Consider the following 410,000-nt stretch of genomic DNA (forward strand, 5'->3'; position numbering starts at 1 on the left):
GCTGGAAAGCGCAGCGACACAGGGTGACAGCCCCGTACAGGAAGCTCCAAGGGACGTATCAAGTAGGGCGGGACACGTGAAATCCTGTCTGAAGATCGGGGGACCACCCCCGAAGGCTAAGTACTCCTTACTGACCGATAGCGAACCAGTACCGTGAGGGAAAGGTGAAAAGCACCCCGACGAGGGGAGTGAAACAGTACCTGAAACCGGACGCCTACAAGCAGTCGGAGGGGCCTTTATTGAGCCCTGACGGCGTACCTTTTGTATAATGGGTCAACGACTTGGTCTCACAAGCAAGCTTAAGCCGATAGGTGTAGGCGCAGCGAAAGCGAGTCTTAAATGGGCGATTGAGTTTGTGGGATCAGACCCGAAACCAGGTGATCTAGCCATGTGCAGGATGAAGGCACGGTAACACGTGCTGGAGGTCCGAACCAACACCCGTTGAAAAGGGTCTGGATGACGTGTGGCTAGGGGTGAAAGGCCAATCAAACCTGGAGATAGCTGGTTCTCCGCGAAAGCTATTTAGGTAGCGCCTCGGACGAATACCATCGGGGGTAGAGCACTGCATGGGTGATGGGGGCCCACAGCCTTACTGAGCCTAAGCAAACTCCGAATACCGATGAGTACTATCCGGGAGACACACGGCGGGTGCTAACGTCCGTCGTGAAGAGGGAAACAACCCTGACCTGCAGCTAAGGCCCCTAATTCGTGGTTAAGTGGGAAAGCATGTGGGACGGCCAAAACAACCAGGAGGTTGGCTTAGAAGCAGCCATCCTTTAAAGATAGCGTAACAGCTCACTGGTCTAGATAAGCTGTCCTGCGGCGAAGATGTAACGGGGCTCAAACCACGAGCCGAAGCTCAGGATGTGCAGCAATGCACGTGGTAGCGGAGCGTTCTGTGATATAGCTCCAGATCTGTTCTATCGATTGTCCGACGTGTGGCGATTGAGGGTGAATGCCCTCAAGTAGCGAAGCGATAGGGCGCGCGGTAGCGCAGATTGGGAGCTTTCTGTGAAGCCGGGCTGTAAGGCATCCGGTGGAGAGATCAGAAGCGAGAATGTTGACATGAGTAGCGACAAACAGGGTGAGAGACCCTGTCGCCGAAAGTCCAAGGGTTCCTGCTTAAAGCTAATCTGAGCAGGGTAAGCCGGCCCCTAAGGCGAGGCCGAAAGGCGTAGTCGATGGGAACCAGGTTAATATTCCTGGGCCGTGAGATGGTGACGGATCTCGAAGGTAGTCTGCCCTTATCGGATTGGGTGGGCTGCTCAGAGGTTCCTGGAAATAGCCTCTCTACAAGACCGTACCCTAAACCGACACAGGTGGACTGGTAGAGAATACCAAGGCGCTTGAGAGAACCACATCAAAGGAACTCGGCAAAATGCCTCCGTAAGTTCGCGAGAAGGAGGCCCCGTCTGTACGCAAGTATGGGCGGGGGGCACAAACCAGGGGGTGGCGACTGTTTACTTAAAACACAGGGCTCTGCGAAGTCGTAAGACGACGTATAGGGTCTGACGCCTGCCCGGTGCTGGAAGGTTAAAAGGAGGGGTGCAAGCTCTGAATTGAAGCCCCAGTAAACGGCGGCCGTAACTATAACGGTCCTAAGGTAGCGAAATTCCTTGTCGGGTAAGTTCCGACCTGCACGAATGGCGTAACGATCTCCCCGCTGTCTCTGATGTGGACTCAGCGAAATTGAACTGTGTGTCAAGATGCACACTTCCCGCGGTTAGACGGAAAGACCCCATGCACCTTTACTCCAGCTTTGCACTGGTATCAGGATTGTGATGTGCAGGATAGGTGGTAGGCATCGAAGCGGGGACGCCAGTTCTCGTGGAGCCTCCCTTGAGATACCACCCTTCGCCATTCTGATATCTAACCGCGGTCCGTCATCCGGATCCGGGACCCTGCATGGTGGGGAGTTTGACTGGGGCGGTCGCCTCCCAAATCGTAACGGAGGCGCGCGAAGGTAGGCTCAGACCGGTCGGAAATCGGTCGTTGAGTGCAATGGCAGAAGCCTGCCTGACTGCAAGACTGACAAGTCGAGCAGAGACGAAAGTCGGTCATAGTGATCCGGTGGTCCCAAGTGGGAGGGCCATCGCTCAACGGATAAAAGGTACGCTGGGGATAACAGGCTGATGATGCCCAAGAGTCCATATCGACGGCATCGTTTGGCACCTCGATGTCGGCTCATCTCATCCTGGGGCTGGAGCAGGTCCCAAGGGTATGGCTGTTCGCCATTTAAAGAGGTACGTGAGCTGGGTTTAGAACGTCGTGAGACAGTTCGGTCCCTATCTGCCGTGGGTGTAGGAGACTTGAGAAGAGTTGCCCCTAGTACGAGAGGACCGGGGTGAACGAACCACTGGTGGACCAGTTATCGTGCCAACGGTAGTGCTGGGTAGCTATGTTCGGACAGGATAACCGCTGAAGGCATCTAAGCGGGAAGCCCCCTTCAAAACAAGGTCTCCCTTGAGGGCCGTGGTAGACCACCACGTCGATAGGCCAGAGGTGTAAGAGCGGCAACGCTTTCAGCTGACTGGTACTAATTGCCCGATAGGCTTGATTTGATCCAGAAACAGCAAGGTTCACAACCGTGAACCCTGCCAGGATCGTCAAAAGCAGCACAAATGGACTTGGAACAAAACCGATGTTGTACACCCCGGAAAAACCGGATCAAACCCCCGCCGAAAAGCAGGGCAAGACCCGAAACCCCGGGGCGGTTGCGCAACAAACGCAACCGGTTTCTTCCTCGGATTGGTGGTCATAGCACGAGCAAAACACCCGATCCCTTCCCGAACTCGGCAGTTAAGTGCCGTCGCGCCAATGGTACTGCATCTCAAGGTGTGGGAGAGTAGGTCACCGCCAATCCTAGAAAGAAACCACAGCCTCTCAAGAAGGATCAAAGACACCAGGACCCAAACAAAAAGGGCCCAACCGTCGCGGGGTGGAGCAGCCCGGTAGCTCGTCAGGCTCATAACCTGAAGGTCACAGGTTCAAATCCTGTCCCCGCAACCAAATTCATGAAAGATATCAATGACATGCGCCCCGGCTCTGTTGCACAAATCGGGTGACAGACAGATCTCCCCTTTCCCTGGACAGACTCATCCCACGGCTTCAGTGACGGGTATACCGAGCGCCGTGAAGCCGTTCAGCACGGCTACACGGACCTGAAACTCGGCGACCTGACGGTCAAAGTCCCGCGCCATGAGGCGCTGACCCAGCAATTTGACGCAGTGCATCTTCGTCTCGACGCGGCTTCGGCGGTGATAACCGCTCCATCGTCGCCAGATGGTTCGGCCGAAGCGTTTCGACGCGCGTAGGGCTTCGTTGCGGGCGATTGCCCCGGGGGTGTCGGGCTTCCATGGCTTGGCGTTCTTGCGGGGCGGAATGATGGCGGCCGCACCGCGGGCGGCGATGGCGTCGTGACACTTGCGTGTGTCGAAGGCGCCATCAGCGGTGACGCTGGCGATCTCCTGATCGGGCGGGATCTGGTCGAGCAGTTCGGGCAGCATCGGCGCGTCACCGACATCGCTGGTGGTGAACTCGGCTGCGCGGATTTCCAGTGTTTTCTCGTCTATCCCGATGTGAATCTTGCGCCAGACCCGACGTTTGGTGCCGCCGTGCTTGCGCGCATTCCATTCACCTTCGCCTTCAACCTTGATCCCGGTGCTATCGATCAGAAGATGCAGCGGGCCTTGCGAGCCGCGGTGGGGGATGTTGACCTTCAGGGTCTTCTGGCGACGGCTCAGCGTGCTGAAATTGGGCACAGCCCAATCCAAATCGATGAGCCCCAGCAGGCTTTCGACGAAGCCAGTCGTCTGTCTGAGCGCCATGCCAAACAACACCTTGATGGTCAGGCAGGTCTGGATCGCGGCATCGCTATAGTCAGGCTGTCGGCCGCGCTTACCTGTCGGCGCAGCCTCCCAGATCATGGCGGTATCAAACCAGATCGTCAGCGAGCCGCGGCGCTTCAGCGCTTCGTTATAGGCGGGCCAGTTCCTGGTCTTGTAGGCGGGGGGTATGGGTCTGCTCATGCCGTCCAGCTACCACGCTGGATTCACAAGATGAATCCCTCACGGGATTTGTGCAACAGAGCCATGCAAACATATCGCCTAGCAATACACTAAATACTTCCCGCAACGATCCGACGAACAAGCCTCGGCGCGGTGAGATACCGCCCGACGCGACTGCAAGATGGGGGCCGGACCACAACAATGATCAAACGCGTAGCGCTGGCAGGCTTTCTGCACGAGACCAATACATTCGCGCCCAGCCCAGCAGACATGGCCAGTTTCGTGCAGGGTGGGGGCTACATGCCGATGTCACGGGGTGCTGCGCTGATGACGGCGGGGCGGGGCATCAATCTCGGCATCGGAGGCGCGGTAGAGCATGGCGATGCGTGTTTCGCTTGATGGTGGGCATCGATTTCACGGGATCATGGGCAGTCATTTCGCGTGAAGCTGGGCACTGATTTCGCGGGATCGCGGGCAGGTCTGGTCGGCAAATTGAGGATAGTTGCGCCTTCAGGAATGAAGGGGTGGCTTGATGCCGACAGGACGATTGAACATGCGCCGGATACGAGATGTTTTGCGATTGAAGCTTGGGCAAGGCCTGAGCGAGCGGTCCATTGCCGCTTCCCTCGGTCTGAGCAAGGGGAGCGTCGGAAGCTACACCCAACGGGCGCGTCATGCCGGGCTCACGTGGCCCTTGCCGGAGGGGATCGATGACGACAGCCTTGAACTTCTTTTGTTTCCAGCCCCGCCCACGGTGCCGGACGCGGAGCGGCTTGTGCCCGACTGGGCGGAGATTGACCGCGAGTTGCGCCGCCCTGGGGTGACGCGGATGCTGCTCTGGGAAGAATACCGTGCCGCGCACCCTGCGTGTTTCGCTTGATGGTGGGCATCGATTTCACGGGATCATGGGCAGTCATTTCGCGTGAAGCTGGGCACTGATTTCGCGGGATCGCGGGCAGGTCTGGTCGGCAAATTGAGGATAGTTGCGCCTTCAGGAATGAAGGGGTGGCTTGATGCCGACAGGACGATTGAACATGCGCCGGATACGAGATGTTTTGCGATTGAAGCTTGGGCAAGGCCTGAGCGAGCGGTCCATTGCCGCTTCCCTCGGTCTGAGCAAGGGGAGCGTCGGAAGCTACACCCAACGGGCGCGTCATGCCGGGCTCACGTGGCCCTTGCCGGAGGGGATCGATGACGACAGCCTTGAACTTCTTTTGTTTCCAGCCCCGCCCACGGTGCCGGACGCGGAGCGGCTTGTGCCCGACTGGGCGGAGATTGACCGCGAGTTGCGCCGCCCTGGGGTGACGCGGATGCTGCTCTGGGAAGAATACCGTGCCGCGCACCCCGGGGGTTTTGCCTATACTTGGTTTTGCACGCATTACGAGGCTTGGAAGGGTCGGGTGCGCCCGACGATGCGCCAGACACATGTGGGCGGCGAGAAGGTGTTCGTTGACTTTGCCGGCGACACCATCGACGTGATCGACCCCACGACCGGCGAAGCGCGGGCCATGAAGCTGTTCGTGGCGGCAATGGGGGCATCGAATTACACCTATGCCGAGGCGGTGGCATCGGAGGGGTTGGAAGATTGGATCCTCGCGCATATCCGGATGTTCGCCTTTCTGGGCGGCGTGCCAAAGGCGGTGGTTCCGGACAATCTGAAGTCCGCCGTGATCAAGGCAGACCGGTTTGATCCGGGGCTGAACCGGACCTATGCCGAGATGGCGGCGCATTATGGCACCGCCGTTCTGCCCGCCCGGCCGCGCAAACCCCGGGACAAGGCGAAGGTGGAAGTGGCTGTCCAAGTGGCACAACGCTGGATTCTGGCGCGGCTGCGGAACCACCGGTTCTTCTCATTGGCCGAGTTGAACGTGGCGATCCGGCGGCTGCTGGACGAGTTGAACATGCGCGTGATGCGCGGCTATGGCGCCAGCCGCGCCGATCTGTTTGCCACTTTGGATCGGCCCAATCTTCAGCCCCTACCGCCCGAACCTTATGTCTTCGCCCGCTGGAAGCGCGCCCGCGTGGCACCCGACTATCACGTTGAGGTCGACAGCTCATGGTATTCCGTGCCCTTCGCGCTGATCAAACAAGAGGTCGATGTTCGCACAAGCGGCCAGACGGTCGAGATATTCCATCGTGGTCAGAGGGTTGCGAGCCACGTGCGCACCCCGGGGCGGCGCAGCCATGTCACCGTGGCCGACCATATGCCATCGGCCCATCGTCGCTTTGCCGAATGGACCCCGGCCAGAATGCTGGCGCAGGCAACCAAGACCGGCCCCGCCGTCGCCGCCTTTTGCGAGATGGTGATGGCTGACCGCCCCCATCCTGAACAGGGGTTCCGCACCTGCCTGGGTGTGCTGGCCTTGGTCAAAACCTATGGGCCGGAGCGCGTTGATGCGGCCTGCCAGCGGGGTGTGACCATCCGGGCCCGCACCGTCACCTCCATTCGTTCGATCCTCAAGACCGGCCTCGATCGCGCCTTCCTGGAAGGCTCCGAAGAGGTCGCCCCCCTCCAGCACGCCAACATTCGTGGCGGCAGCTATTACCATTGAGAAAGGACTAAAATGCTGACCCATCCCACCCACGACCGACTGTTGGCGCTCGGCCTGACCGGCATTGCATCGGCGCTCGAAGAACAACGCAGGTCAACCGCCTTCGACGCCCTCTCGTTCGAAGAGCGTCTCGGCCTGCTGGTCGACCGCGAGGCTGCAGAGCGCGACACCAAGAAACTGGCCTCCCGGCTCAAGTTTGCGGCTCTGCGCCAAGATGCCAGCGTCGAGGATCTGGACCTGCGCAGCCCACGTGGTCTTGACCGCAGTGTCATGGCGCATCTTGCCGATGGCGGCTGGATCGCCCGGCACGAGAACCTGCTGATAACCGGGCCGACCGGTTTGGGCAAAAGCTGGATCGCCTGCGCCCTTGGCCACAAGGCGTGCCGGGATGGGCGGCCCGTCCTCTATCAACGTGCGCCGCGCATGTTCGAGGCCCTTGCTCTGGCCCGTGGCGATGGCCGCCATGAACGCATCCTCAAAACCATCGCCCGCATGGATGTGCTGATCATTGACGATTGGGGCCTCGCCGTCCTCACCGCCCCGGAGCGCCGTGACCTGCTGGAAATCCTCGAAGACCGCCACGGCCGCGCTTCCACCATCGTCACAAGCCAACTCCCCGTTGACCAGTGGCACGAAGCCATCGGCGACCCAACGCTCGCAGATGCCATCCTCGACCGCCTCGTTCACAACGCACACCGCCTCACCCTCTCAGGTGAAAGCCTGCGCAGGCGCTCCGCCGTCACAAAAAAGCTTGACCAAATCGTTCAAGCCTGACTCCATGAAAGCGTCGGCCAGCCTGCCCACGATCCCGTGAAATGACTGCCCAGAATGGCGCGAAACGCGTGCCCACGATCGCGCGAAATCAGCGCCCATTCTCCGCGAAATCCGCAGCGCACCCCGGGGGTTTTGCCTATACTTGGTTTTGCACGCATTACGAGGCTTGGAAGGGTCGGGTGCGCCCGACGATGCGCCAGACACATGTGGGCGGCGAGAAGGTGTTCGTTGACTTTGCCGGCGACACCATCGACGTGATCGACCCCACGACCGGCGAAGCGCGGGCCATGAAGCTGTTCGTGGCGGCAATGGGGGCATCGAATCACACCTATGCCGAGGCGGTGGCATCGGAGGGGTTGGAAGATTGGATCCTCGCGCATATCCGGATGTTCGCCTTTCTGGGCGGCGTGCCAAAGGCGGTGGTTCCGGACAATCTGAAGTCCGCCGTGATCAAGGCAGACCGGTTTGATCCGGGGCTGAACCGGACCTATGCCGAGATGGCGGCGCATTATGGCACCGCCGTTCTGCCCGCCCGGCCGCGCAAACCCCGGGACAAGGCGAAGGTGGAAGTGGCTGTCCAAGTGGCACAACGCTGGATTCTGGCGCGGCTGCGGAACCACCGGTTCTTCTCATTGGCCGAGTTGAACGTGGCGATCCGGCGGCTGCTGGACGAGTTGAACATGCGCGTGATGCGCGGCTATGGCGCCAGCCGCGCCGATCTGTTTGCCACTTTGGATCGGCCCAATCTTCAGCCCCTACCGCCCGAACCTTATGTCTTCGCCCGCTGGAAGCGCGCCCGCGTGGCACCCGACTATCACGTTGAGGTCGACAGCTCATGGTATTCCGTGCCCTTCGCGCTGATCAAACAAGAGGTCGATGTTCGCACAAGCGGCCAGACGGTCGAGATATTCCATCGTGGTCAGAGGGTTGCGAGCCACGTGCGCACCCCGGGGCGGCGCAGCCATGTCACCGTGGCCGACCATATGCCATCGGCCCATCGTCGCTTTGCCGAATGGACCCCGGCCAGAATGCTGGCGCAGGCAACCAAGACCGGCCCCGCCGTCGCCGCCTTTTGCGAGATGGTGATGGCTGACCGCCCCCATCCTGAACAGGGGTTCCGCACCTGCCTGGGTGTGCTGGCCTTGGTCAAAACCTATGGGCCGGAGCGCGTTGATGCGGCCTGCCAGCGGGGTGTGACCATCCGGGCCCGCACCGTCACCTCCATTCGTTCGATCCTCAAGACCGGCCTCGATCGCGCCTTCCTGGAAGGCTCCGAAGAGGTCGCCCCCCTCCAGCACGCCAACATTCGTGGCGGCAGCTATTACCATTGAGAAAGGACTAAAATGCTGACCCATCCCACCCACGACCGACTGTTGGCGCTCGGCCTGACCGGCATTGCATCGGCGCTCGAAGAACAACGCAGGTCAACCGCCTTCGACGCCCTCTCGTTCGAAGAGCGTCTCGGCCTGCTGGTCGACCGCGAGGCTGCAGAGCGCGACACCAAGAAACTGGCCTCCCGGCTCAAGTTTGCGGCTCTGCGCCAAGATGCCAGCGTCGAGGATCTGGACCTGCGCAGCCCACGTGGTCTTGACCGCAGTGTCATGGCGCATCTTGCCGATGGCGGCTGGATCGCCCGGCACGAGAACCTGCTGATAACCGGGCCGACCGGTTTGGGCAAAAGCTGGATCGCCTGCGCCCTTGGCCACAAGGCGTGCCGGGATGGGCGGCCCGTCCTCTATCAACGTGCGCCGCGCATGTTCGAGGCCCTTGCTCTGGCCCGTGGCGATGGCCGCCATGAACGCATCCTCAAAACCATCGCCCGCATGGATGTGCTGATCATTGACGATTGGGGCCTCGCCGTCCTCACCGCCCCGGAGCGCCGTGACCTGCTGGAAATCCTCGAAGACCGCCACGGCCGCGCTTCCACCATCGTCACAAGCCAACTCCCCGTTGACCAGTGGCACGAAGCCATCGGCGACCCAACGCTCGCAGATGCCATCCTCGACCGCCTCGTTCACAACGCACACCGCCTCACCCTCTCAGGTGAAAGCCTGCGCAGGCGCTCCGCCGTCACAAAAAAGCTTGACCAAATCGTTCAAGCCTGACTCCATGAAAGCGTCGGCCAGCCTGCCCACGATCCCGTGAAATGACTGCCCAGAATGGCGCGAAACGCGTGCCCACGATCGCGCGAAATCAGCGCCCATTCTCCGCGAAATCCGCACATGGCGAGGCTGCCGACTGGGACATGGTGCCGATCCTGTGGTGCGGAGCAATACCCTCGGCCCATGTGACGCAAGCCGACTACGAGGCCATCAGTGCCGAGATTGTCGATGGCATCGCCCATGCGGGGCGGCTGGATGGAGTGTTTCTGGACCTGCACGGCGCGATGGTGGCAGAACATGAAGAGGACGGCGAAGGAGCACTGATTGCGCGCGTCCGTGCCGTTGTCGGGCCGGATGTGCCTATCGTTGCGGCGCTGGACCTGCATGGCAATATCACTGCCAGGATGGTCGATGGGGCGGACGCACTTGTCGGGTTCCGGACCTATCCGCATGTCGACATGGCTGACACGGGCCGCCGTGCGGCGGTGCAACTCGATACGCTGATGGCGCGGGGCAAGCCCTTCGCATCCGCGTTCCGGCGGTTGGATTTCCTGATCCCGATCGCGTGGCAAAGCACGGTGATGGAGCCGGCCCGCGGCATCTATGACCGGATGGCGACCCTTGAGTGCGGATTTCGCGGAGAATGGGCGCTGATTTCGCGCGATCGTGGGCACGCGTTTCGCGCCATTCTGGGCAGTCATTTCACGGGATCGTGGGCAGGCTGGCCGACGCTTTCATGGAGTCAGGCTTGAACGATTTGGTCAAGCTTTTTTGTGACGGCGGAGCGCCTGCGCAGGCTTTCACCTGAGAGGGTGAGGCGGTGTGCGTTGTGAACGAGGCGGTCGAGGATGGCATCTGCGAGCGTTGGGTCGCCGATGGCTTCGTGCCACTGGTCAACGGGGAGTTGGCTTGTGACGATGGTGGAAGCGCGGCCGTGGCGGTCTTCGAGGATTTCCAGCAGGTCACGGCGCTCCGGGGCGGTGAGGACGGCGAGGCCCCAATCGTCAATGATCAGCACATCCATGCGGGCGATGGTTTTGAGGATGCGTTCATGGCGGCCATCGCCACGGGCCAGAGCAAGGGCCTCGAACATGCGCGGCGCACGTTGATAGAGGACGGGCCGCCCATCCCGGCACGCCTTGTGGCCAAGGGCGCAGGCGATCCAGCTTTTGCCCAAACCGGTCGGCCCGGTTATCAGCAGGTTCTCGTGCCGGGCGATCCAGCCGCCATCGGCAAGATGCGCCATGACACTGCGGTCAAGACCACGTGGGCTGCGCAGGTCCAGATCCTCGACGCTGGCATCTTGGCGCAGAGCCGCAAACTTGAGCCGGGAGGCCAGTTTCTTGGTGTCGCGCTCTGCAGCCTCGCGGTCGACCAGCAGGCCGAGACGCTCTTCGAACGAGAGGGCGTCGAAGGCGGTTGACCTGCGTTGTTCTTCGAGCGCCGATGCAATGCCGGTCAGGCCGAGCGCCAACAGTCGGTCGTGGGTGGGATGGGTCAGCATTTTAGTCCTTTCTCAATGGTAATAGCTGCCGCCACGAATGTTGGCGTGCTGGAGGGGGGCGACCTCTTCGGAGCCTTCCAGGAAGGCGCGATCGAGGCCGGTCTTGAGGATCGAACGAATGGAGGTGACGGTGCGGGCCCGGATGGTCACACCCCGCTGGCAGGCCGCATCAACGCGCTCCGGCCCATAGGTTTTGACCAAGGCCAGCACACCCAGGCAGGTGCGGAACCCCTGTTCAGGATGGGGGCGGTCAGCCATCACCATCTCGCAAAAGGCGGCGACGGCGGGGCCGGTCTTGGTTGCCTGCGCCAGCATTCTGGCCGGGGTCCATTCGGCAAAGCGACGATGGGCCGATGGCATATGGTCGGCCACGGTGACATGGCTGCGCCGCCCCGGGGTGCGCACGTGGCTCGCAACCCTCTGACCACGATGGAATATCTCGACCGTCTGGCCGCTTGTGCGAACATCGACCTCTTGTTTGATCAGCGCGAAGGGCACGGAATACCATGAGCTGTTAACCTCAACGTGATAGTCGGGTGCCACGCGGGCGCGCTTCCAGCGGGCGAAGACATAAGGTTCGGGCGGTAGGGGCTGAAGATTGGGCCGATCCAAAGTGGCAAACAGATCGGCGCGGCTGGCGCCATAGCCGCGCATCACGCGCATGTTCAACTCGTCCAGCAGCCGCCGGATCGCCACGTTCAACTCGGCCAATGAGAAGAACCGGTGGTTCCGCAGCCGCGCCAGAATCCAGCGTTGTGCCACTTGGACAGCCACTTCCACCTTCGCCTTGTCCCGGGGTTTGCGCGGCCGGGCGGGCAGAACGGCGGTGCCATAATGCGCCGCCATCTCGGCATAGGTCCGGTTCAGCCCCGGATCAAACCGGTCTGCCTTGATCACGGCGGACTTCAGATTGTCCGGAACCACCGCCTTTGGCACGCCGCCCAGAAAGGCGAACATCCGGATATGCGCGAGGATCCAATCTTCCAACCCCTCCGATGCCACCGCCTCGGCATAGGTGTGATTCGATGCCCCCATTGCCGCCACGAACAGCTTCATGGCCCGCGCTTCGCCGGTCGTGGGGTCGATCACGTCGATGGTGTCGCCGGCAAAGTCAACGAACACCTTCTCGCCGCCCACATGTGTCTGGCGCATCGTCGGGCGCACCCGACCCTTCCAAGCCTCGTAATGCGTGCAAAACCAAGTATAGGCAAAACCCCCGGGGTGCGCGGCACGGTATTCTTCCCAGAGCAGCATCCGCGTCACCCCAGGGCGGCGCAACTCGCGGTCAATCTCCGCCCAGTCGGGCACAAGCCGCTCCGCGTCCGGCACCGTGGGCGGGGCTGGAAACAAAAGAAGTTCAAGGCTGTCGTCATCGATCCCCTCCGGCAAGGGCCACGTGAGCCCGGCATGACGCGCCCGTTGGGTGTAGCTTCCGACGCTCCCCTTGCTCAGACCGAGGGAAGCGGCAATGGACCGCTCGCTCAGGCCTTGCCCAAGCTTCAATCGCAAAACATCTCGTATCCGGCGCATGTTCAATCGTCCTGTCGGCATCAAGCCACCCCTTCATTCCTGAAGGCGCAACTATCCTCAATTTGCCGACCAGACCTGCCCGCGATCCCGCGAAATCAGTGCCCAGCTTCACGCGAAATGACTGCCCATGATCCCGTGAAATCGATGCCCACCATCAAGCGAAACACGCACCTTGAGCAGGGAGATGTCACGACGGTGTCGTTTTTCCCCGGCTTTCCGGCAGCGGATTTTCCCGGATGCGGCCCGACGGTCGTGGCTTACGGTCTGACACAGGTCGCGGCAGACGCCGCCGCCGATGCGGTGGCCGCCGATGTGATGCGGGCCGAACCTGCCTTTGCAGGCAGGGCCCATGACCCCGATGCAGGCGTGGCCGAGGCGATGCGTATCGCCGCCACGGCGACGAAACCGGTGGTCATTGCCGATACGCAGGACAATCCGGGCGCAGGGGGCGATTCCAACACCACCGGCATGTTGCGCGCTTTGGTGCGGGCTGATGCCAAACGCGCGGCCACAGGGATCATCGTCGATCCTGCGGCCGCCGCCGCCGCCCATGCCGCGGGACAGGGGGCCGCGATCGACATCGCACTTGGCGGGTTTTCCGGCATTCCCGGCGACAGCCCGTTTCAGGCCCGCTTCACAGTGGAAAAACTCTCGGATGGCAAATTCATCGCCTCTGGCCCCTTTTACGGCGGAGCGCCGCTGGATCTGGGGCCATCGGCCTGCCTGCGGATCGGAGACGTGCGCGTTGTGGTTTCCACCAACAAGGCACAGATGGCTGATCAGCAGATGTATCGCTTCGTGGGCATCGAACCCACGCAGCAAGCGATCCTTGTCAACAAGAGCTCGGTCCATTTCCGTGCGGATTTTCAGCCGATTGCAGAAGCCATCCTGGTCTGCACAGCCCCCGGCCCGATGCCGATCAGCCCGGCCAGTCTGCCGTGGACGAGGCTGGCGCCGGGCATGAGGCTGGAGCCGATGGGCGCCCGCTGGCAACCTGCGCGTTCGCCCGAACCCGGTTCCGAGGCGGGCTGACCGCCGATTTCATCCCCGTGCACCTGGCGGAGACCGAGGCACACCCCGCGACCAACAGCAGAGAGAGAAGACAATGACAGCACAAAGTTTTCATTCAAAAGGCGCCGCGCGTGTGCGCAGCCTCATGGCAGGGACGTTGCTCGCCTCGACCGCGATGGTCGGCGCCAGCGCCGCCTGGTCCGAGACGACGATCACGGCCGTGATGCATTCTGGCCTGCGCGTTCTGGACCCGGTCATCACGACGGCCCATATCACCCGCAACCACTCCTAGGGCACCTCGATTTTTGACTGTTTTCGCGGCAACGGCATAGCAGGTTCTGCCCGAAGCGCGGCAGCGACCTTCAGCTGACCGATTGTTGCCTTGGTTTTTATGATCTGCCGCCCATTTCGCCTCGCGGACCTTCGGTTCAGGGCCGTTTTTAGCGATGCGCGGGGCGATCTGCGTCCTTGGCCGACCGTTTTCAGGCTGGGTGCGGGTTGATGCGACCCAGTTGGCCGAGGCGGCGCATGTTGTAGGCGAGATTCTTCATGCCGACTTTGGCCTTCGCCCGCACCAAGCCGATGGTGCGCACCAGGGTGCCGCCCATGTCGTTGGCCTGCGCGCCGAAGATGTGCTCAACCCGGACCCGCACGGTGGATTTGGTGCGGTTGCTGCCCTTGGCCTGGTCGGTCAGCGGCTTGCCCCGATTGCCCTTGCGGTGGATGTGGCTTTTCAGTTTTAAGGCGCGGAGTTTGGCCTCCATCTCCTCGGACCGATAAGCAGCATCCGCCCACACGCCAGACCCGGTGTTGCCCTGCATCAGCAGATGATCCACTGCCTGGCTGTCATGCACAGCGGCGTCGGTGACGTGGTAGCGCCGGACCAGCTTATGCGTGCGGTCCACATTCACATGGTTCTTGTAGCCGTAGTGGCTCTTGCCGTGCTTTTTCGTCCAACGTGCGTCCACATCCTTTTGCACCCGTTTCGCTGGCTTATCAGCCCAATCCTCGGGGACCTCGCCCTTCTTGATCGTTGCGTTTTCATCGCGCGTGTTGTGATTGCGCGGCACCGGCACGATGGAGGCGTCCAGGATCTGACCGCCGCGCGCAATGTAGCCCCGCCGCGCCAAATGACCGTCAAACAACCCGAACAACTCCTCCACCTTCCGGCCTGCGCCAGCGCATCGCGATACAGCCACACCGTCTTGGCGTCGGGCACCCGGTCACCAAGGCCCAACCCCAGGAAGCGCATAAAGGAAAGCCGGTCGCGGACCTGATATTCGATCTGATCATCCGACAGGTTGTAAAGCGCGCTCAGAACCAGCGTCTTGAACATCAGCACCGCATCTATCGGCTTGCGCCCCGCGCGGGACTTGCGATCCGCAACAGGCTTGCGCCAGACCCGCTCAAGAGCCGGACGAAACTCCTCCCACGGCACGACGGCATCAATTTCGACCAGCGGATCCCTTTTGGCATCGAGGCTCGCGTAACGGTCCGAAAGATCGAAAAAACCCATCTGCGCCATCGTTGCATCCCCAATGCCAGTTCACTGTCTCACCATACCGAAGTGCGGGGGATGGGGCAATTTATAGAGGTGCCCCCTATATGATCTACGACGTGCTCGTGGCCGTGGACGGCACTTTCACACCGCAGCCGCAGATGGCTGACTGGACCATATCGGATGATGGCAAGGTCTATACCTTCACCCTGCGCGATGGTCTGATGTTCCATGATGGCACGCCGGTCACGATGGCGGATGCCGAAGCCTCGCTCAAGCGGTGGGCTCAAAAGGATTCGGGCGGCCAGATCATCATGGACCGCACCGAAAGCCTGACCGCGACCGATGCCAAGACGCTGGTCTGGACCCTGACCGAGCCCTTCGCGCCCATGCTGGACACACTGGGCAAGCAGTCGGCCCTGCCACCCTTCATCATGCCCGCGCGGATTGCGGCCACCCCGGCGGACACCGCGATCACCGAACACGTGGGCTCCGGCCCGTTCCGTTTTGTCGAGGCCGAGTTCCAGCCCGGCGTCAGCGTGACCTATATCAAGAACGAGGAGTATGTTCCCCGGTCCGAGCCGGCCGACAATCTGGCGGGCGGCAAGGTCGTTCATGTGGACAAGGTCGTTTGGTCGACGATGGCTGACGCATCCACTGCGATCAACGCGCTGATGGCCAACGAGATCGACTATATCGAATCCGTGCAGGTCGATCTGCTGCCGCTTTTGGAAGGTGACCCGGACATCGTGCATGAAAAGCGCGAACCGCTGGGCTATCAGACGATGGGCCGGATGAACTTCAAGCATCCGCCCTTCGACAACCTGAAGGTGCGTCAGGCAGCGATGAAGGCGCTGGATCAACAGGCGATCATGGCCGCTCTGGTGGGCAACCCGGACTACTATGATATCTGTGGTGCGATCTTTGGCTGCGGCACCGCGCTGGCGGATGAGACCGGGGCCGAGAGCTTGACCTCGGGCGGTGATCTGGCGGGGGCCAAGGCCCTCCTGGCCGAAGCCGGCTATGACGGCACGCCAATCGTGATCATGGCCCCCACCGATGTGGTGTCCCTGGTGGCACAGCCGGTCGTGGCTTCGCAGGCGCTGCGGAACGCGGGCTTCACCGTCGATATGCAGCCGATGGACTGGCAGACGCTTGTGACCCGCCGCGCGAGCCAGAACGCCCCCGCCGATGGTGGCTGGAACCTGTTCTTCACCAACTGGGTGGTGCCCGAAATATCCAGCCCGCTGGTTTCGCCGATGCTGAACGGGCGCGGTGACTCGGCATGGTTCGGTTGGCCGGAAGATGCGGTCATCGAAGATCTCAAGGCGCAGTTCATCGCCGCGTCCAGCCCTGAGGCGCAGCAGAAGATCGCCGTCGCCATTCAGGCCCACACCCTGGAGCAGGTCCTTTATATCCCCGTGGGTCAGTATGCCCTGCCGCAGGCGCGCCGTGCGAATATCGTCGACATGCTGCCGTCGCCGGTGCCGGTGTTCTGGAACGTCAAGAAAGAGGACTGATCGCGCCCTGAGCGTCCCGGCGCGCTGTCCGCGCGCCGGGACCGTTCCCCGAAAGACCGGCCCTGCGCCGCCTTTCGGGGACCGGAACATTTCTTCCCGCCGCCGAAAGGGCCACCTGCCGATGCTGGGCTATATCATTCGACGAGTTCTGGCGATTTTCCCTGTCATGCTGATCGTCGCCATCTTCGTTTTCCTGCTGCTGCGACTGACGCCTGGCGACCCGGCCGCGATCATCGCTGGCGACATGGCAACGCCCGAACAGCTTGAACGTATTCGTGAGGCGATGGGGCTCAATCAGCCGATCCACACCCAGTTCATCACCTGGATGGGACGGCTGTTGCAGGGCGATCTGGGCACCTCGCTGATTTCCGGAACCCCCGTTCTGACCATGGTCGGCCAGCGGGTGTTTCCGACGATCAACCTTGCGTTGCTGACCATCGTGATTGCCGTGATCATCGCCGTGCCGATGGGGGTGCTTGCGGCCTGGCGCCATCGGTCCTGGGTCGATTACGCGGTGATGAGCTTTTCCGTGCTGGGATTTTCGGTGCCGGTTTTCGTGATCGGCTACCTGTTCATCCTTGTCTTCTCGATCAATCTGGGCTGGTTGCCGGTGCAGGGTTATGCCTCGCCCACGAAAGACGGCCTTGGCGCATTCCTCTATCGCGCAATCCTGCCCGCCCTGACGCTGGCCACGATCTACATCGCACTCATCGCGCGGATGACGCGGGCTTCGATGCTTGAAGTTCTGGGTGAGGACTACATCCGCACCGCCCGCGCCAAAGGCGTCAAGGAAAGCCGCGTGCTGTTCCGCCATGCGCTGCGCAATGCCGCCGTGCCGATCCTGACGGTGATCGGAACCGGCTTCGCGCTGCTGATCTCGGGTGTGGTGGTCACGGAAAGCGTGTTCAACATTCCCGGCATCGGCCGCCTGACCGTCGATGCCATTCTGGCGCGCGACTATCCGGTGATTCAGGCGATGATCCTTCTGACAAGCGCCACCTATGTTGTGGTGAACCTGATCATCGACATCTCTTACACGATTTTTGACCCGAGGATCCGCTACTGATGTCCAACTACGCGCCCCCCTCCTCGGCCCTGCAATCCGTGCTGCGGCTTTTCTCTATCCCCTCGCTGGCCAGGCTGGGGGCAGGGCCGCTGATTGCCGCCGCTGTATTGGTCCTGATCGTGATCGTTACCCTGCTGTCGCCCTGGATCGCGCCCTTCGACCCGCTGGAAATGAACCCGATGAACCGCCTGCAAGGCCCCAGCGACGCGAACCTGCTGGGCACTGACCCCTTCGGGCGTGACATCTATTCCCGCGTGCTGATCGGCGGGCGGGTGTCGTTGCTGATCGGGATCGGGGCTGCCGTGGTATCGGTCCTCGTCGGTCTGTGCATCGGTCTGGTCGCCGGGTTCTTCCGGCTGGCCGACATGATTATCATGCGCGTGATGGACAGCCTGATGGCGATTCCGTCGATCCTTCTGGCGATTGCGCTGGTGGCGCTGAACGGTCCCTCAATCACATCGGTGATCATGGCGATCACCATTCCTGAAATCCCCCGAGTGGTGCGGCTGGTCCGTTCGGTCGTGCTGACTGCGCGCGAGGAGCCCTATGTCGAGGCGGCAGTGGCACTCGGATCCTCGATGCCCAAGATCCTGTTCCAGCATCTGATGCCCAACACCATGGCACCGCTGATCGTGCAGGGCACCTATATCCTTGCCTCTGCCATCCTGACCGAGGCGATCCTGTCCTTCCTTGGCGCCGGGGTATCGACCGAGATCCCGACCTGGGGGAATATCATGGCGGAAGGGCGGCAGTTTTTCCGCATCAAGCCTGAACTTCTGCTCTGGCCGGGGCTGATGCTGTCGCTGTGCATCCTGTCGATCAACCTGCTGGGCGATACCGCGCGCGACATGCTGGACCCGCGCCTCAAGAAACGCGGGGAATAGGGCGATGCTGTTCAAGACACGCAATTTCGACGATGCAAGGACGATCCTGACGGTGGAAGACCTGACCGTCAGCCTGCCCGCCGCCGCCAAGGCACCCCCAGTCCTGAACCGGATCAACCTGACAATCCGTCAGGGGGAAACCGTCTGTCTCGTGGGTGAATCCGGCTCTGGAAAATCCGTGACCTCGCTGGCGATAATGGGGCTTCTTCCCAAGGGCGCGCTGTTCGTGACGGGTGGCAAGATCACCCTGTCGGACACCGATCTGCTGACGCAGTCGCCCTCTGCGATGCAGGACATCCGCGCACGCCGCGTGGCGATGATCTTTCAGGAACCGATGACCGCCCTCAACCCGGTGATGCGCGTCGGTGACCAGATCGAAGAGGTTCTGGAAAGTCACACCAGCCTTTCAGCCACAGAACGCCGCGCTCGTGTGATCGACATCATGCAACAGGTGCATCTGCCCGATGTGGACCGCATCCACCGCAGCTATCCGCATCAACTGTCAGGTGGGCAGCGCCAGCGGATCATGATCGCCATGGCGCTGGTGTTGGAGCCGGAACTGCTGATCGCCGATGAGCCGACCACGGCGCTGGACGTAACCACGCAGCAGCAGATCCTGTCGCTGATTGCCGAATTGCAGGAAAAGCACGGCACGGCGGTTCTTTTCATCACGCATGACATGGGCGTCGTGGCCGAGATCGCCGATACCGTCTATGTGATGAAATCGGGAGATCTGGTGGAACATGCGCCGATTGAAACCCTGCTGCGCGCGCCCCGGGAAGACTATACGCAGAAACTGCTGCGCGCGGTGCCCAGCCTGATCCCGCGCGCGCCACGCGCTGCCCCCGGCGGAGATCCGGTGCTGGAGGTGAACAACCTGTACATGATCTATGGCGGCGGCGGAGTCTTTGTCCGGCGCGCCGGCACCCATGCGGCCAAGGATGTGACCTTCACGGTCGCTCGCGGTCGCACGCTGGGGATCGTGGGGGAATCCGGCTCGGGCAAATCCACGGTGGCGCGGTGCATCATGCGGTTGATCGCGCCCACGGCGGGGGCGATCCGGCTGCGCGACACCGATATCGCCCATCTGTCACGCGCGCAGCTGAAACCGCATCGGCGCTACTTGCAGGTGGTGTTTCAGGACCCGTTCCGATCGCTCAACCCACGCTGGACGGTGGGACGCAGCCTGATCGAGGGCCCGGTGAACTATGGCACAGCACGGGCACAGGCCATGGCGCGGGCCGCCGAACTGATGGACATCGTGGGCCTGCCGCGCGACAGCCTCGACCGCTATCCGCACCAGTTTTCCGGTGGGCAGCGCCAAAGGATCGCGATTGCGCGCGCGGTGATGATGCAGCCCGACGTGCTGGTTGCCGACGAGGCTGTTTCGGCGCTCGATGTGTCGGTGCAGGCGCAAGTTCTGGACCTGCTCAATGACCTTCAAGAAAAGCTGGGCATTACCATCGTCTTCATCACCCATGACCTGCGGGTCGCTGCCCAGATCTGCGACGATGTCCTGGTGATGCAGCGCGGCGTCGTGGTCGAACAAGGGCCCGCCGCCGCCGTTCTGGCCAACCCGCAACACGAGTACACGATATCCCTGATCGAGGCGGCGCCGGGCCGCGCCTGGGATTTTGCCAACTTTCGGGAAGCGGGCGCTGCCTGATCCCGCCCGACACCAGACGACCGAGGAGAAAGACATGAATATTCTGCCCGTGATCGATGCCAGCACGGAAGAGCTGCTCGCGATCTTCAAGGACCTGCACGCCCATCCCGAAATCGGGCTGGAAGAGCAGCGCACCGCGGCGATCGTGGCCGAAAAGCTGCGCAGCTTTGGTGTGGATGAGGTCCATACCGGGCTCGGCATCACCGGGGTGGTCGGCCTGATCTATGGGCGCGGCGGCAAGAACGCGGGCGGCAAGCGTGTGGGGGTGCGCGCCGATATGGACGCCCTGCCGATCCACGAGCAGACGAACCTGCCATACTCCTCGAAAAATACCGGAAAGATGCACGCCTGCGGCCATGACAGCCACACGACCATGCTGCTGGGCGCGGCCAAGCATCTGGCGGCCACGCGCAATTTCGATGGCACCGCCGTGATGATCTTCCAACCCGCCGAAGAAGGGTTGGGCGGCGCGCGCGGGATGCTGGCCGATGGCCTGTTCAAGCGTTTCCCCTGCGACGAAATCTATGGGATGCACAACTCGCCCAATGGTGAGCCGGGCACCGTGGGCATCTGCAAGGGGGCCGCGATGGCGGGGGCCGCATTCTTCGACATCACCGTGACGGGCAAGGGCAGCCACGCCGCGATGCCGCAGCAGTCGCGCGATGCGCTCGTCATCGCCTCGGCGCTTGTCGGGCAGCTTCAAACCATCGTCAGCCGCAACGTGGCCCCCTTGGATACCTGCGTGCTGTCGGTGACGCAGATCCACGCAGGCAGCGCCTATAACGTGGTGCCGGAAGTCGCGCATCTGTGCGGCACGATCCGCTATTTCAAGGACGAGGTGTATGCCATCGCGGAAACCCGGATGAAGGAAATCTGCGCCGGTTTCGGTGCCGCCTTCGGGGCCGAGATCAAGGTCGATCTGCGGAACGTCTTTGATGTGCTGATGAACGACAACGATCTCTCGGATGCCTACATGGACGCCGCCCGCGACATCGTCGGCGAAGAGATGATCAGCCGCAACGACGAACCCGCCACCGGGTCTGAGGATTTTGCCGACATGCTCAAGGTCGTGCCCGGTGCCTACTGCCGCGTGGGGCACACCGGCAATGTGCCGCTGCACAATCCTGGTTTCGTTCTGGGAACCGAGCTGCTGCCCGTCGGGGCCTCGATCATGGCGCGGGTGGTGGAACGCCGCCTGTCCCCGCCCGAAACCCTGGTGGAGGCTGCCGCATGAACCCGCTTGATCTGACCTTTGATGCCGATGACATGGTCGAACGCCTGCGCCCGTGGATCGAATGCGAAAGCCCGACCTATGACGCGGATGCCGTCAACCGAATGATGGACCTCGCCGCTTACGACCTGACCATGGCCGGTGCCGTGGTCGAAAGCATTCCCGGTCGCATGGGCTTTGGTGGCTCCGTGCGCGCACGCTTCCCGCATCCCGATTTTGGCAAGCCCGGCATCCTGATCGCGGGCCATATGGACACGGTTCATCCCATGGGCACGCTGGAAAAACTGCCCTTCAGACGGGAGGGGGACATCTGCTATGGCCCGGGTATCATGGACATGAAGGGCGGCAACTTCGTCAGCCTTGAGGCGATCAAAGCGCTGGCGAATGCGGGATTGCAGACACGCCTTCCGGTCACGGTGCTCTTTACCCCGGACGAGGAGGTCGGAACCCCTTCCACCCGTGACCTGATCGAATCCGAGGCCGCCAAAAACAAATACGTCCTGATCCCGGAACCTGCCAAACAAGATGGCGGTGCCGTGATCGGCCGCTATGCGATTGCCCGGTTCAACCTGCGGACTTTGGGCCGTCCCAGCCATGCCGGATGGGCACTGGCCGACGGCCGGTCCGCGATTGCGGCCATGGCGAAAAAAATCCTGCAGATCGAGGCGATGACCAGTGACGATTGCACCTTCTCGGTCGGGGTGATCCATGCGGGGCAATGGGTGAACTGCGTGTCCTCAAGCTGCGACGCGCAGGCCCTGACCATGGCCAAGACGCAAGAGGACCTTGATCGCGGTGTCGCCGCGATGATGGCCATGCAAGGCGAAGAAAACGGCGTCAGTTTTGAAGTGACTCGCGGCGTGACCCGGCCAGTATGGGAGCCGGACCAGCCCGGCACGATGGCAATGTTCGACGTCGCCAGGGACATCTGCACCGAACTGGGCTTTGAGCTGACGGGTGCCAGCTCGGGCGGTGGGTCGGATGGCAATTTCACCGGCTTCCTGGGCATCCCCACGCTCGATTCCATCGGAGTGCGCGGCAAGGGACTGCATACGCTGAGCGAATATATCGAGGTGTCCAGTTTGCCCGAACGTGCCAAGTTGACAGCGGCGCTGTTGATGCGGCTGGGATAGCGGCGCTCTCCTTGTCTGAGATACTCCCCGACTCTTGGACAGATTTCCGGCTGAGTTAAGCTACGGCCTGCACCTGGTCGTGTCGCGAATGCTGTGGAAATTCCCTGGCGGTGTGGTCCGGGCATGTGAAGGTTCGGTTTCTCAGGCGGCTGCGTCAAGAGGTATCGGGTCGAGGGGCTGGGAAAGCGTCTCCCAGCCGTCGACCTTGCGCATGTTCAGCGACAACCATCTTGGCCGGTGCCGACAACCACCTTGGCCGGTGGGGCTGAACGGAAGACGGGCATGCCCGTCTGGAGGGCAGCCCCACCGGCCTGATTGATTTCGGGGAAGGTGCTGGTCGCTGCGGGTTGGTAAGCCGGGTTCCTCTGCCGTCAAACGGAGGATCCGGGTTGGCCTACAAACCCATCACCGACCAGCAATTGAGATTATACATGTCCGACCTCCGATATCACAGTCAGCGCACGTCGGCCGCCCGCGCCGGGTTCAGTGAGCGCACGGCCCGACGGTTCGATGCCAATCCGACGCTGCCCTCGAACCGCAAGATTGTTCACGGGCGCACGGTGGCCGATCCCCTCGAGGGTTATTGGGAGGGCGACATCCTTCGGCGCAGGGCAGCACGGTCTGGGTCTTGACGCGGCGACGGAACTCCTCGTTCAGCCGTTCGATGGCGTTGGTGGTCCGGGCCGACTTCCATTGCGAGGGATCGAGGCGGGTGAAGCTGAAGAGCCGGTCCCCTGCTTCTTCAAGGCTGTCGGCAACGGCCTTGCACTTGAGCTGCCACTTGCGCAGGAATGCCTTGCGGCGGGTCTCGATCCCGGCGGCGGTGTCGGCGCAGATCATGTCGCGGTAGTCCTCGGTCAGCTCGTCGTGCAGGTGCCTGGGCGCGTGCGCCAGCAGGTTTCGGTGCTTGTGGACCGTGCAGCGCCGGATCGGCAGAGCCTCGCCCCAGAGCGCGACCAGAGCGGCTTCAAGCCCGGGAGCGCCATCGACGATGACGAATTCGGGCCGCTTCAGACCGCGGGCATCAAGGTCGTCGAGGAACTGGCGCCAGGCAGATGTGCTCTCTCCGCCCATGTTCTTGATGGATAACAATACCTTCTGCCCGTCGCGGCGGATGCCGATCGCCGCCAGCACCGAGATGTTGGTGGCCTTGCGGTCCAGCCGGGTCCGGATCACGGTGCCGTCGAGGATCAGCCGGACGATGTCCTCGTCGGCCAGGCTGCGGGCCGACCAGGCATCCCAATCCACCTTCACCTTGCGCCAGGCCCGGCTGACCACATCCTTGCTGACGGCGCCCTCGAACAGCCCGAACAGCGCCCGCTTGACGCGCCGGGTGTTGGTCCCGGCAAGATAGACCGCCGCGATCAGCGCCTCGGCCTTCTTCGTCAGCCGCTGGTAGCGCGGCAGCGCCTTCGAGCGCCATTCCTTAGCCTTGCCGTCCTCGTCCTCGACCCGGGCGCGGGGCACGCGCACCGTTTCGGTGCCGAAGGTGCCGGTCAGCTGCCGCTCGCGGTGCCCGTGGCGATAGCCCTTCGCCTTCTCGTCGCCGCGACCGTAGCGCATGCGGCCGAGAAACTCGGCCAGTTCCTCTTCAAACATGGTCTCGATGGTCGCGCGGACGCTTGCCCGCAGGCGCTCCTCGATCGGGTCATACCCGGTCGTGTCGGGCAGTAGCGAAAAGGCCGAGCTGTCGGTAATGTCGTTCATGGCGTGATCTCCCTGGCGGTTGGCGCCGCCGGCTGGGTGGGTTTCAGTTCACCCGGAGATTACGCCGCCTTCAAATTTCCACCACTCCCGCGACACCACCAACCACCGTCGTCTCGCCGACTCGCCACGTAGCAGGCGGCTGCTGTCTCCGCCGCCGTTGAGCTGTTCGATAAGATTCTGCCCGAAGGATCCCCGGCGTCGCGGACGAACCCGGCCCGCAAGATCCCAATCGTGGCGTTTATGCCGGACCGATGGTTGACACCCGCATCGTCCGGAGGGGCGTTGATGACGTGACCGCCCGATCGGCAGTATGCGCCGTCTCCGCCCCATCGATTTCGCCGGTTTCCCAAGGGTTGATCTGGAGGCGAGTCGTAACCCTTCGCCGAGAGCCGCCTTTTTGCCCTGATAATGGCGGCGTAAATCCGGCTCTATGTCCGAGCACAGATACAGACCCGAAGTCGAGATCCTTTCCGTGACCGAAACCGGCCGACGCCGGCGTTGGGCGGATGATGAAAAAGTTCGCATTGTCGAGGAGAGTTTCGGCGCCCGCGGGGGCGTTGCCGAGACGGCCCGTCGGCATGGTATTGGCCGCACGCTGCTGGTGCGTTGGCGCCGCCAGTATCGTGAAGGGCAGTTGACGGGAGCCGGGTCGCGCCCGCGGTTCATCCCCCTGATCGCGCCTGGTCCTGAGGCCCCCGTGGTTCCGGCCGCCCCGGCGTCAGTCCCAGCACAGGGTTCGCCCCGGATGGTGGACATCACGCTGGTGAACGGTCAGCGCCTGTCTGTGGCGGTCTCGGTTGCCTATGCCGACCGGATCGTCATCCGGCAGGATGGGGTGGTGGTCGCAGAACATCCCCGCGCCTTTGGTCGGGGTCAGATGGTCTATGATCCGTGGCACTATGTGCCTGTTCTGGTGCGCAAACCTGGTGCCCTGCACAATGGTGCCTCGTTCAGGGACTGGGTGCTGCCGCAGGCCATCCCCGGCGCCATTCTCGCCATTCCGCTGAACTCCATGCTGGCCATCTGCTGTCCAGCTTCGACTCGACCCGCTTCGTCGCCGTCCTGATGGCCGATCAGGTCCCCCGCAGGGCAGATCCGAAGCCTGCCCTGTATGGGACCTGACCCTCGGGCCGGTTGGCGGGGAACAGTCAGCCGTCCCGCCAGCGAGACCAAGCAACTGTCGCGGCCACCACGGGCTTGCGCAGGAAATGGAATGGGATCTCCCTGACGGGCGAGACCGGGAAGTCCACGCCAGCCTCGGGAACGCCCTGGGCCAGGTCCGCCAGCAGCTTGCCCAGCACGGAGGCCATGGCGACGCCCCGGCCATTGTAGCCGGCCGCCCCCCAGACCCCGTCCCCGATACGCATGAGATGGGGGTAGTGGTCCGCGGTCATCGCAACGAACCCGCCCCATTTGAAGGTCCATTCCGCCTCGGAGAGCTGCGGGAACAGCCGCCGGCTCGCTTCCCGGAGCAGCGAGAACTGTTTTTCCGTCCCGCCCTCGGTGTAGTCGCCGCGCCCGCCCATGACGAAACGCCCCTGAGGGTCGAGACGGAAGTAGAGCAGGAGCCGACGGCTGTCGGAGGCCGAATGACCGCCGGGCAGGATTGACTTGCGAATGTTGTCGCTGAGTGGGGCGGTGGCCACCTGCACCGAACGGATCGGCACGAGACTGCGGGCGATCCGGGGGGCGAAGGGGCCGGAATAGCCGTTGGTGCAGACCAGCACCGTCTTGGCGCTCAGCCTGCCGTTCGGGGTGTGGATCACATGGGTCGCGTCCACCTGCTGCATGCGGAGCGCGGGGCTATGACCATGCAGCTGCGCCCCGGCCTTCTTGGCTGCCCAGGCAAGGCCGAGCGCGTAGTTCAGCGGATGCAGGTTGCCGCCGCGCGGGTCGATCATCCCGCCGAGATAGGCGTCGGTGCCGACAAGGTCTGCGGTCTCGCGCTTTGAGAGCAGTCGCAGGGGAGCGCCGCGCCGCTGCCATTGCGAGACACGCCTGCTGACCGTGGCCAGCGCCTCGTCGTTGTGGACCGGCTGGATCCATCCCGGCTGCTGTGCGGCGCAGTCGATCCCTAGCCGCCGGATCAGGTCGAAGACGAAATCCCCCGCGCCGCCCGACAGCCGCACCATGCGACCGCCCAGATCGGCGCCGAACTTCGCATCGATGGCATCCGGGTCTTCCTTCAGGCCGGGGTTCACCTGACCGCCGTTGCGCCCCGAAGCGCCCCAGCCGGGCATCTCCGCCTCCAGCAGGGTGACGGCAACGCCGGCCTCGGCCAGATGTAGCGCCGCCGAGAGGCCGGTGAACCCGCCGCCGATCACCGCGACCTCCGTCTCCTGGGCACCCGTCAGAGCAGGGCAGGCCGGGGCCAGGTTGGCGGTCGCCGTCCAAAGGGACTGGGCGATATAGGGCTTTTCGTTCTCGATCATCCTGCTTCCTTCGCGATCAATAGACGGCCGGGGTCACGACCCACAAGGCAACGGTATCGATGCTGCCCACACACCAGAACCGGATCAGCGCCGTTGCCGGGAAGGCAAAGGAGTCGCCCTCGGCGATCTCGAAGAGTGCGCCGTCCACCTCGAGCCCCAGAACGCCGGACAGCACCGTTCCGCATTTCGCCCCGGTCTCGTGGTGGTAAGGCGTCTCCCCGGTGGAGCCTCCGGGCCGGATCACCAGCCGCATCATCTGGATGCCGGTGACCTCGTCGGGGGTCATCAGCTCCTTGCGCATTCCCTTGGCCCCGAGATCGAGGATGCGGCGCTGGTGGGTGCGGACCACGACCGGATCGTGGTCGCGGGTGTTCTGCTCGAAGAGCCAGCTGACGGGCATCTCCAGCGCCTGGCAGATCGCGCCGAGCGAGCGGACAGACGGCATCGTGATGCCGCGCTCGATCTGGCTGAGCAGCCCGATGGAGACTTCGGCCCGGGCCGAGACGTCCTTCAGCGAGAGGCCGCGTACCTGTCGCCGGCGGCGCATCCGGGCACCGATCAGGGATGCATCGCTCTCCGTGGCCGTTTCGCTCATTCTCGCCAACCTTCGATCATTTCGTTGACATCCTGCATTATCTTCTACCAAAGTGAAATACATGATCTGACATTTCATTTTTACTACACCGGATCACCTGAAATCATCGCGGCCTCGCGGCCGCTGTCGTAGCAGAAAAGGGCACGGAAAGCATGAAACTCGTCCTGTTGATGAAGCGCAGCTTGGCGCCTGCGATCCTGGCCACGATGCTTGGAAGCGCGGCCATGGGCCAGACCACCTATGCCGTCGGCTCCACGCCCTCGGGCGTGCCCTTCACCTTCCTTGATGTGGCCACCAACCAGATCGACGGCGTGATGGTGGACATCATCGAAGCCGTGGGCGAGGCCGAAGGCTTCACCCCGGAGGTGATGGCGACGCAGTGGAGCGCGCTGATCCCGTCGCTGACCAGCAACAAGATCGATATCATCGCCGCCGCGATGTATGCGACCGAAGAGCGTGCCAAGGTGGTGGCCTTCAGCGACACCGTCTATTCCTACGGCGAGGGCCTGTTCGTCGCGGCCTCCGACGAGACGGCCTACAAGGGCCTCGAGGACCTGAAGGGCAAGACCGTCGGGGTTCAGGTGGGCACGGCCTATGTCACCCCGCTGCAGGAGACCGGCTTCTTCTCCGAAGTGAGGGTCTACGACACCATCGCCGACATCATGCGCGACGTCTCGCTCGGCCGGATCGACGGCGGGTTCGGCGACCGGCCGATCGTCGCCTACCAGCTCTCCAAGGGCGCGTCGGCAGAGGTGCGGCTGGTGCCCGAGTATGAATCGACGATCATGGGCGATGTCGCCATCGCCGTGCGTCAGGACGATCCGGAGCTTCTGGCGAAGATCAACAGCGGTCTGGCGAAGGTGAAGGAGTCCGGCATGCTGGACGAGATCGTGAAGAAATGGGGCATCGAATAAGCGACACGGGGCGGCATCCCGGTGCCGCCCGCCGACCTGACCGGAGCTGCCATGATCGACTTTTTCACCAGAGCTGAATCCTATCTGCCGGTGCTGATGGAGGGCGTCTGGCTGACCCTGCTCGTCACGGTCCTGTCGCTGCTCCTCAGCACGGTTCTGGGGCTGTTCTGGGCCTTGCTCAGCCGGTCGAAAAGCGCGATCCTGCGCGGCATCAGCACCACCTTCATCACCGTGATCCGCGGCATCCCGATCATCGTGCAGCTTTTCTACATCTACTTCGTGCTTCCCGGGATCGGCATCAACCTGACCGCGCTGCAGGCCGGGATCATCGGCATCGGCGTGGCCTACTCCGCCTATCAGGCCGAAAACTTCCGCGCCGGGATCGAGGCGGTCGACAAGGGCCAGATCGAGGCGGCGCAGTCGATCGGGATGAACGATGCCCTCGTGATGCGGCGGGTCATCCTGCCCCAGGCGTTCAAGATCTCGCTGCCGCCCTTCGGCAATACCATGATCATGATGCTGAAGGACTCCTCCCTCGTCTCGACGATCACGGTGGCGGAGCTGACGCGTCAGGGCCAACTGATCGCCGCCTCGACCTTCGACAACATGACGGTCTTCACCTTGGTCGCGCTGATCTATCTGGCGATGGCGCTGCCTCTCACCTTCTTCGCCCGCTGGCTCGAGAAGAGATACAGGAAAGCATGATCACCGTTCAGGACATCCACAAGTCATACGGCATCATCGAGGTCATCAAGGGGGTGAGCTTCGACGTGAAGATGGGCGAGGTGGTCTGCATTATCGGTCCGTCCGGTTCGGGCAAGTCGACCATCCTGCGCTGCATCAACGGGCTGGAGACCCATCAGATGGGCGAGATAAGGATCGACGGCGATCTCGTCGATCCTGCGGACAGGTCGATCATCGGCATCCGCCAGAAGGTGTCGATGGTGTTCCAGCGGTTCAACTTGTTCCCGCACCGCACCGTGCTTGAGAACGTGATGGAGGGGCCGGTCCATGTGAAGCACATGCGCCGCAGCGAGGCGCGCAATCTGGCCGCGGAATACCTGACCAAGGTCGGCCTCGAGGCGAAGCTGGACACCTATCCCGACAAGCTGTCCGGCGGCCAGCAGCAGCGCGTGGCCATCGCCCGCGCGCTGGCGATGCAGCCCGAGGCGATCCTGTTCGACGAGCCTACCTCGGCGCTCGATCCCGAACTGGTGGGCGAAGTGCTGAAGGTCATGCGCGATGTCGCTCTGGAGGGGATGACCATGGTTGTGGTGACGCACGAGATGGGATTTGCGCGGGAGGTGGCGGATCGGGTGCTGTTTCTGGAAGGCGGCCGGATCGTCGAGCAGGGCCCGCCCGAGGAGATCCTGCGCGCGCCGAAGGAAGCCCGGACCCAGGACTTCCTGCACCGGGTGATCAATCCCCTCGACTAGGCCGCCCCTTTCCGTTGCCATGCTGTAGGGCTTTGATGATGGGTTGGGTAGCCCCTCCTGACGGCACTTATGTGCCACAGTGATCCAGACAGGATCAGGAGGAACCGGCCATGAAAGAAGTCTCGATCATGGTGATGAACGAAAAGAAGCTTGAACCTGCCGAGCCAGATGGCCGTCGAATTGCTTGAACAACGCTTCCACCATGCCCGCCCGCGCCAGCGCCTCGCGATAGAGCCAGACGGTCTTGGCGTCGGGAACGCGGTCCTCCAGCCCAAGGCCAAGGAACCGCATGAACGCCAGCCGGTCGCGCACCTGATATTCGATCTGGTCGTCGGACAGGTTGTAGAGCGCGCTCAGAACCAGCGTCTTGAACATCACGACTACATCCCAAGGCTTGCGCCCGGCGCGTGACTTACGTTCCGCATCCGGCTTGCGCCAAACCCGCTCCAACGTCGGGCGGAACTGCTCCCACGGCACGACAGCGTCGATCTCGACCAATGGGTCCCTATTGGCATCCAGGCTCGCGTAGCGATCTGAAAGATCAAAGAAACCCATCTGCGCCATCATCATACCCAACCCTGCGGAACGCCTCCGGCATTATACCGCACCGGCAGGGGCAGGGCAATTTTTCGAGGTGCCCTTAAGCTACTGCCTGCACCTGCTGATCGGTTTGGGTTGCGTTGAAGTAGACCACGGCGGGCGGTTGACCGCCATGGGCGGCATGGGGCCGCTGGTGATTGTAAAAAGTGATCCAGCGTCCGACGCCAGCCCGGGCCTGTGACCCGGCTTCCCAGGCGTGCAGATAGACGCATTCATACTTCAGGGACCGCCAAAGGCGCTCGATGAAGATGTTGTCCAGATACCGGGCTTTACCGTCCATCGAGATCTTGGTCTTTGCCCGCTTCAGCCGGTCAGTCCAGTCGAAGGACGTGAACTGCGATCCCTGATCCGTGTTCATGATCTCGGGCGCGCCGAACTTGTGGATCGCCTCGTTCAGCGCCGCGACGCAGAACTCAGCCTCCAGCGTGTTGCAGATGCGCCAGGCCAGCACCTTCCGGGTAAACCAGTCCATGATGGCGACCAGATACAGAAAGCCTTTCCGCATCGGCAAATAGGTGATGTCGGCACACCAGACCTGGTTGGGCCTGTCGATCCGCAGCCCGCCCAGCAGATATGGATAGGTCTTGTGCCCCTTCGCAGGCTTGCTGGTGTTGGGTTTCTGGTAGATCGGCATCAACCGCATAAGGCGCATCAGCCGCCGGATGCGCTTTTCGTTCACGGCATGGCCTTCATTCTGCAAATGCCACGTCATCTGTCGGACACCATAGAACGGCGTGTCCAGGAACTGCTTGTCGACCAGCAACATGAGGTCAAGGTTCATCGCCGTCTCACCCTGCGGCGTGTATTAGAACGACGACCGCGAGATCGAGAGCAACTGGCACTGCGCCCCGACCGATAGCTTGGGATGGGTTCTTTCAATCATGTCACGCCTCACTTCCCGGTCCAGGGCTTGAGCTTTCGTGACAAAAAATCGTTGGCGACCGCCAGCTTTCCGATCTTTGCATGCAGATCACGGACCGTTTCCTCGGCAATCTCGGCAGTGGCCGCAGCCTGACCGCCACGCTCGAAAATGCCAGCGGCACCTTCCAGCAGGGCCTTCTTCCATTGATGGATCATCGTCGGATGGCCCTCGTAAGCGGCCGCCAATTCCGACACCGTGCGCTCGCCCTTCAGCGCCTCCAACGCAACACGCGCCTTGAACGCTGCGTCATGGTTCCTGCGTTTCGACATGTTCTGATCTCCTCGTCCTGGGGATCAGCAGACCTCAGATCGTAGCTTCCGTCACTGTCCGATTTTCGGGGGGTAGCTCACAGAACCGTCACCTCAAGAAAGCCATCGAACAGGCGCTGATCCTGCGCGGCAGCCGCGACTTCGCCAGCATCGAGGACTACCGGCGTTTCGTCGACATTGTGGTGGCGCGGCGCAACCGGCAGCGGGCGGCGGCCATTCAGGCGGAACAGGCGCATCTGAAGCCCCTGCCGCCCCGGCGCACCGTCGAACCGGAGGTTCGCCTCCGGCGAAACCGACTTCCCCGAGACGGTCGTGCCAGTCACCCGCACCGGCGGCTTTCTGGTCAAGAGCATCTTCTACAGCGCCCCGTCGCAGCTGATCGGGCAGCGCTTGCGGGTCCACCTCTACGACGATCGCCTCGAGGCCTTTCTCGGCAGCACTCTGGTCGTTAGCCATACAAGGGCGCGTGGTCGCGGCGATGGCCATCGCGTGCATGTCATCAACTACCACGTTTCGCCGGAGGCGAACCTCCGGTTCGACGTCATCCATGCCCTGCGGCGCAAGCCGCAGGCCCTGTGGAGTTCGATCTACCGCGACAGCCTGTTCCCGCGAACCGAATACGCTGAGGCCTGGAAGGTGCTGCAGCGCGATCTGCCCCGCCGCGACGCCTGCCGCCGGATGGTCGACCTGCTGTTCATCGCCCACGACCGGGCCTGCGAGGCGGAACTGGCACATCTCCTGGCGGACGATCTCGACGCCGGCCGGGTGCCGGACCCTGACCTGCTGACGCTCCGCCTGAGCCCCAAGCAAACGGCGCTGCCGACAGATGTCGCCGTCGCCCATCCCTCGCTCGACAGCTTCGATGCCCTTCTGGGAGCCTGCGCATGACCTCCCGCGAGATCGACATCCACACGCTGCCCAGCATGCTGACCGCGCTGCGCCTGCCCAGCTTCCACAAGCTTTGGGCCGACATCGCCACCCGTGCCGACACCGAAGGCTGGCCTGCCGCCCGCTTCCTGGCCGTCCTTGCGGAATACGAACTGGCTGAGCGCGACATGCGCCGCATTCAGCGCCACATGAACGAGGCACAGCTACCGGCTGGCAAGACGCTGGCGACCTTCGACTTCAAGGCGCTGCCAACCCTGCCGCGCGCCCGGGTGGAAGCTCTGGCGGCCGGCGACTGGCTGGAGGGTGGCGGCAATCTGATCGCCATCGGCAATTCCGGCACGGGCAAAACGCACATTCTCTGCGCGATAGGCCATGCCCTGATCGAGCGGGGACACCGCGTGTTCTATACCCGCACCAGCGATCTGGTGCAGCGACTTCAGGCCGCCCGCCGCGATCTGGTGCTCGAAGCCGCGCTCGCCAAGCTCGACAAGTTCGACCTGATCATCCTCGACGACATCACCTACGCCCACAAGGATCAGGCCGAGACAGGCGTGCTCTTCGAGCTGATCGCCCGGCGCTACGAATACCGCAGCATCGCCATCGCCGCCAACCAGCCCTTCAGCGGCTGGGACCAGATCTTCCCCGACAAGGCCATGACCGGGCGGATTCAAATTGCAAGTGCAACGGCTTCATTGAAGGCGGCCATTTCTTCGGCCATGGCTTCGGCGGGTGTTTTCCAACCGAGGGTTTTTCTGGGGCGGTTGTTCATCAGGGCTGCGACGTCGTTGAGCCAGGTTTGGCTGGCATCGCTGAGATCGGTGCCTTTGGGCATGAACTGGCGCAAGAGGCCGTTGGTGTTCTCGTTGCTGCCGCGCTGCCAGGGGGCATGCGGATCGCAGAACCAGATATCGATCTTCAGTCGGCGGGCAAGTTCCGGGTGGCAGGCCATTTCCGACCCACGATCATAAGTCATGCTTTTGCGAAGCGCTGCTGGCAGCCGCTTCATCTGCCGGGTGAAGCTGTCGAGAACCGCCTCGGCCCCATTTCCATTCATTTTGCATAGAACGACGAAGCGGGTCTTGCGCTCAACCAAAGTGCCCACCGAGGAACGATTGAAGGCGCCCTTGATCAAGTCACCTTCCCAGTGGCCGGGTACCAGCCGCGCCTCGATTTCCTCAGGTCGGTTGATAATCCGCAATGTTTCCGGGACCATGGCGCTTCCCGCCAGCGTCGTGCGCCGCCGCCCGCGCACAGGTTTTGCCTGGCGCAGCGCCTCGATCATTGCCGCCTTCAGGCCGCCACGCGGCTGGGCATAGATCGCGGCGTAGATGGTCTCGTGGCTGACGCGGGCAGCAGGGTCATCGGGATGCATGAGCCGCAGTCTGTGCGCAATCTGCTCGGGAGACCAGCGCCGATGAACAAGATGGCTGTGCACGAAGCGATGGGTCGCGTCGCCTTCGATCAGCTTGCGAGCGCGCCGACATCGCGTCCGGCGAACGTCGTAAACCAGCCGCGCCAATTGAGGGCAATAGGTGCCATCGTCCTGACGACCCCGCACCAGTTCCCGGCAAATCGTGCTCGCCGACCGGTCAAGAAGCATCCCGATCGCCTGCTGGCTGCTGCCCCGGTTATGTTCGGCGAGTATCACGCCACGTTCCTCGCTGCTGAGGTGCTTGCTTCGTCTGTCCATCGCAACATCCTATGCCCAAAAGGGCGGCGGTGTTGCACTTGCAACTTGAGCCTAAGCCGTCACCGCCATCGACCGGCTGGTTCATCACGCGACGATCCTGGAGATGAATACCGAAAGCTTCCGCCAGCGCGCGGCCGCCTCCAACAAGGAGGCGCGAGCAGACCGCCAGCGACAACCATCGCCGACAACCAGGACAAAGGAGAAGGCTGAGCGAAAAACAATTCCAGATACGCCAACCCGGCGGCTCAAAAACCGGACAAGGTGGTTGTCGGCAAGGGACAAGATGGTTGACGCGCTACACGCAGTGCCGTGTGATCGTGACGGTCCGCCCCAAATACGCCTGTCGCACCTGCACCGACGGGGTCACACAAGCACCGACGCCCGCGTGGCTGATCGAGGGCGGGCTGCCCACCGAAGGCGCCATCGCACATGTGCTGGTCAGCAAATACGCGGACCATCTTCCGTTATATCGTCAGAGCCAGATCCTGGCCCGCTCTGGCATCGACATCCACCGTTCCACGCTGGCGGATTGGGTTGGTGTGGCGGCTTTCCACCTTGGCCCCGTCGTGGACAGGCTGGCCGAGCACCTGAAGGCGTCCACGAAGCTGTTCATGGACGAAACCACGGCGCCGGTCCTCGATCCGGGCCGTGGGCGCACGAAAACCGGCTTTCTATGGGCGCTTGCCCGCGATGATCGGTCATGGGGCGGCGATGATCCCCCCGGGGTCGTCTATTTCTATGCTCCCGATCGCCGCGGGGAGAATGCCGAGAAATTCCTGGCCGGGTTCAACGGCACACTGCAACTCGATGGCTATCAGGGCTACAATCGGCTGACGCGGCCGGACCGCAAGAACGGCCATCCGATCATTGTCGCGCATTGCTGGGCGCACGCCCGCCGCAAACTCAACGAAGTCTTCGACCGCGATGGCTCGGAAATCGCAGCCGAGGGTCTGCGCCGGATTGCCGAAATCTATGCCGTCGAGAAAGATATCCGCGGCACGTCCCCGGGCCAGCGCCTCTCGGCCCGACGGGCCCGATCCGCCCCTCTGGTCGAAGCCTTCGGCACTTGGCTGCAAGCGCAACGCCTGCGCATCTCGGCCAAATCACGCCTCGGGGAGAAGCTCGCCTACATCCACCGCCACTGGGACGGCCTTCAAACATTCCTGACGGACGGCCGCGTCGAGATCGACTCCAACAAGGTCGAGAATTTGGTCAGACCAATTGCTCTAAACAGAAAGAACGCGTTGTTCGCCGGTCATGACGAGGGTGGCAAGGCATGGGGCCGCATCGCATCCCTGATCGAGACCGCCAAGATCAACAATGTCGAACCGTTCGCCTATCTCAGGGCTACGCTCGAAGCCATCGCGGCCGGACATCCGCAACACCGCATCGACGAGTTGCTTCCCTGGAACTTCCAGCCGTCAAGCTGAAACCCCAGTGCCTTCCAGACACCGCTTACACATATTCTGGGCATCTGAAAATCCGGAGGTCGCAGGGTTCCGTCCCTGCCGATGGAACCCTGAGATGTTCATTATCCGAACACCAGCCCACCATCGACGATCAGGTTCTGCCCGGTCACAGCTCGTGCCCAGGGCGATGCAAAGAACATCACCGCATCGGCCATGTCGTCAAGCGTGGTCACCCGCCCCAAGGGGGTTTGCGCGGCAATGATGTCGAACACCGCATCGGGTGTGGCGGCACTGGCATCGGTGGTCCGCAACAGCCCGCCCGACACCATGTTCACCGTGATGCCCATCGGCCCCAGTTCTTTGGCGGCCGTGCGGGTAAAGGCCAGCAGCGCCCCCTTGGCGGCGGTATAATCGTGATAGGGCACGACGGGGTTTTGCATCAGGTTGGTGCCGATCGTGATGATCCGGCCAAACCCTTGTGCCGCGCAGTGGCCCTGCATCGCTGCTATGCAGTTCAGCGCGCCCCCCACCGATGTTTCCGTCTGCCGCGCGATCTCCGCCCAACACAACCTGTCCAGATGGGTGCGCGCATCGCCGTTGAAGGCGAAATCCGCCAGCGCGTTGTGGACCAGCACGTCCGGGGCGCCAAGGCGGTCGGTGATCTGACCCACCATCGCAGCAACCTGCACAGGGTCGGTCACATCTGCACAGAACGCGGCGGCACGCGGGCCAAGGTCGGCGGCCAGTGCTTCCGCCGCTGCCTGGCTGTTGCGGTAGTTGATGGCGACCCGTGCGCCCTCTCGGTGAAAGGCGCGGGCGATGGCGGCGCCAAGGCCCCGGCCAGCGCCGGTGACAAGAACGGTCAGATCAGGGATGGCACGCGTCATGGATTTGGTCCTTTGAATAGATCGTGAAAGTGGTGGGTCGGGCCGTGACCGGTGCCCACCGTGAGCGCATCGGCGGTTGCGATGGCGCGGGCGACATAGACCTTGGCGCGCGCTGCTGCCTCGGGCAGGGGCACGCCGATGCCAAGATATGTGGCCAGCGCAGACGACAGGGTGCAGCCGGTGCCGTGGGTCTTGCGGGTCGCAACGCGGGACCCGGTCAGCCACGTCTGGCCCGCAGCATCGGCCAGCAGATCGGGGCAATCGTCGCCAAGCAGATGGCCACCCTTCAGGAGCACCGCCTTTGCACCAAGCGCCAGAAGGGCATGCGCTTGGCGTTCCATTTCATCGCGGGTCGTAGCCTCGGGAATGCCCAGCAGGTCGGCGGCTTCGGGCAGGTTGGGGGTGATGATCGCTGCCATGGGCAGCGCCGCGCGCAACGCGAAAACCGCCTCGGCCAGCAACAGCCGGTCCCCGCCTTTGGCAACCATCACCGGATCGAGCACGACAGGTGCGGTAAGCCCGGACAATCCAGCAACGACCGCGCCGATGATCCCTGTATCGCCCAGCATCCCGATCTTGACCGCGTCCACACGGATGTCGGCGCGGATCGCGGCAATCTGTGCTGCCACGAAATCTGGCGCGACCATTTGCACGGCTGTCACGCCTTGGGTGTTCTGCGCTGTCAGGGCGGTGATCACGGCCATGGCATAGCCACCATTGGCAGAAATCGCCTTGATATCGGCCTGTATCCCCGCGCCGCCCGAAGGGTCAGAGCCTGCAATCGACAGGATGTTGGGGATCATGCCGTCCCCCATTCTGTCAGCAGAGCCCGGGTTGCAGCCTCAGGGTCTGCAGCACGGGTCACGGCGCTGACCACCGCCATGCCGATTGCCCCGGTGGCTCGCACAGCGGCCGCATCACCAGGCTTCAGGCCACCGATGGCATAAGCAGGCAGGGAGGTCGCCGCAACGATCTGCGCCAGACCGTCAAAGCCGATGGGGGTGGCGTGATCGGGCTTGGTCGGTGTGGCGCGCACCGGCCCTGCGCCGATGTAATCAACACCCGGCGGGATCAGGCGGGCCTGCGCGACCGTCTCGATGGACAGGCCAAGGATCATGTCGGGGGGCATCCGCTGGCGAATTGCTGCTGCATCGCCATCGCCCTGACCAATGTGCAACCCATGGGCACTTATGGCCAGCGCAACCTCGACCCTGTCGTTCACGATCAGCCGCGCACCAAGGGCCGCCATTTCCGGCAAAAGAAGCCGGACGAGGGCGGCCAGATCGTCGTCTGACGAGGTCTTGTCGCGCAGTTGCACCCACGCCGCCCCACCCCGTGCCGCGGCGCGCGCCTGTTCGGCCACGGACAGGGCTGCGCAGGGGTCGGTGATCACGTAAATTGGCCCTTTCATGCGCGGCTGACCCGTGAGCCTGCGGTCACCTCCTGCGGTGACAGGGTGTAAAGCGCGTCCAGAAACGCCACCTGAAAACTGCCGGGACCATGCGCAATGGCCGCCGCACGCTCGCCCGCCAGCCCGAAATAGGCCAAGGCTGCCACAGTCGCGGGCAGGGCGGGTTGACCGACCAGAAACGCAGCGATCACCCCGTTCAGCGAACAACCCAAGGCCGTCACGCGCGGCATCAGCGCATCACCATTGGCCACGCGAAACGCCTGAACCCCATCGGTGATATAGTCCACCGGGCCAGACACCGCGACCACCGCACCACAGCGTGCCGCAAGGTAGCGCGCGCCAGCCTCGGCGGCGGCCACCGGGTCGGCACTGTCCGCCCCACGCCCTGCGCCGCCCAACCCCGCCAGCGCCAGAATCTCGGACGCGTTGCCGCGAATGACCGTTGGCCGCAGCGCGATCAGCCGCGCGCAGACATCGCGACGAAACTGCGTGGCCCCGACGCCGACCGGGTCCAGCACCCAGGGCCTGCCCGCCGCACCCATCGCCTCCGCAGCCATCTCCATCGCCTCGGCCCAAGCCGCGTCCAGCGTGCCGATGTTCACGCTCAGCGCCTGAGCGAGGCGCGCAAACTCCACCACCTCTTCGCGGGCATGCACCATGGCAGGCGATGCCCCCGCAGCCAGAGCTACGTTGGCGGCGATGTTCATGGCCACATAGTTGGTGATCTGATGCACAAGAGGCGCAGTCGCCCGCATCTGTGCAAGATTGCTTCCAGTATCGTCCATATGGCTCCTTCGCTGCACGCAAGGGGCCAGTGGCGGGCACCGTGTGGCCATCACAGGCCGAAGGGGGGCACCTACCGCAGACTCCCTACGCCAGCATGATCTGGTTCAGGTTCAAAGGGTGCTTCTCAGCCCGGGTACCCGGACGCCCCTGTCGCAGAAGCACAAAACGTCAATCCAAGACCGACGTCAAGGCAGGTGCGTGAGATCGGACAGTGCTTCACCGGCAGGCGCGCGCCTGATCGCGCAGGACGGCGTAGTCGCTAAGCATCTGGAGCACTGTCGCGCCTTCCGGCAGGGTCATAATTTCGGTTGCAGTGCGTGCCTGATCAGCGGTCGTGTATTCGACCACCGGAGGGCATGGTGACGCTGCGTTAGAACCGGCCATTGCGCAGCCGGTCAGCCAGAGCATCGCGATCAGCGGGGCGGCGGCTGGCGGCGTCCAGCATCTGGCGTTGGATTTCATGAGTTCTCTCCGATCTTGAAAGGCGTTCTGCCAACCGCCCGGCGCGTTCACCGGCGCGGCGAAGGTTCAGCAGGAACAGGACGATGGTGATTGCTGTCAGCAGCAGGCCCAGCGCCTTGCGCGCCGGGCCGCTGGCGAGGATAGCGGTGATCCAGCCGATCATCGCTGGCCTCGCTTCCAGTCGTCGATCCGGGCGTGGATCGCGACAGCGACGCCGATAAGGGCTACGGCGATGAACACCCAGCGCAAGGTGTCCAGATGCGGCACCAAGGGCAGGATGGCGGATTGGGTTTCCGCTAGAACCTCCTGTGCGACTTCAACACCTGCTGCACCGATAGTAGCGATGCCTGCTGCCCCGCCGCCCTTCAGGGTGCGGCTGTCGGCCAGTACCTCGCGTGCAGGTGCTACCTCAGGCGCGAAGGGCGAGGCGCGGACAGCGAAGGGTTCGCCCCAGGACCGCGCAGGCCCGAGATCGATGTGCATGAAACCCGAACGGGGGTAGGTGCCAAAGCCAAGCAAGCCGACGGCGCGGGCAGCCTCCATGAATGCGACCGGATCGTGGTTGGACATCGCGATGTCAAACGCCGTGCCCAGCATGTGCTTGGAGGCCGGGGCCCCACCGACGGCGCGGTTGTGGATGGGACTGCGATAGCCAGAGCGGACGATTAGCGGCTTGCCGAGGCGGTTGCGCAGGGACTGCAACTTGTCCATGGCCTCGATGTTAATCTTGATCGCGCCGGTGCCGCGGCAGGCGATCTCGGCCGGGGAAAAACTGGGCCAGCGCCAGGCAGATTCAGGCACGTCGCGGAAATGGGTATAGGTCGTGGTTGGCATGGTGGGTCTCCAGAAATGCAAAACCCGCCTCTGGGGCGGGTCGGGTGGGTCTTTCGGCGTTGGAATGGGTGTCGTCGGTCAGTCGGTGCGACCGCGCTGGAATGCCTGAAACATCAGATCCCGAATGGCGCGGATGTCGGGCTCAATGCGCTCCAGCCGGTCAGCATCGGTCTTGCGATCCTCGGCACGCTGCTTGTCGATGCGGTCGCGTTCCGCCAGCAGCTCGCGGTCCATCCGGACCAGCATCGCATCATTCGTGAAGGCGCGGCGCGTAACGGCTGCCAAGAGCGCGATGAAACCGCCGATCAGCGCGGTGATGGCGGCGGTCAGTCCGTTGTCGCGGAAGGCCGCGCCGACCTCCTGCAACAGGGTGGTTCGTTCTGTCATGATGATTTCCCTCAATAATCCGTCTCGACGTAGACGCCGGAGCAGTCGTAGGCGACTGCCGCTGCGGTCGCGCCGGTGTTCATATAATTGCGCGGGCTCAAGAGCTGGGTGGCCGCGGGCATGTCGGTGATGATGGTGAATTCGGTCGCCGCGCCGCTGACTTCCTCTACCACTCTCACGCCAATGTCTGAGCCGTTCGGGGCGGCGGCGATGTAGAGCGTCAGCACGTTGGTGAGGCTGTTCACCGGGAAGCTCGCGCCCATATCGATCAGCGTCGGGGCGCCGCTGCCATCGTTGTGCACCAGCTGCCAGTTGGCATGGGTGCCGCGCTGAAAGCCGATGCCGATGCAGTTGACCGTCGTCGCCAGTGTGAGTGTGGTGGCGAGCGCGGCGGTCGAGCCATATAGGCCGAAGAACGCCATTCCGGTCGCCTGCAGGGTGGTGAGCGACATTCGGTTGACGTAGTTCCACCCGCCCAAGCCGTCAGCATTGCCGCGCCAGCAGACCCAGCCTGCCGAGCGTTCCTCGGCCACGGCATCCACGGTCGCCGCACTGGTCACCCGCCAGCGCCGCATGCTGGTCGACAGGTTGGTGGTGGTCAGTGTCGGCGTAGCGACAGTGCCGACGGCGGTGCGTGGCATGCCGTTGGTGTTGACGGTGGTGCTGGTGGACGGAGCCCATGTCGCGATCCGGTTCACCCCGAAATGCGGCTGCAGCGGAAAGAACTGGCCCGAAGGGCGTTGCACATCCAGCCATCCGGCCCCGGCGCGGTCGCGTGCATAGACAGCCAACTTGCCTGCTGGCGGTGGATCGGGCGCGGTGAGCAGTGCGGGGACCACCAGCGGTTCCGGCAGTTCGACCCGGCCGGAGGTGCGGTCAATCCGTATCGCATCAAAGAAGGTCGAGCCGTTCGGGCTAACCTTTAAGCTGAAATCGTCGTTGCCGAGTAACCCGATCAGCGCCCGTGCGGAGAATCCGGTCTTGAAGGCAAAGGCCGCATCGTTCCCGGCTGCCGCCTTGTTGACCGTGGCCTCGATCCCGGCGCCTGCGTTGTTCAAGAGCACTGCGGGGGTGTTCATCGAGAGGCGGTTGTAGCTGTCGGCCGCCGCGCCGCCGAGGCCTAGCAATTGCGCAGTGAGGTTCGCCTGCGGCATGCCGATCTGCGTGACCGCATTGGCGAAGGTGACATTGGGCGTGTTCACAACTGTCGTGCCGCCCGCACCGGCCGTGGCGGAACCGATGTTGACGACAGTGGTCGATCCATTCGCCCCGCCGGTGCCTATGTTCACGGTCTTGGTGACACCAGAGGTCGTGGCCCCAGTGCCCATCCCGTACGTGGCGGTCGTCGTTGCTGTGCCGATGCTGGCTGAGGCCGCCGAGACTGTGACTGTGCCAGACGCCGTCAGCGTGCCAGAGAAGGTCTTGTTGCCGGTGAAGGTCTGCGTGCCCGCGAGGATAGCCAGTTCCGACGAGGTGTTGGGCAGCGTGAAGGTGCGCGTCGTGCCTGTGGTGATCCCCGACAGCGAGAACAGCGCCTTCTTCGTCGGATCGACATCATTCACCAAGCTGAAGATCGCATCAGACACGTCCACCGGTTCGCCGACCAGATCCCAGCCGCTGCTGTTCCAGACGACAAAGGCTTGTTCGGCGGCGATCCACGCCAGCCAGCCCGGACGCGGGGCCAGCCGCATCCAGACCCCATCGACCCAGAAAGCTACGTTCAAATCCCAGCCCGACCACAGACCCGTCGCGCCCGATGCCACGATATGCCGGTCGCCGTCGGTCGGGCTTGCCGGTGGCGCGGTGCGCGTGCGGTCGAGGACCGACAGTTGCACCATGGCATCCAGCAGGCGCAGCGCTTCGTTGTGGGTGACATGCTTCTGGGCCTGCGATGCCAAGATATAAGGCAGCAGGAGATGGGTGGTGATGTCGGACATGATCCTGCTTTCAGAAGCTGAGTGTGACGGAACGCCCAGCGCCCCGGCCGATCAAAGCCGAGAGCTGGTAGATGCGGATCGAAAGGGATTGGCCGGGGCCGATTGGTGCGCCCCAATCGGCGGTCTGCAGGGCGGCGGTGTAGAGGAGGCTGGTTGTAGTCGTGTTCAGCGTGCGCTTGACGGTACTGCCATCACGGATTTCGACCTCGTAAGCTTCACTATCTTCCGCCAAAGGCACATCGCCCGCGCCCCAGGTGTCGGCGGCCAGCGACCGCGACCGGCGCGACCAGCGGATGGTCAGATCGCCCGGGCTGCGCGCGATGCGCCACGGCTGTTCGACATGGGCGACAGAGAAAGGCCGCAGCCCAGCGCCATCGGGCGTAAAGCTCGCGGCAACAAACGTCTCGTCGCTGACTGGCTTGGAAGCCGGGCCGATGCGCCAGTTCCATGGCAAGCCGAGATCGGCCTCGCTGATGGGCAGGATCGCCACAGTCGTATCCAGCACAACCACCCGCGAGCCGGTCGGCACCGTGCTGGCGATGGCCCCTTCTGTTCCGCGCTGACCCCGCAGCAGCCGGGTCAGCCGGTACCGTCCGGGTGCGGTCAGTTCAACCGATCCCGCCTGGACGATCTCCCACTGCCCAGCGTCGGTTTCCACGGCGAGCGCATTGGCCCCACCTAGCAGGGTGATATCCGTGACGCTTTCCAGCGTGCCGGAAAACAGGTCAACAACCAGCGCATTGCCAAGATCGAAGCGTGACACCGGCCCGGCAAAGAAGTCGGCCGCCAGCAAGCCCATGCGCGCCCGCGTGCCAAAGGTGGACAGAAGAGTGAAACCATCCGTCGCGGCGCTGCGATATACGGCGATCTCACCCGGCCATGGCTTGGCATGGGCGGCGACAAATGGGCGGTGCGCAGGCTGATCTTCGCGCAACTGCGGCAGGTCCAGCAGGACGATGTCGGGGGCACCGAACACCGTCGGCGTTGAGAGAGTGGCGGGTCGTGGTTCTCCGGGCGGCAGATCATAGACCGCACGGTCCTGACGCACAGCCCAGTCGCAGTTCTGTCAGGCGTCCGTCATGATCAAGCAGGATGACATCGCAGGGATCCAGCGCTAGACGCGAGGGCGGCAGGCGGAAGACAGCACTTTCCCGCCCAACCCATGCCTCCATCAGCGCGCGGCGGCAGCGGCGCTCGGCCTCTTCGGGCGGAATGGCCATCGGGAAGCTTTCCGAGGCGATGCGTGTGGTGTCGACTGTAATGCGGCGTGCCTCGACCTGTGCCGCGTCATAGTCCTCGTCGGCACGGGCGACCTGCCATTTCAGGGCCTGCGGCAATTCGGTTTCCTGTGCGCGGGTCAGTTCCATCACGTCGCCCTGCGCCGAAGCCGGTGCGACCATATTGTCGGGCATGATCGTGCTGCTGGCGATCCGGCCGCGCATCAGGAACTTGATCCGCCCTTCGCTCTCGACCGCATCGAAGCCAAAATGCCGGGCGAGCGTGGAAATCGAAGCACGCGGGGCCTCCAACGCCGAGATGACATAGCCCTCGACCGCGCCCCAGAGGCCGGAAACGTCGATCTGCGCTTCCGGAATGCCAGCGCGTAGGCAAAGATGCCGAACCAGAGCAGCCAAAGACACCGCACCCAGCCGACCGGTCAGCCAATGCCCCAGCCGCCAGTTCGGGCCATCGGTCCAGACATCGGTCAGTTCGGGGAAAAACGGATAGGGTCGCGCATCCCAGGTCCAAGCGGCACATTCGGGGACGTGCACCATCCGGGCGCTATAGACCGAGGACACCGGATTGTTCGCCGCAGCGCCCCAGAACAGATACATCGCTTCCAGGTATGCGCGCTGGATCGCATCGTCGCGCCAGCCGCGCGAGAAGTAAGGCGTGAAGCTTTCCGACGATTTCGGATCGAAGAAGACGTTCGGCTGGTTGGTGCCGCGGTCGATGGCCGGACACCCCAGTTCCGTGAACCAGATCGGCTTCGATTGCGGCACCCATGACGTTGGAGACCCGCTTTCCACACCACCCGGCCGGTTGAAATGTGGGTTTTGCCACCAGGCGCGCAGATCCTTGAAGCGAAACACCCATGGTTTGGCGGCAGCACCGTCGGTGATCGGTGTCCGGTTCTGCGATGTCCGGTCAAGGGAGTTGGCATAGAACCAGTCAAACCCCTCGCCGCCAGAGATGTTGGATTGCAGGTAGTCACGGTCGTAGATCGCCGGTGCCAGCGTCGCATCGGCGTGGTCAAACCCGTCGCGCCAGTCGGACAGCGGCATGTAGTTATCGATGCCGACGAAATCGATGTTGGCATCCGACCAGAGCGGGTCGAGGTGGAAATACACATCGCCCGACCCGTCGCCCGGATGGTGGCCGAAGTATTCCGACCAGTCGGAGGCGTAGCCGATCTTGGGCCCAGCGCCGAGGATGGTCCGCACGGCTGCGGCGAGGCTCTTGTAAGCTGCGACGGCTGGGTAGGTGCTGGCCCCGCTCCGGATGGTCGTCAGGCCCGGCATTTCTGATCCGATCAGGAAGGCGTCCACGCCCCCGGCGGCTTTGCAGAGATGCGCATAGTGCAGGATCATCCGGCGCAAGCCCCACTCCCCGACCGGGCCGGTCCAGCTGACAGTGGTGCTCGACACGCTGAAGTTCGCGGGCGTGGCTGTGCCGAAGAGCGCAGATACTTGGGTGGAGGGGTGGTGTCGCGGGAGTGGTGGAAATTTGAAGGCGGCGTAATCTCCGGGTGAACTGAAACCCACCCAGCCGGCGGCGCCAACCGCCAGGGAGATCACGCCATGAACGACATTACCGACAGCTCGGCCTTTTCGCTACTGCCCGACACGACCGGGTATGACCCGATCGAGGAGCGCCTGCGGGCAAGCGTCCGCGCGACCATCGAGACCATGTTTGAAGAGGAACTGGCCGAGTTTCTCGGCCGCATGCGCTACGGTCGCGGCGACGAGAAGGCGAAGGGCTATCGCCACGGGCACCGCGAGCGGCAGCTGACCGGCACCTTCGGCACCGAAACGGTGCGCGTGCCCCGCGCCCGGGTCGAGGACGAGGACGGCAAGGCTAAGGAATGGCGCTCGAAGGCGCTGCCGCGCTACCAGCGGCTGACGAAGAAGGCCGAGGCGCTGATCGCGGCGGTCTATCTTGCCGGGACCAACACCCGGCGCGTCAAGCGGGCGCTGTTCGGGCTGTTCGAGGGCGCCGTCAGCAAGGATGTGGTCAGCCGTGCCTGGCGCAAGGTGAAGGTGGACTGGGAAGCCTGGTGCGCCCGCAGCCTGGCCGACGAGGACATCGTCCGGCTGATCCTCGACGGCACCGTGATCCGGACCCGGCTGGACCGCAAGGCCACCAACATCTCGGTGCTGGCCGCGATCGGCATCCGCCGCGACGGGCAGAAGGTATTGTTATCCATCAAGAACATGGGCGGAGAGAGCACATCTGCCTGGCGCCAGTTCCTCGACGACCTTGATGCCCGCGGTCTGAAGCGGCCCGAATTCGTCATCGTCGATGGCGCTCCCGGGCTTGAAGCCGCTCTGGTCGCGCTCTGGGGCGAGGCTCTGCCGATCCGGCGCTGCACGGTCCACAAGCACCGAAACCTGCTGGCGCACGCGCCCAGGCACCTGCACGACGAGCTGACCGAGGACTACCGCGACATGATCTGCGCCGACACCGCCGCCGGGATCGAGACCCGCCGCAAGGCATTCCTGCGCAAGTGGCAGCTCAAGTGCAAGGCCGTTGCCGACAGCCTTGAAGAAGCAGGGGACCGGCTCTTCAGCTTCACCCGCCTCGACCCGTCGCAATGGAAGTCGGCCCGGACCACCAACGCCATCGAACGGCTGAACGAGGAGTTCCGTCGCCGGATCAAGACCCAGACCGTGCTGCCCTGCGCCGAGACCGTGCCGATGCTGCTCTGGGCGCTGCTGGCATCCGGCCAGATCCAGATGCGCAAGGTCGACGGCTGGGAGACGCTTTCCCAGCCCCTCGACCCGATACCTCTTGACGCAGCCGCCTGAGAAACCGAACCTTCACATGCCCGGACCACACCGCCAGGGAATTTCCACAGCATTCGCGTGATGAACGGGTCAGGGGCCTGCACCTCGTTTCCGGGATACCAGCGCCAGGTGACCCCGGACATGTCCATCGGTTTGCCGTCGGCCCAGACCCGACCAATGCCCGTGATCTCGCCCTCACACAGCCCGACCGCGAAGCTGGCGTAGTACAGATATTCGGTCGTGGTGACCTTCGGCCCGCTGCCCTTGCCGCCGCCCTGACGCGTGGTGTTCACCTCCTCGCGGAAATCGGTGGCCCAGATGATGTTGCCGCCAATGCGCATCCGGCCGAACAGGCGCGGGATCACTGCTCCTTCAGTCGAAGCCGTGATGCGCAAGCTGTCGAGCCGCGCGCCCTCGATCCTCTGCGCCGGGGCGAGGGACGAGACGATCCAGTTGTCGACCACCGATCCGATGGTCGAGCCGATGAAACCGCCAATCGCCGCACCGGAGAAGCCGAGGATGGCTCCGTCAAATGCGCCGCCAATCGCGGAGCCGACAGCACCGAGAACTAGGGTTGCCATTGTGAAAATCTTAGATGCTGCTGGGGTGCGGAAACAGGAAGGCGAAGGCGATCTTGCGCGCCCATGCCGGGGTGAGGGTTTCCTCGACTACACCCAGTCGTTCATAGGCATGGATGAAGTGGTCGGGGCCGGTCAGGATCCCGACATGCTTGGCGATGGCGCGCGGGGCCATGCGGAAAAGGACGAGTGCGCCGGGACCGGCCTCGGCCAAGGTGATTTCCGGCATCATCGCCCGCGCGCCTCCCGCCAGAACTTCGCTAGGCCCGGTCTCGCCCCAATCCCGGCTGTAAGGCGGGATCGGGACAGGTTCATCCCCGACCACTTCGCGCCAAACGCCGCGCGCGAGGCCGAGGCAATCGCAACCAACGCCGCGCAGGCTGGCTTGATCGTGGTAGGGCGTGCCAAGCCAGCTGCGGGCAGCGGCCACAACCAAGGCCGAGTCGACCGCCGTCACAGCACGTTCCCTTCGTGGCCGCCGTCCTGACTGGCATAGCGCAGCACGGCATCTTGCCCCGGAATGTTGGGGAAACCCCGGAAGTTGGCGGTGTTCGCAAACCTGGCGCTGCAGGTCGCGATCCCCTTATCGCAGCCCGCGCGCGCGATGAAGCTGTCGCCCTCGGCGATGGGCAACACTGGAGCTTCCAACAAAGTCAATGTGGCGATGGCATCGGCCAAGCCATGGGACAGCACCTCGGTGACCCGCCCCGTATTCGCGCCGCTGGTCCAGGTCAAGGTGCCAGACGTGAACCAGCCCGCGTCAAACCCGCTCAGCCCCGATGCCATGAAGGCCCGATCACGCAACAGGTCGGTGACGACGCCCGTACCCTTGTAGATGGCGTTTTCCAGATCAATGCCGCATCGCGCATCGCCCAAGCGGGCGTCGCACCCCGCTTGAAACGTGCGCCCCACGGTCTGGCCCAACACATGCGCCAGCGAGCGGACCTCCGCCACAAAGGCCATGCGCCCGCGCCGGATTTGCCCCACTGCGCCCCGGCGCAGCAGGACACGCTGGCTGGTGTCACCCCAGTTGACCCGCCACAACTCCACCGCCGCATTGTCCCAGCGCCCGCCGATGATGTCGGTTTCGGTGATGCGATCCGAGGTCAACACGCCGGTGGCGTCTTGCGCATCGACGGCGAGATCGGAGCCAGCGCGGATTTCCGAAGCCGCGAACCCGCTTTCGGGTTCAAAGTCGGTGCCATCGAATGCGATCGCGCGATCATGATCGGTGAAGCCCAGCGCCACGCCATCGCTGCGCGAAATACGCCAGCACCAGGCCAAGGTCGTGGTGCCGTCGTCGAGATGGGCCTGCAGCCCGGACGAGAGGGTTTTTCATCTGCGGATTTCCAAGAGCGGGATGGAGGTGATCGATCCGAGCCGTTCAAAATCGAGGGTCACGTCGAGCGTGTCGCTGTCGAAGCGCACCGGCACATCAAATTCGAACCCAGCGCGGACGATGACCCCGTTGGCTGGGGCGGTGGTGAAGGTGATGACGCCAGTCGTCGTGTCCATGGTCCAGCCTGACATCTGTTCGACCACGCCCGGCGCGACGCGGACGGTTCCGGCGACGGGCTTGGTGATGGTCCTGACCCACGTCTGCGCCCCGGAGGTATAGCGTTTTGCGAGCTGGAAGGTTTGAAGACTGCCAGTCCCTGTTCCGATCTGCTGGTCGGTCGGAGTGACTGCCTGTGACGGCAGGTTGGATTTGTAATCGGCCCAGTCCTTGTAGCGAAAGCCGTGCAGGCGACCGTTGCGGGCCTCGAAGAAGGCGACGACGGACGCCAGATCGTCGGCGCGGCGGATGCCGTAAGCCACATCATATCGTCGGCGGCTGTTGGCCCAGCTGGCATTGCGTTCCTCATCGCCCGAAGCCAGTTCGACCACTTGCGTGCGCCGTTCCGGTCCCCCGCGCGCCCCGCGGCTGATGTTGTCGGGGAAGCGCACTTCGTGAAACGCCATCACATGCCCCTCCGGCCCAAGGACACGGCGCGGGCAATGTCCGCCGCGACCTGCGTGCGGGATTGCCTGAAGCTTTCAGCATCGCGGGACATGATCGTCACATTTACGGCAGGCGCGGAGGATTGCCCTTGGCCATATCCCGCTGCCTCGCGACGCGACAGAACACGTTCGCCCCGTTGCAGGATTGCCGGAACCTCGTCGGGTTTGATCCCCGCCCAACCGCCCGCGTGCATGCGCGGGGCATTGGCGAACGCCATGGCCGGAACCATCCGGCCCGGGCCCTGTGATCCGACCATGCCACCGGCATGCAGGATGTTGGCGAAGATGCCACCCGCACCGCCCAGCGCGCCCGACAGCGCATTGGCGATGGGGCCGAGAATGAAGCGCCGCGCCGCGAGTTTCGCGAGATCGGCGATCATCGATGTGACCAGATCGCGGAAATCCAGCTTGCCGGTTTTCACGAACTCGCCCACGGCATTTTCCGCCGAGGTGAAAGCACTGACCAGCGCATTTCCGATGTCGCCGCCAATGTCGCGGGCCTTGGCAGCATAATCGGCGAGCGTGGCAACAGCCGCCTCCCATCCGGTCTTGGCCACTTCGGCACCGGCCGCAGCAGCGGCACCGGCCCCACCGGCTGCCCGACCAGCCTCGGTCATCGACTCGTCCAGCCGGTCAGCAGCATCTGCAGCCCCATCCAGCGCGGCTTCGCCCTCAGAACCGGCACCAGCGACGGCGTCTATCAACGCCTGCCAGCTTTGCATGGGCCGGGTGGCGGCATCGGCCAACATTCCGGAGGCTTCGCGATAGGCATCCGCCCGGGCGGTCGCTTCTTCTGCCATTCCGGTCAGACCCAGATCGGGCGTCGTCACATAGGTTTGAGCCATGGCGGCCGAGAAGGCTTCGGCGGCAGCGGCCCCCGCTTCAGCCGCAGATCCGGCAAACGGATTGTCGATCCGGCCCAGCGCGACTGGATCCAGCGTGCCGATCCGCACCCCGCCTTCGCCGACAGCCCAATCGGGCAGCAGATCCAGCGCTGCATTCAAGCCATTGATGAAGTTGTTGATCCGGGTGACCACGCCATTCAGCATCGCCTCAACACCGCCAATCAGCCCGTTCGCCGCTTGGAACGCAAAATCGCCAATAGCACCCGGCAGCTGACCCCAGATCGCCTTCACTGCCTCATATGCGCCCTTGAAGATGCCCGCAGCCGAGTTGCCGAAACTGGTCACCGCTTCGACGGAGGACTGCATTGCGCCATAGATCGTGGCCTGCAGGCTGGCCCAACTCGCCTCGATTTTCGACCAGGCGGACGCAGCGCCAAGGCCAATGCGGTCCCAGACCTCAAGCGCCAGATCCTTCAGAAGGCCAATCGCCGCGCCAAATCCGCCCGCGCCTGCGACGAGCCGGGTGAACTGGAACACCAACTCGCCTGCGCCGACGATCAGCGCACCGATGCCGGTGCGGATCAGCGCACCGCGCAGGATGACGAGACCGGTGGCGAGGCCACGCACCGAAAACGCGGCCGCCGCCAGCCCCGCCACCCAGCGCCCGGCCATCAGCGTGGCGAAGGTGGCGGCATAGGTCGTGAGGCGACCGATGTTGTCGAAAAGCGCGTTGATTGCGATGCCGATGGGACCGGTGCTGCGTGCCATGTCTGCCAGCGTGTTGGCGATGGTTTCAAGCGCAGGCGCCACAGCGGCGGTCAAGCGGTTGGTCAGGCCAAGCCAGATCAGGCTGAGTTTGGCGATGGCATCGCCAGTGCGTTCGATCTGCGCGGCATCGGCTGCACTGACCGCCACCCCGAAATCGCGGACATCCTGCGCCGCTTCGCGCAAGGTGGCAGGATCAATCCGCAGAAACGCCAGTGCCGCCTTGTCGCCGAAAAGGTCAGACGCAACGGCGGCGCGTTCTGCCTCCGGTACAAACCGGTTCAGCGCTTCCTGAATGGCGACGATGCGCTGGTCGAGCGGCAGGGCCTGCAGTTCGGTGGCCGAAAGGTTCAAACGCTGCAAGGCCCCGACAGCGGATCCGGATCCTGCGGCAGCTTCCGACAACCGTGTCGTCAGCTTCTTGGTCGCCTGCTCGATCTCGCCCATCGACACGCCTGCCAGCTCCCCAGCCCATGTCAGCACTTGCAGGCTTTAAACGGTGGTCCGGAGCGAGGCGGCCATATCGGCCTGCGCGCCGATGGTCTCCAGTCCCGACCGCACCATCGCCGCGCCAGCCGCCGCCGCTGCGACGGTGATCGCCGCCAGCGCGATCCCGGCCTTGCGGGCGAAGCTGGCAAGACGGGTGTTGGCCAGTTCCATCTCGGTCGACAGGCGGCCAAAGCCCCGCGCGCCAGCATCGCCAATGCCTTCCAACTCGGCGCGCACCTGGCGGCCGCCCTCCGCGACGAGGCGGACGGACACACGATTTTCAGCCATCGCGGCCTCCTTCCACCTGTTCGTTCAGTTTGCGCACCATCACTGCCTCGATCTCGGGCAGCAGTTCGGCGACGATCAGGGTGTCGATGCCGAGGGCATGGGCCATGGCCAAGGCCGCGCCCATGTCCCAGCCGATCACGGCGCCCGGGATGACCCGCAATTGGCCGCCAAGGCGGCCCACCAGATCCCAGACCTGCCAGCTTTCTGGCGTCTTGGGTCGGTTCAGTCTTGCCGGGCAGTTGGGGCAGGCAACTTGGCAGGCCGCGCAGTATCTTTCGCCCCCGCCGAAGGGCCACTCGGCGAGGGCGCGGAGACGTTTTTTTCCGCGTCCAGGATCAATCCTTTGGCGACGTATTGGGTCTGGAACGCCTCGAATACCGGCCAGATTTCCAAGAGGGCGTCGATTCCCTCCGGGGTGACGGGCACAATTGTGCCCATCGCATCACCCACACCTTCCCATTCCAGCACAGCACGGCGGGCGACGGCTTTGGCCATGGCGAGGGCCAGCGCTTCCTGACTGGCACCTTCCGGCAGGGCTTCGATGGCCGGATCGGCGCGGGCGGACACCATCAGCGCTGTGGTCAGCGGACCCACCAGCAGGCGCAGGCCGGGGGCGAGGTCCAGCCATTCGGGCGCGGCGGTCAAGTTAAGTCGGATCATCAGTGGGCCTTTCTCAAAACAAAAGCGACGTGCCGGGGCACGTCGTGGGTCGTGTCGCGAATGCTGTGGAAATTCCCTGGCGGTGTGGTCCGGGCATGTGAAGGTTCGGTTTCTCAGGCGGCTGCGTCAAGAGGCATCGGGTCGAGGGGCTGGGAAAGCGTCTCCCAGCCGTCGACCTTGCGCATCTGGATCTGGCCGGATGCCAGCAGCGCCCAGAGCAGCATCGGCACGGTCTCGGCGCAGGGCAGCACGGTCTGGGTCTTGACGCGGCGACGGAACTCCTCGTTCAGCCGTTCGATGGCGTTGGTGGTCCGGGCCGACTTCCATTGCGACGGGTCGAGGCGGGTGAAGCTGAAGAGCCGGTCCCCTGCTTCTTCAAGGCTGTCGGCAACGGCCTTGCACTTGAGCTGCCACTTGCGCAGGAATGCCTTGCGGCGGGTCTCGATCCCGGCGGCGGTGTCGGCGCAGATCATGTCGCGGTAGTCCTCGGTCAGCTCGTCGTGCAGGTGCCTGGGCGCGTGCGCCAGCAGGTTTCGGTGCTTGTGGACCGTGCAGCGCTGGATCGGCAGAGCCTCGCCCCACAGCGCGACCAGAGCGGCTTCCAATCCGGGGGCGCCATCGACGATGACGAATTCGGGCCGCTTCAGACCGCGGGCATCAAGGTCGTCGAGGAACTGGCGCCAGGCAGATGTGAACCGCCCCGGGTTTACCGGAGGGTGGTTTGTTCAATGACTACGCGACCATATCGAGTGAGTTCAGGTTTGCATAGAACGCCTCCTCTGCTTCTGCGGGTGGGATGTATCCGATTGGGCCAAGCAGGCGGCGGTTGTTATACCAATCGATCCATTTCAGCGTTTCCCATTCGACCTCGCGCATTGATTTCCAGGGGCCGATCTGGTTGATGACCTCTGTCTTGAACAGGCCGATGACGCATTCAGCCAAGGCGTTGTCATAGGCATCGCCAACTGTTCCAACGGAAAGGTCGATCTCGGCCTTGGCCAGGCGTTCGGTGTATTTGATCGACAGGTATTGTGATCCGCGGTCCGAATGGTGGACCAAGCTCTTGTTATCCGGCGTCTTTCTTTGCCAGATCGCTTGCTCCAGCGCGTCGAGCACAAACTGGGTCTTCATCGATGTCGAGACGCGCCAACCGACAATACGACGTGCAAAGACGTCGATGACGAAGGCCACGTAGACGGTGCCGGACCATGTGGGCACATAGGTGAAATCTGAAACCCACAGCTTGTTCGGCCGATCCGCCATGAACAGCCGGTTCACCTTGTCGTCCGGGCAAGGCAGAGACGTGTCAGGATTGGTCGTGATGACCTTCTTGCCACGGACCACGCCCCTGATGCCCAGATGGCGCATCAATCGTTCCACGGTGCAGCGGGCGGCGTCTTCACCCTGCCGTCGCAAAACATGCCAGATCTTCCGCGCGCCATAGAGCTTGCGGTTGGCATCCCAGGCCGCGTCGATCTTGAGGCTCAGGGCGGCATCCGATTTGGCCCGGGCCGAGGCCCGGTCAGGATCACGCATGATCGCCCGCCGGTCATAAAAGGTGGAAGGGGCAAACTGCAGTGCCCTGCAGATCGGCTCGACCCCGAATGCCTCTCGGCTTTCCTCAATGAAAGCAGTCATTTGCGAAACGGGCGGTCGAGCTCCGCCTGGGCAAAATACGCTGAAGCTTTGCGCAGAATCTCGTTCGCTTGCCGCAGTTCCCGGTTCTCGCGCTCAAGCTCTTTGATCCGCGCGATCTCAGCGCTGGTAGGTCCCGGCCGTTCGCCACCATCGCGCTGGACCTGTCGCATCCAGACGCGAAGGCTGTCCGTCGAACAGCCCAATTTACCTGCAATCGCCGTCAGCGCCGCAGCCTCGCTCTGATAATCATCGCGGTGTTCCATCGCCAGCCGCACCGCACGCTCGCGGAACTCAGGTGAATACGGCTTCGAGGTCTTCTTCTTTGAGGTCTGTTCCATAACGGGCAATTCTCCGAGAGTTTTGCCCTCCGGTAAACCCGGGGCGGTTCAATGTGCTCTCTCCGCCCATGTTCTTGATGGATAACAATACCTTCTGCCCGTCGCGGCGGATGCCGATCGCCGCCAGAACCGAGATGTTGGTGGCCTTGCGGTCCAGCCGGGTCCGGATCACGGTGCCGTCGAGGATCAGCCGGACGATGTCCTCTTCGGCCAGGCTGCGGGCCGACCAGGCATCCCAGTCCACCTTCACCTTGCGCCAGGCCCGGCTGACCACATCCTTGCTGACGGCGCCCTCGAACAGCCCGAACAGCGCCCGCTTGACGCGCCGGGTGTTGGTCCCGGCAAGATAGACCGCCGCGATCAGCGCCTCGGCCTTCTTCGTCAGCCGCTGGTAGCGCGGCAGCGCCTTCGAGCGCCATTCCTTAGCCTTGCCGTCCTCGTCCTCGACCCGGGCGCGGGGCACGCGCACCGTTTCGGTGCCGAAGGTGCCGGTCAGCTGCCGCTCGCGGTGCCCGTGGCGATAGCCCTTCGCCTTCTCGTCGCCGCGACCGTAGCGCATGCGGCCGAGAAACTCGGCCAGTTCCTCTTCAAACATGGTCTCGATGGTCGCGCGGACGCTCGCCCGCAGGCGCTCCTCGATCGGGTCATACCCGGTCGTGTCGGGCAGTAGCGAAAAGGCCGAGCTGTCGGTAATGTCGTTCATGGCGTGATCTCCCTGGCGGTTGGCGCCGCCGGCTGGGTGGGTTTCAGTTCACCCGGAGATTACGCCGCCTTCAAATTTCCACCACTCCCGCGACACCACCCTTGCAGTGCGCCGAGATCACTCATAAGGCTTGGACGATCTCCCGCGCATGGGCGGCATGGAAGTGTGGCCGAGTGGTTTAAGGCTCTAGTCTTGAAAACTAGCGTACGGGGAACCGTACCGTGGGTTCGAATCCCACCGCTTCCGCCATTTCAAGCGCGTTCGGTTTTCTTCCGCTTTTACAACGATCTGACGGCCGACGCCGCCAAGACCCGCGATGCGTCCCGAACGCCGTCTTTGGAGTCAGAGCCAAGGCCAAGGTAGGCATGGCGGGCGAGATGGCAGCTTAGGCGGGCGGATCAGTGAGGACGGTTTGCATCGCATTTCCAGCGATCACGCTGATGACAATCGCTTTTTCCGCGTCTAGCCTGGCGCGATGTCGAACGGGCCATGGACAGATGAAGATCCCAGGGCCGGACTGCCTTCGCTGCCGCATGATCCGTTCAGATCCTTGTCTGTCATTGGACTTGTCAGCCAGCCGCCCGCATAAACGACCGATTGAATCTTGGAGGCTCAGGCAGCTTGGACACGGAAACAGTCTGGCTTGGCGCAGCGTTTTTCGTCATCGCGCTGGTCTATGCGGCGGTCGGTCAGGCCGGTGCGTCGGGCTACATCGTAAGCGTCACGAGCGGGACGCGGCCTTGCGCTCTTGACATCGGGACGGCGCGTCAGATGGGGGACTTTGCGCGGCGCGGCATGAAGTAGGTGCGGATGGCGACCACCGCCTTTGCCACGCCGATGACCCCGGTCTGGTCCAGGATTGCGTGCGGTTCCGACATCTCGCGAATGGGAGCGATGATATCGCCGGTTTCGGGTTGGCCATGCAGTACTGGCCGCCAGATCCGGGGGGCGAAGTCAGTCCCGGCGAGGAAGCCGATCCACCAGAAGAACGGATCGAAGGTGCCATTGTCCCGCAGAGCAAGGCGGGGACGCCAAGCGTCCGGCGTTTCGGCAAGACCTGTGGAGATGGCGTTGTAGGCGGCCACGAGTGTTTGCAGGGCACGGGCCTCATCTGTCTCTTCGGGAGCCATCAAGGCCGTGTCGCCGACGAACAGCGGGATCCACTTCCGCGGGTCGATGAAGCGCGGCCCGACGATCAACGCGGTGAGATAGCCGTCGAGCCCGTCCATCGTGAAGGCGGGCGGCTGCGGCCGCCGCTTCCGCAGGAACTCCACGAAAGATGCCTCATCCAGCATCTTCCGGGGCGAAGCGGCCGGAGAACCCGTCATGCCGCCAAGACCTCGCTGTGTCTCTGTGCCTCGCGCTCGGCCTTCCAGGTCCAGGGCAGCAACGTGTCGAGCCGATTGATTGGGGTGGCACCGGAGACGATGCGCTCCAGAACGTCCGCAAGCCAGAGTTCCGGGTCGATGCCGTTGAGCTTGGCCGTGTTCACCAGCGAGGCCAGAATGGCCCAGCTTTCGCCACCACGCTTCGAGCCGGCGAAGAGCGCATTCTTGCGCGTAAGGCACACCGGCTTGATCGAGCGCTCGACGATATTGCTGTCCACCTCGATCCTGCCGTCGTCGAGGCTTCGGGAGCCGGTCGCATGGCGATCGTTCGATCCGGTGGATCGAACGAAGGCGGACGGAGGCCCGGAGGGCGCCGTCAGGCCCTGCCAGTGCCCGAGGGTATAGGCAGCAGCCTTGCCGATCGAGGACTTTGATGAGACCTCGGCCATCAGCTGCTCGAGCTGCGCCTTCAGCGCCGACATGAGGACGGCACTTTCTGCCTTTCGCGCTGTCAGGCGAGCCTCGGCGTTCAGCCCGCGGATGCGGCTTTCGATGAGGTAGATCTCGGCGATCGTGCCTATGACCGCCAGCGCCTCCGTCGACCCGGTGGTCTTGACCACATCGGCGAATTTGCGGCGGGCATGGGCAAGGCAGAACGCCAGGCGCAGCGGGGCGACATTGCTCTTGCGCCGCCGCTTGGCCAGGCTCTTGTAGGCGCCATAGCCATCGACTTGGAGAACGCCGCCGAAACGCCCCAGTTGGGCCTCCAGATCATCCGTTCCGCGACCTTCCGTGAAGACATAGCCCACGGCCGGCGGCGCCGGACCCTTCCATGGCCGATCATCGATTGCCTGTGCCCACAACTGACAGACCTTCGTCCTGCCTCGGCCCGGATCGAGCCGCGGCAATGGGGTCTCGTCGCAGAAGACGCGGGGCTGCGCCCGGATGAAGCCGAGCAGACGCTCGTGCAGCGGCTTGAGCCACCAGGCGGCCCGGGTGACCCAGCCTCCGAGGGTGCCCCGGTCGATGTCGAGGCCTGCGCCCGCAAGCATTTGCGCCTGGCGGTAAAGCGGAAGGTGCCAGCCGAACTTCGCGACGACGACATGCGCGACCAGCGCCGTGGTCGCCATGCCACCGTTCATCACCCGCGCCCGGGCTGGAGCCTGGCTGACGCCGTCTTCGCAGGACCGGCAGGCGTATTTCGGCCGGATCGTGCGGATCACGCGCAGCAGGGCGGGCACGATGTCGAGCGCCTCGCTAATGTCTTCCCCGATGCGGTGAAGTGCCAGGTTGCAGCAGGGGCAGATGGTGTTCTTCGGCTCGATGACCTCTTCGTGCCGCGGCAGATGCACAGGCAAGGCGCCCATGTTGCGTGACGCGGCACGAGGCTTGCGTCGCGGCGGCCCCCCGGAGCCGGGCGCATCGTCGTTGGCCGCCGCTGGGCCCGTCGTGGCGATATCCGACAGATCACCCAGATCGAGCGCAATCTGCGCAGGATCGAGGGCCGCCATCTTCTCCGATTTCGCCCCGAAGATCATCAGCCGAAGAAGGTCGGCATAGACACGCAGATCCGCGTTCTCGGCCTGAAGGGCCAGAACCATCCGCTTCAACCGTGCGGGATCCGAGGGAAGGGAAACGGTGCAGGACGCCATGGCAAAACCTACCATGAAGCCCATAATCTTCAAGCGAATACAGCAGCTTCACGCTGCCCGGACAGGCCTCTTCACCTGAATTCTCTGCACCCGCGTCCAGTCGAGACCAGCCACGAGGAGAGCGAACTCTTCCCGGGTCAGCCAGATCGCGCCATCCCGAACAGGCGGCCAGATGAACTGGCCGCTTTCCAGCCATTTCGTGGCGACCACCATTCCGCTGCCATCCCAAAAGACGAGGCGCAACCGGTCGCGACGCTTGGGGCGAAAGACAAAGACATCGCCACAATAGGGGTCTGCAGCCAGCGCCGCGGTGATCAGGGCGACCAGCCCGTTCAGACCACGACGAAAGTCCACCGGTTGCGTCGCCACCACGACCTTGATCCCACCCGCGAAGGAGATCATCGCGACCGACGCAGGGCTGCCACCATCGCAGCCGCAACGGCCGGATCCACCCGGCCAGTCACCACCATCCGGTTGCTGCCGATCTCCACCTCGATCCGTCCTGGCTCCGCAGAACCTCGCGGATCACTCGCCAGACCGGAAACCGCCGCATCCAGACAAAGAGGACGATCGTCGTCGGCAATCGATATCGGGACGAAGTGCAGCCCCGTTGCGGTCCCGCGTGTCGGACGCGCCTGAACCAGGCCAACATGGCGTCGCCAAACCGTCAGCAGGCCTCGGTTCACACCCCAACGGCGCGCCACGTCGGAAATGGACGCACCCGGCTCCGCGCTCTCCGAAACGATCCTTGCCTTCTCCTCGGCGGTCCAGTTACGTCTACGCCGCTTCCCCGTTATCACCTCGATCCGGCGATAATCTCCGTCTTCATGCCTGCCTTGAAGCATGGCATCAGCTTCGACCCAATCCATTCACCTGTGCTCCTCGCAAGTCAGGCGACAAATCTCCGCAAACGCCCACCAGTGCGCAAGATGCCCCGCTCGTCGCGCTCACGCTACATCGCCGCGATGGCGCTGTTCGGAATTGCGCCGATGACCATGAAGACGACGGCCCTGGCGCTCAATCTTCTGGTCGCGGGCATCGGAACCGTCCATTTCTACAATGCCGGGCGGCTGGCCTGGCGGAACGTCTATCCGTTCGCGGTGCTCGGCTTTCTGTTGCGCGACAACCATCTTGGCCGGTGCCGGCAACCACCTTGGCCGGTGGGGCTGAACGGAAGACGGGCATGCCCGTCTGGAGGGCAGCCCCACCGGCTTGAGTGATTTCGGGGAAGGTGCTGGTCGCTGCGGGTTGGTAAGCCGGGTTCCTCTGCCGTCAAACGGAGGATCCGGGTTGGCCTACAAACCCATCACCGACCAGCAATTGAGATTATACATGTCCGACCTCCGATATCACAGTCAGCGCACGTCGGCCGCCCGCGCCGGGTTCAGTGAGCGCACGGCCCGACGGTTCGATGCCAATCCGACGCTGCCCTCGAACCGCAAGATTGTTCACGGGCGCACGGTGGCCGATCCCCTCGAGGGTTATTGGGAGGGCGACATCCTTCCTTTGCTGGAGAGGGACAGCACTTTGCAGGCCGTCACCCTGCTGCGCCACCTTCAGGGCCTGCACCCGCTGGCCTTCCCCGACGACCGCATCCGGCGCACCCTGGAACGGCGGGTGCGGCAGTGGCGGGCGCTGAACGGGCCCGAGCGCGACATCATCTTCCGCCAGACGCCGGAGCCGGGCCGCATGGCCCAGTCCGACTTCACTCATGCCGAGGAGCTGGAGGTGACGATCGCGGGCCAGCTATTCCCGCATCTGCTCTACCACTTCGTCATGGTCTACAGCCGGTGGGAGCATGTCGGGGTGGTCCTGGGCGGGGAGAGCTTCACGGCCTTGGCCGAGAACCTGCAGCAGGCGCTCTGGTCGCTCGGCGGGGCACCACAGGAGCATCGCACCGACAGCCTCTCGGCCGCTTTCCGCAACCTGACGGCTGACCAGCGCCAGGATATCACCACGCGCTACAATGCCTTCGTCGGCCATTACGGCATGGAGGCCAGTCGCAACAACCGCGGGGAAGCTCATGAGAACGGCGCGGTGGAATCCCAGAACCGGCACCTGAAGAAGGCCATCGAACAGGCGCTGATCCTGCGCGGCAGCCGCGACTTCGCCAGCATTGAGGACTACCGCCGCTTCATCGACATTCTGGTGGCACGGCGCAACCGGCAGCGGGCGGCGGCCACGCAGGTGGAACGGGCGCATCTGAAGCCCCTGCCGCGCCGGCGCACCACCGACTTTACAGAGACCGTGGTTCCGGTCACCCGCACCAGCGGCTTTCTGGTCAAGAGCATCTTCTACAGCGCCCCGTCGCAGCTGATCGGGCAGCGCTTGCGGGTCCACCTTTACGACGATCGCCTTGAGGCCTTTCTCGGCAGCACCCTGGTCGTCAGCCATACAAGGGCGCGTGGTCGCGGCGACGGCCATCGCGTGCATGTCATCAACTACCATCACGTCATCCATGCGCTGCGGCGCAAACCGCAAGCCCTGTGGAGTTCGATCTACCGCGACAGCCTGTTCCCGCGAACCGAATACGCTGAGGCCTGGAAGGTGCTGCAGCGCGATCTGCCCCGCCGCGACGCCTGCCGCCGCATGGTCGACCTGCTGTTCATCGCCCACGACCGGGCCTGCGAGGCGGAACTGGCACATCTCCTGACGGACGATCTCGACGCCGGCCGGGCGCCGGACCCTGACCTGCTGATGCTCCGCCTGAGCCCCAAGCAAACGGCGCTGCCGACAGATTGAACCGCCCCGGGTTTACCGGAGGGTGGTTTGTTCAATGACTACGCGACCATATCGAGTGAGTTCAGGTTTGCATAGAACGCCTCCTCTGCTTCTGCGGGTGGGATGTATCCGATTGGGCCAAGCAGGCGGCGGTTGTTATACCAATCGATCCATTTCAGCGTTTCCCATTCGACCTCGCGCATTGATTTCCAGGGGCCGATCTGGTTGATGACCTCTGTCTTGAACAGGCCGATGACGCATTCAGCCAAGGCGTTGTCATAGGCATCGCCAACTGTTCCAACGGAAAGGTCGATCTCGGCCTTGGCCAGGCGTTCGGTGTATTTGATCGACGGGTATTGTGATCCGCGGTCCGAATGGTGGACCAAGCTCTTGTTATCCGGCGTCTTTCTTTGCCAGATCGCTTGCTCCAGCGCGTCGAGCACAAACTGGGTCTTCATCGATGTCGAGACGCGCCAACCGACAATACGACGTGCAAAGACGTCGATGACGAAGGCCACGTAGACGGTGCCGGACCATGTGGGCACATAGGTGAAATCTGAAACCCACAGCTTGTTCGGCCGATCCGCCATGAACAGCCGGTTCACCTTGTCGTCCGGGCAAGGCAGAGACGTGTCAGGATTGGTCGTGATGACCTTCTTGCCACGGACCACGCCCCTGATGCCCAGATGGCGCATCAATCGTTCCACGGTGCAGCGGGCGGCGTCTTCACCCTGCCGTCGCAAAACATGCCAGATCTTCCGCGCGCCATAGAGCTTGCGGTTGGCATCCCAGGCCGCGTCGATCTTGAGGCTCAGGGCGGCATCCGATTTGGCCCGGGCCGAGGCCCGGTCAGGATCACGCATGATCGCCCGCCGGTCATAAAAGGTGGAAGGGGCAAACTGCAGTGCCCTGCAGATCGGCTCGACCCCGAATGCCTCTCGGCTTTCCTCAATGAAAGCAGTCATTTGCGAAACGGGCGGTCGAGCTCCGCCTGGGCAAAATACGCTGAAGCTTTGCGCAGAATCTCGTTCGCTTGCCGCAGTTCCCGGTTCTCGCGCTCAAGCTCTTTGATCCGCGCGATCTCAGCGCTGGTAGGTCCCGGCCGTTCGCCACCATCGCGCTGGACCTGTCGCATCCAGACGCGAAGGCTGTCCGTCGAACAGCCCAATTTACCTGCAATCGCCGTCAGCGCCGCAGCCTCGCTCTGATAATCATCGCGGTGTTCCATCGCCAGCCGCACCGCACGCTCGCGGAACTCAGGTGAATACGGCTTCGAGGTCTTCTTCTTTGAGGTCTGTTCCATAACGGGCAATTCTCCGAGAGTTTTGCCCTCCGGTAAACCCGGGGCGGTTCAGATGTCACCGTCGCCCATCCCTCGCTCGACAGCTTCGATGCCCTTCTGGGAGCCTGCGCATGACCTCCCGCGAGATCGACATCCACACGCTGCCCGGCATGCTGACCGCGCTGCGCCTGCCCAGCTTCCACAAGCTTTGGGCCGACATCGCCACCCGTGCCGACACCGAAGGCTGGCCCGCTGCCCGCTTTCTGGCTGTCCTCGCGGAATACGAACTGGCCGAGCGCGACATGCGCCGCATTCAGCGCCACATGAACGAGGCACAGCTACCGGCTGGCAAGACGCTGGCGACCTTCGACTTCAAGGCGCTGCCAACCCTGCCGCGTGCCCGGGTGGAAGCTCTGGCGGCCGGCGACTGGCTGGAGGGCGGCGGCAACCTGATCGCCATCGGCAATTCCGGCACGGGCAAAACGCACATTCTCTGCGCGATAGGCCATGCCCTGATCGAGCGGGGACACCGCGTGTTCTATACCCGGACCAGCGATCTGGTGCAGCGACTTCAGGCCGCCCGCCGCGATCTGGTGCTCGAAGCCGCGCTCGCCAAGCTCGACAAGTTCGACCTGATCATCCTCGACGACATCACCTACGCCCACAAGGATCAGGCCGAGACAGGCGTGCTCTTCGAGCTGATCGCCCGGCGCTACGAATACCGCAGCATCGCGATCGCCGCTAACCAACCCTTTAGCGGCTGGGACCAGATCTTCCCGGACAAGGCGATGACCGTCGCCGCCATCGACCGGCTGGTTCATCACGCAGCGATCCTGGAGATGAATGCCGAAAGCTTCCGCCAGCGCGCGGCCGCCTCCAACAAAGAGGCGCTGAGCAGACCGCCAACGACAACCATCGCCGACAACAAGGACAAAGGAGAAGGCTGAGCGAAAAACAATTCCAGATACGCCAACCCAGCGGCCTAAAACCGGCCAACGTGGTTGACGGTCACGGACATGCTGGTTGACGCGCTACAGCTTTCCGTTCTCGCTTGTCGGCGGGGCTATCCAGTTGTCTGAAGGCATCTACTTCCCCGTGGTCGGTGCGGTGCTTGTGCTTTCGGCGCTTCAGATGGCAGGTTCGGCCTTGCAAAAGCCCCGATCCCCTTCCCGCCTATCCGACCGCCCCTCCGTTCCTGGCCGCGCTGGCGACAGGTGCCGTCATCGGTTTCATCTCGGGCACCACCGGAACGGGGGGCGGCGTGTTTCTGGCGCCGGTGATCCTTGCGATGAACTGGGGAACGGCGCGCCAGACTGCTGCAACTACCGCGGTCTACAATCTGATGAACTCGGCGGCGGCCCTGATTGGCGCCTGGGCCTATTGGGATCAGCTTCCGGCATCCTTGCCGTGGTGGCTCGTCGCGGTTGCGGTCGGCGGTTCCGTGGGGGCCTTTGTCGGCAGCAGGTATTTGTCAGACCGCTGGCTGCGCGGCATACTTGCGCTGCTTCTGCTGATTTCGGGCGTCAAGCTGCTGTGGTAGCGGCCGATCCGCGCAATCGCCGGCGGTGAGTGATCGTCGCTGACGCTGGAACGTCTGGTGATTTTCGTGGCCGGATGCGGCCGCATGGATGATCGGCAAAAGGCAACGCAAGGTCACGGCCGTTCAGGCTGGCGTCAGTCCGGTCGCCAAAAAGGGTGCCGACACCAATGATCAACGAGGTCTCCGATGCCTGTGAACCCAACCGACGCCGCCGCAATCCGGGGGGGCCAGCCGCCTGTCGGCCGGTTCCCGCGCGTTCGCGCGGCCGCACACCTGGTCTGCCTGCCTTGCCGGGCCGGAGTGCAGGCGATGAGATGGTTCGGACCCGCCATCGTCGTGATCTGCTGCGCCATCGCGGCCTGGCTCGGCGCGACCGCGATCCCTCGGCTTGGGGCAGGCGATGCTGTCAGCCTTGCGGCCGGCGCGACCGCTATCGTTGCCATGGGCCTGGCCCTGATGCTGGCCGCCCGGCCCCGCTTTGCCGAGCCGCTGTTCGGCGGACTTGACCGGATGTACCGCGTGCACAAGTGGCTGGGGATTTCGGCACTGGCGCTGATGGTCCTGCACTACCTGGTCGAGCTGGATTTCGACGAGCGGGTCCGCGAAACCCGGCTTGGCGATCTGGCAGGCGAGATCGGCGAAATCGCCTTCTTCAGCTTCATCGCCCTGATCCTGCTGAGCTGGATCAAGCGCATCCCCGCCGTGCGTGCCGAACTGCCCTACCAGTGGTGGCGGTTCAGTCATCGCTTCATGGGCATCCCCTTCGCCGGGGTCGCCCTGCACCAGGCGCTGATCGACAGCCCGATCACGTGGAACGCGCCCCTGTCGCTGTATCTTGACGCCTTCTGCATCCTGGGCCTTGCCGCCTATCTCCAGACCGAACTGCGCGGGTGGACCCGTCGGAAATGGTCCTTCACGGTCGCCGGTATCGCCCGGCACGGCAGCGCGACCGAGATCACCCTGAAGCAGACCGGGCGGGCCGTGATGCCCTGGCGGCCGGGCCAGTTCGCCTTCTTCAGCGCGCCGGAGGCCGGCCTGTCAGAGCCGCACCCCTTCACCATCGCCAGCGCCCCGCGCCCGGACGGCAGCATGACCCTTGCGGTCAAATCGCTGGGCGACTGGACGGGGCGCCTGCCGCGCGCGCTGCAACCGGGAAGCACCGTCACCGCCGAAGGGCCCTATGGCCGCTTCACCTTCCGCAAGGGGCCGCGCGCACAGCTCTGGCTGGCCGGGGGCATCGGCATCACGCCATTCCTTGCCTGGGCGGAAAGCCTTGGCGCGGCTGATGGCGGCGACATCCATCTGGTGCTGTGCGTGACCCGGGCCGAAGAGGCGATCGGGCTGGACGTTCTGCAGCAGGCGGCGGCGCGCAATCCGCGCTTCAGCTTCCGGATCGTGGCTTCCGACCGGGATGGACGACTTTCCGCGCAGGATCTGGTGACCAATACCCCCTTCCGCATCGCCGGCGCCGAAATGTCCTTCTGCGGTCCGGTGGCGCTGAAAGAGGGCATCGTGAAAGGCCTGATCGAACTGGGGCAGGCGCCGCGCAGCCTGCGTTTCGAGCATTTCGCCTTCCGCTAGCAAGTGGCCGAACAGGTTCAGGGCCCGGCTTGCGGACCCTGATTTCCGGGTCTGATGGCGGACGGTGTCGCTTCCCGGTCGTGCCCTGCCGCCTTCGCGCCGGGTTCGCGGCCCCGTTCCGGGTCAAACCCGCGCGAGGGCCGCCGCGATGCCCTGGCCCACGCCGATGCACATGGTGGACACCGACCGCCGACCCCCATGCAGCGCAAGTTCCAGCGCAGCCGTCCCGACGATCCGAGCGCCCGACATGCCCAGCGGATGGCCAAGTGCTATGGCCCCGCCGTTGCGGTTGACGCGCGGATCGTCCGCCGCGACGCCCAGCATCCGCAGCGCGGCAATGCCCTGGGCCGCGAAAGCCTCGTTGATCTCGATCACGTCGAAATCCGCCATGGTCAGGCCCAGGCGGGCCAGCAGTTTCTGGCTGGCGGGGGCGGGGCCGATACCCATGATGCGCGGCGGCACCCCGGCCACCGCCCCGCCCAGAATGCGGGCGATTGGGGTCAGGCCATGGGCAACCGCCGCCGCCTCGGATGCGAGGATCAGCGCCGCCGCGCCATCGTTCACGCCGCTGGCGTTCCCCGCCGTGACCGACCCGTCGCGGAAGATCGGCTTCAGCCCCGCCAGCGCCGCGGCGGTGGTGGCGCGGGGATGCTCGTCCTGATCGACCACCAGCGCCGCGCCCTTCCGCTGCGGAATCGTCACCGGCACGATTTCGCGTGCCAGCCGTCCGCTGGCCTGCGCCGCAGCGGCCTTGTTCTGTGACGCCAGCGCCATCGCGTCCTGCGCCTCGCGCGGGATGCCGTAGTCGTCGGCCACGTTCTGCCCGGTCTGCGGCATCGAGTCGGTGCCATGGGCGGCCTGCATCGCCGGGTTCACGAAGCGCCAGCCGATGGTGGAGTCGTAAATCTCGGCCGTGCGGGAAAAGGCCGTTTCTGCCTTGGGCATCACGAGGGGCGCGCGCGACATGCTTTCCACCCCGCCCGCGATCATCAGATGCGCCTCGCCCGCCGCGATGGCGCGCGCCGCCGTCAGCACCGCATCCATGCCGGATCCGCACAGCCGGTTGATCGTGCAGCCCGGCACCTCCACCGGCAGGCCCGCCAGCAGCAGCGACATCCGCGCTACGTTGCGGTTGTCCTCGCCCGCCTGATTGGCGCAGCCGAAGATCACGTCATCGACCGCTCCCCAGTCGACGCCCGGATTGCGCGCCATCAGCGCGCGCAGCGGCACCGCGCCCAGATCATCGGGCCGGACGGATGAAAGCGCGCCGCCGTAGCGGCCGATCGGGGTGCGGATGTAGTCGCAGATGAACACGTCGGTCATGGTCAAAGCTCCGGAACGATCAGGTCGGCAAGGGTGGCGGGGCAAACAAGCTGCGCCCCGGTCAGGGATTGCAGGTCGTCCACCGTGACTGTGGCCAGCTTTTCCCGCAGGATGAAGTGCCCATCCTCGATGTCGATCACCGCGAGGCTGGTGTAAACCCGGTCGACGCAGCCGACCCCGGTCAGCGGCAGGGTGCAGCGTTTCAGCAACTTGGGCTTGCCGTCCCTTGTCACATGGTCGGTGATCACCGCGACGCGCCTTGCGCCATGCACAAGGTCCATTGCCCCGCCCACCGCTGGCACGCCCTTCGGGCCGGTGGACCAGTTCGCGAGGTCGCCGTTTTCGGCCACCTCGTAGGCGCCGAGGATCGCCACATCCAGATGCCCGCCGCGCACCATGGCAAAGCTGTCGGCGTGGTGGAAGAAGGCGGTTCCGGGTTTCAGCGTCACCGCCTTCTTGCCTGCGTTGATCAGATCCCAGTCTTCCTGCCCCGGGGCGGGGGCTCCGCCGAAGCCGAGGATGCCGTTTTCGGTGTGGAAGATCGCGGCGCGTCCGGGCGGCTGGTATTTCGCCACCATCTCGGGCAGGCCGATGCCGAGGTTGACATAGGCGCCGTCGGCAATGTCCTGCGCCGCCCGCCAGGCCATCTGGGTGGGGCTCAGTCTCGGGGTCATGCCACGGGCTCCGGGTAGACCGCGTTGCGGCGGTTCAGGTCTTCTTCCTGCACGGGGTTTGGCACTTCGACCAGCGCCTGCACGAAGATGCCGGGCGTGATGACCGTTTCGGGGTCGATCTCGCCCGGTGCGACGATCCGGCTGACCTGGACGATGGTCGTGGTGGCTGCGGTGCACATCAGCGGGTTGAAGTTGCGCGCCGCCATCCGGTAGGTCAGGTTGCCCAGCCGGTCGCCCAGATGCGCCTTGACCAGCGCGACATCCGCCTTCAGCCAGCGTTCCTGCACATGGGGGCGGCCCTCGAACACCTCGACCGGCTTGCCGAGGGCGAGATCGGTCCCGTAGGACGTGGGGGTGTAGAACGCCGGGATGCCCGCCCCCCCGGCCCGGATGCGTTCGGCGAGCGTTCCCTGCGGCACCAGTTCCAGCGCGATCCTGCCCTCTTGATACAGGCGGGTGAACACCACCGGATCGGCCGAGCGCGGGAAGGAGCAGATCAGCTTTGCCACCATGCCCTGTCCGATCAGGGCGGCAAGGCCGACATGGCCGTTGCCCGCGTTGTTGTTGATGACCGTCAGGCCGGTCGGGTGGCCGGTGGCGACGTGGCGGTCGATCAGCGCATGGATCAGCTCGATCGGCGCGCCGGAGCCGCCGAAACCGCCGATCATCACGGTCATGCCATCCTCTATCGCCGCCACCGCCGTGGCTGCGTCTCTGACCGTCTTGTCCATCGCTTTGTCCCCATCGGTCCGCGTCGGGCCCGGCCATGGCAAGGAATTAGGCTCGAAGGCGGCTTCCGTCCAGCCGGTTTGTGCGATATGGCTGCTTTGTTGACATACCGCACAGGAAGGGCCCCGCCATGATCAGTGAACGCGACACCATGGGCGGTCTTGCCAAGGGGCTGGGCGTCATAGAGACCTTCAGCACCGACCGCCCCCGCCAGTCGATTGCCGAGGTCGCGGCCGCCTCGGGGCTGGACCGGGCGACGGCGCGGCGATGCCTGCTGACGCTGGCCCATCACGGCTATGCCGATTACGACGGCAAGTTCTTCACCCTGACGCCGCGCGTGCTGCGGCTGGGCACGGCCTGCCTTGCCTCGATGCCGCTGCCGCAGATCGTGCAGCCCGCGCTCGATGCGCTGTCAGGGGTGCTGGGGCAAAGCACATCGGTCTCGATCCTCGACGGGGCCGAGATCGTCTATGTCGCCCGCGCGGCGCAGACCAGGGTCATGGCGATCGGGCTGATGCCGGGGTCGCGCCTGCCGGCCTATTGCACCTCGATGGGGCGCGTGCTGCTGGCTGCATTGCCCGAGGCCGAGGCGCGCGCCCGTCTGGGCACAGGCCCGCTGCCGCGCCGCACCGCCCGGACGCAGACCGACCCCGAGGCGATCCTGGCCGGGTTGGCGCAGGTGCGGGAGCGCGGCTTTGCCCTGATCGACCAGGAGGTCGAGATCGGGCTGCGGTCGCTGGCCGTTCCGGTGATCACGGCACGCGGTCAGGTCGTGGCCGCCATGAACGTCGGCGTCGCGGCCGTCCAGCCGAAGGCGGAGGATCTGGAGACCCTGTTCCTGGCCGCGCTGCTGCGGGTGCGCGATCAGGTGCGGCCGATGCTGCGTTAGGCTTTGGCCCTATGAGGGCAACGCGTCCGTCACCGCTGCCGCCAAAAGGTCGACGATCAGGGCGATATCATCGGGCGTCGTGATGAAAGGTGGGGCCAGCAGGATGTGGTCGCCAGTCCGCCCGTCCAGCGTGCCGGCCATCGCATAGACCAGCAGCCCGCGGTCCATCGCCGCTTGCCGGATGCGGGCATTGATCTTCGCCGCGGCATCGAAGGGGGCCTTGGTCCCGCGGTCTGCGACGAACTCCACCGCCTGAAACAGGCCCCGGCCGCGGATGTCGCCGACCGATCGGTGCCCGCCAAGCGCCGCCTCCAGCCCGGCGCGAAGGTCGCATCCCCGCGCCTGCGACTGTGCGACCAGCCCGCGCGACTGCACGGCACGCTGCACCGCCAGGGCTGCGGCACAGGCCACCGGGTGGCCTACGAAGGTGTGGCCGTGGACGAACCCGCCGGACCCTTCGGCAAAGGCGTCGAACACCTGCTGCGAACAGAGCACCGCGCCAAGCGGCACATATCCGGCCCCGAGGCCCTTGGCGACCACCAGGATGTCGGGCCGCACCGCCTCGGCTTCGCAGGCGTGCAGGGTGCCGGTGCGCCCCATGCCGCACATCACCTCGTCGAGGATCAGCAGCACGCCATGACGGTCGCAGATCTCGCGGATGCGGGCGAAATACCCCGGCGCGGGGGGCACGCAGCCCAGCGTCGCCCCCACCACGGTCTCGGCTATGAAGCACGACACGCGGCCTGGCCCGACGCGCAGGATCTCGGCCTCCAGCAGGTCGGCGGCGCGGCGGCCGTAGGCTTCGGGCGTCTCGCCGGGCAGGCGCAGCCGGTAGTCCCAGCAGGGCGCGATGTGCGAGGTGGAGGGCAGCATGACACCCTGATAGGTCGCCCGGCGCAGGGCATTGCCCCCGGCCGACAGCGCGCCCAGCGTGTTGCCGTGATAGCTCTGCTCGCGCGCGATGATGTGGCAACGGTCGGGCTCGCCGCGTTCGCGGTGGTATTGATGCGCCATCTTCAGGGCGGTCTCGACAGCCTCGGACCCGTCGCACAGGAAGTAGGCCCGGGCGATGCCCTCGGGTGCCCCGGCAATCAGCAGGTTGGCCAGATCCTCGGCGGCGTCGGTGGTGAAGAAGCTGGTGTGGACATAGGCCAGCCGTGCCGCCTGATTGGCGATGGCCGCGACAACCTCGGGGTCGCCATGGCCAAGGCATGACACCGCCGCCCCGCCGCAGGCATCGAGATAGCGCCTGCCGCCGGTGTCGGTGATCCAGATGCCCGCCGCATGGCTGGCGCGCGGCGGCGTCTGGCGCGCGTTGCGGTGGAAGATGTGGCTCGGGGCGGAATGGGTCATGTCGGGCGCTTCCGGGTTCAGGGTCAGGCGGAACGGATGGCGGGCGGGACTGCGAAACGGTCTGGGCTGAAGGCCGAAAGGTCCAGCCCCGCGTCGCCGGTCAGGATCAGGTCGCGCAGGGTTTCGCCCACGCCCGGACCCATCTCGAAGCCGTGGCCGGAAAAGCCGCAGGCGTGGATCAGCCCGGCGCGCCCGCCGCTTTCGCCGATCACCGGCAGGCCGTCGGGCGTGTTGCCTTCGATCCCGGTCCAGGACCGGATCAGCGGCACGCCTGCCAGCGCCGGGATCAGGGCGCGCACCAGGGCGGGACTGCGTTCGAACACGTCCTCGGCGGGGCGGCTGCGCAACCCGTCGGGGTGGACGGAGCCACGCCCCCCGCCGAAGATCACGTTGCCGCGCACGCTTTGCCGCAGATAGATCGCGCCGCTGACCATCCCCAGCACCGGGCCGATGCGGCGCGTGGTCGGTTCGGTCACGAACATCTGCGGCGCCAGCGAGACCATCGGCACGTCAAGGCCAAGCTGCCCCGCGATGGCGCCGCCCCAGGCCCCGGCGGCGTTCACCACCACATCCGCTTCGTGCCGCGCGCCCAGCGGGCCGTGCAACACGAAACCGCCCCCCGCCGTGTCTTCCACCGCCAGCACCGGATGGCCTTCGCGGATGACCGCGCCTTCGGCCCGCGCGGCGCGGGCGAAGTATGGCGCCACCAGCCGCGGGTTGGCATATCCGTCGCCCGGGCAGAACGACCCGCCCGCGAGATCATGCGTCAGCCACGGGTGGTCGCGCCGCAGCTGGCCCCGGTCCAGCAGGTCGATGGTCAGGCCATGTGCCCGCCCGATCGCGGCCCATCTGGCAAGGGGTTCCAGTTCGGCCTCGGTCTGCGCAACCTTCAGATGGCCCGGGGTCTCGAAATCGCAATCATGCCCGATCAGTTCGCGCAACCGGGGCCAGATCGCCCGCGACCTTATCGCCAGCGGCAGTTCGGCCACCGCCCGGCCATGGCGGCGCACCCCGCCGAAGTTCACCCCGCTGGCCCGGGAGCCGACCGTGTCACGTTCCAGCAGTTCCACCGGGCAGCCGCCGCGCGCGAGGAAGAACGCTGTCGCGCTGCCGACGATGCCGCCGCCGATGATGCAGACCCGCGGCAGGGCGCGGCGCAATATGATGGGGGCGGGAGTCATGGCACGATTGCCGTTGCGGCTTCGGCCCGCCCCGCAGGCAGGGGCTTGACCGGCGCCTGGCCGCGCAGACTGCCCACATCGGCCACGTGGCGGCCGGTCTCGGACGCCAGCAGACCGGCCGCGATGTCGCCGCAAAGCCGCCCCTGACAGCGCCCCATGCCGCAGCGGGTCATCGCCTTCAGCCGGTTCACATCGGCGGGTTGCCACAGCCGGATCGCCTGACGCAGGTCGCCTGCGCCGATGCCTTCGCAGCGGCAGACGATGGTTTCATCGGGCAGATCGGCCACCCGGTCCGAAGGAAAGGGAAAGGCGCGCTCCATCCCCTTGCGGAACAGGTCTTGCCGGATCAGCGCGCGGCGCAGGGCAGGGCGCCCGGGCGCGGCCCGGCCAAGGTCGGCCAGCGCCGCCAGCGCCGTCAGCTCGCCCGCCGTCTCGGCGGCGTGACCGCCCCGGATGCCCGCCATGTCGCCCGCCAGATACAGCCCCGGCTGTGAAGACCGCCCTTCGGCGTCGGTGTGCACCAGCCACTGCCGCGCGCCGGTGTCATACCGCCGGTCGCAGCCCAGGATGTCGGCCAGCAGATGCTCGGGCTTCAACCCGTGACCGATGGCCACGGCATCGCCGGTCACGAAGCCCGTCCCGCGCGCACCCGACCAGTGGACGCGCAGACCGTCGTCCGCCGCCTCGATCCGGTCGGCGTGGCACCCCTCCAGCAGCGGAACGCCGCGCGCCCTCAACAGCGCCGTCATCGCGACCCCGCGCAGCATCACGGCGGGCCGCGCCGCAAGCCAGGGGATGGCGCGCAGCTTTGCCCCGAAACTCGCGGCGTCGATCACGGCGGCGGGCGTGCCTCCCGCAGCGGCATATTGCCCGGCGATCAGATAGAGCAGCGGCCCCGAGCCTGCAAAGACCGGGCGGCGGCCGATCAGGTTGGCCTGCCCCTTCAGCATCACCTGCGCCCCGCCCAGCGACCAGACCCCCGGCAGCGTCCAGCCCGGCATGGGCAGAATCCGGTCCATCGCCCCGGTGGCAAGGATCAGCGCATCACAGTCCAGCGCCGAGCGCAGGCCCGAGGTGTGGTGCAGCATCAGCCGGAAGCCCCCGGCGTCGCGGTTCGTCGCGTTCCACACCATGGTGCCGGGGCGGTGATCGACAGCGCCGGCCAGCGCAGCAAAGCCTTCGTGCAGCGCCCGCGCCCGGCTCGCATCCGGCCCGTAAAGCTTTGCAGGTGCCAGTGCGGGGCGGAGGGCAGGGGGCGGGCGTCGGTAGATCTGGCCGCCCGGTTCGGGGGCCTCGTCGAGCAAGACGGGCCGCAGTCCGGCCGCGACCAGAGCCGCCGCCGCGCGCAGGCCCGCAGGTCCGGCCCCGATGATGGCGACGCAGGGGGCGGCCTCAACCGGCATCGTCAAGATCCGTCACGATGGTCATGCCGGGTTCCACCAGGGTCGAGCAGGCGCGCACCCGCGTTCCGCCCGCAAGGGTGATCCAGCAATCCTGGCAGGCGCCCATCGCGCAAAAACCGGCCCGCAACCCGCCGCCGAATTCGGCCCGGCGCAGCGCGCCGCGATGCTGAATCAGCACCGTCAGCAGCGTATCGCCCGCCAGCGCCGTGACGGCCTGCCCGTCGATGCAGACAGGCACCGCCGTGCGGGAGGCGCCGGTGTCGACCCGGTGGAATCTTGGCCGGAAGGGGGGCATCGTCACGCTCCGCTCAGCCGCGCCAGATGGTCCGGCTCTGCTCGCGCAGGAACTGCTGCACGTAATAGGGGCCAAGCCCGCCCTTGCCCGACACGCCCGACCCTTTCCAGCCGCAGAAGGTCTGGATGCCCGGCCACGCCCCGGTGGTGGCGCCGCTGGCGCGGTTGGCATAAAGCGCCCCGGCCTCGGCAAGGCGCAGGAACACCGCAAGCTCGGCCTCATCGGTGGCATAGCACCCGGCGGTCAGGCCATAGAGCACGTCATTGCCATCCGCGATGGCGGTTGCCAGATCGTCGAAGGTCTGCATGGTCAGGAAAGGCAGGAAAACCTCGTCGCGGTTCAGGCGGTGGTCGGGGCCAAGGCCCGCCACGATGGTCGGCGCGACATAGCAGCCGTGGTCGTAAAGTCCGCCGGTCAGCCGTTCGCCGCCCGCCAGCACCTGCCCGTCGCGCCGCGCCTCGGCGCAGGCTTCGGCAAAGCGGTCCAGCGCCGCCTTGCTGATCACGGGGCCCACGAACACGTCGGCCGATGCCGGGTCACCGACCCGAAGTGCTGCGGTGCGTTCAAGCAGCTTTGCCAGAAACGCCTCGCGGACTTCCGTGGCGACATAGACCTTCGATCCGGCCGAACATTTCTGTCCCTGCAGGCCAAAGGCCGAGCGCATAACGCCTTCGGCAGCGGCGTCGAGATCGGCCGATCGGGTGACATAGGTCGGGTTCTTGCCGCCCATTTCGGCGATCACCGGGCGGTTGTGCCGACCCTGCGCCACGGCGCGCAGCAGCCCCATGCCGACCTTGTGGCTGCCGGTGAAGGCAAAGCCGTCGATCCCCGGATGATCGGCCAGCGCCTGACCCGTCGCGCCATCGCCGCAAACCATGTTGACCACGCCCGCAGGCAGGCCCGCCGCCACCGCCGCCCGCACCAGCAGCGCGCCGGTCAGCCCCGCCGCGTCGCTGGGCTTGTAGACCACGCTGTTTCCGGCAACCAGTGCCGCCGACATCATGTTGACCGACAGCGCCAGCGGGAAGTTGAACGGCGCGATCACCGCGAAGACGCCGACGGGCAGCAGCCGGTCGCTGGTTTCCTCGTTCTCGAAGGCCCGGCGCAGCGGGCGGACGAAGCCCTCGTTTTCCTCCATCTGGTTGCAGTAGTAGCGGGCCAGATCGACGGCTTCTTCAGCCTCGCCCACCGCTTCCATCCGAGACTTGCCGACTTCCAGCAGGCAGGCCACCGCCAGATCGTATTTCCGGGCGTCGAGTTCGTCGGCAAAGCGGCGCACGGCGGCCACCCTTTCCTGCCACGGCAGCGCGGCCCAGGCCGGCTGCGCCTTGTGCGCTGCGGTGACGGCGCGATCCACCAGGGCGGCATCCGCCGCGTGGAAGCGGCCCAGGGTCAGCCGCCGGTCGATCGGGCACAGCACCGTGTAGGCCCGCCCGCCGGTCACCTCGGCGCCGCCGATGTGATGCGCCCAGTCGCGGTCCAAGAGGTTGGCGCGGGCGTCGGGGATCATCCGGTCCAGCAGCGCATGGACGCCCGAGAAATCGGCGCGGATGTTGGAGTAGGTGACACGGGGCAGGGCTTGGTCTTGCGGCATTGGGTTTCCTCGGCTTCGGGCAGGGGCAGGCGGTTCAGGCGGTCGGATCAGGCTCGTAACCGTAGTCGCGACGCGCCCGGTCCGGGCTCACCAGCCCTGCGTCGATGTCGGCGGCAATCCGTGCGCGGCTGCGGGTTGCGGGGCTGCCGTAGCCGCCGCCGCCGGGGCTGATGTGGGTCACGGTGTCGCCCTGCGTCAGGAACTCCACATCCCCGATCGCATGTTCCAGACGGCGTTCGCTGTCAGTGCCGCGATTGATGATCCAGCCGCCGCCATCAGCGGGCAGGCCGCCCATCATGCCCTGCGGCGTGACCACGGATTTCTGCGAGGTGTGGTGGAACAGCGGCCGAACGCCCAGCACCTTGTATTCCAGCACCTGCCCCATGCCGCCGCGCCATTCGCCCGCGCCGCCGGTATCGGGCGCGAATTCGCGGCGCAGGTAGAGCACCGGCGCCTCGATCTCGGTCGCCTCGATCGGCGGGATCGGGCAGTTGGTCACATGGCACGACATCACGTCGATGCCATCCTCGCAGGCCGTCGCCCCGATGCCGCCCGGAACGACCTCGGACGCGACGCCGATTTCGCCGGTGCCGAGGTTCGGCGCGACGGTCGAGTTGTAAAGGCAGCCGCAGCTGTCGGCCATCGCCCGGCCGGGGGCGGCCTGCGCCACCGCGCCCATCACCAGATCGACGATGGAATGGCACACGATCATGCGCTGGAAACAGGCGGCAGGCAGTTGCGCGTTCACCAGCGAACCCTTGGGCGCGATGATGGTGACAGGCGCCTTGCAGCCTTCGGTGTTGGCAATGTCGGGGTCGGTGATGCACTTCATCACATAGTAGGTGGCGGCCATCGTGGCCGCGAGCGGCGCGTTGATCGGCCCGTCGATCTGCGGGTCGGTGCCGGTGAAATCAAAGGTCACCTCGTCGCCCGCCACGGTCATCGTTAGCTTCAGCTTGTACGGCCCGCCCTTGGCGCCATCATCCAGAATGACCTCCTCGTGCCGGTAGACGCCATCGGGAATCGCGGCGATCTCGGCCCGGGTGCGGCGCTCGGACTGGTTGATCAACTCGTCGAAGCATTCCAGCACGGTGTCTGTGCCATAGCGTTCGAACAGCGCACGGAATTCGGTGGCGCCCATCTGGATGCCGGCCGCCTCGGCCATCAGATCGTTTTCGAGGATGCGCGGCACCCGGCTGTTGTTCAGGATCAGCGCCAGCAGCGCCGCATCCGTCACCCCCTCGCGGACCAGCTTCAGCGGCGGAATCCGCAGCCCTTCCTGCCAGATCTCCACCCCCCAGCCGCGCGTGCCCATCCACATCGCGCCGATGTCCATGTGGTGCACGTTCAGCGCGGTGAAGCCGACCAGCGTGCCGGCATGGAACACCGGATGAAAGGCGATGATGTCGTTGGTGTGGTGCGACGACAGCGATTCACCGCCCGCGTAGGGGTCATTCGTGATGACCACATCGCCCGGCTTCCAGCTTTCCAGCGGGAAGTAGTGGTCGATCACCGTGCGCAGCGTGATGCCGATACAGTTCAGGTGGATCGGGATGCTGGCGCTTTCGGCCAGCAGGCGGCCCTGACCGTCGAACAGGGCGGCGGAACAGTCCTCCATCTCCTTGATGATGTAGGACGTGCCGGAGCGGATCATTCGCCCGGCGATCTGTTCGGCGATCATCGTCAAGGCGTTGCGCAGGATTTCAAGCGTGATCGGATTGACCGTGGCGGCGGCGACAGGCATCTGCATGGGTTTTGCTCCGGGGGCGCGGGTCAGGTTGCGGAAGAGACGATGTGGGCGTGACGCCAGGCGTCCCAGGTCGCGGTCCATCCCGGCAGGATGACGCAGGTCGATCCGGGGTATTCCACGATGGCCGGGCCTGCGATGCAGGCCCCCGCGCCGATCTCGGTGAAGCGGTAGACCGGCCACGAGGTCGCGGTTCCGGGCGACCCATGCAGCACCTGCCGGTGATCGACCGGGGCAGGGGCCGCAGCGGTTCCCGGCTGTGCTGGCCAGGGCAGGTCGGGCGGCTGGCTTGACCCCGTGACCCGCAGGTTCACGATCTCGACCGCATGATGCTTCAGCGCATAGCCGTAGACCCGCGCATGTTCGCTGTGGAACCGCGCGGCCAGGCCCGCCAGCGTCGCCGCATCAACCGGCCCGGCGGGCAGGGGCAGGGTCAGCTCATACGCCTGCCCGCGATAGCGCAGATCGACGGCGCGCAGGATCTGCAGGTCGGCGTCACCGATGCCCTGCACGGCCAGCGCCGCTGCGGCCTCGTCCACCAGCGCGGCGAAGCCCGCGTCCAGCGTGTCGGCATCGGCCCCGTCCAGCGGATGGACCCGGGTGCGCACGATGTCGTGGCGCACCTCGGCCGACAAGAGGCCCGAGGCCGAGACGTTGCCGGGGGCGGCCGGGATCAGCACGCGGCGCATCCCGATGGCCTCGGCGAGGCTCACGGCGTGCAGCGGACCTGCGCCGCCGAAGCCGATCAGCGTATGGTCGCGCGGGTCGATGCCGCGCTGCACCGAAACCAGCTTGATCGCGTTGACCATGTGGCCCTCGGCAATCGCCAGCACACCCAGCGCCGCCTCGTTCACCGAAAGGCCCAGCGGCGCGGCGATCTTGTCGCGCATCGCCATTTCCGCCAGATCGCGGCGCAGCACGCGGTCACCGTTCAGGAAGAAGTCGCCGTTCAGCCGCCCGCAGAGCAGGTTGGCATCGGTCACGGTCGGGTTCTCGCCGCCCTGCCCGTAACAGGCGGGGCCGGGCACCGACCCGGCGCTGCGCGGCCCGACCTTCAGGCCGCCGCCGCCATCGATCCAGGCGATCGACCCGCCGCCCGCGCCGATGGTGACAAGATCGAGCATCGGCAGCAGCACCGGGTATCCGGCCAGCTTGCCGCGCGTGGTGGAGAACGGCACGCTGGCGGAAATCAGTGCCACGTCGGACGAGGTGCCGCCCATGTCGAAGGTGATGGCATCGGTGATGCCCGTGGCCCGCGCCAGCGCGTTGCCGCCGACGATGCCGGCGACCGGGCCGGAATGGGTGACGGCGGCGGGCAGCGTCTTGGCCAGATCAAAGCTCATGATCCCGCCGTTGCCGCGCATGATGAACGGGGTGCGGCGCACGCCGTCGCCGCGCAGCCGGTCGGCAAGCCCGTCGAGATGCGCGATCATCGGCGCAAGCACGAAGGCGTTCAGCACGGTGGTCGAGGTCCGCTCGTATTCGCGGAACTCCCGCGCCACGTCGGACGACAGCGTGACGGGCACGCCCGGCAGTTCCTCGGCCGCGATCTCGGCCAGACGGCGCTCGTGGGCGGGGTTGGCATAGGCGTTCAGCAGGCAGACCGCCACCGCGACCACCTTGCGGTCGCGCAGCACCCGCATTTCGGCGCGGGCGGCGGCTTCGTCGAGCGGGGTCACGACCTCGCCCTTGTGGGTGATGCGTTCGGGCACGCCCCGGCGCAGGGCGCGCGGCACCAGCGGGCGCTGCGGGCGCCAGTGTATGTCATAGATGTTCGGCTTGCGCACCGCCCGCCCGATGGCCAGCACGTCGCGGAACCCGCCGGTGGTCAGCAGGCCGATCGGCATGTCCTGCTCCTCTACGATGATGTTGGTCACCAGCGTCGTACCATAGTGAAAGGCGATGTCGCGCCCCGACGTGTCGTTGCCGGTTTCGACCAGGATGCGGCGCACGCCGTTCAGGATTCCGATCGACAGATCCTCGGGCGTGGTGGGAACCTTCAGGGTGCTGAACCCGCCGGTTTCTCGGTCCAGCAGCACGATGTCGGTATGGGTGCCGCCGGTGTCGACCCCGATTTGAAGCGTCATTGCAGGCGGCTCCTTCTATCCCTCGGGATGCGTTCATCCGTGAAATCAGCAGTTGTGCGATAATCGCACAGAAGGACGATATACGCACATGAAATGATTAGGCGGCGCCCATGAGCCTGTCAACCATGCGTTTGGCTTTTTGCCCGGGGCGTCGGCGCCGGGGCCGGGCTGTGGCTTGCGTGGCCGCCGGTGGCGGGGCATAAACGGGCATTCCCGGGCCGCAAGGGCCGGAAAACAAGGTCTGGGGACGTTCGGGGATGGATGACGATGCGGCGGGCGGTTTCCGCGACGGAGACGTGCTTCAGACCCTGACGCGCGGGCTGTCGGTCATCGCCTGCTTTGACCGCAATCATCCCAGGATGACACCGACCGAAGTGGCGCGCCACGCAAACCTGACCAGGGCCGCCGCGCGCCGCATTCTCATCACGCTGGTGGCGACCGGCTATGCCCGCACCGACGGCAAGGTGTTCGAGCTGACGGCGCGGGTGCTGGAACTGGGCTATGCCTATCTTTCGTCCTTCGGCCTGCCGGAAGTGGCGCGCACCTACATGGAAGACGTGACGCGCGATCTGGGCGAAAGCTGTTCGCTGGCTGTGCTGGACCGGGGAGAGATTGTTTACGTCGCCCGGGTTGCGGCGCAGCGGATCATGGAGCAGGTGCTGGAGGTTGGTGGACGCCTGCCGGCCCATGCCACGGCGTTGGGCCAGGTTCTGATGGCGGCGCTGCCGGATGACGAACTGGCCGTGATTCTCGAAGCAGCACCCCTGTTTGCCCTGACCGACAACACCATCACCAGCCGCAGCGATTTCATCGCGCGGCTGGAACAGGTGCGCAGGCAGGGCTATGCGCTGGTGGACGAGGAGCTGGAACTGGGGGTGCGGTCCATCGCCGTTCCGGTCAGGGATCGCCGCAACCGGGTGATTGCGGCGATGAATGTCGATGCGCATGTGCGCCGCATGTCGGTGGACGAGATGTGCGACCGCGCGCTGTCTGCACTGCGCCGCGCCGTCAACGAAACGGAACGGCCGATCGGCCACCTCTGATCCCGTCAACGACCCGAAACCCGGCCCGCAACCCGTGAGGATTGCGGGGCCTTTGCGCATCCACCGCCCCGCTGCGGCGTGATGTCATGCGTCGGTCTGTCCGTTTCTGCCCGGACGGATCGCGGCGTTTCACAGCAAATGTGTTGACATCGTGAACGGCACATTCCTAGAGTGGCGTATATCGCACCATTGTGCGTATATCGCACAAAATAATCGAAGACGGGGGACGTGCCTTTGACCTTACGCGCCGCTTCGCCGCCATTGCTGGAAGTCGACCGCCTTGTGGTCGAATTCGGGCGCGCCGGGTCAGGCCTGCGGGTGGTGGATGGCGTGAGCTTCAGCCTTGCGGCTGGCGAGACGCTGGGCATCGTCGGCGAATCCGGCTGCGGCAAGAGCATCCTGTCGCTGTCGGTGCTGGGGCCTCTGCCCCGGGGCGCGCGGGTCGCCGCCGGGTCGGTGCGCCTGTCGGGCCGCGAACTGACCGACATGCCCGACCGCGAGATCCGCCGCATCCGCGGCAACGAGATCAGCATGGTGTTCCAGGAACCGATGACCGCGCTGAACCCGGTTCTGACCGTGGGCGAACAGCTGGCCGAGGTGTTTCGCCTGCACCAGGGGTCCGACAGGGCGACGGCGCGTCGGCAGGCGGTCGATGCTCTGCGGGCTGTCGGCGTCGGGTCGCCCGAGACCCGGGTGCGCAACTTTCCGGCGCAACTGTCGGGCGGGATGCGCCAGCGGGTGATGATCGCCATGGCGCTGGCCTGCCGGCCGCGGGTGCTGATCGCCGATGAACCGACAACTGCGCTGGACGTGACCATCCAGGCCCAGATCCTTGACCTGATCCGCCAGCTGCGCCGCGACTACAACACCTCGGTGCTGTTCATCAGCCACGATCTGGGGGTGATTGCCGAGGTGTCCGACCGGGTGATGGTGCTTTACTGCGGCACCGTGGTCGAGGAGGCGCCGACCGCCGCCCTGTTCGACAACCCGCGCCACCCCTACACGCGCGGCCTGCTGGCTGCCCTGCCGCAGCCCGATGCCGAGGTCGTGCCCGACCAGCTTTTCGAGATTGTGGGCTCGGTTCCGCCGCCCGATGACTTGCCGGGCGGGTGCCGCTTCAACCCGCGCTGCCCGCTGGTGCAGGACAGGTGCCTGCGCGAGACGCCTCCGGTGACCATGGTGTCGCCCGGCCACAATGTCGCCTGCTGGGAGGCCGGACATGGTCAATGAACCCGGTCGCCTGCTGACGGTCAGCGGCCTGTCGAAAAGCTTCGCGATGCCGGGCGGCCTGTTCCGCAAGGGCATGAGCGTGCGGGCGGTCGACGACGTTTCACTGACGCTGGAGGGCGGCGAGACGCTGGGCATCGTGGGCGAATCCGGGTGTGGCAAGTCCACCCTGTCGCGCGCCCTGCTGCGGCTGATCGAACCTTCGTCCGGGGCGATCAGCTTTCGCGGCCGCGATATCATGGCGCTGAGCCCGGCCGAGATGCGGCGCGAACGGCAGCACATGCAGATCGTGTTCCAGGACCCGTTCGGATCGCTGAACCCGCGCATGACGGTGCGCGAGATCGTCGACGAGCCGCTGCGGGTCCATTCGCCCGACTCCGCCGCCGAACGGCTGGAGCGCATCGCGGATGCCCTGCATGTCGTGGGCATGGGGCGCCACGTCCTGAACCGCCACCCGCACGAGTTTTCCGGCGGCCAGCGGCAGCGCATCGGCATTGCCCGCGCCATGGTGCTGCGCCCGGCGCTGCTGGTGGGGGACGAACCGGTCTCGGCGCTCGACGTGTCGGTGCGGGCACAGATCCTGAACCTGCTCAAGCGGTTGCAGCGCGAAACCGGCACCGGATACATCATCGTCAGCCACGATCTGGGGGCGATCCGCTACATCTGCCACCGGGTCGCGGTGATGTATCTGGGGCGCATCGTCGAGGAAGGGCCGGTCGAGGCGGTGTTCCGCGACCCGCAGCACCCCTATACCCGCGTGCTTGTCGCGGCGGTGCCGGTGCCGCGGGTGCGGGAACGGGCCGAACGGGTGATCCTGACCGGCGAGATGCCCTCGCCGCTCGATCCGCCTTCGGGCTGCCATTTCCATACGCGCTGCCCGGCGGTCATGGCGCGATGCCGGACCGTGGCACCCGCGCTGACCGACATCGGGTCGGGGCGCCGGGCGGCCTGTCACCTGCTGACGCCGGGCGGCGATGCCGCCTCGTTCATCACCACATCCGCCAGAGTCCCGGCCGTCGTGCCGGGCACCGTGGCGGCAATGAAAGGGCCGGTTCAAGGCCCCGCAGATACTATCCGCAACCTTGGGAGTAACACCGTATGAGCATCTTTTCCAGATCGGTCGGGGCGGCATGTGCCGCGCTGACCGTCCTTGCCGGAGCGGGGCTTGCCGTCGCCGAGACAAAGACCCTTATCGTCGTGCAGTCCGCCGAGCCTGTCGGGCTTGATGCCATGCAGAACAACCTTCAGCACTCGCTGAACGTGGCCCTCAACATCCAGGACCGCCTGTTCGATCCGCTGGAAGATGGCGGCGTGGCGCCCGGTCTGGCCGCAAGCTGGGAGTTCCCCGAGCCGACCAAGCTGGTCGTCACGCTGAAGCCCGGCCTGACCTTCCACAACGGCGAGCCGGTGAATGCCGAAGCGGTGCGCTTTTCGTTTGAACGGCTGGTGAATGCCGAACTGGCATCGCCCCATGCCGGGCGGATGGCGCAGATCGAGGCCGTGCGCGTGATCGATGACCTGACGGTCGAGTTCACCACCAAGGCCCCCTTTGCCCCGATCCTGCACCTGATGAGCTACTACCTGCCCATCCTGCCCCCCGTAGCCACCGCTGCGACGGAAAAGGATGCCTTCAACCGGATGCCGATCGGCGCCGGCCCCTACATGGTCGAAAGCTGGGATCGTGGCGGCGACGTGGTGCTGACCGCGTTCGAAGGCTACTGGGACGGCGCGCCGGCCTATGACAAGGTGATCTTCCGCACCATCCCGGAAGAAAGCGCACGGGTCGCCTCGTTCGTGACCGGCGAAAGCCAGATCATCGAAGGCGTGTCGGTGCGCAGCCAGCAGACCATCGAGAAATCCGGCAAGGGCACGCTGACCGACAGCATGGGCGTCATGCCCTATGTCGGGCTGAACACGCTGGCTGGTCCCTTTGCCGACCAGCGCGTGCGGCAGGCCGTGAACTACGGCGTGAACCGTGCGCTGATCAAGGCTGCACTGTTCAACGACCGCGGAATGCTGGCGGCGGGGCCGATCAGCCCGCGTACCTTCGGCGCTGACCTCACGCTTGAACCCTATCCCTACGATGTCGAGAAGGCCAAGGCGCTGCTTGCCGAGGCGGGCTTCCCCGACGGGTTCGAAACCAGGCTGAGCTACCCCACCAACATGACCCAGATCCAGGAACAGGCGCAGGCCATTGCCGCCGATCTGGAAAAGATCGGGGTCCGGGCCAAGCTTGAACCGCTTGACCGCGCCGTCATGTGGGAAAAGTACCAGGCAAAGGAACATGAGATGTTCATCTACTGGTGGGACGACAACCCGGAACCCGACCGCTACATGTACTCGCTGTTCCACTCCAACAGCCGCGACTACTTCTACGACAATCCGGCTACCGATGCGGCGCTCGACCTTGGCCGCTCCACGCTGGACCGCGACGAACGCGCCAGGATCTACGGCGAGATCGACCGCGCACTCTACGAGGAAGCGCCCTGGCTCTACCTCTACATCATCCCGGAAACCTATGCCGTGGCCCCCGACGTGACCTATGTCGGTCGCCGTGACGGCTTCCTGTTCATGCGGTTTGCCGAACCGGCCGCCGCGAACTGATACGCCGGGTGGCGGGGCCACGTCCCGCCATGCCCACGCAAGGCCCGCATCTGCGGGCCTTGTTGCCCCGACCCCGGTCAGCCATGGCAAAGGAGGCCACGATGCTGCGCTACATCCTCATGCGTCTTGGTCATACCGTTCTGGTGATCGTCGGGATCTCTGTCATCAGTTTCGTCTTTCTGCACCTGTCGGGCGACCCGGTGGGCCTGATCCTGCCGCAGGACGCGACGCGCGAACAGATCGAGACCTTGCGCCGCGAGATGCGGCTCGATGATCCGATTTACCTGCAATATTTCACCTTTCTGGCCTCGGCGCTGCAAGGCGATCTGGGCCGGTCGATCTATACCGGCGAGCCCGTGGTGGGGCTGATCCTGGAACGGATGCCCGCCACGCTGGAACTGGCCTTCGCCGCCCTGCTGCTGGCACTGGTGATCGCCATTCCGATCGGGGTGCTGGCGGCCGTGAAGCGCGGGTCCTGGCTTGACACGATCAGCATGACCGTCGCGCTGTTCGGCCTGTCGATGCCGCATTTCTGGCTGGGGATCATGTTCATCATGGTGTTCTCGGTGCAGCTTGGCTGGCTGCCGACCTCGGGGCGGGGCACCTGGGCGCAACTGGTGATGCCCTCGGCGGCGCTGGGCCTGTCGCTGATCGCGCTGTTCGCCCGGCTGACCCGGTCCGCGATGCTGGAGGTGCTGGGGCTCGACTATGTCCGCACCGCGCGCGCCAAGGGGCTTTCGGAAGCGATGGTGGTCGGCAAGCACGCGCTGCGCAATGCGATGATCCCGCTGGTGACGGTGATCGGGATGGAGTTCGGCTTCCTGCTGGGCGGTGCCGTGATCATCGAGACGGTGTTCGCCTGGCCCGGCGTCGGCCGCCTGATCGTGCAGTCGATCCTTGACCGCGATTACCCGGTGGTCCAGGCGGCGGTGATGATGCTGGCGATCATCTTCGTCACGGTCAATCTGGTGGTCGATCTGCTCTACGCCTGGCTCGACCCCAACATCAGCTTCGACAGGAGCAAGTAGTGGCATCCTCCCCCGAGTCCGCCCCGGCTTCTGCCATCGACACCGGCCGGTCGGCCGTGCGCCGGCCGCCTTCGGGCCTGCTGCGCGATCTGACGCGCAGTCGCAGCGCCATGATCGGCGGCGTCGTGCTGTTCCTGATGGTGTCGGCCTGCTTCGTCTTCCCTTTCGTCTGGGGCGCCAGTGCAACCGGCACCGACCTTCTGGCGCGCTTCCTGCCGCCGGTCTGGTCGGAGGGCGGCACCTGGGCGCATCCGCTGGGCACCGACAACCTGGGCCGCGACGTGCTGTCGCGCATCCTGGCGGGCGGGCAGGTGTCGCTGATGGTGGCGTTCCTCACGGTGATGGTCGCGCTGACGGTCGGGCTGATCCTCGGCACGCTGGCGGGCTATTTCGGTGGCTGGGTCGATGCCGTGATCATGCGAACGGGCGATCTGTTCCTCGCCTATCCGTTCATGCTGCTGACAATCTCGGTGATCGCGATCCTCGGGCCGTCGCTGACCAACCTGATCCTGGTGCTCGCCCTGTCGGACTGGGTGACCTATGCCCGCACGGTGCGCGGCAGCGTGCTGTCGGTGCGGGAGCGCGAGTATGTCGCCGCCGCCCGGTCGATCGGCACCGGCGACGCGGAAATCCTGCGCCGCCACATCCTGCCCAACGTGCTGTCGCCGGTGCTGGTGCTGGGCACGGTGCGCGCGGCAAACTACATCATCTGGGAAAGCGGTCTGTCTTTCCTGGGCATGGGGGTGCCGCCGCCGACGCCGACCTGGGGCATGATGCTGTCGGAGGGCCGTGACTACATTCTTGATGCGTGGTGGCTTGCGACCTTGCCCGGGATCGCGATCATGATCACCATCCTCTCCGTCAATCTTCTGGGGGATGGCCTGCGCGATGCGCTTGACCCCCGGCTCAAGGAAACCAGACGATGAACCCGTATACCTACGTCCGCAGCGCCCTGGGCAGCCCGGCACCGCAGCGCCGCCACGACACGCTCGACGCCCTTGCCGACTATGCGCTGGACCTGCGGTTCGACGCCTTGCCCGAAAGCACGGTCAACGCCGCGCGCAACTGCGTGCTGGATTGCGTGACCGCAGCACTGGCCGGCGCCGAGAGCGACGGGGCGCGGGCGGCACGGGCCGCGGCACCGGCGGCCTTCGGGGCAGGGGGGCCGTGTTCGGTCTGGTTCTCGGGCGTCAAGGCCCCGGCGGCCGGGGCGATGCTGGCAAACTGCACCGCGGCGAGCATCCTTGACCTTGACGACGGCAACCGCGCCGCAACGGGGCACCCGGGGGCCGCGATCATCCCGGCCTGCCTTGCCATGGCCGAGGAGACCGGCTGCGGCTGGGAAGAGCTGGTCACCTGCATCGTGCTGGGCTACGAGGTCGCCGTGCGGGTCGCCGCCGGGCGCGATTTCAGCCGGCTCGACACCATGTCCACCGGGAAATGGTGCAACTACGGCGTCGCGGCCGCGGTCGGGCGGATGCGCGGGCTGTCGCGCGACCAGATGATCCAGGCAATGGCGATCACCGGGGTGCACGGGCCGAACCAGTCTGCCGCAGGCTATTCCAAGGTGATGGGCAACCATGCCAAGGAAGGCATCGCGTGGAGCGCGCTGACCGGCGCCATGTCGGTCACGCTGGCGCAGGCCGGTTTCACCGGGCCGACCGACATCCTCGACCATCCGGCCTATTTCGACCGGGTCGCGATCCTGCGCGGGCTCGGCCGGTCGTTCGCGATCGAGCAGACCTATTTCAAGCCCTATTCCTGCTGCCGCTGGGCCCATGCCGCGATCGACGGGCTGACCGACATCCTGATCGGCGAGGGCCTGCGCCGCGAGGCGATCGAGACCGTCGAGGTGCATACCTTCGAGCGGGCGCTGAAGCTGAACAACGATGTCGATCCGGCCACGCTGGAAGGTGCGCAATACAGCGTGCCCTTCATGCTGGGCGTCGCTGCGGTAGAGGGGCGCGATGCCCTGCTGCCCCTGACGCTAGGCAGCCTGCACAACCCGGACTCGGTCGCTTTCGCGCGCAAGGTCCACCTGATGGTGGACGCCGAGATCAATGACCGCTTTCCCGCCACCACCGGGGCGCGGGTCGTGCTGGTCACCGGCACCGGGCGGCACATGCGCGAAGTGATGCATCCCAAGGGCGATCCGGCGAACCCGATGACGCGGGAAGAACTGGTGCAGAAGTTCACCGCGGCCACCCGCCATCTGGACACGGCGGCGCTGCTGGCCCCGCTGCAGCAGTTCGACCGAGGCGACCACCGCCCGCTGCTTGCCGCACTGGCCCTGCCGGTGAATCCCTGACCTTTGGCCTGCGCGACCCCGGTTTGCCAGAATCGCGGCCGGTTCGTTGCTTTCCGCCACCCTGCCGAACGTGGCGGCAAACTCCGTCCTGCGGGCGGCGTTTGCCCGCCGGGGGGGCGGCGTTCCGACCGGCACCGGCATCCCGCTGTCCTGCGCCGGCCGCTGCCGCTTCAACTCCGGCGGCAGGCCCATCGCCGCCCGACCCAAGCGCCGACAAACAGGGCGTCACAGCGTGGTGCCATTCCCCGACTGCCCCATCCCGGCGTCCTCGATGCGGGATGAAGCGTCGCGATCCCCCGAGTATTGCCGGGCAACCGGAAGCGGCGGCAACCACGACTCGCGACGGAGGGTCCAGAGTTCGTAGGCGGGCTTCAGCTGGTCCGGGGCATCCAGCGACCCCAGGTTCACTTCGATCTCGTCCGCGCTGCGCGCGAACACGGACGAGCCGCAGCGCGGGCAGAAGAACCGCCCGGCATATTCGCGCGTTTCGCCGGTGATCGTCACCGCATCCTGCGGGAATATCGCGGCGGCGTGAAACAGGGCCCCGTGATGCTTGCGGCAGTCAAGACAGTGGCATATGCCGACCCGGTATGGCTGCCCCGACGCCACGATCCGGACGTTGCCGCACAGGCACCCGCCAGTGAAACGCTCCACGCACTGCCCCCTCTGAAACCTCCGCAAGGCTGGCAACGAACCCCGGCGCGCGTCCATGAAAGATGCGCGGGCAGGCGGGGACCGACCGCGAACGCGGCCACCTTGCCGAGGCGCGCCGGCCCGACGCCTCGCGGGGACGGGAGGACGTTTCGATTGCCCGCCCCTGCAACGCGCCGGGTCTGCTGGCCCGGCCCCGGATCATGCCCGTGCCACAGCTTTGCCCTGCGATGGAAAACGCCATCAGGAGTTTCCCGCCTTCGCGCCCCGCGTTTCCGGCACCCTTGCGGAAGCGGAGCGCGTTGCAGCCGGGGCGGAATGCCGCCGCCTTCGGGCGGTCGATGAACCGGCAGGGCCGGGGGCCGGACAGGCACGGCGATGCCCGTGCGGCACCCGGAAGGCCGGGCGGCCACGGCCGCCCGATCCGTTGCCCGAAGGCGGGTTGCCAGCAGGATGCCTCAGCGCAGGCTGGCCGGGGTCACGTCAAAGCCGAACCACTTTTCCGACAGCGCCTTCATGATGCCTTCGGCGGCGGTGGCCGTCAGGGCGGCATCGAGGGCCGCCTTCAGTTCGGTGTCCTGCTTGCGCAGGCCAAGCCCGGTGCCAAGCCCGAACATGCCTTCGTCGAACACCGGCCCGACCAGCATCATCTCGGCATTCTGCGGCTGCTGGATCGCGTTGAAGATGTAGCTGCGCCCGTTCACCATCACGTCGACCCGGCCCGCCAGCAGATCAAGCGTGATCTCGTCGCTTTTCTGATACTCGCGCACTTCTGCCACGGCACCGAAGTTGGTCTTGGCAAAATCGGCCGAAACCGAAGCGGCCTCGACACCGATGACCTTGCCCTTCAGCATTTCGGCCATGGTCGCCAGCATCGCCGGGGTCTGCGGGTCGAGCAGCGACAGCTTGCCGTCGGTCGTCGGCAGGTCTTCCAGCCCGCTGCCCTTCAGCGCCGCCATGGTGTTGCCGGTGCCGCCATAGGGCACCGAGAACTCGATGACTTCGCGGCGCTTGTCGGTGATCGACATGCTGGCCATGATCACGTCGAACTTGCCCGCGTTCAGCGCCGGGATCATGCCGCTGAAATCCGACACCTCGACGATGCATTCTACGGCCATCTTTTCGCAGGCCACCTTGATCAGGTCGATCTCGTAGCCCTCGACTGAGCCGTCGGGCTTGGCGATGCTGTAGGGCGGGCTTTCCGCATCGGTGGCGATGCGCAGGGTGGCGGGCAGTTCTGCCAGCGCGGGGGCTGCGGCAAGAAGGGCTGCAAGGGCAAGGGTCCTGGGAACGAAGGTCAGTCTCATCGGTCTATCCTGTCTGTTGGGGAAAAGGTCAGTGGTCGGCGCCGGTCGTCTTGCGTGCCGGCTTGGGTGGTGGCGTCGGGGAGCGCGGGCGCTCATGCGGCACCCCGTTCCAGTTCGGGCATTCCACCTGCGACGTTGCGCAATTGCGGGTTCAGCCAGTGTTCCAGCGCCCGCACCCCGCGCGCGCTGAGGAAGGACATCGTGAGGTAGATCGCACCCGCCGCCAGCAGAACCTCGACCACGCGGTAGGTTTCCGACATCAGCCGCGAGGCGAGGCCGGTGATTTCCATCACGGTGATCATCGAGGCGAGCGAGGTGGACTTGATCATGATGATCAACTCGTTGCCGAAGGCGGGCAGGGACTGGCGCATTGCCAGCGGCAGGATGATCCGGCGCAGCATCAGCGGGCGCGACATCCCACCCGCCCGAGCCGCCTCGATCTGGCCATGCGGCACCGACAGCAGCCCGCCGCGCACGGCCTCGCTGGCATAGGCCGCCATGTTCAGCGTCAGGGCCAGAATCGCGCAGAAATAGGGGTCGCGGAACAACACCCACAGCGGCCCGTGGCGAATGAAATCGACCTGTGCCAGCCCGTAGTAGATCAGGAATATCTGCAACAGCAGCGGCGTGCCGCGGAAAACCGTGATGTAAAGCTTGGCCGTGGCCGCCAGAATGCGGTTGCGCGCCATCCTCATCATCGCGACCGGCACCGCCAGGGCCGCGCCCAGAACGAAGGATACCGCGGCAAGCTGCAACGTCAGCGGCACACCGGGCAGCAGCGTGAGGAAGGCTTCCCATATGAACGACAGTTCGATCATGTGCGCCGTGCCCCGCGACCGACCCGCGCCTCGGCGGCCTGAAACAGCAGGCCCGAAACCGTGGTGATGCAGAGATACAGCAGGGCTGCGACCAGAAAGAATGTGAACGGGTCGCGGGTGGACCGCGCCCCCATCTGCGCCTGCCGCACCAGTTCCACCACCCCGGTCACCGAGACCAGCGCCGCTTCCTTCAGCACCAGCTGCCACACGTTCCCGAGGCCGGGCAGGGCCGAGCGCAGCGCCAGCGGGGCAAGGATGCGGCGGAAGATCAGAAAGCGGCCCATGCCGATCGCCGTCGCGGCCTCGATCTCGCCCTTGCTCACCGCCATCACGGCGGCCCGGATCACCTCGGTGTGATAGGCGCCCGACACGATGCCGATCGCCAGAAAGCCGGCCACGAAGCCCGGCAGCGAGATGAAACCGACATGGCCGAACAGCCCCGCGATCTTCGACAGCGCAACCCCGGCCCCGAAATAGAACAGGAAGATCACCAGCAGGTCGGGAATGCCGCGCAACACCGTGGTGTAGGTCTCCGCCGCGCCGCGCAGCACGCGCCCGCCCGCCAGCTTGGCCCAGGCCCCGAAGATCCCGATGACCCCGCCCAGCAGATAGCCGCAGGCCGCAACCGCCACGGTCATTCCGGCGGCGCGCAGCATGGGCGCGCCCCACCCGTCGGGGCCGAAACTGAACAGCTGGAGGAGGGTCTGGTCAGCCACGATGCCTCGCGTGCGTCGCCAGTCGCGTCTTGCCGCCCGGCGCGGTCATGACGGCGGCCCGGCGGGAAGGTTCAGCGCCACATCCGGTCCGACCGGGTTGCGGAACGGGTTTTCGGCGCGGAAGGCCGCATGTTCGGCCTGTGCTGCCGCAAGCCGGGCCGGATAGGCAAACAGGGTGGCCGCCACCTCGGCCATCGCCTTTGCCGCGAGGATCATGCCCTTGTGCGCCGCCGCCGTGCGCCCCTGCGCCACCATCTGCCAGGAATGCGCCGGGGTGCCGGTGGCGCAGGTTGCCACGCGGCACTGAACGACCGGCACCACCCAGCTGACCGTGCCGACATCGGTGGACCCGATGGCATGGCGCGAGCCGGACCCCATCGCATAGATCTGGTCGCAGAGCGCGGCGCCGGGCGTCCGGGTCAACCCGAAGTTGGCCAGCGCGGCGCGGATGTCCTGCGGGTCGAGCGTGGCCGCGAAGGCGGCGGCCACCGTCTGATCCTCGGCATCGAACGGGGGCGGGCCAAGGCGGCGCAGGGCGGCATCCATCAGCCGTTCCAGCACGGTGTTGCCCACCAGATTGGCCTCGCCGCTGATCTGGCGCATCTGCATCGTCGTGCCGGTCATCAGCGCGGCACCGCGCGCCACGTCGATCACCCGGTCGTTCAGCGACCACATCTCGGGCAGGGTCGGCGCGCGCACCAGCTGACGCACAGCGGCGCGGGCCTGCACCACATTGGGCGATATGCCCCCGGCATCGGTGATGGCGTAGTGGATGCGCGCCCCCGGCGGCATGTGTTCGCGCAGGTAGTTCACGCCGACGTTCATCAGCTCCACCGCATCCAGTGCGGACCGCCCCAGATGCGGGGAAACCGAGGCGTGCGAGGCGCGGCCATGAAAGATGAACTCCGATTCCACGCAGGCCAGCGACAGCGGGCTCGTCACGCCGGTCAACGGGCCCGGATGCCAGCAGATCGCGGCATCCACGTCGTCGAAACAGCCCGCCCGCACCATGAAGCCCTTGGCCGAACCGCCCTCTTCGGCGGGGCAGCCGAGATAGCGCACCCGGCCCGGCAGCCCGGCGCGCGCCAGCCACTCCTTCAGCGCCGCCGCCGCCAGCAGCGAGGCCGAGCCCAGCAGGTTGTGCCCGCAGCCATGGCCGTTGCCGCCCGGCACCAGTTCTCGCTGCTCGGGCAGCCCCGCGTGCTGGCTGAGACCCGGCAGCGCGTCGTATTCGCCCATGATCACGATCACCGGACCGCCATCACCCGCCTCGCCGCCCACCGCCGTCGGCATACCGGCGATGCCGGACATCGGGCGGAAACCTTCGGACGCGATCATCTGCGCATGGGCCGCAGCCGAGCGGACTTCGGCAAAGTTCAGCTCCGGCATGTCCCAGATACGGTCGCTGAGATCGCAGAAGGCGGCTTGTCTGGCCTCGACAAAGCTCGAAACGGGCAGGTTTGTCATCGGGTCTTTCCGGGGAATGCAGGCGCGGCAAGTCGCCGGCGTAGCTTCATCCTACCCGGATCGGGACCTGAGCGGCGGCGTTCTTGGGCTACCCTTCGCAGAATTCCTGCGCAAACCGTGCCAGATTTCGCGAAAAGATGCGCCAGACGCGCGGCTCCACCCGCCGCCTGTCAGCCGGGGTCGCCCACGTCGGGGATGGGAACGCTGAGGCCAAGCTTGATGCGGTCCATCACCACCAGTGTCTTGAAACCCTTGATGTCGCGGTTCTCGTAGAAGAAGCGCCGCGTGAAGGTCTCGTAATCCTCCATGTCGCGCGCGGTGATCAGCAGGGCGAAATCGGCCTCTCCGGTGACGTAAAGCCCGACCATGATTTCCGGGGTCGAGCGGATCGACTGCTTGAAACGGTCAATGATATCGGACCTTTCGCGTTCCAGCGACACCAGAACCAGCATCGAGATCGGGCGGCCGACGGCCTCGGGTGACACCACGGACACATCGGCCTCGATGATCCCGTCGGCGCGCAGCCGTTTCAAGCGGCGCTGGCAGGCGGTCGGGGACAGACCGACCAGCGCCCCAAGCTCGTCCGAGGTCATGCGGTTGTTCTGTTGGACGGCGGTCAGGATCCGCACGTCTATCTGGTCAAGCGCCGCCATGCAGAACTCCTGCGTTGAATACGAATTGAGTGCAGGAAAAAATCCTGAACGGGGAAAACTTAGATGAAATCCGGTCAAAACCCCAGCATAGAGTTGGCAGGCGACAATGGTCACGGCCCGGTCCGGGCAATGCAAGACGGAACAGGCAATGGCCATGGCACCGACCCTTCTTCCCCGCGCAGCCGAACCGATCGTGCAGATCGAAAGCCTGCGCAAACGGTTCGGCACGCTGGAAGTGCTGCGCGGCGTGTCGCTTTCGGCCGGCGAGGGTCAGGTGATCTCGATTCTCGGCTCCTCGGGGTCGGGCAAATCCACGCTGCTGCGCTGCGTGAACCTGCTGGAAACGGCAGATGGCGGCGTGGTGCGCGTCGGCCCGCTCCGGCTTGGCTTCGGGGCCGATGCGGAGCCCGCCCCTGCCGCCGAGCGCCGCAAGCTCACCGAAGGCATCCGCCGGCAGACCGGGATGGTCTTCCAGAACTTCAACCTGTGGAGCCACAAGACGGTGCTGCAGAATGTCATCGAAGCGCCGGTCCACGTCTTCAAACGACCGCGCGCCGAGGTGATCGGCGAGGCCGAGGCCCTGCTGGAAAAGGTCGGGCTGATCGAAAAGCGCGACGCCTATCCGGCGATGCTGTCGGGCGGCCAGCAGCAGCGCGCGGCCATCGCCCGGGCGCTGGCGATGCGGCCGAAGGTGCTGCTGTTCGACGAACCCACATCTGCGCTGGACCCGGAACTGGTGGGCGAGGTCTTGCGGGTGATCCGCGATCTGGCCTCCGAGGCGCGCACCATGCTGGTCGTCACCCACGAGGTCGGCTTTGCGCGCGAAGTGTCGGACCGGGTGGTCTTTCTCGACGCGGGCAGGATCGAGGCCGAGGGCACGCCCGACGAGGTGTTCAGCCGCTCGACCTCGCCCCGCTTCCGCCAGTTCATCTCTCGTGTCATGTAGCGGCGGCCTGTTGCCCCGACCTGAACGACCCAACAAGGAACGCCACGCATGACCTTCGGCAGCAACGACCTGAACGCCTGGGACCGCGATCATTTCTTCCACCCCTCGACCCATGCCGGTGCCCATGCGCGGGGCGAGACGCCGCGGCGGGTGATTGCCGGGGGCGAGGGGGTCCATATCACCGACACCGAGGGTCGGCGCAGCCTTGATGCCTTTGCCGGGCTTTACTGCGTCAACGTCGGCTACGGGCGCAGCGAGATTGCCGAGGCGATTGCCGAGCAGGCGCGCAAGCTGGCCTATTACCACGCCTATGTCGGCCACGGCACCGAGGCCAGCATCACGCTGGCGCGGATGATCATCGAACGCGCGCCTTCGCACATGAGCCGGGTCTATTTCGGCCTGTCGGGCTCGGATGCCAACGAGACCAACATCAAGCTGATCTGGTATTACAACAACATCCTCGGCCGACCCGAGAAGAAGAAGATCATCAGCCGTTGGCGCGGCTATCACGGCTCGGGCGTGATGACCGGCAGCCTGACCGGGCTCGCGCTGTTCCACGCCAACTTCGACCTGCCGCGCGCCCCCGTGCTGCACACCGAGGCGCCCTACTATTTCCGCCGCGAAGACCGCAACCAGACCGAGGAACAGTTCTCGGCCCATTGCGCGGCGAAGCTGGAGGAGATGATCCTGGCCGAGGGCCCCGACACCGTCGCGGCCTTCATCGGCGAGCCGATCCTCGGCACCGGCGGCATCGTGCCGCCGCCCGCGGGCTACTGGGCGGCGATCCAGGCGGTGCTGGCGAAATACGACATCCTGCTGGTGGCCGACGAGGTGGTGACCGGCTTCGGCCGCCTTGGCACGATGTTCGGCTCGGACCATTACGGCATGGTGCCCGACCTGATCACCATCGCCAAGGGACTGACCTCGGCCTATGCGCCGCTGTCGGGGTCGATCGTGTCCGACCGGATGTGGCAGGTGCTGGTGCAGGGCTCGGACGAGGCGGGGCCGATGGGCCATGGCTGGACCTATTCGGCGCATCCGATCTGCGCGGCGGCCGGGGTCGCCAACCTGAAGCTGATCGACGAGATGGGGCTGGTGGAGAACGCGGGCACCACCGGCGCCTACTTCCGCGCGGCGCTGTCGGCCGCCCTGGCCGGGCACCCCAACGTCGGCGAGGTGCGCGGCGACGGGCTGATGGCGGCGGTGGAGTTCGTCGAGGACAGGGACGACCGCCGCTTCTTCGACCCCGCCCGCAAGATCGGCCCCGCCGTCTCCGCCGCCCTGCTCGACCGGGGCGTGATCGGCCGCGCCATGCCGCAAGGCGACATCCTCGGCTTCGCCCCCCCGCTCTGCCTCACCCGCGACGAGGCCGATATTGTCGTCGATGCCGCGCTGCGGGCGGTAGAGGCCGTGCTGCCCCCGCAGCGCAAGGGCAACGGGAACGGCTGACCGTCGCGGCGGGTCGAGAGGGCCGCGCCAACCGCCGGCACGATGCGGCGGCAGGCCCGGCCATGTGCTACGCCTTATGGCGGATTTGACAGGGCCGGGCACATCCCGTCACAACTTCCGACAGGCCGGATGCCGGGCTGGATGGCCGCGCAGGCCCGGCTGTGGACCGCCCGGCGTCCGCAACCACAGGCCGATTGCGGAAAGCCGGGCGTCCGCAGCCACAGGAAGGTCAGGTGCAGCCTTGCCCGCTTCGGAACGACTTCCCGTCACGGTCCTGTCCGGATTTCTGGGGTCCGGCAAGACAACCCTGCTCAACCACATCCTGAACAACCGCGAAGGCAGGCGGGTTGCGGTCATCGTCAATGACATGTCCGAGGTGAACATCGACGCCGATCTGGTGCGCGAGGGCGGCGCCGCACTGAGCCATACCGACGAGACGCTGGTCGAGATGACGAACGGCTGCATCTGCTGCACGCTGCGCGACGACCTGCTGGCAGAGGTGCGCAGGCTGGCCGAGGCGGGCCGGTTCGACTATCTGCTGATCGAATCCACCGGGATAGCCGAGCCGATGCCGGTGGCGGCCACCTTCGACTTTCGCGACGCGGCAGGGCAATGCCTGGGCGACGTGGCGCGACTCGACACGATGGTGACGGTGGTCGATGCCAGAAACCTGCTGGAAGACTTCTCCAGCCACGATTTCCTGCGCGACCGGGGGGAAACCCGCGAGCCGACCGACGAGCGCACGCTGGTCGAATTGCTGGTCGACCAGATCGAGTTCGCGGATGTGGTGATCCTCAACAAGATCACCGAAGCGGGGCCCGCGCGCACCGAAGCCGCGCGCCGGATCGTGCGGTGCCTCAACACGGGGGCGCGCCTGATCGAGACCGATTACAGCGAGGTTCCGCTGGACAGCATCCTGCGCACCGGCCTGTTCGACTTCGACAAGGCAAGACGGTCCCCGCGCTGGTTCAAGGAACTGAACGAGTTCGCCAGCCATGTGCCCGAGGCCGAGGAATACGGCATCGCGTCCTTCGTCTATCGCGCGCGGCAGCCGTTCCATCCGCAACGCATCTGCGACCTTCTCACCTCGCCGCTGCCGGGTGTCATCCGGGCCAAGGGCAAGTTCTGGATTCCGACCCAGCCCGGCTGGGCGCTCGACTTCAGCCTGGCCGGCCCGATGTCCGCGATGAAGCCGCTGGGGCGCTGGTGGGCGGCGCTGCCCCGGACGGCCTGGCCCGCGGACCCCCTTGCCGTCGCACGGATTCGCGCGCAATGGCGCGACCCCTACGGCGACCGGCGGCAGGAACTGGTGTTCATCGGCTCGGGCATGAACCGCAGGCGGATCACGGCGGCGCTCGACGCCTGCCTGATCCGCGATCCGGCGCAACTGACCCCGCAGGCGATCGGCCAGCTTCACGATCCGTTTGCTGGCAGTGTAAGCTCCGACAGCAGCGCGGCAGCCGCAGGCCATTGAAACCAAAAGGGAATCGGATTCCGCAACTGATAGCGCCCCGACCGGCAATCACCTACTTCGGATAGACATCGTGCCAGGTTTCACCGAAAGGCTTAATTGACTTGATCCGTCCTCCAGCGTCCTGCTTGTCGCGGAGAACGGTACTCGATTTGTGAAAGTTTGATCATTCGTTGACCACATTTAATCGGATCCGTCGGGCAGTCGCACTGACGGCTTTTGGAGGCTTGGCATGACCGACAATCGCATTGTGACTGAAAACGCGATCATGGAAGGGCGGGCCGAAAGTTCCTACTGGAACGTCGCGCACAGCAACCAGATCGAAGGGTTCGCTACCGATTTCAGCGTGAATGCGGGCGACACGGTCGACTTCAAGATCAACGTCAACGGCGGCGCCGGCAGCGACTACACGGTGGAAATCTTCCGCCTCGGCCATTACGGCGGGTCGGGTGCCCGCGAGGTCGCGGAATGGACAAACCAGAACGCCACGGTGCAGGAGGCGGCGCAATACGACCCGACGCGGGCGCTTGTCGATGCCGGCAACTGGACGGTGACCGACAGCTGGGACATCCCGGCGGATGCGGTTTCGGGCGTCTACCTCGCACGGCTTCAGCGGCTGGACGCGAACGGCGACCCGATCGAGGGCGCGGTGAACCAGATTCCGTTCATCGTGCGCAACGACGGGGTGTCGGCCGACATCGTGCTGCAGACATCCGATACCACCTGGCATGCCTACAACGGCTGGTTCGGCAACAATGGCCAGGTCGGTGCGAACTTCTACGGCGATGCCAGCCTGACCGTCAGCCACGACGACTCGCCGCCAGACGGCGGCCGGGACGATCGGTCTTACGCCGTCAGCTACAACCGTCCCTTCATCACCCGCGACGGCACCAGCCCGTCATCCGGCGCGCAGAACTACGTCTTTGGCGCGGATTATGCCGCGATCAGCTGGCTGGAACAGAACGGTTACGACGTATCCTACATTTCCGGCGTCGATACGGACCGGCTGGGTGCGGACTATCTGCAGAACTACAAGGCGTTCATCTCTGTCGGGCATGACGAATACTGGTCGGGCGGTCAGCGGGCCAACGTCGAGGAAGCCCGCGACGCCGGTGTGAACCTGCTGTTCTGGAGCGGCAACGAGTGCTACTGGAAGACCCGCTGGGACGTCAGCATCGTCGATGGCACCGAGTATCGCACCCTGGTCTGCTACAAGGAAACCTGGGCGAACCCTGATCCCAACGACGGCCCCGACGACTACGTCGATCTTGACCCGACCAACATCTGGACAGGCACCTGGCGCGACACCCGCTTTCTGATGGCAAGGGATGCCGAGGGCAACTACATCGCCGGCGGGGCCGACCCCGATCCGATTTCCGGCCTTTGCCCGGCGTGCAACTGCGCCGAAAACTCGCTGATGGGCCAGATGTTCATCGCGGACGGTGTCGGTGATTTCGGCGGCGCGCTGGACGTGCCGGCCGCCTTTTCGGGGCTGCGGGTCTGGCGCGACACCAGCATCGCCAACGGCGGGCAGCTTGACATTGCCCCCGGAATCCTCGGCTACGAATGGGATGCGTCTCCGGACGACCTGTCCCGCCCGGCCGGCCTGATCAAGCTTTCCGAGACGACGATCAACTGGAGCGGCATCCTGACCGACCAGGGCAACACCGTTCTGCCGGGTTCGGCCACCCACAACCTGTCGATCTACCGTGCGCCCAGCGGCGCGCTGGTGTTCGGGGCCGGCACGGTGTTCTGGTCCTGGGGGCTCAGCAACGCGCATGACAGCTCGCCCTACAGCGCGCAGATCGCGAACCTCGACATCCAGCAGTTCACCGTGAACATGTTCGCCGACATGGGCATTCAGCCCGGCGTGACCGACGCGGTCCTGATGTTGCAGGGTCTTATCCGGGCGACGCAATCGCTCGATCTCGTCGCCGCGACGACCACGCTGGTTGATATCCCCGACACTGTCGCGGCGCTTTCCACCGTGGTGATCTCGGGAACCGCGACCGACGATGACGGCAACGCCGCCACGCCCGACGGTCAGGTTGCCGTGGTCGAGGTTTCGCTTGACGGCGGCACGACCTGGCGTGTCGCCACCACGACCGACAACTGGGCGACCTGGACCTACAACTGGACGCCGACGGCGCAGGGAGTCTATACGATCAGGGCCCGCGCCATCGACGACAGCCTGAACGTCGTGAACGTGACACCGTCGCAGGATGTCGTCACGGTGACGGCCCCGGAGCTGCCCGAAACCTTCGGCGTGTTCGATGCGGCCGACATCGTGACGGGCTTTGTCTACAACGACAACACCTCCATCGAGCTCGGGATGCGGTTTTCGGTCAACACTCCAGGCGCGGTCACCGAACTGAAATACTGGCGCGCCGAACTCGACGCAGGCGATACCGACGTGCGCGCAGGGCACCTGTGGAGCGCCAGCGGCACCTTGCTGGCAACCGTCACCTTCACCTCTGTGGCCGGTGCGACCGGGTGGCAGGTGGCACAGCTTTCCACCCCCGTCGATCTGGTGGCCGGTGCCGAATACGTCGTGTCCTACCGCACGGAAAACAACTACTTCGCCGCCGGCGGGTTCTTTGCCGAGGGCAGGGAGGTCGCGTTCGACGGCCTGGACAACGGCGCCTTCTCGGGGATCTTCGGGGTCGTCAGCGCCTTTCAAAGCGGGGGCGTGTTCCACTACGGGGGCGGTGCGCCGGTGATGCCGACCCAGACCTACGCGTCGGCAAACTACTGGGTGGACGTGACCTTCGATCCGGTGGCATCCGGGGCCAACACGGCGCCCGTCATCACCTCGCCCGCCGCCTTCACCATCGCGGAGGGTCTGCTTCAAGTCGGCAACATCACCGCAACGGACGCAGAGACGAGCATCCTTTTCTATTCCATCGCCGGCGGGGCGGATGCGGCAAGGTTCACGATCAATTCGTCCACCGGCGCGCTGTCGTTCCTGGCCGCGCCCAATTTCTCGGCCCCGACCGATGTGGGGGCGGACAACGTCTACAATCTGCTGGTCAGCGCCACGGACGGCATCGCCCCGCCGGTGCAGCAGGAAATCAGCGTGACGGTGATCGACGTGATCGATCCCGAACCCGGCACCGGGTCGCACCTGTTCGGCCCGTCGGACCTTCCCGCCGTGATCTCCACGTCGGACCCGACCGACTATGAACTCGGCGTGAGATTCACCGCCACGCAGGCGGGCAGCATCACGCAGCTGCGCTACTATCGCGGGGCAGAGGATGCCACGGATGTCGATACCCGCACCCTGAGCCTGTGGGATGGCAGCGGCAACCGGCTTGCCTTCGTGACCGTGACATCGGTCGAGGGCCAAAGCGGCTGGCAGGTGGCCACGCTGTCGTCCGCTGTCCAGATCACGGCAAACACCACCTATGTCGCGTCCTACGGCACGGTGCAGAACTACGCCTTCACCGGCGGCTTCTTCAACACGGCCCATACCGGACCTGACGGCATCCTGACCGGGCTCGGCGGCGGCAACGGCGTGTTCTCGGCCGGGGGCACCGGGGCTTTCCCGACCAGTTCCTACAACAATTCGAACTATTGGGTGGACGTGACCTTCAACCCGGTCACGCCCGAAAACACGGCGCCGGTCTTCACGTCGTCGACAAGCTTCCTTGCCGCCGAGAACCAGCTTGCGGCAGCCCTGGTCGCGGCAAGCGATGCCGAGGGCAATGCCCTGACCTACACCATCGCCGGGGGCGCCGATGCGTCGCTGTTCGGGATCAACGCGACAACCGGGCTGGTTTCCTTCCTCGTGGCGCCCGATTTCGAGTTGCCCGCAGATGCCGGGGGCAACAACGTCTATGACCTGATCGTCGGGGTGTCGGACGGCACCGCGCCGGTGGTCACGAAGTCGATTGCGGTCACGGTCACCGATGTCGAAGACGAATCCCAGCAGCCGGCCACCTTTGCCGGCCACCAGATCACGGCCCAATACATCTTCGGGTCCACCCCGACCACGCTCTTTCCCGACGCCAGCGCCAGCCAGACCGCAATCGTCGATGCCAATCCGGGCACCGTGGAATTCACCGCGTTGCCGAATGCCGGGCCGGGCCTCGGCAATGGCAGCTTCGGCCTCGCCTCGGTCGATGTGGGGGCGCAGACGATCAGCATCACCTTCCCGCTTGACGCGGGGGTTTTCAGTCAGGCGTTCGTGGCCTTCGCGCCCTCGGCCGCGTTCCCGTTCAACGGCGTGCGGATTCTGGATGGCATCGGCACGCTGCCGCAGATCCGGGGCGTCACGATCCTCAGCCAGCAGGGGTTCACCAATGCCGACGGCGTCGCTACGCCGCTGACGCTTGCCGACCTGACCATCACCTCCACGGGCATCTTCCTCAACATGGCGGGCAAGGGGCGGATGGTGGATGCCGATCCGGCAACGGCCGGGGTTGAGGCAAGCTCCATCGAACTGCAGGTCGATCTGAACGACTCGCCGGTCGCGGTGGCAGACTCGGCCGTCATGGCGCAGGATGGTGTGCTGACCCTGGCATCGGCGCTGCTGGTGGCCAACGACACCGATGCCGACGACGATGCGCTGTCGATCATCGGGGTCGGCAATGCGCAGAACGGAACGGTCTCCTACAACAGCCTGGCCGACGAGATCATCTTCATCCCTGCGGCAGGCTTCGCCGGTTCCACCACGTTCGACTACGCGATCGCAGACGGCTACGGCGGCACCGCGACGGGGCGGGTCACCGTGTTGGTGGAGGAACCGGCCGCCCTTGCCCTGATGGCCGACGCGTCCCGCGATCATTTCTGGGAATCCTTCGAGCATGACGAATACTTTGTCACCGCGTTGCGGGAGACGCCGACCCTGATGGACTATCTCTAGCAGTCGCCGACGGTCGCCCCGGCGCGCCCGGGCGGGGCGCGCCGGGGCGACCGGCACCCATAGGCGGCATCGCGCTGCGGCCGTCAGGCCTTCGCCAGCGTGATCAGCCCGACGCCCGCCAGAACCACCGCCCCGCCCAGCAGGCGCAGCGGTTCAAGCTGTTCGCCCAGAAACACCACGCCGCCCAGCACCGAAAACACCGGCAGCAGCAGCAGGAAGGGGGCGATGGCGCCGACCTCGTGGCGCAGGATCAGCGTATTCCACAGGAAATACCCGAAGGCCGTCATGACCAGCCCAAGATAAAGCGCCGCCCCCCAGACCTCGGGGCCGGCATTGCGCAGCGCCGCAACCTGCCCGGTCTCGAACAGTGCCGACATGACGAACAGCTGCGGCGTCGCCAGCAGGGCAATCCAGGCGGTGACCGCCAGACCCGACATGCCGACGATGCCGCGCACCATCACCTGCCCCAGCGCCCAGAAGCAGGCCCCCCCCATAACCAGCGCAATCGGCACGATCGACCCGGTGAACTGCTCGCCCGAGGCGATCAGGCCAACGCCGCCAAAGGCCACGGCGATGCCAAGCCATTTGCGCAGGGTGACCTTTTCGCGCAACAGCAGCGCGCCGAACACCACCAGAAACGGCACCTCCAGTTGCACGACCAGCGCCGAAAGCCCGGCGCCAAGGCCCTTCACCCCGGTAAACGTCAGGCTGTATTGAATCGTCGCCCCGACCACCGACACCGCCAGCAGCCGGCGCAGGTTGCCCCGTGGCGGCCCGGCAAACCAGACCAGTGCCAGCGCCGTGATGGCGAAGCGCAGCGCCATCAGCAGGATGGGCGGAAAATGCGCCATCCCTGCCTTGGCAACCACGAAGCCCATGCCCCAGATCAGGGCGACCAGAACCGCAAGCCCCGTGTCGCGCGCGGAAAGCCGTCCCATGCCTGCCCGTCCCCCTTGCGCGGTTCAGCCCGCGATTTCCTCGGCCACCACCGCCACACAGTCGCCCGGCTTCACCAGGCCGGGGAAATGCCGCGCGGTGAACAGCCCGCCGCGCGGCAGCGTCAATTCCACCGGGTCAAGCCCGGTGCGCCCGGTCGGGTAGATCATCGCGATGGTCTGGCCCGCCGCCACCCGGTCGCCCAGATCGGCGCAGAAGCGGATCAGCCCGGCATCCTGCGCGAAGGTAAAGCAGTCGCCGTCCGGCATGTCCAGCCACCGGGTCGGCTGCGGTGCAGCGGTGCCGGTCACGACCCCCGCCGCGATCAGCAGGTTGCGGCAGCCGCGCATCGCGATGGCCGTGGTGTTGGCCGAGGCTGTGCCGCCGCCGCCCAGTTCGGTGGTCACGAACACGCGGCCCATGGTTTCGGCGGCGGTGTCATACATGCCCACCGCGTCGATCTCCAGCATCCTCACGCTGAAGGGCGCGCCGAACGCCCGCACCAGATCGAAGGCCCGCGCCTCCTGCGCGCGGGTGGCGGCATTGTCCCCGGGCAGGATGTGGGCGGCGCAGAACGGCAGGAAATCCAGCGTCTTGCCGCCCGAGTGGAAATCCAGCACCACATCCGCCATCGGCAGAAGCACGCGCTGAAAATAGTCGGCGATCTTTTCGGTCACCGTGCCATCGGGGCGGCCGGGAAAGCTGCGGTTCAGGTTGCCGCGGTCGATGGGCGAGGTGCGGGTGCCTGCGGCAAAGGCGGGCTGGTTCATCGCGGGGATGATGATCACCCGCCCCGTCACCTCGGCCGCCGTCAGGCTGCGGGCCAGGTCGAACAGCGCGATCGGCCCCTCGTATTCGTCGCCGTGGTTGGCGCCGGTCAGCAGGGCGGTGGGGCCGGTGCCGTTCCTGACCACCGTGACCGGGATCATCACCGACCCCCACGCCGCATCGTCGCGGCTGTAGGGCAGGCGCAGGAAGCCGTGCTGCACGCCATCGGCATCGAAATCCACCGTCGCAGACACGGGCGACGGGCGCAGGGTCGTGGTCATGGCGTCAATCCTTCACGAACAGCTTGCGCGGCACGTCGGCCAGGCATTCGACGCCGGTTTCGGTGATCAGGATGCTTTCGGTGATCTCCAGCCCCATGTCCTCCAGCCACAGGCCCGTCATGAAATGGAAGGTCATGCCCGGTTCCAGCACGGTCCTGTCGCCGGGGCGCAGCGACATGGTGCGTTCGCCCCAGTCGGGCGGATACGACAGCCCGATGGGATAGCCGGTGCGGTTGTCCTTCAGGATGCCGTGCTTCGCCAGCACGTCGAAGAAGCCGCGCGCGATGTCCTCGCAGGTGTTGCCGGGGCGGGCGGCGGCAAGGCCGGCCTCCATCCCCTCCAGCGTCGCCTGTTCGGCATCGCGGAAAGCCTGCGTCGGCTTGCCGAGAAACACCGTGCGCGACAGCGGGCAGTGATAGCGGTGATAGGCGCCGGCAATCTCGAAGAACGTGCCTTCGCCCGATTTCATCGGCTTGTCGTCCCAGGTCAGGTGCGGTGCGCTGGCATCGCGCCCCGAGGGCAGCAGCGGCACGATGGCCGGGTAGTCGCCGCCGAAGGCTTCGGTGCCGCGAATGCCCGCGTCATAGATTTCGGCCACCAGATCGCATTTGCGCATCCCGACCTCGATCCTGTCGACGATCCGGGCGTGCATCCGTTCCACGATCCGGGCGGCGCGGCGCATGTAGGCGATCTCTTGCGGCGATTTCACCGCGCGCTGCCAGTTCACCAGCGCGGTGCAGTCGCTGAACGTCGCGTTCGGCAGGTGCTTCACCAGCGCGGCAAAGGCCGCGGCCGAGAAATAGTAGTTGTCCATCTCGACGCCGATGCGCAGCCCGCCGAAGCCCTTGTCGGCCAGCACGCCGGACAGGTAGTCCATCGGGTGCCGCTCGGTCGATTGCACATAGTTGTCGGGATAGCCGATGATGTTCGCGTGCTTGAGGTAGGCCGTCAGCTTCGCGCCGTTGGCATCCTGCCCGCGCCCGAACCAGATCGGTTCGCCCTGCGGCGGCACGATCACGCATTGATGCACATAGAACGACCAGCCGTCATAGCCGGTCAGCCAGTTCATGTTGGAAGGGTCGGTGACGATCAGCAGATCGACCCCCTTCGCCGCCATCGCCACCCGGGTCTTTGCCAGTCGGGCGGCAAATTCGTCGCGGCTGAACCGCAGGTCTACATCACTCATGCGTGGTCCTCCTTGGGGGTGTGGCCCCGGTCATACGATCAGGCTTTGCCCGGCACCCGCCGCGCGGGCGCGCGACACGGCAAGGGCGGCTATGGCGGTATCCTGGATTCCGGTGCCGGTCAGGTCGGCCAGGGTGATTTCCGCGGCGGCGGTGCGGCCGGGGGCAAGGCCCGCCACCACCGCGCCAAGCTCGGCAAAGGCCGCGTCGGCGGCGATGGCACCGGCGGCGATGGCGTGGTGCAGTTCACCCAGCAGGCGGGTCTGCGCCAGGCGGTCTGCGACATAGGTGGCCCGCGCCAGCAACGCCGGGGCGATCTCTGTCTTGTGCCCGGCATCGGAACCCATGGCGGTGATGTGCTGGCCGGGGGCGGCCTCGCGCAGGATCGGCGCGGTGGCGGGGGTGGTGGTGACGACCACATCCGCCCCCTCGACCGCCTGCGCCACGGTTGCGGCGGCGGTGACCGGGATTCCAAGGGCGGCCGTCATGCGCCGGGCGAAGGCCCGGGCTTTCGCCAGGTCACGCGCCCAGACCCGCGCTGCGCGGACCGGCCGCACCAGCAGCAGCGCACGAAGCTGCATTTCCGCCTGCATCCCCGCACCCAGGATCGCGGCCGTGGCTGCATCGGCCCGCGCCAGATGCCGCGCGGCCACCGCCCCGGCGGCGGCGGTCCGCACATCGGTCAGATAGCCGTTGTCCAGCAGCAGCGCCTGCACCAGCCCGGTCTGCGCCGACAGCACCACCATCATGCCGTTGGTCGAGGGCAGGCCAAGCGCCGGGTTGCCGAAGAAGCCGGGGCTGATCTTGATGGCAAAGCTGTCGAGCCCCGGCACATGGGCGGTCTTCACGTCCACCTCGCCGCGGTGTTCGGGAATATCCAGCCGCAGGACCGGCGGCATTGCCACCGGCAGGGTGGCCAGCGCCCGGAAGGCATCCTCCACACAATCCACCGCCGCAAGGTCCAGCGGCACCAGCACCCGCAGGTCGGCCTCGGTCAGCAGCATCACCGGCGGGCGCATCATCGCAGAGCCTCCTCGGGCGCCACGCGGGCAAGGATGCGGGCATGGGCGGCGGGGTCGACGTTGGCGCCGGTCAGCAGCACCACGACCGGCCCCGCGACCGCCACCTTGCCCGCCAGCAGCGCCGCCACGCCGACGGCGGCCGCCCCTTCCACCGCATCGCCAAGGGTGGCGTGAATGTGGCGCATGGCTTCGGCAATCCCGGCCTCGCTGATCAGCACCACCCCGTCCAGCAGGGCCGCGCACATCGGATAGGTGAAGCGGTTGGCAAGCCCGATGCCGCCGCCCAGCGAATCCGCGAGGCTCGGCACTTCGCGGACCGTCACCGGATGACCCGCCGCGAGCGAGGCCGCCATCGCCGCCCCGCTTTCCATACTGATGCCGATCACCCGGCAACCGGGCGCGCCTGCCTTGACCGCCACCGCCACCCCCGCGGCCAGACCGCCGCCCGACAGCGGCACCAGCACCGTGGCGCAACCGGGGCATTGCGCGATGACCTCCAGCCCCAGCGTGCCTTGCCCGGCGATCACCGCCACATTGTCGAACGGCGCGATCTCGGCCAGCCCTTCGGCCTCCACCGCGCGGGCCACCTCGGCCATCGCCTCGTCCTGGCTGTCACCGACAATCCGCACCTCGGCGCCCAGCGCGCGCACGGCGGCCACCTTGTTTTCCGGCACCAGCCGCGACAGGCACACCACCGCCCGCACCCCCGCCACCCGCGCCGCATGGGCCAGCGCGCGCCCGTGGTTTCCGGTCGAGGCCGTAACCACCCCCCGCGCCCGAGCGTCTGGCGGCAGCGCCAGCAGCGCATGGCTCGCCCCGCGCAGCTTGAAGGCGCCGGTGGTCTGGCGATGCTCCAGCTTCAGCCAAACCGGCACGCCCAGCCGGTCGGACAGCACGGCGTCGCTGACCATCGGCGTGCGCCGCACCAGACCGGCAATCCGCGCTTCGGCGGCCAGAATATCGTCGATCGTCACCGGCAGCAGGGGGGTCACGGCCTGCCCCTGGCAAGAGTCATCAGATGCCCCGGCGCTGCGGCAGCCCCGATGCCCAGCAGTCGCAGCACCGCCCAGGCGGCGGCGTAGTTCGACGACAGCACCGGAATGCCGGTTGCCGCCTCCATCCGGTCGATCACCCCCGCCGCCCGCACTGCGGTGCAGGAGATGAACAGCGCCTCCGACCCCTTTGCCGCGGCCCCCGCCGCCAGCGCCACGATCTCGTCCAGCGCGATCCGGGCCATGTCGCGGTCGTCGTCCATGTTCAGGCAGGTGAAACGGTCCAGCGCAAAGCCCTCGGCCTCGAACAGCCGCGCCATCGGGGTCGAGGTCTGCACCGAATAGGGCGTCAGCACCGAGATCCGCCGCGCCCCCAGCGCCCGCAGCCCGGCAAGGGTGGCCGAAACCGGCGTCACCACCGGCACCCCCGGCTTGCCGCGCCGGATCGCCGCCGTCACCGCCACGTCACCGATCACCACCGAGGCCGAGGTGCAGCCGTAGATCACCGCGTCCAGCCCCTCGCCCGGCAGGATGAGCGCGGCCCCTGCGGCAAGATCGGGCTCCATCGCGGCAAGGGTCTGCGGCGTGACCGGGTTGGCATAGGGAATGCGGTTGACATAGACCCCCACCCCCTGCGCCGCGATCATCCGGGCATAATCGACCTCGCTGGTATGGTCGGTGGCAAGTGCTATCAGCCCGATGCGGTGGCGCAGCGGCCGGTCGTCCAGTCGGGGCGTGCGGGTGGAAACCAGGATCCCGGTCATCTTGCCGTCCTTCCGTAGCGACGTTCCAGCCCGCGCAGGATCACCACCGAAACCAGACTCATCGCAAGGAAGAACACCCCCACCAACGTCATCGGCTCGATGTAGCGGTAACTGGAATTGGCGACCGACTTGGCCTGGTTCATCAGTTCCAGCACAGTGATGGCCGACAGCAGTGGCGTTTCCTTGAACATGGCGATCAGATAGTTCGCCAGCGCCGGAATCATCGGCGGCAACGCCTGCGGGATCACGACATGCAGCCAGGTCTGGCGCAGGCTCAGGTTGGTGGCGCGCGCCGCCTCCCACTGGCCGCGCGGCACATTCTCGATGCCCGCGCGGTAAACCTCGGCGGTGTAGGTGGCGTAGTGCAGCCCCATGCCGATCACCCCCGCCACCAGCGGCGACAGCACGATGCCCAGATCGGGCAGCACATAGAATATGAAGTAAAGCTGCACCAGCAGCGGCGTGCCCCGGATGAAGGCGACCAGCGCCTGCACCGGCAGCGCGATGGCCGTGACGGTCGAGCGCCGCGCGATGGCGAACACCAGCCCCAGCACCGCCGCGACCCCCGCCGCCAGCACGGAAATCAGCAGCGTCAGCCGCAACCCCGCCAGCAGCGTCGGCATGATCTGGCGCACGAAGTCCCAGTCCCACTCCATCAGCGCACCCCGTCCAGACCTCGGGTCAGCCGCCGCTCCAGCGCCCGCACGCCGGTCGAGATCACCATCGCCATGATGAAATACAGCACAAGGATGGTGGCAAACGGCACCAGCGTGCTACCGGTCTGCGCCCGCACCACCTGCGCCTGAAACGTCATGTCGGAAAGCGAGATCAGCGACACCACCGCCGTGGCCTTCAGCAACTCGATGGCATTGTTGCCGAAGGTCGGCAGCATCAGCGGCAGCGCCTGCGGCAGGATCACATGGCGCATCCGCTGCCAGCGGCTCAGGTTTACCGCGATGCAGGCCTCGTACTGGTCGCGCGGCACCGACAGGATGGCACCGCGCACCACCTCGGCCCCGTAGGCACCGACGTTCAGGCCCAGCGCCAGCACCCCCGCCAGCAGCGGCGACAGCGTGACCCCGGCAAAGGGCAGCACGAAATACACCCAGAAAAGCTGCACGAAGATCGAGGTGCCGCGGAAGAACTCGATATAGACCGTCGCCAGCCAGCGCAGCGGAGCGAAAGGCGCCAGACGCCCCAGCCCGGCAACAAAGGCCGCCACCAGTGCCAGCGCGCAGCCCAGCACCGTCAGTTCCGCCGTTACCACGGCGCCCTGAAGGATCAGGGCCAGATATCCGGTCCACTCGGCCATCATGTTCGCCTGTCAGGGGAAAGGGGCGGCGCAGACCCCGCGCCGCCCGGAAGGGTCACTCGCCGCACAGCGCCGCGCGGCTGGTCGAGATCGCGGCGGCCGCCGAGAAACCGTAGGGTTCGATGATGGCGGCGAAATCGCCCGACTCCTTCATCTTTGCCAGTTCAACGTCGAAGGCATCGCGCAGCGCGGTGTCGGCCTTGTTGAAGGCAGCACCATCGCAATAGACCGGCGCGCCCACCACCGGGGCCACCATTTCAAGGTTCGGGTCGGCGGCCTTGGCCATCAGATCCGCAATCGACAGCACCGGCAGGGAATACACGTCGATCCGCCCGTCCTGCAGCATCTTCACTCCCGACTGGCCATCGGGCACCACGATCACCCGGTCGCGCGGCACGCCCGCGTCAAGCGCCAGCTTTTCCTTGGTGCCGCCGCCCGGCGCGCCGATCCTGCCCGCAGGGTCGGCCGCGATGTCGGCGTAGGAGGCATAGCCCTTGGGGTTGCCCTTCGGCAAAAGGAAAGCCTCGGCATCGCACAGCACCGGCTCGGAATAGGCGACGGCGGCGCAGCGTTCGGGCTTCATGAACAGGCCCGCGGTGATCACGTCGTGGCGCCTGGCCTGCAGGCCGGGGATCATCGCGCCATATTCGCTGATCGAGGCCACCACTTCAGGCACGCCAAGACGCCTGAAGATTTCGCGCGCCACATCGGGGGCGGCGCCCGAAACAGTGCCATCGGCGGCAACGGCGGTGAAGGGCGGCTCGTTGGCGATGGCAATGCGGGCAAAACCCTGCGCCTTCAGGTCGTCCAGCTTGTCGGCCAGCGCGGGAAGCGGGGCTGCCAGCAGCAGGGCCAGCAGGGCAGGGGTCAGATGCGGATGTTTCATGTCGTCCTCACGGGTTGGGGTTGGGGATCAGACGCGGTGCCCTGCGGCGATGATCTTGCGCAGGAAGATCTGGGTTCGTTCGTGCGTCGGATGGCGGAAGATCTGGTCCGGCGGACCCTGTTCGACGATGCGGCCCTTGTCGAAGAACAGCACGCGGTCGGCAAACTCATGGGCAAAGCCCATCTCGTGGGTGACCAGCAGCATCGTCATGTCGGTCTCGGCGGCAAGACGCTTCATCACCAGCAGCACTTCTTCGACCAGTTCGGGGTCCAGCGCGCTGGTGATCTCGTCGAACAGCATGATGCGGGGTTGCAGCGCCAGCGCGCGGGCAATCGCCACGCGCTGCTTCTGGCCGCCCGAAAGCTGGCTGGGCATGGCGGCGGCCTTGTCGGCCAGCCCCACCATCTCCAGCAACTCATGCGCCCGGGCCTCGGCCTTCGCGCGGGGTTCGGCCTTGGTCAGCATCGGCGCCAGCGTGATGTTGTCCAGCACCGACTTGTGCGGAAACAGGTTGAAGTGCTGGAACACCATGCCGATGTGCCGGCGCATGTGGTGCAGATGCGCCTCGTTGGCGGGCAGTTCGCGTCCCTTGGACCGCATGTGGTAAAGCTGTTCGCCGCAAACCTCGATGTGGCCGCCCGAGATGGTTTCCAGCGTCATCAGGATGCGCAGGATCGTGGTCTTGCCAGACCCGGACGGTCCGATCAGCGCCAGCTTCTCGCCGGGCGCCACATCGAACGACAGCCCGTCCAGCACTTTCAGCGTGCCGAACGATTTGTCCAACTGGTCGATTCGGATGATCGGCGCTGTCACTCGTGCCCCCAATGGCTGGATGGGGGCAGGATTAACCTGACTTCATATCATGTCAATTTTTATATAGTATCATGACAATCTAAGCCGCCAAGGGGCGGGGGCCCGGCTCATATGGTCGGCAGCAGCACCTCCGGCGTGTCGGTCAGCATCGCCCCGATCACCGACAGCCCGCGGCGCAACTCGTCGCGGTCGGTCGAACCCAGCGAGACCCGGATCGCCTCGCGCCGGCCCCGTTCCGTTGCCCGGAAGGCATTGCCCGCCGCCACCGCCACGCCTTGCAGCCGCGCCTGGACGACGAAATCCTCCTCCCCCCGGCCTTCGGGCAGGGGCAGCCACAGGTGCAGGCTGTTGGGGTGGCAGACCGGCATCCGCGGGCCCAGAACCCCGGCCGCCAGCCTGTGGCGGTCGGCCAGCGCGCGGGCCTGCCATTGCGCCAGATCGTCCACCGTGCCCCCACTGATCCAGTGGCCCAGCAGATCGACCATCGGCGGCGTGGCCATCCAGTTGGTCACCAGATGCCGGTTCGCCACCGCCGTGGCAAGGCGCAGCGGTGCCGAAAGGTAGGCCAGCCGCAGGCCGGGGACGGTGATCTTGGTAAAGCCGCAGATATGCAGCGTGCGTTCCGGCGCCAGCGCGGCAAAGGCCGCCGGACGGTCGGCGATCAGGATGTTCAGGATGTCGTTCTCGATGATCGCCAGATCATGCCGCCGCGCGACCGCGACCAGTTCGGCCCGCCGGTCCAGCGGCATCAGGCAGGCCAAGGGGTTGATGACATTGGGTTGCAGATAGACGGCGCGGGTCTGGCCCTTGCGGGCAACCTCGTCCAGCGCGGCGGGAATCATCCCCTGCCCGTCCATCGCCACGCCGTCCAGGTGCAGCCCCAGATAGCCGCAAAGCGGCATCAGCGTGTGGTGTGTCAGCGCCTCGGCGGCCAGCCCCGCGCCGGGTGGTACCACGCTCATCACCGCCGCCGTGATCGCCGAACTGGCGCCGTTGGTGATGGTGATGCCCGCGGGCTCCACCCCGATTCCCTGCCGCGCCAGCCAGTCGGCGGCGGTGCGCCGGTGCTGCGGCATCACCATGTTCGGCCGGAACGACAGCGCCGCCGGGGCCGAAAGATTCTCGGCCAGCCAGGCGAAACCCTGCCGCAGCCGGTCGAGGTGCATCGCCTCGACCACCGGTTTGAGGATCGACAGGTCGATCACCTCGCCGGTGCGTTCGGGCAGGTAGGGCTGGCGCGCCTCGGCCCCCGGCCCCAGCACGAACGTCCCGCGCCCGATCTCGCCCGAGATCAGGCCGCGCCGGATCAACTCCTCATAGGCGCGGCTGACGGTCTGCACCGACAGGCCCAGCCAGTCGGCCAGCTTGCGGTGCGGCATCAGGCGGCTGCCGGTCGGCAGCGCCCCCGATTCGATCGCCCGCGCGAATTGTTCGGCCAGCGACAGATAGGCGGGGCGGGTCAGGGTGGCGGGATCGGGCTTCCAGTTTGTCATGATTGCAAATCTGCTCAAAACCAGGTCAATCTGCAAACGAATAGTTGCCATGGGCCCCGCATGAAACTCGACGCCATCGACCTGCGCATTCTCGACGCCGTCCAGCGCGACGGCCGCATCACCAAGCTGAAGCTGGCAGAACTGGCGGGCCTGTCTCCGACGCCCTGCTGGCTGCGGCTGCGCAAGCTGGAACAGGCGGGCATCATCGCGGGCTATCACGCGCGCCTCGCCCCGCGCCGCCTTGCCCCGATTGCCACGATCATCGTCGAGGTGGCGCTGGCCAACCACCGCCAGACCGATTTCGACCGTTTCGAGCGGGCGGTGGCGGCCACCCCGGAAATCACCGCCTGCTGGTCGGTCGGCGGCGGGGTCGATTACTTCCTGAAGGTCACTTGCCGCGACATCGACAGCTATCAGCGCCTGATCGACCGCCTGCTGGCCGGCGACATCGGCATCGACCGCTATTTCACCTACATCGTGACCCGCACCGTCAAGGAAGACATCGCGGTGCCGCTGGCGCTGTTCGGGGCGGAATAGAGAAAGTCTCTGCCCCGCCCCCGCAGACCGGCCGATATCTCCACGCGGCGGGCGATGTTCGGTCACCTTCTCTGGCCCGCGCCGGTCATGCTGCGCCAAACCAGTGCAGAGGCCCGATGAACGCGCAGCCCCCCCACCCCGCCCCGCCTCCGGGCCTCGGCCGCCTGACAGACCGCAGCCTGCTGCGCGGCCTCGGCTATGTCGATGGCCGCTGGACCGCCGCCGCCGATGCCGCCGACTTCGCGGTGACAGACCCGGCGACCGGTGCGCTGCTGTGCCGGGTGGCGGCCCTTGGCGCCACCGAAACCGATGCCGCCATCGCCGCCGCCCATGCCGCATTTCCGGCCTGGCGCGACCGCCTGCCGCAAGACCGCGCGACGATCCTGCGCCGCTGGGGCGACCTGATGCGGGCCGCGCAGGATGACCTTGCGCTGCTGATGACGCTGGAACAGGGCAAGCCCCTGGCCGAAAGCGCGGCAGAGATTGCCTATGCCGCGAGCTTTCTCGACTGGTATGCCGCCGAGGCGCTGCGGGTGAACGTGGAAGGCGTCACCAGCCATCTGCCGGGGGCCGAGATGATGGTGCGGCGCGAGGCGCTGGGCCCGGTGGGCGTGGTGACCCCGTGGAACTTCCCCAGCGCCATGATCACCCGCAAGGTGGCGGCGGCGCTTGCGGCGGGCTGCACCGTGGTGGCGCATCCATCGGCCGAAACGCCGCTGTCGGCGCTGGCGCTGGCCGAACTGGCGGAACGGGCCGGCCTGCCCGCCGGGGTGCTGAACATGCTGCCCGGCGATGCCGCGACCATCGTCGGGCGGATGTGCGCCGACCCGCGGCTGCGCGGCTTGTCCTTTACCGGCTCGACCGAAATCGGCCGCCTTGTCGCGGCGCAGTGCGCCCCCGGCCTGAAGCGGCTGGTGATGGAGCTTGGCGGCCACGCGCCGCTGATCATCTTTGCGGATGCCGAGCTGGATCGCGCGGTCCGGATCGCGATGGATGCCAAGTTTGCGACCTCGGGTCAGGATTGCCTGGCCGTCAACCGGATCTTCGTGCAGCGGCCGCTGATGGCGCGCTTCACCGCGGCCCTTGCCGACCGGATCGCGGCGTTGCGGGTCGGCAACGGGCTGGACCCGGCCAGCCAGATCGGCCCGCTGATGCATTCGCGCGCCGTAGCCAAGGTCAAGGCACAGATCGATGACGCCATCGCGAAAGGCGCGCGGCTTGTCACCGGCGGCACGGCGCACCCCGGTCTGGCGCTGGCCTGGCAGCCGACGCTGTTGGCCGATGTGCCCGACACCGCCCTGATCTGGCGCGAGGAAACCTTCGGCCCGGTCGCCGCCCTTGCCGCCTTCGACACCGAGGCCGAGGTGATCGCCCGCGCCAATGCCACCGACTATGGCCTTGTGGCCTATGTGGTGACCGACAACGGCGCGCGGCAGATGCGCCTGTCGCGGGCGCTCGATTTCGGCATGGTGGCGGTGAACCGCGCCCGGATCACCGGCGGCCCGATCCCGTTCGGCGGCTGGAAACAGTCGGGTCTGGGCCGCGAAGGCTCGCGCCACGGGCTGGAGGCCTTCACCGAACTGAAATACATCTGCATCGACACCGCCGCCTGAGGCGCGAAGGGAAACACCATGCTCGACCGTGACAACGACCTGAACGCCTGGGACCGCGATCATTTCTTCCACCCCTCGACCCATGCCGGTGCCCATGCGCGGGGCGAGACGCCGCGGCGGGTGATTGCCGGGGGCGAGGGGGTCCATATCACCGACACCGAGGGTCGGCGCAGCCTTGATGCCTTTGCCGGGCTTTACTGCGTCAACGTCGGCTACGGGCGCAGCGAGATTGCCGAGGCGATTGCCGAGCAGGCGCGCAAGCTGGCCTATTACCACGCCTATGTCGGCCACGGCACCGAGGCCAGCATCACGCTGGCGCGGATGATCATCGAACGCGCGCCTTCGCACATGAGCCGGGTCTATTTCGGCCTGTCGGGCTCGGATGCCAACGAGACCAACATCAAGCTGATCTGGTATTACAACAACATCCTCGGCCGACCCGAGAAGAAGAAGATCATCAGCCGTTGGCGCGGCTATCACGGCTCGGGCGTGATGACCGGCAGCCTGACCGGGCTCGCGCTGTTCCACGCCAACTTCGACCTGCCGCGCGCCCCCGTGCTGCACACCGAGGCGCCCTACTACTTCCGCCGCGAGAACCGCGACCAGACCGAGGAACAGTTCAGCGCCCATTGCGCGGCGAAGCTGGAAGAGATGATCCTGGCCGAGGGCCCCGACACAGTCGCCGCCTTCATCGGTGAACCGATCCTCGGCACCGGCGGCATCGTGCCGCCGCCCGCGGGCTACTGGGCGGCGATCCAGGCGGTGCTGGCGAAATACGACATCCTGCTGGTGGCCGACGAGGTGGTGACCGGCTTCGGCCGCCTTGGCACCATGTTCGGCTCGACCCATTACGGCATGGTGCCCGACCTGATCACCATCGCCAAGGGCCTGACCTCGGCCTATGCGCCGCTGTCGGGGTCGATCGTGTCCGACCGGATATGGCAGGTGCTGGTGCAGGGCTCGGACGAGGCGGGGCCGATGGGCCATGGCTGGACCTATTCGGCGCACCCGATCTGTGCGGCGGCCGGGGTCGCCAACCTGAAGCTGATCGACGAGATGGGGCTGGTGGAGAACGCGGGCACCACCGGCGCCTACTTCCGCGCGGCGCTGTCGGCCGCCCTGGCCGGGCACCCCAACGTCGGCGAGGTGCGCGGCGACGGGCTGATGGCGGCGGTGGAGTTCGTCGAGGACAGGGACGACCGCCGCTTCTTCGACCCCGCCCGCAAGATCGGCCCCGCCGTCTCCGCCGCCCTGCTCGACCGGGGCGTGATCGGCCGCGCCATGCCCCAAGGCGACATCCTCGGCTTCGCACCGCCGTTGTGCCTCACCCGCGACGAGGCCGATATTGTCGTGGATGCCGCGCTGCGGGCGGTAGAGGCCGTGCTGGGCTAGCCCCGCGCCCGCCGACCTTTGCGCGGGCGCCGACGGTCAGGTTCGAGGCAGGCCGCCGGACGGTCGGCAGGCACAGGGCCTGCCGACGCCGGCCCGCCGGGGCTCAGCCCAGGTGATGGGTTTCCGGCACGCCATAGACCGGCGTGTCGATGCCTTCCATCCGGGCTTTCAACTGCAACGCGAGGAACTGCGAATAATGCCGCGACTGGTGCAGGTTGCCGCCGTGGAACCACAGCGCCTCCTGCCGGGTCGGCTTCCACATGTTGCGCTGCTCGCCGACCCAGGGCCCCGGGTCTTTCGGCGTGTCCGACCCCAGGCCCCAGCACTTGCCCACCTTGTCGGCCACATCCTTGCCGATCAGGTCAGCCGCCCAGCCGTTCATCGACCCGAAGCCGGTGGCATAGACGATAAGATCTGCCTCCAGCTTCGTGCCGTCTTCCAGCACCACGCCATCGGGCACGATTTCGCGCACGTTCCCATGGGCCAGCTTGATCTTGCCGTCGATGATCAGCTGGCTGGCACCCACGTCGATGTAATACCCCGACCCGCGCCGCAGGTATTTCATGAACAGCCCCGACCCGTCGGCGCCCCAGTCCAGCCAGAAACCTGCCCGCTCCAGCCCCGCATAGAACTCCGCGTCCATCTCGCGCATCTTGTCATACAGCGGAATCTGGAATTCGTGCAGAATCCGGTAAGGCAGCGAGGCGAAGATCAGGTCGGCCTTCTCGGTCGTCATGCCCGACCGCACCGCCTGTTCCGAATAAAGCCCGCCCAGCCCCACATCCATCAGCGTGTCCGACCGCACGATATGGGTCGATGACCGCTGCAACATCGTCACGTCAACATCGTTCTCCCACAGGGCGGCGCAGATGTCGTGGGCCGAGTTGTTGGAGCCGATCACCACCGCCTTCTTGCCCCGGTACGCGTCCGGGCCGGGGTGTTTCGACGAATGGTGCTGATCGCCCCTGAAGGTTTCCATCCCCTTGTAGGTCGGCATGTTCGCCTTGGCCGACATGCCGGTGGCCAGCACAAGCTGCTTCGGCTTCAGCACCACCTCCTGACCGTCGCGGTCCACGACCACGGTCCATTCGCCGGCGGCCTCGTCATAGCTGGCCGACTTGCAGGTGGTGCGCGCCCAGTAGTTCAGCTCCATCACCTTGGTATACATCTCCAGCCAGTCGCCGATCTTGTCCTTGGGCGCAAAGACCGGCCAGTTTTCGGGGAACTTGATGTAGGGCAGGTGATCATACCACACCGGGTCATGCAGGCAGAGCGACTTGTAGCGGTTGCGCCAGCTGTCGCCGGGACGCTCGTTCTTTTCCACGATGATCGCGGGCACCCCCAGTTGCCGCAGCCGCGCGCCCAGCGCGATGCCGCCCTGCCCGCCGCCGATGATCAGCACATAGGGCTGGGTGGTGGTGCCCAGATCGCGGGCTTCCTGTTCGCGTTCTTCCTTCCAGGTCGGGCGGTGCTTGTCGGCCCCGTGCTTTGCCCCCATCGGGCGGGTAAAGCCCTTGTGCTCCTCGTGCCCCTTCAGCTCCACCATGGTGGTCAGCAGCGTCCAGATCCGGCCCTCCTTCAGCCGGATCAGGCCGAAACCGCGCGCCAGCGCCGTCTCGAACGTGATCCACGCCGTGGTGACGCCGCCGTCCGCGCTGGCGGTCTCGCCCTCGGCCACGCTCCAGCCGCGGGGCGCGGTCGCGGCAAGCTGATGGGTCAGCATGTCCGCAATCTCGGCCTTGCCCTCGCAGGTCTTGAGGTTCCAGGTAAAGCTCACAAGGTCGCGCCAATAGCAGTCGTCCTGAAAGCACGCGGTGGCGCGGGCAATGTCGCCCGCCTCCAGCGCCGCGCCGAATTCGGCCAACACCTGATTGATCTCGGTCTGTGGTGACGTGTCGAGCATCCGTTCCTCCCTGATGATGTGACGACTTCGTGGTCAGGCATCGCGTGATCGCGGGTGGCAGCAGGCGGTCAGGGTCAGCGGGGCCGCAATCATCCGCCCGGGCAGACGCGGGCCGCGGCGCAACACGGCGGCGTCAGGCCGCCGCACCGCCCGCTGCCCCGCCGGTTCACGACGGCACCGATTTCCCGAACACGCTCCCCGTCACCCATCGGCCTCCCCGCGCGATGATCGTGCAAAGGATGGCGCGGAACCGTCGTCGGTCAAGAAGACCTTGGTGGCATGTCGGGGTTTGGGAGGGTGCGCGGGACAAGGCGGCTGGGCTCGGAAGGGCGCACCATATGGTCGCGACCGGCAGCCAGGGCTTGAACTTGGCCGGAACATGCCCGATCACTTGCCGACGGCCTCCCATCAAGTGGATTTCGGCCCAGACGACCCCAACAAATCAGGAGAACTGATTTACCATATACATTTCAGGTGGCTCCAATTCGATGATGAAGGACGGCTGGGTTTCGGTTTTCAGCCGTGACCATCCGGATCTCGTCAATCTGTCCATCGGCGCTTCGTCTTCGGTGATGGGGGCATATCGCTCGATCTTCGGAACCGGCATGCAGGCAGGGGACACGCTGGTCTGGGAATATGCGCTCAACGACGCCAACCATGTGCGCAAGGGCCATTCCGAATCCCGTCTGCTGCGTTTCGTCGAGCACCTGCTCATTCACGGCCGGACATCCGGTATTCACTTTGCGCCGATCATTTTTACGCCCCTTCCAGACGAGAGAAACTTGGATCACAGCCCCTATCATCGCCAGCTGCACGACCTGCTTCGGGCCTACCAGCTTGCGCCATTCGACATGTCGATCGAGTATCGCCAGGCACTCGGGGTCCAGAGGCTGCCGCGCGAGGTCTTCCTGAACGCCGCGCATTATGCGCATGACGACAACGTTAGAGACTTCATTGCAAAGGGCGCGACGCGCGCTGTAGCGCGTCAACCAGCATGTCCGTGACCGTCAACCACGTTGGCCGGTTTTAGGCCGCTGGGTTGGCGTATCTGGAATTGTTTTTCGCTCAGCCTTCTCCTTTGTCCTTGTTGTCGGCGATGGTTGTCGTTGGCGGTCTGCTCAGCGCCTCTTTGTTGGAGGCGGCCGCGCGCTGGCGGAAGCTTTCGGCATTCATCTCCAGGATCGCTGCGTGATGAACCAGCCGGTCGATGGCGGCGACGGTCATCGCCTTGTCCGGGAAGATCTGGTCCCAGCCGCTGAAGGGCTGGTTGGCGGCGATGGCGATGCTGCGGTATTCGTAGCGCCGGGCGATCAGCTCGAAGAGCACGCCTGTCTCGGCCTGATCCTTGTGGGCGTAGGTGATGTCGTCGAGGATGATCAGGTCGAACTTGTCGAGCTTGGCGAGCGCGGCTTCGAGCACCAGATCGCGGCGGGCGGCCTGAAGTCGCTGCACCAGATCGCTGGTGCGGGTATAGAACACGCGGTGTCCCCGCTCGATCAGGGCATGGCCTATCGCGCAGAGAATGTGCGTTTTGCCCGTGCCGGAATTGCCGATGGCGATCAGATTGCCGCCACCCTCCAGCCAGTCGCCGGCCGCCAAGGCCTCGATCCGGGCGCGCGGCAGGGTTGGCAGCGCCTTGAAGTCGAAGGTCGCCAGCGTCTTGCCAGCCGGTAGCTGTGCCTCGTTCATGTGGCGCTGAATGCGGCGCATGTCGCGCTCGGCCAGTTCGTATTCCGCGAGGACAGCCAGAAAGCGGGCAGCGGGCCAGCCTTCGGTGTCGGCACGGGTGGCGATGTCGGCCCAAAGCTTGTGGAAGCTGGGCAGGCGCAGCGCGGTCAGCATGCCTGGCAGCGTGTGGATGTCGATCTCGCGGGAGGTCATGCGCAGGCTCCCAGAAGGGCATCGAAGCTGTCGAGCGAGGGATGGGCGACGGCAACATCTCTCGGCAGCGCCGTTTGCCGCGGGTTCAGGCAGGATGCCAGAGGTCCGGGATCGGGCACCCGGCCCGCGTCCAATTCTGCTGCCAGCAGATGTGCCAGTTCCGCCTCGCAGGCCCGGTCGTGGGCGATGAACAGCAGGTCGACCATGCGGCGGCAGGCGTCGCGGCGGGGCAGATCGCGCTGTAGCACCTTCCAGGCCTCAGCGTATTCGGTTCGCGGGAACAGGCTGTCGCGGTAGATCGAACTCCACAGGGCTTGCGGTTTGCGCCGCAGCGCATGGATGACGTGATGGTAGTTGATGACATGCACGCGATGGCCGTCGCCGCGACCACGCGCCCTTGTATGGCTGACGACCAGGGTGCTGCCGAGAAAGGCCTCAAGGCGATCGTCGTAAAGGTGGACCCGCAAGCGCTGCCCGATCAGCTGCGACGGGGCGCTGTAGAAGATGCTCTTGACCAGAAAGCCGCCGGTGCGGGTGACCGGAACCACGGTCTCTGTAAAGTCGGTGGTGCGCCGGAGCGGCAGGGGCTTCAGATGCGCCCGTTCCACCTGCGTGGCCGCCGCCCGCTGCCGGTTGCGCCGTGCCACCAGAATGTCGACGAAGCGCCGGTAGTCCTCAATGCTGGCGAAGTCGCGGCTGCCGCGCAGGATCAGCGCCTGTTCGATGGCCTTCTTCAGGTGCCGGTTCTGGGATTCCACCGCGCCGTTCTCATGAGCTTCCCCGCGGTTGTTGCGACTGGCCTCCATGCCGTAATGGCCGACGAAGGCATTGTAGCGCGTGGTGATATCCTGGCGCTGGTCAGCCGTCAGGTTGCGGAAAGCGGCCGAGAGGCTGTCGGTGCGATGCTCCTGTGGTGCCCCGCCGAGCGACCAGAGCGCCTGCTGCAGGTTCTCGGCCAAGGCCGTGAAGCTCTCCCCGCCCAGGACCACCCCGACATGCTCCCACCGGCTGTAGACCATGACGAAGTGGTAGAGCAGATGCGGGAATAGCTGGCCCGCGATCGTCACCTCCAGCTCCTCGGCATGAGTGAAGTCGGACTGGGCCATGCGGCCCGGCTCCGGCGTCTGGCGGAAGATGATGTCGCGCTCGGGCCCGTTCAGCGCCCGCCACTGCCGCACCCGCCGTTCCAGGGTGCGCCGGATGCGGTCGTCGGGGAAGGCCAGCGGGTGCAGGCCCTGAAGGTGGCGCAGCAGGGTGACGGCCTGCAAAGTGCTGTCCCTCTCCAGCAAAGGAAGGATGTCGCCCTCCCAATAACCCTCGAGGGGATCGGCCACCGTGCGCCCGTGAACAATCTTGCGGTTCGAGGGCAGCGTCGGATTGGCATCGAACCGTCGGGCCGTGCGCTCACTGAACCCGGCGCGGGCGGCCGACGTGCGCTGACTGTGATATCGGAGGTCGGACATGTATAATCTCAATTGCTGGTCGGTGATGGGTTTGTAGGCCAACCCGGATCCTCCGTTTGACGGCAGAGGAACCCGGCTTACCAACCCGCAGCGACCAGCACCTTCCCCGAAATCACTCAAGCCGGTGGGGCTGCCCTCCAGACGGGCATGCCCGTCTTCCGTTCAGCCCCACCGGCCAAGGTGGTTGCCGGCACCGGCCAAGATGGTTGTCGCGCAACAGCGCGCCGTCGCCGAGGCGCGTGTTCCGGCCGATATCCTGCCGATCTACGCCGGAAACAAGCGGCTGCATCTGCATCACGGTTTTGCCATCGACCGGTTCCGCAACAGCGTGCTCGACGTACCGGTCGCCATGCCTCCGGTCAGCCAGACCTTCGATCTTGATGGCGAACTGGCGGCCCTGGTCGTGCTGACCACGCTCAACGATGCGGCATTTGAGGTCCGTCTAGCGGGACAATCGGTGCATATGTCCGCGACGCAACGGAATGGCACGTTTGCCAAGCCACTACTGAAGGTTTTTTCGTGTAGTCGCGCGTTGGGGAAGCCGTGGCTATATGCCACCGGAGACAGTGTTGAAATCCGCCAGTCCAGCGCGTGCGAACCGACTTACGCGGAAGTGGGCTGCCGCCAGAAATTGAAAAACCCGATGCAAGATCCGCAATCAAAAGTCGTGGGTATCCTGACGGAAGCCTGATCACTCCGCGCCGGGTCACTCTGCGATCCCCCGGCGCGCCGACATTGCAGCGGGCGGAAACGGGTTCACGCGGGGGTCGGCGGCGCCACCTCGGCCAGGCCCTCGAACAGCACGGTGCTGAGGTAGCGTTCGCCCGAATCCGGCAGGACCACCACGATGGTCTTGCCCGCATTTTCCGGCCGCTTTGCCAGACGAACCGCTACTGCCGCCGCCGCGCCGCAGGAAATGCCCGCCAGAATGCCTTCTTCGCGCGCCAGCCGCCGGGCAACCTCCACCGCCTCCTCGTTGCTGACCTGCTCGATGGCGTCGATCAGGCTCAGGTCCATCACCCCCGGCACGAAGCCCGCGCCGATGCCCTGGATCTTGTGCGGGCCGGGGGCCACAGCCAGCCCGTCGCGGGTCTGCGTCAGCACCGGGCTTGCCGCAGGTTCCACCGCGACCGAGAGCACCGCCTTGCCCTGCGTGTGCTTGAGATAGCGCGTGACGCCGGTGATCGTGCCGCCGGTGCCCACCCCTGCCACGAAGATGTCGATGTTGCCGCCGGTATCCTTCCAGATCTCCGGCCCGGTCGTCGCCTCGTGGATCGCCGGGTTCGCCGGGTTCTCGAACTGCTGCAGCAGCACGTACTTCGGGTCGCTTTCGGCGATTTCCATCGCCTTCGCAATCGCGCCCTTCATGCCCTTGGCGCCCTCGGTCAGCACCAGCGTCGCGCCATAGGCCAGCAGCAGCTTGCGCCGCTCGATGCTCATCGTCTCGGGCATGGTCAGCGTGATCGGGATGCCCCGCGCAGCGGCCACGAAGGCCAGCGCGATGCCGGTGTTGCCGCTGGTCGGCTCCACCAGTTCCTTGCCGGGGCCCAGCAGGCCGCGCGCCTCGGCATCCCAGATCATCGCGGCACCGATGCGGCACTTCACGGAATAGGCCGGGTTGCGCCCCTCGATCTTTGCCAGAACGGTCGCCCCCGCTCCGTCGGTGATGCGGTTCAGCCGAACCAGAGGCGTGTTGCCGATGGACTGCGAGTTGTCGTCATATATGGACATCTTGACCCTCAAAGCTGAACTTGCCTGACCGTAGGGCAGGGTGACACCGGGGTAAACTCCAAAGAAATGCCCGGCGGGGGAAGAATACTCTCCGCCAGGGCCCGGCAACAGCAAGGATTCGCCGGGGTCACAGCCGGTCCAGCACGCGCCCCATCGCGTCGGCCACGCCTTGCCAGCCGGGCAGCCCCTGCCCCCGGCGGGCAGAGCCTGCGGCCAGCGCGCCCCGCCGCGCGGCATCGGTCAGCAGCAGCCGCAACCCGCCCGCAAAGGCCGCCGCATCGTCCGTCGGCAGCAGCAGCCCGGCAGCCCCGGTCACGGTGTCGGGCACCGCCCCGGTGGCGCAGGTCACGATGGGCAGGCCGTGGGCCATCGCCTCGGCAAAGACCATGCCGTAGCCTTCATAGCGCGTCGCCAGCGCAAAGATCGTGGCGGCCCGGTAGCGCGCCTGCAGGGCGGCATCGTCCAGCAGCCCGGCCAGCCGCAGCCGCCCGCCCAGCGCCCGGCCCTGCCGGTGCAGGGCGTCCGCCACCGCCGCATCGTGCGTGCCGCCGACGATCTCGGCGCTCCACTCCAGATCGGTGATCCGCGACAGCGCGTCGATCAGCACGTCATGCCCCTTGCGCGCCGCGAGCAGCCCCACCGACAGGATCAGCGGCGGGTTTTGCGGCTGCTGCGGCAGCAACGGCCGGTCCACCCCCGGCGGGGCGATGGTGATGCGGTCGGGCGTCACCGCGAAATCGGCCGCCAGAATCGCGGCGGTGTGGGGGCTTGGCACCACGACATGCGCGGCCAGCGTCAGGTTCGCGGCCTCGCGCTGCAGCAGGGGGCGGGCGCGGTCCGGCGTCAGCCCAGTTTCCAGCCCCAGCGGATGGTGGATCATCGCGACGATCGGTGCGCGCACCAGTGCCAACCCCGCAGTATCGACCGCGCCAAACACCAGCCCGTCGATGATCAGCGGCACATCGCCCGGCACCGCCGCCATCAGCGCCACCGCCTGCGCCATCTCGGCGGGGGAGGGGGCGGGGAAACTTGCCGCCAGTTCCAGATGCGCCACCGCGCGCCCGGCGTCGCGCAGCCCCTGCAGCATCCGGTGTTCGTAGATGTAACCGCCGGTCTTCTGCGTGATGTCGCCCGGCACGGCGAAGGCGGCGGGGCGGGGCGTCATCGCGCCAGATGCTCGCTGGCATAGACCCGCAGCACCGCGCGTTCCAGCATCTCGGCCGCGACATAGGCCAGTGCGGCAGTCACGGAAATCAGCACGATCGCGCTCCACAACATGCCATAGGCCGAGGTCGAGGCGGTCATGGCCATCAGGCTGCCGATGCCTGCGCCGGTCGCCAGCCATTCGGCGGTGGTCGCGGCCAGGATCGCCGCCGGAACCGCCATCCGGGCCGATGCGAAGAAGGCAGGCAGCATCGCCGGAATCTGGGCATGGACCATCCTTTGCCAGCGGCTTGAGGCGTAGCTGTCGAACAGGTCCAGCACCTGCCCCGGTGTCTGGCGCAGGCCCTGCAGGCAGGCGACCAGCGTCGGAAAGAAGATCATCACCGCGACGATGGTGATGGTCCCCGCCGCCCCCCGCCCCAGTGCAATCACGATCAAGGGCGCGGTGGTGATGATCGGCACCGAGCGCAGCGCGATTGCCAGCGGCAGCGCGGTCGCGGCCACCCTGGGCCACAGCACCATCGCCGCCGCCAGCCCCGCCCCCAGCGCCAGCCCGATGAAATACCCCGGCACGGTCAGCATCAGCGTTTCAATGAACGCCGCCAGCAGCGTGGCCCGGTTCGTCGCCGCCCCCGGCGCGGTGACCAGAAAATCCCACACATCGCCGGGGCGCTTGGCAAAGAACGGGTTCAGGTCGAACAGCGCCATCCCCCCTTGCCACAGCGCCAGCACCACCCCCACCAGCAGCCCCAGCCGCAGCAAAGGCGACCCGCCCCTCCCGCCCCGCGCCACCGGCGCCGCCAGAATCAGCGCGGGCGGCGTGCCGCCCCGCCGCCCCAGCCAGCCCAATGCGGCATAGGCCGCCACCGCCACCGCTGCCGCCACGCAGGCCAGCGCCCAGGTTGCGGGCAGGTCCAGCCCGCGCATCGCCCGGATCACCAGCACCCCCATGCCGCGCTCGGCCCCGGTGAACTCGCCCACCATCGCGCCCAGAAACGCGGCCGGGGCGGCGATCTGCAACCCGGCGATGAAATACGGCAGCGCGGCACGAACGCGGATGCGGTAAAGCTCGGTCAGCCGACCCTGACCGTAACTGCGCACCAGATCCAGCCAGCTTGCCGGAGTGGCGCGCAAGCCCACCATCAGCGTGAGATACGTCGTGAAATACACCGCCAGCGCCGCCAGCGTGATCTGCGGCCCCATCCCCGGGCCATAAAGCACCCGCAGGATCGGCCCGGTCGCCACCAGCGGCAGGCAGAACACCAGCAAAGCCAGCGCCGACACCAGCCGCTCGGCCCGCGGCACCAGCAGCACCGCCACCGCCAGCCCCACCGCTGCCAGATTGCCCCACAGAAACCCCAGCGCCGCCGCCTGCAGCGTGACCCCCAGCGCCCGCGCCATCAGCCCTGCATTGGCCCAAAGCCACCCCGCAACCTCCACCGGCCCCGCCAGCAGGTATGACCCCTCCAGCACCATCGCAAGCGCCTGCCACCCCAGCAGCGCGGCCAGAATGCCCAGACCCCGCACACGCGGGCGCGGTGCCGCCAGCGCGATCATTCAGCCGCCAGTGCGTCCGCGTCGGGCAGCGACCCGGCCCACAGCGCCTCGGACACATGATCGGTCAGGTCGCGAAACGCGGGCAGGCGGGTCACCTCATGGCCGCGCGGCTGATCGAACGGCACCGCGATGTCGGCCACCACCGCGCCGGGGCGGGGCGAGAACACGATCACCCGGTCGGCCAGCAGCACCGCCTCGGCAACCGAATGGGTGACCAGAATCGTCGTGGTGCCGCGCTTTTGCCAAAGCTGCGGCAGGTCGTGGTTCAGCCGCATCCGCGTCAGCTCGTCCACGGCGCCGAACGGTTCGTCCAGCAGCAACAGTCCCGGCTCGCCCACCAGACAGCGCGCGATGGCAACGCGCTGGCGCATCCCGCCCGAAAGCTCGGCCGGGCGGCGGTCCTCGAACGCGCCCAGCCCGACAAGGGTGATCAGCCGGTCCACCGCCGCCGCGTCGGCGGGCAGGCGGGCCAGCGTGCGGGCCAGCGCGATGTTCCCGCGCACCGTCCGCCACGGCAACAGCGCCGCATCCTGAAACGCCATCGCGAGGCCCGCCCGCTTGCGCACCGCCAGCGGGCTGTCGCCGTCGATGCTCACCGTTCCCGCACTCGCCACTTCCAGCCCGGCGATCAGCCGCAGCAGGGTGGACTTGCCGCAGCCCGAGGGCCCCACCAGCGCCGTCGTGCTGCCCGCCGCGAACACCAGATCGGTCGGCGCCAGCGCGGGCACAGCCGCCTCTGCCGTCCCGAAGGTGCGGGCAAGGCCGCGGCATACCACCTCGGGCGGTGCCGAAGGGGTCGGTTCAGGTGCCATGCGCCTCTTCCAGCAGCGATCTGTCCCACAGGTCGGGCGTCACGTCGCGGCCCAGCAGGGCCAGCGTTTCGATGTTGGCCGCCACCGTCTCGGGGGTGAACCAGCCGAAGCCATGCGCCGCAGTCAGGTCGGAAAACATCAGCCCGACCTGCCGTGCCGCCTGCAATTCCTGTGTCGGCAGGTCCAGCCCCTGATCGGGATAGGCGGCAATCGTCAGCGCCGCCGCCGCCGCCGGGTCGGCGAGGTAATCGGTCCAGCCCCGCGCCTCGCCCTTCAGCAGCGCCACCAGATCGGCGCGGCGATTTGCGATGCTGTCATCCGTCGCGATGTAGGTCTGCGAATGCAGGGCATAGCCGTGGTCGGCCATCAGCATCGTCACGCTTTCGATGCCCCGGATCGCCATCGCCACCGGCAGGTCGGTTTCCCAGCACAGCAGGCAATCGACCTGACCGGCCAGCAAGGGCGCCGCGTCATACTGGGTCGGCACCACCTCGATTCCGGCAATATCGACCCCGTTCAGCGTGCAAAGCGCCTGCAGCACCGGCGTGTTGGCCAGTGCCATGCCGATCTTCTTGCCCACCAGATCGGCGGGCCGGTTCACCGGGTTGGCGGGCAGCGAGGCCACCACGAACGGGTTCTTCTGCATCGCCACCGCGATGATGCGGAACGGCGCGCCCTCTGCCACCGCCGCAGCGGTGTAATCGGCCGCCGAGATGCCCACCAGCGCCTGCCCCGAAACCACCGGCGGCTCGACCGGGGCATTGGGGCCGCCGGGGGTCAGCGCGACCTCCAGCCCCAGATCGCGCCAGTAACTCCGCGCCTGCGCGATGTAGCTGCCCGCAAACTGCACCGAATGCAGCCACGAAAGCTGCATCGCCACGGCAGTCTGCGCCCGCAGCGGAAAGGGCCCGAAAGCCGCGGTGCCGATCAGACCTGCACCGGCCCCAAGGACGGCGCGGCGGGATATCTGGTTCTTGTGCATGGCGTCCTCTTGATCATCCACAACAGTCTAGGGGCATCTTTGGTTCCGGCAACCGCCAATGGCCGCCAAATGCCCTTGTCGGCATCGGTGCCGGGCCCGGACTCACGGCGCCGACGTACTCAGCGCCCGGATCAGGCGGTCGCGAAACGACTCCATCGGCCAGACCGGCGAATTGGCAGTCGGCATCAGCCCCGGCGTGAAGCCCCAGCCGTCCAGCAGCGCCACCAGATCGGGCGGGCCGATCACATGCACCGGCACGTCGCCGCTGTCGATCTGCGAGACAAAGGCGGCGGGCGGATGGTCGCCCAGCACGATGGTCAGCCGCCCCGCCGCCGCGCTGCGGGCCGTGTGGTCGAAAACGACGCCCAGCGAATAGTCGATCGCCTGTCGATACTGCTCACGCACCCGGTCGCGGTCGCGCCACACCACCTCGGGCGGGTCGCCCGCCGCGGCCATGGCGTCGAACACGCTGCCGTCGCCCACCGCCTGCCACGGCACCATCTGCGGCACCGGCACCCAGGGCGCGTGCGACGAGATCAGCACAATCTGGGCGACCTGCGGCCCGCCGACCCTCGGCAGCCGGTCGAACGCCGCCAGCGTGAACTGGTCGGGCATGGTGACCCAGTTGAAGGGCTTGCCCTTGTAGCCCAGATCGGCGGCCGGGTAGGTGGCGTCGAACCCCAGCGTCACCGCCTCGGGCCAGGGCAGGGTGATTGCGGGCATCACCGCCGTGGTGCGATACCCCGCCGCCCGCGCCAGATGGAACAGCGTCTGCCGGTTGCTGGCCAGCATCGCGCCATAGCGCGACTGGTCGCTGACCTTCAGCCCCGAGGCCAGCGTGGCATGTGCCAGCCAGCTTTGCCCGCCCGATATGGGCGAGGTGAGCCAGCCCGACCGCATTGCCAGCCCGGCCCCGGCCAGCTTCTCCGCCCCGGCCTGCAAGGTGGCAGTGTGGGTCGGGGCATACAGCGGGTTGTCGATGCTGGTGCGGCCATAGCTTTCGACAAAGACGATCAGCAGGTCACGCCCGCCCAGCCGGTCGAACAGGCCGGTCGCGGCGGGGAACGGGTCGGCCGCCGTCGCCGCGCGGAAGGCGGCCAGATCGGCAAGCATGGTGCGATAGGTGCTCGCCCGCTCTACCGCCAGCCGCGCGGTGAAGGCGCTGCCCGGCACCTCCAGCGGCAGCGCCCAGGCCCGCCGCACCTGCCCGACATCGGCCACCGCCACCATCGCCGCCACCAGCGCCAGGGCCGCCGCAACCCGGCGTGGCGCCACGCCGGCCCAGCGCCCCGTCGCCCACCACAGCGCCGCCGCCAGCGCAGGCACCGCCGCCAGCCCCGCCAGCACCGCCAGAGCCGCAGGCACGACTCCCACCGCCCCCGAGACCACGTTCCAGCCCGCCGCCACCAGATTGCCATCGACCAGCGGGTTGAACGGCCGGTTCAGCACCGAGAACATCGCCAGATCCGCCACCTTCAGCACCGTGATGACCGTCAGCCCCGCCACCAGCCCCGCCCGCACCGCCCGGCCCCCCGTCCGCAGCGCCACCAGCCCCAGCAGGATCACCGGCAGTTCCAGCGGAAACAGCCGCAGCGCCGCCCAGGTCATCGCTCCGGGATGGTTGGGCAAGACCAGCACCAGATGCAGCAGCAGCGCCGCCAGAGCCAACCCCGCCCGCGTCATCGCCTGCCCCGCGCCAGCCAGGCCACATCCACGGCAAAAGACCACGCCACCGCCGCCACCGCCGCCGCCGCAAGGCCCTGCGACCACGGTGCCACCACCACCGGCAGCAGCAACACGACAAGCACCGCGATCTGCACGACGCACACCATCTTGCGGCTGAACCTTTCCGGCAGGGGCCGGTCCAGCCAGGGCAGCATCCAGCCCGCAACCACGAAGCCGTAGCGCGCCACCCCCAGGGCCAGCACCCACACCCCCGCCTTGCCGCCCTGCAACGCCAGCACCGACAAGACCAGCGCCAGCGCCGCGTCCACCTCCATGTCGAAGCGCGCGCCGAAACCCGAGGCCAGCCCGGACCGTCGCGCCAGCCAGCCGTCCACCCCGTCAAGCGCCAGCGCCACCGCGGCCAGACCCGCCAGCCCCCAGGCCAGCCCCGCCTCCTGCGCCAGCAGGCCCGGCGTCACCAGCGGCACGGCCAGCACGGCGGCCAGCGCGGCGCGGGTCTGGGTCACCATGTTGCACAGGCCTGCCCGGGCATGGGGGTAATGCGCGCGCATCCCCGCCGCCGCCGCCGCCAGCAGCAGGGCAAACCCGACCGTCGCCGCCACCACCCCGGCACGGCCCGGCGCCAGAATTGCGGCCACCACCCCGACCCCCACCAGATTGCCCAGCCCGAGCCAAACAAAACCCGCCGCAGCCCCGTGAAGGCCGGGCGCGGGATGTCCGGAAGCAAGGGTGCGGCGGTTTGCCATGGCTGCAAAGGTGTTCCCTTTGGCAAAACTGTCAAGTTCGCATTGATTGCTGCAGGATCGCCGGTAATCTTGCCCGACCGGTGCCCGAAAAGAGGAGGCGCATCCATGTCCCTACCCGCTTACCGGCCAACGGCGCGTGCGCTGCACTGGATGGTGGCCATTCTGCTGCTTGCCACGATTCCCGCCGGGGCGGTGATGGTGCAGGAAGGCCTGCCACGTTGGCTTCAGAATACGCTGTTCATCTTTCACAAGAACATCGGCGTCGTGATCCTGTTTCTGGTGGTGCTGCGCCTTGCCTTCCGGGCCACCTTCCCGCCGCCGCCGATGCCCGACAGCGTGCCGACGTTACAGCAGAAGATTGCCCGGCTGACCCATGCAATCCTGTATGTGCTGCTGATCGTGATGGCGGTCTCGGGCTATGTGCGGGTGACGGCCGGCGGCTTCCCGCTGGAGGCGCTGGATGCGCTGATGGTGCCGCGCCCGCTGCCGAAATCCGATGCGGTCGCCGAGGTGGCCAAGTCGATCCACTTCTACACCCGCTTCGCGCTGATCGGCGTGATCCTGCTGCACATCCTTGCGGCGCTGTTCCACGGCTTCGTCAGGAAGGACGGCGTGTTCTCGCGGATGTGGCCTTCAAGCGGGCGCTGACAGACTGGGCGCTGACAGACTGGGCGCCGACAGACGGGGCGCCGACCGACTGGGCGCTGATGGGCCCCGCGCCGAAAATCGGGCCCGCTGCCAAAGGCGGCGCGGGCCCGGGGCGGTTACAGCAGGAAGTCCGATTGCGTCAGCGCCGCCAGATTGGCAATGCCGATGGTGAAATCGGCCGTGCCGTCGCCGTCGACATCACCGAACAGCACGCCGTCCTGATAGCGCAGCTCGCCCGCCTGCGAGGTGAAGGCACGGCCGCCGACAAAGTCGAAGGCCTGATCTCCGGCAAGGGTCTCGTTGGCGTCGATCGCGGAAAGCCGGATCCGGTCGATGCCGGTCTGGAAGTCGCGGATCACGTCGCGATCGTTTCCGAAACCCGACTCTGCGACCGCCGCGAACACGAAAGTGTCGGCGCCGCGGCCACCCTCCATCACGTCGCGCCCCATGCCGCCGCGCAGCACGTCGGCCTGCGTTCCACCGAACAGCCGATCGTCGCCCGCGCCACCCAGCAGCACGTCCTTGCCCGCGTTGCCGATCAGCCGGTCATTCCCGGCGCCGCCCAGCAGCAGATCGCCGCCGCCTGCGCCGCTGATCACGTCCTGCCCGGCATTGCCCTTCAGCGTGTCCTGACCCGCACCGCCATTCACCAGATCGGCCCCGGCCCCGGCCGACACCAGATCGTGGCCGCCGCCCGCGAAGACACGGTCATCACCGCCAAGGGACCGCAGCGTATCATCGCCCTGACCCGCCCGCAGGATGTCGTCGCCGCTGCCGGTGCGCAGCAGGTCGTTGCCGCTGCCCGTGGTGATGGTGAAGGCCTCGCTGCGCTGGAAATCGAGCGTGCTGCCCGAAAGGTCCGCGATGTGCCCGACATAGCCGCTGCCGAAATTGCCGCCGGTCACGCCGCCTGAAACAGCGGTGGTCATGGCGGAATAGTCGATGATCAGCCGGTCGAACCCGGCCCCGGCATCCACCGAATCTGCGCCGCCGCGCAGGGTGATCCGGTCATCCCCGGCGCCGCTGACAATCGTGTCGGCCCCCACACCCGAAATCAGGGTGTCGTTGCCTGCGCCCGCCGTGATGGTGTTGGTGCCGTTGCCGACATCGACGAAGTTGCCGCCATCCAGAACCGTCACGGTATCGGATTCCGCGCCGCCGATCACGGTGTTGCGGCCCTGACCCGCCGAAACCGTCGATGCGCCGCTGCCGGTGCGGATGATGTCGTTTCCGTTGCCGGTGGTGATGGTGTCGGCGCCGCTGCCGGTCAGGATGGTGAAATGCTCGATGGTGCCGTCGGTGATGGTGACGCTGCGGCCACCGCCGTCGGCCTCGCTGATGTTGGAGCTTGAATCGCCGGTCACCGCGCCGATGGCCTGCCGGTAATCGACGATCAGCCGGTCCTCGCCGCCGCCACCATCCACGGCATCGACGCCGCCGGTCACGGTGATCCGGTTGTCGCCCGCATTGCCGACGATGCCGTTGCCGTCCTGCGCGTCGCGGATGTCGATCAGCGCAGTCCCCGTCAGCGTGACGGTGGCAATGCCCGTGCCGAGGCGCAGCAGGATTCCCAGTGACGCGCTGCCGCCGGAAACGGTCAGGTTGTTGTGGGTCACGGCAGCAGTTTCATTGCTGTAACCATTTTCGAGGATCAGCGTATCCCCGGGCCCCGAGACCAGCATGGCCGCCTTGATGGAAGGATGGGTCGAGGTCGGTCCGACAGTGCGAAAAGCCATTTCAGTCTCCTTGGGCGGAGACGGCGAAGAGAAATATTCTCCCGGCCGTATGCGCTGGGCGTGCGTTTACCCAAAGCAACGTCGCGAAGGGCGATGCGTTCCGGCGCCGACGGTGCCCGTGTGGAAACAATTTTCGGGGCATCGCATCACCGGCAACCGGGCCGGGGCGAAACCCTTGCCGCAGCGCGGTCAGCGGCACCCCGGCCAGACCGAAGGCCGGGCCGACCAGCCGCGCCGCCCGTGCGCTGACGCCGGTGACGCCGCAGACCGGATTGACCAGCCAGAACAGCAGCGGCGGCTTGTGGCTGTAAAGCGCCCCGTTCGGGTGCGGCACGACCGTCAATCCGCCCTGCCGCATCTTCCATGTGACGCCGAGGTATCGGGTCTTGTCGATCGCGATCAGAGTGCGCAGCGCAAGGCCAGCTCGGCGGCGGTGAACAGGCCGCAGGCGGCCGGAAGGCGAAGGCGCGACATCGGGCGCGGGCCGGGCTCAGGAAGCCCGCTGCCGGGCCGGGGTTTCGGGGTCGGCGGCGGGCGGGGTCACCCGCGCCTCGAACCCGTCGGCGCGCCCGGACGCGGGCGAGAGCAGCGTCAGCTCATGCCCCGCCGCCCGCGTGATGGAGGCCGCAATCGCCAGCCCAAGCCCGGACCCTGCCGCCCGGCTGCCTGCCCGCTCGAACCGTGTGGTCAGGCGGGCGAGGGCGTCCGGGGCGACCACCGGGCCGGCGTTGATCACCCGCAGGCGGCCGGTGCGATCAAGCGCCACCTTCACCGGCGCGGTGGCATCGCCGTGGGTCAGGGCATTCTCGATCAGGTTGCGGGCCAGGATGGCGAAGGCATCGGGGTCCATCCGCGAGGGTGCGGCGCCCTCTGGCGGCAGGGTCAGGCGCAGCCGGTCGTCCTGCCCCGTCCGGCCGAAGTCATCGACGACCATCGCCAGAATCGGCGCCATGTCGGCCGCGGATTCGGCCAGCACGCCGCCCCCTTCGGCACGCGACAGTTGCAGCAGCTTTTCCGAAAGCCGAGCCAGGCGTTTCAGCTCTGCCTCGACGGCCCGCGCGCGCACCCGCAGCGGGCCTTCGGGCGCTTCGGCGATCAGGCGCTGGGTCTGGGCCAGCGTTGCGGCGATCGGGGTGCGCAGTTCATGCGCGGCATTGGCGGTGAAACTGCGCTCGGAGTCCAGCGTGCTTCGCAGCCGCGCCATCAGCCGGTTCACCGCGTCGCGGACCGGCAGCAGTTCCGCCTTCAGCCCACGGGTCACCAGCGGCGACAGGTCCGAGGCATCGCGGCCCCGCACCTCCTGCGACAGGGCGGCGACGGGGCGCAGGCTCACCGTCGTCAGCCAGACGATCACCAGAACCGTTACCGGCAGCAGGAACAGCAGCGGCTTCAGCAGGGCGGCGATGGTATTCAGGGTGGCGGCCTGGCGATGGTTCAGCGGTTCGGCCACCTCGATCGTGTAGGCGCCCGAGACCGCCGAGGCGGCATAAAGCCGGTGATCCTGCGTGGTGCGAAAGCCGAGTTCGGTGGAAAGGCCGAACACCGACAGGTCGGCCCGGTGGGAATAAAGCTGGATCGCCCCGTCGCGGTCGCGCACGACATAGGTCAGGTATTCCTCGTGGGGGCGCACGGGGGACACGCGCTGCGGCGTGCCATCGGGGCCGGAATTGATCAGCTCGATCACCGCCAGCGGCAGGATGCGTTCGGCGGTTTCCTGCAGCGCGCTGTCGAACACCTCGTCCAGCTCGTGGCGTGCCACATGGGCCGCCCCGACGATCGCCAGCGACCACAGCACGATCAGCCCCAGCGACAGGCCAAGCACCAGATCGCGCCGCAGGCTGCGGGGCGGGCGGGCGCCGGTCACGGGCGGCCCAGCCGGTAGCCGAGGCCGCGCAGCGTTTCTATCGCGCCATGGCCAAGCTTCTTGCGCAGGCGGCTTACATAGACCTCGATGGTGTTGCTTTCGACCTCGGCATCGAAGGAGTAAAGCTGCTCCTCGATCTGCGATTTCGACACGATAGTGTTGGGCCGTTTCAGCAGCGCCTCGAAGATCACCCATTCGCGCTGGCTGAGGTTGATCGCGCCATCCGGCCCGGTGATGGCGCGGCTGGTCAAGTCGATGCTCAGGCGTCCGAGTTCGATCAGCGGATTGGGGTTGCCCGCATAGCGCCGCGCCACCGCGCCGATCCGGGCGGACAGTTCGGCCAGATCGAAGGGCTTCACCATGTAGTCGTCGGCCCCGGCGTTCAGCCCGGCGATGCGGTCGGTGATGCGGTCGCGGGCGGTCAGGATGATGACCGGCGTGGCGGCCCCCTGCGCACGATACCGGCGCAGGAAGTCGATGCCGCTGCCATCGGGCAGCATCAGGTCCAGCAGGATCAGGTCGTAGGCAATGGTTCCGGTGCAGGCATCTGCGTCGGCCAGCGTTTCCACCCAGTCGGGCGTGTGGCCTTCGGCGGCGATCTGGTCGCGCACGGCGGCCCCGAGGCCACGGTCATCCTCGACCAGCAGGATTCGCATCGGCAACACCCTTTCTTGCCAGCGGTAAGTGCAGCATCCGCCGCGATGCTGACACTGCGCTGAATGCGACCACAGGCCGCGTTCAGTCAAGCGTCAGCAAATCGGCGCATGAACGTTTAACCTGGGTAACGGAAAAAGGGGAAGACGCCATGAGACGGCAGATTCTGTTGGCAATTGTCGCAGGGGGGGTGGGCGCTGCCCCCGTCTGGGCAGACGACGACTGCAACGCGCCGATGTCGGCGTGGCAGCCGCGCGAGGCCGTCGAGGCCGCAACACGCGAAATGGGCTGGCAGGTGCGGCGGGTGCGCAGCGATGACGGCTGCTACAAGGTTTATGCCCGTGACGCGCGCGGCAACCAGATCGAGGCGAAGTTCGAGCCCGATACGCTGGCGATCCGCACCATCGAGGTCGAGTTCGCCCGCGGCGGCAGCATTGCCGACCTGTGCGCCTCGGTCTGCGTCTTTCAGGAGGGGGTGGCAAAGCCCGTGCTGCCGCCCGTCGCGACCGAAAACGCAGCCCCGGACCGAAAACACCGGCAACCGACGGATTGAGACCATGATCAAGGTATGGGCCCCGGCGCTCCGGGTGTTCCAGTGGGGGCTGGTGGCGGTGTTCGCGCTGGCCTGGGTGGCCGCCGACGAGACCAGCACCGTGCACGAATACGCGGGCCATGTGGCGTGGGCGCTGATCGGGTTCCGGCTGGTCTGGGGGCTGATCGGGCCGCACTACGCCCGCTTCAACCAGTTCCAGAAGCGGCCGGGGGCGGTGGCGGGCTATCTCGGGCAGATGGCCACGGGGCGCGAGCAGCGCTTTGTCGGCCACAACCCGGCAGGGGCGGCGATGATCGTGGTTATCCTTGCCACGATGGCGGCGACGGCCGGGACCGGCTGGCTGATGGCCGAACCGGCGCGCATCGCCCTGCTGCCGGAAATGCCCGCTTTCGTGGCGCCTGCCTTCGCCGATGACGACGAGGGCGAGGGCCGCGAGGCCGGTGGCATGATCGAGGAGACCCACGACGTGCTGGCCAACCTGATGCTGCTGCTGATCGCGTTGCATATTGGCGGCGTCGTGCTCGCCAGCCTCCGCCACCGCGAAAATCTGGCGCGTGCCATGATCACCGGCGCCAAGCGCGCCCCCGGCCCCGGCGATATTGCCTGAGCCTTTCCCATTTTTGCCATGGAGACCAAGATGTTCCGCACCAAAACCGCGCTTTGCCTGTCGCTTGCCACCCTTGCCGCCGCCGGGCCGATCTCCGCTGCCGAGGTCACGCTGACCACCGCGCTCAAGGGCTATGGCGGCGAGGGCGCCTACCTTGCGATCTACCTGACCGACGCCGACGGGGCCTACAAGGGCTCGCTCTGGCTGGCGGGCGGCAAGACGAAATACTGGAAGCACCTGTCGGACTGGTTCCGCGCCACAGGCGGTTCGGCCACCGAGGTTGACGGCATGACCGGGGCGAGCGTCGGGTCGGGCGGCAACCTGGTCGTGACAGTCGATGTCGCCGATGCGCTGATCGACGCGGGCTACCAGATCCGCATGGATACCGCTGTCGAGGACATGCCGGACCGCCCGGCCGAGATCGTGGTGCCGCTGACCCGGGCCGATGCCGGAACGCCGGTGGCTGGCAAAGGCTACGTCAAGTCCTTCCAGTTCGACATGTGATCGCGAAAGGTCGCGCCGATGCTTCGCCAGTTCCATTCCCTTCCCGGCCTGATCCTGGGGCTTGTCGTCATGGTGCTGGCGGTCAGCGGGGCCATCCTGTCGGTTGACCCCGCGCTGGAGCGGATGTCGGCGCCGTCGCTGCCGGTGGTTTCGGTGGCGGATCTTGCGCAGTCGGTCTCGGCGCAGTTCGCGGCGGTCGAGCGCATCGACCGCAGCCCGAATGGGGCGGTTGTCGTCAGCTATGAAGGGGCCGACGGGTTTGCCTCGGTCCAGATCGACCCGGCGACGGGGGCGGTGCTGCGCCCGTCTGAGCCTTCGGCGGTGATGCGATGGGTGAAGGGCCTGCACCGGTCCTTCCTGCTCGACGACATCGGGCGGGCGGCGGCGGGGGTAAGTGCCGGGGTCATGGCGCTGATGGCGGTGACCGGGCTGATGCTGCTGGCGGCGGCGCTGGGCGGCTGGCGGCGGATCGCGCAGCCGGTGCGGGGCGGGGCGGTGCAACGCTGGCACGGCATCGCCGGGCGCCTGGCCGCGGCGATGCTGGCGGTTTCGGCGGCAACCGGGGTCTACATGTCGCTGGCAACCTTCGGTGTGTTCGATGACGGGAGCAGCGACAGCCCTGCCTTTCCCTTCGAGGTGGCGGGCACCGCACCGGCACCTGTCGCATCGCTGGCCGCGTTGCAGGCGGTTGACCTGACCGACCTGCGCCGCCTGACCTTTCCGGCCGCAGGCGACCCGACCGACGTGTTCGGGCTGCAGACTGCGGGCGGAGAGGGGTATGTCGATCAGGCCACGGGCGAGGCGCTGAACTGGCTGCCGCATTCGACCATCCGGCGGGTCAGCGAGGTGATCTACCTGCTGCACACCGGGCAGGGGTTGTGGTGGTTCGGGCTGCTGCTGGGGCTGGGGGCGCTGGCGGTGCCGGTGCTGTCGGTGACCGGCGCGCTGATCTGGTGGGGCCGCCAGCGGGCGCATCCGCGGCTGAAGGGGGCGGTGCGGGCCGATCAGGCCGATGTCGTCATTCTGGTCGGGTCCGAGGGCGGCACGACCTGGGGCTTTGCCGCGACGCTGGGCCGCGCGTTGCAGGCCGCCGGGCGGCGGGTGCATCTGGCGCCGATGAACGCGCTGGGCCCGATGCCCGCGGCCAGGGCGCTGATCGTGCTGGCCGCAACCTATGGCGAAGGCGTGGCCCCGGCTTCGGCCAAGGGCTTTCTTGACCGGCTGAAGCGGTATCACGGCGACCCGGTGCCGGTGGCCGTGCTGGGATTTGGTGACCGGATGTTCGCCCGGTTCAGCGCCTACGGCGATCTGGTGGCCGAAACCTTGGCCGACAAGGGCTGGCCGGAACTGCTGCCGCCCGCCCGGATAGACCGGCAATCGACGCTGGATTTCGCGGCCTGGGGCAGCGATCTGGGCAAGGCGCTGGGGCATGATGGCCTGACGGTTGACCATGTGGCGGCCCTTCCGCCGCTGACCGAACTGGAACTGACCGGGCGCGAGGCGTTCGGGGCGGGGGTAGATGCCCCCAGCGTGATCCTGCGCTTTGCCCCGGTGGCCCGGAAAGGCTGGCGCCGGATCTTCGGCGCGCGCCTGCCGCGGTTCGAGGCGGGCGATCTGGTCGGCATCCTGCCTGCGGGGTCGGACCTGCCGCGGCTTTACTCGCTGGCGTCATCGCGCCGCGACGGATGGCTGGAAATCGCGGTGCGCCGCTTTCCTGGCGGCCTGTGCTCGGGCTATCTGCATGACCTGAAGCCCGGCGACCGCATCCGCGCCTTCATCCGCCCCAACCCGATGTTCCGCCCGGCGGGCGGGCGGGCGCCGGTGATCCTGGTCGCCTCTGGCTGCGGTATCGGGCCGATGGCGGGTTTCGTGCGCCGCAACCCGCCCGGCCGCCCGATGGAGCTCTACTTCGGCGCGCGCGACCCCGAGGCGGATTTCCTTTACCAGCGGGAACTGGCCGGCTGGAAGGCGGAAGGGCGGCTTTCGCGGCTGGTGACGGCGTTTTCGCGCGTGAAGGCGCGGGCCTATGTGCAGGACAGGCTGCGCGAGGACGCCCATCACCTGCGCGGCCAGATTGCCGCAGGCGGGCAGGTGCTGGTCTGCGGCGGCTCGGCCATGGCGCGGGCCGCGGCGACCGAGATCGGCGCGGCGATCGCCCCTCTGGGGCTGACGATTGCCACCCTGAAGGCAGAAGGCCGGTATCATGAAGACGTCTACTGACCTGATCACGCTTGGCGGCCCGGCGATGGGCGCGCGCTGGACCGCGCGCCTTGCCCCTGGGCCGGACCTTGGCGCCATCGAGACGGCGCTGGCCGCCGCGGTGGCAGAGGTGGAGGCGCAGATGACCACCTGGCGCGACGACAGCGACCTGATGCGCCTGAACCGCGCGCCGGTGGGGGAATGGGTGCCGGTGCCACCGCACCTGATGCAGGTGCTGACGGCAGCCCTGCGGATCGGGGACGAGTCTGGCGGGGTGTTCGACATCGGGGTCGGGGGGCTGGTGCGCGCCTGGGGCTTCGGGCCGGCGCGGGGGCACAGCGACACGGCGGTGATCCGGCGCCTGCTGGGCGTGCCGCTGGCATCGGCGCGCAGGCTGGAGCTTGACCCGGCGGGCGGGCGGGTGCGGAAGGCGGGTGAGGTCGAGCTTGACCTGTCGGGGATCGCCAAGGGGTATGGCGTGGACGAGTTGACGCGGGTCGCTGCAGGTTTCGGCGTGACAAGCTGCCTGCTGGGGATTGACGGCGAGATGCGCGCGCTGGGTTGCCGCCCCGATGGCGCGCCCTGGGCGGTGGTGCTGGAAGACCCGGCGTCAGGCAGGCGGGCGGCGCGCGGCGTGATCGGGCTGGCCGACCGTGCGGTGGCGACCTCGGGCGATTATCGCCACTTCGTGCGGGTCGGTGACAGCCGACTGGCGCATACCATGAACCCGGCGACCGGCGGCCCGGTGCAGAACCGGCTGTCATCGGTTTCGGTGCTGGCCGACACCTGCATGGCGGCGGATGCCTGGGCCACGGTGCTGATGGTGCTGGGGGAGGAGGCCGGCCCCGCCTTCGCCCGCGCGCGCGGGATCGAGGCGATCTTCCTGATCCGCGAGGGGGAAACGATCCGCGAGGTCATCACCTCGACGGATCTTCCGGCCTGAGCGGTCAGCCCTTGCGGCGGATCGGGTCGGCCAGCAGCCGCAACCCGTTCAGCACCACCAGAACCGTGCCGCCCTCGTGGCCCACAACGGCCAGCGGCAACGGCAGGTCGAAGAACAGCCCGCCCGTCACCAGAATCAGCATTGCCCCGATGGCAAAGACCAGGTTCTGCCGGATGATCCGCGCGGCGCGGCGCAACAGCCGATGGGCAGCGGCCAGCCGACCCATATCATCGGACAGCAGGGCGACATCGGCGGCCTGAAGCGCCACCTCCGACCCCGCAGCCCCCATCGCGATGCCGACATCCGCCCGCGCCAGCGCCGCCGCGTCGTTCACGCCATCGCCGACGAAGGCGACCTTGCCCTTGGCCGCAAGCTCGGCCACCAGCCGCACCTTGTCTTCCGGCAGCAGGTCGGCGTTTATCTCCTCCGGGGTCAGCCCAAGGTCGGCCCCGATCCGCAGCGCCACGGCGCGGCGGTCGCCGGTCATCATCACGATCTGCCGCACGCCCGCCGCCCGCAGGGCGGCGATGCCCGCAGCCGAGGTTTCGCGCGGCAGGTCCGCGACCGTCACCGCCCCCAGAACGCGCGACCCGCGGCCCAGATAGACCACGGTGTGCGACCCGTCGGCCAGGGCGGCCAGCGCAGGCGTATCCGCCACCGCCTTCATCCGCCCCAGCATCCGGTCATTCCCGGCCCAGAGCGGCCCTTCGGCATCGCGGCCCACCACACCCTCTCCGACCACGGCCTGCACGTCGGTGACCACGGCCGGTTCGATGCCGCGCTCGGCGGCGGCCCGGCGGATGGCGTCGGCGATGGGGTGTTCGGAATGCGCCTCGATTCCGGCGATGGCTTGCAGAAAGGCGGCCTCGGCGCCCTCGGCAGCCAGAATCTCTGTTACCTCGGCGCGGCCGGTGGTCAGCGTGCCGGTCTTGTCGAAGGCGAAGACCCGCACGGCGGCCAGCGTTTCCAGGGCAGCGCCGCCCTTGAACAGCACACCGCCGCGCGCCGCCGCCGACAGCGCCGACAGAATCGCTGCCGGCACGGAAATCACGATGGCACAGGGGCTTGCCGCGACCAGAAGTGTGGCCGCGCGATACATCGCCTCGTCCCAGCTTCGGCCCAGCCCGTAGAACACCGCGAAAGCCAGCACCGAGCCGAACAGAACCGCCACAGTGTAACGCTGCCCGAACCAGGCGCTGAACCGCTCTGACGGGGCCTTGGCGGCTTGTGCTTCCGTGACCAGCGCGATCATCCGGGCCACGGTGCTTTCGGCCAGGCTGCGCGCCACGGTGACATCGAGAACGCCGTTCAGGTTCACGGTTGCCTCGAAGACCTGCGCGCCGACCGCCTTGTGCACCGGCATCGACTCGCCGGTGATGGTCGATTCGTCCACCGAACCCGCGCCCGAGGCGATCACCCCGTCCACCGGCACCCGCGCGCCGGGCCGCAGCACGACCACATCGCCGGGCAGCAGGTCGGCCACCGAGACCTCGGTCACGACGCCATCGGCACCACGACGCAGCGCCGTGTCGGGCCGCAGCGCCATCAACGCCTCGACCGCGCGCCGCGCCCGGCCCATGGCGCGATGTTCCAGCGTGGTCGACAGGCTGAACAGCGTCAGCAGAACCGCGCCCTCCTGTGCCGCGCCGACCGCCGCCGCAGCCAGCGCCGCAATGATCATCAGCAGGTCGATGTCAAGCACCCGGTCGCGCCACAGCGCCCGAAGGGCGCGAAACCCGGTCGGCACTCCGCCCGCCAGATAGACCAGCCCCAGCCCGACCGGCCCGGGAAGATCGAGCGCAACCCGCAGCGCGGCGTCAGGCGAAATGCCGAACGGCAGCGTGAGAGGGAAAGCGATCGGAACCGAGACCGGGCGATCCAGCCCGATGGCGGGGAAAAGCCAGTGGCCAGTCGCGGCGAGCAGCATCCCCAACAGCGTTATTCCCGTCAGGATCAGGTCTGAATTGTCTTCCGTCTTGGCGGTCATTTGCCTTGGGCCCTTCGAGGCTCTGGGTATCGGTCGGTCAGGGGCGTCGCAGCCCTGCCTGACAAGAGCCTGAACGATCGGCATTTCCGGCGATCTGTGGCGGTTATCGCACACGAATCCAGAGCGGCGAAGCTAATCACGCTGCGCCGGGGTCACAGCATAAGTCGCTGCGGCCGACCGATGGCCCGGGCCGCGACGATCCTGCCTGCCGGGGCGCACCGGACGGGGCGGCGCAGCAGGGTGCCCCGTCAGCGCAGCGACAGGCGCGCGGCCGCAGGCCCCGGCGCGCGCGACTTCCACATGGCGCTTGCCGTCTGCGCGATGTCCCGCGCCGTCAGCCCTGCGTCTTCATACATCGCGGCGGGGCTGGCCTGTTCGATGAAACGGTCGGGCAGGGTCAGGGTGCGCAGGGCAACCCCTCGGTCAAGCCCGCCCGCATTCGCCAGATATTGCAGCACCTGCGCCCCGAAACCACCCGCCGCCCCCTGTTCCACGGTCAGCACGGCGGCATGGTGGCGCGCCAGCTGGTCGATCAGGTCGGTATCGAGCGGCTTGGCGAAGCGCGCATCGACCAGGGTGACCGAAAGCCCCTCGGCCTCCAGCAGGGCCACGGCGATACGGCATTCGGACAGATGCGCGCCGAAGGACAGGATGGCGATATCCGCACCTTCCTGCAGCACGCGACCGCGGCCGATCTGCAGCGGCACGCCATGGGGCGGAAGCTCCAGCCCGACGCCCTCGCCACGCGGATAGCGGAAGGCGATCGGGCCTTCGTCATGCCCGGCGGCGGTGGCGACCATGTGCACCAGTTCGGCCTCGTCGGCGGCGGCCATGACGGTGAAGCCGGGCAGGTTGGCGAGGAAGGCCACATCGAACGCGCCTGCATGGGTCGCGCCGTCCTGACCCACAAGGCCGGCCCGGTCGATCGCAAAGCGAACCGGCAGGCCCTGCAGGGCCACGTCGTGCACGATCTGGTCATAGCCGCGCTGCAGGAAGGTCGAATAGATCGCGCAGAACGGCCGCAGACCCGACGCGGCCATGCCGGCGGCGAAGGTCACGCCGTGCTGTTCCGCGATGCCGACATCGAACACGCGTGCGGGAAAGCGGCGGGCCATGATGTCAAGCCCGGTGCCCGATGGCATGGCGGCAGTAACGGCGACGATTCGAGGGTCGCGGGCGGCCTCCTCGGTCAGCGCCGTACCGAAGACGCCAGTGTAGCTTGGCGCATTGGATTTCGCCTTGGCCTGCGTGCCGGAAGCCACGTCAAAGGTGCCCACGCCATGATATTTGTCGGGCGCCCGTTCGGCCGGGGCATAGCCCTTGCCCTTGACGGTCAGCGCATGGATCAGCACCGGCCCGGTGGCCCGTGCCCGCGCGGCGCGCAGGGTGGCCAGAAGCTGCCCCATGTTGTGCCCGTCAACCGGGCCGATGTAGGTGAAGCCAAGCTCCTCGAACAGCGTGCCGCCGCCGGGCATGCCGGTCACCAGTTGCCGCGCCCGGCGCGCCCCGTCGCGCAGCGGGCCGGGAAGTGCCGATTCGAGCCCGGCCGCCACATCGCGCAGCGCGGCCAGCGGCCCGCCCGCCTGGAGCCGAAGCAGATACTGCGACATCGCGCCCACCGGCGGGGCTATCGACATGTCGTTGTCGTTCAGGATGACGAACATCCGCTTGCCGATGTGGCCCGCGTGGTTCATCGCCTCGTAGGCCATGCCTGCGGTGATCGAGCCGTCACCGATCACGGCGATGGCTTCGCCGGTGGGCTGGCCCAGTTCCCGGCCGACGGCAAAGCCCAGCGCGGCGGAGATCGACGTCGAGGAGTGCGCGGCCCCGAACGGATCATGGTCGCTTTCGCTTCGCTTGGTGAAACCTGAAATCCCGCCGCCTTGCCGCAGCGTCTGCATCCGCTCGCGCCGCCCGGTCAGGATCTTGTGGGGATAGCATTGGTGGCCGACATCCCAGATCAGCTTGTCGGCAGGGGTGTTGAACACGGCATGGATCGCCACCGTCAGCTCGACCACACCCAGCGAGGACCCCAGATGGCCGCCGGTCTTCGACACGACCGAAATCACTTCGGCGCGCAGTTCGGCCGCGAGTCGGGCCAGATCGGCATCACTGAGAGACTTGAGATCGGCGGGACCGGCGATCCGGTCAAGAAGGGGCGAAGCGGTCATGCGGACCTCCCTTGAGAAAAAAGGGTGCCGTGGAGTGTTGCCCGCACGGCACCAGGTTCCTGTCGCCAACAGGAAGGGAACCGGGCTGTGGTTATCGCCCAGGGCCCGGGCCGGCGAAGTTGGCCCGAACTTCGTGAAGCCGGGGCGGCAGGATACCCGCCGCCCCGGTCAATTCTGTCAGACGAACGCGGTGAGCAGGGACTGCCCGGCTTCCTGCGCTGCGTTGGGGTCGGTCGGCAGCAGCCAGGACATCACGATCAGCAGGTAGATGAAGGCCAGCCAGCCGAACACCAGAAGTGCTGCCCAGCCCGCGCCCTTGAGCATGTTGCCAAGAACAAAACCGCGGATCGTGGTCGACTTGCCGTGAACGAATTCGTACTTCTCAGCCATAATCCAGTCTCCTCAGTTCAGCGGCGCGTAGCCGTGGTCCTGTGCCCAGACATACCAGTTGTCCACCACGGTCCCGGTCAGCAGGATGCCGATACCACCGGTCAGCGGCACCAGAACCGCAAACCACCAGGCCCAGCGGTGAATGCCCTCGAACGTGGCGTTGAAGCCCATGGTCCAGCGCCAGAACAGCGCCGCGCGTTCGGCGGCCGTGCCGCGGTCGACGATCTGTTCCAGTTCCCGCTCGCCGCCGAAACGGCTGACGGAAAGGATGGTCGCACCGTGCATCGCGAAGAGGAGAGCCGAACCGTAGAGGAAGGCGATCGAAAGCGCGTGGAACGGGTTGTAGAACAGGTTGCCGTAGGTCAGCGAGAACAGGTTGGTCCAGTCGAGGTGCGTGAAGATGCCGTAAGGCACCGCCTCGGACCAGGAACCCATCATCACCGGCCGGATCAGACCCAGCACGAGCGTCAGCCAGATGGCCGACAGGAAGGCCCAGGCCGTGTGCTTGCCCATGCCGAGCGCAGCCGCCCGCAGGTAAGTCCGCAGCCACCAGGTGCTGAGCGATATCAGGAAGAAGAAGCCCGCGATCAGGAAGGTGCCGCCTTCTTTCAGCGGCGGGAAGGACAGCCCGTACTCGGGGGCTGGCGGTTCAAGCGAGAACCAGAAGAGGTCGCGGATGAAGACGGCCGGGTTGTAGCCCGCCTGTCCCCAGTAATGCGCGCCGATGATCATGAACCAGATCGCACCGGTCGCCAGAGAGATCACGCCCAGGGTGCCCAGGTAGATCGGGCCCAGTTGCGCGTTGCCGAACCAGCCCAGGATAGGCCACGAGGTCGCGCCCTTGGTCCGGTTTGCCAGTTCCACGTTCTCGGTCATACCCATGTCGGGGGTGCCGCTTACCTGAAACTGGGTAAAGATGTTCTGATACTCAGCCATTTATGCCTCCTTCAATGCCCGACCAGAGAGGCAACTGAAGCCACCAGTCCCACCAGCTTTCCCAGGTGTCGAACCAGACGGTGCCCGAGATCACGATGCAGACTGCGCTCCAGAACGCTGCGTTCAGCGCCAGCAGAAGGCCAAGGCGGTGGATCCCCAGCGTCCCGATCGAATAGCCGATCAGATCGCGGAAGAAGGTATCTTCATGGTCCGCGGTCCGCATTTCCTTGCCCTTTTCAGGGTTTGCAGCCGAAAGGACCAGAGCACCGTGCAGCGAGAGCGCGAGAGCGTTCGTGAAGAAGAAGCTGATCGCGATCATGTGCGCCGGGTTGTAGTGGAAGTTCCCGTAGGTGTAGCCGGTGTTCGAAACCCAATCGAGGTGGGTCCAGATGCCGTATGGGAAACCGTGGCCCCAGGCACCCATCAGCACCGGGCGGATGACCACGAGGGTCACATAGGCCAGAATTGCGAATCCGAAGGCGACGGGCACGTGAATGCCGATCCCCAGCTTGCGGCAGATTTCAACCTCGCGCAGCGCCCAGCTGACAAAAGCGGCGGTGGCGCAGATCGTGATGATTTGCCAAAGTCCGCCCTCGCGCAGCGGTGCCGCGGCAAGGCCGAGTTCGATTGCGGGCGGATTTACCGAGATAAGCCACGGGTTCCAGGTGCCCTGAAGCGCCGCGCTCCACAGGATCAGCAATACGCCGAGCGCTGCAAAAAAGATTGTCGTGACGCCAAAAAAGCCGACGTAGAAAGGGCCGACCCAGAAGTCGAACAGGTTCCCGCCGACCAGCGTGCCGCCCGGCACGCGGTATTTTCGTTCGAAGCTGAGCAGTGCCATGCTTCCCTCTCCGCTTGCAGGCGACCCTTGCACGCGCATCAGGCGCGGCGGGGCCGTCTCATTGATCGGTTATGAATTGTCGCGGGCGACACTTGGCCGCCCGCAACAGGTGCAGGTCCAGTTATTCGGCCGGAGCGACGCGGTTGTATTTCGCGGCGCTGATTTCCAGCCAGTTGAAGCTGGGCGTGCTGAGCAGGACGAGGTGAATCATCGCCGCCAGCAGGAACAGGAAGACCCCCTGGGCCACGAACACGCGGCGCGGATCGAAGATCAGCCAGATTTTGTAGAAATTGGACATTTCTTGATCCCCCTCAGAGCCACGGACGCCAGATGTAAACCGCCAGGTGGGCGACGACGGCAACGGCAGAGAACAGCCAAAGCCCGCTCATATAGACGGAATGCAGTTCCTGCGCCTGCTGGTCCGTGAGACCTGTGAAGCTCAGGTCAGATTTGTCAGCCATACTATCCTCCGGATGGTCAGACTGAAGCCGCGTAACCCACGGCCAGGTTGACGGTCGGGCGGAATGCCCTTCCGAAAATCCGCCCCCAACCAAGGGGCGAATGGGTGAACCGCAGCCTGTGGTCAGGCGCGGAAAATCATCGTCGCGGCCGCATGCGCCTCGGAACGGGCGCGGGCCAGCGGACTTTGTTCGGGCAGACGCCCATGCAGCGCAAAGGTGACGGGCACCGCGAGCAGGGCGAAGGGAAGGGTGATCATGAAGATCAGGGCGAAGTAGATCGAATACTCGACCCGGCCGGCGCGATGGGCGCGGCACTTGGGTTCGTCGATGCCATAATCGGTCATTCATTCTCTCCCTTGGTGAAGGTATAGCCGGGGCCCCTCAGTGCCTCGACCGTTTCGCGAACCACCCGCTCGGCCCCGGAATCGAGGGCTGCCTTTTCGGCGGCGTCGCGCAGAGTTCTTGCCGCGCTGATGCGCGTCAGGATCGGATGTTCTTCCACGATGCGGTCGAGGGCAGCCTGAGCATCGGCATCCCACGGGAAGTCGCGGCGCAGCGTGGCAGGGGTAGCGGCGGCGCTGTCCATGTCGCTGCCGAGCGGCAGAATATGGAACAGGGCATCAAACAAACTGTTGCACACCTCTTGAAGCAACCAGGTGCAACCTGCATATCCTATTGTGGGGGTTCCTGTAGCGCGGCGGATGGCCGCGCCCGGGAAACTTGCAGCGATAAAGCTGGGTTGCGGGCCATGCCCGCCTGTGCCCATTTCGGCAAGATACATCTTTTCGTTGATCGAACCCATCACCACCAATGGGCGGTGCTGGCGCAAAAGACCGCGAACAGCCTCATTATTGGTCTTTTTTCCCGGAATCCGGGCCACGGCGAAGGCGCAGGGCAGGCCCAGGTCACCTTCCAGATAGTTCCGGATGCCGCGCGCATATGTCTCGTTCGCCACGATGGCGAAGGAGGCGGTGGCAAAGAAGTCCTGTGTGACCGAACGCCACAGATCCCAGACCGGCTTCAGTGTCGAATGCTTTTCCTGCTCGATGAACGGTTCGGGGTCGAGCCCGAGCAGTTCGCCCAGCTTGCGCAGGAATTTCGTCGTGCTGTCGAGCCCGATCGGGGCCTGCAGGTAGGGTTTGCCCAGCACCTCGGCCAACCCGCGCCCGAACTCGCGATACATCACGATGTTGACGTCGGCGTTCACCAGATGCCGCATTTCGGCCAGGTGCGCGCCCAGCGGCATCACCATGTTGATGTCGGCCCCGATTCCTTCGACCAGACGGCGGATCTCGTGCAGGTCGGAGGCCATGTTGAACACGCCATACATCGGCCCGAGGATGTTGACCCTCGGTTTCTGCCCGGCGTCGCGCCGGGTTTCCGGCGGCATCCGGCCCTTGGTCATGCCGAACTCGCTGAAGATCCAGGTCATCGCGCGGTCGGCGGTTTGCCACTGATCCTCGTCAATGGTGCGCGGCAGGAAACGCTGGATGTTGGTGCCCATTGGCGTCACGCCGCCGCCGATCATCTCGGCAATCGAGCCGGTCACCACCACAGCAGGAAGCGCCGGGTCGAGCGTGCGCCAGGCACGGCGCATCGCACCCTCGGTGCCGTCGCGGCCCAGTTCTTCCTCGCCGAGCCCGGTCACCACGATGGGCAACTCGTGCGGCGGCAGGGCGTCGGTGTAGTGCAGCACCGAGGTCACCGGCAGGTTTTCGCAGCCCACCGGACCGTCGATCACCACTTGCAGGCCCTTGACGGCGCAGAACGCATAGACAGCGCCCCAGTAGCCACCCGCCCGGTCATGATCCTGAACCAGCATCAGATGAACTCCTCGGCCTTGGCGGCTTTCGCGGCCTTGTCGAGCTTCTTCTGGTGTGCGGCGCGGAAATCGGGGCGCAGGTTCGGCGCACCTTCCCAGATGCCGGAGGTATCGCCGGTGCCGACACCTTCGAAGAAGACTTTCATGCCATCCATCCGGGACTTGCCCGCGATGGCGGCGTTGACGACCTGACCCAGGCTGCCAGCCCCCGCCGGGCCCATCAGCGGGCGGGCGGAAATCAGGTTGGTGAAATAGAGCGCCGGCATTCCGGCCTGTTTGGCTTTCTGGACGACCGGCGTGGTGCCGATTGCCAGGTCGGGCTGGAAACATTCCATCGCGGCCAGATCGTCTTCCAGGCTGGCGCGGTATTTGACGGCCACGCCCTTGGCTTCCAGCCACTCGCGGTCAGCTTCGGACCACGGCGTTTTCGCGCAGGCTGTGCCGACATAGGGCACATCGGCGCCGCTTTCGATCAGCAGGCGCGCGACCAGCAGTTCCGAGCCCTCGTAACCCGACAGCGTGATCCGGCCCTTGATCGGGTGGGCGGCCAGCGCGCCCTTGATCGCGGGCAGGAAGGCGTTCTGCGCGGCGGCAATCTGGGCGGCGGGCACGTTGTAGGCCTCGCCGATGGCGGCCAGCCAAGCGGCGGTGCCGTCATGTCCGACCGGGGCAGAACCCACGACCTTGCGCCCGGCAGTCACGAATTCGCGCACTGCAGCGGTGTAGAACGGGTGGATCGCGGCGATCACGTCGCTGTCGAGCGCGGCATAAAGCTCGCGCCATTCGCGGCAGGGCACCACGGGGCCACAGGCGAGGCCCATCGGGGCCAGCATCGCGCCGATCATCATCGGGTCGGCGGGGAACATCTCGCCCAGCAGGGTCACGGTCGGGCGGTCGGAGCGGCCCGAGACGGGGGCAGCAACCGGTCCGGCCTCGATCTCGGCGCGGGCATATTTCAGCATCGCCCCGGCAAGCACGTCCTTGGCCTCGGCATGGGTCGGGATGCCGAAGCCCGGCACGTCAATGCCGACAACCCGAACACCGTTGATTTCATTAGGCAACAGCTTCAGCGGAACGCCCGAGGCAGTTGGCACGCAAAGGTTGGTCACCACGATGGCGTCATAGCGGTCGGGGTCGGCGAGTTCGTGGACCGCATCGCGGATATCCTCGAACAGCTTGCCGGTCACCAGCGATTCCGAGTTGAAGGGCACGTAGCCCACCGACCGGCGCGCGCCGTAGAAGTGGCTCACGAAGGTCAGGCCATAGACGCAGCAGGCCGATCCAGACAGCACGGTGGCGACCCGGCGCATCCGCAGGCCGACGCGCAGCGACCCGAAGGCCGGGCACATCGATTGCGGCTTGTCGTGCGGGCCCTGCGGATAGTCGGCCGCATACTGGTCGAGCAATTCGGAGTTTCCGGCCGCACGGGCGGCCGCCTCCATCGTGGCGGCACCGGCATGACAGCCCATCCCGTCAACCGGGGCGGCAGTCATGGCAGCCTCCGGCTCGGCGGGGCCCACGTCCGACAGGGGCGTGGCTTGGGCATTGTCATAGCCGACTTCGCTGGTCATTTCGCACCCACCGGGGCGGAACGGGTCGGCTTGGCGGAAATCTGGGCCAGAGCCCGGTCGAAGGCTGCGAGAGCGTCGAGGTCAAGCATTATCATACACCACTTCAAGCGATTTCTTCAGGACAGCGTTCTTGCCGCGCATGTCGGCGTCCGAGGCGGGGGTCAGCACGAAATCCTTGCCGGTGGTTTCGGCCGAGAACAGGTTCAGCAGGCCATCCTGCGTCAGCGGCGCGGGCCGGACCGGCGGCGCGATGGCGACCGCGTCGGCAAGGGCGGCGAACAGCGAGCCCCACTGGCTTTCCGAGGTGCCGACGATCTGGTAATTCGCCGATTTCTTGCGCAGATCATCGTCCTGCGGAATGGCGGCCAGCACCGGGATGTTCACCGCCTTGGCAAAGGCCGCAGCCTCGCCGGTGCCGTCATCCTTGTTGATCACCAGGCCCGCGATGCCGACGTTGCCGCCCAGCTTGCGGAAGTATTCGACCGCTGAGCAGACGTTGTTGGCGACATAGAGCGACTGGAGGTCGTTCGACCCGACGAGGATCACCTTCTGCGCCATGTCGCGGGCGATCGGCAGGCCGAAGCCGCCGCAGACCACGTCGCCCAGGAAGTCGAGCAGCACATAGTCGAAATCCCAGTCATGGAAGCCCAGCTTTTCCAGCAGCTCGAAACCGTGGATGATGCCGCGCCCGCCGCAGCCGCGACCGACCTCCGGCCCGCCAAGCTCCATCGCGAAGACGCCGCCGCGCTTGAAGCACACATCGCCGATCTTCACCTCTTCCCCGGCCAGTTTCTTCTTGGTCGAGGTTTCGATGATGGTCGGGCAGGCCTTGCCGCCGAACAGCAGGCTGGTGGTGTCGGATTTCGGGTCGCAGCCGATCAGCAGCACGCGCTTGCCCATTTCGGCCATCATGTGGCTGAGGTTGGCCAGCGTGAACGACTTGCCGATGCCGCCCTTGCCATAGATCGCGATGATCTGGGTTTTCTTGGTCGGCTCGCCCTGCGGAATCTCAAGCGTCGGCTCTTCATGAGCCTCGTCGCGAAGGCGCTGATCGAAATCTTTCAGGTTCGGGATATCGAGGGTCATGCCTGGGCCTTCCAAGAGAGGATCATTTTGAGACAGTCCGGGTCGGTGAATGCGGTTTCGTAGGCTTCCTTCGCGGCGCTGGCGGGGCGGCGATGGGTCACCAGACCCTCCATCGACAAGGCGCCGCTTTCGATCAGCGACCGGGTCGCCTCCATATCCTCGGGGTCCCATTCGGCGGCAATGCGCAGCCGCGCCTCGCGCATGAAGGCCGGGGCAAAGGTGAACTGTATCGGCACGGTGTAGAACCCGGCCAGCACGACTTCGCCACCCTTGGCGATGCGCCCGATCAGGGTATCAAGCAACTTTGCATCGCCCGACGCGTCGTAGATCGACCGGTAATCGCGGCGCGGATCGGCCTCGGGCGTGGTGACCTCGTAGCCGATGGCTCCCTGCGCGCGGGCGGGGTTGACCTCCCACACCGTGGGCGCCGCGGCGCCGGCCGCAACGGTCAACCGGGCGAGCAGACGACCCAGAACGCCATGGCCGACGATCAGGTCGGGAAGAGCGTAGTTGAAGCCCGCCAGAGCATGGCGCGCAGTGGCGGCCAATGCCAGCAGGGCACCTTCGGCCCCCCAGCCCGGATCGATTCGCGTCACGCGTGTGGCGGCCGTCACCAGATGGTGCGAGGCACCACCGAACAGACCGCGCACCGGTTCGCCATCGCGCGGCAGAAAGCAGTTGGCGCCTGGAACGAACACCCGCTCGCCGACCTTGAAGCCGCTGTCGGCCCCTGCTTCCACCACTTCGCCCGCAGCCTCGTAACCCGGAACCAGCGGATAGCCCATGCCGGGGAAGGGCGGCATCGTGCCGGACCAGAAAAGCTTTTCAGTGCCTGTGGAAATGCCGGAATGCGAAATCTCCACCACCAGGTCGCCCGCACCGGGCGCGATCAGCGAAAGGGACTCTATCCCCAGCTGTTTCGGACCCGAAAGGATGACGGCGTTGGTTTCCACTAGATGCTCCGTTCCCTGCCCTTGGTGACTCGCCCGTTTCGGACTCAGTCGCTGCCTTGGGTGTTGGTGTAACTTTAGCCTTACAAGTCGAACTGTCAATCAAAATAGACACTTTTGCGACAGCCGCTGTCTTACGCCGCAGGCGCAGCGCCGGGTTTCCGGGCCGTGACGGCGCTTGTCACATAAGGGCGCGGCCCGGGGTGCGCGGTGACCCGCTCGAACCCCGCCGCGCGCAGCAGGGCCGATATCTCGGCGGCCGAGCGGGTGCGCCCGGTCTGCATCGCCATGGTATAAAAGGCAAAATAGACATCGGTCGCGCGATCGGGCTTTTCGCCGCCCGACATCGGTTCCGAAATGATCAGCCGTCCGCCCGGCGGCAGGGCGTCGAAAACGCGGGCCAGCAATGCCGTCACCGTGGCATCCGCATGGTCGAAAAGCACGCGGATCAGACTGATCGCATCGGCGCCGTGCGGCAAAGCGTCGTCGCGGAAACTGCCGGAATGGATGGTGACTCGGTCACCCAGACCAGCCTCGGCCAGTCGCGCGCGGGCACCCGCCGCCACCACCGGAAGGTCGAAAAGCGCAAGCTCCAGCCCCGGATGCGCGCGACCGATGGCTGCGATGAAGGCTCCGGTGCCGCCGCCGATATCCATCAGCCGTCTGATGCCGGAAAAATCGACAAGGCGCAGCGTGTCTTCGGCAACCAGCCCCTGACTGTCGGCCATCAGTTCGGAATAGACCGCCACCACGGACGGGTCCGCGGCCCCGCCCGCGCCGTGGACGTAGGGCCAGAAGCCTGCAAGTCCCGGCGTGGTTTCGCCGCGCAGAAAGGCAACAGGGTCGGCCAGGTCGCGGTAAAGCACGGAATGGTGGCGCACCATCGGCTCCAGCCCCGGCACGGCAAGGAAGGCCGCGCCGCGGCGGGCCAGCCCGAAGCTGCCGTCACGGTTGCGACGGAGCAGCCGCAGCGCGGCACCGGCCTGGAGCAAGACCTGCATCCGCGGTTCTGCAATGCCGCACTGGTCGGCAAGCGCGCGGGCGTGACGCGGCCCCTCCGCCACCAGATGCAGGATGCGCAGTTCCACCAGCGCCAGCAGCGCCTGCGACTGCACGAAGCCCGAGATTGCGTCGAACAGCGCCATGCCTTCGCTGCGCACGATCCGGCGCAGGAACGGCACGCGGGCAGCCGCCGCCTGAAAGCGGCGCGATCCGACCATGCGGTTCAACAGGCCATGCATCCGGGCGCGGCCCGGCCGACCAGCTTCCGTCAGGACAGACACCTCAGGCCCGGGCGGCCGCAGCAGCTGCAGGGGCCACCGGGGTCATGCGTTCGGCATAGCGGCGGACCATGTCGGCCAGCATCGCCTCGCCCTTGCAGGACGGGATCGACGAGATCGCGCCCCCCAGAATGTCGCGCAGACGGCGGATCGCGCCTTGCACCCCCAGTTCGGCCACCGCCGAGGGGCGCCCATGCACCGCGTCCTGTCCGGCGGGCTTGCCCAGCGTTTCGGAATCGTAGAGCGCGTCGCGCAGGTCGTCTGCGACCTGGAACGCCTCACCGATCCGGGCGCCAAGCTCGGTCCAGGGCTCGGGGTCCTTGCCCGCGGCCAGCGCGCCCATCTGGGTGGCCGCAATGAACAGCGCCCCGGTCTTGGCACGGTGATAGGCGGAAAGGTCGACCTTGGCCTCGCTTTCCCAGCCCTGCCCGGCGCAGATGCCGTGCGGCATCCCTGTCCGGCAGGCAAGGGTACGAATCAGCCCCAGCGCACGGTCGGGCGAATCACCGGCGGCGGCGGCCAGCACGTCGAAGGCCATCACGATCAGGCTGTCGCCCGCCAGCACCGCCAGCGGTTCGGAGTAGGCGCGGTGCAGCGTCGGCTTGCCGCGCCGGACGTCGGCATTGTCGAACGACGGCAGATCATCATGCACGAGGCTGGCGCAATGGATCAGCTCCAGCGCGGCGGCAGCGGCATTCGACAGCGCCGGGCGGTCGTCGCCGCAGGCGATGGCAACGCTGAGAAGGATCGTCGGCCGGATGCGCGCCCCGCCGGGGGTCACCGCATAGGGCAGTGCCGAGGCCAGCCTTGGCGGCGCATCCGCCCCACCCCCCGCTGCCACGGCTGCGGCGATTGCCGCCTCGATCCGCGTGTCCAGTGACATGCCATCCCCCTGTGATCCGGAGCGGTGTAAATAATTCCTTACACCAAACTGTAAATCATACTGGACAGTTCCCGCCGCCGAGTCAACAATCCTGAGCTATGGAAGCGGTGCACGCCCGGAGCCAGGGCAAGACAGGTGATCGTGTCGTCGTGATCGGCGCAGGAGTCGGCGGCTTGTGTGCCGCCGTCAGGCTTGCGCACGCCGGTCTGGACGTGACGCTGGTCGAGGCGCGGCCCACGCCGGGCGGCAAGATGCGGGTGGTTGGCAGCGCCGCCGGGCCGGTGGATGCCGGGCCGACCGTCCTGACCCTGCGCGGCGTGTTCGAGGATGTCTTTGCGGCGGCGGGGGCGCGGCTGGAAGATCACCTGACGCTGGTGCCGCAAACGATCCTCGCGCGCCACTGGTGGCCCGACGGCAGCACGCTGGACCTGCACGCCGACCCCGAGGCCAGCGCGCAGGCTGTCGCCGCCTTCGCCGGGCCGGTGGCCGAGACGGAGTTCCGCCGGTTCCATCACAGAACAACCAATGTTTACAAGGCGTTCGACGCCCCGATGATGCGCGCGTCGCGGCCGATGCCGGGGGCAATCGCCTGGGCTGCGCTGCGCGATCCCGCGCTTTGGCCGTCGCTTCTGCCCGGCATGACGCTGGCACGCTCGCTTGCCATGGCGTTCACCGACCCGCGTCTGCGACAGCTTTTCGGGCGTTATGCGACCTATGTCGGCGGGTCGCCCTACCGATCGCCCGCCGTGCTGGGTCTGGTCTGGCAGGCCGAGGCGGCGGGGGTCTGGGCGGTCGAGGGCGGGATGCACCGGCTGGCGCAGGTGCTGGCGGGGCTGGCAGAGGCCGGGGGGGCCCGGCTGCGCTACGGTGTCGCCGTCGAACGGATCGTGCCGCAATGGGGCAGGGTGTCGGAGGTGGTTCTGGCCGACGGCGCCAGCCTTCCGGCCGACCATGTGGTGTTCAACGGCGACCCTGCTGCCCTGACAACCGGCCTGCTGGGCAGTGCGCCCCGCACGGCACTGCGTCGTTCGGCCACAACGCCGCGCAGCCTGTCGGCCTGGGTCTGGAGCTTTGCCGCCCGCCCCTCGGGGCCGGATATGGTGCATCACAACGTGTTCTTCGCGTCCGACCCCCGGGCCGAGTTCGGCCCCCTGTCGCAGGGGCTGATGCCGGAAGACCCGACGCTTTACATCTGCGCGCAGGACCGCAGGGGCGCCACGATGCCGACCGGACCCGAACGGTTCGAGATCATCCTGAACGCTCCTTCGACTGCGACGCTGCAATCCCAGCCGCAAGAGGATACAAGATGCCGGGACGTGACCTTCCAGCGGCTGGCCCGCTTCGGGCTGACCTTCGATCCGACTCCGGGGGTATCAGCGCTGATGGCGCCCTCGGGGTTCGCGCGGATGTTCCCGGGGTCGCAGGGGGCGCTTTACGGTCGCAGCCCGGAAGGGCTGATGGCGGCATTCCAGCGGCCGGGGGCGCGGACGGCGCTGCCGGGGCTGTATCTGGCAGGGGGCGGGGCGCATCCGGGGGCGGGGGTGCCGATGGCAGCCCTGTCCGGTCGGCACGCGGCCGAGGCGATATTGACCGACCTTGCTTCTCGGTCGAGGTCGGGCCGGACGGCTATGCCTGGTGGTATATCGACGGCGTCTCCGACGACGGCAGCCGCGCCGTCTCGGTCATCGGATTCATAGGCTCGGTCTTTTCGCCCTGGTATTACTGGTCGGGCCGGCGCGAGCCGCAGAACCATTGCTGCATGAACGTGGCGACCTATGGCCCCGGCGGCCGCTTCACCATGACCGACCGGGGCCGCGGCGCCCTGCGCCAGACCGACGATACCCTGACGGTCGGCCCCAGCCGGATGCACTGGAACGGGCGACAACTGGTCATCGACATCGACGAGATCGGCGCACTGCCGATGATCGAACGGGTGCGCGGCCGCATCACCGTGACGCCCAGCGGGCTGAGCGATGTCGAGGTGCTGCTGACGCCCGATGGCGCGCATCTGTGGCGGCCCTTCGCACCCACCGCGCGGGTCGAGGTCGATCTGACGCAGGGGCAACGCTGGGAGGGGCACGGCTATTTCGACGCCAACTTCGGCACCCGCGCGCTTGAGACGGATTTCGACTACTGGACGTGGGGCCGCTTTCCCCTGGCGGATGGCGCCGCCTGTTTCTACGACGCGACCCGGCGCGATGGCAGCCACCTGTCGCTGGGCATGACCTTTGCGGCCTCGGGTGAATCAAAGGTGATCACGCCTCCGCCGCTGACCCGGTTGCCGCGCACCTTGTGGGCGCTGCGGCGCGAGACGCGGGCCGACGCCGGGCACAAGCCGCGGCAGGTGATGCCGATGCTGGAAGCGCCGTTCTACAGCCGCTCGATGGTGGAAACCCGCATCGGTGGCGAGCTTTCGGTCGGAGTGCATGAGGCGCTCGATCTGCATCGCTTCCGCATTCCGGCGTTGAAGGCGATGCTGGCCGTGCGCGTGCCGCGCCGCCCCACCTGGTCGTTTCAGGACTGAATCGACCCCGACCCCGGCATGAACGCCGGGGTCGGGGTTGTCGTGTCAGGCCTCTTGCGGGTTCATCCGCCAGACCCGGAAGTTCAGCGCCGAGGCGATGCTGGTCCAGATCAGGTAGGGCACGAACGCCAGACCCGCCCACACGTCGAGTTGCAGGAAGGCGACCGTGGTCGCCGCCACCGAAAGCCACAGGCAGGTGATGATCACCATGCCGGCGCGCAGTTTCTGCTGCCCGAAGAAGATCGGCGTCCACAGCGTGTTCAGCGCGATCTGCAACCCCCAGAAGGCCAGTGCCTGCCCCGAATCCGGCAGCACCGCGATGCGGGCCGCCGACCAGGACATGGCAATGTAAAGCACGAACCAGGTGACCGGAAACACCCAGTTCGGTGGAGTCCATGCCGGTTTGCGCAGGCTGTCATACCATGCGCCCGGCTTGATCATCGCGCCGGTGGTTGCCGCCGCCATGCAGGCGGCCAAAAAAGTCAGAAACAAGCCCCAGTCCATCACAGCTTCCTTTGCAGATGCAGAATGAACACTAGCCGATCACGGGCACCAGGTAAGCCCCGATTCGCCCGCCGGGGGCGTGACCAAATGAAACGGGGTGCCCTGCCTGCGCAGGACACCCCGGAACGCATGTCTCGGCCGTTGCTCAGTTCGTGACGGCCGGTGCCGGTGCCGCATCGGCTGCGGGAGCAGCCGCATCCGCCGCCGGGGCCGCCGGGGAAAGCGACGCGATATAGGCGTAAAGGTCGGCCGGATCGTCGGTCTTCTTCAGTTTGAACGCCATGATCCCCTTGGCTTTCTTGTCGTCGAGGTAATCCTTCAGGAAGGCGCTGGGGTCGCGGACGTAGGTTGCGAAATGCTCCTCATCCCAGACAAGGCCCTTTTCGCCCGCGGCGATCATGTCCTTGCCGTATTTGAAGCCGGGGTAGGAGCCTGCCGCGCGGCCGAACACGCCATAGAGGTTCGGCCCGGTGATGGCCTTGCGGCCTGCCAGCACGTTGCCTTCGGGATCGACCACGACGTGGCAGGTCTGGCACTGGTTGAACGCCTTTTCGCCTTTGGCGATGTCACCCTCGGCCAGCACGGGGCTGGCGAAGGCGAATGCCGCGAGGGCGGCGATGGTGAAACAAGATGTCTTCATTGGAAGTCCTCCGTAGTTGTCAGTTTGTACGCGCAAGCATGCCGATCGGATCAGGCGACGGCACGCGCCAGGGCGCAATGCTGCCACAGGGCCGCAAGCGCCGCCACCAGCCGGTCGATATCGGCATCCGAATGCAGCGGACCCGGCGTGATGCGCAGACGCTCGGTGCCCTTCGGAACGGTGGGATAGTTGATCGGCTGAACATAGATGCCCCAGTCATCCATCAGGATGTCGCTGATCATCCGGCATTTCATCGGGTCGCCGATCATCACCGGGATGATGTGGCTTTCGTTCGCCATATGCGGAATACCGTGCTTGTCAAGCTTGGCGCGCAGGGTGGCGACGCGGTCGCGCTGCGCCAGACGTTCGGCATCGGATGTCTTGAGGTGCCGGATCGAGGTTGCCGCCGCAGCTGCCACCGCAGGCGGCAGCGCGGTGGTGAAGATGAAACCCGACGCGAAAGAGCGGACGAAGTCGCACAGCGCCGCCGATCCGGTGATGTAGCCGCCGACCACGCCGTAAGCCTTGCCCAGCGTGCCTTCGATCAGGTCGATCCGGTCGGCCAGCCCCTCGCGCTCGGTAACTCCGCCGCCGCGCGGGCCATACATGCCCACGGCGTGAACCTCGTCGATGTAGGTCATGGCGCCATGCGCCTCGGCCACCTCGACGATCTCGCGGATCGGGGCCACGTCACCATCCATCGAATACACCGACTCGAATGCCACGATCTTGGGCCGGTCGCCCACGGCGGCCAGCTTGCGGTCTAGGTCGCGCCAGTCGTTGTGCTTCCAGATCACCTTGTCGGCGCGCGAATGGCGCACGCCTTCGATCATCGAGGCATGGTTGCTCGCGTCCGACAGGATCACCGCACCGGGAATGCGCGCGCCAAGGGTCGAAAGCGCCGCCCAGTTCGACACGTAGCCCGAGGTGAACAGCAGCGCCGCCTCCTTGCCGTGCAGATCGGCCAGCTCGGCCTCCAGCACCAGATGGTGATGGTTGGTTCCCGAGATGTTGCGGGTGCCGCCGGACCCCGTACCGCAGGATTTCACGGTGTCCACCATCGCCTGCACCACGGCCGGATTCTGGCCCATGCCGAGATAGTCGTTGGAACACCACACGGTCACTTCGCTGACATTTCCGCCCGAATGGCGGTCGGCCTTGGGGAAGGCACCGCAGTGGCGTTCAAGTTCGGCGAATACACGGTAGTTGCCGTCTGCCTTCAGCTGATCCAGCTGGGCGGTGAAGATCTTGTCAAAGTCCATGGACGTCCTCTTGCAACCTGTCTTGAGCGATGGGTTTGGGTGCCGGGATCATCCAGCGCCAGAGTTTTTGGTCAGGCAGGGGAAGCACCATGAACCAGTGTTCCAGCAATGCCAGCAGCGTGAGGGCCGCAAGCAGGGTGAAACCCGTCACTGCGCCAGGAGTCGGGGCAGACCAAACCCTTTCCATCCAGCAGGCAGAAGCAAAGCTTATCGTGGTAATCGACACGGGGAACAGCGGATTCATTGTCGCACGCCGGAAATGGCTCGACAGATGCGCCAGCGGCCGGGGGAGGAATTCGGTGTTGATTCTCGGCACCCCGAGAAACAGGTTCAGCTTGGCCGAGATGCGGGCGAAGAACAGCACTATGAAGGTGTAAAGCGCAAAGCTGTTCACCGCATCCTTCGACAGCACGATCAGGGCCAGCAGGGCCACGACCAGCAGCGTCTCGTGCCAGGCCAGCGTGCCGAAGCCGCGCAGGAACCGATCCCATTCGGTTGCGCCTTCCGGGCATTCGCGGGTGTTCGGCCCGGTGACGATGCCGGACAGGAACGCAAGTTCGATCCAGCCCCAGATCGCCAGCGCAGACAGGAAGGCCAGATAGGCACCCTGCGGCGACCCGTCGGGAACGGTATGGACCACGCCGTAGAACCCGGCGCCCAGCAAAGGCAGGCCCAGCAGCACCGACCAGAGGTGCTGTTCGGGGCCGCCATTGTCGGCGGCCTTGACGCGCCACAGAATCGCGCCCGTGAAGAACCACCACAGGAAAAGCGCGGTTGCGACGGCCATCCAGGGATTGTCGGTCATCATGGCCTACCCTCGCACGGCAGGCCACGTGCCAAGGCGGGGGCATCCGCCCCGCGCCTCGTGCAGGATGTGGCCCGCCCGGTCAATAGATCGGCTCCAGTCGCACGTTCTCGGGCAGCACGTTGTTCTTGACCGGAATGGTGTAAAGCGCCACGAACGCGACCGCCGCCTTGGCTGCCGCCCCCCATTCCTTGAACTTGCCGCCGATCCCGCCCTCGCGCTTCGCCGCATCCATGGCGATGAAGGCGGCGTTCATCCGTTGCAGATTGGGAATCCAGCGCGGGTGGTCGATGTCGATCTCGATCGGGAACACCTGACGCGCGATGGTCGAGGTCTTGCGGAACACCTCCTGGTCATACCATGCGATGTCGACGCCAAGCGCCTTGTGAAACTCCGGCCGGGCATGGTCGCGCACCCACATCGTCGAGTAGACGGCGGTCAGAAAGAAGCGGATCCACAGCTTGTTGGCGAAGCTCGTGGTCAGTTTGGGGTCGGTGCGCATCAGCAGCGCGAAGGCCTCGCCATGGCTGAACTCGTCGTTGCACCATTCCTTGAACCATTTGAAGATCGGATGGAACCGGTGTTCCGGGTTCGCCTCCAGATGGCGAAAGATGGTGATGTAGCGGGCGTAACCGATCTTTTCCGACAGGTAGGTGGCGTAGTAGATGAACTTCGGCCGGAAATAGGTGTATTTCTTGGCCTTGGTCAGGAAGCCCAGATTCACTGCAACACCCGCCTCGCGCAGCGCGTCGTTGATGAAACCGGCATGGCGGGCCTCGTCGCGGGCCATGTAGTTGAACAACTCGCAGATGTCGGGGTTGTTGCCGCGGCGCTTCATTTCCTTGTAAAGCACGCAGCCCGAGAATTCGGCTGTACAGGACGACACCAGAAAGTCGATGAACTCGGCCCGCAGCGCGGGGTCCATGCCGGCCCAGTCGACCTTGTCCCAGGACTCGTTTTTCTTGAAATGGCCCTTGTTGGGGTCGGATTTCATCTGGGCGATCAGCTTGTCCCACGCGGGACGCACCGGGGTGACATCGATCCTGTCCATCTCGTCGAAATCGGTGGTGTAGAAGCGCGGGTTCAGCAGTGTCGTCTGGGTGGCCATCGCCGTGGTGTCGGTAGTGACCGGAATGATTTCGGTATGGTCGGGGTAGAGATCCTGCGGGGTGGCGTTCACAGCTTGACCTCCTCTGAAAATGAAAATTCGCACAGTTCCATGAACTCGAAGTCACCGGTCATCCGGGTCCACAGCCGTTCCAGCGCGCTGGCCCGGGTGATGGTCGCGATGCGGTCTTCGATCACCAGTTCGCCATAGGCCGCCACGACCGGCGCGCCATGCACCAGAACCTCGTCTCCAGGATAGACGACGGCCCCGTTGTTGAAACGCACATGCGCGTGAAGGCTTTCGAACCGATGGCTTACTTCTACGGTGCAGGGCACCCTTTCAGCTTCCTTGGTGAAAATTCCCATGATTTGGTTCCCATTTTTGTTCGGTCGTCACTGCGACATCAGCCGTTCGAATGCAGCCTTGTTGTCGCCACCAAAGGCATAGAGCTCTGCGCTCCAGCCGGTTTCCGGGTCGAGCAGGGCGAGCCTGCCGTTGGCGAAGCGCACGAGACGCACCGGCAGCGACTGATCGACCCCCTTCGTCAGGCGCGCGCGCTGCAATCCGTTCTGCACCACGGTGATGAAACCGCCATGCGCCAGATCGGCGATCACGGTGCCGTCTGCGGCAAGAACCGTCACCGCCTGTGCCCCCCCACCCTTGAGAACGATCAGCCGTTCCTGAACCACGTCGGCCGCCTTCGGTTGCCCGACCGGTTCGCGGCCGGTCGCAACGGAAAAGCCCACGATGGCAAGTGACAGCAGCGCCAGGGCGAACATGGCGCGCAGCAGCACCACGGGAACCATTTCCTTGTCGGGATCTTTCGACTCGGGTCGAACGTCCACGGCCATCGGCGTCTCCTATTGTGCGGCCAGGGCCGAAGCCGACGCTGACCCTCGGGTGATGACGGGCTGCGAGATGCGGGTCTCCGCAGCCTCGGCCAGAATTCCTGCGACGCGTGCGGCATCGGGGATGCAGCGCAGCGCGGGCTGGGTGTGACGGATGTACCAGGGACGGACATGAGGCCAGCACACCAGATAGGACAGCCGCGTGTTGCCCAGCGTTTCAAGCGCAATCGTGCCGGTGCCGTTGCGCTTGAGATCCAGGCGCGCGGTGCCGACTTGTGCATAGGGCAGATTGAAGGTGACCGACAGGGCCGCGCCGATGCGCATTGCAACCCGGGCCGTCGTGATCGTGTAGACGGTGGCGCGGGCCTGCACCCAGGCCATGAGCAGGATCACCAGATAGGCGGCAACGCCAAGGCCGACATAGGGAAGCCCCATGGCGAGAGCAAGAACGGCACCGCCATCGGCCCAGCCGACGGCGGAACGCCAAAGCACGATCAACACGAAATAGCCCACCACCCAATTCAGGCCGAAGGCATCGCGCGCCAGGGTCCAGGTGTGGGGACGGCCCTGCCACAAAAGGGTTTCCCCCTTGGGCGGCAGGGCAGGGAGGCCCTCAACCGGCTCGAATGCAAGATCATCATGTCCGGTCATGGGTCAAATCCTCCGTTTCAGCCGAACATCAGCTTCATCTTGGAAGCCTTGTTGGAGTACATGGTGCCGCCGGCAAACCAGCCGCAGATCTTGTCTTCTTCCAGCAGCGTGACCTCGGTCGCGGATTTGGTCGCGGGCACGCCCGGGAACCGATCGGAAGACAGAGATTCCACCACGACGCGCTGTTTCTGGACCTTCGCCATGGTCATCGGGATAAGCCGCTTGGCCCCGCTGTCAAGGGTGACTTCCAGATAGCGCACCAGCTGTTCGGGGCCATCGAACCAGATATCCGAAATCTTGCCCACGAACTTCAGATCGTTGGCGAAAACCGGCAGGCCGCGCGGGTCGCGCCCGGCCGAAACCACAAAGCTGGGCGACTGCGACATCGGGATGATCTTGTTGTGGCCGTGACCGTCAAGCTCCGGCACGTCGCGGCGCGGGGCCCAGGAGGCCGGGCCCACACCGTCCACCATCGGATCGCCGGTGGGCACATGCGGGAAACCCTCGGAGACGGCCGTGCGGGCCAGCGCCACTTCGCGGGCTTCACGCTCGCCATTGGGCTGGGTCACGGTGCCGCGGCCATGCGGCAGCAGGAAGGTCTTCTGCGCCGGCAGCGGGAACAGGCCCTGGTTGGGCGAAGGATTGCCGTCCTCGGTTTCCAGCGGATAGCCTTCGCGCATGTTTTCGGTTTGCAGGTAGTAGATCAGCAGGGCAAAGAAGGCCCAGAAGCCCCAGATGGCCAGGCTCGCCAAGTCGAAGTCGCCAAAGAAATTAACGCCAACCATATCGGTTCCTCCGCGTTAGGTGGGAAAGTCGGCAATTCCGATCCTGTCGGTGCCGCTTTGGGTTTCAGGGGACAGGATCGCCAGTTTCACAAGCGGCCCCAGGACGACAAGTGTCGCAAAGAGCAACACGATTTCGAAATTATACACGACTGTGTAGCCGATGGCGGGGGTTGCAAATGTCGCACCCGCCCCGCCGGCCTCCGCCCAATGGCCCACCAGATCGCGCAGGCCGCCGCCGACGAAGACCGAAAGCCCGGCCGCCGTGGCTTGCGCTGCTCCCCAGGCCCCCAGCGCCAGCCCGCGCCCGGCCTTGCCTTGGGCGGGCATCGTCATGGCCGCCGTCAGCGTGCCCACGGCGAACAGCCCGCCACCCAGCCCGATGCAGAACGCGCCGATGTAGAACAGCATGGCCGAATCGACCGGAGCCGCGAACAGCACCGCGGTGAAGGCCGCAATGCCGATCAGAACGCCGCGCCCGACCATTCTGTAAGGGTCCAGCCCCCTTGCAAGCCAGCGGGCCGACAGCCCGAAGCCCAGCAGGGCCCCGATCGCGGTCATCGCGGTCAGCAATGTGGTGGCCGACACGGACAGGCCGAGGATCTCGCCGCCATATGGTTCAAGCAGCACATCCTGCATGTTGAACCCGAACGACCCGATCGCCACCACCGCCAGCAGCCGCCCCGCCGTGCCCCCGGTCATCAGGTCGGCCCACGCTTCGCGGAATTTCGGACGGGGCTCGGCGCGTTCGGCATCGCTCATCGGGCGCAGTTTTTCCTGCTTCCAGAGGGCGACGATGTTCAGCAACAGCGTTACTATGCCACAGCCCTGCACCACCCGGATCAGCCGGATATCCGAGAAATCGCGCAGCAGCCAGCCGACGATCACAGCCGAAACGGCCATGCCCAGCAGATACATCACGTAAAGCAGCGCCACGACCCGGGGCCGCGTCTCGTCGCTGGCGCGGTCGGACGCCAGCGCCAGGCCGGCGGTCTGCGTCATGTGCATCCCGAGCCCGGTCATCAGGAAAGCAAGCGCCGCAAGAACCTCGCCCGCCCAGGTCGGCCCCAGCACCTGGTCGCCGCCCAGCACGATCAGCGCGAACGGCATGATCGCCAGCCCGCCCATCTGCCACAGCGAGCCGAACCAGAGGTACGGCACCCGCTTCCAGCCCAGCGCCGACCTGTGCGTGTCGGACCGGAACCCCAGCAGCGCGCGGAATGGGGCCACCAGCACCGGAAGCGCGATCATGGCCGCCACCACCGTGGCCGAAACCGACAGCTCGACAATCATCACCCGGTTCAGCGTGCCCAGCAGGAGCACCATCGCCATGCCGACCGACACCTGGAACAGCGACAGGCGCAGAAGCTGCCCCATCGGAAGCCCTTCGGACGCCGCATCCGCGAAAGGCAGCGACCCCATCGTCAGCCGTTTGAGCGATGCCTTCCCCAGGATCATGGGCGATACTCCAGGCATTCCGAAATGTAGAAACCCCGCGACACGCGCTCGACCTGTTGCAGGTTGCCACCAGTCGCGGCGGCCAGCGGCTCGAACGCATGAGGGATCATGATCGGCGAGCGGTCGGACCGGGGGAACAGCTTGCCCATGGTCCAGAACGCCATCAGGAACGGGGTCTTGGGCGCCACGGTGAACACCACCGCCTCCGCCGTGCGCCCGCCCAGCCGCTCCAGTGCTCGGCCGATGTCGGGCGCGGTGTAGTAGATCAGGCTGTCCATCGCCAGAACGAAGTCGAACGCCCCGTGACTGTCGCACAGCATGTCGCCCGCGGCAAACCGCACCTGTGGCGCATGATGCGCGGGCAGGCGCGACTGCGCGATGTCGATCAGTGCGGGCGAGATGTCAACGGCCGTCACGTCTGCGCCGCGTGCCGCAAGCTCCATCGTCATCTGCCCGGCGCCGCAACCCGCATCCAGCACCCGCGCACCCTTGAGGTCGGCGGGCAGGCGCGACAGCATCACGTCGCGCATCCGGTCACGCCCTTCGCGCACCGTCTGCCGGATGCGCGAAACCGGCGCATCCGAAGTCAACCGCTCCCACGTCCGGGTCGCGGTCCGGTCGAAATAGTCCTCGACGCGGGCGATGGTGTCGGAATAGTCGGCCATGATCAGTCGAACCCCAGCAGTTCGAATATCTCGCGGTCCGGCAGCGGGGCCGGGGCCAGCGGGTCGGTTCCGCGCCACAGGGTTTCGGCCAGACGGATGTATTCCTTGCGGACCTGCACCACGTCCTCGGCGTCTTCCATCTCGAACAGCGTCTTCTTTTTCAGGCGCGAGCGGCGGATGGCATCGAGATCGGGCATGTGTGCCAGCCGGTTGAAGCCGACGACCTTGCAGTACCGGTCAACCTCGTCGGTCTGGTGACTGCGGTTCGCGACGCAGCCAGCCAGCCGGACCTTGTAGTTGGCCGATTTCGCCTGAACGGCGGCGATGATGCGGTTCATCGCGTAGATGCTGTCGAAATCGTTGGCGGTGACGATCAGCGCCCGGTCGGCATGTTGCAGGGGGGCCGCAAAGCCGCCGCAGACCACGTCGCCCAGCACGTCGAAGATCACAACGTCGGTGTCATCGAGCAGGTGATGCTGCTTCAGCAGCTTCACCGTCTGCCCCACAACATAGCCGCCGCAGCCGGTGCCGGCCGGCGGGCCGCCCGCCTCGACGCATTTCACGCCGTTGAAGCCTTCGAACACGAAGTCTTCGGGGCGCAGTTCCTCGGGGTGGAAATCGACTTCCTTCAGGATGTCGATCACCGTCGGCACCAGACGCCCGGTCAGCGTGAAGGTGCTGTCATGCTTGGGGTCGCAGCCGATCTGCAGCACCCGCTTGCCCAGCATGGAAAAAGCCGCCGACAGGTTGCTGGAGGTGGTCGACTTGCCGATCCCCCCCTTGCCATAGACCGAGAACACTTTCGCGCCCTCGATCTTCACATCGGCGTCCTGATGCACCTGAACCGAGCCGTCGCCGTCAAGGCCACGCAGGTCGGGAATTTCATCTCGCGGGCTCATGATGTGCCCCTTTCATCTTGGCGTAAATTTCCCCGCCGGAGGCATATCCGGCAAGGGTCGCATTACTCCTCCGGGGGCGCGCGGTCATTCGGCCGCGATCCCTTCCAGTCGGTCTTCCAGTTCGTCGGCGGCCCCTTGCAGGGCGGCCAGCGTTGCGGCGTCGGGCTGCCAGTAGTTGCGTTCGCTGGCTTCCAGCAGGCGGCCCGCCATCCTGGCGCTGGCTTCGGGGTTGAGGTCGGCCAGACGCTTGCGCATCGCCTCGTCCAGCACGAAGGTTTCGGACAGGCGCTGGTAGACCCACGGATCGACCGCCTGCGTCGTGGCAGACCAGCCGAGCGTGTTGGTCACCTGGGCCTCGATCTGGCGTACGCCTTCCGAGCCGTGGTTCAGCAGCCCCTCGTAGTATTTCGGGTTCAGCGCGCGGGTGCGCGATTCGAGCGCGATCTGGTCGCGCAGCGTGCGGACCTTGCCCGCGCCGCGCGTCTGGTCGCCGATGTAGACCGGCGTATCGGTGCCGCCGCGCGCCCGCTTCACCGCCCGTGCAATCCCGCCCAGCGTGTCGAAGTAGTGGTCGACCGAGGTCACGCCCAGTTCCACCGATTCGAGGTTCTGATAGGCCAGATCGACGTTCTTCAGCGTTTTCTGCAGCAGTGCCGCGTTCTGCACCGGCTTGCCGTTGCGCCCGTAGGCAAACGACTTGCGGGCCTCGTAGGCGTCGGCCAGTTCATCCTCTTGCCCGAAGGCCGAGCTGTCGACCAGCTGGTTGACGTTGGACCCGTAGGCGCCTTCGGCGTTCGAGAACACGCGCAGCGACGCCACCTCCATGTCCACGCCCATCTGGTCGGCATAGGCAAGGGCATGGGCGCGGATGAAGTTCTGCTCGGGCGCCTCGTCGGCGGTTGCGGCTTTCCAGGCGGCTTCGGCCAGCATCCGGGTCTGCAGCGGCAGCAGGTCGCGGAAGATGCCCGACAGCGTCATCACCACGTCGATGCGCGGGCGGCCAAGCTCGGCCAGCGGAATGAGGTCGGCGCCGCACAGGCGGCCGTAGCCGTCGAACCGTGGTTTCGCCCCCATCAGGGCCAGCGCCTGGGCGATCGGGCCGCCGTCAGACTTGATGTTGTCGGACCCCCACAGCACCAGCGCCACCGAGCGCGGCAGCGTCGGATGCGCCGCCAGCAGCCGCGCCGCCTGCGCCGCCCCGTCGCGCAGGGCGAATTCGGTCGGCATCCGGAACGGATCGAAGGCATGAATGTTGCGGCCGGTCGGCATGATTTCCGGCGCGCGGATCAGGTCGCCACCGGGCACCGGCGAGATGAAATGCCCGCCCAGCGCCCGCATCAGCGCGGGCAACTCGTGGTCCTGCGACATCATCGCATCGGCGCGGCGGGCCTCTTCGCCGCTGATGCCCATCAGGTCGATCATCTCGGCCCGGGCGGCGGCGGACATCGGGCGGCCGACGACATGCAGCCCGTCGGGAATCAGCGAACCCTCGGCTTCCAGCAGCTTGAGCCAGAGGGTTTCGGGGGCGTTGCCGCCCATGTCGACCGTGGCTGCCTGTTCCGCGATCAACGCTTCCAGCTCGCCGCGCTCGGGGGCGTCTGCGGCAATCGCGCGCCAGCGGGTCAGGCTGTCCTTCAGTTCCAGCAGACCCTTGTAAAGCCCGGCCGATGCCAGCGGCGGCGTCAGGTGGGTGATCGTCACCGCATTCGAGCGGCGCTTGGCCAGCGTCGCCTCGGACGGGTTGTTGGCGGCATAGAGGTAGACGTTGGGCAAAGACCCGATCAGCCGGTCCGGCCAGCATTTGCCCGAAACCCCCGCCTGTTTGCCCGGCATGAATTCCAGCGCGCCGTGCATCCCGAAATGCAGCAGCACATCGGCGCGGAAGTCGTTGCGCAGCCAGGTGTAGAAAGTCGAGAACGCATGAGTCGGGGCAAAGCCGCGTTCGAACAGTAGGCGCATCGGGTCGCCTTCATAGCCGAACACCGGCTGGACGCCGACAAAGACGTTGCCGAAATGCTTGCCCAGCACGAAGACGCCGCGCCCGTCGGTCTGGTGCCGACCGGGGGCGGGGCCCCAGGCCGCCTCGACCTCGGCCAGCCAGGGCGTGTTGGCCACGATCGTGTCGGCAGGGACATTGGCTGCGACAGCCGCGCGCTGGCCGTAGGTTCCGGTCAGCACGGCGGCGCGCAATTCCTCGACCGTTGCAGGCGGGGTCAGCGTGTAGCCCTCGGCCGCCATGGCGTGCAGCGTGTTGAACAGGCTTTCGAAAACCGAAAGATAGGCGGCCGTGCCGACCGAACCCGCATTTGGCGGGAAACCGAACAGCACGATGCCGACGCGCCGTTCCGACACCTTGCTGCGGCGCAGGGCGGCCAGCCGGACCACCTTGTCGGCCAGCGAGTTGACTCGCTCGCGACAGGCCGACATCGCCTTGGCCTCGGCACCTGGGCGGCAGCCATGGGTGCAACCGTCGCAACCGGCCAGGCCGTGGCGGCCGGCAAACACCGTGGGGTTGGTGGCGCCGTCAATTTCGGGCAGCGCGATCAGCATTGTCGTTTCGACCGGCCCAAGCCCACCCGCCGAACTGGACCATTGGCCCAGCGTCTGGAATTCCAGCGGATGTGCCGTGACATAGGGCACATCGAGCGACGACAGTGCCTCGACCGCTGCCGGGCTGTCGTTGTAGGCCGGGCCGCCGACCAGGCTGAAGCCGGTCAGCGAGATCAGCGTATCCACGGCGCTGCCGCTGGCGGTGCGGAAATAGGCATCCATCGCCGGTCGGCCGTCGAGCCCGCCGGCAAAGGCCGGCACAACGGCGAGCCCCTTGGCCTCCAGCGCCTCGATCACCGCGTCGTAATGCGCGCAGTCGGACGCGAGGATGTAGGACCGCAGCAACAACAGACCCACCGTGCCGCGGGCCCCTTCGGGGCGGGGCAGATCGGCGGCGCGCGTCGTGATGCGGTTGGCGAGACGGGGGTGATAAAGCCCGACCTCGGGATAGTCGATCGGTGCCTTGGCCTGGGTGCCGGCCCAGTCCTTGCGGGTGGAGTAGCGCGAGATCAGGAAGCGGATCATCTGCTCGATGTTGTCGTCGGACCCGCCCAGCCAATATTGCATCGACAGGAACCAGGCCCGCAGATCCTGCGCCTTGCCGGGGATGAACCGCAGGATCTTGGGCAGGCGCCGCAAGAGCGACATCTGCTTTTCGCCGGACCCGGACGAGGGGCCCTTGGACGAGCCGCGCAGCTTCTTGAGCAACGCCACCGCGCCGGACGCGGGCTTGGACATGTCGAGGTCGCCCATCTTCGTCAGGTTGACGATCTGGGCATCGGCGATCACGCCGACGAAGGCATCGGCGCGCGCCCGTGCGGCCTTGAGGTTGGGCAGGATGGCGGTGATGTGTTCTTCGATGAAGATCAGGTTGGCAACGACGATGTCGGCATTGTCGACGGCAAGGCGCGCGCGCGCCAGGGCTTCGGGGTTTTCGGCCCATTCGGCGGCGGCGTGGACGGTGACCGAAAGGCCGGGGAAGTCGCGCGCCAGACGGGGCGTGATGCGGGCAGCAGGGCCGGCGGAGTGCGCGTCGAGCGTGACGATCACCACGCTGTAGCCGGAAGTGACGTCTCGTTCAGCGCGCATAATGTGCCTTCGCCTCGTAGAGGGTTTCGACGCTGATCCGGTCAAGACCCTTTTCAGCAGCAAATCTTTCGGTGTTGCGCCGGGCCTTGCCGCGCACGAAGAAGGGTATCTTCTTCAGTTCTTTTTCGGCGTCGGTCAACCAGATGATGTTGGTCGGATCGACGCTGGCGGTTCCCGCCGCGGGGGCGGGTTCGGCGGCGGCCGGGGGCGCGGGGGCGGCGGCCTCGGAGGGCATCGAGCCCTCCTCCTCCGCCGCCGCAGGCGCGGCGGTCACGGCCGGGGCCGGATGGTGCTTGCCGCCATGATGCGACGCGCCGGCGGCGTCGTGAAACTCGAAATCCTCGCGGAACATGGTCAGCAAGTGTTCCTCGAGCCCCATGACCAGCGGATGCACCCAGGTGTCGAAGATCACGTTCGCGCCTTCGAAGCCCATCTGCGGGCTGTAGCGCGCCGGGAAGTCCTGCACGTGTACCGGGGCCGAGATCACGGCGCAGGGAATGCCGAGGCGCTTGGCGATGTGGCGCTCCATCTGCGTGCCGAGAATCAGTTCGGGGGCCAGCGCCTCGATGGCGGCCTCGACCTCGAGGTAGTCCTCGGAAATCAGCGCCTCGACCCCGTAGCCCTTGGCAAAGGCGCGCAGCGGGCGGGCGAATTCGCGGTTGTAGCAGCCCATGCCGACCACCTCGAACCCGATCTCGTCGCGGGCGATGCGGGCGGCGGCCATGACATGCGTGGCGTCACCGAACAGGAACACCCGTTTGCCGGTCAGGTATGTGCTGTCGACCGAGGCCGACCACCACGGCTGGCGCAGCCGGGTTTCGTCGACGGTGGCCGGTAGCCCCGACAGGGCCGACACTTCCGCCAGGAATTCGCGGGTCGCCGCCACGCCGATCGGCACGGTTTTCGTGAAGGGCTGCCCCAGCGCCTTTTCGCACCAGCGCGCCGCCGATTCGGCGGTTTCGGGGTAGAGCAGGACGTTGAAATGCGCCGCCCCCAGCCGCTTGATGTCTGTGGGGCTTGACCCCATCGGCGCCGTGACGTTGACGGCAATGCCCATGCCGGTCAGCAGCGTGACAATCTCGGTCACGTCGTCGCGGTGGCGGAAGCCGAGCGCGGTGGGGCCGAGGATGTTGCAGCTGACCTGTTCGCTGCGCGGCATCGGCTTGGCCAGCGCGCGCGCAATCTGAAGAAACGTCTCGTCGGCGCCGAAGTTTTCCTTGCGCTGATAGCTGGGCAGCTCCAGCGGGATGACCGGGCAGGGCAGGCCCATGGAGGCCGCAAGGCCGCCCGGATCGTCCTGGATCAGTTCGGCGGTGCAGGACGCGCCGACGATGATCGCTTCGGGCTTGAAGCGGTCGTAAGCCTCCTGCACGGCGGTCTTGAACAGCGTCGCAGTGTCGGACCCCAGATCTCGGGCCTGAAAGGTGGTGTAGCTGACCGGCGGGCGCGCATTGCGCCGTTCGATCATTGTAAAAAGAAGATCGGCATACGTATCACCCTGCGGCGCATGGATGACGTAGTGCAGGCCCTTCATGCCCGTTGCCACGCGCATCGCGCCGATATGAGGCGGACCTTCGTAGGTCCACAGGGTAAGCTTCATTTCCAATCTCCGAGACCGGTGTTCCGACGCCAGTGGGCCTTGAACGAAGGAGCCCCGAGCGCAATGCCCGTGACGATCTGGGCAAGGACGAAAACGATGATCATGACGTCGGTCATTCGGCGGCCTCCACATTGGCAGGACGGAGAAGAGCGGCACGGCGCAGCGGACGGGCGAACAGCGAGGCTAGATCGCCTGCCTGTTCGTAGAAATGCACGGGCGTGAACACCAGCTCGATCGCCCATTTGGTGGTAAGCCCTTCGGCTTCCAGCGGATTCGCAAGCCCGAGGCCGCAGACCGTCAGGTCGGGGCGGGCGGCGCGGGCACGGTCGATCTGGCGATCCACGTCCTGGCCCTCGGACATCAGCGGGCCGGGTTCGATCAGGTCCAGATCAGGTCCGACGATGTCGCGGTGCAGGAAGGGGGTGCCGATCTCGATCGCGGTCATGCCGCATTCCCGGGTCAGGAAACGCGCCAGCGGCGGTTCAAGCTGGCTGTCGGGGAAGAAGAAGACCGACTTGCCCGACAAGGTGGTTGCCGCCGCGGCGATGGCCTTGCGGGCCCGGGCGCGCGGGGCCGCCGTCACGGCGTCGAACACGTCCTGCGGCACGCCGAATTCGGTGGCAATCGCCTGCAGCCAGGCGGTCGTGCCCTGATCGCCGAAGGGAAAGGGCGCTGCCAGATGGCGGGCGCCGCGCCGGATCAGCGCGGCATGGGTGTCGCCGAGGAAAGGCTGGGTCAGCGCGAAAACCGTATTTGCCCCAACCCCTGGCATGTCGCCCGCCAGCCGGGCGGGCAGGCAATGGACCGGGGTGATTCCCAACGCCCCAAGCAGGGCGAGCGCCTGATCCTCGACCACGTCGGGCAGGGCGCCGACCATCAGCAGGCTGCGCTGATCGGTCTCAGGCAAGGTGGGAACCAGGGCGGCCAGACAGGCGTCTTCTCCTTGAGTAAAGGTGGTCTCGATCCCCGACCCCGAGAAGTTGACGCACTGCACACGGTCGCCGTGGGCGGCATTGATTCGCTCTGCCGCGCGGGTCAGGTCGAGTTTTATGACCTCCGACGGGCAGGAACCAACCAGAAACAGCCGCCGGATGTCCGGCCTGCGGGCAAGCAGGCGCGCCACCTCGCGGTCCAGTTCGGCATTGGCATCTGCGAGGCCCGCAAGATCCTTTTCTTCCAGAATTGCGGTGCCGAACCGCGGTTCGGCAAAGATCATCACCCCGGCGGCAGATTGCAGAAGATGCGCGCAGGTGCGCGATCCGACCACCAGAAAGAAGGCGTCCTGCATCTTGCGGTGCAGCCAGATGATGCCGGTCAGGCCGCAGAAAACCTCGCGCTGGCCACGCTCCTTCAGCACCGGGGTGTCGCGGCAACCGCTCGGGGAAAGTGTGGCGTTCATGGCTGAGCCTCCGCATCCAGACGGGCCAGACGCAGTTTCCACAGAAACTGGAAGGCGTTGATCGCATAGGCGGCATAGGCAGAAAGTGCCAGCCACATCAATTCGTTGGCCGACATCGTCCCGGCGAGCAGACCCCAGATGTAAACGGTGTGCAGGGTGATTACGACAAAGCTGAACACGTCTTCCCAGAAGAAGGCAGGTGCGAACAGATACTGGCCGAACACCTCTTTCTCCCAGATCGCGCCGGTGACCATGATGGTGTAGAGGAAGCCGGTCTTGATCAGGATCGACACGGTCGCGGCCACGTAGCCTTCGCCCGTCCACAGGAAGCGCACGACGAGCGCGAGCGAAATGGCGAACACAAGGAACTGCGCGGGGGCAAGGATCGCCTGCACCATTGTCCAGCGTGACGCATCCCGTCGAGACCTTTCGGCCTCGGTGTACAGACGCCGACGTGGCGAAGGGGAGGCGCTGGAATGCGTCATTTCGTGGCTTTCGCGTTGGACCCTATCGGGCAAGACTACTGCCTCCGCCGGAAAAGTGTCAACTAAAACTTACACGGTCCGGGTTGACAGGTGGTGCCGAAACGGCCTTGGGGCAGCCCTGCGCGCAGGGGGCGGCAATCCGCTATTCGGCATGAAAATCATGGGGTTGAAGTCGGTTTGGCACGGGTGTAAACTTGGGAGTGTCAATTTTCTTTGACATTTTTCCTGCTGTGGAGGACAGTTTGACTAGGGCGTGTTGACGTTCACCGGAGCCGGATGACGGTTGATGCGAGGGAGATAAATGCGCTGAAACTGGTGTCGGTCTTGCAGCATCTTGTTGCTATACCCCTATATTCCTTAAGTTTTCCAAAGAAGTTCTCGATCAGGTGACGCCATTTATAGGTGTCGCAATCGAACTCGGCAGGGAAACGGCGGTTGGATTTGGGCGGGATAACCGCCTCAATCTTGGCCTCCGCCAGCATCTCGCGCAGCCAGTTCGCGTCGAAAGCACGGTCCGCGAGGAGCTTTCCGCAGGATAGCCCTTCGATGAGCGCCGCCGTGCCCCGCAGGTCGTGAGCCTGTCCCGGCAGCAACCGGAAGTCGATCAGGTTTCCGAGTGCGTCTGTCAACGCCATGATCTTGGTAGTTATACCGCCGCGAGAACGCCCAATGGCTTGACTTTGAGTCCCCCTTTTGCGCCCTGACCGTGACGGTGGACTTTGACAATGGTTCCATCAATCATGGTGTATTCGAAGTCGCTATCTTCGGCCAACGCCCTGAACATACAGTAGAAAGCGTCTGCTTTCACCCATCTGCGGAACCGCTTGAATACTGAATTCCACTTGCCGAAGTCTTCTGGCAGGTCGCGCCAGGGGCTGCCCGTGCGGGCAATCCACAGCACCGCCTCAACGAAAAGACGAGGGTCGGGTCCGGTGCGGCCGGGGTCGCATGCGCGGCCAAGACAGTGCGGAGCGATGGTTGCCCACTGGGCATCAGTCAGAGTAGTGCGGATCAAGGTTGCCTCCCATGTTGGCAACCTTGAATCAGTCAGCGGGTGATTTGGGAATCCTCAAACGTCAACAGGCCCTAGGGGGACTTTCCGGTCGTCATGTCGTGTCCGGATTCCATGTGTCGCTTCCCTGTCCGCGGAGCCGTCACCATGCAGGATTTACAGAACCGGCTGATCGCGCAGCATGCGGCGGCAGAAGACAAGGGGGTGCTCCACTTCGCCTCCCATGTCGTGGCATTGCTTGCCGCGCGCAATTCCCAGCCCGAGTCGCTTTTGCGCGAAGACCTGGTGCACCTGCTGGTCAATGCCGTCACCTCCGACAATTCCGACCGCCTGCGCGACCTGCTGCGCGAACTGAAACGGCAGAAAATCACCGCCGAGGCTTTGGCGGACCGCTATATTCCGGAAGCGGCGCGGGCGATGGGCGCGGCCTGGTCCGATGATCGTCTGGGCTTTATGGAGGTTTCGATGGGGTCGGCCCGGCTGCAGGGGCTGTTGCGCGAAATCGGGGCGGCCTGGGTCGCCGACCATTGCGAGACCGAAGACAATGGTGCATTGCTGCTGATCGTGCCGAAGGCGGAACAGCACACGCTGGGCGCAATGGTGCTGCTGGGGCAATTGCGCCGCATGGGCGTTTCAGTCTGCATACGATTCGCCCCGACCGAGGAAGAATTGCACAGCCTCCTGCGGCCGGGGCGTTTCAACGGGGTTCTGGTTTCGGTGGCGAGTGCGGAAAAACTTGATGTTTCCCGGCGGTTGGTAAAGAGCATCCGCAAGACGGGTCCGCAGGGTCTGCCTGTGGTTCTCGGCGGGCCCGTCCTCGAAATCGCCGGTGAAGCAGAGGCCGCCACGGGCGCCGATCTTGCAACCAACGATCTTGTCGCGGCATTGCAGGCATGTGGCCTGGCGAGCAGTGCCAAAGGTGTGCGCAAGCGTGCGTAAAACAGTCGCTGTCCCTGAATTGGGTATGCGGCACGGTAGACGGTCTGATACTTGAAGAGCAATGGTTCAACCTTACTGGACGGCGGTTCGATGCCCCTGATATCGCCCGATCTCCTGTCCGAGATCATATCGACGGCGTCGGATATTGCTCTGCTGCTGACCGCAGGGGGCATTATCGCATTCGTGCTGGTCAATCCGCATCACCGGTCTTTCGGCCAGCTTCAGCATTGGGAAGGCCGCCTCGCGCGCGAAGTCCTGACCACCGAAAGCATATCCAAGCTGGAAAACCGCCTGGTCCAGCTGAATGCCCGGCCCGAAGGGGAATCCCTGTCGGTCGAGCTGAACCATTCCGATCAGAGCGATTGGGAATTCCCGGTGCGCTATTCCATGCACCGGCTGAAGCCGGACGGGTCGGTGCTGATGCTTGGCCGCGACCTGCGTCCAATCGCGGAGATGCAACAGAAGCTCGTTTCGGCGCAAATGGCGCTGGAACGCGACTATGAAGCACATCGTGAAATGGACACCCGCTATCGCGTGCTGATGGAAATGACCCGGGATGCCATCGTCCTCGTGGCGATGAGCACGGGCCGCATCACGGATCTGAACGCGGCCGCAGCCTTGTTGCTGGGCGGCAGCCGCAGCGACCTGCTGGGTGCCGCCATTGCGCAGGAGTTCGAGGGGCGCAGGCGCGGCGAGTTTCTTGAGGCGATGTCGAACCTCGCGGTGGCCGATTCCGCCGCCCCGATCGAACTGCAGGCCCGCCGGTCGCAGAACAGGCTGGTGGTGGTGCCGCTGGTGTTTCGGGCCGCGGGCGAGCGGATGCTGCTGTGCCGGCTGGAAAACCCGGCGCAGGCCCCGGCCAAGCCCGACGAACTGGGCGAAAATCTGACCCGGCTGTATCACGAAGGCGTCGATGCCATCGTGTTCACCGACCGCGACGGTTCGATTCGCGGCGCCAACGAGGCGTTCCTGAACCTGACTGATTCGCCCAACCTTGCCGCCGTCCGGGGCCGCTCGCTGGCCGAGTTCATGGTGCGCGGTGCGATCGACCTCAAGGTGCTGATGGACAATGCCCGCCGCGCAGGCCAGATGCGGATGTATTCCACCAAGCTTACCAACGCCTTCGCGGGCCAGATTGCCGCAGAAGTTTCGGCCACCTGGATGAACGACCGGCCCAATCCGGTGCTGGGTCTGGTGATCCGCGACGCCAGCCGCGCCGAAGCGATGCGCCGCCCCGGCTTCGTCACGACCGAAAGCGGCATGAACAGCGTGATGGAGCTTGTCGGGTCGTCCACCCTAAAGGACATCGTGGCGGAAACCACGGATGTCGTTGAAAAGATGTGCATCGAGACTGCGGTTGAGCTGACGCGCAACAACCGCGTCGCCGCGGCCGAGATGCTGGGCCTGTCGCGCCAGTCGCTCTACGTCAAGCTGCGCAAGTACGGCCTGCTCAGCAAGGATGTCGACTAGGCGGCCCGGTGGCGGCCGGGCGCCGACGCCCGATCCCGCTGCACGCGGATTCATTGCGAACTTTGATGTATGTCAATTTTTTCTGACAGCCCTTGTGTCAACAGTGCGTGACACATCCCCGGAGGGTACAGCATGCGCATTGTTTTCGTTCACCCCAACTACCACTCCGGCGGGGCCGAGATTGCAGGCAACTGGCCGCCGGCCTGGGTGGCCTATCTGACCGGCTCGCTCAAGAACGCCGGGTTCGACGACATCCATTTCATCGACGCCATGACCAACCACATCGGTCATGACGAACTGCGTGCCCGCCTTGCGGCGCTGAAGCCCGACGTGGTCGGGACCACCGCCATCACCCCCGCGATCTACGAGGCCGAAGAGGTGATGAAGATCGCCTCGGAGGTCGTGCCGAACGCGCTGCGGGTTCTGGGCGGCATCCACGCCACCTTCATGTATCGCCAGGTGCTGACCGAAGCGCCGTGGATCGACGTGATCGTGCGCGGCGAAGGCGAAGAGATCATGGTGGCGCTGATGCAGGCGGCCGCCGAAGGGCGTCTGCCCGCAGACCGCCGCACCATCAAGGGCATCGCCTTCATCGAGGGCACCGAGATCGTGGCGACGCAGGCGGCCCCGACCGTCAAGGATCTGGACGGCATCGACCCCGACTGGACGATCCTCGAATGGGACAAGTACATCTACGTGCCGCTGGGCGTGCGGGTTGCCATTCCGAACATGGCGCGCGGCTGCCCCTTCACCTGTTCCTTCTGCAGCCAGTGGAAGTTCTGGCGCGACTACCGCGTGCGCGACCCCAAGAAGGTGGTGGACGAGATCGAGCGTCTGGTGAACAACCACGGCGTCGGCTTCTTCATCCTCGCGGACGAGGAACCCACGATCAACCGCAAGAAGTTCATCGAGTTCTGCGAGGAACTGATCAAGCGCGGCCTGCCCGACAAGGTCAAATGGGGCATCAACACCCGCGTGACCGACATCTACCGCGACCGCGAACTGCTCAGCTTCTACCGCTCGGCCGGTCTGGTTCACATCAGCCTCGGCACCGAAGCCGCGGCGCAGATGAAGCTCGACCAGTTCAACAAGGAAACCACCGTCGCCGAGAACAAGGAGGCGATTCGCCTGCTTCGCGAGGCCGACATCTTCACCGAAGCGCAGTTCATCGTCGGGCTCGACAACGAAACCAAGGAAACGCTGGAAGAAACCTTCCAGATGGCGTGGGACTGGCAGCCGGATCTGGCCAACTGGGCGATGTATACGCCTTGGCCCTTCACCCCGCTGTTCCAGGAGTTGCGTGACCAGGTCGAGGTTTTCGACTTCTCGAAATACAACTTCGTGACGCCGATCATGAAGCCCAAGGCGCTGACGCGCGGCGAGCTTCTGGACGGGGTGATGAAGAACTACCGCCGCTTCTACATGCGCAAGGCGCTGTTCCACTATCCGTGGCGCGGCACCGGGTTCCGCCGCCGCTATCTGCTGGGCTGCCTGAAGGCGTTCCTCAAGGCCGGGGTCGGGCGCACCTTCTACGATCTGGGCAAGGCCGGCTACTGGGGCCCGCAATCCAAGGGCAAGGTCGACTTCCACTTCGACGAGACGCGCACGATCGCGGCGGCGCAGATGGAGGATTGGGACAGCAACGCCGACAAGGCCCGTCGCGCCGCCGAACGCCGCGAGGCGATCAAGGCGCAGGGCAAGGCCCGGGCCGAGGAGCGCAACGCCGCCCTGGCCGCCGAACCGGTCATCGACGAGTTCGAACAGCCGATCCGTGACGCCGTCGAAGTCGAAGTGCCGGATCTTGGTCCGATGGCCTGCGGTGGCGGCAAGCGGCAGATCACCGAAGCGGCTGAATAGATGATCGCCATGGCGCGCCCCTCTGGTCATGACAATGTGCAGGGGCACCGCATCGGCCCGAATGCCGTCCTGCAACTTCACGACGTGCTGGAACGGGAGGAGGGCGCGCAGATCCGGCGCGCCCTCTTCGCCTGCGCCGACCTGATCCCGCCGCCGCCTGATGCCGGAATGCTGCCCGAAGACGAGGTGGCGCGCCTGCACCATGCCCTGCGGCTATACCTGCCGCACAAGGCGCCGCACCTGTCGCGGCTCGCCGGGCTTGCGGTGGGTGACTACATCCTTGCCAACCGCATCCCGAAGCTGGCGCAACGCCTGATCAAGGCCTTGCCCGCGCCGCTCGGCGCACGGCTGCTGGCGATCGCGATCACCAAGCACGCCTGGACTTTCGCAGGGTCGGGCGCGTTTCGCGTCGTCAACCACCGCCCCCTGACCTTCGAGATCGCGAACAACCCGCTGGTCGCCTCCGATACCGCCGCGACGCCGCAATGCCACTGGCACGCCGCGGTGTTCGAGCGGCTGTTCTCGCAGCTGGTCTGGCCGGATGTGACGGTCGAGGAAACCACCTGCTGCGCCTGCGGCGACCCCGCCTGCGTGTTTGTCCTTCACCCGAACGGCAAGCACTGAAGGCTTGCCCGACTCTGCAATGTGGTGTCTAGTTTACACATGACTGTCAGCTCAAACTTACACATTCGCACCCTGCCACAGCCCCGCGCCCTGCTGGAGCTGATAAAACCGATCACCTGGTTCCCGCCGATGTGGGCTTACCTGTGTGGTGTGGTTTCGGTGGGCGCACCCATCCTGCCGCAGTGGCCGCTGGTCCTGGTGGGCATCGTGCTGGCCGGCCCCGTGGTCTGCGGCATGAGCCAGGCCGCGAACGACTGGTGCGACCGGCATGTCGACGCGGTGAACGAGCCGAACCGGCCGATCCCGTCGGGGCGCATCCCGGGCCGCTGGGGGTTGTGGGTCGCGCTGATCATGTCGGCGCTGTCACTGGCGCTCGGCTGGACACTGGGGCCATGGGGTTTTGGCGCGACGGTGGTCGGCGTGCTGGCCGCCTGGGCCTATTCGGCAGAGCCGGTGCGGCTGAAAAGGTCCGGCTGGTGGGGGCCGGGGCTGGTGGGCCTTTGCTATGAGGGCCTGCCATGGTTCACCGGGGCGGCGGTTCTGGCTGCCGGTGCGCCGGGCATCGAGATCGTGATGATCGCGACGCTTTATGCCCTTGGTGCTCACGGTATCATGACGCTGAACGATTTCAAGGCCCTGGAGGGCGACAAGCAGCATGGCGTGCGCTCGCTTCCGGTGACGCTCGGCCCCGATGTGGCGGCACGGCTGGCCTGCACGGTGATGGCGCTGGCGCAGCTTCTGGTGATCGCCCTGTTGGTGATCTGGGGGCGCCCGCTTCATGCGCTGGCCGTGGCTGCGGTGCTGGGCGGCCAGATCGCTGCGATGCGGGTGCTGCTGCGCGACCCGAAAGGCAAGGCACCGTGGTATAATGGCACCGGCATCGTGATGTATGTCTCGGGCATGATGGTTTCCGCCTTCGCGCTGCGCGGGCTGGAGTCGATGTGATGCTTTCTTGGCTTTCCATTGTCCGCATGGGAATGGTGCAGATGTGCCTTGGCGCGATTGTCGTGCTGACCACATCGACGCTGAACCGGCTGATGGTGGTCGAGCTTGCGCTGCCTGCGGTACTGCCCGGCGCGCTCGTGGCGCTGCATTACGGCATCCAGATCACCCGGCCGAACTGGGGCTACCGCTCCGATACCGGCGGCAACCGCACCCGGTGGATCGTCGGCGGCATGGCGATCCTTGCGGCCGGTGCCTATGGGGCGGCGCTGGCGGTGCTGCTGATGGAGGCGTCCTTCTGGCCGGGGCTCGCGTTGTCGGTGCTGTCCTACGCGATGATCGGGGTCGGGGCGGGGGCCTCGGGTACCTCGCTGCTGGCGCTGCTGGCCTCGGCCACGCATCCGCGCAGGCGGGCGGCGGCGGCCACCATCACCTGGCTGATGATGATCGCGGGCATTGCGATAACCGCGGGCACCGCGGGGGTGTTTCTTGACCCCTATACACCGGCGCGGCTGATGGAGGTGGTGTCGGTCGTGACCATCGGCGCGGTTCTGCTGACGGCGATGGCCATCGCGGGAATCGAGCGTCGCTGTCCGCGCGGCATTCCGGATGCCCGGCCGATGCCCTTCATGCTGGGCCTGCGCGAGGTCTGGGCGGAGCGGAAGGCGCGGATGTTCACGATCTTCATCTTTCTATCGATGACCGCCTATTTCATGCAGGAGCTGATTCTCGAACCCTATGCCGGGCTGGTGTTTGGCTTCACGCCGGGCCAGACCACGTCGCTGTCGGGGGCGCAGAATGGGGGCGTGTTCGTCGGCATGGCGCTGGTTGGCATCGCGGCCACGGGCCTGCGCTTCGGGTCGCTGCGCAACTGGGTGGTGGCGGGCTGCGTCGGCTCGGCGTTGTCGCTGGCGCTGATCGCCGGGCTGGGCCAGACCGGCGGCAACCTGTGGCCCGCGGTCGTGATGCTGGGCCTGTTCAACGGCATGTTCGCGGTTGCCGCCATCGGGTCGATGATGGCGCTGGCGGGCGAGGGGCGCGGCGCGCGCGAGGGCACGCGCATGGGCCTGTGGGGTGCCAGCCAGGCGATTGCCGCCGGCTTTGGCGGGCTGACCGGGGCGGGCCTCGCCGATCTGTTGCGGCTGGGGCTGGATGTGCCCGCGGCCTTTGGTGCGGTGTTCCTGCTGGAAGCCGCCCTGTTTCTAGCCGCCGCCGCGCTGGCGATCCGGATCATGGAGGGGGCGGCGCGCGCGCCCTCCGCCAGTCTTGTTGCGGGGGAATGATGATGGGATATGACGTTTTCGTGGTGGGCGGCGGGCCGTCTGGCGCTACGGCTGCCGAAGACCTGGCCCGTGCCGGGAAACGCGTGGCGCTGCTGGACCGGGCCGGGCGCATCAAGCCCTGCGGCGGGGCCATTCCGCCGCGGCTGATCGCCGATTTCAACATCCCCGATGAACAGATCGTGGCCAAGATCCAGACGGCCCGGATGATCTCGCCCACCGGCCGCGCCGTGGACATCCCGATCGAGAACGGCTTTGTCGGCATGGTCGACCGCGAGTTCTTCGACGAATTCCTGCGCAAGCGTGCCGCCGACGCCGGGGCTGAACGGCTGACCGGCACCTTTCTGCGGATCGAGCGCGATGTCGAGGGCACACATGTCGTGTGGCGCGACAAGGCCAGCGGCGAGGAGCGGCGCACTGCCACGAAGATCGTGATCGGCGCTGATGGTGCACGGTCCAACGTAGCCAAGGCCGAGGTGCCGGGCGGCGACAAGATCCCCTATGTGATCGCCTATCACGAGATCATCACCGCCCCGCCGGCGTCGAACTCTTACGACCCGACGCGCTGCGACGTGATCTATGACGGGCGCATCAGCCCCGATTTCTACGGCTGGGTGTTTCCGCACGGCAAGCACGCCTCGGTCGGCATGGGCACCGGGGTGGACGGGGTCGACCTGAAGCAGGCCACCGCCGACCTGCGCGCCTCCTCCGGCCTGACGGAATGCGAAACGCTCCGCAAGGAAGGCGCGCCGATTCCGCTGCACCCGATGGACCGCTGGGACAACGGGCGCGACGTGGTGCTGGCGGGCGATGCGGCTGGCGTCGTGGCACCGTCTTCGGGCGAGGGCATCTATTACGCAATGGTCGGCGGCCGGGTGGCGGCAACGGCGGCGCAGGCGGTTCTGGCCTCGGGCAAGACGCGCGATCTGGCGCTGGCCCGCAAGCTGTTCATGAAAGACCACAAGACCGTGTTCAAGGTGCTGCGCTCGATGCAGGATGCCTATTACAAGTCGGACGAGCGGCGCGAGCGGTTCGTCAGCCTGTGCCATGATGTCGATGTGCAGAAGCTCACCTTCGAGGCCTACATGAACAAGAAGCTGGTGGCGGCGCGCCCGATGGCGCATCTGAAGATCGGGGTCAAGAATCTCGCCCACCTGATGCGGCTGGTGCCGCCCGCCTGGACATGACGGGTCTGATCCCTGCCTGGGTGAACGGCACGCTGACCCCGGTCGACAAGCTGGAGGCACATCGTCTGGGCCTGCGGCATCAGGCGATCTCGGTCTTCGTGATGGCGGGGCGGCAGGTGCTGATCCAGCAGCGGGCGCTGACGAAATACCACACGCCGGGGCTTTGGGCGAATACCTGCTGCACCCACCCGCACTGGGGCGAGGGGTCCGCCGCCTGCGCCCTGCGCCGGATCGACGAGGAACTGGGCATTCGCGGCCTGACGCTTGCCCATGCCGGGCAGGTGGAATACCGGGCCGATGTCGGCGGCGGCATGGTGGAACATGAGGTGGTCGAGGTCTATCTGGCAGAGGCGGGCACCGACCTGCCCCTGACACTCGACCCGGCCGAGGTCGCAGCGACGCGCTGGGTCGACCTGGCCGAACTGGCAGCCGAAACGCAACGCTGGCCGGAACGGTTCACGCCCTGGCTGCGGATCTATCTGGCGGACCACATGGATCTGATCTTCGGGGCGCACGCGCTGCGGGCCTGACGGGCAGGGGGCGCTGCCCCCCCACGCCCCTGCCTGACCAAATGTCAGGCGTTCGGCGCCGAAAACCGTTCCCCGGGCGCTTTTCCGGGCGCGCCTCACCCCCCGGGACGCTCGGGCCAAGGGTCAGGCGCCCAGGTGGCGTGCGAGGAAGGGCAGGATCAGGCTGCCGGTCAGTGCCGGGTCTTCCTCGTGCAGCAGGTGGCCGAAGTTCCTGATTTCCAGGTATTCGGCATTAGGCATCCGTTCGGCGGCGCGGCGCGAGGTGGCGGCCGGCACCGTGTGGTCGAGGTCGGTGGCGATCAGCAGGCTGGGGGTCGCGATTTGCGGCAGGCGGGACAGCAGACCGTCAAGCCGCCACTGTGCCATCATCGCCAGCGTGGCATCGACGTGGGTCGGGCTGGTGACCAGGCGGCGGTAGAGCGCCACGCCTTCGGGCGACAGCTTCGACCCGGTGGAGGCCAGCAGGTTCCCCACCCGGTCGCCGCCCATCGACAGCCGGGCGAAAAGTTGCGGCACGAGCGGCGTCAGGGTCAGCACCCGGGCGATCATCGGGAACAGCCAGCCCGCCACGCCTTCGAACGGCCCCAGCGCCGCGTTCAGGCCGACCAGGGCGCGCGGCGGTTCGGGCAGCAGTTCGGTGAGCCGCAGCGCCACGGCGGCGCCGGCCGAATGGCCGATCAGCGCCGCCGGATGCCAGCCCTGCGCGGCGCACAGATGCACGATGTCTTCGGCCATCGGATCGAGGCCAAGCCTGCCGCGTGCCGAGGTGCGGGTAAAGCCCTGGCCGGGCAGGTCGATCACCAGCACGCGGTAGTGCGCCGCCAGCAGCGGCATCAACCCGCGCCAACTGTGGCTGGCCCCGCCCGCGCCGTGGATCAGCAGCAGGTCCGGGCCCTGACCCATCTCCTGCACATGCCAGCGGTGCGGCGCCACGGCGGCAATGCGCGAGGTGCTGCGGTGCGGCCAGTCGGGCGGGACGACGCTGATCATTCTAGACCCCCAGCGCGCCCGCCAGCGCCGCTGACAGGCGGTGCGCGTCGGCGCGGGGCAGCGGCAGCCACGGCGCGCCCATCTGGGCCGCCAATGCGCGCAACTCGGGCTGCGGCCGGGTGGCGGTGTCGATCACCATGGCGGGAATGCCGCTGAGCAGCAGCACCCGCGCCATGCGGGCGGCATCGGCCATTGCGGCGGGGCGGCTGGCGGTGCCGTCAAGCGCGATGTTGGCGCGCCCGTCGGTCAGCAGCGCGATGGTCGGCGTCATGCCGTGCCCGCGGGCGAGGTTCGCCACCTCCATCGCGACCTGCAAGCCGGCGGCCAGCGGCGTGCCGCCGCCGCCCGGCAGGCCGGCAAGGCGGCGCTTGGTCTGCACCAGCGATCGGGTGGGGGGCAGCAGCATCTCGGCCTTGGTGCCACGAAAGGCGACCAGCGCCACATGGTCGCGCCGCGCATAGGCCTGCGCCAGCAGCAGTTCTACCGCGCCCTTGGCCTCGGCCAGACGCGCCAGCGCGGAGGAGCCCGAGGCATCCACCGTGAAGATCAGCACCCGGTCGGAGCTTTCCTGGAATTTGCGCAGCCGGAAATCCGACGGGCGGATCAGGAGGCCCACCGCATCGGGTTGCAGGGCGCGACGCACCGCCTGCCACGGGGCGGCGGCGCGCAGGGTGGCAACCGGATCGATGCGCGACTGGCTGTCGGGCTGGCCCGCGCGCGAGGGCAGCGGGCGGCCGCGATGGTTGCCCTTGCGCACCGCACCGGTGCCCGATGTGCCCTTGGAAATGCGCGCAGCCCGGCCCATCGCCAGCCTGGCCAGCAGGTCGGCGGGCAGGGCAGCGCGTGCCGCTTCGAGCAGGATCTCGTCGGGCAGGGTCAGATTTTCGGGGTCGGGCGTGTTGGCGTCATCGCCGGGGTCGGGCGGGTTGTCCGGCGGGGGCGGGGGCGGGGGCGTGTCTTCGGGCGCGTCCTGTTCCGGGAAGGTCAGCGCGCGGTGGGCATAGATCAGTTCGACCGCGCGGCGCAGATCATCGGGGCCGACCTCGTCGGCCCCGCGCAGGGCGGCGGCGGCGCGGGCGGCGGCCAGCGCCAGCAGCGGCGCGCGCAGGCTGGCAATGCCAAGCGCGGCGGCGGTGCGGGCCAGCGCATCCAGCGCGTCGGGCGGGGTCGTGACGTAGGGCAGGTTGGCGCGGGCGCGGGCCAGCCGCTCGGGGTCAAGGCGGATCGGGGCCGAATCCTGCCAGCCGAGGCCGTCGAGATCGACGAACAGGCCGAGCCGGTCGGTCAAAGCGTGGGGCGGTGATTCGTCCTCGGTGCCCTCGTCGAGCGCGATCACCACGCCCGGCACTGAATCGAGCCACTGGCCCAGCCGCACCGCCAGCCCCGGCGGGCAGCGTTCGGCCATGGCCAGCACCAGTGCCGAGGGCAATTCCAGCACGCCCCGGTTGCGCACCGTGCGCCCGTTGGCCAGCGTGGCGGCCAGATCGACGCCGCCATACAGCGCCTCGTCAGACACGCCCGGGTGCAGGCGCAGGCGCGGCAGCGGCAGCACGTCGAGCGCGGCGGTGACATGGTCGCGCTGCGGGCAGGCGCGGGCGCGAAGCCACAGGCCCTTGAGCCCACCCGGATCGACCGCCAGCAGCGCAAGCGCCACCGTCGCACGCTCCATCGTGCCAAGCGGGGCCGGGGCTTCGACCGGCTCTGGGGCGGGCGCGTCGGTCAGGACAGCACCTCGGACACCTGGCGCGCGACGCGGGCGGTGCTGCCGGCCTCGTCCAGCGGGTCGCGACGCAGTCGGTGGCGCAGCGCCGAAGGGGCCACGGCGCGCAGATGGCTGCGCCCGACCGCAGGCGCACCTTCAAACGCGGCCAGCGCGCGGGCGGCGCGCAGCAGCGTCAACTCGCCGCGCAGCCCGTCCGACCCCAGCGCGATGCACAGGGCCGCGCAGTCGTGCAGCACCGAGTCGGGGGTTTCCAGCCCCGGCAGGGCGACGCGGGCGGCAAGGATGGTAGCCTGCAGGTCGGTGTCGGTCGGACCCCAATGGTCCAGAAACACGTCATAGTCGTTCTCGTAGGCATCGCGGCGGCGGATCACCTCGACCCGCGTCTCGATGTCGCGCGGGCTGACAACCTCGACCGACAGGCCGAACCGGTCGAGCAGTTGCGGGCGCAGCTCGCCCTCTTCGGGGTTGCCCGAACCGACCAGCACGAAGCGCGCGGCGTGGCGGATCGACAGGCCCTCGCGTTCAACCACGTTTTCGCCCGATTGCGCCACGTCAAGCAGCAGGTCAACGATGTGGTCCTCCAGCAGGTTGACCTCGTCGATATACAGATAGCCCCGGTTGGCGCGGGCCAGCAGGCCGGGTTCGAACGCCTTTTCGCCGCGTGTCAGGGCGCGTTCGATATCCAGCGCGCCCACCACCCGGTCTTCGGTCACACCCAGCGGCAGGTCGATGACCGGGGTCGGGCGGGTGACGATGGTGGTCGAGGTCACGTTGGCCCAGGCCGGGCAATCCTCGACCCGGGCGGCGTTCACCGGGCAGCCTTCGACGGCCTGGATCGGCGGCAGCAGCCCGGCGAGGGCGCGCACCGCGGTGGATTTGCCGGTGCCACGGTCGCCGAACACCAGCACGCCGCCGATGCCGGGGTCGATGGCGGTCAGCACCATCGCCTGTTTCATCTCGTCCTGACCGACGATGGCAGAGAAGGGAAAGGGTTGCTTCATGCCGCTTCCTTGAGGGTGTTGCTGCCGCCGGCCTTGGCCAGCGGGTCCTTGTGTTCCCAGCTTCCTTCCGCACCAAGCAGGCGGAACCGGGCGTAGAAATCCTCGACGAACCATTTTTCGCCGTAAGCCGCCTTGATCGCCGCCGCATGGGGTGTGTCGCCGCGCGCGAAGGCTGCCATGGTCTTACTATCGGGCCAGATCGAGAAGGTCATCTGGTAAAACAGCGGTGTTTCGCCCATGCCGATCTTGAACAGGATGTTCGGGTCCTTGCCGATCATGTCGGAGATCTTGGGCACCCGGTTCCAGAACCGCACCGCAGCCCCCAGCTTGACCTGCGCACGGGTCAGCGCGACCATCGGGCCATCATGCGCGGGGGCGGCCGGATCGACCGGATTGGCGGTGAAGGGCACCTTGCCGCCCCATTTGCCCTTGGCCGCGATCGGGTCGAGATAGACGGTCCAGCATTCGGCGGCACGCTTGCGCCACGATCTGAACAGCGGTTCGCTGGCGATGTGGGCGCGTGCGGTCGCCTCGTCGGGCCAGACCGTCAGCATCCCCCAGACGGCAGTGTTCGGTTTCGGGGTGAATCCTTCCTCGGTGCCCGACCCCAGCAGCTTGTAGAATTGCAGATCGCGCATCTGCGACAGCGGAAAGCGGGCATAGGCCATCTGGCCAAAAACCCAGAGGCGGTCAGCAAGCGAAGAAAAGTGAAAGATGCTGAGACAAACGGTCGACATGGCACACTCCCAATTGCATGTGTAAACTAAACTAAATCTGACACTTTTGTGCAAGAGAAGAAAGCGCAACCGGCGCGCTGAAACTGCGGCATGTTGGGTTCTTGTAAACCTGACTGGACAGGATACCTTGAAGCGATGTTGACCAAATCCCCCTCCGGTTCCGTGAAAATCCCTGACATTCAATCTGGTGCGCGCGCTGTCGTGGTCGGCGCCGGTCTGGGCGGTCTGTCCGCCGCGATGCGGTTGGGGGCCAAGGGCTACCATGTGACCGTGATCGACCGGCTGGACATGCCGGGCGGACGCGGGTCGTCGATCACGCAGGGCGGCCACCGGTTCGACCTCGGCCCGACCATCGTCACCGTGCCGCAATGCCTGCGCGAGCTGTGGGCGGTCTGCGGCCGCGACTTCGATGCCGATGTCGATCTGCGCCCGGTCGATCCGTTCTATGAAATCCGCTTCAGCGACGGTTCGCACTTCACCGCCAGCCAGAGCACCGATGCGATGCGGGCCGAAGTGGCGCGGTTGTCGCCGGGTGATCTGGCCGGTTACGACAAGTTCCTGAAGGACAGCGAGGCGCGCTACTGGTTCGGGTTCGAGGATCTGGGGCGGCGCTCGATGCACCGGCTGATCGACCTGATCAAGGTGCTGCCGACCTTCGTGCTGATGCGCGCCGACAAGTCGGTCTATGCCCATGCCGCCAGCCGGGTGAAGGATGAACGCCTGCGCATGGCGCTGTCGTTCCACCCGCTGTTCATCGGCGGCGACCCGTTCAACGTGACCTCGATGTACATCCTTGTCAGCCACCTGGAAAAGCAGTTCGGCGTGCATTACGCGATGGGCGGGGTGGCCGCGATTGCCGCCGCCATGGCGCGGGTGGTCGAAGGGCAGGGTGGTCGGCTGATGCTGGGGGCCGAGGCCGACGAGGTGCTGGTTGACAAGGGCCGCGCGTCGGGCGTGCGGCTGGTGTCGGGCGAGGTGGTTCCCGCCGATGTCGTCGTGTCGAACGCCGATGCGGGCCACACCTATGACCGACTGCTGCGCAACCAGACCCGCAAACGCTGGACGACGCCGCGCCTGAAGCGCACGCGCTGGTCGATGGGGCTGTTCGTCTGGTATTTCGGCACCAAAGGCACGCGCGGCATGTGGAAGGACGCGGGGCACCACACCATCCTCAGCGCGCCGCGCTACCAGGGTCTGGTGCATGACATCTTCATCAAGGGCCATCTGGCCAAGGACATGAGCCTTTATGTCCACCGCCCCTCGGTCACCGACCCGTCGGTGGCGCCGGAGGGGGATGATACCTTCTATGTCCTGTCGCCGGTGCCGCATCTGGGCTTCGACAATGGCGTGGACTGGAAGGCCCAGGCCGAAGACTATCGCCAGTCGGTGCGGAAGGTGGTCGAGGATCAGCTTCTGCCCGGCCTTGGCGACCATCTGACCGAGAGCCTGGTCTTCACGCCCGAGGATTTCCGCGACCGCTATCTGTCGCCGCTCGGCTCCGGCTTCTCGATCGAGCCGCGCATCCTGCAATCGGCGTGGTTCCGGCCGCACAATGTGTCAGAAGAACTGCCGGGCCTGTATCTGGTCGGGGCCGGCACGCATCCGGGGGCCGGCCTGCCGGGCGTCATCGCCTCGGCCGAGGTGCTGGGCACGCTGGTGCCCGATGCCCCCGGCCGCGCCACACTTTCCGACGCCCAGAGGATTGCCGCCGAATGATCGCCGAAGCCGACATGGCACATTGCCGCGAGGCGATCCGGGTCGGGTCGCTGTCGTTCCACGCCGCCTCGCGCCTGCTGCCGCCAAAGGTGCGCGACCCCGCACTGGCGCTTTATGCCTTCTGCCGTCTGGCCGATGATGCGGTGGACGAGGGCGACGACAAGGCCCGCGCCGTGCTGAGCCTGCGCGACCGGCTGGATGCCGTCTATGCCGGGCGCCCGCGCAACGCCTGCGCCGACCGCGCCTTCGCCGCCGTGGTCGAGGATTTCGACATGCCGCGCGCCCTGCCAGAGGCCCTGCTGGAGGGGCTGGCGTGGGATGCCGTGGGGCGGCGCTACGATACCTTCTCGGGCGTGCTCGACTATTCCGCCCGGGTGGCCTCGGCGGTCGGGGCAATGATGTGCGTGCTGATGCGGGTGCGTCACCCCGATGCGCTGGCACGGGCCTGCGATCTGGGCCTGGCGATGCAGCTGACCAACATCGCCCGCGATGTCGGCGAGGATGCCCGCGCCGGGCGGATCTACCTGCCGCTGCACTGGCTGGAAGAAGCCGGGATCGACCTGAACCGCTTTCTGTCCGACCCCCGTCCCGATCCGCGCGTCAATGCGCTGGTGGCGCGCCTGCTGGCCGAGGCCGAGCCGTTCTACACCCGCTCCGGGGCGGGCATCGCCTTGCTGCCGTTGTCGTGCCGGGCCGGGATTCATGCCGCGCGCATGATCTATGCCGGCATTGGCGGGGCCGTGGCGCGCAACGGGCATGACAGCCTGTCGCAACGGGCACACACCGGGCGCGGGCAGAAACTGCGCTGGCTGGGGCTGGCGATGGGCCAGACGGCAACCTCGATGTTCCTGCCGGTGCCTGCCACCCTGCACGCCCGACCGGCGCGCGAGGTCGAGTTTCTGGTGCAGGCCGCAGCCTACCCGCGCAAGACCCACAGCCGCAGCGAGGCGGTGCTGTCGGTGCTGTCGCAGCTTGAGGCGCAGGACCGTTCGCGCCATGCGGGCTTTGCAGGGATGCGCGCCTGAGCGCCAGGCGCCTTCGCATGAACCTGCGCGGGCGGGCGGCGACGCTGGCTGCTGCCTCGTGACACGCAGGCCATGCGGCCGGGTGCCCCGCCGAAAGCCGGGAGCCAAAATTCTTCCAAGAATTTTGCAAGAGTATTTGCAAAACTCTTGGTCACCCCTCCGGCCCGCTGCACGGCTCCTGCCCCCGTCATTCCCTCAAGGCCGCCGTCCGGCCTGCCAGACGCGGGCTAGCCGCCAGTCGGCATCAAGATGGATCATGTCCGCCCTCCGCCCGGGGACCAGATGACCCCGTGCCCCGCCTTGCCCGATCACGGCGGCGGGAACCGAAGTCGCCATGGCCAGCGCCCGCTCGGGGTTCACGCCCGCCCTGCCGATCAGCACGGCCACCGCCTCGGCCAGGGTCAGGTCAGCCCCGGCCAGCGTGCCATCTTCCAGCGACAGGCGGCCGTCGCGCCGCAGGATGCGCCGCCCGCCAAGGGTGAATTCGGTCAGCGTCGTGCCCGCGACCGCCATGCAGTCCGACACCAGAAACACCCCCTCGGGCTTTGCCGCCAGCGCCACCCGCATCGTCGCGGGCGCGACATGGATGCCATCTGCGATCAGCCCGGCAAACCCCGCCCCGCCCAGGGCTGCCCCCACCAACCCCGGCTCGCGGCTGCCGAGCGGGCTCATGGCATTGAACAGATGTGTGACGCAGCGCGCCCCCGCCGCCATCGCGGCCGTTGCCTGTTCATGGGTGCAATCAGAGTGGCCAAGGCTGACCACCGCCCCCGCCCGCGCCAGCGTGGCAATCTGGTCCGGTGTCGCCGCCTCGGGGGCGAGCGTGACCATCAGCGCGGGCAATGCCTGCGCCGCGTCGCACAGGCGGGCAAGATCGGCGGCCTCCATCGGCCGGATCAGACCCGGGTCATGCGCTCCCTTGCGGCGCGGGTCGAGGTGCGGCCCTTCCAGATGCAGGCCGAGAAATCCCGGCACTCCGGCACGCGCCGCAGCCACCCCGGCGGCAATCACGGCGGCGGTCGCCTCAACCGTGTCGGTGATCAGCGTCGGCAGGATGCCCGTCGCCCCCAGCGCCATATGCGCGTCACAGATCGCGCGCAGGGCGGCAAGATCGGTCTGGCCGCCGACCATCCGCCCGCCCCCGCCGTTGACCTGCAGGTCCAGAAGCCCCGGCGCCAGCACGCCCCCGGCCAGTTCGACGCGGTCGCCGGCAATCTCGCCCTCGGGCAGCAGGCCGACAATCACGCCCTCCTCGACCGCCACCGCAAGCCCCGACCGCAGCGCCGTTCCGTCGAACACCTGCGCCCCGCAAAACACCTGCCGCATCACATCGTCTCCGTCACCTTGCGCAGATGCGGCGGCGTGTCGGGGTCGAAGCCGCGACGCCGTGCCAGCGCCTCGATGAAGCCATAGAACCCCGCCACCAGCACCAGCGGCGCCACCAGCGGATGCAGGCCGGGCACCGACGGCAGCAGCACCGCCCCCTTTGCCCCGGCCCCGGTCAGGAACACGTCGGCCCCCTGCGCCGCCAGACGCTCGGCCGTGGCCACCAGTTGCGGCAGGGCGGCATCGGCCACCCCCAGCGCCAGCACCGGGAACCGCGCCTGCACGATGGCCGCCGGGCCATGCAAGACCTCGGCCGCCGAATAGCTTTCGGCATGAAGGCCGCAGGTCTCCTTGAACTTCAGGGCGGCCTCGTTGGCAATGGCGAACCCCGGCCCGCGCCCCAGCACGTAAAGCGACGACGCCCGCGACAGCCGGGCCGACAGCGGCTCCCAGTCCAGCGTCAGGGCCGTGGCGAATGCCTCGGGCAGGCCGGCCACCGCAGTCCGCAACGCCTCGTCCTGCTGCCATTCCGCCACCAGCGCCAGTGCCGCCAGCACCGAGGTGACGAAGGTCTTGGTTGCCGCGACCGAGCGTTCCACCCCCGCCTGCAACGGCAGGCAATGGGCGCAGGCCTGCGCCATCGGCGCGTCGGCGGCGTTGGTGATCGCCACTGTCAGCGCGCCGCCAGCGCGCGCAGCCCGCATCATGTCGACGATATCGGGGCTGCGGCCCGATTGCGAAATGCCGATGCACGCCGCCCCCGCCAGCCGCAGCGGCCGACGGTAGATCGAGGCGACCGATGGCCCGACCGAGGCAACCGGCACCCCCATCGCCAGTTCCACCGCGTATTTCAGATAGGTCGCCGCATGGTCCGACGACCCGCGCGCCACCGTGACCAGCAGTTGCGGGTCCATCGCCCGCAGCGCCGCCGCCGCCTCTGCCACCGCAGCGCGCGACCCGTCCAGAAACCGCGCCGCCGCCTGCGGAATCTCGGCCACTTCCAGCGCCATCAAGCTTTGTGTCATCCCGTCATCCTTTCGCCTTCCGGCGCCAGCTTCAGTTCCACCGCGAAATCGTAGGCATCGCCCCGGTACAGCGAGCGGGTGAATTCCACCACCCGCCCGGAGGACAGGTAGCTGACCCGCTCGATCTTCAGCCCGGCCACGCCGGGGGGCACGCCCAGCAGGTCGGCATCGCGCCCGGCAAGGTTGGCCGCCGCAATGCGCTGCACCGCCCGCACCGGACGCAGGCCGCGCGCACCGAGCAGCGCGTAAAGCGAGCCTTCCACCGCCTCGGGGTCGGGCAGCAGCGTGCCCGACAGGGCAGCGCGCTCGATCGCCAGCGGCAGGCCGTCGCTGCGCCGCACCCGTTCCAGCCGGGCCACCCGCTCCCCGGCAGTCAGCCCCAGCGCCATCACCTCCTCGGGCGAGGGGGCGTGCAGCGCCCGGCTCAGCCAGACCGATTCCACCGACCGGCCGCGCCGCGCCATGTCTTCGGTGAACGAGGTCAGCAGCGACAGGGCCTGCTCCAGCCGCTCGACCTTCGGGGCGACGAAGGTGCCAGACCCGCGCCGCTGCACCAGCGCGCCCTGCGCCACCAGCGCCTGCACCGCCTTGCGCACCGTGACCCGGCTGAGCCCGGTCATCACCGCCATGTCGCGCTCGGCGGGCAGGCTGTCGCCGGGGGCCAGCCGACCTGCGGCGATGGCTTCCGCGATGCGGCGCTGCAACTGAAGATACAGCGGCCCGGACCCGGCCGCATCGAACCCGGCGGGGGAAAAGATCCGGTCCATCATGCGGGCACTCCTGCGCCGCCGCTGCGAGCCATCCACAGCGCCCCGTCCAGCCCGTTCCCCAGCGGCGCCCGTATCGGCCAGCGCCCGTCAAGCCGCGCCGCGAACACCCCGCCCAGACCACCCAGAAACACCACCGGCAGCGCCTCGCCCGCCTGCAACAGGTCGATCGCCGCCGCCACCTCGTCCAGCGCCATGCCCATCACGGCGACCGCCGCCGGATCGTCCGAGCCCGTGACGCGCGGGGCGAGGGCGGCAAAGTAGGCCGGCCGCGCGGCAAGCGCGAAGCTGACGACCCCCTTCGGGCCGTCCATCCCGGCCAGCACCTCCTGCAACAGCGGGGTCATCGGCACGAACCCGTCATCGGCCCGCAGCGCCCGCGCCAGCAGCGCCCGCCCGATCCACGCGCCGCTGGCCTCGTCGCCCAGCACCAGACCCCAGCCGCCGATCTGGCGCAGCACGCCCGCGCGCTGCACGGCAAATACCGACCCGGTGCCAAGCGCGGCCACGATCCCGTCGCCGTCGCGCAGCGCGCCCTTCAGCGCGATGGTCGCATCGCTTTCCACCCGGGCCGAGGCGAAGGGCAAGGCTGCCGCCAACCGCGCGGCAAAGCCGGGCACATTGGCTCCCGCCAGCCCCAGCACCGCTCGCAGATCGGCAAGCCCGACGCCCGCCGCATCCGCCGCCTCGGTCGCCGCAATCAGAATGGAGTCCCGCGCGCCGTCCGGGTCGCTGGCGATATTGGCGGGCCCGCCGCTGCCGACCCCCAGCACGCGCCCCGAAACATTGGCCACAGCCGCCCGGCAACCAGTGCCGCCCCCGTCGATGCCCAGAAAGACCGCCATGCCGACTCCCTTTGATCGGATGATACCAAACCAATACCATACAGGAACGACCATCAGGAGAAAGGTGATTTTTCGTAGAAAAATCGTCCTTGGAACTTCATGCTTTACTACTGGTATTAATTTGGCATTGTAATTGCCAAAGGGGGGAATCGCATGGCCGACCGTCGCACCGAGGCACGTCACCCCGCGTCTGACGGGCTGCACACCCGACCGGCGGCCGAGGTCATGACGCAGCTTCTCGACGCGCAGGTCACGGCCCTTGCCACCCTGCGCCCGGCGCTGCCCGCCCTGATCGCCGCAGCCGGGGCTGCGGCCAGCGCGCTGGGCGCCGGCCACCGGCTGGTCTATGCCGGGGCGGGCAGTTCCGGGCTGATGGCGCTGGCCGACGCGCTTGAGCTTGCGGGCACCTTCGGCCTCCCGCCCGACCGCACGCCGGTCCTGTTCCCCGGGGGGCCGCGGCCCTGCTGCACCTGGAAGGCGGGGTCGAGGATGACCCGGCACTGGCAGAGGCCGACCTGGCTGCCGTGGCCTCCGGGCCGGGCGACGTTGTGCTCTGCCTCTCGGCCTCGGGCAGCACGCCCTACACGCTGGCGATTGCCCGTGGGGCGGCGCGGGCTGGCGCCTTCGTGATCGGGCTGGCGAACGTGCCCGGCAGCCCGCTGCTGGAGGCTGCCGATCTGGCCGTGCTGCTGGATACCGGGCCCGAGGTGATGCCGGGCTCGACCCGCCTTGGTGCCGCCACGGCGCAGAAGGTGGCGCTGAACCTGATCTCGGTGCTGGTGGGCATCCGGCTTGGCCATGTGCATGACGGCTACATGGTCAATCTGGTGGCCGACAATGCCAAGCTGACCGACCGCGCCGCCCGCATCGTTGCGGCGATCTCGGGGCAGGGCCGGGCCGCGGCCGAGGCGGCGCTGGCGCAGACCGCGGGCGCGGTGAAGCCCGCCGTTCTGGTGGCTCGGGGGGCCACACCTGCACAGGCGGCGCGGGCCCTGACCTCCAGCGCGGGGCACCTTGCCCCGGCGCTGGCAAGTGCAACCTTCAGGCAAACATGAACCGGGCAAAAGCCCGACCATCAGGGAGAAGACCATGACCGCCAAGACCTTCCGCATCGCCCTTCTGACCAGCACGCTGCTGGCAGGCGCGGCAGCAGCCCAGGACGTGACGCTGACCATCGAATCCTGGCGCAACGACGACCTGACCATCTGGCAGGACAAGATCATCCCGGCCTTCGAGTCGGCCAACCCCGGCATCAAGGTGGTGTTCGCCCCGACCGCCCCGGCGGAATACAACGCCGTGCTGAACTCGAAACTCGATGCAGGATCGGCGGGCGACATCATCACCTGCCGCCCGTTCGACGCCTCGCTGGAACTGTTCAACAAGGGCAAGCTGGCCGATCTGACCGATCTGCCGGGCATGGCGAACTTCAGCCCGGTGGCGAAATCGGGCTGGTCCACCGACGACGGGGCCAAGACCTTCTGCGTGCCGATGGCGAGCGTGATCCACGGCTACATCTACAACAAGGATGCCTTCACCGAACTGGGCATCGAGGTGCCCAAGACCGAGGCCGAGTTCTTCGCCGCGCTCGACAAGATCAAGGCCGACGGCACCTACATCCCGCTGGCGATGGGCACCAACGACCAGTGGGAAGCCGCCACGATGGGCTACAACAACATCGGCCCGAACTACTGGAAGGGCGAGGAGGGCCGTCTGGCGCTGATCGCGGGCACCCAGAAGCTGACCGACCCGCAATGGGTGGCGCCCTTTGCCCAGATGGCAAAGTGGAAGGACTATCTCGGCGACGGTTTCGAGGCCCAGACCTACCCCGACAGCCAGAACCTGTTCACCCTCGGCCGCGCCGCCGTCTACCCGGCCGGATCTTGGGAGATCAGCGGTTTCCGCGCACAGGCCGGGTTCGAGATGGGCGCCTTCTATCCGCCGGTGCAGGCAGAGGGGGACGAGTGCTACATCTCGGATCACACCGACATCGGCATCGGCATGAACGCGGCCACCCCCAATGCCGAAGCCGCGAAGACCTTTCTGAACTGGGTCGGCTCGACCGAGTTCGCGGCACTCTACGCCAATGCGCTGCCCGGCTTCTTCCCGCTTTCCAACGAGCCGGTCACGCTGGAAGACCCGCTGGCACAGGAGTTCATCGGCTGGCGGGGCACCTGCCAGTCCTCGATCCGCTCGACCTACCAGATCCTGTCGCGCGGCACGCCGAACCTGGAAAACGAGACCTGGAACGCCTCTGCCGCCGTGATCAAGGGCACCGAAACGCCCGAGGCTGCGGCAGCGCGGCTGCAGTCGGGGCTGGCCTCGTGGTACGACCCGCAGAAGTAGGCGGCACCGGCGGAGCGGGGGGCTGTCTGCCCCCCGCACCCCCCGAGGGTATTTGGGCCAATGAGAAAGGGGCAAGGGGGCATGATCAGGCGCAGGCCGGTCCGCTGGCATATCGCGGTGTTTCTGGCGCCTGCGGTGGCGGTCTATACCGCGATCATGATCATCCCGCTGTTCGCCACGCTGAACCTTTCGCTTTACAACGTGGCGGGGGACAACCGGGTGTTCGTCGGGCTGGCGAACTTCGCCACGCTGTTCGGTGATGCGCGCTGGTCGGCGAGTTTCTGGAACGCGCTGGGCAACAATGCCTGGTTCTTTCTGGTGCACATGCTGGTGCAGAACCCGATCGGGGTCTTGCTGGCGGCGCTCTTGTCCAGCCCGCGCCTGCGGATGGCGGCGTTCTACCGGACGGCAATCTTCATTCCCACCATCCTGTCCTTCGTGATCGTGGGCTTCGTGTGGAAGCTGATCCTGTCGCCGATCTGGGGCATAGCGCCTGGAATGCTGGATTTCGTCGGGCTGAAGGGCCTGTTCGCACCGTGGCTGGGGAAAGAGGCATACGCGCTGACCACGCTGGCGCTGGTGTCGGTGTGGCAGTTCGTCGGCATTCCGATGATGCTGATCTATGCCGCCCTGCTGTCGATCCCCGACGAGGTGCTTGAGGCGGCCGAGATGGACGGCATCACCGGGGCGAGCCAGTTCTGGAAGATCAGGCTGCCGCTGATCCTGCCCAGCATCGGCATCATCTCGATTCTGACCTTTGTCGGCAATTTCAATGCGTTCGACCTGATCTACGTGGCGCAGGGTGCGCTGGCCGGGCCGAACTATGCCACCGACATTCTGGGGACATTCCTCTATCGCACCTTCTTCGGGTTCCAGCTGCAATTGGGTGACCCGCACATGGGGGCCACCATCGCCACCGCGATGTTCGGGATCATTCTGGTCGGCGTGTGCATCTACCTGTTCGGCATCCAGACGCGGCTGCGCCGCTATCAGTTCTGAGGGATCATGGCACAGGCACGCACCCCGATGTTCCGCTCCATCGCCGCCCATGCGGTGCTGATCACCTATACCGTGATTGCGCTGTTTCCGGTGTTCGTGATTGTGATCAACAGCTTCAAGTCGCGCCGGGCGATCTTTGCCGAGCCGCTGGCGCTGCCGACGCGCGAGACCTTCGACCTGATCGGCTACACCACGGTGCTGAAGCAGGGCGATTTCTTCCAATATTTCCTGAACTCGATGACCGTCACGCTGGGCAGCCTGTTCTTCGTGCTGCTGTTCGGGGCGATGGCGGCCTTTGCGCTCAGCGAATATCGCTTTCGCGGCAACACGCTGATGGGGCTATATCTCGCGCTGGGCATCATGATCCCGATCCGGCTGGGCACGGTGGCCATTCTGCAGCTGATGGTGGCAAGCGGGCTGGTGAACACGCTGACGGCGCTGGTGCTGGTTTATACCGCGCAGGGGTTGCCGCTGGCGGTGTTCATCCTGTCGGAGTTCATGCGGCAGGTGTCGGACGACCTGAAGAATGCGGGAAGGATCGACGGGCTGTCGGAGTATCGCATCTTCTTCACGCTGGTGCTGCCGCTGGTGCGCCCGGCGATGGCGACCGTGGGGGTTTTCACCATGATCCCGATCTGGAACGACCTGTGGTTTCCGTTGATCCTGGCCCCGGCCGAGGAGGTGAAGACCATCACGCTGGGGAGCCAGGTCTTCATCGGGCAGTTCGTCACCAACTGGAATGCGGTGCTGGCGGCGCTTTCGCTGGCCATCGTGCCGGTGCTGGTGCTGTATCTGGTCTTCTCGCGGCAACTGATCCGCGGCATCACGGCGGGGGCGGTGAAATGATCAGGATGATGGTGGCGGGCTTGGGCAACATGGGGCGCAGCCATGCGCTGGCCTATCACCATGATCCGGCGTTTCAGATTGTGGGGCTGGTGAACCGGTCGGCGGTGGACCTGCCGCCAGAGTTGCGCGGCTATCCGCTGAGCGCGGATTTCGCAGAGGCGCTGGCGCGGCTGAAACCCGATCTGGTCTGCATCGCCACCTATTCCGACAGCCATGCCGACTATGCCTGCGCCGCGATGCAGGCCGGGGCCGACGTGTTCGTGGAAAAGCCGCTGGCGACCACGGTTGCCGATGCGCGGCGGGTGCAGGACATGGCAGCGGGGCTGGGGCGCAAGGTGGTGGTGGGCTACATCCTGCGGCATCATCCAAGCTGGATCAGACTGATCGCCGAGGCGCGTGCCCTGGGCGGGCCTTATGTGTTCCGGCTGAACCTGAACCAGCAATCCTCCGGCCCGACATGGGAGGTGCACAAGGCGCTGATGCAGACCACGTCGCCCATCGTCGATTGCGGGGTGCATTATGTCGACGTGATGTGCCAGATCACCGATGCGGCGGCGGTCGAGGTGCGCGGCATGGGGCTGCGGCTGTCGGCCGAAATTCCGCCGGGCATGTATAACTACGGCCATTTTCAGGTGCTGTTCGCGGATGGGTCGCTTGGCTGGTACGAGGCGGGCTGGGGGCCGATGATGTCGGACACGGCGTTTTTCGTGAAGGATGTGGTCAGCCCGAACGGGGCGGTCTCGATCCGGATGCCGGAAAGCGCGCGGTCGGATGACATCGACACCCATACAAAAACCGCCATGCTGCGGGTTCACAAGGTGGCTGGCGGCGACACCGACATCTCGATGGCCGACGAGCCGGGGCATCAGGCGCTGTGCGACCGGCAGGCCGCCTTCGTCGCCCGCGCCATTGCCGAAAACGTGGACCTGACGCGCCACATGCACGATGCCGTGCAGTCGCTTGCCATCTGCCTTGCGGCGGATGAAAGCGTGCGCTCGGGTCAGCCCGTGAAACTGTAAGGAGCCGCCATGGGTGCGCTGACGCTGAGCCACGTCACCAAGTCCTTCGGCGCGACCGAGGTGATCAAGGGCGTCGACCTGACCGTGGCGGCGGGGGAGTTCTGCGTCTTCGTCGGCCCCTCGGGCTGCGGCAAGTCCACCCTGTTGCGCATTATCGCGGGGCTGGAGGATGCCACCGGCGGCACCGTCGCCATCGACGGGCTGCGGGTGAACGAGGTGGCCCCGGCAAAGCGCGAGATCGCTATGGTTTTCCAGAGCTACGCGCTTTACCCGCATCTGACGGTGCGCGACAACATGGGGCTGGCGCTGAAACAGGCGGGCCGGTCGCGTGCCGAGATCCGGGCCGCCACCGACCATGCGGCGGGGATGCTGTCGCTGGAGGCGCTGCTGGATCGCCGCCCGTCGGAGCTTTCGGGCGGGCAGCGGCAGCGGGTGGCCATCGGGCGGGCCATCGTGCGCACACCGAAGCTGTTCCTGTTCGACGAGCCGCTGTCGAACCTCGATGCCGCGCTGCGGGTTGCGACGCGGATAGAGATTGCGCGGCTGCATCGCGATCTGGGGGCGACGATGATCTATGTCACCCACGATCAGGTCGAGGCGATGACGCTGGCCGACCGGATCGTGGTGCTGCGCGCGGGCCGGGTGGAACAGGTCGGCGCCCCGATGGAGCTTTACAACAACCCGGCCAACACCTTCGTCGCGGGCTTCATCGGCTCGCCGCAGATGAACTTCCTGAAGGCGGGCGCGCTGGGGATGCGGTCCGACACGCTGGGCATCCGGCCCGAGCATCTGGCCCTGTCGCGCAGCGGGGGCCAGATTGCCGGCGTGGTCAGCCATGTCGAAAAGCTGGGCGGCGAAACGCTGGTCTATGTGCGCTCCGAGGCGCAGGGGCTGCTGACGGTGCGGCTGTTCGGCGAGCATGACCACGCGGTGAACGAGGCGGTGTTCCTGACCCCCGACGCCAGCCGCGCCTTCCACTTTGCCGCCGACGGTGCGCGGATCAGAGCCTAGTCGAGCGTGCGGTCCAGCAGCGCCAGCCAGTTTTCATGGCAGAGCTTGCGCATCAGGGCATCGTCATAGCCATGGGCGCGCAGGGCGTCCTGCAGGGCGGCCAGACCCAGCACGTCGGTGATGCCTTCGGGCACGGTGGCACCATCGAAATCCGACCCGAAGCCGACATGGTTTTCGCCAAGCTGGGCGATCAGGTGATCCATGTGGCGCAGCACCGGCTCCCATCCCATCACCGGCGACTTGCGGCCATCCTCGCGCAGGAACACGGTCGCGAAGTTCAGGCCCACCATGCCGCCGCTTTCGCGGATCATCGCCAACTGGCGGTCGGTCAGGTTGCGGGTCGAGGGCGTCACGGCATGGGCGTTGGAATGGGTGGCGACCAGCGGCGCATCCGACAGCGCGGCCACATCGTCGAACCCGGCCTCGTTCAGGTGGCTGAGGTCGAGCATGATCTTCAGCGCGTTGCATTCCGTGACCAGCCGCTTGCCCGCATCGGTCAGGCCCGGCCCGGTGTCGGGGCGGCCCGGAAAGCGGAACGGCACGCCGTGGCCGAAGATCGTCGGGCGGCTCCACACCGGGCCGAGCGAACGCAGGCCCATGGCGTGAAAGGCGTGCAGCGCGTCCAGCCGGTCGTCGATCGCCTCGGCGCCCTCCATGTGCATGATCGCGGAAATCACGCCCTTTGCCACACAGTCGCGCACCTCGGCGGCAGTGCGGCAGATCTTGAAGGCCCCCTTGGCGGCGCGTTCCATCCACAAGAGATGCGCGGCCATCGCCAGCGCCACCAGCTGCGCCGCATCGGCCCCGATCAGGGCGGGCAGCGGCAGGTCGTAGGGGGGCGCGTCCATCATCGCCTCGAAGTCGGGCGCGTCATCCGCCATCGGCGAGGGGATGTAGATCGCAAAGAAGCCCCCGGCGAATCCGGCCCGCTGCATCCGTGGCAGGTCCAGATGGCCGTCGCCCTCGCCGGTCAGCCAGATCCGGTCGCGATTTTCGGGGTTGCGCAACAGGCGCAGCAGGAAATCGTTGTGTCCGTCGAAAACTGGCAGGGTCATGGTGTTCTTTCGGCAAGGGCCGCCCGGGTGAAGCCCTCGGATGCGGTCAGCAGGTTGCGGGTATAGTCTTGCGTCGCCTGCCGCGACTGTAGCGCGGCGCGGGTCAGCGATTCCACCGCCTGCCCGTGCTGCATCACCAGCAGCCTTTCGCACATATGGGCCACCACGCCGAGATCATGGCTGACAAGGATGTAGGTCAGCCCGCGTTCCGTCCGCAGCCGGTCGAGCAGGTTCAGCACCTCGGCCTGGATCGAGGCATCCAGCGCGGATGTCGGCTCGTCGAGCAGGATCACGCGGGGTTCCAGGATCAGCGCGCGGGCAATCGCCACCCGCTGCCGCTGACCGCCCGAAAGCTGGTGCGGATAGCGGAAGCGGAAGCCGCGCCCCAGCCCGACCTCGTCAAGCGCGCGTTCCACCCGCGCCTCGCGGTCGGAAAAGCCGTGGATCGCCAGCGATTCCGACAGCACGCGGTCCACCGTGTGGCGGGGGTGCAAGGATGCGTAGGGGTCCTGGAACACCATCTGCGCCCGGCGGTAGAAGGCGGCGTTTCGCGGGGCGGTCAGGGTCTGGCCGTCGATCCTGATCGTGCCGTCAGAGGTGGGGGCAAGCCCGCAGATCGCCCGCAGCACGGTCGACTTGCCCGACCCGCTTTCGCCGACGATGCCGAAGCTTTCGCCCTCGGCCACGTCGAACGACACGCCGCGCACGGCATGGACCGGGCCGAAGCGCACATGAAGGTCGGAAATCTCGATCAGCGGCATCAGAGCAACCAGGCCTCGTCTCTTTGCAGGGTGGGCAGCGGGCGGGCGGAGCCGTCGATTTTCGGCAGGCAGTTCATCAGGCCCCGCGTATAGGGGTGCTGCGCCTGCGACAGGTCGGCGGCGGCCAGTTCCTCGACCACGCGGCCGGCATACATCACCAGAACCCGGTCGCAGAAACTGCTGACCAGCCGCAGGTCGTGGCTGATGAAGATCAGCCCCATGCCCCGTTGCGTGACCAGATCGTCCAGAATCCGCAAAACCTCGATCTGCACGGTAACGTCGAGCGCCGAGGTCGGCTCGTCAGCGATCAGCAGGTCGGGCTCGGTGATCAGCATCATCGCGATCATCGCGCGCTGGCCCATGCCGCCCGAAAGCTCGTGCGGGTAGGCGGCCATGACGCGCGCGGGGTCGCGGATCTGCACCGCCTCCAGCATCGCGATCGACCGGTCGCGAGCCTCGGCGCGCGAGGCGGTGCGGCGGGCGGCCTCGATCAGCTGCCGCCCGATGGTCATCACCGGGTTTAGGCTGAACTTGGGGTCCTGCATCACCATCGACATCCGGGTGCCGCGCAGCGCCCGCCATTGCGAAGCCGAGGCGCGGCGCAGGTCGATGCCGTCAAACTCCAGCCGTTTCGCCGTGGCGGTGCCGGTTGTGGGCGTCAGGCCCAGCAGGGCGCGCCCGGTCTGGCTTTTGCCCGAGCCACTTTCGCCCACGATGCCCAGACGTTCACGGCCCAGGTTGAAGCTGACGCCGCGCACCACCTCCACCGGGCCGTCGCGCGATGGAAAGCTGATGCGCAGGTCATCGACGGCAAGCAGGGTCATCGGTGCTGACCTTCCGGCATGGGTGTGGGGCGGCAGGGGGCAGAGCCTCCGGCGGGGATATTTGAGCCAAGATGAAAGTGCTGAGTCATTTCTGGCCCTTGGGGTCAAGCACGTCGCGCAACCCGTCGCCGAGGAAGTTGAAGCCCAGCGAAATGATGAAGATCGCAAGGCCGGGCATGGTGGCGACCCACCAGTAATCCAGGATGAAGCGCCGCCCGCCCGCGATCATCGCACCCCATTCGGGCTGGGGCGGCTGCGCGCCAAGGCCGAGAAAGCCGAGCCCGGCGGCGGTCAGGATGATCCCGGCCATGTCGAGCGTGACCCGCACGATCACCGACGACAGGCACAGCGGCGTCACATGGCCCCAGATGATCCGCGCGGCGCCGGCGCCTTGCAGGCGGATCGCGTCGATGTGGTCGGCGTTGCGGATCGTCAGGGTCTCGGCGCGGGCGAGGCGCGCGTAGGGCGGCCAGGAGGTGATGGCGATGGCGATGATGGCATTCTCGATGCCGGGGCCGAGGGCTGCGACGAAGGCCAGTGCGAGGATCAGCCGGGGGAAGGCGAGGAAGATGTCGGTGATCCGCATCAGCACGGTATCGACCCAGCCGCCGAAATAGCCGGACGTGGTGCCGACCAGCAGACCGATCGGCGTGGCGATCACCGCGACCAGCGCCACCACCAGGAGCGTGATGCGCGCGCCGTAGAGGATGCGGCTGAAGATGTCGCGCGCCTGGTCGTCGGTGCCCATCAGATGCTCCCACGATGGTGGCAGCAGCCGCTCGGTCCGCAGGTCGCCGCCGACCAGCGGGTCGTAGGGCGCGATCAGCGGGGCGAAGACCGCCATCGCGATCAGCACCAGCACGATGCCAAGCCCCACCATCGCCAGCGGGTTGGCGGTGAAGGCAACCCAGGTCCGGTAGGCCTGCCCCAGCCGGGCCTGCCGCCGTGAGGCGGGTTGTTCGGTCAGAAGCCAGTCGCGCGATCCGGTCATTTGCGGCGCACCCTCGGGTCAAGCAGCGTGTAAAGCAGGTCGGACAGCAGGTTCAGCCCGACAAAGATCGCGCCGATCACCAGCGTGCCGCCCAGCACCGCGTTCATGTCGGCGCTCTGCAGCGAGTTGGTCAGGTATTGCCCCAGCCCCGGCCAGGCAAACACCGTCTCGGTCAGGACCGAGCCCTCCAGCAGACCGGCGTAGGACAGCGCGATAACCGTCACCAGCGGAACGGCGGCGTTGCGCATGGCATGGACCCAGATGATCCGCCATTCCGGCACGCCCTTGACCCGTGCGGTGATGATGTATTCCTGCGCCAGTTCGGTCAGCATGAAGCTGCGGGTCATCCGGCTGATGTAGGCCATCGAGAAATAGCCCAGCAGCGACGCGGGCAGGATGATGTGCGAAAAGACGTTGCGGAAGGCCGCCCACTGGCCCTGCCACGCGGTGTCGATCAGCAACAGCCCGGTGCCCGGTGAGATCGAGTATTCATAGGCAATGTCGATCCGCCCCGGCCCCGACACCCATTGCAGCCGGGCGTAGAACACCAGGAGCCCCAGGAGGCCAAGCCAGAAGATCGGCGCCGAATATCCGATCAGCCCGACCACCCGCACGATCTGGTCGGTCAGCGTTCCCTGCCGCACGGCGGCCAGCACCCCCAGCGGGATGCCCAGCGTCGTGCCGATCAGGATGGCGACGGTCGCAAGTTCCAGCGTGGCCGGAAAGGCGCGCGCGATGTCCTCTGCGATCGGCTTCTTGGTCAGGAAGCTTTCGCCAAGGTCGCCCGAGGCGATGGTCTTCAGATACATCCAGAACTGTTCGTAAAGCGGCCGGTCCAGCCCCAGTTCGATGTAGACCCGGTCATAGACCGATTGTGATGCGCGGTCGCCCACCACCGAAAGCACCGGGTCCACTGGCACCACCCGTCCGATCAGGAAGGTGACCAGCAGCAGGCCCAGAAAGGTCAGCGCCACGGTGGCCAGCAGTTTGACCACCTTCCACAGAAAGGCGGGAAGGGCGCTTTTGCGCCCCTCCCCTGATGTGGTGTCGGCCATCTACTTGGTCACGGCCTTGAACGAGTTGTCGTTGAACGACGGCCCGACGATGAAACCTTCGACGTTCTTGCGGCGTGCCAGAACCTCGATCTCCTGGAACATGATCACGAAGGGCGAGGTTTCCTGATGCTCCTTCTGCAGCTCGACATACATCGCGGCGCGTTTGTCGGCGTCGGCCTCCAGCACGGCGGCATCGGCCTTCAGCGTCATTTCCGGGATGTCCCACGCGTTGCGCCAGGCCAGCGGCTTGGAGGCCGCCTCGTCCGCGTTGTCGGGGTTGCGCGCGAAGGTGTCGGCGTTGGTGTGGGGGTCCTGATAGTCGGGGCCCCAGCGGCCGATGTAGATGTCATGCGTGCGGGCGCGGTATTTGGTCAGAGTCTGCTGGCCGTCGCCGGGGATGATCTCCAGCGTGATGCCCGCCTGCGCGAAGGTCTGCTGCATGGCCTGCGCGATGCCGGTGATGTCGTCGGTATTGCGCGTGTCCATCGTCACGGTGAAGCCGTCGGCCAGACCGGCGGCTGCCAGCAGTTCCTTGGCCTTGGCCACGTCGAGCGCGAAGGGCGTGTCTTCCAGCGCGCCAAGGAAGCCCTTGGGCAGGAACGCCTGATGCACCTCGACCTTGCCCTTCATGATGGTGTCGGCGATGGTCGCGTAATCCACCAGGTATTTCAGCGCCTGACGCACCTCGGGCTTGGCGAGGTTCGGGTTCTTCTGGTTCAGGCCCAGATAGTAGATGGAACCCTTCACGCCGCTGTCGATCGCGATGTCGGGGTTGGACGACAGCGCGATGATTTCCTCGGCGCCGACGTTTCGGGCAATGTCGATGTCGCCCTGTTCCAGCAGCAGGCGCTGGGTCGAGGTTTCGGGAATGTGACGGTAGATCGCACGCGCCATCGGTGGGGCTTCGCCGCCATAGTTCGGGTTGCGTTCCAGAACGACAACCTCGTTGGCACGCCATTCGCGGATGCTGAAGGCGCCCGACCCGGCATAGCCGGTCTTCAGCCAGTTGTAGCCGAAGTCGCCATCGGCCTCGTTTTCCATCGCGAGCTTCTCATCGACGATGAAGCCGACGGTCGAGGTCAGGCAATACAGCACCAGCGTCGGGGCATAGGCTTTGTCCATCTCGAATTCGAAGGTCATGTCGCCGGTGGTGCGGATCATCGCGTCGGCGTTGTCGGCGGTGAAGCCGAACTGCGTCAGGATGAACGCGGGCGACTTGTCGAGCTTGACCGCCCGGCGCAGCGAGAACACGGCGTCCGACGCCGTGATCGGGTTGCCCGAGGCGAACTTCAGGCCGGGCTTCATCACGAAGCTGAAGGTCTTGCCGTCTTCCGAAACCGTCCAGCTTTCCGCCAGCACGCCGAAGATGTCGGCGACGTTGTTCACGTCATAGCCGATCAGGCCCTGATAGGCGTTGCCCAGAATCTCGGATGCGGTGAATTCGAACACCTCGGCCGGGTCAAGGCTGATGATGTCGTCGATTGCCCAGGCCTGGATCAGCGTGTCGGCCGGGGTTGCCGCCCGCGCTGCCGGCGCGAACAGGGACAGCGATGCCACAAGGGCAGCGCCGACCAATAGGGGGAAGTGTTTCATGTCAGTCTCCCAAACGTGTTGGATTTGTTTTTGGTTTTCTTGGCGCTGGCAGGCCGCAGGCCAAAGCGCATCCCGCAGGTTAACCTTCGAATGACATGCGATGTCAAGGATCGCCTCTCTTCCGGCAGCATGGGGCAGCGGCAGGTTGCGGATGCGCCGGCCGGTCGGCGCGCTTGTGGCATTGGCCCGCGCCGGGGCGGCGGGCGCGGTGCCGGGATCGCCAATCCCCCCGGTCCCCCTGCCGTTCTCCGCAAAGGGCGGTGATCGGCAGGGATTGACCCGACCGCAGCGGGTCGGCGCCTTGAAAGGTGACCGGCCGGGCGTGGCCGCCGGCAAAGGCGGCCTCGCCCGCGATGACCGCCGACCGGCCAGGGGTCATCGCCCCCGCTCCGGCACCATGATGATGCCGGGGCCGGGTTCATGCCTGCCCCCGTCGCACTCTGCCATCAGAACAGGCGCAGCAGCGCCCGCGACAGCTCCGTGTCGGCATCGCAGAGATCGAGGATCACATCGAAATGGTTGCGCCCCGGCACCGTCAGCAGCGGCGCACCCAGCACCTGCGCACAGGCGCGCGACTGGCGGTGAAAGCCGGGGGTTTCACGCTCTGCCATCACGATGTGCGCCGGCGGGGCACCGGTCGGCTGGCGCAGCAGGCCGAGGGTCGCCACCTCCTCCGCCGTCAGGGCCATCCAGTCCTGCACATGGCTGGCGGCGATCGGCGCAAGCTCGAACAGCCCGCTGACCGGCATAGCGCCGCGCAGCGGTTGCGCGGGCAGGCCCAGCGCGCCCTGCCAGCCGGTCATCATCAGCGTGCCCGCCAGGTGCCCGCCCGCCGAAGACCCCGCGACCACGATCCGCTCACGGTCGAGGCCCAGCGCATCGGCGTCGTGCCACAGATGGGCCAGCGCGGCGCGCATCTGCCGGGTGATCTCGGTCAGCCCGGCCTTGGGAGCCAGCGTGTGGTCGGGCACGGCGGTGGCAATGCCGCGCGCCGCCAGCATCGGCGCCATGAAGGCGGAATGACCCTTAGACAGCGCCCGCCAGTAGCCGCCGTGCAGGAACAGCAGCACCGGGCGGCGTTCGCCCGGCACCGTGCCGAACAGGTCCAGCCGCTCGCCAGAGCGGTCGTCATAAATCAGATCCAGCCGCGCCCCCGGCATCAGGCGCGCCGGGGCAGACTGCGCGGCATAGTCCGCGATGATCCGGGCGAACTCCGGCTGCGAAACGCAATCCCTCGGGGTATAATCAGCATCCAGCCGGGCGCGGGGCCACAGGGCTTCGGCCTGCATCACAGCACCAGCGGCCCGGCGCGGTTCTCGATCATCCGCACCAGCGACAGCGCCGTCATTTCCGACGACTTCGGGTTGCCCTGCAATGCGCGGTTTTCCAGCACGATCTCCATCCGGCCGAAATCGCCGCTGGCCGTGATGCGGTGGCTGTTGCGCGTCGCCGCCGGGTCGGCCACCAGCGCCACGGTCGTGCGCTCCAGCCCCACCCCGGCCAGCGCCGAGATCACCGCGACATTGGCATTCTGCGGATAGGAGTCGGCCGCATCCCGCGCCGGGCCCTCGAAGAAGGTGAAGGGCGCTGTCAGCCCCGCCAGATCGCACAGGCTTTCGGCCCTGGTCCCCAGCCATGCCAGCGGCGGCTTCACCACCTCGTGCCGTACCGACGCCAAAGGCAGCCGCGCCGCCGCCGCCAGCGCGTCGATCCCGCCCAGCGCGCCGGGCGGGATGATCAGTTGCGCGCCGGTGCCCTTCGCCAGCGCCACCAGTTCGTCCAGCAGCCGGTCCTCGACAAGGGCCGAGGTTGACGACACCGCGAAGTCCGTGCCCGCGCCCAGCACCGCCCGGCCCCATATCCCCACCGATCCGCGCTCCGCGGCCTCCACCACCAGATCCAGCGCCCCGAGGTCGAAGTCGCCGGGGCCCCCGATCAGCGGCGTGTCGGCCGGCACCCCCAGACGGGGGCGCGCCGCATCGCGCACCGCCACCATCGCCAGTGTCACCGGCGCGCGCCGTTCCACCAGCAGCCCCGCCACCCGCGCGCCGATCGCGCCCCAGCCCACCAGCCCCAGCCTAAAGCCCGACATAGCCCTGCACCTTCGCCGCGTCGCGGTCCATGTCTGCCCCGGTGCCGACCCAGACGGTCCGGCCCTTCTCCACGATGTAATGCCGGTCGGCCAGCCGCTTCAGCACCGACAGGTTCTTGTCGATCAAGAGGATCGACTGCCCCGCCTCCTTCAGATGCGCGATGCAGTGCCAGATTTCGGTGCGGATCACCGGGGCCAGCCCCTCGGTCGCCTCGTCAAGGATCAGAAGGCGCGGGTTGGTCATCAGCGCCCGCCCCACCGCCAGCATCTGCTGCTCGCCGCCCGACAGGGTGCCCGCCACCTGCCCGGCCCGTTCGCGCAAGCGGGGGAACAGGGCATAGACACGGTCCAGTGTCCACGGCTGGGGCCGGTTCAGGCGGTTCGCGGCGGTGGCGATCAGGTTTTCGCGCACGCTCAGGGTGCGGAAGATCTGCCGCCCCTCGGGCACCAGCCCGACACCCAGCCGCGCGATGCGTTCGGGTGCCATGCCGGTGATCGGCGTGCCGTCGAACTGCACCGCGCCACCGCGTGCGCCCAGCAGCCCCATGATGCAGCGCACAGTGGTGGTCTTGCCCATGCCGTTGCGGCCCATCAGCGTCACCACCTCGCCGTCGCGCACCTCCAGCGCCACGTCGAACAGCACCTGGCTGGCCCCGTAGGCGGCCTTCAACCCCTGCACGCTCAGCACAACTCGTCCTCCGCGCCCAGATAGGCTTCGCGCACCGCCGGGTTGTCGCGAATTTCCGCCACCGTGCCCTGCGCGATGATGCGCCCGTAGACCAGCACCGAAATCCGGTCGGCCAGCGCGAACACCGCCCCCATGTCGTGCTCCACCAGCAGAATCGCCGTGCTTTCGCGGGTCTGGCGCAGCATCCCGATCATCGCCTGGCTTTCAAGATGCCCCAGCCCCGCCATCGGTTCATCGAGAAGCAGCAGGCGCGGCTGCATCGCCAGCGCCACGATCAGCTCAAGCTGCTTCTTCTCGCCGTGGCTCAGGTCGGCGACGCGGACGGCGGCGCGGGGGCCGAGCGGGCAGGCGGCAAGGCAGACATCGGCCGCGTCCCACACCGCGCTGCGGTGGCGCAGGCTGTCCCAGATGCGGAAGTTGCCGCCTTCGCGTGCCTGCACCGCCATGCCGACATTCTCGCGCACCGTCATGTCATCCAGCAGCGAGGTGATCTGGAACGTCCGCCCCAGCCCGATGTCCACCCGCGCCGAGACCGGCAGGTGCGTGACATCGCGCCCCGCCAGGTGGATCACTCCCGCATCCGGCGCCAACTCGCCGCTCAACTGGTTGATCAGGGTCGATTTCCCCGCCCCGTTCGGCCCGATCAGCGCGTGAATCTCGCCGGGAAAGACGTCGAGCGTGACGTGATCGGTGGCCAGCAGCCCGCCGAACCGTTTCACCAGCCCCTCGATCTTCAGGATCGCCGTCATCCGCGCCCCCCGATCCGCGCCAGCAGCGCCGCAATCCCGCCGCGCGTGCCCAGCACCACCACCAGCAAGATCAGCCCCAGCGCCAGCGGCCAGTGTTCCGTCCAGGAGGAAAGGAACGTCTCCAGCATCAGGAACACGGCGGCACCCAGGAACGGCCCGAACAGCGTGCCCACGCCGCCGAGGATCACCATGATCATCAGCTCGCCCGATTTGGTCCAGTGCATCATGTCGGGGCTGGCAAAGCGCAGGAAGTTTGCCATCAGCGCCCCGGCGAGCCCCGCCCCGGCGCCCGACAGCGCGAAGGCATAGAGGCGGTAGCGGTATGCGGGCACCCCCAGCGCGGCCATCCGCCGCTCGTTCTGCCGCAGCCCGGCGATGATGCCGCCGAAGCTCGACCCGATCAGCCGCTTCAGCCCCCAGAAAAATCCGGCGGTGATTGCCAGCACCACCCAGTAGAACGTCGCCTTGTCTCGCATGTTCAGGAAGGGCAGCTCGTTGGTGCGGCGGATGATGATGCCATCCTCGCCGCCATAGGTCTTCAGCGAGACGAACAGGAAGAACAGCATCTGCGCGAAGGCCAGCGTGATCATGATGAACTGCACGCCCCCGGTGCGCAGCGACAGCGCCCCGATCAGCCCGGCGAACACCCCTGCCACCAGCACCGCCAGCGGCAGCGTCACCAGCATCTGGTTGCTGCCGGGAATGACCCCGAACAGCAGGGTTTCCGCGTCGTGATGGTGGAACAGGATGCCCACGACATAGCCGCCGATCCCGAAAAACGCGGCATGGCCGAAGCTGACCATCCCGCCATAGCCCAGGATGAAGTTCAGGCTCGCCGCCGCCATGCCGTAGATCAGGATCCGCGTCGCCAGCGACAGCCACGCCGCCTGCCCCAGCAGGTCGGTCACGAAAGGCAGCGCGATCAACGCCGCCAGCAGCAGCCAGGGGGCAAGGCGCATCACGACCCCGCCGCAAACAGGCCCTTGGGCCGGACCAGCAGCACCAGCGCCATCAAGAGATAGATCCCCATCGACGATATGCCGATGCCCAGCGCATCGGCCTCGGGCCCCGGCATCACCCCGCGCAGCAGCCCGGGCAGGAAGGCACGCAGGCAGGTGTCTATCACCCCCAGCGCGATCCCCGCGACGAAGGCCCCCTTGATCGAGCCGACCCCGCCGATCACCACGACAACGAAGGTCGCCAGCAATATCTGTTCGCCCATCCCGACCTGCACCGCCAGGATCGGCCCGGCCATGTAGCCCGCAAGCCCCGCCAGCAGCGCCCCAAGCCCGAACACCACGGTGTAGAGCATCCGGATGTCGACCCCCAGCGCCCGCACCATCTCGCGGTTGGTGGACCCCGCACGCACCAGCATCCCGATCCGGGTGCGGTTGATCAGCAGGTAAAGCCCCAGCGCCACCAAGAGGCCGGTGAAGATGATCAGCAGCCGGTAGGTCGGGTAGGGCAGGCCGGGCAGCAGCTCGACCGACCCGGCAAAGGCTTCGGGCAGGGCGGTGAACACCGGCTGGCGGCCAAAGCCCAGCACGATCAACTGGTTGAACATCAAAATCAGCGCAAAGGTCGCCAGCACCTGATCCAGATGGTCGCGGGCGTAAAGCCTGCGCACCACCAGCGCCTCGATTGCAAGGCCGGTCAGCCCCGCCGCCGCCAGCGCCGCAGGCAGGCCCAGCCAGAAGCTGCCGGTCTGGGTGGCGACCCAGGTGCCCGCATAGGCCCCCACCATGTAAAGCGAGCCATGCGCGAGGTTGATCACCCCCATGATCCCGAAGATCAGGGTCAGCCCCGCCGCCAGCAGGAACAGCATGACCCCGTATTGCAGGCCATTCAGCAGTTGTTCAAGAACCAGGATCATCCGCCCGCCCGATCATCCAAGCCGGAAATGGTTGGGCCGGGGTCGCCCCCGGCCCGGCGCAGCGTCACATCTTGCAGTCGGCGGCATAGGCGTCGCCGTAATCCTCCAGCAGCTTTTCCTTGGTGACCGCCATGGGCTTGCCGTCCGGCCCCGCCACGATGTCCAGGAGATACCAGTCATGCACCGGATGCTGGTTCGGCCCGAACGCGAAGTCGCCGCGCACCGAGGCGAAATCGGCCGCCCGCACCGCCTCGCGGAAGGCGTCGATGTCGTCCAGACCGCCGGTCTTGGCCAGCGCCGAGGAAATCAGGCGCGCGGTGTCATAGCCCTGGCTGCCGTAATAGGTGATCGGGCGCGCGTATTTCGCATCCCAGGCCGCGACGAACTCCTTGTTCGCCTCATTGTCGAAATCGCGGTTCCAGTGCGCGGTGGCATGGATGCCGATTGCACCCTCGCCCACGGCAGCCAGCACCACGGCATCGGTGGAAGGCTCCGACAGCACCATCGGAATCGCGCCCGACAGCCCGGCCTGCGCGTATTGCTTCAGGAAGGCGATGCCCAGCCCGCCGGGGTGGAACTGGAACACCACATCGGGCGCCGCCGCGCGTATCTGCGCCATTTCGCTGGCGAAATCGGTCTGGTCAAGCTGGGTGTAAAGCTCGCCCGCGATCTCGCCGCCGAACATGCGCTTGAAGCCGTTGATGGCGTCTTTCCCGGCCTGATAGTTGGGGGCCAGCACGAAAGCCTTCTTGAAGCCAAGCTGCTTGGCCGCCGCCCCCGCCGCCTCGTGCAGCGCGTCGTTCTGCCAGCTTACGACGAAATAGTTCTGGTTGCACTCGGCCCCGGCGAGGTTCGACGGCCCGGCGTTCGGGCTGATGTAGATCGCGCCGTTCTCGACAATCTCGGGCACCGTGGCACCGGCGACGTTGGAAAACACGATGCCGGTCAGCAGCTTGATGCCTTCGTCGTTCATGAACTTTTCGGCGATCTGCAGGCCGTTGCCGGGCTTCAGCCCGTCATCCTCGACCACCAGTTCGACCGGCACGCCGCCCAGCTTGCCGCCCTCCATCTCGATGGCCAGCAGCATCCCGTCGCGGATGTCGGCGCCCAGATAGCCCGCAGGCCCGGAAAGCGTGGTGATCATCCCGATCTTCAGCGCGTCCTGCGCCAGGGCCGGGGCCGTCATCAGCGCGGCAAGGCTTGCCGCCGAAAGAAGCCGTTTCATCATGTGCAGTCTCCCAGTTGAGGTTGTAGCCATTCGGCCTTGTGTTGAGCCTGCCCGTTCGGGCAAAGCACTTCAAGTCTGAAATATCTACAGCGCCACCCAACCGGCGGGCGGCACCTTGCCGGGGTGCAGGGTGCCGCACTTCGGGCAGGTGCGCGCCGCAGAGTCGGCGTAGAACGCGGCATAGATCGGCGGCAGGTCATCGACGATGCTTTCCAGATCGACCTCGGCGCGGTGGACCAGCGCGTGACAGTCGAAGCAATACCACTCCACCGCATCCAGCGCCCCCTCGGGTCGCGCCGGTTCGATCACCAGCCCGACCGAGCCTTCCTGCGGGCGCTGCGGCGAATGGCGCATGTGGGCGGGCAGCAGGAAGATGTCGCCCTCGCGGATCGGCACGTCGTAGAATTCGCCCGACACCGTGTCGTGCAGCTTCAGCAGCATGTCGCCCTTCAGTTGATAGAAGAACTCCTCCACCGGGTCGTCATGGTAGTCGGTGCGCTGGTTCGGGCCGCCGACCACCGTCACCATCAGGTCGGCATCCTTGAACACCATCTGGTTGCCGACTGGCGGTTTCAGCAGGTGCTTGTGCTCGTCGATCCATTTCTGGAAGTTGAAGGCGGCAAGGCGGGTCATCGGCGTCTCCGTTTTCAGGGTATCATGCGGTGATCAGCCCGCAGGCGTCAAACGCCGCGCGGGTCCGGACTTGTTCATCCCCGGTCAGTTCCAGCAAAGGCGGGCGCACCCGGCCGCCGGTCTGGCCCAGCAGCGTCTGCCAGTATTTCTGGTGGCTGTGCGGCTTTTCGGCGGGCCGGGTCGATTTCAGCGCATGGCGCACCGGGTCGAGGCTGTCGCGCAGCACCCGCGCCTCGGCACCCCGCCCGGCAAAGGCCAGATCGGTATAGTCGCGCATCCGCCGATCCTTCGCGGTCTGAATCAGGTAGGGCGGCGAGGAACACAGGTAAAGCCGCCAGTCCAGTTCCAGGATATTGTCCAGCCATTCCTCCTCCGACGCGGTGGAGACGATGATCCGGTCACCCGCCAGCCGGGTCAGTTCGGCATACATCGGGCGCGGCACCGAATACTTGATCGCCACCACCGTCTGAATATCGGCCAGCCGGTTGCAGAGCGCGGGCGACATCAGATAGCCCGAGTCCGGGTGCGACCACAGCGCGATGCCGATATCGACCTTCGCCGCGATGGTCTCATAGTAGCGCAGCAGGGTTTCATCCTGCTCCCTGAAAAAATGCAGCATCGGCGCATGGACCACGATGTAATCCGCGCCGCAGGCCTGCGCATGGCGGGCAAGGTCGATTACCACATCCATGTTCTGGTCGCTGCACGACATGATCGTTTGCGCCCGCCCGTCGGCCGCCGCCACCGCCAGATCGAAGGCCCGCTTGCGTTCCGCGACCGACATCGAGAAGAACTCGCCCTGCTTGCCCGCGATGAAGAAGCCGTCGATCCCCAGATCGGTGATCCAGTGGTCCATGTTGGCGCGAAAGCCCTCCTCGTCGATGGCCAGATCGTCGCGGAACGGCATCAGGGCGGCGGCCCAGATGCCGCGCATGTGGGCAAAGGCGTGGGTCTTGGCGTCGGCGCGGGTGTATTTCATAGCGGTCGTCCTGTCATTGCGCGCCACACCTTTTCCGGCGTCAGCGGCAGCGAAAGATCGGGGGCACCGTAAGGCAACAGCGCATCCTGCACCGCGTTCAAGATCGCGGCAGGCACGCCGATGCAGCCGGCCTCGCCCACGCCCTTCACCCCAAGGTCGTTGACGGGGCTAAGGTTCGGCTGGCTGAATATCCGCACCGGTGGCATGTCGGTGGCGCGGGGCAGGGCGTAATCCATCAGGCTGCCGGTCAGCAACTGCCCGTCCTGATAGACGATGCGTTCCATCAGCGCCGCCCCCAGCCCCTGCGCCAGACCGCCCACCAACTGCCCCTGCACCAGCAGCGGGTTGATCACCCGCCCGGCATCGTCAACCCAGGTGATGCGCTCCACCGTCACCACCCCGGTGTCGGCATCCACCGCCACCTCGGCCAGCACGGCGCCCGAGGCCCAGGCCTCGCCCGCCGCCTCGTGCCGGACCTGCGCGCTTGCCACCACCTCGTCCGGCGCCCCGTTCCGGCCGCGCCAGTCGGGCACCCCTGCAAGCTCATCCAGCAGCGCGGCACAGGCCCGCCACATCGCCGTGCCGCCAATCGCGGTGGACCGGCTGGCCAGCGCGCCGATGCCCTCGGGCACCTCGGCGGTATCGCCGGCCCGCACCTCGACCGCCCCCGGCTCCACCCCCAGCGCCTCGGCCACGATCTGGGCGAAGGCCGTTTCGCGCCCCTAGCCCTGCGCCGACGACCCGGTCAGCGCCACCAGCCGCCCGTCGCCCATCAGCCGGATCTCGGCCGTCTCCCAGCCCTGCCCGCAAGGCTCGACGTAAAGCGCAAGGCCCAGCCCGCAGACCTCGCCCGCCGCCCGCCGCGCCACTTGCGCCGCCCGCAATCCGGCATAGCCCGACTCCCGTTCCAGCTGGTCCAGCAGCCCGGCGAAATTGCCCGAACACAGCCGGTCACCCGAGGGCAACACTTGCGGCGCCAGTGCCAGATTGCGCCGCCGCAACTCCAGCGGGTCAAGCCCCAGTGCCTGCGCGCCGCGGTCCATCAGCCGCTCCATCAGCATCGCCGCCTCGGGCCGCCCGGCGCCGCGATAGATGTTCACCGCCGCGCCATTGGTCAGGGATGCCCCGGCCACAACCTCCACCGCCGCCACGTTGTAGGGCCCCGGCAGGATGCGCCCGCCATTGCGCAGCGGTGCCAGCGCCGAATAGGGCATCCAGTGCCCCAACGGAAACTCCAGCTCGGCCCGCAGCCCCCGCACCCTGCCATCCGCGTCCAGCCACAGGGTGCCGGAACTCGCCGCCCCCCGCCCCTGCGTCGCCGCCTGAAACTCGTCCGACCGCGTGGCGCACCAATGCACCGCTTGCCCCAGCCGCAGTGCGGCCAGCGCCACAAGCGCATCCTCGGGCATCAGCGACGCCTTGCCGCCAAAGGCCCCGCCGACATCGGGCGCAATCACCCGCAGCCGGCCCCGGCCAATCCCCAGAATGGCGCACAGATCATCGCGCCCGCGCTGCGGCGTCTGCGTCGAAAGCCAGACACACAGCCCCCCCTCTTCCGGCACCGCCAGCGCCGCGCGAGGCTCCAGCGCAAGGGGCGCCACCAGCGCATGATCGACGCGCGCCATCACCGGCACCCCCCGGGGCTCGAACGGTGCCCCCCAGACATGCCGCAGCAGCGGCACCGGCCCGGCCTCGTCCTCGGCCACATCCAGCACGATCAGATCCACCGCATCGCGCGCCACCTCCCGGCTGGTCGCCACCACGGCGGCCACCGCCTGCCCCACGGCCTGCACCCGCCCCACAGCCAGCAGCGGCAGCGGCACCGCCGCAACCCCCGGCAGCAGGGCATTCACCGCCGCCGACCCCAGCCCCGCCAGATCGGCCGCGGTGAACACCGCCACCACCCCCGGCAAGGCCCGCGCCCCGGTCACGTCCAGCCCGTCGATCCTGCCCGAGCCATGCGGGCTGCGCAGCACCTCCAGCACCAGCGCGCCCCCGGGCGTCAGGTCATCGACAAACCGCCCGCGCCCGGTCAGCAGCCGCACATCCTCGCGCCGCGCCATCGCACGCCCGATCCACGCCCCACCCGGCTTCGCCCCATCCATTCCGCACCCCCGTGTTCCGCCCAGCAAAGCACCGCAACACCTATACGGCAATCCGGCGATGCGTTATCAATTCATAAGCCAAAGGACATGAATGATGCGCCCCAGCCTGCGCCAGATCGAGGCGTTCCTTGCCGTGGCCGACCACGGCACCTTCTCGCGCGCCGCCGAACGGTTGGGCACCACCCAGCCCGCCATCAGCCAGTCGGTGCGCGAGCTTGAGGCAACGCTGACCCTGCGCCTGTTCGACCGCACCACCCGCCGCGTGGTGCTGACCGAGGCCGGGCAGGCGTTCCGCGAGCAGGCGTTGAAGGGGCTGGCCGAACTTGACCGGGCGGTGGCGCAGGCCCGCGACCATGCCGGGCTGCGGCAGGGCCATGTCCGGCTCGCCGCGCCGCCCCTGCTGGCGGCGACAGTGCTGCCCGGCATCCTCGCCACTTTCCGTACGGCACACCCTGGCCTGACGCTGGCTTTGGCCGATCTTGGCACCGAACAGATCATCGTGCAGGTCCCAAGCGGACATGCCGACCTCGGGCTGGGCACCTTTCCGCCCGGCGACACCGACCTGGCCCGCCACCCGATCCTGCATGACGAGATGATGGTCTTCGCCCCGCCGGCCGCCGACCTGCCCGCCGCCCCCTGCTGGGCAGATCTGGCGGGGCACCCGGTCATCGCGCTGGCCCCCTCCAGCGGGCTGCGCCTGCTGACCGACCTCGGCTTCGCCGCCGTCGGCCTGACCCTGCGCCCGGCGTTCGAGGTCCACGGCATCGCCACCGCGCTGGCCCTCGCCGGAGCCGGTCTCGGCCTTGCCATCCTGCCCGGCTACGCCCGCGCCGCCCTGTCCGGCCCCGCCCCGACGCTGCACGCCCGCCCGCTGACGCGGCCCACCATCGGCCGCGAGGTCGCCCTGATCCACGCGCAGGACCGCAGCCTATCCCCCGCCGCCACTACCTTCGCCGACCACCTGACCCGCGCCCTGCGCAAAAGCGTGCCCTGACTCTTCTCCGTACTTGGTCTTCCCAAATTCACATTGGCACAAATATCCCGGGGGTCCGGGGGCTGGCCCCCGGTCGCTTCCGCCAGCGTCATCGCCGACAATCTGGCCCCGGCTGCCCCGGTCGGCGCCTAACCCTCCGATTGCAACCGGAACCGCTGGATCTTGCCGCTCTCCGTCTTCGGCAGCGCGTCCAAAAACACCACCCGGCGCGGATACTTGAACGGCGCGATCACCGCCTTCACATGGTCCTGCAGCACCTTGGCCGTCGCCCCATCCGGCAGCACCCCCGCCGCCAGCACGACATGGGCCTCGACGATCTGGCCGCGCTCCTCGTCCGGCACGCCGATCACCGCGCATTCCACCACGTCGGGGTGCGACAGCAGGGCGGCCTCCACCTCGGGCCCCGCGATGTTGTAGCCCGCCGACAGGATGATCCCGTCGGTGCGCGCGGCGAAGTGGAAGTATCCTGCCTCGTCCTGCCAGAAGCTGTCGCCCGTCAGGTTCCAGCCGTCCTTCACGTAATCACGCTGCCGGTCCGGTGCGCTCAGGTAGCGGCAGCCCACTGGCCCGCGCACCGCCAGCCGTCCGATCTCGCCGCGCGGCACCTCGGCCCCGTCCGGCCCGATGACCTTCGCCTCGTAGCCGGTCAAGGGGCGCCCGGTGCAGGACGGATGGCTGTCGCCGAAGCGGTTGGTCAGGAAGATGTGCAGCATCTCGGTCGAGCCGATCCCGTCCAGCATCGGCTTGCCGGTCTTCGCGATCCACTCGTCATAAACCGGCCCCGGCAGCGTCTCGCCCGCCGAGACCGCGGCGCGCAGGCTCGACAGGTCGGCCCCGTCCTCCATCGCGCGCAGCATCGCCCGGTAGGCTGTCGGCGCGGTGAAACACACGGTTGCACGGTATTTCTGGATGATCTCGATCAGGTTCGGCGGCGAGGCATTCTCCAGCAGCGCCGCCGCCGCGCCGAACCGTAGCGGAAAAACCGCCAATCCCCCCAGCCCGAAGGTGAAGGCCAGCGGTGGCGAGCCGACAAACACATCCTGCGGCGTCACCGCCAGCACCTCGGCGGCATAGGCATCGGCGATGATCAGGATGTCGCGGTGGAAATGCATCGTCGCCTTCGGCTCGCCCGTGGTGCCCGAGGTGAAGCCCAAGAGCGCCACGTCATCCCGCCCGGTCAGCACCGCCTGATACCGCACCGGTTTCGACAGCGCCGCCCGGTCCAGTTCGGCGTCATGGTTGGCGGTGCCGTCAAAGCCGATCACGGTCGAGAGGAACCGGCTGCCCTTGGCGCAGACCGCCAGTTCATCCATCAGCCGCGTGTCGCAGAGCGCGTGGCTGATCTCGGCCTTGTCGACGATCCGGGCGAGCTCGCCCGCCCGCAGCATCGGCATGGTATTCACCACCACCGCCCCTGCCTTGGTCGCGGCCAGCCATGCCGCCACCATCGCCGGATTGTTGGCCGACCGGATCAGCACGCGGTTGCCGGGCTTGACCCCGAAATCCGCAACCAGCGCCTGCGCGATCCGGTTGGTCCAGTCGGTCAGTTCCTTGTAGGTCCGCTGCCGCCCGTTGCCGATCAGGGCCACATGGTCGCCAAAGCCGCGCTCCACCATCCGGTCGGTCAGCTCCACCGCCGCATTCAGATATTCGGGATACTGGAACCTGCCCAACCCGATCTCGGGCCACAGCTCGGCGGGCGGCAGGTTTTCACGCGTGAAAGCATCAGAATGTCCTGTCGGACCAAGGGCTTGACTGCTCATGTCAACCCTCTGTCAACCATTTCGTCGGCCAGAGGCACCACCGCCGTCGCCTCGATCTCGACCTTTGCGCGGTCCTCGACCAGCGCCACCACCTGCACCAGCGCCATGGCCGGGTAATTCCGCCCGAGGATCTCGCGATACACCCGCCCCAGATCGCGCAGGCTGCCGAGGTATTCGGCCTTGTCGGTGACATACCAGGTCAGCCGCACCAGATGCTCGGGCCGCGCCCCCGCACAATCCAGCACCGCCACGATGTTGCGGAGGGTCTGCGCCACCTGACCCACGAAATCGTCGGTCTCGAACACCTGGTCGGCATTCCAGCCGATCAGCCCGCCGCAGAACACCATCCGCCCCGAGGCGGCCACGCCGTTGGAATAGCCCAGCGCGGGCTTCCACGCCCTGGGATGCAGAAACTCATGGGTCATGCGGCGGCTCCTTGGTGAAAGGCGGTCATGGCGGCGCGGATCTCCTCTGGCCAGGGCGCGGCGCGACCCTCGGGCGTCACCCAGACCAGCGTCAGGTCGGCGGTCAGGCGCAGTTCCTCCCCCGCCCGCGCGGTGACCAGAAACCGCACCGACGATCCACCGATCCGCAGGATCTCCAGCGTGAAGCCCACCCTGTCGCCCAGCCGCGACGGCGCGCGGAAGTCGGTCACGATCCGCACCGTCGGCACGCCGCATTTCTCGACCACCGAGATGCGGGCGAAGGGATAGCCCAGCACCTCGGCAAAGAAGTTCTCGACCACCGAGTTGGTCATCTCGAAATAGCGCGGATAGAACACGATCCCCGCCGGGTCGCAGTGGTTGAACTCGACCGGGATGATGCGGGTATAGCTCATGGCGCGGCCTCCACCTTGGCCTCGGCCAGCACGGCGCGGGCGATCACCACGCGCTGCACGTCGCTGGCCCCTTCATAGATGCGCAGCGCCCGGATCTCGCGGTAGAGGCCTTCCACCGCGAACCCGGTCCGCACCCCGTCGCCGCCATGCAGTTGCAGCGCGGCGTCGATCACCCGCTGCGCCGCCTCGGTGGCGTAAAGCTTGGCCATCGCCGCCTCGCGGCTGACCCGGGCGGCGCCCCTGTCCTTGGTCCAGGCGGCGCGATAGACCAGCAGGGCCGCCGCATCGACCTCCAGCGCCATGTCGGCAATATGGCACTGCACCATCTGCAAATCCGCCAGCGGCGCGCCGCCGATGCGCCGGGCCTGCACCCGCGCCAGCGCCTCGTCCAGCGCGCGGCGGGCAAAGCCCAATGCTGCCGCCCCCACCGTGGCGCGGAACACGTCGAGCACCGACATCGCCACCTTGAACCCGTCGCCCGCCCCGCCGATCCGCGCCGCCTCGGGCAGCGCCACATCGTCAAGCCGCAGATGCGCCAGCGGATGCGGCGCCATCACCGCGATCCGCTCCACCACCGAGAGCCCCGCCACATCGGCGGGCATCAGGAAGGCCGACAACCCGCGCGCCCCCGGCGCCTCGCCGGTCCGGGCAAAGATCACATAGACATCCGCAATGCCGCCGTTCGAGATATAGGTCTTCTCGCCGTTCAGCACATAGCCGCCCGCCACCCGTGCGGCAGTCGTGGCGGTTGCCGCCACATCCGACCCGGCGCCCGGCTCGGTCAGCGCAAAGGCGGCAATCGCCGCCCCGGCCCGGGTCTTCTCCAGCCACAGCCGCTGCTCGGGTGACCCGAACAGCGACACCGCGCCCATCCCCAGCCCCTGCATGGCAAAGGCGAAGTCGGCCAGCCCGTCATGGCGCGCCAGCGTCTCGCGGATCAGGCACAGGCTGCGCACGTCCAGCACCTCGCCCGCCCCGGCGGCGCTGTGCTGCAGCCAGCCACCTTCCCCCAGCAGCCGCACCAGCCCTTTGCAGGCCGCATCGACATCGCCATGATCCACCGGCAGGTGTGCCGCGCACCACGTCTCCAGCGCCCCGGCCAGCGCGCGATGCCGGTCCTCGAAGAACGGCCATTCCAGAAACGAACGATCTGCCATCTTCACTTTCTTCTGTTCAAAAATATCCTCGGGGGGTCCGGGGGGCAGACAGCCCCCCGGTCTTTTGTCGAAGCCGGGGCGCAGACAGCCCCCCGGTCCTGTCAGTTGCCGCCGAACACCGGCCGTTCCTTCGCGACAAAGGCATGGTAGGCCCGCGCGAAATCCTGGGTCTGCATGCAGATCGCCTGGGCCTGGGCCTCGGCCTCGATCGCCTGATCCAGCCCCATGTTCCATTCCTGGTTCAGTTGCGTCTTGGTGATGCCATGCGCGAAGGTCGGCCCGTCGGCGATGCGCCGGGCCAGCGCCAGCGCCTCGGCCTCCAGCGTGTCGGCGGCGTGCAGGCTGTTCCAGAAGCCCCAGCGCTCGCCCTCGGCGGCCGTCATGCTGCGCCCGGTATAGAGCAGGTCCGCGGCGCGGCCCTGACCGACGATGCGGGGCAGCATGGCGCAGGCCCCCATGTCGCAACCCGCCAGCCCGACGCGGGTGAACAGGAAGGCAGTCTTGGCCTCCGGCGTTGCCAGCCGCAGGTCGGATGCCATGGCAAGGATCGCCCCGGCCCCGACGCAGACCCCATCGACCGCCGCGATCACCGGCTTGTGGCAGCCGATCATCGCGCGGACCAGATCGCCGGTCATCCGGGTGAAGGCCAGCAGGCCCTTCATGTCCAGCCCCACCAGCGGGCCGATGATGTCGTGCACATCGCCCCCCGAGCAGAAGTTGCCGCCGTTCGAGCCGAGGATCACCACGTCGACATCCTCGGCATAGGGCAGGGCGCGGAAGGTGTCGCGCAGTTCGGCGTAGCTGTCGAAGGTCAGCGGGTTCTTGCGGTCGGGGCGGGTCAGGCGGATGGTGGCGATGCGGTCCCGCACCGTCCACGAGAAATGCTCCGGCTGATGGCTGGCCATCTGGGTCATGCCCGGTCTTCCTTGATGCGTTTCAGGATGTCGGTCAGCGCGTCGAGATCGGCCTCGGTCAGCGCGCCGAACAGGGCGTTGACCTCGTGTTCATGCTCGGCGGCCAGGCCCTCGAACTGGCGCAGGCCCGCGTCGGTCAGGGCGACGTGGATGGTGCGGCGGTCGGTTTCCGACTGGGTGCGGCGGGCCAGACCGTCCTTTTCCAGCCGGTCGACCACGGCGGTGGCGTTGCCGTTCGACACCAGCAGCAGGCGCGAAAGCTCCGACATCGTCACGCCCTCGCGCCGCCGCCACAGGGCGGCCATCACGTCGAAGCGCGGCAGCGTGGTGGCGTGGTTGACGCGCAGGAACTCGCGCAGGTGGCTTTCGGCGGTGCGGGTCACGCCGAGGATGCGGATCCAGGTCTTGAGGCGGCGCTTGGACAGCGGGTCGGATGGTTTCGTCATATCTCGCCCCCCGAAACCGCCAGCGCGTGGCCGTTGACCATCGAAGCCGCCGACGAGGCGAGGTAAAGCACCGCGCCCGCCACTTCCTCGGGCGAGATCAGCCGGCCGCCGGGGTTGTCGCTGCAAAGCAGCGCATCGGCCGCGGCGCGGTCGATGCCGCGCCGCGCCATCAGGCCCTCGGCGGCACGGTCGGCCATCGGAGTGGCGACGAAGCCGGGGCAGACCGCGTTGCAGGTGATGCCCTTCTTCGCCACCTCCAGCGCGACCGAGCGCACGAGGCCCAGCACGCCGTGCTTGGCGGCGGTGTAGGCGGCGACGTTGGCGCCGCCCTTCAGGCTGGCGGTGGAGCCGATGGCGATCAGCCGCCCGCCCGGCCCCATGCCCGGCAGCGCCGCGCGGAAGGTCAGGAACACGCCGGTCAGCGTCACCGCCAGCGTCTGGCTCCACATCTCCAGCGTGGTGTCGCCCAGCCGCGCCGCCGTGCCCTCGCCGGCATTGGCCACCACCACGTCGAAGGGCGTGTCGAACAGCGCGGCCACCTGCGCCTCGTCGGTCACGTCGGCAAGGCGGCAGGCCATGTCGTGACCCACGGCGGTTTCCTGCAAGGGCTCGATGCGGCGGCCGGTGATGGTGACGTGATCCCCCGCTTGCGCGAAGGCGCGGGCGATGGCGCGGCCGATGCCAGACCCGCCGCCGGTGACCAGGGTGCGGCGCGCGGTCATGCCCGGATCGCCTCTGCCGATTTCTGGGCCAGCCGCGCGGCCTGATCGCGGCCCGGCAGGTAGGGCAGCGGCCAGCGGGTTGCGGTGTCGCCCAGCTGCATGGCGGCGTGCAGCGTCCAGTAGGGATCGGCCAGATGCGGGCGGGCGAGGCATACCAGATCGGCGCGCCCGGCCATCAGGATGGAATTGACGTGGTCGGCCTCGAAGATGTTGCCGACTGCCATGGTGGCGATGCCCGCCTCGTTGCGGATGCGGTCGCTGAACGGGGTCTGGAACATGCGGCCGTAAACCGGGCGGGCGTCGGTGCTGGTCTGGCCGGCCGACACGTCGATGATGTCGGCCCCGGCGGCGGCGAACATCGCCGCAATCGCGACCGCATCCGAGGGCGTCACGCCGTCGTCACCGATCCAGTCGGTGGCCGAGATCCGCACCGACATCGGCTTGGCGGCGGGCCAGGCGGCGCGCATCGCGGCGAAAACTTCCAGGGGGTAGCGCATCCGGTTTTCCAGACTGCCGCCATACGCATCTGTGCGGACGTTGGAGGCGGGCGAGATGAAGCTGCTGATCAGGTAGCCGTGCGCGGCGTGCAGTTCGACCATGTCGAAACCGGCGCGGTCGGCCATCTGCACGGCGCGGATGAAATCGTTTTTCACCGCATCCATGTCGGCGCGGTCCATCGCCTTCGGCACGGCATTGCCTGCCTGCCACGGCAGGGCCGAGGCCGAGATCAGCGGCCAGTTTTCGTCGGCCAGCGGCGCATCCATGGTTTCCCAGCCAAGCTGGGTCGAGCCCTTGCGGCCGGAATGGCCGATCTGGCAGCAGATCTTTGCCGCCGTTTCGGCATGGGTGAAGGCAACCAATCGGCGCCATGCGGCCTCGTGTTCCGGGGCGTAGAGCCCGGTGCAGCCGGGGGTGATGCGGCCCTGCGGCGAAACGCAGGTCATCTCGGTGAAGACGAGGCCCGCGCCGCCCTTGGCCCGTTCGGCGTAATGCACGAAATGCCAGTCGGTCGGGCAGCCATCGACCGCCTTGTATTGCGCCATGGGCGAGACGACGATGCGGTTTTCCAGCACCATGTCGCGCAGCCGGAACGGCGCGAACATCGGCGCGCGGCCCGCCTTGCCGCCCGCCTGTTCCTGAAACCAGTCCTCGGCGCTGCGCAGCCATGCCGGATCGCGCAGGCGCAGGTTTTCGTGGCTGATGCGCTGGCTGCGGGTCAGCAGGGAATAGGCGAACTGCTGCGGCGGCATGTCAAGGTAACGCTCGACCTGCTCGAACCATTCCAGACTGTTGCGCGCGGCCGATTGCAGGCGCAGCACCTCGACCCGGCGTTCCTCCTGATAGCGCAGGAAGGCGCCTTCCAGCGTCGGTTCGGAATGGAGGTAGTCGGCAAGGGCGATGGCACTGTCAAACGCAAGACGCGAGCCGGAGCCGATCGAGAAATGTGCTGTCGCCGCCGCGTCGCCCATCAGCACGACATTTTCGTGAAACCATTTTTCACAGATCACACGGGGGAACTGCATCCACACCGCAGAGCCGCGCAGGTGGGTGGCGTTCGACATCAGGTCGTGGCCGCCAAGGTGCGCCGCGAAGATGCGCTGGCAGGTGGCGACGGTGTCTTCCTTCGACATGTCGGCGAAACCCCAGCGGTCCCAGGTTTCGGGCAGGCATTCGACGATGAAGGTCGCGGTCGCGTCGTCGAACTGGTAGACATGCGCCCAGACCCAGCCGTGTTCGGTCTTCTCGAAGATGAAGGTGAAGGCGTCGTCGAACTTGGCGTGGGTGCCCAGCCAGACGAACTTGCACTGCCGCAGATCGACATCGGGCTTGAAGACCTCGGCGTATTCGCGGCGCACCAGGCTGTTGATGCCGTCGGTGGCTACGACAAGATCGTAGTCGTGACGGTATTCCTCGACGCTGCGGAATTCGGTCTCGAAGCGCAGATCGACGCCAAGCTCGCGGGCGCGGGCCTGCAAGAGGATCAGCATCGCCTTGCGGCCGATGCCCGCAAAGCCGTGCCCGCCCGAGACGGTCCGCACCCCGTCGTGGACCACGGCGATATCGTCCCAGTAGGCGAAGGCGTTGCGGATGGCCTCGGTGCTTTGCGGGTCGTTCTTCTGCATCCGGCCAAGGGCATCGTCGGACAGCACGACGCCCCAGCCGAAGGTGTCATTGGCGCGGTTGCGTTCGAGCACGGTGACCTGATGGGCGGGATCGCGCAGTTTCATCGAAATGGCGAAATACAGACCCGCGGGGCCACCACCGAGGCAAAGCACCTTCATCCTGCAACTCCTTCAAGCGCGTTCGGGTCAGAGTGCCACCGCGCCGCGAGTATTTCAAGCTTGAAGTTTCCAGCTTGAAATCGCGGGGCATCGCGGCGAGGATGCGGGGAAAGCGGAGGATGCGATGGCGGTGATCGGGGTTGTCGGGCTGGGGGTGATGGGGCTGGGCATCGCGCAGGTCTATGCGCAGGCCGGGCATCGGGTGCTGGCGACGGATGCCCATGCCCCGGCGCGCGAGGCGGCGCTGGAGCGGCTGGCTGCGGCGATGGCGCCCCGCGTTGCCGCCGGGCGGATGACGGAAGCCGCGATGCAGGCGGTGCTGGCGCGCGTGGAGCTGTGCGATCTGGCAGGGTTCGGCGCGGCGAATCTGGTGATCGAGGCGATTGCCGAACGGCTGGACGCCAAGCGCGCGCTGTTCGCGGCGCTGGAGCAGGTGACGGGCGCGGTGCTGGCCACCAACACGTCGGCCCTGTCGGTGGCGCGGGTTGCCGAAGGGCTGGCGCGGCCGGAGCGGGTGCTGGGGCTGCATTTCTTCAATCCGGCGCCGGCCATGAAGCTGGTGGAACTGGTGGCGGGGCCCGAGACTTCGGCGGCCGCGCTCGCGCTGGCGCGCGGGCTGACCGAAGGGACGGGCAAGGTGGTGGTGGCCTGCGCCGACACGCCGGGTTTCATCGTCAACCGCTGCGCGCGGCCGTTCTATGGCGAGGCGCTGGCGCTGCTGGAGGAAGGGCGGACGGCGGGAGAGGTGGATGCGGCGATGCTGGCGGCGGGCTACCGGCTGGGGCCGTTCGCGCTGATCGACCTGGTCGGGGCGGACATCAACCTGGCGGCGACGGAAGGGCTGGCGGCGGCGATGGGCGGGCACCCGCGCTACCATGTGTTCGACGCGCTGCGCGCGCAGGTGGCGGGCGGCGATCTGGGGCGCAAGACCGGGCGGGGGTTCGTGTATCCCGATGCCGTGGGCGCGGCGCCGACCGATGCCGCGGCGATTGCGCTGCGGATCGAGGCCGTGCTGGTGAACGAGGCGGCGTATCTGCTGGGCGAGGGCGGGGTGGATGCGGTGGGGATCGACACGGCGATGGTGCTGGGGCTGAACTTTCCGCGCGGGCCGTTCGCGGCGGGGCGGGTGCTGGGCTTCGGCGCGGTGCGGGCGGAACTGGAGCGGCTGGCGGAACGGGCGCCGGGGCATCTGGTGGGGCGATATGATGTGGCACCGTTGCTGGCGGTGATGGACTGACCGGGCTTTCGTCAGGCCAGGGTGCATTGCTGCACACGCCGTGAGTGGGGCAGACGGCGGAGCCTCCGGCGGGGATATTTTTGAACAGAAGAATTGGCGAGCCAGCGCTGCTGCTGGAAGGGGTGGGTGCGCTGCGGGGGCAGAGCCTTCGGCGAGGATATTTGTGCAAAGATGAAATCCGCACGCCAAATCTGCGCGGTCAGGCGGGGCGGTGGGTGGCGGCGGCGCGGGCGACCTCGGCGTAGATGCCGGTGAGCAGGGTCAGGGTGCGGGTGGCCTCTTCCAGCCTTGCGGCGAAGCCGGGCAGGTCGGCGATGGCGCGGATCAGCAGGCGGCGGCGCAGGGTGCCGAAATCGTCGGTGACCTTGCGGCCGAGGTCGGTGACCTGGTAGCTGACGCCGGAGCGGCCGGCCCCCTGGCGTGCGACCAGCCCGGCGGCCAGCAGCTTGCGCAGCGAATACTGGATGTTCGGCACGTCGTCGCGGTTGGTCAGGCGGGCAAGATCCTTCATCGACTTTGGCCGCTCGTTCATGCGGATGATGTGCAGCAGCGCGTTTTCCGGCCCGGTGGCCGCAAGGTCGCACACCGAGGCGAGGCATTCGGACTGCCAGCGGCCGAATCCCTCGAAGGCGCGCATCAGGGCGAATTCAAGTTCGGTCGCGTCGATCTCGGTCGGGCTTTGCGCCAGATGCCAGCGGCGTTCGAGGCCGGGCTGATCGGGATTGCTTTGAGTTTCAAGGGTCTTGTCCGGCATGGCAGGCTCCGCTTTCAGGGGTGCAGGATTGCCCGTGAAACCCGTTGACGCAACGTGATTTTACGATAGAGTTTCAAGCATAAAATAAATCCAGAACAGGGAATGCACCATGACACAGAACCCGATGCTTTCGGGCGACCACTTCTTGCTGGGCACTTTTTCGTCGAACTGCTCTTCGGGCATGACGGTGACCAAGGTGCCGGAACGCTGGGTCAACAGCTGGGAAAACAACCTGGCGCTGGCAAGGCTGCTGGATGATGCGGGCATCGACTTCATGCTGCCGATCGCGCGCTGGATCGGCTATGGCGGCGAAACCGATTTCCACGGCGGCGTGCTGGAGACGATGACCTGGGCGGCCGGCCTGCTGGCCAATACCAAGAACATCGCGGTGTTCGCCACCATCCACACGGCGGCGAACAACCCGGTGGTGGTTGCCAAGCAGATTGCCACCATCGACCAGATCGGTCAGGGGCGGGCCGGGCTGAACATCGTGGCGGGCTGGAACAAGCCCGAATACGAGGCGCTGGGCCTGACGCTGCCGGATGACCACGAGACGCGCTATGGCTATGCGCAGGAATGGTTTGACGTGATCCGCAAGCTCTGGACCTCGGACGAGCATTTCGACTGGGACGGCAAGTTCTTCCATCTGAAAGGGGTGAAGGGCGATCCGAAACCGCTGCGCGGGGCCGTGCCGATCATCAACGCCGCGGGGTCGCCGCAGGGGCGCGAGTTTGCCACCGACAACGCGAATTTCCTGTTCACCCCGGCCATTGATCTGTCCCGTTCAGTGACCGAGATTGCCGATCTGAAGGCGCAGGGTGCCGCCAAGGGACGCAAGGTCGATGTTCTGACCTTCAGCCATGTGATCTGCCGGCCCAGCGAGGCCGAGGCGCGGGCCTGGCTGGAATACACCGCCAAGACCAATGCCGACTGGGCGGCGGTGGACAATCTGGTGCGGTTGCAGTTCGCCCATGCCCACAGCTTTCCGCATGACCTGCTGGCGCAGATCCGCGATCTGATGGCGGCGGGGCATGGCGGATTTCCGTTGATCGGCACGCCGGAACAGGTGGCCGACGGCATCTGCGCGCTGCATGGCGCGGGCTTCAAGGGCACGACGCTGTCGTTTGTCGATTACGTCAAGGAGTTCCCGTATTTCCGCGACACGGTGCTGCCGATCCTGAAGGCGCGCGGCATCCGCTGAAGGGTTGATGATGGCTGGGGGCGGCGCGGATGGGCGCCGCCCTTTGACGTTTCAGGCAAAGCTGCGGATGGTTTGCAGCGCACCTTCCAGCGCCTTGCCGTCTTCGTCCTTCAACGCCGCTTCGCGCAGGCGGCGGGCCCAGTCGGCGGCGTCGGGGCGCGATTGCACCAGCGTGATGCCGTGCAGCACCCGGTCGAACTTCGAGGTGCCGCGGCTGTGGGTGTCGGAGTAGCCCTTGATCAGGCGGCGGCAGCGGATGATCTCGGTCGCGAGGTCGGGGTTCGGGCAGGCAAGCGCGGTGGCAAGCCACTGGTCGAGGTGCTGCATTTCCTGCGCATGGCGCAGGGTGCGGCGGCGGTAGCCCCGCAGGCCGCCCAGCGCGTAGAGCGCAAGGAACGCGGGCAGGCTGTCGCTGCGCAGGTGGCGCCCTTTGCTGAACCAGCGGTCGAGCCGGGCCATCCATTTCTGGCTGGCGGCAACGCGCGCGCCGAGGCGGGCGGGCAGGAGGCCCGCGAGTTCCTCGGCGCGGGGGTGCATGAATTCGGTCAGTTGCAGCAGGGTGGCGGGGGTCACGCCCATTTCGGCCTTGATGCGGGTGAAGCGGCTGGCGCGGGTTTTCAGGTCGGCCACGCGGATCACGTCGTCGTAAGCCATGGCGTTGGCGATGTATTTCGCGGCCTCGGCCGTCAGGGTATGGGGGGCGGTGTCGCGCGCCAGCACGGTTTGCAGGCGGTTCAGGTAGTCGGCACCATAGGCCGCGTCCTGAAAGTCGACCACCTTGCGCAGGCCGGGGCGGGCGAGGGCTGCGACGGCAGGGGGCAGGGCTTCGACGCGGGCCAGCAGGGCCTGCCAGTCTTGCAGCAGGGCGGCGGGGCCATGGATGGTTGGCGGGATGCGGGCGGGTTTGACGGCGGTGGCCGGGGGTGAAGTGGTGGCGTCGCAGGCAGCGTTGAAGGCGCGCAGGCTGGGCTCGACGCCCTTGCCGCCGGCCCGGATGGCGGCCTCGAACGCGGCTCGGGGGAAGGGCAGCGCGCCCGATCCTGCCAGCGCGCCGAACAGGCTGGCCGAGATGACCGAGCCGTTGCGCAGCGCCAGATCCTCCATGTCGAACAGGATCAGGCGGCGGGCGGCGATTTCGGCGGCGGCGGCGACTTCGGCGGCGTTGGCGATGCCGTCGCCGGGGACCATCTTCTCGGACACCGCAAGGGCGCGGTGGGTGGAGGCGATCAGGGTGGTGCGGTCTGGGGTCACGAAGCCGCGCAGGATGGCGCGGCCCGCCTCCATCATCTCGGCGGCGATCAGGATGTCGACATCGCCCGCGGCGGGCGAAAGGGCAAAGACCGGCGTGGCGGGGCCGGTCGGGGCCATCTCGATGTAGTAGATCGTGGCGCCGGTGCGCTGGGCCACCCCGGCGACCGAGGTCGCCTGCGCGGTGTAGCCGTTGGCGCGGGCCAGATCCTCGATCCAGCCGGTCAGCACGCCGCCACCCTGACCGCCGACCGCCATCACCGCCAGCTTGAGGATCCGGGAAAGGCGGGCGTCGGGGGTCTGCGGGGCGAGGGTGTCGTGAACGGTCATTCGGAAACCTCGGCAAAGGACAGGCGGCGTTGCTGGCGGCGGGTTTGCAGCCAGCCGATCAGGCGGGCTCGGAAGGTGGCGAGGCGGCGTTCCAGCGAGGTCGGGTTGTGGACCACGTCGGCCTGATAGAAGCTGGGGCAGAGGATGGCGGCATCGGCCACCTCGCCGCAGTTGCCGCAGCCGACGCAGGACTGGTCGATGCCGGCCACGGGGTCGTCGCGCAGCGGGTCATCCAGCCGCTTGAGCGACAGCGAGGGGCAGCCCGACAGGCGGATGCAGGCGTGGTCGCCCGTGCAGATGTCATCATCGACGCCGAAGCGCGGGGTTTCGATGCGGCGGCCCTGCCGGATCGCCTGCGCGCGCAGGGGTTTTTCGCGGCGCTGCCTGTTCAGCATACATTCGGACGAGGCAACGATGACCTTCGGCCCCCTGGTGGGGGTGGTCAGCGCCTCGCGCAGCACGTTGCGCATGTGGGTCACGTCATAGGTGCGGTCGATCTGGCGGACCCATTTCACGCCGATGCCCTGAAGGGCGCGGGAAATCGGGTTGCCGGTGGCTTTGGTGACGTTCCCGGCGCGGGACGACGGTATGTCCTGACCGCCGGTGGCGGCGGAATAGTAGTTGTCGACGATCACCGCGACGGAGTCGGACTTGTTGAACACCATGTTGCCGATCGAGGATGTCAGGCCGTTGTGCCAGAACCCGCCATCGCCAAGGATCGACAGCGCCCGCTTGTCGCCGCCCCCGTCGAAGGCTGCGTTGGAGGCCGGGCCGAGGCCGTAGCCCATGGTGGAACCGCCGATCTCGAACGGCGGCAGGGTGGCGAACAGGTGGCAGCCGATGTCGGCGGTGATCTGGTGCAGGCCCAGTTCCTTTTCCACCAGCTTCAGCGCGGCGAAGATCGGGCGTTCGGGGCAGCCGGTGCAGAAGCCGGGCGGGCGGATCGGCACGGTTTTCGACAGGTCGGGAATCTGCGGCGCATCGGCGTTGGGGGCGCGGACCTGCCCGGGCAGCAGATGCGGCGCGGTCTTGCGCAGGAAGGCGGTGACGCCATCGAGCAGCACGGCGCCGGTGTATTCGCCGGCCATCGGCAGCAGGTTCTTGCCGTGCAGCCTTACGCCCGACCCGGCGCGGTAGAGCATGGTGCTCAGCCCCTGTTCGATGAACTCGGGCTGGCCTTCCTCGACCACCAGAACGGCGTCTTTCCCGTCGCAGAACTCCAGGAACTCTGTCGCCAGCAGCGGATAGGTCACGTTCAGGACGTAGAGCGGAATCTGGCTGGTGCCGTCGAGATCGGCCAGCCCCAGCCGTTGCAGCGCGCGGATCACGGCGTTGTACATGCCGCCCTGCAACACGATGCCGACCGGTCCGCCGGTTCCGAAACGTTCGTTCAGCCTGTGCTCCAATATGAACCGCTCGGCGGCAGGCCAGCGGGTTTTCACCTTGTCCTGCTCATGCGCGAAGGACATCGGCGGCAGCACGACGCGCGCAAAATCGCGGCGCGGGGCGGCGAGGGCCTCGCGCACCGTCAGCGGCGGGCGCCGGTTGGCGCGGGTCTGGAAAGACCCGGTGACATGGCAGGACCGGATGCGGACCATCAGCATGACGGGCGTGTTGGTCGCCTCGGACAGCGCGAAGCCGTCGCCCACAGCCTTGACGATCGAGGTCAGGTTGGGGCGGGGGTCAAGCAGCCAGAACTGCGATTTCATCGCGAAGGCGTGGCTGCGCTCCTGCATGATCGAGGAGCCTTCGCCGTAATCCTCGCCCACGATCACCAGCGCGCCGCCGGTCACGCCCGACGAGGCGAGGTTTGCCAGCGCATCCGAGGCGACATTGACCCCGACCGAGCCCTTGAACGTCACTGCCCCGCGGATCGGGTAATGCACCGAGGCCGCCAGCATCGCGGCGGCGGCGGCTTCGGATGCGTTCGCCTCGAACCGGACGCCGAGTTCGGCCAGCAGCTCTTCGGCATCGGCCAGCACGTCCATCAGGTGGCTGATCGGCGCGCCCTGATAGCCGCCGACATAGCCCACGCCGTTTTCCAGCAGCGCCTTGGTGATGGCAAGGATGCCTTCGCCGGTGAAGGTGTCGCCCTCGCCCAGCCGCAGGTGTTCGACCTCTGCCTTGAATGACCGCTCGGCCATGAGAACCCCTCAGAAATCGTGTTTGCGGATATTTGTCAGCATCTTGTGCAGGGTGGCGACGAAGGCCTGGCGTTCGGCTTCGGGGATGCCGCGGAACATGCGGGCATAGCTTTCCGCCATGCGCGGCCAGAGGCTGTCGAAGGCGGCGCGCCCGGACTCGGTCAGGTAGACCCGGGTGGCGCGGCTGTCGCCCGCGTCGGTTTCGCGGCGGATCAGGCTTTCGGCGGCAAGCTGGTCGAGCGCGCGCGACAGGGTGGATTGTTCGACCACGGCGTAGACCGCCAGTTCGCGGATCAGCGGGCCGTCGATCACCGAAAGCACCGCCAGCGCCCGCATCTTGGGCGTGGAAAGGCCCAGCGCGGCCATTTCGCTGCGCAGCGAGGCGTTGTAGCGGCCCATGATGCGGTTCATCAGGTAAGGCGCGAAACCGTTCAGCCCGATTTCGCCCAGTTTAGGCAGGGCGGGTTCGGTCTTGGCCGGTTCGGTCATGCGCCTATCCTTTTCGCGGCAAGGCGAAGCGCCGCCGGGACTGACGCGTCGAGTCCCGGCCCGATGGGGATGTGACCGATCATCAGGCAGCCCCGCGCGACGATGTGATCGTGGCTGTCAGGTCCGACATCTGCGAAACCACATCCCCGATCACTGTTACCGAATAGACGAGGGTGAAGATGTGCAGCGGGCCGGGTGGCCGGATGCCCATGGTCGCCACCCAGGTTTCGCGTTCGCGCACCGTGGAGGAACAGCTTGCACCGAGGCAGGTGAAGCCATCGGCGGCGAGGGTTGCAAGAGCCTGATCCCGCGTCATGCCGCGCAAATGCACCAGAGCCGCCGCCCGCAACTGGTCTTCGGCCCGATCATACCGCACGCCGCCGGGGAACATCCCGCTCGGGTCGGGTTGGCGCACAACAGACTGCAATGCCAGGATTCGGCTGTGCGTGTTCGATCCGGGCAGCGCCACCATCCCGTCATTGCATCCTGCGACGGTGAGGCCGACGCAGATTGCAAGCGGTGCAGCGTGCCATGACGTGGTGCGGCGCATGGCGTCAGCCCTTCGGCACCAGCGCCAGAGCGCGGATCGGGCTGCCGGTGCCGCGGACGATCTTCAGCGGCGCGGCGATCAGGATCGCACCCTTGGCGGGCAGCTTGTCGAGGTTGGCGAGGCTGGCGAGGCCGTAGCGGTTGGCCTTGTGCAGCAGGTTGTGCGCCGGGTAGGGCGGGGTCATGCCGCCGGCCTGGCCCGCATCGGTGCCGATGCACTGGTTGCCCCAGCCGACTATGCCCTTGCCCAGCAGGTATTCGATGCAATCCACGGTCGGGCCGGGCGAATGCGGGCCGGTTGCGTCGGCGTTCAGATAGAGCGCCTCGTCATGCGCCCGCGCATCCCAGTCGGACCGAAGCACCACCCATTCGCCGGCGTTGATCGCGCCATGTTCGGCCTCCCACGCCTGCACCCTCTCGGCGGTCAGCAGGAAGTCGGGGTTGGCGGAAACCTCGGCGGAACAGTCGATCACGTTCACCGGCGCGACGAGGCGCTGCATCGGGATCGTGTCGGTGTAGCCGTCGGCATAGTCCTTGCCGGTGATCCAGTGGTGCGGCGCGTCGAAATGGGTGCCGGAATGTTCGCCCAGCTTCAGCCAGTTCCACGCCCAGAACGGGCCGTCCTGATCGTATTCGCTGATGCGGTGAATCTCGATCTTCGGCGTGTCTTTCGCGAAATCGGGCGGCAGTTTCAGCAGCGGCGTGTCGGGGCCAAGTGTGCCCGAGCAATCCACCACCTCGATGGTGCCCGACAGCAGCATGGCGCCAAGGTCTTGCAGAATGTTCGCAGAGGTCATGTCCGTCTCCCTGAACCTGCGGGTCTGATGCCCGCCCTTCGATGGATCATGCTAGGCAGATTTGAATGCATTTGCAAATATCATTGAGGGCCGGCGAGGGATGCCGGATGCGATCCTGATCGGGGCGGGGCACAATGCGCTGGGGGCATCGCTGCATCTGGCTGCGAAGGGCTGGCGGGTCTGCGTGCTGGAACAGGCGGCGGAACCGGGCGGGGCGGTCAGGGCCGGGGAAGACACGCTGCCGGGGTTTCGCCAACCTGTCGCTGTGCGCCGGATCGACGGTTTTCAAGGGATATGGCGCGGGAATGGCGGCGCAGGTCTGGCCTTTGCCCCGGTGGCCGATTGTCATGCCGGCGTTTCCCCGATGGGCGCTGGCTGGGGGGCTCGACCGATGCGGGCCTGACGACGGGGCGGATTGCCGGGGTTTCGGCGCGGGATTCGGAAACCCTGGGGCGGTTGCCGTCGGCGTTTCCGGCCGAGGCGCGGCATCTGTTCGGGCTTATGGGAAACCCCATGACATTGCGTGCATTCGCATCCGTTTCGCGGAGGCTCCAGCGCGCCAGGAGAAGTGACGGGCGGCGGCTGACGGCGGGCCATGCGGTGATTGCGAGCGTGGTGCCGGGCGAGAAGGGCTGGTGTGCGAACACGGGCTGACGCTGGCTTTCATCAGCCACGACCTGTCGGTTATCCGGCGGTTGTGCAGCCTGATCATGGTGCTGCATCGGGGCCGGATCGTCGGGGATACCCCGGCGGCGCAGGTGTTCGACGCCCAGCAGGCGAATCGCACGCGGCAGTTGCTGGCGGCGATTCCGCTGCCCGACCCGGCGCAGATCGGGGACTGAGACCAGGAGGCGGGCCGGAAAAACCGCTAAAATCAGAGGGGTTAAGCCAGTGTTCACCCCGATGCGCTACCTCTGGCCGTGGGTGTATGGAATGGGTGTGTGATGGCAGGGCAGTCGAATGCCGCGCCAGTCATCATCAAGCGGAAGAAGATCATTCAGGGCGGCGGGCACCACGGTGGGGCGTGGAAAGTGGCCTATGCCGACTTCGTGACGGCCATGATGGCCTTCTTCATGTTGATGTGGCTGTTGAACGCGACAACGGAAAAGCAGCGCAAGGGGCTGGCGGATTACTTCAATCCGACCATTCCGGTGAACAGGGCCTCGGGGGGCGGCGACGGGGCGTTTGGCGGCGATTCCGTGTTTTCGGAAGACACGATGGCGCAGAACGGCACCGGGGCGTCGTCGCAAAACCCGACGCCCGAGCGCGAGGCGCGGGGCGACATCGAAAAAGTGGCGGGCACCGAAGGGAATGCCGCCGAAAAGCAGATGCGCGAGATCGAAAAGGTGCTGACATCGCATGGCGGCGAAAGCATGACGATGGAACGCGCGCTGCGCCACATCATCACCAAGGTCACGGACGAGGGGCTGGTGATCGAGATATTCGATCTGCCGGATGTGCCGCTGTTTGTCGGATCGACAGCGGAGCCGACCCCGATCCTGACCGACATCGCGAAGGTGCTGGCCGAGGTTTTGGCGCTTTCCACCAACGGGTTGGCGGTGAACGGCCATGTGCGGGCCTACCCGATAATGCTGATCGACAACCCGGTGTGGGCGCTTTCTGCCGCACGGGCGCAGGCGATGCGCGACATGGTCGGGGCGGCGGGCCTGCCCGCGCCGCGGGTGCAGCGCATCAGCGGCCATGCCGACCGCAAGCCGGTGACCGCCGACCCGATGGCGGTGCGCAACAACCGGGTGGAAATCGTGCTGTTGCGAAGGGACCGGTGACGGAAGGGAAATCGCAGGGCGATCCGGAAAAATCTCGTCCGTTATGCCGATCTTAAGGTGGTGCGCGCAGTTTCGGCTCTGACCCAGAGTCGACGCAACAGAAAGGCGCACCCCGATGACGATCTCTTCCTCGCTCAATGCCGGGGTGGCAGGGCTCAGTGCCAATGCCACCCGGCTCGCCACGATTTCCGACAACATCGCCAACTCGGCCACCTATGGCTACAAGCGGGCATCGACGAGCTTTTCTTCGTTGGTGAACCAGGGTCGCAGCAATACCAACTATGCGGCCGGCGGCGTGCGGGTGGCGAGCATGCGCCTGATCGACGAACGCGGGCCGCTGATCGCCTCTGCCAACCCGACCGACATCGCGATCGACGGGCGCGGCTTTCTGCCGGTGACCACCATCGGCGCGATCAACGGGTCGGACGGCAACTATCCGGTCACGCTGGCCACGACCGGGTCTTTCCGCCCGGATGCCGAGGGCCTGCTGCGCACGCAGTCGGGCCATGTTCTGATGGGCTGGCCCGCGAATGCCGATGGCACCATCCCCCGCTATCCGCGCGACACCATGGCCGCGCTGGAGCCTGTGCGGATGCGGTCTGACCAATACATCAGCAACCCGACCACGGCGGTGACGCTGGGGGTCAACCTGCCCGCCACCGCGACGATCGCCGGGGCGACCACCGGGCCGTTCGACCTGTCGGTCGAGTATTTCGGCAATCTCGGCACGTCGGAATCGCTCGACATCACCTTCACTCCGGCCGTGCCCGCCAACGGCGCGTCGAATACCTGGACGATGGTGGTCCGCGATTCCGCGTCGGGCGATGCCATCGTCGGCGAATACACGCTGGTGTTCGACGATTCGCAGGAAAACGGCGGCAAGCTGGCATCGGTGACGATGGTTTCGGGCGGCGCCTACGATCCCCTGACGGGCGAGGTGGAACTGGCGCTGGCCGGCGGGCCGCTGGCCCTGACGGTCGGCAAGCCGGGCGAGCCGAACGGCATCACCCAGCTTTCCAGCACCTTTGCCCCGGTTTCCGTCACCAAGAACGGCTCGCCCGTGGCCAGCCTGACCTCGGTCGAGATCGACGAGAACGGGATGCTCCATGCGATCTACGATCAGGGGTTCTCGCGGCCGATCTACCAGATTCCGCTGGTCGACGTGCCCAACCCGAACGGCCTGACCGCGCTGTCGAACCAGACCTACGCGATTTCTCCTGCAAGCGGCACGTTCTACCTGTGGGATGCGGGCGACGGGCCGACCGGCACCACCGTGGGCTTTTCGCGCGAGGACAGTTCGACCGATGTCGCGGCCGAGCTGACCCAGCTGATCCAGACGCAACGCGCCTATTCCTCCAACGCCAAGGTCATCCAGACCGTGGACGAGATGTTGCAGGAAACCACCAACATCAAACGCTGAGGCGGTTAGATCATGAGCATCTCGTCTTCTCTATCCAATGCGCTGACGGGCCTGTCGGCAGCGTCCCGCGCGGCGGGGCTGGTCTCGAGCAACGTCGCCAACGCGCTGACCGAAGGCTATGCCCGGCGCGAGCTGCAACTGGGGGCGCGGCCGGGGCAGGGGGTCACCATCATCGGTGTGACGCGGATGGTCGATCAGGCGCTTCTGTCGGACCGGCGGACCGCCGAGGCCGGCGCCAGCAACCGGGATCTGCGCGCGGCCTTTCTTGGCCGCCTGGAGACCGTGCTCGGCTCGCCCGACTCTGCGGGGTCGCTGGGTGCGCGGATCGCAACTTTCGATGCGGCCCTGATCGCCGCGACCAGCCGACCGGACAGCGAAGCCCGGCTGTCGGACGTGCTGAACTCCGCCCGCGCCATCACCACGCAATTCCGCGCCGCAGCGGACGAGATCCAGTCCGCCCGGCTTTCGGCCGACCATCGGATTGCGGGCGACGTGACGCTGGTCAACGACTCGCTGGCCCGGATTGCCGAGATGAACGGCCAGATCCGGGTTCAGATGAGCCAGGGCCGCGACACCTCGGGCCTGCTGGATCAGCGCCAGCAACTGGTTGACCGGATCGCGGAGGTGATGCCGCTGCGCGAGATCGACAGGGGCAACGGCCAGATCGCCCTGTTCAGCACCGGCGGCGCGGTGCTGCTGGACGGCAAGCCGTCGAAGTTCGGCTTTGCGCCGGTCGGAACGCTGACGCCGCAGATGACCAATGGCAGCGGCCTGTCCGGCCTGACGCTGAACGGCAAACCGCTGGCCACCGCCGGGTCGGGCAGTCTGGTCGCGGGCGGCAGTCTGGCCGCGAATTTCGCGATTCGCGACGAACTTGCCCCCCAGGCGCAGACCCGGCTGGATGCCGTGGCGCGCGACCTGGTCGAACGCATGGCCGACCCGGCGGTGGATGGCACGCTGGCCGCGGGGGCGGCAGGGCTTTTCACCGACGCAGGTGCGCCTTTCGCAGCCGCAAACGAGGTCGGGCTGGCACAGCGGCTGTCGCTGAACGCGCTGGCCGATCCCGAACAGGGCGGCGCGCTGTGGCGGCTGCGCGACGGGCTCGGGGCGGCGGCACCGGGGCCGACGGGCGATTCGGCCCTGCTTGGCCGGATGCAGGCAGCGCTGGCCGCCCCCCGGCAGACGGTTTCCGGTGGCTTCATGGCCGCGTCGCGCAGCATGTCGGCGCTGGCATCCGACCTCTTGTCCGGCGTGGCGTCGGCCCGGTTGGCGGCAGATGCCGAATCGAGTTTTGCCACCGCCAGATCCGAGGCGCTGAAGGTGATGGAACTGGAAAACGGTGTCGATACCGACCAGGAAATGCAGAAGCTTCTGCAGATCGAACAGGCCTATGCAGCAAATGCAAAAGTCGTCCAGACGGTGGACGACCTTCTCCAGACCTTGATCGGGTTGTAGCATGTCATTGATATCCCTTGGTGATCTTGCCCATTCCTTCGTGATGCGCCGCCAGAACGTGACCCTGAAAGCCCAGGTGCAGGCGCTGGGTGTCGAGCTTTCGACCGGACGCGCGGCCGACACCGCGCGCCACGTCCGCGGCGATTTCACCGCGCTGAGCGGAATCGAAGCCTCATTGACGCGGCTGAATGCCTATGCCGCGGCGACCTCGGAAATCGCGCTGGAGGCGGGGGCGATGCAGACCGCTTTCTCGGCCATCGGAACGCTGACCGCCGATCTTGGCCAGTCGCTGCTGGTCGCGGCCGAATCGGGCGCACCGACAATGATCGACGATGCGGGCGGGGACGCCCGACAACGCTTCGAGACCATGGTTTCGCTGCTCAACACCCGGTTCGGCGACCGCACGCTGTTTGCCGGCGTGGGCACCGACGGTCCGGCGCTGACGGCTCCGGGGACGATCCTCGACGCGCTGGAAGCGGAGATCGCCGGGGCGGCCACGGCCAATGATCTGGTGGCGGCAGTGGACGCCTGGTTTGCCGCGCCGACAGGATTTGCCGCGACCGCCTATCTGGGCGGCGCGCCGCGCCCTGCCCGCCCGATTGCCCCCGGAGAGGCCGCGACGATCGGCATCACCGCGATGGACCCGGCGCTGGTCGACACGATCAAGGCGATGGCGACGGCCGCCCTGCTGGATCGGGGTGCGCTGGCCGCCAATCCGTCCGAACGCGCCGAACTTGCCCGGCAGGCAGGCGAAAGCCTGATCGACAGCGGGTCCGCACGGGTGCACCTGGCGGCGGGCCTCGGCACGGTGGAAGGTCAGGTGGAACGGGCCACGGCGCGCAACAGTGCGGAATCATCGGCGCTGCAGATCGCCCGGTCGGACCTCGTTTCGGTCGATCCGTTCGAGACGGCGACGAAACTGGAGTCGGCCCAGACCCAGCTGGAAACGCTCTATGCCGTCACCGCGCGGATGTCGCGCCTCAGCCTGGTGGATTTTCTCCGATGACAAGGTTTCTGGGCCTGCTTCTTCTGTGCCTCGCGTTTCCTGCCGATGCCGGGCCGATCCGCATCAAGGATCTGGTGGAATTCGACGGCGTGCGCGGCAACGATCTGGTCGGCTATGGCCTCGTGGTCGGGCTGAACGGCACGGGCGACGGGATCCGCAATGCCCCCTTCACCGAAGAGATCATGTCGAACCTGCTGGAACGGCTGGGCGTCAACGTCGCGGGCGAGCAGTACCGGCCGAAGAACGTGGCGGCGGTGTTCGTCACCGCAACACTGCGGCCCTTTGCCCGGGCGGGCGGGCAGATCGACGTGACGGTATCGGCGATTGGCGATGCGAAAAGCCTGCTGGGCGGCACGCTGGTGATGACGCCGCTGAACGGAGCGGATGGGCAGATCTATGCCGTGGCGCAGGGCACCATCATAGCCGGGGGCGTTTCGGCAGAAGGCGCGGCCGCCCGGGTGATCCAGGGGGTTCCCACGGCCGGCGTCATTCCCTCGGGCGCCCGGGTGGAACGCGAGATCGAGTTCGATTTCACCAGCCTGCAATCGCTGCGCCTGGCGCTGCGAACACCGGATTTCACCACGGCCGGGCGGATCGAGGCGGTGATCAACGGCGAATTCGGGCGCCCCGTGGCGGCCATGATGGATTCGGGAACGGTGATGCTCGACCTGACGGGCGCACGCATGGCCTCGCCGGCACATGTGCTGGGACGGGTGGAGAATCTGACTGTGGAGCCGGAGCAGCGGGCTCGCGTCGTGGTGGACCAGCGGTCGGGCACCATCGTGATGGGCGAGCGCGTGCGGATCAGCCGGGTGGCGGTGGCCCAGGGCGGCCTGACGCTGCGCATCGAGGAAACCCCGATGGTCGTGCAGCCCAATCCTTTCAGCGACGGGGAAAGCATCGTCGTTCCGCGCACCAACGTGGGGATCGAGCAGAAGCCGGGCACCGGGCTGGCCGAAGTCGATGGCGGCACCAGCCTTTCGTCGGTGGTGGCGGGGCTGAACGCCCTCGGCGTGGCACCGAATGACATGATAGACATCCTGAAAAGCATCAACGCCGCGGGTGCGCTGCATGCCGAATTCCTCGTGCAGTAACCGGACCGAAGGGCGCACCGACACGGTGCGTGCTTCGCGGGATGGCGGGCAGCGATTTCCGAGGATGAAGCGCCGAGGTGCACTCGGCATCGCGGGCAGGTCCGGTCGGCAATCCTTCGGGATCGAAGGAAGCACGGAATGCCGGCAGAAAGATGGACCTTGCGCCCGATACGGGATGTCTTGCGATTTACGCGGTCAGGGGCGCGGCGTGCGGCCGATCATGGCCTCGCTTGGCTTGGGCAAGGTGAGTGCGGGCAGCCGACCTGCCATGCTCGGCAGGTTTGTCTACAATGCTCACCGCCTCTCACTGTCCGGGGAAAGTCTGAGGCGCCGGGCTGGAATCCCGAAGAAGCTTGCCCGCTCGGGCCTGACCCGTTGACTCGGTCGCCCTGCCTGTCCGCACACGGGAAACGGCTGCCCGCGATGGTGTGAACCGCGTGCCTGCGGAATCGATGCCGATCTTTTTCGCACGACTCAAACGGCAAGGTGCCGCGGCGTGCCACTGGTGACTTGCGTAGCGGGCGGGACCAGAGTCGGATCAGAAGTAACTTCGCACGAGTGCGCCCGAAATCAGGCTCCAGCCATCGGCGACCACGAAGAAGGCGAGTTTGAACGGCATGGACACGATGGCGGGGGGAACCATCATCATCCCCATCGACATCAGCACCGCCGCGACGACCAGGTCGATGATAAGGAATGGCAGGTAGATCAGGAAGCCGATCTCGAAAGCCCGCTGGATCTCGCTGAGCAGAAACGCGGGCACCAGGGTCGAGAGCGGAGCATCGATGGCCGCTCCGGTCTCGCCGGGACGCAGGGATTGCAGGGCGATGAAGGTCTCGGCGTCAAGCCGCGCCGCCATGAACACGCGGAACGGGGCCATCGTGGCGGTAAACGCGGCCTTGAGGTCGCCCTCGCCGCGCGTGAGGGGTTCAATGCCCGCCGTCCAGGCTTCGGTGAAGACCGGGTCCATGACATACCAGGTCAGGAACAGCGCCAGGCTGACGATCAGCATGTTCGGCGGCGACTGCTGTAGCCCGATGGCTTGCCGCAGGATCGACAGCACGGTGACGATGAAGGGAAAGCAGGTCACCATCATCGCCAGGCCCGGCACCAGGCTGAGCACCGTGATCAGCGCGAGAAGCTGAACGCTGCGGGTGCCGAGCGTGCCTTGATCGCCGAAGTCGATCGTCAGCCCCTGGGCGAGGGCCGGCCCCGCCAGCAGCGTCAGCGCCAGGGCCGCCACCAGGCGCCGCATCACAGCCCGCCGCGGAGGTTGGCCACTTCGGTCAGGCGCACGGCGAGCTGGCCCGCCTGTTCGCCCTCCAGTTCCTGCAGCTCTCCACGCGCGATCAGGCGGTCGCCGACGTAAAGCTCGACCAGATCATCGACGCGGCGGTCGAGCGTCAGCACGGCATCGCGCTGCAGGCGCAGCAACTCGCGCACCTGCGGGCGGGCCTTGCCGACCGAGATGGTGATTTCGATCGGCACCTGCGCGAAGGGGTTCGCGTCGTCTTTCTCATCCATGATGACTGTCCTTTTCGGCAAGGTCGAAGAAACTGCGCACCGCCGCCGTGATTTCGGCAGTGGCGCGGTCAAGGTCGATCCGGGTCTCGGTATCGCCGAGGCGCAGGTAAACCTGACCCTCGCCCAGCGTCGGTTCTTCGAGCAGCTTGAGCGGCAGGCCCGTCGCCTGTTCCAGAAGCGCCTCGACCGCGGGGCGCGCGGCGGGGTTCAGCACCAGCGTGACCGGCGCCTCGGCCATCTGTTCGGCCAGCGGCATCAGGGTTTCCAGCACCACCGGGGCCAGCGCCTCGCGCGCCATTTCCGGCAGCAGCCGTCCGACCACGTCCTGCAGCAATGGTTCCACCGCCCGCAGCACATGCACCCGTGCCTCGTGCCAGGTGAAGGCGAGGCTCTGGATGTTGCGCGCCAGATCGGCGCGCATGCGCGACTGGTCGTCGGATTGCGCGGCATTGGCATCATCCCAGCCCGCGGTGTAGCCCTGTTCATAGGCCGCGAGCCGGGCCTCCTCCAACGCGTTCATGTCGGTGACGACGGTGGTCTTTTCCGATTGGTCTGATGTTTCAAAGACTTCCAGCTTCAGGAGCGGCATCAGGCCCTCTCCTCTTCCGCTTCCATCCAGCCGCGCAGGATCTCGACCGACTCGCTCTGGCGTTCTTCGATCAGGCGACGCAGGCGCACCATCGGGTCGGACGGATCCTCGTTCTCATCGGGCGAGACGATCGACAGCGGCGGCAAGTCGAGGCCATCGTCGATCTCGCCCGTCAGCACGCGACCGCCGTCGCCGGTGCCGTACATGCCCGGAAGGGCCAGAGGGGCGGGCGGGGCGGGCAGTGCAGGCTGGTCGCGCGGGGCGGACAGCAGCAGCGGGCGGATCACGAACAGGCCGAGCACCAGCGCCACGAGGCCAAGCACGGCGATCTGGATCACCGACATCACGTCGATCGGGCCGAAGGACGGCAGCAGACCGGCTTCGACCAGCGTGCCGCCCTCGACCATCGGTTCGAAGGCCAGCGATTTCAGCGTCAGCACGTCGCCGCGCGTTTCGTCCAGCCCGACGGCCGAGGCAACGAGTTCGCGCAGGACCGCCAGTTCCTCTTCCGGGCGGGGTTGCAGGGTGACCGTGCCATCCTCGCCGGTGACCCGCAGCCCGTCGATCAGCACCGCCACCGACAGTTTGCGGATCGACCCCGGGCTGCGCGTCAGCTCGCGTTGGGTTTCGGAAACCTCGTAGTTCACCCGCTCGGTCGTTTCGCTCGACTGGCTCTTGCCCGTGCCACCCGCCCCGGCATCGCCTTCGGGCAGGTTCGATGCCACGGTGACATCGCCCGCAGGATCGGTGGAAGAGGTGGACCGTTCTTCCGTTTCGGAGGAGATCGCCACACGGCCCTTCGGGTCGAAGCGGCGTTCGGTGATGTGTTCGCGGTCGGTGACCACATCGACGGTGACCTCGACCACCGCCTTGCCCGGGCCGACCCGCGCCGCCAGCATCCGTTCGACATTGGTGCGCAGCAGGGCGGCACGGTCTTCGCCCCCCGCGCCGGGAAGCGGGACTTCCTCGCCAGAGGCGATCAGGCCCCCGACCGAGTCGATCACCGCAACGTCTTCGGGTTGCAGCCCGGACACCGAGGCCGCGACAAGGTGTTTCAGGGCCTTGGCCTGCATCGGGGGCAGACTGCCCGTCGTGGTGGTGACGGTCACGCTGGCCGTGCTGCGCTGGTCGCGCTGAAACGGCTGCGTGGGCGCCTGAGCAATATGGACGCGGGCGGCGCGGATCTGCGGACTGGCCAGAATGGTGCGGGCAAGTTCGCCCTCCTTGGCCCGCCAGTAGGCGGCGTCGAACATCTGCGACGTGGTTCCGAAGCCCGACAGCCCGTCGAGCAGTTCATACCCGACGGCCCCCGTGGTCGGCAGACCCTCGGCCGCAAGCGTCATGCGCAGAGAGTCGCGCTGGGTGGCATCGACATGGATCGAATCACCCCGCACCTCGTATTTCACCCCGCGCTGGTCCAGTGCCGCAACGACCTCGCCCGCCGCTCCGCTGTCGAGACCCGAGTAGAGCAGCGCCATGCCGGGCGCCCCCGCCAGGCGCGACAGGGCAAGCACCGCAAGGAACATGGCGACCGTGGCCCCGACGACGATGGCACGCCGGGTCATGCTTAGGCTGGACCAGAGGGTGGCGAGGTTCTGCACGGGGAATCTCCGATCTTCGGGCTTCTGCCCCTTCAGCCGCAGCTTTGCGCGATCTGGCTTAACAATCGGTTAGTGACATTCGGCTATTGCCTTGGGTCACAAGCAAAGCCGGAGGTGGCCGTGGCAGAAGCCGAAGTTTCCCAAGAGGAAACCCCCAAGAAGACATCGAAACTGCCCTTCCTGATCGGGGGGGCGCTGGCGCTGGCGCTGGGCGGGGCCGGGTTTTTCGCGGCCTGGTCGGGCATGATCTTCGCCCCGTCGGAGAACCATGCCGCCGCCGCCGAGGTCGGGGTGCTGGCCGACATCGGCTTCGTGCCGGTGGACCCGGTGGTGATCTCGCTGGGTGCCGCGTCAAGCAAGCAGCACCTGAGGATGACGGCGCAGCTGGAGGTTGCGAAGACCCACTCGCGCGATGTGACGCTGCTGATGCCGCGGATCCTTGACGTGCTGAACGGCTATCTGCGCGCAGTCGAGGTGGCGGAACTGGAGGATCCGACCGCGCTGGTGCGGCTGCGGTCGCAGATGCTGCGGCGGATCCAGATCGTGACCGGCGAGGGGCGTGTCCGCGACCTGCTGATCACCGAATTCGTGCTGAACTGAAGGAGAACGGGATGGAGCTGATTGCGGATATCCTGATGGCGGCCGGGTCTTTCGGGGCCGCCACCTACTGCTATGTCCTGTCGGGGCGGCTGAAACGATTCTCCACGCTGGAAAGCGGCATGGGCGGGGCAATCGCCGTGCTGTCGGCGCAGGTGGACGACATGACCAAGGCCCTGGACCGGGCGCGCGGATCGGCGACCGGATCGGCCGCCTCGCTGGAGGCGCTGAACGTCCGGGCCGAATCGGTGGCAGCCCGCCTGGAACTGCTGCTGGCCTCGATGCATGACCTGCCCGAACCGAAGGCCGACCCGAAGGCCGACCAGGACGGGACCGACGCCGAGCGCCGGTTGCGCTTCGTGCGGCGCCGGGGCCCGCGTGACGACGCGGAGGCGGCGGAATGAGCACGCGCCGCAAGAAGGCCGGCCGCGGCGCCCTGGTGATTCTGGCGCTGCTGCTGGCCTCGTCGGGGGCGCTCCGGATCGGGGCGGGCGTGGGCGAGGCGCTGGCACTGGAGCCGGAACTGCCGCCGACCGCGTCCGGTGCCGCGCTGGACTGTCCCAAACCGCCCGCCGCCCTGGCCGAGGCGCTGGCCACGCGCGAGGCCCGGCTGGCCGTGCAGGAGGCGGCGCTGGCCGACCGGATCGCGGCACTGGCGCTTGCCAATCAGGCAATCGACGAGCGCATGGCGACGCTGAAGGCAGCCGAGGCCGAGCTTTCCGAGACACTTTCGCGCGCCGACGGGGCGGCGGAGGCCGATCTGGCGCGGCTGACCGAAGTCTACGAGACGATGAAACCGAAAGATGCGGCCGCCCTGTTCGAAGCGATGGCCCCGGAATTTGCGGCAGGCTTTCTGGGCCGGATGCGGCCGGATGCAGCGGCGGCGGTGCTGTCGGGCATGACATCGGAAACCGCCTATGCCGTCAGCGTCCTGCTGGCCGGCCGCAATGCACTGGTTCCCAAGGAGTGACAGGCTCAGGGATTCTTAACGCCTGTCTGCAAGCGTCACGCAGAGGCAAAGAGGGAAAGCCATGTTCGGTCTGATCGGTATCGCGGTGATCTTCATCATGGTCTTCGGCGGCTACATGCTGGCCGGCGGAAAGATGGGCATCATTCTGAAGGCCATGCCCTTCGAGATGGTCATGATCGGGGGCGCCGCTATCGGAGCGTTCTTGCTGTCGAACGACATTGCCGCAGTAAAGACCGCACTGAAGGACATCGGCAAGGTGTTCAAGGGGCCGAAGTGGAAGCCCGGCGACTATCGCGACATGCTGTGCCTGCTGTTCGAACTGATCCGGATCGCCCGCACCAACCCCGTCGGACTCGAGGAGCACATCGAAAATCCCGAAGGCTCGACGATCTTCGGCCGCTACCCCCGGATCCGGCAGGATCACGAGGCGGTGGAGCTGATCTGCGACACGCTGCGCGCCGCCTCGATGAACTACGACGATCCGCATCAGGTCGAGGAGGTGCTCGACAAGCGGATGGAGACGAACCAGGCGCACGCGCTGCATTCCAGCCATGCGCTGCAATCGATGGCCGATGCGCTGCCCGCGCTCGGGATCGTCGCGGCAGTTCTTGGGGTGATCAAGACCATGGGGTCGATCGACCAGCCACCCGAGATTCTGGGAAAGATGATCGGCGGGGCGCTGGTGGGCACGTTTCTGGGGGTTTTTCTGGCCTATGGTCTGGTCGGCCCCTTCGCAACGCGGGTGAAGGCGGTGGTCGAGGACGACGGACATTTCTACACCCTGATCCGCGAGGTTCTGGTGGCCAACCTGCACAACCACCCGGCCAACATCTGCATCGAGGTCGGGCGGCAGAATACGCCGCACCACGTGCGCCCCAGCTTTTCGGACCTGGAGGACGCCTTGCGGGCGCTGAAGCAGGAGGCGGCATGAGAATCCTGATTATCCTGTTTTTCTTCGGCCTGTCCTTCGCGGCTTCGGCTGCCACCGTCGTGGTGAAATCGGGCGAGCATGACGGTTTTTCCCGTCTGGTTCTGGAGCTTTCCGAACCTTCCGCCTTCGTCATGGGGCGGACGGAAGACGGTTACGAACTGCGGTTGTCGCGGAACGATTTCCGCTTCGATCTGACGAGGGTTTTCCGGCTGATTCCGCGAGACCGGCTGGCAGCGATCTGGGTCGACCCGAAAAGCGGTGCGCTGCGGCTTGGCATCGGCTGCGCCTGCCATGCCATTCCGTTCGAGTTTCGGCCGGGGCTGATCGTGATCGACCTGAAGGACGGGCCACCACCCGCCGGGTCGTCGTTCGAACTGGCACTCGACCCCGCAGCCGCGGCGATGCCGCTGTTGACCGGGCGCGCAACCCGGCGCCCGCATCCGCGCCCCGAGACGCCGACCTCGTACGACTGGCGCACTGCAATGCCGAGACCGGCGGTTCCGGCCGTGAGCTTGCCCGGCGCGGGCCCGGATATGGCGCCGCTTCGCGATGCCCTTCTGCGCCAGATCAGCGATGGTGCTGCGCGCGGGGTCGTCGATGCCACCATGCCGCCCCTGCCGCAGGTGGCGGCCGAACCGCGGCAGTTGGCGCAGGTGCGCATCGGTCAGGATCTGGGCATGGCAGCCGGGGTGGAACCGCGCGCGCCGGGGTTGCTGACGGCAAAAGGGGCGAACTGTCTGCCCGACGAGCGGCTCGACATTGCCTCCTGGGGCCAGGAAACCCCGATCGTGGATCAGATGGCCGACGCGCTGGCCGGGCTTACCGGCGAGTTCGACAAGGTGCAGGACGAGGCCCTTGCCCGCGCGGTTCGCTTCTATCTTTATCTGGGGTTCGGTGCCGAGGCGCGGCAACTGCTGCAATCGCTGAACGCGACGCCGGAGGACCGGCGTGTGTGGGAGGCCATGGCGGAGATTCTGGACGAACGCATGGCAGTGGATGCGCCCTTCGCGGGCATGGAGGTTTGCGATACGGCAGCAGCACTCTGGTCTGTGCTGGCGCGACCGCAGCTTGGCCCGGCGGATCGGCCGCACAGCGCCGCGGTTCTGCGGAGCTTTTCGGCGCTGCCCTTGCATCTTCGTCGCCATCTTGGGCCGATCCTGTCCGAACGGTTCCTGTCACAGCAGGATACGGAAACCGCACGGGCGATTCGCGACGCCATCCTGCGCGCGCCCGGCGATCCCGGGCCTGCGGTGCGGCTGATGGAAGCGCGGCTTGATCTGGCGCAGGGTGATACGGCGGCAGCCGACACAGCCTTGACCGAATTGTCGGCCGGGGGCGGAGCAACGGCGACCAAGGCCCTGATCGACTTTGTCGATTCGCGGGTGGCGCAGGACAAGCCGATCGATGCGGCGACAGTGACGGCCGTTGCGGCACTGGCGCATGAACACCGCGGGACGGAGATTGGGGTGAAGCTCCTCAGGGCGCAGGCGCTGGCCCTGGCCGGGGCGGGCGAATTCCGCGAGGCTTTCGACCTGCTGTCCGTCGCACCGGGGGCGTCGGCCGAACTTTGGCGCATGCTGGCGGGGCAGGGGACCGATGCGGACCTGATGGCCCTCGCGATCCTACCCGCCGCGACGCCGATGCCCCAGGTGGCGGTGCCAACCCGGCGCAAGCTGACAGAGCGGCTGGTCGGTCTGGGATTTTCCGAGGCGGCACTGGCCTGGCTGCCGCAGCCCGTGGTCGAGGGTGCCGACCGTTTGCTGGCGGCGGCGGCCGAAATGCAGCGCCGCGACGGGCGGGCCGCGTTGCGCGTGCTGGCCGGACTGGAGACGGCCGAGGCGGATGCCCTTCGTGCGCAGGCCCAGACGCTGCTTGGCGACCCTGCGGCGGCGGCCGCTGTTTATGCCACACTAGGGGAAGCCGAGGCGGAACAGCGTTCCTCCCGGCAGGCGCAGGACTGGGCAAGACTCGCTGCAGAGGGCGCAGAACCCTGGCGGACGGCTGCGGGAACCGTTTCTGCTGCGCCCGCCGCCGGGCCCGCCGTCGGGGACGCGCCACTGAACGCCGCCGACGCGAACGCGGCGCCGATGACTGTTGCCGACACAACTCCGGTCCCGCCGGCCGACGCCAATGCGGTGCCCGAGACCGATCCGCCGGGTCCGCTTGCCCGCAGTCGACAGGCGCTGGCCGAAAGCGCCGGGACGCGGCAGGCGCTGGAGGCGCTTCTGTCCGGCGTGCCTGCGCCGGGAGCCCCGTGATCCATCCTAACCTCTTGGAAAGATTCGGACCCTAAGGTGTTCTGGAAGGGCCGCGCAGTCGCAGCGGCAAAGGGTGAAACCCGATGAGACAATGTTCCCGCATCGCCCAGAGGGTGGCAGCCCTGGCCCGGCCATTCCGGCAGGTGGCCGTCGCAGGCTGCCTGGCGGCCCTGGCAGTTGGCGCAGCCGCTTCGGCTCGGGACGAGCCCGCGCTCTGCGACATGGCGGCGGCCGAGGCGTCCGCACGCACCGGGGTGCCAATCGAGGTGTTGCAGGCCGTGGCGCTGGTCGAGACCGGGCGCAGCCTTTCCGGCGCGCGGGGCGGCTTTCGCCCGTGGCCCTGGACGGTCAATCAGGGCGGAGACGGGCATTGGTTCGCCACGCGCGAAGAGGCTGCGGCCCATGTCGGGCAGGCTTTGGCGGCGGGCCAGACCAACATCGACATTGGCTGCTTCCAGATCAATCATCGCTGGCATTCTGGCGCCTTCGCATCGGTCGAAGACATGCTCGACCCGCGCCGCAACGCGCTGTACGCCGCCTCCTACCTGCAACGGCTTTACACGGGTCGGGGAGACTGGTCGGAGGCGGCGGGTGCCTATCATTCGGCCACGCCCGCCCATGCAGAACGCTACCGGCAGCGGTTCGACACCGTTTTGGCGCGGTTGAAGCCCGATACCCTCCCCAGCTTGCCGCCCGCCGAAGACCTCGCGGCGCTGCTGCCCCGCGCCAACCGCTTTCCGTTGCTGGTATCGGGGGCCCCCGCAACGCAGGGGTCGATCGTGCCGCTGCGCGAAGGCAGGCAACCGCTGTTCGGAAATGGCCCCTGACATGACATTCCCCCAGATCACGCTCGCCTCGATTTTCCGCCCCACGATCCTGCTGGCGCTCGCGCTGATGGCGGTGATCGTAATGATGGTGCTTCCGGTGCCGGCCTGGATGCTGGACGTCGGGCTGGCGCTGTCATTCGCGCTGGCGATCCTGATGTTCACCGTCACGCTGTTTCTGGAACGGCCGCTGGATTTCTCGGCCTTTCCGACCATCCTTCTGGCCAGCCTGATGCTGCGTCTGTCACTGAACGTTTCCTCGACCAAACTGATCATCGGCGAGGGTCACACCGGCACGGATGCCGCCGGTCACGTGATCGAGGGCTTTGCCAATTTCATTATGGGTGGCAACGTGTTGCTGGGCCTGGTGGTGTTTTGCGTGCTGCTGATCGTCAACTTCATGGTGATCACCAAGGGGGCGGGGCGGATGGCCGAGGTCGGGGCACGGTTCGCGCTCGACGGGATGCCGGGCAAGCAGCTGGCGATCGACAGCGACATGTCGGCCGGGGCCATCGACCATGCGGAGGCCAAGCGGCGCCGCGAGCAGGAACTGGCCGAGACGAACTTCTTCGGCTCGCTCGACGGCGCCTCGAAATTCGTCAAGGGCGATGCGGTGGCAGGGTTGCTGATCACCATGCTGAACATCGTTATGGGCCTGATCATGGGCATCGCGGTGCATGACATGCCGGTCGGCCTCGCTTTCGAAACCTATGCGATCCTGACGGTCGGCGACGGTCTGGTCAGCCAGATTCCGGCAGTCATCATTTCGATTGCCGCGGCGCTGCTGCTGGCGCGGGGCGGGGTGACGGGGGCAACCGACGTGTCGTTCTTCAAGCAGCTCGGGCGATATCCGGGGGCGCTGGGCACCGTGGCGCTGCTGATGGCGCTGTTTGCGCTGGTGCCGGGCATGCCGTTCCTGCCATTCATCCTGGCGGCGGCCGGCCTTGCGGCGGCGGCGTTGCTGGTGCATCGCAAGGCGGACATGGCGACGACCGAAGCGATTGCCGAACCCGAGGCGCCGCGCCGCAAGTCACTGGGCGACGTGCTGGATTTCGACGACATCCACATCGAGTTCGCGCCCGACCTCGTGTCGATGGTGCTCGACCCGGCGACCGGTCTCGATGCGCGCATCCAGAACATGCGAACGCATGTGGCCTCGGCCTTCGGCATCATCCTGCCCGAAATCCGGCTGACCGACGAGGTGATACTGCCGCCCGGCACCTATCGCATCCGGCTGCAGGGGGTGGAACGGGTGCGGGACCGCCTGGTGCCTGACCGGGTTCTGGTGCTGCTGGCCGACGGCGTGCCCGCGCCCGACGGACAGGACGTTCGCGAGCCGGTGTACGGTGCCCCCGCCCGCTGGATCCTGCCCGACCATCAGGAAGATGCGGCGCTGGCGGGGCTGACGGTGGTTTCGCCGGCCGAGGTGCTGGCAACCCATCTGCTGGAAATGATGAAGACCAACCTCGCGCGGTTGCTGACGCTGAAGGGGCTGCGGCGGCTGCTGGACGAATTCGTCAATGTCACAGACCCGGCCCGGGCCGAGGCAAACCGGCGGCTGCTGGAGGAACTGGTGCCGGAAAAGGTGCCTGTCGACCTGCTGCTGACGGTGCTGCGCCTGCTGCTGGAGGAACGGGTGTCGATCCGCAACCTGCCGCTGATCCTGGAGGCGGTGTCGGAAGCGCGGGGCCTCGGCGCGCCGGAGCAGGTCTGCGAACATGTGCGCCAGCGCCTGGGGTTCCAGCTTGTGGCGGAACTCAAGCGCGACGACGGCACCATCCCGCTGATCCAGCTGGCGCCGGAATGGGAAAAGACCTTTGCCGCGCATCAGATCGACAGCGAGCGCGGGGTGCGCGACGTGGCCTTGCCGCCGGATCAGTTCGGCCGGCTGGCCAATGCGCTGGCCGAGCGGTTGAACAAGGCGGCGGAGAGCGGCATCTATCCGGCGCTGGTCACCTCGACCCTGCGGCGGCGCTTCCTGCGCACGGTGATGGTGGCGAAGGGCCTGGCCGCCCCCGTCCTGTCCTACGAGGAAATCGGGATGGAGGCGCGTCCCGCCATGGTCGGGCAGGTGTCGGCATGAACGACATGATCCCGCTGCTGACCGAGCTGACTGGCATGGGGCAGGACATGATCTGGGTCGGGTTTCTGGTGTTTCTGCGGGTCGGGGCGGTGATGGCGTTGCTTCCGGCTTTCGGCGAGCAGGTGGTGCCGCAACGGGTGCGCCTGGTGGTCGGGCTGGCCTTCACGGCCGTGGTCGCCCCTGCGGTGGCGGACCGGGTGATGCCTCTGGCGGGGCAACTTGCGCTGCCGCTGGCAACGGAGGTGACGGCAGGGCTGATCCTCGGGATCGGCCTGCGGCTGTTCATCATGGCCCTGCAGATGGCCGGGACCATCGCCGCGCAGGCCACGTCCCTGGCGCAGCTTTTTGCCGGGGCCGGACCGGAGCCGCAGCCTGCCATCGGAAATCTGCTCACGGTGGCGGGGCTGGCACTGGCGGTGATGGCGGGCCTCCATGTGCGGGCGGCTGAACTGATGATCCTGTCCTATGACGTGTTGCCGCCCGGCCGGATGCCGGGGTCGGAAGACCTGGCGCAATGGGGCCTGTTGCAGGTCACGTCGGCATTTTCGCTGGCGTTTTCGCTGGCGGCGCCGTTCGTGCTGGCCTCTCTGATCTACAACGTGGCTCTGGGCGTCATCAACCGGGCCATGCCGCAGTTGATGGTGGCCTTTGTCGGGGCGCCGGCGCTGACTCTGGGGGGGCTGGCACTTCTGGCCGTGGTCGCGCCGCTCGCCCTTGCCGTCTGGATGCAGGCGCTGGGCGCCTTTCTCGACGCGCCCTTCGCGAATGCGCCATGAGCGGCGAGGACGAAAGCGGCGAAAAGGAATACGAGGCCACGGCGCGCCGCCTTGACCAGGCGCGCACCAAGGGCGAGATTGCCCGTTCGCAGGACCTGCCGACCGCAGCGGCCTATGCCGGGTTGCTGGTGGCGGCCTGGGCACTGGGCGAGGCGTCCTTGCGGCGGGCCGGGCAGGTCGGGGCGGTCCTGCTTGACCAGGCCGACCTTCTGTCACGGATATTCACGACCGAGGGGGGCGCACCGTTCGGCGGGTTGCTGGCAGCCTTTGCACTGGCTCTGGCCCCGTTCTTTCTCTTGCCGGCCATGGGGGTGCTGGTTGCCGTTCTGGCACAGCGGTCGCTGGTGTTTACCCCCGACAAGATCATGCCCAAACTGTCCCGCATCTCGCTGGTGGCGGGGGCGAAAAACAAGTTTGGCCGTTCCGGGCTGTTCGAATTCGCCAAGAGCTTCGTGAAGCTGGTGATCATTTCGGTGGCGCTGGGCCTTTTTCTGGTGCGGCAGGGCGACCGGATCCTTGGCACGCTGCACCTGACCCCGGCGCTGATGACGGCAACGCTGCTGCAGATGGTGGTGGAGTTCCTGTTCCTGATCCTGCTGATCGCGACCGCCATCGGCGGGGTCGATTATCTGTGGCAGGCGGCGGAACATCGGCGGCGCCACCGCATGTCGCGCAAGGAAGTGATGGATGAACACAAGGAGTCCGAGGGCGATCCGCAGACCAAGGCGCAGCGTCGCCAGCGTGGCTACGACATCGCCACCAACCGGATGCTCGCCGATGTCGCCACGGCCGATGTGGTGATCGTCAACCCGACGCATTACGCCGTGGCGCTGAAATGGAACCGGGCCGGAGGGCGGGCGCCGGTCTGTGTTGCCAAGGGGGTGGACGAGATTGCCGCGCGCATCCGCGAGCGTGCCGCCGTGGCCGGGGTGCCACTGCACCGCGATCCGCCGACTGCCCGTGCCCTGCACGCTGCCGTCAAGATCGGTCAGGAGGTGCAGCCCGAGCATTATCGCACCGTGGCTGCCGCCATCCGCTTCGCCGAGGCGATGCGCAGGAAGGCGAGGGCGTGGCGATGACGCAGCGTGACCAGCTGGCCAGGCTCGGGCAGGTGAGCCAACTGATACTGGATCTGCGGTTGTCCGAGCTGCACACGGCAGCACGCGCCCGGCAGGACAGTCTGGATCGGCTTGCAGGATTGGCGGCCGAGCCGGCGGACGGTCTTTCCCCCATCGCGGCGGCACGGGCCGAACTGCACTATCAGCGTTGGGCCGAGGCACGGCGCGCCGAGATCAACCTGACCCTTGCACGCCAGACGGCCGACTGGCTGGGGGCGCAGGCCGCCGCGCGCCGGGCTTTCGGCCAGGCGCAGGCCCTGCGCGGCCTGGCGCAGAAGGGTTAGCGTGCTGCGGCATTTCCGATTCGGGAATCCCATCAAAGTATGATCTGTGATTCCCTGCCTGCAGGGCGCGATGTCGGACTTGTCTGCGATACATTCGCAAAGGACGATGCTGCATCTTCTTCAGGGCTGCAGGGTATGGACCCATTTTGTGCGCAACACGCTCCTGCTGCCGTTCACCGTCAGGGCTGCGAGGTGGGAGAGGTTCGGCCTGGCGCCGCGGCGACCCTTGGCCGTCTGGCCGGGCAGACGGTCGAAGCACGCGGCCGGGGCGAACCGCGTCCGCCAAGCCTCCGTCCGCACCGCGCCTGCCTGTTGCGGCAGTTTGACGGCGGCGCCTGCGCCGCAGTTGCTGCCTTTCGCGGCGGAGCCATCGGTGTCAGCTGTCCTGCCTGACGATGTCGGCGATCAGGACATCCGTCACCAGGTCGCCCATCGTGGTGCGCGCCGCCTCGAGCAGCGCCTTGCGCAGCAGGATCAGGTTCGACCCGTCGGTGAAGGAACCGCGAAACCCGCCGGAGTTGGCGTGATCGAACAGCACCTGCAGGAAGGCATCGCGGATCTTGGGTTCGCGGGCATAGATCAGATCGGTGCTGCCGGGCTTGGCTTCCAGGCTGAGGGACAGCACGACCATGGATGCGACGCGCCCGTTTTCGACCACCGGTACGACGAACTGGTTGTTCAGCTTGACGTAATCGGGCTGGATTTCGGGAACAGCCTTTGCGGCGGCCGCTTCGGCGTCGGGAGGCTCGGCCGCCGGGCGCAGCAGCAGGCCCGCGCCGAGGCCCGCACCCAAACCGACCAGGGCAAGTATAAGGGGGAGGAGCTTGCGGATCATGGCGGGTCAGAACGGCATGAGGATGTCGGTGATCTGCTGGCCATAGCGCGGCTGCTGCACATCGGTGATCTGGCCGCGCCCGCCATAGGCCACCCGGGCCCCGGCGATCTTGTCATAGGTGATCTCGTTCTGGCGCGATATGTCGGCGGGGCGGACATAGCCGGTCACGATCAGCTCGCGCAGTTCAAAGTTCACCCGCACTTCCTGCTGGCCCTCGATGCGCAGCACGCCGTTGGGCAGTTCCTCGACCACCGTCGCCGCGACCCGCAGTGTCAGCTTCTCGTTGCGCGCCACCGATCCGTCGCCCGAATAGCTGGACGAGGAATTGGTGCTGAGCGCGTCGGCCATGCTCGCCCCTTCAGGCAATTCGGCGTCCAGCCGCTGCGGAATGCCGAAAAGCGACGGGATTCCCATGGTTTCGCTGCCGGTCCGGCTGCGGCCCGAGGAGTTGGAGATTTCGGCCTTGTCGTCGATCTCGATCACCACGGTCATGATGTCGCCGCGCCGCGCCGCCCGCCTGTCGCCGAACAGCGACGCGCGCCCCCCGGTCCAGAGCGAGGAGGCATCGGTCGGGCCATCGGGTTCGGCATCGAGCGGCATCGGATTGGAATACATGGCATGATGCTGGTAGCTGCCTTCCAGCGGCGAAAAGGCGGGGGCCTTGCCGACCTCCTGCAGGCGCCCGCAGGCGGTGAGGAGGACGAGGCAGGCAAGCAGGAGTCGCATCACGGAAATCCTTCAGAAATCGGGGCCGACCCACACCATCCCGTCCGCGCCGATCCGGCCGGAGATGATGGTGCGGGAGGACAGGTTCATCACGCGGACCACGTCGCCGACCCCGCCGCGGGCCAGCGCGCGCCCTTCGGTCCGAATGTCGAGGCCGCCCGCCTGATAGGACAGCGGCACGATCTGGTTGCGGTCGACGATCGCAGGGGGGCCAAGGTCGCCGGGGCGGATCGGGCGGCCGGCGTAAAGCGTCACGCGCGCCTCCAGCCCCTGGGCGGCCAGGGGGTCGGTCAGGGCGCCGGGAATCTCGGCGGCGACGAGCGTCATGTCGGTTGCGGCCAGCACCGTCTGCGCCCGGATGGTGCGGGTCGCCACCAGGCTGTCGGCCTCGGCCAGGCCGGGCACCAGAAGGAAGACCAGCCGCCACATCACCGCACGCTCGTGGTGGCCGACATCATCTGGTCGGCGGCGGTGATCACCTTGGCGTTCAACTCGTAGCCGCGTTGCGCCTTGATCAGTTCGGTCACCTCGCGCACCGCATCGACCGAGCTTTCCTCAAGGTATCCCTGCCGCAGGGTGCCCAGGCCATCCTGCCCCGGCGAGCCCACCAGCGCAGGCCCCGAGGCCGGACTTTCCAGGAACAGGTTCGATCCGATCGCCTCCAGCCCCTTTTCGTTCGAGAAGCCGACAAGGTTCAGCTGGCCCAGCAGTTCGGGCTGCACCCGGTCGGCAAAATAGGCATAAACCTCGCCATCCGCGTTGATCGACAGGCTGCGCGCATCCGACGGAATCGTGAGCCCCGGCGCCACCTGATGCCCGTCGGACGTGACGATCAGCCCGTCGCCGGTGCGCTTCAGTGCGCCGTCGCGGGTATAGGCCGAGGCGCCGGAGGGCAGCGTGACCTCCAGATAGCCCTTGCCCTCGACCGCCACATCCAGATCGCCGCCGGTCTGCACAAGCGACCCCTGCGAAAGCACCACCGACACCGCGGCCGGGCGGACCCCGAGGCCGATCTGCACCCCGGTCGGCAGCTGGGTGCCATCCTCGGCGGCCACTGTTCCGGGGCGCGCAAGCTGTTGATAATGCAGGTCGGCAAAGTCGACGCGCCGGGAATTGTAGCCCGTGGTGGACATGTTGGCGAGGTTGTTGGACACGACATCGACACGCATCTGCTGTGCAGCCATGCCGGATGCGGCGATTTGCAGGGCTTTCATCAATGTCTCCTATTGGCCAAGGGTCTGGATGACGCCACGAACGCGTTCATCCTCGGATTGCAGGAAGCTTTGCCCCATTTCATAGGCGCGCTGGACCGCGATCATCCGGGCAATCTCGGACACCGGGTTGACGTTCGAATCCTCGACATGGCCTTGCAGGATCACCGCGCCTTCGGTCGGTTCCACGCCGGAGCCGGAGGAGAACAGCGTGCCGCCCTGATGCCGCAGGTCGTTCGGGTCGATTGGCTGCCAGAGCCCGATCCGCCCCAGCGGCTGGCCGCCGGCCGAGAGCGTGCCGTCCTGCGCCAGCGCCACCACCCCGGCATCCGGCGGCACGAAGATCGGGGCGCCGCCCTGGTCCAGCAGCCGATGGCCGTCGGGGTTGACCAGTTCGCCGTCGGCCGAAGGCGTGAAGCTGCCGGCGCGGGTCAGGCCCTGGCCTTGCGGCGTTTCCACCAGAAAGAATCCGTCGCCCTGGATGGCGAAGTCGAAGGCCCCGCCGGTCTGGCTCAGCCCGGCCTGCGACAGGTCGATCTGTCGGGCCGAGGCATGGGCCATCGACAGCGAGGGCGCATCCTCCAGCCGCGTGATGTGTTCGGCAAAGATCACCCCTTCGCGGCGGAAGCCGGTGGTCGAGATGTTGGCGATATTGTTCGCCACCGCCTGCATTTCGCGCATCAGGCCGGATTGGCGGGTCAGGGTGGTGTAGGCGGCGGCGTCCACGGCTCAGCCCTCCGCAATCTGCGGAATGATGCGGTCGACAAAGAAACTGATGAGGGTCGAGGTCATGAAGCTCATCGACACCCAGAAAACCAGCAGCATCGCGCCGACCTTCGGCACGAAGGACAGTGTCATTTCCTGGATCGAGGTCAGCGCCTGGAACAGACCCACCGCCACCCCGGCCACCAGCGCCACCGCCAGGAGCGGTGCCGAGATCAGCACCGACACCCAGAGGCCCTGGCGCATCGTGTCGAAGATGTCGGCCTCGGTCATACCGGCATCCTCAGGATTTCCTGATAGGCCTCCACCACCTTGTCGCGGACCGTCACGACGGTTTCGACCGCGGATTCCGAGGCCGCGAGGGCCTGGATCAGGGCATGGGGGTCCGCCCCGCCGGTCATGGCGGCGCGGGCGGTCTGTTCGCCCTTTGCGAGGGTGTCGGCAAAACGGCCCACCAGCGTTTCAAGGGTTCCCGCCTCGCCGCCCGGCTGCGGCGACGGTGCCGCAGCCGAACGAGCCTTCTCATAGGACAGGACGGCAAGAGAGGTATTCAATTCCATTCTGGATCTCCTCTATCGGCGCAACAGCTCGAACAGGCTCTGCGTCATTTGACGTGCCTGATCGAACATCTTGAGGTTCGCCTCGTAGCTGCGCTGCGCTTCGCGCGCGTCAGCGATTTCGATCACCAGATCGACATTCGAGCCGTCGTAGTGACCGGTTTCATCGGCCAGCGGGTGGCCGGGGTCGTAGACCTTCGTCAGCTCGCTGCGGTCGAGCCGCAGCGGGCCGGGCGCCACCAGACCGCTGTCCATCTGCTCGCGAAAGCTGATGGTCTTGCGGTGGTATCCGGGTGTGTCGGCATTGGCGATGTTTTCAGAGACATGCCGCAGCCGCATCGCCTGCGCCTCCATTCCGGAGGCCGCAAGGGAAAGGGACTTGATCAGATCGCTCATCTGCCCACCTACCCGCGGCCGAGAGAGGTGCGCAGGATCTTGGAGGTGGATCGGTAAATCGCCAGCGCCATGTCATGCTGCTGGCGCACCTCGACCGCCTTCACCATCTCGCCTTCCAGCGAAACGGAATTGCCGTTGGGGGAGGCGGCGCCGCCCTGCACGCGCGGGGTCAGATCCATCGTCCGGTCGCTTGCTGTCAGATGGGCGGGCCTGGTGGCCCTCATGGAGCCGCCGGGCGGCGCATAGGCCTTCGCGAAGGCGGGCAGATCCACCGCCTTGTAGCCGGGCGTATCGGCGTTCGCCACATTGCGGGCAATCGCCTCCTGACGCGCGCCGGCATGGGCGGCCATCGCCTGGGCCATTCTGACCATTTCGAGTTTTTCAAACATCAGGGCTTCTCCCTTGATCTGCTTCACCAAGGCTTAAGGGTGATTCCTTTAGAAAGGGTAAGCAGCGAACAAAGGGAGAATCCCGTGGCCGGAATTTTTGACAACCTGCGTGCCGAGATTGCCAGCATCAGCGTGAGCTGCCGGGTCGGGCGCATTGCGGAGGTCGGGCGCGGCACCTTGCGGGTGTCGGGGCTGAGCCAGGGCACCGGGCTTGGCGACCGCGTGCTGATCCGCGGCCAGGGCGGGCCGATCGGCGGCGAGGTGCTGCGCCTTGCGGGCGACGGGCTGACCGTGCTGCCCGACGACGCGGCGGACGGGCTGGTGATCGGAGATGCGGTGGAACTGATCGGCCGCGCCGAAATCGCGCCCGATGACGGCTGGATCGGGCGCATCGTCGATCCGTTCGGCAAGCCGCTGGATGGGCGGCCACTGTTTCGCGGCGCGGCCCCGCGATCCTTGCGCGCGCAGGCCCCTGCTGCGGCGTCGCGCCGCAGGCTGGGGGAGCGGCTGAGCACCGGCGTCGCGGTGTTCGACACGCTGTTGCCGCTGGTGCGCGGCCAGCGCATCGGGCTGTTCGCGGGCTCCGGTGTCGGGAAATCCTCGCTGCTGGCCAAGTTCGCGCGCGGGGTCTCGGCGGATGTGGTTGTGATCGCGCTGGTGGGCGAACGCGGGCGCGAGCTGCGCGAGTTCACCGACCGGGTGCTGGGGCCCGCGGGCATGGCACGCTCGGTCATCGTCACCGCCACGTCGGACCAGTCGCCACTGATCCGCCGCCGCTGTGCCTGGACGGCGATGGCGGTGGCCGAGCATTTCCGCGATCAGGGGCTGCATGTCCTGCTGCTGGCCGACAGCATCACCCGCTTTGCCGAGGCGCATCGAGAGGTGGCACTGGCGGCGGGCGAGGCGGGCAATCTGCGCGGCTTTCCCCCCTCGACCGCCCACACCATCATGTCGCTGGCCGAACGTGCCGGGCCGGGGCCGGAAGGGGTGGGCGACATCACGGCGGTCTTCTCGGTGCTGGTCGCCGGGTCCGACATGGAAGAGCCGGTGGCCGACATCCTGCGCGGTGTGCTCGACGGCCATGTGGTGATGGATCGCAAGATCGCCGAGCGCGGCCGCTATCCGGCGATCGACCTGCTGCGCTCGGTGTCGCGCAGCCTGCCCGAAGCCGCGAGCGCCGAGGAAAACGCACTGATCGCCGAGGCGCGGCGGCTGCTGGGGGCCTATGACCGTGCCGAGATGATGATCCAGGCCGGGCTTTACGCCAAGGGGTCTGACCCGCTGGTGGATGCGGCGATCCGGGTCTGGCCCGCGCTGGATGCCTTTCTGGCGGAAGACGCGCCCGATGGCGTCGCGGGCAGCTTTCGGCGGCTGGCTGCCTGCCTTGCAGCGCGCTGAGCCCCGAACCGGGTTTTTCAGCCCAATCGGCTCAGCATGTTGGAATAGCCGGCCTGCGAGTTCTGCAGCAGTTGCAGCGCCCCCGCGCCCCGGGTCAGCAGCGACACCCCCGCAGAAGAATCGGAACGCGCGAGGAATTGGCGCATCAGGCTATCCAGCTTCTTCGGGTCGGCAAACTGCGACACCTCGCTGCTGCCGAACATCTTTTCGGCGCGGGCTCGGAACGTGGTCATTTGCTGGTCCAGGTCCAGCGAGCCGAAGCTGGAGGGCAGGCCGAGCGCCGTTTCGAACACCTTGCGCAGCGGGGTATTGCCCATGATCGCGTACCATCGGCCGTTGTCGGTGGCGGTATTGGTGGCCAGCAGCGGCAGTTCCCGTTCCGCGTTCAGGGCCAGCCGCATGTCGCCATTCTGCTCGCCCACCGCCATCTCGAACTGGCGGGTCTTGTAGGCCGACAGGATCTTGTCGGCGAAATCCGAAAGCTGGGTGCGCGGTGTCGCATAGTCACCGAAGCCGAAGGCGGAGGAAAAGGCGGCGTATTGCTTGTCGGCCAGCCGGTTCGCCAGATCCTTGGTGTCCAGCGTGCCGTCTGCCAGCACCTTCTTGATGAAGTACCTGTTGTTGATGTCGGCATCGAGCCCGAAGGCCCCCAGCGCCACCTTCAGCAGCCGCCGGTCCGACACCAGATCCTCGGCCGTCTTGATGCTGCCGATCTTCGCGCGAAAGTAGTCCTCGTCGCGCTTGAGCGCCGGGGCCGCCGCGAAGGCCGCCTGCTGCTTGGCCATCGTGCGCTTCAGGAAGCCCCAGCCGGCATAGCCCCCGAGCGGAACGACAGGTGCGAAGCTCATGACGGATGGGCGGCGAAGAGCCGCTCCTCCCGGGGCAGCAGGCTGCGCAGGGCCTTCAGCGCCTGATAGTGCTGGTCTTCCAGCACCGCGGTGGTGGCGACGGCCAGCTGCGCGCGGCTGTCGTGATCGGTCAGCACCTGGCTCAACTGTTCGATGCCGCGCAGCAACTGCATCCGCGCCTCGCCCGGGTCGGCATCGCCCGACAGGACCAGCTGCACGATGTAGCAGACCCGGCGCACCGGCGTGTTGACCGATTCGGGGTGAATGGCGTCGCGGAGCCGCAGGATATGGGCATTGGGCGTCATCACCGCGAGCCGGGACCGGCGCTCGCCGTTTTCGATTACCGCGCCATTGATCAGAACCCGCTCGTGCGGGCCGAGCTTCAGCACCAGACCGGTCATGCCCCGCCTCCTTCGCCCCGAAGGCCGCGCATGACGGCGGTATTGATGTCGACCAGCACTTCGGCACTGGCCCCCGACTCCAGAACCTTGGGGCTGTGCTGCGCGGTGAATTCGAACAGGTAGAACAGCTGGGCGCGCAGGGCGGTGGGCAGGGCGTTGGCGGATGATGCAACGTCGGCGGCCAGCGTCCGCCACATCTGCGTGTTGTCGTGCAGGGCTGCCACCAGACCCGCGTGATCGGTCTTGCGCCGCGACCACGCCTGCGACAGGCGCTGGGTGATGCGGGCAAAGAGCTCGTATTCGACGCTGCGGGCCGAGCGGACAGGGGCTTCGGGTCGTCCATAGGCGTTGCGGGCCAGGTTGAGTGCGTTCACGGGATGTCCTTCCGGTATCATGTGGGCCGGTATCATGTGGGCCGGTATCATGTGGGCCGGTGTCGTGCGGACCGGTTTCGTGCGAACCGGAATGTTGCGGACCGGGATCATGCGGGGTCAGGAAGTCGCCCGGGGTGCCGTTGCCGACCCCCGGGCGGTTTCTGTTACCGGAACAGCGCCAGAACGTTCTGCGGCGCCTGGTTGGCGATCGACAGCGCCTGCGTGCCCAGCTGTTGCTGGACCTGCAGTGCCTGAAGCCGGGCTGCCGTTTCTTCCATGTTGGCATCGACCATCGACCCGATGCCGGCCTTCAGCGCATCCGACAGATCACTGACGAAATCGTTCTGGATCTCGATGCGCTTTTGCGCCGAACCGAAGGCCGCCGCAGAGTCGATCGACCGGTTGATCATGGTTTCGACGTTCGCCAGGGCAGACTTGGCGCCGTCGGCGGTGGTCACGTCGATGTTGTCGAGCCCGAACAGCCCGCCGGAGGCTTCGCCGTCCTTGGCCACATGCAACGCCAGGGTCCGCCCGCCGGTAGCGTCGTCGACGCTCAGCGACCATGCGCCGGTGGTGGCGTCCTTCGAGACGCTGGTGGTCACGCCGGCAGGCGGGTTGGAGTCGATGGCGATCTTCAGGCCCTTCACCACGTCTTCCATCGACTCGCCCTTGCCGGCGATATAGTCGAAGGATTGCGAACCGACGTTCACCTTGAAGCTGTCGCCATCCTTCACACCGGCGGTGGTCGAGAAGTCGATGGTTTCCGCGCGCTGCTCGATGGTGGCTACGTTGGGGGCGGTCGGGGCCGCGCCGCTTCCGTTGATGTCGGTCATTTCCAGGTTGGCATCGACCGTCGAAGCCAGCGAAACGCTCACCGACTCGAACGCATTGGTGTTCGAGATTTCCATCACCCCGGAACCGTTGGCCGCGGCCGTCACCCCTTTCAGCCCCAGTGCATTGATCGCGCCGGTGAAATGGTCGCGGATCTGATCAGCGGTTTCGGCTCCCGCGGCGGTGAAGTTCAGCGTATTGCCTTTCACGTTGATCGTGTAGACGTCGTTGGCGGCCGCCGGCGCGCCGAAGGTGACCTCCGCTGCCTTGCCTGCGGCCGCAGTCGTGGTGCCGGTTGTTCCCACCGTGCCCCCCGGCGCCGTGATGGTGCCGTAGGAGGCGACGTCCGCAGTGCCGATGCCGAACTTGCCCGCGCCGGTCGTCAGATCCTGCCGTTCGACGGTGATGCTGGACGCGGTGACGTTGCGGTCACCCGAGCGGTCGAGCGACGCGAGCACCTTCATGTCGTCGGTGCCCTTGATCATGTTCTGCCCGTTGAACTGGGCAGCCCCCACGACCGAGGCGATCTGGTCGCGCAGCGCGACGATGTCGGTCTGGATCTTGTTGCGGTCGACGTTCTCTTCCTGCGCCGCGACGACCTTGCCCTTGATCTCGGTCAAGAGGCCGGTCACGGTTTCCGCCGCCTTGCGGGCGACCGAAATGGTCGAGGACCCCAGCGACAGGCTGTCGCCGATGCCCTTGAAGCCGGCCACGTCGGATTCCATCACCTTCGAGATGGCCCAGACGGCGGCGTTGTCCTTGGCGGTCGAGACGGCTTTCCCGGTCGAGATGTGCGACTGGGTGGTGTTGAGGTTCTTGTTGATCGACTTCATCGACTGAAGGGCGACCATGGCACTGGTATTGGTCAGAATCGAGGACATTTCCGTTTCCCTTGATAGGGCCGGCGCTTTGCGCACGGCGTTTCGGGCCACCTTCCACGGTGGCGAGACGAGCCTTCTGGCCGATGCGGCGGGCTGGGCCCGACCGCGCCATCCTTCGGGGATGCAGGTCGATTGATGGGGCTGAAGGTCTTTGTCTTCCCTTAACGCCGCCCCGGCCGGATTGCCTGAATACCCGGCATTTGACGAAAACCCGCGCCGATCACACCCGCCGGGTCAGGTGCGCGCCATCTGCGGCGACAGAGATCCGGCGTCCCTGGCCATCATAGGTGGCCATCCCGGCGCGGACGGCCTTCACTTCGCCGATTCGCCGCCGGGCAGCGCGCAGGCCGTTCAGGGCGGCCAGCAGGCAGGCGGCATTGCGGCCGGCCTTTTGCCGCAGGCGCTGGATCAGCGCGTCGTCGGCGATGCCGCCGATCTGTTCCACCAGCGCCTCGACCTCGGCGCCAAGCGGTGTCAGGGTGGCAAGGTCGCCCGCAAGCACCGCCGCATGCATCGCGTCGAGGTGCCGTTCCAGGGTTGTGCCCATGTCAGACATTTGCATCCGGCCCCCGGTCCGCCCGCTCCGCCCGGTCCGACAGGGCGCGGAACAGCTGTTCCGCCAGCCCGATGCCGCCCCGCGCCACCAGCGCCCTCGCCTGCTCCTCCCGCAGGAAGGAGGAGAACTGCTGTTCCCCGATGCCGCCGCCAAAGCCGTCGCGCGCGGCGCCCAGCCCGGCATGGCCCAGCATTTCCGCCAGGAAGGCCGCCTCCAGTGCCCGCGCCTGCACCCGGAGCGGGTCGTCGGGCGGGCGCGGCGCGGTGGACAGGGGGGGCGGGCTCGGCTGAGTCGGCAGGATCATCGCGGTTTCTCCGGTGCGCTGGATTTTCCGCAGTATCGCGGGCCTGCGGTAAACAAGCGGTAACCAGTTCCGGAAATACTGCCGGGGAACGTGGCAGAAGTCGTGACAATGGTGATTCCCGGTATTCCCCTGCAGACCGTCCTTTCCTCCCGAGCCGGGGCGGTTTCTGCCGACCCGGGCAGCGGGCGTGATTCTGGCAGCGCCTTTGCCCGGCTGGCGGCCGAGCAGGAGGCAGAGGCGGAAAGGACCGCGTTCCCGACCGAAGATGCGCGGGCCGTGATGGCCCCGCCGGCGCAAGCCCTCGGGTCGACGATGATCTGGCGGATGGATGCCGATCCCGCCGACCAGGCAGCGTTTGCGCGAGGCCCGGGCGAAGGCACCGCAAACGGCGCATCGGGCATGCCTTCGTCAGCGGCCCCGGCGGCCAACGGCAGCGACGCCGCAGTGCCGGAGGGGGGGGCGCGCGCCGGGGCAGAGGCCGCAGGCCCGGCCGCGAGTTTGGCCGCCATGATGTCCATGGTTTCTGCGCCCGAGGCAGAGGCAGGCGACGGGGGGCGGACGCTCCCATCCGGGGTGGCCGTTTCCGGCGAACCCGTCACCCCAAGGCCGGGTGCCGGATCTGCCGGTCCGGTCGCCGGACTTTCGCTCTCAAGCCCCGCGGTGCAGCCGGGTTTCCCGACCGGCGGGCAAGTCTCCGACCGGCAATCCGGTACGGTGTCGACACCAGCTGACCGGACGGCGGCGGGGCTGCCTGCGACCCAGATCGGCGGGCAAAGCCGCGACCAGCTTTCCGCCCCCGCTCAGGCGGCAATGACAGCCCCCGGCGAGCCTGCGCCTTCCTGGCCCGCCCTGCTGCAACGGGCGGCACCCAGCATCCCTGCCGGTCAGACAGCCAGCGTGGCAGATCGTGCATCGGGCTTCCGCCCCCACCCCGGTGCGGCGGCAATCGGCAGGCCGACGGAGGCTGCAGCCGAAAGGGCAACGTCTGTGCCGCCAGCCGCCGACACGCCAGCAGCCGACACTCCAGCAAACGGGCCGGACGCGGGCAGGGCCACCGCCACCGCCCTGTCGGATCGCCCGGGCAGCCTGCCAGTCGCGCCGGGCAGCGCCACGACCGCAAGCCGACCTGCGGAGCCGCCGCCGCCCATTCCGTCACCGGCGCAGGCAAGTCCTGCGCCTGGCCAGGATGTCGCGGCCCGCTTGGCCGTGATGCAGGCTGCGGCAGGCCGCGACCCGGTCCTCGCCCCGGTGCAAGGGCAGGCCCCGGCGGAAACGCCTGCGCCTGCGCAATTCACGACCCCCGGGTCTGCGCAGCCTACCGGTTCCCGGCCGATCTTGCCGCAGCCCGCCGATCCGCAGGTTGCGGGACTATCGGCCGCCGCGCCCCCGCCTGACGCGGCGTTGCTGTCGCAGGCCCCCGGGCCGGCGCTGTCGGCAGGCTCCGGCGCTGACCAGATGCCGACCCGCCGTGCCGAGGCGCAGGCGCTGCCGCCCACCGTCGCCCCCGCCCTGATCGAGGCGGTCCGGCAGTCGCCCGGTGGCCCGGTCGAACTGACGCTGGCCCCCGAGGAACTGGGGCGCCTGCGCATGACGCTGCATCAGGACGGCGATTCGATCCGCGTCACCCTGCTGGTCGAACGGGCCGAGACGCTGGATCTGCTGCGCCGTCACGGCGACCAGTTGTGGCAGGAGTTCCGTCAGGCCGGCTTTACCGGCGGCAGCCTCAGCTTCGGGCAGTGGGGTGGCCAGGGCACCCGGAACCACCCTCCTCAGTCGGCAGACGCCCCGCCGGACCCGGCGCCCCACGCCTCCGCAGCCCCGCCAGCCGCCACTCCGGCCCGGACCGTCGGCGACACCGGGCTTGATCTCAGAATGTGAAAGGAAACCCGGTGAACATCACCTCGACCACAACCGCCGCCTCGGTGGCAACCAGCACCACCAAGGCGGCAGGCAACGCCCAGGGCGGCGTGATCAGCAGCGATTTCCAGACCTTCCTGCGGATGCTTTCGACCTAGATGCAGAACCAGGACCCGCTGAACCCGATCGATTCGTCCGACTACGCGGTGCAGCTTGCGACGTTTTCCGGGGTTGAACAGCAGGTGCGGACCAATCAGCTGCTGGAAGGACTGTATGGGCAGTTCGATGTCATGGGGATGGCGCAGCTTGCGGGCTGGGTCGGGCGCGAGGCACGGGCGGCCGGCCCGGCCTGGGTGGACGGCTCGACGATGAGCCTGTCGCCCAACCCCGCTGCCCTGGCCGACCGGGCGGTGCTTGTGGTGCGCGACAACTTGAACCGTGTCGTCGCCCGCGAGGATGTCGACCGCACCAGCACCGCCCTGCAATGGGAACCGGTCGGCAGCGACGGCGAGCCCTTGCCGGAAGGGAAATACACCTTCCAGCTTGAAAGCTATTCCGGCGAGAACCTGCTCGGCACCAATGATGTCGAGGTCTATGCGCGCGTGCTCGAGGCGCGGGGCGGCGCCGGCGGGACGATTCTGGTGCTGAAAGGGGGCATCGAAGTGCTCGCCGGCAACATCACCGCCCTGCGCGCAGGCGACTGAGACGGGCGCCTTTCGCCTGTGGCGGCGCAGGCGCCGCCGCGGGGTGCCCGGCAGGTCTGCGTCGGCCTGCCTTGTCACGCGGCGGGGGCGACGCCGTGATGCAGGGCTGCCCGCGGGCGGACAAGGAACCCCTGCATCCCCCGGCGGCGGAACTTAGACCATCTGCGCGAGCCAGACACCCACGCCGGTGCAGGCAGCCCCCAGGGCCATCCACAGCAGCGGATGCGTCCTGGGCCGCGGCTGCACCACCACGATCGGCTGGCTTTGCCGGATCAGCAGGTCTTCCATCATCCCGGGCAGTTTCGGGCCGAAGCGCGCCATCACCCGGGCGGTCTTGCCCAGATCGCGCAGCAGGGCGCGCGGGCCGACGTTCTGCTTGATGTAATCCTCGACGATGGGGTGCGCGACATGCCAGATGTTCAGGTTCGGGTCGAGCGAGCGCGCGACCCCTTCGACCACGACCATCGTGCGTTGCAGCAGGATCAGTTCGGTTCGGGTTTCCATGCCGAATCGTTCCGTGACTTCAAACAGATAGGCCAGCAGGCGCGCCATGGAAATCCGGCTGGCATCCATGCCGAAGATCGGCTCGCCCACCACCCGCAGGGCGCGGGCGAACTCGTCGATGTCGCGGTTGGCAGGCACATAGCCCGCCTCGAAATGCACCTCGGCCACGCGGCGATAGTCGCGGCGGATGAAGCCGAACAGAATCTCGGCATAGACCCGGCGGGTGTATTCATCCAGCCGCCCCATGATGCCGAAGTCATAGGCGATGATGTCGCCATTGGCCGCGACCTTCAGGTTGCCCTGATGCATGTCGGCGTGGAAGTATCCGTCGCGCAGCGCGTGGCTGAGGAACAGGTGCAGCACCCGTGTGCCCAGCACCCGGCGGTCGTGGCCGGCGGCATCCAGCGCGTCATTGTCGGCCAGACTGATGCCTTCGGCCCAGTCCATCGTCATCACCTGACGGCCCGAGAGATCCCAGATCGGCTTGGGCACCTGAAAGCCCGTGTCAGCCTCGGTATTGGTGGCGAACTCCGCCGCCGCCGCCGATTCCAGCCGCAGGTCGAGTTCGCCGTTCACCACGCCCTCGAAATGCGTGATCACATCCATCGGCCGCAGGCGGCGCGAGGCGGGAGACAGGGCCTCGATGATGGTGGCGGCCAGATAGAAGGCGTCGATATCCTTGCGGAAGTCGCGCTCGATATGAGGCCGCAGCACCTTGACCGCGACCTCCTGCCCGGTGGCGGCCATGCGCGCCCGATGGACCTGCGCGATGGAGGCGGCCGCAACCGGTTCGGAAAACTCGGAAAAAAGCTGATCGACGGGTTGGGCCAGTTCCTCCTCGATCATCCGCTTGGCCACGTCGATCGGGAAGGGAGGCAGCTTGTCCTGCAGATACTTCAGCTGCACGGCCAGATCGTCGCCGACCACGTCGGGGCGGGTGGACAGGATCTGCCCGAACTTGATGTAGGCGGGCCCGAGAGCCGAAAGCGCACGGGTGGCCGGCGGCAGGTCGGGGTCGCCGGGCAGGCCCAGCCACTTGAACGGCCAGCCCATGACGCGCGCCACCAGCCGCAGGCTTTTCGGCGCCTCGAACGCCTCCAGCACCACGCCGATCGCGCCGGTGCGTTCCATCGTGGCAAGCGTTCGGATCAGGCGGATGATGTTGTGGGGGCCGCGCACTAGATCTTCCAGCCGGAGTGCAGGGCCGCGATGCCCATGGAAAGATTGCGGTATTTCACCTGACCGAAGCCCGCGGCGCGGATCATCCCGGCAAAGGTGTCCTGATCGGGGAACTTGCGGATCGATTCCACCAGATACTGATAGCTGTCGCGGTCGCCCGCGATGATCTGGCCCATCACCGGAATCACGTTGAAGCTGTAGCGGTCATAGGCCCATTGCATCGCCGGGTTCGGCATCTGGCTGAACTCCAGCACCATCAGGCGGCCGCCGGGGCGTAGCACGCGGAACGCCTCGCGCAGCGCATCGGGAATGCGCGTGACGTTGCGGATGCCGAAGCTGATGGTGTAGACATCGAAGCTGCGATCAGGGAAGGGAAGGGCCATCGCATCGCCCACCACCCAGTCGAGCCGGTCCGCCATCTGGTCGGCATCGGCGCGCTGCCGCCCCGATACCAGCATCGATTCGGTCATGTCGCAGACCGTGGCCGTCGCCCCCGGCGCGCGCTTGAGGAAGCGGAATGCCACGTCGCCGGTGCCCCCCGCCACATCCAAGAGCTTCTGGCCGGGCCGGGGCGCCAGCCAGTCCATCATCGCGTCTTTCCACAGCCGGTGGATGCCCAGCGACATCGCATCGTTCATCACATCGTATTTCGACGCGACGCGGGTGAAGACGCCATGGACCATCCCGGCCTTTGCGCCTTCGTCCACGGTCTGGAAGCCGAAATGGGTGGTCTTCGCGGGTTCTTGGGTCATGAGGTCTTGTCGTCCTTGGCTTTGCGACTCCTTATAGGGCGCTTGCGCGTCGCTGCAATGCGCCGATCTGTCTGAGGAGCGGAAGATGCCCGAATTGCCGGAAGTCGAGACAGTCCGCCGCGGGCTGGAGCCGGTGATGTCGGGGCAGGTGATCGTGCAGGCCCGGGTCAACCGCGCCGACCTGCGCCGGCCGTTTCCGCCGGAAATGGCGAGTCGGCTGACCGGCGCGCGGGTGCTGGGGCTGCGGCGGCGGTCGAAATACATCCTGGCCGATCTGGACCGGGGCGAGACGCTGCTGATCCATCTGGGCATGTCGGGGCGGATGCTGATCTCGGGCGCGGTGACCGGGGCCTTTCACCGCACGCATCCGCTGGCGGCCAAGCATGACCATGTGGTGTTCGACATGGCGGGCGGCGCGCGCGTCACCTTCAACGACGCCCGCCGCTTCGGCGCGATGGACCTGTTCGCGACCGATGGCGCCGAGGCGCATCCGCTGCTGGCCGGGCTGGGGCCGGAACCCATGGGCAACGGCTTTTCCGAGGATTACCTGGTCGCCCGGCTGAAGGGCCGCGCCACGCCGGTCAAGTCGGCGCTGCTGGATCAGCGGGTGGTGGCGGGCCTGGGCAACATCTATGTCTGCGAGGTGCTGCACCGCGCGGGGCTCAGCCCGCTGACGCTGGCGGGGCAGATCGCTGCGGGCCGGGTGGCCGGGCTGGTGCCGATCATCCGCACCGTGCTGGCCGAGGCGATCGAGGCGGGCGGGTCATCCTTGCGCGACTACCGGCAGGCAGATGGCGAACTGGGCTACTTTCAGCACAGCTTTCGCGTCTATGGCCGCGAGGGCGAGCCCTGCCCGACCCCCGGATGCGGCGGCACCATCGGGCGGCTCGTGCAGGCCGGGCGGTCGTCGTTCCATTGCCCGCAGTGTCAGAGATGACTTGAACCCCGCCACGGCAGTGCTAGACCTTGCCGGATTGCCCAACGGGAGAGCCTTGATGGCCTACGAGACACTGATCGTCGAGATCGAGGACAATGTGGCGCTGATCCGGCTGAACCGGCCCGACGCGCTGAACGCGCTGAACGCCATGCTGATGCGCGAGCTGGCCGCGGCACTGACCGCCGCCGATACCAACGACAACGTGCGCTGCATCATCCTGACCGGGTCGGAAAAGGCGTTCGCCGCCGGGGCCGACATCAAGGAGATGTCGACCAAGAGCTTTGTCGAGGTCTACACCGAAGACCTGTTCGCCGCCGATTCCGATGCGATCCTGCGGGTGCGCAAGCCGATCATCGCCGCCGTCGCGGGCTATGCGCTGGGCGGCGGGTGCGAGCTTGCGATGATGTGCGACTACATCATCTGCGCCGACACCGCCAAGTTCGGCCAGCCCGAGATCAACCTGGGCGTCGTGGCCGGCATGGGCGGCACCCAGCGCCTGACGCGCTTTGTCGGCAAGTCCAAATCAATGGACATGCACCTGACCGGCCGCTTCATGGATGCGGCGGAAGCCGAGCGTTGCGGGCTGGTAAGCCGCGTCGTGCCGGCCAAGTCGCTGATCGAGGAGGCGATGAAGGCGGCCATCAAGATCTCGGAAAAATCGGCGCTGACGGTGATGGCTGTGAAAGAGGCGGTGAACCGCAGCTACGAATCCACGCTGCGCGAAGGGCTGCTGTTCGAACGCCGCCTGTTCCATTCGCTGTTCGCCACCGAGGACCAGAAAGAGGGCATGGCCGCCTTCCTGGAAAAGCGCCAGCCGCAATTCCGTGACAGATAGATGACTTTCCGGGCCATCCCCGGTTGACTTGCCCCCGAGTCGCCCGTAAAGACGCGGCTTCAAGATAGACACGAACCGAAGAACCGGAATCGATACATGGCCAATTCGCCCCAGTCCAAGAAGCGCGCCCGCCAGTCCGACGCACGCTATGTCGTGAACAAGGCGCGTCGCTCGCGTATCCGCACCTTCCTGCGCAAGGTCGAAGAGGCGCTCGCCTCCGGCAACCAGGAAGCCGCCGCCGCCGCCCTTCGCGTCGCACAGCCGGAAATGGCGCGTGGTGTCACCAAGGGCGTGCTGCACAAGAACACCGTGGCGCGGAAGATGTCGCGCCTGTCGTCGCGCGTGAAGTCGCTGGCAGCCGTCGCCGCCTGATCTCCACTGTGACATGATTGCCGTCAAAAGCGCGCCGCAGGGTGCGCTTTTTGCGTTTTGGCAACGGTTTTCCCGGCCTGCGTTGCCGGTTTGCACTGGCATCCGGATTCGCTGCACCAAAGCCCTGTCAACAGCGAAGTTCGGTTGCGGAGCCGCCACCCGCCTTGCTACCTTCATCAGGCGATTCACGCCGTCCTGGGGGACATGTGCTGATCGCGACCGGAACTTCTGGGCCCATGTTGTCGCTCTGCCGCGATGATGTCAGGAACTGGTTGGCGATCAATAGTTTATGATGTCTGCGCCAGAAGCTGCGCAGATCTTGAACAGCATTCCTGCTGACCCGGTACTGCCGGGCCGGCTGGTGTGTGTCATACTCCCCTCCGTGTGTCGGACCCTAGGGTTCGGCCCGGTCAGACTCGTGGCCTCGCAGGTGAAGTGCTGGGGTTGGGCAAAGTTCATTGCCCCCATAAAATGCCGGAAGCGAACGGCGACGGACGGGTCGGAACGAATGACACAAGAAACCTGGGGACGGGCGCGTGAAGAACTTCTCAAAAGGGTGGGAAAGAACAATTATGTGACCTGGATCGAGCCGCTGAAGCTCTCGGGTCTGAAAAATGGTGTAGCCCGGTTCGAAGTGCCGACGGTGTTTTTCGGCGACTGGGTGTCGCGCAACTTCGCCGATCATATCCGCCAGCAGATGACCGTCGCCGGGGCCGATGTGCAGCGCGTCGAATTCGCGGTGAATGCCGCGGCACGGGCCGCGCTGCCGGACCCGCGCACCGCAGCGAAACCTGTCGCGAAGCCGCGCCCCGCCCATCCGGCCAATGACGACGAGCTGCCCGGCGCGCCGCTGGATGCGCGCTTCACCTTCGACAGCTTCGTGGTCGGCAAGCCGAACGAGCTTGCCCATGCCGCTGCGCGCCGCGTGGCGGAAGGCGGGCCGGTGAGCTTCAACCCGCTGTTCCTGTATGGCGGCGTGGGTCTGGGCAAGACCCACCTGATGCACGCCATTGCCCATGAACTGCACGCCCGCCAGCCGCATCTGCGCGTGCTATACCTGTCGGCCGAGCAGTTCATGTACCGTTTCGTGCAGGCGCTGCGCGAACGCCAGATCATGGATTTCAAGGAGCTGTTCCGCTCGGTCGATGTGCTGATGGTCGATGACGTGCAGTTCATCGCGGGCAAGGACAGCACGCAGGAAGAATTCTTCCACACTTTCAACGCACTGGTCGATCAGAACAAGCAGATCGTGATTTCCGCCGACCGCGCGCCGGGCGAGATCAAGGATATGGAAGACCGGATCAAGAGCCGCCTGCAATGCGGGCTGGTGGTCGATCTGCACCCCACCGACTACGAACTGCGGCTTGGCATCCTGCAACAGAAGGCAGAATTCTACCGCACGCAATACAAGGGTCTGCAGATGGCCGCGGGCGTGCTGGAGTTCCTCGCGCACCGCATCACGACCAACGTCCGCGTGCTGGAAGGCGCTCTGACGCGTCTGTTCGCCTTCGCGAGCCTCGTCGGGCGCGAGATCACGCTCGATCTGACGCAGGACTGTCTGGCCGACATCCTGCGCGCATCCGATCGCAAGGTGACGATCGAGGAGATCCAGCGCCGGGTGGCCGAACATTTCAATATCCGGCTCAGCGACATGATCGGCCCGAAGCGGGTCCGCACCATCGCGCGGCCGCGCCAGATCGCGATGTATCTTTCAAAGCACCTGACCCCGCGATCCCTGCCCGAGATCGGCCGCCGCTTCGGCGGGCGTGATCACACCACGATCATGCACGGCGTGCGCAAGATCGAGGAACTGATGTCGACGGATTCGCAGATGGCCGACGATCTGCAACTGCTGCGCCGTCTTTTGCAGGCCTGAGCCGCCTTGTGTGGCTGTGCCGTCATGGCGCAGCCCTTGACGGCCCCGGCAAACCGTCCGACAGTCTGAAAAAGCTTGAGAACCTGCGCAAAGCGGGTAGGTTCGGCGTCCCGGCAGCGCCGCACCTGCCCCGGCGGGGCCGACCAACAAAAGGTAGTCTGGAATGAAGATCAGCATCGAACGCGGCACGCTGCTCAAGGCCGTAGGGCAGGCGCAATCGGTCGTCGAGCGGCGCAACACCATTCCGATTCTTGCCAATGTGCTGATCGAGGCCGAAGGCGGTCAGGTCAGCTTCCGCGCCACCGATCTGGACATCGAGGTGGTGGACCGTGCGCCTGCGATGGTGGAACGGCCGGGCGCCACCACCGTCTCGGCGGTGATGCTGCACGAGATCGTGCGCAAGCTGCCCGACGGCGCGCTGGTCAACCTGTCGGAAGACGGCGCCACGGGGCGGCTGACGGTGACCGCCGGGCGGTCCACCTTCAGCCTTGCCACGCTGCCGAAGGAAGATTTCCCGGTGATGGCCACGTCGGAATATGCCTCGAACTTCTCGGCGCCCGCGCCCCTGCTGCGCCGCCTGTTCGACAAGGCGAAGTTCGCGATCTCCACCGAGGAGACGCGCTATTACCTGAACGGCGTCTATCTGCATGTGGCGACCGGCGACAGCGGCCCTGTGTTGCGCGCCGTGGCGACCGACGGGCATCGTCTGGCCCGGATCGACGCGCCCCTGCCCGAGGGGGCGCAGGGTATGCCCGGCGTCATCGTGCCGCGCAAGACTGTGGGCGAGCTGCGCAAGCTGCTGGAGGATGACGAGGCGATGATTGCCGTTTCTGTCTCGGAAACCAAGATCCGCTTTGCGACGCCCGGCATCCAGATGACCTCGAAGGTGATCGACGGCACCTTCCCCGACTACACCCGGGTGATTCCGATGGGCAACACCCGGCGGCTGGAGGTCGATGCCGCCGAGTTCGCCAAGGCGGTCGACCGTGTCGCAACCGTCTCGTCGGAACGCAGCCGCGCGGTGAAGCTGTCGCTGGACGAGGACCGGCTGATCCTGTCGGTCAACGCGCCCGACAGCGGTGCCGCCGAGGAGGAACTGGCCGTGGCCTATGCCGACGAGCGGCTGGAGATCGGCTTCAACGCGAAATACCTGCTGGAAATCGCAAGCCAGGTGGACCGGGAAAATGCGGTTTTCCTGTTCAACTCCTCGGGCGACCCGACGCTGATGCGCGAAGGGAACGACACCTCTGCAGTCTATGTCGTGATGCCGATGCGTGTGTGACCGGCAACCGGGGGTTTTGCACCCCCGGACCCCCGCAGGATATTTTCAAACAGAAGAAGGAAACAGGCGTGAGCGGGCTGGCGATCACCGCGCTGACGCTGTCGCATTTCCGCTCGCACCGTGCGACGCGGCTGGTGTTCGATGGGCGGCCGGTGGTGATCGTGGGCGGCAACGGCGCGGGCAAGACCAACATTCTGGAGGCCGTGTCGCTCTTGTCGCCGGGGCGCGGGCTGCGCCGGGCCGAGGCGGGCGAGATCGCGCGGCGGCCCGAGGCTCTCGGCTGGAAGGTCGGCGCAGGGGTGCAGGGTCTTGGCGCGGCGCATGAGGTCGAGACCTGGGCCGAAGCTGGCGGGGCGCGTCAGGTGCGGATCGACGGCAAGGCCGCGACGCAGGTCATGCTGGGGCGGATTCTGCGCATGGTCTGGCTGGTGCCCGCGATGGACCGGCTGTGGATCGAGGCGGCCGAGGGGCGGCGGCGGTTCCTTGACCGCCTGACGCTGAGCTTTGCGCCCGACCATGCCGAGGCGGTGCTGGATTACGAGAAGGCGATGCGCGACCGCAACCGGCTGCTGAAGGATCAGGTGACGGACGCGCATTGGTATGGTGCGCTGGAGGCGCGGATGGCGCAGGCCGGGGCCTTGATGCAGGCGCACCGTGCGGCCACCGTGGCGCGGCTGATGGCGGCGCAGGCCGGGGCCGAGACCGCCTTTCCGCAGGCCGATCTGGCGCTGACCGGCCCCGAGGACGACGTGCCCGAGGGCGAGGCCGCGCTGTCGGGCGCCTTTGCCGAGGGGCGGCGGCGCGATCTGGCTGCGGGGCGCACGCTGGCCGGGCCGCACCGCACCGATCTGGCGGTGGTCTACACGGCAAAGGGCGTAGCCGCCGGGCAATGCTCGACCGGCGAGCAGAAGGCGCTGCTGCTGTCGCTGATTCTCGCCAATGCGCGCGCTTTGGCCGCTGATCTGGGGGTGGCTCCGATCTTGCTGTTGGACGAGGTCGCGGCGCATCTTGACGCCACCCGGCGGGCGGCGCTGTTTGACGAACTGGCAGCACTCGGGGCGCAGGCGCTGATGACGGGCACGGATGTTTCGCTGTTCGACAGCCTTGGCGCCCGGGCGCAGACATTTCAGGTCGCAGAGGTTGCTGGCCTGTCGCAGGTGACGGAGATTGAACCATGACACCCCAGCGTGTGACCGTAGTGACTCTTGGCGTGGCCGATCTGGCGGCGTCGCGGGCGTTCTATGCCCGGCTGGGTTGGCGCGAACATGGCGCGAGCCAGCCGGGCGTGGCCTTCTACCAGATGCACGGCGCGGTGCTTGCGCTGTTCGGGCTGAACGACCTCGCCGCCGATCAGGGGCGGGCGGATGCGTTCCTGGGCAGCGGGGCGGTGGCACTGGCGCAGAACTTCGCCACCGAGGCCGAGGTGGATGCGGCCTTCGCGGCCGCGTTGGCGGCGGGGGGCACCGTGCTGAAGGCGCCGGAAAGGGCGGCCTGGGGCGGGTATTCGGGCTACTGGGCCGACCCCGACGGCCATGTCTGGGAGGTGGCGATGAACCCGTTCTGGCCGCTGGCCGACGACGGCTTGCTGACCCTTCCGGAGGCGGAATGACCGTATCCGCGGCGGACCTGCTGTTCTACGCCGGCGCCTTGCTGGTGCTGTTCGCGACGCCCGGCCCGGTCTGGGTCGCCCTGCTGGCGCGCGCCATGTCGGGCGGCTTCAACGCCGCCTGGCCGCTGGCGGTGGGGGTGACGGTCGGCGATGCGCTGTGGCCGCTGCTCGCGATCTTCGGGTTGACCTGGATCGTGTCGCAATTTGCGTCCTTCATGCTGGTGATGCACTGGGTGGCGGCGGCGACGTTTCTGGTCATGGGGGCGATGTTGATCCGCCATGCCGGGCGGGGCATTTCGGCCGACAGCCGGCTGACGCGGCCGGGGCTCTGGGCGGGCTTTGCCACCGGGGTGGCGGTGGTGATCGGCAACCCCAAGGCGATCCTGTTCTACATGGGCGTGCTGCCCGGCTTCTTTGACCTGAGCCGCGTGACCGCCCCCGACATTGCCGCCATCGTGGCGCTGTCGGTCGCCATTCCGCTGGCGGGCAACCTGATTCTTGCCGCCTCGATCGGCCGGGCGCGCAGGCTGCTGACCTCGCCTGCCGCGCTGCGGCGCGCCAACCTGATCGCGGGCGGGCTGATGATGCTGGTCGGCGTCGGGATTGCGCTCAGCTAGGCGCTAAATCTTGTGGCGGGGGTGACATTCCCCCCCCGTGCGGATATAAACTGCGGGCAATCGAAGGGTTCCGTCCGCATGTCCGAAGCTGCCGTCAACATCCCCACATATGATGCCGATTCCATCAAGGTTCTCAAGGGCCTGGAGGCGGTGCGCAAACGCCCCGGCATGTATATCGGCGATACCGACGACGGGTCGGGCCTGCACCACATGGTGTATGAGGTGGTCGACAACGGCATCGACGAGGCGCTGGCCGGCCATGCCACCGCCGTGACGGTGATCATCCACCCCGACAACTCGGTTTCGGTGCGCGACAACGGGCGCGGCATCCCGGTCGACATCCATCACGAGGAAGGCGTTTCCGCCGCCGAGGTCATCATGACCCAGCTGCACGCGGGGGGCAAATTCGACCAGAACAGCTACAAGGTGTCGGGCGGGCTTCACGGGGTCGGCGTGTCGGTGGTCAACGCCCTGTCGGAATGGCTGGAGCTGCGGGTCTGGCGCAACGGCAAGGAATACCGCGCCCGGTTCGAGCATGGCGAGACCGTCGAGCATCTCTATGTCGTGGGCGATGCGCCGGGCGAAAAGGGCACCGAGGTGCGTTTTCTGGCCTCGACCCAGACGTTTTCCAACCTCGACTATGTGTTCAAGACTTTGGAAAACCGGCTTCGCGAACTGGCGTTCCTGAACTCCGGCGTGATGATCGTGCTGGAGGATCTGCGGCCCGCCGAACCCCTGCGCAGCGAATTGTTCTACGAGGGCGGAGTGCGCGAATTCGTGCGCTATCTCGACCGTTCCAAGTCCTCGATCATGTCGGACCCGATCTACATCATCGGCGAGCGGGCCGGGATCACGGTCGAGGTCGCGATGTGGTGGAACGATAGCTATCATGAAAACGTGCTGCCCTTCACCAACAACATCCCGCAACGTGACGGCGGCACCCATATCGCCGGGTTCCGTGGCGCGCTGACCCGCACCATCAACGCCTATGCGCAATCCTCCGGCATCGCCAAGCGCGAGAAGATCGACTTCACCGGCGACGATGCGCGCGAAGGGCTGACCTGCGTGCTGTCGGTCAAGGTGCCCGACCCCAAGTTCAGCAGCCAGACCAAGGACAAGCTGGTATCCTCGGAAGTGCGGCCCGCCGTCGAGAATCTGGTGAACGAAAAGCTGGCGGAATGGTTCGAGGAAAATCCGGCCAATGCCAAGATCATCGTCGGCAAGATCATCGAGGCGGCGATGGCGCGCGAGGCCGCCCGCAAGGCGCGCGAACTCACCCGGCGCAAGTCGGCGCTCGACGTGGCGAGCCTGCCCGGCAAGCTGGCCGACTGTCAGGAACGCGACCCGTCGAAATCCGAAATCTTCCTCGTCGAGGGCGACTCGGCCGGCGGCTCGGCCAAGCAGGGCCGCAGCCGCGCCAACCAGGCGGTATTGCCATTGCGCGGCAAGATCCTGAACGTCGAACGCGCGCGCTTCGACCGGATGCTCGGCAGTCAGGAAATCGGCACGCTGATCACCGCGCTTGGCACCGGCATCGGGCGCGACGAGTTCGACATCAAGAAGCTGCGCTACCACAAGATCGTCATCATGACCGACGCCGACGTTGACGGCGCGCATATCCGTACGCTGCTGCTGACGTTCTTCTTCCGCCAGATGCCGCAGGTGATCGAGGGCGGATACCTCTACATCGCGCAGCCGCCGCTCTACAAGGTGGCGCGCGGCAAGTCCGAGGTCTATCTGAAAGACCAGCCCGCGCTGGAGGATTATCTGGTGCAGATGGGCGTCGAAGGCGCGCTGCTGCGGCTCGGCACCGGCGAGGAGATCGGCGGCGCCGATCTGGCCCGCGTGGTCGAGGAGGCGCGCACGGTGCGTCGCATCCTTCAGGCGTTCCCGACCCATTATCCGCAGCACATCCTGGAACAGTCGGCCATCGCGGGCGCACTGCTGGCGGGCCGGGTCGATCAGGATGCGCAGGGCGTGGCCGATCAGGTGGCAAGCCGGCTGGACCAGATCGCGGTCGAATACGAACGCGGCTGGCAGGGCCGCCCGACGCAGGATCACGGGCTGCGCTTCTCGCGAGCCGTGCGCGGCGTCGAAGAGGTCCGCACGCTCGACGGCCCGGTGCTGCGCTCGGGCGAGTCGCGCCGCCTGGCCAGCCACACGGCCGCGCTGCAGGAGGTCTATGCCCACCCCGCGCGCCTGGTGCGCAAGGACCGGGATCAGCTGATCCACGGCCCGGTGGACCTGCTGAAAGCCATCCTGACCGAAGGCGAAAAGGGCCTGTCGCTGCAACGCTACAAGGGTCTGGGCGAAATGAACCCCGAACAGCTTTGGGAAACCACGCTGGACCCCGAAGCCCGCACCCTGCTGCAGGTCCGGGTGGACGATCTGGCCGAAGCCGACGACATCTTCACCAAGCTGATGGGCGACGTGGTCGAACCGCGCCGCGAGTTCATCCAGCAGAACGCGCTGAACGTGGAAAACCTGGATTTCTGATCCGGGTTTCCGCGCGGCCCCGGGTTTCGCGTGGAATGGTGACCCCGGATGGATTCGAACCATCGACCTGCCGCTTAGGAGGCGGCCGCTCTATCCCCTGAGCTACGAGGCCCCGTTGCGGCAGGGCGTTGCCCGCCCTTATTGCGGGCAAACGGCGGCGCTTGCAACCGGCTTCCGAAGGGTGATGGTGGGGAAGGCAAGGGGGAGTGACTTTTGGCCCACCACTCCCCCTCTGATCCGTTGCGCCGTATGGAAAGCTTGCAGGACGCGCGGGATACCGTAGGCCACAGGGCCGTTAGCGTTAACATAGCGCAGGATCAGCCCTTGGACAAGGGCAGGTTTTGGCGCTAACAAGGTCTGGCGCATTTGCGAAAGGTCCATTCTCCCGTGTCCAAAGGCCCCGTTTCGAAAGGCTCCGGCCCCGACGCCCGGCGCACGCTGACCTTGCGCGACGTGTCCGAAGCGTCGGGCGTCAGCGAAATGACCGTCAGCCGTGTGCTGCGCAACCGGGGCGACGTGTCGGGGGCCACGCGGGAAAGGGTGCTCGAAGCGGCCCGCAAGATGGGCTATGTGCCCAACAAGATCGCGGGCGCGCTGGCCAGCCAGCGGGTCAATCTGGTGGCCGTCATCATCCCGTCGATGTCCAACATGGTTTTCCCCGAGGTTCTGACCGGCATTTCCGACGTGCTGGAGTTGACCGGCCTGCAACCCGTGGTCGGCGTCACCAACTATTCGCCAGTGCGCGAGGAACGGGTGCTGTATGAAATGCTGTCCTGGCGGCCCTCGGGCGTCATCATCGCCGGGCTCGAGCACAGCCCGGCGTCCAACGCCATGCTGATCGCGGCAGGCATCCCGATCGTCGAGATCATGGATGTCGACGGCGTGCCGCTTGACAGTGCGGTGGGCATCTCGCACCGCCGCGCCGGGCTTCAGATGGCCGAAGCCATTCTGGCCGCAGGCTACCGGCGCATCGGCTTTCTCGGCACCAAGATGCCCGAGGATCACCGTGCACGCAAACGGCTGGAAGGTTTTGAGGAAGGTCTGGCCAAGGCCGGGCTGACGCTGGCCGACCGGGAATTCTATTCCGGCGGCTCGGCCCTGCTGAAGGGGCGCGAGATGACGCAGGCCATCCTGCACCGGACGCCGGATCTGGATTTCCTGTATTACTCCAATGACATGATCGGCGCCGGGGGTCTGCTTTACTGCCTGGACGCCGGCATCGATGTGCCAGAAAGGCTGGGCCTGGCGGGGTTCAATGGCGTCGAACTGCTGGAGGGTCTGCCGCGCATGCTGGCCACAATGGATGCCTGTCGTCAGGAAATCGGGCGTCGCGCCGCCGAAATCATCGCAGGCCAGGACCAGAAGGGTGCCACCGGCGGCCAGATCGTCGAACTGACACCGACCTTGCAGCCGGGCGATACCATCCGGCGTCGGTGACGGATCGCCGCGCCGGGACCAAAAGTTTTCAGGAAAACTTTTGAAAAATCCTTTTCAAGGATTTTGGCGGCACCGCAGTCAGCGCACCGTCAGCCGATCGCCGGCGCGGCCTGCAATCGTGACCCCGACGATCTGGCCTTCCGGCTGGTCGGTGGCAAATGTCACTTCGGTGAACTGCTCGGTCCGCCCCATGCGCGGCTGTTCCGTCAGCACGCGGTGAACGCGCCCGACCTGAGTCGCCAGATGCGCCTGCAGGGCAACCTCGCCCGCCGCGCGCAGCCGGGCCGCGCGGTCCCTGACCACCGGCCCCGGCACCTGCGGCATCCGCGCCGCAGGCGTGCCCTTGCGCGGGCTGAACGGAAAGACGTGCAGGAAGGTCAGCCCGCAGTCCTGCACCATTTTCAGCGACTGGTCGAACATGCTTTCCGTTTCGGTCGGAAACCCGGCGATGATGTCGGCGCCGAACACCATGTCGGGGCGCAGGCGCCGGGCCTCCTCGCAAAAGCGGATGGCGTCGTCGCGCAGGTGCCGCCGTTTCATCCGCTTCAGGATCAGGTCATCCCCGGCCTGCAGCGACAGGTGCAGATGCGGCATCAGGCGCGGCTCGCCCGCGATGGCCTCCATCAATGCCGAGTCCACTTCGATGCTGTCGATCGAGCTGATCCGCAGCCGCGGCAGGTCCGGCACCAGCCGCAACAGCCGCAGCACCAGATCGCCCAGCCGCGGCGCGCCGGGCAGGTCGGCCCCCCACGAGGTCAGGTCGACCCCGGTCAGCACCACTTCCTGAAAGCCCTTGTCCACCAGCCGCCGGATCTGTTCGACCACCACCCCCGCCGGAACCGAGCGCGAGTTGCCTCGCCCGAACGGGATGATGCAGAAGGTGCAGCGGTGGTCGCAGCCGTTCTGCACCTGCACATAGGCCCGGTGCCGCCCGAAGCCGTCGATCAGGTGCCCCGCCGTTTCACGCACCGACATGATGTCGTCGACCTGCACCCGTTCGGTGACCCCGATCAGGTCGGGCGCGGCCATGCCCGCCCAGGTTGCGGCCTGCATCTTCTCGGTGTTGCCGATCACCCGCCAGACTTCGGGCATCGCGGCAAAGGTGCCGGGCTCGGTCTGCGCCGCGCAGCCGGTCACGATGATCTGCGCGCCGGGGTTTTCGCGCGACAGGCGGCGGATCTCCTGCTTGGCCTTGCGCACCGCCTCGGCGGTGACGGCGCAGGTGTTCACCACCACGGCGTTGCCGATGCCGGCTGCGGCGGCAAGCTCTTTCATCGCCTCGGTTTCATAGGCGTTCAGGCGGCAGCCCAGCGTGGCGAAGACGGGCGTGGCGAAGTCGGGCGTGGCGAAGTCGGGCGCGTTCATGCCATGGCCGCCAGATACGCCGGGGTCAGCCAGCCGTCGAAGACATGCGCGGTCGGGCCGGTCATCCAGACGCCATCCTCGCGCCAGTCGATCTCCAGCGTGCCGCCGTCCAGATCGAGCACCACCTGCCGCCCGGTCAGGCCGCGCAGATGGGCCGCCACCGCCGTGGCACAGGCACCCGAGCCGCAGGCCAGCGTGATGCCGGCACCCCGTTCCCAGACACGCATCCGCAGCCGGTCGGGCGCGGTCAGGCTGGCGAATTCGACATTGGTCCGCTCGGGGAACAGCGGGTCGTGTTCCAGTGCCGCGCCGCGCGCCGCCACGTCCACAGCCTCGGCGTCGGGCACGAAGATCACGCAATGCGGGTTGCCCATGCCCAGCGCCACCGGGTCGCCCGGCAGCGGCAGGTGCAGCGGGTCCACCGCGCGGGCCAGCGGCACTTCGGCCCAGCCCCGCTGCGGATGCCCCATGTTGACCGACACCAGCCCGTCCGCCCGCCGCACCGCGTGCAAGACCCCGCGCGCCGTCACCAGCGTCACCGCCGCCAGCCCCGCCCCGCGCATCACATGGTCACAGACGCAGCGCGTGGCATTGCCGCAGGCCCCGGCGCGCGACCCGTCGCCGTTCCAGAAAACCAGCGCGAAATCGGCGTCCTCTGCATCGCGGATCTCGGCCAGCTGGTCGAAGCCCACGCCGCGATGCCGGTCACCCAGCGCCCGCGCCAGCGCAGGCGTCGTCACCGCCCCGCGCCCGCGCGAGTCGATCACGACGAAATCGTTGCCCAGCCCGTGCATCTTCATGAAGGGCAGGCCAGTGGGGGGAGTCATCGGGTTCATCCGCGTCCTATAGACCTGGCGTCGACGGGAATCCAGTCGCTGCAACCCGACGGCCTTGCGCCCGCCGCTGCAGCGGCCTATGTCGCGCCTCTGGAAGGGCCGTTAGCTCAGTTGGTAGAGCAGCTGACTCTTAATCAGCGTGTCGGCGGTTCGAACCCGCCACGGCTCACCAACTAACCCATTGTAATCACGGTGACTTCTTCAGTTTTCTCCTGATCCGGGTTTCCCGGTTGGGAGTCCGGTTGGGAATTTTGTAGCGTCTTTTCGAGCTTTTGGATAGCAGACTCCGCCAGCTTCGGATCGCGGGCGAGGTAGTGAGTTTCGAGAATCGCGGCTGCATCCTTCAGGGAATGTCCGGTGATCGACGCGATTTCCGGCACCTCGCAGCCTGCCAAAGCAAGCCGCGTGACGGCTGTTCCCCTCAAATCGTGAAACGTGACGCCGGTTATCTTCGCTTCAGCGCATGCCTTGCGCCAGGAGGCGCGGAAGCCGTCTTGTGTCCAGCCGGTGCCGTGCGTCGTGATCAGGATCTTGTCGGCTTCGCTGAAGTCGCGCTTGCGCCGTTCCGCGTCCAGTCTTGCCGCGGCCTTCGCTTGATCGAGTGCAGCGCGTAGCGGAGCCCCAGCCGGGATTTTCAGACGGGCGCCGGTCTTCGATTGCTTCAGGGTGATCTTGGCGCCGTCATAGGCTGCCCACGTCAGCCCTAGAAGGTCGCCTTGCCGTTGCCCGGTCCAGAGCGCGAGAGTTAGCGCAAGATGCAGGTGCGCAGGAGCGGCCGCCATGAAAACGGCTTCATCGTCTGCGGTCCAGATCAGCTCACGCCGCCCGGATCTGTACACGCGGCCGGGGCGTTCGAGCGGGTTCTTTGTGGTCAAGCCGCGGTCGGCAGCCCATGACAGCACACGGGCGAAGACGGCAAAGCGATAATCAGCGAGGCGGAGCGACTTTTGCGCAATGGCGTCGCGGTGATCCAGGAAGACGGATCTGGTGCGAGCGTCAGCCAAGGCAACGGTCGGGAACGTCCCGAATTCGGCCGCCAGCGCCCGGATATGGCTGCGGTAATCCTGCTTCGTTTTCGCGGCCAGCTTGTCGAATTCCGAAGAGGACTCGAACCTGTCGAAAATCGAGCCCAGGGCGTCAGCTTTCGGCGGGACTTTCTGCCGTACTGCCTCATTGAATGCGGCGATGAATTCCGGGCTGCCGGGCTTGCCGGGCAGGCGCGGGCCACCTTTCCACGCGTAGTAATATGTGACGGGCGTTCCATCCGCGAGGCGTTTCCTCACGCGGTTCAAGCCCTTCAGTTTGATCTTCATTTCCGGCCCTTCATCCACTGGTCGAGCGGCGACAGTGTAGCCGCTTCTGCGGCCTTGTCCGAGTGGATCAATTCGATAGTCCCGTCTTGGTGGATCAGCGTCTTGACGATCTCCAGCCCTGAAGTCCGCGCAACCTTAATTGCGCGGGTCAGATTGTGTTGGCTGAAGGGCGTGGCCTTCATTGCTGCCTCAGAAGCCCGACAGGCGGACGGGCACGGTTGCGACGCCAGCGCCTGCAGCGGCGACGGCCACGCCGATCTTCGTGTTGCCCGATGGGGTCACGGTGACCAGCTTCGACGCAGCGACGAAGTAGAGCGGATCTCCCAGCGTGATCACGTCAGCGCCCACCTTCGGCAGTTCGAAGACGCCAGTGGTCACCACGTCAACAGGGGTGCCAATTGCAGCGGAGCCCGCCGCGATTCCGATGATCGAGCCCGCGACGACGACGCCGCCAGAGGTGACGGCCGCCGGGGCGGGGATGGTCAGGTTCGACCCAGCTTGAACGAATGTCTTCATGGCTCAGAGCCCTTTCGATGTTTGAATGTAGCGAATGGAGGCGGGGCGCGACTGCACCGCCGCGATTTCTGCGTCCAGGGCCGACAAAGCACGGGCGAGTTCGGAGTCGGATCTGTATTCGACTTCTTCACCGCCCGAGTCGCGGACTCTGCGGACGCCCGAATAGCGGGCGTCCTGGAGCCGGCTGCGGAAAGCCTGCAGTTCGGCAAGCGTGGCCATCAGGGGTTGACCTTGTAAGCGCCGCGGTAGTCGATAGCGCCCGCGCCGAAGTCCAGCACGACGCGGAATTCCATTCCGAGGACGTCCCAGCCTTCGCGGGATGCCATCTGCGGCCCCGGTGCGCCCGACAGGTAGCTGTATTCGAAGCACGGCAGCGCGGCCGGATCTGCGAAGACAAACCACGTCCCGTCCGTGATCCGCGGTTCCACCAGAAGCGTCAGTCTGCCGCTAAAGGGATTCACGTCATCGACGGTCGCGGCGTAGATTTGCGCCAGAACCTTTTCCGCGGTGGTTTCGAGCGAAGGCCCGACAACCAGATAACGCGGCGTCGCGTTGATCGGAGTCTTGCCGTCGAGACCCTTCATGTTGCGCAACGCGGCGCGGGCATCGCTCAAGCTATCCGAAGCAAGAGGATCGCCGGTCACGTCCAGGTTGCCGTGGTCGGCATGGAACAGCGCCTTGCCATCCTCGCCCAGTGTCGGGTTCGACAGCAGCAGGTTCACCAGAAGATTCGCTTCGGTTTCTGCCGCCATCCGGCCAGCGGTCGCGCCCCAGTCGCGGAAGGCGCCCAGATCATCGTTGACCAGGGCTTTCCGGCTGATCGCGAATTGAGTCGCATAGGTCTTCAGGGCGTAGGATTCAACAGCTTCGCCGCGGGTCGTGTGCTTGATCTCGCCCGACTCGGACAGCTCCTGCAGCAGGCCCACATCGGACAGCTTCAGCAGGCTCTTCGGCCGAAAATCTGCAATGGTCGACTGCCGCGCAAGTGCCTTGATCGGGCTTTGCGCCGCCTGATACGCGGTCGACAGCACGCGGTTGCCGGTGCCGGTCAACAGGTTCGGGAAGTCGGACGTGGTGTGCATCGCCGCCCGGAACAGTTGATCCGAGTCCATGCCGCGGGTCGACGTGCCGGCCGCTTCGACGCAGGCGCGGGCCATGTCACGCAGGCTTTCGCCCATGTAAGGCTTGGCCTCGTCCTTCGGCGCAACGCCAGCAACACGGCAGTGCAGCGCATCGGCGCGGCGGGCCATTACGGTAGCGGCGTCGTCCTGCGTGCCGATGACGCGAATCCGCGGCGTTGCCTGCCCGCGGGTTTGCATCGCCTCGAAGGCTTCGGCGCGGGCTTCGGTGACGGTCAGGTCACGATCAACCATGTCGTCGGCTTGCTCCGTGGTCATCCCAGCGGAACGGGCGATGGTGCGCAGTGCCGCACGGTGTTGCGCCGGGGTCGTCTCTTGGATCTCGTCTTCGGTGGCCATGTCTTTACCTCTGAATCTAGCTTGGGGGTCTGCGGGGATCGGGACGGCCGAAACCTCGTGGATGCTCCACGCGGCAGCCGTGCGAATGCGGAATTTCGTTTCAGGGTCGACCGTCTCGACCCAGCGTTGCACGCGGTAGCCGACACTGACGCCGCGCAACGTACCTTCGCGGATGCGGGCCACCACGGGCGCAGCATCTTCGGCAACGCTCAGTCGCAACGTTGCTACCAGGTTGCCGTTGTCGAAACGGAATCCGGTGACAGCGCCGACTACATCGCGTGCCGATGCCTGCCGGTGACCATCGAGAAGCGGTGCCCCTGAGAGCTGCGACGTGTCCAGCCCGGCAGGGTCCAACCGCTCAATATAGGCGCCGCGTCCGTCGCGACGGACGACAGGCGCGAAGGTGGAAATGACAGCCTCGACCGTCAGATTTTCTTCGCTGAAGCTCCGAGGCGTGAAGCCTGCGGCGCGCTGAAGCATGGGTTGCGCTTCAAGCGGAACAGTTTTCACTGGTGCCGGCGGTTTCAACAGGATGCGGTCGGCCTTGTCAGGATTGGCGGTAAGGGCCATCACTCGTCACCTTTCTTCGGTTCGGTTCGCCGCGGGTCGGCTGCGATTTCTTCGTCCAGGTCTTCGAGAATCCAGCCACGTTCCGCGACGGCCTTGCGGCGCGACGTGAGTCCGGCTTCGATCTCCACAACGGTCGCTTGAACGTCCTTCTGCGGATCAACCTGCGTCGGGCGCGGCGGCAGCCAATCGGCAGTGAGTGTAGCGCGTCAACCAGCATGTCCGTGACCGTCAACCACGTTGGCCGGTTTTAGGCCGCTGGGTTGGCGTATCTGGAATTGTTTTTCGCTCAGCCTTCTCCTTTGTCCTTGTTGTCGGCGATGGTTGTCGTTGGCGGTCTGCTCAGCGCCTCTTTGTTGGAGGCGGCCGCGCGCTGGCGGAAGCTTTCGGCATTCATCTCCAGGATCGCTGCGTGATGAACCAGCCGGTCGATGGCGGCGACGGTCATCGCCTTGTCCGGGAAGATCTGGTCCCAGCCGCTGAAGGGCTGGTTGGCGGCGATGGCGATGCTGCGGTATTCGTAGCGCCGGGCGATCAGTTCGAAGAGCACGCCGGTTTCGGCCTGATCCTTGTGGGCGTAGGTGATGTCGTCGAGGATGATCAGGTCGAACTTGTCGAGCTTGGCGAGCGCGGCTTCGAGCACCAGATCGCGGCGGGCGGCCTGAAGTCGCTGCACCAGATCGCTGGTGCGGGTATAGAACACGCGGTGTCCCCGCTCGATCAGGGCATGGCCTATCGCGCAGAGAATGTGCGTCTTGCCCGTGCCGGAATTGCCGATGGCGATCAGATTGCCGCCACCCTCCAGCCAGTCGCCGGCCGCCAAGGCCTCGATCCGGGCGCGCGGCAGGGTTGGCAGCGCCTTGAAGTCGAAGGTCGCCAGCGTCTTGCCAGCCGGTAGCTGTGCCTCGTTCATGTGGCGCTGAATGCGGCGCATGTCGCGTTCGGCCAGCTCGTATTCCGCGAGGACGGCCAGAAAGCGGGCAGCGGGCCAGCCTTCGGCATCGGCGCGGGTGGCAATCTCGGTCCAGAGTTTGTGGAAGCTGGGCAGGCGCAGCGCGGTCAGCATGCCTGGCAGCGTGTGGATGTCGATCTCGCGGGAGGTCATGCGCAGGCTCCCAGAAGGGCATCGAAGCTGTCGAGCGAGGGATGGGCGACGGCAACATCTCTCGGCAGCGCCGTTTGCCGCGGGTTCAGGCAGGATGCCAGAGGTCCGGGATCGGGCACCCGGCCCGCGTCCAATTCTGCTGCCAGCAGATGTGCCAGTTCCGCCTCGCAGGCCCGGTCGTGGGCGATGAACAGCAGGTCGACCATGCGGCGGCAGGCGTCGCGGCGGGGCAGATCGCGCTGCAGCACCTTCCAGGCCTCAGCGTATTCGGTTCGCGGGAACAGGCTGTCGCGGTAGATCGAACTCCACAGGGCTTGCGGTTTGCGCCGCAGCGCATGGATGACGTGATGGTAGTTGATGACATGCACGCGATGGCCATCGCCGCGACCTCGCGCCCTTGTATGGCTGACGACCAGGGTGCTGCCGAGAAAGGCCTCAAGGCGATCGTCGTAAAGGTGGACCCGCAAGCGCTGCCCGATCAGCTGCGACGGGGCGCTGTAGAAGATGCTCTTGACCAGAAAGCCGCTGGTGCGGGTGACCGGAACCACGGTCTCTGTAAAGTCGGTGGTGCGCCGGCGCGGCAGGGGCTTCAGATGCGCCCGTTCCACCTGCGTGGCCGCCGCCCGCTGCCGGTTGCGCCGTGCCACCAGAATGTCGATGAAGCGGCGGTAGTCCTCAATGCTGGCGAAGTCGCGGCTGCCGCGCAGGATCAGCGCCTGTTCGATGGCTTTCTTGAGGTGCCGGTTCTGGGATTCCACCGCGCCGTTCTCATGAGCTTCCCCGCGGTTGTTGCGACTGGCCTCCATGCCGTAATGGCCGACGAAGGCATTGTAGCGCGTGGTGATATCCTGGCGCTGGTCAGCCGTCAGGTTGCGGAAAGCGGCCGAGAGGCTGTCGGTGCGATGCTCCTGTGGTGCCCCGCCGAGCGACCAGAGCGCCTGCTGCAGGTTCTCGGCCAGGGCCGTGAAGCTCTCCCCGCCCAGGACCACCCCGACATGCTCCCACCGGCTGTAGACCATGACGAAGTGGTAGAGCAGATGCGGGAATAGCTGGCCCGCGATCGTCACCTCCAGCTCCTCGGCATGAGTGAAGTCGGACTGGGCCATGCGGCCCGGCTCCGGCGTCTGGCGGAAGATGATGTCGCGCTCGGGCCCGTTCAACGCCCGCCACTGCCGCACCCGCCGTTCCAGGGTGCGCCGGATCCGGTCATCGGGGAAGGCCAGCGGGTGCAGGCCCTGAAGGTGGCGCAGCAGGGTGACGGCCTGCAAAGTGCTGTCCCTCTCCAGCAAAGGAAGGATGTCGCCCTCCCAATAACCCTCGAGGGGATCGGCCACCGTGCGCCCGTGAACAATCTTGCGGTTCGAGGGCAGCGTCGGATTGGCATCGAACCGTCGGGCCGTGCGCTCACTGAACCCGGCGCGGGCGGCCGACGTGCGCTGACTGTGATATCGGAGGTCGGACATGTATAATCTCAATTGCTGGTCGGTGATGGGTTTGTAGGCCAACCCGGATCCTCCGTTTGACGGCAGAGGAACCCGGCTTACCAACCCGCAGCGATCAGCACCTTCCCCGAAATCACTCAAGCCGGTGGGGCTGCCCTCCAGACGGGCATGCCCGTCTTCCGTTCAGCCCCACCGGCCAAGGTGGTTGCCGGCACCGGCCAAGATGGTTGTCGCGCAACAAGTGAGATAGGCTGCGGGGTCCGCCTCGAAGTCAGGTGCGGCAATGTCGCCCGACAAGACGCCGTGCCGGATGACAGCCCGCCAGGTCGGTGCGAGGAATTGCGGAACGAGGACTCCATATTGGATCTGCTCCACCCGCTGACGGAACGGCAAAAGCCCGGCCCGAAGACTGGAATAGTTCGCGCCCGACAGATCGCCGGAAAGCAGATGATCGGGCAGCCCGAGTCCAGCCGCGAGCTGGCGCAGGTTGAGCCGCAGGAAGGCGTCGATCTGTTGAACCTGTCCGGGCGAATTGAATCGAATGTCCAGCCCAGCAGGCAGGCGGACCATTGCGCCAGGTTCCATGCTGGGCGTTTCTGCGCCGTCGTATGGGTCGCCGCCGGTGCCGTTCTGGTCGACGATGAAACCCGCGTGCATCGCCGCAACCTTGGCGCCCATCAGCAGGGCGTCGCAAAGCGCGTCGAAGTCAGATGCGGGAAGGATGATCGGCGCAAGCCAACTCACGCCGCGAAGCTGCCCAGGCGCCTGCGGCCGGAAGACGTGCAACACGTTGCCAGCGTCGATCCGCATAGAAGGCGCGTAGCTTGCAAACACGCTGCCCGCCCGCTCGGGCAAGATCCAGTAGCCGACGCGGCGGCCGGTTGCGTCCAGTTCGACGCCGCTGAAGATCATGCGGCCTTCGGACAGGTCGACGGTCTTAGCCTCGTCCAGAAGATCGGGCGGCAGGATGCGGAGCCGCGGCCCGTCCGGTGTGTCGGATAGCAGCGCGACAGCTTCGCCCGCCTTCACCATGCTATCGGCAGCGATTGCCTGCAGCCCGGCGAAGTCAGTGCGGCCTTCCGCGTCCGCCCGGTCGCACCAAGCGGCGAAGTAGCGATTCAGCGTGCGGCGGGTTTCCGGGTCAGGATGCCGTGCGGTCGGGACAATGCCGCTGCCCACTAAGGCGCCTGTCCAGTTTGCGCAGGCTTGATTGACCCAAGGGTTGTTTTGGGCCAGATAGGCCGCCCGGCTGCGGAGCGATGCCCCAGCCGCGGACACTTCCGGGTTGATCCGACCGAATGTGCCCATGCCCCAGCCGCGACGGCCGCCTGCGGCACCATCGAAGCGGCGGACAGCGGTTGCCGGGGCGGCCGTGCGATTTAAGAGTCGGGACAGCAGGCCCATGGGATTACGCCCCCCGAACAAGCGGGCGGATCAGATCCGACGCCGGCACGTCCAGCGTCCCGAGATGCGTTTCAGCGTGCAACAAATCGAGTGCCTTCGTGCCCCGGCCTTCGCGGTCGTCCCACTCCGCCCACATGATCCGAGTCGAGATGCGACGCGCCCCGTCAACGGTGCGGACGTAGCGAAGGCGCAGTACCCACGACTCGCCAGCTTCCGTCCCGCGGATCAGGTTTGCCAAGCCGACGCCGTAGCCTTTCGCGCAGGAAGGCGGTGCGGTCATTACCCCGCCCACGAAACCCTTCACCTTTAACGGATTGAGCGCGGACAGCTCAGCATTGACGCCCTGCAGCTCTTCGGACGAAAGGCCGATATCCAGCAGTGCCAGCAGAAGGCGCGCCCGGATAGCTTCGCGCGCTTCATATTTGACAGCGGCCGTTTGCCCCGCGCCAACCGTGCTCGGCACCAGAAGCGCCTTCACCTTGGGATTTCGCAACTGGATGTGAAGTTCCGCGGGGTCGCGGTAGTCGAGCGGCGCAATGCGTTCCGCGATGTCTTTGAGTGTGATTTCCATGGCGGCCCTCGTCCCAAAATGTCTTGGGCAAGGTAGCACCTTGCAATAGCCATGCAAAGCGATTCCTGCATTTCACGCTATAATTGTTTGATTTGTAACGGTTATTGAAATGAATGAGACTTGCAATACAAAATCCAGCATGTTACAAAGTCGTCGGTGTCTAAGCTCTAAGCCAATGGCGCGGGCGGCATTCGCAAGACTGTCGCCCGATCCGAAAAGCGCCGCGGGGTTTTGCTTCCTCTTTTCTCCGAGGCTCTAGGGGGCGGCACTCGCAAGGTGCCGCCCTTTCTGTAGAGAGGGAGAGCAAACCATGATCACAGAATTGCAGAAGGTCGAGGCGGCCCGCGTCTTAGCGCAGCAGCTGATTGCCGAAGGGCACACCCGGCAATTCCCCATTGCCACGTCGCTCTTCGCTGTGAAGATCATGCTGGAGAAGCGCGGCATTCCGCTGCCCGATGATTACCTTGCATGGATTTCGGGCGGCGTCGTCAGCGACGCAATGATTGGGAATCCGCATTCAGTCGACGGCCGATAAGATGCTGATCTTTCACTACACAGACATTTTCAATGTCCCGTCGATCATGCGTGGCGGGCTGCTTCCGTCTTCACCCCGTAAATCCGCCGCTAGGCCGGAGGGGCTCGGCAGGCCATTAGTGTTTTTCGACCAGAATAATGAGATAAGCCATGTCGTTCCGATTCGATCCGAAATTATCGCTAGGTTCTCGGTAAGATTGGAGAATCTAACTGACTGGGAAGTTGACTCTTTGGGATCAATAGTCACGCCCAATCCTGTACCGCCTTCCGCGTTCCATGACGTCGAGCAGTACATGGGCGACGGTGTGGATCTGAAGCTGCACTATAATTATGAGGCTATTTTCGGCCGTGCGGCAGCTGATATCGGGGGGCTTTCTGCAAAGGAAAGATATGTGCTGGCCGAGTGGATATCAATCAAACATCGGTACCGCGCCGCAGTCTTTTGGGCGTCTCTTAGGCGTCGCTAATCGGGGCTGATCGTGCGCGCTAAATCATCTTACGGTTTAAAGTCACTAAGTAGTTGATTTATAAGTATATCTTGCGCTGCTGCGCCAAGGTGCTACATTCTGATTCGGCGGTAGCTGAGCCGCACGGGATGGAGTGCCGAAGATGTATATGCGACTCGTTGATCTTGATCTGCACGAATTCGAAGACGATATTGTCGTGTATCGCGGCGCCCACTACGGCGACCCGATGGCCGATTGCGCCGCGCGTGCGGCCGTTCTGTCCGCCGCAGAGGCATTCATTCCGGGCTATCTCACCGATACATGCTTCACGACGCGAATCGATCTGGCGACGCCGGATCGCGAGCAAGCTGCCGCCCGCGCGGAAGCCTTCGCGCTGGAAATGTGCGGCCCTGCCCCGATTGCTGGCTTCGTCTAAAAAAGAGGGGGCGGCATGAGCCCCGCCGCCCCAGTTATCCGCAAGTGCCGATCCGTTAGCGGGGTGCCAAACCTGCTAACGATCTTTCTAGTATCGAAAGTACTCCGCCACGTTCCCGACCGCCTCACAAAGCTCTTTCGCGTCACTATGACTCAACAGGACATGTTGTCCGCCAAGCGTAATGTACATTTGCGGTCCCTCCCCGCTCGCTCCTGAGGTTCCGACCTCCAAATGAGTTTCGCAGTCTTTTGCGTTGTTCATTACCGTTTTGTCAAAGTAAGCTGTCGTTCCCATTGCTTTCTCACTTTCTAAGTAGCCGCATTTGGCTGATAAGCTCAGCGGCAGAGCCAAGCGGATCTGATCACTGCCGGAGCCCTTTTTGGCGCGGCCGGAGTTGAAAGCTCTTGGTCGCGCTGTTCAGCACTCTGCCCGATAAGCTGGCGCGCCGCCCATGCATAAACTGTCGCATCCAGCGTCTCGGCCCGTTTCCCCTTCACTCGTTCAAATGCTGCCTGCGGCCGGCCACGCACATAGCGGACCATGCGCCGTTCGCTGGTCAGTTGCTCGAAGTAGATCGGCCCTAGATCATCAGAGAAGCGCACGCCCGAATTGCGCGCCAGGCGGGTGAACAGTTGCGATTTGACGGCATCTGAGCCCACAAGCCAAAGCAGTTGCCCTTTACCGCCAGACCTCTCCAGGAAGGCGCGGCTGAAGCCCGGCACGCCTTTGATCGACACGACGCGACGGCCGAAGCGCGAGCGGGTGAAGCCATGCACGATTTCCGTGTGCCCGCCGTCGCCCGAGTCGATGCACGCCGCGTCAATCTTCAGTACGCCGCCGTGAGGGTGCTGCCAGGTCTGCCGCAGCAGCCCGTCAAGCTCTTCCCATACCGCGTTGCCGTCGATCGGCCCCCAGAAAACGCGATGCGTCAAGACGTAGAGCGAGTCCCGCGAATGCCCCATGATGACGCATTCCAGCCGGTCGTCCTGACAGTCGACGCCCGCCGTCAGAAACAGGACGTCAGGCGGCAGGTTCGACAGGCTGAAGGCTTCGCGTCGCCCGAAGAGCTCGTGCTCGTCCAGGTCGTCGCCTTCGGTTTTCCAAGGTTCGCCCAGCACGGTATTCGTGAAAACCTGCAGCGTCGCCGGGTCGCGTTTTGCCTGCAGGAATTCAGCAACCAGCTTCGCCCAGCGGGCGTTGAAATGCGGCGAGATCAGGGAGTTGATTCGGAAGCCCGCGTGCCCGCGCACATCGGGCGCAGTGGCCCGCCAGCGGCCGGCGGCCACCATCGCCGCCTTGTGCCGTTCCTCGACAATGCAGCCGTTCGCAGGGCAAGCCCAATGCGCCGACTCCGGGTCGCCGTCAGTCCACCGAATGTCAGCCCAACGCACCTCTGAGAAGTCGCCGCAGGACGGGCAACAGACCTCGTAAATCCGCTGGTCCGACTTGTCGTAAAGCCGAGTCGCCGGGCCATAGTCGAACACGGGAGTCGAGCCCGCCAGGATCTTCCGGTCACGAAAGGTCAGGGTCCGCATTTCTGCGAGCGTGATCGGGTCGCCTTCCTGCGAAACCTCGAAGCCGTCAATCTCGTCCATTGCGAGGATCTTCGCAGTGTGCCGCCGCAGGTTCCGCGGGCTCTTCGCCGCCAGAAATTTCAGACTGCCGCCCGGAAAGCGCCGGTTCAACATGGTGCTGCGGCCGGTCTCGTCCGCCTCGTCGGACAGCAGCCCGCGCAAAGCCGGGCTGGCCTCGAATATCTGTTCCAGATCGACAGCCCAGTCGCGGGCGTCATCTTGAGTCGGTTGAAGCGCGAGAATGGGGCACGGGCTGTTCGCGACGTGGGCTGCAATGATGCCGTTCAACAGCGCCGTGTAGCCGACGCGCGCAGATTTCAGGACGGTTACCCGTTCAACCTCCGGATCGTCCAGGGCATCGCAGATTCCCCGCTGATAGGGCCAAAGCTGCATGCGGCCGGGCAACGCGGAAGCCGTCTGCGGCAGGTAGATATTCGCCTCGATCCAATCGGCCGTGGGCAGATCGGCGGGCGGCAGAAGGGCGCGCAGGGCATTCCTGCGGATCATCTCAATTCCCATTTCCCAGAGCCTCCAGGCCGCGCCGAATTTCCCTGTCGATAGTCGCCACGTCATACGCCGTCAGATGCGGCAGGGCGGCACCACAGCGGCTTGACGTGGCCAGCATGCCCGCTCGCACGTCGCGCAGCAGATCGGCCCACGCACGTTCCACAGCGGCAGCCTGCACCAGCTCGCCACGGGCGGCGGCGTTTGACAGTTCCAGCTTGTCGGCTTGCTGCCGGGCCAGGCGTAGCTTTTCAGCCTTGAGTTCGTCGCCTGTGCCGCCTTCGGGTGACTTTCCGACTCTGGATGCATGGTGGCGCAACCGTTCGATGTAGCCCTGCAGCGACGCCCGCACATCATACTTGCCACGGCCGGCCCTGATCAGGATTCCGTCGCGGGCTTTGGTTCGAACCTGAGACGGGACCAGGCCCAGAAGATCGGCCAGGGCGGCTTCGTCCATGATCGCAGGAATCGCGTCAGGAAGGCCCTCTGCCGCTGGGGGCGGCACGACTACGCGAAGAGGCTTTGCGGGCGTCAGCGGCCCAGCCGGTGAGCGGGACGGGGCAACCTGTTCCATGGGCAAGGGATCGTCGCCCAGCAGGTCAACCAGATCATCGCAGAAGTTCACTTTGGTTGACACTGGATCACCTCATTCGAAATATTTTGCACAGAGCTTTCTTTCGCGGTCAGCGCACCCCGCGGCCGGCACCCCCAGGGGAGGACCCATTGGAAATGCAACCAAATGCAAGATGCGATAGGTTGCATCGGCTTGATTGAACGAATGGTCATCATCTTTCCTCCCCTTGTCTCGGTGCTGGGGAGGGACGGGACACGGGACACCCCTTAAGGGGTGTGTCCCTGTCTGTCCCGCCTACCGCCCCCGTGGCACAACTGGACATGTCCCGCTTGTCCCGCCCATGTCCCGCTTGTCCCGCCCCCAGATCGTCAGCGCCTAAGCCGCTGAAAGGGTTGAGAAAGACCATGGACTCTGATGCTGTTGCCCCCTGAGACCGGGACAAAACGCCTTGTCCCGCCAGACGTTTGAAGGCGCGAGTGTATGCTTTCGCCCTGCTATGGTGAGTTTCGGCGTCAGACAGCACGCCGGGGACCGTGCAAGCCTCTCGCAACGCCATTTCAGGGACGCGGATGCAACCAGATGCAACTTCCCCCGCGCCATCAACTTGCATCTGGTTGCAAGCGGCTTGCGTCAGATCCGACAGCACACGCACAAGCGCCCGCTCGCTGCCCGATAGCGTGACGCAATCGAACGCATCCCCAGCCAACTCATCGCAGCGCGGTAGCTGGATTTCGTCGCCGTCTTCGTCGGTGCCGCCGTCTTCGGTCGCGATGCGGAACGCAATGTCACGCTCACAGGTGCCGTTTCTGTTCTTCGTCAACTTGCCGCGGATGATGCCGGACTCGTCCCGCTTCACATGCAGGGCCACGTCTAACGCCCCGTTCAGCAGGCTATGACCGCGGGGCGTCGCGCCTTCCGCCTTCGTGTCGTGGTGGATCAACACGACAGCAGCGCCCCACTTCGTCAAGCCACGGGCGACGGCCACGACGCGCCCCATAGCTTCGGCGCTGTTCTCTTCGAGACCGGGGAAGGCCATTGCCAGCGTATCAATGAAGATCAAGGCAGGCTTCCGCTCCTTCACCGCCTCGACCAGCGCCGCCAGATCAGGCGACTCCTGGGTCAGCAGGTCGTTGACGCCCTCGACCAGCCGGAAGGCCGCTGCGTCGCCGTGTGCAGTCTTCAGAGCTCGCACCCGCCCGCGCATCCCGTGGGGATCTTCCGCCGCGACATAGAAGACGCTGCCCGGCTTCGTCCGCATGCCGAAGGCTTCCGCGCCACGGGCCACGGCATAGCCCAGGAAGGGCGCCAGCAGGCTCTTCCCTGCGCCCGGTGCGCCGAAGATGCAGCCCACGTCGCCCGGTGCCACAAGCCCCTTGATGACGTAGCCGCGCGACGGGGCGGCCTCGCATTGCGTCGGTGTCAGGAAGGCGAGACGCGACGGCTTGGCGGGTGCAACGGGTTCCGCGGCCTCGGGGCCCCAGCCATACGCTTTCGCATGATGATAGAGCGTGCCGATTCCGATGCCTTCGCCGGTGCGCTTCCCGAAGCTGGCCCAAGTCCGGCGCTGGCTCTTTTCGTCATATTTCGTCGGGCAGCGTTTCGACCACTTGCACCAGATCGAAAAGCCCTCTTCGCTGCCGCGGCTTTCGTGGTGCAGGGCTTGTCCAATTTCCAGCCAAATTTGCCGGTCGGATGCATCGGTGATCAGCCGTAGCGCGCCACGGATCTTCGGCCAATCGGGTTCCGGCTGAAACCAAAGGTCGTCATAGTCTTCGGCAGGCGCAGGCAGCGGTTGCCCCAGCAGGTCCCCAAGGTCGGACATTTCGAGCTGTGCCGTGCCGCCTTTCCCGATGCGCGGCAGATCGGTCGCCGCGTCAATGGTGCGGCCCTCGATTGCGAACGTCTCAACCGGCAGCGCGTCGCGAGCCTGCCCGTAGAAGTAGCAGCGGGCTGGATCGAATGACTCGCCGCCCAGGACGCCACCCAGCGCCCCGTTGGCACGCTCCACCGCTGCCCGATGCTCTTCTGCGGTCATCGGTCGGGATGACGGCAGCAACAGGCGCCAACGGGGCGCGGCCGGTGTGTGGCGGGAAGAGGTGTAGACGACGCCGCCAAGCCCGGCGATGCGGAGCCGTTCCACAGCTTCCTGCGGCGTCATCTTGCCCGCGTCGTAATCGCCCATGACGCCCGCGAAGTGTTTGACATGCTCCGCTTTGCGGCCGCCCTCAAAGAGCCCAAGCTTTACCATGGGCAGTGCCGCCTTCGTGGGGGCGGTGGCGCGGCCCATGCGGTCGACAAGCTGGCGAAGGGTCAGCGGTTCCACTTTGGGGCGCGTATCGGTCACGCTGCCGAAGAGCGAAACGGTAAGAGGATTATCTAGCGCAGAATCACGCGGCCCTAGAATCGCATCAAGGTCCGTGCTATGCTGATCTTGGCGATTTTTCCATGCCGCCGCATTTTCAACGCCGTTCCGGGTTCCAGCCGGGGCGGCGTTTTGCATTTCCGGCCTTCGTGGCGGCCCCAGGATGTCGTCAAGATCGGTTGGGAATCCTGAGATAATCGTTTGATTTCCCACGGGTCGTTTTCCTCACGTTTGGGAAAAAGACGCTGTGAAAACAATGGTATCATCGGCCTCTTAATCAGCGTGTCGGCGGTTCGAACCCGCCACGGCTCACCACTTCCAGATTCCCACAGGATCATGACAGGATTGCCGGGCAGGCGATCTTATTCGCCCGGGATGCGCCTTTTCCGCTTGACCCTGCCCGCGACTTTTTCTAGCAAGCGGCATCGCGACCGTGCCTTCGCCTGAACCGGCGAATGAACAGGTGTCGGGTTCTCCGGAAAAGGGCGCTCGGCTCGGATCTGACGGAGACTCAGTTCGGAAGCGATGCTGGAAAGCGGTCGGTGACCGCAATTCGGGACGGTGAGGGCGGGTAGCTCAGTTGGTTAGAGCACGTGACTTTTAATCATGGGGTCGGGGGTTCGAACCCCCCCCCGCTCACCACTCCCTGAAGTCGGCAGCGGCGCACCAGCCGCGAAAGCCGCGTGAAATCAGCATATCACGGCAAAACGGGCGGCGACCCGGCGGTCGGCGGTCCGTGCAGCCCATTGACGCCTGCCCCCCGCCTGCTACCCCTGTGGCATGAGCCTGCCCCAGCTTTCCAACCCTGCCGCCCGCCGCCTGTTCCTTGACCGGCACGGGCTGGCCGAACGCCCCTCGGGCCCCGCCACCGGCGCGGCGCTGGCGGCGCTGATCGCGCGCATCGGCTTCGTGCAGGTCGACAGCATCACCACGGTGGAGCGGGCGCATCACATGATCCTTGCCGCGCGCCGGACTGGGTATCGCCCGGAAAACCTGAAGCCGCTGCTCGAACGCGACCGGGGGCTGTTCGAGCACTGGACGCATGACGCCTCCATCATCCCTGTGGGGCTTTACCCGCATTGGCAGCACCGCTTTGCCCGCGACGCCGACCGGCTGCACCAGAACTGGCGCAAATGGTTCCGCGAGGGATACGAGGCGAAGTTCGACGAGATCCTGACCCGGATCGCCGATCATGGCCCGGTAACTTCGTCCGATGTCGGCATGGGCGAATCGCGGGGCAAGGGTGGCTGGTGGGACTGGCATCCGTCGAAGACCGCACTGGAATGGCTGTGGCGCACCGGCGCGCTGGCGATCTGTCGGCGTGACGGTTTCCAGAAGGTCTATGACCTGACCGAACGGGTGATCCCGCAGGCGCATCGCGCAGCACAGCCGCACCCTGCCGAAACGGTCGGCTGGGCCTGCGCCTCGGCGCTGGATCACCTCGGCTTCGCCACGCCGGGCGAGATCGCCGCCTACTGGAACGCCGTGTCGCCCATCGAGGCGCGCGACTGGTGCCGCGCGGCGCTGGCCGCAGGCGAGGTGATCGAGATCGCGGTCGAGGGCGACGACGGCAGCCTGCGCCGCTGCCTGGCGCGGCCCGACGTGCTGGCGGCAGCGGAGGCTGCCCCCGAACCGCCCGGCCGCATCCGCATCCTGTCGCCCTTCGATCCGGCGCTGCGCGACCGGGACCGGGCGGAACGGCTGTTCGGCTTTCACTACCGCATCGAGGTTTTCGTGCCCCAAGGGCAGCGCCGTTTTGGTTACTACGTGTTTCCGGTGCTGGAAGGGGCCCGGATCGTGGCGCGGATCGACATGAAGGCGTTCCGCGATGCGGGCACCTTGCGGGTGCGGGCGCTGTGGCCGGAACCGGGGATGAAGTGGGGCGCGGCACGGCAGGGTCGGCTGGAGGCCGAGCTGGACCGCATGGCGCGCTTTGCCGGCTGCGACCGGTTGGCGTTCGAGGCGGACTGGCTGCGCGGGACGCTGCCACCCCCGCTGCCACCCCCGCTGCCGACGCCGCGCGCGTGACCGCGGGCGGACGGGGGTTTCACACCCCCGGCGCGACCCTGCGGGCCGCGCTCCCCCGTGGGATATTTGCGCAAAGGTGAAAGCGGGTCAGCAGGCGGTTTCCCAGCCGTCGATCTCGGCCATCGCCTCTTCGGCGGTTTCGACGAAGTGGAACAGGTCCAGATCGGACTCGGCAATGGTGCCCGCTTCGGCGAGGGCCCGCCAGTTGACGATCCTTTCCCAGTAGTCGCGCCCGAACAGCAGGAACGGCACCGGCTTCATCCGCCCGGACTGGATCAGGGTCAGGCTTTCGAACATCTCGTCCAGCGTGCCGAAGCCGCCGGGAAATATGCAGATCGCGCGGGCGCGCATCAGGAAGTGCATCTTGCGGATGGCGAAATAGTGGAAGTTGAAGGTCAGGTCGGGGGTCACGAAGGTGTTGGGCGCCTGTTCATGCGGCAGCACGATGTTCAGCCCGATCGACTGGCCGCCCGCCTCGTGCGCGCCGCGGTTGCCCGCCTCCATGATCCCCGGCCCGCCGCCGGTGGCGATGACATTCTCGCGCCCGTAGCTTTCCATGCTGCGTTCGGTCATGGCAAAGGCGAAGCGCCGGGCCTCGTCGTAGTAGCGCGACAGGGCGGCAAGTTCGGGGGTGGCCGCCCCGGCCTTCTGCGCCGGGTCGGGGATGCGGGCACTGCCGAACATCACCACGGTCGAATTGATGCCGCGTTCATCGAGGATCATCTGCGGCTTCAGCAGTTCCAGTTGCAGCCGGACTGGCCGCAGTTCGGGGCGGGTCATGAAATCGGTGTCGGCAAAGGCCAGCCGGTAGGCGGGCGCGCGGGTCTGGGCGGTGTCGGGTATGCGGTGGGTGGCGGCCACATCCTCGACGCTGTCACGGAACGGATGGCTGCGGGGTTCGTCTTTCATTGGCTGTCCGGGGTTGCTGCGGTTCCACAACCTCTATCGCGGCTTGCCTTCCGGGGCCAGACGTTCGCACGCCACCCGGAGCGGGCAGACCGGCGGCGGCCAGGTGGCGCCGCGACGGATTGCACCGAAACGTCGCGCCGCCTATAGGCAGGAAAAGCCTGGTCCAACCGAGAAAGGGAAGCAAGATGTCCGACACCGCCCTGGAAGCTGCCATCGAAACCGCGTGGGAGGCCCGCGACAGCATCACCCCCGCGACGAAGGGCGAGGCGCGCGATGCCGTCGAGGCGACGCTGGCGGCGCTGGACAGCGGCGTGCTGCGGGTGGCGGTGCGACAGGCCGACGGGGTGTGGCAGGTGAACCAGTGGGCCAAGAAGGCGGTGCTGCTGGGCTTCCGGCTGAAGGACATGGAGATGCAGGCGGGCGGGCCGCAGGGTGGCGGCTGGTGGGACAAGGTCGACAGCAAGTTCCACGGCTGGGGCGAGGCCGACTGGCGCGCCGCAGGGTTCCGTGCGGTGCCGAACTGCATCGTGCGGCGGTCGGCGTTCATCGCGAAGGGGGTCGTCCTGATGCCGTCCTTCGTCAACCTGGGCGCCTATGTCGACGAGGGGACGATGGTCGATACCTGGGCCACCGTCGGCTCTTGCGCGCAGATCGGGAAGAACGTGCATCTGTCGGGCGGGGTCGGGATCGGCGGCGTGCTGGAACCGATGCAGGCGGGGCCGACGATCATCGAGGACAACTGCTTCATCGGGGCGCGGTCCGAGGTGGTGGAGGGCTGCATCGTCCGCGAGGGGTCGGTGCTGGGGATGGGGGTTTTCATCGGGAAATCGACGAAGATCGTCGACCGGGAAACCGGCGTCGTCAGTTATGGCGAGGTTCCGGCCGGGTCGGTGGTCGTCGCGGGGTCGATGCCGTCCAGGAACGGGATCAACCTGTATTGTGCGGTGATCGTGAAGAAGGTGGACGCGCAGACCCGATCCAAGACCTCGATCAACGAGCTGCTGCGGGACTAGGGCGGCGCGGCGTTTTCACGCGTGAAAATGCCTGCATCGGCTTGATTTCACAGTGAAAAGCTTGTGGCGTCAAGCTTTTGGCAATCTTTGGTGCCGGTGTGTCGGCCTTGGGGCGGGCCGGAGGAGAGCCATGGCGCGGGGCTTCGGGCAGCCATGACCGGACGAGACCCGCCGTCGGCGCAGGGCCGGGTGGCGGTTCCGGGCGTGCGCGCCGGGCGCGAGAGCGGCGGCGCGGGGTGCGGACCCGGTGGCAGGTCGGGGCTGGCGGGAACCGGGACCGCGGCGGCGGCGTTGGGTGCGGCGTGGCGTGGGCTGCCATGCGGCCTTCGCCACGCCCCCCTCCCGCAAGGACAGCGCACCATGGAAGACCCCGTCGTTCCCTTCGATCTGGTGCGGATGCTGCTGGGCGATGCCCCGCCGCTGTTTCTGGCGGAAATTCTGGTCCGTGTGCTGGTGATCTATGGCTACACGCTGCTGCTGCTGCGCTGGATCGGGGGCCGCAGCATTGCGCAATTGTCGATGGTCGAGTTTCTGCTGGTGATCGCGCTGGGCTCGGCGGTGGGCGACAGCGTGCTTTACCCCGATGTGCCGCTGCTGCATGCGCTGGCGGTGATCACCGCGGTCGTGGTGATCGACAAGCTCATCGACCTGGCGATCCGGCGCTTTCGACCCGTGAAGCGGATCGTCGATGGCTCGCCCGTGGCGGTTATGCAGGATGGCTGCATCCTGACGCAGGGGATGCTGGATCGCAAGATCGGCACCATGGAACTGATGGAGCTGCTGCGGATGGAGGGCGTCGAGAATCTGGGGCAGGTGCGCGCGGCCTATGTCGAGGCCAGCGGCGGGCTTTCGGTGTTCCTCCGCGAGCCGCCGTGCCCCGGCCTTGCCATCGTGCCGCCGCTGGAGATCGAGCCGCCCGCGCCGCCCGAGGCGGGCGAGCCCGCCGGTTGCCTGAACTGCGGAAAGCCCGCCGGGCAGATCGGGGTGCCCTGCGCCGCCTGTGGCGAGACCAGGCAGGCGCGCCTTTCGCTTGCGCCGGCCGCGTAATCTTGGCAACCAGAGGCCACCCCGCGAACGGAGCCGCAAGATGACCGACGACCAGCCGGAAAAACTGACCGCCGAGAAGCCCGAGAAGATCCGGCGACCGCAGCAGGTTTACACGCTGGTGGTCGAGGTCGGGCGCAAGGCCGGTGACGGGCTGCCCGACAAGGCCACCGGGGCGGCGCTGATGATCTATGCCAGCGGGGTGGACGAGGCCGAGGCGGTGCGCGAGACCGTGGCGATCCTCAAGACCGCCGACATGGCGCCGCTGGATGTCTCGGGTTACGGCACGCTGGAAGAACGGCTGGCGGCGGGCGACGAGATCGACGCCGAGGAGCGCGGGCTGATGGAACGGGCGCTGGCGGAAAACTCGGTCGTGGTGGCGCAGATGACGCCGTTCTACGATTAGAGCCGCTGCCGGGCCGGGGTGAGGCGAAACGCCGTTTCGCGGTCGGGCGGCGCAGACCGTGAGCCGCTGCCGGGCCGGGGTGAGGCGAAACGCCGTTTCGCGGTCAGGCGGCGCAGACCGTGAGCCGCTGCCGGGCCGGGGTGAGGCGAAACGCCGTTTCGCGGTCAGGCGGCGCAGACCGTGAGCCGCCGCCGGGCCGGGGTGAGGCGAAACGCCGTTTCGCGGTCAGGCGGCGCGGTGAAGGGCGCCGCGGCCGAGCAGGGCGAGCAGCGGCAGGGTTTCATAGACGTGCAACTGGCGGCGGGGCAGGGCCTCGGCATTGGCCTCGGGTGTGTGCCGGGCCGAGGCCAGCGCGCAGCCGTCGCTGAGGATCAGCCCCGGCTCCGGCAGTTCCAGCGAGATGCAGGCGGTGCAGGCGCGACGGTTGTCGAACAGGGCAGAGCGGCCATCGGCCATGTGCCGCGCCTCGGCCAGCACCTCGTCCTCGCCGAACAGGTATTCGACCTGATAGCCTGCCAGCGCGATCAACTGGTCGCCCGACACCAGCAGGTCGGCGGTGCGGGCGAAATAGGGCGCGCGCAGCAGCACCGGCGCAAAGCTGCCCCGGCTGGGCAGGTCCATCCGGCGCACCGAGCGCAGCGGCTGCGGACCGCTGTCGGCCGTAAGCACGACATCGCCCGCCCGCAGGCTGCCCGCTGGCGCATGGCCGCCGGGCACAGCCACGGGGGTGCGCAGGCCGATCCACGGCGCGCGGTTCGGCGGCGTGTCGCCCAGGGTCGCGCCGAACCACAGCAGGGCGGGGTGGCGCGTGGCCGGCCCGCCGCCCGCGCAGAGCGCCAGCAGGTCGGCCATCGGCAGCGGCAGTGGGTTGCGGCCCTGCGACCGGGCCGACCAGCCGGTGGCGGGCAGTTCGGCGTGCATTGTCCAGCGGCGGGCGGGCGCGTCCCAGCACAGGGTCAGCCGCGCCGTGCCGCCGTCGCGCGGCAGGGGGGTGGGAAGGGTGTGGCGGATCACGACCTGCCCCTGGCGGTGCAGGATGCCGAAACCTGCCTGCGGGTCGTGGAACACCGACAGGCCCCGCGCCCAGCCGTCGGTGGCGTGATAGTCGAGCAGCACGGTCGGCCCCTCCAGCGGCAGCGCCAGTTCCAGCACCAGCGCGCCGCGGTCCAGCAGCGCACCCGCGGGCATCGGGGCCAGCGGCGTGTCGCGGTCCGAGAGGGCGATCCAGCCCGACATCAGGCGGATCTGCCGCTTGGGCGGGGGTGGGTGGGGCCGGGTTGCTGGGCCGTGCGGGCGCCGCATCCGGCCGCGCCGCGGGTGCGGGCCGTCATCGCGACGTTCGCGCCGGTCGTAGCTGTCGGTTCGGCGCCTGCCGCCATCTGGGTCCCCATCCGCCGGAGACAGGCCAAACGCGAACCGCAAGCCGGCATGTCGGGCCTTTGGCGGAAATACACTGCCCTGAGGTGCGTTGACCCCGCGTTTGTCCTGCCTCAGGACTTGTCGTTGTGGCGAAGATAGGCCGGGCTGGCGCCGCCTGTCATCTGCAAATCGGCCGCCGGGTGCTTGCCGGGCGGCGCGGTGGCGGGCAGGACACACAGGGATCAGGCCAGTGCGGGGGGCAGTTGCGGTGGGGCGGTTGCGGGGCGGGGGGCGAGCGGCTATCCCTTGGGGCGATGCCCTGCAAGGATGCCGCCATGCCAGCCCCTGTCGACCCCGAAGCCCTGACCGCAGCCCTGATCCGCTGCCCCTCTGTCACCCCGGCCGAGGGCGGTGCGCTGGTGCTGCTGGAGGCGGAGCTTGCGCAGGCGGGCTTTGCCTGCACCCGGGTGGACCGGGGCGGGATCTCCAACCTGTTCGCGCGCTGGGGGGTAAAGGGGGCGAACCGGTCTTTCGGCTTCAACGGCCACACCGATGTCGTGCCGGTGGGCGATGCCGCCGCCTGGACGCATGACCCGTTCGGGGCCGAGGTGGTGGATGGCTGGATGTATGGCCGGGGGGCGACCGACATGAAGTCGGGCGTGGCGGCCTTCGTCGCCGCTGCGGTGGATTTCGTTGCGGAGGCGCCGCCCGACGGTGCGGTGATCCTGACCATCACCGGCGACGAGGAGGCCGACGCGGTGGATGGCACGGTGGCGCTGCTCGACTGGATGGCGGCGAATGGCGAGCGGATGACGCATTGCCTGGTGGGCGAGCCGACCTGCCCCGACGTTATGGGCGAGATGATGAAGATCGGCCGCCGGGGTTCAATGACCGCCCATTTCACCGCGCGGGGGGTGCAGGGGCATTCGGCCTATCCGCATCGGGCGAAGAACCCGGTGGCGGCGATGGTGCGGCTGATGGACCGGCTGGCGGGGCATGAGCTTGACGCGGGCAGCGCGCATTTCGACGCCTCGACGCTGGCGATCACCACCATCGACACCGGCAACCTTGCCACCAACGTGATTTCGGCGCTGTGCCGGGGCACGGTGAACATCCGCTACAACGATCTGCACAGCGGCGCCTCGCTGACCGACTGGCTGGCGGCCGAGGCGGCGCGGGTGGAGCGGGAAACCGGCGTTGAGATCGAGATGCGCGCCAGCATTTCCGGCGAAAGCTTCCTGACGCCGCCGGGCGATTTTTCGGCGCTGGTTGCGGGGTCGGTGCAGGCGGAAACCGGGGTGCGGCCCGCGCCCTCGACCTCGGGCGGCACGTCGGACGCGCGTTTCGTCAAGGATCACTGTCCGGTGGTGGAATTCGGGCTGGTGGGGCGGACGATGCATCAGGTCGACGAACGTGTGTCGGTGGCGCAGATTCACCAGTTGAAGGCGATCTATGGCCGCATCCTGCGGGACTATTTCGCATGACGCTGATAGCCGTGACCGATGACATCGCCACCTGCCGCGCCCTGCGCCGCACCGTGTTCATCGACGAACAGGGCGTGGCCGAGGCCGACGAGGTTGACGATCTCGACGGCGTGGCGATTCACCTGCTGGCGACCGATCAGGGCCGACCGGTCGGGTCGGCCCGGCTGCTGGTGCTGGGCGAGGTCGGCAAGATCGGCCGGGTCTGCGTGCTGGCCGAGGCGCGCGGGCGCGGGCTGGGGGCGGCGCTGATCCGCGCGGCGGTGGCCGAGTTTCGTGCCCGGCCGGGGGTCAGAAAGGCGAAGCTGGGGGCGCAGACCCATGCGCTGGGCTTCTATGAAAAGCTTGGGTTCGTGGCGCAGGGGCCGGTTTTATGACGACGCGGGCATTCCGCATCGCGACATGGTTCTGGCGCTGTGAATCCCATATCCTGATGACGCCACGCCCGCCCTGTGCTAGGCCGGGGCATGGACCAGATACCGACCAAAGCCCAGATCCTGCAATGGATCCACGACAACCCGACGTTGAGCGCCAAGCGTGATATCGCCAAGGCCTTCGGCATCAAGGGCGATGCCCGCATCGACCTGAAGCGCCTGCTGCGCGAGATGGAAGACGACGGCGCGCTGGAAAAGCGCAACCGCGTGTTCCGCGATGCGGCCAGCCTGCCGCCGGTGTCGATTGTCGAGGTGCTGGCGCCGGATGCGCAGGGCGACCTGTTCGCCCGCCCGCTGGAATGGCAGGGCGAGGGGGACGCGCCGCGCATCCTGCTGATCACCAAGGCATCGGACCCGGCGCTGGGGCAGGGCGACCGCATTCTGGCGCGGCTGACCGAGGTGGCGGACGAAAGCCACAGCCACGAGGGGCGGCTGATCCGCAAGCTGGGGTCGAACCCGCTGAAACTGCTGGGGATATTCCGTGTCGAGGCCGAGGGCGGCCGGATCGTGCCGATCGACAAGGGGCAGGACAAGGAATGGCGCGTCGCGCGCGACATGACTGGCGGGGCGCGTGACGGCGAGCTGGTCGAGGCCGAGCAGGTTGGGCCGAAGCGGCTGGGCCTGCCGCAGGCGCGGGTGGTGGCGCGGCTGGGCGACCCGTCGGGGCCGAAGGCGGTCAGCCTGATCGCCATCCACCAGCACGGCATCCCCGACCAGTTTCCCGACCCGGTGATCGCCGAGGCCGATGCCGCCCTGCACGCCGATCTGGACGACCGCGAAGACCTGCGCCATCTGCCGCTGGTCACCATCGACCCTGCCGATGCCCGCGACCGTGACGACGCGGTGCATGCCCATGCCGACGACGACCCCAAGAACCCCGGCGGCCATATCGTCTGGGTGGCGATTGCCGACGTGGCGCATTACGTCCGCCCCGGCACCGCGCTTGACCGCGAGGCGCGCAGGCGGGGCAACTCCAGCTACTTCCCCGACCGCGTGGTGCCGATGCTGCCCGACATCCTGTCGGGCGATCTGTGCTCGCTGCACGAGCATGTCGACCGGCCCTGCCTTGCGGTGCGCATGAAGCTGGACGCGCAGGGCGAAAAGCTGAGCCACCGCTTCACCCGCGGGCTGATGCGCTCGGTTGCCAGCCTGCACTATGCCGAGGCGCAGGAGGCGATCGACGGGCAGCCCTCGGACCGTGCGGCGCCGCTGCTCGATGCGGTGCTGCGCCCGCTTTACGCGGCCTATGGGGCCACCAAGCTGGCCCGCGCCGCGCGCCAGCCGCTGGACCTTGACCTGCCGGAACGCAAGATCCGCCTGTCGGAGGATGGCAAGGTGGTCTCGGTGGCCTTCGCGGAACGCTTCGACGCGCACCGGCTGATCGAGGAGTTCATGATCCTTGCCAACGTGGCGGCGGCGGAAGAGCTGACCCGCCTGCGCCGCCCGCTGCTTTTTCGGGTGCACGAGGAACCCTCGCCCGAAAAGCTGGATGCGCTGCGCGAGGTGGCCGAGGCGTCGGGCTTCACGCTGGCCAAGGGGCAGGTGTTGCAGACAAGGCACCTGAACCGGCTGCTGGCACAGGCGGCGGGCACCGAGTTCGACGAGCTGATGAACATCACCACGCTGCGGTCGATGACGCAGGCCTATTACCACCCCGAGAACTTCGGCCATTTCGGGCTGAGCCTGCGGTCCTACGCGCATTTCACCTCGCCGATCCGGCGCTATTCCGACCTGATCGTGCATCGCGCGCTGATCCTCGGCCCTGGCTGGGGGCAGGACGGGCTGTCGCCGGGCGATATCGAGGTGCTGGGCGAGACGGCAAAACAGATCTCGGACACCGAACGGCGCAGCATGGCGGCAGAACGCGACACGACCGACCGCTATCTGGCGGCCTACCTCGCCGACCGGGTGGGGGCGGAGTTTTCGGGCCGCATCTCGGGCGTGCAGCGCTTTGGGCTGTTCGTCAAGCTGGACGAGACCGGGGCAGACGGGCTGATCCCGATCCGGTCGGTCGGGCGCGAGTTCTTCCATTTCGACCCGAACAGCCAGACGCTGATGGGGGCCGACACCGGCCTGACCATCGGCATCGGCCAGCGGGTCACGGTGCGGCTGGCGGAGGCGATACCGATGACCGGCGGTCTGATGCTGGAGCTGCTGGAAATCGAGGACCGCGCGTTGCCCGGCGGGGTGGCGGCGAAGCGCGGGCGCTACGCGCCGCGCAAGCCCGGCAAGGCCGCGGCGCGCGACGCCAAACGCACGGTGGTGCGCAAGCGCAAGTGAGGCGGCGGCATCGGAGAGCCAAAATTCTTGCAAGAATTTTGCAAGAGTTTTGAAAAACTCTTGGCTCCCGGCGCCCCGGGGCCTGTGCTGCGGGTCTGGCGGCGGTGCCTCCGGCGGGGGTATTTGGGCCAATGAGAAGCTGGGTCAGGCGGAAAGGCGCGGGATTTCTGCCGGGGGGGTCAGCCAGGGCCGCAGCAGCGCCATCGGGTGGCTGCGCAGGGTCAGGCGCAGGGCGAGGTAATCCTCGACCACCTGTTCGCCTTCGGTCATCGCGCGGAAGATGACGGCAGGTTCGGTGATGGCCTCGCCATCGATGTCGTCGGCAAACAGCGGCAGCGGCGCGTCGGCCGGCAGGGCGCGGGCCGACCACAGGGCGTTGCGGCGTCCGGCGCCGAGGCTGGCGAAGCAGTCGGCCTCGGCCAGTTTCGTGATCGTGGCGGGCGGGATGGCCGCGCGGCGCCAGACATCCTCGATGGCGGTATAGCCGTTGCCGCGGGCGGCAGCGATCCACAGCGCCTCGTCTTCCGCGACGCCGCGGATCTGGCGGAAGCCGAGCCGCAGCGCGAGGCCGCCGTCGCCGTCGGGTTCCATCACATTGTCCCAATGGCTGGCGTTGATGCAGGGCGGCAGCACGCGCACCCCGTGCTCGCGGGCGTCGCGCACGATCTGCGCCGGGGCATAGAAGCCCATCGGCTGCGCGTTCAGCAGGGCGCAGGCGAAGATGCCGGGGTGGTGCCGCTTGATCCAGGCCGAGGCATAGACCAGGAGCGCGAAGCTGGCGGCGTGGCTTTCGGGGAAGCCGTAGCTGCCGAAGCCCTCGATCTGCGAGAAGCAGCGGTGGGAGAAATCGGCCTCATAGCCGTTGGCGGCCATGCCCTGCAGGAAACGCTCGCGCAGTTCGGTGACGTTGCCGTGTTTCTTGAAGGTGGCCAGCGCGCGGCGCAGGCGGTCGGCCTCCAGCGGGGTGAAGCCCGCGCCGATGATGGCGATCTGCATCGCCTGTTCCTGGAACAGCGGCACGCCCAGCGTCTTGCCCAGCACCCTTCCCAGATCGTTGGACGGGAAAGACACCGTTTCCTGGCCGTTGCGGCGGCGCAGGTAGGGGTGGACCATGTCGCCCTGGATCGGGCCGGGGCGGATGATGGCGACCTGGATCACCAGATCGTAGAACTTGCGCGGCCGCATCCGCGGCAGAAAATTCATCTGCGCCCGGGATTCGACCTGAAACACGCCCAGGCTGTCGGCGCGGCACAGCATGTCGTAGGTTTCGGGGTCTTCGGAGGGCAGGGTGGCCAGAGTGTAGCGGCTGTGGTGGTGCTTTTCCAGCAGGTCGAACCCCTTGCGGATGCACGACAGCATCCCCAGCGCCAAGATGTCGACCTTGAGGATGCCCAGCGCGTCGATATCGTCCTTGTCCCAGCAGATGACGGTGCGATCCTCCATCGTGGCATTCTCGATCGGCACCAGTTCATCCAGCCGCCCTTCGGTGATGATGAAGCCGCCGACATGCTGGCTGAGGTGGCGCGGGAAGCCCTGGATCTCCTCGACCAGCGCCAGGGTCTGGTGCAGGCGCCTGTCGGCGGGGTCGAGGCCGATTTCGCGCAGCCGGTCGTCGGTGATGCCCTTGGGGCCGCCCCAGCCCCAGATCTGGCTCGACATCGCCGAGAGCGTGTCTTCGGTCAGCCCCATCGCCGCGCCGACCTCGCGCACCGCGCGCTTGCCGCGATAGTGGATCACGGTGGCGCAAAGCCCGGCGCGGTGGCGGCCGTAGCGGTCGTAGATGTGCTGGATCACCTCTTCGCGCCGTTCGTGCTCGAAATCGACATCGATGTCGGGCGGCTCGTCGCGGGCTTCCGAGACGAAGCGTTCGAACACCATGGTGCCGATTTCGGGGGAAACCGAGGTCACGCCCAGCGCGTAGCACACCACCGAATTGGCGGCAGAGCCCCGGCCCTGGCACAGGATGCCCCGGTCGCGGGCGAAGGCCACGATGTCGTGAACGGTCAGGAAGTAGGGCTCGTAGCGCAGCTTGCCGATCAGGGCCAGTTCATGCGCCATCTGGGCCTGCACCTTGGCGGGTGCGCCTGCGGGGTAGCGCCAGTGCAGCCCGGTGCGGGCCAGACGTTCCAGCCGCTGCGGCGCGGTCTCGTTGCCCGTCACCTCGGAGGGGTATTCGTAGCGCAATTCGTCAAGCGTGAAGGTCAGCCTGGCCGCGATCTCGGCGGTGCGGGCCACCGCCGCCGCATGGCCGCGGAACAGCTGCGCCATCTCGGCCGCGCTGCGCAGGCGGCTTTCGGAATGGGCCAGCGCGGCGCGGCCGAGGTCTTCGACCCGGACGCCGTGGCGGATGGCGCAGAGCACGTCGGCCAGCTTGCGCCGCCCGCCGTGGTGCATCAGCGGCAGGCCCGAGGCGACGGCGGGCAGGCCCATGCGGTCGGCCAGCCGGGCCAGCCGGGTGAAGCGGGCGGCATCCTGCCCGTCATAGCAGGGCGCCATCAGCAGGCTGATCTGGCCGGGAAAGCGGTGCGCCAGCCGGTCGGCCCCGGTCTGCCATTCCGGCGCACCGCCTTGACGGGCAGCTTCGGGCCGGGCGGTCTCGGGATGCAGCAGCATCTCGATTCCCTCGCCCCAGGCCAGCAGGTCGTCGAGGCCGAGATCACACTGGCCCTTGGGCGCGCGGGTCCGCCCCACGGTCAGCAGACGGCAGAGCCGCCCCCAGCCCGCCCGGTCGCGCGGCAGGGCGGTCACGGTCAGGCCGCAGCGCAGCACCAGCCGGGCAGCCGGGATCAGCCGGGGGGCGGAGCCGGTGGTGCGCAGAAGTTCGCGCGCCGCGACATGCGCCCGCACGATGCCCGCGACGGTGTTTTCATCGGCAATCGCCAGCGCGGGCAGGCCCAGATCATGGGCACGGGTCATCAGCTCCTCGGGGTGCGAGGCGCCGGTGAGGAAGGTGAAGTTCGATGTGGCCGAAAGCTCGACGAAAGGCATGGCAGTGCCCGGTTGACCTGAACATAACGGGAACAAGTCTAACGCAGGGGGCGGGGGTTTGCCAGTGAGTCGGGGTCAGTGCGTGACGTCATGCGCCGGGCGGGCGGCAGGGCCGGGTGCCTGCGGCGCGGGTATTTGGGCCAAAGAGAAACCGCAGGTCGCGGCTTTCAGCGCAGCTTTTCCAGCAGGGCAAGGCTGGGATAGCCATCGGGAATCAGCCCGGCCGACCGCTGGAACGCCTTGACCGCCGCGATGGTGTTGGGGCCGATCTTCCCGTCAACGCCTTGGGTAGAAAAGCCCGCCCGGGTCAGGCGATCCTGCAACTCGGTCCGTTCCTCGGGTTTCAGGGCGCGGTCGTCGCGCGGCCAGGTGGCCTGGATCGCCGGGCCGCCCTTGATGCGGTCGGCCAGATGGCCGACGCCGATCACATAGGCATCGGCGGCGTTATACCGCTCTATCGCGTTGAAATTGCGGAAGATCAGGAAGGCGGCACCCCTGGCCCCGGCGGGCAGCAGCACCGAGGCCATGCCATGATCGGGCAGGGCGCCACCCGATGCCGTGCGCAGGCCAAGTGCCTGCCAGGCGGTCACCGGCTTTTTCACGCCCGCGCCGGTTTCGGCATGGTCGAACCCTTCGGGCAAGACGACCTCGACGCCCCAGGGGCGGCCGCTTTCCCAGCCCGAGCGCGCCAGATAGGCGGCGGTGGAGGCCAGCGCGTCGGTCGGATCGTCCGACCAGATGTCGCGCTTGCCGTCGCCGGTGAAATCGACCGCATAGGCAAGGTATGAGGTCGGGATGAACTGGGTGTGCCCCATCGCCCCGGCCCAGCTGCCGGTCATCCGCGCCGGGGCGACATCGCCGCTTTGCACGATCTTCAGAGCCGCCAGCAACTGCTGCTCGAAAAACGGGCCGCGCCGCCCGTCAAAGGCCAGCGTCGCCAGCGATTCGATCAGGGGGAAGTCGCCCCTGAAGGTGCCATAGGCGCTTTCCAGCCCCCAGACGGCCACGACGATCTCTTTCTCCACGCCATAGGCCGCCTCGATCCGTTCCAGCAGGGCGCGGTGGCGCTCAAGGGCGGCCTTGCCGTTCTCGATCCGGTTTTCCGAGGCGGCGCTGTCGAGATAGTCCCAGATGGTCTTGGTGAACTCGCTCTGGTTGCGATCCCTGGCGATCACGTCGGCGTTGTAGCGCACGCCATCGAAGGCGCGGGCAAAGGTGGCGGCTGAAATGCCCGTCGCTGCGGCGCGGCCACGGAAGCCCGCGATCCAGTGATCCAGCCCCGCCACCGTGCCCGCAACCTCTGTCACACCCGTTCCCCCATCGCCAAGCCCCGGCTGCACCGGCGCCGCCAGCCCGCCACCAGCCAGCATACACCCGGCCACCAGCCCTAAAACCCTCGAAAATTCGCGCATGACAGACTTGGCCCCCAACTCATGGCACGAAGGCTACCGCGATTGTCTCCATACCGGAAGCAATCCTTGGCATCGCGGCGGTTCCTTGCATTCACCTTGGCCAAATATCCCCGCCGGAGGCTCCGGCGGCCCGGCCGGGACCGCCGCCCGACGTTGGGCGCCAAAAGTTTTCTCAAAACTTTTGCAAAATTCTTGCAAGAATTTTGGCTGCGCCCGGCCTGGCCCCCGCGCCGCGATACCACACCCGCGTCTTGCACCCGCGATTGCATTTCCCGGCCCCCGGCCTTATCTCGGAGCCAACTCAGGTGACCAAAGGGCCAGCCCGCATGAACTGGATCTCGAACTACGTCCGCCCCAAGATCAACTCGCTGTTTTCGCGCCGCGAGGTGCCCGAGAACCTGTGGACGAAGTGTTCAGAATGCGGGACGATGCTGTTCCACCGCGAATTGGCCGACAATCTGAACGTCTGCACCACCTGCGACCATCACATGGCGATCACCCCGCGCGACCGTTTCACCGCGCTGTTCGATCTGGGCATATTCACCGAGGTCAAGGTGCCCGAGCCGCTGGCCGACCCGCTGCAGTTCCGCGACCAGAAGAAGTATCCCGACCGGCTGAAGGCGGCGCAGAAGCTGACCGGGGAGCGCGACGCGATGCTGGTGGCCGAGGGCGAGATTTCGCGCACCCCGATCATCGCCGTGGCGCAGGACTTCTCGTTCATGGGCGGGTCGATGGGCATGTATGTCGGCAACGCCATTCTGGCGGCGGCGATGCGGGCGATCGAGCTGAAACGCCCGCTGGTGCTGTTTTCCGCTGCGGGTGGGGCACGGATGCAGGAGGGCATCCTGTCGCTGATGCAGATGCCGCGCAGCACGGTCGCGGTGCAGATGCTGAAAGAGGCGCATCTGCCTTATGTCGTGGTGCTGACGCATCCGACCACCGGCGGCGTGACCGCAAGCTACGCCATGCTGGGCGACGTGCAGATTGCCGAACCCAACGCGCTGATCTGTTTTGCCGGGCCGCGGGTGATCGAGCAGACCATCCGCGAAACCCTGCCCGAGGGCTTCCAGCGTGCCGAATACCTGCTGGACCACGGGATGCTGGACCGCGTCACCCATCGCCGGGCGATGAAGGACGAACTGGTGACGATTCTGCGGATGCTGACCAACCAGCCGCCCGCGATCAAGGGCGACCTGCCCGCCCCCGCGCCGCTGCCGGAAACCGCGCCGCCGCCGCCCGTGGCCGAGCCCGAACCTGCCGCCGCCCCGAAGGCCGCGAAGGCGTGAGCGTGCCCGCCTCCGACGTGATCCTGCAACGGATGATGTCTTTCCACCCGAAGATCATCGACCTGACACTGGACCGGGTGCTTCGCCTGCTGGCGGCGGTGGATCACCCCGAGCGCCGCCTGCCGCCGGTGATCCACATTGCGGGCACGAACGGCAAGGGCTCGACGCAGGCGATGATCCGCGCCGGGCTGGAGGCGGCGGGGCAGAGCGTCCATGCCTATACCTCGCCGCATCTGGCGCGGTTTCACGAGCGCATCCGGCTGGCGGGCGACCTGATCTCGGAACCGGCGCTGGCGGCGCTGCTGGATGAATGCGTGGCGGCCAACGGCGACGGGGCGATCACCTTCTTCGAGATCACCACGGTGGCGGCGTTGCTGGCCTTTGCCCGCACGCCGGCCGACATGGTGCTGCTGGAGGTCGGGCTGGGCGGGCGGCTGGACGCGACCAATGTGGTCGAAAGGCCCGCGCTGACCATCATCACGCCGGTTTCCATCGACCACCAGCAGTATCTGGGCGAAACCCTGGCCGAGATTGCGGGCGAAAAGGCGGGCATCCTGAAGCGCGGCGTGCCCTGCGTCGTGGGGCCGCAACTGCCCGCCGCGATGGATGTGATCGAGGCGCGCGCCGCAAGGCTGGGGGTGCCATTGCTGGCGCACGGCCAGCAGTGGCAGGTGTGGGAGGAGCGCGGGCGGCTGGTCTATCAGGACGAGAGCGGGTTGCTGGACCTGCCGCTGCCCAACCTGCCCGGCCCGCACCAGATCCAGAATGCCGGGGCGGCGATTGCCGCGCTGCGCTATCTCGGTCAGTCCGCGACCGTCTGTGAGGCGGCGGTGACCGCGGCCGAGTGGCCGGCCCGGATGCAGCGCCTGCGCCGCGGGCCGCTGGTGCAGAGCGCGCCGCGGGTCGAACTGTGGCTCGACGGCGGGCACAACCCGGCGGGCGGGGCGGCGATTGCCGCGACGCTGGCCACGATGCCCGCGCGCGAGACGCATCTGATCTGCGGCATGTTGAACACCAAGGATGTCGGCGGCTATCTGGCCCCGCTGGCCGCCCATGCCGCCAGCCTGCACGCCGTCTCGATTCCCGGCGAGAAGAACACCCTGCCCGCCGACGTGACGCGCGATGCGGCGCTGGCCGTCGGTCTGCCGGGCGTGGTGGCCGAATCGGTCGGCGCGGCGCTGGCCGCGATTGCGGCCGAAAGCCCGGCCGCGCGGGTGCTGATCTGCGGGTCGCTCTATCTGGCCGGGTCGGTGCTGCGCGAGAACGGCTGATCCGAGACGGGCTGATCCGAGGCCGGGGCGCGGGACATCAGGCGAGGTGGGGGCGGAAGGCGTCGATCACTTCGGCATAGACCTGGCGCTTGAAGGGCACGATGGCGGCCAGCATGTCGTCGGCGGCGATCCAGCGCCATTGGCCGAATTCGGGGTGGGCGGTGGCGATGGCGATCTGGTCGTCGGTGCCGAGGTAGCGGAACAGGAACCAGCGCTGGCGCTGGCCGCGATACCTGCCGCCCCAGACCTTGCCCAGCAGGTCGGGCGGCAGGTCGTAGGTCACCCAGCCGGGCGTCTTGGCGACGAACTGCACCAGACCCTTGGCTATGCCGGTTTCTTCCCGCAATTCGCGCAGGGCGGCGGCGCGGGGCTTTTCGCCGTCGTCGATGCCGCCTTGCGGCATCTGCCAGGCGGGCACCGGATTGTCGAGCCGCTGGCCCGCGAAGATCAGGCCCTGCGGGTTGATCAGCGTGATGCCGACGCAGGGGCGGTAGGGCAGGGATGTGGTGTCGGGGTTCATCTGGGATCGCCGTTGGGGAACGGGGGGCGCGCCGTGCGCCCCCCGGCGCGGGTCAGGGACTGACAGCGATGGCGGTGAGGCCCTTGAGGATATCGACCGCATAGGCCAGCTGATAATCCTCGTCGCGCAGTTTCGCGGCCTCTTCGGCAAGGGCGCGTTCTTCTTCCAGCAGGCGCTTTTCATCCTCGGTCATCGAGTCGTTGCTGATGATGCCGCGCAGGTCGGCTTCGGAGCGGGTCGAGGTTTCGACTTCGGCCTCGGGGGCGTCGGGTTCGCGGACCGGCTGGTTCACGACGATGTCGGGCGCCACGCCAAGCGCCTGGATCGAACGGCCCGAGGGCGTGTAGTAGCGCGCGGTGGTCAGGCGCATCGCGCCGTCGCCGCGCAGCGGGATCACGGTCTGGACCGAGCCCTTGCCGAAGCTCTTGGTGCCGACCACGATGGCGCGGCGGTGATCCTGCAACGCGCCCGCGACGATTTCCGACGCCGAGGCCGAGCCGCCGTTGATCAGCACCACCAGCGGCTTGCCCAGCGCCAGATCGCCCGGCGCCGCGTTGAAGCGTTCGCCGTCGCTGGCGGCGCGGCCGCGGGTCGAGACGATCTCGCCCTTGTCGAGGAAGGCATCCGACACCTTGATCGCCTGGTTCAGCAGCCCGCCGGGGTTGTTGCGCAAGTCGAGCACCACCCCATTGACCTTGTCGATGCCGCCAAGATCCTTGATCGCCTGGTTCAGGCCCTCTTCCAGCCCCGGATAGGTCTGGTCGTTGAACGTGGTCAGGCGCACGACGACGGTGCTGCCCACCACGCGGGTGCGCGCCGCCGTCAGCTTGATGGTGTCGCGGATGATCGACACGTCGAAGGGTTCGGTCACGTCCTTGCGCACGACGGTGATGATGATTTCCGACCCGACCGGGCCGCGCATCAGTTCCACCGCCGCATCGAGCGTCAGGCCCAGCACGGTCTCGCCGTTGACATGGGTGATGAAGTCGCCGGCCTGGATGCCCGCCGCCGCGGCCGGCGTGTCGTCGATCGGCGAGACCACCTTGACGAAGCCCTCTTCCTGGGTGACCTCGATGCCCAGCCCGCCGAATTCGCCGCGGGTCTGCACCTGCATGTCGTCGAAATCCTTCGGCGGCAGATAGCTGGAATGGGGATCGAGCGAGGTCAGCATCCCGTTGATCGCGGCCTCGATCAGCTCTTCGGGCTTGACCTCCTCGACATACTGGCCGCGGATGCGTTCGAAGATGTCGCCGAACAGGTCGAGCTGTTCATAGACCGAGGCATTGCGGCTGGCCTCTTGCGCGATCAGCGGCCCGGCCACCTGCGTCGTCAGCAGCGCCCCGGCTACCGTGCCGCCCAGGGCGGCCATCACGAATTTCCTCATGCTCGTTCTATTCCCCAGTTGCTGCGAACCATTCCGCCGGATCGACGGGCGTGGCCGCTTGCCTAAGTTCCATATAAAGCGTTTCCGTATCGCGCGCGCCACCGCCATCTTGCGCCGAAATCAGAAACTCCGCCACTCCAGGCTCTCCGCCGCCCATCAGGCCGAGGGGCGCGCCGACCCCGACGACCTCGCCGACCTCTCCGTATACGGTTTCCAGACCTGCAAGGATAAGAAGATAGCCCCCGCCGGGTTCGAGGACCATCACATTTCCGTAGTCGAGCAGCGGGCCGCGGTAGCGGATGGTGGCGGGCCAGGGCGCAGTGACCAGCGCGCGCGGCCGGGTGCCCAGCACAAGGCCGGGGCGGCGCAGGCCGCTGGAGTCGGCCTCCATCGCGCGGCGCAGCACGCGGCCCAGCACAGGCAGCGGCAGCGTGCCCTTGGCCGAGGAGAAATCGCGGATGCCGCCGGCCTCGGTTTCCGACAGCGAGAGGCCACCCGCGAACGCCTCCAGCGTGTCGGCGCTTTGCAGCAGGCCGCGCAGCACCTCGGGGTCTTCGGTGAAGCGTTTCGGCAGGGTGGTGCGGTCGGAGATCGCCTGGCTGAGCGCGGTGCGCGCGGCTTGTGCGGCACTCAGGCCGTCGGCCAGCGTCTGACCCGCCGCGGCCTGCAAAGCTCGCAGGTCGCGGATTTCCTGCAACTCGGCGCGCAGGGCCTGCGCCTCGGCCTGCAGCGCCGGGGTCACGTCGGCCAGCATCATGCCCGAACGCACCGTGCCCAGCGGCCCGGATGGGTGCAGCAGCAGCAGCGGGCCGGGATCGGCCTCCATCCGGCTGAGCACGCCGATCAGCTGCGCCACGCGGTCGCGCTTGGCCTCGAACTGCAACGCCAGCGCCGCCTCGCGGATCGAGGCCTGCCGCAGGCTTTCGCGCAGGGCAGACAGGCCCTGTTCATAGGCGCCGATGGTGCGGGTGAGGGCGGCGACGCGGTCCTTCGCGGCCTCGGCCTTGCCCAGCTCGGCCACGGCGGCCTGCAGGTCGGCGGCGGCCTCGGTGGCCTGTTCGGCGACGCTTTGCGCCTGTGCCTGTGCCGCCAGCGCCAGCCCGAGTGCCAGAACGCCTGCGCGGATCATGCGACGATCAGGCTTTCGCCGGTCATCTCCGGCGGCTGCGGCAGGCCCATCAGCTGCAAGAGGGTGGGGGCGAGGTCGGCCAGACGGCCGGGGCGCAGATGGACGCCGGGCGGGCCGCCGACCAGTATGACCGGCACCGGGTTGGTGGTATGGGCGGTGTGCGGGCCGCCGGTCACCGGATCGACCATGGTTTCGCAATTGCCATGGTCGGCGGTGACGATCATCGCCCCGCCCGCCGCCCGCAGCGCCGCCAGCACCCGGCCAAGCCCTGCGTCCACCGCCTCGCAGGCCGCCATGGCGGCGGCCAGATCGCCGGTGTGGCCGACCATGTCGGGGTTGGCATAGTTGACCACGATCAGGTCGTAGCCATGGCCGATCGCCGCCACCAGATGGTCGGTGACCTCGGCCGCCGACATTTCGGGTTGCAGGTCATAGGTCGCAACCTTGGGCGATCTTGCCATGTAGCGGTCTTCGCCTGTCTCTGCCGTCTCGCGCCCGCCGTTCAGGAAGAAGGTGACATGCGGGTATTTCTCGGTTTCCGCGATGCGGAACTGGGTGCGGCCGTGGCTGGCCACCCATTCGCCCAGCGTGTTGTGCAGCACGGGCTTGGGGTAGGCGGCTGTCATGAAGCCGTTGTGCAGGGCGGAATAATCCACCATCCCCAGCATGGCCGCCCAGTGCGGGCGCGGGCCGGGGTCATAGGCGGCAAAGCCGGGCGCGCCGAGGGCCGACAGGATCTCGCGCGCGCGGTCGGCACGGAAGTTCAGGCAGAAGAAGCCGTCGCCGTCGCGCGCGCCAGTGTAGCCGCCAACCACGGTAGGGGCGATGAATTCGTCGGTTTCCGACCGGATCGAGGCCGAGGAGATTGCGGTCAGCGCATCGGGGGAGGTTTCGCCCTTGCCGTGCAGGATGGCGGCGGTGGCTAAGGCCACGCGGTCCCAGCGGGTGTCGCGGTCCATCGCCCAGTAGCGCCCGATCACCGTGGCGATGGTGGCACCGGGGGGAAGGCCCGCCTCCAGCGTCGTCAGGAAGGTGGTGGCTGAACTGGGGGCCACGTCGCGGCCGTCGGTGATGGCATGAACCAGCACCGGCACGCCCGCCCCGGTAACGGCCCGGCAGGCGGCCAGCAGGTGCTGGATATGGCCGTGCACCCCGCCATCCGACACCACGCCCATCAGGTGCGCCACCCCGCCCGAGACCTGCAGCGCCGCCACGAAGGCCAGAAGTGCGGGGTTGCGGCCGAAAGACCCGTCCTCGATCGCCATGTCGATCGCACCAAGGTCCATCGCCACGACGCGGCCCGCGCCGATATTGGTGTGCCCGACCTCGGAGTTGCCCATCTGCCCGGTCGGCAGGCCCACGTCGCGGCCGTGGGTGATCAGCGTGGCATGAGGGCAGGTGGACCAGATCGCATCGAAATGCGGCGTGTCGGCCAGGGCGGGGGCGTTGGCGGTGCGGTCCTCGCGCAGGCCCCAGCCATCCAGGATGCACAGGACGACGGGCTTCGGTGGGGTCATGGCGCGGCTCCTGCGGTGATGCGCCTTTCTTCTATGCGGGCGCGGCGGGGGCGGCAACCGCCGCGCCTGCCGCAGCGGCGCAATTTCAGGCGCGGACCAGGATGCTCTTCGATTTCGCCATGTCGAACAGCGCTCCGCCTGCAGACTGCTCCGGTCGGCGTCGGGTGCGTTCGGGTGGCGCAGTCGCAGGGTCGGCACCATGGCGGTCGCACCGGCGGCGCGCCTGGCCCAAGTCGCTGCATCGCGCGCGGCGGGATTGCCCGGTTCTTGCCGTGACCGTGGCGCGAGGGCCAAAACTTTTTTCAAATGTTTTGCAAAATCCTTGCAAGGATTTTGTGTCACACCCGGTGGTAAGGGCTGCCTGCGAGGATCGTCGCGGCGCGGTAGAGCTGTTCGGCCAGCATCACCCGGACCAGCAGATGCGGCCAGACCATCCGCCCGAATGACAGCGCAACGTCTGCGCGGTCGCGCAGCGCGGGGGCGAGACCGTCAGCCCCGCCGATCACGAAGGCCACGTCCTGCCGCCCCGCGTCGCGCCAGGCAGCGAGGTGCCGGGCGAACTCGGGTGACGACAGCACCTGCCCGCGTTCATCCAGCGCCGCGAGCCACGCGCCTTGCGGCACGGCGCGGGCCAGCAGGTCGGCCTCTGCCGCCATGCCGCCGCCCTTGCGGTCTTCGACCTCGTGTTCGGTCAGCGGGCCAAGGCCCAGCGCGCGGCCGGTGCGGTCGAACCGGGTGACATAGTCATCGACCAGCGCGCGTTCCGGGCCGGTGCGCAGCCGGCCCACGGCGCACAGATGCAGGCGCATCAGTCCAGGGAAGGCTCGAAGTCGGTCCCGAGGCTGGAGCGGTATTCGCCGCCGGGGAGCCACATCTTTTCAAGCTGGTAGAACTCGCGCACTTCCGGTCGGAAGACATGCACGATCACGTCGCCTGCGTCGATCAGCACCCAGTCGCCGGTTTCCTTGCCTTCGATCTTGGAGGCCCAGTTGAATTCCTGTTTGAGCCGGTCGACCAGCTTTTCGGAAATCGACGCGACCTGCCGGGTCGAGCGGCCCGAGCAGATCACCATGTAGTCGGCCATGTCGGACCGGCCGCGCAGGTCGATCTGCACGACCTCTTCGGCCTTGTCGTCGTCGAGCGACGCCATGATGCGTTCGAGCAGGGTCTCGCTGGAGGGTTGCAGGTTAGCTGGCGCGTTCGCCGTCGGGGCAAGGGTCATCCGCGTGCCCCCCGGCGCAGCCGGTCGGTCGGCTGCAAGGTCAGAATTGGACAGGACATCGTCCTCCTGGGTTGCGCGCCGATGCTGCCCCGGCGCGAGGCTTCGTCGAATGATACCACCAAGGGGGCCGAATCTCAACCGCAGCGCCCCCGACAGACAAGCCGAACCCCTTACGCGCTGGGGCAGGGCAGGTCGAGGCCCAAATGCGGGAAGGGTCAGCGCAGGGTCAACGCCACCTCGTTGCGCCGGTTCCATGGCAGGGTGAAGGGGCTGTCGTAGAACAGGAACTCGGGCATCCCGGTGGTTTCCAGCCGCTCGGCCTTCGCGATGGCGCGCAGGCTGGCGGTTGCGCGGTCGAGCGCCGCCGCCGTGGGCGTGCCGGAAAAGCCCAGCACCAGCACCCGGCGCGGCGGGGTTTCGAACAGCCTTATCCGGCTGTCCTCGGGCTTGGGCAGCGTGTCGAGCCGGTAGGTGCCCGGCATGGTGAAGCGCACGGTCCAGTGCGTGCCCGACCCCATCTGCGCCACCGGCGTTGTCATGGCGATCTTTTCTCCCGCCGGGGCCTGCGCCACGGGCGTCGTCATCGCGATCTTGGCCGACCCCGCGTTGCCGCCGAAGATGTAGCCCGCCAGCACCCGGAACCCCCGGTTCGCGGCCCCCGCGCGGTCGCCCTCTGCCGTCACTTCGGCCACCACCAGGCTGTCGTAGCGGCGCAGCTCGGCCGGGCCGACCTTGCGGACCACCTGATAGGCGGCGGTTTCGGTGCCCTTGTACATCTCTGCCTCCGCTCGCTGCGGCACGCCCGGCATCAGTGCCACGGCCAATGCCAGAACCATGATCCAGCGCATCGGGTTCCCTTTCCTAGCCGGCGCGGCATGACACCTGCGCCCCCGCTTGCCATGTAGGGTGCAAGCGCGTATTTGTCGCCCCATGATCCGTTTTTTCGACATGGATGACCGCGCGCGCCTGCCCTGGCGGTTCTATGGTGCCTCGCTGTCGGTTCTCGCGCGCGTCTGACGCCGCCTGCGCGCCCGTGGCGCATGTCTGCCCTTCCCCTTCACAGCCATCCGAGAGAGAGCCATGACCGCTCCGAAAACCCTGTACGACAAGATCTGGGACGCCCATGTGGCGCACGAGGCCGAAGACGGCACCTGCCTTCTGTATATCGACCGCCATCTGGTGCATGAGGTGACCAGCCCGCAGGCGTTCGAGGGCCTGCGCATGACAAAGCGGACCGTGCGCGCACCCGAAAAGACCATCGCCGTGCCCGACCACAACGTGCCGACCACGCCGGGCCGTGAGATCCACATCGACAACGAGGAATCGCGCATCCAGGTCGATGCGCTCGACAGGAACGCCCGCGATTTCGGCATCAACTACTATCCGGTGTCGGACGTGCGGCAGGGCATCGTGCATATCGTCGGCCCCGAACAGGGCTGGACGCTGCCGGGCATGACAGTGGTCTGCGGCGACAGCCACACCGCGACGCATGGCGCCTTCGGCGCACTGGCGCATGGCATCGGCACGTCCGAGGTCGAGCATGTGCTGGCGACCCAGACGCTGATCCAGCGCAAGGGCAAGAACATGAAGGTGGAGATCACCGGATCGTTGCGCCCCGGCGTCACCGCCAAGGACATCACGCTGTCGGTGATCGGCGCGACCGGCACGGCGGGCGGCACCGGCTATGTCATCGAATACTGCGGCCAGGCGATCCGCGAGTTGTCGATGGAAGGCCGCATGACGGTGTGCAACATGGCGATCGAGGGCGGCGCGCGCGCGGGCCTGATCGCGCCGGACGAGAAGACCTTCGCCTATTGCATGGGCCGCCCCCATGCGCCCAAAGGTGCTGCATGGGAGGCCGCGGTCGCCTGGTGGAAGACGCTCTACACCGACGAGGGCGCGCATTTCGACAAGGTGGTGACGCTGAAGGGCGAAGACATCGCCCCGGTCGTGACCTGGGGCACCAGCCCCGAGGACGTGCTGCCGATCACCGGCGTGGTGCCCGCCGCCACCGATTTCGACGGCGGCAAGGTCGAGGCGGCGCAGCGGTCGCTGGACTACATGGGCCTGACCCCCGGCATGAAGCTGACCGACATCGCCATCGACACCGTGTTCATCGGGTCATGCACCAATGGCCGGATCGAGGACCTGCGCGCCGCCGCCGCGATCCTGAAGGGCCGGAAGGTCAAGGAGGGGATGCGCGCCATGGTTGTGCCCGGCTCTGGCCTCGTGAGGCTGCAGGCCGAGGAGGAAGGGCTGGCGCAGATCTTCATCGACGCCGGTTTCGAATGGCGGCTGGCGGGGTGTTCGATGTGCCTTGCGATGAACCCCGACCAGCTTTCGCCCGGCGAGCGTTGCGCCGCCACCTCGAACCGCAACTTCGAGGGCCGTCAGGGCCGGGGCGGGCGCACCCACCTGCTGTCGCCCGCGATGGCGGCTGCGGCGGCGGTGACGGGCCACCTGACCGACGTGCGCGAGATGATGGCCGAAACCGTCTGAAAACCCGTGCATCGGATGTGCCTCACCCGTGCATCCGATGTGCATGCCGCCCGGCACCGCCGGACGCGGTAACACAAGGGAAACCATTATGGAAAAATTCTCCAGGATCACCGGAATCGCGGCGCCGATGCCGCTGGTCAACATCGACACCGACATGATCATCCCCAAGCAGTTCCTCAAGACCATCAAGCGGTCGGGGCTGGGGGTGAACCTGTTCGACGAGATGCGCTACCGTCAGGATGGCAGCGAGATCGAGGATTTCGTGCTGAACCAGCCCGCGTATCGCCAGGCCGAGATCATCGTGGCGGGCGACAACTTCGGCTGCGGGTCCAGCCGCGAACATGCGCCCTGGGCGCTGCTCGACTTCGGCATCCGGGCGGTGATCGCGCCGGGCTTTGCCGACATCTTCTACAACAACTGCTTCAAGAACGGCATCCTGCCGATCGTTCTGCCGCAAGAGGTGGTGGATGTGCTGATGGCCGATGCCCGCAAGGGGGCCAATGCGCGGATGACGGTCGATCTTGAAAGCCAGACTGTCACCACCTCGGACGGGCAGTCCTATCCGTTCGAGGTAGACGCCTTCCGCAAGCACTGCCTGATCAACGGACTCGACGACATCGGGCTGACACTGGAAAAGGCGGCGGCGATCGACAGCTTCGAGGCGAAGGCGGCGACGCTGCGGCCTTGGGTCTGAACCCTGTCAGGCCACAAGATATGGGGTCGGCCTTCGGGGCGGCCCCGGCAATTCCGCGATCTTGATGCAATCCGGCGACACATTCACCGCGATAAGGCCATAAATATTAAGTCTTCTTAAGGGAACGTTGCGACGTGAACCGAAAGAAGGCACAATTTGGGCAAGATTGAGGCAGCCCGCCACAAAGTGCGGGGTATTCTTGGAAAAAGGGCATGGCAAAGCACCGTGTCCGTCCGGGTCGAGGAAGGCAAGGCAGTGGTTTCGCGGCTGACAGGCGCGCTTTTGCGGGCATTTCTGGTGATGGCGATGATCGCCACGCCGTCGGTGCTGCTGCCGGACGTAGGGTCTGACGGCAAGCAGATGGTGGCGCTGGTGGCGCTGTTCGGCGGGGCGCTGACCTTTGTCGAATACAATGCGACATACCCCGGCCTGATCGAGTTCCGCGACGCGCCGCCCTTCAACCGGGTGCGCTTCCTGATCCTGTTCTTCACGGTTTTTTCGCTGGCGGTGATTGCCCGGGGGGCAAGCGAGCCCACCACCCTGACGGTGCTGGTCGAGGCCGTGGGCTACCTGATCGGGCAGTCGCTGGATTTCCCCTACAGTCCGGTGCGTCTGGCGACCCTGATGCTGGACGACGGCGCCAGCGCGGCGCAGGTGGCCGCGGTGCGGACGGCGGCGGGAATGGCCTATCTGATCTCGCTGATCGGGCTGTCGGTATTTGTCGTGATCATGAAGCTGCAAGGCTGGCCGACCCGGTCGGGGGCGTTCAACGTCTGGGTCAACCTGCCGACCTTCGAGCCGACCACCGGGGGCGACGTGGTCAGCCGTCTGGAGCGTGACGCGCGCATTAACGTGGCGTTAGGGTTTCTGCTGCCATTCTTGATTCCAGCCGTGGTGAAGGCCGGCAGCAGCGGGTTCGAGCCGCTGCTGCTGACCTCGCCGCAAACCCTGATCTGGACACTGGCCGCATGGGCATTCCTACCCGCAAGCCTGTTCATGCGCGGCATCGCCATGGGGCGCATCGCCGCCATGATCCGAGAGAAGCGGCGGCTCAGCGGGGCCGCCGAGGCGCAGGGCTATCTGCACGCCTGACCCTGCTGCTGTGGCTGATGTTCGCGGCGGCCGCCCCGGCCGAGACGCTGCGCATTGCGACCTGGAATGCCGAACTGACCCGGGCAGGCCCCGGTCTGCTGCTGCGCGACATCGCGGGGGGGAAGGAAGCCCAGGTGCTGGCCGCCGTTGCGATGCTGGCGGCGCTGAAGGCCGACGTGATCCTGCTGACCGGAGTCGACTACGATCACGGGCTGGTGGCGCTGGGCGCGCTGGATGCGGCAACCGGCGGGGCCTACCCGCACCGCTTCGCGCTGCGCCCCAACACCGGAATGGCGACCGGGCTTGATCTGGACGGCGACGGGCGGCTTGGCGGGCCGCGCGATGCGCAGGGATACGGGCGGTTCTCCGGCGAGGGTGGCATGGCGGTGCTGTCGCGCCTGCCGATCCTTGCCGATCAGGCGCGCGATTTCTCGGCGTTCCTGTGGCGCGACCTGCCGGGTGCGCTGCTGCCGGACATGACTGCCGACGTGCTTGCGGTGCAGCGTCTGCCCACCACAGCGCATTGGGAGGTGCCGCTGGCCCTGCCCGGCGGGCAGACACTGCGGTTGCTGGCCTGGCACGCCACCCCCCCGGTATTCGACGGGCCCGAGGACCGCAACGGCCGCCGCAACCATGACGAGGCGGCGTTCTGGCTGCGGCTCTTGGCCGGGCAACTGCCGATGCCGCCGCCCGAAGGCCCGTTCGTGCTGCTGGGCGATGCCAACCTCGACCCGGCCGACGGCGACGGCCGGCGGGAGGCGATGCTGGCCCTGCTGGCGCACCCGGCCCTGCAAGACCCGGCGCCGCGCGGCAATTCGGGTCGCATCGAGCCGGGCCATGCCGGCGACCCGGCGCTGGATACCGCCGATTTTTCGGCGCGCGACGGCCCGGGCGGTTTGCGCGTCGATGTCATCCTGCCCGCAGCCGGGTTGCGGGTGGTCGCGTCGGGTGTGCTGTGGCCGCCGCCGGGCGATCCGCTGGCACCGGTGGCCGCCGCAGCCTCGCGCCACCGCCCGGTCTGGGTGGATCTGGAGGTGCCCTGAACCTTGACCCGGCGGGTGCAAGCGGCTAGGCGGTTTTCATCCCATTCCTTACCCCGCGAGGCGCGCATCTTGGCCAATCCTTCCCTTCTCATCCTGGCCGGCGACGGCATCGGCCCCGAAGTCATGGCCGAGGTCAAGAAGATCATCGGCTGGCTGGGCGCCCGGCGCGGCGTGACCTTCGACGTTACCGAAGATCTGGTCGGCGGCTGCGCCTATGACGCGCACGGCGCCCCGCTGAGCGATGCGACGATGGCAAGAGCGCAGGCCGCGGATGCCGTGCTGCTGGGCGCGGTGGGCGGGCCGCAATACGACGGGCTCGACTTCAGCCTGAAGCCCGAGCGCGGCCTCTTGCGCCTGCGCAAGGAGATGGACCTGTTTTCCAACCTGCGCCCGGCGCAATGCTTCGACGCGCTGGCCGATTTCTCCAGCCTGAAGAAGGAGGTGGTCGCGGGCCTCGACATCATGATCGTGCGCGAACTGACCAGCGGGGTCTATTTCGGCGAACCGCGCGGCATCTTCCCCGACAACGAAGGCGGGCGGGTCGGCATCAACACCCAAAGATACACCACGAACGAGATCCGCCGCGTCGCGCGCTCGGCCTTCGAACTGGCGCGCCGCCGCAACAACAAGGTCTGCTCGATGGAGAAGGCCAACGTGATGGAATCGGGCATCCTGTGGCGCGAGGAAGTGCAGTGGGTGCATGACAACGAATACCCGGATGTCGCGCTCAGCCACATGTATGCCGACAACGGCGCGATGCAGCTGGTGCGCTGGCCCAAGCAGTTCGACGTGATCGTGACCGACAACCTGTTCGGCGACGTGCTGTCCGATTGCGCCGCGATGCTGACCGGCAGCCTCGGGATGCTGCCCTCGGCCAGCCTCGGCGCACCGATGGCGAATGGCCGGCCGCGCGCGATGTACGAGCCGGTGCATGGCTCGGCCCCGGATATTGCCGGGCAGGGCAAGGCCAACCCGATCGCCTGCATCCTCAGCTTTGCCATGGCGCTGCGCTATTCCTACGACATGGGCGAAGATGCGACTCGGGTCGAAAAGGCGGTGGAGAAGGTGCTTGCCGACGGCCTGCGCACCGCCGACCTGATGGGGCCCGAGGGCGGCGCGCCGATCTCGACCTCCGGCATGGGCGACGCCATCGTGGCGGCGCTTGACGCCAGCCTCTGACGCCGGAAAAGGGGGCCGCTGCGCCCCCTTTGCGGCCGCATCGCCTTGCGCCGGCCCCCGGTTGCGGCGACACTGTTCGCGGTAACAGCCCTGCCGGAGCGGACGATGCCCGTCGTGAAATCCAACCTGCGCGGTGCGCTGATGGCGCTTTTGGCCTTTGCCATCTTCGCCACGCATGACGTGGTGGTAAAGCATCTCGGCAGCCACTATTCCGCGATCCAGATCATCTTCTTTTCGGTCATGTTCGGTTTTCCGCTGGTCACCATGATGCTGATGAACGACCGTTCGGACGGCCATCTGCGCCCGGTGCATCCATGGTGGACGGCGGTGCGAACGGTGTCGTCGCTGATCACCGGCGTGTCGGCGTTCTATGCCTTTTCGGTGCTGCCGCTGGCGCAGACCTACGCGATCCTGTTCGCGGCGCCGCTGCTGATCACCCTGCTGGCGATTCCAATCCTGGGCGAGAAGGTCGGCCTCCGCCGCGGGCTGGCGATCGTGGTCGGGCTGGCGGGGGTGCTGATCGTGCTGCGCCCCGGGGCGGAGCCACTGAGCCTTGGCCACCTGGCGGCGCTGGCGGCGGCGGTGTTTTCCTCGCTCGCCTCGGTGATCGTGCGCAAGATCGGGCAGGACGAACGGTCGGTCGTGCTGCTGTTGTATCCGATGATGGCGAACTTCGTCGTGCTGGGCTGCGTGCTGCCCTTCGTCTATCGGCCGATGCCCATCGAGCATGTCGCCATGCTGGGCATCATCGCCGCCTTCGGCTTTGTGGCGATGCTGCTGGTGATCGCCGCCTACCGGTCGGCCGAGGCGGTGATCGTGGCGCCGATGCAGTATTCGCAAATGATCTGGGCGGCGATCTTCGGCTTTCTGATCTTCGACGAGTCGCCCGATGCCTATACACTGCTGGGGGCGGGGGTGATCATCGCGTCGGGGCTTTACATCGTGCTGCGCGAAAGCTTTGGCAACGTGTCGAAAAACAACCCGGTGCTGCGGTCGAAAAGCCGCCCCGAGACCGGATTGCTGCCGCGCATCAGCCTGATGCAGCGCCGGTTCGAGCGGAGCGACGATGACGCATGAATTGCGCCCGGCCCCCCTTGCAAATGCCGCCGCGACGGTCTAATCCGCACCCACGGTCGGAGCGTAGCGCAGCCTGGTAGCGCACCTGCTTCGGGAGCAGGGGGTCGGAGGTTCGAATCCTCTCGCTCCGACCAATTCCCGAACCCCTGTCAGCGATTGCGCCAGGCGGCGGCGATGTAGGCCGCGGTCATCAGGTCCAGATGCGCGCCGCCGCCGTTCTTGCACAGGGTGATCTCGTCAGGCGACTGCCTGCGGAATACGCCCTCTGCCATGTCGTAATAGTCGGCCTTCACGTCGGCATCGCTGATCACGCCGCGCGCGATCGGGTCTTTCAGCTCTCCGATGTGGTGGATCGTGGTTGCCCGCGAATCGACGAAGATGCTGGCGCGGCGCAGCACCTCGTCGTTGGCCTCGCGCATGTCGGGGCGGTAGGCGCCGATCAGGTCGATGTGGGTGCCGGGGCGCAGCCACGTGCCTTCCAGCAGCGGCGAGAGGCTCATCGTGGCGGTGCAGATGATGTCGGCGCGGCCGACCGCCGCCTGCAGGTCGGCGGTCGCGGTCACGTTCGGCAGGCTGTCGGCCATCGCCTGCGCCGCTGCCGGGCTGCGGTTCCAGACCGTGAAATGCGCTTGCGGGAACAGGCTGGAATAGGCCTCGACCATCGAGCGCGCCACGGTGCCGGCCCCCACCAGCACGATCTCGCGGCTGTCGGGGCGGGCGAGGCGGCTGGCGGCCAGCAGGCTGTCGCCGGCCGTCTTCCACTTGGTCACCAGATGAAAATCGACCAGCGCCTCAAGCTCGCCGGTCGTGTCGGAGTAGAGCGTCACCGCGCCGTTGACGCTGGGCTTGCCCAGTGCGCCGTTGCCGGGAAAGATGGTGGCGCATTTCACCAGTTGCCCCAGCCCGTCGATCCAGGCCGCCCGGTTCAGCAGCGTGTCGCGGCCGCGATAGAGCAGCATGTCCCCGATTTCGGCGCGCGGCATGCGATGGCCCGCCTCCAGCGCCGCCATCAGCCCGGCCCAGGTCAGATGCGCCTCGGCTTCGCGCCCGATGATTTCCGTCATGGTCTTGCCTCCGTTTCGGTCAGGAGTCCGGCAGCCACCAGCCGTTGTGCCCAGGGGGCCGCCCCGTCGAACAGATGCACCTGCCAGCCGCGTGCGGCGGCGGCCTCCACATTCTCGGGCTTGTCGTCGGTGAAAAGCAGGGTCGCCGGGTCCAGCCCGCAATCCTTTTCGACCATCTGGTAGATCCGGGCTTCTGGTTTCAGCGCGTTCATGTGGCCCGAGACGTAAAGCCGGTCGAACTCGTTCAGGAAATCGTATTGCGTCTGGGCATAGGCAAAGCTGTGGACGCCGAAGTTGGTCAGGGTGAACACCGGCACCCCCTTGGCGCGCAGGGCCCGCAGCAGGGCGATGGAGTGCTCGATCCGGGGCGAGGCGATGTCGATCCAGCGGTCGTGCCACAGGCGGATCGGGTCGGCCCATCGGGGGTGCGCCTCGGCCATGGCATAGACGGTTTCGCGAAACAGCGCGCCGCGGTCGATTTCGAGGTTCATCTCGGTCAGCGGCACCTCGGCGAACAGGCGCGCCCGCGCCTCGGGCCCGATGACGGAGTCATAGAACCGCTCGGGGTTCCATTCGATCAGCACGTTGCCGATGTCGAAGATCACGGCTTGGGGTTGCGGCATCATTCCTCCTGCCTTTCGCGGCGCGCGGCCAGTGCCTCGCGCCAGAACATGTAAAGCCCGCCGCCGCAGATGAGCGCAATCCCCATCCACGCCGTGGCATCCGGCCAGACGCCGAACACCGCCACCCCCCAGAAGATCGCCAGCGGCATCGAGGCGTATTCGAACGGCGCCACCAGCCCCGCCTCGCAGAGCTTGTAGGCCTGCGCGATCAAGAGCCCGCCGAAGGATGACGACACCCCGATCGCCAGCATGATCAGCCAGTCGCCCGGCGCGGGCCAGACCCAGGCGCGGAACAGGAAGGCAAGCGAGGCATCCGACTGCGCCGCCAGATGCCCGTCACCCACCGCCAGCCCGAAGGCGCCACTGACCTGCACGAAGCACAGTTGCACATAGAAGGTCATGGCGACCGCCGATTCCGTGCCGCCCATCCGCCGGGTCATCATGTGCATCATCGCATAGGCAAAGGCCGAAACCACCGGCAGCAGCGTCGCCATCTGGAACGCGCCCGACCCCGGTCGCAGCATCACCACCACCCCCACCAGCCCGATGCAGACCGCGAACCAGCGGCGCGGCCCGACCTTTTCGCCCAGCATCGGCACCGACAGGGCGGTGATCATCAGCGGGCTGATGAAGAAGATCGCCACCGCATCGGCCAGCGGCATCGCCGCCAGCCCGAGGAAATAGCACAGGTTCGAAAACACCACGAAGCCGCCGCGGATCAGGTGCAGCCGCAGCTTGCCCGTGCGCAGCACCGCAAACCCGCCGCTGAACGGCAGAACCACCGCCAGCATCACCGCCAGCCCGATCAGCGACCGGGTCAGCACCACCTGATGCAGCGCATAGTCGCCGCTGAGGAACTTGATCGACACGTCGTTGACCGAAAAGACGCACGAGGCGCCGACGGCAGACAGAATGCCCGCCAGTGCTGCGCGTCTGGCGGGGCTCATCGGGGCGGGAGTGGGGTGCGCGGTCATGGCGCCAGACAACCCGCAGCACCCGACGCTGTCTGTTCCAGCCGCGACAGGGTTCAGGCTTTCGCCGCCCGCACCAGCCGTTCCAGCACCTCGAGAAAGCGCGAGCGGTCGGCCTTGGAAAACGGCCGCCCGCCGCCCTGGCGGAACGGGTCGGCGCTGCGCAGGTCCTGCATCAGGTCGCGGGTCGCCAGCACGTTGCCGATGTTGGCGGGGGTCAGCGCCTCGCCGTTGTGGCGCACCACCAGCGCCCCGGCCGCCACGCATTTCGCCGCCAGCGGAATGTCCCCGGTCACCACCACGTCGCCGGGGCCGACCCGCTCGGCGATCCACTTGTCGGCCTCGTCCGGCCCGTCGGGCACGAAGACGCTTTCCACCAGCGGGTTGGGCGACGGCCTTATGCCGCCGTTCGACACCAGCACCATCCGCATCCCGTGGCGCACCGCCACCCGCTCGGCCTCGGCCTTGACCGGGCAGGCGTCGGCGTCGATCCAGATCGCGCCCTCAGCCATAAAGCGCCGCGGCGTGGAAGCCGATGTGATCCTCGATGAAGCTCGACACGAAGAAATAGCTGTGGTCATAGCCCTTCTGCATCCGGATGGCCCCATTCTGCCGCCGCGCCATCATCGCCCCGGCCAGCGCCTCGGGCATCAGCGTATCCAGAAACGGGTCCGCCGCACCCTGATCAATCAAGATAGGCCCGTCAAAGCCCCGCTTCCGCATCAGCAGGGTGGCATCATGCGCCGCCCATTTCGCCTCGTCCGGCCCGAGATAGGCGGCAAAGGGCTTGCGGCCCCAGTCGCAGGCGGTGGGATGCGCGATCGGCGCAAAGGCCGAGACCGAGCGGAACCGCCCCGGGAACGACATTGCGATGGTCAGCGCCCCGTGCCCGCCCATCGAATGCCCGGTGATCGACTGGCGATCCTCCTGCACCGGGAAGGCGCTGAACAGCATCCGCGGCAGTTCGTCGGTCACATAGTCCCACATCCGGTAGTGCTTCGCCCAGGCGCCCTCGGTCGCGTTGACGAAAAAGCCGGCCCCCTGTCCCAGGTCATAGGCCGGATCGTCCGCCACGCCGGGCCCGCGCGGCGAGGTGTCGGGAAACACCAGCGCCACACCGGCCTCGGCCGCCCATTTCTGCGCCCCGGCCTTGACCATGGCATTCTCGTGCGTGCAGGTCAGCCCCGACAGATACCAGACCACCGGCACCGGGTTGGTCTCGGCCTCCTCGGGCAGGAACAGCCCGAAGGTCATGTCGCAACTGCACGCGTCAGAGGCATGGGCATACACCCCCTGCACGCCACCAAAGGCGCGGTTTTCGGAAATCGTCTTCATCGTTCCTCCTCGCATCAGACCGCCGTAACCCAGGCGATCACCGCAGACACGGTCAGGATGCTGACCGCCGTTGAAATCAGGATGGCGGCCGACACCCGTTGCGGCGCGACCCCGTAGTGCTGCGCCAGAATATACACATTCCCGGCCACCGGCAGCGCCGCCGCCGCAATCATCACCCCTGCGGCATAGGGCTCCACATCAAACACCACCAGCGCGGCAAAGGCCACCGCCGCCGGATGCAGCACCAGCTTGCAAAAGCTCAGCCAGCCCGCCACCGCCAGCCGCTCGGCCGACTTGGTGGCCAGCGACGCGCCGATGGCAAACAGCGCCCCCGGCGTCGCCGCCGCCCCCAGCAGCGCCAGAAACTCGTTGGCCGGCCCCGGCACCGCCCAGCCGGTGCCCGACCACGCCAGCCCCAGCACGATCGACACGATCATCGGGTTTGCCAGCAACCCCATCCCCAGCACGCGAAAGGTGCCCAGCGTCATCCGCCCCTGCCGCACCCCGGTGATGATCAGGGTGATCAGGCTTGAAAACACGATCAGGTCGATCGCCAGCACCATCAGCACCGGCCCAGCGGCCTCCGGCCCCAGCAGCAGCACCAGCATCGGCACCCCCAGAAAGCCGGTATTGCCGATCACCGCGCATTGCGCCTCCATCGCCGCTTCCACCATGCCGATCCCGCGCATCAGCGCGACCGCCATCGCGATGCCGTAAACCACGAAGCAGCCCAGCAGATACGCCAGCACGAACGGCCCGTCATAAATATCCGCCAGCGACAGGTTGGCGGCAAAGCGGAACAGCATCGCCGACAGGGCGAAGTAGAACACGAACTTGGTCAGATAGGCCGTGGCCTCGGGCGTGAAGAAGCGCACGCGCCCGGCCCACCAGCCAAGCCCGATCAGCCCGAAGAACGGCAATGTTTTCAGAAGGATCGGCAGCATCCGCGCCCCAGGCTTTCCCGCAATCCCGACAAGCGTTTCACGCCCCGGGCGGAACTGCAAGGCCACGCCCCCTACTTCATGCTTTCACCTTTGCACAAATATCCTCGGGGGGAGCCGTCGATGAAATCGGCGGCGCGGGGGGCAGACAGCCCCCCTCCTGCGTCCCCGCTCAGCCGCCGCCGATCAGCACGCCCGCCGCAAACACCAGCGCCCCGCCCAGCACCACCTGCATCGCCGCCCGCAGGAAGGGCGTCTCCATGAACCTGTTCTGGATCCAGGCAATCGCCCACAGCTCGACAAACACCACCAACATGGCAATCGTCGTCGCCGTCCAGAAATCCGTGATCAGGTAGGGCAGCGCATGGCCCATGCCGCCCAGGGTCGTCATCACCCCCGAGGCAAGCCCGCGCTTCCACGGGCTGCCGCGCCCCGACAGCACGCCGTCGTCATGCGCGGCCTCGGTGAATCCCATCGAGATTCCCGCCCCGACCGAAGCCGCCGAGCCGACCAGAAAGGTCGTCCAGGTGTCCTGCGTCGCGAATGCCGTGGCGAAGATCGGTGCCAGCGTCGAAACCGACCCGTCCATCAGCCCCGCCAGCCCCGGCTGCACCCAGGTCAGAATGAACTGGCGGTGCGCGGCACGGTCTTCCTGGCTGCGGGAGTCCGGGTCCAGGTTGGTTTCGGTGAACCGCGCCGCACTGCGCTTGTGCCCGGCCTCGGCCGCCGCCAGATCGCCCAGCAGCTTGCGCGTCGCGGCATCCGAAGTCGCCTTTGCGGCGCGCAGATAGAACTCCTCGGCCTGCCGCTCCATGCCCTCGGCCTCGCCGCGTATTGCCTCCAGGCTCAGCGTCTGCATCAGCCAGACCGGGCGGCGGGCATAGTAGCCCGCGACATGCTCGCGCCGGATCAGCGGGATCACCTCGCCGAACCGCCTGCGGTGCAGCTCGATCAGCCGCTGGCGGTGGCCGTCCTCTTCGGCGGCCATGTCGTCGAACAGCGCCGCCGAGGCCGGGTAGTCGGCGCGCAGCCGGGCGGCATAGCTGCGGTAGATGCGGCCATCGTCTTCCTCCGACGCGATTGCCAGCGCCAGAACCTCCTGTTCCGAAAGGTCTGAAAAGCGGCGGCGGTTGGTCAGGGCAGACAGCATGATGCCTCGCAACTTGGAATGATTCCAATATACCCGCTTGCCCGGCCCCTGCAAGCCGCGGTGTCGGCTTGCGACAAATGAACCGATCGGTTCATTTCCAGCTTGAGAAACTGAACGACTCGGTTCAAATTGAGAAAAGTGAACCAACCAGTTCAGGAGATTCCCATGACATCCGCCTTGAATCCGCTCGCCGCCGCCCTGACCGCCCTCGTGCTGCTGGCCGGCCCGGCCGCCGCCTCCGGCCTCGTGCTCGACCTGCCGCGCCTGACCTGGCCGGACGAAGGCCCGACCGTCACGCGCGGCTGCGGCGCTGCCACCACCAGCACGGTCTGCACCCCGGCCAGGTGACCCCGGTTGTCCTTGCCCGACCCGCGCCGCCCGGTCTAAGGTCGCCCGAAGGGGAAACCATGACCGCGCCAGCACAGACAATCCGCAAGGGCCGCAAGTTCGATCAGGTGCTTGACGGTGCGCGCACCGTGTTCCTGCGCGACGGTTTCGACGGGGCCTCGGTCGATGACATCGCGCGCGAGGCGGGCGTGTCGAAGGCCACGCTCTACAGCTACTTCCCCGACAAGCGCCTGCTGTTCATGGAGGTGGCAAAGGCCGAATGCCGCCGCCAGGCCGACGAGGCGGTGAAGCTGATCGACATGACCGCCCCCCCGGCCGAGGTGCTGACCGCCGCCGCGCAGAAGATGGTCGAATTCACCATGTCCGATTTCGGCATGAAGGTGTTCCGCATCTGCGTCGCCGAAAGCGACCGCTTCCCCGAGCTTGGCCATGCCTTCTACCACTCCGGCCCGCTGCTGGTGCGTCAGCGCCTGAGCGACTACCTCCGCTCCGCCGTGGCACGGGGCGAACTAGTGATCGACGACCTTGATCTGGCCGCCGACCAGTTCGCCGAACTGTGCAAGGCCGACGTGCACGCCCGCCTGATCTTCGGCGTGAACACATGCTGCCCGCCGCGCGACATCGCCCGCACCATCAGGGGCGCGGTCGAGATGTTCATGGCGCGCTACGCGGTGAAGGCTCAGCGCTGACGCAGGCGCACGCGCGCCGTGGGCCCCCTGGGTTCGCAGTCATAAAGCGTATCGCGTTTCTCCAGATAGGCGCGCCAGGTTTTTTCGGGCGTGTCTCCGATCATGAAGCCGCTCTTCGAAAGATGTGGGTTGATCCTGGTCAATTCGAGCCAGCCATCTTTGCCGCAACTGCGGATCAGATCGTGAATCAGCGCGTCCTCCTTGGACAGTGCCGCTGGCCTTGTCACGGCCCTGGCTGCGACGACAACCGGCTGCGGCGGGGGGGCGGGCTCGGGGGCATGGTTCAGGACATGAAAATCCGAGCACGAGTGGCGAAATATTGCAGACGCTTCCCTGCGCCCCACCCCCAGGACGTAAAGTCCAGACGCGCGCAGCCGATGCGCCAGCGGCGCAAAATCGCGGTCTGTGGACGCGATCACGATGCTGTCGACAGCAGCAGCGTGCACGATGTCCATCGCGTCGATCACCAGCCGGATGTCGGCCGAGTTCTTGCCGGCCTGTGTGTCGAGATAGGTCAACTGGAACCGGCCGTCACCGTCCCAGCCATTCGGGTTCAGTCGGTTGCAGTAGGCCCGCAGGATGGTAGGCGCGCCAAGGGTTCTGGCGCATCGCAGCAGAACCTCGGAAACATTCCAGGCCACGTTTTCCCCATCCACCAGAACGGCGACCGCGCCATTCGGCACACCCCCCGAAACCGGTCCCGCCCAAGCCTGCATCATCTGAACCCCGTTCTGAAACAGTGTCAGGATTTCAGTCGATTGCGGCAAACTTCGGGCAGGGGAGCGACAAAATCCTTGCAAGGATTTTGCAAGACTTTTTTCAAAAGTCTTGCCGCCGCACCCGGCGGCGGCGTCAGGCTACATCCCGCGCCAGCAGTTGACCGCCCGGCCCCGGTTTCACCTCGAAGCGGCTGATCTTGCGCACGAGGTCGGACAGCTTGGCGCTGCCGTAGGTGCGGGTGTCGAAGTCGGGCGAGCCCTGCGTGATGTATTGCCCGATCTGCCCCAGCGAATACCACTCGCCCTCGGGGTCGATCGCGCGCATCGCTGCGATGATCAGCGGAATCGCCTTGGCGGGCTGTTCCTTGGTCACCCGCGCCACGGGTTCGGCCGCAGGTTCCGGTTCAACCCGTTCCGGTTTCACCGGTTCGCGCGGCATTTCCTCGGCGCCGAGGTTCTCGACATAGATGAACCGCTTGCAGGCCATCCGGAAGGCTTCGGGCGTCTTCTTTTCACCGATGCCATAGACATCCAGCCCCTGTTCGCGGATCCGCGCTGCGAGCCGGGTGAAATCGCTGTCCGAACTGACCAGCACGAAGCCGTCGAACAGGCCCGAATGCAGGAAATCCATCGCCGAGATCACCAGCCCGATATCGCTGGCGTTCTTGCCCTTGGTGTTGGAAAACTGCTGGTCGGCCACCAGACCCAGCATCGCCACCTTGCGCGCCCAGCCGTTCAGCCGCACCGCCGACCAGTCGCCGTAGATCCGGCGCACCGAGGCTTCGCCCAGCGCCGCGATTTCTTCGAAGATCGCCGTGGCATAGCCTGCGGGCACGTTGTCGGCGTCGATCAGCACGCAGAGGCGGGGGGCGCGGGGGGCGGCCATCATGCGGGCGTCCGGGCGGAACGGGGCGATTGCGTGCGGGGTGCGGGCATCGGGGATTCTCCTCTTTCGGGCGTCATACCACGCGGGGGCGGGGCCATCCAGCACCTGCGCCGGATTTGCGTGGCACGGGCCGCGGCGCGGGCAGCAAGCCCGGATCTGCGGCGGTGTCCTTTCCCTGTCCTTCCGGGCAGAGCCGTGCAAGACTGTGGCGGATGGTTGCGCGGGAAACGACCGCCTGGAGCGGTGGTGTCTGCCGGGGGTGGCGATGCGTCTTGTTCTGGTTCTGGTCCTGTCTCTGGCGGCCTGCACGGCGGCGCCGCTGCTGCCGCCCCCGCCGAGCACGGTTCCGCTGGCGCCTTGCGGGGCCGATCGGTTGCAGGGCCTTCTGGGCCAGCCCGCGCCGACGCTGACCAGGCGGGTGCAACCGGGCATCACCCTGCGGCTGATCCGCCCCGGTGACGCGGTGACCGAGGATTTCAGCCTGTCGCGCCTGAATGCGCAGCTTGATGGCCGCGGCCGGCTGCTTGCCCTATACTGCGGCTGAGCATTGCGGCAGATGCCGCGTTTTTACGGAGGTTGCCATGTTTGCCCGCCCGATCCTCGCCGCCCTTGCCCTGTTCGTGCTGGCCGCCTGCGTGCCCGCAACCGAAACGCCGCCGACTCTGCCGCCCGCCCCGAGCGAAAATGCCTGTGGTGCCGCGGCGCTGCAAGGTCTGGTCGGGCAAAGCGCCAGGGTGCTGCGAACCATGAAGTTCGCCGGGCCGACGCGCATCATACGCCCCGGCATGGGGGTGACGATGGACTATTCGCCAGACCGGCTGAACATCGAGATCGACGCCCGCGAAAGGATCAGCCGCGTGTCCTGCGGCTGATCGCGGGTCATCGACGGTTCAGGGTCATTTCTTCATGCGGAAGGTGGTGTGGCAGTCCTTGCACGCCTCGCCCATCGCGCCCATGCCGGCCTTGATGCCATCGACCGAGGCCACGTCCATCGCGGCTGCGGCCTTGTCGAGCGTGTCGGCCTTGGTCAGGAACACGTCCCACGTCATCCAGATGTCGGGCATCGCTTCGGAAACCGGGTCTTCCGCCTCGGGTTCGAACTTCACCGGAATGTCGGCCGAGGCGGCAATGAGGGCGGCCTTGGCTGTTTCGGCGGCGGCGGCGTCGAACGGGGTCTTGTCGCCCGCCATGTCGCCCAGCGTCTTCAGGTTCATGCCGATGGTGCTCATCAGGTCCATCCGGGCCTTGACGGTCGGATCCTGCACGCCTTCCTTGGCGAAGGCGGCACCGGCGGCCAGAACGAGGCCCGCCACGAGGGTTTTCGAGATGAGGTTCAAGTTTCTTCTCCCTGCTGAAAATGCCTGCCCAGTATAGCGCGGGGGCATGACACGGTCATGGACTTTGGTCTGGCGTCCGTCACATCACGGAAATGTCATCCCCTTCATCGACTCGACTCTGCCGACCCTGACGCGATATCGTGAACAAAAAGAGAACGATATGGCGCACCGACGGATTCTTTCGCTGTGGTTTCCGCGACTCGCGGCGGAACGGCTGCTGCGGCAGCGCGGCGATGTGCTGCCCTTGCCCTTTGCGGTGGTGGCCGAGCGGGGCGGGGCGCAGGTGCTGGCCTCGCTGAACCCCGAGGCCGAGGCGGCGGGGCTGGCGCTGGGCCAGCCCCTGCGCGATGCGACGGCGATGTGCCCCGGCCTGCTGACCCGCCCCGCCGACCCGCTGCGCGATGCGGCGTTCCTGACGGTGCTGCGGCGCTGGGCGGGCAAGTTCAGCCCCTGGGTGGCGGAAGAGCCGCCCGCCGCGCTGGTGGTCGACCTGACCGGCTGCGCGCATCTGTTCGGCGGCGAGGCGGCGCTGCTGGCCGAGGTGGAGGCCGACTGCGCGGGGCTTGGCCTGACGGTGCGCGCCGGGATTGCCGACACGCCGGGGGCGGCCTGGGCGCTGGCGCGCTTTGCCGGGCAGGGGGTGGTGCCGCTGCGCAACGGCGACGCCATCGAACAGGAGGCGCGGGCGACGCGGTCGCGCGCCGCCAAGCGGCGGGGCTGGGAACGCGGCGGGGTCGCGCCCGTGGCCGCCGTGGAGGGGCCGCAGGGAGTGATTGCCGCGCCCGGGCAGATGCGGCAGGCGCTGGCGGGCCTGCCGATCACCGCGCTGCGCCTGCCGCCCGAGACGGTGGCGGCGCTGGCGCGGCTTGGCCTGCGCCAGATCGACGACATCACGGGTCTGCCGCGCGCCGCCCTGGCGCGGCGGTTCGGCACCCAGACGCTGCGCCGTCTGGATCAGGCGCTTGGGCTGGAACCCGAGCCGGTGGCCCCCGCCCGCGCACCGCTGCATTTCGCGGTGCGGCTGACCTTTCCCGACCCGATCGGGCTGCTGGCCGACGTGCAGGCCGGGGTGGACCGGCTGCTGCCGGTGCTGTGCGCCCGGCTGCGCGAAAAGGCGCGGGGGGCGCGGCGGGTGCGGTTGCAGGCGTTTTGCAGCGACGGGCGCTGCGAGGTGGTCGAGGTCGGGCTGGCCCGCCCCGCCGATGACCCCGACCGCATCCGCCCGCTGCTGGCGCTGAAGCTGGAGATGATCGACGCGGGCTTCGGCATCGACTGCCTGCGCCTGTCGGCGGTCGAGACCGAACCGCTGAGCGCGGTGCAGCATCGCGGCCACATCGACGCGGCCGAGCAGGCGGCGGCGCGGCAGGGCAGCGATACCGCGCTGGAGGATCTGCTGGGCAAGCTGGGCGCCCGGCTGGGGATGGACGCGGTGACCCGCCTGCACCCTGCCGAAAGCCATATCCCCGAGAAATCGGCCATCGTGCTGGCCGCCGCCTGGTCTTCCCCGGCCCCCGCCCCCTGGCCGCGCCCGCGCGCGCCGCGCCCGTTGCTCTTGTTCCGCCCCGAGCCGGTGGCGGCGCCCGGTGTGCCGCAGCTGCCGACCGGCTTTCGTTGGCGCAGGCGCGACCTGGTGGTGCGGGTGGCGACCGGGCCGGAGCGGCTTGCGCCCGAATGGTGGCTTGACGACCCCGAATGGCGCTCGGGCCTGCGCGACTACTGGCGGGTCGAGGCGACGGGGGGCGAGCGGCTGTGGCTGTTCTATGCCCACGGCGGCGAGGTGTCGGGCGGCTGGTTCTGTCAGGGGGTGTTTGCCTGAGGCAGGCCCGGCAGCGCGATGCCCCGGAACGGCGGGAAATCGGCATGGCGCGCGCGGCGCAGGGCGGGCGGCTCGGCCGGTTCCGCCCCGGCGGCAAGCAGCTTGCCGCGCGGGGCGATGTAGCTGGAAATCGTGCGCTCGGGCTCTTCGCGCCACGTCAGGTTCAGCGCGGCGCGAACCGGGAAGAACCACATCGCGGAATAGGGCAGGTGGTCATGGATCCACCACGCAAGGTCGCGCCAGTCGCGGCCCTGTTCGTATTGGTCGGCAAACCATGGGATCTGGATGCAGGCGCAGGCGCCCATCCGCCCCGCCGCGTCGCGCCGGTCCCAGATGTGGCCGGCGAACGACGCCTCGTTCCTTGCGCAGTTCAGGCCGTGGGCATTGCCGAAGGCGTTGACCGCCGGGGCGCGGTAGGCAGAGCGGATGGTGATCGGCCCGAAGGTTTCGACCAGCGGATCAAGCAGGTCGGTCGCCAGCCGGGTGCCCGCGGCAATCGCAAGGTCGGGGTCGTCGGGGATGTTGGCGATGCCGTGAAAGCTGGCAATCTCGGAATGCAGGAAGTCGCGCAGGAAGAAGTGGCGCGACAGCCGGGTGCGACCAAGGGCTTCAAGGGCGGCAAAGGTGGCGGGTCTGCGCATGGTCTGGCCCTTCCGGCTGGTGCGCCGCGCAACCTGCGGCAGAAGCGGGGCGGTTGCAAGCAACGGCGCGGCGCCACAATCGCGCCTTGCCCCCCTGCCCGTCGCCCTTTATCCCTTTGCCCAGCCATTTCGCCGGAGGATGCCCCATGATCAACAACCGTTTCGACAAGTCAAAGCTGCCCTCGCGGCACGTGACCGAAGGCCCGTCACGCGCGCCGCACCGCAGCTACTTCTATGCCATGGGAATCACCGAGGCAGAGATTCATCAGCCATGGGTGGGGGTTGCGACCTGCTGGAACGAGGCGGCGCCCTGCAACATCTCGCTGAACCGGCAGGCGCAGTCGGTCAAGACCGGCGTCAAGAAGGGCGGCGGCACCCCGCGCGAGTTCACCACGATCACCGTCACCGACGGCATCGCCATGGGGCATGAAGGGATGCGCTCGTCGCTCGCCTCGCGCGATGCGATTGCCGACACGGTCGAACTGACGATCCGCGGCCATTGCTACGATGCGCTGGTGGGCCTTGCGGGCTGCGACAAATCGCTGCCGGGGATGATGATGGCGATGGTGCGGCTGAACGTGCCGTCGGTGTTCATTTACGGCGGGTCGATCCTGCCGGGCCGCCTGAACGGCAAGGATGTCGTGGTGCAGGACGTGTTCGAGGCGGTGGGCCAGCATCAGGCGGGCAACATCACCGACGAACAGCTGGCGATCCTGGAACGGGTGGCCTGCCCTTCGGCCGGGGCCTGCGGCGGGCAGTACACCGCCAACACCATGGCCTGCGTGTCCGAGGCGATCGGGCTGGCGCTGCTGAACTCGTCGGGCGCCCCGGCCCCGTATGAATCCCGCGACCAGTATGGCGACGCCTCGGGCGTGGCAGTCATGCACCTGATCGAGAAGAACATCCGCGCCCGCGACATCGTCACCCGCAAGTCGCTGGAGAATGCGGCGCGCGTCGTGGCCTGCACCGGCGGGTCGACCAACGCCGGGCTGCACCTGCCCGCCATCGCGCACGAGGCGGGGATCGACTTCGACCTGTTCGACGTATGCGAAATCTTCCGCGACACGCCGTATTTCGTCAGCCTGCGCCCCGGCGGCACCTATGTCGCCAAGGATCTGTACGAGGTCGGCGGCGTGCCGGTCGTGCTGAAGGAACTGCGCAAGGCCGGGCTGATGCACGAAGACTGCATCACCGCCTCGGGACGCTCGATGGGCGAGGAACTGGACCTCATCACCCGCGAGGCCGACGGCAAGGTGATCTATCCGGTGGAAACCCCGATCTCGAAAACCGGCGGCGTGGTCGGGCTGCGGGGCAACATCTGCCCCGATGGCGCCATCGTCAAGGTCGCGGGCATGTCGGAGGCCGAGCAGATCTTCACCGGCCCGGCGCGGGTTTTCGAATGCGAGGAAGACGCGTTCGAGGCGGTGCAGAACCGGGCCTACAAGGAAGGCGACGTGATCGTTATCCGCAACGAGGGCCCCGCGGGCGGGCCGGGGATGCGCGAGATGTTGTCGACCACCGCCGCGCTCAGCGGTCAGGGCATGGGCAAGAAGGTCGCGCTGATCACCGACGGGCGCTTCTCGGGTGCGACGCGCGGCTTCTGCGTCGGCCATGTCGGGCCCGAGGCGGCGCATGGCGGGCCGATCGCCCTGCTGCGCGACGGCGACATGATCACCCTGAACGCGCTGACGGGCGAGCTGTCGGTGGCGCTGAGCGACGACGAACTCGCGGCGCGCAAGGCCGAGTGGAAGGGCGCGCGCCCCACGCAATACGCCAGCGGCGCGCTGTGGAAATATGCGCAACTGGTCGGGCCGACTCGTCTGGGCGCCGTCACGCATCCGGGCGCACGGGCGGAGAAGCATGTCTACATGGACCAGTAGGCTGCGGCCCGGCCTGATGCTGGCTGCGGCGGTGCCGCTGCTGGCCGCCTGCCTTGCGGCGGGCGGTGCGCTGCAAAGTCGTCCGGTGCTGGGCGGGGCGCTGACCGTCGCCGCCCCGCCGGGCTATTGCATCGACCCGGCCGGGGTGCTGGAACGGCAGGATACAGCCATCGTGCTGATCGGGCGCTGCGCGGTGACGGGCGAGACGCAGGTGCCGCAGGCCAGGGCGATACTGACCGTGGCGGTCGGCGGGGCCGGTTCGGGCGCGGGCATCTCTGGCGGGGGTGCGCAACTGGCCGCGTTCTTCAAGTCGCCGCAGGGCCGCGCCGCGCTGAGCCGCAGCGGGCGGGCGGCGTCGGTGACGCTGCACGAGGCGCTGGTGGTCGGTGACGCCTTCCTGATGCGGCTGACCGACACCAGCCCGGGCGGCGACAGCCGCGGCCAGCCCGAAAGCTGGCGCGCCGTGCTTGACGTGGAGGGACGGCTGGTGACGCTGTCGGTTTCGGGCCCCGCGGGCGCGCCGATGGACCCTGCCGCCGGGCGCAGGCTGACCGACCGCTTCCTGGCCGCGATGCAGGCAGCCAATCGGGCAAAGGTGTCGCTTTAGGACAAGTCTTGGGGATGGAATCTTCAGATCTTTCAGGCAATAAACGAATCGTTTCCGATATGGCAACAAGCCTGGGGCAGATCGGGTCGCAACGGGTTCCGGGTCTTGCAGAAACAGGGATGGGATGGGCAACAGGTTCGACACGCTGATCGACCAGGTGGTGCACAAGCGGATGCTGCGGCGCTGGGGGCGGCTGGCCGACGGGGCAAAGGCGGTCGATCTGGAATCATTGCGCGGCCTGCGCGGGCGGGCACGGCAGCTGCGCCGTCAGCTTGACCGGGTGATCCATGTTGCCGAAGACCGGCTGGCGCTGCCGGTGATCGGCTCGAACGCGATCCGCAAGCCGATGGGCGCGGACTGGGTGTGGCGGCCGGACCTGTGGCGCGGTGCCATTCCGGTGCCGGGGTTTTCCTCGGTGCCCGGCAAGGCGCAGGTCTGCGACGGTGCCACGATCTTTCACGATTGCCGCCGCTCGGAACTGACGGTGCGCCAGATCCGCAACACGCGCAACGCCGATCTGGCGCCGTTCGGTTTCCGGATGGATGTGTTCCGCTTTGACGGGTCTTTCCTGTCGCTGGTGATCGACCTGCCGGACGCGGCGGTGCAGGGGCTGAAACTGAAGCACCTGATCCGGCTGGATGCCATCGTCGAGATGGAAAAGCCGCTGGAGATCTTTGCCCGGCTGAACGTCAAGCACGGGCCGAACGTCGAACAGGTGGTGCGCGAACTGCCGCTGCGCGACGAGGAGGTGATGGTCGAATTCGATCTGGCCTACACCAAGATGAACGAGAAGCGGGTGGAAAAGATCTGGGTCGACCTGATCTTCGAAGGCCCCGAGATGAACCAGATCATCCTGCGCGACGTGACGTTCAGTCGCCGTCCGCGGGCCGAGTTGTGAGGCGGCGATGAGCGAGATCACCCTGACCAAGACACGCATCCGGGCTGGAGTCTGGGAAGGCGTGCTGACCGGCGCCGAAGGTCGCCCGGCGCTGGAGGTCCGCCATCTGGAAGCGGTGCTGCCTGGACTCGCCCTGACCGAGGTGCCCGGGCGGCCGGGCGCGTGGGCGGTGCGCGTGCCGATCCCGCCGCAGGTGCTGAGCGAGGGGGTGCAGACCTTCCTGATCCGCGATGTCGGCACCGGCGAGACCCGGGCGCATTTCACCGTGATCACCGGCGTGGCGATGGAGGATGACCTGCGCGCCGAGATCGACCTGCTGCGGGCAGAGCTTGACATGCTCAAGCGCGCTTTCCGGCGGCATTGTCTGGAGACGACCGCCTGAGCGCGGGGGCGGCCGAATTTTCTACGAAAATTCAGGTCACGGGGTCGGCGCCGGTCAGGCCATGCAAAGCAGCGGGGCGAAAACCGTGCCCGGGCAGCGGGGCGAATTTTCGTAGAAAATTCGGGGGCTGCGGGGTGACGCGGCGTTTGGCGTGACAAGGGTGCCTGCAGGCGGGCAAGCTGGCATCGATGGCAGGGAGGCCGCAGCATGACGCTTTATCCACATCTTCTGGCGCCGCTCGATCTTGGCTTCACGGTTCTGCCGAACCGGGTGCTGATGGGGTCGATGCACACCGGGCTGGAGGAGACTGGCGACTGGAACCGGGTGGCGGAATTCTACGCCGCCCGGGCGCTGGGGGGCGTGGCGCTGATGGTGACCGGCGGCATGGCCCCGAACCGCGAGGGCGGGGTGTTCCCCGGCGCGGCGGGGCTTTTCACGCCCGAAGACATCGCCAACCATCGCACCGTCACCGGCCGGGTGCATGACGCGGGCGGACGGATCGCGATGCAGATTCTCCATGCCGGGCGCTATGCCTATGGCAAGGGCTGCGTTTCGGCCAGCGCCGTCAAATCTCCGATCTCGCCCTTCGTGCCCGAGGCGCTGGATGAAGCCGGGATCGAGCGCCAGATATCCGACATCGTGACGGCGGCGGTCCGGGCGCGCGAGGCGGGCTATGACGGCGTCGAGATCATGGGGTCGGAGGGGTATTTCCTCAACCAGTTCCTCGTGACCCACGTCAACCGCCGCGAGGATCGCTGGGGCGGCAGCTACGCAAACCGGATGCGCCTGCCGGTCGAGGTGGTGGCGCGGGTGCGCGCGGCGGTGGGGGCCGATTTCATCCTGATCTACCGGGTATCGCTGATCGACCTGATCCCCGACGGCTCGACCTGGGACGAGGTCGTGCTGCTTGCGAAGGCGGTCGAGGCGGCCGGTGCCACGATCCTGAACACCGGCATCGGCTGGCACGAGGCGCGGGTGCCGACCATCGCCACCTCGGTGCCGCGTGCCGCCTTCACCTGGCTGACCGGGCGGCTGCGCGGCGAGATTGGCATTCCGGTGATCGCGTCAAACCGGATCAACGCGCCCGGGGTCGCCGAGGGCATCCTGGCCGCCGGGCAGGCCGACATGGTGTCGATGGCGCGGCCCTTCCTGGCCGACCCCGATTTCGTCTCCAAGGCCGCGTCAGGCCGGGCGGCGGAAATCGCGCCCTGCATCGCCTGCAATCAGGCCTGTCTGGACCACACGTTCAGCGGCAAGCTGTCGTCCTGCCTCGTCAATCCGCGCGCCTGCCACGAGACGGTGCTGCGCTATGACCCGGCAGCGGTGTGCAAGCGGGTTGCCGTGGTGGGGGCGGGGGCTGCGGGGTTGATGTGCGCCCTGGTGGCGGCCGAACGCGGCCATGGCGTGGTGCTGTTCGAACGGTCGGCGGTGCTGGGCGGGCAGTTGAACCTGGCGCGGCAGGTGCCGGGGAAGGAAGAGTTTCACGGCTTGGTGCGCTGGTTCGAGACCATGGTGGCCAAGGCCGGGATCGAGGTCCGCACGGGTGCCTCGGCCACTGTCGATGACCTGCGGGGTTTTGACGAGGTGGTGGTGGCAACCGGCGTGGTGCCGCGCGATCCGGTCATTCCGGGGCAGGGCGGTGCCAATGTGCTGGGCTATGCCGAGGTGCTGCGCGGTGCGCCGGTTGGGCGGCGGGTGGCGGTGATCGGGGCGGGCGGCATCGGGTTCGACGTGGCCGAATATCTGGTGCAGGCCGGGGAAAGCCCGACGCTGGACCCCGCGCTCTGGCGGCGCGAATGGGGGGTGGGAGATCCCGCGTTGCGGCCCGGGGGGCTGGCGGCCGAGGGGCCGCGCCCCGAGGCTCCGGCGCGCGAAGTCTGGCTGCTGCAGCGCAAGGCCGAAAAGCCGGGGCGCGGTCTGGGCAAGACCACCGGCTGGATCCACCGCGCCGCGCTGGCGATGAAGGGCGTCACCATGCTGGGCGGCGTCAACTACGAGGCAATCTCGCCGGAGGGCCTGCACATCAGCCACGGGCCGGGGCGAGAGCGGTCGGACCTGCTCGCCGTTGACACGGTGGTGCTCTGCGCGGGCCAGCTGCCGGAACGCGGGCTGGCCGACGCGCTGGCCGCGGCGGGTGTGGCGCATCATGTGATCGGCGGGGCCGATGTGGCCGCGGAACTTGACGCCAAGCGGGCGATCGACCAGGGCGCGCGGCTTGCCGCAGGGCTGTAGCGGGCGATTGCTGCCGCGAGTTCGACGGTATTGATGTTGCCCTCGCCATTGCTGTCGATCGAGGTCAACCGGCTGTCGGTCGGGGCCGGGTAGCCGATCTGCATCCGGGCGCACGAAAACCCGTGGGTGCCTTCAATTCCCGCGATCTTGGGCGGCCCGTCAGCGAGTGCCTGGGGCCGCAAGGCCCGGGTGTCGCAAGGCAGAGCGGGATGGCGCGGTGCATGAACGGCTTGATCGGGCAGCGGGGCAGGGGCGAAGGCCAACCTGCTGCGATTGTGCGGCGCCGTCCTTTCCGTTCTGGCGGGCCGGCGCCATTGGTCCTGATCGAGGTCCGGTCGGCCGCAGGAACGATCCCGCGGCCGGGGTGCCCGCTTCAGGCGGTCACGTCGATCTCGACATCCAGGAAGGGCGCATATTGCTGGGCGCCGAAGATGTCGCCATCGCCTGCGCTGCCCGAGGGTCGCAGCCGCAGGATGGTGAACTTGATCGCATAGGCCGGATCGTATTCGACGAAGTCGGTCAGGCGTGCCGGGTCGACGTTCAGCACGGCGCAGACGCTGGCCGGGGTCAGCGCCTGCGAGCGCTTGACCATCTCGTAGGTCGCCTTTTCGCGAAAGATGATGTCGAAGGTGATCTTGTCGGTGCCCGCGTTCTTGGAGCGGATTGTCTTGGCCAGATCGGACAGCCGGGTGCGGGTGTTCTTTTCGGTGTTCATGTGCCTATCCTCAGCCGACCATCGCGCTGTGCGTGGGAAACAGTTCCAGCGGGTCGTCCACCGCCATCGTGTGATTGAGCGTCCAGCGGTAGGCCGGGCTGGCGGCCAGCACCTCGTCCAGCACGAAGGACACGCCGCCCGCAGTGCCCTTGACATCGGGCAGGCGGGCATAGAACAACTGGCGCGTGCCGGTCATCGTGACCTCTTCGGCCATTTCGCGTGTCGGGGCGACACCCTGCACCACGACGCAAAGCTCGTGTCCGGGCTTGTCGCGCAGCGGTTCCATGTCGCCCATCACGCCGTTGCGGCCGAAGACGTTGTAGTGCAGTTCCCATCCGTCGGGGCCGAAGCGGTCGATGGTCTGCTGGCGGGCCCAGTCGATCACCGCATCGACATTGGCGATGGTATAGGGGTCGCGGATGCCCGCCATGCCGACGAACCGCTCGCCCACCTTGCCCGAACCTTCCAGCTTGACCCGGAATTCGGTGGCAGGCTCGAACGTCATGCCGGTCACGCGGGTGGTCTTTTCGGACACCTGGTCATAGGCGCAATGCGTCATGTCCAGCTTGCCGCCCGCGACGAATTCGAAGAACGGGTTCGACCGTTCATACATCGCATGGCCCGCCACCGAGGCCACGGTGCAACGCTGAAAATCGGCCATCGCGGTGACCTCGACATGATCGGCGGTGATCTCGCCCATCACGGTTTCCTTGGCGCCGTAGGGTTCGGCGCAGAACGATGCGCATTCCAGCACCTTGCCGAGGTAATAGCTTTCCGCCTGCGGATAGCCCCTGAACAGGGCGGCGGCGGCAAAGATCGCGCTGTCGGAGGACCGCCCGCCGATGATCACGTCGCAGCCATCTTCCAGCAGCTTGACGAAGGGGTGAACCCCGGCCATTGCGACGATGCGCGATGTGGCGTCGAGTTCGGCCTCGTCCAGATCCTCGCGGGCATCGAGACCGCGGATCGGCGAGCCCCCGCGGATCCTGGCGCGCACGAATTCGCGGTCCACCTCGGAATAGAACCAGCCGAGCCTGAAGGGCGCCAGATCGTGCTCTGCGGCAATCTCGCGGATCATCTCCACATACATGTCGACCCGGGAATTGGTGCCGGTATCGCCGGCCGAGCCGATCATCATCGGCACCCCGATGCGGCGCGCGGCCAGCAGCATCTGTTCCAGATCGTGCCGTTGCCATGCCTTGGGGCTGGCGCAACTGTCATTGCCCAGCGGAACCGGCCCGATGTCGTCGCTGCCGCTGTCGGCGGCAATGAAATCCGGCAGCGTCGCCACGGCCGCGTGAAAGCTGCCGGGCTTGAGCGGCGCGAAGCCGAGGTGCCCGTTCGGGCAGATGATCCGTAGCGACGCCATGTGTATTTTGCCTCTGGTTGGTTGGGTCTTTCCCCCTTAGATGCACAGGTCGTGCCATGGGCAGCCCCCGGACAAGGCGTTGTTCGGCCGTGAGAAAATCGGAAGGCGTCGGCTGCGGCATCTGCCTGCGTGCAATGCGCGCGATGCGTGGGGGAATCTCACGCCCTGTCGAGGCCCAGCTTGATGATCTGGTGCCGCAGGGCGTGGCGGCTCAGGCCCAGGTGGCGGGCGGTGTCCTGCAGGTTTCCCGCGCAACGCACCAGGGCGCTTTCGATCAGGCGGCGCTGGAACGCCTCGGTCGCTTCGCGGAACGGGCTTTCGGGCAAAGGGGTGGCGGCCGTTGCGGGGTCCGGCCCCGCGGCGACGGTGCGCAGGATGCGGTTGGGCAGGTGGTGCGGCAGGATCACGTTGTCATCTTCCAGAATGAAGATGCGTTCCAGCAGGTTTTCCAGTTCACGCACATTGCCGGGCCAGGGGTATCGGCGAAAGATCTCTTCGGTCTGGGGCGCGAGCCCCTGGATGCAGCGTTTGTAGGTGATGTTGAACTTCGTGATGAAATAGCGCGCAAGGGTCAGCACGTCATTGCCGCGTTCGCGCAGCGCGGGCAGGTTCAGCGCCACGACCTGAAGCCGGTAGTAAAGATCCTCGCGGAAGTTTCCCGCCTTCACCTCGGACAGCAGCACCTTGTTGGTCGCCGCGATGAAGCGCACATCCACCGTGGTCAGCTTGACCGCGCCGACCCGGCGGAACTGCTGGGTGTCGAGCAGGCTCAGCAGCTTGGCCTGCAGGAAGGGGTCAAGCTCGCGGATCTCGTCCAGGAACACCGAGCCGTTGTTCGATGCCTCCACCAGCCCGGTCTTGCGGTCCACCGCGCCGGTGAAGGCGCCCTTCTCGTGGCCGAACAGTTCGGATTCCAGCAGGCTTGCCGGGATCGCGGCACAGTTGATGTCGACGAATTCCTTGCCCGAGCGCGCCGAGGCCTGGTGGATCATCCGCGCCACCAGCCCCTTGCCGGTGCCGGTTTCGCCGTAGATCAGCACGGTTCGCACCGGGCTTTTTGCGACCTTGTCGATCAGGCGGTGCAAGCCCTGGATGCTGGGGTGGTCGCCCACCAGTTCGCTTCTGTAGTCTGCCATGCCCTGTTCCATCTTCCCGCCACCGGGATCAGATGGTCAGACAAACGGACTGCCACGTGCCGGTGCAGGGATTGCCCTCGCAGATGTCAACCTTGCGCAGCTTGCACGAATAGACAACCGACGAAATCGTTCCGCCATCCTGCTGGTCGGCGTGCTGGCAGATCGGGCCGGCACCCGGGGCATCGGCGGCATGGGTCGCCATCAGGCGGGCGGCACCCGCCGCATCCCAGCGGCGGCGCGGCAGGGTGGCAGCCAGCCAGTCGAAACGGGCCTGCGAGGTGTCGGCGATGGTATCGTCGCGCGGGCGCAGCGTATCGGCGGCCAGCGCGGGCGTGGTGTAGTGGTTGGTGCGCCAGACGGCATCGGGGGCCTGCGCCACCGTGACCGTCCCGGCCCCCAGCTCAACCGCCGCCAGCGCGCCACCCGCATCGGCCATCACCAGCGTGCCCCCCCCGGCGTGCGGGGCGTTGCGGATCATCGCCAGTGCCTCGGCCACCGTGGCGCAGCGCGCCAGCAGGCGGGTCATCAGGAAATAGCGCAGCCAGCCGACCCGGTGCGTGGCCACCGGCACCTGCGTGTCTGCCAGCGCGAAGCCCCGCGCGTTGAGGCCGGACGAATAGGCGCCGGGGCTGCCAAGGCTGCCAAGGCAGATCATGGCGCCCATGGTCACATCCGGCCCCTGATGCCGGGACAGGCTCTGGATGCCCAGGTGCAGGCCGGACGTGTCGCGGTTCTTGACCACCAGCGGGCCATCCGGGCCCTCGGCCGCGGCCCAGGCGCTGCACCCGTCGATCATCGCGGCCCCGCCCTTGAGGTCGCGCAGCGTTCCGAGGTGCAGGTGGCAGAACAGGTCGGGCTCGGGCAATCCGAAGGCTTCTGCGCTGCCCAGCAGTTCCGACATGCCCTCGGGGTCGTGCAGGTCATGCCAGGCCCGCTGTGCCGCCAGATAGTCCAGCGCCGCGGCATCGAGCAGACCTTCGGCGCGGGCGATGGCCACCCGGCCGACAGTCGCCAGACGGACTTTTGCCGCCAGCGCGCCGTTGCCTTGGCCGCGACCCCGCCCGTAGGGCGAGCCGACAAGATGCAGCGGCGTCATGCCCGTTCCTCTGCCAGCAGGCTCAGGCGCTCGTCAAGCCGGTGGCAGGCGGCGGTATGGCCGGGGCCCACGCTTTCGGCCAGCGGAACCTCCGACCGGCATCTGTCCACCGCCAGCGGGCAGCGGGTGTGGAACTTGCAGCCCGATGGCGGATGCAGCGGCGATGGCAGGTCGCCGGTCAGCCGCACCCGGACCTTCGGGCCGGTGCGGTCGATTTCCGGCACCGCCGACAGCAGGCTTTGGGTATAGGGATGGCGCGGATTGGACAGCACGTCATCGACCGGCCCCATTTCCACGATCTCGCCCAGATACATCACGGCCACCCGGTCGCTCAGATAGCCGATCACCGAGATGTCGTGCGAAATGAACAGGTAGGTCAGCCCCAGCTCGCGCTTCAGCTCCAGCAGCAGCGCGATGATCTGCGCCTGGATCGACACGTCCAGCGCCGACACCGGCTCGTCGCAGACCACGAATTCCGGGTTCGAGACCAGCGCGCGGGCGATGCCGATGCGCTGGCGCTGCCCGCCCGAGAACTGGTGCGGATAACGGTCAAGCTGGTTGGCCTTCAGCCCCACCCGTTCGATGATGCGTGCCACGATGGCGCGCGCCTCTTCCGGCCCCGAGGCAAGGCCGTGCAGGTGCAGCGGCAGGCCGACGATCTCGGCCACGGTGCGGCGCGGGTTCAGGCTGGCATAGGGGTCCTGAAAGATGATCTGCATCCGCCGACGCATCGTCTTGAGCGCGCTGGCATCCAGCGCCGTCACGTCCGTGCCGTCAAAGCGCACGCGGCCCAGCGTCGGTTCATGCAGCCGCAGGATGGCGCGGCCGAGCGTGGACTTGCCGCAGCCGGATTCCCCGATCAGGCCCAGAATCTCGCCCTTGGCGACCGTCAGGCTGACATCGTTCACCGCGCGCACCACGGTATGGGGCACGCCGGTCAGGCGTTCGATCAGGCCGCGGCGGCCTTCGTAATGCTTGGACAGGTGGTCGACCTGCAACAGGGTCATGCGGTGGTCTCCGGTATCAGGATGCACCGCGCCATGCGGCCGGGGCCTGCGGCGCGCATCGCGACTGGGGCAAGGCAGGCGTCGGTGCGCAGCGGGCAGCGCGAGTAGAACCGGCATTGCGGCGGCAGGCCGATCAGGTCGGGCACCTGACCCTCGATCGGGGTGATGGGCCGGCCCCGCAGGGCGATGCGCGGAATCGACCCGAGCAGACCGCGCGTGTAGGGATGCTTCGGGTCGCTGATGACCTGGGCCACCGGCCCCTGTTCGACCACCTGGCCCGCATACATCACCATCACCCGTTCGCAATGTTCGGCCACCACGCCGAGGTCATGGGTGATCAGCACGACGCTCATCCCCAGCCGGGCGCGGATGTCGGTGATCAGTTCCAGCACCTGCGCCTGGATGGTCACGTCCAGCGCCGTGGTCGGCTCGTCCGCGATCAGCAGTTTCGGGCGGCAGGCCAGGGCGATGGCGATCATGATGCGCTGGCGCATCCCGCCCGAAAACTCGTGCGGATACTGGCGGAGGCGGCTGGCGGCCGACGGAATGCCGACCAGCCCCAGCATCTCGACCGACTTGTCGCGGATGGCGCCGCGGCGGGCGCGGCCGGATGCGGGCAGCGTCTCGTCGTGGGCGTCAAGCACTTCTGCGATCTGTTCGCCCACGGTCAGCGCCGGGTTCAGCGCGGTCAGGGCGTCCTGCATCGTCATGGCGATATCGCGGCCACGCACGGCGCGCATCTGCGCCGGGGTCAGGGTGCGCAGGTCGCGCCCGTCGAACAGGATGCGGCCCTCGGCCACCCGGCCAGGCGACCGCACCAGCCCCATGACCGAGGCGAAGGTGACGGACTTGCCCGAGCCGCTTTCGCCCACGATGCCAAGGCATTCGCCGCGCTGCACCGCGACATCGACCCCGTCCACCGCCCATACATCGCCCGCCCGGGTGTGAAAGACGGTTCGCAGACCCGATACCTGCAACAGCGTGGCGGGCTCGGGCGGGGCGGCAAGGCCGGGACGGGCGTTCATTCGTGAAACCTCGGGTCGAAGGCATCGCGCAGCCCCTGGCTTGCGACGTTGATCGCCAGCACCAGCAGCAGGATGGCAAGGCCGGGGAAGGTGGAAACCCACCACGCCTCAAGGATGAAGGCGCGTCCGTCGGACACCATCGACCCCCAGCTTGCGGTCGGGGGCTGCACGCCCAGCCCGAGGAAGGACAGCGACGCTTCCAGGATGATGACATGCGCCATGCGGATCGTGGAGACCACGATCACCGGCGACAGGATGTTGGGCAGGATTTCCTTCAGCATGATGTGGCGGCTGGAGGCGCCAAGCGCGCGGGCGGCCTCGACATATTCCAGTTCGCGCACCGCCAGCGTCTCGCCCCGCACCACGCGGCAGGGGATCACCCATTCCTTGTAGGCCAGCGCCAGGATGATGTTCATCAGCCCCGGCCCCATCATCGCCATCAGGCCGATGGCAAAGATCAGGTAGGGAAAGCCCAGCAGGATGTCGACAATGCGCGAGATCACCACATCGACCCAGCCGCGCAGGTAGCCCGAAGCGAGGCCCAGCAGGATGCCGATCGTGGTGGCGACCAGGATCACCGCCGCCCCGATGAAGATCGAGATCCGCGCGCCATAGATGATCCGCGAAAGGATGTCCCGGCCCAGCGCATCGGCCCCCAGCACATAGCCCCAGTCGCCGCCCTCGACCCAGGCGGGCGGTTGCAGGCGGCGGAACAGGTCGGTGGCATAGGGGTCTTGCGGCGCGACCCAGGGCGCAAAGACCGCCATCAGCACGAACAGCCCGACGAGGACGGCGCTGCCCGCCGCCAGCCGGTTCCGCGCGAAGCTGGCAAGGTTGCGCCGGAAGATCGAGTCGGCGGGGGTGTCGATGGCCAGGCTCACAGTTTCACCCGCGGGTTGAGGACGGTGTAAAGGATGTCGGCAAAGAAGTTCAGCATCACATAGGTGACCGCGTAGAACAGCACGGCCGCCTGAACGAGCGGGTAGTTGCGCAGGAAGATGCTTTCCACCACCAGCCGCCCGAGACCCGGCCAGCCGAACACCGTCTCGACGATCATGTTGCCGCCCAGCAGGCTGCCGGTCTCGATGGCGGCGACGGAAACGGTTGGTATCAGCGCGTTCTTCAGCGCATGGCGAAACAGCACGCGGCGGCGCGACAGCCCCTTGGCATCGGCGAAGGTAACGTAATCCTGACGCAGCACTTCCAGCATCGAGGTGCGTGTGACCCGCATCAGAATGGCCGCCATCGGCAGGCCAAGGGTGATGGCGGGCAGCAGGATGTGGCGCAGCGCGTCCCAGAAGGCCGACAGGTTGCCGCGCAGCAGCGTGTCGATCAGCAGGAAGCCGGTGATGGGCACGATTTCGCTGGAATAGCCGATCCGCCCCGAAACCGGCAGGATCTGAAGGTGCACCGCGAACAGCATGATCAGCAGGATGCCGAACCAGAACCCCGGCAGCGACACGCCCAGCAGCGACCCGATGGTGGCCATCCGGTCCAGCAGCGAATTCTTGCGGATCGCGGCCAGCACCCCCAGCGGAATAGCGGTGGCCAGTGCCACGATCAGTGCGACGAGGCTGAGCTCGATCGTGGCGGGCAGACGCTCGGCGATCACATCGGCGACCGGGCGGCGGTGATAGAAGCTTTCGCCGAAATCGCCCTGCAACGCATTGCCGAGAAAGATGAAGAACCGCACCGGCACCGGCTGGTCAAGACCCAGGCCGTGCCGCAGTTGCGCTTCCTGTTCGGGGGTCACCACCTGATCCCCGATCATGATCTGCACCGGATCGCCCGGTGTCAGCGCCATCATCACGAAGGCGATGAGGCTGACACCAAGCAGGACGGGCACAAGTTGCAACAAACGCTCTATCAACTTGCCAAGGCTCATGCCCGGTCTCCTTTTTCGGGGATCAGTTTACGCAGGCATCGTGCAGGTTGATCCGGCTGTCGGCGCTGGGCTGCCAGCCGCTCAGGCGCTTGGACACGCCGTAGATGTCTTGCGGCACCCAGAGATAGACGTAGGGCAGGTCGGCGTTGATGATCAGTTCCGCCTCGCGGTAAAGCCCGGCGCGCTTGTCCACGTCCAGCTCGACCGCCGCGGCATCCAGCAGCGCATCCAGCGCCGGGTTGGCGTAGCCTGCCGAATTGCCCCGGTCGTTGCTGCGGTGGGTGGGCGTGAAGATGTCGAACGGGTCAAGCGAGCCGTTGCCCCAGCTGGTGAAATACATGTCGCCGGACTTGGGCTTGCCCGCCGTGCGCCATTTCTCGGTCAGCTGCGCGCTTTCGCCCACCGCCACGGTGGTCCGGATGCCGACCTTGGTCAGCAGCGATGCCACGGCCTCGGCGGTATCCTTGAAAGCGCTTTCGGCATCCATCGTGATGTCGATGCCGTCGGGAAAGCCGGCCTCTGCCAGCAACGCCCTCGCCTTTTCGGGGTCGTAGGCGATGTCGGGCAGGTCGCTGGCACCAAAGGCGTCCGGCGACAGGATGCCGTCGATCCGGGCCGCGTTGCCGTCGAGGATCCTGTCGATGATGAGATCGCGGTCGATGGCGTGCGCGGCCGCCTGCCGGACCTTGGGATCATCGAAGATCTCGCCTTCCATGTTCATCGCGATGAAGAAGCTGCGGGTGCCGTTCACCGTCATGACATCGGTGGTCCCGGTGGCCTTGACCTGGGCGATGGAGAACGTCGGCAGTTCGTTGATGATGTGGACATCGCCCGCCAGAAGCGCCGCAACCCGGCTGGCGCTTTCGGGAATGATCTTGAAGATCACGCGGTCGACACAGGCCTTGCCGACGGGCGGAATGTCGGTGGCCCCGCCGTAATAGTCTTCGAACCGTTCCATTATGATCGCATCGCCCTTGCGCCATTCGGCCAGCTTGAAGGGGCCGGTGCCGTTGACCTGCGTTGCAAGGCCGGCCGTGCCGACGCGCTCGATGAAAGCCTTCGACACGATCTGCTGGTTGGGCAGCATCGCGGGCAGGATCGGCCAGGGTTCCTTGAGGTTGATGCGGACCGTGGTGCCGTCGAGCACCTCGACCGAGGCCACCGGCCCCATCAGGCTCTGGCGCGGGCTGGTCTGGCCGTCGCCCATCGCGCCTTCGACCGTAACCCGGTCCAGCGTGAACTTCACGTCCTCGGCGGTCATCTCGGTGCCGTCGTGGAACTTGATGCCGCTGCGGATCTTGAAATCGTAGACGGTCGGCGAAACCTGGGTCATCGATTCCGCGATCTCGGGCACGACGACCATGTTCGCATCGCGGGTCAGAAGCCCGTCGTAAAGATTGCGGATCACGGTTTCGGTTTCGCGCTTGCGGTGGTTGGCCGGATCGAGCGTATCGGCATCAAGCGTGAAGCCGACGATCAGATCTGCCGCCTGCGCCGGAAGGACCGGGCAGAGCGCCAGCGCAGTGGCCGTCATCAGGCGCTGCAATGTGGTCATGTATCGTCTCCCTGTGGTTCTGCGATCAAGGCGTCGCATTGCGTCCGTGGTAGGTGGACATTGTTATAGATGCACAAGTCATGCCATGGCGCGACGCGGCGAGGCCGGTCAAAAATCCCGGCGATTACCGGACCTTGTTGCGGTCCGGCGGGGGCTCTGTGGCGTGTCCTGCGCCGGGCGCGTGCAATCCGCGCGCGGCAGGCTTCTTTTCGCGCATGGCAGCGGGTGCCGACCGGTCATCGGGTCCGGTTCTGCGGCATCTTGCGCCCCGAGGCGGAGGGGATGCGCAGCTGGCCCCGGTATTTGGCCACGGTGCGACGCGCCAGCGCGATGCCGTTGCCCTGGAAATGCCGCGCGATGTCGATGTCCCGCAGCGGGTCGTGCGGGTCTTCGGCGGCGATCAGGACTTTCAGGGCGTGCAGGATGGACCCCGTGGCCACGCCCGGCCCCGGTCCGGTTGCGGCCCGGGCGGCGCTGAAGAATTCCCGGAACCGCAGCGTGCCGCGCGGGGTGGCCACCAGCAGGCCGCTGGTCACGCGGCTGACGGTGCTTTGATGCATATCGATCATCCCGGCCACGTCCGCGAAGGACAGCGGCCTGATCCGCGCCGGGCCGTGCGCCAGAAAATCGCCCTGCCGCGACACGACGGCCTCGGCGATGCGCAGGGTTGTGGCATTGCGGCGCGAAACCGTGCGCTGCAGCCATCGGGCCTCGCGCAGCTTCGCGGCGTCGGCACCGGGCATTTCGCGGACCTCGATCGCAGGCAGGGTGGACCGGTTGAGCGCCACCAGCCAGCCTTTCGGCCCCCGGTTCACGACAAGGTCGGGTTCGGTGATCGGCGGCGGCATCCCGTCGAAGGCGGTGCCGGGCTTGGGGTTCATGCCGCGCAGCACGCGCACCATCTGTTGCAGGCGGTCGCTGTCGCAGCCGCAGCGATGCATCAGCCGGGTCAGGTCGCCGCGCGCAAGATCGGGCAGGTTTTCCAGAAGGCAGGCGAAATCCGGTGTCAGCACGCCAAGGTCAGCCGCCTGAAGGCGCAGGCATTCCGCAAGCGAGCGGGCAAAGAGGCCGGCGGGTTCGATCTGCTGCAACCGGCCGAGAACCGCCGTGGCATGATCCGGGGTGCAGCCGCAGGCCCGGGCAATCTCGGCCGGGCCGCACGACAGCCAGCCGCTGGGTTCCAGGGCTTCGGCAAAGGCATGTGCCACCCGATGATCCGCCGGATCGCGCAGCAGCAGGCTGATCTGGGAAAACACGTGCCGCAGCAGCCCGTCGGGCGGCGCTGCGGCCTGATGGGCGGCATCCGCCCCGTTTCCCGTCATCCTGCCGGATGCCGGAAGGGCGGGGGTTGCCTCGCCCGGCAGCGGTGCCGTCTGGGCCAGCGCGTCGTCAAGCCAGTTTCGCGCGCCGGACTGGACGAGCGTCACGTTGATGCAGGGGTTTGCCCGGGCAAGCAGGATCAGGTGCCCGGCCAGCGCCTGATTATCGAACCGCAGCAGGTTGATGGCGTGGCGCAACTGCGCCGTCATCGCCAGCGATCGGGATTGTCGGGTCTGGAATGCCGTCCGAATGTCCATTCCGCGCCTTCCGGGGCGCCGAGTCCGCGCTTTTGCTGCCGGAAGTCAGGATAGGCCGGATAGGCCCGCCCCGCAACCTTGGGCTGGTGCAGCGGCTGGCCGTTCCGGTCGCCGCTGCAGCCTGGTCGGCGCGGCCCGATCAGCGGGCGGTGCAGCCGCCATCGACCACCGGTTCCGCCCCGGTGATGACCTTCGCCTCGTCCGATGCGAGCCAAAGCACGGCATGGGCGATGTCGTCCGGCTCGCCCATGCGGCCCGGCGGGTGCAGCGCGCCTGCTGCCGCCTTTGCGGCCTCAGGGTCGCCGCCCGCCGCGCGCAGGGGATTTTCCACCATCGGTGTCCAGAAGGCGCCGAAATCGCCCGGCACGCATCAGTCCGCGCCGTCGCGGCCCGGCTGACCTTGCAGCAGCAGCCCTGCCTGTCGATTGCGCGACACCAATTTCTGTGCAAAGGTTTTCACGGGTTGTGCCGGAGGAGAGCATCGCCCGCCATGGGAGGAGTCGCCCGGTCAGTCCGGAATTGGCGTGGGGCTGCAGCGTCCCGCTTCCTCATGGTCCGAACGCTGATGACTCTGGGAGGAGCACCATGTCGCGGATCGAAACGCCCAGCCACACCCTGTCGATCAAGTCCGCATTGGTGATCGACGATCATCCGCTGTATTGCGATGCGCTGGCCATGATGATGGAGACGATCTTCAACACCCGCCGGATACGTTCGGCGACCTCGCTTGGCGATGCGATGGAACAGCTTCGCAAGCGGTTTTCGCCGGATCTGGTGCTGCTTGACCTGAACCTGCCGGATGTCTCGGGGCTGAGCGGCTTTCTCAAGATCAAGGAAAAGGTGCCCGACGTGCCGGTGATCGTGATCTCGGCGCTGACCTCGGAAACGGTGATCCATTCGGTGATGGCGGCGGGGGCGGCGGGCTTTATCCCGAAAGAGATCGGGCGGCAGTCGTTCCAGGATGCGATGATGGAAATCTGGGACGGCAAGACCTATGTGCCGCCGGGATACTCGGCCGCGCCCAAGGCGCCGGCGGCGGATACCTCGATCACCTCGATCTCGCAGAAGATCGCCGACCTGTCGCAACAGCAGAACCGCATTCTGGGCCTGATCTGCAAGGGCAAGCCGAACAAGCTGATCGCGTTCGAGATGCAGCTGGCCGAGGCCACGGTAAAGGCCCACATCACGGCGCTGCTGCGCAGGCTGGGGGTGCAGAACCGGACGCAGGCGGCGCTCTTGATGCGCGAAGCGTCGATCCGGCACAGCCTGCAGTGACACGGTCATGCCCGACGGCAGGCAAGACAGCGGTGTGATGACCCCGGGCGTCGATCTGGGCCAGAACGAGGCGCAGGCGGTTCGCATCGGCGTTTCCTATTGCACCGATGCCTTCGCGGCGGTTGCCGACATCGCCGCCCAGATCGCCGGTTCGACCCCCAGTTTCGTGCTGCTGCTGGTGCCCGGCACGCTTGACCTTGACGCGGTGGCGGCGGCCCTGCCTGCGGGCCTGCCCGGGGTGGTGGTGTTCGGCTGCACCTCGGCCGGGCAGATCACGCCGCGCGGCTATGAAAACGATGCCCTGGTCGCGCTGTCGTTCCGGCGCAGCCATTTCCGCGTCGCCTCGCGGCTGCTCAAGCCGCTGTCGCCGGTGTCGATCGCCTCGGTCGTGGCGCAAGCCGAACGCATGGCGGCCCAGTTTCCGGCCACGCCGGGGCGCGGGCGGCTGGCGCTGATCTTTGCCGACGGGCTGTCGAAGCAGGAGGATATTCTGGTGGCCGCGCTGGAGGCCGGGCTGAAGGACATTCCGGTGTTCGGCGGGTCGGCCGCCGACGGGCTGGTGTTCGAACGCACCCATGTGCTGCATGGCGGGGCGTTCCACACCGATGCGGCGCTGCTGCTGCTGCTGGAAACCGACCTTGCGTTCCGCGGGCTGGGCTTCGACCATTTCCAGCCGACCGGCAAGCGCATGGTCGTGACCTGCGCCGTGCCCGAGGAACGGCTGGTGCTGGAAATCAACGGCGCCCCCGCCGCACAGGAATACGCGCGGCTGGTCAATGTCGCGGTGGAAGACCTGTCGCCGATCATCTTTGCCGAAAACCCGGTGCTGGTGCGCAACGGCAATATCTTTCACGTCCGCGCCATCCAGCAGATCCACCCCGATGGCGGGCTGACCTTCCTTTCCGCCATCGACAACGGGCTGCTGCTGACGCTGGGGCAGGGAAAAGAAATCATCCGCACGCTGGACGCCGGGCTGGCCGTGACCGACGAGCACGGCCACGCGCCCGATTTCATCCTTGGATTCGACTGCTTCCTGCGCAAGCTCGAGATCGAGCACAAGGGCCTTGCCGCGCAGGCATCCGACCGCTTCCGCAGGCACCGGGTGATCGGCTTCAACACCTTTGGCGAGCAGCACCTGGGGGTGCATGTGAACCAGACCTTCGTCGGCGTCGCCTTCTTCCGCCCGAACGGAGGCCCGCGGATGTGATCGACCCGACCGAACCACCCGAGGTCCAGATTGCCCGGCAGGCCCGGATCATCGAGGCGCTGATCCAGCGCGCCGACCGGGGCCATGTGGTCGGCGGCACGGCCTATTCGCTGTTCCAGTCGGCCATCGCGCTGCAGGCCACCATCTGGGAGAAGACCAAGGATCTGGAAAAGGCGCTCGACACGCTTGGGCGCGCGTCGAGCGAGCTTGAGGTCGCGCACCAGACGCAAGAGCGGATGCAGAAGAACCTGGCTGACGCCATGGTGGCGATGGAGGGCGGCTTCGCGCTGTTTTCCGACGACCGGCTGCAGGTCTGCAACGCGCTGTTCCGGCGGCTCTTGCCGGATGTGGAACCGATCATCCAGCCCGGGCTCAGCTTCACCGACTATCTGGTGGCGGTCAATGCCAGCAAGCACCTCAGCCATCAGACCGAGGCCGGGGGCGGGGCGGCGCCCGGCCGACTGCTGGGGTCGGCCAGCCGGCGGTTTTCGTCGGTGGTGATGGCGTTGCAGAACGACCGCTGGTTCCAGATTTCCTACCACCAGACCAGTTCCGAAAACACCGTGGTGCTGCAGACCGAGATCACCGACATCGTGCGCGAGAACCGGCGCGAGAAGAAGCAGATCATCGACCGGCACGCGCATTTCATCCAGGCGGCATTCGATCACATGTCGCTGGGCATCTGCACCTTTTCGGCGCAGGGCGTGCTCCTGGTGCGCAACGCGCGCTTCGGCAACCTGCTGGGCGTGCCCCTGTCGCTGCTGAAGAAGGGCACCGCCTTCCAGCGCATCGTCGAGCATGTCGAACGCTTCGAGGTACTGGACCGCCAGAGCCGCCGCCCCGAGTTTGCGGGCTGGTTCAAGGCGCTGCTGCGCGGCGAGGCGGTGCAGGAACGGTTTCGCCGCAGCGACGGGATGAGCCTGGATCTGCGCATCCATGCCCTGCCCGACGAAGGCTTCGTCGTCTCGATCATGGACGTGACGGCCGAAACCGATGCCGCCGAGGCGCTGGAACGCCGGGTGCAGGAACGCACCGCCGAACTGACCGAAGCCAACCGGCTGCTGCAGATACAGTCCGCCGAACAGGCCGCGACCCAGGACGCGCTGCGCCTGGCGAAAGAGGCGGCGGAGGCGGCGCACACCTCGAAAACGCGGTTCCTCGCGGCGGCGAGCCACGATCTGCTGCAACCGATCAATGCGGCAAAGCTGTATATCTCGACCCTGCAGGAAACCGTGTCCAACCCGGCGGCGCGCGAGACGGTCAGCCGACTGGGCCGGTCGTTTTCCTCGATCGAGTCGCTGCTTCATGCGCTGCTGGACATCTCGCGGCTGGACAGCGCCGCTGCAGAGTTCAACGTGACCTGCTTCAGCCTGCAAAACCTGATGCAGGCGCTGGCAGAGGATCTGGCGCCGCTGGCGGCAGAAAAGGGCATCGAGCTGCGCATCGTGCCCTCGACCCGCTGGGTGACCAGCGATCAGCGATACCTGCTGCGCTGCGTGCAGAATCTGGTGGTGAATGCGATTCAATACACCGACCGCGGCCGCGTGCTGGTCGGCTGCCGCCTTGACCGCAAGCACCTGCGGATCGAGGTCTGGGATACCGGGACCGGCATTTCCGAACCCGATCAGGCGCGGGTGTTCACCGAGTTCACCCGGCTGGGCGAGCCGGGGTCGGGCAGCGGCATGGGGCTGGGGCTTTCCATCGTCGAGCGCGCCTGCCGCCATCTGGGCCACAAGGTGCGGCTGGTGTCGCAGCCCGGGCTTGGCTCGATGTTCTCGATCGAGATCCCGCTGGCGAAACCGGCGGTTGCGGCCAAGGCCGAGGGTCAGCAGCGCGACCTGGTGCCGGAAGGCAGCCTTGACCTGATCGTGATGCTGGTCGAAAACGACGCGGACGTGCTGCATGCCACGACGCAGAAGCTGGAAAGCTGGGGGGCGAGCGTGCTGGCGGCACCGTCGACCGAAGCCGCGCTGACGCTGATGGAGGCGATCGGCACCGCCCCCGACATCATCCTTGCAGATTACCAGCTTGACGGCGACGACAGCGGCACCAGGGCGATTGCCGCCCTTCGCGCGCAGGCGGGGGTCGAAATACCCGCGATCATGATCACCGCGAACCGCAGCAAGGCCCTGTTCCGCATGGGGTCGGAAAAAGGGTTCGACGTGCTGACCAAGCCGGTGCAACTGGCACGGTTGCGGGCGCTGATCGACTGGAAGACCCGCCGCCGCGCAGGATGACGCAAGTACCGACAAAGGTCGCCGGTGACAGCGGCGCCCGATGGTCTAGGCTGTGGGCAAAGAGGGGGGACTTTCATGCGGCATGTGCTGGGGCTTCTTTGGCTGTGCATCGGGCTTGGGGCCGCGCCGGTGGTTGCGGGCGAAACCTATGACCTCCTGTTCCGGCAGGGTGCGCTTGACGGGGTGGCCGCGGTCGGCGGCGGCCTGACCTATGATCAGGAGACCTCGGTCCCCGCCGCCGGGGCTGGGCCGCAGGACACTGTGCTCGACCTGCGCTTCGCGCCGGGCGACAGCGTGGTGGCAACGCTGCGGCAGGGGGAGAGGTCGCGCGGGGTGGGCACCTTTCCGGCGTCGGTCGGCAATCCGGTGATCATGTATTTCATGGAGACCGCGCTGCGCGACATGGCGCAGCAGACCGCCGGCAGCCCGTTCTACATCCGCAACCGGATGAAGGATTCCCTGCTGCACGAGGCCCTGATCGAAGCGGTGTCGGTGCCCTTCGGCACGCAGGAGGTCGCCGCCCGGCGGATCACGCTGAAGCCCTTCGCACAGGACGCCGCCCGCGACCGGATGGGGCAGTTTGCCGATCTGGCGCTGACGGTCACCGTGTCCGACGAGGTTCCGGGCTGGTATCTGTCGCTGGTCGCCACTGCCCCGGCGCTGCCGGGTTCCGGTGCCCCGGCCTATTCCAGCGCCCTGACCCTGATGACCGCAGCAGAGGCCGCGCAATGATCCGCGCGGGGCTGATTGCCGTTCTGGCGGCTGCCGCGCCCGCAATCGCGCAGGACATGGCCGCGCGGCTGAACGACTACCCGACCGAGGCCCGCGCCGACTATGTCTTCGGATGCATGGCGGCGAACGGCCAGAACCGCGAGGTTCTGCGCAAATGTTCCTGCTCGATCGACGTGATCGCCTCGATCCTGCCCTACGAGAAGTATGTCGAGGCGGAAACCGTGCTGTCCCTGCAGCAGGAAGGCGGCGAGCGGATGGCGATGTTCAAGTCGTCGCCCGGCCTGAAGCTGTTCGAGGCAGATCTGCGCCGGGCGCAGGCCGAGGCCGAGATCCTGTGTTTCTGACTCCGGTCAGGCCGGGGGCATCTTGTCCAGCGTCTGCTCGAAAACCTGGCCTTCGGTATCCACCGCGCGAATGTGCAGCGCCTGCGCGCCGTTGTCGGTATAGGCAAAGCGGAATACCGGGTTTTCGCTGATCGAGATGCCGCCGGTCAGGGCGAACAGCAGCTCGTCGCCCTGCCGCACCTCCAGATCGGTGATGAAATGCGCAGCGATGAAAAGCTGGGTGATCTGGTCGCGCTGCAAGCCTGAATAGTTCGGGTGGCGGATCATGATCTGCGCCTCGCGGCGGCCGGTCGAGGCGGGCAGGGGGGCGGCGAACAGCTTCAGCCGCATCTCGCCCAGACCGGCCAGCGCCGCCGCCGGGTCTTTCGTCGCCGGGGCCGAACAGCCGCCCGACGCCTTGACGAAGCGGCCGGTCATGTAGCTGCCCGACGCGGTATCCGCGATGACGCGGATGTTGGAATACTGGTTCACCCGCACGCGGGTTTCAAAGTGCAGCGGATGCATCGCCGGGCCGAAGCTGATTTCGGCCGCCAGGGGCGCCGGGTTCTCGTCGATCACCAGCTTGATCGCGGTGATCGGTTCCGCCGCAGCATCGGATTGGGTGATCACCACCGGCACGGTGGCCGCGTCATTGGCGCGGTAGGGCGCATCGAGGCTGAAAAGCGCCGCCCCGTCCTGCACCACGGTGTCGCCGATGACGTCGTAGCTGAGGTCGGCCCAGGTCTGGCCCTCGACAAGCGGGTTCTCGACCGGCCCCTGTTGCGCATGGGCAGAGGCGGCGAGTGTGACGAACAGGCCTGCCAGAAAAAGCTTCATGGGATGCAAGCTCCGTGTTGGGGTGCGCTGCAAGGCGGCCAGCAATGATACCACAACAGCCGGTTGCGCAGAACCAAGCCTTTCGGATGGGTGGCGGTGTGCCGTGGGGCGCGCAAGATCGGCGGGGCAACCATGGGAGGAGCGATGTTCGAGGCGTTGGTGACGCTCTGCGCATTGGCCGGGGGCGGGGGCGCTGCCCCGGCCTGTCGGCAAGTGCTGCTGCCGGGGTATGCGGCCGAAACGCGGGCGGCGTGCGAGGCGGCCTTGCTGGCCGCGCCGCCCGGCTTGCTCGCAGCGCCGGGTGCAGGTCCGGCCGCCTGCGCCCCGCGCCCCGCCGCGGCGCTGGCCTTCACGGAAATCGCCCCGGGGGTCTTTGCCCATCGCGGCGCGGTAGCCGAACCCGAACCGGGCAATGTGGGCGACGTGGCGAACGTGGGCTTCGTGATCGGTGCCAAAGGCATCGCGGTGATCGACGCGGGCGGGTCGCGGCAGGTGGGCGAGCAGGTCTATCTGGCAGTCCGGGCCGTGAGCGAGCTGCCGATCACCCATCTGGTCCTGACCCACATGCACCCCGATCACGTGTTTGGCGCCGAGGCGCTGCGCGAGGCCGGGGCCGAGGTTCTGGGCCACGCCAACCTGCCGCGCGCGCTGTCGGACCGGGCGGAAAGCTACCAGACAAGTTTCTCCCGGCTGATCGGCGCGGCGGGCTTTCTGGGCAGCCGGATCATCGGACCGGACCGGGTGCTGACCGGCCCCGAGACGATTGATCTGGGCGGGCGGGAACTGCGGCTGACCCCATGGCCCGTGGCCCATACCGCGAGCGACCTGACGGTGCTCGACAGTGCGACTGGCACGCTGTTCGCGGGCGATCTGGTGTTCGATGTCCATGTGCCGGCGCTTGACGGGTCGCTGCGCGGCTGGCTGGCGGTGCTGGCGCAGCTGGAACTGCTTCCCGCCACGCAGGTCATTCCCGGCCATGGCGGGCCGGTGCTGCCCTGGCCGGAGGGGGCGGCGTCGATGCGGCGCTATCTGGGCGCGCTGGAGGCCGACACCAAGGCCGCGCTGGCGGCGGGCATGGCCCTTGGCCCGGCGACGGCGGTGATCGGGCAGGGCGAGGCGGGCCGCTGGCGGCTGTTCGAGCTGTTCAACGCACGCAATGCGACGGTGGCCTATACCGAGATGGAATGGGACTGATCCCTATTGCGGCACATGCTTCAGCAGGATCTGCGCGATGGCATAGGCGCGCTTTTCCAGCAGCACCGGGGTTTCGCAGACATAGGTCAGCGAGCGCGCGCGGTCGTGGTAGATGCGTTCGTCCCAGGCGATCTGTTCTTCCAGCCGGTCGATCCGGTCGAAGTCGGGGGTGGCGGCGGCCTCTTGCGCCGCCATCTCGGTGCGGGCGCGGTCGACCTCGGCGGCCAGCGCGGTCTGGCTGCGGGCATAGCGGGCGATGCCGCCGATCAGGCGCTGCCGGTCAGCGTTCAGCTTGTCGAACACACCCAGAAAGATCGCGCCCAGCACCTGTCCGTCAGGCGGCTCGGCGGTGGCGAAGGCCGCGACCTGTTCGGCTGCGGCATCAAGGCTGACCCGCCGCAGCGACAGCACCTCGACCAGATCCTGCGCCGCAGGCGACAGCGCCGCCCCGGTCAGCGGATGCGGCCACATAAGCCCCGCCGAAAGGGTCTCGACCTTGCGCTGGATGCAGGGCCATTCGGGGTCGGAAAAATCGGCCGCTTCGGCCAGTGCCGGGATCATCAGCCCCAGGCAGAACACAAGACCCGCCGCCTTCATCATCGCCCCTCCGCGCCTGTCAGACCTTCAGTATAGGCCGGCTTGGCGGGCGGCCAAAGGTCCGTTCTACAAACTAAGGTCGCAATTGTCGGGTGACCGTGCGCGCCTATACTCGCCCCCAATGCCAGCCATGGCGCAGAACAATTGATGAAGAATACTGGAGGTTGACCATGCGCACCCGCGCCGCCGTAGCCGTAGCCGCCGGGAAACCGCTGGAGATCATGGAAGTGAACCTCGAAGGCCCGAAGGCGGGCGAGGTGATGGTCGAAATACGCGCCACCGGCATCTGCCACACCGACGAATTCACCCTGTCCGGGGCCGACCCCGAGGGCATGTTTCCGGCCATTCTGGGCCATGAAGGCGCCGGCGTGGTGGTCGAGGTCGGGCCGGGGGTGACATCGGTAAAGGTCGGTGACCATGTGATCCCGCTTTACACTCCGGAATGCCGCCAGTGCCCGTCATGCCTGTCGCAAAAGACCAACCTCTGCACCGCGATCCGCGGCACCCAGGGCCAGGGGCTGATGCCCGACGGCACCAGCCGGTTCTCGATGCTCGATGGCACGCCGATCCTGCACTACATGGGCTGCTCGACCTTCTCGAACTACACCGTGCTGCCGGAAATCGCGGTGGCCAAGGTCCGGCCCGACGCGCCGTTCGACAAGATCTGCTACATCGGCTGCGGCGTCACCACCGGCATTGGCGCAGTGATCAACACCGCCAAGGTCGAGATCGGCGCAAAGGCGGTGGTGTTCGGGCTGGGCGGCATCGGGCTGAACGTGCTGCAAGGGCTGCGGCTGGCGGGCGCCGACATGATCATCGGCGTCGATCTGAACAACGACCGCAAGGCCTGGGGCGAGCGGTTCGGGATGACGCATTTCGTCAACCCGAAGGAAATCGACGGCAGCATCGTGCAGCACATCGTCAACATGACGAAAACCCCGTTCGACCAGATCGGCGGGGCGGATTATTCCTTCGACTGCACCGGCAACGTCAAGGTGATGCGCGACGCGCTGGAATGCACCCACCGCGGCTGGGGGCAAAGCATCATCATCGGCGTGGCCCCTGCGGGTGCGGTGATCGAGACGCGGCCGTTCCAGCTGGTGACCGGCCGGGTCTGGAAAGGCACGGCCTTCGGTGGCGCGCGCGGCCGGACCGACGTGCCGAAAATCGTCGACTGGTACATGGAGGGCAAGATCCAGATCGACCCGATGATCACCCACACCATGGGGCTGGAAGACATCAACAAGGGCTTCGACCTGATGCACGCGGGGGAATCGATCCGCTCGGTGGTGCTTTACTGATGGCAAGGCTGGAGGTCATATCGCAGGCACAGTGTTTCGGGGGCACGCAGGCGGTCTATCGCCACCGCTCCGATGCCTGCGACGGCGACATGACCTTCGGCCTGTTCCTGCCGCCGCAGGCCCGCCAGCATCCGGTGCCGCTGCTGTGGTATCTGTCGGGGCTGACCTGCACGCACGAGAACGCCATGACCAAGGCCGGGCTGCAAAGCCACGCCGCGCGGCACGGGCTGGCGCTGGTGTTCCCCGACACCTCGCCGCGCGGCGAGGGGGTGGCGGACGACGACGCCTACGATCTGGGGCAGGGGGCGGGCTTCTATGTCGATGCCACGCAGGAACCCTGGTCGCGGCATTTCCGGATGTATGACTACATCGTGCGCGAGTTGCGCACCCTGTTGCAGGAGGCGATGCCGATAAACGGCGCGCATGGCATCACCGGGCATTCGATGGGCGGCCACGGGGCGCTGACCATCGCCTTCCGCAACCCCGACCTGTTCCGGTCGGTCTCGGCCTTCGCGCCGATCGTCAACCCGACCCGGTCCGACTGGGGCCGCAAGCAGCTTTCGGCCTATCTGGGCGACGACGAGACGACCTGGGCCAACTACGACGCCTGCCTGCTGCTGGCCGAACTGGGCTGGCAGGGCGACATCCTGATCGACCAGGGCGTGTCCGACCAATTCGTCGAACTGCTGCGGCCCGAGGTGATGGCCGGGCTGATCGCGGCGCGGCGGCAGCCGGGCATGGTGCGGATGCAGGCGGGCTACGACCACAGCTATTCCTTCGTCGCCAGTTTCGGCGAAGACCATGTGCGCTGGCACGCAGAGCGGCTGAAGGCCGCCTAACCACGGGAGGAACAGGGACACAGCAGCACGACCAAGGCCCCGCAGCGCGATCGCGGTACCGTGGAAGGCAATTCGCGCAGAACCGATCCCGGGAAGGGGGAGACCGCTTGGGTCTTTCCGGGGCGCAAGGGGGCAATCCCCTGATCGGAAACACACAAACGGGAGGTGAAGATGTTCAGACTTCTAACACCGGTGATGGTGGTTTCGCTGGGCTGGGCCGCGACCGCCAGCGCAAATCCGGAATTGCAGTCACTGATCGATGATCCCAAGAACTGGGCGATCCAGACCGGCGACTATGCGAACCAGCGCTATTCGGACCTTGAGCAGATCAACGCCGGAAACGTCAAGGATCTGCAGGTCGCCTGGACCTTCTCGACCGGGGTTCTGCGTGGCCATGAAGGCTCGCCCCTGGTGATCGGCGACGTGATGTATGTGCATTCGCCGTTTCCGAACATCGTCTACGCGCTTGACCTGACGAACGATGGCCGGATCCTGTGGAAATACGAACCCAAGCAGGACCCTGCCGTGATTCCGGTGATGTGCTGCGACACGGTCAACCGTGGCGTTGCCTATGCCGACGGCAAGATCTTCCTGCATCAGGCCGACACGACCGTCGTGGCGCTGGACGCCAAGACCGGCGCCGTGGTCTGGAGCGTGAAGAACGGCGACCCGGCGATCGGTGAAACGAACACCGCCACCGTGATGCCGGTGAAGGACAAGCTGATCGTCGGCATCTCGGGCGGCGAATTCGGCGTGCGCGGTTCGGTGACGGCCTACAACATCGCGGACGGCTCGCTGGCCTGGCGCGGCTATTCGACGGGGCCCGACAGCGAAATGCTGGTCGACCCCGAAAAGACCACCCACTTGGGCAAGCCGGTCGGCGCCGATTCCAGCCTGAACAGCTGGGAAGGCGATCAGTGGAAGATCGGCGGCGGCACCACCTGGGGCTGGTATTCCTATGATGCGGCGGAGAACCTGATCTACTACGGCTCGGGCAACCCCTCGACCTGGAACCCCGCGCAGCGCCCCGGCGACAACCGCTGGTCGATGACCATCTTCGCCCGTGATGCCGATACGGGCGTGGCAAGATGGCTCTACCAGATGACCCCGCATGACGAGTGGGACTACGACGGCGTCAACGAGATGATCCTGACCGAGCAGACCATCGGCGGGGCCGAGCGCAAGCTTCTGACCCACTTCGACCGCAACGGCTTCGGCTACACGCTTGACCGGGTCACGGGCGAGCTGCTGGTGGCGCAGAAATACGACCCCACCGTGAACTGGGCCACCGAAGTGGTGATGGACCCGGCCTCGGATCAGTACGGACGTCCGCAGGTCGTGGCCGCCTATTCCACCGAACAGAACGGCGAGGACGTGAACTCGACCGGCATCTGCCCGGCGGCCCTTGGCACCAAGGACCAGCAGCCCGCGGCCTATTCGCCCAAGACGGATCTGTTCTACGTGCCGACCAACCACGTCTGCATGGACTACGAGCCGTTCCGCGTCAGCTACACCGCCGGCCAGCCTTACGTCGGCGCGACGCTGGCGATGTACCCGCCCGCCGACAGCCATGGCGGCATGGGCAACTTCATCGCCTGGGACAACAAGGAAGGCAAGATCGTGTGGTCGCTGCCCGAGCAGTTCTCGGTCTGGTCGGGCGCACTGGCCACGGCGGGCGACGTGGTGTTCTACGGCACGCTCGAAGGCTATCTGAAGGCGGTCGATGCCAAGACGGGGGCCGAGCTTTACCGCTTCAAGACCCCGTCCGGCATCATCGGCAACGTCATGACCTACGAACATGGCGGCAAGCAGTTCGTCGCCGTCTACTCGGGCGTCGGCGGCTGGGCGGGCATCGGTCTTGCGGCCGGGCTTACCAACCCGAATGACGGCCTTGGCGCAGTCGGGGGCTACTCGGCGCTCAGCGACTATACCGCGCTGGGCGGCACTCTGACCGTGTTTGCGCTGCCGAACTGAGCAAGGACCATGGGCGAAGGGCTGGCGCGAAAGGATGCGCGCCAGCCGCTTTCCCCGCACGAAGGATTCACCCAGATGCAGAAAACCACGATTGCCCTTTCGCTGCCTGCCATTGCGGTGCTGCTTCTGGTCACCGGCACGGTCGGCGCGCAGCAGGCCGCCGGGGCCAGCGGCAACGTCCAAACCGACGCGGCCTATTCCGAGCACGGGCGCTATTTCACTGCCGACGGAGTGCCGACCTTCAACGTCGCGGCCGATGGCATGATCGACTGGCCGACCTATTCCGGCTTCCGGCGCTACCATTCTGAATGCCACGTCTGCCACGGGCCGGAGGGCGAAGGCTCAAGCTATGCCCCGGCGCTGAAAGACTCGGCCATCAACATGGAATACTACGAATTCGTCGAAGTCGTGGTCAACGGGCGCGAGGTGGTGAACGCGGCGCAGCACAACGTGATGCCGTCGTTCGGAACCAACGTCAACGTGATGTGCTACCTCGACGACATCTACACCTATCTCAAGGCGCGCGGAGCCGGTGCGGTGCCGCGGGGCCGCCCCGGCGCCAAGGAGGCGAAATCGGATGAAATCGCTGCAGCCGAGAAGTCCTGCTTTGACATGTAGCTGGCGCGGGATGGGCTGTCTGGTTCTGGCGCTGGCCGTAGGCCCTGCCGCCGTGGCGCAGACATCGGACCTCGTGTCGAAGACCGCGCTCCGCGTCTGTGCCGACCCGGCAAACCGGCCGCTGTCGGATGACAAGGGGGGCGGGTTCGAGAACCGGATCGCGGAACTGCTGGCAGCCGAGCTTGCCCTGCCGCTGGAATACACCTGGTTTCCGATGGCGACCGGGTTCATTCGCAAGACCCTGCAGGCCAATGAATGCGATCTGGTGATCGGCTATGCCCAGGGCGAAGAACTGGTTCTGAACACGAACCACTACTACACCTCTGCCTATGTGCTGATCGTGGCGACCGACGGCCCGCTGGCCGGGGTGGCGACGCTGGCGGATCCGGCCTTGCAGGGCAAGCGCGTGGGCGTGATCGCGGGCAGCCCGCCCGCCACGCATCTGGCGCGCCTCGGGCTGATGCCGCTGGCCAAGGGCTACAACCTGATGGTGGACCGCCGCTACGAAAGCCCGGCCGAGGACATGCTGGCCGATCTGGAAGGCGGCGTGATCGACGCGGGCCTGTTGTGGGGGCCGATCGGCGGGCCGCTGGTCAAGCAAAGCCACCCCGGCCTGAAGGTCACGCCGCTGGTGGCCGAAACCCTGCCGCCGCGCCTGAACTACCGCATCACCATGGGGGTGCGGCAGGGCGAAAAGGTGTGGGAACGCAAGCTGAACTCGCTGATCCGCCGCAATCAGGCCAAAATCGACGCGATCATGGCCGAGGCAGGCGTGCCGCTGCTGAACGATGCGGGCACCGCCGCGCTGGACCTGCCGAAGTGATCCGCGCCCTGCTGCTGGCGGGGGCCCTTCTGGCCGGACCGGCGGCATGGGGGCAGGAACAGGGTTACCGGCAAGACGATTACCGCGCCCCGGTGCCCGATGTGCTGCCCGGCGCCACGGTGGTTTCGACCGAGACCGCCTTTGCGCTGTGGAAAACCGGGCAGGTGGCTTTCATCGACGTGCTGCCCCGCGCGCCCAAGCCCGCCAACCTGCCCGAAGGCACGATCTGGCGCGACCAGCCGCGCCACTCGATTCCGGGGTCGATCTGGCTGCCCAACGTCGGCTACGGCCAGCTTGCCGAACCGATGCACGTGTGGTTCCGCACCGGTCTGGTGCAGGCGACGGGCGGCGATGCCGACCGGCCGGTGCTGTTCTTCTGTCTCGAAGACTGCTGGATGTCGTGGAACGCGGCCAAGCGGGCGCTGGAATACGGCTACACCCGGGTGTTCTGGTATCCCGAAGGCACCGATGGCTGGGCGTTTCAGGACTATCCGACCGAGCGGCTGGAGCCTGCGCCGGGCGGGCTCTGATCACCAGGCGGCGAGCCTGCGTTCTGCCGTGCTGGTGGTGCCGTCGGTGTCGGTCATGGTCACGTCGATGGCGCGCGTCGCAGCGGGGATCGACAGCGACAGTTCGGGATCCTCGCTGAGCGAGATCGAGCCCGTGACATCGACATAGCGGCGGCCATCAAGCCCGATCTGCACCGTCTCGACATAGCGCATCGGGATGAACAGCAGCGAGATCTGGTCCATCTGCATCCCGGAATGGCTGGGGTGGCGAATGCCCAGCGTCATCCGCATGTCGTCGCGGCGCAGATTGGCGAGGGCGGAGCGCAACGGCAGGGTGCCCGTCTCGCCCACCGCGATGGTCATCTGCCCCAGCGTCGCCAGCGCCAGCGCCGGGTCGCCCACCGGAGGTGCGGCGCAGGCCCCCTGACCAGAGGTCTTCACATAGCCATCGGCCACGAACAACTGCCCGTCCGAGGTTTCTGCGACCACATGCAGCGGGGTCTGGCCGTTGATGCGCAGCGTGGCGTCAAAGCGGAAGCGGGCCTGCGGCTCGGCCAGCCGGAACACGGTCGAAACCGGCATCGGGTTGTTGTCGAGCACCAGCGTCACCGCGCTGAGCATCCGGCCAGGCGGCGCCGCCACCTCGGCCCCGATCACGGTGCGGGCATCGTTGCCGGTGCGGTAGGGCGCGGCCAGCGTGATCACCCCGGCGGCGGGGTGCAGCACCCGTTCGCCGTAAAGCTGGTGGCGGATGTCGGGCCAGGCGGCCTCGTCCGCCGTGGCGGGCGCGGCGCACAGCAGCGCCACTACGGCAAGACACGCCTTCCACTGCATCAGCCATCCCCCTCATCTGTCGCCACGAAGCGCCCGAAGGCCCGGGGCCCGTCGCCGGTTTCAATCTCTCCGATCACCGCAAGGCTGGCGGCGTCGATCACCGTCAGGCTGTTGGAAAACCAGTTCGCCACCACGATCCGCGTCCCGTCTTCCGTGGCGTCGATGCCTTCGGGGTATTCGCCCACCGCAATCTCGGCCTGAACCGCCAGCGTTGCCAGATCGAACACGGTCACGCTGTCGGCATACTGGTTGGTGACAAAGCCGCGCCCGGCGGCGAAGGCCACCGCATAGGGCCGCGCGCCCGTGGCAACCCGGCCCAGAACCTGCCCGGTTTCGGGGTTCACCACCGTGACGCTGTTGCTGCCGACATCGGCGGTGAAAACCCGCCCGTCCGGCGCGAAGGCCACGCCGAAGGGGCGCTGCCCGACACCGACGCGATGGCGCGGGGCCAGCGTTTCGGCGTCGAACACCGAAATCTGGTCGGCGTCGCGATCCGCTGTCACCAGCCAGCGCCCGTCGGGCGACACCGCCAGCCCGGCGGGCGCGCTGCCGGTGACAAGCTCCCGCTGCACCTTCAGGTCGCGCGCGCCGATCACCCAGACGCGGGCGTTGTACCAGTCCGACACGAACACCCGGCCACGCGGCGCATCCACCGCCACGCCGATCGGCCCGCCATCGAGGGCAAGTTCGGCAGTTGCCCCGCCGTTCAGCGCATGGCGGCGAAGGATGCGGGATTCGGTGCTGACGGTATAGACCGCGCCATCGGCCACAGACACCCCCGCAGGCTTGCCCGGCACGTCCAGGCGGGCAACCTCGGACATGAGGTCAAGGTCGATCACGCTCAGGTCGCTGCTGTTCTGGTTGGTGACGTAAGCCAGATCAGCCGCTGCGGGCCCCGCCAGCAGCGCCACAAGCGCCAGAAGGGGAAGGCTACGGCGCAAACCTTGCCGCCAGCGCGTCAAGCCCGGCCTGATAGACCCCGCTGACCGCCGCGATGGCGGCCGCGTCATTCAGGTTCTCCGGCGGGTCGTTGTTGGGATAGCCGCGATAGAACGCGCCCCGCCATTCGATCTGCGACCCGCCGCCGTCCAGCGGCTTTACCGTCAGGTGCGAGGAATAGTTGGTGACCGGCAGCACCGCCACATCGACGGCGGTGATCATGTAGGAATAGCTCATCTTCGCCGCGTCGAACTTGGTCAGCGTTTCGGCAATCGTCGGCCCGCCTTCGGCGCCCAGTGTCAGCACCCGGGTCGCATCGATCTGGTTGCCGTTCACGCCGGTGGTGGAGAACACCGCCGGATGCCAGCTCATGTCCTGAAAATTGCCGATCACCGCCCAGACCGCCTCGGGCGGGGCGGTCACATCGACCGAAAGGGTGACCTTCTGCCGGGTCGGGCCATGCGCCAGCGCCAGTGTCGGCAGCAACACCAGCAGAACGGCAAGCCAGAGGTTTCGGAACGGGCTCATTGCGGTCCTCATCGTTTGAAGAAGTGGTTTTTCAGGATGTAGCGAATGCCGCGCAGCCATGTCTCGTCGGTGTTCGACCGGATGTCGACCGACATGCCGCGCACCATTTCGCTGGTCTTCACGTCGCGCATCACCAGGTTCATCGAGAGGATCAGGTTGGAAACCTTCTGCACCTCGCCCACCAGCACATAGTCGGCGCCCAGTTTCGCGGCCATCCGCACCTCGCAGCCGTAACAGTCGGCGGGGTTGACGGTGTTGGCAAGCTCGGCGGCAATCGGGTCGTTGGGCAGCAGCACCAGCCCTTCCTCGGCAAAGCGGCTGCGCACGGCATCTTCCAGAAGCGGTATCCGCGCCGTTTCATCGGCACGAACGCCGTTGTAGGCGCCCTCGGTCGAGGTGTCGATGAAGGTGATCCCCAGAAAGGCCACGCTTGCGCCGGGCAACAGCGGGCCGTCCGTCGCGGCAAGGCCGGGCAGGGGCAACAGGGCCATCAGCAGGAGGATCACAGCACGCCGCATCGGGCCATGCTAACCGGCGACGTGTCCGGGACAATGCTCCATAAGTAGCGGTTTCACGGGGGGCCTTGATCCCGCATCATCAACCCCGAAGGATTCAGGATGATTGGGAGGTCGCCCGGAATGCCGAAGCCCCACAGTCTGCTTGCGGCAGGGTTTTTCGTGCTGCTTGGCGCGGCGCAGGCCCTTGCGCTTGATGTGAACGTCGCCGTGCTGCGGGTGGATGTGGCAAAGCCCCTGCCGATCTCGCGACTGGACGTGCCGCCGCCGGACCTGGGCTTCGCCGGGGCGGCACTCGGCACCGGCGACAACCAGACGACCGGCGCCTTCCTGGGCAACACCTACACCACCGAAACCCGCGCCGTGCCGCCCGAGGAAGCCGAGGCGGCTTTCGATGCCCTGCTGGCCGGGGGCGCGCGGCTGATCGTGCTGATGGCCGATGGGGCCACGCAGCAGGCGCTGGCCGACCGCGCCGGGCCGGAGGTGCTGGTGCTGAACGCCAGCGCACGTGACGAGGATCTGCGCAATGACGGCTGCCGGGCGAACCTGCTGCATGTGGCCCCCAGCCGGGCGATGCTTTCCGATGCGGTGATGCAGTTTCTGGTGTTCAAGAAATGGACGCGGCTGTTCCTGATCCACGGCTCCCACCCCGAAGACCTGGCGCTGGCCGAGGCTTACCGCCGCTCTGCCACAAAGTTCGGCGCGAGGGTGGTCGAGGAACGCGAATTTGCCGACACCGGCGGCTCGCGCAACACCGACACCGGGCATGTGATGGTGCAACGCCAGATGCCGGTCTTTACCCAGCGCGCCGCCGATCATGACGTTGTGCTGGCCGCCGACGACTCCGACATCTTCGCGGGCTATCTGCCCTGGCACACCTGGGACGCGCGCCCCGTCGCGGGCTCTGCCGGGCTGCGCCCCGTCAGTTGGCATCCCGCGCTGGAAGCCTGGGGCGCCACGCAGTTCCAGAACCGGTTCGAACGGCTGAACGGGCGACCCATGCGCGAAGAGGATTATCAGGTCTGGCTGGCGATGCGGGTGATCGGCGAGGCGGTGACGCGGACCGGTTCGGCCGAACCTGCCACGATCCGCGCCTATGCCCTGTCGAACGACTTCGAGCTTGCGGCCTTCAAGGGGCAGAAGCTGACCTTCCGGCCCTGGAACGGGCAGTTGCGCCAGCCGATCCTGCTGACCGATGGCCGGTTGACCGTGACCGTCTCGCCGCAGGAGGGCTTTCTGCATCAGGTCTCGCCGCTGGACACGCTGGGCACCGATGCCCCCGAAACCACCTGCCGCGCGTTTGGAGGATGACGAATGAAACCTGCCCTGCTGATCCTGCCGCTGTTCCTGCTGGGCGCCGCCCCGGCGCTGGCCAACAAGGTGTTCGTGACCAACGAGCGCGGCAACAGCGTCACCGTGCTGGACAGCGCCACCTGGGAGGTGATTGCCGAGTTTCCCGCAGGCAACCGCCCGCGCGGCATCACCATCAGCCCTGACGGAACCGAGCTTTACGTCGCCGCCTCGGATGACAACACGGTGCGGGTGTTCGATCCGGCAACCTATGCCGAGTTGCACACGCTGAGCTCGGGCCCCGACCCGGAGCTGTTCGTGCTGCACCCCTCGGGCAACCCGTTGTATATCGCCAACGAGAACGACAACCTCGTGACCGTGGTCGATGTGAAGACCCGGCAAGTGCTGGCCGAGGTGCCGGTGGGGGTGGAACCCGAAGGCATGGCGATCCACCCCGATGGCAGCGTGTTCATCAACACGTCGGAAACCACCAACATGGCGCATTTCATCGACGCCGCGACCTACAAGATCACCCACAACGTGCTGGTCGATCAACGGCCGCGCTATGCCCAGTTCACCTCGGACGGCAAGAAGGTCTATGTCAGCTCGGAAATCGGCGGCACGGTTTCGGTGATCGACATCACCGGCGCCGAACCCGTGATCACCAGGAAGATCGGCTTCGAGGTGCCGGGCGTGCTGCCGGAATGGCTGCAACCGGTCGGGCTAAGGGTCACGAAGGACGGCTCACGCATCTTCGTGGCGCTGGGGCCTGCGAACCGGGTCGCGGTGATCGACGCGGCGACCGACGAGGTGATCGACTACCTGCTGGTCGGCCAGCGCGTCTGGCAGATGGATTTCACCCCGGACGAGGCCTTTCTGGTGGTGACCAACGGCAACTCCAACGATGTCAGCATCATCGACGTGAAGGCTGAAAAGGTCATCAGGTCGGTCCAGGTCGGCGAACAGCCCTGGGGCGTCGTCGTGGCCCCGAACTGAGAAAGGAAGAAAGCAATGAAACGCCTTGCCTCAATCCTTGCCGCAACCATGCTGCTTGCACCGCAAGCCCAGGCCGGCCCGCTTTGCACGGAACTCGGCTTTGCCGGCCTTCTGGCGAAATGCAACCGGGGCGAACCGATCGTGGTAACCCTCGCCTCGGGTCAGCCGCTGTCGGCCGGTGATGTGACCCTGCAGTCGGGCGCCTATTACGAGATGCAGATCACGGCGGACGGCACCGCCGAACTGGCAATCGAAGGCGCCGCGTTCTTCCGGGCGATCTGGATGAACGAAATCGTCATAAGCGACATCGAGGTGCGCCCGATGGCGATCGACAGTCTGGAATTCGATGCGGCAGGCACCGCCACCCTGTCGTTCATCGCCATCAAGCCGGGCAGCTATGAAGTCAGGATCCCCGGCACATCCGGCGCAAGCCAGCGCATGACGATCGCGATCCAGTGAAATCCGACAGGAGTGATGCATGAAACAGTCTGCCTTGCGGGCACTGGCCCTTGCGGCCCTGATGGCAACAGCGATGCCGGTCGCGGCGCACGATCTACCCGCCGAGACCGTCGACGCGATCACCCGGGCGCTGGCCGACATCCAGTGCCAGATGGACCCCGACGATATCGAGGTCAAGGATGGCGGCTATGCGCTTGACGACGTGTTCTGCGCCGACGGGCAATATGACATGAAGATGGATGCGGCCTTTGCCGTGACCGAGAAAACCAAGGAATGACGCGGTTCGGCCGGGGGCAGGGAATCTGATGGCCGAGGCGGCCGGCAAAGACCGGAAGGGCAAGCAACACGCCCGGCCCGACGGCATTTCCCCTGTCGGCCACGCCCCCGGTTCCGGCCGCCATGCCGTTTGAACCGTGGCCGGGTGCGTGTTTTCTGCTGTGGACCGCCGCCGCCTGTGCGACGGTCATCCGCAGGACGCTGCCCGCCGTAAAGGCAGGGGCCGGGCGGCGCGCGGGGGCCAGGTGATGGGTTTGCAGGTTTCGCACCTCAGTTACAGCTACAATGGGCGACCGGCGCTGGACGATGTCGGCTTTGCCGTGGCGCCGGGGCGGTTCTGCGCGCTGCTGGGGCCGAACGGGGCCGGGAAATCGACGCTGTTCTCGCTGCTGACCCGGCTGATCGTGGCGCGCGAGGGCCGGATCGAGGTCGCCGGGATCGACATGGCCCGCAACCCGCGCGCTGCGCTGGCCCGCATCGGCGTGGTGTTCCAGCAGCCGACGCTTGATCTCGACCTGTCGGTGCGGCGCAACCTGCGCTATTTCGCCGGGCTCCACGGCATTTCGGGGCGGACGGCGGCACGCTCTATCGAGGCGGCGCTGGAACGCCTCGGCATGGCCGAACGGGCCGACGAGCAGGTGCGCGCCCTGAACGGCGGCCACCGGCGGCGGATGGAGATTGCGCGCGCCCTGATCCACCGGCCGCAGGTGTTGCTGCTGGATGAACCCACCGTCGGGCTGGACGCGGCCTCGCGTGCGGCGATCGGCGGGCATGTGCATGACCTTGCCGACTCGGGGCTGGCGGTGCTGTGGGCGACGCATCTGGTGGACGAGGTGCGCGACAGCGATCAGGTCGTGGTGCTGCATCAGGGCCGGGTGCTGGCCGACGGCAGCGCTGCCGCCATCGCGGGCGGCAGCACACTGGCAGAGGCGTTCCTGGCGATGACCGCCGACGGCGGCGGGGTTGCGCCATGAGGGCGTGGCTTGTCGCGCTGGGAGTGATCGTCACCCGCGAGGCGCTGCGTTTCCTGCAGCAGCGCGGCCGGTTTCTGGCGGCGCTGGTGCGGCCGCTGGTCTGGCTGGTGGTGTTCGCGGCAGGGTTCCGCGCCGCGTTGGGCCTGTCGATCATTCCACCTTACCAGACCTACATCACCTACGAGGTCTACATCGTGCCGGGCCTTTGCGCGATGATCCAGCTTTTCAACGGGATGCAATCCTCGCTGTCGCTGGTCTATGATCAGGAAATGGGGTCGATGCGGCTCTTGCTGACCTCGCCCCTGCCGCGCTGGTGGCTGCTGTTCTGCAAGCTGCTGGCGGGTGTCGCGGTGTCTATCCTGCAGGTTGGGGTGTTTCTGGCCATCGCCGCGGCCACCGGCATCACCATGCCGCCGATGGGCTATCTTGCGGTGCTGCCCGCGCTGGTGGCCAGCGGGCTTATGCTGGGGGCGCTGGGGTTGCTGCTGTCTTCGACCATCCGGCAGCTGGAGAACTTTGCGGGCGTGATGAACTTCGTCATCTTTCCGATGTTCTTCCTGTCATCGGCGCTTTATCCGCTGTGGAAGATGCAGGAAAGCTCTGTCCTGCTGCACGACCTCTGTGCGCTGAACCCGTTCACCTACGCGGTCGAACTGATCCGCTTTGCGCTTTACGGCCAGTTGAACCTGACCGCGCTGCTCTGGGTCGCGGGCAGTTTCGCCGTGTTCCTGCTGGGCGCGCTGTGGGGTTATGACCCGGCGCGGTCGATGCTGCGGCGCAAGCTGCGCTGACGCCCGAGTCGCGGTGAAAGCCCGCGCGAAAAACCGCCACCTTCCGCTGTATTGCCGCAAGGGCGGTTTGCCGTGAACCTGAAACCGGCGACCGGACGCAACGACGTCCGACCCCGAGTCCATGGAATGGAGGCGCCGATGTTCAAATTCTGGAGGAGGAACAAAGTGATCAAACTGCATCCCGCAATCGACAACGGCATTGCGCCGACCAAGCCGGGGTTCGCCGGCGGCACGCTGAAATGCCATTGCAAGACCAACCCTGTCACCGTCGAGATCGGCGCGCAGACCGCCCACAACCACGCCTGCGGCTGCACCAAATGCTGGAAGCCGGAAGGCGCCATCTTCTCGCAGGTGGCAGTGGTCAGCCGCGACAAGGTGAAGGTGACCTCGGGGGCCGACAAGCTGCATGTGGTGGACGAAAAGGCCACGATCCAGCGCCACGCCTGCAAGGATTGCGGCGTGCACATGTATGGCCGGATCGAGAACAAGGGACATCCGTTCTACGGGCTGGACTTCGTGCATACCGAACTCAGCGACACCCCCGGCTGGGCGGCGCCCGAGTTTGCCGCCTTCGTGTCGTCGGTGATCGAAAGCGGCGTCAGCCCCGACAAGATGCCGGAAATCCGCGCCCGCCTGACCGAGATCGGCCTGCCGCCCTATGACGCGCTGTCTCCGGCCCTGATGGATGCCATCGCGACCCATCTCGCCAAGGCTTCGGGCAAGCTGGCGGCGTGACGGTTCGAACCCTGCCGGTTGCGGTCTGCATGGCCGCAGCCGGAGCGGTGCGCGCAGGTTCAATCCGTCGCGCGGCACCCGTACTCGTCCCAGCACCGGACAGACGCACCAAGGCCGTAGCGGTCGGCCAGCGTGCCGTCGCGTGCCAGATCTGACAGGATCGCCTCGACCCGCCGGGTCAGCGTGGTGTCGCCGATGCCGCGCAATGCGGTGCTGCTGGGCAAGGTGCTGGGCGGGGCGACACCAGCACCTCGCGCAGGAAGCCGAACTCCCTGTCCCGTATCAGCGACACCGCCGCCTGCACCGAGGTGTAAAGGATGTTCGGCACGATCACGGCGGGAAAGATGAATTGCATATGGGTGTAGGGCACGACAAAGCGCACCTCGCCATACACCTCGCCGCGGAAACAGGGGTTCAGCCCGATTCCGAGGATCAGCACCTACAGCAGCGGGCGGCTGACCCCGCCGATGATCTGCCCGCGGTCGCGCAGCGACCGTTTCACCTCGCGCAGCCAGATGGCGTAGATGCCGATGATCAGACCCATTCGTTGCCCCGTTGCTGGAGGATCGTCGCGCGCCCGTAGAATTCCGAGGCCGGATCGGACAGCACAAGGTCGCGGATGCGGTTCCACAGGTAGGCGCGCAGGTCGAGAAAGCGCCTGTCGGCCCGGACCTCGGCCGACCAGCGCGGCCGCTCGATCCCGACCTCGATCTGTTCCAGAACCCGGCCCGAGCCCATCAGCACGATCCGGTCGGCCAAGAGGATCGCCTCGTCGACGCTGTGGGTGACGAACAGCACCAGCGCGCGGTGCCGGGCCCAGATTGCCATCAACTCGATCTGAAGCAGTTCGCGGGTCTGGGCGTCAAGGCTGGCAAAGGGTTCGTCCATCAGCAGGATGTCGGGCTCGACCGCCAGCGCCCTTGCCAGCGCCACGCGCTGCCGCATCCCCCCCGACAACTGGCCGGGATGGCGGTCGGCGCTGCCGGCCAGCCCGACCAGCGCCAGATAGCGGTCTGCCCGCGCGCGCCGCTCGGCCCGGTCCAGCCCCAGCGGTTCCAGCGCGAATTCGACATTGGCGCGCACTGTGGCCCAGGGCAGAAGGCGAAACGACTGGAACACGAAACCCGCCCCCGGCCCGGGCTGCGGCGGCTTGCCCGCCAGCAGCACGCTTCCGCTGTCGGGGGTGATCAGCCCGTTGGCGAGCCGCAGAACCGTGGTCTTGCCGCAGCCCGAAGGGCCCAGAAGTGCCACGAAGGTCTGCTCGCCCACCTCCAGCGACACCCCGTCCAGCGCCATGCTGGTCATGCCGCCCGGATGGCGGAACCGTTTGGTCACGCCATCCATCACCAGCAGGGGCGCCGCACCGGAGGCTCCGGGCATCGCCCCTGCGTCGGGCCGGGGGTACGCGGCCATGGTCATCGGGTCTGCGCGTCAAGGCCCGGCGCGGTGCCGATATCGGTCAGAACCTTGTCCACGGGGCCGAAATCCACCCACGCCTCCAGCGCGACCGGGGGTTTGCCCGCGAAATCCTCGGTCTGGTACAGCCAGTCGGTGGTGTATTTCAGCTCGTCCGCGCTCAGCCCGCCGTTGATGCTCCAGCTTTCCCTGAAGGCCACGGCCAGCGTTTCCAGCGTCGCGCGCTCGACATCGGGGCGGGCGGCGGCGACGGCATCGACCCAGACCTCGGGCGTGTCTGCGAAGGTGCGGCTGAGTTTGGTCAGCGCCCGGATCACCGCCTGCACCTCGTCGCCGCGGGTGTCGAGGGTCGCTTGGGTGACGATGTTGACCTTGCTGACCACCGGGGCGGCGGCAAAGTAGTCATCCTGGCCGATCAGCACATGCAGCCCGGTCTTGTCGGGCATCGCACTCCACACCCCGATCGACATCGTGGTGGCGTCGATCTGCCCTGCGGCCAGCGCCTGCGCCCGTGCCGACGGCTGGCCCAGCGTCACGACCTCCAGCCCGTCGACCGCCACCCCCTGCGAGGCCAGCACCTTCATGCTCAGCGAATGGTCAAGGCTGCCCACCCGGCCCACGCCAAAGCTGGCCCCGGCCAGATCGGCGGGGGTGTCGATGCCGTCGCGCGCCGCGATCAGGAAGGGCAGCGCCTTGTTGGGCGAGGTCACGGCGCGCAGGTCGGTCGCCCCGCCCAGCACCAGTTGCAGCAGCGCATCGGTGCCGATGTTGGCCATCTCGCCCTCGCCCGCCTGCAGGGCAGCCAGCGCCGACGGGGTCTGCTGCACGCGGACCAGTTCGACCTCCACCCCCTCGGCCTCGAAGTAGCCAAGCTTTTCAGCCAGATCCATCACCGAGTTCGGCACCAGCGGCGTTTCCAGATCGGTGATGATCAGCCGGAACGGCTCTGCCGCCACGGCCCCGGCCAGACCCAGCGCCAGCAGGCCCGCCAGCAGCGTCCGGCCCAGATAAGAATTGCCCATTCGTTCCTCCCATTTTTTGCGGGTTTTCATGCCGAACCCCGCCAACGGCCCAGACGGCCCTCCAGATGGCGCAGGGCTTCGGTCACCACGACGCCGATCATTGCCAGCGCGATCACGATCACGAAGTATTCCGCCATGCGGAAGGTGTTTCCATACACCGCCAGAAGCCCTCCCAGCCCCCGGACGGCAGTGTACAGCTCGGCCACGACGGTGTTAATCAATCCAATGGTCGCCCCCAGCCGCAGGCCGACGATCACATAGGGCACCGCACCGGGCAGCACGACGCGGGTAAAGACCCGCACCCGCCCCGCCCCGACCGAGCGCGCCATTTCCACCAGTTCGGCATCGGCCTCGCGCACCCCGGCATAGGTGTTGATCAGGATCGGCATCACCGCGCCGAGAAAGACGATGAACACCTTGGCCTCGAACCCCAGCCCCAGCAGCACGATGATCAGCGGGATGAAGGCGACGCGCGGGGTTGCCGCCAGCGCATAGACATAGACCTCCAGCGTCTTGCCCAGCAGCCGAAGCGCGCCCATCAGCACCCCCAGCGGAATCGCCACCGCGATGGCGATCAGATAGCCCGAGCCATAGACCGACAGGCTGTCGCCCAGCGCGGTCTGCAGCCGCCCCTCGGCAAACAGCCGCAGCGCCGCCTCCCACGTTGCCAGCGGCGATGGCACCAGATTGCGCGCCACATTCATCGAGGCGATCCACCACAGCCCGATCAGCAGCGCCAGGAAGGCCAGCCGAAGCAGCGTCACGACCCAGACGGCGGAAAGGCGCGGCCGGGCCGCGTTGGGGGGGTCACCTTCCATTCGGCCTCCCGCGGCGCGAGGCGGGGGCGCCCTCGCGCAGGTCGCGCCCCGTCAGGCTGAGAAACACGTTTTCAAGGCTTGGCTGGTCGATCGTGATGTGGCGCAGGTCGGGCCCGAAGTCGGCCTGCAGCGCGTCGAGCGCCGCCGGGTCATCCAACGGGATCAGCAGCAGCCCGCCCGCCCCGTCGAGCACGCCGGGGTGGCGCGCGCGGATCGCCTGCCCGACGGCGGCCGAGGCCGGGCGCGCCCGCACCAGCAACCGGCCATGATCCGCCTTCAGCGCGTCGGGCGTGCCTTCGGCAATGATCTTGCCATGGTCGATGATGCTGACATGATCGCAGCTTTCGACCTCGTCGATGTAGTGGGTGGTGACGACCACCGTCAGCGGTCGGTTCTTGCGCAGGGTGTCGAGATAGCTCCAGATCCCGGCGCGGGCCTGCGCGTCAAGCCCGACGGTCGGTTCGTCCAGAAACAGCACGCGCGGTTCGTGCATCAGCGCCCGGGCAATCTCCAGCCGCCGCTTCATGCCCGACGACAGGGTGCGGACCACCGCATCGCGCCAATTCTCCAGTTCCACCAGCGCCAGCAGCTCGTCGATCCTGCGGTGTCGGTCGGCGCGGCCCCTCTGGTAGACCATGCCGTGAAAGTTGAGGTTTTCCCGCACCGTAAGCCGGGTGTCGAGCGTCGGATCCTGAAACACCACGCCGATCTCGCGCCGCACCTTGCGCGACTGGCGCACCACGTCCAGCCCGTTGACCTGCGCGCTGCCGTCGTCGGGGGCGCGGATGGTGCAGAGAATGTCGATCAGGGTCGACTTGCCCGCGCCGTTGGGGCCAAGCAGGGCGAAGACGCTGCCGCTGCGCACCCGAAGGCTGACCTGATCCAGCGCCAGGTGCCGCCCGTAAGGCTTGCTCACGGCATCGACCACGATGTCATCGGCCTGCGTCATGCCAGCACCCCCACGCCGCGCAGGGTGCGCAGGCAGATGTCGTACACCCCGGCGTCGGAGGGGGCGGCGAGGAAATGCCAGTGGCGGGCGCTGAAAAGCTCGCGCAGACCGGTTTGCCAGGCCCGCAGCAGCACGCCGTAACGGCCCAGGGTCTCGGCGTCGGACATCACCTCGACCTCGGCCCCGGTTTCGGCATCCAGCAGGGTCATCAATCCCTGACCCAGCCGCGCGGGGTCGCTTTCGCCCGGCGACAGGATCTGCATCGCCAGGATCTCGTGCCCCGCCGCGTGCAGGATGTCGAGCCGCTGGCGCACCCCGTCCCCCCACCAGTCGCTCAGCGCCACCACCAGCCCCGCCTGCGGCAGATGTGGCGTCACGTCAGCGAGCGTGGCGGCAAAGCCGGCGTCGGCCGCGCCGGCCTCGACCCCGGCGATCCAGGCAAACAGCGCCTCGGCCCGTGCCGCCCCTTGCCAGCGCGGCGACAGGGCCAGCCCCCGCGCGCCGCGCATCGCGGCCTGCACCCGGTCGCCGCCGGTCAGCGCGACAAAGCCCAGCACCTGCGCCAGCAGGCAGGCAGAGCGGAACTTCGCGCCATCCTCGATCAGCATCGAGGGGCTGGCGTCGATCACGAGGGTGACCGGCAGTTGCCGCCCCTGCACATATTGCCGGATCACCGCTTCGCCGGTGCGGGCCATCACATGCGGGTCAAGGTGGCGGGTGTCTCCACCCGCCCGATAGGGGCGGTGGTCGATGAATTCCATGCCCGCCCCCTTGCTGCGCGACCGCCGCTCGCCGATCCCGACCGAAGGCCGCGCCCGCATCGGCAGCAGCCGCGAGGCCTTCAGTTGCTCCAGCAGGGCGGGGGGCGGGCGCATCACAGGTGCCCCAGGCACTGATCGAACAGGCGCAGCATCAGCGCGTCGGCATCGAGATTCGACGCGAGGCCCTCGAAGTTCAACTGCAACCGGTGGCGGACCACCGGCAGCAGCACCGCCCGCAGGTCCGCGACTGCCACATGGTTGCGCCCCGCCAGCAGCGCATGGGCCTTGCCGCCCAGCACCAGCGCCTGCGCCCCGCGCGGGCTGATCCCGAAGCGGACATGGCGGGTCACTGTGGCATCGGTGTCGCTGCGCCCCGGCTGGGTTGCCACGCTGAGCCGCGCCACGCCGCGCCGCAGCGGCTCGGCAATCGGCACGCTGCGCACCAGCGCCTGAAGCTGGAGGATGTCGTCGGGCGTGATGGTCCGGGTCCGGTTTGCCGCCGCCGCGCCTGTCGTCGCGGTCAGGATGTCGGTCAGCGTGTCCTGATCGGGGTCGGCCACGTCGATGCGGAACAGGAACCGGTCGATCTGCGCCTCGGGCAGGGAATAGGTGCCCTCCATCTCGATCGGGTTCTGGGTGGCCAGCACGAAGAACGGCCGGGGCAGGGGGGTGCTGATGCCCGCCGAGGAAATCGTCGCCTCCTGCATCGCCTCCAGCAGGGCCGACTGGGTGCGCGGCGAGGCGCGGTTGATCTCGTCGGCCAGCAGCAGTTGCGCGAAGACCGGGCCCTTGCGGAACTCCAGCCGGTTGCGCCCGTCGGCATCGGGCACCATCACCATCGCACCCACGATGTCGGCGGGCATCAGGTCCGGCGTGAACTGGATGCGCGAGAACGAGAGCCCGCTGACCTGCGCAAGGCAGCGCACCATCAGGGTCTTGCCCACCCCCGGCGGCCCTTCCAGCAGCACATGGCCGCCGGCAATCAGCCCGATCAGCATCAGGTCCAGCGCCTGTGGCTGGCCGATCACCATGGTGGCCACGCTGGCCCGGGTGGCCTGCAGGGCCGCACGCAGCCGTTCCAGCGTCGCAAGGTCTGGGTCGATCGCGGTCGGTGCTGTCATGGGGGTCATAGTTCACTCCCTTGCTGTCTGGCCGTTGCTGTCCGGGTCGGTCGGCGTCGGGGCAGGCCCGCCTGACGGCGAACCAGTTCGATCAGAAAAAGTGCCAGCGCCAGCAGCGCCCAGACCTGTCCCTGCCCTTGCCAGCGTAACGACAGCCCGGCCCCTGCGGCAAGCATCTCGTCGGGGTCCACCAGCCTGCCGCCGGTGGTTTCGGCCAGCCAGGCCGCGGCTCCGCCCGGATGGGCCAGATCGAACTGCGTTGCATAGGAATGGTGGAAGGCCGCCGACAGGCTTTGCGGCCCGGGCAGCCTGGCGCCGGGAGCGGCCGCGACCTGCACGCTGACGGCGTAGCGGCCCGGCGCGTCCAGCGGCACGGCGGCACGGTAGATCCCGGCCCGGCTCTCGCGCAGCGGCGTGACCAGCGTGTCGCCGTCCGGCATGGTGACGGCGGCCGTCAGGTCAAGCCCGGCGCGGGGTTCGCCGTCTTCGGTCAGCGCCTCCAGCGTCAGGTGCAGCGCCTCGCCGCGACCTTCGGCCGACAGATGCAGACCCGGCGCGTGGCTGGCGGGCAGGAACGCCCGCAGCGCCCGGGTCCAGAACTGGCCGTAGGCGGGCACCGCCTGCCAGCCCCTCGTCCAGCTGCCGGTCGCATCGGTGCCAAGCGCCAGCACCGTGCCGTTGCCATAGCGCCACCACGCCAGCAGCGGCGCGTCGCGGCCTTCCTTGTCAGGGGTGACCATCGCCAGCCGCGCCTCGGGTATGGCAGTCGTCAGCACGAAGCCTTCAACCGGCGGCATGGGGTCGGGCAGCCCGGCCAGAAAGCCTGCCGCCGTATCGGCCCAGACCGGCTGCGAGCGGCGGATCTCGATCGGCTCCGACAGCAGCATCGCCTCTTGCGACAGGATCGAGGGCAGGGCCTCGAAATCGCTGCTGGTATGGGCCGACCCGCCACCCGGCGCGGCGATGGTTTCCACCACGCTGCGGTCGGCCCCCTGACCGATGGCCACGGCCGAAACCGTGATGCCCTGCCCCCGCAGCCGGTCGAGGATGGCGGGAAAGTCGCCCGGCTGGCTCAGCCCGTCGGTCATCACGATGACATGCCGCGCCGGGGCATCGACGCCGCTCAGCATGGCAAGTGCCGCGTCCAGCCCGGGCAGGATCGCGGTGCCGCCGCCGGGGTCTACCCCGTCCAGCGCCGCTTTCGTGCGCGCCGCCTCCACCTCGCCCAGCGGCAGGATCGTCTGCGCCTCGGCGTCGAACACGATGATGCCGATCTGGCTGCGCGGGTTCAGCAGATCGACCGCCGAAAGCGTGGCGCGCTTGGCGATGTCGAGCCGCGTGCCTTCGCCCACCGGCTGCAACATGCTGCCCGGGCGGTCGAGAACGAAGACCATCGCGACCTCTGGCGCGTCGCGCGGAATCCGGCTCGACAGCGGCGACAGGCGTTCCAGCGCGGTCTGGTAATAGCCGCCGGGGCCATAGCTGTTGGGCCCGCCGAGGATCAGCAGGCCCAGCCCGTGATCGGCCACCGCCGTCTCGATCAGGCCCTGCTGGCGGGTCGAAAGGGCGATGGCGGGGGTGTCGACCATCACGATGGCACCGTAGGCCAGCCAGCCCGGCAGGTATTCCGGCGCGTGGCCGGGGGAGATCACCTCGACATCAACTCCGGCGGCGCGCAAGGGGCCCGCAAAGGCGGTGCCATGCGCGTCGGAAGGGGCGATCACCAGCACCCGGCGCGGGGGTTCGGCCGTCAGCAGGCGCCCGGCGCGGTTGTTCTGTGGCCAGGTGTCGCCGGGGGCCGAAAGCGCCATCTCGATCAGCGTTTCGCCCCCCGCGACCGGCGGCAGGTCGGCCTCGACGCGGGTGTTGCCTGCGGTCAGCGCGATGGTCTGTTCGGCCACCGCTCGGCCATCCTGCAACAGGGTCAGCAGCGCCGTCGTGTCGGATTGCGCGAAGGCAAGGCCCACCGCCGTGACCGCATCGCCCGCCACCACTTGACGGGGCAGGTCGATGCCACGCAGGATCACCTCGCCCTGTGGCGGCGGCAGGGCGGGCAGGCGGTCCACCACCACCCTGCGGGTCGCAAGCCCTGCCATCGCATCCGCTCCCATCACCATGTCGGCGGCAAGCACCAGCCGGCCGCGCTGGCCCTCGGGCACCATCGCCAGTGCCAGGTCGAGCGGCAGAAGCCCCCCGGACAGCCGCAGTTCCGCCGGCTGCGCCGGAACGGGCGCCGCACCCGGGTCGGCCAGCACCCGTGCCGCGGCACCCGCGCCGACGATGCCGACCTCTGGCCCCTGCCAGCGGGATGCACCTTCCGCCGGGATTTCGGCTCCGGCGGGTTGCACCAGCACCACGATGCAGGCGGCGACGGGTGCCGCGCCGGGGGGCGCAGCCAGCAGGTCGGCCAGCGCCGCCGCAAATTGCGCGATGCCGCTTTGTTCGGGCCAGGTGCTTTCAGCCGGGTCGAACGCCGGATGCACGTCGAACCCCTGCGGCAGGCGGCGGACCTGAAGCAGCGGGTCGCCCTGCGCCGACAGCAGGACGGTGGCGTGTGGCAGGGGCGCAAGCCGATAGGCCCGCGTGATGCCCAGCGCCGCCCAGCCGCCGATCTGCGCCAGGGGATGCGTGTTGTCCCAGTGGTCGGGGTCGGGCGCGAGGGTCGGCACGGGGGCATCGCCGCCCGCAACCCGGCCCTGCCCGATCCACAGCGTGCTGGTCGCGGGCGCGCGGCGGATGGCGATGCCATCCACGATCACCAGATCGAAACGGGCGTCATCCTCGGGCAGGTCATCGGCCTGAAAGACCTCGACCCCTGCGCCGACGACAGCGGGGCGGCGCCGTCGCGTTCCAGCTCCCGGGCAAGGGCGGTGGCGACCGCGGCAAGATAGGGATCCTTGCGCCGCGCGGCCTCGGCCGCAATCAGGCTTGCCACGGTTTCCAGATCCTCGCGCCGGGTCTTTTCGGCCTTGGCACCGGCTTCGGCCCCGATCGGGTCGGGGGCGGGAAGCGGCGCCGCGGTCAGCCAGCCGCCCCAGAGAAGGGTCGCCACCAGCGCCAGCAGGGCACAGAGGGCCGCGAGCGTCCGGGTCAGCAGCAGGCTGATCCGGCGCGGGTCGATCCGTGCCGCAGCCTCGCCGGCCGAGGCCAGCAGGGCGCGCGGCACCGGGCCATCCGCAACGGCGCCATTCGCAGCGGCGGGCGTCAGCGCCAGATCGACCGCGGAGCCGTAAAGCTGGCCGAGGCCCAGCCTGCGGTCCACGTCGAAGGCGAGGCCCACCCGGCCCGGCCGCCGCCGCCACACCCACAGCCCCCCGGCCAGCAACGCAAAGGCCCCCAGCGCCAGCGCCGGCGGCACGGCGCCGCCCGGCAGGATGCGGCCCTGCGGATCGACCAGACCGGCCCCCAGCGCCGTGACCGCCCCCGCCAGCAGGGCCGCAAGCCCCGCCGTCGCCGGATCGCGGATCAGCCGCAGCCGGGCAAGTGCCGCAAGCGGGGCCAGCAACGGGTCGGCAGGCGGGCGGTTGCGGTGCGGCAGCGGCCCCCCGGTCATTGCGGCACCAGGCGCACGACCGGCTGCAACAGCCCGGTCAGCGCGGTCTGGCGCGTCAGGATCAGCGCGACGGCCAGCGCGATGCCGATCCACATCGCGCGCGCCAGCAGAAGCGCGCGCCAGCAGAAGACGGTGCAGCCCGGGCGCCACCGCCGCCAGCAGCAGCCCCCCCGTCAGCGGCGGCAGCGGCAGGAGATTGACCACCACGAACCAGCCCGACAGGTCGGCAACGGCAGCTATCCAGGCCACCACATGCGGCGCCCCGGTCGCGGGCCAGTAGGCGGCCACCAACGGCCGGGTTTCGCGTGCTGGCCTCGCTGCCGTTCGAGGTGAAACTGATCGAGATCGGCATCGCCACGCGCAGCCAGGACACCTGGCTGAACACGCTGCTCGGCGACGGTATCGCCACCCTGATCGCCGACGGCACCCTGGATACCTTGTTGCAGGCCCATCACCTGCAGCCCGCGGAAGAGAGTTGAAGTCTTGCAGAGTGCAAACGTCGCAGCGACCTGCGGTCGGAAAGGGTCGGGGCCATGAGTGACCTGCCCTTCTGGACCATCCTGATGCGGACATTGGCGGTCGCGCTGCTGACAGATGCAAGGTGAAAGGTGCGGCCAATCGTCATGAGTTCCTCCTCCTAGCGCGAGACGGCTCGGCCGGTCTCGACACCTGTTGATCGTTTGCGGGTCAGCGGCAGATGGTGGTCCGGTCTGGTGCTCCTCCTTCATGCATGGTCGGTCGTTCGCCCCGCACGGTGATGCGGGCGTTGACACTTGCGTTCGCGCGGGTGTCGTTATTTCGGTTTCTTCTCTATCGTGATGTTGGCAAAGCGGGCGTCCATCACCGCAAGCTCGTGATCGCCCGCCGGTGCGCCGTGCATCTTCAACAGGTAGGCCAGCACGTCGGCATAGGTCTGTTCCTGCAGGCTGCCCGGCCGGCCGACCGGCATGGTGTCGCGCATGAACCGGAAGTAGGTGCTCAGCGACACCCCTTCGTGTTTGGAGTTCAGCGTATATCCCGTCAGGGTCGGCACGCTTGGCCCGCCCCTTCCGGTGTTGCCGTGGCAGGATGCGCAGATTTCCGTGTAGACCAGTTTGCCGCGCTCGGCCTGTTCTTCGGTGAAGACACCGCTGCAGATTCTCAGCGGTTCGGGTTCATCCGCTGGCTGTCGAGGCGCGGGTTTCGAGCATTCGGACGATCGTCGCCTTGTCAAAGCCCGTGCGGGCGTGGATGTAGCCGACCGTGGCACGGCCGTCGCTGTTGACGGCGCGCAACACCTCCATTCCGCGACTGAGCGAAACGACATTCCTGAAGGACGACATGCTTTCTCCCGTAAAGAACACGGCACCCGGGGACGAAGGGCTGTGATCCCCAGGCGTCTCCGGAAACCGGTCGTCAAACCCCCTGCACGAGACCCCGGCCATCCGACCGATATCCGGGATTCGCAGAGGACAATTTTACACGTCTTTGCGGCAGGCGGCAATCAAGGCGGCATGGCTGCCGCGTCCGGCCGCCAATCGAAGGCGCTGTCATGCGGTTTGGGGGCCGGGCCGGAAAGCGGGCGTGCCCGATCGGTTGAAAACCCTGCCAATGATGCCAATTAATGCAGGGTCGGCGTCGTCGGCGGAACAGGGGTCTTTTACTGACGTGCATCATGGCCGGGCGCGGCGGTATGGTGTCTGGCTTTGCCGACCCGAAGACATCTATCGAACGGAACAGCCATGACCACCAACCCCACCTTTCCGACCCTGGACAAGCCGGAATGGGCCATGTCTCCGCGCGAGATGGCGGCGGCGCAGCGGGCAAGGGCCGGTCTGCCGCGGCGGCGGCGGCTGTGGCCATGGCTGGTGGCGCTGCTGGTCGTGCTGGCCGTGGGCGGGTATGCCTGGTGGTGGCAAAGCCGCCCCGCCCCGCCCGCCGCGCCAGAGGTGGCCGTGGTCAGCCGGATGCAGGTCAACCCCGATGAATACGCCACCCTTGCCCCGCAGACCCTGCGCCGCACCGTCAAGGTGATCGGCACGCTGGAACCGGCGCGCCGGGCGCAGCTTTCGTCGCAGACCGGCGGGCAGGTCGAGGCGGTGACGGCGCGGCCGGGCGACGCGGTGGCGGCGGGTGACATGCTGGTGCAGGTGGGTATCGAACGGCTGACGCTGGATCTGAACCTGCAGCGCAGCAACGCCGATGCCACCCGCGCCCAGCTTGCGCTGGCCGAGGGGCAGTTGCAGCGGGTGCAGGCGCTGCTGGATCGCGGCGTGTCCACCGCCTCCAGCCAGGAGGAGGCGCGCAGCAGCGTGGAAGGGCTGCGCGCCACCGTTTCGGCGCTGGCCGATCAGGTGCTGGCGGCCGAACTGACGCTGCGCAACGCCACGGTGCGCGCGCCGTTCGGCGGCATCGTCTCGGCCCGCGCGGTCGAGCCGGGCACCTTCGTGTCGGTCGGCGCGCCGCTGATCAGCCTGGTGGACCTGTCGCGGGTCGAGATGCAGGGCAACGCGCCGATCTCGGCCGGGTCGCTGCTGCGGCCGGGACAGGATGTGACCGTCACGGTTGACGGCATCGCCGGGCGCAGCTTCGCGGGCAGCGTCGCCCGGATCAACCCGGTGGCCGCCGAGGGCACCCGGACGATTCAGGTCTATGTGACCATCGACAATGCCGAGGGGCTGCTGCTGGGCGGCATGTTCGCCACCGGGCAGATCGTGGTGGCCGAGGCGAAGGATGCCCTTGCGATCCCGACCGATGCGCTGCGCACAGACCGGGCCGGGAAACATGTGCTGAAGATCGACGGCGATGTGCTGGTGCGCCAGCCGGTCGAGGCGGGCGGGGAATGGGCGGGGCGACTGACCGAGATCCGGTCCGGCATAGCTGCGGGCGACATCGTGGTGACCGCTGCCCTGCCGGAACTGACGCCGGGCGACACCATCCGCCTGCTGGAGAACTAGGGCCATGTTCCTGACCCGCATTTCCGTAGCGCAGCCGGTATTCGCCACGATGATCATGGCGGCGATCATGGTGTTCGGCATCTTCTCGTTCCAGCGGCTTGCGATCGAGCAACTGCCGGACGTGGATTTTCCGGTGGTGGCGGTGGTGGTTTCCTACCCCGGCGCCTCGCCCGAGGCGGTGGAGACCGATCTGGTCAAGCCGATCGAGGATGCGGTCAACACCATCAGCGGCATCGACAACGTCCGGTCCACCTCGCGCGCGGGCGAGGCGCTGGTGATCATCTTCTTCGACATGGACATCGCGTCGTCGGATGCGGCGCAGGACGTGCGCGACCGGCTGGCGGGCATTCAGGCTGCCTTCCCCGACAATGCCGAAGACCCGACCATCCTGCGCTTCGACCCCGCCGAACTGCCGGTGATCTCATTGGCAGTCAGTGGCGGCGATCTGGCGCCGCGCGACCTGACCGCGCTGACCGAGGATGTGATCGTGCAGCGCCTGTCGGTGATTCAGGGTGTCGGGCGCGCGTCAGTGGTGGGCGGGGTGCCGCGGCAGTTGAACATCCTGATCGACCCCGACCGGCTGAACGCGTTCGGCGTGGGCGTGGGCGAGGTGACGGCGGCGCTGGCCGCCGAGAACCGCAACCTGCCCGCCGGGGCCATCGAGGCCGGGCGGGTGGTGCAGTCGATCCAGGTCGAGGGCCGGATCGAACGGGCGGCCGATTTCCTTGACATCATCGTGGCTCGCCGCGGCGGGCAGCCGGTGCGGCTGAGCGATGTCGCCACCATCGAGGACGGTCAGGCCGAGGTGACAAGCATGGCCCTGCTGGACGGCGCGCAGGCGCTGGCGGTCGATGTGGTCAAGACCCAAGGCTCGAACACCGTCGCCGTGGCGCGCGAGGTTCGCGCGGCGGTGGCCGAACTGGTGGCCAACGACCTGCCCGAAGGCGTGACCATCGACATCGTGCGCGACAACGCAAAGCCGGTCGAGGAAAGCTACCTTGGCGTGCAGAACATGATGATCGAGGGCGCAGCACTGGCGACGCTGATCGTGTTCCTGTTCCTCAACTCGTGGCGCTCGACCGTGATCACCGGGCTGACCCTGCCCATTTCGGTGATCGGCACGATGACCGTGCTCTGGGCGCTGGGCTTCACGCTGAACATCATGACGCTGCTGGCGCTGTCGCTGGCCATCGGGTTGCTGATCGACGATGCCATCGTGGTGCGCGAAAACATCATGAGGCACCTGCACATGGGCAAGTCGCACCGGCAGGCGGCGCTGGAAGGCACGGCGGAAATCGGGCTGGCGGTGCTGGCCACCACGCTGTCGATCGTCGCGGTGTTCCTGCCGGTGGCGTTCATGGAAGGCATCATCGGGCGCTTCTTCCTGCAGTTCGGCGTCACGGTTTCGGTGGCGGTGCTGATTTCGCTGTTCGTCGCCTTCACGCTGGACCCGATGCTGTCGAGCGTGTGGTTCGACCCGGCCGCCGACCCCGACGCAAAGCGTGGGCCGCTGGGCCGGGCGGTGGCGCAGTTCGACCGGTTCTTCGTGGCGCTGGGCCGGGGTTACCGCCACGTGCTGCGCTGGAGCCTGCGGCACCGCCTGACCACGCTGGCGATTGCGCTCGCGGCGTTTGTCGGCAGCTTCTTCCTTGTGCCGCTGGTCGGGACCGAGTTTTCCCCGGCGGTCGACAACAGCGAATTCCAGATCGAGATCGAAACCCCGGTCGGGTCGTCGCTGGCCTATACCTCGGGCAAGATCCGGCAGGTGGACCGCGTGCTGCGCGAGTTCCCCGAGGTTGTCCGCACCTATGCCACCGTCAACAGCGGCTCGTCCAACAGCGGCGCGAACACGGCGGTGATCGCGGTCGCCATGGTCAGCCCCGGCAACCGCGACCGCAGCCCGCAGGACATGACGCTGCCGGTGCGGCAGGCGCTGGCGCAGATACCGGGCATCAGCGTCACGGTCGGCGCGGCGGGGGGGATGGGGTCGGTCTCGGCGCCGGTCGAGATCAACCTGTCGGGCGACAGCTTCACCACGCTGGGCCCGATGGCCGACGAACTGATGCGCCGCCTGCGCACCATCGACGGGCTGGCCGACGTGGCATCGAGCCTCGATGCCGCCCAGCCGGTGCTGGGGGTGCGGATCAACCGCGATGCGGCCAGCGACCTCGGCGTCAGCCTGGCGCAGATCGGCGACACGCTGCGCCCGATGCTGGGCGGGCAGACGGTGGGCGAGTGGACGGCCCCGGACGGGCGCAACTTCACCGTCAACGTGCAACTGCCCGCCGAAGTGCGCAACGACCGCGCGGTGCTGGGGTCGCTGCCGATCCGGCAAAGCGGCGGCGACGCGCTGGTGCGGCTGGACCGGGTTGCCGAACTGGTGGATTCGTTCGGCCCGTCCGAGATTTCCCGCGCCGACCTGTCGCGGACGGTGACTGTCACCGCCAACCTCTCGGGCAAGGCGCTGGGCGACGTGCTGCCCGAGGTGCAGGCCGCCATGGCCGAGATTCCCAAACCCCCCGGCTACCGCATCACGACCGGCGGCGATGCCAAGCGGCTGGCCGAAACCGGGGCCACGGCGGCCACGGCGCTGCTGCTGGCGGTGATCTTCATCTATCTGGTGCTTGCCTCGCAGTTCGGCAGCTTCCTGCAGCCTGTCGCCATCATGGCCGCCCTGCCGCTGTCGCTGATCGGGGTGGTGCTGGGCCTTCTGGTCGGGGGATCGACGCTGAACATGTTCTCGATGATCGGTTTCATCATGCTGATGGGGCTGGTGGTCAAGAACGCGATCCTGCTGGTCGACAATGCCAACCAGCGGGTGCGCGAGGGCATGAACCTTTATGACGCGCTGCTGGAGGCCGGGACGACCCGCTTCCGCCCGATCATCATGACGACGCTGGCGATGATCTTCGGCATGTTGCCGCTGGCGCTGAACATCCACGAGGGCAGCGGCCAGAACGCGCCGATGGCCCATGCGGTGATCGGCGGGCTGATCTCGTCAACGCTGCTGACGCTGGTGGTGGTGCCGGTGGCGCTGACCTATCTCGATGCGCTGGGGCGGCGGGTGTCGCGCCGTTTCCCGCCGCCACCTGATGCGTCGGCCGGCCGTCCGGCGGAATGAACCGGGTCGGTATCTCTTTAGGGGCAAGACCCGCCCTTGAGCGGTCAGCAAGACCGTTCGAGAATGCGTATCAAGGCATCGACGCCCAGCGGCACCGGATTGCCCTTCATCGAAGACGATGCCAGCGCCGCCTCGGCAACCTGTGCGAAATCGGCCCGCGCCAGTCCGAGGTCGGCAAGGCCGGGCAGGCCCGCCGCGCGCGCCCATGCGGCAAGGGCATCCGGCGCATCGCCGGGGGTCGTTTGCAGCGGCGGCGCGAGGGTTTCGCAGACCCGCTGCAACCGGTCACGCGCCGGCCCTTCGCTCGCGTTGCGGTTTTCGGCAAGCACAGCGCCCAGCAAGGTGCCGCAGATCGCACCATGCGCGGCCCCGGTCAGCCCGCCGATCACCCCGGCCAGACCATGCACCGCCCCAAGGCCGCCATTGGCCAGCGCCAGCCCGCCCGACAGGCTGACCCAGGCCAGATCGTCCCGCGCCTCCGCGTCTTCGGCCTGCATCAGGCGCATCAGGGCGGCCAGCCCCAGGCCGATGGCGGGCAGGGTCAGCGCATCGGTGAACGGCGTGGCGCGGCACGAGACATGGGGCTCGATCACCTGCGTGACGGCATCGAGGCCCGAGGCCAGGGTGACGGCGCGGGAACAATGGTCGGTCAGCGCCGGGTCGACGATGGCGATGCGGGCCAGCATCCGGTCATCGCGCAGGCTGACCTTGCGGCCGTGGTCGGGCAGGCCGATCACGGCGTTCTTCGTGGCTTCAGCCCCGGTGCCGGACGTGGTCGGCAGGGCGATGAAGGGCAGGGGGGCGGCGGTCAGGGGCAGGGCGCGGCCCACCACCTCCAGATGATCCATCGCACCGCCGGGCGCGGGGGCGAGGGCGGCGACGGCCTTGGCCAGATCGAGCGCCGCGCCGCCGCCAAGACCCGTGACCCAGTGCGCGCCGAAAGCCTTTGCCTGCGCCACCGCATCTTCCAGCACCGCTAGCGTCGGCTCGGCGGCACAGGGCAGCGCCAGCACCGCGACTCCCTGCGCCGCCAGCGACTCCACCAGCCAGGCAGCGCGCGCCGGGTTGGCGCCATGCACCACGATGCCGCGCGAGCCGTAGGCCGCAATCAGGCCGGGGGCCTTCGCGGCCTCGCCACGGCCGAACAGGATGCGCCCGGGGGCGGTGATGCCGAAGGGGGTCATACCGACATCGTCGCCCGCACGGCGCGGCCCCAGCGAGCGTATTTCGCGGTGCGGGTGGCGTCGTCCATTTCCGGCAGGAAGCGGCGGTCGAGCGCCCATATCCGGGCGAACTCCTCCGGCCCCGGGTAGATCCCGGCCTGCATTCCTGCCAGCCAGGCCGCGCCAAGGGCCGTGGTCTCGGTCACCTTCGGGCGGTCGACCGGGGCGCCGATGATGTCGGACAGGAACTGCATCGTCCAGTCGCTGCCCGCCATGCCGCCATCCACCCGCAGCACGCCATCCGCCCGCGCGCCCCAGTCGGCCTGCATCGCCTCCAGCAGGTCGCGGGTCTGGTAGCCCACGCTTTCCAGCGCGGCACGGGCCAGTTCGGCGGGGCCAGAGTTGCGCGCCAGCCCGTAGATCGCACCACGGCAGTCCGGCTGCCAGTAGGGCGCGCCAAGGCCGGTGAAGGCGGGCACCAGCACGACCGGCTGCGCCGGATCGGCGGCTTCGGCCAGCCCTTGCGTCTCGCGCGCCTCTCGGATGATCTTCAGCCCGTCGCGCAGCCATTGCACCACCGCGCCCGCAATGAAGATCGAGCCTTCCAGCGCATAGGTAGGCCGCCCGTTCAACTGATAGGCGATGGTGGTCAGCAGGCGGCTTTTCGAGGCAACCATCTGGTCGCCGGTGTTCAGAAGCGCGAAACACCCCGTTCCATAGGTCGATTTCATCATGCCGGGGCTGAAACAGGCCTGCCCCACTGTCGCGGCCTGCTGGTCGCCCGCCACGCCAAGGATCGGGATCTCGCGCCCGAACAGGTCGGCGCGGGTCAGGCCATAGTCGGCGGCGCAATCGCGCACCTCGGGCAGCAGCGCCATCGGGATGCCCATCAGGGCGCAGATGCCTTCGTCCCAACGACCCTCGCGGATGTTGTAAAGCATGGTGCGGGCGGCGTTGGTGGCGTCGGTGGCATGGACCCGTCCGCCGGTCAGCTGCCAGATCAGGTAGCTGTCGACCGTGCCGAAGGCCAGTTCGCCCCGTTCGGCGCGGGCCCGGGAGCCGGGAACGTGGTCGAGCAGCCATTTCACCTTGGTGGCCGAGAAATAGGGGTCGAGCAGCAGGCCGGTGCGGGCGGTGATGTCAGCCTCGTGCCCGGCGTCGCGCAGGGCGGTGCAGGTGTCGGCGGTGCGGCGGTCCTGCCAGACGATGGCATTGTGCAGCGGCTTGCCGGTCGCGCGGTCCCATATCAGGGTGGTTTCGCGCTGGTTGGTGATGCCGATCGCCACGATGTCGGCGGCGGTGATCCCGGCCTTCTCGATCACGCCGCGCGCCGTGCCCGCAACGGTGGACCACAGGTCGATCGGGTCATGCTCGACCCAGCCGGGTGCGGGGAAATGCTGCGGAAACTCCTCCTGCGCGATGGCCACGACCCGCAACGCGCTGTCGAAAAGGATGGCGCGGGACGAGGTCGTGCCCTGATCTATGGCAAGGATATGCGTCATGTGGTGGTCCGGTTCCTGCGTGTGCGTCTGCGTTTCATCTTTTTTCAAATATCCCCGCCGGAGGCTCCCGGCCCGACCGCAGGAGCCTCCGGCGGGGATATTTGAGAACAGAAGAAAGGCGGGCGGGGTCTTTCACCCCGCCCGCCGGTCTCAGTTCTGCCAGGACTTGATCAGTTCGTCATAGGCGATGGTTTCGCCCTGCGGCTTTTCGTTTTCCAGCTTGGCCACCGGCGCGCCGGGGGCGTCGAGCCATTCCTGCGGGTCTTTCGCTTCGTTCATCTTCGGCCCGATGTCGCCCTGCACGCCGGCGCGTTCCAGACGTTCCAGCACCTTTTCCTGCTCGGCGCAGAGCGCGTCGAGGGCTTCCTGCGGGGTCTTGTCGCCCGACATCGCATCACCGATGTTCTGCCACCAGAGCTGCGCCAGCTTCGGGTAATCCGGGATGTTGGTGCCGGTCGGAGACCAGGCCACCCGGGCGGGCGAGCGGTAGAATTCCACCAGCCCGCCAAGCTGCGGCGCGCGGTCGGTGAAGCTCTGGTGCTGGATGGTCGACTCGCGGATGAAGGTCAGGCCGACATGGGCCTTCTTCACGTCCACGGTTTTCGAGGTGACGAACTGCGCGTAGAGCCAGGCGGCCTGGGCGCGGTCCACCGGGGTCGATTTCATCAGCGTCCACGAGCCCACGTCCTGATAGCCGACCTTGGTGCCCTCGGTCCAGTAGGCGCCGTGGGGCGAGGGGGCCATGCGCCATTTCGGCGTGCCGTCCTCGTTCATCACCGGCAGGCCGGGTTTGACCATGTCGGCGGTGAAGGCGGTGTACCAGAACATCTGCTGGGCCACTTCGCCCTGGGCCGGAACCGGACCGGCCTCGCCGAACACCATGCCCGCAGCCTGGGGCGGCGAGTATTTCTGCAGCCATTCGATCGCCTTGGTCACGGCATAGACCGCCGCCGCGTCGTTGGTGGCACCGCCACGCGCGACGCACGATCCGACCGGGCGCGAATTCTCGTCGACGCGGATGCCCCATTCGTCGACCGGCAGGCCGTTCGGTTCGCCCACATCACCCATGCCGGCCATCGACATCCACGCATCGGTGTAGCGCCAGCCGAGCGAGGGGTCTTTCTTGCCGTAGTCCATGTTGCCGAACACGCTGGTCGGCCCGCCCATGTAGGACATGTCGCGGCCGGTGAAGAATTCGGCGATGTCCTCGTAGGCCGACCAGTTCAGCGGCACGCCCAGATCGTAGCCGTACTTGGCCTGGAAGTCGTCCTTGGTCTTCTGGTCGTTGAACCAGTCATGGCGGAACCAGTAGAGGTTGGCGAACTGCTGGTCGGGAAGCTGGTAAAGCTTGCCGTCCGGTGCGGTGGTGAACTTGGTGCCGATGAAGTCGGCCAGATCGAGGTTCGGGTTGGTGACGGCGGCGCCTTCGCCCGCCATCCAGTCGGTCAGGTTGCGGGCCTGCTGATAGCGCCAGTGGGTGCCGATCAGGTCGGAGTCGTTGATGTAGGCGTCATAGATGTTCTCGCCCGACTGCATCTGCGTCTGCAGCTTTTCCACCACGTCGCCTTCGCCGATCAGATCATGGGTGATCTTGATGCCGGTGATGGCGGTGAAGGCCGGGGCCAGCACCTTGGCTTCGTATTCATGCGTGGTGATGGTTTCCGACACCACCTTGATATCCATGCCGGCGAAGGGCTTGGCCGCGTCGATGAACCATTGCATTTCCGCTTCCTGCGCGGCCCGGTCGAGCGACGACATTTCGCCGACCTCGGCATCGAGAAAGGCTTTCGCCGCCTCGATGTCGGCCCAGGCGGGCACGCCTGTCACCATCAGCGCAAGCGCCATGGCGGTTGATGTGTGGCGTAGTCTCATCGTTGTCTCCTCCCAGAGATGTTGGACGCATTACGTCAGGTTTGCCGGTCTAGACCCAGCGGAACACCGCCACGGCATAGATCAGGCAACAGATCAGCGCCCCCCACAGGGGAGCGCCGAAGGCGGCAAGCCAGCCGATGTTGATAAAGGCCGAGCCCAGAAGCGAAATGAACAGCCGGTCGCCGCGCGTCGTCTCGATGCGCAGCACGCCGGTGCGGGGGGTTTCGGGGTAGCGGATCGCCAGGAAGGTGAAGATCACCAGCAGGCACGCGATGACGATGAAGAAGATCGCGGTCGGTGTGGTCCATGCCATCCAGGCCATGATGTCAAACCCTTCCCAGGGCAAAGCCCTTTGCGATGTAGTTTCGGACGAAATAGATCACCAATGCGCCGGGGATGATGGTCAGCACCCCGGCGGCGGCGAGCACGCCCCAATCCATGCCCGAGGCCGAGACGGTGCGGGTCATGGTGGCGGCGATGGGTTTGGCGTTCACGCTGGTCAGGGTGCGCGACAGCAGCAGTTCCACCCAGGAGAACATGAAGCAGAAGAAGGCCACCACGCCGACGCCGCTGGCGATCAGCGGCAGGAAGATGCGGATGAAGAAGCGCGGGAAGGAATAGCCGTCGATATAGGCGGTCTCGTCGATTTCCTTCGGCACGCCGCGCATGAAGCCTTCCAATATCCACACCGCCAGCGGCACGTTGAACAGGCAGTGCGCCAGCGCCACGGCGATGTGGGTGTCGAACAGGCCGACCGAGGAATATAGCTGGAAGAACGGCAGCGCGAACACCGCGGGTGGCGCCATGCGGTTGGTCAGCAGCCAGAAGAACAGATGCTTGTCGCCCATGAAGCGGTAGCGCGAGAAGGCGTAGGCCGCGGGCAGCGCCACGCAGACCGAGATCACCGTGTTCATCACCACGTAGATGATCGAGTTGACGTAACCCATGTACCACGACGGGTCGGTCAGGATGGTGCGGTAGTTGCCGAAGGTCAGGTTGGCGGGGAACAGGGTGAAGCTGCTGGTGATTTCGGTGTTGGTCTTCAGGCTCATGTTCACCAGCCAGTAGATCGGCACCAGCAGGAACAGCAGGTAAAGCCCCATGACGATGGCGGACCCCTTGATGCGCATCAGACACCGTCCCTTTTGTCGAGGTTGGTCATCACGGTGTAGAACACCCAGGAAATCAGCAGGATCACGAGGAAATACATGATCGAGAAGGCGGCGGCGGGGCCGAGGTCGAACTGGCCGATCGCCATCTTCACTAGGTCGATCGACAGGAACGTGGTGGCGTTGCCGGGGCCGCCGCCGGTGACGACGAAAGGCTCGGTGTAGATCATGAAACTGTCCATGAAGCGCAGCAGGACGGCGATCAGCAGCACGCCCTGCATCTTGGGCAACTCGATGAAGCGGAACACCGACAGGCGGCTGGCCTGGTCGATCTTGGCGGCCTGATAATAGGCCTCGGGGATGGATTGCAGCCCGGCATAGGCCAGCAACGCGACCAGTGAAGTCCAGTGCCAGACATCCATCACGATCACCGTGGCCCAGGCGTCAAAGGCATTGTTGGTGTAGTTGTAGCTGATGCCCATCGCGGCCAGCGTGTGCCCCAGCAGACCGATGTCCACCCGCCCGAAGATCTGCCAGATGGTGCCGACCACGTTGAACGGGATCAAGAGTGGCAGCGCCATCAGCACAAGGCAGACCGAGGCCCAGAACCCTTTCTTGGGCATGTTCAGCGCGATGAAGATGCCCAGAGGCACCTCGATCAGCAGGATGATGCCGGAAAACATGAACTGCCGCCACAGCGCCTGATGCAGGCGGTCGGAGGCGATCATTTCCTCGAACCACTCCAGCCCGGCCCAGAAGAACTGGTTGTTGCCGAACGTGTCCTGCACCGAGTAGTTGACCACCGTCATCAGCGGAATCACCGCCGAGAACGCCACCAGCACCAGCACCGGCAGCACCAGGAACCACGCCTTGTTGTTCTGCGTCTTGTCCATCAGGCGGCCCTTTCCAGCTGCGATTTCGGGGCAACGCGCCAGTCGTCGGCGTAGACGTTGATCTTTTGCGGCGCAAAGCTGACGCGGGTAAGGTCGGCACCGATGGCCATGCCTTCGGGGGCGATCAGGTTGAAGGGCTGGCCGAACACCTCGCCGCGCAGGATGCGGTGGCGGCCGACGTCCTCGATGCGGCGCAGGGTGATGGGGAGGCCCGCTTCATCGGTCAGGCTGGCGAATTCGGGGCGGATGCCGATCTGGGTGCGGCCCTTTTGCGCGGCATAGGTTGCGCCCAGCGGGACGGAATGGCCCTGCACGATGGCGCGCGACCCGTCAATTTCGGCGTCGAGCAGGTTCATGCCCGGCGAGCCGATGAAATAGCCGACAAAGGTGTGCGCGGGGGTTTCGAACAGTTCCTCCGGCGTGCCCATCTGCACCACGCGGCCGTCATACATCACCACCACCTTGTCGGCGAAGGTCAGCGCCTCGGTCTGGTCGTGGGTGACGTAGATCATGGTGTGGCCGAACTCGCGGTGCAGGCTTTTCAACTGGGTGCGGAGTTCCCATTTCATGTGCGGGTCGATCACGGTCAGCGGTTCGTCGAACAGGATGGCGTTCACGTCCTCGCGCACCATGCCGCGGCCGAGGCTGATCTTCTGCTTGGCGTCGGCGGTCAGGCCGCGCGCCTTGTGGTTCAGCCGCGCCTCCATCCCGATCATCGCGGCGATCTGCTGCACGCGGGCCTTGATGTAGGCCGCATCCATGCCGCGGTTGCGCAGCGGGAAGGCAAGGTTGTCGCGCACCGTCATGGTGTCGTAGACCACGGGAAACTGGAAGACCTGCGCGATGTTGCGCTCTGCGGTGGGGGCGTCGGTCACGTCGGTGTCGCCAAACAGCACCCGGCCGTGGCTGGGGCGCACAAGGCCCGAGATGATGTTCAGCAGGGTGGTCTTGCCGCAGCCGGACGAGCCCAGCAGCGCATAGGCCCCGCCGTCCTGCCAGACGTGATCCATCTCTTTCAGGGCAAAGTCGATCTCGCCGCGCGGATGCGTCATGTAGGTGTGGGCCAGCTTCGCAAGGGTGATCTGTGCCATGGTTCCCCCTATGCCGCCGAAGCGTAGGCGGCGGGTGCCACCAGCGCGCCGGATTGGTCGAACAGATAGACATGCGCCGGATCGAGCCAGACGGTCAGCGCCGACCCCGGCGCCAGATCATGCACCCCATGCACCAGCCCCACCCAGCGGTCGGGGCCATGATCGAGGTGCAGGTAGGTTTCGGACCCGGTGATCTCTGTCACCGCCAGGCGGCAGGAAAGCTGCACCGCATCGCCGGAATGGCGGTTCAGTTCCAGATGGTTGGCGCGGAAGCCGGCGGTGTAGCGGCCATCGGGCAGGGCGGCAAAAGGGCCGTCGGCGGGCGCATTGGCGGTATCGCCGAAATTCATCCGGTGGCCCTGCTTGAAGCACGACAGGAAGTTCATCGGCGGGTCGGAAAACACCCGCGCCGTGGTGGCGTCGGTGGGCATGCGGTAAACCTGCGGCGTCGGGCCGAACTGGGTGATGCGGCCCTCCCACAGGGTTGCGGTGCGGCCGCCCAGCAGGAGCGCCTCTTCGGGTTCGGTGGTGGCATAGACGAAGATCGCGCCCGATGCCTCGAAAATGCGCGGAATCTCGGCGCGCAGTTCCTCGCGCAGCTTGTAGTCGAGGTTGGCCAGCGGTTCGTCCAGCAGCACGAGGCCCGCGTTCTTGACCAGCGCGCGGGCCAGGGCGCAGCGCTGCTGCTGCCCGCCCGAAAGCTCCAGCGGTTTGCGCCCCAGCATCGGGGTCAGCTTCAGCATCTCGGCGGTGGCCTGCACCGCGCGGTCGATCTCGGCTGTGGTCTTGCGCATCAGGCGCAGCGGCGAGGCGATGTTGTCGTAAACCGTCATTGCCGGGTAGTTGATGAACTGCTGGTAGACCATCGCCACCTTGCGGCCCTGCACGCGCATTCCGGTGACATCGGCACCGTTCCACAGGATGCGCCCGGTGGTGGGCGCATCGAGCCCCGCCATCAGCCGCATCAGCGAGGTCTTGCCAGACAGGGTGGGGCCCAGCAGCACGTTCATCGTGCCGCCTTCCAGCACCAGATCGGTCGGCTGGATGTGCATCCGCCCTTCGACCTGCCGCGAGACCCCGATGAATTCCAGCGCCATCCCGCCCCCCCTATTCCGCTGCGGGGCTGACAGCCCCGTGCATTTTCGCCTGCGACATCCAGACGTCGATCCTTGCGATCTGGTCGGCGTCAAGCCGCAGCCCCAGCTTGCTGCGCCGCCACACCACATCTGCGGCACAACGTGCGTATTCGCGGGTCATCAGCCAACGAAGTTCGGATTCGGTCAAGGTGGCACCGAAGTCGCGGCCAAGGTCGGCCTGCGTGGCCGCCGCGCCCAGCACGGTACGCGCCTCGGTGCCATAGGCGCGGATCAGCCGCGCGGCCCAGGCGGCAGTCAGAAACGGATAGGCTGTGCGCAAGGCGGCGGTCAGCGCGGCCACGCCGTCGTGCGGGAAGTCACCGCCGGGCATCGCCACCCGTGCCGTCCACGGCCCCTTGGCCTGCGGAAAGAACGGGGCGAGCTTGTCCAGCGCACTTTCCGCCAGCCGCCGGTAGGTGGTGATCTTGCCGCCGAACACGTTCAGCAGCGGCGCGCCGTTCCCGTCCAGCGACAGCACATAGTCGCGCGTGGCCGCTGTCGCCGATTTCGCGCCGTCATTATACAGCGGGCGCACGCCGGAATACGTCCACACGATGTCGGCGCGGGTGACTGGGCGGGCGAAGTAGTCCGAGGCGAAGGCGCAAAGATAGTCCTGCTCCTCATCGGTGCAGACGGCCGTTCCGGGCGCGCCCTGATGGTCGTGGTCGGTGGTGCCGATCAGGGTGAAATCCTGCTCGTATGGAATGGCGAAGATGATCCGGCCATCGGCACCCTGAAAGAAGTAGCAGCGGTCATGGTCGAACAGCCGACGGGTCACGATATGGCTGCCGCGCACCAGCCGCACGCCTTCGGCCGAATTGATCCGCGCGACGTTGCGGATGATGTCCTCGACCCACGGCCCGCCGGCATTGACCAGCGCGCGGGCCAGATGCTCGGCGCGACCCTCGGGGCCTTGGGTGACCACGCGCCACAGGCCCGACTCGCGGGTGGCAGAGGTGACGCGGGTGCCCACCATCACCTGTGCCCCGCGCGCCTCGGCGTCGCGGGCATTCAGCACCACAAGGCGGGAATCCTCGACCCAGCAATCGGAATACTCGAACGCATGTTCGAACCTGGGCTGCAAGGCCCGCCCGGCCGGATCCTGGCGCAGATCGAGCGTGCGCGCGGCGGGCAGGATCTTGCGGCCGCCGAGGTTGTCGTAAAGGAACAGGCCCAGCCGGATCAGCCAGGCCGGGCGGCGGCCGCGGGTCCAGGGCATCAGGCGCGCCAGCATCCGGGCCATCGGGGTGGCCCCTTCGAAGCGCATGTCGGCGTGATAGGGCAGCACGAAGCGCATCGGCCAGCTGATATGCGGCATGGCGACCAGCAGGGTTTCGCGTTCCTGCAGCGCCTCGCGCACCAGACGGAACTCGAAATACTCCAGATAGCGCAGCCCGCCGTGAAACAGCTTGGTCGAGGCGCTGGAGGTGGCCTGCGCCAGATCGCCCATTTCCGCCAGCGCAACCCTGAGCCCGCGCCCGGCCGCGTCGCGGGCGATGCCGCAGCCGTTGATCCCGCCGCCGATGATGAAAAGATCGACCGTGGCCGATCTTGCGTCCGTCGGGCTCACGCTGGTCTCCCCCCAATTCGTGCCGTGCGGCAGAGGTCACCCGTTTTGGCGGCGCCTGTCAAAGGAAATGTTCGTTTTTGGGCGAATTATGCATAAACGAATGTTTTTGATCATGGATGCCGGTCATTCTGCCGCTGCATTGTCAATTTCTGCAGGTGCGAGCAAAACCGCACATCGACGCGGGTCGGGATTTCGGGTGAAAGCGCAATCTTTGCATGACTTTTCGGGGCGGCTGTGGCACTGGGGGCAACACGGCAAGGACGGGGGACCAGGTGGCGCTCAGTTTCCGGCAGGTGGAGATTCTGGAAATTGCGCGGTCCGAAGGCCGTGTCGTGGTCGAGGTGCTGGCCGAACGGTTCGGCGTCACCTTGCAGACCATCCGCCGCGACCTGACCGACCTGGCCGAAGCCGGGCATCTGGACCGGGTGCATGGCGGCGCGGTGTTCCGCACCGGCGTCAGCAACATCGGCTACGAGGAACGCCGCCGGATGAACGAGGCCGCCAAGGCCGCCATCGGGCGGCGCTGCGCGCAGGCCATTCCCGACAACTGTTCGATGATCCTGAACCTTGGCACCACGACCGAAGCGGTGGCGCGCGAATTGCTGAACCATCGCCAGATCACCGTGGTGACCAACAACATGAACGTCGCCAACATCCTTGTCGCCAATGACAGCTGCGAGATCATGGTGGCCGGGGGCGGGTTGCGGCGGTCGGATGGCGGGCTGGTCGGTGACCTCACGACCGAGTTCATCGAGCAGTTCAAGGTCGATTTCGCCATCATCGGCACCTCGGCGCTGGACCGAGACGGCGACCTGCTGGATTTCGATCTGGCCGAGGTGCGGGTGTCGAAGGCGATCATCCGGCAATCGCGCAAGACGTATCTTGTCACCGACGCGTCGAAGATCGACCGCTCTGCCCCGGTGCGGCTGGCCTCGCTGGCCGAGATCGACGCGCTGTTCACCGACGCGGCCCTGCCGGGCGATCTGATGCGGCGCTGCGCCGAATGGGGCACTGCGGTGCATGTGGCCGACCCCCGCGGCAACCCGGCCTAGTCTTTTTTGCCGACGCAGGTCGGAAACAGACAGGTTCCGGTTCGAAATGCCCAAGAATCAGGGCCATGGCCGCGACATGCTGCCCTGGACGCAGCCCGGCACCCCGCCTGAAAGACCAGAAAGAATGAACCCCATGACATCGACTCCCGCCGCCTTCCCCGGTGTTTCCTGGCTGAAGGCCCCCGCGCAAGGCTCCGGGACGGGGATGGCCTCGATCGAGGGGCTGGTCACCGAGATCCTGACCGCCGTGCGCGAGCGGGGCGACGTTGCGGTGCGCGCCTTTTCGGCACGGTTCGACGGCGTGGCCCCCGAGGCGTTCGAGGTGTCGATGGCCGACCGGCTGGCGGCGGTGGCAGAGCTTGACCCCCAGACCCGCGCCGATACCGAATTCGCCATTGCCAACGTGCAGGCCTTTGCCGCCGCCCAGCTTGCCACAATCCTGCCGCTTGAGGTGGAGCCGCTGCCCGGCGTGTTCATGGGGCATCGGGTGATCCCGATCCAGACCGTGGGCTGCTATGTGCCGGGCGGGCGCTTCCCGCTGCTGTCGGCGCCGATCATGACCATCGTGCCGGCCAAGGTGGCGGGAGTGGATCAGGTGATCGCCTGCCTGCCACCCAACGCACACCGCGCGATGATCGCAGGATGCCACCTGTCGGGCGCCGACCGGATATTCCGCATCGGCGGCGCGCAGGCCATTGCCGCCATGGCCTATGGCACCGAAACCGTGCCGCCGGTGAACAAGATCGTCGGGCCGGGCAACGCCTACGTGAACGAGGCCAAGCGGCAGGTTTTCGGCCCGGTGGGAATCGACCAGCTTGCCGGGCCGTCCGAGATCTACATCCTTGCCGATGCCACCGGCGACGCGGCGATGATCGCGACCGACCTGCTGGCGCAGGCGGAACACGACGTGCGAACAAGGGTCGGGCTGATCACCACCCATGCGCCGCTGGCCGCTGCCGTTCGGGCCGAGGTCGAGGCGCAGCTTGCCACGCTGTCCACCGCCGCAACGGCTGGCCCGGCGTGGCGCGACCAGGGAGAGATTGCCATCTGCGCCGACGAGGCCACGATGATCGCCTATTCCGACCATATTGCCGCCGAGCATCTGCAGGTTCACACGCTGGACGCGATGGGCTTTTCGCGCAAGCTGCGCAACTACGGCTCGCTGTTCATCGGCGAACTGGCGTCGGTGGTCTATTCCGACAAATGCTCGGGCACCAATCACACGCTGCCGACCATGGCGGCGGGACGCTATACCGGGGGGCTGTGGGTCGGGGCCTATGTGAAGATCGCGACGCATCAGTGGCTGACGCCGCAGGGTGTGCAGGCCGTGGCCCCGCCCGCCGCGCGGCAAAGCGCGTCCGAGGGGCTGGAAGGTCACCGCCGCGCCGCGCAACTCCGGCTGGACCGGCTGCAGCGGGGCTGACGAATCGCGCGGCCCGGATCTTGCGTGATTCGCTCTCGCGCC

At 66.8% G+C, this 410,000-nt stretch carries 382 protein-coding genes, 6 tRNA genes, 2 rRNA genes, 17 pseudogenes, 1 riboswitch and 2 other annotated features (1 of these 410 only partly in view); of the genes and pseudogenes, 163 read left to right on the plus strand and 244 right to left on the minus strand.

Annotated features, from left to right (window positions below; all coding sequences use genetic code 11):
• The 3 genes from RNZ50_22495 to RNZ50_22505 all read left to right on the plus strand — a co-directional run.
• Positions 1–2,561: ribosomal RNA gene (locus RNZ50_22495) — 23S ribosomal RNA — on the plus strand (it extends 369 nt beyond the left edge of the window).
• A gap of 186 nt (positions 2,562–2,747) precedes the next feature.
• Positions 2,748–2,862 (plus strand): 5S ribosomal RNA (rrf, locus tag RNZ50_22500).
• A gap of 70 nt (positions 2,863–2,932) precedes the next feature.
• Positions 2,933–3,009 (plus strand) — tRNA-Met (locus RNZ50_22505).
• An 86-nt stretch (positions 3,010–3,095) separates the two neighbouring features.
• On the opposite strand, the gene RNZ50_22510 is transcribed toward RNZ50_22505, so the two are convergent.
• Positions 3,096–4,028, minus strand: a complete 933-nt coding sequence (locus RNZ50_22510; GenBank protein MDT8857760.1) for an IS5 family transposase — start codon at positions 4,026–4,028, stop codon at positions 3,096–3,098.
• A gap of 180 nt (positions 4,029–4,208) precedes the next feature.
• On the opposite strand from RNZ50_22510, the gene RNZ50_22515 reads away from it, so the two are divergent.
• The 7 genes and pseudogenes from RNZ50_22515 (at position 4,209) to RNZ50_22545 (ending at position 10,187) form a co-directional block, all read left to right on the plus strand.
• A complete protein-coding gene (locus tag RNZ50_22515) occupies positions 4,209–4,406 on the plus strand; it encodes a M81 family metallopeptidase (protein ID MDT8857761.1) in 198 nt (65 codons plus the stop codon).
• Between the two features lie 133 nt (positions 4,407–4,539).
• Positions 4,540–4,872: pseudogene (locus RNZ50_22520) on the plus strand (sigma factor-like helix-turn-helix DNA-binding protein).
• Positions 4,873–5,020: 148 nt separating this feature from the next.
• On the plus strand, positions 5,021–6,559 hold the full coding sequence (istA, locus tag RNZ50_22525) for an IS21 family transposase (GenBank protein ID MDT8857762.1): 1,539 nt from the start codon (positions 5,021–5,023) through the stop codon (positions 6,557–6,559).
• A gap of 12 nt (positions 6,560–6,571) precedes the next feature.
• Entirely contained in the window at positions 6,572–7,333 is a 762-nt protein-coding gene (istB, locus tag RNZ50_22530; protein MDT8857763.1) for an IS21-like element helper ATPase IstB, read from the plus strand.
• A gap of 119 nt (positions 7,334–7,452) precedes the next feature.
• Positions 7,453–8,664 (plus strand): annotated as a pseudogene (gene istA / locus RNZ50_22535) (IS21 family transposase).
• Between the two features lie 12 nt (positions 8,665–8,676).
• Positions 8,677–9,438 carry an IS21-like element helper ATPase IstB gene (gene istB, locus RNZ50_22540; GenBank protein MDT8857764.1) on the plus strand — a complete coding sequence of 254 codons (762 nt, stop codon included), beginning with the start codon at positions 8,677–8,679 and terminating at the stop codon, positions 9,436–9,438.
• A 41-nt stretch (positions 9,439–9,479) separates the two neighbouring features.
• Positions 9,480–10,187, plus strand: a complete 708-nt coding sequence (locus tag RNZ50_22545; protein MDT8857765.1) for a M81 family metallopeptidase — start codon at positions 9,480–9,482, stop codon at positions 10,185–10,187.
• Here RNZ50_22545 and istB (RNZ50_22550) read toward each other — a convergent pair.
• Both istB (RNZ50_22550) and istA (RNZ50_22555) read right to left on the minus strand, forming a co-directional pair.
• Positions 10,178–10,939, minus strand: coding sequence for an IS21-like element helper ATPase IstB (gene istB, locus RNZ50_22550; GenBank protein ID MDT8857766.1), 762 nt, complete (start codon positions 10,937–10,939; stop codon positions 10,178–10,180). The two genes, RNZ50_22545 and istB (RNZ50_22550), sit on opposite strands and share 10 nt — an antisense overlap.
• A gap of 12 nt (positions 10,940–10,951) precedes the next feature.
• Positions 10,952–12,490, minus strand: coding sequence for an IS21 family transposase (gene istA / locus RNZ50_22555; GenBank protein MDT8857767.1), 1,539 nt, complete (start codon positions 12,488–12,490; stop codon positions 10,952–10,954).
• Here istA (RNZ50_22555) and RNZ50_22560 point away from each other — a divergent pair.
• Together RNZ50_22560 and RNZ50_22565 are read left to right on the plus strand one after the other, a co-directional pair.
• Positions 12,428–13,501 carry an MlrC C-terminal domain-containing protein gene (locus tag RNZ50_22560; protein MDT8857768.1) on the plus strand — a complete coding sequence of 358 codons (1,074 nt, stop codon included), beginning with the start codon at positions 12,428–12,430 and terminating at the stop codon, positions 13,499–13,501. The genes istA (RNZ50_22555) and RNZ50_22560 overlap by 63 nt on opposite strands.
• 124 nt (positions 13,502–13,625) lie before the next feature.
• Entirely contained in the window at positions 13,626–13,772 is a 147-nt protein-coding gene (locus RNZ50_22565) for a hypothetical protein (protein MDT8857769.1), read from the plus strand.
• A gap of 190 nt (positions 13,773–13,962) precedes the next feature.
• Here RNZ50_22565 and RNZ50_22570 read toward each other — a convergent pair.
• A pseudogene (locus RNZ50_22570) lies at positions 13,963–15,005 on the minus strand (IS5 family transposase).
• Between the two features lie 80 nt (positions 15,006–15,085).
• On the opposite strand from RNZ50_22570, the gene RNZ50_22575 reads away from it, so the two are divergent.
• The 6 genes from RNZ50_22575 (at position 15,086) to RNZ50_22600 (ending at position 22,478) form a co-directional block, all read left to right on the plus strand.
• A complete protein-coding gene (locus tag RNZ50_22575) occupies positions 15,086–16,498 on the plus strand; it encodes an ABC transporter substrate-binding protein (GenBank protein ID MDT8857770.1) in 1,413 nt (470 codons plus the stop codon).
• Between the two features lie 121 nt (positions 16,499–16,619).
• The gene (locus tag RNZ50_22580) at positions 16,620–17,564 is read left to right on the plus strand and encodes an ABC transporter permease (GenBank protein MDT8857771.1); all 945 of its coding nucleotides are present in this window, start codon (positions 16,620–16,622) and stop codon (positions 17,562–17,564) included.
• A complete protein-coding gene (locus RNZ50_22585; GenBank protein MDT8857772.1) occupies positions 17,564–18,448 on the plus strand; it encodes an ABC transporter permease in 885 nt (294 codons plus the stop codon). The genes RNZ50_22580 and RNZ50_22585 overlap by 1 nt, the downstream gene beginning before the upstream one ends.
• A gap of 4 nt (positions 18,449–18,452) precedes the next feature.
• On the plus strand, positions 18,453–20,114 hold the full coding sequence (locus RNZ50_22590; GenBank protein ID MDT8857773.1) for an ABC transporter ATP-binding protein: 1,662 nt from the start codon (positions 18,453–18,455) through the stop codon (positions 20,112–20,114).
• Positions 20,115–20,148: 34 nt separating this feature from the next.
• Positions 20,149–21,348, plus strand: coding sequence for a M20 aminoacylase family protein (locus RNZ50_22595; protein ID MDT8857774.1), 1,200 nt, complete (start codon positions 20,149–20,151; stop codon positions 21,346–21,348).
• The gene (locus tag RNZ50_22600; protein MDT8857775.1) at positions 21,345–22,478 is read left to right on the plus strand and encodes a M20/M25/M40 family metallo-hydrolase; all 1,134 of its coding nucleotides are present in this window, start codon (positions 21,345–21,347) and stop codon (positions 22,476–22,478) included. The genes RNZ50_22595 and RNZ50_22600 overlap by 4 nt, the downstream gene beginning before the upstream one ends.
• A gap of 600 nt (positions 22,479–23,078) precedes the next feature.
• Here the strand turns inward: RNZ50_22600 and RNZ50_22605 are convergent.
• Positions 23,079–24,185, minus strand: a pseudogene (locus RNZ50_22605) (IS256 family transposase).
• Positions 24,186–24,615: 430 nt separating this feature from the next.
• On the opposite strand from RNZ50_22605, the pseudogene RNZ50_22610 reads away from it, so the two are divergent.
• Both RNZ50_22610 and RNZ50_22615 read left to right on the plus strand, forming a co-directional pair.
• A pseudogene (locus tag RNZ50_22610) lies at positions 24,616–24,822 on the plus strand (transposase).
• A 162-nt stretch (positions 24,823–24,984) separates the two neighbouring features.
• Positions 24,985–25,161: pseudogene (locus tag RNZ50_22615) on the plus strand (IS21 family transposase).
• A 172-nt stretch (positions 25,162–25,333) separates the two neighbouring features.
• On the opposite strand, the gene RNZ50_22620 reads toward RNZ50_22615, so the two are convergent.
• On the minus strand, positions 25,334–26,617 hold the full coding sequence (locus RNZ50_22620; GenBank protein ID MDT8857776.1) for an FAD-binding oxidoreductase: 1,284 nt from the start codon (positions 26,615–26,617) through the stop codon (positions 25,334–25,336).
• Positions 26,618–26,633: 16 nt separating this feature from the next.
• A complete protein-coding gene (locus RNZ50_22625; protein MDT8857777.1) occupies positions 26,634–27,212 on the minus strand; it encodes a helix-turn-helix domain-containing protein in 579 nt (192 codons plus the stop codon).
• Between the two features lie 152 nt (positions 27,213–27,364).
• On the opposite strand from RNZ50_22625, the gene RNZ50_22630 reads away from it, so the two are divergent.
• Genes RNZ50_22630 through RNZ50_22640 form a run of 3 tightly spaced genes read left to right on the plus strand, consistent with a single transcriptional unit; the run spans position 27,365 to position 29,562 of the window.
• Entirely contained in the window at positions 27,365–28,126 is a 762-nt protein-coding gene (locus tag RNZ50_22630) for an ABC transporter substrate-binding protein (GenBank protein ID MDT8857778.1), read from the plus strand.
• 51 nt (positions 28,127–28,177) lie between these two features.
• Positions 28,178–28,831 (plus strand): amino acid ABC transporter permease, encoded by a 654-nt coding sequence (locus RNZ50_22635; GenBank protein ID MDT8857779.1) that lies wholly within the window; start codon positions 28,178–28,180, stop codon positions 28,829–28,831.
• Positions 28,828–29,562, plus strand: a complete 735-nt coding sequence (locus RNZ50_22640; protein ID MDT8857780.1) for an amino acid ABC transporter ATP-binding protein — start codon at positions 28,828–28,830, stop codon at positions 29,560–29,562. Before RNZ50_22635 ends, RNZ50_22640 begins: the two co-directional genes overlap by 4 nt.
• Before the next feature lie 156 nt (positions 29,563–29,718).
• On the opposite strand, the pseudogene RNZ50_22645 reads toward RNZ50_22640, so the two are convergent.
• The 3 genes and pseudogenes from RNZ50_22645 to RNZ50_22655 all read right to left on the minus strand — a co-directional run bounded on the left by RNZ50_22645 (position 29,719) and on the right by RNZ50_22655 (position 31,589).
• Positions 29,719–30,126 (minus strand): annotated as a pseudogene (locus RNZ50_22645) (transposase).
• 76 nt (positions 30,127–30,202) lie between these two features.
• Positions 30,203–31,353, minus strand: a pseudogene (locus tag RNZ50_22650) (IS3 family transposase).
• A 77-nt stretch (positions 31,354–31,430) separates the two neighbouring features.
• On the minus strand, positions 31,431–31,589 hold the full coding sequence (locus RNZ50_22655; protein ID MDT8857781.1) for a hypothetical protein: 159 nt from the start codon (positions 31,587–31,589) through the stop codon (positions 31,431–31,433).
• Positions 31,590–31,665: 76 nt separating this feature from the next.
• Here RNZ50_22655 and RNZ50_22660 point away from each other — a divergent pair, with 76 nt between their 5' ends.
• Both RNZ50_22660 and istB (RNZ50_22665) read left to right on the plus strand, forming a co-directional pair.
• Positions 31,666–32,241: a hypothetical protein gene (locus RNZ50_22660; GenBank protein ID MDT8857782.1), complete on the plus strand. Its 576-nt coding sequence runs from the start codon at positions 31,666–31,668 to the stop codon at positions 32,239–32,241.
• Positions 32,242–32,276: 35 nt separating this feature from the next.
• Positions 32,277–32,891 (plus strand): annotated as a pseudogene (gene istB, locus RNZ50_22665) (IS21-like element helper ATPase IstB).
• 17 nt (positions 32,892–32,908) lie between these two features.
• On the opposite strand, the gene RNZ50_22670 reads toward istB (RNZ50_22665), so the two are convergent.
• Positions 32,909–33,931: an IS30 family transposase gene (locus RNZ50_22670; protein ID MDT8857783.1), complete on the minus strand. Its 1,023-nt coding sequence runs from the start codon at positions 33,929–33,931 to the stop codon at positions 32,909–32,911.
• Positions 33,932–34,233: 302 nt separating this feature from the next.
• Between RNZ50_22670 and RNZ50_22675 the strand changes: the two are divergent.
• Positions 34,234–35,361 (plus strand): annotated as a pseudogene (locus tag RNZ50_22675) (IS66 family transposase).
• Positions 35,362–35,462: 101 nt separating this feature from the next.
• On the opposite strand, the gene RNZ50_22680 reads toward RNZ50_22675, so the two are convergent.
• The 9 genes and pseudogenes from RNZ50_22680 to RNZ50_22720 all read right to left on the minus strand — a co-directional run bounded on the left by RNZ50_22680 (position 35,463) and on the right by RNZ50_22720 (position 44,743).
• Positions 35,463–36,227, minus strand: a complete 765-nt coding sequence (locus RNZ50_22680; GenBank protein ID MDT8857784.1) for a 3-oxoacyl-ACP reductase — start codon at positions 36,225–36,227, stop codon at positions 35,463–35,465.
• Entirely contained in the window at positions 36,224–37,030 is an 807-nt protein-coding gene (gene thiD, locus RNZ50_22685) for a bifunctional hydroxymethylpyrimidine kinase/phosphomethylpyrimidine kinase (protein MDT8857785.1), read from the minus strand. Before thiD ends, RNZ50_22680 begins: the two co-directional genes overlap by 4 nt.
• On the minus strand, positions 37,027–37,638 hold the full coding sequence (gene thiE / locus RNZ50_22690; protein MDT8857786.1) for a thiamine phosphate synthase: 612 nt from the start codon (positions 37,636–37,638) through the stop codon (positions 37,027–37,029). The genes thiD and thiE overlap by 4 nt, the downstream gene beginning before the upstream one ends.
• The gene (gene thiM / locus RNZ50_22695; protein ID MDT8857787.1) at positions 37,635–38,423 is read right to left on the minus strand and encodes a hydroxyethylthiazole kinase; all 789 of its coding nucleotides are present in this window, start codon (positions 38,421–38,423) and stop codon (positions 37,635–37,637) included. Before thiM ends, thiE begins: the two co-directional genes overlap by 4 nt.
• 64 nt (positions 38,424–38,487) lie before the next feature.
• Positions 38,488–38,583, minus strand: a riboswitch (TPP riboswitch).
• Positions 38,584–38,794: 211 nt separating this feature from the next.
• Complete coding sequence (locus tag RNZ50_22700) at positions 38,795–39,049, minus strand: hypothetical protein (GenBank protein ID MDT8857788.1); 255 nt, start codon at positions 39,047–39,049, stop codon at positions 38,795–38,797.
• The gene (locus RNZ50_22705; GenBank protein ID MDT8857789.1) at positions 39,046–39,720 is read right to left on the minus strand and encodes a D-Ala-D-Ala carboxypeptidase family metallohydrolase; all 675 of its coding nucleotides are present in this window, start codon (positions 39,718–39,720) and stop codon (positions 39,046–39,048) included. The genes RNZ50_22700 and RNZ50_22705 overlap by 4 nt, the downstream gene beginning before the upstream one ends.
• A gap of 78 nt (positions 39,721–39,798) precedes the next feature.
• On the minus strand, positions 39,799–40,107 hold the full coding sequence (locus RNZ50_22710) for a hypothetical protein (GenBank protein MDT8857790.1): 309 nt from the start codon (positions 40,105–40,107) through the stop codon (positions 39,799–39,801).
• Between the two features lie 11 nt (positions 40,108–40,118).
• On the minus strand, positions 40,119–42,044 hold the full coding sequence (locus RNZ50_22715) for a DUF2793 domain-containing protein (protein MDT8857791.1): 1,926 nt from the start codon (positions 42,042–42,044) through the stop codon (positions 40,119–40,121).
• A gap of 10 nt (positions 42,045–42,054) precedes the next feature.
• A pseudogene (locus tag RNZ50_22720) lies at positions 42,055–44,743 on the minus strand (glycoside hydrolase/phage tail family protein).
• A 102-nt stretch (positions 44,744–44,845) separates the two neighbouring features.
• Between RNZ50_22720 and RNZ50_22725 the strand changes: the two are divergent.
• On the plus strand, positions 44,846–46,072 hold the full coding sequence (locus RNZ50_22725) for an IS256 family transposase (GenBank protein MDT8857792.1): 1,227 nt from the start codon (positions 44,846–44,848) through the stop codon (positions 46,070–46,072).
• Positions 46,073–46,128: 56 nt separating this feature from the next.
• Here the strand turns inward: RNZ50_22725 and RNZ50_22730 are convergent.
• The 10 genes and pseudogenes from RNZ50_22730 to RNZ50_22775 form a co-directional block, all read right to left on the minus strand.
• Positions 46,129–46,632: pseudogene (locus RNZ50_22730) on the minus strand (hypothetical protein).
• 10 nt (positions 46,633–46,642) lie between these two features.
• Positions 46,643–47,086 carry an NlpC/P60 family protein gene (locus RNZ50_22735; protein ID MDT8857793.1) on the minus strand — a complete coding sequence of 148 codons (444 nt, stop codon included), beginning with the start codon at positions 47,084–47,086 and terminating at the stop codon, positions 46,643–46,645.
• A pseudogene (locus RNZ50_22740) lies at positions 47,083–47,964 on the minus strand (DUF2163 domain-containing protein). Before RNZ50_22740 ends, RNZ50_22735 begins: the two are co-directional and overlap by 4 nt.
• Positions 47,965–48,591, minus strand: coding sequence for a DUF2460 domain-containing protein (locus RNZ50_22745; protein ID MDT8857794.1), 627 nt, complete (start codon positions 48,589–48,591; stop codon positions 47,965–47,967).
• Positions 48,591–51,017, minus strand: a pseudogene (locus RNZ50_22750) (phage tail tape measure C-terminal domain-containing protein). The gene RNZ50_22745 and the pseudogene RNZ50_22750 overlap by 1 nt, the downstream one beginning before the upstream one ends.
• Complete coding sequence (locus RNZ50_22755) at positions 51,010–51,177, minus strand: hypothetical protein (GenBank protein MDT8857795.1); 168 nt, start codon at positions 51,175–51,177, stop codon at positions 51,010–51,012. Before RNZ50_22755 ends, RNZ50_22750 begins: the two are co-directional and overlap by 8 nt.
• 62 nt (positions 51,178–51,239) lie before the next feature.
• Complete coding sequence (locus tag RNZ50_22760; protein MDT8857796.1) at positions 51,240–51,677, minus strand: hypothetical protein; 438 nt, start codon at positions 51,675–51,677, stop codon at positions 51,240–51,242.
• 113 nt (positions 51,678–51,790) lie between these two features.
• A pseudogene (locus RNZ50_22765) lies at positions 51,791–52,369 on the minus strand (transposase).
• 40 nt (positions 52,370–52,409) lie between these two features.
• A protein-coding gene (locus RNZ50_22770) for an IS3 family transposase (protein MDT8857797.1) occupies positions 52,410–53,653 on the minus strand; the annotation gives its coding sequence in 2 pieces (ribosomal slippage) (positions 52,410–53,350 and positions 53,350–53,653; 1,245 coding nt in all).
• Positions 53,241–53,357: a sequence feature (AL1L pseudoknot), on the minus strand. (Overlaps the previous gene by 117 nt.)
• A 52-nt stretch (positions 53,654–53,705) precedes the next feature.
• Positions 53,706–54,356, minus strand: a pseudogene (locus RNZ50_22775) (transposase).
• Between the two features lie 159 nt (positions 54,357–54,515).
• On the opposite strand from RNZ50_22775, the gene RNZ50_22780 reads away from it, so the two are divergent.
• Positions 54,516–54,605, plus strand: a tRNA-Ser gene (locus RNZ50_22780).
• Positions 54,606–55,123: 518 nt separating this feature from the next.
• On the opposite strand, the gene RNZ50_22785 is transcribed toward RNZ50_22780, so the two are convergent.
• From RNZ50_22785 to RNZ50_22800, 4 genes are read right to left on the minus strand one after another with little or no spacing between them, the layout of a single operon-like run.
• Complete coding sequence (locus RNZ50_22785) at positions 55,124–55,651, minus strand: YecA family protein (protein MDT8857798.1); 528 nt, start codon at positions 55,649–55,651, stop codon at positions 55,124–55,126.
• 29 nt (positions 55,652–55,680) lie between these two features.
• Positions 55,681–57,336: an IS66 family transposase gene (locus RNZ50_22790; protein ID MDT8857799.1), complete on the minus strand. Its 1,656-nt coding sequence runs from the start codon at positions 57,334–57,336 to the stop codon at positions 55,681–55,683.
• A 48-nt stretch (positions 57,337–57,384) separates the two neighbouring features.
• Positions 57,385–57,738, minus strand: a complete 354-nt coding sequence (gene tnpB / locus RNZ50_22795; protein MDT8857800.1) for an IS66 family insertion sequence element accessory protein TnpB — start codon at positions 57,736–57,738, stop codon at positions 57,385–57,387.
• On the minus strand, positions 57,735–58,142 hold the full coding sequence (locus tag RNZ50_22800; protein ID MDT8857801.1) for a transposase: 408 nt from the start codon (positions 58,140–58,142) through the stop codon (positions 57,735–57,737). The genes tnpB and RNZ50_22800 overlap by 4 nt, the downstream gene beginning before the upstream one ends.
• Before the next feature lie 114 nt (positions 58,143–58,256).
• Here RNZ50_22800 and RNZ50_22805 point away from each other — a divergent pair, with 114 nt between their 5' ends.
• Both RNZ50_22805 and istA (RNZ50_22810) read left to right on the plus strand, forming a co-directional pair.
• Entirely contained in the window at positions 58,257–58,556 is a 300-nt protein-coding gene (locus tag RNZ50_22805; protein MDT8857802.1) for a hypothetical protein, read from the plus strand.
• Between the two features lie 70 nt (positions 58,557–58,626).
• Positions 58,627–60,078 carry an IS21 family transposase gene (gene istA, locus RNZ50_22810; GenBank protein ID MDT8857803.1) on the plus strand — a complete coding sequence of 484 codons (1,452 nt, stop codon included), beginning with the start codon at positions 58,627–58,629 and terminating at the stop codon, positions 60,076–60,078.
• Between the two features lie 38 nt (positions 60,079–60,116).
• Here istA (RNZ50_22810) and RNZ50_22815 read toward each other — a convergent pair.
• A protein-coding gene (locus tag RNZ50_22815) for an IS3 family transposase (protein ID MDT8857804.1) occupies positions 60,117–61,360 on the minus strand; the annotation gives its coding sequence in 2 pieces (ribosomal slippage) (positions 60,117–61,057 and positions 61,057–61,360; 1,245 coding nt in all).
• Positions 60,948–61,064, minus strand: a sequence feature (AL1L pseudoknot). It overlaps the preceding gene by 117 nt.
• Before the next feature lie 110 nt (positions 61,361–61,470).
• On the opposite strand from RNZ50_22815, the gene istB (RNZ50_22820) reads away from it, so the two are divergent.
• From istB (RNZ50_22820) to RNZ50_22830, 3 genes are all read left to right on the plus strand, one after another.
• Positions 61,471–62,286, plus strand: coding sequence for an IS21-like element helper ATPase IstB (gene istB, locus RNZ50_22820; protein ID MDT8857805.1), 816 nt, complete (start codon positions 61,471–61,473; stop codon positions 62,284–62,286).
• A 155-nt stretch (positions 62,287–62,441) separates the two neighbouring features.
• Positions 62,442–62,879 carry a TSUP family transporter gene (locus RNZ50_22825; GenBank protein ID MDT8857806.1) on the plus strand — a complete coding sequence of 146 codons (438 nt, stop codon included), beginning with the start codon at positions 62,442–62,444 and terminating at the stop codon, positions 62,877–62,879.
• A 309-nt stretch (positions 62,880–63,188) separates the two neighbouring features.
• On the plus strand, positions 63,189–64,460 hold the full coding sequence (locus RNZ50_22830) for a ferredoxin reductase family protein (protein ID MDT8857807.1): 1,272 nt from the start codon (positions 63,189–63,191) through the stop codon (positions 64,458–64,460).
• Between the two features lie 123 nt (positions 64,461–64,583).
• Here the strand turns inward: RNZ50_22830 and pcaF are convergent, their stop codons facing one another.
• From pcaF to RNZ50_22845, 3 genes are read right to left on the minus strand one after another with little or no spacing between them, the layout of a single operon-like run.
• Complete coding sequence (gene pcaF, locus RNZ50_22835; GenBank protein MDT8857808.1) at positions 64,584–65,783, minus strand: 3-oxoadipyl-CoA thiolase; 1,200 nt, start codon at positions 65,781–65,783, stop codon at positions 64,584–64,586.
• Between the two features lie 2 nt (positions 65,784–65,785).
• The gene (locus tag RNZ50_22840; GenBank protein ID MDT8857809.1) at positions 65,786–66,457 is read right to left on the minus strand and encodes a 3-oxoacid CoA-transferase subunit B; all 672 of its coding nucleotides are present in this window, start codon (positions 66,455–66,457) and stop codon (positions 65,786–65,788) included.
• Positions 66,454–67,188, minus strand: coding sequence for a 3-oxoacid CoA-transferase subunit A (locus tag RNZ50_22845; GenBank protein MDT8857810.1), 735 nt, complete (start codon positions 67,186–67,188; stop codon positions 66,454–66,456). Before RNZ50_22845 ends, RNZ50_22840 begins: the two co-directional genes overlap by 4 nt.
• 128 nt (positions 67,189–67,316) lie before the next feature.
• On the opposite strand from RNZ50_22845, the gene RNZ50_22850 reads away from it, so the two are divergent.
• A complete protein-coding gene (locus RNZ50_22850; GenBank protein MDT8857811.1) occupies positions 67,317–68,075 on the plus strand; it encodes an IclR family transcriptional regulator C-terminal domain-containing protein in 759 nt (252 codons plus the stop codon).
• A 9-nt stretch (positions 68,076–68,084) separates the two neighbouring features.
• Here RNZ50_22850 and RNZ50_22855 read toward each other — a convergent pair whose 3' ends face one another.
• Genes RNZ50_22855 through RNZ50_22885 form a run of 7 tightly spaced genes read right to left on the minus strand, consistent with a single transcriptional unit; the run spans position 68,085 to position 77,735 of the window.
• Positions 68,085–69,428 (minus strand): aspartate aminotransferase family protein, encoded by a 1,344-nt coding sequence (locus RNZ50_22855; GenBank protein ID MDT8857812.1) that lies wholly within the window; start codon positions 69,426–69,428, stop codon positions 68,085–68,087.
• Positions 69,429–69,451: 23 nt separating this feature from the next.
• The gene (locus RNZ50_22860) at positions 69,452–70,609 is read right to left on the minus strand and encodes an FAD-dependent oxidoreductase (GenBank protein MDT8857813.1); all 1,158 of its coding nucleotides are present in this window, start codon (positions 70,607–70,609) and stop codon (positions 69,452–69,454) included.
• Positions 70,606–72,012, minus strand: coding sequence for an NAD(P)/FAD-dependent oxidoreductase (locus tag RNZ50_22865; protein MDT8857814.1), 1,407 nt, complete (start codon positions 72,010–72,012; stop codon positions 70,606–70,608). The genes RNZ50_22860 and RNZ50_22865 overlap by 4 nt, the downstream gene beginning before the upstream one ends.
• On the minus strand, positions 72,002–72,307 hold the full coding sequence (locus RNZ50_22870; protein MDT8857815.1) for a (2Fe-2S)-binding protein: 306 nt from the start codon (positions 72,305–72,307) through the stop codon (positions 72,002–72,004). Before RNZ50_22870 ends, RNZ50_22865 begins: the two co-directional genes overlap by 11 nt.
• A 13-nt stretch (positions 72,308–72,320) precedes the next feature.
• Positions 72,321–73,901, minus strand: a complete 1,581-nt coding sequence (locus RNZ50_22875; GenBank protein MDT8857816.1) for an aldehyde dehydrogenase family protein — start codon at positions 73,899–73,901, stop codon at positions 72,321–72,323.
• Positions 73,902–73,935: 34 nt separating this feature from the next.
• Positions 73,936–75,651 carry a hydantoinase B/oxoprolinase family protein gene (locus RNZ50_22880; protein MDT8857817.1) on the minus strand — a complete coding sequence of 572 codons (1,716 nt, stop codon included), beginning with the start codon at positions 75,649–75,651 and terminating at the stop codon, positions 73,936–73,938.
• 23 nt (positions 75,652–75,674) lie between these two features.
• The gene (locus tag RNZ50_22885) at positions 75,675–77,735 is read right to left on the minus strand and encodes a hydantoinase/oxoprolinase family protein (protein MDT8857818.1); all 2,061 of its coding nucleotides are present in this window, start codon (positions 77,733–77,735) and stop codon (positions 75,675–75,677) included.
• A 257-nt stretch (positions 77,736–77,992) separates the two neighbouring features.
• Between RNZ50_22885 and RNZ50_22890 the strand changes: the two genes are divergently transcribed.
• The 7 genes from RNZ50_22890 (at position 77,993) to RNZ50_22920 (ending at position 85,945) form a co-directional block, all read left to right on the plus strand.
• Positions 77,993–78,778 (plus strand): IclR family transcriptional regulator C-terminal domain-containing protein, encoded by a 786-nt coding sequence (locus tag RNZ50_22890; protein MDT8857819.1) that lies wholly within the window; start codon positions 77,993–77,995, stop codon positions 78,776–78,778.
• A gap of 234 nt (positions 78,779–79,012) precedes the next feature.
• Positions 79,013–80,008, plus strand: a complete 996-nt coding sequence (locus RNZ50_22895; GenBank protein MDT8857820.1) for an ABC transporter ATP-binding protein — start codon at positions 79,013–79,015, stop codon at positions 80,006–80,008.
• Positions 79,998–81,107, plus strand: a complete 1,110-nt coding sequence (locus RNZ50_22900) for an ATP-binding cassette domain-containing protein (protein MDT8857821.1) — start codon at positions 79,998–80,000, stop codon at positions 81,105–81,107. The genes RNZ50_22895 and RNZ50_22900 overlap by 11 nt, the downstream gene beginning before the upstream one ends.
• On the plus strand, positions 81,104–82,609 hold the full coding sequence (locus RNZ50_22905; GenBank protein ID MDT8857822.1) for an ABC transporter substrate-binding protein: 1,506 nt from the start codon (positions 81,104–81,106) through the stop codon (positions 82,607–82,609). The genes RNZ50_22900 and RNZ50_22905 overlap by 4 nt, the downstream gene beginning before the upstream one ends.
• 101 nt (positions 82,610–82,710) lie before the next feature.
• Positions 82,711–83,637, plus strand: a complete 927-nt coding sequence (locus RNZ50_22910) for an ABC transporter permease (protein MDT8857823.1) — start codon at positions 82,711–82,713, stop codon at positions 83,635–83,637.
• Positions 83,637–84,563: an ABC transporter permease gene (locus RNZ50_22915; GenBank protein MDT8857824.1), complete on the plus strand. Its 927-nt coding sequence runs from the start codon at positions 83,637–83,639 to the stop codon at positions 84,561–84,563. Before RNZ50_22910 ends, RNZ50_22915 begins: the two co-directional genes overlap by 1 nt.
• Positions 84,560–85,945, plus strand: a complete 1,386-nt coding sequence (locus RNZ50_22920) for an MmgE/PrpD family protein (protein ID MDT8857825.1) — start codon at positions 84,560–84,562, stop codon at positions 85,943–85,945. The genes RNZ50_22915 and RNZ50_22920 overlap by 4 nt, the downstream gene beginning before the upstream one ends.
• Positions 85,946–86,170: 225 nt before the next feature.
• Here the strand turns inward: RNZ50_22920 and RNZ50_22925 are convergent, their stop codons facing one another.
• The 6 genes from RNZ50_22925 to RNZ50_22950 form a co-directional block, all read right to left on the minus strand.
• Positions 86,171–86,599, minus strand: coding sequence for a GFA family protein (locus RNZ50_22925; GenBank protein MDT8857826.1), 429 nt, complete (start codon positions 86,597–86,599; stop codon positions 86,171–86,173).
• Between the two features lie 455 nt (positions 86,600–87,054).
• The gene (locus RNZ50_22930; protein MDT8857827.1) at positions 87,055–87,903 is read right to left on the minus strand and encodes a transporter substrate-binding domain-containing protein; all 849 of its coding nucleotides are present in this window, start codon (positions 87,901–87,903) and stop codon (positions 87,055–87,057) included.
• Positions 87,904–87,995: 92 nt separating this feature from the next.
• Positions 87,996–88,721, minus strand: a complete 726-nt coding sequence (locus RNZ50_22935) for an ABC transporter permease (protein ID MDT8857828.1) — start codon at positions 88,719–88,721, stop codon at positions 87,996–87,998.
• On the minus strand, positions 88,718–89,437 hold the full coding sequence (locus RNZ50_22940) for an ABC transporter permease subunit (GenBank protein MDT8857829.1): 720 nt from the start codon (positions 89,435–89,437) through the stop codon (positions 88,718–88,720). Before RNZ50_22940 ends, RNZ50_22935 begins: the two co-directional genes overlap by 4 nt.
• A 45-nt stretch (positions 89,438–89,482) precedes the next feature.
• Entirely contained in the window at positions 89,483–90,904 is a 1,422-nt protein-coding gene (locus RNZ50_22945; GenBank protein ID MDT8857830.1) for an amidohydrolase, read from the minus strand.
• 170 nt (positions 90,905–91,074) lie between these two features.
• On the minus strand, positions 91,075–91,557 hold the full coding sequence (locus tag RNZ50_22950) for an Lrp/AsnC family transcriptional regulator (protein ID MDT8857831.1): 483 nt from the start codon (positions 91,555–91,557) through the stop codon (positions 91,075–91,077).
• 154 nt (positions 91,558–91,711) lie between these two features.
• On the opposite strand from RNZ50_22950, the gene RNZ50_22955 reads away from it, so the two are divergent.
• The 4 genes from RNZ50_22955 (at position 91,712) to RNZ50_22970 (ending at position 100,287) form a co-directional block, all read left to right on the plus strand.
• Entirely contained in the window at positions 91,712–92,503 is a 792-nt protein-coding gene (locus tag RNZ50_22955) for an amino acid ABC transporter ATP-binding protein (protein ID MDT8857832.1), read from the plus strand.
• Between the two features lie 48 nt (positions 92,504–92,551).
• Positions 92,552–93,952, plus strand: a complete 1,401-nt coding sequence (locus tag RNZ50_22960; GenBank protein MDT8857833.1) for an aspartate aminotransferase family protein — start codon at positions 92,552–92,554, stop codon at positions 93,950–93,952.
• A gap of 241 nt (positions 93,953–94,193) precedes the next feature.
• Positions 94,194–95,426 (plus strand): GTP-binding protein, encoded by a 1,233-nt coding sequence (locus tag RNZ50_22965; protein ID MDT8857834.1) that lies wholly within the window; start codon positions 94,194–94,196, stop codon positions 95,424–95,426.
• Between the two features lie 229 nt (positions 95,427–95,655).
• Positions 95,656–100,287, plus strand: coding sequence for a DUF4082 domain-containing protein (locus tag RNZ50_22970; protein ID MDT8857835.1), 4,632 nt, complete (start codon positions 95,656–95,658; stop codon positions 100,285–100,287).
• An 83-nt stretch (positions 100,288–100,370) separates the two neighbouring features.
• Here the strand turns inward: RNZ50_22970 and RNZ50_22975 are convergent, their stop codons facing one another.
• The 11 genes from RNZ50_22975 to RNZ50_23025 form a co-directional block, all read right to left on the minus strand.
• Entirely contained in the window at positions 100,371–101,225 is an 855-nt protein-coding gene (locus tag RNZ50_22975; protein ID MDT8857836.1) for an EamA family transporter, read from the minus strand.
• A 24-nt stretch (positions 101,226–101,249) separates the two neighbouring features.
• Positions 101,250–102,272 carry a N(2)-acetyl-L-2,4-diaminobutanoate deacetylase DoeB gene (gene doeB / locus RNZ50_22980; protein MDT8857837.1) on the minus strand — a complete coding sequence of 341 codons (1,023 nt, stop codon included), beginning with the start codon at positions 102,270–102,272 and terminating at the stop codon, positions 101,250–101,252.
• Positions 102,273–102,276: 4 nt separating this feature from the next.
• On the minus strand, positions 102,277–103,458 hold the full coding sequence (doeA, locus tag RNZ50_22985) for an ectoine hydrolase DoeA (GenBank protein ID MDT8857838.1): 1,182 nt from the start codon (positions 103,456–103,458) through the stop codon (positions 102,277–102,279).
• A 30-nt stretch (positions 103,459–103,488) separates the two neighbouring features.
• Positions 103,489–104,475, minus strand: a complete 987-nt coding sequence (eutC, locus tag RNZ50_22990) for an ectoine utilization protein EutC (protein ID MDT8857839.1) — start codon at positions 104,473–104,475, stop codon at positions 103,489–103,491.
• A complete protein-coding gene (eutB, locus tag RNZ50_22995) occupies positions 104,475–105,470 on the minus strand; it encodes a hydroxyectoine utilization dehydratase EutB (protein ID MDT8857840.1) in 996 nt (331 codons plus the stop codon). The genes eutC and eutB overlap by 1 nt, the downstream gene beginning before the upstream one ends.
• Positions 105,467–106,234 (minus strand): ectoine utilization protein EutA, encoded by a 768-nt coding sequence (eutA, locus tag RNZ50_23000; GenBank protein MDT8857841.1) that lies wholly within the window; start codon positions 106,232–106,234, stop codon positions 105,467–105,469. The genes eutB and eutA overlap by 4 nt, the downstream gene beginning before the upstream one ends.
• Positions 106,231–106,890: an ectoine/hydroxyectoine ABC transporter permease subunit EhuD gene (ehuD, locus tag RNZ50_23005; protein MDT8857842.1), complete on the minus strand. Its 660-nt coding sequence runs from the start codon at positions 106,888–106,890 to the stop codon at positions 106,231–106,233. Before ehuD ends, eutA begins: the two co-directional genes overlap by 4 nt.
• Complete coding sequence (ehuC, locus tag RNZ50_23010) at positions 106,890–107,546, minus strand: ectoine/hydroxyectoine ABC transporter permease subunit EhuC (protein MDT8857843.1); 657 nt, start codon at positions 107,544–107,546, stop codon at positions 106,890–106,892. Before ehuC ends, ehuD begins: the two co-directional genes overlap by 1 nt.
• A gap of 55 nt (positions 107,547–107,601) precedes the next feature.
• Positions 107,602–108,432, minus strand: coding sequence for an ectoine/hydroxyectoine ABC transporter substrate-binding protein EhuB (ehuB, locus tag RNZ50_23015; GenBank protein MDT8857844.1), 831 nt, complete (start codon positions 108,430–108,432; stop codon positions 107,602–107,604).
• Between the two features lie 27 nt (positions 108,433–108,459).
• On the minus strand, positions 108,460–109,245 hold the full coding sequence (gene ehuA, locus RNZ50_23020; protein MDT8857845.1) for an ectoine/hydroxyectoine ABC transporter ATP-binding protein EhuA: 786 nt from the start codon (positions 109,243–109,245) through the stop codon (positions 108,460–108,462).
• Between the two features lie 107 nt (positions 109,246–109,352).
• On the minus strand, positions 109,353–110,738 hold the full coding sequence (locus RNZ50_23025) for a PLP-dependent aminotransferase family protein (GenBank protein ID MDT8857846.1): 1,386 nt from the start codon (positions 110,736–110,738) through the stop codon (positions 109,353–109,355).
• Positions 110,739–110,798: 60 nt separating this feature from the next.
• Between RNZ50_23025 and RNZ50_23030 the strand changes: the two genes are divergently transcribed.
• The 3 genes from RNZ50_23030 (at position 110,799) to RNZ50_23040 (ending at position 114,280) form a co-directional block, all read left to right on the plus strand.
• Positions 110,799–111,275 carry an Lrp/AsnC family transcriptional regulator gene (locus RNZ50_23030; GenBank protein ID MDT8857847.1) on the plus strand — a complete coding sequence of 159 codons (477 nt, stop codon included), beginning with the start codon at positions 110,799–110,801 and terminating at the stop codon, positions 111,273–111,275.
• A 116-nt stretch (positions 111,276–111,391) separates the two neighbouring features.
• A complete protein-coding gene (locus RNZ50_23035) occupies positions 111,392–112,888 on the plus strand; it encodes an NAD-dependent succinate-semialdehyde dehydrogenase (protein MDT8857848.1) in 1,497 nt (498 codons plus the stop codon).
• Positions 112,889–112,906: 18 nt separating this feature from the next.
• A complete protein-coding gene (locus RNZ50_23040) occupies positions 112,907–114,280 on the plus strand; it encodes an aspartate aminotransferase family protein (GenBank protein ID MDT8857849.1) in 1,374 nt (457 codons plus the stop codon).
• A gap of 103 nt (positions 114,281–114,383) precedes the next feature.
• Here RNZ50_23040 and RNZ50_23045 read toward each other — a convergent pair whose 3' ends face one another.
• Positions 114,384–116,183 carry an NAD(P)/FAD-dependent oxidoreductase gene (locus RNZ50_23045; GenBank protein ID MDT8857850.1) on the minus strand — a complete coding sequence of 600 codons (1,800 nt, stop codon included), beginning with the start codon at positions 116,181–116,183 and terminating at the stop codon, positions 114,384–114,386.
• 488 nt (positions 116,184–116,671) lie between these two features.
• Between RNZ50_23045 and RNZ50_23050 the strand changes: the two genes are divergently transcribed.
• The gene (locus RNZ50_23050) at positions 116,672–117,187 is read left to right on the plus strand and encodes a hypothetical protein (GenBank protein MDT8857851.1); all 516 of its coding nucleotides are present in this window, start codon (positions 116,672–116,674) and stop codon (positions 117,185–117,187) included.
• A gap of 61 nt (positions 117,188–117,248) precedes the next feature.
• Here RNZ50_23050 and istB (RNZ50_23055) read toward each other — a convergent pair whose 3' ends face one another.
• A complete protein-coding gene (gene istB / locus RNZ50_23055; GenBank protein MDT8857852.1) occupies positions 117,249–118,064 on the minus strand; it encodes an IS21-like element helper ATPase IstB in 816 nt (271 codons plus the stop codon).
• Positions 118,061–119,569 carry an IS21 family transposase gene (gene istA / locus RNZ50_23060; GenBank protein MDT8857853.1) on the minus strand — a complete coding sequence of 503 codons (1,509 nt, stop codon included), beginning with the start codon at positions 119,567–119,569 and terminating at the stop codon, positions 118,061–118,063. The genes istB (RNZ50_23055) and istA (RNZ50_23060) overlap by 4 nt, the downstream gene beginning before the upstream one ends.
• Positions 119,570–119,729: 160 nt before the next feature.
• Here istA (RNZ50_23060) and RNZ50_23065 point away from each other — a divergent pair, with 160 nt between their 5' ends.
• Positions 119,730–120,218 (plus strand): hypothetical protein, encoded by a 489-nt coding sequence (locus RNZ50_23065; protein ID MDT8857854.1) that lies wholly within the window; start codon positions 119,730–119,732, stop codon positions 120,216–120,218.
• A gap of 65 nt (positions 120,219–120,283) precedes the next feature.
• Here RNZ50_23065 and cysK read toward each other — a convergent pair whose 3' ends face one another.
• The 7 genes from cysK to RNZ50_23100 form a co-directional block, all read right to left on the minus strand.
• The gene (gene cysK, locus RNZ50_23070) at positions 120,284–121,258 is read right to left on the minus strand and encodes a cysteine synthase A (GenBank protein ID MDT8857855.1); all 975 of its coding nucleotides are present in this window, start codon (positions 121,256–121,258) and stop codon (positions 120,284–120,286) included.
• Between the two features lie 127 nt (positions 121,259–121,385).
• Complete coding sequence (locus tag RNZ50_23075; GenBank protein MDT8857856.1) at positions 121,386–122,423, minus strand: glycosyltransferase family 4 protein; 1,038 nt, start codon at positions 122,421–122,423, stop codon at positions 121,386–121,388.
• The gene (locus RNZ50_23080) at positions 122,420–123,979 is read right to left on the minus strand and encodes an ABC transporter permease subunit (GenBank protein MDT8857857.1); all 1,560 of its coding nucleotides are present in this window, start codon (positions 123,977–123,979) and stop codon (positions 122,420–122,422) included. Before RNZ50_23080 ends, RNZ50_23075 begins: the two co-directional genes overlap by 4 nt.
• Complete coding sequence (locus tag RNZ50_23085; GenBank protein ID MDT8857858.1) at positions 123,976–124,791, minus strand: ABC transporter ATP-binding protein; 816 nt, start codon at positions 124,789–124,791, stop codon at positions 123,976–123,978. The genes RNZ50_23080 and RNZ50_23085 overlap by 4 nt, the downstream gene beginning before the upstream one ends.
• Positions 124,781–125,773 carry an ABC transporter substrate-binding protein gene (locus tag RNZ50_23090; GenBank protein ID MDT8857859.1) on the minus strand — a complete coding sequence of 331 codons (993 nt, stop codon included), beginning with the start codon at positions 125,771–125,773 and terminating at the stop codon, positions 124,781–124,783. Before RNZ50_23090 ends, RNZ50_23085 begins: the two co-directional genes overlap by 11 nt.
• Positions 125,774–125,875: 102 nt before the next feature.
• A complete protein-coding gene (locus RNZ50_23095) occupies positions 125,876–127,456 on the minus strand; it encodes a sulfatase (protein MDT8857860.1) in 1,581 nt (526 codons plus the stop codon).
• Positions 127,453–128,205, minus strand: coding sequence for a CDP-alcohol phosphatidyltransferase family protein (locus RNZ50_23100; protein MDT8857861.1), 753 nt, complete (start codon positions 128,203–128,205; stop codon positions 127,453–127,455). The genes RNZ50_23095 and RNZ50_23100 overlap by 4 nt, the downstream gene beginning before the upstream one ends.
• Before the next feature lie 105 nt (positions 128,206–128,310).
• On the opposite strand from RNZ50_23100, the gene RNZ50_23105 reads away from it, so the two are divergent.
• On the plus strand, positions 128,311–128,853 hold the full coding sequence (locus tag RNZ50_23105; protein MDT8857862.1) for a cytochrome b: 543 nt from the start codon (positions 128,311–128,313) through the stop codon (positions 128,851–128,853).
• A gap of 116 nt (positions 128,854–128,969) precedes the next feature.
• On the opposite strand, the gene RNZ50_23110 is transcribed toward RNZ50_23105, so the two are convergent.
• From RNZ50_23110 to RNZ50_23125, 4 genes are all read right to left on the minus strand, one after another.
• Positions 128,970–130,589, minus strand: coding sequence for a calcium-binding protein (locus tag RNZ50_23110; protein MDT8857863.1), 1,620 nt, complete (start codon positions 130,587–130,589; stop codon positions 128,970–128,972).
• A gap of 1 nt (position 130,590) precedes the next feature.
• Complete coding sequence (locus RNZ50_23115) at positions 130,591–130,932, minus strand: hypothetical protein (GenBank protein MDT8857864.1); 342 nt, start codon at positions 130,930–130,932, stop codon at positions 130,591–130,593.
• Between the two features lie 147 nt (positions 130,933–131,079).
• Positions 131,080–132,453: a histidine kinase dimerization/phospho-acceptor domain-containing protein gene (locus RNZ50_23120; protein MDT8857865.1), complete on the minus strand. Its 1,374-nt coding sequence runs from the start codon at positions 132,451–132,453 to the stop codon at positions 131,080–131,082.
• On the minus strand, positions 132,450–133,109 hold the full coding sequence (locus tag RNZ50_23125) for a response regulator transcription factor (GenBank protein ID MDT8857866.1): 660 nt from the start codon (positions 133,107–133,109) through the stop codon (positions 132,450–132,452). Before RNZ50_23125 ends, RNZ50_23120 begins: the two co-directional genes overlap by 4 nt.
• 149 nt (positions 133,110–133,258) lie before the next feature.
• Between RNZ50_23125 and RNZ50_23130 the strand changes: the two genes are divergently transcribed.
• Genes RNZ50_23130 through RNZ50_23150 form a run of 5 tightly spaced genes read left to right on the plus strand, consistent with a single transcriptional unit; the run spans position 133,259 to position 137,913 of the window.
• Positions 133,259–133,660: a PepSY domain-containing protein gene (locus RNZ50_23130; protein ID MDT8857867.1), complete on the plus strand. Its 402-nt coding sequence runs from the start codon at positions 133,259–133,261 to the stop codon at positions 133,658–133,660.
• A gap of 4 nt (positions 133,661–133,664) precedes the next feature.
• Entirely contained in the window at positions 133,665–134,267 is a 603-nt protein-coding gene (locus tag RNZ50_23135; GenBank protein MDT8857868.1) for a cytochrome b/b6 domain-containing protein, read from the plus strand.
• A gap of 30 nt (positions 134,268–134,297) precedes the next feature.
• A complete protein-coding gene (locus RNZ50_23140) occupies positions 134,298–134,771 on the plus strand; it encodes a DUF2271 domain-containing protein (protein MDT8857869.1) in 474 nt (157 codons plus the stop codon).
• Positions 134,772–134,789: 18 nt separating this feature from the next.
• Positions 134,790–136,991, plus strand: coding sequence for a PepSY domain-containing protein (locus tag RNZ50_23145; protein MDT8857870.1), 2,202 nt, complete (start codon positions 134,790–134,792; stop codon positions 136,989–136,991).
• Positions 136,975–137,913: an FAD:protein FMN transferase gene (locus RNZ50_23150; GenBank protein MDT8857871.1), complete on the plus strand. Its 939-nt coding sequence runs from the start codon at positions 136,975–136,977 to the stop codon at positions 137,911–137,913. The genes RNZ50_23145 and RNZ50_23150 overlap by 17 nt, the downstream gene beginning before the upstream one ends.
• A gap of 4 nt (positions 137,914–137,917) precedes the next feature.
• On the opposite strand, the gene RNZ50_23155 is transcribed toward RNZ50_23150, so the two are convergent.
• The 14 genes from RNZ50_23155 to RNZ50_23220 all read right to left on the minus strand — a co-directional run bounded on the left by RNZ50_23155 (position 137,918) and on the right by RNZ50_23220 (position 152,291).
• Positions 137,918–139,900 carry a cation-translocating P-type ATPase gene (locus tag RNZ50_23155; GenBank protein ID MDT8857872.1) on the minus strand — a complete coding sequence of 661 codons (1,983 nt, stop codon included), beginning with the start codon at positions 139,898–139,900 and terminating at the stop codon, positions 137,918–137,920.
• 248 nt (positions 139,901–140,148) lie between these two features.
• Positions 140,149–142,071 carry a 1-deoxy-D-xylulose-5-phosphate synthase gene (gene dxs, locus RNZ50_23160; GenBank protein MDT8857873.1) on the minus strand — a complete coding sequence of 641 codons (1,923 nt, stop codon included), beginning with the start codon at positions 142,069–142,071 and terminating at the stop codon, positions 140,149–140,151.
• A gap of 177 nt (positions 142,072–142,248) precedes the next feature.
• Positions 142,249–142,461 (minus strand): RC-LH1 core complex protein PufX, encoded by a 213-nt coding sequence (gene pufX, locus RNZ50_23165; GenBank protein ID MDT8857874.1) that lies wholly within the window; start codon positions 142,459–142,461, stop codon positions 142,249–142,251.
• 12 nt (positions 142,462–142,473) lie between these two features.
• On the minus strand, positions 142,474–143,397 hold the full coding sequence (gene pufM, locus RNZ50_23170) for a photosynthetic reaction center subunit M (GenBank protein ID MDT8857875.1): 924 nt from the start codon (positions 143,395–143,397) through the stop codon (positions 142,474–142,476).
• Entirely contained in the window at positions 143,390–144,238 is an 849-nt protein-coding gene (pufL, locus tag RNZ50_23175; protein MDT8857876.1) for a photosynthetic reaction center subunit L, read from the minus strand. The genes pufM and pufL overlap by 8 nt, the downstream gene beginning before the upstream one ends.
• 121 nt (positions 144,239–144,359) lie before the next feature.
• Complete coding sequence (gene pufA, locus RNZ50_23180; protein ID MDT8857877.1) at positions 144,360–144,536, minus strand: light-harvesting antenna LH1, alpha subunit; 177 nt, start codon at positions 144,534–144,536, stop codon at positions 144,360–144,362.
• Between the two features lie 13 nt (positions 144,537–144,549).
• A complete protein-coding gene (gene pufB, locus RNZ50_23185) occupies positions 144,550–144,699 on the minus strand; it encodes a light-harvesting antenna LH1, beta subunit (GenBank protein ID MDT8857878.1) in 150 nt (49 codons plus the stop codon).
• A gap of 122 nt (positions 144,700–144,821) precedes the next feature.
• Positions 144,822–145,043 (minus strand): cytochrome PufQ, encoded by a 222-nt coding sequence (gene pufQ / locus RNZ50_23190; GenBank protein ID MDT8857879.1) that lies wholly within the window; start codon positions 145,041–145,043, stop codon positions 144,822–144,824.
• Positions 145,040–146,521: a chlorophyllide a reductase subunit Z gene (gene bchZ, locus RNZ50_23195; GenBank protein ID MDT8857880.1), complete on the minus strand. Its 1,482-nt coding sequence runs from the start codon at positions 146,519–146,521 to the stop codon at positions 145,040–145,042. The genes pufQ and bchZ overlap by 4 nt, the downstream gene beginning before the upstream one ends.
• Positions 146,521–148,014, minus strand: a complete 1,494-nt coding sequence (gene bchY, locus RNZ50_23200) for a chlorophyllide a reductase subunit Y (GenBank protein MDT8857881.1) — start codon at positions 148,012–148,014, stop codon at positions 146,521–146,523. The genes bchZ and bchY overlap by 1 nt, the downstream gene beginning before the upstream one ends.
• Before the next feature lie 159 nt (positions 148,015–148,173).
• Positions 148,174–149,178 carry a chlorophyllide a reductase iron protein subunit X gene (locus RNZ50_23205; GenBank protein ID MDT8857882.1) on the minus strand — a complete coding sequence of 335 codons (1,005 nt, stop codon included), beginning with the start codon at positions 149,176–149,178 and terminating at the stop codon, positions 148,174–148,176.
• Positions 149,175–150,131 carry a chlorophyll synthesis pathway protein BchC gene (gene bchC / locus RNZ50_23210; GenBank protein MDT8857883.1) on the minus strand — a complete coding sequence of 319 codons (957 nt, stop codon included), beginning with the start codon at positions 150,129–150,131 and terminating at the stop codon, positions 149,175–149,177. Before bchC ends, RNZ50_23205 begins: the two co-directional genes overlap by 4 nt.
• A 131-nt stretch (positions 150,132–150,262) precedes the next feature.
• Complete coding sequence (locus RNZ50_23215) at positions 150,263–151,369, minus strand: methyltransferase (GenBank protein ID MDT8857884.1); 1,107 nt, start codon at positions 151,367–151,369, stop codon at positions 150,263–150,265.
• Between the two features lie 43 nt (positions 151,370–151,412).
• On the minus strand, positions 151,413–152,291 hold the full coding sequence (locus RNZ50_23220) for a polyprenyl synthetase family protein (protein MDT8857885.1): 879 nt from the start codon (positions 152,289–152,291) through the stop codon (positions 151,413–151,415).
• Positions 152,292–152,389: 98 nt separating this feature from the next.
• On the opposite strand from RNZ50_23220, the gene crtI reads away from it, so the two are divergent.
• Entirely contained in the window at positions 152,390–153,988 is a 1,599-nt protein-coding gene (gene crtI / locus RNZ50_23225; protein MDT8857886.1) for a phytoene desaturase family protein, read from the plus strand.
• 62 nt (positions 153,989–154,050) lie between these two features.
• Entirely contained in the window at positions 154,051–154,815 is a 765-nt protein-coding gene (locus RNZ50_23230; GenBank protein ID MDT8857887.1) for a carotenoid 1,2-hydratase, read from the plus strand.
• Positions 154,816–154,860: 45 nt separating this feature from the next.
• On the opposite strand, the gene RNZ50_23235 is transcribed toward RNZ50_23230, so the two are convergent.
• From RNZ50_23235 to RNZ50_23315, 17 genes are all read right to left on the minus strand, one after another.
• The gene (locus RNZ50_23235; GenBank protein ID MDT8857888.1) at positions 154,861–155,319 is read right to left on the minus strand and encodes a TspO/MBR family protein; all 459 of its coding nucleotides are present in this window, start codon (positions 155,317–155,319) and stop codon (positions 154,861–154,863) included.
• 145 nt (positions 155,320–155,464) lie between these two features.
• Positions 155,465–155,959, minus strand: a complete 495-nt coding sequence (locus RNZ50_23240; protein ID MDT8857889.1) for a c-type cytochrome — start codon at positions 155,957–155,959, stop codon at positions 155,465–155,467.
• A 50-nt stretch (positions 155,960–156,009) separates the two neighbouring features.
• Positions 156,010–157,221 carry a 5-aminolevulinate synthase gene (gene hemA / locus RNZ50_23245; protein MDT8857890.1) on the minus strand — a complete coding sequence of 404 codons (1,212 nt, stop codon included), beginning with the start codon at positions 157,219–157,221 and terminating at the stop codon, positions 156,010–156,012.
• Positions 157,211–158,026 (minus strand): putative photosynthetic complex assembly protein PuhE, encoded by an 816-nt coding sequence (gene puhE, locus RNZ50_23250; GenBank protein ID MDT8857891.1) that lies wholly within the window; start codon positions 158,024–158,026, stop codon positions 157,211–157,213. Before puhE ends, hemA begins: the two co-directional genes overlap by 11 nt.
• 82 nt (positions 158,027–158,108) lie before the next feature.
• On the minus strand, positions 158,109–159,206 hold the full coding sequence (acsF, locus tag RNZ50_23255; GenBank protein MDT8857892.1) for a magnesium-protoporphyrin IX monomethyl ester (oxidative) cyclase: 1,098 nt from the start codon (positions 159,204–159,206) through the stop codon (positions 158,109–158,111).
• Positions 159,203–159,499 (minus strand): hypothetical protein, encoded by a 297-nt coding sequence (locus tag RNZ50_23260; GenBank protein MDT8857893.1) that lies wholly within the window; start codon positions 159,497–159,499, stop codon positions 159,203–159,205. Before RNZ50_23260 ends, acsF begins: the two co-directional genes overlap by 4 nt.
• A gap of 27 nt (positions 159,500–159,526) precedes the next feature.
• Complete coding sequence (gene puhC / locus RNZ50_23265) at positions 159,527–159,985, minus strand: photosynthetic complex assembly protein PuhC (protein ID MDT8857894.1); 459 nt, start codon at positions 159,983–159,985, stop codon at positions 159,527–159,529.
• Between the two features lie 9 nt (positions 159,986–159,994).
• On the minus strand, positions 159,995–160,633 hold the full coding sequence (gene puhB, locus RNZ50_23270; GenBank protein ID MDT8857895.1) for a photosynthetic complex putative assembly protein PuhB: 639 nt from the start codon (positions 160,631–160,633) through the stop codon (positions 159,995–159,997).
• A gap of 17 nt (positions 160,634–160,650) precedes the next feature.
• Entirely contained in the window at positions 160,651–161,418 is a 768-nt protein-coding gene (puhA, locus tag RNZ50_23275) for a photosynthetic reaction center subunit H (protein MDT8857896.1), read from the minus strand.
• A 15-nt stretch (positions 161,419–161,433) separates the two neighbouring features.
• The gene (locus tag RNZ50_23280; protein ID MDT8857897.1) at positions 161,434–162,873 is read right to left on the minus strand and encodes a PucC family protein; all 1,440 of its coding nucleotides are present in this window, start codon (positions 162,871–162,873) and stop codon (positions 161,434–161,436) included.
• Positions 162,870–163,538 (minus strand): magnesium protoporphyrin IX methyltransferase, encoded by a 669-nt coding sequence (gene bchM / locus RNZ50_23285; GenBank protein MDT8857898.1) that lies wholly within the window; start codon positions 163,536–163,538, stop codon positions 162,870–162,872. The genes RNZ50_23280 and bchM overlap by 4 nt, the downstream gene beginning before the upstream one ends.
• Before the next feature lie 2 nt (positions 163,539–163,540).
• A complete protein-coding gene (gene bchL, locus RNZ50_23290; GenBank protein MDT8857899.1) occupies positions 163,541–164,437 on the minus strand; it encodes a ferredoxin:protochlorophyllide reductase (ATP-dependent) iron-sulfur ATP-binding protein in 897 nt (298 codons plus the stop codon).
• Between the two features lie 84 nt (positions 164,438–164,521).
• Positions 164,522–168,076 (minus strand): magnesium chelatase subunit H, encoded by a 3,555-nt coding sequence (locus RNZ50_23295; protein ID MDT8857900.1) that lies wholly within the window; start codon positions 168,074–168,076, stop codon positions 164,522–164,524.
• A complete protein-coding gene (gene bchB, locus RNZ50_23300; protein ID MDT8857901.1) occupies positions 168,066–169,676 on the minus strand; it encodes a ferredoxin:protochlorophyllide reductase (ATP-dependent) subunit B in 1,611 nt (536 codons plus the stop codon). Before bchB ends, RNZ50_23295 begins: the two co-directional genes overlap by 11 nt.
• A 112-nt stretch (positions 169,677–169,788) precedes the next feature.
• Complete coding sequence (locus tag RNZ50_23305) at positions 169,789–171,075, minus strand: ferredoxin:protochlorophyllide reductase (ATP-dependent) subunit N (GenBank protein MDT8857902.1); 1,287 nt, start codon at positions 171,073–171,075, stop codon at positions 169,789–169,791.
• Entirely contained in the window at positions 171,072–171,560 is a 489-nt protein-coding gene (bchF, locus tag RNZ50_23310) for a 2-vinyl bacteriochlorophyllide hydratase (GenBank protein ID MDT8857903.1), read from the minus strand. The genes RNZ50_23305 and bchF overlap by 4 nt, the downstream gene beginning before the upstream one ends.
• A 263-nt stretch (positions 171,561–171,823) precedes the next feature.
• A protein-coding gene (locus RNZ50_23315) for an IS5 family transposase (GenBank protein ID MDT8857904.1) occupies positions 171,824–172,575 on the minus strand; the annotation gives its coding sequence in 2 pieces (ribosomal slippage) (positions 171,824–172,245 and positions 172,245–172,575; 753 coding nt in all).
• A 144-nt stretch (positions 172,576–172,719) separates the two neighbouring features.
• Here RNZ50_23315 and RNZ50_23320 point away from each other — a divergent pair.
• The 8 genes from RNZ50_23320 to idi all read left to right on the plus strand — a co-directional run bounded on the left by RNZ50_23320 (position 172,720) and on the right by idi (position 181,401).
• Complete coding sequence (locus RNZ50_23320) at positions 172,720–173,511, plus strand: cobalamin-dependent protein (protein ID MDT8857905.1); 792 nt, start codon at positions 172,720–172,722, stop codon at positions 173,509–173,511.
• Between the two features lie 90 nt (positions 173,512–173,601).
• On the plus strand, positions 173,602–174,981 hold the full coding sequence (gene ppsR / locus RNZ50_23325; GenBank protein MDT8857906.1) for a transcriptional regulator PpsR: 1,380 nt from the start codon (positions 173,602–173,604) through the stop codon (positions 174,979–174,981).
• 132 nt (positions 174,982–175,113) lie between these two features.
• Positions 175,114–176,838 (plus strand): magnesium-protoporphyrin IX monomethyl ester anaerobic oxidative cyclase, encoded by a 1,725-nt coding sequence (gene bchE, locus RNZ50_23330; protein MDT8857907.1) that lies wholly within the window; start codon positions 175,114–175,116, stop codon positions 176,836–176,838.
• Positions 176,839–177,462 (plus strand): bacteriochlorophyll 4-vinyl reductase, encoded by a 624-nt coding sequence (bchJ, locus tag RNZ50_23335; GenBank protein ID MDT8857908.1) that lies wholly within the window; start codon positions 176,839–176,841, stop codon positions 177,460–177,462.
• 39 nt (positions 177,463–177,501) lie between these two features.
• A complete protein-coding gene (gene chlG / locus RNZ50_23340; protein ID MDT8857909.1) occupies positions 177,502–178,407 on the plus strand; it encodes a chlorophyll synthase ChlG in 906 nt (301 codons plus the stop codon).
• A complete protein-coding gene (locus RNZ50_23345) occupies positions 178,404–179,687 on the plus strand; it encodes a BCD family MFS transporter (GenBank protein ID MDT8857910.1) in 1,284 nt (427 codons plus the stop codon). The genes chlG and RNZ50_23345 overlap by 4 nt, the downstream gene beginning before the upstream one ends.
• Before the next feature lie 2 nt (positions 179,688–179,689).
• Positions 179,690–180,871, plus strand: coding sequence for a geranylgeranyl diphosphate reductase (locus tag RNZ50_23350; protein MDT8857911.1), 1,182 nt, complete (start codon positions 179,690–179,692; stop codon positions 180,869–180,871).
• On the plus strand, positions 180,868–181,401 hold the full coding sequence (idi, locus tag RNZ50_23355; GenBank protein ID MDT8857912.1) for an isopentenyl-diphosphate Delta-isomerase: 534 nt from the start codon (positions 180,868–180,870) through the stop codon (positions 181,399–181,401). Before RNZ50_23350 ends, idi begins: the two co-directional genes overlap by 4 nt.
• A gap of 123 nt (positions 181,402–181,524) precedes the next feature.
• On the opposite strand, the gene RNZ50_23360 is transcribed toward idi, so the two are convergent.
• The 4 genes from RNZ50_23360 to RNZ50_23375 are packed head-to-tail and all read right to left on the minus strand — an operon-like array spanning position 181,525 to position 185,852.
• Positions 181,525–182,391, minus strand: coding sequence for an alpha/beta fold hydrolase (locus RNZ50_23360; GenBank protein MDT8857913.1), 867 nt, complete (start codon positions 182,389–182,391; stop codon positions 181,525–181,527).
• Position 182,392: 1 nt separating this feature from the next.
• Positions 182,393–184,060 (minus strand): magnesium chelatase subunit D, encoded by a 1,668-nt coding sequence (locus tag RNZ50_23365; GenBank protein MDT8857914.1) that lies wholly within the window; start codon positions 184,058–184,060, stop codon positions 182,393–182,395.
• 50 nt (positions 184,061–184,110) lie between these two features.
• The gene (bchI, locus tag RNZ50_23370) at positions 184,111–185,115 is read right to left on the minus strand and encodes a magnesium chelatase ATPase subunit I (protein MDT8857915.1); all 1,005 of its coding nucleotides are present in this window, start codon (positions 185,113–185,115) and stop codon (positions 184,111–184,113) included.
• Positions 185,112–185,852, minus strand: a complete 741-nt coding sequence (locus tag RNZ50_23375; GenBank protein ID MDT8857916.1) for a spheroidene monooxygenase — start codon at positions 185,850–185,852, stop codon at positions 185,112–185,114. The genes bchI and RNZ50_23375 overlap by 4 nt, the downstream gene beginning before the upstream one ends.
• 135 nt (positions 185,853–185,987) lie before the next feature.
• Between RNZ50_23375 and RNZ50_23380 the strand changes: the two genes are divergently transcribed.
• Both RNZ50_23380 and RNZ50_23385 read left to right on the plus strand, forming a co-directional pair.
• Positions 185,988–187,568 carry a phytoene desaturase gene (locus RNZ50_23380; protein ID MDT8857917.1) on the plus strand — a complete coding sequence of 527 codons (1,581 nt, stop codon included), beginning with the start codon at positions 185,988–185,990 and terminating at the stop codon, positions 187,566–187,568.
• The gene (locus tag RNZ50_23385; GenBank protein ID MDT8857918.1) at positions 187,565–188,593 is read left to right on the plus strand and encodes a phytoene/squalene synthase family protein; all 1,029 of its coding nucleotides are present in this window, start codon (positions 187,565–187,567) and stop codon (positions 188,591–188,593) included. Before RNZ50_23380 ends, RNZ50_23385 begins: the two co-directional genes overlap by 4 nt.
• A 195-nt stretch (positions 188,594–188,788) precedes the next feature.
• Here RNZ50_23385 and nagA read toward each other — a convergent pair whose 3' ends face one another.
• The 4 genes from nagA to RNZ50_23405 are packed head-to-tail and all read right to left on the minus strand — an operon-like array spanning position 188,789 to position 192,556.
• Positions 188,789–189,919 carry an N-acetylglucosamine-6-phosphate deacetylase gene (gene nagA, locus RNZ50_23390; GenBank protein ID MDT8857919.1) on the minus strand — a complete coding sequence of 377 codons (1,131 nt, stop codon included), beginning with the start codon at positions 189,917–189,919 and terminating at the stop codon, positions 188,789–188,791.
• Complete coding sequence (locus RNZ50_23395; protein MDT8857920.1) at positions 189,919–190,944, minus strand: SIS domain-containing protein; 1,026 nt, start codon at positions 190,942–190,944, stop codon at positions 189,919–189,921. The genes nagA and RNZ50_23395 overlap by 1 nt, the downstream gene beginning before the upstream one ends.
• Positions 190,941–191,711, minus strand: a complete 771-nt coding sequence (locus RNZ50_23400; protein MDT8857921.1) for a GntR family transcriptional regulator — start codon at positions 191,709–191,711, stop codon at positions 190,941–190,943. Before RNZ50_23400 ends, RNZ50_23395 begins: the two co-directional genes overlap by 4 nt.
• On the minus strand, positions 191,711–192,556 hold the full coding sequence (locus RNZ50_23405) for a BadF/BadG/BcrA/BcrD ATPase family protein (GenBank protein MDT8857922.1): 846 nt from the start codon (positions 192,554–192,556) through the stop codon (positions 191,711–191,713). The genes RNZ50_23400 and RNZ50_23405 overlap by 1 nt, the downstream gene beginning before the upstream one ends.
• A gap of 500 nt (positions 192,557–193,056) precedes the next feature.
• On the opposite strand from RNZ50_23405, the gene RNZ50_23410 reads away from it, so the two are divergent.
• The 6 genes from RNZ50_23410 to RNZ50_23435 all read left to right on the plus strand — a co-directional run bounded on the left by RNZ50_23410 (position 193,057) and on the right by RNZ50_23435 (position 198,774).
• Positions 193,057–193,611, plus strand: coding sequence for an N-acetylmuramic acid 6-phosphate etherase (locus tag RNZ50_23410; GenBank protein ID MDT8857923.1), 555 nt, complete (start codon positions 193,057–193,059; stop codon positions 193,609–193,611).
• Between the two features lie 34 nt (positions 193,612–193,645).
• A complete protein-coding gene (locus RNZ50_23415) occupies positions 193,646–194,899 on the plus strand; it encodes an ABC transporter substrate-binding protein (GenBank protein MDT8857924.1) in 1,254 nt (417 codons plus the stop codon).
• An 81-nt stretch (positions 194,900–194,980) separates the two neighbouring features.
• Positions 194,981–195,898 (plus strand): sugar ABC transporter permease, encoded by a 918-nt coding sequence (locus tag RNZ50_23420; GenBank protein MDT8857925.1) that lies wholly within the window; start codon positions 194,981–194,983, stop codon positions 195,896–195,898.
• A 6-nt stretch (positions 195,899–195,904) separates the two neighbouring features.
• Positions 195,905–196,744, plus strand: a complete 840-nt coding sequence (locus RNZ50_23425) for a carbohydrate ABC transporter permease (GenBank protein MDT8857926.1) — start codon at positions 195,905–195,907, stop codon at positions 196,742–196,744.
• Positions 196,741–197,763, plus strand: a complete 1,023-nt coding sequence (locus tag RNZ50_23430) for a Gfo/Idh/MocA family oxidoreductase (GenBank protein MDT8857927.1) — start codon at positions 196,741–196,743, stop codon at positions 197,761–197,763. Before RNZ50_23425 ends, RNZ50_23430 begins: the two co-directional genes overlap by 4 nt.
• 9 nt (positions 197,764–197,772) lie before the next feature.
• Complete coding sequence (locus RNZ50_23435; protein ID MDT8857928.1) at positions 197,773–198,774, plus strand: ATP-binding cassette domain-containing protein; 1,002 nt, start codon at positions 197,773–197,775, stop codon at positions 198,772–198,774.
• On the opposite strand, the gene RNZ50_23440 is transcribed toward RNZ50_23435, so the two are convergent.
• The 18 genes and pseudogenes from RNZ50_23440 to RNZ50_23525 form a co-directional block, all read right to left on the minus strand.
• Positions 198,771–199,829, minus strand: a complete 1,059-nt coding sequence (locus tag RNZ50_23440) for a dipeptidase (GenBank protein MDT8857929.1) — start codon at positions 199,827–199,829, stop codon at positions 198,771–198,773. The genes RNZ50_23435 and RNZ50_23440 overlap by 4 nt on opposite strands.
• Positions 199,826–200,590, minus strand: coding sequence for an ABC transporter ATP-binding protein (locus RNZ50_23445; protein MDT8857930.1), 765 nt, complete (start codon positions 200,588–200,590; stop codon positions 199,826–199,828). Before RNZ50_23445 ends, RNZ50_23440 begins: the two co-directional genes overlap by 4 nt.
• On the minus strand, positions 200,590–201,414 hold the full coding sequence (locus tag RNZ50_23450; protein MDT8857931.1) for an ABC transporter ATP-binding protein: 825 nt from the start codon (positions 201,412–201,414) through the stop codon (positions 200,590–200,592). Before RNZ50_23450 ends, RNZ50_23445 begins: the two co-directional genes overlap by 1 nt.
• A gap of 85 nt (positions 201,415–201,499) precedes the next feature.
• The gene (locus tag RNZ50_23455) at positions 201,500–202,405 is read right to left on the minus strand and encodes an ABC transporter permease (protein ID MDT8857932.1); all 906 of its coding nucleotides are present in this window, start codon (positions 202,403–202,405) and stop codon (positions 201,500–201,502) included.
• Positions 202,402–203,460 (minus strand): ABC transporter permease, encoded by a 1,059-nt coding sequence (locus RNZ50_23460; GenBank protein MDT8857933.1) that lies wholly within the window; start codon positions 203,458–203,460, stop codon positions 202,402–202,404. Before RNZ50_23460 ends, RNZ50_23455 begins: the two co-directional genes overlap by 4 nt.
• Positions 203,461–205,053, minus strand: a complete 1,593-nt coding sequence (locus tag RNZ50_23465) for an ABC transporter substrate-binding protein (protein MDT8857934.1) — start codon at positions 205,051–205,053, stop codon at positions 203,461–203,463.
• Positions 205,054–205,499: 446 nt separating this feature from the next.
• Positions 205,500–206,342: an alpha/beta hydrolase gene (locus tag RNZ50_23470; GenBank protein ID MDT8857935.1), complete on the minus strand. Its 843-nt coding sequence runs from the start codon at positions 206,340–206,342 to the stop codon at positions 205,500–205,502.
• Positions 206,342–207,145 (minus strand): aspartate dehydrogenase, encoded by an 804-nt coding sequence (locus tag RNZ50_23475; GenBank protein MDT8857936.1) that lies wholly within the window; start codon positions 207,143–207,145, stop codon positions 206,342–206,344. The genes RNZ50_23470 and RNZ50_23475 overlap by 1 nt, the downstream gene beginning before the upstream one ends.
• Positions 207,132–207,833: an ABC transporter ATP-binding protein gene (locus RNZ50_23480; GenBank protein ID MDT8857937.1), complete on the minus strand. Its 702-nt coding sequence runs from the start codon at positions 207,831–207,833 to the stop codon at positions 207,132–207,134. Before RNZ50_23480 ends, RNZ50_23475 begins: the two co-directional genes overlap by 14 nt.
• Positions 207,827–208,582, minus strand: coding sequence for an ABC transporter ATP-binding protein (locus RNZ50_23485; protein ID MDT8857938.1), 756 nt, complete (start codon positions 208,580–208,582; stop codon positions 207,827–207,829). Before RNZ50_23485 ends, RNZ50_23480 begins: the two co-directional genes overlap by 7 nt.
• The gene (locus RNZ50_23490) at positions 208,579–209,541 is read right to left on the minus strand and encodes a branched-chain amino acid ABC transporter permease (GenBank protein MDT8857939.1); all 963 of its coding nucleotides are present in this window, start codon (positions 209,539–209,541) and stop codon (positions 208,579–208,581) included. Before RNZ50_23490 ends, RNZ50_23485 begins: the two co-directional genes overlap by 4 nt.
• Complete coding sequence (locus RNZ50_23495; protein ID MDT8857940.1) at positions 209,541–210,455, minus strand: branched-chain amino acid ABC transporter permease; 915 nt, start codon at positions 210,453–210,455, stop codon at positions 209,541–209,543. Before RNZ50_23495 ends, RNZ50_23490 begins: the two co-directional genes overlap by 1 nt.
• Before the next feature lie 64 nt (positions 210,456–210,519).
• Positions 210,520–211,683: an ABC transporter substrate-binding protein gene (locus RNZ50_23500; GenBank protein ID MDT8857941.1), complete on the minus strand. Its 1,164-nt coding sequence runs from the start codon at positions 211,681–211,683 to the stop codon at positions 210,520–210,522.
• Between the two features lie 84 nt (positions 211,684–211,767).
• A complete protein-coding gene (locus tag RNZ50_23505; protein MDT8857942.1) occupies positions 211,768–212,316 on the minus strand; it encodes a 3-hydroxyanthranilate 3,4-dioxygenase in 549 nt (182 codons plus the stop codon).
• Between the two features lie 22 nt (positions 212,317–212,338).
• Entirely contained in the window at positions 212,339–213,295 is a 957-nt protein-coding gene (locus tag RNZ50_23510; GenBank protein ID MDT8857943.1) for a dihydrodipicolinate synthase family protein, read from the minus strand.
• A complete protein-coding gene (locus RNZ50_23515; GenBank protein MDT8857944.1) occupies positions 213,292–213,828 on the minus strand; it encodes a molybdopterin cofactor-binding domain-containing protein in 537 nt (178 codons plus the stop codon). Before RNZ50_23515 ends, RNZ50_23510 begins: the two co-directional genes overlap by 4 nt.
• Before the next feature lie 9 nt (positions 213,829–213,837).
• Positions 213,838–214,005 (minus strand): annotated as a pseudogene (locus RNZ50_23520) (molybdopterin cofactor-binding domain-containing protein).
• A gap of 12 nt (positions 214,006–214,017) precedes the next feature.
• A complete protein-coding gene (locus RNZ50_23525; GenBank protein MDT8857945.1) occupies positions 214,018–215,400 on the minus strand; it encodes a xanthine dehydrogenase family protein in 1,383 nt (460 codons plus the stop codon).
• 94 nt (positions 215,401–215,494) lie between these two features.
• Between RNZ50_23525 and RNZ50_23530 the strand changes: the two genes are divergently transcribed.
• Entirely contained in the window at positions 215,495–216,394 is a 900-nt protein-coding gene (locus RNZ50_23530; GenBank protein ID MDT8857946.1) for a LysR family transcriptional regulator, read from the plus strand.
• 128 nt (positions 216,395–216,522) lie between these two features.
• Here RNZ50_23530 and RNZ50_23535 read toward each other — a convergent pair whose 3' ends face one another.
• The 8 genes from RNZ50_23535 to RNZ50_23570 all read right to left on the minus strand — a co-directional run bounded on the left by RNZ50_23535 (position 216,523) and on the right by RNZ50_23570 (position 224,516).
• Positions 216,523–218,157 (minus strand): AMP-binding protein, encoded by a 1,635-nt coding sequence (locus RNZ50_23535; GenBank protein ID MDT8857947.1) that lies wholly within the window; start codon positions 218,155–218,157, stop codon positions 216,523–216,525.
• Positions 218,154–218,582, minus strand: a complete 429-nt coding sequence (locus tag RNZ50_23540; protein MDT8857948.1) for a RidA family protein — start codon at positions 218,580–218,582, stop codon at positions 218,154–218,156. The genes RNZ50_23535 and RNZ50_23540 overlap by 4 nt, the downstream gene beginning before the upstream one ends.
• On the minus strand, positions 218,579–218,995 hold the full coding sequence (locus tag RNZ50_23545; GenBank protein MDT8857949.1) for a thioesterase family protein: 417 nt from the start codon (positions 218,993–218,995) through the stop codon (positions 218,579–218,581). The genes RNZ50_23540 and RNZ50_23545 overlap by 4 nt, the downstream gene beginning before the upstream one ends.
• Positions 218,992–220,152 carry an acyl-CoA dehydrogenase family protein gene (locus RNZ50_23550; protein MDT8857950.1) on the minus strand — a complete coding sequence of 387 codons (1,161 nt, stop codon included), beginning with the start codon at positions 220,150–220,152 and terminating at the stop codon, positions 218,992–218,994. The genes RNZ50_23545 and RNZ50_23550 overlap by 4 nt, the downstream gene beginning before the upstream one ends.
• A gap of 101 nt (positions 220,153–220,253) precedes the next feature.
• A complete protein-coding gene (locus tag RNZ50_23555) occupies positions 220,254–221,066 on the minus strand; it encodes an enoyl-CoA hydratase family protein (protein MDT8857951.1) in 813 nt (270 codons plus the stop codon).
• Positions 221,063–221,512 carry a MarR family transcriptional regulator gene (locus RNZ50_23560; protein ID MDT8857952.1) on the minus strand — a complete coding sequence of 150 codons (450 nt, stop codon included), beginning with the start codon at positions 221,510–221,512 and terminating at the stop codon, positions 221,063–221,065. The genes RNZ50_23555 and RNZ50_23560 overlap by 4 nt, the downstream gene beginning before the upstream one ends.
• Entirely contained in the window at positions 221,509–222,234 is a 726-nt protein-coding gene (locus RNZ50_23565) for an SDR family oxidoreductase (protein MDT8857953.1), read from the minus strand. The genes RNZ50_23560 and RNZ50_23565 overlap by 4 nt, the downstream gene beginning before the upstream one ends.
• The gene (locus RNZ50_23570; protein MDT8857954.1) at positions 222,231–224,516 is read right to left on the minus strand and encodes a bifunctional salicylyl-CoA 5-hydroxylase/oxidoreductase; all 2,286 of its coding nucleotides are present in this window, start codon (positions 224,514–224,516) and stop codon (positions 222,231–222,233) included. Before RNZ50_23570 ends, RNZ50_23565 begins: the two co-directional genes overlap by 4 nt.
• 124 nt (positions 224,517–224,640) lie before the next feature.
• Between RNZ50_23570 and RNZ50_23575 the strand changes: the two genes are divergently transcribed.
• Complete coding sequence (locus tag RNZ50_23575; protein ID MDT8857955.1) at positions 224,641–225,753, plus strand: 3-hydroxyacyl-CoA dehydrogenase NAD-binding domain-containing protein; 1,113 nt, start codon at positions 224,641–224,643, stop codon at positions 225,751–225,753.
• Positions 225,754–225,952: 199 nt separating this feature from the next.
• On the opposite strand, the gene RNZ50_23580 is transcribed toward RNZ50_23575, so the two are convergent.
• Positions 225,953–226,507 carry a winged helix DNA-binding protein gene (locus RNZ50_23580; protein MDT8857956.1) on the minus strand — a complete coding sequence of 185 codons (555 nt, stop codon included), beginning with the start codon at positions 226,505–226,507 and terminating at the stop codon, positions 225,953–225,955.
• A 109-nt stretch (positions 226,508–226,616) separates the two neighbouring features.
• Between RNZ50_23580 and RNZ50_23585 the strand changes: the two genes are divergently transcribed.
• Positions 226,617–227,708: an LLM class flavin-dependent oxidoreductase gene (locus RNZ50_23585; GenBank protein ID MDT8857957.1), complete on the plus strand. Its 1,092-nt coding sequence runs from the start codon at positions 226,617–226,619 to the stop codon at positions 227,706–227,708.
• Positions 227,709–227,759: 51 nt separating this feature from the next.
• Here the strand turns inward: RNZ50_23585 and RNZ50_23590 are convergent, their stop codons facing one another.
• The 5 genes from RNZ50_23590 to RNZ50_23610 all read right to left on the minus strand — a co-directional run bounded on the left by RNZ50_23590 (position 227,760) and on the right by RNZ50_23610 (position 233,265).
• A complete protein-coding gene (locus tag RNZ50_23590) occupies positions 227,760–229,286 on the minus strand; it encodes an indolepyruvate oxidoreductase subunit beta family protein (protein MDT8857958.1) in 1,527 nt (508 codons plus the stop codon).
• Positions 229,283–231,430 (minus strand): indolepyruvate ferredoxin oxidoreductase subunit alpha, encoded by a 2,148-nt coding sequence (locus RNZ50_23595; protein ID MDT8857959.1) that lies wholly within the window; start codon positions 231,428–231,430, stop codon positions 229,283–229,285. The genes RNZ50_23590 and RNZ50_23595 overlap by 4 nt, the downstream gene beginning before the upstream one ends.
• Before the next feature lie 9 nt (positions 231,431–231,439).
• Positions 231,440–231,919, minus strand: coding sequence for a MarR family transcriptional regulator (locus RNZ50_23600; GenBank protein ID MDT8857960.1), 480 nt, complete (start codon positions 231,917–231,919; stop codon positions 231,440–231,442).
• An 82-nt stretch (positions 231,920–232,001) separates the two neighbouring features.
• Positions 232,002–232,469 carry a hypothetical protein gene (locus tag RNZ50_23605; GenBank protein ID MDT8857961.1) on the minus strand — a complete coding sequence of 156 codons (468 nt, stop codon included), beginning with the start codon at positions 232,467–232,469 and terminating at the stop codon, positions 232,002–232,004.
• A 4-nt stretch (positions 232,470–232,473) separates the two neighbouring features.
• Positions 232,474–233,265 (minus strand): cyclase family protein, encoded by a 792-nt coding sequence (locus RNZ50_23610; GenBank protein MDT8857962.1) that lies wholly within the window; start codon positions 233,263–233,265, stop codon positions 232,474–232,476.
• Positions 233,266–233,365: 100 nt separating this feature from the next.
• Between RNZ50_23610 and RNZ50_23615 the strand changes: the two genes are divergently transcribed.
• From RNZ50_23615 to RNZ50_23645, 7 genes are all read left to right on the plus strand, one after another.
• On the plus strand, positions 233,366–233,668 hold the full coding sequence (locus tag RNZ50_23615) for a hypothetical protein (protein ID MDT8857963.1): 303 nt from the start codon (positions 233,366–233,368) through the stop codon (positions 233,666–233,668).
• Between the two features lie 232 nt (positions 233,669–233,900).
• Positions 233,901–234,107, plus strand: a complete 207-nt coding sequence (locus RNZ50_23620) for a peptide transporter (protein ID MDT8857964.1) — start codon at positions 233,901–233,903, stop codon at positions 234,105–234,107.
• 102 nt (positions 234,108–234,209) lie between these two features.
• A complete protein-coding gene (locus RNZ50_23625) occupies positions 234,210–235,052 on the plus strand; it encodes a flagellar motor protein MotB (protein ID MDT8857965.1) in 843 nt (280 codons plus the stop codon).
• A gap of 115 nt (positions 235,053–235,167) precedes the next feature.
• On the plus strand, positions 235,168–236,472 hold the full coding sequence (locus tag RNZ50_23630) for a flagellar hook-basal body complex protein (GenBank protein MDT8857966.1): 1,305 nt from the start codon (positions 235,168–235,170) through the stop codon (positions 236,470–236,472).
• 12 nt (positions 236,473–236,484) lie between these two features.
• On the plus strand, positions 236,485–237,927 hold the full coding sequence (gene flgK, locus RNZ50_23635; protein MDT8857967.1) for a flagellar hook-associated protein FlgK: 1,443 nt from the start codon (positions 236,485–236,487) through the stop codon (positions 237,925–237,927).
• Between the two features lies 1 nt (position 237,928).
• Positions 237,929–238,933: a flagellin gene (locus tag RNZ50_23640; protein MDT8857968.1), complete on the plus strand. Its 1,005-nt coding sequence runs from the start codon at positions 237,929–237,931 to the stop codon at positions 238,931–238,933.
• Positions 238,930–240,027, plus strand: a complete 1,098-nt coding sequence (locus RNZ50_23645) for a flagellar basal body P-ring protein FlgI (GenBank protein MDT8857969.1) — start codon at positions 238,930–238,932, stop codon at positions 240,025–240,027. Before RNZ50_23640 ends, RNZ50_23645 begins: the two co-directional genes overlap by 4 nt.
• Before the next feature lie 538 nt (positions 240,028–240,565).
• Here RNZ50_23645 and fliP read toward each other — a convergent pair.
• Genes fliP through fliF form a run of 4 tightly spaced genes read right to left on the minus strand, consistent with a single transcriptional unit; the run spans position 240,566 to position 243,741 of the window.
• A complete protein-coding gene (fliP, locus tag RNZ50_23650) occupies positions 240,566–241,282 on the minus strand; it encodes a flagellar type III secretion system pore protein FliP (GenBank protein MDT8857970.1) in 717 nt (238 codons plus the stop codon).
• Positions 241,282–241,551, minus strand: a complete 270-nt coding sequence (locus RNZ50_23655; GenBank protein MDT8857971.1) for a FliM/FliN family flagellar motor C-terminal domain-containing protein — start codon at positions 241,549–241,551, stop codon at positions 241,282–241,284. Before RNZ50_23655 ends, fliP begins: the two co-directional genes overlap by 1 nt.
• Complete coding sequence (locus tag RNZ50_23660) at positions 241,544–242,140, minus strand: flagellar biosynthesis protein (GenBank protein MDT8857972.1); 597 nt, start codon at positions 242,138–242,140, stop codon at positions 241,544–241,546. Before RNZ50_23660 ends, RNZ50_23655 begins: the two co-directional genes overlap by 8 nt.
• Positions 242,140–243,741: a flagellar basal-body MS-ring/collar protein FliF gene (gene fliF, locus RNZ50_23665; GenBank protein MDT8857973.1), complete on the minus strand. Its 1,602-nt coding sequence runs from the start codon at positions 243,739–243,741 to the stop codon at positions 242,140–242,142. The genes RNZ50_23660 and fliF overlap by 1 nt, the downstream gene beginning before the upstream one ends.
• Positions 243,742–243,861: 120 nt before the next feature.
• Between fliF and RNZ50_23670 the strand changes: the two genes are divergently transcribed.
• From RNZ50_23670 to RNZ50_23715, 10 genes are all read left to right on the plus strand, one after another.
• Entirely contained in the window at positions 243,862–244,341 is a 480-nt protein-coding gene (locus RNZ50_23670; GenBank protein MDT8857974.1) for a flagellar basal body-associated FliL family protein, read from the plus strand.
• A gap of 11 nt (positions 244,342–244,352) precedes the next feature.
• Positions 244,353–244,742, plus strand: coding sequence for a hypothetical protein (locus RNZ50_23675; GenBank protein MDT8857975.1), 390 nt, complete (start codon positions 244,353–244,355; stop codon positions 244,740–244,742).
• Positions 244,739–245,308 carry a hypothetical protein gene (locus RNZ50_23680; GenBank protein MDT8857976.1) on the plus strand — a complete coding sequence of 190 codons (570 nt, stop codon included), beginning with the start codon at positions 244,739–244,741 and terminating at the stop codon, positions 245,306–245,308. The genes RNZ50_23675 and RNZ50_23680 overlap by 4 nt, the downstream gene beginning before the upstream one ends.
• A gap of 61 nt (positions 245,309–245,369) precedes the next feature.
• Entirely contained in the window at positions 245,370–246,239 is an 870-nt protein-coding gene (gene motA / locus RNZ50_23685) for a flagellar motor stator protein MotA (protein ID MDT8857977.1), read from the plus strand.
• Positions 246,236–248,497: a hypothetical protein gene (locus tag RNZ50_23690; GenBank protein MDT8857978.1), complete on the plus strand. Its 2,262-nt coding sequence runs from the start codon at positions 246,236–246,238 to the stop codon at positions 248,495–248,497. The genes motA and RNZ50_23690 overlap by 4 nt, the downstream gene beginning before the upstream one ends.
• 83 nt (positions 248,498–248,580) lie before the next feature.
• Positions 248,581–249,324: a lytic transglycosylase domain-containing protein gene (locus RNZ50_23695; GenBank protein ID MDT8857979.1), complete on the plus strand. Its 744-nt coding sequence runs from the start codon at positions 248,581–248,583 to the stop codon at positions 249,322–249,324.
• Position 249,325: 1 nt separating this feature from the next.
• Positions 249,326–251,404 carry a flagellar biosynthesis protein FlhA gene (gene flhA / locus RNZ50_23700; protein MDT8857980.1) on the plus strand — a complete coding sequence of 693 codons (2,079 nt, stop codon included), beginning with the start codon at positions 249,326–249,328 and terminating at the stop codon, positions 251,402–251,404.
• On the plus strand, positions 251,401–252,180 hold the full coding sequence (locus RNZ50_23705; GenBank protein ID MDT8857981.1) for a flagellar biosynthetic protein FliR: 780 nt from the start codon (positions 251,401–251,403) through the stop codon (positions 252,178–252,180). The genes flhA and RNZ50_23705 overlap by 4 nt, the downstream gene beginning before the upstream one ends.
• Positions 252,177–253,259 (plus strand): flagellar type III secretion system protein FlhB, encoded by a 1,083-nt coding sequence (locus tag RNZ50_23710; protein ID MDT8857982.1) that lies wholly within the window; start codon positions 252,177–252,179, stop codon positions 253,257–253,259. Before RNZ50_23705 ends, RNZ50_23710 begins: the two co-directional genes overlap by 4 nt.
• Positions 253,256–253,582, plus strand: a complete 327-nt coding sequence (locus RNZ50_23715) for a hypothetical protein (protein MDT8857983.1) — start codon at positions 253,256–253,258, stop codon at positions 253,580–253,582. Before RNZ50_23710 ends, RNZ50_23715 begins: the two co-directional genes overlap by 4 nt.
• A gap of 376 nt (positions 253,583–253,958) precedes the next feature.
• On the opposite strand, the gene RNZ50_23720 is transcribed toward RNZ50_23715, so the two are convergent.
• From RNZ50_23720 to RNZ50_23760, 9 genes are read right to left on the minus strand one after another with little or no spacing between them, the layout of a single operon-like run.
• A complete protein-coding gene (locus RNZ50_23720; protein MDT8857984.1) occupies positions 253,959–254,417 on the minus strand; it encodes a flagellar basal body-associated FliL family protein in 459 nt (152 codons plus the stop codon).
• A gap of 6 nt (positions 254,418–254,423) precedes the next feature.
• Complete coding sequence (gene flgH / locus RNZ50_23725; protein MDT8857985.1) at positions 254,424–255,143, minus strand: flagellar basal body L-ring protein FlgH; 720 nt, start codon at positions 255,141–255,143, stop codon at positions 254,424–254,426.
• Positions 255,144–255,155: 12 nt separating this feature from the next.
• On the minus strand, positions 255,156–255,572 hold the full coding sequence (gene flgA / locus RNZ50_23730; protein MDT8857986.1) for a flagellar basal body P-ring formation chaperone FlgA: 417 nt from the start codon (positions 255,570–255,572) through the stop codon (positions 255,156–255,158).
• Positions 255,572–256,357, minus strand: coding sequence for a flagellar basal-body rod protein FlgG (gene flgG, locus RNZ50_23735; protein MDT8857987.1), 786 nt, complete (start codon positions 256,355–256,357; stop codon positions 255,572–255,574). The genes flgA and flgG overlap by 1 nt, the downstream gene beginning before the upstream one ends.
• A 9-nt stretch (positions 256,358–256,366) precedes the next feature.
• Positions 256,367–257,080, minus strand: a complete 714-nt coding sequence (locus tag RNZ50_23740; GenBank protein ID MDT8857988.1) for a flagellar hook-basal body complex protein — start codon at positions 257,078–257,080, stop codon at positions 256,367–256,369.
• Positions 257,081–257,083: 3 nt separating this feature from the next.
• Positions 257,084–257,350 carry a flagellar biosynthetic protein FliQ gene (locus RNZ50_23745; protein ID MDT8857989.1) on the minus strand — a complete coding sequence of 89 codons (267 nt, stop codon included), beginning with the start codon at positions 257,348–257,350 and terminating at the stop codon, positions 257,084–257,086.
• The gene (gene fliE, locus RNZ50_23750; GenBank protein MDT8857990.1) at positions 257,347–257,637 is read right to left on the minus strand and encodes a flagellar hook-basal body complex protein FliE; all 291 of its coding nucleotides are present in this window, start codon (positions 257,635–257,637) and stop codon (positions 257,347–257,349) included. Before fliE ends, RNZ50_23745 begins: the two co-directional genes overlap by 4 nt.
• Before the next feature lie 12 nt (positions 257,638–257,649).
• Positions 257,650–258,030, minus strand: coding sequence for a flagellar basal body rod protein FlgC (gene flgC, locus RNZ50_23755; GenBank protein MDT8857991.1), 381 nt, complete (start codon positions 258,028–258,030; stop codon positions 257,650–257,652).
• A gap of 8 nt (positions 258,031–258,038) precedes the next feature.
• On the minus strand, positions 258,039–258,419 hold the full coding sequence (locus RNZ50_23760; GenBank protein MDT8857992.1) for a FlgB family protein: 381 nt from the start codon (positions 258,417–258,419) through the stop codon (positions 258,039–258,041).
• An 84-nt stretch (positions 258,420–258,503) separates the two neighbouring features.
• Between RNZ50_23760 and RNZ50_23765 the strand changes: the two genes are divergently transcribed.
• A complete protein-coding gene (locus RNZ50_23765; protein MDT8857993.1) occupies positions 258,504–259,817 on the plus strand; it encodes a FliI/YscN family ATPase in 1,314 nt (437 codons plus the stop codon).
• 17 nt (positions 259,818–259,834) lie between these two features.
• Here the strand turns inward: RNZ50_23765 and RNZ50_23770 are convergent, their stop codons facing one another.
• The 6 genes from RNZ50_23770 to RNZ50_23795 all read right to left on the minus strand — a co-directional run bounded on the left by RNZ50_23770 (position 259,835) and on the right by RNZ50_23795 (position 264,012).
• A complete protein-coding gene (locus tag RNZ50_23770; protein MDT8857994.1) occupies positions 259,835–260,665 on the minus strand; it encodes a DUF1217 domain-containing protein in 831 nt (276 codons plus the stop codon).
• Positions 260,662–261,066, minus strand: a complete 405-nt coding sequence (gene flbT / locus RNZ50_23775; GenBank protein MDT8857995.1) for a flagellar biosynthesis repressor FlbT — start codon at positions 261,064–261,066, stop codon at positions 260,662–260,664. The genes RNZ50_23770 and flbT overlap by 4 nt, the downstream gene beginning before the upstream one ends.
• The gene (flaF, locus tag RNZ50_23780) at positions 261,063–261,440 is read right to left on the minus strand and encodes a flagellar biosynthesis regulator FlaF (protein ID MDT8857996.1); all 378 of its coding nucleotides are present in this window, start codon (positions 261,438–261,440) and stop codon (positions 261,063–261,065) included. The genes flbT and flaF overlap by 4 nt, the downstream gene beginning before the upstream one ends.
• A 164-nt stretch (positions 261,441–261,604) precedes the next feature.
• A complete protein-coding gene (locus RNZ50_23785; GenBank protein MDT8857997.1) occupies positions 261,605–263,152 on the minus strand; it encodes a flagellin in 1,548 nt (515 codons plus the stop codon).
• A 220-nt stretch (positions 263,153–263,372) separates the two neighbouring features.
• On the minus strand, positions 263,373–263,708 hold the full coding sequence (locus RNZ50_23790; protein MDT8857998.1) for a hypothetical protein: 336 nt from the start codon (positions 263,706–263,708) through the stop codon (positions 263,373–263,375).
• The gene (locus tag RNZ50_23795; GenBank protein ID MDT8857999.1) at positions 263,701–264,012 is read right to left on the minus strand and encodes a rod-binding protein; all 312 of its coding nucleotides are present in this window, start codon (positions 264,010–264,012) and stop codon (positions 263,701–263,703) included. Before RNZ50_23795 ends, RNZ50_23790 begins: the two co-directional genes overlap by 8 nt.
• A gap of 1,455 nt (positions 264,013–265,467) precedes the next feature.
• Here RNZ50_23795 and RNZ50_23800 point away from each other — a divergent pair.
• Genes RNZ50_23800 through RNZ50_23810 form a run of 3 tightly spaced genes read left to right on the plus strand, consistent with a single transcriptional unit; the run spans position 265,468 to position 266,573 of the window.
• On the plus strand, positions 265,468–265,890 hold the full coding sequence (locus RNZ50_23800) for a flagellar hook-length control protein FliK (GenBank protein MDT8858000.1): 423 nt from the start codon (positions 265,468–265,470) through the stop codon (positions 265,888–265,890).
• Positions 265,891–265,901: 11 nt separating this feature from the next.
• Positions 265,902–266,027, plus strand: a complete 126-nt coding sequence (locus RNZ50_23805) for a hypothetical protein (protein MDT8858001.1) — start codon at positions 265,902–265,904, stop codon at positions 266,025–266,027.
• Positions 266,028–266,573, plus strand: a complete 546-nt coding sequence (locus RNZ50_23810) for a flagellar hook capping FlgD N-terminal domain-containing protein (protein MDT8858002.1) — start codon at positions 266,028–266,030, stop codon at positions 266,571–266,573.
• 153 nt (positions 266,574–266,726) lie between these two features.
• Here the strand turns inward: RNZ50_23810 and ubiB are convergent, their stop codons facing one another.
• Both ubiB and ubiE read right to left on the minus strand, forming a co-directional pair.
• Positions 266,727–268,256, minus strand: a complete 1,530-nt coding sequence (gene ubiB / locus RNZ50_23815) for a 2-polyprenylphenol 6-hydroxylase (protein MDT8858003.1) — start codon at positions 268,254–268,256, stop codon at positions 266,727–266,729.
• Positions 268,256–269,008 (minus strand): bifunctional demethylmenaquinone methyltransferase/2-methoxy-6-polyprenyl-1,4-benzoquinol methylase UbiE, encoded by a 753-nt coding sequence (gene ubiE, locus RNZ50_23820; GenBank protein ID MDT8858004.1) that lies wholly within the window; start codon positions 269,006–269,008, stop codon positions 268,256–268,258. Before ubiE ends, ubiB begins: the two co-directional genes overlap by 1 nt.
• Before the next feature lie 85 nt (positions 269,009–269,093).
• Between ubiE and mutM the strand changes: the two genes are divergently transcribed.
• The 9 genes from mutM (at position 269,094) to gyrB (ending at position 279,032) form a co-directional block, all read left to right on the plus strand.
• The gene (gene mutM, locus RNZ50_23825; GenBank protein ID MDT8858005.1) at positions 269,094–269,945 is read left to right on the plus strand and encodes a bifunctional DNA-formamidopyrimidine glycosylase/DNA-(apurinic or apyrimidinic site) lyase; all 852 of its coding nucleotides are present in this window, start codon (positions 269,094–269,096) and stop codon (positions 269,943–269,945) included.
• Positions 269,946–270,003: 58 nt separating this feature from the next.
• Positions 270,004–270,780, plus strand: coding sequence for an enoyl-CoA hydratase (locus RNZ50_23830; protein MDT8858006.1), 777 nt, complete (start codon positions 270,004–270,006; stop codon positions 270,778–270,780).
• 96 nt (positions 270,781–270,876) lie between these two features.
• Positions 270,877–271,152 (plus strand): 30S ribosomal protein S20, encoded by a 276-nt coding sequence (gene rpsT / locus RNZ50_23835; protein ID MDT8858007.1) that lies wholly within the window; start codon positions 270,877–270,879, stop codon positions 271,150–271,152.
• Between the two features lie 508 nt (positions 271,153–271,660).
• Complete coding sequence (dnaA, locus tag RNZ50_23840) at positions 271,661–273,028, plus strand: chromosomal replication initiator protein DnaA (GenBank protein ID MDT8858008.1); 1,368 nt, start codon at positions 271,661–271,663, stop codon at positions 273,026–273,028.
• A 163-nt stretch (positions 273,029–273,191) separates the two neighbouring features.
• Complete coding sequence (dnaN, locus tag RNZ50_23845) at positions 273,192–274,310, plus strand: DNA polymerase III subunit beta (protein MDT8858009.1); 1,119 nt, start codon at positions 273,192–273,194, stop codon at positions 274,308–274,310.
• 68 nt (positions 274,311–274,378) lie between these two features.
• Positions 274,379–275,488, plus strand: a complete 1,110-nt coding sequence (recF, locus tag RNZ50_23850; protein MDT8858010.1) for a DNA replication/repair protein RecF — start codon at positions 274,379–274,381, stop codon at positions 275,486–275,488.
• On the plus strand, positions 275,485–275,919 hold the full coding sequence (locus tag RNZ50_23855) for a VOC family protein (protein MDT8858011.1): 435 nt from the start codon (positions 275,485–275,487) through the stop codon (positions 275,917–275,919). Before recF ends, RNZ50_23855 begins: the two co-directional genes overlap by 4 nt.
• Positions 275,916–276,536, plus strand: a complete 621-nt coding sequence (locus tag RNZ50_23860; GenBank protein ID MDT8858012.1) for a LysE family translocator — start codon at positions 275,916–275,918, stop codon at positions 276,534–276,536. The genes RNZ50_23855 and RNZ50_23860 overlap by 4 nt, the downstream gene beginning before the upstream one ends.
• A gap of 78 nt (positions 276,537–276,614) precedes the next feature.
• Complete coding sequence (gene gyrB / locus RNZ50_23865; GenBank protein MDT8858013.1) at positions 276,615–279,032, plus strand: DNA topoisomerase (ATP-hydrolyzing) subunit B; 2,418 nt, start codon at positions 276,615–276,617, stop codon at positions 279,030–279,032.
• A 36-nt stretch (positions 279,033–279,068) separates the two neighbouring features.
• Here the strand turns inward: gyrB and RNZ50_23870 are convergent.
• Positions 279,069–279,144 (minus strand) — tRNA-Arg (locus tag RNZ50_23870).
• 275 nt (positions 279,145–279,419) lie between these two features.
• Here RNZ50_23870 and RNZ50_23875 point away from each other — a divergent pair.
• Positions 279,420–280,469 carry a LacI family DNA-binding transcriptional regulator gene (locus tag RNZ50_23875; GenBank protein ID MDT8858014.1) on the plus strand — a complete coding sequence of 350 codons (1,050 nt, stop codon included), beginning with the start codon at positions 279,420–279,422 and terminating at the stop codon, positions 280,467–280,469.
• A gap of 78 nt (positions 280,470–280,547) precedes the next feature.
• Here the strand turns inward: RNZ50_23875 and mtaB are convergent, their stop codons facing one another.
• Positions 280,548–281,834 (minus strand): tRNA (N(6)-L-threonylcarbamoyladenosine(37)-C(2))-methylthiotransferase MtaB, encoded by a 1,287-nt coding sequence (mtaB, locus tag RNZ50_23880; GenBank protein ID MDT8858015.1) that lies wholly within the window; start codon positions 281,832–281,834, stop codon positions 280,548–280,550.
• Positions 281,831–282,661 carry a diaminopimelate epimerase gene (gene dapF, locus RNZ50_23885; GenBank protein ID MDT8858016.1) on the minus strand — a complete coding sequence of 277 codons (831 nt, stop codon included), beginning with the start codon at positions 282,659–282,661 and terminating at the stop codon, positions 281,831–281,833. Before dapF ends, mtaB begins: the two co-directional genes overlap by 4 nt.
• 105 nt (positions 282,662–282,766) lie before the next feature.
• On the opposite strand from dapF, the gene RNZ50_23890 reads away from it, so the two are divergent.
• Positions 282,767–282,842, plus strand: a tRNA-Lys gene (locus RNZ50_23890).
• A gap of 1 nt (position 282,843) precedes the next feature.
• On the opposite strand, the gene RNZ50_23895 is transcribed toward RNZ50_23890, so the two are convergent.
• From RNZ50_23895 to RNZ50_23940, 10 genes are all read right to left on the minus strand, one after another.
• Positions 282,844–283,983, minus strand: a complete 1,140-nt coding sequence (locus RNZ50_23895) for a site-specific integrase (protein ID MDT8858017.1) — start codon at positions 283,981–283,983, stop codon at positions 282,844–282,846.
• A complete protein-coding gene (locus RNZ50_23900; protein ID MDT8858018.1) occupies positions 283,980–284,165 on the minus strand; it encodes a hypothetical protein in 186 nt (61 codons plus the stop codon). Before RNZ50_23900 ends, RNZ50_23895 begins: the two co-directional genes overlap by 4 nt.
• A gap of 7 nt (positions 284,166–284,172) precedes the next feature.
• On the minus strand, positions 284,173–284,499 hold the full coding sequence (locus RNZ50_23905) for a DUF2190 family protein (GenBank protein MDT8858019.1): 327 nt from the start codon (positions 284,497–284,499) through the stop codon (positions 284,173–284,175).
• A 3-nt stretch (positions 284,500–284,502) separates the two neighbouring features.
• On the minus strand, positions 284,503–284,718 hold the full coding sequence (locus tag RNZ50_23910) for a hypothetical protein (protein ID MDT8858020.1): 216 nt from the start codon (positions 284,716–284,718) through the stop codon (positions 284,503–284,505).
• Positions 284,718–286,547, minus strand: coding sequence for a Mu-like prophage major head subunit gpT family protein (locus tag RNZ50_23915; GenBank protein MDT8858021.1), 1,830 nt, complete (start codon positions 286,545–286,547; stop codon positions 284,718–284,720). Before RNZ50_23915 ends, RNZ50_23910 begins: the two co-directional genes overlap by 1 nt.
• Positions 286,547–286,675 (minus strand): hypothetical protein, encoded by a 129-nt coding sequence (locus tag RNZ50_23920; protein MDT8858022.1) that lies wholly within the window; start codon positions 286,673–286,675, stop codon positions 286,547–286,549. The genes RNZ50_23915 and RNZ50_23920 overlap by 1 nt, the downstream gene beginning before the upstream one ends.
• A gap of 158 nt (positions 286,676–286,833) precedes the next feature.
• The gene (gene istB / locus RNZ50_23925; protein ID MDT8858023.1) at positions 286,834–287,649 is read right to left on the minus strand and encodes an IS21-like element helper ATPase IstB; all 816 of its coding nucleotides are present in this window, start codon (positions 287,647–287,649) and stop codon (positions 286,834–286,836) included.
• A complete protein-coding gene (gene istA, locus RNZ50_23930) occupies positions 287,646–289,154 on the minus strand; it encodes an IS21 family transposase (GenBank protein MDT8858024.1) in 1,509 nt (502 codons plus the stop codon). Before istA (RNZ50_23930) ends, istB (RNZ50_23925) begins: the two co-directional genes overlap by 4 nt.
• A gap of 120 nt (positions 289,155–289,274) precedes the next feature.
• On the minus strand, positions 289,275–290,495 hold the full coding sequence (locus tag RNZ50_23935) for a phage portal protein (protein MDT8858025.1): 1,221 nt from the start codon (positions 290,493–290,495) through the stop codon (positions 289,275–289,277).
• 4 nt (positions 290,496–290,499) lie between these two features.
• A complete protein-coding gene (locus RNZ50_23940; GenBank protein ID MDT8858026.1) occupies positions 290,500–291,066 on the minus strand; it encodes a hypothetical protein in 567 nt (188 codons plus the stop codon).
• A gap of 310 nt (positions 291,067–291,376) precedes the next feature.
• On the opposite strand from RNZ50_23940, the gene RNZ50_23945 reads away from it, so the two are divergent.
• From RNZ50_23945 to RNZ50_23955, 3 genes are all read left to right on the plus strand, one after another.
• On the plus strand, positions 291,377–291,601 hold the full coding sequence (locus RNZ50_23945; protein MDT8858027.1) for a hypothetical protein: 225 nt from the start codon (positions 291,377–291,379) through the stop codon (positions 291,599–291,601).
• A 1-nt stretch (position 291,602) separates the two neighbouring features.
• Positions 291,603–292,067, plus strand: a complete 465-nt coding sequence (locus tag RNZ50_23950) for a hypothetical protein (protein ID MDT8858028.1) — start codon at positions 291,603–291,605, stop codon at positions 292,065–292,067.
• 148 nt (positions 292,068–292,215) lie between these two features.
• Positions 292,216–292,482 (plus strand): hypothetical protein, encoded by a 267-nt coding sequence (locus RNZ50_23955; protein MDT8858029.1) that lies wholly within the window; start codon positions 292,216–292,218, stop codon positions 292,480–292,482.
• A 335-nt stretch (positions 292,483–292,817) separates the two neighbouring features.
• On the opposite strand, the gene RNZ50_23960 is transcribed toward RNZ50_23955, so the two are convergent.
• From RNZ50_23960 to RNZ50_23970, 3 genes are all read right to left on the minus strand, one after another.
• Positions 292,818–294,575 (minus strand): phage terminase large subunit family protein, encoded by a 1,758-nt coding sequence (locus tag RNZ50_23960; GenBank protein ID MDT8858030.1) that lies wholly within the window; start codon positions 294,573–294,575, stop codon positions 292,818–292,820.
• Positions 294,565–295,197 (minus strand): hypothetical protein, encoded by a 633-nt coding sequence (locus RNZ50_23965; GenBank protein MDT8858031.1) that lies wholly within the window; start codon positions 295,195–295,197, stop codon positions 294,565–294,567. The genes RNZ50_23960 and RNZ50_23965 overlap by 11 nt, the downstream gene beginning before the upstream one ends.
• Before the next feature lie 148 nt (positions 295,198–295,345).
• Entirely contained in the window at positions 295,346–297,709 is a 2,364-nt protein-coding gene (locus RNZ50_23970; GenBank protein MDT8858032.1) for an AAA family ATPase, read from the minus strand.
• 352 nt (positions 297,710–298,061) lie between these two features.
• Here RNZ50_23970 and RNZ50_23975 point away from each other — a divergent pair.
• Together RNZ50_23975 and RNZ50_23980 are read left to right on the plus strand one after the other, a co-directional pair.
• Positions 298,062–298,138: transfer RNA gene (locus RNZ50_23975), tRNA-Lys, on the plus strand.
• 138 nt (positions 298,139–298,276) lie between these two features.
• Positions 298,277–299,524, plus strand: coding sequence for a crosslink repair DNA glycosylase YcaQ family protein (locus RNZ50_23980; GenBank protein MDT8858033.1), 1,248 nt, complete (start codon positions 298,277–298,279; stop codon positions 299,522–299,524).
• An 87-nt stretch (positions 299,525–299,611) separates the two neighbouring features.
• Here the strand turns inward: RNZ50_23980 and RNZ50_23985 are convergent, their stop codons facing one another.
• A complete protein-coding gene (locus tag RNZ50_23985; GenBank protein ID MDT8858034.1) occupies positions 299,612–300,433 on the minus strand; it encodes an LOG family protein in 822 nt (273 codons plus the stop codon).
• Positions 300,434–300,618: 185 nt separating this feature from the next.
• Between RNZ50_23985 and dapD the strand changes: the two genes are divergently transcribed.
• The 3 genes from dapD (at position 300,619) to RNZ50_24000 (ending at position 302,896) form a co-directional block, all read left to right on the plus strand.
• Positions 300,619–301,446, plus strand: coding sequence for a 2,3,4,5-tetrahydropyridine-2,6-dicarboxylate N-succinyltransferase (gene dapD, locus RNZ50_23990; protein ID MDT8858035.1), 828 nt, complete (start codon positions 300,619–300,621; stop codon positions 301,444–301,446).
• 360 nt (positions 301,447–301,806) lie between these two features.
• Positions 301,807–302,493 (plus strand): DUF421 domain-containing protein, encoded by a 687-nt coding sequence (locus RNZ50_23995; GenBank protein ID MDT8858036.1) that lies wholly within the window; start codon positions 301,807–301,809, stop codon positions 302,491–302,493.
• A 40-nt stretch (positions 302,494–302,533) separates the two neighbouring features.
• On the plus strand, positions 302,534–302,896 hold the full coding sequence (locus RNZ50_24000) for a hypothetical protein (protein ID MDT8858037.1): 363 nt from the start codon (positions 302,534–302,536) through the stop codon (positions 302,894–302,896).
• A gap of 225 nt (positions 302,897–303,121) precedes the next feature.
• Here the strand turns inward: RNZ50_24000 and RNZ50_24005 are convergent, their stop codons facing one another.
• Positions 303,122–304,132 carry a Hint domain-containing protein gene (locus RNZ50_24005; protein MDT8858038.1) on the minus strand — a complete coding sequence of 337 codons (1,011 nt, stop codon included), beginning with the start codon at positions 304,130–304,132 and terminating at the stop codon, positions 303,122–303,124.
• Between the two features lie 458 nt (positions 304,133–304,590).
• Here RNZ50_24005 and dapE point away from each other — a divergent pair, with 458 nt between their 5' ends.
• From dapE to rnr, 3 genes are all read left to right on the plus strand, one after another.
• A complete protein-coding gene (gene dapE / locus RNZ50_24010) occupies positions 304,591–305,739 on the plus strand; it encodes a succinyl-diaminopimelate desuccinylase (GenBank protein MDT8858039.1) in 1,149 nt (382 codons plus the stop codon).
• Positions 305,736–306,113 carry a GNAT family N-acetyltransferase gene (locus RNZ50_24015; GenBank protein MDT8858040.1) on the plus strand — a complete coding sequence of 126 codons (378 nt, stop codon included), beginning with the start codon at positions 305,736–305,738 and terminating at the stop codon, positions 306,111–306,113. The genes dapE and RNZ50_24015 overlap by 4 nt, the downstream gene beginning before the upstream one ends.
• A gap of 90 nt (positions 306,114–306,203) precedes the next feature.
• Positions 306,204–308,450: a ribonuclease R gene (gene rnr, locus RNZ50_24020; GenBank protein ID MDT8858041.1), complete on the plus strand. Its 2,247-nt coding sequence runs from the start codon at positions 306,204–306,206 to the stop codon at positions 308,448–308,450.
• Positions 308,451–308,594: 144 nt separating this feature from the next.
• Here the strand turns inward: rnr and RNZ50_24025 are convergent, their stop codons facing one another.
• Both RNZ50_24025 and RNZ50_24030 read right to left on the minus strand, forming a co-directional pair.
• Complete coding sequence (locus tag RNZ50_24025; protein MDT8858042.1) at positions 308,595–311,438, minus strand: error-prone DNA polymerase; 2,844 nt, start codon at positions 311,436–311,438, stop codon at positions 308,595–308,597.
• A gap of 167 nt (positions 311,439–311,605) precedes the next feature.
• Positions 311,606–312,850, minus strand: coding sequence for a lytic murein transglycosylase (locus tag RNZ50_24030; GenBank protein ID MDT8858043.1), 1,245 nt, complete (start codon positions 312,848–312,850; stop codon positions 311,606–311,608).
• Positions 312,851–313,176: 326 nt separating this feature from the next.
• On the opposite strand from RNZ50_24030, the gene accD reads away from it, so the two are divergent.
• Positions 313,177–314,136 carry an acetyl-CoA carboxylase, carboxyltransferase subunit beta gene (accD, locus tag RNZ50_24035; GenBank protein MDT8858044.1) on the plus strand — a complete coding sequence of 320 codons (960 nt, stop codon included), beginning with the start codon at positions 313,177–313,179 and terminating at the stop codon, positions 314,134–314,136.
• Positions 314,133–315,407, plus strand: a complete 1,275-nt coding sequence (locus RNZ50_24040) for a folylpolyglutamate synthase/dihydrofolate synthase family protein (protein ID MDT8858045.1) — start codon at positions 314,133–314,135, stop codon at positions 315,405–315,407. Before accD ends, RNZ50_24040 begins: the two co-directional genes overlap by 4 nt.
• Before the next feature lie 37 nt (positions 315,408–315,444).
• Here RNZ50_24040 and RNZ50_24045 read toward each other — a convergent pair whose 3' ends face one another.
• The 7 genes from RNZ50_24045 to RNZ50_24075 all read right to left on the minus strand — a co-directional run bounded on the left by RNZ50_24045 (position 315,445) and on the right by RNZ50_24075 (position 322,027).
• Positions 315,445–315,927, minus strand: a complete 483-nt coding sequence (locus RNZ50_24045) for an RNA pyrophosphohydrolase (protein ID MDT8858046.1) — start codon at positions 315,925–315,927, stop codon at positions 315,445–315,447.
• Positions 315,928–315,979: 52 nt separating this feature from the next.
• Positions 315,980–317,311 (minus strand): S41 family peptidase, encoded by a 1,332-nt coding sequence (locus RNZ50_24050; protein MDT8858047.1) that lies wholly within the window; start codon positions 317,309–317,311, stop codon positions 315,980–315,982.
• A gap of 7 nt (positions 317,312–317,318) precedes the next feature.
• A complete protein-coding gene (locus RNZ50_24055; protein MDT8858048.1) occupies positions 317,319–318,440 on the minus strand; it encodes a peptidase M23 in 1,122 nt (373 codons plus the stop codon).
• Entirely contained in the window at positions 318,437–319,957 is a 1,521-nt protein-coding gene (gene gpmI, locus RNZ50_24060; GenBank protein MDT8858049.1) for a 2,3-bisphosphoglycerate-independent phosphoglycerate mutase, read from the minus strand. The genes RNZ50_24055 and gpmI overlap by 4 nt, the downstream gene beginning before the upstream one ends.
• Before the next feature lie 338 nt (positions 319,958–320,295).
• Positions 320,296–320,766: a 23S rRNA (pseudouridine(1915)-N(3))-methyltransferase RlmH gene (gene rlmH / locus RNZ50_24065; protein ID MDT8858050.1), complete on the minus strand. Its 471-nt coding sequence runs from the start codon at positions 320,764–320,766 to the stop codon at positions 320,296–320,298.
• Complete coding sequence (rsfS, locus tag RNZ50_24070; GenBank protein MDT8858051.1) at positions 320,766–321,179, minus strand: ribosome silencing factor; 414 nt, start codon at positions 321,177–321,179, stop codon at positions 320,766–320,768. Before rsfS ends, rlmH begins: the two co-directional genes overlap by 1 nt.
• 215 nt (positions 321,180–321,394) lie before the next feature.
• Positions 321,395–322,027: a heme-binding protein gene (locus RNZ50_24075; protein ID MDT8858052.1), complete on the minus strand. Its 633-nt coding sequence runs from the start codon at positions 322,025–322,027 to the stop codon at positions 321,395–321,397.
• Positions 322,028–322,259: 232 nt separating this feature from the next.
• Between RNZ50_24075 and leuC the strand changes: the two genes are divergently transcribed.
• The 7 genes from leuC to RNZ50_24110 all read left to right on the plus strand — a co-directional run bounded on the left by leuC (position 322,260) and on the right by RNZ50_24110 (position 328,897).
• Positions 322,260–323,678 carry a 3-isopropylmalate dehydratase large subunit gene (gene leuC / locus RNZ50_24080; GenBank protein MDT8858053.1) on the plus strand — a complete coding sequence of 473 codons (1,419 nt, stop codon included), beginning with the start codon at positions 322,260–322,262 and terminating at the stop codon, positions 323,676–323,678.
• A gap of 88 nt (positions 323,679–323,766) precedes the next feature.
• Positions 323,767–324,372 (plus strand): 3-isopropylmalate dehydratase small subunit, encoded by a 606-nt coding sequence (leuD, locus tag RNZ50_24085; protein ID MDT8858054.1) that lies wholly within the window; start codon positions 323,767–323,769, stop codon positions 324,370–324,372.
• A 300-nt stretch (positions 324,373–324,672) separates the two neighbouring features.
• Positions 324,673–325,464, plus strand: a complete 792-nt coding sequence (locus RNZ50_24090; protein ID MDT8858055.1) for a hypothetical protein — start codon at positions 324,673–324,675, stop codon at positions 325,462–325,464.
• 17 nt (positions 325,465–325,481) lie between these two features.
• The gene (locus RNZ50_24095) at positions 325,482–326,507 is read left to right on the plus strand and encodes an endonuclease/exonuclease/phosphatase family protein (protein ID MDT8858056.1); all 1,026 of its coding nucleotides are present in this window, start codon (positions 325,482–325,484) and stop codon (positions 326,505–326,507) included.
• A gap of 69 nt (positions 326,508–326,576) precedes the next feature.
• Positions 326,577–327,686: a 3-isopropylmalate dehydrogenase gene (leuB, locus tag RNZ50_24100; protein MDT8858057.1), complete on the plus strand. Its 1,110-nt coding sequence runs from the start codon at positions 326,577–326,579 to the stop codon at positions 327,684–327,686.
• 105 nt (positions 327,687–327,791) lie between these two features.
• The gene (locus RNZ50_24105; GenBank protein MDT8858058.1) at positions 327,792–328,763 is read left to right on the plus strand and encodes a DMT family transporter; all 972 of its coding nucleotides are present in this window, start codon (positions 327,792–327,794) and stop codon (positions 328,761–328,763) included.
• A gap of 57 nt (positions 328,764–328,820) precedes the next feature.
• Positions 328,821–328,897, plus strand: a tRNA-Pro gene (locus tag RNZ50_24110).
• Between the two features lie 15 nt (positions 328,898–328,912).
• On the opposite strand, the gene RNZ50_24115 is transcribed toward RNZ50_24110, so the two are convergent.
• The 7 genes from RNZ50_24115 to RNZ50_24145 form a co-directional block, all read right to left on the minus strand.
• Positions 328,913–329,827: an ornithine cyclodeaminase gene (locus tag RNZ50_24115; GenBank protein MDT8858059.1), complete on the minus strand. Its 915-nt coding sequence runs from the start codon at positions 329,825–329,827 to the stop codon at positions 328,913–328,915.
• Positions 329,824–330,450, minus strand: a complete 627-nt coding sequence (locus RNZ50_24120; GenBank protein MDT8858060.1) for an HAD family phosphatase — start codon at positions 330,448–330,450, stop codon at positions 329,824–329,826. Before RNZ50_24120 ends, RNZ50_24115 begins: the two co-directional genes overlap by 4 nt.
• Positions 330,450–331,424, minus strand: a complete 975-nt coding sequence (locus tag RNZ50_24125) for a DMT family transporter (protein ID MDT8858061.1) — start codon at positions 331,422–331,424, stop codon at positions 330,450–330,452. The genes RNZ50_24120 and RNZ50_24125 overlap by 1 nt, the downstream gene beginning before the upstream one ends.
• A 53-nt stretch (positions 331,425–331,477) precedes the next feature.
• The gene (locus RNZ50_24130; GenBank protein MDT8858062.1) at positions 331,478–331,933 is read right to left on the minus strand and encodes a YaiI/YqxD family protein; all 456 of its coding nucleotides are present in this window, start codon (positions 331,931–331,933) and stop codon (positions 331,478–331,480) included.
• Positions 331,926–332,756: an S-formylglutathione hydrolase gene (gene fghA / locus RNZ50_24135; GenBank protein MDT8858063.1), complete on the minus strand. Its 831-nt coding sequence runs from the start codon at positions 332,754–332,756 to the stop codon at positions 331,926–331,928. The genes RNZ50_24130 and fghA (RNZ50_24135) overlap by 8 nt, the downstream gene beginning before the upstream one ends.
• A gap of 14 nt (positions 332,757–332,770) precedes the next feature.
• On the minus strand, positions 332,771–333,700 hold the full coding sequence (locus RNZ50_24140) for an AEC family transporter (GenBank protein ID MDT8858064.1): 930 nt from the start codon (positions 333,698–333,700) through the stop codon (positions 332,771–332,773).
• A 169-nt stretch (positions 333,701–333,869) separates the two neighbouring features.
• Positions 333,870–334,847 carry a ferritin family protein gene (locus RNZ50_24145; GenBank protein MDT8858065.1) on the minus strand — a complete coding sequence of 326 codons (978 nt, stop codon included), beginning with the start codon at positions 334,845–334,847 and terminating at the stop codon, positions 333,870–333,872.
• 165 nt (positions 334,848–335,012) lie between these two features.
• On the opposite strand from RNZ50_24145, the gene RNZ50_24150 reads away from it, so the two are divergent.
• Both RNZ50_24150 and RNZ50_24155 read left to right on the plus strand, forming a co-directional pair.
• Positions 335,013–335,195, plus strand: a complete 183-nt coding sequence (locus RNZ50_24150) for a hypothetical protein (protein ID MDT8858066.1) — start codon at positions 335,013–335,015, stop codon at positions 335,193–335,195.
• A 59-nt stretch (positions 335,196–335,254) separates the two neighbouring features.
• A complete protein-coding gene (locus RNZ50_24155; GenBank protein ID MDT8858067.1) occupies positions 335,255–335,884 on the plus strand; it encodes a TetR/AcrR family transcriptional regulator in 630 nt (209 codons plus the stop codon).
• On the opposite strand, the gene RNZ50_24160 is transcribed toward RNZ50_24155, so the two are convergent.
• Entirely contained in the window at positions 335,875–336,603 is a 729-nt protein-coding gene (locus tag RNZ50_24160) for an NYN domain-containing protein (GenBank protein ID MDT8858068.1), read from the minus strand. The two genes, RNZ50_24155 and RNZ50_24160, sit on opposite strands and share 10 nt — an antisense overlap.
• Positions 336,604–336,736: 133 nt before the next feature.
• On the minus strand, positions 336,737–337,489 hold the full coding sequence (locus tag RNZ50_24165) for an NYN domain-containing protein (protein MDT8858069.1): 753 nt from the start codon (positions 337,487–337,489) through the stop codon (positions 336,737–336,739).
• A 265-nt stretch (positions 337,490–337,754) separates the two neighbouring features.
• Between RNZ50_24165 and RNZ50_24170 the strand changes: the two genes are divergently transcribed.
• Together RNZ50_24170 and RNZ50_24175 are read left to right on the plus strand one after the other, a co-directional pair.
• Positions 337,755–338,033, plus strand: coding sequence for an I78 family peptidase inhibitor (locus RNZ50_24170; GenBank protein ID MDT8858070.1), 279 nt, complete (start codon positions 337,755–337,757; stop codon positions 338,031–338,033).
• 37 nt (positions 338,034–338,070) lie between these two features.
• The gene (locus RNZ50_24175; GenBank protein ID MDT8858071.1) at positions 338,071–338,361 is read left to right on the plus strand and encodes an I78 family peptidase inhibitor; all 291 of its coding nucleotides are present in this window, start codon (positions 338,071–338,073) and stop codon (positions 338,359–338,361) included.
• A gap of 24 nt (positions 338,362–338,385) precedes the next feature.
• Here RNZ50_24175 and RNZ50_24180 read toward each other — a convergent pair whose 3' ends face one another.
• Positions 338,386–338,826, minus strand: a complete 441-nt coding sequence (locus tag RNZ50_24180) for a cytochrome c (protein MDT8858072.1) — start codon at positions 338,824–338,826, stop codon at positions 338,386–338,388.
• A 160-nt stretch (positions 338,827–338,986) separates the two neighbouring features.
• Between RNZ50_24180 and RNZ50_24185 the strand changes: the two genes are divergently transcribed.
• The gene (locus RNZ50_24185; protein MDT8858073.1) at positions 338,987–340,642 is read left to right on the plus strand and encodes a DNA polymerase Y family protein; all 1,656 of its coding nucleotides are present in this window, start codon (positions 338,987–338,989) and stop codon (positions 340,640–340,642) included.
• On the opposite strand, the gene RNZ50_24190 is transcribed toward RNZ50_24185, so the two are convergent.
• Positions 340,624–341,283: a hypothetical protein gene (locus RNZ50_24190; protein MDT8858074.1), complete on the minus strand. Its 660-nt coding sequence runs from the start codon at positions 341,281–341,283 to the stop codon at positions 340,624–340,626. The genes RNZ50_24185 and RNZ50_24190 overlap by 19 nt on opposite strands.
• A 146-nt stretch (positions 341,284–341,429) precedes the next feature.
• On the opposite strand from RNZ50_24190, the gene ilvD reads away from it, so the two are divergent.
• The 5 genes from ilvD (at position 341,430) to RNZ50_24215 (ending at position 347,282) form a co-directional block, all read left to right on the plus strand.
• Positions 341,430–343,163: a dihydroxy-acid dehydratase gene (gene ilvD / locus RNZ50_24195; GenBank protein MDT8858075.1), complete on the plus strand. Its 1,734-nt coding sequence runs from the start codon at positions 341,430–341,432 to the stop codon at positions 343,161–343,163.
• Positions 343,144–343,770, plus strand: coding sequence for a cation transport ATPase (locus tag RNZ50_24200; GenBank protein ID MDT8858076.1), 627 nt, complete (start codon positions 343,144–343,146; stop codon positions 343,768–343,770). Before ilvD ends, RNZ50_24200 begins: the two co-directional genes overlap by 20 nt.
• Before the next feature lie 124 nt (positions 343,771–343,894).
• Positions 343,895–344,668 (plus strand): DUF6478 family protein, encoded by a 774-nt coding sequence (locus RNZ50_24205; GenBank protein MDT8858077.1) that lies wholly within the window; start codon positions 343,895–343,897, stop codon positions 344,666–344,668.
• A gap of 7 nt (positions 344,669–344,675) precedes the next feature.
• A complete protein-coding gene (locus tag RNZ50_24210) occupies positions 344,676–345,050 on the plus strand; it encodes a hypothetical protein (GenBank protein MDT8858078.1) in 375 nt (124 codons plus the stop codon).
• Between the two features lie 207 nt (positions 345,051–345,257).
• A complete protein-coding gene (locus RNZ50_24215) occupies positions 345,258–347,282 on the plus strand; it encodes an NADPH-dependent 2,4-dienoyl-CoA reductase (protein MDT8858079.1) in 2,025 nt (674 codons plus the stop codon).
• Between the two features lie 373 nt (positions 347,283–347,655).
• On the opposite strand, the gene RNZ50_24220 is transcribed toward RNZ50_24215, so the two are convergent.
• From RNZ50_24220 to RNZ50_24270, 11 genes are all read right to left on the minus strand, one after another.
• Positions 347,656–347,997, minus strand: a complete 342-nt coding sequence (locus tag RNZ50_24220) for a DUF4387 domain-containing protein (GenBank protein ID MDT8858080.1) — start codon at positions 347,995–347,997, stop codon at positions 347,656–347,658.
• Between the two features lie 10 nt (positions 347,998–348,007).
• The gene (locus RNZ50_24225; protein MDT8858081.1) at positions 348,008–349,366 is read right to left on the minus strand and encodes an acyclic terpene utilization AtuA family protein; all 1,359 of its coding nucleotides are present in this window, start codon (positions 349,364–349,366) and stop codon (positions 348,008–348,010) included.
• A gap of 158 nt (positions 349,367–349,524) precedes the next feature.
• The gene (locus RNZ50_24230) at positions 349,525–350,502 is read right to left on the minus strand and encodes a sigma-54 dependent transcriptional regulator (GenBank protein MDT8858082.1); all 978 of its coding nucleotides are present in this window, start codon (positions 350,500–350,502) and stop codon (positions 349,525–349,527) included.
• A 28-nt stretch (positions 350,503–350,530) separates the two neighbouring features.
• On the minus strand, positions 350,531–351,598 hold the full coding sequence (locus RNZ50_24235) for a C45 family peptidase (GenBank protein MDT8858083.1): 1,068 nt from the start codon (positions 351,596–351,598) through the stop codon (positions 350,531–350,533).
• The gene (locus tag RNZ50_24240; protein ID MDT8858084.1) at positions 351,595–352,605 is read right to left on the minus strand and encodes an ATP-binding cassette domain-containing protein; all 1,011 of its coding nucleotides are present in this window, start codon (positions 352,603–352,605) and stop codon (positions 351,595–351,597) included. Before RNZ50_24240 ends, RNZ50_24235 begins: the two co-directional genes overlap by 4 nt.
• Entirely contained in the window at positions 352,602–353,630 is a 1,029-nt protein-coding gene (locus tag RNZ50_24245; protein ID MDT8858085.1) for an ABC transporter ATP-binding protein, read from the minus strand. Before RNZ50_24245 ends, RNZ50_24240 begins: the two co-directional genes overlap by 4 nt.
• A complete protein-coding gene (locus tag RNZ50_24250; GenBank protein MDT8858086.1) occupies positions 353,627–354,511 on the minus strand; it encodes an ABC transporter permease in 885 nt (294 codons plus the stop codon). The genes RNZ50_24245 and RNZ50_24250 overlap by 4 nt, the downstream gene beginning before the upstream one ends.
• Entirely contained in the window at positions 354,508–355,515 is a 1,008-nt protein-coding gene (locus RNZ50_24255) for an ABC transporter permease (GenBank protein ID MDT8858087.1), read from the minus strand. The genes RNZ50_24250 and RNZ50_24255 overlap by 4 nt, the downstream gene beginning before the upstream one ends.
• Before the next feature lie 22 nt (positions 355,516–355,537).
• A complete protein-coding gene (locus tag RNZ50_24260; protein ID MDT8858088.1) occupies positions 355,538–357,070 on the minus strand; it encodes an ABC transporter substrate-binding protein in 1,533 nt (510 codons plus the stop codon).
• A gap of 236 nt (positions 357,071–357,306) precedes the next feature.
• The gene (rpoN, locus tag RNZ50_24265; GenBank protein MDT8858089.1) at positions 357,307–358,647 is read right to left on the minus strand and encodes an RNA polymerase factor sigma-54; all 1,341 of its coding nucleotides are present in this window, start codon (positions 358,645–358,647) and stop codon (positions 357,307–357,309) included.
• 139 nt (positions 358,648–358,786) lie between these two features.
• A complete protein-coding gene (locus RNZ50_24270) occupies positions 358,787–359,014 on the minus strand; it encodes an SDR family oxidoreductase (protein MDT8858090.1) in 228 nt (75 codons plus the stop codon).
• Between the two features lie 218 nt (positions 359,015–359,232).
• Between RNZ50_24270 and RNZ50_24275 the strand changes: the two genes are divergently transcribed.
• The 5 genes from RNZ50_24275 (at position 359,233) to RNZ50_24295 (ending at position 364,442) form a co-directional block, all read left to right on the plus strand.
• On the plus strand, positions 359,233–359,922 hold the full coding sequence (locus RNZ50_24275; GenBank protein MDT8858091.1) for a response regulator transcription factor: 690 nt from the start codon (positions 359,233–359,235) through the stop codon (positions 359,920–359,922).
• Positions 359,923–359,959: 37 nt separating this feature from the next.
• The gene (locus RNZ50_24280) at positions 359,960–361,129 is read left to right on the plus strand and encodes an FIST N-terminal domain-containing protein (GenBank protein ID MDT8858092.1); all 1,170 of its coding nucleotides are present in this window, start codon (positions 359,960–359,962) and stop codon (positions 361,127–361,129) included.
• Entirely contained in the window at positions 361,126–363,366 is a 2,241-nt protein-coding gene (locus tag RNZ50_24285; protein MDT8858093.1) for a hybrid sensor histidine kinase/response regulator, read from the plus strand. The genes RNZ50_24280 and RNZ50_24285 overlap by 4 nt, the downstream gene beginning before the upstream one ends.
• 75 nt (positions 363,367–363,441) lie before the next feature.
• Positions 363,442–364,098 carry a hypothetical protein gene (locus RNZ50_24290; GenBank protein ID MDT8858094.1) on the plus strand — a complete coding sequence of 219 codons (657 nt, stop codon included), beginning with the start codon at positions 363,442–363,444 and terminating at the stop codon, positions 364,096–364,098.
• Complete coding sequence (locus RNZ50_24295) at positions 364,095–364,442, plus strand: hypothetical protein (GenBank protein ID MDT8858095.1); 348 nt, start codon at positions 364,095–364,097, stop codon at positions 364,440–364,442. The genes RNZ50_24290 and RNZ50_24295 overlap by 4 nt, the downstream gene beginning before the upstream one ends.
• A gap of 6 nt (positions 364,443–364,448) precedes the next feature.
• On the opposite strand, the gene RNZ50_24300 is transcribed toward RNZ50_24295, so the two are convergent.
• Complete coding sequence (locus RNZ50_24300) at positions 364,449–365,258, minus strand: quinoprotein dehydrogenase-associated SoxYZ-like carrier (protein MDT8858096.1); 810 nt, start codon at positions 365,256–365,258, stop codon at positions 364,449–364,451.
• A gap of 144 nt (positions 365,259–365,402) precedes the next feature.
• Here RNZ50_24300 and RNZ50_24305 point away from each other — a divergent pair, with 144 nt between their 5' ends.
• A complete protein-coding gene (locus RNZ50_24305; protein MDT8858097.1) occupies positions 365,403–366,452 on the plus strand; it encodes a quinoprotein relay system zinc metallohydrolase 2 in 1,050 nt (349 codons plus the stop codon).
• A gap of 3 nt (positions 366,453–366,455) precedes the next feature.
• On the opposite strand, the gene RNZ50_24310 is transcribed toward RNZ50_24305, so the two are convergent.
• A complete protein-coding gene (locus RNZ50_24310; protein MDT8858098.1) occupies positions 366,456–367,052 on the minus strand; it encodes a hypothetical protein in 597 nt (198 codons plus the stop codon).
• A 167-nt stretch (positions 367,053–367,219) separates the two neighbouring features.
• Here RNZ50_24310 and RNZ50_24315 point away from each other — a divergent pair, with 167 nt between their 5' ends.
• From RNZ50_24315 to RNZ50_24340, 6 genes are all read left to right on the plus strand, one after another.
• Complete coding sequence (locus RNZ50_24315; GenBank protein MDT8858099.1) at positions 367,220–368,350, plus strand: S-(hydroxymethyl)glutathione dehydrogenase/class III alcohol dehydrogenase; 1,131 nt, start codon at positions 367,220–367,222, stop codon at positions 368,348–368,350.
• Between the two features lie 8 nt (positions 368,351–368,358).
• The gene (fghA, locus tag RNZ50_24320; protein MDT8858100.1) at positions 368,359–369,189 is read left to right on the plus strand and encodes an S-formylglutathione hydrolase; all 831 of its coding nucleotides are present in this window, start codon (positions 368,359–368,361) and stop codon (positions 369,187–369,189) included.
• A 171-nt stretch (positions 369,190–369,360) separates the two neighbouring features.
• Positions 369,361–371,163 carry a methanol/ethanol family PQQ-dependent dehydrogenase gene (locus RNZ50_24325; protein MDT8858101.1) on the plus strand — a complete coding sequence of 601 codons (1,803 nt, stop codon included), beginning with the start codon at positions 369,361–369,363 and terminating at the stop codon, positions 371,161–371,163.
• 75 nt (positions 371,164–371,238) lie between these two features.
• Positions 371,239–371,781 carry a c-type cytochrome, methanol metabolism-related gene (locus RNZ50_24330; GenBank protein ID MDT8858102.1) on the plus strand — a complete coding sequence of 181 codons (543 nt, stop codon included), beginning with the start codon at positions 371,239–371,241 and terminating at the stop codon, positions 371,779–371,781.
• Positions 371,782–371,791: 10 nt separating this feature from the next.
• A complete protein-coding gene (locus RNZ50_24335) occupies positions 371,792–372,604 on the plus strand; it encodes a quinoprotein dehydrogenase-associated putative ABC transporter substrate-binding protein (protein ID MDT8858103.1) in 813 nt (270 codons plus the stop codon).
• Entirely contained in the window at positions 372,601–373,134 is a 534-nt protein-coding gene (locus RNZ50_24340; protein ID MDT8858104.1) for a PQQ-dependent catabolism-associated CXXCW motif protein, read from the plus strand. The genes RNZ50_24335 and RNZ50_24340 overlap by 4 nt, the downstream gene beginning before the upstream one ends.
• Here the strand turns inward: RNZ50_24340 and RNZ50_24345 are convergent, their stop codons facing one another.
• From RNZ50_24345 to RNZ50_24360, 4 genes are read right to left on the minus strand one after another with little or no spacing between them, the layout of a single operon-like run.
• On the minus strand, positions 373,135–373,947 hold the full coding sequence (locus RNZ50_24345) for a quinoprotein dehydrogenase-associated SoxYZ-like carrier (GenBank protein ID MDT8858105.1): 813 nt from the start codon (positions 373,945–373,947) through the stop codon (positions 373,135–373,137).
• Entirely contained in the window at positions 373,947–374,888 is a 942-nt protein-coding gene (locus RNZ50_24350) for a beta-propeller fold lactonase family protein (protein ID MDT8858106.1), read from the minus strand. The genes RNZ50_24345 and RNZ50_24350 overlap by 1 nt, the downstream gene beginning before the upstream one ends.
• Positions 374,878–375,414: an SRPBCC family protein gene (locus RNZ50_24355; protein MDT8858107.1), complete on the minus strand. Its 537-nt coding sequence runs from the start codon at positions 375,412–375,414 to the stop codon at positions 374,878–374,880. Before RNZ50_24355 ends, RNZ50_24350 begins: the two co-directional genes overlap by 11 nt.
• An 8-nt stretch (positions 375,415–375,422) precedes the next feature.
• Positions 375,423–375,932: a DUF3280 domain-containing protein gene (locus RNZ50_24360; GenBank protein ID MDT8858108.1), complete on the minus strand. Its 510-nt coding sequence runs from the start codon at positions 375,930–375,932 to the stop codon at positions 375,423–375,425.
• Between the two features lie 120 nt (positions 375,933–376,052).
• Here RNZ50_24360 and RNZ50_24365 point away from each other — a divergent pair, with 120 nt between their 5' ends.
• From RNZ50_24365 to gfa, 7 genes are all read left to right on the plus strand, one after another.
• Complete coding sequence (locus RNZ50_24365; GenBank protein ID MDT8858109.1) at positions 376,053–377,240, plus strand: ABC transporter substrate-binding protein; 1,188 nt, start codon at positions 376,053–376,055, stop codon at positions 377,238–377,240.
• A gap of 3 nt (positions 377,241–377,243) precedes the next feature.
• A complete protein-coding gene (locus RNZ50_24370) occupies positions 377,244–378,215 on the plus strand; it encodes a YVTN family beta-propeller repeat protein (protein ID MDT8858110.1) in 972 nt (323 codons plus the stop codon).
• Between the two features lie 15 nt (positions 378,216–378,230).
• Positions 378,231–378,674, plus strand: a complete 444-nt coding sequence (locus RNZ50_24375) for a hypothetical protein (protein ID MDT8858111.1) — start codon at positions 378,231–378,233, stop codon at positions 378,672–378,674.
• 19 nt (positions 378,675–378,693) lie between these two features.
• A complete protein-coding gene (locus tag RNZ50_24380) occupies positions 378,694–378,951 on the plus strand; it encodes a PepSY domain-containing protein (GenBank protein ID MDT8858112.1) in 258 nt (85 codons plus the stop codon).
• A 244-nt stretch (positions 378,952–379,195) separates the two neighbouring features.
• Positions 379,196–379,924 (plus strand): ABC transporter ATP-binding protein, encoded by a 729-nt coding sequence (locus RNZ50_24385; protein ID MDT8858113.1) that lies wholly within the window; start codon positions 379,196–379,198, stop codon positions 379,922–379,924.
• Positions 379,921–380,715, plus strand: a complete 795-nt coding sequence (locus RNZ50_24390) for an ABC transporter permease (protein MDT8858114.1) — start codon at positions 379,921–379,923, stop codon at positions 380,713–380,715. Before RNZ50_24385 ends, RNZ50_24390 begins: the two co-directional genes overlap by 4 nt.
• 138 nt (positions 380,716–380,853) lie before the next feature.
• Positions 380,854–381,450, plus strand: coding sequence for an S-(hydroxymethyl)glutathione synthase (gene gfa, locus RNZ50_24395; GenBank protein ID MDT8858115.1), 597 nt, complete (start codon positions 380,854–380,856; stop codon positions 381,448–381,450).
• 59 nt (positions 381,451–381,509) lie between these two features.
• Here gfa and RNZ50_24400 read toward each other — a convergent pair whose 3' ends face one another.
• The 10 genes from RNZ50_24400 to RNZ50_24445 all read right to left on the minus strand — a co-directional run bounded on the left by RNZ50_24400 (position 381,510) and on the right by RNZ50_24445 (position 391,378).
• On the minus strand, positions 381,510–381,656 hold the full coding sequence (locus RNZ50_24400; GenBank protein ID MDT8858116.1) for a hypothetical protein: 147 nt from the start codon (positions 381,654–381,656) through the stop codon (positions 381,510–381,512).
• On the minus strand, positions 381,629–381,889 hold the full coding sequence (locus RNZ50_24405) for a hypothetical protein (GenBank protein ID MDT8858117.1): 261 nt from the start codon (positions 381,887–381,889) through the stop codon (positions 381,629–381,631). The genes RNZ50_24400 and RNZ50_24405 overlap by 28 nt, the downstream gene beginning before the upstream one ends.
• Positions 381,890–381,984: 95 nt before the next feature.
• Positions 381,985–382,794, minus strand: a complete 810-nt coding sequence (locus RNZ50_24410; GenBank protein MDT8858118.1) for an ABC transporter ATP-binding protein — start codon at positions 382,792–382,794, stop codon at positions 381,985–381,987.
• Positions 382,795–382,865: 71 nt separating this feature from the next.
• Entirely contained in the window at positions 382,866–383,888 is a 1,023-nt protein-coding gene (locus RNZ50_24415) for an ABC transporter substrate-binding protein (protein MDT8858119.1), read from the minus strand.
• 26 nt (positions 383,889–383,914) lie between these two features.
• A complete protein-coding gene (locus RNZ50_24420) occupies positions 383,915–384,706 on the minus strand; it encodes an ABC transporter permease (GenBank protein MDT8858120.1) in 792 nt (263 codons plus the stop codon).
• Positions 384,696–385,655, minus strand: a complete 960-nt coding sequence (locus tag RNZ50_24425) for an ABC transporter ATP-binding protein (GenBank protein MDT8858121.1) — start codon at positions 385,653–385,655, stop codon at positions 384,696–384,698. The genes RNZ50_24420 and RNZ50_24425 overlap by 11 nt, the downstream gene beginning before the upstream one ends.
• Positions 385,652–386,530 (minus strand): DUF58 domain-containing protein, encoded by an 879-nt coding sequence (locus RNZ50_24430; protein MDT8858122.1) that lies wholly within the window; start codon positions 386,528–386,530, stop codon positions 385,652–385,654. The genes RNZ50_24425 and RNZ50_24430 overlap by 4 nt, the downstream gene beginning before the upstream one ends.
• A complete protein-coding gene (locus tag RNZ50_24435) occupies positions 386,530–387,546 on the minus strand; it encodes an AAA family ATPase (protein MDT8858123.1) in 1,017 nt (338 codons plus the stop codon). Before RNZ50_24435 ends, RNZ50_24430 begins: the two co-directional genes overlap by 1 nt.
• Positions 387,543–390,290: a VWA domain-containing protein gene (locus RNZ50_24440; GenBank protein MDT8858124.1), complete on the minus strand. Its 2,748-nt coding sequence runs from the start codon at positions 390,288–390,290 to the stop codon at positions 387,543–387,545. Before RNZ50_24440 ends, RNZ50_24435 begins: the two co-directional genes overlap by 4 nt.
• Positions 390,291–390,292: 2 nt before the next feature.
• Positions 390,293–391,378 carry a hypothetical protein gene (locus RNZ50_24445; protein MDT8858125.1) on the minus strand — a complete coding sequence of 362 codons (1,086 nt, stop codon included), beginning with the start codon at positions 391,376–391,378 and terminating at the stop codon, positions 390,293–390,295.
• A gap of 17 nt (positions 391,379–391,395) precedes the next feature.
• Between RNZ50_24445 and RNZ50_24450 the strand changes: the two genes are divergently transcribed.
• Entirely contained in the window at positions 391,396–391,569 is a 174-nt protein-coding gene (locus tag RNZ50_24450) for a hypothetical protein (GenBank protein ID MDT8858126.1), read from the plus strand.
• Positions 391,570–391,883: 314 nt separating this feature from the next.
• On the opposite strand, the gene RNZ50_24455 is transcribed toward RNZ50_24450, so the two are convergent.
• On the minus strand, positions 391,884–392,303 hold the full coding sequence (locus RNZ50_24455) for a cytochrome c (GenBank protein MDT8858127.1): 420 nt from the start codon (positions 392,301–392,303) through the stop codon (positions 391,884–391,886).
• Positions 392,245–392,412 (minus strand): helix-turn-helix domain-containing protein, encoded by a 168-nt coding sequence (locus RNZ50_24460; GenBank protein ID MDT8858128.1) that lies wholly within the window; start codon positions 392,410–392,412, stop codon positions 392,245–392,247. Before RNZ50_24460 ends, RNZ50_24455 begins: the two co-directional genes overlap by 59 nt.
• Positions 392,413–392,811: 399 nt before the next feature.
• Here RNZ50_24460 and RNZ50_24465 point away from each other — a divergent pair, with 399 nt between their 5' ends.
• Together RNZ50_24465 and RNZ50_24470 are read left to right on the plus strand one after the other, a co-directional pair.
• Positions 392,812–394,026 carry an efflux RND transporter periplasmic adaptor subunit gene (locus RNZ50_24465; protein MDT8858129.1) on the plus strand — a complete coding sequence of 405 codons (1,215 nt, stop codon included), beginning with the start codon at positions 392,812–392,814 and terminating at the stop codon, positions 394,024–394,026.
• A gap of 4 nt (positions 394,027–394,030) precedes the next feature.
• Positions 394,031–397,147: an efflux RND transporter permease subunit gene (locus tag RNZ50_24470; protein ID MDT8858130.1), complete on the plus strand. Its 3,117-nt coding sequence runs from the start codon at positions 394,031–394,033 to the stop codon at positions 397,145–397,147.
• Between the two features lie 44 nt (positions 397,148–397,191).
• Here the strand turns inward: RNZ50_24470 and RNZ50_24475 are convergent, their stop codons facing one another.
• The 9 genes from RNZ50_24475 to glpD all read right to left on the minus strand — a co-directional run bounded on the left by RNZ50_24475 (position 397,192) and on the right by glpD (position 407,483).
• Complete coding sequence (locus RNZ50_24475) at positions 397,192–398,331, minus strand: iron-containing alcohol dehydrogenase (protein MDT8858131.1); 1,140 nt, start codon at positions 398,329–398,331, stop codon at positions 397,192–397,194.
• Positions 398,328–399,812, minus strand: a complete 1,485-nt coding sequence (gene glpK, locus RNZ50_24480) for a glycerol kinase GlpK (GenBank protein ID MDT8858132.1) — start codon at positions 399,810–399,812, stop codon at positions 398,328–398,330. Before glpK ends, RNZ50_24475 begins: the two co-directional genes overlap by 4 nt.
• A 150-nt stretch (positions 399,813–399,962) precedes the next feature.
• Positions 399,963–401,684 (minus strand): ABC transporter substrate-binding protein, encoded by a 1,722-nt coding sequence (locus RNZ50_24485; protein ID MDT8858133.1) that lies wholly within the window; start codon positions 401,682–401,684, stop codon positions 399,963–399,965.
• 49 nt (positions 401,685–401,733) lie between these two features.
• The gene (locus RNZ50_24490; GenBank protein MDT8858134.1) at positions 401,734–402,006 is read right to left on the minus strand and encodes a DUF2160 domain-containing protein; all 273 of its coding nucleotides are present in this window, start codon (positions 402,004–402,006) and stop codon (positions 401,734–401,736) included.
• A gap of 4 nt (positions 402,007–402,010) precedes the next feature.
• Positions 402,011–402,814 (minus strand): carbohydrate ABC transporter permease, encoded by an 804-nt coding sequence (locus RNZ50_24495; protein ID MDT8858135.1) that lies wholly within the window; start codon positions 402,812–402,814, stop codon positions 402,011–402,013.
• Positions 402,814–403,686, minus strand: coding sequence for a sugar ABC transporter permease (locus RNZ50_24500; protein MDT8858136.1), 873 nt, complete (start codon positions 403,684–403,686; stop codon positions 402,814–402,816). The genes RNZ50_24495 and RNZ50_24500 overlap by 1 nt, the downstream gene beginning before the upstream one ends.
• Positions 403,686–404,777, minus strand: a complete 1,092-nt coding sequence (locus RNZ50_24505; protein MDT8858137.1) for an ABC transporter ATP-binding protein — start codon at positions 404,775–404,777, stop codon at positions 403,686–403,688. The genes RNZ50_24500 and RNZ50_24505 overlap by 1 nt, the downstream gene beginning before the upstream one ends.
• An 8-nt stretch (positions 404,778–404,785) precedes the next feature.
• Positions 404,786–405,874, minus strand: a complete 1,089-nt coding sequence (locus RNZ50_24510; protein MDT8858138.1) for an ABC transporter ATP-binding protein — start codon at positions 405,872–405,874, stop codon at positions 404,786–404,788.
• Between the two features lie 10 nt (positions 405,875–405,884).
• Positions 405,885–407,483 (minus strand): glycerol-3-phosphate dehydrogenase, encoded by a 1,599-nt coding sequence (gene glpD / locus RNZ50_24515; GenBank protein ID MDT8858139.1) that lies wholly within the window; start codon positions 407,481–407,483, stop codon positions 405,885–405,887.
• 272 nt (positions 407,484–407,755) lie between these two features.
• On the opposite strand from glpD, the gene RNZ50_24520 reads away from it, so the two are divergent.
• Together RNZ50_24520 and hisD are read left to right on the plus strand one after the other, a co-directional pair.
• Positions 407,756–408,535, plus strand: coding sequence for a DeoR/GlpR family DNA-binding transcription regulator (locus RNZ50_24520; GenBank protein MDT8858140.1), 780 nt, complete (start codon positions 407,756–407,758; stop codon positions 408,533–408,535).
• 133 nt (positions 408,536–408,668) lie between these two features.
• The gene (gene hisD, locus RNZ50_24525; protein ID MDT8858141.1) at positions 408,669–409,958 is read left to right on the plus strand and encodes a histidinol dehydrogenase; all 1,290 of its coding nucleotides are present in this window, start codon (positions 408,669–408,671) and stop codon (positions 409,956–409,958) included.
• Positions 409,959–410,000 lie beyond the last annotated feature (42 nt).

Source organism: Paracoccaceae bacterium Fryx2, from assembly GCA_032334235.1.
GTDB lineage: Bacteria > Pseudomonadota > Alphaproteobacteria > Rhodobacterales > Rhodobacteraceae > JAVSGI01.

Coding starts and splice junctions, on each gene's coding strand:
- crtI (MDT8857886.1), top strand. CDS start 152,390: ATGGAAGCGGTGCACGCCCGGAGCCAGGGCAAGACAGGTGATCGTGTC.
- RNZ50_22760 (MDT8857796.1), bottom strand. CDS start 51,677: ATGATCCGACTTAACTTGACCGCCGCGCCCGAATGGCTGGACCTCGCC.
- RNZ50_23135 (MDT8857868.1), top strand. CDS start 133,665: ATGATCAAGGTATGGGCCCCGGCGCTCCGGGTGTTCCAGTGGGGGCTG.
- RNZ50_24240 (MDT8858084.1), bottom strand. CDS start 352,605: ATGACCCTGTTGCAGGTCGACCACCTGTCCAAGCATTACGAAGGCCGC.
- RNZ50_23535 (MDT8857947.1), bottom strand. CDS start 218,157: ATGAGCAGTCAAGCCCTTGGTCCGACAGGACATTCTGATGCTTTCACG.
- RNZ50_23155 (MDT8857872.1), bottom strand. CDS start 139,900: ATGACCGCCAAGACGGAAGACAATTCAGACCTGATCCTGACGGGAATA.
- dapD (MDT8858035.1), top strand. CDS start 300,619: ATGTCCGACACCGCCCTGGAAGCTGCCATCGAAACCGCGTGGGAGGCC.
- RNZ50_22625 (MDT8857777.1), bottom strand. CDS start 27,212: ATGAGCGAAACGGCCACGGAGAGCGATGCATCCCTGATCGGTGCCCGG.
- RNZ50_23105 (MDT8857862.1), top strand. CDS start 128,311: ATGTCCCTACCCGCTTACCGGCCAACGGCGCGTGCGCTGCACTGGATG.
- RNZ50_23130 (MDT8857867.1), top strand. CDS start 133,259: ATGAGACGGCAGATTCTGTTGGCAATTGTCGCAGGGGGGGTGGGCGCT.
- RNZ50_23795 (MDT8857999.1), bottom strand. CDS start 264,012: ATGATCCTGCCGACTCAGCCGAGCCCGCCCCCCCTGTCCACCGCGCCG.
- RNZ50_23455 (MDT8857932.1), bottom strand. CDS start 202,405: ATGACCGGATCGCGCGACTGGCTTCTGACCGAACAACCCGCCTCACGG.
- hemA (MDT8857890.1), bottom strand. CDS start 157,221: ATGGACTTTGACAAGATCTTCACCGCCCAGCTGGATCAGCTGAAGGCA.
- RNZ50_23760 (MDT8857992.1), bottom strand. CDS start 258,419: ATGTTTGAAAAACTCGAAATGGTCAGAATGGCCCAGGCGATGGCCGCC.
- flgG (MDT8857987.1), bottom strand. CDS start 256,357: ATGAAAGCCCTGCAAATCGCCGCATCCGGCATGGCTGCACAGCAGATG.
- RNZ50_23980 (MDT8858033.1), top strand. CDS start 298,277: ATGAGCCTGCCCCAGCTTTCCAACCCTGCCGCCCGCCGCCTGTTCCTT.
- puhE (MDT8857891.1), bottom strand. CDS start 158,026: ATGACCGACAATCCCTGGATGGCCGTCGCAACCGCGCTTTTCCTGTGG.
- RNZ50_23295 (MDT8857900.1), bottom strand. CDS start 168,076: ATGCGCGCTGAACGAGACGTCACTTCCGGCTACAGCGTGGTGATCGTC.
- fliE (MDT8857990.1), bottom strand. CDS start 257,637: ATGGAATTGAATACCTCTCTTGCCGTCCTGTCCTATGAGAAGGCTCGT.
- RNZ50_22670 (MDT8857783.1), bottom strand. CDS start 33,931: ATGGACAGACGAAGCAAGCACCTCAGCAGCGAGGAACGTGGCGTGATA.
- RNZ50_22510 (MDT8857760.1), bottom strand. CDS start 4,028: ATGAGCAGACCCATACCCCCCGCCTACAAGACCAGGAACTGGCCCGCC.
- RNZ50_24030 (MDT8858043.1), bottom strand. CDS start 312,850: ATGCGCGAATTTTCGAGGGTTTTAGGGCTGGTGGCCGGGTGTATGCTG.
- RNZ50_23280 (MDT8857897.1), bottom strand. CDS start 162,873: ATGATCCTGGGGAAGGCATCGCTCAAACGGCTGACGATGGGGTCGCTG.
- RNZ50_23380 (MDT8857917.1), top strand. CDS start 185,988: ATGTTGACCAAATCCCCCTCCGGTTCCGTGAAAATCCCTGACATTCAA.
- RNZ50_23485 (MDT8857938.1), bottom strand. CDS start 208,582: ATGACGGCGATCCTGAAGATCGAGGGGCTGGTGAAACGGTTCGGCGGG.
- flgC (MDT8857991.1), bottom strand. CDS start 258,030: ATGAGCGATCTGATCAAGTCCCTTTCCCTTGCGGCCTCCGGAATGGAG.
- RNZ50_24130 (MDT8858062.1), bottom strand. CDS start 331,933: ATGGCTGAGGGCGCGATCTGGATCGACGCCGACGCCTGCCCGGTCAAG.
- RNZ50_23365 (MDT8857914.1), bottom strand. CDS start 184,060: ATGGAGCGTGCGACGGTGGCGCTTGCGCTGCTGGCGGTCGATCCGGGT.
- RNZ50_23035 (MDT8857848.1), top strand. CDS start 111,392: ATGAACGCGCAGCCCCCCCACCCCGCCCCGCCTCCGGGCCTCGGCCGC.
- RNZ50_23205 (MDT8857882.1), bottom strand. CDS start 149,178: ATGACCCTCGATATCCCGAACCTGAAAGATTTCGATCAGCGCCTTCGC.
- istA (MDT8857767.1), bottom strand. CDS start 12,490: ATGCCGACAGGACGATTGAACATGCGCCGGATACGAGATGTTTTGCGA.
- RNZ50_23430 (MDT8857927.1), top strand. CDS start 196,741: ATGATCAGGATGATGGTGGCGGGCTTGGGCAACATGGGGCGCAGCCAT.
- RNZ50_22565 (MDT8857769.1), top strand. CDS start 13,626: ATGGCAGGGACGTTGCTCGCCTCGACCGCGATGGTCGGCGCCAGCGCC.
- ubiE (MDT8858004.1), bottom strand. CDS start 269,008: ATGACCCAAGAACCCGCGAAGACCACCCATTTCGGCTTCCAGACCGTG.
- RNZ50_23220 (MDT8857885.1), bottom strand. CDS start 152,291: ATGTCACTGGACACGCGGATCGAGGCGGCAATCGCCGCAGCCGTGGCA.
- flhA (MDT8857980.1), top strand. CDS start 249,326: ATGACATTCCCCCAGATCACGCTCGCCTCGATTTTCCGCCCCACGATC.
- RNZ50_22655 (MDT8857781.1), bottom strand. CDS start 31,589: ATGCGCCTGTTCCGCCTGAATGGCCGCCGCCCGCTGCCGGTTGCGCCG.
- RNZ50_22840 (MDT8857809.1), bottom strand. CDS start 66,457: ATGACCCCGAGACTGAGCCCCACCCAGATGGCCTGGCGGGCGGCGCAG.
- bchL (MDT8857899.1), bottom strand. CDS start 164,437: ATGAGCCCGCGAGATGAAATTCCCGACCTGCGTGGCCTTGACGGCGAC.
- RNZ50_23215 (MDT8857884.1), bottom strand. CDS start 151,369: ATGCATGGCCTGTTGAACCGCATGGTCGGATCGCGCCGCTTTCAGGCG.
- RNZ50_23530 (MDT8857946.1), top strand. CDS start 215,495: ATGCGCCCCAGCCTGCGCCAGATCGAGGCGTTCCTTGCCGTGGCCGAC.
- RNZ50_24055 (MDT8858048.1), bottom strand. CDS start 318,440: ATGATCCGCGCAGGCGTTCTGGCACTCGGGCTGGCGCTGGCGGCACAG.
- RNZ50_24175 (MDT8858071.1), top strand. CDS start 338,071: ATGTTTGCCCGCCCGATCCTCGCCGCCCTTGCCCTGTTCGTGCTGGCC.
- RNZ50_23660 (MDT8857972.1), bottom strand. CDS start 242,140: ATGCCGCTCCTGAAGCTGGAAGTCTTTGAAACATCAGACCAATCGGAA.
- RNZ50_24325 (MDT8858101.1), top strand. CDS start 369,361: ATGTTCAGACTTCTAACACCGGTGATGGTGGTTTCGCTGGGCTGGGCC.
- RNZ50_23420 (MDT8857925.1), top strand. CDS start 194,981: ATGATCAGGCGCAGGCCGGTCCGCTGGCATATCGCGGTGTTTCTGGCG.
- pufX (MDT8857874.1), bottom strand. CDS start 142,461: ATGGCTGAGAAGTACGAATTCGTTCACGGCAAGTCGACCACGATCCGC.
- dapE (MDT8858039.1), top strand. CDS start 304,591: ATGCCAGCCCCTGTCGACCCCGAAGCCCTGACCGCAGCCCTGATCCGC.
- RNZ50_24215 (MDT8858079.1), top strand. CDS start 345,258: ATGACGCTTTATCCACATCTTCTGGCGCCGCTCGATCTTGGCTTCACG.
- bchZ (MDT8857880.1), bottom strand. CDS start 146,521: ATGCTGGTTCAGGATCATGACCGGGCGGGTGGCTACTGGGGCGCTGTC.
- RNZ50_23570 (MDT8857954.1), bottom strand. CDS start 224,516: ATGAAGGTGCTTTGCCTCGGTGGTGGCCCCGCGGGTCTGTATTTCGCC.
- RNZ50_24315 (MDT8858099.1), top strand. CDS start 367,220: ATGCGCACCCGCGCCGCCGTAGCCGTAGCCGCCGGGAAACCGCTGGAG.
- RNZ50_24090 (MDT8858055.1), top strand. CDS start 324,673: ATGGCGATGATCGCCACGCCGTCGGTGCTGCTGCCGGACGTAGGGTCT.
- RNZ50_24420 (MDT8858120.1), bottom strand. CDS start 384,706: ATGGAAGGTGACCCCCCCAACGCGGCCCGGCCGCGCCTTTCCGCCGTC.
- RNZ50_23695 (MDT8857979.1), top strand. CDS start 248,581: ATGAGACAATGTTCCCGCATCGCCCAGAGGGTGGCAGCCCTGGCCCGG.
- RNZ50_23260 (MDT8857893.1), bottom strand. CDS start 159,499: ATGGGAATTTTCACCAAGGAAGCTGAAAGGGTGCCCTGCACCGTAGAA.
- RNZ50_22680 (MDT8857784.1), bottom strand. CDS start 36,227: ATGACGCGTGCCATCCCTGATCTGACCGTTCTTGTCACCGGCGCTGGC.
- RNZ50_23585 (MDT8857957.1), top strand. CDS start 226,617: ATGACACAGAACCCGATGCTTTCGGGCGACCACTTCTTGCTGGGCACT.
- RNZ50_22575 (MDT8857770.1), top strand. CDS start 15,086: ATGATCTACGACGTGCTCGTGGCCGTGGACGGCACTTTCACACCGCAG.
- RNZ50_22910 (MDT8857823.1), top strand. CDS start 82,711: ATGCTGCGCTACATCCTCATGCGTCTTGGTCATACCGTTCTGGTGATC.
- RNZ50_23720 (MDT8857984.1), bottom strand. CDS start 254,417: ATGATCCGCAAGCTCCTCCCCCTTATACTTGCCCTGGTCGGTTTGGGT.
- RNZ50_23830 (MDT8858006.1), top strand. CDS start 270,004: ATGGCCTACGAGACACTGATCGTCGAGATCGAGGACAATGTGGCGCTG.
- RNZ50_24105 (MDT8858058.1), top strand. CDS start 327,792: ATGCCCGTCGTGAAATCCAACCTGCGCGGTGCGCTGATGGCGCTTTTG.
- RNZ50_24125 (MDT8858061.1), bottom strand. CDS start 331,424: ATGACCGCGCACCCCACTCCCGCCCCGATGAGCCCCGCCAGACGCGCA.
- RNZ50_24345 (MDT8858105.1), bottom strand. CDS start 373,947: ATGCAGTGGAAGGCGTGTCTTGCCGTAGTGGCGCTGCTGTGCGCCGCG.
- RNZ50_24375 (MDT8858111.1), top strand. CDS start 378,231: ATGAAACGCCTTGCCTCAATCCTTGCCGCAACCATGCTGCTTGCACCG.
- RNZ50_24300 (MDT8858096.1), bottom strand. CDS start 365,258: ATGAAGCTTTTTCTGGCAGGCCTGTTCGTCACACTCGCCGCCTCTGCC.
- bchM (MDT8857898.1), bottom strand. CDS start 163,538: ATGGCCGACTATTCCGACACCATCGCCCGCGTCGAGGACTATTTCGAC.
- RNZ50_23090 (MDT8857859.1), bottom strand. CDS start 125,773: ATGCACAAGAACCAGATATCCCGCCGCGCCGTCCTTGGGGCCGGTGCA.
- RNZ50_22960 (MDT8857833.1), top strand. CDS start 92,552: ATGACCTTCGGCAGCAACGACCTGAACGCCTGGGACCGCGATCATTTC.
- bchF (MDT8857903.1), bottom strand. CDS start 171,560: ATGACGCATTCCAGCGCCTCCCCTTCGCCACGTCGGCGTCTGTACACC.
- RNZ50_24410 (MDT8858118.1), bottom strand. CDS start 382,794: ATGGATGGCGTGACCAAACGGTTCCGCCATCCGGGCGGCATGACCAGC.
- RNZ50_23490 (MDT8857939.1), bottom strand. CDS start 209,541: ATGCGCCTTGCCCCCTGGCTGCTGCTGGCGGCGTTGATCGCGCTGCCT.
- gyrB (MDT8858013.1), top strand. CDS start 276,615: ATGTCCGAAGCTGCCGTCAACATCCCCACATATGATGCCGATTCCATC.
- istB (MDT8857852.1), bottom strand. CDS start 118,064: ATGACCTCCCGCGAGATCGACATCCACACGCTGCCAGGCATGCTGACC.
- RNZ50_22590 (MDT8857773.1), top strand. CDS start 18,453: ATGCTGTTCAAGACACGCAATTTCGACGATGCAAGGACGATCCTGACG.
- RNZ50_23690 (MDT8857978.1), top strand. CDS start 246,236: ATGAGAATCCTGATTATCCTGTTTTTCTTCGGCCTGTCCTTCGCGGCT.
- RNZ50_22900 (MDT8857821.1), top strand. CDS start 79,998: ATGGTCAATGAACCCGGTCGCCTGCTGACGGTCAGCGGCCTGTCGAAA.
- RNZ50_23385 (MDT8857918.1), top strand. CDS start 187,565: ATGATCGCCGAAGCCGACATGGCACATTGCCGCGAGGCGATCCGGGTC.
- RNZ50_23935 (MDT8858025.1), bottom strand. CDS start 290,495: ATGGGCCTGCTGTCCCGACTCTTAAATCGCACGGCCGCCCCGGCAACC.
- RNZ50_23360 (MDT8857913.1), bottom strand. CDS start 182,391: ATGATCAGCGTCGTCCCGCCCGACTGGCCGCACCGCAGCACCTCGCGC.
- bchY (MDT8857881.1), bottom strand. CDS start 148,014: ATGACTGCCGCCCCGGTTGACGGGATGGGCTGTCATGCCGGTGCCGCC.
- ehuB (MDT8857844.1), bottom strand. CDS start 108,432: ATGAAACATCCGCATCTGACCCCTGCCCTGCTGGCCCTGCTGCTGGCA.
- dnaN (MDT8858009.1), top strand. CDS start 273,192: ATGAAGATCAGCATCGAACGCGGCACGCTGCTCAAGGCCGTAGGGCAG.
- leuC (MDT8858053.1), top strand. CDS start 322,260: ATGACCGCTCCGAAAACCCTGTACGACAAGATCTGGGACGCCCATGTG.
- RNZ50_24140 (MDT8858064.1), bottom strand. CDS start 333,700: ATGCTGCCGATCCTTCTGAAAACATTGCCGTTCTTCGGGCTGATCGGG.
- RNZ50_23680 (MDT8857976.1), top strand. CDS start 244,739: ATGAGCACGCGCCGCAAGAAGGCCGGCCGCGGCGCCCTGGTGATTCTG.
- RNZ50_24370 (MDT8858110.1), top strand. CDS start 377,244: ATGAAACCTGCCCTGCTGATCCTGCCGCTGTTCCTGCTGGGCGCCGCC.
- RNZ50_23150 (MDT8857871.1), top strand. CDS start 136,975: ATGAAGACGTCTACTGACCTGATCACGCTTGGCGGCCCGGCGATGGGC.
- RNZ50_23555 (MDT8857951.1), bottom strand. CDS start 221,066: ATGACCCAGATGGCCAGCCATCAGCCGGAGCATTTCTCGTGGACGGTG.
- RNZ50_24220 (MDT8858080.1), bottom strand. CDS start 347,997: ATGAACACCGAAAAGAACACCCGCACCCGGCTGTCCGATCTGGCCAAG.
- RNZ50_24075 (MDT8858052.1), bottom strand. CDS start 322,027: ATGCGCTGGATCATGGTTCTGGCATTGGCCGTGGCACTGATGCCGGGC.
- RNZ50_24115 (MDT8858059.1), bottom strand. CDS start 329,827: ATGACGGAAATCATCGGGCGCGAAGCCGAGGCGCATCTGACCTGGGCC.
- RNZ50_22920 (MDT8857825.1), top strand. CDS start 84,560: ATGAACCCGTATACCTACGTCCGCAGCGCCCTGGGCAGCCCGGCACCG.
- RNZ50_24045 (MDT8858046.1), bottom strand. CDS start 315,927: ATGAACCCCGACACCACATCCCTGCCCTACCGCCCCTGCGTCGGCATC.
- RNZ50_23800 (MDT8858000.1), top strand. CDS start 265,468: ATGCCGACCCGCCGTGCCGAGGCGCAGGCGCTGCCGCCCACCGTCGCC.
- RNZ50_22865 (MDT8857814.1), bottom strand. CDS start 72,012: ATGCCGGTTGAGGCCGCCCCCTGCGTCGCCATCATCGGGGCCGGACCT.
- pufA (MDT8857877.1), bottom strand. CDS start 144,536: ATGTCCAATTTCTACAAAATCTGGCTGATCTTCGATCCGCGCCGCGTG.
- RNZ50_24120 (MDT8858060.1), bottom strand. CDS start 330,450: ATGCCGCAACCCCAAGCCGTGATCTTCGACATCGGCAACGTGCTGATC.
- flgA (MDT8857986.1), bottom strand. CDS start 255,572: ATGTGGCGGCTGGTCTTCCTTCTGGTGCCCGGCCTGGCCGAGGCCGAC.
- RNZ50_23900 (MDT8858018.1), bottom strand. CDS start 284,165: ATGAAGGCCACGCCCTTCAGCCAACACAATCTGACCCGCGCAATTAAG.
- RNZ50_24500 (MDT8858136.1), bottom strand. CDS start 403,686: ATGGACAAGACGCAGAACAACAAGGCGTGGTTCCTGGTGCTGCCGGTG.
- RNZ50_24280 (MDT8858092.1), top strand. CDS start 359,960: ATGACCCCGGGCGTCGATCTGGGCCAGAACGAGGCGCAGGCGGTTCGC.
- RNZ50_22545 (MDT8857765.1), top strand. CDS start 9,480: ATGACTGCCCAGAATGGCGCGAAACGCGTGCCCACGATCGCGCGAAAT.
- RNZ50_23145 (MDT8857870.1), top strand. CDS start 134,790: ATGCTTCGCCAGTTCCATTCCCTTCCCGGCCTGATCCTGGGGCTTGTC.
- RNZ50_24205 (MDT8858077.1), top strand. CDS start 343,895: ATGGGCAACAGGTTCGACACGCTGATCGACCAGGTGGTGCACAAGCGG.
- ppsR (MDT8857906.1), top strand. CDS start 173,602: ATGCCCCTGATATCGCCCGATCTCCTGTCCGAGATCATATCGACGGCG.
- nagA (MDT8857919.1), bottom strand. CDS start 189,919: ATGCGGCAGGTGTTTTGCGGGGCGCAGGTGTTCGACGGAACGGCGCTG.
- RNZ50_22855 (MDT8857812.1), bottom strand. CDS start 69,428: ATGACCCATTCCGCCCCGAGCCACATCTTCCACCGCAACGCGCGCCAG.
- RNZ50_23080 (MDT8857857.1), bottom strand. CDS start 123,979: ATGATCGCGCTGGCGGCACCGCGCCCGCGTGTGCGGGGTCTGGGCATT.
- RNZ50_23500 (MDT8857941.1), bottom strand. CDS start 211,683: ATGATGAAACGGCTTCTTTCGGCGGCAAGCCTTGCCGCGCTGATGACG.
- idi (MDT8857912.1), top strand. CDS start 180,868: ATGACGGGTCTGATCCCTGCCTGGGTGAACGGCACGCTGACCCCGGTC.
- RNZ50_24330 (MDT8858102.1), top strand. CDS start 371,239: ATGCAGAAAACCACGATTGCCCTTTCGCTGCCTGCCATTGCGGTGCTG.
- RNZ50_23085 (MDT8857858.1), bottom strand. CDS start 124,791: ATGGCACCTGAACCGACCCCTTCGGCACCGCCCGAGGTGGTATGCCGC.
- RNZ50_23860 (MDT8858012.1), top strand. CDS start 275,916: ATGACCGTATCCGCGGCGGACCTGCTGTTCTACGCCGGCGCCTTGCTG.
- RNZ50_24430 (MDT8858122.1), bottom strand. CDS start 386,530: ATGCGCCCGCCCCCCGCCCTGCTGGAGCAACTGAAGGCCTCGCGGCTG.
- RNZ50_22785 (MDT8857798.1), bottom strand. CDS start 55,651: ATGCTGGATGAGGCATCTTTCGTGGAGTTCCTGCGGAAGCGGCGGCCG.
- RNZ50_24245 (MDT8858085.1), bottom strand. CDS start 353,630: ATGAACGCCCGTCCCGGCCTTGCCGCCCCGCCCGAGCCCGCCACGCTG.
- mtaB (MDT8858015.1), bottom strand. CDS start 281,834: ATGAACGCGCCCGACTTCGCCACGCCCGACTTCGCCACGCCCGTCTTC.
- RNZ50_22595 (MDT8857774.1), top strand. CDS start 20,149: ATGAATATTCTGCCCGTGATCGATGCCAGCACGGAAGAGCTGCTCGCG.
- RNZ50_24235 (MDT8858083.1), bottom strand. CDS start 351,598: ATGACGCCGCTGCATCTTGTCGGCTCGCCCTACGGGCGGGGTCGCGGC.
- RNZ50_22875 (MDT8857816.1), bottom strand. CDS start 73,901: ATGCCGCAAGACCAAGCCCTGCCCCGTGTCACCTACTCCAACATCCGC.
- flgK (MDT8857967.1), top strand. CDS start 236,485: ATGAGCATCTCGTCTTCTCTATCCAATGCGCTGACGGGCCTGTCGGCA.
- RNZ50_24365 (MDT8858109.1), top strand. CDS start 376,053: ATGCCGAAGCCCCACAGTCTGCTTGCGGCAGGGTTTTTCGTGCTGCTT.
- RNZ50_23450 (MDT8857931.1), bottom strand. CDS start 201,414: ATGACCCTGCTTGCCGTCGATGACCTGCGCATCAGCTTTCCATCGCGC.
- ehuD (MDT8857842.1), bottom strand. CDS start 106,890: ATGGAGTGGGACTGGGACTTCGTGCGCCAGATCATGCCGACGCTGCTG.
- RNZ50_24015 (MDT8858040.1), top strand. CDS start 305,736: ATGACGCTGATAGCCGTGACCGATGACATCGCCACCTGCCGCGCCCTG.
- gpmI (MDT8858049.1), bottom strand. CDS start 319,957: ATGACCCCACCGAAGCCCGTCGTCCTGTGCATCCTGGATGGCTGGGGC.
- RNZ50_23375 (MDT8857916.1), bottom strand. CDS start 185,852: ATGTCGACCGTTTGTCTCAGCATCTTTCACTTTTCTTCGCTTGCTGAC.
- motA (MDT8857977.1), top strand. CDS start 245,370: ATGTTCGGTCTGATCGGTATCGCGGTGATCTTCATCATGGTCTTCGGC.
- RNZ50_23600 (MDT8857960.1), bottom strand. CDS start 231,919: ATGACCGAACCGGCCAAGACCGAACCCGCCCTGCCTAAACTGGGCGAA.
- puhC (MDT8857894.1), bottom strand. CDS start 159,985: ATGGCCGTGGACGTTCGACCCGAGTCGAAAGATCCCGACAAGGAAATG.
- istB (MDT8857766.1), bottom strand. CDS start 10,939: ATGCTGACCCATCCCACCCACGACCGACTGTTGGCGCTCGGCCTGACC.
- eutA (MDT8857841.1), bottom strand. CDS start 106,234: ATGACCGGGATCCTGGTTTCCACCCGCACGCCCCGACTGGACGACCGG.
- dnaA (MDT8858008.1), top strand. CDS start 271,661: ATGACACAAGAAACCTGGGGACGGGCGCGTGAAGAACTTCTCAAAAGG.
- RNZ50_23050 (MDT8857851.1), top strand. CDS start 116,672: ATGATGAAGGACGGCTGGGTTTCGGTTTTCAGCCGTGACCATCCGGAT.
- RNZ50_23705 (MDT8857981.1), top strand. CDS start 251,401: ATGAACGACATGATCCCGCTGCTGACCGAGCTGACTGGCATGGGGCAG.
- tnpB (MDT8857800.1), bottom strand. CDS start 57,738: ATGATCTCCTTCGCGGGTGGGATCAAGGTCGTGGTGGCGACGCAACCG.
- RNZ50_24170 (MDT8858070.1), top strand. CDS start 337,755: ATGCGTCTTGTTCTGGTTCTGGTCCTGTCTCTGGCGGCCTGCACGGCG.
- RNZ50_24025 (MDT8858042.1), bottom strand. CDS start 311,438: ATGCCTTTCGTCGAGCTTTCGGCCACATCGAACTTCACCTTCCTCACC.
- RNZ50_23565 (MDT8857953.1), bottom strand. CDS start 222,234: ATGACCGCGCGCCGCACCCTGGTCACCGGCGGCGGGTCTGGCATCGGC.
- RNZ50_23400 (MDT8857921.1), bottom strand. CDS start 191,711: ATGGACCGGATCTTTTCCCCCGCCGGGTTCGATGCGGCCGGGTCCGGG.
- RNZ50_22580 (MDT8857771.1), top strand. CDS start 16,620: ATGCTGGGCTATATCATTCGACGAGTTCTGGCGATTTTCCCTGTCATG.
- RNZ50_22935 (MDT8857828.1), bottom strand. CDS start 88,721: ATGATCGAACTGTCGTTCATATGGGAAGCCTTCCTCACGCTGCTGCCC.
- rpsT (MDT8858007.1), top strand. CDS start 270,877: ATGGCCAATTCGCCCCAGTCCAAGAAGCGCGCCCGCCAGTCCGACGCA.
- RNZ50_24305 (MDT8858097.1), top strand. CDS start 365,403: ATGTTCGAGGCGTTGGTGACGCTCTGCGCATTGGCCGGGGGCGGGGGC.
- pufL (MDT8857876.1), bottom strand. CDS start 144,238: ATGGCACTGCTCAGCTTCGAACGAAAATACCGCGTGCCGGGCGGCACG.
- RNZ50_23790 (MDT8857998.1), bottom strand. CDS start 263,708: ATGTCTGACATGGGCACAACCCTGGAACGGCACCTCGACGCGATGCAT.
- thiM (MDT8857787.1), bottom strand. CDS start 38,423: ATGGACGATACTGGAAGCAATCTTGCACAGATGCGGGCGACTGCGCCT.
- bchB (MDT8857901.1), bottom strand. CDS start 169,676: ATGAAGCTTACCCTGTGGACCTACGAAGGTCCGCCTCATATCGGCGCG.
- RNZ50_22845 (MDT8857810.1), bottom strand. CDS start 67,188: ATGGACAAGACGGTCAGAGACGCAGCCACGGCGGTGGCGGCGATAGAG.
- RNZ50_24470 (MDT8858130.1), top strand. CDS start 394,031: ATGTTCCTGACCCGCATTTCCGTAGCGCAGCCGGTATTCGCCACGATG.
- RNZ50_22950 (MDT8857831.1), bottom strand. CDS start 91,557: ATGGCGGCGCTTGACCAGATAGACGTGCGGATCCTGACCGCCGTCCAA.
- RNZ50_24490 (MDT8858134.1), bottom strand. CDS start 402,006: ATGGCCTGGATGGCATGGACCACACCGACCGCGATCTTCTTCATCGTC.
- RNZ50_22970 (MDT8857835.1), top strand. CDS start 95,656: ATGACCGACAATCGCATTGTGACTGAAAACGCGATCATGGAAGGGCGG.
- RNZ50_23065 (MDT8857854.1), top strand. CDS start 119,730: ATGGTTGTCGCGCAACAGCGCGCCGTCGCCGAGGCGCGTGTTCCGGCC.
- RNZ50_23945 (MDT8858027.1), top strand. CDS start 291,377: ATGATCACAGAATTGCAGAAGGTCGAGGCGGCCCGCGTCTTAGCGCAG.
- RNZ50_23540 (MDT8857948.1), bottom strand. CDS start 218,582: ATGACCCATGAGTTTCTGCATCCCAGGGCGTGGAAGCCCGCGCTGGGC.
- RNZ50_23640 (MDT8857968.1), top strand. CDS start 237,929: ATGTCATTGATATCCCTTGGTGATCTTGCCCATTCCTTCGTGATGCGC.
- istB (MDT8857805.1), top strand. CDS start 61,471: ATGACCTCCCGCGAGATCGACATCCACACGCTGCCCGGCATGCTGACC.
- RNZ50_23810 (MDT8858002.1), top strand. CDS start 266,028: ATGCAGAACCAGGACCCGCTGAACCCGATCGATTCGTCCGACTACGCG.
- RNZ50_23785 (MDT8857997.1), bottom strand. CDS start 263,152: ATGTCCTCGATTCTGACCAATACCAGTGCCATGGTCGCCCTTCAGTCG.
- RNZ50_24230 (MDT8858082.1), bottom strand. CDS start 350,502: ATGGCAGACTACAGAAGCGAACTGGTGGGCGACCACCCCAGCATCCAG.
- RNZ50_23505 (MDT8857942.1), bottom strand. CDS start 212,316: ATGACCCGCCTTGCCGCCTTCAACTTCCAGAAATGGATCGACGAGCAC.
- bchI (MDT8857915.1), bottom strand. CDS start 185,115: ATGAAGCAACCCTTTCCCTTCTCTGCCATCGTCGGTCAGGACGAGATG.
- flbT (MDT8857995.1), bottom strand. CDS start 261,066: ATGACCGGTCTGGTGCTGAAGCTCGGCCCGCACGAGCGGGTTCTGATC.
- RNZ50_23625 (MDT8857965.1), top strand. CDS start 234,210: ATGGCAGGGCAGTCGAATGCCGCGCCAGTCATCATCAAGCGGAAGAAG.
- glpK (MDT8858132.1), bottom strand. CDS start 399,812: ATGACGCATATCCTTGCCATAGATCAGGGCACGACCTCGTCCCGCGCC.
- RNZ50_24160 (MDT8858068.1), bottom strand. CDS start 336,603: ATGATGCAGGCTTGGGCGGGACCGGTTTCGGGGGGTGTGCCGAATGGC.
- RNZ50_23905 (MDT8858019.1), bottom strand. CDS start 284,499: ATGAAGACATTCGTTCAAGCTGGGTCGAACCTGACCATCCCCGCCCCG.
- RNZ50_24260 (MDT8858088.1), bottom strand. CDS start 357,070: ATGACCACATTGCAGCGCCTGATGACGGCCACTGCGCTGGCGCTCTGC.
- ilvD (MDT8858075.1), top strand. CDS start 341,430: ATGATCAACAACCGTTTCGACAAGTCAAAGCTGCCCTCGCGGCACGTG.
- RNZ50_23445 (MDT8857930.1), bottom strand. CDS start 200,590: ATGCCGCTGATCGAGATTTCCGACCTTCATGTGCGCTTCGGCCCGGTC.
- RNZ50_22880 (MDT8857817.1), bottom strand. CDS start 75,651: ATGCAGATGCCTGTCGCCGCCGCCACGGTCAATCCGATCACGCTTGAA.
- RNZ50_23435 (MDT8857928.1), top strand. CDS start 197,773: ATGGGTGCGCTGACGCTGAGCCACGTCACCAAGTCCTTCGGCGCGACC.
- RNZ50_23655 (MDT8857971.1), bottom strand. CDS start 241,551: ATGGATGAGAAAGACGACGCGAACCCCTTCGCGCAGGTGCCGATCGAA.
- RNZ50_23025 (MDT8857846.1), bottom strand. CDS start 110,738: ATGACAAACTGGAAGCCCGATCCCGCCACCCTGACCCGCCCCGCCTAT.
- RNZ50_23465 (MDT8857934.1), bottom strand. CDS start 205,053: ATGAAACACTTCCCCCTATTGGTCGGCGCTGCCCTTGTGGCATCGCTG.
- chlG (MDT8857909.1), top strand. CDS start 177,502: ATGACTGTCAGCTCAAACTTACACATTCGCACCCTGCCACAGCCCCGC.
- RNZ50_24390 (MDT8858114.1), top strand. CDS start 379,921: ATGAGGGCGTGGCTTGTCGCGCTGGGAGTGATCGTCACCCGCGAGGCG.
- RNZ50_23510 (MDT8857943.1), bottom strand. CDS start 213,295: ATGAAATACACCCGCGCCGACGCCAAGACCCACGCCTTTGCCCACATG.
- rlmH (MDT8858050.1), bottom strand. CDS start 320,766: ATGCGCCTGCATCTGTGCGCCGTGGGCCGGCTGCGCACCGGCCCGGAA.
- RNZ50_23125 (MDT8857866.1), bottom strand. CDS start 133,109: ATGCGAATCCTGCTGGTCGAGGATGACCGTGGCCTCGGGGCCGCCGTG.
- RNZ50_23895 (MDT8858017.1), bottom strand. CDS start 283,983: ATGAAGATCAAACTGAAGGGCTTGAACCGCGTGAGGAAACGCCTCGCG.
- RNZ50_23405 (MDT8857922.1), bottom strand. CDS start 192,556: ATGGCGGTCTTTCTGGGCATCGACGGGGGCGGCACTGGTTGCCGGGCG.
- RNZ50_23110 (MDT8857863.1), bottom strand. CDS start 130,589: ATGGCTTTTCGCACTGTCGGACCGACCTCGACCCATCCTTCCATCAAG.
- RNZ50_22975 (MDT8857836.1), bottom strand. CDS start 101,225: ATGGGACGGCTTTCCGCGCGCGACACGGGGCTTGCGGTTCTGGTCGCC.
- RNZ50_24290 (MDT8858094.1), top strand. CDS start 363,442: ATGCGGCATGTGCTGGGGCTTCTTTGGCTGTGCATCGGGCTTGGGGCC.
- RNZ50_23715 (MDT8857983.1), top strand. CDS start 253,256: ATGACGCAGCGTGACCAGCTGGCCAGGCTCGGGCAGGTGAGCCAACTG.
- RNZ50_22585 (MDT8857772.1), top strand. CDS start 17,564: ATGTCCAACTACGCGCCCCCCTCCTCGGCCCTGCAATCCGTGCTGCGG.
- RNZ50_24415 (MDT8858119.1), bottom strand. CDS start 383,888: ATGGGCAATTCTTATCTGGGCCGGACGCTGCTGGCGGGCCTGCTGGCG.
- bchE (MDT8857907.1), top strand. CDS start 175,114: ATGCGCATTGTTTTCGTTCACCCCAACTACCACTCCGGCGGGGCCGAG.
- RNZ50_24255 (MDT8858087.1), bottom strand. CDS start 355,515: ATGAGCCTTGGCAAGTTGATAGAGCGTTTGTTGCAACTTGTGCCCGTC.
- RNZ50_23915 (MDT8858021.1), bottom strand. CDS start 286,547: ATGGCCCTTACCGCCAATCCTGACAAGGCCGACCGCATCCTGTTGAAA.
- dxs (MDT8857873.1), bottom strand. CDS start 142,071: ATGACCGCTTCGCCCCTTCTTGACCGGATCGCCGGTCCCGCCGATCTC.
- RNZ50_24425 (MDT8858121.1), bottom strand. CDS start 385,655: ATGACGCAGGCCGATGACATCGTGGTCGATGCCGTGAGCAAGCCTTAC.
- RNZ50_22885 (MDT8857818.1), bottom strand. CDS start 77,735: ATGACGCTTCAAATCGGGGTCGACACCGGCGGCACCCATACCGACATC.
- RNZ50_24200 (MDT8858076.1), top strand. CDS start 343,144: ATGTCTACATGGACCAGTAGGCTGCGGCCCGGCCTGATGCTGGCTGCG.
- RNZ50_24505 (MDT8858137.1), bottom strand. CDS start 404,777: ATGGCACAGATCACCCTTGCGAAGCTGGCCCACACCTACATGACGCAT.
- RNZ50_23710 (MDT8857982.1), top strand. CDS start 252,177: ATGAGCGGCGAGGACGAAAGCGGCGAAAAGGAATACGAGGCCACGGCG.
- pufQ (MDT8857879.1), bottom strand. CDS start 145,043: ATGACCGATTATGGCATCGACGAACCCAAGTGCCGCGCCCATCGCGCC.
- RNZ50_23960 (MDT8858030.1), bottom strand. CDS start 294,575: ATGGGAATTGAGATGATCCGCAGGAATGCCCTGCGCGCCCTTCTGCCG.
- RNZ50_23395 (MDT8857920.1), bottom strand. CDS start 190,944: ATGACACAAAGCTTGATGGCGCTGGAAGTGGCCGAGATTCCGCAGGCG.
- RNZ50_24475 (MDT8858131.1), bottom strand. CDS start 398,331: ATGACCCCCTTCGGCATCACCGCCCCCGGGCGCATCCTGTTCGGCCGT.
- RNZ50_22715 (MDT8857791.1), bottom strand. CDS start 42,044: ATGTCCGACATCACCACCCATCTCCTGCTGCCTTATATCTTGGCATCG.
- RNZ50_24145 (MDT8858065.1), bottom strand. CDS start 334,847: ATGCTGTCTGCCCTGACCAACCGCCGCCGCTTTTCAGACCTTTCGGAA.
- RNZ50_23470 (MDT8857935.1), bottom strand. CDS start 206,342: ATGCAGGCCGAAGCCCTGTGGCCCCGCGCCCGGCTGGATGCTGATTAT.
- flgH (MDT8857985.1), bottom strand. CDS start 255,143: ATGCGACTCCTGCTTGCCTGCCTCGTCCTCCTCACCGCCTGCGGGCGC.
- RNZ50_22700 (MDT8857788.1), bottom strand. CDS start 39,049: ATGATCGGCTGGATCACCGCTATCCTCGCCAGCGGCCCGGCGCGCAAG.
- puhB (MDT8857895.1), bottom strand. CDS start 160,633: ATGACCGGACATGATGATCTTGCATTCGAGCCGGTTGAGGGCCTCCCT.
- RNZ50_24150 (MDT8858066.1), top strand. CDS start 335,013: ATGACATCCGCCTTGAATCCGCTCGCCGCCGCCCTGACCGCCCTCGTG.
- RNZ50_23745 (MDT8857989.1), bottom strand. CDS start 257,350: ATGACCGAGGCCGACATCTTCGACACGATGCGCCAGGGCCTCTGGGTG.
- RNZ50_22890 (MDT8857819.1), top strand. CDS start 77,993: ATGGATGACGATGCGGCGGGCGGTTTCCGCGACGGAGACGTGCTTCAG.
- thiE (MDT8857786.1), bottom strand. CDS start 37,638: ATGAAAGGGCCAATTTACGTGATCACCGACCCCTGCGCAGCCCTGTCC.
- RNZ50_23630 (MDT8857966.1), top strand. CDS start 235,168: ATGACGATCTCTTCCTCGCTCAATGCCGGGGTGGCAGGGCTCAGTGCC.
- doeA (MDT8857838.1), bottom strand. CDS start 103,458: ATGAGTGATGTAGACCTGCGGTTCAGCCGCGACGAATTTGCCGCCCGA.
- RNZ50_23580 (MDT8857956.1), bottom strand. CDS start 226,507: ATGCCGGACAAGACCCTTGAAACTCAAAGCAATCCCGATCAGCCCGGC.
- RNZ50_23100 (MDT8857861.1), bottom strand. CDS start 128,205: ATGGCAAACCGCCGCACCCTTGCTTCCGGACATCCCGCGCCCGGCCTT.
- RNZ50_24185 (MDT8858073.1), top strand. CDS start 338,987: ATGGCGCACCGACGGATTCTTTCGCTGTGGTTTCCGCGACTCGCGGCG.
- RNZ50_22515 (MDT8857761.1), top strand. CDS start 4,209: ATGATCAAACGCGTAGCGCTGGCAGGCTTTCTGCACGAGACCAATACA.
- RNZ50_23995 (MDT8858036.1), top strand. CDS start 301,807: ATGGAAGACCCCGTCGTTCCCTTCGATCTGGTGCGGATGCTGCTGGGC.
- gfa (MDT8858115.1), top strand. CDS start 380,854: ATGTTCAAATTCTGGAGGAGGAACAAAGTGATCAAACTGCATCCCGCA.
- dapF (MDT8858016.1), bottom strand. CDS start 282,661: ATGACTCCCCCCACTGGCCTGCCCTTCATGAAGATGCACGGGCTGGGC.
- RNZ50_24050 (MDT8858047.1), bottom strand. CDS start 317,311: ATGAGGAAATTCGTGATGGCCGCCCTGGGCGGCACGGTAGCCGGGGCG.
- RNZ50_23605 (MDT8857961.1), bottom strand. CDS start 232,469: ATGCGCCGCACCACGTCATGGCACGCTGCACCGCTTGCAATCTGCGTC.
- istB (MDT8858023.1), bottom strand. CDS start 287,649: ATGACCTCCCGCGAGATCGACATCCACACGCTGCCAGGCATGCTGACC.
- RNZ50_24485 (MDT8858133.1), bottom strand. CDS start 401,684: ATGAGACTACGCCACACATCAACCGCCATGGCGCTTGCGCTGATGGTG.
- RNZ50_22725 (MDT8857792.1), top strand. CDS start 44,846: ATGAACGACATTACCGACAGCTCGGCCTTTTCGCTACTGCCCGACACG.
- RNZ50_22705 (MDT8857789.1), bottom strand. CDS start 39,720: ATGCCAACCACGACCTATACCCATTTCCGCGACGTGCCTGAATCTGCC.
- RNZ50_23645 (MDT8857969.1), top strand. CDS start 238,930: ATGACAAGGTTTCTGGGCCTGCTTCTTCTGTGCCTCGCGTTTCCTGCC.
- RNZ50_24155 (MDT8858067.1), top strand. CDS start 335,255: ATGACCGCGCCAGCACAGACAATCCGCAAGGGCCGCAAGTTCGATCAG.
- RNZ50_24190 (MDT8858074.1), bottom strand. CDS start 341,283: ATGCGCAGACCCGCCACCTTTGCCGCCCTTGAAGCCCTTGGTCGCACC.
- RNZ50_23320 (MDT8857905.1), top strand. CDS start 172,720: ATGCAGGATTTACAGAACCGGCTGATCGCGCAGCATGCGGCGGCAGAA.
- RNZ50_23595 (MDT8857959.1), bottom strand. CDS start 231,430: ATGGCCGAGCGGTCATTCAAGGCAGAGGTCGAACACCTGCGGCTGGGC.
- RNZ50_24000 (MDT8858037.1), top strand. CDS start 302,534: ATGACCGACGACCAGCCGGAAAAACTGACCGCCGAGAAGCCCGAGAAG.
- RNZ50_22640 (MDT8857780.1), top strand. CDS start 28,828: ATGATCACCGTTCAGGACATCCACAAGTCATACGGCATCATCGAGGTC.
- RNZ50_23140 (MDT8857869.1), top strand. CDS start 134,298: ATGTTCCGCACCAAAACCGCGCTTTGCCTGTCGCTTGCCACCCTTGCC.
- RNZ50_23675 (MDT8857975.1), top strand. CDS start 244,353: ATGGAGCTGATTGCGGATATCCTGATGGCGGCCGGGTCTTTCGGGGCC.
- hisD (MDT8858141.1), top strand. CDS start 408,669: ATGACATCGACTCCCGCCGCCTTCCCCGGTGTTTCCTGGCTGAAGGCC.
- RNZ50_24355 (MDT8858107.1), bottom strand. CDS start 375,414: ATGAGCCCGTTCCGAAACCTCTGGCTTGCCGTTCTGCTGGTGTTGCTG.
- RNZ50_23575 (MDT8857955.1), top strand. CDS start 224,641: ATGGCGGTGATCGGGGTTGTCGGGCTGGGGGTGATGGGGCTGGGCATC.
- RNZ50_24360 (MDT8858108.1), bottom strand. CDS start 375,932: ATGCGGCGTGCTGTGATCCTCCTGCTGATGGCCCTGTTGCCCCTGCCC.
- RNZ50_23545 (MDT8857949.1), bottom strand. CDS start 218,995: ATGAGCTATACCCGCATCATCCCGGTCGAGTTCAACCACTGCGACCCG.
- RNZ50_23610 (MDT8857962.1), bottom strand. CDS start 233,265: ATGACCTCTGCGAACATTCTGCAAGACCTTGGCGCCATGCTGCTGTCG.
- RNZ50_23230 (MDT8857887.1), top strand. CDS start 154,051: ATGAACGTGGCGACCTATGGCCCCGGCGGCCGCTTCACCATGACCGAC.
- RNZ50_23235 (MDT8857888.1), bottom strand. CDS start 155,319: ATGGACTGGGGCTTGTTTCTGACTTTTTTGGCCGCCTGCATGGCGGCG.
- fghA (MDT8858063.1), bottom strand. CDS start 332,756: ATGAAGACGATTTCCGAAAACCGCGCCTTTGGTGGCGTGCAGGGGGTG.
- RNZ50_22955 (MDT8857832.1), top strand. CDS start 91,712: ATGGCACCGACCCTTCTTCCCCGCGCAGCCGAACCGATCGTGCAGATC.
- RNZ50_24005 (MDT8858038.1), bottom strand. CDS start 304,132: ATGTCGGGCTGGATCGCCCTCTCGGACCGCGACACGCCGCTGGCCCCG.
- RNZ50_23950 (MDT8858028.1), top strand. CDS start 291,603: ATGCTGATCTTTCACTACACAGACATTTTCAATGTCCCGTCGATCATG.
- RNZ50_24295 (MDT8858095.1), top strand. CDS start 364,095: ATGATCCGCGCGGGGCTGATTGCCGTTCTGGCGGCTGCCGCGCCCGCA.
- RNZ50_23305 (MDT8857902.1), bottom strand. CDS start 171,075: ATGAACGCCACACTTTCCCCGAGCGGTTGCCGCGACACCCCGGTGCTG.
- RNZ50_22870 (MDT8857815.1), bottom strand. CDS start 72,307: ATGCCCCCCTTCCGGCCAAGATTCCACCGGGTCGACACCGGCGCCTCC.
- RNZ50_24435 (MDT8858123.1), bottom strand. CDS start 387,546: ATGACCCCCATGACAGCACCGACCGCGATCGACCCAGACCTTGCGACG.
- rpoN (MDT8858089.1), bottom strand. CDS start 358,647: ATGGACATTCGGACGGCATTCCAGACCCGACAATCCCGATCGCTGGCG.
- RNZ50_24225 (MDT8858081.1), bottom strand. CDS start 349,366: ATGGCGTCGCTACGGATCATCTGCCCGAACGGGCACCTCGGCTTCGCG.
- RNZ50_22790 (MDT8857799.1), bottom strand. CDS start 57,336: ATGGCGTCCTGCACCGTTTCCCTTCCCTCGGATCCCGCACGGTTGAAG.
- RNZ50_24460 (MDT8858128.1), bottom strand. CDS start 392,412: ATGTCGTCCTTCAGGAATGTCGTTTCGCTCAGTCGCGGAATGGAGGTG.
- RNZ50_23560 (MDT8857952.1), bottom strand. CDS start 221,512: ATGACGAAACCATCCGACCCGCTGTCCAAGCGCCGCCTCAAGACCTGG.
- RNZ50_23550 (MDT8857950.1), bottom strand. CDS start 220,152: ATGGCAGATCGTTCGTTTCTGGAATGGCCGTTCTTCGAGGACCGGCAT.
- RNZ50_24210 (MDT8858078.1), top strand. CDS start 344,676: ATGAGCGAGATCACCCTGACCAAGACACGCATCCGGGCTGGAGTCTGG.
- RNZ50_23910 (MDT8858020.1), bottom strand. CDS start 284,718: ATGGCCACGCTTGCCGAACTGCAGGCTTTCCGCAGCCGGCTCCAGGAC.
- pcaF (MDT8857808.1), bottom strand. CDS start 65,783: ATGACCGACGTGTTCATCTGCGACTACATCCGCACCCCGATCGGCCGC.
- doeB (MDT8857837.1), bottom strand. CDS start 102,272: ATGACCACGACCCTGCGCCCGTCGCCCGTGTCTGCGACGGTGGATTTC.
- RNZ50_23525 (MDT8857945.1), bottom strand. CDS start 215,400: ATGGATGGGGCGAAGCCGGGTGGGGCGTGGATCGGGCGTGCGATGGCG.
- RNZ50_23615 (MDT8857963.1), top strand. CDS start 233,366: ATGCCGGATGCGATCCTGATCGGGGCGGGGCACAATGCGCTGGGGGCA.
- RNZ50_22630 (MDT8857778.1), top strand. CDS start 27,365: ATGAAACTCGTCCTGTTGATGAAGCGCAGCTTGGCGCCTGCGATCCTG.
- istB (MDT8857763.1), top strand. CDS start 6,572: ATGCTGACCCATCCCACCCACGACCGACTGTTGGCGCTCGGCCTGACC.
- RNZ50_22850 (MDT8857811.1), top strand. CDS start 67,317: ATGATCAGTGAACGCGACACCATGGGCGGTCTTGCCAAGGGGCTGGGC.
- RNZ50_23475 (MDT8857936.1), bottom strand. CDS start 207,145: ATGTCGGGCTTTAGGCTGGGGCTGGTGGGCTGGGGCGCGATCGGCGCG.
- RNZ50_23040 (MDT8857849.1), top strand. CDS start 112,907: ATGCTCGACCGTGACAACGACCTGAACGCCTGGGACCGCGATCATTTC.
- RNZ50_24095 (MDT8858056.1), top strand. CDS start 325,482: ATGTTCGCGGCGGCCGCCCCGGCCGAGACGCTGCGCATTGCGACCTGG.
- pufM (MDT8857875.1), bottom strand. CDS start 143,397: ATGGCTGAGTATCAGAACATCTTTACCCAGTTTCAGGTAAGCGGCACC.
- RNZ50_24335 (MDT8858103.1), top strand. CDS start 371,792: ATGGGCTGTCTGGTTCTGGCGCTGGCCGTAGGCCCTGCCGCCGTGGCG.
- RNZ50_22860 (MDT8857813.1), bottom strand. CDS start 70,609: ATGACTCCCGCCCCCATCATATTGCGCCGCGCCCTGCCGCGGGTCTGC.
- RNZ50_23075 (MDT8857856.1), bottom strand. CDS start 122,423: ATGACGCCCCGCCCCGCCGCCTTCGCCGTGCCGGGCGACATCACGCAG.
- rsfS (MDT8858051.1), bottom strand. CDS start 321,179: ATGACCCTTGCCCCGACGGCGAACGCGCCAGCTAACCTGCAACCCTCC.
- RNZ50_23240 (MDT8857889.1), bottom strand. CDS start 155,959: ATGAAGACATCTTGTTTCACCATCGCCGCCCTCGCGGCATTCGCCTTC.
- RNZ50_23590 (MDT8857958.1), bottom strand. CDS start 229,286: ATGACCGTTCACGACACCCTCGCCCCGCAGACCCCCGACGCCCGCCTT.
- cysK (MDT8857855.1), bottom strand. CDS start 121,258: ATGTCCATATATGACGACAACTCGCAGTCCATCGGCAACACGCCTCTG.
- bchJ (MDT8857908.1), top strand. CDS start 176,839: ATGATCGCCATGGCGCGCCCCTCTGGTCATGACAATGTGCAGGGGCAC.
- RNZ50_24495 (MDT8858135.1), bottom strand. CDS start 402,814: ATGCGCATCAAGGGGTCCGCCATCGTCATGGGGCTTTACCTGCTGTTC.
- RNZ50_23940 (MDT8858026.1), bottom strand. CDS start 291,066: ATGGAAATCACACTCAAAGACATCGCGGAACGCATTGCGCCGCTCGAC.
- RNZ50_23495 (MDT8857940.1), bottom strand. CDS start 210,455: ATGATCCTGGTTCTTGAACAACTGCTGAATGGCCTGCAATACGGGGTC.
- RNZ50_23855 (MDT8858011.1), top strand. CDS start 275,485: ATGACACCCCAGCGTGTGACCGTAGTGACTCTTGGCGTGGCCGATCTG.
- RNZ50_23770 (MDT8857994.1), bottom strand. CDS start 260,665: ATGAGCTTCGCACCTGTCGTTCCGCTCGGGGGCTATGCCGGCTGGGGC.
- RNZ50_22635 (MDT8857779.1), top strand. CDS start 28,178: ATGATCGACTTTTTCACCAGAGCTGAATCCTATCTGCCGGTGCTGATG.
- accD (MDT8858044.1), top strand. CDS start 313,177: ATGAACTGGATCTCGAACTACGTCCGCCCCAAGATCAACTCGCTGTTT.
- leuD (MDT8858054.1), top strand. CDS start 323,767: ATGGAAAAATTCTCCAGGATCACCGGAATCGCGGCGCCGATGCCGCTG.
- istB (MDT8857764.1), top strand. CDS start 8,677: ATGCTGACCCATCCCACCCACGACCGACTGTTGGCGCTCGGCCTGACC.
- RNZ50_23985 (MDT8858034.1), bottom strand. CDS start 300,433: ATGAAAGACGAACCCCGCAGCCATCCGTTCCGTGACAGCGTCGAGGAT.
- puhA (MDT8857896.1), bottom strand. CDS start 161,418: ATGGTTGGCGTTAATTTCTTTGGCGACTTCGACTTGGCGAGCCTGGCC.
- RNZ50_24310 (MDT8858098.1), bottom strand. CDS start 367,052: ATGATGAAGGCGGCGGGTCTTGTGTTCTGCCTGGGGCTGATGATCCCG.
- RNZ50_22710 (MDT8857790.1), bottom strand. CDS start 40,107: ATGACAGAACGAACCACCCTGTTGCAGGAGGTCGGCGCGGCCTTCCGC.
- RNZ50_24165 (MDT8858069.1), bottom strand. CDS start 337,489: ATGGCCGCCCCCCGCGCCCCCCGCCTCTGCGTGCTGATCGACGCCGAC.
- RNZ50_23095 (MDT8857860.1), bottom strand. CDS start 127,456: ATGACGCGGGCGGGGTTGGCTCTGGCGGCGCTGCTGCTGCATCTGGTG.
- RNZ50_23955 (MDT8858029.1), top strand. CDS start 292,216: ATGCGACTCGTTGATCTTGATCTGCACGAATTCGAAGACGATATTGTC.
- mutM (MDT8858005.1), top strand. CDS start 269,094: ATGCCCGAATTGCCGGAAGTCGAGACAGTCCGCCGCGGGCTGGAGCCG.
- thiD (MDT8857785.1), bottom strand. CDS start 37,030: ATGATCCCCAACATCCTGTCGATTGCAGGCTCTGACCCTTCGGGCGGC.
- RNZ50_22830 (MDT8857807.1), top strand. CDS start 63,189: ATGAGATGGTTCGGACCCGCCATCGTCGTGATCTGCTGCGCCATCGCG.
- eutC (MDT8857839.1), bottom strand. CDS start 104,475: ATGCGCCCGCCGGTGATGCTGCTGACCGAGGCCGACCTGCGGGTGCTG.
- RNZ50_23045 (MDT8857850.1), bottom strand. CDS start 116,183: ATGCTCGACACGTCACCACAGACCGAGATCAATCAGGTGTTGGCCGAA.
- RNZ50_23460 (MDT8857933.1), bottom strand. CDS start 203,460: ATGGCCGACACCACATCAGGGGAGGGGCGCAAAAGCGCCCTTCCCGCC.
- RNZ50_22905 (MDT8857822.1), top strand. CDS start 81,104: ATGAGCATCTTTTCCAGATCGGTCGGGGCGGCATGTGCCGCGCTGACC.
- RNZ50_23350 (MDT8857911.1), top strand. CDS start 179,690: ATGGGATATGACGTTTTCGTGGTGGGCGGCGGGCCGTCTGGCGCTACG.
- RNZ50_23425 (MDT8857926.1), top strand. CDS start 195,905: ATGGCACAGGCACGCACCCCGATGTTCCGCTCCATCGCCGCCCATGCG.
- RNZ50_22930 (MDT8857827.1), bottom strand. CDS start 87,903: ATGAGACTGACCTTCGTTCCCAGGACCCTTGCCCTTGCAGCCCTTCTT.
- RNZ50_22745 (MDT8857794.1), bottom strand. CDS start 48,591: ATGGCGTTTCACGAAGTGCGCTTCCCCGACAACATCAGCCGCGGGGCG.
- RNZ50_22600 (MDT8857775.1), top strand. CDS start 21,345: ATGAACCCGCTTGATCTGACCTTTGATGCCGATGACATGGTCGAACGC.
- RNZ50_23030 (MDT8857847.1), top strand. CDS start 110,799: ATGAAACTCGACGCCATCGACCTGCGCATTCTCGACGCCGTCCAGCGC.
- pufB (MDT8857878.1), bottom strand. CDS start 144,699: ATGGCTGACAAATCTGACCTGAGCTTCACAGGTCTCACGGACCAGCAG.
- RNZ50_24465 (MDT8858129.1), top strand. CDS start 392,812: ATGACCACCAACCCCACCTTTCCGACCCTGGACAAGCCGGAATGGGCC.
- istA (MDT8857762.1), top strand. CDS start 5,021: ATGCCGACAGGACGATTGAACATGCGCCGGATACGAGATGTTTTGCGA.
- RNZ50_22620 (MDT8857776.1), bottom strand. CDS start 26,617: ATGATCGAGAACGAAAAGCCCTATATCGCCCAGTCCCTTTGGACGGCG.
- RNZ50_22945 (MDT8857830.1), bottom strand. CDS start 90,904: ATGACAAACCTGCCCGTTTCGAGCTTTGTCGAGGCCAGACAAGCCGCC.
- RNZ50_24275 (MDT8858091.1), top strand. CDS start 359,233: ATGTCGCGGATCGAAACGCCCAGCCACACCCTGTCGATCAAGTCCGCA.
- fliP (MDT8857970.1), bottom strand. CDS start 241,282: ATGCGGCGCCTGGTGGCGGCCCTGGCGCTGACGCTGCTGGCGGGGCCG.
- RNZ50_23440 (MDT8857929.1), bottom strand. CDS start 199,829: ATGACCCTGCCAGTTTTCGACGGACACAACGATTTCCTGCTGCGCCTG.
- ehuC (MDT8857843.1), bottom strand. CDS start 107,546: ATGGCCGAGTGGACCGGATATCTGGCCCTGATCCTTCAGGGCGCCGTG.
- RNZ50_23415 (MDT8857924.1), top strand. CDS start 193,646: ATGACCGCCAAGACCTTCCGCATCGCCCTTCTGACCAGCACGCTGCTG.
- rnr (MDT8858041.1), top strand. CDS start 306,204: ATGGACCAGATACCGACCAAAGCCCAGATCCTGCAATGGATCCACGAC.
- RNZ50_24510 (MDT8858138.1), bottom strand. CDS start 405,874: ATGGCGCTGGAATTCATCGGGGTCTCGCGGCAGGTCGAAGGGCGGATG.
- RNZ50_24380 (MDT8858112.1), top strand. CDS start 378,694: ATGAAACAGTCTGCCTTGCGGGCACTGGCCCTTGCGGCCCTGATGGCA.